Source organism: Micromonospora sp. NBC_01638, from assembly GCF_045209745.1.
In the GTDB taxonomy this organism is placed as follows: Bacteria; Actinomycetota; Actinomycetes; order Mycobacteriales; family Micromonosporaceae; genus Micromonospora.
The window spans coordinates 1999159-2460531 of record NZ_CP109273.1 but is presented as its reverse complement, the minus strand read 5'-3'; the positions used below and the strand labels follow the sequence as shown (position 1 = coordinate 2460531).

Annotated in this window: 409 protein-coding genes, 7 tRNA genes, 3 rRNA genes, 10 pseudogenes and 1 riboswitch (2 of these 430 cut by a window edge); of the genes and pseudogenes, 205 read left to right on the top strand and 224 right to left on the bottom strand. The window is 70.3% G+C overall.

All coding sequences use genetic code 11. From position 1 onward, the window contains the following. On the bottom strand, nucleotides 1-1271 hold the 5' portion of the coding sequence (gene purB / locus OG811_RS11595; protein WP_406074070.1) for an adenylosuccinate lyase. The gene continues 154 nt to the left of window position 1, outside the view; only the first 1271 of its 1425 coding nucleotides appear in the window; its start codon is at nucleotides 1269-1271; its stop codon lies beyond the left edge, outside the window. Between the two features lie 82 nt (nucleotides 1272-1353). Next, the gene (locus OG811_RS11590; protein WP_406074069.1) at nucleotides 1354-1968 is read right to left on the bottom strand and encodes a hypothetical protein; all 615 of its coding nucleotides are present in this window, start codon (nucleotides 1966-1968) and stop codon (nucleotides 1354-1356) included. A 170-nt stretch (nucleotides 1969-2138) separates the two neighbouring features. Here OG811_RS11590 and OG811_RS11585 point away from each other — a divergent pair, with 170 nt between their 5' ends. After that, entirely contained in the window at nucleotides 2139-2879 is a 741-nt protein-coding gene (locus OG811_RS11585) for an SDR family NAD(P)-dependent oxidoreductase (protein ID WP_406074067.1), read from the top strand. 191 nt (nucleotides 2880-3070) lie between these two features. On the opposite strand, the gene OG811_RS11580 is transcribed toward OG811_RS11585, so the two are convergent. The 3 genes from OG811_RS11580 to OG811_RS11570 all read right to left on the bottom strand — a co-directional run bounded on the left by OG811_RS11580 (nucleotide 3071) and on the right by OG811_RS11570 (nucleotide 5592). Further along, the gene (locus tag OG811_RS11580) at nucleotides 3071-3412 is read right to left on the bottom strand and encodes a nuclear transport factor 2 family protein (protein WP_406074066.1); all 342 of its coding nucleotides are present in this window, start codon (nucleotides 3410-3412) and stop codon (nucleotides 3071-3073) included. Nucleotides 3413-3414: 2 nt separating this feature from the next. Further along, nucleotides 3415-4107 (bottom strand): hypothetical protein, encoded by a 693-nt coding sequence (locus OG811_RS11575; protein ID WP_406074064.1) that lies wholly within the window; start codon nucleotides 4105-4107, stop codon nucleotides 3415-3417. Between the two features lie 192 nt (nucleotides 4108-4299). Then, the gene (locus OG811_RS11570; protein ID WP_406074062.1) at nucleotides 4300-5592 is read right to left on the bottom strand and encodes an acetyl-CoA C-acetyltransferase; all 1293 of its coding nucleotides are present in this window, start codon (nucleotides 5590-5592) and stop codon (nucleotides 4300-4302) included. Nucleotides 5593-5647: 55 nt separating this feature from the next. Here OG811_RS11570 and OG811_RS11565 point away from each other — a divergent pair, with 55 nt between their 5' ends. From OG811_RS11565 to OG811_RS11540, 6 genes are all read left to right on the top strand, one after another. Beyond that, on the top strand, nucleotides 5648-7039 hold the full coding sequence (locus OG811_RS11565; protein ID WP_406074061.1) for a 3-oxoacyl-ACP reductase: 1392 nt from the start codon (nucleotides 5648-5650) through the stop codon (nucleotides 7037-7039). Further along, nucleotides 7039-7878, top strand: a complete 840-nt coding sequence (locus OG811_RS11560) for a MaoC family dehydratase (protein ID WP_406074059.1) — start codon at nucleotides 7039-7041, stop codon at nucleotides 7876-7878. Before OG811_RS11565 ends, OG811_RS11560 begins: the two co-directional genes overlap by 1 nt. A gap of 90 nt (nucleotides 7879-7968) precedes the next feature. Then, nucleotides 7969-8724 (top strand): NUDIX hydrolase, encoded by a 756-nt coding sequence (locus OG811_RS11555; RefSeq protein WP_406074057.1) that lies wholly within the window; start codon nucleotides 7969-7971, stop codon nucleotides 8722-8724. Next, nucleotides 8721-9692: a serine/threonine protein kinase gene (locus OG811_RS11550; RefSeq protein WP_406074056.1), complete on the top strand. Its 972-nt coding sequence runs from the start codon at nucleotides 8721-8723 to the stop codon at nucleotides 9690-9692. Before OG811_RS11555 ends, OG811_RS11550 begins: the two co-directional genes overlap by 4 nt. Before the next feature lie 9 nt (nucleotides 9693-9701). Beyond that, nucleotides 9702-10661, top strand: a complete 960-nt coding sequence (locus OG811_RS11545) for a hypothetical protein (RefSeq protein ID WP_406074055.1) — start codon at nucleotides 9702-9704, stop codon at nucleotides 10659-10661. Beyond that, on the top strand, nucleotides 10658-11935 hold the full coding sequence (locus OG811_RS11540; protein WP_406074053.1) for an adenylosuccinate synthetase: 1278 nt from the start codon (nucleotides 10658-10660) through the stop codon (nucleotides 11933-11935). Before OG811_RS11545 ends, OG811_RS11540 begins: the two co-directional genes overlap by 4 nt. A gap of 135 nt (nucleotides 11936-12070) precedes the next feature. On the opposite strand, the gene OG811_RS11535 is transcribed toward OG811_RS11540, so the two are convergent. Then, entirely contained in the window at nucleotides 12071-12706 is a 636-nt protein-coding gene (locus tag OG811_RS11535) for a TetR/AcrR family transcriptional regulator (protein ID WP_406074051.1), read from the bottom strand. Between the two features lie 67 nt (nucleotides 12707-12773). Between OG811_RS11535 and OG811_RS11530 the strand changes: the two genes are divergently transcribed. The 3 genes from OG811_RS11530 (at nucleotide 12774) to OG811_RS11520 (ending at nucleotide 16221) form a co-directional block, all read left to right on the top strand. Then, the gene (locus OG811_RS11530) at nucleotides 12774-13226 is read left to right on the top strand and encodes an SCP2 sterol-binding domain-containing protein (RefSeq protein WP_406074049.1); all 453 of its coding nucleotides are present in this window, start codon (nucleotides 12774-12776) and stop codon (nucleotides 13224-13226) included. 1 nt (nucleotide 13227) lies between these two features. Continuing rightward, nucleotides 13228-14442 carry an acyl-CoA dehydrogenase family protein gene (locus OG811_RS11525; protein WP_406074047.1) on the top strand — a complete coding sequence of 405 codons (1215 nt, stop codon included), beginning with the start codon at nucleotides 13228-13230 and terminating at the stop codon, nucleotides 14440-14442. Between the two features lie 216 nt (nucleotides 14443-14658). Beyond that, nucleotides 14659-16221, top strand: coding sequence for an AMP-binding protein (locus tag OG811_RS11520; RefSeq protein ID WP_406074045.1), 1563 nt, complete (start codon nucleotides 14659-14661; stop codon nucleotides 16219-16221). Nucleotides 16222-16276: 55 nt separating this feature from the next. Here OG811_RS11520 and OG811_RS11515 read toward each other — a convergent pair whose 3' ends face one another. From OG811_RS11515 to OG811_RS11495, 5 genes are all read right to left on the bottom strand, one after another. Beyond that, a complete protein-coding gene (locus OG811_RS11515; RefSeq protein ID WP_406074043.1) occupies nucleotides 16277-17482 on the bottom strand; it encodes a hypothetical protein in 1206 nt (401 codons plus the stop codon). A 2-nt stretch (nucleotides 17483-17484) separates the two neighbouring features. Continuing rightward, nucleotides 17485-18069, bottom strand: coding sequence for a SigE family RNA polymerase sigma factor (locus tag OG811_RS11510; RefSeq protein ID WP_406074042.1), 585 nt, complete (start codon nucleotides 18067-18069; stop codon nucleotides 17485-17487). Nucleotides 18070-18561: 492 nt separating this feature from the next. Continuing rightward, nucleotides 18562-19812, bottom strand: a complete 1251-nt coding sequence (gene purD / locus OG811_RS11505; protein ID WP_406074041.1) for a phosphoribosylamine--glycine ligase — start codon at nucleotides 19810-19812, stop codon at nucleotides 18562-18564. Nucleotides 19813-19897: 85 nt separating this feature from the next. Further along, the gene (locus OG811_RS11500; RefSeq protein WP_406074039.1) at nucleotides 19898-20575 is read right to left on the bottom strand and encodes an endonuclease domain-containing protein; all 678 of its coding nucleotides are present in this window, start codon (nucleotides 20573-20575) and stop codon (nucleotides 19898-19900) included. A gap of 458 nt (nucleotides 20576-21033) precedes the next feature. Next, nucleotides 21034-22323 (bottom strand): adenylosuccinate synthase, encoded by a 1290-nt coding sequence (locus OG811_RS11495; RefSeq protein WP_406074037.1) that lies wholly within the window; start codon nucleotides 22321-22323, stop codon nucleotides 21034-21036. Nucleotides 22324-22447: 124 nt separating this feature from the next. Between OG811_RS11495 and OG811_RS11490 the strand changes: the two genes are divergently transcribed. Next, nucleotides 22448-23551, top strand: coding sequence for a diacylglycerol kinase family protein (locus OG811_RS11490; protein WP_406074035.1), 1104 nt, complete (start codon nucleotides 22448-22450; stop codon nucleotides 23549-23551). 805 nt (nucleotides 23552-24356) lie between these two features. Further along, a complete protein-coding gene (locus OG811_RS11485) occupies nucleotides 24357-26228 on the top strand; it encodes a chromosome partitioning protein (RefSeq protein ID WP_406075662.1) in 1872 nt (623 codons plus the stop codon). Between the two features lie 44 nt (nucleotides 26229-26272). Here the strand turns inward: OG811_RS11485 and OG811_RS11480 are convergent, their stop codons facing one another. Then, nucleotides 26273-26701 carry a DUF3151 domain-containing protein gene (locus tag OG811_RS11480; RefSeq protein ID WP_406074034.1) on the bottom strand — a complete coding sequence of 143 codons (429 nt, stop codon included), beginning with the start codon at nucleotides 26699-26701 and terminating at the stop codon, nucleotides 26273-26275. 250 nt (nucleotides 26702-26951) lie between these two features. Between OG811_RS11480 and OG811_RS11475 the strand changes: the two genes are divergently transcribed. Then, entirely contained in the window at nucleotides 26952-28151 is a 1200-nt protein-coding gene (locus tag OG811_RS11475) for an LOG family protein (protein ID WP_406074032.1), read from the top strand. 52 nt (nucleotides 28152-28203) lie between these two features. On the opposite strand, the gene fbaA is transcribed toward OG811_RS11475, so the two are convergent. Both fbaA and OG811_RS11465 read right to left on the bottom strand, forming a co-directional pair. Further along, nucleotides 28204-29229, bottom strand: a complete 1026-nt coding sequence (fbaA, locus tag OG811_RS11470) for a class II fructose-bisphosphate aldolase (protein ID WP_357484195.1) — start codon at nucleotides 29227-29229, stop codon at nucleotides 28204-28206. A gap of 144 nt (nucleotides 29230-29373) precedes the next feature. Beyond that, nucleotides 29374-29748, bottom strand: coding sequence for a phage holin family protein (locus OG811_RS11465; protein ID WP_406074030.1), 375 nt, complete (start codon nucleotides 29746-29748; stop codon nucleotides 29374-29376). Nucleotides 29749-29872: 124 nt separating this feature from the next. Between OG811_RS11465 and OG811_RS11460 the strand changes: the two genes are divergently transcribed. Together OG811_RS11460 and OG811_RS11455 are read left to right on the top strand one after the other, a co-directional pair. Beyond that, entirely contained in the window at nucleotides 29873-30085 is a 213-nt protein-coding gene (locus OG811_RS11460) for a hypothetical protein (RefSeq protein WP_406074029.1), read from the top strand. Between the two features lie 148 nt (nucleotides 30086-30233). After that, nucleotides 30234-31793 carry an LPXTG cell wall anchor domain-containing protein gene (locus OG811_RS11455; RefSeq protein ID WP_406074027.1) on the top strand — a complete coding sequence of 520 codons (1560 nt, stop codon included), beginning with the start codon at nucleotides 30234-30236 and terminating at the stop codon, nucleotides 31791-31793. Between the two features lie 74 nt (nucleotides 31794-31867). On the opposite strand, the gene OG811_RS11450 is transcribed toward OG811_RS11455, so the two are convergent. Beyond that, nucleotides 31868-32929 carry an LCP family protein gene (locus tag OG811_RS11450; RefSeq protein ID WP_406074026.1) on the bottom strand — a complete coding sequence of 354 codons (1062 nt, stop codon included), beginning with the start codon at nucleotides 32927-32929 and terminating at the stop codon, nucleotides 31868-31870. Between the two features lie 2 nt (nucleotides 32930-32931). Further along, nucleotides 32932-33411 (bottom strand): SigE family RNA polymerase sigma factor, encoded by a 480-nt coding sequence (locus tag OG811_RS11445; RefSeq protein WP_406074024.1) that lies wholly within the window; start codon nucleotides 33409-33411, stop codon nucleotides 32932-32934. Nucleotides 33412-33591: 180 nt separating this feature from the next. Here OG811_RS11445 and OG811_RS11440 point away from each other — a divergent pair, with 180 nt between their 5' ends. The 3 genes from OG811_RS11440 (at nucleotide 33592) to OG811_RS11430 (ending at nucleotide 37923) form a co-directional block, all read left to right on the top strand. Beyond that, complete coding sequence (locus OG811_RS11440; RefSeq protein WP_406074023.1) at nucleotides 33592-35148, top strand: LPXTG cell wall anchor domain-containing protein; 1557 nt, start codon at nucleotides 33592-33594, stop codon at nucleotides 35146-35148. 255 nt (nucleotides 35149-35403) lie between these two features. Next, nucleotides 35404-36972 (top strand): LPXTG cell wall anchor domain-containing protein, encoded by a 1569-nt coding sequence (locus tag OG811_RS11435; protein WP_406074021.1) that lies wholly within the window; start codon nucleotides 35404-35406, stop codon nucleotides 36970-36972. Between the two features lie 129 nt (nucleotides 36973-37101). After that, entirely contained in the window at nucleotides 37102-37923 is an 822-nt protein-coding gene (locus OG811_RS11430) for a DedA family protein (protein WP_406074019.1), read from the top strand. 171 nt (nucleotides 37924-38094) lie between these two features. Here OG811_RS11430 and OG811_RS11425 read toward each other — a convergent pair whose 3' ends face one another. The 9 genes from OG811_RS11425 to OG811_RS11385 form a co-directional block, all read right to left on the bottom strand. Beyond that, entirely contained in the window at nucleotides 38095-38472 is a 378-nt protein-coding gene (locus OG811_RS11425; protein WP_030332125.1) for a helix-turn-helix transcriptional regulator, read from the bottom strand. A gap of 57 nt (nucleotides 38473-38529) precedes the next feature. Then, nucleotides 38530-39069, bottom strand: coding sequence for an orotate phosphoribosyltransferase (gene pyrE, locus OG811_RS11420; RefSeq protein ID WP_406074018.1), 540 nt, complete (start codon nucleotides 39067-39069; stop codon nucleotides 38530-38532). Nucleotides 39070-39238: 169 nt separating this feature from the next. After that, nucleotides 39239-40048, bottom strand: a complete 810-nt coding sequence (locus tag OG811_RS11415; protein WP_406074016.1) for an SDR family NAD(P)-dependent oxidoreductase — start codon at nucleotides 40046-40048, stop codon at nucleotides 39239-39241. An 11-nt stretch (nucleotides 40049-40059) separates the two neighbouring features. Then, nucleotides 40060-40725: a hypothetical protein gene (locus tag OG811_RS11410; protein WP_406074014.1), complete on the bottom strand. Its 666-nt coding sequence runs from the start codon at nucleotides 40723-40725 to the stop codon at nucleotides 40060-40062. A gap of 72 nt (nucleotides 40726-40797) precedes the next feature. Continuing rightward, nucleotides 40798-41580 (bottom strand): hypothetical protein, encoded by a 783-nt coding sequence (locus OG811_RS11405; protein WP_406074013.1) that lies wholly within the window; start codon nucleotides 41578-41580, stop codon nucleotides 40798-40800. Nucleotides 41581-41672: 92 nt separating this feature from the next. Continuing rightward, a complete protein-coding gene (locus OG811_RS11400) occupies nucleotides 41673-42287 on the bottom strand; it encodes a DUF4178 domain-containing protein (protein ID WP_406074011.1) in 615 nt (204 codons plus the stop codon). Nucleotides 42288-42458: 171 nt separating this feature from the next. Continuing rightward, a complete protein-coding gene (locus tag OG811_RS11395) occupies nucleotides 42459-42839 on the bottom strand; it encodes a hypothetical protein (protein ID WP_406074010.1) in 381 nt (126 codons plus the stop codon). Nucleotides 42840-42940: 101 nt separating this feature from the next. Further along, nucleotides 42941-45532, bottom strand: coding sequence for an ATP-dependent chaperone ClpB (gene clpB, locus OG811_RS11390; RefSeq protein WP_406074008.1), 2592 nt, complete (start codon nucleotides 45530-45532; stop codon nucleotides 42941-42943). 87 nt (nucleotides 45533-45619) lie between these two features. Further along, the gene (locus OG811_RS11385; RefSeq protein WP_406074007.1) at nucleotides 45620-45757 is read right to left on the bottom strand and encodes a hypothetical protein; all 138 of its coding nucleotides are present in this window, start codon (nucleotides 45755-45757) and stop codon (nucleotides 45620-45622) included. A 335-nt stretch (nucleotides 45758-46092) separates the two neighbouring features. Between OG811_RS11385 and OG811_RS11380 the strand changes: the two genes are divergently transcribed. The 3 genes from OG811_RS11380 to OG811_RS11370 all read left to right on the top strand — a co-directional run bounded on the left by OG811_RS11380 (nucleotide 46093) and on the right by OG811_RS11370 (nucleotide 48373). Next, nucleotides 46093-46593, top strand: a complete 501-nt coding sequence (locus OG811_RS11380; protein ID WP_406074006.1) for a cation:proton antiporter regulatory subunit — start codon at nucleotides 46093-46095, stop codon at nucleotides 46591-46593. Between the two features lie 5 nt (nucleotides 46594-46598). Continuing rightward, nucleotides 46599-47804, top strand: coding sequence for a cation:proton antiporter (locus OG811_RS11375; RefSeq protein WP_406074004.1), 1206 nt, complete (start codon nucleotides 46599-46601; stop codon nucleotides 47802-47804). 137 nt (nucleotides 47805-47941) lie between these two features. Further along, entirely contained in the window at nucleotides 47942-48373 is a 432-nt protein-coding gene (locus OG811_RS11370; RefSeq protein ID WP_406074003.1) for a hypothetical protein, read from the top strand. A gap of 202 nt (nucleotides 48374-48575) precedes the next feature. Here the strand turns inward: OG811_RS11370 and OG811_RS11365 are convergent, their stop codons facing one another. The 5 genes from OG811_RS11365 to dnaK all read right to left on the bottom strand — a co-directional run bounded on the left by OG811_RS11365 (nucleotide 48576) and on the right by dnaK (nucleotide 53306). Next, nucleotides 48576-48770: a hypothetical protein gene (locus tag OG811_RS11365; RefSeq protein WP_406074002.1), complete on the bottom strand. Its 195-nt coding sequence runs from the start codon at nucleotides 48768-48770 to the stop codon at nucleotides 48576-48578. A gap of 137 nt (nucleotides 48771-48907) precedes the next feature. Continuing rightward, nucleotides 48908-49348 carry a heat shock protein transcriptional repressor HspR gene (locus OG811_RS11360; protein ID WP_406075660.1) on the bottom strand — a complete coding sequence of 147 codons (441 nt, stop codon included), beginning with the start codon at nucleotides 49346-49348 and terminating at the stop codon, nucleotides 48908-48910. Between the two features lie 30 nt (nucleotides 49349-49378). After that, complete coding sequence (gene dnaJ, locus OG811_RS11355; RefSeq protein ID WP_406074000.1) at nucleotides 49379-50554, bottom strand: molecular chaperone DnaJ; 1176 nt, start codon at nucleotides 50552-50554, stop codon at nucleotides 49379-49381. An 86-nt stretch (nucleotides 50555-50640) separates the two neighbouring features. Continuing rightward, nucleotides 50641-51399, bottom strand: coding sequence for a nucleotide exchange factor GrpE (gene grpE, locus OG811_RS11350; protein ID WP_406073998.1), 759 nt, complete (start codon nucleotides 51397-51399; stop codon nucleotides 50641-50643). 47 nt (nucleotides 51400-51446) lie between these two features. Further along, the gene (gene dnaK / locus OG811_RS11345) at nucleotides 51447-53306 is read right to left on the bottom strand and encodes a molecular chaperone DnaK (RefSeq protein WP_406073996.1); all 1860 of its coding nucleotides are present in this window, start codon (nucleotides 53304-53306) and stop codon (nucleotides 51447-51449) included. Nucleotides 53307-53527: 221 nt separating this feature from the next. Here dnaK and OG811_RS11340 point away from each other — a divergent pair, with 221 nt between their 5' ends. From OG811_RS11340 to OG811_RS11330, 3 genes are read left to right on the top strand one after another with little or no spacing between them, the layout of a single operon-like run. Further along, a complete protein-coding gene (locus tag OG811_RS11340; protein ID WP_406073994.1) occupies nucleotides 53528-55369 on the top strand; it encodes an ABC transporter in 1842 nt (613 codons plus the stop codon). After that, nucleotides 55366-57051, top strand: a complete 1686-nt coding sequence (locus OG811_RS11335) for a GTPase (RefSeq protein WP_406073992.1) — start codon at nucleotides 55366-55368, stop codon at nucleotides 57049-57051. The genes OG811_RS11340 and OG811_RS11335 overlap by 4 nt, the downstream gene beginning before the upstream one ends. A gap of 57 nt (nucleotides 57052-57108) precedes the next feature. After that, the gene (locus OG811_RS11330) at nucleotides 57109-58332 is read left to right on the top strand and encodes a hypothetical protein (RefSeq protein ID WP_406073991.1); all 1224 of its coding nucleotides are present in this window, start codon (nucleotides 57109-57111) and stop codon (nucleotides 58330-58332) included. Nucleotides 58333-58393: 61 nt separating this feature from the next. On the opposite strand, the gene OG811_RS11325 is transcribed toward OG811_RS11330, so the two are convergent. Together OG811_RS11325 and OG811_RS11320 are read right to left on the bottom strand one after the other, a co-directional pair. Next, nucleotides 58394-59017, bottom strand: coding sequence for a phosphatase PAP2 family protein (locus OG811_RS11325; RefSeq protein ID WP_406073990.1), 624 nt, complete (start codon nucleotides 59015-59017; stop codon nucleotides 58394-58396). A 65-nt stretch (nucleotides 59018-59082) separates the two neighbouring features. After that, a complete protein-coding gene (locus OG811_RS11320; protein ID WP_406073988.1) occupies nucleotides 59083-59922 on the bottom strand; it encodes a hypothetical protein in 840 nt (279 codons plus the stop codon). Between the two features lie 524 nt (nucleotides 59923-60446). On the opposite strand from OG811_RS11320, the gene pdhA reads away from it, so the two are divergent. From pdhA to OG811_RS11290, 6 genes are all read left to right on the top strand, one after another. Then, complete coding sequence (gene pdhA, locus OG811_RS11315) at nucleotides 60447-61622, top strand: pyruvate dehydrogenase (acetyl-transferring) E1 component subunit alpha (RefSeq protein ID WP_406073986.1); 1176 nt, start codon at nucleotides 60447-60449, stop codon at nucleotides 61620-61622. Further along, complete coding sequence (locus OG811_RS11310; protein ID WP_406073985.1) at nucleotides 61622-62611, top strand: alpha-ketoacid dehydrogenase subunit beta; 990 nt, start codon at nucleotides 61622-61624, stop codon at nucleotides 62609-62611. Before pdhA ends, OG811_RS11310 begins: the two co-directional genes overlap by 1 nt. Nucleotides 62612-62616: 5 nt before the next feature. Continuing rightward, a complete protein-coding gene (locus OG811_RS11305; RefSeq protein WP_406075659.1) occupies nucleotides 62617-64092 on the top strand; it encodes a dihydrolipoamide acetyltransferase family protein in 1476 nt (491 codons plus the stop codon). 219 nt (nucleotides 64093-64311) lie between these two features. Beyond that, nucleotides 64312-64449 (top strand): hypothetical protein, encoded by a 138-nt coding sequence (locus OG811_RS11300; RefSeq protein WP_406073983.1) that lies wholly within the window; start codon nucleotides 64312-64314, stop codon nucleotides 64447-64449. A 343-nt stretch (nucleotides 64450-64792) separates the two neighbouring features. Then, entirely contained in the window at nucleotides 64793-67480 is a 2688-nt protein-coding gene (locus tag OG811_RS11295) for a hypothetical protein (RefSeq protein ID WP_406073982.1), read from the top strand. A 118-nt stretch (nucleotides 67481-67598) separates the two neighbouring features. Further along, entirely contained in the window at nucleotides 67599-69431 is a 1833-nt protein-coding gene (locus tag OG811_RS11290) for an NHL domain-containing thioredoxin family protein (protein ID WP_406073981.1), read from the top strand. 32 nt (nucleotides 69432-69463) lie between these two features. On the opposite strand, the gene OG811_RS11285 is transcribed toward OG811_RS11290, so the two are convergent. The 3 genes from OG811_RS11285 to OG811_RS11275 are packed head-to-tail and all read right to left on the bottom strand — an operon-like array spanning nucleotide 69464 to nucleotide 71719. After that, nucleotides 69464-70213, bottom strand: a complete 750-nt coding sequence (locus OG811_RS11285) for a LamB/YcsF family protein (protein WP_406073979.1) — start codon at nucleotides 70211-70213, stop codon at nucleotides 69464-69466. Continuing rightward, nucleotides 70197-71159 (bottom strand): biotin-dependent carboxyltransferase family protein, encoded by a 963-nt coding sequence (locus tag OG811_RS11280; RefSeq protein ID WP_406075657.1) that lies wholly within the window; start codon nucleotides 71157-71159, stop codon nucleotides 70197-70199. The genes OG811_RS11285 and OG811_RS11280 overlap by 17 nt, the downstream gene beginning before the upstream one ends. After that, nucleotides 71057-71719 (bottom strand): allophanate hydrolase subunit 1, encoded by a 663-nt coding sequence (locus tag OG811_RS11275; protein WP_406073977.1) that lies wholly within the window; start codon nucleotides 71717-71719, stop codon nucleotides 71057-71059. Before OG811_RS11275 ends, OG811_RS11280 begins: the two co-directional genes overlap by 103 nt. Nucleotides 71720-71815: 96 nt before the next feature. On the opposite strand from OG811_RS11275, the gene OG811_RS11270 reads away from it, so the two are divergent. Continuing rightward, on the top strand, nucleotides 71816-72493 hold the full coding sequence (locus tag OG811_RS11270) for a hemolysin III family protein (protein ID WP_406073976.1): 678 nt from the start codon (nucleotides 71816-71818) through the stop codon (nucleotides 72491-72493). Nucleotides 72494-72658: 165 nt separating this feature from the next. Here the strand turns inward: OG811_RS11270 and OG811_RS11265 are convergent, their stop codons facing one another. Beyond that, the gene (locus OG811_RS11265; RefSeq protein ID WP_406073974.1) at nucleotides 72659-72949 is read right to left on the bottom strand and encodes a DUF6458 family protein; all 291 of its coding nucleotides are present in this window, start codon (nucleotides 72947-72949) and stop codon (nucleotides 72659-72661) included. Between the two features lie 112 nt (nucleotides 72950-73061). Between OG811_RS11265 and OG811_RS11260 the strand changes: the two genes are divergently transcribed. After that, a complete protein-coding gene (locus OG811_RS11260) occupies nucleotides 73062-73601 on the top strand; it encodes a SixA phosphatase family protein (RefSeq protein WP_406073972.1) in 540 nt (179 codons plus the stop codon). 58 nt (nucleotides 73602-73659) lie between these two features. On the opposite strand, the gene OG811_RS11255 is transcribed toward OG811_RS11260, so the two are convergent. The 4 genes from OG811_RS11255 to OG811_RS11240 form a co-directional block, all read right to left on the bottom strand. Next, nucleotides 73660-73929: a DUF6458 family protein gene (locus tag OG811_RS11255; RefSeq protein WP_030332052.1), complete on the bottom strand. Its 270-nt coding sequence runs from the start codon at nucleotides 73927-73929 to the stop codon at nucleotides 73660-73662. A 161-nt stretch (nucleotides 73930-74090) separates the two neighbouring features. Next, nucleotides 74091-75947, bottom strand: coding sequence for an acyl-CoA dehydrogenase (locus OG811_RS11250; protein WP_406075656.1), 1857 nt, complete (start codon nucleotides 75945-75947; stop codon nucleotides 74091-74093). Nucleotides 75948-76076: 129 nt separating this feature from the next. Beyond that, on the bottom strand, nucleotides 76077-77201 hold the full coding sequence (locus OG811_RS11245) for a PP2C family protein-serine/threonine phosphatase (protein WP_406075654.1): 1125 nt from the start codon (nucleotides 77199-77201) through the stop codon (nucleotides 76077-76079). Nucleotides 77202-77305: 104 nt separating this feature from the next. After that, on the bottom strand, nucleotides 77306-77938 hold the full coding sequence (locus OG811_RS11240) for a septal ring lytic transglycosylase RlpA family protein (protein WP_406073970.1): 633 nt from the start codon (nucleotides 77936-77938) through the stop codon (nucleotides 77306-77308). Between the two features lie 187 nt (nucleotides 77939-78125). Here OG811_RS11240 and OG811_RS11235 point away from each other — a divergent pair, with 187 nt between their 5' ends. From OG811_RS11235 to OG811_RS11225, 3 genes are read left to right on the top strand one after another with little or no spacing between them, the layout of a single operon-like run. Then, on the top strand, nucleotides 78126-78677 hold the full coding sequence (locus OG811_RS11235) for a phosphoribosyltransferase family protein (protein WP_406073968.1): 552 nt from the start codon (nucleotides 78126-78128) through the stop codon (nucleotides 78675-78677). Nucleotides 78678-78710: 33 nt separating this feature from the next. Continuing rightward, nucleotides 78711-79766: a hypothetical protein gene (locus tag OG811_RS11230; protein ID WP_406073967.1), complete on the top strand. Its 1056-nt coding sequence runs from the start codon at nucleotides 78711-78713 to the stop codon at nucleotides 79764-79766. Nucleotides 79767-79823: 57 nt separating this feature from the next. Next, nucleotides 79824-80255: an ASCH domain-containing protein gene (locus OG811_RS11225; RefSeq protein ID WP_406073965.1), complete on the top strand. Its 432-nt coding sequence runs from the start codon at nucleotides 79824-79826 to the stop codon at nucleotides 80253-80255. A gap of 53 nt (nucleotides 80256-80308) precedes the next feature. Here OG811_RS11225 and OG811_RS11220 read toward each other — a convergent pair whose 3' ends face one another. Continuing rightward, complete coding sequence (locus OG811_RS11220) at nucleotides 80309-81190, bottom strand: LLM class flavin-dependent oxidoreductase (RefSeq protein ID WP_406073963.1); 882 nt, start codon at nucleotides 81188-81190, stop codon at nucleotides 80309-80311. A 54-nt stretch (nucleotides 81191-81244) separates the two neighbouring features. On the opposite strand from OG811_RS11220, the gene OG811_RS11215 reads away from it, so the two are divergent. Continuing rightward, nucleotides 81245-81439, top strand: a complete 195-nt coding sequence (locus OG811_RS11215; protein ID WP_406073962.1) for a hypothetical protein — start codon at nucleotides 81245-81247, stop codon at nucleotides 81437-81439. A gap of 140 nt (nucleotides 81440-81579) precedes the next feature. Continuing rightward, a complete protein-coding gene (locus OG811_RS11210) occupies nucleotides 81580-82281 on the top strand; it encodes a dihydrofolate reductase family protein (RefSeq protein ID WP_406073961.1) in 702 nt (233 codons plus the stop codon). Between the two features lie 18 nt (nucleotides 82282-82299). On the opposite strand, the gene OG811_RS11205 is transcribed toward OG811_RS11210, so the two are convergent. Further along, nucleotides 82300-82641 (bottom strand): VOC family protein, encoded by a 342-nt coding sequence (locus OG811_RS11205; protein WP_406073960.1) that lies wholly within the window; start codon nucleotides 82639-82641, stop codon nucleotides 82300-82302. Between the two features lie 186 nt (nucleotides 82642-82827). Between OG811_RS11205 and OG811_RS11200 the strand changes: the two genes are divergently transcribed. From OG811_RS11200 to OG811_RS11185, 4 genes are all read left to right on the top strand, one after another. Next, nucleotides 82828-83583, top strand: a complete 756-nt coding sequence (locus OG811_RS11200) for a hypothetical protein (RefSeq protein WP_406073958.1) — start codon at nucleotides 82828-82830, stop codon at nucleotides 83581-83583. After that, entirely contained in the window at nucleotides 83580-83945 is a 366-nt protein-coding gene (locus OG811_RS11195) for a transcriptional regulator (protein ID WP_406073957.1), read from the top strand. The genes OG811_RS11200 and OG811_RS11195 overlap by 4 nt, the downstream gene beginning before the upstream one ends. A 153-nt stretch (nucleotides 83946-84098) precedes the next feature. Then, nucleotides 84099-84743, top strand: a complete 645-nt coding sequence (locus OG811_RS11190) for a flavin reductase family protein (protein ID WP_406073955.1) — start codon at nucleotides 84099-84101, stop codon at nucleotides 84741-84743. 38 nt (nucleotides 84744-84781) lie between these two features. Further along, on the top strand, nucleotides 84782-85702 hold the full coding sequence (locus OG811_RS11185; protein ID WP_406073953.1) for a CPBP family intramembrane glutamic endopeptidase: 921 nt from the start codon (nucleotides 84782-84784) through the stop codon (nucleotides 85700-85702). Between the two features lie 202 nt (nucleotides 85703-85904). Here OG811_RS11185 and OG811_RS11180 read toward each other — a convergent pair. Together OG811_RS11180 and OG811_RS11175 are read right to left on the bottom strand one after the other, a co-directional pair. Further along, nucleotides 85905-85978 (bottom strand) — tRNA-Gly (locus OG811_RS11180). A 128-nt stretch (nucleotides 85979-86106) separates the two neighbouring features. Beyond that, nucleotides 86107-86664, bottom strand: a complete 558-nt coding sequence (locus OG811_RS11175; protein ID WP_406073952.1) for a pyridoxamine 5'-phosphate oxidase family protein — start codon at nucleotides 86662-86664, stop codon at nucleotides 86107-86109. 99 nt (nucleotides 86665-86763) lie between these two features. Here OG811_RS11175 and dcd point away from each other — a divergent pair, with 99 nt between their 5' ends. Next, complete coding sequence (gene dcd / locus OG811_RS11170) at nucleotides 86764-87342, top strand: dCTP deaminase (RefSeq protein ID WP_089018323.1); 579 nt, start codon at nucleotides 86764-86766, stop codon at nucleotides 87340-87342. A gap of 68 nt (nucleotides 87343-87410) precedes the next feature. Here the strand turns inward: dcd and OG811_RS11165 are convergent, their stop codons facing one another. Further along, nucleotides 87411-88451: an NlpC/P60 family protein gene (locus OG811_RS11165; protein ID WP_406073949.1), complete on the bottom strand. Its 1041-nt coding sequence runs from the start codon at nucleotides 88449-88451 to the stop codon at nucleotides 87411-87413. Between the two features lie 12 nt (nucleotides 88452-88463). Further along, nucleotides 88464-88599: riboswitch (cyclic di-AMP (ydaO/yuaA leader) on the bottom strand. Between the two features lie 235 nt (nucleotides 88600-88834). Between OG811_RS11165 and OG811_RS11160 the strand changes: the two genes are divergently transcribed. Further along, complete coding sequence (locus OG811_RS11160) at nucleotides 88835-90817, top strand: N-acetylmuramoyl-L-alanine amidase (protein ID WP_406073947.1); 1983 nt, start codon at nucleotides 88835-88837, stop codon at nucleotides 90815-90817. A 56-nt stretch (nucleotides 90818-90873) separates the two neighbouring features. On the opposite strand, the gene OG811_RS11155 is transcribed toward OG811_RS11160, so the two are convergent. From OG811_RS11155 to OG811_RS11135, 5 genes are all read right to left on the bottom strand, one after another. Then, the gene (locus OG811_RS11155) at nucleotides 90874-91887 is read right to left on the bottom strand and encodes an NlpC/P60 family protein (protein WP_406073946.1); all 1014 of its coding nucleotides are present in this window, start codon (nucleotides 91885-91887) and stop codon (nucleotides 90874-90876) included. A gap of 167 nt (nucleotides 91888-92054) precedes the next feature. Further along, on the bottom strand, nucleotides 92055-93056 hold the full coding sequence (locus tag OG811_RS11150) for a hemolysin family protein (protein ID WP_406073944.1): 1002 nt from the start codon (nucleotides 93054-93056) through the stop codon (nucleotides 92055-92057). Next, nucleotides 93049-94374, bottom strand: a complete 1326-nt coding sequence (locus tag OG811_RS11145; protein ID WP_406073942.1) for a hemolysin family protein — start codon at nucleotides 94372-94374, stop codon at nucleotides 93049-93051. The genes OG811_RS11150 and OG811_RS11145 overlap by 8 nt, the downstream gene beginning before the upstream one ends. Before the next feature lie 104 nt (nucleotides 94375-94478). Further along, nucleotides 94479-96677, bottom strand: coding sequence for a heterodisulfide reductase-related iron-sulfur binding cluster (locus tag OG811_RS11140; RefSeq protein ID WP_406075653.1), 2199 nt, complete (start codon nucleotides 96675-96677; stop codon nucleotides 94479-94481). Nucleotides 96678-96883: 206 nt separating this feature from the next. Continuing rightward, the gene (locus tag OG811_RS11135) at nucleotides 96884-97147 is read right to left on the bottom strand and encodes a cell division protein CrgA (RefSeq protein WP_406073941.1); all 264 of its coding nucleotides are present in this window, start codon (nucleotides 97145-97147) and stop codon (nucleotides 96884-96886) included. Nucleotides 97148-97368: 221 nt separating this feature from the next. Between OG811_RS11135 and OG811_RS11130 the strand changes: the two genes are divergently transcribed. Beyond that, nucleotides 97369-98169, top strand: coding sequence for a DUF881 domain-containing protein (locus tag OG811_RS11130; RefSeq protein ID WP_406073939.1), 801 nt, complete (start codon nucleotides 97369-97371; stop codon nucleotides 98167-98169). Between the two features lie 259 nt (nucleotides 98170-98428). On the opposite strand, the gene OG811_RS11125 is transcribed toward OG811_RS11130, so the two are convergent. Then, nucleotides 98429-98977 (bottom strand): hypothetical protein, encoded by a 549-nt coding sequence (locus tag OG811_RS11125; protein ID WP_406073937.1) that lies wholly within the window; start codon nucleotides 98975-98977, stop codon nucleotides 98429-98431. Here OG811_RS11125 and OG811_RS11120 point away from each other — a divergent pair. From OG811_RS11120 to OG811_RS11110, 3 genes are read left to right on the top strand one after another with little or no spacing between them, the layout of a single operon-like run. After that, on the top strand, nucleotides 98976-99830 hold the full coding sequence (locus OG811_RS11120; RefSeq protein WP_406073935.1) for a class E sortase: 855 nt from the start codon (nucleotides 98976-98978) through the stop codon (nucleotides 99828-99830). The genes OG811_RS11125 and OG811_RS11120 overlap by 2 nt on opposite strands. A gap of 3 nt (nucleotides 99831-99833) precedes the next feature. Continuing rightward, nucleotides 99834-100112: a hypothetical protein gene (locus OG811_RS11115; RefSeq protein ID WP_406073934.1), complete on the top strand. Its 279-nt coding sequence runs from the start codon at nucleotides 99834-99836 to the stop codon at nucleotides 100110-100112. A 2-nt stretch (nucleotides 100113-100114) separates the two neighbouring features. Next, entirely contained in the window at nucleotides 100115-100765 is a 651-nt protein-coding gene (locus OG811_RS11110) for an aminodeoxychorismate/anthranilate synthase component II (RefSeq protein WP_406073932.1), read from the top strand. Nucleotides 100766-100812: 47 nt separating this feature from the next. Here OG811_RS11110 and OG811_RS11105 read toward each other — a convergent pair whose 3' ends face one another. From OG811_RS11105 to OG811_RS11070, 8 genes are all read right to left on the bottom strand, one after another. Next, nucleotides 100813-101445, bottom strand: coding sequence for a vancomycin high temperature exclusion protein (locus OG811_RS11105; RefSeq protein WP_406073931.1), 633 nt, complete (start codon nucleotides 101443-101445; stop codon nucleotides 100813-100815). Between the two features lie 82 nt (nucleotides 101446-101527). Next, nucleotides 101528-103348 carry a Stk1 family PASTA domain-containing Ser/Thr kinase gene (gene pknB / locus OG811_RS11100; RefSeq protein WP_406073929.1) on the bottom strand — a complete coding sequence of 607 codons (1821 nt, stop codon included), beginning with the start codon at nucleotides 103346-103348 and terminating at the stop codon, nucleotides 101528-101530. Further along, complete coding sequence (locus OG811_RS11095) at nucleotides 103345-104757, bottom strand: protein kinase domain-containing protein (RefSeq protein WP_406073927.1); 1413 nt, start codon at nucleotides 104755-104757, stop codon at nucleotides 103345-103347. The genes pknB and OG811_RS11095 overlap by 4 nt, the downstream gene beginning before the upstream one ends. 1 nt (nucleotide 104758) lies before the next feature. After that, the gene (locus OG811_RS11090; RefSeq protein ID WP_406073925.1) at nucleotides 104759-106264 is read right to left on the bottom strand and encodes a peptidoglycan D,D-transpeptidase FtsI family protein; all 1506 of its coding nucleotides are present in this window, start codon (nucleotides 106262-106264) and stop codon (nucleotides 104759-104761) included. After that, nucleotides 106261-107754, bottom strand: a complete 1494-nt coding sequence (locus OG811_RS11085; RefSeq protein WP_406073924.1) for an FtsW/RodA/SpoVE family cell cycle protein — start codon at nucleotides 107752-107754, stop codon at nucleotides 106261-106263. Before OG811_RS11085 ends, OG811_RS11090 begins: the two co-directional genes overlap by 4 nt. A 30-nt stretch (nucleotides 107755-107784) precedes the next feature. Then, nucleotides 107785-109260: a protein phosphatase 2C domain-containing protein gene (locus tag OG811_RS11080; protein ID WP_406073922.1), complete on the bottom strand. Its 1476-nt coding sequence runs from the start codon at nucleotides 109258-109260 to the stop codon at nucleotides 107785-107787. Then, entirely contained in the window at nucleotides 109257-109742 is a 486-nt protein-coding gene (locus OG811_RS11075; RefSeq protein WP_406073921.1) for an FHA domain-containing protein, read from the bottom strand. The genes OG811_RS11080 and OG811_RS11075 overlap by 4 nt, the downstream gene beginning before the upstream one ends. A gap of 6 nt (nucleotides 109743-109748) precedes the next feature. Beyond that, complete coding sequence (locus OG811_RS11070; RefSeq protein WP_406073920.1) at nucleotides 109749-110537, bottom strand: FhaA domain-containing protein; 789 nt, start codon at nucleotides 110535-110537, stop codon at nucleotides 109749-109751. A 207-nt stretch (nucleotides 110538-110744) separates the two neighbouring features. Here OG811_RS11070 and OG811_RS11065 point away from each other — a divergent pair. The 3 genes from OG811_RS11065 (at nucleotide 110745) to OG811_RS11055 (ending at nucleotide 112813) form a co-directional block, all read left to right on the top strand. Next, nucleotides 110745-110830: transfer RNA gene (locus tag OG811_RS11065), tRNA-Leu, on the top strand. 64 nt (nucleotides 110831-110894) lie between these two features. Next, nucleotides 110895-112010 carry an NAD-dependent epimerase/dehydratase family protein gene (locus tag OG811_RS11060; protein ID WP_406073919.1) on the top strand — a complete coding sequence of 372 codons (1116 nt, stop codon included), beginning with the start codon at nucleotides 110895-110897 and terminating at the stop codon, nucleotides 112008-112010. Further along, nucleotides 112007-112813 (top strand): WecB/TagA/CpsF family glycosyltransferase, encoded by an 807-nt coding sequence (locus tag OG811_RS11055; protein WP_272614463.1) that lies wholly within the window; start codon nucleotides 112007-112009, stop codon nucleotides 112811-112813. The genes OG811_RS11060 and OG811_RS11055 overlap by 4 nt, the downstream gene beginning before the upstream one ends. 72 nt (nucleotides 112814-112885) lie before the next feature. Here OG811_RS11055 and OG811_RS11050 read toward each other — a convergent pair. Continuing rightward, nucleotides 112886-113203: pseudogene (locus OG811_RS11050) on the bottom strand (proprotein convertase P-domain-containing protein); the annotation flags it as partial. Between the two features lie 108 nt (nucleotides 113204-113311). Continuing rightward, a complete protein-coding gene (locus tag OG811_RS11045; RefSeq protein WP_406075651.1) occupies nucleotides 113312-113962 on the bottom strand; it encodes a formylglycine-generating enzyme family protein in 651 nt (216 codons plus the stop codon). Nucleotides 113963-114318: 356 nt separating this feature from the next. Here OG811_RS11045 and OG811_RS11040 point away from each other — a divergent pair, with 356 nt between their 5' ends. Beyond that, on the top strand, nucleotides 114319-114918 hold the full coding sequence (locus OG811_RS11040; protein WP_406073917.1) for a hypothetical protein: 600 nt from the start codon (nucleotides 114319-114321) through the stop codon (nucleotides 114916-114918). Here the strand turns inward: OG811_RS11040 and OG811_RS11035 are convergent. The 3 genes from OG811_RS11035 to OG811_RS11025 all read right to left on the bottom strand — a co-directional run bounded on the left by OG811_RS11035 (nucleotide 114886) and on the right by OG811_RS11025 (nucleotide 116573). Further along, nucleotides 114886-115284: a hypothetical protein gene (locus tag OG811_RS11035; RefSeq protein ID WP_406073915.1), complete on the bottom strand. Its 399-nt coding sequence runs from the start codon at nucleotides 115282-115284 to the stop codon at nucleotides 114886-114888. The two genes, OG811_RS11040 and OG811_RS11035, sit on opposite strands and share 33 nt — an antisense overlap. Nucleotides 115285-115500: 216 nt before the next feature. Then, nucleotides 115501-115722, bottom strand: coding sequence for a DUF397 domain-containing protein (locus tag OG811_RS11030; protein ID WP_406073913.1), 222 nt, complete (start codon nucleotides 115720-115722; stop codon nucleotides 115501-115503). Then, the gene (locus OG811_RS11025) at nucleotides 115692-116573 is read right to left on the bottom strand and encodes a helix-turn-helix transcriptional regulator (RefSeq protein WP_030487606.1); all 882 of its coding nucleotides are present in this window, start codon (nucleotides 116571-116573) and stop codon (nucleotides 115692-115694) included. The genes OG811_RS11030 and OG811_RS11025 overlap by 31 nt, the downstream gene beginning before the upstream one ends. 625 nt (nucleotides 116574-117198) lie before the next feature. On the opposite strand from OG811_RS11025, the gene OG811_RS11020 reads away from it, so the two are divergent. Both OG811_RS11020 and OG811_RS11015 read left to right on the top strand, forming a co-directional pair. Beyond that, a complete protein-coding gene (locus OG811_RS11020; RefSeq protein WP_272614456.1) occupies nucleotides 117199-117483 on the top strand; it encodes a hypothetical protein in 285 nt (94 codons plus the stop codon). Between the two features lie 98 nt (nucleotides 117484-117581). Continuing rightward, entirely contained in the window at nucleotides 117582-118046 is a 465-nt protein-coding gene (locus OG811_RS11015; protein WP_406073911.1) for a hypothetical protein, read from the top strand. Between the two features lie 7 nt (nucleotides 118047-118053). Here OG811_RS11015 and OG811_RS11010 read toward each other — a convergent pair whose 3' ends face one another. Together OG811_RS11010 and OG811_RS11005 are read right to left on the bottom strand one after the other, a co-directional pair. Beyond that, nucleotides 118054-118929, bottom strand: coding sequence for a PASTA domain-containing protein (locus OG811_RS11010; RefSeq protein WP_406073909.1), 876 nt, complete (start codon nucleotides 118927-118929; stop codon nucleotides 118054-118056). A gap of 79 nt (nucleotides 118930-119008) precedes the next feature. Beyond that, the gene (locus OG811_RS11005) at nucleotides 119009-119707 is read right to left on the bottom strand and encodes a PASTA domain-containing protein (protein WP_406073907.1); all 699 of its coding nucleotides are present in this window, start codon (nucleotides 119705-119707) and stop codon (nucleotides 119009-119011) included. A 123-nt stretch (nucleotides 119708-119830) separates the two neighbouring features. Between OG811_RS11005 and OG811_RS11000 the strand changes: the two genes are divergently transcribed. Then, entirely contained in the window at nucleotides 119831-121243 is a 1413-nt protein-coding gene (locus OG811_RS11000) for a hypothetical protein (protein ID WP_406073905.1), read from the top strand. Nucleotides 121244-121376: 133 nt separating this feature from the next. Here OG811_RS11000 and OG811_RS10995 read toward each other — a convergent pair whose 3' ends face one another. Together OG811_RS10995 and OG811_RS10990 are read right to left on the bottom strand one after the other, a co-directional pair. Continuing rightward, a complete protein-coding gene (locus OG811_RS10995) occupies nucleotides 121377-122855 on the bottom strand; it encodes a glutamate--cysteine ligase (protein WP_406073903.1) in 1479 nt (492 codons plus the stop codon). Between the two features lie 296 nt (nucleotides 122856-123151). Further along, nucleotides 123152-123733 (bottom strand): YceI family protein, encoded by a 582-nt coding sequence (locus OG811_RS10990; protein ID WP_406073902.1) that lies wholly within the window; start codon nucleotides 123731-123733, stop codon nucleotides 123152-123154. Between the two features lie 100 nt (nucleotides 123734-123833). Between OG811_RS10990 and OG811_RS10985 the strand changes: the two genes are divergently transcribed. Then, nucleotides 123834-124352 (top strand): MarR family winged helix-turn-helix transcriptional regulator, encoded by a 519-nt coding sequence (locus tag OG811_RS10985; protein ID WP_406073901.1) that lies wholly within the window; start codon nucleotides 123834-123836, stop codon nucleotides 124350-124352. Between the two features lie 246 nt (nucleotides 124353-124598). Here OG811_RS10985 and OG811_RS10980 read toward each other — a convergent pair whose 3' ends face one another. The 3 genes from OG811_RS10980 to OG811_RS10970 all read right to left on the bottom strand — a co-directional run bounded on the left by OG811_RS10980 (nucleotide 124599) and on the right by OG811_RS10970 (nucleotide 130188). Next, on the bottom strand, nucleotides 124599-127298 hold the full coding sequence (locus OG811_RS10980; RefSeq protein ID WP_406073899.1) for an ATP-binding protein: 2700 nt from the start codon (nucleotides 127296-127298) through the stop codon (nucleotides 124599-124601). 133 nt (nucleotides 127299-127431) lie between these two features. After that, complete coding sequence (locus OG811_RS10975; protein WP_406073897.1) at nucleotides 127432-128580, bottom strand: acyl-CoA dehydrogenase family protein; 1149 nt, start codon at nucleotides 128578-128580, stop codon at nucleotides 127432-127434. Between the two features lie 75 nt (nucleotides 128581-128655). Then, entirely contained in the window at nucleotides 128656-130188 is a 1533-nt protein-coding gene (locus OG811_RS10970; protein WP_406073896.1) for an acyl-CoA carboxylase subunit beta, read from the bottom strand. Nucleotides 130189-130356: 168 nt separating this feature from the next. Here OG811_RS10970 and OG811_RS10965 point away from each other — a divergent pair, with 168 nt between their 5' ends. Beyond that, on the top strand, nucleotides 130357-130932 hold the full coding sequence (locus OG811_RS10965) for a snapalysin family zinc-dependent metalloprotease (protein WP_406073894.1): 576 nt from the start codon (nucleotides 130357-130359) through the stop codon (nucleotides 130930-130932). A 60-nt stretch (nucleotides 130933-130992) separates the two neighbouring features. On the opposite strand, the gene OG811_RS10960 is transcribed toward OG811_RS10965, so the two are convergent. The 3 genes from OG811_RS10960 to OG811_RS10950 form a co-directional block, all read right to left on the bottom strand. Then, on the bottom strand, nucleotides 130993-131913 hold the full coding sequence (locus OG811_RS10960) for a hydroxymethylglutaryl-CoA lyase (RefSeq protein WP_406073893.1): 921 nt from the start codon (nucleotides 131911-131913) through the stop codon (nucleotides 130993-130995). Nucleotides 131914-132011: 98 nt separating this feature from the next. Further along, entirely contained in the window at nucleotides 132012-133349 is a 1338-nt protein-coding gene (locus tag OG811_RS10955) for an acetyl/propionyl/methylcrotonyl-CoA carboxylase subunit alpha (protein ID WP_406073891.1), read from the bottom strand. A 73-nt stretch (nucleotides 133350-133422) separates the two neighbouring features. After that, nucleotides 133423-134022 (bottom strand): TetR/AcrR family transcriptional regulator, encoded by a 600-nt coding sequence (locus OG811_RS10950; RefSeq protein ID WP_406073890.1) that lies wholly within the window; start codon nucleotides 134020-134022, stop codon nucleotides 133423-133425. A gap of 98 nt (nucleotides 134023-134120) precedes the next feature. Here OG811_RS10950 and OG811_RS10945 point away from each other — a divergent pair, with 98 nt between their 5' ends. Continuing rightward, on the top strand, nucleotides 134121-135356 hold the full coding sequence (locus tag OG811_RS10945; RefSeq protein ID WP_406073889.1) for an MFS transporter: 1236 nt from the start codon (nucleotides 134121-134123) through the stop codon (nucleotides 135354-135356). Here OG811_RS10945 and OG811_RS10940 read toward each other — a convergent pair. Beyond that, the gene (locus OG811_RS10940; RefSeq protein WP_406075649.1) at nucleotides 135353-136510 is read right to left on the bottom strand and encodes an FAD-dependent oxidoreductase; all 1158 of its coding nucleotides are present in this window, start codon (nucleotides 136508-136510) and stop codon (nucleotides 135353-135355) included. The genes OG811_RS10945 and OG811_RS10940 overlap by 4 nt on opposite strands. A gap of 107 nt (nucleotides 136511-136617) precedes the next feature. On the opposite strand from OG811_RS10940, the gene OG811_RS10935 reads away from it, so the two are divergent. The 3 genes from OG811_RS10935 (at nucleotide 136618) to OG811_RS10925 (ending at nucleotide 138994) form a co-directional block, all read left to right on the top strand. Continuing rightward, nucleotides 136618-137199, top strand: a complete 582-nt coding sequence (locus OG811_RS10935) for a TetR family transcriptional regulator (RefSeq protein WP_406073887.1) — start codon at nucleotides 136618-136620, stop codon at nucleotides 137197-137199. 68 nt (nucleotides 137200-137267) lie between these two features. Further along, nucleotides 137268-137816, top strand: coding sequence for a SigE family RNA polymerase sigma factor (locus OG811_RS10930; RefSeq protein ID WP_406073886.1), 549 nt, complete (start codon nucleotides 137268-137270; stop codon nucleotides 137814-137816). Then, a complete protein-coding gene (locus OG811_RS10925; RefSeq protein WP_406073884.1) occupies nucleotides 137813-138994 on the top strand; it encodes a hypothetical protein in 1182 nt (393 codons plus the stop codon). The genes OG811_RS10930 and OG811_RS10925 overlap by 4 nt, the downstream gene beginning before the upstream one ends. A gap of 49 nt (nucleotides 138995-139043) precedes the next feature. On the opposite strand, the gene OG811_RS10920 is transcribed toward OG811_RS10925, so the two are convergent. From OG811_RS10920 to OG811_RS10910, 3 genes are all read right to left on the bottom strand, one after another. Beyond that, a complete protein-coding gene (locus OG811_RS10920; RefSeq protein WP_406073883.1) occupies nucleotides 139044-139946 on the bottom strand; it encodes a sulfurtransferase in 903 nt (300 codons plus the stop codon). Nucleotides 139947-140013: 67 nt separating this feature from the next. Further along, complete coding sequence (locus OG811_RS10915; RefSeq protein ID WP_406073881.1) at nucleotides 140014-140460, bottom strand: imidazolonepropionase-like domain-containing protein; 447 nt, start codon at nucleotides 140458-140460, stop codon at nucleotides 140014-140016. Nucleotides 140461-140462: 2 nt separating this feature from the next. Next, nucleotides 140463-141230, bottom strand: coding sequence for an SGNH/GDSL hydrolase family protein (locus OG811_RS10910; RefSeq protein ID WP_406073879.1), 768 nt, complete (start codon nucleotides 141228-141230; stop codon nucleotides 140463-140465). Between the two features lie 158 nt (nucleotides 141231-141388). Between OG811_RS10910 and OG811_RS10905 the strand changes: the two genes are divergently transcribed. From OG811_RS10905 to OG811_RS10890, 4 genes are read left to right on the top strand one after another with little or no spacing between them, the layout of a single operon-like run. Next, on the top strand, nucleotides 141389-143158 hold the full coding sequence (locus OG811_RS10905; protein WP_406073877.1) for a proline--tRNA ligase: 1770 nt from the start codon (nucleotides 141389-141391) through the stop codon (nucleotides 143156-143158). Nucleotides 143159-143215: 57 nt separating this feature from the next. Next, entirely contained in the window at nucleotides 143216-143641 is a 426-nt protein-coding gene (locus OG811_RS10900) for a CBS domain-containing protein (RefSeq protein ID WP_406073875.1), read from the top strand. Between the two features lie 32 nt (nucleotides 143642-143673). Beyond that, complete coding sequence (locus OG811_RS10895; protein WP_406073873.1) at nucleotides 143674-144099, top strand: SufE family protein; 426 nt, start codon at nucleotides 143674-143676, stop codon at nucleotides 144097-144099. Between the two features lie 20 nt (nucleotides 144100-144119). Next, on the top strand, nucleotides 144120-144761 hold the full coding sequence (locus OG811_RS10890) for a DsbA family protein (protein ID WP_406073871.1): 642 nt from the start codon (nucleotides 144120-144122) through the stop codon (nucleotides 144759-144761). A gap of 73 nt (nucleotides 144762-144834) precedes the next feature. On the opposite strand, the gene OG811_RS10885 is transcribed toward OG811_RS10890, so the two are convergent. The 4 genes from OG811_RS10885 to OG811_RS10870 all read right to left on the bottom strand — a co-directional run bounded on the left by OG811_RS10885 (nucleotide 144835) and on the right by OG811_RS10870 (nucleotide 148020). Further along, nucleotides 144835-145383 (bottom strand): YbaK/EbsC family protein, encoded by a 549-nt coding sequence (locus tag OG811_RS10885; RefSeq protein WP_406073870.1) that lies wholly within the window; start codon nucleotides 145381-145383, stop codon nucleotides 144835-144837. 95 nt (nucleotides 145384-145478) lie between these two features. Further along, entirely contained in the window at nucleotides 145479-145673 is a 195-nt protein-coding gene (locus tag OG811_RS10880; protein ID WP_406073869.1) for a hypothetical protein, read from the bottom strand. A gap of 37 nt (nucleotides 145674-145710) precedes the next feature. Further along, nucleotides 145711-146490 carry an SDR family oxidoreductase gene (locus OG811_RS10875; RefSeq protein WP_406073867.1) on the bottom strand — a complete coding sequence of 260 codons (780 nt, stop codon included), beginning with the start codon at nucleotides 146488-146490 and terminating at the stop codon, nucleotides 145711-145713. Nucleotides 146491-146631: 141 nt separating this feature from the next. Next, nucleotides 146632-148020 (bottom strand): MFS transporter, encoded by a 1389-nt coding sequence (locus OG811_RS10870; RefSeq protein WP_406073865.1) that lies wholly within the window; start codon nucleotides 148018-148020, stop codon nucleotides 146632-146634. Between the two features lie 289 nt (nucleotides 148021-148309). On the opposite strand from OG811_RS10870, the gene OG811_RS10865 reads away from it, so the two are divergent. The 7 genes from OG811_RS10865 to OG811_RS10835 all read left to right on the top strand — a co-directional run bounded on the left by OG811_RS10865 (nucleotide 148310) and on the right by OG811_RS10835 (nucleotide 156358). Beyond that, the gene (locus OG811_RS10865) at nucleotides 148310-152776 is read left to right on the top strand and encodes an HAD-IC family P-type ATPase (RefSeq protein ID WP_406075648.1); all 4467 of its coding nucleotides are present in this window, start codon (nucleotides 148310-148312) and stop codon (nucleotides 152774-152776) included. Nucleotides 152777-152838: 62 nt separating this feature from the next. Continuing rightward, nucleotides 152839-153639 (top strand): MBL fold metallo-hydrolase, encoded by an 801-nt coding sequence (locus OG811_RS10860; RefSeq protein WP_406073863.1) that lies wholly within the window; start codon nucleotides 152839-152841, stop codon nucleotides 153637-153639. Between the two features lie 136 nt (nucleotides 153640-153775). After that, complete coding sequence (locus OG811_RS10855; protein WP_406073862.1) at nucleotides 153776-154312, top strand: RBBP9/YdeN family alpha/beta hydrolase; 537 nt, start codon at nucleotides 153776-153778, stop codon at nucleotides 154310-154312. 351 nt (nucleotides 154313-154663) lie between these two features. Further along, complete coding sequence (locus OG811_RS10850) at nucleotides 154664-155065, top strand: hypothetical protein (protein WP_406073860.1); 402 nt, start codon at nucleotides 154664-154666, stop codon at nucleotides 155063-155065. Beyond that, nucleotides 155065-155508 (top strand): hypothetical protein, encoded by a 444-nt coding sequence (locus tag OG811_RS10845; protein WP_406073858.1) that lies wholly within the window; start codon nucleotides 155065-155067, stop codon nucleotides 155506-155508. The genes OG811_RS10850 and OG811_RS10845 overlap by 1 nt, the downstream gene beginning before the upstream one ends. A 224-nt stretch (nucleotides 155509-155732) precedes the next feature. After that, on the top strand, nucleotides 155733-155987 hold the full coding sequence (locus tag OG811_RS10840; protein ID WP_406073856.1) for a type II toxin-antitoxin system Phd/YefM family antitoxin: 255 nt from the start codon (nucleotides 155733-155735) through the stop codon (nucleotides 155985-155987). Continuing rightward, the gene (locus tag OG811_RS10835; protein ID WP_406073854.1) at nucleotides 155984-156358 is read left to right on the top strand and encodes a type II toxin-antitoxin system VapC family toxin; all 375 of its coding nucleotides are present in this window, start codon (nucleotides 155984-155986) and stop codon (nucleotides 156356-156358) included. Before OG811_RS10840 ends, OG811_RS10835 begins: the two co-directional genes overlap by 4 nt. Before the next feature lie 296 nt (nucleotides 156359-156654). Here OG811_RS10835 and OG811_RS10830 read toward each other — a convergent pair whose 3' ends face one another. Then, nucleotides 156655-157659, bottom strand: a complete 1005-nt coding sequence (locus tag OG811_RS10830) for a CU044_5270 family protein (RefSeq protein WP_406073852.1) — start codon at nucleotides 157657-157659, stop codon at nucleotides 156655-156657. Further along, complete coding sequence (locus OG811_RS10825; protein ID WP_406073850.1) at nucleotides 157659-158213, bottom strand: RNA polymerase sigma factor; 555 nt, start codon at nucleotides 158211-158213, stop codon at nucleotides 157659-157661. Before OG811_RS10825 ends, OG811_RS10830 begins: the two co-directional genes overlap by 1 nt. Nucleotides 158214-158568: 355 nt before the next feature. Here OG811_RS10825 and OG811_RS10820 point away from each other — a divergent pair, with 355 nt between their 5' ends. The 3 genes from OG811_RS10820 to OG811_RS10810 all read left to right on the top strand — a co-directional run bounded on the left by OG811_RS10820 (nucleotide 158569) and on the right by OG811_RS10810 (nucleotide 159963). Then, nucleotides 158569-158703 (top strand): hypothetical protein, encoded by a 135-nt coding sequence (locus tag OG811_RS10820; RefSeq protein ID WP_406073849.1) that lies wholly within the window; start codon nucleotides 158569-158571, stop codon nucleotides 158701-158703. A 142-nt stretch (nucleotides 158704-158845) separates the two neighbouring features. Continuing rightward, nucleotides 158846-159238, top strand: coding sequence for a hypothetical protein (locus tag OG811_RS10815; protein WP_406073847.1), 393 nt, complete (start codon nucleotides 158846-158848; stop codon nucleotides 159236-159238). Continuing rightward, nucleotides 159235-159963 carry a DUF2637 domain-containing protein gene (locus tag OG811_RS10810; protein WP_406073846.1) on the top strand — a complete coding sequence of 243 codons (729 nt, stop codon included), beginning with the start codon at nucleotides 159235-159237 and terminating at the stop codon, nucleotides 159961-159963. The genes OG811_RS10815 and OG811_RS10810 overlap by 4 nt, the downstream gene beginning before the upstream one ends. Before the next feature lie 202 nt (nucleotides 159964-160165). On the opposite strand, the gene OG811_RS10805 is transcribed toward OG811_RS10810, so the two are convergent. Then, nucleotides 160166-160885, bottom strand: coding sequence for a BTAD domain-containing putative transcriptional regulator (locus tag OG811_RS10805; RefSeq protein WP_406073844.1), 720 nt, complete (start codon nucleotides 160883-160885; stop codon nucleotides 160166-160168). A gap of 341 nt (nucleotides 160886-161226) precedes the next feature. Between OG811_RS10805 and OG811_RS10800 the strand changes: the two genes are divergently transcribed. After that, the gene (locus tag OG811_RS10800; RefSeq protein WP_406073843.1) at nucleotides 161227-162828 is read left to right on the top strand and encodes a restriction endonuclease; all 1602 of its coding nucleotides are present in this window, start codon (nucleotides 161227-161229) and stop codon (nucleotides 162826-162828) included. 52 nt (nucleotides 162829-162880) lie between these two features. Here the strand turns inward: OG811_RS10800 and OG811_RS10795 are convergent, their stop codons facing one another. From OG811_RS10795 to OG811_RS10775, 5 genes are all read right to left on the bottom strand, one after another. Beyond that, a complete protein-coding gene (locus tag OG811_RS10795) occupies nucleotides 162881-165163 on the bottom strand; it encodes a UvrD-helicase domain-containing protein (protein WP_406073841.1) in 2283 nt (760 codons plus the stop codon). Continuing rightward, complete coding sequence (locus OG811_RS10790) at nucleotides 165160-171903, bottom strand: DEAD/DEAH box helicase (protein WP_406073840.1); 6744 nt, start codon at nucleotides 171901-171903, stop codon at nucleotides 165160-165162. Before OG811_RS10790 ends, OG811_RS10795 begins: the two co-directional genes overlap by 4 nt. After that, on the bottom strand, nucleotides 171900-177410 hold the full coding sequence (locus OG811_RS10785) for a class I SAM-dependent DNA methyltransferase (protein ID WP_406073839.1): 5511 nt from the start codon (nucleotides 177408-177410) through the stop codon (nucleotides 171900-171902). Before OG811_RS10785 ends, OG811_RS10790 begins: the two co-directional genes overlap by 4 nt. After that, nucleotides 177407-180361, bottom strand: coding sequence for a DEAD/DEAH box helicase (locus tag OG811_RS10780; protein WP_406073838.1), 2955 nt, complete (start codon nucleotides 180359-180361; stop codon nucleotides 177407-177409). Before OG811_RS10780 ends, OG811_RS10785 begins: the two co-directional genes overlap by 4 nt. A 78-nt stretch (nucleotides 180362-180439) precedes the next feature. Further along, complete coding sequence (locus tag OG811_RS10775; RefSeq protein ID WP_406073836.1) at nucleotides 180440-181582, bottom strand: serine/threonine-protein kinase; 1143 nt, start codon at nucleotides 181580-181582, stop codon at nucleotides 180440-180442. A gap of 511 nt (nucleotides 181583-182093) precedes the next feature. On the opposite strand from OG811_RS10775, the pseudogene OG811_RS10770 reads away from it, so the two are divergent. Further along, a pseudogene (locus OG811_RS10770) lies at nucleotides 182094-182324 on the top strand (hypothetical protein); the annotation flags it as partial. Nucleotides 182325-182368: 44 nt separating this feature from the next. Here OG811_RS10770 and OG811_RS10765 read toward each other — a convergent pair. The 3 genes from OG811_RS10765 to OG811_RS10755 are packed head-to-tail and all read right to left on the bottom strand — an operon-like array spanning nucleotide 182369 to nucleotide 183391. Continuing rightward, entirely contained in the window at nucleotides 182369-182776 is a 408-nt protein-coding gene (locus OG811_RS10765) for a hypothetical protein (RefSeq protein WP_406073834.1), read from the bottom strand. Next, nucleotides 182773-183054, bottom strand: a complete 282-nt coding sequence (locus OG811_RS10760) for a hypothetical protein (RefSeq protein WP_406073832.1) — start codon at nucleotides 183052-183054, stop codon at nucleotides 182773-182775. The genes OG811_RS10765 and OG811_RS10760 overlap by 4 nt, the downstream gene beginning before the upstream one ends. A gap of 1 nt (nucleotide 183055) precedes the next feature. Next, nucleotides 183056-183391: a hypothetical protein gene (locus OG811_RS10755; RefSeq protein ID WP_406073830.1), complete on the bottom strand. Its 336-nt coding sequence runs from the start codon at nucleotides 183389-183391 to the stop codon at nucleotides 183056-183058. A gap of 388 nt (nucleotides 183392-183779) precedes the next feature. Here OG811_RS10755 and OG811_RS10750 point away from each other — a divergent pair, with 388 nt between their 5' ends. Together OG811_RS10750 and OG811_RS10745 are read left to right on the top strand one after the other, a co-directional pair. After that, complete coding sequence (locus tag OG811_RS10750) at nucleotides 183780-184667, top strand: helix-turn-helix transcriptional regulator (RefSeq protein WP_306270665.1); 888 nt, start codon at nucleotides 183780-183782, stop codon at nucleotides 184665-184667. Continuing rightward, the gene (locus tag OG811_RS10745) at nucleotides 184664-184870 is read left to right on the top strand and encodes a DUF397 domain-containing protein (RefSeq protein WP_406073828.1); all 207 of its coding nucleotides are present in this window, start codon (nucleotides 184664-184666) and stop codon (nucleotides 184868-184870) included. The genes OG811_RS10750 and OG811_RS10745 overlap by 4 nt, the downstream gene beginning before the upstream one ends. A gap of 68 nt (nucleotides 184871-184938) precedes the next feature. Here OG811_RS10745 and OG811_RS10740 read toward each other — a convergent pair whose 3' ends face one another. Beyond that, on the bottom strand, nucleotides 184939-186519 hold the full coding sequence (locus OG811_RS10740) for a hypothetical protein (protein ID WP_406073826.1): 1581 nt from the start codon (nucleotides 186517-186519) through the stop codon (nucleotides 184939-184941). A gap of 216 nt (nucleotides 186520-186735) precedes the next feature. Between OG811_RS10740 and OG811_RS10735 the strand changes: the two genes are divergently transcribed. The 3 genes from OG811_RS10735 (at nucleotide 186736) to OG811_RS10725 (ending at nucleotide 189235) form a co-directional block, all read left to right on the top strand. Beyond that, nucleotides 186736-186936, top strand: a complete 201-nt coding sequence (locus OG811_RS10735) for a hypothetical protein (RefSeq protein ID WP_406073825.1) — start codon at nucleotides 186736-186738, stop codon at nucleotides 186934-186936. A 71-nt stretch (nucleotides 186937-187007) separates the two neighbouring features. Beyond that, nucleotides 187008-188600 carry a class I SAM-dependent DNA methyltransferase gene (locus OG811_RS10730; RefSeq protein WP_406073823.1) on the top strand — a complete coding sequence of 531 codons (1593 nt, stop codon included), beginning with the start codon at nucleotides 187008-187010 and terminating at the stop codon, nucleotides 188598-188600. Then, entirely contained in the window at nucleotides 188588-189235 is a 648-nt protein-coding gene (locus OG811_RS10725) for a restriction endonuclease subunit S (RefSeq protein WP_406073822.1), read from the top strand. The genes OG811_RS10730 and OG811_RS10725 overlap by 13 nt, the downstream gene beginning before the upstream one ends. A 76-nt stretch (nucleotides 189236-189311) precedes the next feature. On the opposite strand, the gene OG811_RS10720 is transcribed toward OG811_RS10725, so the two are convergent. Then, nucleotides 189312-189554, bottom strand: coding sequence for a hypothetical protein (locus tag OG811_RS10720; RefSeq protein WP_406073820.1), 243 nt, complete (start codon nucleotides 189552-189554; stop codon nucleotides 189312-189314). 1099 nt (nucleotides 189555-190653) lie between these two features. Between OG811_RS10720 and OG811_RS10715 the strand changes: the two genes are divergently transcribed. The 3 genes and pseudogenes from OG811_RS10715 to OG811_RS10705 all read left to right on the top strand — a co-directional run. Then, the gene (locus OG811_RS10715; protein WP_406073818.1) at nucleotides 190654-191538 is read left to right on the top strand and encodes a replication-relaxation family protein; all 885 of its coding nucleotides are present in this window, start codon (nucleotides 190654-190656) and stop codon (nucleotides 191536-191538) included. Nucleotides 191539-191752: 214 nt separating this feature from the next. Continuing rightward, nucleotides 191753-191998, top strand: a complete 246-nt coding sequence (locus OG811_RS10710) for a hypothetical protein (protein WP_406073816.1) — start codon at nucleotides 191753-191755, stop codon at nucleotides 191996-191998. A gap of 12 nt (nucleotides 191999-192010) precedes the next feature. Further along, nucleotides 192011-193096: pseudogene (locus OG811_RS10705) on the top strand (recombinase family protein); the annotation flags it as partial. 18 nt (nucleotides 193097-193114) lie between these two features. Here the strand turns inward: OG811_RS10705 and OG811_RS10700 are convergent. The 7 genes from OG811_RS10700 to gyrB all read right to left on the bottom strand — a co-directional run bounded on the left by OG811_RS10700 (nucleotide 193115) and on the right by gyrB (nucleotide 200951). Beyond that, nucleotides 193115-193552, bottom strand: a complete 438-nt coding sequence (locus OG811_RS10700; protein WP_406073814.1) for a hypothetical protein — start codon at nucleotides 193550-193552, stop codon at nucleotides 193115-193117. 118 nt (nucleotides 193553-193670) lie between these two features. Then, nucleotides 193671-193743: transfer RNA gene (locus OG811_RS10695), tRNA-Ala, on the bottom strand. A 36-nt stretch (nucleotides 193744-193779) separates the two neighbouring features. Next, nucleotides 193780-193908: a DLW-39 family protein gene (locus OG811_RS10690; protein WP_209444550.1), complete on the bottom strand. Its 129-nt coding sequence runs from the start codon at nucleotides 193906-193908 to the stop codon at nucleotides 193780-193782. A 42-nt stretch (nucleotides 193909-193950) separates the two neighbouring features. Continuing rightward, a tRNA-Ile gene (locus tag OG811_RS10685) sits at nucleotides 193951-194024 on the bottom strand. Nucleotides 194025-194175: 151 nt separating this feature from the next. Then, complete coding sequence (locus tag OG811_RS10680) at nucleotides 194176-195087, bottom strand: DUF3566 domain-containing protein (RefSeq protein WP_406073812.1); 912 nt, start codon at nucleotides 195085-195087, stop codon at nucleotides 194176-194178. 4 nt (nucleotides 195088-195091) lie between these two features. Continuing rightward, nucleotides 195092-198874, bottom strand: a complete 3783-nt coding sequence (gene gyrA, locus OG811_RS10675; RefSeq protein ID WP_406073811.1) for an intein-containing DNA gyrase subunit A — start codon at nucleotides 198872-198874, stop codon at nucleotides 195092-195094. A 130-nt stretch (nucleotides 198875-199004) separates the two neighbouring features. Continuing rightward, complete coding sequence (gyrB, locus tag OG811_RS10670; RefSeq protein ID WP_406073810.1) at nucleotides 199005-200951, bottom strand: DNA topoisomerase (ATP-hydrolyzing) subunit B; 1947 nt, start codon at nucleotides 200949-200951, stop codon at nucleotides 199005-199007. A gap of 521 nt (nucleotides 200952-201472) precedes the next feature. On the opposite strand from gyrB, the gene OG811_RS10665 reads away from it, so the two are divergent. Beyond that, nucleotides 201473-202027 (top strand): hypothetical protein, encoded by a 555-nt coding sequence (locus tag OG811_RS10665; RefSeq protein ID WP_406073809.1) that lies wholly within the window; start codon nucleotides 201473-201475, stop codon nucleotides 202025-202027. Here OG811_RS10665 and OG811_RS10660 read toward each other — a convergent pair. Further along, the gene (locus tag OG811_RS10660) at nucleotides 202012-202524 is read right to left on the bottom strand and encodes a MarR family winged helix-turn-helix transcriptional regulator (protein ID WP_406073808.1); all 513 of its coding nucleotides are present in this window, start codon (nucleotides 202522-202524) and stop codon (nucleotides 202012-202014) included. The genes OG811_RS10665 and OG811_RS10660 overlap by 16 nt on opposite strands. A 117-nt stretch (nucleotides 202525-202641) precedes the next feature. Here OG811_RS10660 and OG811_RS10655 point away from each other — a divergent pair, with 117 nt between their 5' ends. Continuing rightward, nucleotides 202642-202869: a hypothetical protein gene (locus tag OG811_RS10655; RefSeq protein WP_406073807.1), complete on the top strand. Its 228-nt coding sequence runs from the start codon at nucleotides 202642-202644 to the stop codon at nucleotides 202867-202869. Nucleotides 202870-202878: 9 nt separating this feature from the next. Here OG811_RS10655 and OG811_RS10650 read toward each other — a convergent pair whose 3' ends face one another. The 5 genes from OG811_RS10650 to dnaA form a co-directional block, all read right to left on the bottom strand. Beyond that, entirely contained in the window at nucleotides 202879-203493 is a 615-nt protein-coding gene (locus OG811_RS10650; RefSeq protein WP_406073805.1) for a DUF721 domain-containing protein, read from the bottom strand. After that, nucleotides 203483-204616: a DNA replication/repair protein RecF gene (gene recF, locus OG811_RS10645; protein ID WP_406073803.1), complete on the bottom strand. Its 1134-nt coding sequence runs from the start codon at nucleotides 204614-204616 to the stop codon at nucleotides 203483-203485. Before recF ends, OG811_RS10650 begins: the two co-directional genes overlap by 11 nt. A gap of 16 nt (nucleotides 204617-204632) precedes the next feature. Beyond that, a complete protein-coding gene (gene gnd, locus OG811_RS10640) occupies nucleotides 204633-205505 on the bottom strand; it encodes a phosphogluconate dehydrogenase (NAD(+)-dependent, decarboxylating) (protein WP_406073801.1) in 873 nt (290 codons plus the stop codon). A 39-nt stretch (nucleotides 205506-205544) separates the two neighbouring features. Continuing rightward, on the bottom strand, nucleotides 205545-206678 hold the full coding sequence (gene dnaN, locus OG811_RS10635; RefSeq protein ID WP_406073799.1) for a DNA polymerase III subunit beta: 1134 nt from the start codon (nucleotides 206676-206678) through the stop codon (nucleotides 205545-205547). Between the two features lie 774 nt (nucleotides 206679-207452). Next, nucleotides 207453-209279 carry a chromosomal replication initiator protein DnaA gene (gene dnaA, locus OG811_RS10630; RefSeq protein ID WP_406075646.1) on the bottom strand — a complete coding sequence of 609 codons (1827 nt, stop codon included), beginning with the start codon at nucleotides 209277-209279 and terminating at the stop codon, nucleotides 207453-207455. A 625-nt stretch (nucleotides 209280-209904) separates the two neighbouring features. On the opposite strand from dnaA, the gene rpmH reads away from it, so the two are divergent. The 9 genes from rpmH to OG811_RS10585 all read left to right on the top strand — a co-directional run bounded on the left by rpmH (nucleotide 209905) and on the right by OG811_RS10585 (nucleotide 218224). Then, the gene (gene rpmH / locus OG811_RS10625; protein ID WP_406073797.1) at nucleotides 209905-210042 is read left to right on the top strand and encodes a 50S ribosomal protein L34; all 138 of its coding nucleotides are present in this window, start codon (nucleotides 209905-209907) and stop codon (nucleotides 210040-210042) included. Nucleotides 210043-210076: 34 nt separating this feature from the next. Further along, nucleotides 210077-210493, top strand: coding sequence for a ribonuclease P protein component (gene rnpA, locus OG811_RS10620; RefSeq protein ID WP_406073795.1), 417 nt, complete (start codon nucleotides 210077-210079; stop codon nucleotides 210491-210493). After that, nucleotides 210490-210786, top strand: coding sequence for a membrane protein insertion efficiency factor YidD (gene yidD / locus OG811_RS10615; RefSeq protein ID WP_406073793.1), 297 nt, complete (start codon nucleotides 210490-210492; stop codon nucleotides 210784-210786). Before rnpA ends, yidD begins: the two co-directional genes overlap by 4 nt. Beyond that, on the top strand, nucleotides 210783-211778 hold the full coding sequence (gene yidC / locus OG811_RS10610) for a membrane protein insertase YidC (RefSeq protein WP_406073792.1): 996 nt from the start codon (nucleotides 210783-210785) through the stop codon (nucleotides 211776-211778). The genes yidD and yidC overlap by 4 nt, the downstream gene beginning before the upstream one ends. A gap of 214 nt (nucleotides 211779-211992) precedes the next feature. Then, nucleotides 211993-212673 carry a protein jag gene (locus tag OG811_RS10605; RefSeq protein ID WP_406073790.1) on the top strand — a complete coding sequence of 227 codons (681 nt, stop codon included), beginning with the start codon at nucleotides 211993-211995 and terminating at the stop codon, nucleotides 212671-212673. A 142-nt stretch (nucleotides 212674-212815) separates the two neighbouring features. Beyond that, nucleotides 212816-213526, top strand: a complete 711-nt coding sequence (gene rsmG, locus OG811_RS10600) for a 16S rRNA (guanine(527)-N(7))-methyltransferase RsmG (protein ID WP_406075644.1) — start codon at nucleotides 212816-212818, stop codon at nucleotides 213524-213526. A 609-nt stretch (nucleotides 213527-214135) separates the two neighbouring features. Beyond that, nucleotides 214136-215107 carry a ParA family protein gene (locus OG811_RS10595; protein WP_406075643.1) on the top strand — a complete coding sequence of 324 codons (972 nt, stop codon included), beginning with the start codon at nucleotides 214136-214138 and terminating at the stop codon, nucleotides 215105-215107. A gap of 27 nt (nucleotides 215108-215134) precedes the next feature. Then, entirely contained in the window at nucleotides 215135-216166 is a 1032-nt protein-coding gene (locus OG811_RS10590; protein WP_406073789.1) for a ParB/RepB/Spo0J family partition protein, read from the top strand. Nucleotides 216167-217342: 1176 nt separating this feature from the next. After that, the gene (locus tag OG811_RS10585; RefSeq protein ID WP_406075641.1) at nucleotides 217343-218224 is read left to right on the top strand and encodes a hypothetical protein; all 882 of its coding nucleotides are present in this window, start codon (nucleotides 217343-217345) and stop codon (nucleotides 218222-218224) included. A gap of 100 nt (nucleotides 218225-218324) precedes the next feature. Here the strand turns inward: OG811_RS10585 and OG811_RS10580 are convergent, their stop codons facing one another. Continuing rightward, complete coding sequence (locus tag OG811_RS10580) at nucleotides 218325-219329, bottom strand: D-alanine--D-alanine ligase (protein ID WP_406073787.1); 1005 nt, start codon at nucleotides 219327-219329, stop codon at nucleotides 218325-218327. A 7-nt stretch (nucleotides 219330-219336) separates the two neighbouring features. Further along, nucleotides 219337-220650 carry a PLP-dependent aminotransferase family protein gene (locus OG811_RS10575; protein ID WP_406073786.1) on the bottom strand — a complete coding sequence of 438 codons (1314 nt, stop codon included), beginning with the start codon at nucleotides 220648-220650 and terminating at the stop codon, nucleotides 219337-219339. A 295-nt stretch (nucleotides 220651-220945) separates the two neighbouring features. Here OG811_RS10575 and OG811_RS10570 point away from each other — a divergent pair, with 295 nt between their 5' ends. Continuing rightward, complete coding sequence (locus OG811_RS10570; protein ID WP_272614372.1) at nucleotides 220946-221611, top strand: GNAT family N-acetyltransferase; 666 nt, start codon at nucleotides 220946-220948, stop codon at nucleotides 221609-221611. Between the two features lie 19 nt (nucleotides 221612-221630). Here the strand turns inward: OG811_RS10570 and OG811_RS10565 are convergent, their stop codons facing one another. The 7 genes from OG811_RS10565 to murJ form a co-directional block, all read right to left on the bottom strand. Beyond that, nucleotides 221631-222791: an N-acetylmuramoyl-L-alanine amidase gene (locus OG811_RS10565; RefSeq protein WP_406073784.1), complete on the bottom strand. Its 1161-nt coding sequence runs from the start codon at nucleotides 222789-222791 to the stop codon at nucleotides 221631-221633. A gap of 171 nt (nucleotides 222792-222962) precedes the next feature. Further along, a complete protein-coding gene (trxA, locus tag OG811_RS10560) occupies nucleotides 222963-223286 on the bottom strand; it encodes a thioredoxin (RefSeq protein ID WP_184180006.1) in 324 nt (107 codons plus the stop codon). A gap of 32 nt (nucleotides 223287-223318) precedes the next feature. After that, nucleotides 223319-224269, bottom strand: coding sequence for a thioredoxin-disulfide reductase (gene trxB / locus OG811_RS10555; RefSeq protein WP_406073782.1), 951 nt, complete (start codon nucleotides 224267-224269; stop codon nucleotides 223319-223321). A gap of 183 nt (nucleotides 224270-224452) precedes the next feature. After that, a complete protein-coding gene (locus OG811_RS10550; RefSeq protein WP_406073780.1) occupies nucleotides 224453-225445 on the bottom strand; it encodes a hypothetical protein in 993 nt (330 codons plus the stop codon). After that, nucleotides 225442-226158, bottom strand: coding sequence for an RNA polymerase sigma factor SigM (gene sigM / locus OG811_RS10545; RefSeq protein ID WP_406073778.1), 717 nt, complete (start codon nucleotides 226156-226158; stop codon nucleotides 225442-225444). The genes OG811_RS10550 and sigM overlap by 4 nt, the downstream gene beginning before the upstream one ends. Before the next feature lie 43 nt (nucleotides 226159-226201). After that, nucleotides 226202-227815, bottom strand: a complete 1614-nt coding sequence (locus tag OG811_RS10540) for a protein kinase family protein (protein WP_406073776.1) — start codon at nucleotides 227813-227815, stop codon at nucleotides 226202-226204. A gap of 445 nt (nucleotides 227816-228260) precedes the next feature. Beyond that, a complete protein-coding gene (gene murJ / locus OG811_RS10535; protein WP_406073774.1) occupies nucleotides 228261-230012 on the bottom strand; it encodes a murein biosynthesis integral membrane protein MurJ in 1752 nt (583 codons plus the stop codon). 126 nt (nucleotides 230013-230138) lie between these two features. Here murJ and OG811_RS10530 point away from each other — a divergent pair, with 126 nt between their 5' ends. Beyond that, nucleotides 230139-231599, top strand: a complete 1461-nt coding sequence (locus OG811_RS10530; RefSeq protein WP_406073772.1) for a CCA tRNA nucleotidyltransferase — start codon at nucleotides 230139-230141, stop codon at nucleotides 231597-231599. 79 nt (nucleotides 231600-231678) lie between these two features. On the opposite strand, the gene OG811_RS10525 is transcribed toward OG811_RS10530, so the two are convergent. Both OG811_RS10525 and OG811_RS10520 read right to left on the bottom strand, forming a co-directional pair. After that, entirely contained in the window at nucleotides 231679-233211 is a 1533-nt protein-coding gene (locus OG811_RS10525) for a flotillin family protein (protein ID WP_406073771.1), read from the bottom strand. Nucleotides 233212-233238: 27 nt separating this feature from the next. Next, nucleotides 233239-233751 carry a hypothetical protein gene (locus tag OG811_RS10520; RefSeq protein WP_406073769.1) on the bottom strand — a complete coding sequence of 171 codons (513 nt, stop codon included), beginning with the start codon at nucleotides 233749-233751 and terminating at the stop codon, nucleotides 233239-233241. Between the two features lie 79 nt (nucleotides 233752-233830). Between OG811_RS10520 and OG811_RS10515 the strand changes: the two genes are divergently transcribed. Then, nucleotides 233831-234316 carry a methylated-DNA--[protein]-cysteine S-methyltransferase gene (locus tag OG811_RS10515; RefSeq protein WP_406073768.1) on the top strand — a complete coding sequence of 162 codons (486 nt, stop codon included), beginning with the start codon at nucleotides 233831-233833 and terminating at the stop codon, nucleotides 234314-234316. A 76-nt stretch (nucleotides 234317-234392) separates the two neighbouring features. On the opposite strand, the gene OG811_RS10510 is transcribed toward OG811_RS10515, so the two are convergent. Continuing rightward, entirely contained in the window at nucleotides 234393-235472 is a 1080-nt protein-coding gene (locus tag OG811_RS10510; RefSeq protein ID WP_406073766.1) for an inositol-3-phosphate synthase, read from the bottom strand. Between the two features lie 23 nt (nucleotides 235473-235495). Further along, entirely contained in the window at nucleotides 235496-236134 is a 639-nt protein-coding gene (locus OG811_RS10505; protein ID WP_406073764.1) for a PadR family transcriptional regulator, read from the bottom strand. A 175-nt stretch (nucleotides 236135-236309) separates the two neighbouring features. Here OG811_RS10505 and OG811_RS10500 point away from each other — a divergent pair, with 175 nt between their 5' ends. From OG811_RS10500 to OG811_RS10480, 5 genes are all read left to right on the top strand, one after another. Beyond that, nucleotides 236310-236759: a DUF5318 domain-containing protein gene (locus OG811_RS10500; RefSeq protein WP_406073762.1), complete on the top strand. Its 450-nt coding sequence runs from the start codon at nucleotides 236310-236312 to the stop codon at nucleotides 236757-236759. A gap of 197 nt (nucleotides 236760-236956) precedes the next feature. Then, nucleotides 236957-239800 carry a transglycosylase domain-containing protein gene (locus OG811_RS10495; protein ID WP_406073760.1) on the top strand — a complete coding sequence of 948 codons (2844 nt, stop codon included), beginning with the start codon at nucleotides 236957-236959 and terminating at the stop codon, nucleotides 239798-239800. A gap of 400 nt (nucleotides 239801-240200) precedes the next feature. Then, nucleotides 240201-241310, top strand: coding sequence for an IS630 family transposase (locus OG811_RS10490; protein ID WP_406075639.1), 1110 nt, complete (start codon nucleotides 240201-240203; stop codon nucleotides 241308-241310). A 321-nt stretch (nucleotides 241311-241631) separates the two neighbouring features. Then, nucleotides 241632-242045, top strand: a complete 414-nt coding sequence (locus OG811_RS10485; RefSeq protein ID WP_406075637.1) for a peptidase inhibitor family I36 protein — start codon at nucleotides 241632-241634, stop codon at nucleotides 242043-242045. Between the two features lie 246 nt (nucleotides 242046-242291). After that, on the top strand, nucleotides 242292-243800 hold the full coding sequence (locus OG811_RS10480; RefSeq protein WP_406073758.1) for a glycosyltransferase family 87 protein: 1509 nt from the start codon (nucleotides 242292-242294) through the stop codon (nucleotides 243798-243800). A gap of 128 nt (nucleotides 243801-243928) precedes the next feature. Here the strand turns inward: OG811_RS10480 and OG811_RS10475 are convergent, their stop codons facing one another. After that, a complete protein-coding gene (locus tag OG811_RS10475; RefSeq protein ID WP_406073756.1) occupies nucleotides 243929-246091 on the bottom strand; it encodes a hypothetical protein in 2163 nt (720 codons plus the stop codon). Then, nucleotides 246088-246879 (bottom strand): deoxyribonuclease IV, encoded by a 792-nt coding sequence (locus OG811_RS10470; RefSeq protein ID WP_406073754.1) that lies wholly within the window; start codon nucleotides 246877-246879, stop codon nucleotides 246088-246090. Before OG811_RS10470 ends, OG811_RS10475 begins: the two co-directional genes overlap by 4 nt. Nucleotides 246880-247492: 613 nt before the next feature. Here OG811_RS10470 and rpsF point away from each other — a divergent pair. From rpsF to rplI, 4 genes are all read left to right on the top strand, one after another. Continuing rightward, nucleotides 247493-247783, top strand: a complete 291-nt coding sequence (gene rpsF / locus OG811_RS10465; RefSeq protein ID WP_117668160.1) for a 30S ribosomal protein S6 — start codon at nucleotides 247493-247495, stop codon at nucleotides 247781-247783. 81 nt (nucleotides 247784-247864) lie between these two features. Beyond that, nucleotides 247865-248404, top strand: coding sequence for a single-stranded DNA-binding protein (locus OG811_RS10460; protein WP_406073752.1), 540 nt, complete (start codon nucleotides 247865-247867; stop codon nucleotides 248402-248404). Beyond that, nucleotides 248404-248685: a 30S ribosomal protein S18 gene (gene rpsR, locus OG811_RS10455; RefSeq protein WP_051723758.1), complete on the top strand. Its 282-nt coding sequence runs from the start codon at nucleotides 248404-248406 to the stop codon at nucleotides 248683-248685. The genes OG811_RS10460 and rpsR overlap by 1 nt, the downstream gene beginning before the upstream one ends. A 14-nt stretch (nucleotides 248686-248699) precedes the next feature. Beyond that, a complete protein-coding gene (rplI, locus tag OG811_RS10450; protein WP_272614341.1) occupies nucleotides 248700-249146 on the top strand; it encodes a 50S ribosomal protein L9 in 447 nt (148 codons plus the stop codon). Between the two features lie 136 nt (nucleotides 249147-249282). Here rplI and OG811_RS10445 read toward each other — a convergent pair whose 3' ends face one another. After that, complete coding sequence (locus tag OG811_RS10445) at nucleotides 249283-250818, bottom strand: hypothetical protein (protein WP_406073750.1); 1536 nt, start codon at nucleotides 250816-250818, stop codon at nucleotides 249283-249285. Nucleotides 250819-251213: 395 nt separating this feature from the next. Here OG811_RS10445 and dnaB point away from each other — a divergent pair, with 395 nt between their 5' ends. Further along, nucleotides 251214-254036, top strand: coding sequence for a replicative DNA helicase (gene dnaB / locus OG811_RS10440; RefSeq protein WP_406073748.1), 2823 nt, complete (start codon nucleotides 251214-251216; stop codon nucleotides 254034-254036). Nucleotides 254037-254651: 615 nt separating this feature from the next. Further along, nucleotides 254652-255032, top strand: coding sequence for a hypothetical protein (locus OG811_RS10435; protein ID WP_406073747.1), 381 nt, complete (start codon nucleotides 254652-254654; stop codon nucleotides 255030-255032). Nucleotides 255033-255070: 38 nt separating this feature from the next. On the opposite strand, the gene OG811_RS10430 is transcribed toward OG811_RS10435, so the two are convergent. The 5 genes from OG811_RS10430 to OG811_RS10410 form a co-directional block, all read right to left on the bottom strand. Beyond that, nucleotides 255071-255778, bottom strand: coding sequence for a maleylpyruvate isomerase N-terminal domain-containing protein (locus tag OG811_RS10430; RefSeq protein WP_406073745.1), 708 nt, complete (start codon nucleotides 255776-255778; stop codon nucleotides 255071-255073). A gap of 106 nt (nucleotides 255779-255884) precedes the next feature. Continuing rightward, entirely contained in the window at nucleotides 255885-256274 is a 390-nt protein-coding gene (locus OG811_RS10425; protein WP_406073743.1) for a zf-TFIIB domain-containing protein, read from the bottom strand. 22 nt (nucleotides 256275-256296) lie between these two features. Then, nucleotides 256297-256929 carry a phosphoribosyltransferase gene (locus OG811_RS10420; protein WP_406073742.1) on the bottom strand — a complete coding sequence of 211 codons (633 nt, stop codon included), beginning with the start codon at nucleotides 256927-256929 and terminating at the stop codon, nucleotides 256297-256299. Between the two features lie 41 nt (nucleotides 256930-256970). Then, nucleotides 256971-258323: a glycosyltransferase 87 family protein gene (locus OG811_RS10415; RefSeq protein WP_406073740.1), complete on the bottom strand. Its 1353-nt coding sequence runs from the start codon at nucleotides 258321-258323 to the stop codon at nucleotides 256971-256973. A 46-nt stretch (nucleotides 258324-258369) separates the two neighbouring features. After that, on the bottom strand, nucleotides 258370-260901 hold the full coding sequence (locus OG811_RS10410; protein ID WP_406073738.1) for a putative bifunctional diguanylate cyclase/phosphodiesterase: 2532 nt from the start codon (nucleotides 260899-260901) through the stop codon (nucleotides 258370-258372). A 550-nt stretch (nucleotides 260902-261451) separates the two neighbouring features. Between OG811_RS10410 and OG811_RS10405 the strand changes: the two genes are divergently transcribed. The 5 genes from OG811_RS10405 (at nucleotide 261452) to OG811_RS10385 (ending at nucleotide 267502) form a co-directional block, all read left to right on the top strand. Continuing rightward, nucleotides 261452-264502 (top strand): AfsR/SARP family transcriptional regulator, encoded by a 3051-nt coding sequence (locus OG811_RS10405; protein WP_406073736.1) that lies wholly within the window; start codon nucleotides 261452-261454, stop codon nucleotides 264500-264502. A 284-nt stretch (nucleotides 264503-264786) separates the two neighbouring features. After that, nucleotides 264787-265278, top strand: coding sequence for a cyclic pyranopterin monophosphate synthase MoaC (gene moaC, locus OG811_RS10400; protein WP_406073735.1), 492 nt, complete (start codon nucleotides 264787-264789; stop codon nucleotides 265276-265278). Next, on the top strand, nucleotides 265275-265745 hold the full coding sequence (locus tag OG811_RS10395) for a molybdenum cofactor biosynthesis protein B (protein WP_272614322.1): 471 nt from the start codon (nucleotides 265275-265277) through the stop codon (nucleotides 265743-265745). Before moaC ends, OG811_RS10395 begins: the two co-directional genes overlap by 4 nt. Before the next feature lie 75 nt (nucleotides 265746-265820). After that, nucleotides 265821-267077, top strand: coding sequence for a molybdopterin molybdotransferase MoeA (locus OG811_RS10390; RefSeq protein WP_406073734.1), 1257 nt, complete (start codon nucleotides 265821-265823; stop codon nucleotides 267075-267077). Beyond that, nucleotides 267074-267502 (top strand): molybdenum cofactor biosynthesis protein MoaE, encoded by a 429-nt coding sequence (locus OG811_RS10385; RefSeq protein ID WP_406073732.1) that lies wholly within the window; start codon nucleotides 267074-267076, stop codon nucleotides 267500-267502. The genes OG811_RS10390 and OG811_RS10385 overlap by 4 nt, the downstream gene beginning before the upstream one ends. A 6-nt stretch (nucleotides 267503-267508) precedes the next feature. Here OG811_RS10385 and OG811_RS10380 read toward each other — a convergent pair whose 3' ends face one another. Further along, the gene (locus tag OG811_RS10380; RefSeq protein ID WP_406073730.1) at nucleotides 267509-268975 is read right to left on the bottom strand and encodes a glycosyltransferase 87 family protein; all 1467 of its coding nucleotides are present in this window, start codon (nucleotides 268973-268975) and stop codon (nucleotides 267509-267511) included. 214 nt (nucleotides 268976-269189) lie between these two features. Beyond that, complete coding sequence (locus tag OG811_RS10375) at nucleotides 269190-269735, bottom strand: DoxX family protein (RefSeq protein WP_406073729.1); 546 nt, start codon at nucleotides 269733-269735, stop codon at nucleotides 269190-269192. A gap of 134 nt (nucleotides 269736-269869) precedes the next feature. Between OG811_RS10375 and OG811_RS10370 the strand changes: the two genes are divergently transcribed. Next, nucleotides 269870-270418, top strand: a complete 549-nt coding sequence (locus OG811_RS10370; RefSeq protein ID WP_406075635.1) for a GNAT family N-acetyltransferase — start codon at nucleotides 269870-269872, stop codon at nucleotides 270416-270418. Nucleotides 270419-270440: 22 nt separating this feature from the next. On the opposite strand, the gene OG811_RS10365 is transcribed toward OG811_RS10370, so the two are convergent. The 3 genes from OG811_RS10365 to OG811_RS10355 form a co-directional block, all read right to left on the bottom strand. Further along, entirely contained in the window at nucleotides 270441-271682 is a 1242-nt protein-coding gene (locus tag OG811_RS10365; RefSeq protein WP_406073727.1) for an ATP-binding protein, read from the bottom strand. A gap of 136 nt (nucleotides 271683-271818) precedes the next feature. Continuing rightward, on the bottom strand, nucleotides 271819-272268 hold the full coding sequence (locus OG811_RS10360; protein ID WP_406075634.1) for a hypothetical protein: 450 nt from the start codon (nucleotides 272266-272268) through the stop codon (nucleotides 271819-271821). A 334-nt stretch (nucleotides 272269-272602) separates the two neighbouring features. After that, on the bottom strand, nucleotides 272603-273028 hold the full coding sequence (locus tag OG811_RS10355) for a hypothetical protein (protein WP_406075632.1): 426 nt from the start codon (nucleotides 273026-273028) through the stop codon (nucleotides 272603-272605). A gap of 480 nt (nucleotides 273029-273508) precedes the next feature. Between OG811_RS10355 and OG811_RS10350 the strand changes: the two genes are divergently transcribed. Together OG811_RS10350 and OG811_RS10345 are read left to right on the top strand one after the other, a co-directional pair. Further along, nucleotides 273509-274513 (top strand): EamA family transporter, encoded by a 1005-nt coding sequence (locus OG811_RS10350; RefSeq protein WP_406073725.1) that lies wholly within the window; start codon nucleotides 273509-273511, stop codon nucleotides 274511-274513. 10 nt (nucleotides 274514-274523) lie between these two features. Continuing rightward, nucleotides 274524-275177 (top strand): prepilin peptidase, encoded by a 654-nt coding sequence (locus OG811_RS10345; RefSeq protein WP_406073723.1) that lies wholly within the window; start codon nucleotides 274524-274526, stop codon nucleotides 275175-275177. A gap of 167 nt (nucleotides 275178-275344) precedes the next feature. Here the strand turns inward: OG811_RS10345 and OG811_RS10340 are convergent, their stop codons facing one another. From OG811_RS10340 to OG811_RS10320, 5 genes are all read right to left on the bottom strand, one after another. Further along, nucleotides 275345-278533, bottom strand: a complete 3189-nt coding sequence (locus OG811_RS10340; RefSeq protein WP_406073721.1) for a UvrD-helicase domain-containing protein — start codon at nucleotides 278531-278533, stop codon at nucleotides 275345-275347. A gap of 61 nt (nucleotides 278534-278594) precedes the next feature. Beyond that, nucleotides 278595-279839, bottom strand: coding sequence for a metallophosphoesterase (locus OG811_RS10335; protein ID WP_406073719.1), 1245 nt, complete (start codon nucleotides 279837-279839; stop codon nucleotides 278595-278597). 13 nt (nucleotides 279840-279852) lie between these two features. Beyond that, on the bottom strand, nucleotides 279853-280107 hold the full coding sequence (locus OG811_RS10330; protein WP_406073718.1) for a MoaD/ThiS family protein: 255 nt from the start codon (nucleotides 280105-280107) through the stop codon (nucleotides 279853-279855). Nucleotides 280108-280110: 3 nt separating this feature from the next. Continuing rightward, nucleotides 280111-281124, bottom strand: coding sequence for a GTP 3',8-cyclase MoaA (moaA, locus tag OG811_RS10325; protein WP_406073716.1), 1014 nt, complete (start codon nucleotides 281122-281124; stop codon nucleotides 280111-280113). Further along, nucleotides 281121-282035 (bottom strand): fructosamine kinase family protein, encoded by a 915-nt coding sequence (locus tag OG811_RS10320; RefSeq protein WP_406073714.1) that lies wholly within the window; start codon nucleotides 282033-282035, stop codon nucleotides 281121-281123. Before OG811_RS10320 ends, moaA begins: the two co-directional genes overlap by 4 nt. Before the next feature lie 174 nt (nucleotides 282036-282209). Between OG811_RS10320 and OG811_RS10315 the strand changes: the two genes are divergently transcribed. Then, entirely contained in the window at nucleotides 282210-283271 is a 1062-nt protein-coding gene (locus OG811_RS10315) for a DUF4192 domain-containing protein (RefSeq protein WP_406073712.1), read from the top strand. Nucleotides 283272-283365: 94 nt separating this feature from the next. On the opposite strand, the gene OG811_RS10310 is transcribed toward OG811_RS10315, so the two are convergent. Next, nucleotides 283366-283569 carry a DUF397 domain-containing protein gene (locus OG811_RS10310; RefSeq protein WP_406073710.1) on the bottom strand — a complete coding sequence of 68 codons (204 nt, stop codon included), beginning with the start codon at nucleotides 283567-283569 and terminating at the stop codon, nucleotides 283366-283368. Next, a complete protein-coding gene (locus OG811_RS10305) occupies nucleotides 283557-284306 on the bottom strand; it encodes a DUF5753 domain-containing protein (RefSeq protein WP_406073709.1) in 750 nt (249 codons plus the stop codon). Before OG811_RS10305 ends, OG811_RS10310 begins: the two co-directional genes overlap by 13 nt. 408 nt (nucleotides 284307-284714) lie before the next feature. Between OG811_RS10305 and OG811_RS10300 the strand changes: the two genes are divergently transcribed. Then, nucleotides 284715-284951, top strand: coding sequence for a flavin reductase (locus OG811_RS10300; RefSeq protein WP_406073707.1), 237 nt, complete (start codon nucleotides 284715-284717; stop codon nucleotides 284949-284951). A 67-nt stretch (nucleotides 284952-285018) separates the two neighbouring features. On the opposite strand, the gene fdhD is transcribed toward OG811_RS10300, so the two are convergent. Then, nucleotides 285019-285885 carry a formate dehydrogenase accessory sulfurtransferase FdhD gene (fdhD, locus tag OG811_RS10295; RefSeq protein ID WP_406073705.1) on the bottom strand — a complete coding sequence of 289 codons (867 nt, stop codon included), beginning with the start codon at nucleotides 285883-285885 and terminating at the stop codon, nucleotides 285019-285021. 102 nt (nucleotides 285886-285987) lie between these two features. On the opposite strand from fdhD, the gene OG811_RS10290 reads away from it, so the two are divergent. The 3 genes from OG811_RS10290 (at nucleotide 285988) to OG811_RS10280 (ending at nucleotide 288077) form a co-directional block, all read left to right on the top strand. Further along, complete coding sequence (locus tag OG811_RS10290) at nucleotides 285988-286626, top strand: molybdenum cofactor guanylyltransferase (protein WP_406073704.1); 639 nt, start codon at nucleotides 285988-285990, stop codon at nucleotides 286624-286626. Next, nucleotides 286623-286889, top strand: a complete 267-nt coding sequence (locus OG811_RS10285) for a DUF6457 domain-containing protein (protein ID WP_406073702.1) — start codon at nucleotides 286623-286625, stop codon at nucleotides 286887-286889. Before OG811_RS10290 ends, OG811_RS10285 begins: the two co-directional genes overlap by 4 nt. An 81-nt stretch (nucleotides 286890-286970) precedes the next feature. Next, on the top strand, nucleotides 286971-288077 hold the full coding sequence (locus OG811_RS10280; RefSeq protein ID WP_406073701.1) for a T3SS (YopN, CesT) and YbjN peptide-binding chaperone 1: 1107 nt from the start codon (nucleotides 286971-286973) through the stop codon (nucleotides 288075-288077). A gap of 7 nt (nucleotides 288078-288084) precedes the next feature. On the opposite strand, the gene OG811_RS10275 is transcribed toward OG811_RS10280, so the two are convergent. Next, nucleotides 288085-289041 (bottom strand): zinc-binding dehydrogenase, encoded by a 957-nt coding sequence (locus OG811_RS10275; protein WP_406073699.1) that lies wholly within the window; start codon nucleotides 289039-289041, stop codon nucleotides 288085-288087. Nucleotides 289042-289114: 73 nt separating this feature from the next. After that, nucleotides 289115-289579, bottom strand: coding sequence for an Lrp/AsnC family transcriptional regulator (locus tag OG811_RS10270; protein WP_406073698.1), 465 nt, complete (start codon nucleotides 289577-289579; stop codon nucleotides 289115-289117). A 59-nt stretch (nucleotides 289580-289638) separates the two neighbouring features. Between OG811_RS10270 and ddaH the strand changes: the two genes are divergently transcribed. Further along, the gene (gene ddaH, locus OG811_RS10265) at nucleotides 289639-290472 is read left to right on the top strand and encodes a dimethylargininase (RefSeq protein ID WP_406073696.1); all 834 of its coding nucleotides are present in this window, start codon (nucleotides 289639-289641) and stop codon (nucleotides 290470-290472) included. A 76-nt stretch (nucleotides 290473-290548) separates the two neighbouring features. Here ddaH and OG811_RS10260 read toward each other — a convergent pair whose 3' ends face one another. Then, on the bottom strand, nucleotides 290549-291736 hold the full coding sequence (locus tag OG811_RS10260) for an ABC transporter substrate-binding protein (protein WP_406073695.1): 1188 nt from the start codon (nucleotides 291734-291736) through the stop codon (nucleotides 290549-290551). A gap of 80 nt (nucleotides 291737-291816) precedes the next feature. Continuing rightward, the gene (locus tag OG811_RS10255) at nucleotides 291817-292614 is read right to left on the bottom strand and encodes an alpha/beta hydrolase family protein (protein ID WP_406073694.1); all 798 of its coding nucleotides are present in this window, start codon (nucleotides 292612-292614) and stop codon (nucleotides 291817-291819) included. A gap of 84 nt (nucleotides 292615-292698) precedes the next feature. Between OG811_RS10255 and OG811_RS10250 the strand changes: the two genes are divergently transcribed. Next, nucleotides 292699-293301 (top strand): bacterial proteasome activator family protein, encoded by a 603-nt coding sequence (locus tag OG811_RS10250; protein ID WP_406073693.1) that lies wholly within the window; start codon nucleotides 292699-292701, stop codon nucleotides 293299-293301. Between the two features lie 19 nt (nucleotides 293302-293320). On the opposite strand, the gene OG811_RS10245 is transcribed toward OG811_RS10250, so the two are convergent. The 3 genes from OG811_RS10245 to OG811_RS10235 all read right to left on the bottom strand — a co-directional run bounded on the left by OG811_RS10245 (nucleotide 293321) and on the right by OG811_RS10235 (nucleotide 295936). Next, nucleotides 293321-294133, bottom strand: a complete 813-nt coding sequence (locus OG811_RS10245) for an HAD family hydrolase (protein ID WP_406073691.1) — start codon at nucleotides 294131-294133, stop codon at nucleotides 293321-293323. Further along, on the bottom strand, nucleotides 294133-294954 hold the full coding sequence (locus OG811_RS10240) for an HAD family hydrolase (protein ID WP_406073689.1): 822 nt from the start codon (nucleotides 294952-294954) through the stop codon (nucleotides 294133-294135). Before OG811_RS10240 ends, OG811_RS10245 begins: the two co-directional genes overlap by 1 nt. Nucleotides 294955-295213: 259 nt before the next feature. Beyond that, on the bottom strand, nucleotides 295214-295936 hold the full coding sequence (locus OG811_RS10235; RefSeq protein WP_406073688.1) for a hypothetical protein: 723 nt from the start codon (nucleotides 295934-295936) through the stop codon (nucleotides 295214-295216). 130 nt (nucleotides 295937-296066) lie between these two features. Between OG811_RS10235 and OG811_RS10230 the strand changes: the two genes are divergently transcribed. The 3 genes from OG811_RS10230 (at nucleotide 296067) to OG811_RS10220 (ending at nucleotide 297824) form a co-directional block, all read left to right on the top strand. After that, complete coding sequence (locus OG811_RS10230; protein WP_406073687.1) at nucleotides 296067-296498, top strand: OsmC family protein; 432 nt, start codon at nucleotides 296067-296069, stop codon at nucleotides 296496-296498. A gap of 146 nt (nucleotides 296499-296644) precedes the next feature. Then, nucleotides 296645-296992: a metallopeptidase family protein gene (locus OG811_RS10225; protein ID WP_406075631.1), complete on the top strand. Its 348-nt coding sequence runs from the start codon at nucleotides 296645-296647 to the stop codon at nucleotides 296990-296992. Between the two features lie 109 nt (nucleotides 296993-297101). Continuing rightward, nucleotides 297102-297824, top strand: coding sequence for an AIM24 family protein (locus OG811_RS10220; RefSeq protein ID WP_406073685.1), 723 nt, complete (start codon nucleotides 297102-297104; stop codon nucleotides 297822-297824). Nucleotides 297825-297871: 47 nt separating this feature from the next. Here the strand turns inward: OG811_RS10220 and pheA are convergent, their stop codons facing one another. The 5 genes from pheA to OG811_RS10195 all read right to left on the bottom strand — a co-directional run bounded on the left by pheA (nucleotide 297872) and on the right by OG811_RS10195 (nucleotide 301367). After that, a complete protein-coding gene (gene pheA, locus OG811_RS10215; protein WP_406073684.1) occupies nucleotides 297872-298828 on the bottom strand; it encodes a prephenate dehydratase in 957 nt (318 codons plus the stop codon). Between the two features lie 10 nt (nucleotides 298829-298838). Next, entirely contained in the window at nucleotides 298839-299453 is a 615-nt protein-coding gene (locus OG811_RS10210; protein WP_406073682.1) for a hypothetical protein, read from the bottom strand. Between the two features lie 84 nt (nucleotides 299454-299537). Then, nucleotides 299538-299927, bottom strand: coding sequence for an ACT domain-containing protein (locus tag OG811_RS10205; protein WP_406073680.1), 390 nt, complete (start codon nucleotides 299925-299927; stop codon nucleotides 299538-299540). 74 nt (nucleotides 299928-300001) lie between these two features. Further along, entirely contained in the window at nucleotides 300002-300460 is a 459-nt protein-coding gene (locus OG811_RS10200; RefSeq protein WP_406073679.1) for a hypothetical protein, read from the bottom strand. A gap of 169 nt (nucleotides 300461-300629) precedes the next feature. Then, nucleotides 300630-301367: a hypothetical protein gene (locus tag OG811_RS10195; protein WP_406073678.1), complete on the bottom strand. Its 738-nt coding sequence runs from the start codon at nucleotides 301365-301367 to the stop codon at nucleotides 300630-300632. A gap of 163 nt (nucleotides 301368-301530) precedes the next feature. Between OG811_RS10195 and OG811_RS10190 the strand changes: the two genes are divergently transcribed. Next, nucleotides 301531-302769, top strand: coding sequence for an arginine deiminase (locus tag OG811_RS10190; protein ID WP_406073677.1), 1239 nt, complete (start codon nucleotides 301531-301533; stop codon nucleotides 302767-302769). Nucleotides 302770-302792: 23 nt separating this feature from the next. Here OG811_RS10190 and OG811_RS10185 read toward each other — a convergent pair whose 3' ends face one another. The 20 genes from OG811_RS10185 to OG811_RS10090 form a co-directional block, all read right to left on the bottom strand. Next, complete coding sequence (locus OG811_RS10185) at nucleotides 302793-303680, bottom strand: DUF5926 family protein (RefSeq protein ID WP_406073676.1); 888 nt, start codon at nucleotides 303678-303680, stop codon at nucleotides 302793-302795. A gap of 59 nt (nucleotides 303681-303739) precedes the next feature. After that, entirely contained in the window at nucleotides 303740-304156 is a 417-nt protein-coding gene (locus tag OG811_RS10180; protein ID WP_406075630.1) for an ATP-binding protein, read from the bottom strand. Between the two features lie 60 nt (nucleotides 304157-304216). Then, nucleotides 304217-305671: an ATP-binding protein gene (locus tag OG811_RS10175; protein WP_406073674.1), complete on the bottom strand. Its 1455-nt coding sequence runs from the start codon at nucleotides 305669-305671 to the stop codon at nucleotides 304217-304219. A gap of 45 nt (nucleotides 305672-305716) precedes the next feature. Further along, nucleotides 305717-306505, bottom strand: coding sequence for a glycerophosphodiester phosphodiesterase (locus tag OG811_RS10170; protein WP_406073672.1), 789 nt, complete (start codon nucleotides 306503-306505; stop codon nucleotides 305717-305719). A 10-nt stretch (nucleotides 306506-306515) separates the two neighbouring features. Continuing rightward, entirely contained in the window at nucleotides 306516-306851 is a 336-nt protein-coding gene (locus OG811_RS10165) for a rhodanese-like domain-containing protein (protein ID WP_406073670.1), read from the bottom strand. A 58-nt stretch (nucleotides 306852-306909) separates the two neighbouring features. Next, nucleotides 306910-307845 (bottom strand): LCP family protein, encoded by a 936-nt coding sequence (locus OG811_RS10160; protein ID WP_406075629.1) that lies wholly within the window; start codon nucleotides 307843-307845, stop codon nucleotides 306910-306912. 202 nt (nucleotides 307846-308047) lie between these two features. After that, nucleotides 308048-309304, bottom strand: a complete 1257-nt coding sequence (locus tag OG811_RS10155; protein WP_406073668.1) for an LCP family protein — start codon at nucleotides 309302-309304, stop codon at nucleotides 308048-308050. A gap of 193 nt (nucleotides 309305-309497) precedes the next feature. Continuing rightward, nucleotides 309498-310724, bottom strand: a complete 1227-nt coding sequence (locus tag OG811_RS10150; protein ID WP_406073666.1) for an LCP family protein — start codon at nucleotides 310722-310724, stop codon at nucleotides 309498-309500. A 76-nt stretch (nucleotides 310725-310800) separates the two neighbouring features. Beyond that, nucleotides 310801-311778: an NAD-dependent epimerase/dehydratase family protein gene (locus OG811_RS10145; RefSeq protein ID WP_406073664.1), complete on the bottom strand. Its 978-nt coding sequence runs from the start codon at nucleotides 311776-311778 to the stop codon at nucleotides 310801-310803. Between the two features lie 90 nt (nucleotides 311779-311868). Further along, complete coding sequence (locus OG811_RS10140) at nucleotides 311869-313560, bottom strand: cation acetate symporter (RefSeq protein ID WP_406073663.1); 1692 nt, start codon at nucleotides 313558-313560, stop codon at nucleotides 311869-311871. Then, nucleotides 313538-313903: a DUF485 domain-containing protein gene (locus tag OG811_RS10135; protein ID WP_406073661.1), complete on the bottom strand. Its 366-nt coding sequence runs from the start codon at nucleotides 313901-313903 to the stop codon at nucleotides 313538-313540. Before OG811_RS10135 ends, OG811_RS10140 begins: the two co-directional genes overlap by 23 nt. Before the next feature lie 175 nt (nucleotides 313904-314078). Next, entirely contained in the window at nucleotides 314079-314717 is a 639-nt protein-coding gene (locus tag OG811_RS10130; protein WP_406075628.1) for a flavin reductase family protein, read from the bottom strand. A gap of 81 nt (nucleotides 314718-314798) precedes the next feature. Next, a complete protein-coding gene (locus OG811_RS10125) occupies nucleotides 314799-316502 on the bottom strand; it encodes an ABC transporter permease (protein WP_406073659.1) in 1704 nt (567 codons plus the stop codon). Beyond that, nucleotides 316487-317251: an ABC transporter ATP-binding protein gene (locus tag OG811_RS10120; RefSeq protein ID WP_406073658.1), complete on the bottom strand. Its 765-nt coding sequence runs from the start codon at nucleotides 317249-317251 to the stop codon at nucleotides 316487-316489. The genes OG811_RS10125 and OG811_RS10120 overlap by 16 nt, the downstream gene beginning before the upstream one ends. A gap of 233 nt (nucleotides 317252-317484) precedes the next feature. After that, nucleotides 317485-319125: a cation acetate symporter gene (locus OG811_RS10115; RefSeq protein WP_406073656.1), complete on the bottom strand. Its 1641-nt coding sequence runs from the start codon at nucleotides 319123-319125 to the stop codon at nucleotides 317485-317487. A gap of 1 nt (nucleotide 319126) precedes the next feature. Then, on the bottom strand, nucleotides 319127-319540 hold the full coding sequence (locus tag OG811_RS10110; protein WP_406073654.1) for a hypothetical protein: 414 nt from the start codon (nucleotides 319538-319540) through the stop codon (nucleotides 319127-319129). 44 nt (nucleotides 319541-319584) lie between these two features. Then, nucleotides 319585-321090 carry a DUF4153 domain-containing protein gene (locus OG811_RS10105; RefSeq protein WP_406073652.1) on the bottom strand — a complete coding sequence of 502 codons (1506 nt, stop codon included), beginning with the start codon at nucleotides 321088-321090 and terminating at the stop codon, nucleotides 319585-319587. A 185-nt stretch (nucleotides 321091-321275) separates the two neighbouring features. After that, the gene (locus tag OG811_RS10100; protein ID WP_406073650.1) at nucleotides 321276-322349 is read right to left on the bottom strand and encodes an ATP-binding protein; all 1074 of its coding nucleotides are present in this window, start codon (nucleotides 322347-322349) and stop codon (nucleotides 321276-321278) included. Next, entirely contained in the window at nucleotides 322346-323026 is a 681-nt protein-coding gene (locus tag OG811_RS10095; RefSeq protein ID WP_406073648.1) for a response regulator transcription factor, read from the bottom strand. The genes OG811_RS10100 and OG811_RS10095 overlap by 4 nt, the downstream gene beginning before the upstream one ends. 129 nt (nucleotides 323027-323155) lie before the next feature. Next, nucleotides 323156-323806: a DUF5701 family protein gene (locus OG811_RS10090; protein WP_406073646.1), complete on the bottom strand. Its 651-nt coding sequence runs from the start codon at nucleotides 323804-323806 to the stop codon at nucleotides 323156-323158. Between the two features lie 135 nt (nucleotides 323807-323941). Here OG811_RS10090 and OG811_RS10085 point away from each other — a divergent pair, with 135 nt between their 5' ends. Beyond that, entirely contained in the window at nucleotides 323942-324433 is a 492-nt protein-coding gene (locus OG811_RS10085) for a sigma-70 family RNA polymerase sigma factor (protein ID WP_406073644.1), read from the top strand. A gap of 15 nt (nucleotides 324434-324448) precedes the next feature. Continuing rightward, nucleotides 324449-325315 (top strand): hypothetical protein, encoded by an 867-nt coding sequence (locus tag OG811_RS10080; protein ID WP_406073643.1) that lies wholly within the window; start codon nucleotides 324449-324451, stop codon nucleotides 325313-325315. A 33-nt stretch (nucleotides 325316-325348) separates the two neighbouring features. Here the strand turns inward: OG811_RS10080 and OG811_RS10075 are convergent, their stop codons facing one another. The 4 genes from OG811_RS10075 to OG811_RS10060 form a co-directional block, all read right to left on the bottom strand. Then, entirely contained in the window at nucleotides 325349-326110 is a 762-nt protein-coding gene (locus tag OG811_RS10075) for a LytR/AlgR family response regulator transcription factor (protein ID WP_406073641.1), read from the bottom strand. Between the two features lie 31 nt (nucleotides 326111-326141). Then, nucleotides 326142-327368, bottom strand: a complete 1227-nt coding sequence (locus OG811_RS10070; RefSeq protein WP_406073639.1) for a sensor histidine kinase — start codon at nucleotides 327366-327368, stop codon at nucleotides 326142-326144. 39 nt (nucleotides 327369-327407) lie between these two features. Further along, a complete protein-coding gene (locus OG811_RS10065) occupies nucleotides 327408-328979 on the bottom strand; it encodes a sugar transferase (protein WP_406075626.1) in 1572 nt (523 codons plus the stop codon). A 264-nt stretch (nucleotides 328980-329243) separates the two neighbouring features. Next, nucleotides 329244-330104, bottom strand: a complete 861-nt coding sequence (locus tag OG811_RS10060; RefSeq protein WP_406073638.1) for an Fpg/Nei family DNA glycosylase — start codon at nucleotides 330102-330104, stop codon at nucleotides 329244-329246. A gap of 80 nt (nucleotides 330105-330184) precedes the next feature. Between OG811_RS10060 and OG811_RS10055 the strand changes: the two genes are divergently transcribed. Further along, nucleotides 330185-331489: a glycosyltransferase gene (locus OG811_RS10055; protein WP_406073637.1), complete on the top strand. Its 1305-nt coding sequence runs from the start codon at nucleotides 330185-330187 to the stop codon at nucleotides 331487-331489. A 228-nt stretch (nucleotides 331490-331717) separates the two neighbouring features. Here OG811_RS10055 and OG811_RS10050 read toward each other — a convergent pair whose 3' ends face one another. The 3 genes from OG811_RS10050 to OG811_RS10040 are packed head-to-tail and all read right to left on the bottom strand — an operon-like array spanning nucleotide 331718 to nucleotide 334201. Then, nucleotides 331718-332440: a CDP-alcohol phosphatidyltransferase family protein gene (locus OG811_RS10050; RefSeq protein ID WP_406073636.1), complete on the bottom strand. Its 723-nt coding sequence runs from the start codon at nucleotides 332438-332440 to the stop codon at nucleotides 331718-331720. After that, the gene (locus OG811_RS10045) at nucleotides 332415-333482 is read right to left on the bottom strand and encodes an iron-containing alcohol dehydrogenase family protein (RefSeq protein WP_406073635.1); all 1068 of its coding nucleotides are present in this window, start codon (nucleotides 333480-333482) and stop codon (nucleotides 332415-332417) included. Before OG811_RS10045 ends, OG811_RS10050 begins: the two co-directional genes overlap by 26 nt. Continuing rightward, on the bottom strand, nucleotides 333470-334201 hold the full coding sequence (locus OG811_RS10040) for a sugar phosphate nucleotidyltransferase (RefSeq protein WP_406073633.1): 732 nt from the start codon (nucleotides 334199-334201) through the stop codon (nucleotides 333470-333472). Before OG811_RS10040 ends, OG811_RS10045 begins: the two co-directional genes overlap by 13 nt. Before the next feature lie 394 nt (nucleotides 334202-334595). On the opposite strand from OG811_RS10040, the gene OG811_RS10035 reads away from it, so the two are divergent. The 4 genes from OG811_RS10035 to corA all read left to right on the top strand — a co-directional run bounded on the left by OG811_RS10035 (nucleotide 334596) and on the right by corA (nucleotide 338229). Next, the gene (locus OG811_RS10035; RefSeq protein WP_406073631.1) at nucleotides 334596-334991 is read left to right on the top strand and encodes a cyclic nucleotide-binding/CBS domain-containing protein; all 396 of its coding nucleotides are present in this window, start codon (nucleotides 334596-334598) and stop codon (nucleotides 334989-334991) included. A gap of 112 nt (nucleotides 334992-335103) precedes the next feature. Beyond that, nucleotides 335104-335562 carry an ester cyclase gene (locus OG811_RS10030; RefSeq protein WP_406073630.1) on the top strand — a complete coding sequence of 153 codons (459 nt, stop codon included), beginning with the start codon at nucleotides 335104-335106 and terminating at the stop codon, nucleotides 335560-335562. A 106-nt stretch (nucleotides 335563-335668) separates the two neighbouring features. Further along, nucleotides 335669-336763, top strand: coding sequence for a PLP-dependent aminotransferase family protein (locus OG811_RS10025; RefSeq protein WP_406073628.1), 1095 nt, complete (start codon nucleotides 335669-335671; stop codon nucleotides 336761-336763). Between the two features lie 317 nt (nucleotides 336764-337080). After that, entirely contained in the window at nucleotides 337081-338229 is a 1149-nt protein-coding gene (gene corA, locus OG811_RS10020) for a magnesium/cobalt transporter CorA (RefSeq protein ID WP_406073626.1), read from the top strand. Between the two features lie 137 nt (nucleotides 338230-338366). On the opposite strand, the gene OG811_RS10015 is transcribed toward corA, so the two are convergent. Beyond that, complete coding sequence (locus OG811_RS10015) at nucleotides 338367-339143, bottom strand: hypothetical protein (RefSeq protein ID WP_406073625.1); 777 nt, start codon at nucleotides 339141-339143, stop codon at nucleotides 338367-338369. Nucleotides 339144-339227: 84 nt separating this feature from the next. Here OG811_RS10015 and OG811_RS10010 point away from each other — a divergent pair, with 84 nt between their 5' ends. Both OG811_RS10010 and OG811_RS10005 read left to right on the top strand, forming a co-directional pair. Further along, on the top strand, nucleotides 339228-339758 hold the full coding sequence (locus tag OG811_RS10010; protein WP_204942580.1) for a peptidylprolyl isomerase: 531 nt from the start codon (nucleotides 339228-339230) through the stop codon (nucleotides 339756-339758). Between the two features lie 100 nt (nucleotides 339759-339858). Further along, nucleotides 339859-340770, top strand: coding sequence for a rhomboid family intramembrane serine protease (locus tag OG811_RS10005; RefSeq protein WP_406073622.1), 912 nt, complete (start codon nucleotides 339859-339861; stop codon nucleotides 340768-340770). Between the two features lie 4 nt (nucleotides 340771-340774). Here the strand turns inward: OG811_RS10005 and OG811_RS10000 are convergent, their stop codons facing one another. Continuing rightward, nucleotides 340775-341203, bottom strand: a complete 429-nt coding sequence (locus OG811_RS10000) for a PH domain-containing protein (protein ID WP_406073621.1) — start codon at nucleotides 341201-341203, stop codon at nucleotides 340775-340777. Between the two features lie 118 nt (nucleotides 341204-341321). Here OG811_RS10000 and OG811_RS09995 point away from each other — a divergent pair, with 118 nt between their 5' ends. The 6 genes from OG811_RS09995 to OG811_RS09970 all read left to right on the top strand — a co-directional run bounded on the left by OG811_RS09995 (nucleotide 341322) and on the right by OG811_RS09970 (nucleotide 347079). Then, complete coding sequence (locus OG811_RS09995; protein WP_406073620.1) at nucleotides 341322-342494, top strand: thiolase family protein; 1173 nt, start codon at nucleotides 341322-341324, stop codon at nucleotides 342492-342494. A 57-nt stretch (nucleotides 342495-342551) separates the two neighbouring features. Next, nucleotides 342552-343565: an aminoglycoside phosphotransferase family protein gene (locus OG811_RS09990; protein WP_406073618.1), complete on the top strand. Its 1014-nt coding sequence runs from the start codon at nucleotides 342552-342554 to the stop codon at nucleotides 343563-343565. 111 nt (nucleotides 343566-343676) lie between these two features. After that, nucleotides 343677-344189: a hypothetical protein gene (locus OG811_RS09985; protein WP_406073616.1), complete on the top strand. Its 513-nt coding sequence runs from the start codon at nucleotides 343677-343679 to the stop codon at nucleotides 344187-344189. An 85-nt stretch (nucleotides 344190-344274) separates the two neighbouring features. Continuing rightward, the gene (locus tag OG811_RS09980; RefSeq protein WP_406073615.1) at nucleotides 344275-344967 is read left to right on the top strand and encodes a response regulator transcription factor; all 693 of its coding nucleotides are present in this window, start codon (nucleotides 344275-344277) and stop codon (nucleotides 344965-344967) included. After that, on the top strand, nucleotides 344960-346426 hold the full coding sequence (locus OG811_RS09975) for a histidine kinase dimerization/phospho-acceptor domain-containing protein (protein ID WP_406073613.1): 1467 nt from the start codon (nucleotides 344960-344962) through the stop codon (nucleotides 346424-346426). The genes OG811_RS09980 and OG811_RS09975 overlap by 8 nt, the downstream gene beginning before the upstream one ends. Nucleotides 346427-346482: 56 nt before the next feature. Beyond that, a complete protein-coding gene (locus OG811_RS09970; RefSeq protein WP_406073611.1) occupies nucleotides 346483-347079 on the top strand; it encodes a hypothetical protein in 597 nt (198 codons plus the stop codon). Between the two features lie 39 nt (nucleotides 347080-347118). On the opposite strand, the gene OG811_RS09965 is transcribed toward OG811_RS09970, so the two are convergent. Both OG811_RS09965 and OG811_RS09960 read right to left on the bottom strand, forming a co-directional pair. Next, nucleotides 347119-348720: a ricin-type beta-trefoil lectin domain protein gene (locus OG811_RS09965; RefSeq protein WP_406073609.1), complete on the bottom strand. Its 1602-nt coding sequence runs from the start codon at nucleotides 348718-348720 to the stop codon at nucleotides 347119-347121. A 164-nt stretch (nucleotides 348721-348884) separates the two neighbouring features. After that, nucleotides 348885-351122 (bottom strand): glycosyltransferase family 39 protein, encoded by a 2238-nt coding sequence (locus tag OG811_RS09960; protein ID WP_406073607.1) that lies wholly within the window; start codon nucleotides 351120-351122, stop codon nucleotides 348885-348887. Between the two features lie 124 nt (nucleotides 351123-351246). On the opposite strand from OG811_RS09960, the gene OG811_RS09955 reads away from it, so the two are divergent. Then, nucleotides 351247-351954, top strand: a complete 708-nt coding sequence (locus OG811_RS09955) for a glycosyltransferase family 2 protein (protein ID WP_406073606.1) — start codon at nucleotides 351247-351249, stop codon at nucleotides 351952-351954. Here OG811_RS09955 and OG811_RS09950 read toward each other — a convergent pair. Beyond that, complete coding sequence (locus tag OG811_RS09950) at nucleotides 351940-352833, bottom strand: transketolase family protein (RefSeq protein WP_406075625.1); 894 nt, start codon at nucleotides 352831-352833, stop codon at nucleotides 351940-351942. The genes OG811_RS09955 and OG811_RS09950 overlap by 15 nt on opposite strands. A 5-nt stretch (nucleotides 352834-352838) precedes the next feature. Then, nucleotides 352839-353534 carry a transketolase gene (locus tag OG811_RS09945; RefSeq protein ID WP_406073605.1) on the bottom strand — a complete coding sequence of 232 codons (696 nt, stop codon included), beginning with the start codon at nucleotides 353532-353534 and terminating at the stop codon, nucleotides 352839-352841. A gap of 47 nt (nucleotides 353535-353581) precedes the next feature. Between OG811_RS09945 and soxR the strand changes: the two genes are divergently transcribed. Next, nucleotides 353582-354055, top strand: coding sequence for a redox-sensitive transcriptional activator SoxR (gene soxR, locus OG811_RS09940; protein ID WP_406073603.1), 474 nt, complete (start codon nucleotides 353582-353584; stop codon nucleotides 354053-354055). A gap of 13 nt (nucleotides 354056-354068) precedes the next feature. Here soxR and OG811_RS09935 read toward each other — a convergent pair whose 3' ends face one another. Continuing rightward, a complete protein-coding gene (locus OG811_RS09935) occupies nucleotides 354069-355043 on the bottom strand; it encodes an NAD(P)H-quinone oxidoreductase (protein WP_406073601.1) in 975 nt (324 codons plus the stop codon). 163 nt (nucleotides 355044-355206) lie between these two features. On the opposite strand from OG811_RS09935, the gene OG811_RS09930 reads away from it, so the two are divergent. After that, nucleotides 355207-355293, top strand: a tRNA-Ser gene (locus OG811_RS09930). Between the two features lie 143 nt (nucleotides 355294-355436). Here OG811_RS09930 and OG811_RS09925 read toward each other — a convergent pair. Beyond that, complete coding sequence (locus OG811_RS09925; protein WP_406073599.1) at nucleotides 355437-355592, bottom strand: hypothetical protein; 156 nt, start codon at nucleotides 355590-355592, stop codon at nucleotides 355437-355439. Nucleotides 355593-355735: 143 nt separating this feature from the next. Here OG811_RS09925 and OG811_RS09920 point away from each other — a divergent pair, with 143 nt between their 5' ends. After that, nucleotides 355736-356278 (top strand): YbhB/YbcL family Raf kinase inhibitor-like protein, encoded by a 543-nt coding sequence (locus tag OG811_RS09920; RefSeq protein ID WP_406073598.1) that lies wholly within the window; start codon nucleotides 355736-355738, stop codon nucleotides 356276-356278. Nucleotides 356279-356405: 127 nt separating this feature from the next. Here the strand turns inward: OG811_RS09920 and OG811_RS09915 are convergent, their stop codons facing one another. After that, nucleotides 356406-357116, bottom strand: coding sequence for a class I SAM-dependent methyltransferase (locus OG811_RS09915; protein ID WP_406073596.1), 711 nt, complete (start codon nucleotides 357114-357116; stop codon nucleotides 356406-356408). Between the two features lie 211 nt (nucleotides 357117-357327). On the opposite strand from OG811_RS09915, the gene OG811_RS09910 reads away from it, so the two are divergent. After that, nucleotides 357328-359163, top strand: a complete 1836-nt coding sequence (locus OG811_RS09910) for a hypothetical protein (RefSeq protein ID WP_406073594.1) — start codon at nucleotides 357328-357330, stop codon at nucleotides 359161-359163. Nucleotides 359164-359185: 22 nt separating this feature from the next. Here OG811_RS09910 and OG811_RS09905 read toward each other — a convergent pair whose 3' ends face one another. Then, a complete protein-coding gene (locus tag OG811_RS09905; RefSeq protein WP_406075623.1) occupies nucleotides 359186-359962 on the bottom strand; it encodes an IucA/IucC family C-terminal-domain containing protein in 777 nt (258 codons plus the stop codon). Nucleotides 359963-360293: 331 nt separating this feature from the next. Between OG811_RS09905 and OG811_RS09900 the strand changes: the two genes are divergently transcribed. Next, nucleotides 360294-361823, top strand: coding sequence for a peptide deformylase (locus tag OG811_RS09900; protein WP_406073592.1), 1530 nt, complete (start codon nucleotides 360294-360296; stop codon nucleotides 361821-361823). A gap of 69 nt (nucleotides 361824-361892) precedes the next feature. On the opposite strand, the gene OG811_RS09895 is transcribed toward OG811_RS09900, so the two are convergent. Further along, the gene (locus tag OG811_RS09895) at nucleotides 361893-363008 is read right to left on the bottom strand and encodes a globin domain-containing protein (RefSeq protein ID WP_406073590.1); all 1116 of its coding nucleotides are present in this window, start codon (nucleotides 363006-363008) and stop codon (nucleotides 361893-361895) included. Nucleotides 363009-363154: 146 nt separating this feature from the next. Between OG811_RS09895 and OG811_RS09890 the strand changes: the two genes are divergently transcribed. Beyond that, nucleotides 363155-363925 carry a CPBP family intramembrane glutamic endopeptidase gene (locus OG811_RS09890; RefSeq protein ID WP_406073588.1) on the top strand — a complete coding sequence of 257 codons (771 nt, stop codon included), beginning with the start codon at nucleotides 363155-363157 and terminating at the stop codon, nucleotides 363923-363925. Between the two features lie 4 nt (nucleotides 363926-363929). Here OG811_RS09890 and OG811_RS09885 read toward each other — a convergent pair whose 3' ends face one another. After that, nucleotides 363930-364649, bottom strand: a complete 720-nt coding sequence (locus OG811_RS09885) for a hypothetical protein (protein WP_406073587.1) — start codon at nucleotides 364647-364649, stop codon at nucleotides 363930-363932. Between the two features lie 698 nt (nucleotides 364650-365347). On the opposite strand from OG811_RS09885, the gene OG811_RS09880 reads away from it, so the two are divergent. From OG811_RS09880 to OG811_RS09870, 3 genes are all read left to right on the top strand, one after another. Then, nucleotides 365348-365438: transfer RNA gene (locus OG811_RS09880), tRNA-Ser, on the top strand. A 35-nt stretch (nucleotides 365439-365473) separates the two neighbouring features. Continuing rightward, a tRNA-Arg gene (locus OG811_RS09875) sits at nucleotides 365474-365546 on the top strand. Between the two features lie 317 nt (nucleotides 365547-365863). After that, nucleotides 365864-366079: a hypothetical protein gene (locus OG811_RS09870; RefSeq protein WP_406073585.1), complete on the top strand. Its 216-nt coding sequence runs from the start codon at nucleotides 365864-365866 to the stop codon at nucleotides 366077-366079. Nucleotides 366080-366104: 25 nt separating this feature from the next. Here the strand turns inward: OG811_RS09870 and OG811_RS09865 are convergent, their stop codons facing one another. Then, nucleotides 366105-367313, bottom strand: a complete 1209-nt coding sequence (locus OG811_RS09865; RefSeq protein ID WP_406073583.1) for a D-alanyl-D-alanine carboxypeptidase family protein — start codon at nucleotides 367311-367313, stop codon at nucleotides 366105-366107. Nucleotides 367314-367705: 392 nt separating this feature from the next. Between OG811_RS09865 and OG811_RS09860 the strand changes: the two are divergent. The 9 genes and pseudogenes from OG811_RS09860 to OG811_RS09820 form a co-directional block, all read left to right on the top strand. Then, a pseudogene (locus OG811_RS09860) lies at nucleotides 367706-367783 on the top strand (response regulator transcription factor); the annotation flags it as partial. Nucleotides 367784-368388: 605 nt separating this feature from the next. Continuing rightward, nucleotides 368389-368802, top strand: a complete 414-nt coding sequence (locus OG811_RS09855; RefSeq protein WP_406073582.1) for a hypothetical protein — start codon at nucleotides 368389-368391, stop codon at nucleotides 368800-368802. 580 nt (nucleotides 368803-369382) lie between these two features. Then, nucleotides 369383-370636: a group II intron reverse transcriptase/maturase gene (ltrA, locus tag OG811_RS09850; protein ID WP_406073580.1), complete on the top strand. Its 1254-nt coding sequence runs from the start codon at nucleotides 369383-369385 to the stop codon at nucleotides 370634-370636. A 261-nt stretch (nucleotides 370637-370897) separates the two neighbouring features. Further along, a pseudogene (locus OG811_RS09845) lies at nucleotides 370898-372727 on the top strand (IS1380 family transposase). Between the two features lie 153 nt (nucleotides 372728-372880). After that, nucleotides 372881-372973 (top strand): annotated as a pseudogene (locus OG811_RS09840) (50S ribosomal protein L28); the annotation flags it as partial. Then, nucleotides 372973-373124, top strand: a pseudogene (rpmG, locus tag OG811_RS09835) (50S ribosomal protein L33). The pseudogenes OG811_RS09840 and rpmG, both read left to right, overlap by 1 nt. 118 nt (nucleotides 373125-373242) lie before the next feature. Next, entirely contained in the window at nucleotides 373243-373941 is a 699-nt protein-coding gene (locus OG811_RS09830; RefSeq protein WP_406073578.1) for a hypothetical protein, read from the top strand. 24 nt (nucleotides 373942-373965) lie between these two features. Next, nucleotides 373966-375972: an ATP-binding protein gene (locus tag OG811_RS09825; RefSeq protein WP_406073576.1), complete on the top strand. Its 2007-nt coding sequence runs from the start codon at nucleotides 373966-373968 to the stop codon at nucleotides 375970-375972. After that, nucleotides 375969-376637: a response regulator gene (locus tag OG811_RS09820; RefSeq protein ID WP_406073574.1), complete on the top strand. Its 669-nt coding sequence runs from the start codon at nucleotides 375969-375971 to the stop codon at nucleotides 376635-376637. The genes OG811_RS09825 and OG811_RS09820 overlap by 4 nt, the downstream gene beginning before the upstream one ends. Nucleotides 376638-376748: 111 nt before the next feature. Here the strand turns inward: OG811_RS09820 and OG811_RS09815 are convergent, their stop codons facing one another. Beyond that, complete coding sequence (locus OG811_RS09815; protein ID WP_406073572.1) at nucleotides 376749-377057, bottom strand: hypothetical protein; 309 nt, start codon at nucleotides 377055-377057, stop codon at nucleotides 376749-376751. 74 nt (nucleotides 377058-377131) lie between these two features. Between OG811_RS09815 and OG811_RS09810 the strand changes: the two are divergent. Then, nucleotides 377132-377392 (top strand): annotated as a pseudogene (locus OG811_RS09810) (DinB family protein); the annotation flags it as partial. Nucleotides 377393-377591: 199 nt separating this feature from the next. On the opposite strand, the gene OG811_RS09805 reads toward OG811_RS09810, so the two are convergent. Then, the gene (locus OG811_RS09805) at nucleotides 377592-377843 is read right to left on the bottom strand and encodes a hypothetical protein (RefSeq protein ID WP_406073570.1); all 252 of its coding nucleotides are present in this window, start codon (nucleotides 377841-377843) and stop codon (nucleotides 377592-377594) included. 346 nt (nucleotides 377844-378189) lie between these two features. Here OG811_RS09805 and OG811_RS09800 point away from each other — a divergent pair, with 346 nt between their 5' ends. The 3 genes from OG811_RS09800 (at nucleotide 378190) to OG811_RS09790 (ending at nucleotide 380596) form a co-directional block, all read left to right on the top strand. Then, entirely contained in the window at nucleotides 378190-379377 is a 1188-nt protein-coding gene (locus tag OG811_RS09800; protein WP_406073568.1) for a sensor histidine kinase, read from the top strand. After that, nucleotides 379374-380021 (top strand): LuxR C-terminal-related transcriptional regulator, encoded by a 648-nt coding sequence (locus tag OG811_RS09795; protein ID WP_406073566.1) that lies wholly within the window; start codon nucleotides 379374-379376, stop codon nucleotides 380019-380021. The genes OG811_RS09800 and OG811_RS09795 overlap by 4 nt, the downstream gene beginning before the upstream one ends. A gap of 107 nt (nucleotides 380022-380128) precedes the next feature. Next, nucleotides 380129-380596 carry a hypothetical protein gene (locus OG811_RS09790; protein ID WP_406073565.1) on the top strand — a complete coding sequence of 156 codons (468 nt, stop codon included), beginning with the start codon at nucleotides 380129-380131 and terminating at the stop codon, nucleotides 380594-380596. 454 nt (nucleotides 380597-381050) lie between these two features. Here the strand turns inward: OG811_RS09790 and OG811_RS09785 are convergent, their stop codons facing one another. Further along, nucleotides 381051-381617, bottom strand: coding sequence for a hypothetical protein (locus tag OG811_RS09785; RefSeq protein ID WP_406073564.1), 567 nt, complete (start codon nucleotides 381615-381617; stop codon nucleotides 381051-381053). 1218 nt (nucleotides 381618-382835) lie between these two features. Between OG811_RS09785 and OG811_RS09780 the strand changes: the two genes are divergently transcribed. From OG811_RS09780 to OG811_RS09770, 3 genes are all read left to right on the top strand, one after another. After that, nucleotides 382836-384194 carry a sensor histidine kinase gene (locus OG811_RS09780; RefSeq protein WP_406073563.1) on the top strand — a complete coding sequence of 453 codons (1359 nt, stop codon included), beginning with the start codon at nucleotides 382836-382838 and terminating at the stop codon, nucleotides 384192-384194. Beyond that, nucleotides 384161-384829 carry a response regulator gene (locus tag OG811_RS09775; protein WP_406073562.1) on the top strand — a complete coding sequence of 223 codons (669 nt, stop codon included), beginning with the start codon at nucleotides 384161-384163 and terminating at the stop codon, nucleotides 384827-384829. Before OG811_RS09780 ends, OG811_RS09775 begins: the two co-directional genes overlap by 34 nt. 139 nt (nucleotides 384830-384968) lie before the next feature. Then, a complete protein-coding gene (locus OG811_RS09770; protein ID WP_406073560.1) occupies nucleotides 384969-385640 on the top strand; it encodes a LuxR C-terminal-related transcriptional regulator in 672 nt (223 codons plus the stop codon). Nucleotides 385641-385757: 117 nt separating this feature from the next. On the opposite strand, the gene OG811_RS09765 is transcribed toward OG811_RS09770, so the two are convergent. The 4 genes from OG811_RS09765 to OG811_RS09750 all read right to left on the bottom strand — a co-directional run bounded on the left by OG811_RS09765 (nucleotide 385758) and on the right by OG811_RS09750 (nucleotide 388872). Beyond that, the gene (locus OG811_RS09765) at nucleotides 385758-386438 is read right to left on the bottom strand and encodes a LuxR C-terminal-related transcriptional regulator (protein ID WP_406073558.1); all 681 of its coding nucleotides are present in this window, start codon (nucleotides 386436-386438) and stop codon (nucleotides 385758-385760) included. A gap of 97 nt (nucleotides 386439-386535) precedes the next feature. Beyond that, nucleotides 386536-387288: a hypothetical protein gene (locus OG811_RS09760; protein ID WP_406073557.1), complete on the bottom strand. Its 753-nt coding sequence runs from the start codon at nucleotides 387286-387288 to the stop codon at nucleotides 386536-386538. Between the two features lie 28 nt (nucleotides 387289-387316). Next, complete coding sequence (locus OG811_RS09755) at nucleotides 387317-388051, bottom strand: sulfotransferase family protein (protein ID WP_406073555.1); 735 nt, start codon at nucleotides 388049-388051, stop codon at nucleotides 387317-387319. Next, nucleotides 388048-388872, bottom strand: a complete 825-nt coding sequence (locus OG811_RS09750) for an inositol monophosphatase family protein (RefSeq protein ID WP_406073553.1) — start codon at nucleotides 388870-388872, stop codon at nucleotides 388048-388050. The genes OG811_RS09755 and OG811_RS09750 overlap by 4 nt, the downstream gene beginning before the upstream one ends. A 180-nt stretch (nucleotides 388873-389052) precedes the next feature. Between OG811_RS09750 and OG811_RS09745 the strand changes: the two genes are divergently transcribed. The 15 genes from OG811_RS09745 to OG811_RS09675 all read left to right on the top strand — a co-directional run bounded on the left by OG811_RS09745 (nucleotide 389053) and on the right by OG811_RS09675 (nucleotide 405383). After that, nucleotides 389053-390417 carry an aspartate aminotransferase family protein gene (locus OG811_RS09745; protein ID WP_406073552.1) on the top strand — a complete coding sequence of 455 codons (1365 nt, stop codon included), beginning with the start codon at nucleotides 389053-389055 and terminating at the stop codon, nucleotides 390415-390417. Continuing rightward, nucleotides 390414-391448, top strand: a complete 1035-nt coding sequence (locus OG811_RS09740) for a Gfo/Idh/MocA family protein (protein WP_406073551.1) — start codon at nucleotides 390414-390416, stop codon at nucleotides 391446-391448. Before OG811_RS09745 ends, OG811_RS09740 begins: the two co-directional genes overlap by 4 nt. Continuing rightward, nucleotides 391445-392599 (top strand): hypothetical protein, encoded by a 1155-nt coding sequence (locus tag OG811_RS09735; protein WP_406073550.1) that lies wholly within the window; start codon nucleotides 391445-391447, stop codon nucleotides 392597-392599. The genes OG811_RS09740 and OG811_RS09735 overlap by 4 nt, the downstream gene beginning before the upstream one ends. A gap of 115 nt (nucleotides 392600-392714) precedes the next feature. Beyond that, nucleotides 392715-394487, top strand: a complete 1773-nt coding sequence (locus OG811_RS09730; protein ID WP_406073548.1) for a fatty acyl-AMP ligase — start codon at nucleotides 392715-392717, stop codon at nucleotides 394485-394487. A gap of 1 nt (nucleotide 394488) precedes the next feature. Beyond that, entirely contained in the window at nucleotides 394489-396210 is a 1722-nt protein-coding gene (locus OG811_RS09725) for an acyl-CoA dehydrogenase family protein (protein WP_406073547.1), read from the top strand. Next, entirely contained in the window at nucleotides 396210-397916 is a 1707-nt protein-coding gene (locus tag OG811_RS09720) for an acyl-CoA dehydrogenase family protein (RefSeq protein ID WP_406073545.1), read from the top strand. The genes OG811_RS09725 and OG811_RS09720 overlap by 1 nt, the downstream gene beginning before the upstream one ends. Beyond that, a complete protein-coding gene (locus OG811_RS09715) occupies nucleotides 397913-398185 on the top strand; it encodes an acyl carrier protein (protein WP_396861134.1) in 273 nt (90 codons plus the stop codon). Before OG811_RS09720 ends, OG811_RS09715 begins: the two co-directional genes overlap by 4 nt. Further along, nucleotides 398182-399111 carry a 3-oxoacyl-[acyl-carrier-protein] synthase III C-terminal domain-containing protein gene (locus OG811_RS09710; RefSeq protein ID WP_406073543.1) on the top strand — a complete coding sequence of 310 codons (930 nt, stop codon included), beginning with the start codon at nucleotides 398182-398184 and terminating at the stop codon, nucleotides 399109-399111. Before OG811_RS09715 ends, OG811_RS09710 begins: the two co-directional genes overlap by 4 nt. Nucleotides 399112-399121: 10 nt before the next feature. Continuing rightward, on the top strand, nucleotides 399122-400501 hold the full coding sequence (locus OG811_RS09705) for an ATP-grasp domain-containing protein (RefSeq protein ID WP_406073542.1): 1380 nt from the start codon (nucleotides 399122-399124) through the stop codon (nucleotides 400499-400501). Further along, complete coding sequence (gene lysA, locus OG811_RS09700; RefSeq protein WP_406073541.1) at nucleotides 400498-401754, top strand: diaminopimelate decarboxylase; 1257 nt, start codon at nucleotides 400498-400500, stop codon at nucleotides 401752-401754. Before OG811_RS09705 ends, lysA begins: the two co-directional genes overlap by 4 nt. Before the next feature lie 34 nt (nucleotides 401755-401788). Next, complete coding sequence (locus tag OG811_RS09695; RefSeq protein ID WP_406073539.1) at nucleotides 401789-402064, top strand: acyl carrier protein; 276 nt, start codon at nucleotides 401789-401791, stop codon at nucleotides 402062-402064. A gap of 5 nt (nucleotides 402065-402069) precedes the next feature. Next, nucleotides 402070-402903, top strand: a complete 834-nt coding sequence (locus OG811_RS09690) for a hypothetical protein (protein WP_406073538.1) — start codon at nucleotides 402070-402072, stop codon at nucleotides 402901-402903. Next, nucleotides 402900-403553, top strand: a complete 654-nt coding sequence (locus OG811_RS09685; RefSeq protein ID WP_406073536.1) for a hypothetical protein — start codon at nucleotides 402900-402902, stop codon at nucleotides 403551-403553. Before OG811_RS09690 ends, OG811_RS09685 begins: the two co-directional genes overlap by 4 nt. Further along, entirely contained in the window at nucleotides 403550-404707 is a 1158-nt protein-coding gene (locus tag OG811_RS09680) for an acyl-CoA dehydrogenase family protein (protein ID WP_406073535.1), read from the top strand. The genes OG811_RS09685 and OG811_RS09680 overlap by 4 nt, the downstream gene beginning before the upstream one ends. Then, nucleotides 404700-405383 carry a 4'-phosphopantetheinyl transferase family protein gene (locus OG811_RS09675; protein ID WP_406073534.1) on the top strand — a complete coding sequence of 228 codons (684 nt, stop codon included), beginning with the start codon at nucleotides 404700-404702 and terminating at the stop codon, nucleotides 405381-405383. Before OG811_RS09680 ends, OG811_RS09675 begins: the two co-directional genes overlap by 8 nt. Nucleotides 405384-405431: 48 nt before the next feature. On the opposite strand, the gene OG811_RS09670 is transcribed toward OG811_RS09675, so the two are convergent. Next, on the bottom strand, nucleotides 405432-406511 hold the full coding sequence (locus OG811_RS09670; RefSeq protein WP_406073533.1) for an inositol-3-phosphate synthase: 1080 nt from the start codon (nucleotides 406509-406511) through the stop codon (nucleotides 405432-405434). Between the two features lie 169 nt (nucleotides 406512-406680). Between OG811_RS09670 and OG811_RS09665 the strand changes: the two genes are divergently transcribed. The 3 genes from OG811_RS09665 to OG811_RS09655 all read left to right on the top strand — a co-directional run bounded on the left by OG811_RS09665 (nucleotide 406681) and on the right by OG811_RS09655 (nucleotide 410745). Beyond that, a complete protein-coding gene (locus OG811_RS09665) occupies nucleotides 406681-407832 on the top strand; it encodes a sensor histidine kinase (protein ID WP_406073531.1) in 1152 nt (383 codons plus the stop codon). Between the two features lie 28 nt (nucleotides 407833-407860). Further along, nucleotides 407861-408526: a response regulator gene (locus OG811_RS09660; protein ID WP_406073529.1), complete on the top strand. Its 666-nt coding sequence runs from the start codon at nucleotides 407861-407863 to the stop codon at nucleotides 408524-408526. Nucleotides 408527-408639: 113 nt separating this feature from the next. Beyond that, complete coding sequence (locus tag OG811_RS09655; protein WP_406073528.1) at nucleotides 408640-410745, top strand: MMPL family transporter; 2106 nt, start codon at nucleotides 408640-408642, stop codon at nucleotides 410743-410745. Nucleotides 410746-410796: 51 nt separating this feature from the next. Here the strand turns inward: OG811_RS09655 and OG811_RS09650 are convergent, their stop codons facing one another. The 4 genes from OG811_RS09650 to OG811_RS09635 are packed head-to-tail and all read right to left on the bottom strand — an operon-like array spanning nucleotide 410797 to nucleotide 415448. Further along, nucleotides 410797-412233, bottom strand: a complete 1437-nt coding sequence (locus OG811_RS09650; RefSeq protein WP_406073526.1) for a condensation domain-containing protein — start codon at nucleotides 412231-412233, stop codon at nucleotides 410797-410799. Next, nucleotides 412221-412910 carry a hypothetical protein gene (locus OG811_RS09645; RefSeq protein WP_406073525.1) on the bottom strand — a complete coding sequence of 230 codons (690 nt, stop codon included), beginning with the start codon at nucleotides 412908-412910 and terminating at the stop codon, nucleotides 412221-412223. Before OG811_RS09645 ends, OG811_RS09650 begins: the two co-directional genes overlap by 13 nt. Beyond that, on the bottom strand, nucleotides 412885-414111 hold the full coding sequence (locus tag OG811_RS09640; protein ID WP_406073524.1) for a hypothetical protein: 1227 nt from the start codon (nucleotides 414109-414111) through the stop codon (nucleotides 412885-412887). The genes OG811_RS09645 and OG811_RS09640 overlap by 26 nt, the downstream gene beginning before the upstream one ends. After that, complete coding sequence (locus OG811_RS09635; RefSeq protein WP_406073523.1) at nucleotides 414108-415448, bottom strand: MATE family efflux transporter; 1341 nt, start codon at nucleotides 415446-415448, stop codon at nucleotides 414108-414110. Before OG811_RS09635 ends, OG811_RS09640 begins: the two co-directional genes overlap by 4 nt. 154 nt (nucleotides 415449-415602) lie before the next feature. On the opposite strand from OG811_RS09635, the gene OG811_RS09630 reads away from it, so the two are divergent. Beyond that, on the top strand, nucleotides 415603-415818 hold the full coding sequence (locus OG811_RS09630) for a hypothetical protein (RefSeq protein WP_406073521.1): 216 nt from the start codon (nucleotides 415603-415605) through the stop codon (nucleotides 415816-415818). A 132-nt stretch (nucleotides 415819-415950) separates the two neighbouring features. On the opposite strand, the gene OG811_RS09625 is transcribed toward OG811_RS09630, so the two are convergent. Beyond that, nucleotides 415951-416184 carry a GntR family transcriptional regulator gene (locus OG811_RS09625; protein ID WP_406073520.1) on the bottom strand — a complete coding sequence of 78 codons (234 nt, stop codon included), beginning with the start codon at nucleotides 416182-416184 and terminating at the stop codon, nucleotides 415951-415953. 141 nt (nucleotides 416185-416325) lie between these two features. Here OG811_RS09625 and OG811_RS09620 point away from each other — a divergent pair, with 141 nt between their 5' ends. Both OG811_RS09620 and OG811_RS09615 read left to right on the top strand, forming a co-directional pair. Beyond that, a complete protein-coding gene (locus OG811_RS09620) occupies nucleotides 416326-416508 on the top strand; it encodes a hypothetical protein (RefSeq protein WP_406073519.1) in 183 nt (60 codons plus the stop codon). Between the two features lie 144 nt (nucleotides 416509-416652). Beyond that, nucleotides 416653-416964 (top strand): hypothetical protein, encoded by a 312-nt coding sequence (locus OG811_RS09615; RefSeq protein WP_406073517.1) that lies wholly within the window; start codon nucleotides 416653-416655, stop codon nucleotides 416962-416964. A gap of 14 nt (nucleotides 416965-416978) precedes the next feature. On the opposite strand, the gene OG811_RS09610 is transcribed toward OG811_RS09615, so the two are convergent. The 4 genes from OG811_RS09610 to OG811_RS09595 all read right to left on the bottom strand — a co-directional run bounded on the left by OG811_RS09610 (nucleotide 416979) and on the right by OG811_RS09595 (nucleotide 422403). Then, entirely contained in the window at nucleotides 416979-417830 is an 852-nt protein-coding gene (locus OG811_RS09610) for a DMT family transporter (RefSeq protein ID WP_406073515.1), read from the bottom strand. A 43-nt stretch (nucleotides 417831-417873) separates the two neighbouring features. Beyond that, nucleotides 417874-419049, bottom strand: coding sequence for an MGDG synthase family glycosyltransferase (locus OG811_RS09605; protein WP_406075622.1), 1176 nt, complete (start codon nucleotides 419047-419049; stop codon nucleotides 417874-417876). 66 nt (nucleotides 419050-419115) lie between these two features. Then, complete coding sequence (locus tag OG811_RS09600) at nucleotides 419116-419910, bottom strand: polysaccharide deacetylase family protein (protein ID WP_406073513.1); 795 nt, start codon at nucleotides 419908-419910, stop codon at nucleotides 419116-419118. A gap of 150 nt (nucleotides 419911-420060) precedes the next feature. After that, nucleotides 420061-422403: a lysylphosphatidylglycerol synthase domain-containing protein gene (locus OG811_RS09595; protein ID WP_406073511.1), complete on the bottom strand. Its 2343-nt coding sequence runs from the start codon at nucleotides 422401-422403 to the stop codon at nucleotides 420061-420063. Nucleotides 422404-422522: 119 nt separating this feature from the next. Between OG811_RS09595 and OG811_RS09590 the strand changes: the two genes are divergently transcribed. The 3 genes from OG811_RS09590 to OG811_RS09580 all read left to right on the top strand — a co-directional run bounded on the left by OG811_RS09590 (nucleotide 422523) and on the right by OG811_RS09580 (nucleotide 427766). Continuing rightward, on the top strand, nucleotides 422523-423140 hold the full coding sequence (locus tag OG811_RS09590) for a DedA family protein (protein ID WP_406073509.1): 618 nt from the start codon (nucleotides 422523-422525) through the stop codon (nucleotides 423138-423140). A gap of 87 nt (nucleotides 423141-423227) precedes the next feature. Next, complete coding sequence (gene mgtA, locus OG811_RS09585) at nucleotides 423228-425783, top strand: magnesium-translocating P-type ATPase (protein ID WP_406073508.1); 2556 nt, start codon at nucleotides 423228-423230, stop codon at nucleotides 425781-425783. Nucleotides 425784-426227: 444 nt separating this feature from the next. After that, nucleotides 426228-427766: a non-reducing end alpha-L-arabinofuranosidase family hydrolase gene (locus OG811_RS09580; protein WP_406073506.1), complete on the top strand. Its 1539-nt coding sequence runs from the start codon at nucleotides 426228-426230 to the stop codon at nucleotides 427764-427766. Between the two features lie 132 nt (nucleotides 427767-427898). Here the strand turns inward: OG811_RS09580 and OG811_RS09575 are convergent, their stop codons facing one another. The 4 genes from OG811_RS09575 to OG811_RS09560 all read right to left on the bottom strand — a co-directional run bounded on the left by OG811_RS09575 (nucleotide 427899) and on the right by OG811_RS09560 (nucleotide 431455). Beyond that, nucleotides 427899-428381, bottom strand: coding sequence for a class I SAM-dependent methyltransferase (locus OG811_RS09575; RefSeq protein WP_406073504.1), 483 nt, complete (start codon nucleotides 428379-428381; stop codon nucleotides 427899-427901). A 175-nt stretch (nucleotides 428382-428556) separates the two neighbouring features. Continuing rightward, nucleotides 428557-429048, bottom strand: coding sequence for a MerR family transcriptional regulator (locus tag OG811_RS09570; RefSeq protein ID WP_406073503.1), 492 nt, complete (start codon nucleotides 429046-429048; stop codon nucleotides 428557-428559). Next, nucleotides 429048-430547, bottom strand: coding sequence for a SulP family inorganic anion transporter (locus OG811_RS09565; protein ID WP_406073501.1), 1500 nt, complete (start codon nucleotides 430545-430547; stop codon nucleotides 429048-429050). Before OG811_RS09565 ends, OG811_RS09570 begins: the two co-directional genes overlap by 1 nt. 326 nt (nucleotides 430548-430873) lie before the next feature. Further along, nucleotides 430874-431455 (bottom strand): dihydrofolate reductase family protein, encoded by a 582-nt coding sequence (locus OG811_RS09560; protein WP_406073499.1) that lies wholly within the window; start codon nucleotides 431453-431455, stop codon nucleotides 430874-430876. A 512-nt stretch (nucleotides 431456-431967) separates the two neighbouring features. Between OG811_RS09560 and OG811_RS09555 the strand changes: the two genes are divergently transcribed. After that, nucleotides 431968-433593, top strand: coding sequence for a cellulose binding domain-containing protein (locus tag OG811_RS09555; RefSeq protein WP_406073497.1), 1626 nt, complete (start codon nucleotides 431968-431970; stop codon nucleotides 433591-433593). Between the two features lie 273 nt (nucleotides 433594-433866). On the opposite strand, the gene OG811_RS09550 is transcribed toward OG811_RS09555, so the two are convergent. Both OG811_RS09550 and OG811_RS09545 read right to left on the bottom strand, forming a co-directional pair. Continuing rightward, nucleotides 433867-434103, bottom strand: coding sequence for a hypothetical protein (locus OG811_RS09550; protein WP_406076025.1), 237 nt, complete (start codon nucleotides 434101-434103; stop codon nucleotides 433867-433869). Beyond that, a pseudogene (locus OG811_RS09545) lies at nucleotides 434096-434377 on the bottom strand (DUF1275 family protein); the annotation flags it as partial. The gene OG811_RS09550 and the pseudogene OG811_RS09545, both read right to left, overlap by 8 nt. A gap of 145 nt (nucleotides 434378-434522) precedes the next feature. On the opposite strand from OG811_RS09545, the gene OG811_RS09540 reads away from it, so the two are divergent. Then, the gene (locus OG811_RS09540; protein WP_406073496.1) at nucleotides 434523-435494 is read left to right on the top strand and encodes an NADP-dependent oxidoreductase; all 972 of its coding nucleotides are present in this window, start codon (nucleotides 434523-434525) and stop codon (nucleotides 435492-435494) included. 4 nt (nucleotides 435495-435498) lie between these two features. Here OG811_RS09540 and OG811_RS09535 read toward each other — a convergent pair whose 3' ends face one another. Then, nucleotides 435499-436089: an HAD family hydrolase gene (locus OG811_RS09535; RefSeq protein ID WP_406073494.1), complete on the bottom strand. Its 591-nt coding sequence runs from the start codon at nucleotides 436087-436089 to the stop codon at nucleotides 435499-435501. 138 nt (nucleotides 436090-436227) lie between these two features. Between OG811_RS09535 and OG811_RS09530 the strand changes: the two genes are divergently transcribed. The 4 genes from OG811_RS09530 to rrf all read left to right on the top strand — a co-directional run bounded on the left by OG811_RS09530 (nucleotide 436228) and on the right by rrf (nucleotide 442377). Next, complete coding sequence (locus tag OG811_RS09530) at nucleotides 436228-436473, top strand: SCO4848 family membrane protein (RefSeq protein ID WP_406073492.1); 246 nt, start codon at nucleotides 436228-436230, stop codon at nucleotides 436471-436473. 692 nt (nucleotides 436474-437165) lie between these two features. After that, nucleotides 437166-438680, top strand: a 16S ribosomal RNA gene (locus tag OG811_RS09525). A gap of 383 nt (nucleotides 438681-439063) precedes the next feature. Continuing rightward, a 23S ribosomal RNA gene (locus OG811_RS09520) occupies nucleotides 439064-442175 on the top strand. Nucleotides 442176-442260: 85 nt separating this feature from the next. Then, nucleotides 442261-442377: ribosomal RNA gene (rrf, locus tag OG811_RS09515) — 5S ribosomal RNA — on the top strand. The 16S, 23S and 5S rRNA genes sit together here, the layout of an rRNA operon. A 256-nt stretch (nucleotides 442378-442633) precedes the next feature. Here rrf and OG811_RS09510 read toward each other — a convergent pair. Then, nucleotides 442634-444451 carry a VanW family protein gene (locus OG811_RS09510; RefSeq protein ID WP_406073491.1) on the bottom strand — a complete coding sequence of 606 codons (1818 nt, stop codon included), beginning with the start codon at nucleotides 444449-444451 and terminating at the stop codon, nucleotides 442634-442636. Nucleotides 444452-444633: 182 nt separating this feature from the next. Between OG811_RS09510 and nudC the strand changes: the two genes are divergently transcribed. Next, nucleotides 444634-445551 carry an NAD(+) diphosphatase gene (nudC, locus tag OG811_RS09505; RefSeq protein WP_406073489.1) on the top strand — a complete coding sequence of 306 codons (918 nt, stop codon included), beginning with the start codon at nucleotides 444634-444636 and terminating at the stop codon, nucleotides 445549-445551. Here the strand turns inward: nudC and OG811_RS09500 are convergent. Continuing rightward, nucleotides 445548-446717 (bottom strand): polysaccharide biosynthesis protein, encoded by a 1170-nt coding sequence (locus tag OG811_RS09500; RefSeq protein WP_406075621.1) that lies wholly within the window; start codon nucleotides 446715-446717, stop codon nucleotides 445548-445550. The two genes, nudC and OG811_RS09500, sit on opposite strands and share 4 nt — an antisense overlap. Before the next feature lie 68 nt (nucleotides 446718-446785). Next, nucleotides 446786-451114 (bottom strand): alpha-(1->3)-arabinofuranosyltransferase, encoded by a 4329-nt coding sequence (locus tag OG811_RS09495; RefSeq protein WP_406073487.1) that lies wholly within the window; start codon nucleotides 451112-451114, stop codon nucleotides 446786-446788. A 167-nt stretch (nucleotides 451115-451281) separates the two neighbouring features. Between OG811_RS09495 and OG811_RS09490 the strand changes: the two genes are divergently transcribed. Genes OG811_RS09490 through OG811_RS09480 form a run of 3 tightly spaced genes read left to right on the top strand, consistent with a single transcriptional unit; the run spans nucleotide 451282 to nucleotide 455099 of the window. Further along, a complete protein-coding gene (locus tag OG811_RS09490) occupies nucleotides 451282-453159 on the top strand; it encodes a hypothetical protein (RefSeq protein WP_406075620.1) in 1878 nt (625 codons plus the stop codon). Next, a complete protein-coding gene (locus tag OG811_RS09485) occupies nucleotides 453160-454869 on the top strand; it encodes a hypothetical protein (RefSeq protein WP_406073485.1) in 1710 nt (569 codons plus the stop codon). 35 nt (nucleotides 454870-454904) lie between these two features. Beyond that, nucleotides 454905-455099: a hypothetical protein gene (locus OG811_RS09480; protein WP_406073483.1), complete on the top strand. Its 195-nt coding sequence runs from the start codon at nucleotides 454905-454907 to the stop codon at nucleotides 455097-455099. Here OG811_RS09480 and OG811_RS09475 read toward each other — a convergent pair. Together OG811_RS09475 and OG811_RS09470 are read right to left on the bottom strand one after the other, a co-directional pair. Then, on the bottom strand, nucleotides 455084-456262 hold the full coding sequence (locus tag OG811_RS09475; protein WP_406075618.1) for a glycosyltransferase family 4 protein: 1179 nt from the start codon (nucleotides 456260-456262) through the stop codon (nucleotides 455084-455086). The genes OG811_RS09480 and OG811_RS09475 overlap by 16 nt on opposite strands. Nucleotides 456263-456315: 53 nt before the next feature. Then, nucleotides 456316-457539: an acyltransferase family protein gene (locus tag OG811_RS09470; RefSeq protein ID WP_406073481.1), complete on the bottom strand. Its 1224-nt coding sequence runs from the start codon at nucleotides 457537-457539 to the stop codon at nucleotides 456316-456318. A gap of 111 nt (nucleotides 457540-457650) precedes the next feature. Between OG811_RS09470 and OG811_RS09465 the strand changes: the two genes are divergently transcribed. After that, nucleotides 457651-458859, top strand: a complete 1209-nt coding sequence (locus OG811_RS09465) for a porin PorA family protein (RefSeq protein ID WP_406073479.1) — start codon at nucleotides 457651-457653, stop codon at nucleotides 458857-458859. Nucleotides 458860-459006: 147 nt separating this feature from the next. Here OG811_RS09465 and OG811_RS09460 read toward each other — a convergent pair whose 3' ends face one another. Then, complete coding sequence (locus tag OG811_RS09460) at nucleotides 459007-460677, bottom strand: DUF885 domain-containing protein (protein WP_406073477.1); 1671 nt, start codon at nucleotides 460675-460677, stop codon at nucleotides 459007-459009. A gap of 130 nt (nucleotides 460678-460807) precedes the next feature. Between OG811_RS09460 and OG811_RS09455 the strand changes: the two are divergent. Further along, nucleotides 460808-461373, top strand: a pseudogene (locus tag OG811_RS09455) (DMT family transporter); its annotated part runs 559 nt beyond the window's last position; the annotation flags it as partial.

Sequence of the window (461373 nt, the reverse complement as noted above, 5' to 3'; positions counted from 1 at the left end):
CCGAGTCGGCCGTCCGCTGCCAACCGGTCGAACAGGTCGTTCTCTGGCGAGCCCTTCTCGCGCATCGCCAGGGCCACCGCGACCGCGTGCTCCTTGATCACCTCGTGTGCGACCTCCCGGCCGACGCCACGCCGGACCGCCGCCACCAGGATCTTCGTGGTCGCCAGGAACGGCAGGAACCGCTCCAGCTCCCGGTTGATCACCGCCGGGTACGCGCCGAACTCGTCCAGCACGGTGAGGAAGGTCTGGAACAGCCCGTCGGCGGCGAAGAAGGCGTCCGGCAGGGCCACGCGCCGGACCACCGAGCAGGACACGTCCCCCTCGTTCCACTGGTCACCGGCCAGCTCGCCGACCATCGACAGGTAACCCCGGATGATCACCGCGAAGCCGTTCACCCGCTCCGACGAGCGGGTGTTCATCTTGTGCGGCATCGCGCTGGAGCCGACCTGACCCGGCTTGAAGCCCTCGGTGGCCAACTCCTGGCCCACCATCAGCCGGATCGTGGTGGCCAGCGACGATGGCGCGGCGGCGGTCTGGGCCAGCGCGGCCAGCACGTCGAAGTCCAACGAGCGCGGGTAGACCTGCCCGACGCTGTCCAGCACCCGGGAGAAGCCCAGGTGCTCGGCGACCCGCCGCTCCAACTCGGCGACCTTGTCGGCGTCGCCGTCGAAGAGGTCGAGCTGGTCGGCGGCCGTCCCGACGGGCCCCTTGATGCCGCGCAGCGGGTAGCGGACGATCAGCTCCTCCAGCCGCTCGTACGCGATGAGCAGTTCCTCCGCCGCCGACGCGAAGCGCTTGCCCAGCGTGGTGGCCTGCGCCGCCACGTTGTGCGACCGGCCGGTCATGACCAGCTCGGAATGCTCGTGGGCCAGCCAGGCCAACCGGGCGAGGGTGGCCACCACCCGGTCCCGGATCAGCTCCAGCGAGGCGCGCACCTGGAGCTGCTCGACGTTCTCGGTGAGGTCCCGCGAGGTCATCCCCTTGTGCACGTGCTCGTGCCCGGCGAGCGCGCTGAACTCCTCGATCCGCGCCTTCACGTCGTGCCGCGTGACTCGTTCCCGCTCGGCGATGGAGGCCAGGTCCACCTGGTCGAGCACCCGCTCGTACGCCTCGACCACGCCGTCCGGCACGGGCACACCGAGATCGCGCTGCGCGCGGAGCACGGCGAGCCAGAGCCGCCGCTCCATCCGGACCTTCTCCTCCGGTGACCAGAGGGCGACCAGTTCGGGTGAGGCGTAACGGTTGGCGAGCACGTTCGGGATCGTCGTCACGCGCCCCATTGTCGCGTACGCGCCGGTCGCAGCCCCAGCCAACCCGGCCCGCCGGCCGATCGGCGGGACGGGTCGGGTCAGGTCACACCCGCGGGATGTCGTGCACGGCCGCACTCACCACGAGGGTCTTCGTCTGCTTGCCGTGGGCGTTGCGGACCGTCAGCAGGTACGTGTGCCGTTGCACCTCACCCCCGGCTCCCGAGCAGGGAAAAGTCAGGATCTCGCTGCCGGTGGGCGGGTAGTTGTCGGCGTACACGCCCGGGCCGTCGACGGAGAGGGCGACGGAGTCGACGTTACTGGCCTTCCACTCCAGGACGACCGGGGTGCCGGCGATCGGGTTGGCGCTGGTGCCGGACGGGCAGGACGGCTTCTGGGCGACCCGGAAGACGGCGATGGCGGGACCGGCCGGCTTCGGGGCGCTCGTCGTCGGCTTGTCGCCGGACCGCCCACCGCTGCTGCCGGTGTCGCCGCCCGTCGACCCGCCGCCGGTCGTGCCGCTGTCGGCGGGCTTCCCGGTCGTCGCCGCCTCGCCGGTGGCGGGCGCGGATCCGGATGCCGTCGCGTCGCCGGGGGCCTCGGTGACCGAGGTCGTGGCGGTGGATTCCGTGGCGCTCGTGCCGCTGGACGCGCAGCCGCCGGCCGTCAGCGCCGCCGCCAGGGCGACGATCGTGGTACGTAGCAGGGCTTGAGCGGACATGACCACTCCCGTCGCGAGTGCCGCCGTCGGTGATGTCCGGGCAGCTCCCATCACGGTAGAGACGGTCGTCAACACGGCACGGGCTCGGCTGACCTGGCACCGGTCCAGGCTGCCCGGACCGCCGGATAGGGTGATCATTCTCCTGAGTCGACAGACAGGATTGGGGAAGCGTGTCCAGACTTACCGGCAGGGTCGCCCTCGTCACCGGCGGAAGCCGCGGTATCGGCGCCGCCGTCGCGCGCCGGCTGGCCGAAGACGGAGCCCACGTCGCGTTCACCTACCGCGAGGCGGAAGACAGCGCGAAGGCCGTGGTCGCCGACATCGAGGCGTACGGCCGCACCGGCCTGGCGATCCGGGCCGACAGCGCCGACGGTACGGCGGTGGCCGGGGCGGTCGAGCGCACCGTCGCCGAACTGGGGCGGCTGGACATCCTGGTCAACAACGCCGGCGTGTTCTCGGCCGGGCCGATCGACGAGGTCAGCCTCGACTACCTCGACCTGGCCATCGCCGTGCACGTACGCGGGGCGTTCCTGGCGACCCAGGCGGCGGTACGCCACATGGGCGACGGCGGGCGGATCGTCAACATCGGCAGCAGCTTCGCCAGCCGCGTCCCGGACCCGGGGGTCAGCGTCTACGCCATGACCAAGAGCGCGGTCAACGGCCTGACCCGGGCCCTCGCCCGTGAACTCGGCCCGCGCGGGATCACCGTCAACGTGATCCTTCCCGGTTCCACCGACACCGACATGAACCCGTCGGAGAGCGCCAGCGCCGACGTGCAGCGGTCGCACATCGCCCTCGGCCGGTACGGGACGCCGGCCGACGTGGCGGCGACGGTCAGCCACCTGGTGGGCGAGGGCGGCCGGCACATCACCGGCGCGGCGATCGCCATCGACGGCGGTGCCACCGCCTGACCCGGTCACGGTTGCGGGTCCCGGGCGGCGTGGCGGCGGACATCGGCCGGGACCCCTGGTGCAGCGGCCAGCAGCCACGGGCTGGGCATTTCCCCTGGGTGGACGACCCCTCAGCATTCGCGGCCACGGTGGAGCGATTCCTCCCATTAGCCGGACGCAGGCCACGCAGGTTACTCCGACCAGGTTTGGTGTTAGCTCGCGTACGCCTGCATTGAAGTGATCATGGCTTGGTCGTCGAAGGTCATGGTGTCGATGACCTCTCTGGTGGGGCCGTCGGCTGGTGTGGCGCGGAAGTGGAACGCGGCGTGGTGGTCGGCGATCGCCACCATGACGAGTTCCATTGTCCGTTGCTCGGTGAGCACGCCGGCAAAGTGCTGCTCGATGGCCGTTCGGCCGGTGACTGGGGATCCGCCAGCGGGGTCATGCAGGCGGGCATCCGGTGTGTAGAGATCCGCCAGCGCGGTAGCGTCGGCCGCGCCGACGGCGGCCAGGTGGGCCTCGATGGTGGCCCTGATCTGCTCCGTGCTGGCCACGATCAACCGTCGCTTTCCGCCGAAGGACCCGCAGCCGAGGCAGGTCGCGCTTGCCGGTCGAGGACGACGCAGAGGACCCCGGTGTAGCCCGTCGTCGGATCTCCTTGCAGGTCCAGGATCATCTGCTCACCGCCGTCGGCAAAGATGCTGTCGGTGGCGTTGGTGGTGTCGCGCTGCGGCCGGCCCCGATAGGGCGGGCGACTGAAAACCTCGTCGGTGACCGTGTCGGGAAAGTAGAGCTGCGTGGTCACCGAGCGGTCGCCGAGGTGCGCGATGAGGTGGATGTGCACGGTGCGGCTGGCGTACCAGCCCGGGTAGATCGTGTTGAACGCGCACATCCCGCGCTCGTCGGTGCGCTGGCTGCCCCGCAGGTACGTCTCACCGGCGGCGATCACATCGTGCGGCACCGACTCCGAGGTGACCACCTGTCCCGGCCTCGCTTCGAATGGCTGGAAGCCGGAGTATCGGCCCACGTGGTCGGCCTGCCAGACCTCGACGAGGACGTCCGCGAGGGGGGTGGTGGCGTCCGCCGCCAGTAGGCGTAGCCCAAGGCGCAGCGGGAGACCATCGCGGTCCTCGGTGATCTCCCGACGCTCGGGATGCACAGCTCGGTGGTACGGGCCCCGCGTCTGCTCGACCAACAACCGGCAGGTGACTCCGGTCGAGGCCAGTAGTTCGACGAGGTCCTCCTCCACCGTGCCAGTATCGTCCGCCGTTCGTTGCGGCGCCCGCGGTTTGCCGCCCGCCACCCGCGGAACCAATGCTTCTACCCAGGGGAGCGGCCGACGCGACCTCCGACCTGCGCCACCACCCGGCCGGGGACCTGTACGCCCGCTTCCTCGGCTGGCTGCGAGCGGACGACGTACAGGTTGATCGACAGGGACGCCTCAGCGCTCCAGGATCGCCGTGACGCCCTGACCGCCCGCCGCGCAGATCGAGATCAGCCCCCGCCCGCTGCCCTTCTCGGCGAGCAGCTTGGCCAGGGTGGCCACGATCCGGCCGCCGGTGGCGGCGAACGGGTGCCCGGCCGCCAGCGAGGAGCCGTTGACGTTGAGCTTCTCGCGGTCGATCGACCCGAGCGGGGCGTCCAGTCCCAGCCGGTCCTTGCAAAACTTTGGCGACTCCCAGGCAGCGAGGGTGGCCAGCACCTGCGAGGCGAACGCCTCGTGGATCTCGTAGTAGTCGAAGTCCTGGAGCGTCAGCCCGGCCCGGGCCAGCATCCGGGGCACGGCGTACGCGGGAGCCATCAGCAGCCCCTCGTCGCCGTGCACGAAGTCCACCGCCGCGGTCTCCGACCAGCTGAACCAGGCCAGCACGGGCAGCTTGTGCGCGTTCGCCCACTCCTCGCTGGCCAGCAGCACCGTCGACGCGCCGTCGGTGAGCGGCGACGAGTTACCCGCGGTCATGGTGGCGTGCTCGGCGTCCGAGCCGCGGGTGCCGAAGACCGGCCTGAGCGAGCCGAGCTTTTCCAGGCTGGTGTCCGGGCGCAGGTTCGCATCGCGGGTCAGCCCCAGGTACGGCGTCATCAGGTCGTCGAAGAAGCCCCGGTCGTAGGCGGCGGCCAGCCGCTGGTGCGAGCGCAGCGCCAGCTCGTCCTGGGATCGCCGGTCGATCTGCCAGTGCTGGGCGGTGCGGGCGGCGTGGTCACCCATGGACAGGCCGGTACGCGGCTCGGCGTTGCGCGGGATCTCCGGCTTGAACGGCTGGAGCGGGCGCAGCTTCGCCGCGACCTTGAGCCGTTCGCCCAGCGTGCGGGCCGAGTTGAGCTTGAGCAGCGTGCGCCGCATCTCCTCGTTGACCGCGAGCGGCGCGTCGGAGGTGGTGTCGACACCACCGGCGATGCCCACGTCGAGTTGACCGAGGGCGATCTTGTTGGCGACCAGGATCGCCGCCTCCAGGCCGGTGCCGCAGGCCTGCTGGATGTCGTACGCCGGGGTGTGCGGGTCGAGCCGTGAGCCGAGAATCACCTCGCGGGTGAGGTTGAAGTCGCGGGAGTGCTTGAGCACCGCGCCGGTCACCACCTCGCCGACCCGCTGTCCGGCCAGCCCATAGCGGGCGATCAGACCGTCGAGCGCGGCGCCGAGCAGGTCCGCGTTGGAGGCGTCCGCGTAGCGGGAGTTGGAACGGGCGAAGGGGATGCGGTTGCCCCCGATGACCGCGACCCGCCGGATGCTCTGCACGATCCGCCTCCTCGACATGTGTTGCTCGAACCCTACTCGCCAGTAGGCTACGCCCATGACGGACAGGTACGCGAGCTTCGTCCAATCGGCCGCCGGCCGCGCGCTGGTCAAGCGCCTCGGGCTGCCCGACCCGCCCCGGCTGCGCCGGCACCACCCCGGCGACCCGCTGCTGCCCGGGCCGGCCCTGCTCGGCGCGGCCACCGGCGGCCGGCTCGCCGAGCCGATCGCCAGGATCTTGACCGCCGCCGGGGTCGAGCTGGCCGGCCCGGCCGCCAACACCGCCGCTGACAGCCCGCAGCGGTACGGCGCACTGCTCTTCGACGCCACCGGGATCACCGACTCGACCGACCTGCACCAGCTTTACGACTTCTTCCATCCGCAGGCCCGGGCCGTCATTCCCAGCGGCCGGGTGATCGTGCTGGGCACCCCGCCGCAGGAGTGCGCGACGCCCCGCGAGGCGACCGCCCAGCGCGCCCTGGAAGGGCTGGTCCGCAGCATCGGCAAGGAGTTCGGCCGGGGCACCACCGCCCAGCTCGTCTACGTGACCCGCGCCGGCACGGCCCGCTCGGACGGCCCGGACCACTCGGCCGGCACCCTGACGAGCCTGGAATCGACCCTCCGATTCATTCTCTCCGGCCGGTCCGCGTACGTCTCGGGGCAGGTCATCCGGGTCGGCACCGGCGAGGCGAGCGCCCCGGCCGACTGGGACCGGCCCTTGGACGGGCAGGTGGTGCTGGTCACCGGTGCCGCCCGGGGTATCGGTGCGGCGCTGGCCCGGGTGCTCGCCCGCGACGGCGCTCAGGTGGTGGCACTGGACATCCCGGCCGCCGGAGACGCGCTCGCCGCGGTGGCGAACGACATCGGCGGCACCGCCGTCCAACTCGACCTGACCGCGCCGGACGCGCCGACCCGGCTCGCGGATCACCTGGCCAGCCGGCACGGCCGGGTCGACGTGGTGGTGCACAACGCCGGTATCACCCGGGACAAGACGCTCGGCCGGATGGACGCCGACCGGTGGGACCAGGTGATCGACGTCAACCTCTCCAGCCAGGAGCGGATCAACGACGTGCTGCTGGAGCGGGAGCTGATCCCGACCGGCGGGCGGATCGTGTCGGTCTCCTCGATCGCCGGGATCGCCGGCAACCGGGGGCAGACCAACTACGCCACCAGCAAGGCCGGCGTGATCGGGCTGGTCGACTCACTCGCCCCGGCCCTACGGGACCGGGGGATCAGCGTCAACGCGGTGGCCCCCGGCTTCATCGAAACCCGACTGACCGCGCGCATTCCGCTGGTGGTCCGCGAGGCGGGCCGACGGATGAACAGTCTGGCCCAGGGCGGGCTGCCGGTCGACGTGGCCGAGACGATCGGCTGGTTGGCCTGGCCGGCCAGCGGCGCGGTCAGCGGCAACGTGGTCCGGGTCTGCGGCCAGAGCCTGCTGGGCGCGTGATGGGCGCGCAACGGCAACCGACGGCCGGGGCGCTCTATCGGCGCGCGTTGCTCGGTGCGCTGCCGGGCCTCGGCGGCCGGCGGCGCGGGCCCGGCCTGCCGGCGGTCGAGTTGGCCGCGGGCGGGGTGACCGTCGACCGGGCACACCTGGCCGACTACGACCGGGTCTGCGGATTCCGGCTCACTGACCGGCTGCCCGCAACGTTTCCGCACGTCATGGGCTTCCCGCTGACCCTGCGACTGATGACCGCGCCGGAGTTTCCCATCCCGCTGACCGGCGTGGTGCACGTCGGCAACCAGATCACCGTGCGCCGCCCGATCATCGCCGACGAGACCCTCGACTTCAGGACGTACGCGGAGAACCTGCGCCCGCACGACCGGGGGCGGCAGGTGGACGTGGTGCTGGTCGGCTCGGTCGACGGGGAGGAGGTCTGGCGCGGCATCTCGACGTACCTCGGACGGGAACGCAAGCCCGAGGGCGGTGGGCGGAGCGACCGGAGCGGACGCCCCGAGGCGCCGGCCGCCACCGCCAGGTGGCGGGTCGAACCCCGCGTCGGTACGCAGTACGCGCGGGTCTCCGGGGATCACAACCCGATCCACACCTCCCTGCTCGGGGCGCGGCTGTTCGGGTTCCGCCGGCCGATCGCGCACGGCATGTGGAGCAAGGCGCGCTGCCTGGCCGCGTTGGACAGCCGACTGCCGGACGCCTACACCGTCGAGGTCGCCTTCAAGCTGCCCGTACCGCTGCCGAGCACGGTGAGTTTCGCCCTCCTGCCCGACGGCGGGTTCGCCCTGCACGACTCGCGGGGTCGACCGCACCTGGCGGGTCTCGTGCGCTGACGCCCCTGTCGACCCGGATCCGGGCTTGGCAGGGGCGCTCTCGTGCGCTAAGTTGTTCTCACAGAGAGATGTTCTCAGATTGAGAGAGACATGGTTGACGAGCAGGAGTTCCTGGCCGCGTACGACCCCCGGGCCTACCCGTCGGTCGCCGTGACCGTCGACGTGGTGGCGCTGACCATCCGCGACGACGCACTGCACCTGCTGCTGATCCGGCGCGGCCAGGCTCCCTTCGAGGGGCACTGGGCGCTGCCCGGCGGCTTCGTCCACCCGGACGAGGACCTGACCGCCGGCGCCCGACGCGAGCTGGCCGAGGAGACCGGGCTCGGCGGCGAAGGGCTGCGCCGCGTACACCTGGAGCAGTTGGGCAGCTATGGCGCGCCCGACCGCGACCCGCGGATGCGCGTCGTCTCGATCGCCCACCTCGCGTTCGCCCCCGACCTGCCGGACCCGGCCGCCGGCACCGACGCCGACGAGGCGATCTGGCTGCCGGTGACCGCGCTGACCAGCCGGCAGCTCGCCTTCGACCACGGCCGGATCATCGACGACGCGCTGGAGCGGGCCCGGTCCAAGCTGGAATACACCCCACTCGCCACGCGCTTCCTCGCCGCCGAGTTCACGATCAGCGAGCTGCGCGCCGTCTACGAGACGGTCTGGGGCCACCCGCTGCACGCCGGCAACTTCCACCGCAAGGTGCTCTCCGTGCCGGGCTTCGTGGAGAGCACGGGCGCCAGCACCGAGCGCGGCGGCGCCCGGGGCGGTCCGCGCGCCCGGCTCTACCGGGCCGGCGACGCTCGACTGCTGCACCCGGCGCTGCTGCGTCCCGCCCGCGAGGAGACGGTGCGATGAGGACCGCGGCGGCCATCGGCCTGGTCACGGCGGCCCACACCGACGCCGACCTGTTCGGCACGGACCAGCCGGCCCGGCGCTACCGCGAGCTTGTCGCGGCCCTGCACCCCGACCGTCTGCCGGCGGACCCGGCGGTACGCGCCAAGGCCCTCGATGCGTTCATCCACGTCACCACCCGGTGGAAGGCCCGGCAGGTCACCGTCCTCGGCGACTACCGCCTCGGCACGCCGGCCCACTCGGGCGACCTCGCGGACCTCTACGACGTCGGCGCCGACCGGCTGCTCAAGCTCCCCCGACGGCCCACCGACAACGACCTGATGGCCCGCGAGGCGCACGCCCTGCGCACCATCGCCGAGCGCGGCGATCCCCGCTACCTGCCGTACGTGCCCCGGCTGGTCGACGACTTCCGGCACCGCGACGCCACGACCGGCGCCGAACGGCAGATCAACGTGCTCGCCACCGCGCCCGGCCTGCACGACCTCGACGAGGTGCGGCGCGCGTACCCCGACGGGCTGGACGCCCGGGACCTGGCCTGGATGTGGCGGCGGCTGCTGGTGGCGCTCGGCCTGGCCCACCGGGCCGGTGTGGTGCACGGCGCGGTCCTGCCGCGACACGTGCTGATCGAGCCGGCCGCACACGGCGTGGTGCTGGTCGACTGGTGCTTCTCCGCGCCCGTCGGGAGCACGGTCCCGGCGCTGGTGCCCGGCCAGGAGGACTGGTATCCGCCCGAGGTCCCCAAGAAGCAGCCCTGTGGGCCGGGCACCGACATCGCGATGGCCAGCCGCTGCATGACCTCGCTGATGAACCGCCACGCGCCGCGCGAGCTGCTCGACTTCGCCCAGGGCTGCCGGCAGCGGTTCCTGGACAAACGACCCGACGACGCGTGGCGGCTGCTGCGCGAACTCGACCAGGTTCTGGACCGGCTCTACGGGCCACGCACCTTCCGCCCCTTCACCCTCACCCCCTAAGGAGCTGTCATGGGCAGTGGAATCTGGTCCACCGACGTGTACGACGCCGCCGACCGCTACCGCCGGTCGACCGGCAAGAGCGCCTTCTCCTACAGCGACAGTGGAGCGCGCACCGTGCACCCCGCGCTCGACCCCCGGGAGGCGACGCGAGAGAGCCGTGACTCCGACGAGCACCCGCGCTCGACGCCCGTCGCGGTGCTGTTCGACGTGACCGGCTCGATGGGCAAGGTGCCGCGCGTCCTGCAGAGCAAGCTGCCGCAGTTGCTCGGGCTGCTGCAACGGCAGGGCTATGCCAGCGACCCGCAGATCATGTTCGGGGCGATCGGTGACGCCACCTGCGACCGGGTGCCGTTGCAGGTCGGCCAGTTCGAGTCGGACAACCGGATGGACGACGACCTCGGCCGGATCGTGCTGGAGGGTGGTGGCGGCGGGCAGATGACCGAGTCGTACGAGCTGGCCATGTACTTCATGGCCCGGCACACCGTCACCGACAGCTGGGAGAAGCGCGGCCGGCGCGGCTACCTGTTCATCATCGGCGACGAGCTGGCATACCCGCGGGTGAAAGCCCGGGAGGTGGCCGGCCTGATCGGCGACGGCCTGGCCGAGGACGTCCCGCTGCGGCAGGTCGTCGACGAGGTGACCCGCCGCTGGGACACCTACTACCTGCTCCCCGCCGGCAGCCACTACGCCGGCAACGCCACGGTGCTCGACTTCTGGCGGGACCTGCTCGGGCAGAACGCCGTCGTGCTCGACGACCTCGACGCGGTCTGCGAGACCATCGCGCTCACCATCGGCCTCGGCGAGCAGGCCATCGACCTGGACGAGGGCCTGCGCGACCTGGACCGCGCCGGCTCCGGCGCCACCGGCACCGTGTCGAAGGCGCTGGCCCGCCTCGGCCGGGGACGGCGGGCCGAGGTGTCGACGCTGCCGACCTTTCGCGACACCGCTGGTGGGGTGACCCGGCTGTGAGGCACGTGGCGGTGATCGACCTCGGCTACGGCGACGCGGGCAAGGGCACCGTCGTGGACTGGCTCTGCGCCACCCGACCCGTGCACACAGTGGTCCGCTTCAACGGGGGCGCGCAGGCGGCGCACAACGTCGTGCTGCGCGATGGGCGGCACCACACGTTCGCACAGTTCGGCGCCGGCACGTTCCATCCCGGGGTCCGTACGCACCTGTCCCAGCACATGGTGGTGGACCCGCTGGCGCTGGCCGCCGAGGCCGATCACCTCGCCACGGTCGGGGTGCCCGACGCGCTCGACCGGCTGACCGTCGACGGGGATGCGCTGCTCGCCACCCCATACCATCGGGCCGCCAACCGCGCCCGGGAGATCGCCCGGGGAGCCGACCGGCACGGCTCCTGCGGGCTGGGGGTGGGCGAGACCGTCCAGTACGGCCTCGCCCACCCCGACGACGCGCCCCGGGTCGCCGACTGCCGCAGCCCGGCACTGCTGCGCCGCCGGCTGACCGCCCTGCGGGACCGGCTGGCCGCCGAGCTCGGCCCGCTGGACGCCCCACCGGTCGAGGACTGTCTACCCGCGTTCACCGGGTTCGCCGGTCGGGTCGCGATCGTCGACGAGAGCTGGCTCGCCGGGGCGCTGCGCACCGGGACCTGTGTCTTCGAGGGCGCCCAGGGGGTGCTGCTCGACGAGTGGCACGGCTTCCACCCGTACACCACGTGGAGCACCACCACTTTCGCGAACGCCGACAGCCTGCTCGCCGAGGCGGGCCTGCCCGGCACCGCGACCCGGATCGGGGTGCTCCGGCTGGTCACCACCCGGCACGGCCCTGGCCCGCTGGTGACCGAGGACCCGCACCTGCCACTGGCCGACCCGCACAACCCGACGAACCCGTGGCAGGGCCGGTTCCGGTTCGGCCACTTCGACGCGGTCGCCCACCGGTACGCCCTCGCCGCGGCCGGCGGGGTCGACGGCCTGGCGCTGACCCACCTCGACCTCGCCGGCCCCGGGCTGCGGATCTGCCGCCGCTACGACACCACCGACCGGCTCACCCCCGGCCGGCCCGGGGACCTGGACCGGCAGGCCGCGCTCACGGCCCGTCTGCTGCGCTCCCGCCCGGTCTACGACGAGCCGCCGTCCGACTGGGCGGAGGCGGTACGCGCGGAACTGCGCGCACCGGTGGTGCTGACCTCGCACGGCCCCACCGCCGGCGACAAGACCCCGCACGGCCCGCTGCTCGCCCCACCGACCCTGGTCCCCTCCGCCGGACGTCCCGGCGGGTGATCCGGCGACTCGGCCACCGGCCGGGTCGCGCCCGGCGAGCATGGGGACGCGGAAGCCCTGCTCGACCTCCTCCGTGGGACGGTCACGTCGCCGTGGATGTGTGCGCACCGCCGCGCCGCCACTGACCGGCAGCCCTTACCGCTGTGGGCACCAGGTGACGCCGTGCAGGAGTTGGCCGGCACCGAGCCAGGCCACGTTCATCATCCGGGTGGCCGTCTTCTCCGGGTCGGCCTCCGGGTGGTCCGCGAGCCAGTCGGCCAGCGACTCGGTCGCGCCGACCAGGGCGTACGCGACGACCTCCAGGTCGATGGCGGTGATCTCGCGGCCCTCGGCGCGCAGCGCGTGGTCGAGCATCCCGGCGACCACCTCGACCAGCCGGGCCCGCATGGTGGCCAATTCCCCGGCGAACGGCTGCTCGCCCCGGGCCTGCCGGTAGAGCACCGCCCAGCCGTCACGGTAGGCGCCCACGAATCCGAAGAACGCCCTCAGCCCTCGCCACAGCCGCTCGTCGGCCGGCAGGTCGGGGGCTGCGGCACCGGCGATGGCCTCCATCATCCGGGTGCCCTCCCGGTGCAGGCAGGCGACGAAGAGTTCCTCCTTGCTGCCGAGGTACGCGTACACCATGGGCTTGGAGATGCCGGCGTCCTCGGCGATCTCGTCCATGCTGGCGGCGTGGAAGCCGCGCCGGGAGAAGACCTTGACGGCCGCGTCGAGCATCTGCTGCTCACGAACGGCGCGTGGCAGGCGCTTGAAGGCGGGGCCGGTGGACACCTTGCGAGCATACCTACTCGTGCGTAAGGTTACGCGCGAGTAGCCAATCTTCCGGAAGGCGCACCTGATGACTGACTTCGACCCGGCCACCTTCGCCAACGTCGGCCCCAAGGAGTTCGCCCAGCTGGTCAAGTCCACCCCGGACGACAAGATCGCCCAGGTGATGTCCGGTGACCTGCGCGGCAAGGTCCTGGGCGAGGTGTTCGGCCGGATGCCGTCGCTGTTCCGCGCGGACCGGGCCGGCACCACCAACGCGGTCATCCACTGGGTCATCACCGGTCGCCCCGACGGCGGCAGCGACACCTACGAGGTGGTCATCGCCGACGGCACGTGCGCCGTGAACGAGACCCCGGAGCACGACCCGAAGCTGAGCCTGACCATGGGCCCGGTCGAGTTCCTGAAGATCGTCTCCGGTGGCGCCAACCCGGTGATGATGTTCATGACCGGCAAGCTGAAGGCGAAGGGCGACCTCGGCCTCGCCGCCAACATCGCCAACCTGTTCGACATCCCCAAGGCCTGACATGGCTGAATTCTCGCTCGACCTGAACGAGGAGCAGCGGGATCTGCGCGACTGGGTGCACGGCTTCGCCGCCGACGTCGTGCGCCCGGCCGCCGCCGAGTGGGACGAACGCGAGGACACCCCGTGGCCGGTGATCCAGGAAGCCGCCAAGGTCGGCCTCTACGGCTTCGAGTTCCTCGCCACCTGCTGGGCCGATCCGACCGGGCTCTCCCTGCCAATCGCCAGCGAGGAACTCTTCTGGGGTGACGCCGGCATCGGGCTGAGCATCTTCGGCACCTCCCTCGCCGTCGCCGCCATCTACGGCGCCGGCACCCCCGACCAACTGGTCGAGTGGGTGCCGCAGTGCTTCGGCGACGTCGACTCGCCGGCCGTCGCCGCGTTCTGCACCAGCGAGCCGGAAGCCGGCTCGGACGTCAGCGCCATGCGCACCCGGGCCGTCTACGACGAGGCCACCGACGAGTGGGTGCTCACCGGGCAGAAGGCGTACGCCACCAACGGCGGAATCGCCGGCGTGCACGTGGTCACCGCCTCGGTCGAACCCACGCTCGGCTCCCGGGGCCAGGCGGCGTTCGTCGTACCGCCGGGCACCCCCGGCCTGGCCGCCACCCGCAAGCTGCGCAAACTCGGCCTCCGCGCGTCACACACCGCCGACGTCTTCCTCGACGGAGTACGCGTGCCCGGCCGCTGCCTGCTCGGCGGGCGGGACGCCCTGCTGGAACGCCTCGACCGGGCCCGCTCCGGTCAGCGGGCCACCGGGCAGGCCGCGATGCGCACCTTCGAGCTGTCCCGACCCACGGTCGGTGCGCAGGCGCTCGGCGTGGCTCGGGCCGCCTACGAGTACGCCCTGGACTACGCCAAGGACCGAGTCCAGTTCGGGCGGCCGATCATCGAGAACCAGGCGGTCGCGTTCGCGCTGGCCGACATGCGGATGGAGATCGACGCGGCGCGGCTGCTGGTCTGGCGTGCCTCCTGGATGGGCCGCAACAACCGCCCGTTCACCGCCGGCGAGGGGTCGATGTCCAAGCTCAAGGCCGGCGAGGTGGCGGTGTCGGTCACCGAGAAGGCGGTGCAACTGCTCGGCGGGGCCGGGTTCCTGCGCGACCATCCGGTCGAACGCTGGTACCGGGACGCCAAGATCTACACCATCTTCGAAGGCACCTCCGAGATCCAGCGCCTGGTCATCTCCCGCGCCATCTCCGGAATGCAGATCCGCTGACTCTTCGGCCCGACCCCGTCGCGACCGGGGTCGGGCCGACGGGCCGGCGGCGTCCTCCTACCGCGCGCTGCGGAATCCACGATCCGTGCCGTCTTCGTCACCCCACGCCGACGCCAACTGGGCCTCCCGCCGCGTCCAGTGCATGATCAAGGAAAGACGCCCTGATGGACGGCAGCCCGGTTGCCCGTCCGCGCACCACCCCGAGGAGGTCTGGGCATGGACCTGCCGTTCATCGTTGCCACGCTGACCCGTCGAGGGCTGCTCACCCCCGGCCGCCCGGTCCGGGTCGCCTCGCAGCTCAACGCGTTGCGTACGTGGGGGTGGAGTCTGGCCGGCGAACTACGCCAGGCAGCCGCCCGGGACCCCGGCCGGCCGGCGGTCATCGACGAGGGTGGCGTCGAGCTGACGTACCACGACCTGCTCGACCGGGCCGAACGGATGGCCCGGTCGATGCGGGCAGGGCTCGGCGTACAGGCCGGCGACCGGATCGGCGTGCTCTGCCGCAACCACCACGGGCTGATCGAGACGATCGTCGCGGCCACCCTGCTCGGCGTCGACGCGGTGCTGGTCAACACCGGGCTCTCCGCGGCCCAGCTGGGCACTGTCGCCGACGAGCAGCGACTGCGGCTACTGGTGCACGACGACGAGTTCGCCGAGCGGGTCCTCGGCCTCGCCGCCGAACTGCCCCGCCTCGACGAACGCGCCCGCGAGGAGCTGGTGGCCGGGGCACTGCCGGGTGACCTGCACCCGCCGGAGCGCGACGGTCGGATCATCGTGCTCACCTCCGGCACCACCGGGGCGCCCAAGGGTGCCCGACGACCCACGCCCAGCGGTTTCGGCCCGCTGGTGTCCATCATCGATCGCATCCCGCTGCACACCCGCGACCGGGTAATGATCACGGCGCCGATCTTCCACACCTGGGGATTCGCCGCCCTTCAGGTCTGTTTCGCGCTACGGGCCACCATCGTGTTGCAGCGCCGCTTCGACCCGGCCGCCACGCTCGCCGCGCTGGTCGACCACCGGTGCGACGCGCTGTTCGCCGTGCCGGTGATGGTGCAGCGGCTGCTGGAGGTGCCCGCGCCGGACCCGCGCCCCCCGCTCAAGGTCGTCGCGGTCAGCGGTTCGGCGCTGCCCGGTGGGCTTGCCCCGAAGTTCATGGACGTCTACGGAGACGTCCTCTACAACCTCTACGGCTCCACTGAGGTCTCCTGGGCCTCCATCGCGGGTCCCCAGGAGCTGCGCGAGGCACCCACGACGGCTGGCCGACCACCCCACGGGACCCGACTCGAGCTGCTCGACGACAACGGACAGCCGGTCGCGAACGGACAGGTCGGGCGGATCTTCGTCGGCAACGAGATGCTCTTCGAGGGATACACCTCCGGTGCCAGCCGGGAAATTCACGACGGCCTGCTCGACACCGGTGACCTCGGCCGACTCAACCCCGACGGGCTGCTCTTCGTCGACGGCCGGGCCGACGACATGATCGTCTCCGGTGGTGAGAACGTCTTCCCGTCCGAGGTGGAGGATCTGCTCGCCCGGCTGCCACAGGTCCGCGAGGCGTCCGTGATCGGCGTACCCGACGCCGAGTACGGCCAGCGGCTGTCCGCGTTCCTCGCCCTGCACCCGGGCGAGACGCTCGACCCCGAGGCGGTACGCGAGTACGTCCGGCACTATTTGGCCCGATTCTCCGTCCCCCGGGACGTGATCTTCGTGAAGTACCTGCCCCGTAACGCCACCGGCAAGGTGCTCACCCGCGAGCTGCGCCGCTACTACGGCTGACCGCCCCGGAACCGTCGGCGAAAACCGGCGGGTTCCGGGGCGATTACCGCGCCCGTCAGTCGACAATCAGCGAAGGCCGCCAGTCCGGCTTGGCCTCGGCGAGGTCGAGCTGCCGGAACAGGCCCTTCGTGCCCTGCTCATCGAGCGTTCCGCGGTGTGCGTCGATCCGGACCACCATCCCCCGTACGTCGAGCACCTCCAGCCTCTCCAACCAGGTCGGATCAGGGGGATCGTTGAAATACGCCTGATGACCGTCGATGGTGGTGTTCGGCGGCTCGTATAACACCTTCCCATTCAACTCGGCCCGGATCTTGTCGGTCATCACGACGTACGGGGAGAAGCTGACGTCCACCGTCTTCGCCCGCTGCCTACCGGGATCCGCCGTGGAGGGTTCGGCGCTGTACGTGACGCCGGCGTACCACCGCCAGCCGTCCGGGGTCAGCGGCCCGGAGACGTTGGTCCAGATCGGCCGCACCTTCTGCGGCACCCCCTTCACCTGGGCCGGCATCCGCACCAGCTCGGTCGTACTGAACCTGAGCTTCTGGGCCACGTGCAGGGCGATCTCGCGGGCATCCTGCCCCACCGCCCAGGGTGAGACATCGACCGCGGCCCAGCCGTCCGGGGCGTACTGCCAGCGGAGGGAGAGCCGGTCAGTGCCGTCGACGTCGTACTGGGTAAAGGTCGCCGTTGCGCCCCGCACATTGGGCGCGGGTGCCGTACTCAGGGTGGGTGCCCGTTGATCGATGCCCATGACCTGCGGCACGGGCGGCGTCACCCCTTGCGGGTAGAGACTGACCGAAACCCCTGCCCAGTTACGGTTCGGCGAGTCGGCGGCATGCCCGATCAGGATGACACCCGGCCCACTCAGCAGCAGACCCGACTGGTACTGCAAGCTGTCCAAACCCGACGGCAACCAACCGAACCGAACGTACTGAACGGTCGGGTCGACCGTCTCCAACGCGGCCGGGATCCGGGACGCGTCGGGCGACGGCACCTCCCCGGTGTACGGCTCCAGCGGAGCCAGGGCGCCGACCATCTCCAGCGCCGGCGCCAACGACCGGTCCGGCGCAACCAGACCCGGCACCGTGACCGCGCCGACGGCCACCGCGACCACCGTCAGCGCGGCACCCGCACCCCGTGCGTACCAGCGCTGCCGCCGCCCGGCGATCATCGCCCGTTCGATGTTCACAACGGCCGACGGCGTCTCGGCCGACTCGACCTCGGCGCGCATCAACCGCGCCACATCCATGTCATCCATCATCGTCAACTCCCGTGGGCCAACACGTTGGTCGGCGTACCACTCGCCATGCCGGTCTGCATGGTGGTCGGCACGTCATTTCGGGCGGGGGCGAGCAGGCCTCGCAGCGTCGCCAGCCCTTTGGCGGTCTGGCTCTTGACGGTGCCCGGCGCACAGCTGAGCGCCTGCGCCGTCTCCTCCACCGTCAGGTCCTGAAAGAAGCGCAGCACCAGGACGGCGCGCTGCCGTGGCGCGACCTGGCACAGAGCTGCCACCAGATCGAGCCGTTCGGCGGCGTCCGGGGCGGTCGGTGCGGGCCGCTCCGGTAGCAGGTCGGTGAGCCGCACCCGAGCCCAGCCGCGTCGCCGCTCGTCGATCAACCGTCGCATCAGCATCGTCCGGACCAGTGCATTCAGGTTGCCGGCCCGCCGTGCCCGGGACCAGTTGCGGTACAGCTCGGTGAGCACCCGCTGCACGATGTCGTCGCCCTGATGCCAGTCACCGCACATCAGGTACGCCGTCCGCCGCCACTGCGGCAGACCAACCCGAACGCACTCGGTGTACTCGGCATCGGCCGCAGCCCGCTCGACCGATCTCCGGCTCAGCGGCATCCTCGGACCTGTCCTCCCACCGGCCGCCAACAGCACGGTGATCGTCCGCAAACCCGCATCTCCACTCCTCCCGTCGTTGTGCCTCCGACACCGCTAAGTCGTGGCCGGAGCAACGCCGGGTTGCCCTCGGGGGGCGACAACCTCACCAGACTGGCGCATCTCCTGCCCGCACCGGTCCGCCACCCGTTCGACCCCGCCGCTCGGCCAGGCGACGGATCGGCGCGCCGGGTGGATTGTCGGCGGGCCGTCCGGCCGTGGTGGTGACAGAACGTGCCCGGGTGCGGCTCTTCAGAATGTCGTTCGGCGGCACCGAAGCGTGGCGAACCCGCTGACCGCGCCCAAGCCGATCCGCTCCGCCCGCTCGGACCGGGGCATCGAGCTACGTGATCGTGGACGACCTACAAGGGTGGCCCGACACCGGGTCGGGCTCCATCAGCCCGACCCACACCGCGGACGTTCGCGGTCGAGACCCCAGCCCGCTGATGCGGGGACTCAGCTGGGGATCGTGATCCGGTTCTCGATCGCGGCGGCGGCGATGTCGGTGCGGTGCTGCGAGCCAGCCAGCTCCACCCCATCCACCAACGCGTACGCGGCGTCCCGAGCGGAGGCCAGGTCGGGGCCGGTGGCCGTGGCGCAGAGAACCCGGCCGCCGGCGGAGAGCAACGCGCCGTCGCTGGCCCGGCGGGCGGTGCCGGCGTGGATGATGCCCGGGCGGTCCGCGCCGGTGATGACGTCGCCGGTGTGCGGCGCGGCCGGGTAGCCCGGCGAGGCGAGCACCACGGTGACCGCGCTGCCGTCGCGCCACCGCAGCGGCGGATGCTCGGCCAGCGTGCCGGTGGCCGCCGCGTGCAGCAGCCCGCCCAGCGGGGTCTCCAACAGCGCGAGCACCACCTGCGTCTCCGGGTCACCGAAGCGCGCGTTGAACTCGATGACCCGGGGGCCGGCGGCGGTGATCGCGAGCCCGACATAGAGCAGGCCAGCGAACGGGGTGCCCCGGCGGCGCATCTCAGCCAACGTGGGGTGCACGACGTCGCGCAGGACCTCGTCGACCAGGCCGGACGGAGCCCAGGGCAGCGGTGCGTACGCTCCCATGCCGCCAGTGTTCGGCCCGGTGTCGCCGTCGCCGAGCCGCTTGAAGTCCTGTGCGGGCAGCAGCGGCAGCGCCGCCTCCCCATCGGTGACCACGAAGAGGCTGACCTCCGGACCGTCGAGGAACTCCTCGACCACGACCCGGCCGCACTCTCGGGAGTGCGCCAACGCGGCGGACCGGTCGTCGGTCACCACCACACCCTTGCCGGCGGCGAGCCCGTCGTCCTTGACCACGTACGGCGCGCCGAAATCGTCCAACGCCCGGGCGGTGCTCTCGTCGTCCGTGCAGACGTACGCCCGGGCGGTCGGCACGCCGGCGGCGGTCATCACGTCCTTGGCGAACGCCTTGGAACCCTCCAGCCGAGCGGCCTCACCGGAGGGACCGAACACGGCGATGCCCTTGGCGCGGACGGCGTCGGCAACCCCGGCGACCAGCGGCGCCTCCGGCCCGATCACCACCAGGTCAGCGGCGGTCTCCACGGCCAACGCCGCGACCGCGGCCGGATCGGAAGCGTTGACGGCCCGCAACTCAGCCAGCGAGGCGATCCCCGGATTACCAGGCGCAGCAACCACCGCGACAACGGCCGGATCGCCAGCCAATCCAAGCGCGAGCGCATGCTCCCGCCCCCCACCACCCACCAAAAGAACCCGCACGACCCCAGATCCTACTGTCCCCCACACCAGCCCCCGTTGATCATGAAGTTGGCGGGACTTCTAGAGGCTCACTGACCCGTCAAACTCATGATCGACGGAAATAGGCGGCTGCGATTGCTTGCCGGACGGTTTGGGGGATGTAGTCGGGGTTAAGGGTGTCCTGCCAGGTGAAGCGGACAATGGTCCAGCCGGCGTTGACCAGGCGGTTCTGCCGGCGGCGGTCAGCGAAAGCGGCCTCCGGCGTGCCGTGCGCGTCTCGGCCGTCTGCTTCGGCGATCAACCTGGGGCCTCGCCAGCCCAGGTCGCCGATGCCGAGCAGATGCCCGTCGTCGTCGCACACCTGCAGTTGGAGAGCGTCTGGCGGAACCCGCCCGTCAACGCATCGCAGCCGACAGCGGGTCTCCAGTGGCGACTGTGCCCGGCCATCCGCCTCAGCGAGGTAGCCGCGTGCCGCGACCGCGCCGCGCCGACCTCGGATCAGACCTGGGATGGTTGCCAGGCAATCGGTCGTCAGGAGCCCCCGGTTGAGCGCGGAGTCGAGCACCGAGACCGCCGTGTACCGGCGTTCCCGCAAGATGATCTCGGAAACAGTCAGCCGTGGCTCCGTAGCCGCGATCCCGTTCACCTGCATCACCGTGCCTGGAGGGTGTTCGAGCTGGTGCAGCAGGATCGCGGGATCCGATGCCCGCGCCAGCTTTGCCGCCCTGCCCGGCAGCGCTACATGGATTTCGTCCCGACGCGGCAGTCCGGCGATGCCGTACACCTCAGCCGCAGTGCCGAACACCACATGAGCGTCCGGGCCCAACGAGAGCAGGGCGGCACGAATACGACACCGACGAGTAGGTGGCGCACCGTACCTGCTGTGCGTTAGATAGACGGCTCGAGCAAGAGCCTGCCAACGGCCTACGGCCACCAGATGATCGATGTCGTGCCGACTGAATCCAGCTCTCAGCGCCTGCGCTCGAGTGATCAAGCCATCCTGAGCGGCGGCAATCGAACGAACGAGGTCGGCGCGATCCACGAGCCCCACGTTGACCGCTCAGCCGGCCAACCACCACCCCTGTGGACAACCCTGTGGACAACAGCGCCTACCACCTGCGCGATCATGGGGTTGACGGGACCTTGGTAGATCGAATACCCCGTCAACCCCATGATCAGCGGCGGAGGCCGGAGGCCTGGAGGCCGGAGGCCCGGAGGCCGGAGGCCCGGACGGGGGCACTGTTAGGGGAGGAGGGGGTGGAGGTGGACGTTTTCGTCTCGGCCTGGGCCTACGCCTACGACGCTGACCCTGGTTTTGCAGAGTTCCTCTACCCGGGCGATGTAGCGGCGGGCGTTCTCCGGCAGGTCGTCGGCAGTGCGGGCCTTGGTGATGTCCTCCCACCAGCCGTCGAGTTCCTCGTAGACGGGCTTGGCGTGGTGGAAGTCCGTCTGGCTCATCGGCATGTCGTCGACCCGCACGCCGTTGATCTCATAGCCGACGCAGATCGGCACCTTCGGCATCCCGGTGAGCACGTCCAACTTGGTGATGACCAGGTCGGTGACGCCGTTGAGGCGGCAGGCGTACCGGGCGACGACCGCGTCGAACCACCCGCACCGGCGCTCCCGGCCGGTGGTGGTGCCGTACTCCGCGCCGATCTTGCGCAGGTGGTCACCGTTGGCGTCGAACAGCTCGGTCGGGAACGGCCCGGAGCCGACCCGGGTGGTGTACGCCTTGCTCACCGCGATCACCTGCTTGATCGAAGTGGGCGGGATGCCGGCGCCCACGCAGGCACCACCGGCGGTCGGGTTGGACGACGTCACGAAGGGGTACGTGCCGTGGTCCATGTCGAGCATGGTGGCCTGGGCACCCTCCAGCAGCACCGTCTCGCCCCGGTCCAGGGCGTCCCAGAGCATGGCCCGGGTCTCCGCGATGTACGGCTTGAGCCGTTCCGCGTACTCCAGGTACTCCTCGACGGTCGCCTCAAGATCGATCGCCTTGCGGTTGTAGACCTTGAACAGGATCTGGTTCTTCTCGCGCAGTGCGAGTTCCAGCTTCTTGCGCAGGATGCCCGGGTCGAGCAGGTCCTGGAGGCGGATGCCGATCCGAGCGACCTTGTCGCCGTACGCCGGGCCGATGCCCCGGCCGGTGGTGCCGATCCGGGACGAGCCGAGGTACCGCTCGATGACCCGGTCCAGCGCCCGGTGGTGCGGCATGATCAGGTGCGCGTCACCGGAGATCCGCAGCCGGGACACGTCGACGCCGCGCTCGGCCAGGCCGTCGATCTCGGCGAGCAGCACCTTCGGGTCGACCACCACACCGTTGCCGATGATGATCATCGCACTGGGCGAGAGCGCACCGGACGGCATCAGGTGCAGCGCGTACTTCTGGCCGTCCGGGGTGATCACCGTGTGGCCGGCGTTGTTGCCGCCGGAGTAGCGCACGACGTAGTCGACCCGCTCACCAAGCAGGTCGGTAACCTTGCCCTTGCCCTCGTCGCCCCACTGAGCGCCGAGGAGCACGATCGCTGGCATCTTTTCCGCCTCCAGAAGGCTCGGGTGCCAGGTGGCGACCGCTTGGCGAGCCCGGGGTGTCAGATTAACAAGTAGTAACGGCGTGGCCGGCAGGGGTCGCGTCGAGAGGCAGGAGGCTCCTTCCGTGTACGACGTGCTGCTGCTCACCCTCGGTTCGGAGCGGGACGCTGCCGGGGGCTGTGGCAGCGCAGGGGCCTGCTGCGGCGGTGCGACCGAGGCCGACACCGACCCGGCCAGCCAGGCCGACACCGGCCCGACCGACGCTGGCCCGACCGACGCTGGCCACGCTCATACCGACCAGGTCGACACCGGCTCGGCGACGCAGGCCAGCGGTGACACCGAGCGGTGCGCAACCGAGCGGCCGCGGGTGCCGGTGCTGGCCTGCGCCGATGCGCTGAACGCCCGGGGCGCCCGGGTGGAGACGGTCACCGCCCGGTCCGACGCGGAGATCGACGCGGTCTTGGCCCGGCTCGACGGCCCGGCCCGCCCGGACGGCCTCCCCTGGCCTGATTCGGACGGCAAGACCCGGCTGGTCATCGCCACAGCCAGCGACGGGCAGTTGCGCGCCGTGCTGCGCCGACTGGTTCGGCGGTACGCGCCACCGCCGAGCCGCCGCCCGGCGGATCTGCCCGGTAACCGGACGCTGCCCGATCTGCCGCCGGTGGCCGTACTCCCGCTCGATCCTGCCCATGCCGGCACCCACCGGGACCTGGCGGCGCAGCTCGGGCTGCCCCGTGACCCGGCGGCGGTGGCCGCCGCGGTGCTGGACGGCACGCCGCGCCGGCTGGACCTGCTCCGCAACGACGGCGGCTCGGTGACCCTGGACGGCGCGCTGCTCGGTGCCGCCGACGACGCCGGCCGGCCGCTGCACTGGCGGGCCCGGGTGGAGGTGGACGACACCATCCTCAGCAATGGTGACGAACCGCTGCTGGCCTGCGCGGTCGGCAACGCCGGCGGGTACGCGACGCTCAACGACGTGACGCTGCTGACCGCGCCGGACCCGGCCGACGGCCAGGTCGAGGTCGCGGTGGCCGTGCCGGTGGTCGTCCGCTCGGCGTTGGGTCGCAAGCGGGTACGCCTCGAAGTTCGGCGAGCCCGCGGGCGGGCGGTGTCGGTGCTGCCCAGAGAGGGAAAGGTTCCGTACCTCGACGATGGTGTCGAGGGCGAGCTGACGCGGAAGCGGTCCTGGTGGATCGAGCCGGGCGCCTGGGCGGTCTGGTCGATCTGACCTCGGCTGCGCCCACTGACCTCGGCTGCGCCAACCGACCGACCTGAGTTGCGCCGACCGGCCCTCGTGGGCGGATGGGCCTATCCTCGCAGGAGGACTGGGGAGGGCCGTAATGGACAAGAACGCCGACCGGGCGCAGGTGCCCGGCCAGCAGCCGGTGCCGGAGCGGGACATCGAACCACTCTGGCCACCGGATCCAGCCGACCGGGGCGCGGGTGGCGCGGTACCGCCCTGGGCGTCGGTCGCCGAGCAGCGGGACGCGCCGCCGTCGATCGCGCAGCCGCCGGTGACGCCGCCGGTGGCCGCGCCGCCGATCGGCCGACCGCCGGTTCCGGGACAGCCCGGCGCTGCGGCCCTGTCGCCGCCCTCTCCGTCTGACTACCCGTCGCTGACCGGCGCTGTCCCGGCGACCGGGGGCTGGGGGGTCAGCGGCCCGTCCGGCGCGGTGTCGGGCTGGGCGCCGCCGCAGCCGAGTTGGCCGCCAGCCGCGCCAGCCGCTGGGTCGCCACCGCCCGCCCCGCCAGCGCAGGGCGCCCCGCCAGCACCGCCAGTGCAAGGCACCACGCCAGCACCGCCAGCACAGGGCACCGTGTCGGTAACCGGCGCTCCCGCGAGCAGCGGCGTGCCAGGCGGCACCGAAAACCCCGCAACACCGGCGAGCGCTGCAACACCGAACGCCGCCTCCGCGTCGACGGACAGCCGACCCGACGTGGCGCGCACCGCAGGCGGAGTGGCGAGCACCGCAGGCGGAGCGGCGCAGGCTCAGGCCGGTGACCGGGGTCCGAACGCCGTCCCCGCCTCGCCGATCACCCCGGGCGGCGTCGACCTGGACCTGCCGTTCACCCTGGACCGCCCGTCCGCGGCTGCCGCGCCCACCGACCGCCCCACCGCAGGCACCGCGCCCACCGACCACCCGACCGCCGCAGGCACCGCGCCCACCGACCACCCGACCGCCGCAGGCACCGCGCCCACCGACCACCCGACCGCCGCAGGCACCGCGCCCACCGACCACCCGACCGCCGCAGGCACCGCGCCCACCGACCACCCGACCGCCGCAGGCACCGCGCCCACCGACCACCCGACCGCCGCAGGCACCGCGCCCACCGACCACCCGACCGCCGCAGGCCCCGCGTCGGCAGGCCCCGCGACGACCAGCCCCGCGACGACCAGCCCCGCAGCGGCCGGGTCGGCATCTCAGGTCGGCGAGACCGGGGAGGACGGATCCACCGGCGGTCCGGCGCGGCCGCCCACCGAGTCGCCGTGGGCCTACCCGCCGCAACGCCCAGCGGGGTCGTCGGCACCCGCCCAGGACGAGGCCGCCATCGCAACACCCCCGATCCCCGCCCCACCCGTGCCGCAGCCGCCGCACACCGGCCCCGGCCAGGCGCAAGCCGGCCCCGGGCAGGCGCACTCCGGGCAGGCGTACTCCGGTCAGTCGTTCACCCCGGCGATCCCTGGCCAGGCCGGCCCGGCGCAGATCCCGCCCCCGCCCGACCTGACGCAGTTCAACAAGCAGCCGCACGGCCGTCCCGCGCCGCAGCAAGCTCCCCAACAGGCCGGGCCGGCGACCCCACCGCCCGGGCCGTTCCCGCCCTCGCCGGGTTGGTACCCACCGCCATGGCAGCAGGGCACGCCCGGTGTCCCGCCCGGGCAGCCGTACCCGGAGGCCGAAGGGGTGACCCGGGTGCCCACCGCCGGATACCCGGACGCGACCGGATACCCCGACGCGAGCTGGACGCCGGAGGACACCGCGGCGCCGACCGCCGAGGACTTCGCCCGGCGCCGGCAGGTTCGGCCCGCCGACCCGGTCGCGACAATGGGTGTACGCGCGGTGGTCAACAAGATGGGGCTGCTCCGGCTCTCGCCGGGGCGGCATGAGCAGGAGCTCAAGCGGGACATCGAAATGGTGCGCCGCAACTTCGGCGGTCTGCGGCAGGTGACCGTGGTCAACCCGAAGGGCGGCGCCGGTAAAACGGTGGCCATCCTGCTGCTCGCGATGACGTTCGGCCAGAAGCGCGGCGGCTACGTGCTGGCCTGGGACAACAACGAGACCCAGGGCACCCTCGGGATGCGCGCCCAGCAGGATTTCCACTCCCGCACGGTGCGGGACATGCTGCGCGACCTCGGGCAGTTCCAGGGTGCGCACGGGCGGGTCGGCGACCTGTCGCAGTACGTCCGCTCGCAGGGCGAGGGGATGTTCGACGTCCTGGCCTCGGACGAGTCGGCGACCGGGGGCGAGATGCTGACCGCGGCCGCGTTCGCCGAGATCCGCGAGGTGGTCAGCCGGTTCTACAAGCTGATCTTCGTGGACACCGGGAACAACGTCCGGGCGCAGAACTGGCAGGCCTCGATGGATGCCACCGACCAACTGGTGGTCACCATGTCGGCCCGTAACGACTCAGCGGAGACCGCCGCCCGGATGCTCGACCACCTGGAGCAGAGCGGTCGGCAACGGCTGGTCCGGCAGGCCGTGACGGTGGTGTCGATGCCGCCGTCCCGCAAGGAGATCGACCTGCCAGCCATCCAGGAGCACTTCGCGGCCCGCACCCGGGCGGTGCTGCTGGCCCCGTACGAGCGGCTCATCGACAGTGGCGAGCCGATCCGGTATGGAGGGCTCTCCTCGGCCACCCGGGACGCCTGGCTGAAGATCGCCGCTGCGGTCGCCGAGGGCCTGTGACCCGCCGACGGCCGGCCTCGTGTCGGGCCGGCCACCGAACGGGGTCAGTTGCTCGCCAGCGCGTCCGCCGCTTCCGGGTCGCAGTCACGCAGGAACTGGGCGCAGCGGGCCGCCTCGTCGGCCTCGCCGATCTCGTCGGCGGCGCGGGTCAGCACGTACAGGCAGCGGAGGAAGCCCCGGTTGGGCTCGTGTGACCACGGCACCGGGCCGTGCCCCTTCCAACCACTGCGGCGCAGCTGGTCGAGGCCCCGGTGGTAGCCGGTGCGTGCGTAGGCGTACGCCGTGACGACCTGATCCTGCGCGAACGCCCGGGCCGCGAGCTCCGCCCAGGCCGCACTGTAGGTCGGGAAGCCGGCCGCCACGTTGGCGAACGCCTCATCGGTGCCGGCCTGCTCGGCGGCAGCCAGGGCGGCGTCGGCCTCGTCGTTCGCGGGCAGGCGGGTGGCCGGTGGCTCTGGCAAAAGGTTCTGCATCGCCCCATTCAACCCGCTGGACAGGGCAACACGCGAGCGGGTCGGCCGACGCGTTCCGCTGAACGGCTGAGGAATTGGTCACGCCTGCGGCCTATGCCGCTGCCAGGTGTTTTCCACTACAACTAATGGTCCGGAGCCTCCCCAGGAACCGGTAATGCAGGAGCCCGGTGGCCACGACCACCGGGCTCCTGTCGTTCCACCCCCCGGGCCCGAGGTTTGGCCAGCCCCGGCGGACGGGCAGGATGGCCGGGTGCCGACCCCACCTCCCGCGGACGTCATCGAGCCGCACCTGCACGCCAGCGAAATCCAGACCCGGGACGAGCTGGACCGACAGCTGGCCAACGGCCGACTGACCGGGCTGACCGTTCAGGGCCTGCGCCTCGACCTTGCGCCGGTGCCCGACCTGACCGGCGTCGAGGTCGCCGGCACCCTCTTCGTGGGCTGCCGGTTCGCCTCCCGCGACGTGGGCGCCGACCTGGTCCGGCGCGGAGCGAACGTGGTGCCGCCGTTCTCGGGGCTGCCGTACCCGACCCAGCCGACGCACCTCTACACCCCGGAGGACCTGGCCGCCGGGTTCGCCGAGGGCGGGTTCACCGGGATGTACGACACCCGGGTGTACGACCACTATCGGGCGCACGGCGGCGCGCTGCCGGACGTCAAGGAGGCGCTCGGTCAGCGCCTGCACGACCATGGCGTGGACAACGCGTTGGCCGACGCCACCCGGGTCTGGCTGGCCGGGTACGGGCCGCAGTCGGTGGTGGGCATCATGGGCGGGCACGCGGTGCGGCGCGGCAGTCCCGCGTACCGGATGGCTGCCGTGCTGGGTTGGGAGCTGGCGCGGGCCGACCGCCTGGTGGTGACCGGCGGCGGTCCCGGGGTGATGGAGGCGGCGAACCTCGGCGCCTATCTGGCGGACCAGCCGGCGACGGAGGTGACCGCGGCGATCGACCTGCTGGCCACCGCCCCGGACTTCACCGACCACCACCGGTACACGGAGACGGCGTTGACGGTCCGGCAGCGGTATGCGGGCGTGCCCCGGCAGCGTGGCGACGACCCGGGCTGGGCGCGTGCCGGTGGCCTGGCCATCCCGACCTGGCTGTACGGGCACGAGCCGGCGAACCTGTTCGCCGGGCGGATCGCCAAGTACTTCTCGAACGCGATCCGGGAGGACACCATCCTGCGGCTCGCCCGGGGCGGCATCGTCTTCGCCCCGGGGCGGGCGGGCACGGTGCAGGAGGTGTTCCAGGCGGCCACCAAGACCTACTACGGCACCGACGGCGCCAGCGGCGCGTACATCTTCCTGGACCGCGACTACTGGACCCGGGAGCTGCCGGTGGAGGCGTTGTTGCGTCCGCTGTTGTCCGCGTCCCCGTTCGGTGACCTGTCGTCGACGATCCACCTCACCGACGACGTCCGCGAGGCCGTGCGCCTGCTCACCGCGCCGGCCTGACCACGACGACGGCCGGCTTCCCGAGGGAGAGCCGACCGTCGGTGGGACGTCGTTACTTGGACATCGTGGTTCCGGTCGAGCGCAGGTGCTCGCACGCCTCGACGACCCGGGCGGCCAGGCCAGCCTCGGCGGCCTTGCCCCAGGCACGCGGGTCGTACTGCTTCTTGTTGCCGACCTCGCCGTCGATCTTCAGCACGCCGTCGTAGTTGCGGAGCATGTGGTCCGCGACGGGCCGGGTGAAGGCGTACTGGGTGTCGGTGTCGATGTTCATCTTCACCACGCCGTAGTCCAGAGCCTCGCGGATCTCGCTCAGCAGGGAGCCAGAGCCGCCGTGGAAGACCAGGCTGAGCGGCTTGTCCTTGCCGTACTTGGCGCCGACCGCCTCCTGGATCTGGTTGAGGATCTCCGGGCGCAGCTTGACGTTGCCCGGCTTGTAGACGCCGTGCACGTTGCCGAAGGTCAGCGCCGCCATGTAGCGGCCCTTCTCGCCGAGGCCGAGCGCCTCGACCATGGCCAGGCCGTCCTCGGTGGTGGTGTAGAGCTTGTCGTTGATGGCGTTCTCGACGCCGTCCTCCTCGCCACCGACGACGCCGACCTCGATCTCAAGGACGATCTTGCCCTTGGCGGCCTCGTCGAGGAGCTGGGAGGCGATCTGCAGATTCTCCGCGACCGGCACGGCCGAGCCGTCCCACATGTGCGACTGGAACAGCGGCTCCTCGCCGCGCTTCACCCGCTCCTGCGAGATGGCCATCAGCGGACGGACGAACCCGTCCAGCTTGTCCTTCGGGCAGTGGTCGGTGTGCAGCGCGATGTTGACCGAGTACTTCTTGGCCACCTCGTGCGCGTACGCGGCGAACGCCACCGCGCCGGTGACCATGTCCTTGATCGAGGGGCCGGAAAGGTACTCGGCGCCACCGGTGGAGACCTGGATGATGCCGTCGCTCTCCGCGTCGGCGAAGCCCTTCAGCGCCGCGTTCAGCGTCTGGGAGGAGGTCACGTTGATCGCGGGATACGCGTACCGGCCAGCCTTGGCGCGGTCCAGCATCTCCGCGTAGGCCTCGGGGGAAGCGATGGGCATGTGATGCGCTCCTTACTTACCACTCTCGGCCGTGCTGGCCGCGGTTCTTCATGTGTGCGCCGGACCGCGCTGTCCTCCAACCGGAAGTATCCCGTAGGTGAGGTGCGCCGGAACAACCGACCCAGGTGGCTGGCCGGAATCCGGTCACCGGTCGTCCGGCACGATGACGCTGATCAGCCAGGTGACCACGGTCATCACGATGGCTCCCCAGAACGCCGGCCAGAAACCGTCGACCCGGAACGGCAGGTCGAGCCCGCGGGCGATCCGGTCGGTGAGCAGGAACAGCAGCGCGTTGACCACCAGCGCGAACAGACCCAGGGTCAGTAGGTAGAACACGCAGCCGACGACCTTGATCACCGGCTTGAGCACCGCGTTGATCACGCCGAAGATCAGCGCCACCACGATCAGGGTGAGGACGGTCGTGCCCGCCGAGCGGCCGTGCACGTCGACCCCGGGCACGATCAACGTGGTTATCCACAACGCGACCGCGGTGATCGCCAGTCGAATGAGGAAGCCCACGGCACCATCCTGGCACCGGGTCGCGTTGCCGAGGGCTGATTCCGTCTACTCCGCTTCCGGGCGGTGCGCCGGCACAGCCCGTACGGTGGGTGCGAACCGTGCTTCGAGACCCCCGGGAGGGACGATGGGTCAGCCCGATGAGGACTTCACCCCCGGCGACCACCTCGCTCCGGACGAACGCGACCCCGAGGCCGATCCGGCCGACGCGGTCGAGCAGGCCGCCGTGGTCGGCCCCGCCGACGTCGACAGTGAGCCGCACCGCGGCCTGGAGGTCGACGACTGGGACGCGATAGAGCAGGCCCGGGTGGTCACCGGGGACGAGGACGACTACCGCTGACCCCGTCGCAGGGTCGGCTGCCCGTTGCGACAGAGGTGCTCAGCCGTTCGGGTCATTGGACAGATATCGATCCGTAGGGGTTACCGGAGGAGCCGGCGTCTCCCTAGGTTGGACGAGCGCCACCTGTACCCCCCACGGGAGGACTCACATGCTCAAGCAATCGATCCGCTGGCTGACAGGGCTCGGCGCCGCAGGCGCGTTGGTCGCCGCCTCCGCCACCCCCGCCGTCGCCGCGGCCGCCATCGAGCCCTACTTCCAGGACGCCACCCTGGCCGTCGGTTCGGCGGCAACCACCCGCACCCTGTTCCTGTACGCCGACGAGCCGACGGTCCTCACCGACGTCTCCGTGCGGTACGACTACCGCTCCCTGGCCAACAAGATCACCATTACTCCCGGGGAGAACCAGGAGTGCGCCGCCCCGGAGTCGGGCGTTCTCGTCTGCAAGGAACCCGGCGAGGTCGTCCTCCACGAGGTGCCGCCCGGCAGCGGGATCTACCGCAACGCAACCAAGCAGGTGCGCATCGCGCTCACCGAAGATGCGCAGCTCAGCGACTCCGGCGACGTCGCTGTCAGCTTCCAGGCGGCCGGCGGGCGGCGGGGCAGCTACACCTCGCATGTACGTGTCGGCGAGGGGGTCGATCTTGCCGGCGGGCCGTACACCACCGTCTCCTCCAAGCCGGGCGGGAAGTTCACAGTGCCGCTGGCCGTGGCCAACGTCGGCGACAAGACCGTCCGGGGATTTGTCGCGGTCTTCGACCTCGCCTACTCGATCCGGACCAAGGACCGGTTCAGCAACTGCCTCTATTCCGACGATCACCTGGTCTCCTGCCAGTTCGACGAGGAGATCCAGGTGGGCACGGGGCTCGCCACCACGCTGAACCTCGAACTCGCCAAGGACACGTACGCGCCGACCAACCAGTCCGGCTACGCCCAGTTCATGACCAGGGCCGACTTCGAGGACCTGACCCGGGTACGGGCAGCCGTCGGCGCCCGGGCGGCCACCCCGGGCAGCGGTCCGAAGCTGACTCTGGCCGAGGCACCCGGCAGGATGCGCAAGGCCGACCAGACCGACGTCGCCCCGGGCAACGACTACACCGGGTGGACCATCAAGGCCACCGGCACGAACGGCACCGACCTCGCGGCGATCGGCGCCACGCTCAAGGGCACTGCCGGCGCCGTCGTCACGGCGACCGTCGGCTTCCGCAACAGCGGCCCCGCGACGCTCGACAAGACGAACGGAGACTTCGAGGCCGCCACCCACACCGCCGTCGAGCTGCCGCCGGGCACCACCGCCGTCGAGGTCCCCGACAGCTGCCAGTTGCGGCAGGGCACCCGCACGTACCAGTGCGCCTCGGAGATGCTGCTGGTGGCCGGGCAGAGCTACACGATGAAGTTCCGGCTACGCGTCGACAAGGTCATCCCCAACGCGCGTGGTGCGGTGCGGGTCAACGCGCCGTGCGAGTGCCCTGCCGGCGGCAGCTTCCAGGACGACATCAAGCCGGCCAACGACAAGGCCACCATCGTGGTCAACGCGGCCCAGAGCGGCGGTGGCCACGGTGACGGCGACGGTGGCGGTGGTGGCGGTGGTTCGCTGCCCATCACCGGCGCCCCCACCATCCTGATCGCTTGCATCGGGGCCCTGCTGCTCGTCACCGGTGCGGGCTGCTACCTGCTCGCCCGACGCCAAGGCAGCCGCTTCGCCGCCTGACCCACCCCGACCCGACCGACGCCCCGCCGACCCGTACCGGGCCTGCGGGGCGTCGTCGTGATCTCCTCGTCCGGTCAGCGGACGGGATTGACCTGCTCCGGGTGCTGAGCCACCCACTGCGCCAACCGATCCTCGCGCAGCGCGGCGAGGAACGCCGAGCCATTCGTCGGGTCCAGCGGCAGCCGCGAGAAGTTGGCCACCGGCGGGCCGACCGGGAGGCTGAGCCCCACCGGGTCGACGCTCTTGAGCTCGGGTAGCACCGCCACCAGCCTGGCCAGTGGTAGACCGTCGTCGTCGACCGTCAGATCCTTACCGGCGGCCGACAGCAGCGCGGCGAGCCTGACCGGATTGGTCAGCACGTCCTGCGCAACCGCCCGCCGGATCAGCGCGGCGACATAGCGCTGGGCGTTACGGTCCCGGTCCAACGCGCCGTCGGGCAGGTACCGCCGTTGCCGCAGCAGGTCGACGGAGGCGGCGCCGTCGAGCCGCTGACAGCCGGCCGGGAAGGTCCGGCGGGTGTGCCAGGACCGAACCTCCTTCGGCAGGCACACCTCCACCCCGTCGACGGCCTCGGTGATCCGGCGCAGCCCCGCGAAGGTCAGCACCGCGCCAGCGTCGACGCGTACCCCGGTCAGGTCGGCGACCACCCGGCGGGTCAGGTCGTAGCCGGCGTCCAGGTCGGGCCGGGGCTCGCCGGCACCGTCGAGGAACGCGGTGTTGAGCTTGTCGATCCCCCGGCCGGGGACCGACACCTCCAGGTCGCGCGGCAACGAGATGAGGTACGGCCGGCTCCGGTCGGCCGGGATGTGCACCAGCAGGATGGAGTCCGCCAAACGGTGCGACGGCTCCTCGCCGAAGCCGTCCACGCCGAGCAGCAGGACGTTCAGCGACTCGGTCGGCGGGTCAGCCCGTTGGCCAGACAACAACGACTCCTCTGCCGGCCGATCGGGGCGCAGCTGCGGCACGCCGACTCCGAGCGCGGCGAGCAGGGCGAGCGTGACGCCGGCGGCCTGGAACCGCTGCCGGCGGCGACGGCGGGTGGCGGCGAGCCGGTCGATCGCGGCCCTCAGCGGGCCGGTCGACGGAGTCAACGGCTCGTGCCGGGCGAACGCGGCACGCAGGTCATCCTCGATCATGTTCACGCCTCCACGTACTCGGCCCGGAGCGTGGCCAGGGCCCGGGAGATGGACGAACGGACGGTCCCGACGGCACAGCCGAGAATGTCGGCGATCTCGGCGTCGGGCAGATCTTCGTAGTAGCGCAGCACCAGCGCGGCCCGCTGCCGGCGCGGCAACCGGGACAGCCAGGACCAGATCTGGTCCCGGTCCACCGCGGACTGGGCGTGGTCAGTGGGCACCGGCACCGTCGCGTCGGGCTCCCCGCGCAACAGCACCCGGCGTACCCAGGACCCACGCCGCCAGTCGACGTACTGGTTGGTGAGCATCCGGCGCACGTAGCGCTCGGGCGCGTCCGCTCGGGCGACCCGACGCCAGTTGAGCTGGACCCGGACCATGGTTTCCTGGACCAGATCCTGTGCCTGGTGCGGATCGCCGGTGAGCATCACCGCGTACCGCAGTAGCGGGGCCAGCCGCGTGTCCGCGAACTCCTCGTACGTCACTGCACCTCCCGGGGCTCCTGCCTCAAATGACGGGAGCGGACGGATCGAACGTTGCGGTGACGGCGATCAACCTTTCGGATCGATTTGATCGATGGGTGGCGCTCGGGGCTGCAGCCAGCCTTAGCGATTCCTTAAGATCCGCAGGCTCCACCTGACTTCCCTCACTGGAGGAACCCCCTCATGCTCACCCACTCCACCCGGCGTTGGCTCGCCGGGCTGGGCGTAGCAGGCGCGTTCATCGCCGCCTCCGCCAGCCCGGCCGTCGCCGCCGAGGCCCCTTTCGAGATCGCGACGCACGATCTGCTCGTCGCGCCCGGCCACCTGGACTACGGCTACTTCTACGCTCAGCCGGTCGACACCGAGTCCGAGCTGAAGTTCGGTCAGACCTCCGTGGACGTCGACTTCTCCGCAGTCGCCGACTTCGCCACGGTGGAGCCGGCGTGGGGCTGGGCCTGCGACGTTTCGGCGACCAAGCTGCACTGCGAGACCGACGTCGAGGATGGCCAGTCGCCCTGGTTCGCCTACATGGTCACGGGTAAGGACGACGCAAAGCCAGGGCAGAAGGGCTCCCTGGCGATCAGCATCACCTCCGGTGGCAAGACCGCCAGGGCGACGGCCGACATCACCATCGCCGAAGGCGTTGACCTGGTGAGCGACCCGACCGTGGAGGCAAGCGGCACTCCGGGTGGCAAAGCTGGCTTACCGGCCGTCGTTCGCAACGCCGGTGAGACCCCCGTCGTTGGCGCTGTCCTCGTCGTGCAGGCCGAATACCTCGCCGCCTACGGCGGGGACTTCTCGAACTGCAAGTCGGACGAGTGGGGGATGACCGCCTTCTGCACGTTCGACACCAAGATCGAGCCGGGCAAGTCGTACAAGCTCTCCGAGAACCTGCCCATCAACGTCGCCCCGGAGGCACGCACGGGTGCCAAGTTCCCGGTCGTGCTGGACTGGTGGACCACGGACGACTGGGATCTGGCGTTCAAGGACTGGTTCCTGGACGACGTCAAGCCCGGCAAGGGCGAGGAGCTTCGTCTGGTCGCGCAGTCAGTGCAGGGGGCGAGGGTGCCTCAGACCGACCTGGACAAGATGAACAACATGACCCTCGGGACCGTCCGGGTGACCGGTGACAACCACGCGGACCTGGCGACCAAGGGCGTGACCGCGAGTGGCAAGAAGGGTGACGTGGTCACCGTCGAGCCGAGCTTCACCAACCTCGGGCCGGCTGTGCTCGAGTACCTGGGCCAGGGCACGCCGGGCATCCGGCTCGAGGACCTGCCAGTCCGGGTGTCTGTCCCGGCCGACACGACGGTGATCGAGGCTCCCTACGACTGCGTGCCATTCGCACCGGAGAAGGAGTGGGACCCGTGGACCGCGGGTTGGGGTGAGCCGGGCGCCAAGGAGTACGCCTGCCAGGTCCTTGAGAGCTGGAAGGACTACGAGACCTCGTACTCGTTCGCGCTGCGGATCGACAAGGTCGTCCCGGACGCAACGGGTGCCATCACCACCACGCTGGTGGGTGACCCGAACAAGGGCAACAACACCGCGAAAATCGTCATCAACCCGACCAACACGGATGGCGGCGGCGATGGCGGTAACGGCGGCGGCGACAACGGCGGCGGTCTGCCGATCACCGGCCAGTCCACCGGCCTGATCGCCGGCCTCGGCGCGCTGCTGCTCGCCGCTGGCGTCGGCGGCTACCTGGTGGCCAAGCGCCGCCGGACCCGCTTCGTCGCCTGATCCACCCCGCACCACCGGTGCCCCGTCGACCATCCCGGTCGGCGGGGCACCGTCGTTGGACCCCACCGCCGGGCAATGTGCCAGCGCCATGAAGGGCCGGTCCTGACGGGAGCGGACCGACCGAACATTGCGGTGTCGCTGATCAACCTTTCGGTTCGTCTTGCTGGATGGACAACTCGCGGGGCTGCCGCCAGCCTTAGCGATTCCTTAAGATCCGCAGGCTCCACCTGAACCCCCAACTGGAGGAACCCCCTCATGCTCACCCACTCCACCCGGCGCTGGCTCGCCGGACTGGGCGTAGCAGGCGCGTTCGTCGCCGCCTCCGCCAGCCCGGCCGTTGCCAACGAGGAAGCGCCCGTCGAATTGGGCATCTACTTCGGCGACACGACCATCGCGACCAAGTCCGCCGGCAAGGTCGAATCCACGACCGCCTACAGCAGCGCCCCGGTCGTACTCCGCGACGTCACCGTCCGCTACGACTACCGCGACCTGGTTGACAAGATCACCATCGCGACGGAGACGGCAACGGGCTACTGCACGGTCCCCGAGAAGGGCGTCCTGCTCTGCGCCGACCCCTTTGAGATCGGTGTGGAGGAGTGGGGCCTCGGCGGCATCGCCCCCGTCGTCATCGCGCCCACCGAGGGCGCGAAGGACGGAGATGCGGGCACCGTCAAGGTGACGCTCAGCGCCGCCGGTTTCGACTCCGTCAGCCATGACGCCAAGATCCGTGTGGGTGAGGGTGTCGACCTCGCCGCCGGACCCGAGATCGAGATGTCGGCGGCACCCGGCGGAAAGTTCACCGCCGCCCTCAAGGTCAGCAACAGCGGTAAGACTGCCGCCAACGGGGCGAGCGTCATCTTCTACAACGACTACGGCATCCGCGCGGACAAGCACTACAGCAACTGCACCTACGTGGACGACGAACTGCGCAGCTGTCATTTCGACGAGGACCTCGCAGCGGGTGCTACCTACGGCGCCAACCTCGCCTACCGACTCGGGGAAGATTCGTACGCTCCGGGTTCCGAGTACGGCGAGATCATTTGGATGACGCCCGCAGAGTTTGAGGACTTCGACGCGTATCTCGACAGCGTGGGTGTCTCGGTAGGCAAGCCGGGGACCGACGGGAAGCTCGCCCTCGCCAAGCTCCCCACGATGGCCGGGACCCGCGGCTCCCAGGCCGACACCGTGCCGGACAACAACGGGTCCTCCCTCAACGTCAAGGTGACCGGCAAGAACGGTACCGACCTTGAGGCGATCGGTGACCACGCCTCGGGCAAGAAGGGCGACGAGGTCGAGGTCACCATCGGCTTCCGCAACAACGGACCGGCAACGCTGGACCGCAGCCGCGGCGGCTCGGCGGTCACCCACATGAACGTGGAGATCCCGAAGAACACCAGCGTCGTGGCGGCTCCCGAGTTCTGCGCCCCGATCACCGGTGAGGAGTGGGGCGAGCCGGGTCAGCCGGGCGGCCGGGTCTACGGCTGCTACCCGACACCGTTCATCAAGGCCGGCGACCAGGAAACCGTCGACTTCACGCTTCGGATCGACAAAGTCGTCCAGAACGACACCGGCGCCGTCAAGATCAACCTCCCCTGCGAGTGCGACGGCGGCTTCTACGCCGACCTGAAGCCGGCCAACGACGCCGCCAAGATCCTGATCAACGCGGCTGGCGGCACGGGCGGTGGCGACAACGGTGACGGCGGCTCGCTGCCGATCACCGGTCAGTCCACCGGCCTGATCGCCGGCCTCGGCGCGCTGCTGCTCGCCGCGGGCGTCGGCGGCTACCTGGTGGCCAAGCGCCGCCGGACCCGCTTCGTCGCCTGATCCACCCCGCACCACCGGTGCCCCGTCGACCATCCCGGTCGGCGGGGCACCGTCGTTGGGCCCCACTACGCGGGCGGGTGGCGAGGGGCCGGTCCGACGCGGCAGGGGCCTTGGGCTTCGGTACCCTTTGTGGCCGTGGACACAGCTGAGAACATCCGCGCTCTCGCGGAGAGCGTCGCCCTGAACCCGCTCGATCCCAAAGATCTGTTGCAGACCTTCGGGCTGATCGGCGTGTGGGTGATCCTCTTCGCCGAGACCGGCCTGCTGGTGGGCTTCTTCTTCCCTGGCGACTCGCTACTGTTCCTCGCCGGGGTGGCCGCGTCGCCGGTCGCGGACGCGATCTTCGGCAACGGCACCCGCCTCTCCCTGGTCGGCCTCCTGATCGGCGGGCCGATCTGCGCGATCGTCGGCGCTCAGCTGGGGCACTGGCTCGGCGCGCGGTACGGCCGGCCGATGTTCGAGCGGCCAAACTCCCGGCTCTTCAAGAAGGAGTACGTGGAGAAGGCCGAGTACTACTTCGACAAGTTCGGCCCGGCGAAGGCCGTGGTGTTGGCGCGCTTCATCCCGATCGTTCGGACGTTCCTCAACCCGGTCGCTGGCGCGCTCGGCATGCCGGCCCGGAAGTTCCTGCTCTGGAACATCGTCGGTGCGGTGCTCTGGGTGGACGGCATCCTGCTGATCGGCTACCTGCTGGCCGAGCAGATCTACCAGGCCATCGGCGACAAGATCGACCACTACATCCTGCCGGTGGTGGCCCTGATCATCGTGATCTCGGTGCTGCCGATCTTCTTCGAGTTCCTCCGCGATCGGCGGGCTCGTAAGCGCGGCGAGGCGGTCGCGGTGATCGCGGCAGCCAGCGCCGCTGGCGCGGCGGAAGCGGCCCGCGAGGCGTTCGACCACGACGGGCACCAGCACGACCGCCAGCGCCCGGAGCACGGCCAGGACCGCTGAACCCCAGGTACGACGACGGCCGGCCCCCTGGTGAGGGGGTCGGCCGTCGGCATGTCGCGCCCGGCCTCCGGCGGTGCGGCCGGGGACGAGCAGGTGTCACCCACCGGTGGCGCCACCCCTGGCTCCTACCGGACGCCGTCCCGGCGCGCGGGACGGCGTGTACTGCCTACGTCAGCGGGCCTTCTTGGTGGCCCGCTTACGCGGCGGGGTCAGCAGGTCGGCGATCGTCGCGATCGCACTCGGGACCAGGCTGTAGTACGCCCAGACACCGCGCTTCTCCCGCTGCAGCAAGCCAGCCTCGGTGAGGATACGCAGGTGATGACTGACCGTCGGCTGAGAGAGGCCGAGCGGCGCCGTCAGGTCACAGACGCACGCCTCGCCCTCGGGGGCCGACTGGATCAGGCTGAGCAGCCGCAACCGAGCAGGATCAGCAAGGGCCTTGAGGACCCCGGCGAGACGCTCGGCATCGGCACGTTCGATCGGCTCGCCGTTAAGCGGCGAGATCTGAGGCATAGTCATTTCGGCCAACGCAGTTCCCACGTATTCCATCCTTCCACCAGCAGCATCGATCTGCCTGCATATCAGCAGATCCGAATCGGCAGACTTTTACGCCACAAGGCCGAGGTCAGCCAACGTATAGGCCGCCCGGTACGGCAATCCGGCGGCTCGTACCGCGTCGCCGGCGCCTCGATCAACAATAACCGCCACGCCCACGACTTCCGCCCCGGCCTCACGAAGCGCCTCGACAGCGGTCAAAACACTTCCGCCCGTCGTGGACGTATCTTCCACCGCCAGCACCCGGCGGCCGGCCACCTCCGGTCCCTCGATCCGCCGCTGTAGACCGTGCGCCTTGCCCGCCTTACGCACCACGAAGGCGTCCAGGGCACGGCCGGTCGGAACGGCGGCATGCAGCATCGAGAGCGCGACAGGATCCGCGCCCAGGGTGAGGCCGCCGACGGCGTCGTACTCCCAGTCGGCGGTGAGGTCGAGCAACACCCGGCCGACCAGAGGAGCGGCCCGGTGATGGAGCGTGACGCGCCGCAGATCCACGTACCAATCTGCCGCACGCCCCGAGGAGAGCACGACCCGTCCGTGGACCACAGCCAGGTCGGTAATGAATTTACGCAGGTCGTCGTGGTCCCCCATAGCGATAGAGGTTACTGCGCAAGTCTGAACGCCGCGTGTGGGGTCCATCCTGACCAGCCCCGCGAGGGACCGATGGCTGGCGATGCTCAACTACGCTCAGCGACCGGCTTGACAGCGGCGCGCCAACGCCGCGCCGCCAACCCGCGGGAACCGGTGGGCCTGTCGAAGCTCAGCGCTCGTCGCGACCGATCCGGCCGCGGGTGTCCCGCGCAACGGCCTGGAGCAGCCGGCGCGGCGCGTGCCGCATGCCGGCGACGACCACCTTGTACTTCCATGCCGGGACGCTGACCATCTTGCCTTTGCGCAGGTCACGCAGGCCTTCGTCAACCACATCCTCGGCCCGCAGCCACAGCCACTCCGGCGTCTTGGACATGTTGATGCCGGCCCGCTGGTGGAACTCGGTGCGGGTGTAGCCGGGGCAGAGTGCCATCACCCGGACGCCGAACGGCCGCGCCGACTGACCGACGGACTCGCTGAAGTTGGTGACCCATGCCTTGCTGGCCGAGTAGGTCGACCCGGGCATCGCCGTACCGAACCCGGCGACCGAAGAGACATTAATCACTGCCCCATCTCGTCTTTCGGTCATCGGTCGCAGCGCCGCCAGGGTCAGTCGCATGACCGCGTGCACATTGAGCCGCAACAGGCGCGCCTCATCCTCCGCCGTGGAGCGCAGGAACGGTTTGTTCAGGCTGATCCCGGCGTTGTTGATCAGCAGGTGAACTGGACTGCCGTCGGCGAGCCGCTGCTCCACGATGGCGCAGCCGTCGTCGGTGGACAGATCCGCCGAAATCGTCTCCACCTCACGGCCGTGCGTGGAACCCAACTCGGTGGCCATCTCGGTCAGCCGGGCCGCGTCGCGGGCGACCAGCACCAGATGCCAGCCGTCGGCGGCCAGCCGCCGGGTGAACGCGGCGCCGATGCCGGCGGTGGCCCCGGTGATGAGGGCTCGGCGCTCGGCAGTCGTTGGATCGAGCGTCACGGGGGCGGTCCTCACCTGGGCGGGTACGGGGGCGCGGGAGGCGCCGTCGGGGGCTGGTGCGGGGCGGGCCTGAACGCGGGCGGTGCGGATGGCATGGTCGGCGCGGTCGAGCGGTGGCGACCGAACCAGGCGTTCGCCCCGGGCAGGGCCAGCAGCGAAGCTACTACAAGGTAACCGAGCCCCTGCCCGACGGAAAGCCCGGCGTTGAGCGGAATCCACCACGACGGGTACGCGTCGCCGATCAGGCCCAGCAACTCGGTGAGAGCCTGCTCGCCGGCGCCCAGATGCAGCGGCACGGCCCGTTCGCCGACGAGCACCGCCACGCTGCAGCAGCCCGCGAGCAGGCCGAGCCCGCTGACCACCCAGGTGGCCACCCGGACGCCGGCGCGACCAGCCAGCAGCCCGAGGGCCAGGCCGGCGAGCACCGGCGCGGAGAGCGCAGCCACCACCGCCGACAGCGCTGCGGACACGCGGAGCAGCGTCACCACATCGTCGATCTGCTGCGGACTGGCCGTGGTGTCCCGGGCCGCGGAGCGGAACGCGTCGACCGTCCCGCCCAGCACCACCAGGTCGACCACTGTGTACGCGAGCGCGGCGACCGCCATCACCAACAGCACGGTCGCGGCCGACAGGACGACGGCGGGCCGACGGGCCGGTGCCGATTCTGGGTACGACACGACGAATCCCTCCGGTAGGCGTCGGGTTGCAACCTACTCGGAGGGATCGTCGGCGTCGTGGTTATCGAGCGGTCAACTCGTCGACGGCGGGGTTGACGGCCCGGGCGGCGTGTCGTCCGGCCGGTTCGGGGCCGGTGGCGGCGGGAAGCTCGGCTCCCCACTCGACGGATAACCCGGCTCACCGTGCGGGTAGCCAGGCTGACCCGGAGCCTGTGGGTAACCAGGCTGCCCCGGAGCCTGCGGGTAACCCGGGTAGCTGGCGCCCGGGGTCGGCGGTTCCCAGGCCGCGGTGGGCTTGCGGAAGAACTCGTTGGCCTTCGGCAGCGCCAGCAGGATGAGCGCCGTGAGCAGCGCGATCAGGCTGATCACGCCGAGCAGGAGACTGACCGGGGCGGCCCAGGAGGGCAGGGCTTCCTCCAGCCGGCGCTGAATCTCGGCACTGCTCGGCCCACCGCCGGCGGTCTCCCCGCCGGCGGCGAAACCGCCGGCCGCATTACTGAGCAGGCCGCCACCCACGCAGCAGACCATGACGCCGCCGACGATCCAGGTGGTGATCCGGGAGCCGTTACGGCCCTGGTTGTTGAACAGTGCCAGGACGCCCAGCACGATCGCGAGCAACAGCAGCAGGATGCTGCTGCCGACGCCGACGGCGAGGAAGACGTCCGCCACCTGGTCGGCGTTGGCGGCGGTGCTGCCCGCGTACGCGTCGCGAAGCGCGTCACGCGTCTTACCGATGGTGCTGAGCGTGATGATCAGAGTGATCACCTGGCACGCCAGGAACAGGAAGAGCAGGTAGCTGGAAATCGAGACAATGGATGGCCGCTGGCGGGCCGGCGTGCTCTGGGACTCGACCACGATTCTCCTTCCCTAAGATCGCGCCCACACCGTATCGGCAACCAGCCACTTCGGCATGCTGTGGTGAGCCTGGCGCGCCCACCCGATCCAGCTCAGTGATCCTCGGACGTGGGTCGGATCGTCAGGTCGGCGGGGTCCAGCAGGTCACCGCGGGCCACCCTCCAGCTCTCTTCGCCGTACGCCTCGAAGGAGAGCCGCGCGGCACCACCGCACTGGTAGTCGTGGTAGCGCATGGTCCCGGCCGACGTCAGCCCGGTCTCGCCGGTGGCGGTGTAGCGCGCCTGCCCGGTCTCGGCCCAGGTGTAGCGCAGCCCGCCGAGGTCGATGGTCGGGGCGCCCGGGGTGACGGTCGCGCCGGGCTCGGCTGTCCAGAGCACCAACTCCAGTTCGGGGCCGTCCTCCACGGAGAGCCGGTGGCGACCGCCGGAGTCGTCGTCGAGCAGGTGCTGCACCCAGCTCCAGTCCCCCTCGACCAGGCGGATGGTGCCGCTCACCGCGTACTCCTGCTCGCGGATCCGCACGCGGTCGCCCAGGGCCAGGCCGAGCGGGCTGTCGCGCAGGGACTCCGCCGGGCGGTCGCGCGCCGGCCGTCCGGGCGGCAGCGCACCGTCGGGTCGGGCCGCCGACCGCCGCCGGGCCCGCACGACGACCACGACCACGACAAGGACGGCAAGCGCCGCCACCAGGTACGTCACTGACCCGCCCACCCGACCATCCCCCCAGGTACTTCGGCGCAGACGGTAACAACCTTCGGCATCAGCGGACCCATACCGTGACCGACAGCTCAGCTACCGACGGCACCCGTGGCGTCGCCCGGAGTGCGTGATTGCACCGTGACGGCCGGGCGGGCGCTGGCTCTCCCGGTGCCCGCGAATGGATCAAGCTGCGGCGAGCCGCTGGCTGGCGTAGTTCCCAAGGGTTTCGCGGTCCATGAGGCAGCCGACGAAGGTGGTGAACTCGCTCGGGTCGTCCCGCAGCGACGTCCAGGCCGCTCGTGCCGCCGCCGGATCGATCCGCTCCAGCAGCGTGGCCGCGTACGCCCGACCGGCGGGTGTGCCATCGGCCAGCACCCGGTCGAGCTGCCGGCGCGCCTCCTCGGGGTGGTCGCCGAGGGCGGCCTCGACCCGGTGGTACGCCTTGGTCACCGGCAGCAGCGTGCCCGCGATCCCCACTCCGCCAAAGGCGAGCGTGTCAGCCGCCACCAACTCGTCGACGGCCGCGTCCAGTTCCCGCTCCCAGGCCTTCCGGATTCCAAACATGCCTCCACCCTTTCCCTGCCCGCCCCCACTCCACCCTGTTGATCAAGAGGTTTGCGTCATGAGAAAACGTTGCCGTGACGCAAACCTCTTGATCAACACGTTCAGGCGGGGGTGACCGTGAGGGTGTTGGTTTCGGGATTCAGGTCTGCCTTCACCGTTTCGCCGTCGCGGATCTGACCGGACAGGAGGGCTTTTGCCAACTGGTCGCCGATTGCCGTCTGGACCAGACGGCGTAGCGGACGGGCACCGTAGATCGGGTCGTAGCCGTGCTCCGCGAGCCAACCCCGAGCGGCGTCGGTGATCTCCATGCCGAGCCTGCGGTCGGCCAGCCGGCGCCGCAGCCGGTCCAGCTGGATGTCGACGATGGAACGCAGGTCATCCCCGCGCAGCGAGGCGAAGACCACGATGTCGTCCAGCCGGTTGAGGAACTCCGGCTTGAAGTGCGACCGGACCACCGCCAGGACACCCTCCCGACGCTGCTCGTCGGCCAGCGTCAGATCGCTGATCACTGACGACCCCAGGTTGGACGTGAGGATCAGGATCGCGTTCCGGAAGTCCACCGTGCGGCCCTGTCCGTCGGTGAGCCGGCCGTCGTCGAGCACCTGGAGCAGCACGTCGAAGACGTCCGGGTGGGCCTTCTCCACCTCGTCCAGCAGGACCACCGAGTACGGCCGACGGCGCACCGCCTCGGTGAGCTGGCCACCCTCGGTGTAACCGACGTAACCGGGTGGGGCACCCAACAGGCGAGCGACCGAGTGCTTCTCGCCGTACTCGCTCATGTCGATGCGGACCATCGCCCGCTCGTCGTCGAAGAGGAACTCGGCGAGGGCCTTGGCCAGCTCCGTCTTGCCGACACCGGTGGGGCCGAGGAAGAGGAAGCTGCCGGTCGGGCGGTCCGGGTCGGCGATACCGGCTCGGGCACGGCGTACCGCGTCGGAGACCGCGCCGACCGCCTCGGCCTGGCCGACCACCCGGCCGCCCAGCGACTCCTCCATCCGCAGCAGCTTGGCCGTCTCGCCCTCCAGAAGGCGGCCGGCGGGGATGCCGGTCCAGGAGGCGACCACTGCGGCGATGTCGTCGGCGCCAACCTCCTCCTTGAGCATCGCGCCATCGGCCTGGAGCTGGGCCAGCTCCTCCTCGGCCTGCTTCAGCTCGACCTTGAGGGCGGGGATCCGGCCGTAGCGCAGCTCGGCGGCCCGCTCCAACTCCCCGTCCCGCTCGGCCCGCTCGGCCTCGCCGCCGAGGCGCTCCAGCTCCTCCTTCGCGGTGGAGAGCTTGGTGATGTGGCTCTTCTCGGTCTGCCAGCGCTCGGAGAGCACGGTGAGCTGCTCGCGCTTGTCGGCCAACTCCTTACGAAGTCGCTCCAACCGCTCGGCCGAGGCGGCGTCCGGCTCCTTGGCCAGCGCCATCTCCTCGATCTCCAGCCGGCGGACCGCCCGCTCGATCTCGTCAACCTCGACCGGCCGGGAGTCGATCTCCATCCGGAGCCGGGATGCGGACTCGTCGACCAGGTCGATCGCTTTGTCCGGCAGGAACCGGTCGGTGATGTAGCGGTCCGACAGCGTCGCGGCGGCGACCAGCGCGGCGTCGGTGATCCGTACGCCGTGGTGCACCTCGTAGCGCTCCTTGAGCCCGCGCAGGATGCCGATGGTGTCCTCGATCGTCGGCTCACCGACCAGCACCGGCTGGAAACGACGCTCCAACGCCGGGTCCTTCTCGATGTGCTCGCGGTACTCGTCCAGCGTGGTGGCGCCCACCATCCGCAGCTCACCCCGGGCCAGCATCGGCTTGAGCATGTTGCCGGCGTCCATCGAGCCTTCGCCCTTGCCGGCGCCGACGACGGTGTGCAGCTCGTCGAGGAACGTGATGACCTGCCCGTTGGAGTTCTTGATCTCCTCCAGTACGGATTTCAGCCGCTCCTCGAACTGGCCGCGGTACTGCGCCCCGGCGACCATCGCGCCGAGGTCCAGCGAGATCAACTTCTTGTCGCGCAGCGACTCGGGCACGTCGCCGGTGACGATCCGCTGGGCCAGACCCTCGACGATCGCGGTCTTGCCCACGCCGGGCTCGCCGATCAGCACCGGATTGTTCTTGGTACGCCGGGAGAGCACCTGGATGACCCGGCGGATCTCCGAGTCGCGGCCGATGACCGGGTCGATCTTGCCGTCCCGGGCGCTGGCGGTGAGGTCGACGCCGTACTTGGTCAGGGCCTGATAGGTCTGCTCCGGGTCGGCGGTGGTGACCCGTCGATCCCCACCCCGAACGGTCGGGAACGCGGCGACCAGGGCCTCCTCGGTGGCACCGGCCGTCTTCAGCGCACCGGACACCGCGCCGCCCACCCGGGCCAGGCCGGCGAGCAGGTGCTCGGTGGAGGTGTACTCGTCGCCCAACGGCCGGGCGATCTGCTCGGCGGCTCCGATGGCGTTGACGAACTCCCGAGCCAACGTCGGCTCGGCGATGCTCGAGCCGCGCGCGGCCGGAAGGGCGTCGACCGCGCGCTGCCCGGCCCGGCGCAGCTCGGCCGGGTCGGCCCCGACGGCGCGCAGCAGACCGGTGGCGGTCGAGCCATCGGTGTCCAGGAGTGACAGCAGCAGGTGCCAGGGCTCCACGGTGGCGTGACCACGCTGGTTGGCCAGCGCGACGGCGCCCGTGATGGTTTCGCGGCTCTTGGTGGTGAGTCTTTCGGTGTTCATGGGCTCCCCCGGATCGGCGTTGTCCATCTGGGTTGGACACAACCAGAGTTGAGCGTATTCCGCTCAACCTTAGCTCTGTGACACCCATCACTCTCGGCGGCACCACCGCCAGTCGAACTCCCCCGCCGCCGGAGGCGGGCCGGGCAGCGGGTCCGCGGCCGGCACCGTCGACAGACCTGCGACGTCGAGGGCCGCGGTGACGTCGGCGGTCACTACGCCGCTCACCAGGCCACCGACGTGCTGGTCACCGACATCGCGACATCACCGAAACCGAGTCGATCAACCTTCCGTCGCGGCCTTACTGTCCGATTCGTCGAGGTAGGCGGGCGACGCAGGGGGTCTCATGGTCGGCACGCAGCACGCAGCGACGGCCACCGTCCAGCCGCTGGTCGCAGAAGACCCAGTGCCGCACCCCCTGGTCGTCCTCGGTGGAGACGGTGATCCCACCGCCCTGGACACCCCGAGGTCAGCGACATCGAGTGGATCTTGGCTGGGGACGCGCCTCGGGGGCGTGGCCTTCCAAGATCTGCGCTCTGTACGACAAGCGGTAGCCTTGGCGTGTGCGAGTACGTGTTGAACAGATTGCCCTACCCGGGATCGGGGTACGCCACGATCTGGTGACGGAGTCCGGACGCCGCCTGGGCGTGGTCTCCCACCGCAATGGCCGCCGTGATCTCGTCTTCTACGACCCCGACGATCCCGACGCCTGCCAGGCGGACATTCCGCTGACCGACGACGAGGCTGAGGCTCTGGCCGACATCCTCGGCGCGTCGCTGATGCTCGGTCAACTCTCCGGGCTCCGCGAACAGGCCGCCGGGCTGCTCACCGAGCAGATCGCCATCACGGCGGGGTCGCGGTACGTCAACCGCCAGCTCGGCGACACCAAGGCGCGTACCCGCACCAGCGCCTCCATCGTGGCGGTGCTGCGCGAAGGCGAAGTGATCGTCTCGCCACTCCCCTCCTTCCGCTTCGCGGCCGGTGACGTGGTGGTCGTTGTCGGGACCCGCAGGGGTCTCGACGGCGTGTCCGCCATCCTCGCCGACAGTGACCCGGACGGCTGAGGCGGATGCATGATTCCACCACTCTGCTCGTCGAAGTCGGCGCGCTGCTGCTGCTGCTTGGTGTCCTCGGCCGGCTCAGCCGCCGGGTAGGCCTCTCACCGATCCCTCTCTACCTGTTCGCCGGGCTGGCGTTCGGCGACGGCGGGTTGCTTCCGCTCGCCGCCAGCGAGGAGTTCTTCGCGGTCGGCGCCGAGATCGGCGTCATCCTGCTGCTGGTCATGCTCGGCCTGGAATACTCGGCCAACGAGTTGGTCGGCAACCTGCGCTCGGCGGCCCCGGCGGGGCTGATCGACGGCGTACTCAACGCGCTGCCGGGCGCGGGGTTCGCCCTGCTGCTCGGCTGGGACTGGGTGGCCGCCCTGGTGCTCGGCGGCATCACCTGGGTCTCCTCCTCCGGGGTCATCGCCAAGGTCCTCGCCGACCTGGGCCGACTCGGTAACCGGGAAACCCCGGTGATCCTCTCGGTCCTGGTGATCGAGGACCTGGCGATGGCGCTCTACCTCCCGCTGGTCACCGCCGTGCTGGCCGGCATCGGCCTGCTCGGCGGCGGCATCGCGCTCGCCGTTGCGGTGGGCACGGTACTGCTCGTGCTCTGGGTCGCCATCCGGTACGGCCATTTCATCTCGTCCGCCCTGTCCGCGAAGGATCCGGAGGCGCTGCTGCTCGGCGTACTCGGTCTGACCTTGCTGATCGCCGGCCTCGCGGCGAAGCTGCAGGTATCGGCGGCGGTCGGTGCGTTCCTGGTCGGAATCGCGCTCTCCGGTCCGGTGGCGCACCATGCGACCGAGTTGCTCTCCCCGCTTCGGGACCTGTTCGCGGCGGTGTTCTTCGTCTTCTTCGGCCTGGTCACCGACCCGGGGGACATCCCGCCGGTGCTGCTGCCGGCGCTCGCGTTGGCCGTGGTCACCATGGCGACGAAGACGCTCACCGGCTACCTCGCGGCCCGCCGGGTCGGCATCGCGGAACCCGGTCGATGGCGGGCCGGCCTGGCACTCGTACCCCGAGGTGAGTTCTCCATCGTCATCGCCGGGCTCGCGGTGGCCGCCGGGAGCGTCGAGCCGCAGTTGGCCGCGCTGGCCGCGACGTACGTCCTGATCACCGTGGTGACCGGACCGATTCTGGCCCGGCTGCCGGACTTCCCGTGGTTCAAGCGGTGGTTGCGCAACCGTGCGGCGGCTCAGCGGCCGGCGCCGGTGCCGATCCACGACTGACGATCCCCGACCAATGGTTGCTGAATTGCTCCCCACGGGGACTACCGCAGCACCCGGCGGCGGGTTACCGTTTCGCCCCAGCAGCCAGGGTCCGCAGGCAGCCAGTGCCAACGTGGGCGAGATCGGGAGGTTGGCCGGTGAGCGTGCAGGAGTCGACGTTCCACGGCTTCGCCAACCCCGTCGATCCGACTCCGGCGGAGTTGCGAGCTTGGGCGTACCAGCCCGATTCGGTGCCGTTGTCCTCGATGCCACCCGACTGGGACCTGCTGGTCTCCGGTGACCGACTGGTGTTGACACTCTTTGAGTTGGCGATGGATCCGACCTGCCCCGCCCGGCGTTTCGCGCTGCACTGCCTCTACATCTACGCGGCCGACGGCATCCGGACGAACTTCCGCGCCCATCCCAAGCGCCGCTTCCGCAAGATCGTCGAGCAGGCCGAGCGTGACGGCGACGAGCTGATGAAGATCTGGGCGCACAACGGCAGGGTGCTGCTGGCCCGACCGGATCTTTTCGTCTACCGGGACTGGTGCGAAGGCGGCCTGGTCCGGGAGAACCGCCGCCTCGGCTGAGGCTGATGTCGCAGACGGTTCACGGGGTCGCGGCCCCGGCGCGACAGAGCCGGACCCGCAGCGTGATGTCGTAGACGATTCAGCTCCAAAGGACTGCCGGGCCGGGACCCCCGCCCTGGTGCCACCCGCGCCCGGCCCGCACACACGAACGGCGAACGGGCCGGGACCCCCCGTGGGTCCCGGCCCGCACGTCGGTCACCGGTCAGTCCTGCTGCCGTTCGATCTTGGCCGGGCCCTTGTCGCCGCCCTTGTCGCCCTGTTCGGCGAACCGGCCCTCGACGACCCGGTCCCGGTAGGTCCCCTTGGTCACCTTGTTGAACTTCTCGCGGACGGTTTCGGCCAGGCTTTCCAACCGGTCCTCCGTCTGCTGGGCCACCGTCTTTTCCGGCTCCGTCATCGCTCCCCCTCGCCATGCCGGCAGGTCCGGATTGAGCCGATTGGACCCGTATCGACAGGCTAACCGAAGCGGCCCGGACCGCGCCGGGGATTCCGGTGCGGTCCGGGCCGAGGAAACAGATCCGGGTGAGTGGCAGGTCAGCGATCGGGCGTCCGGCCGGGTCGCCAGACCACCAGCGCGGTGGACGTGCGGTTGGTCGGCACCAGATCACGGCCCGGGAAGCGGGCCAGCGACTCCAGCTCGGCCACCCGGCGGTACGCGGCGTCCAGCTCGGCCTCCAGCCGGGCCACCCGCTGCTGCGCCTGCTCCAGCAGCCGCTCCAGCCCGATGATCCGCTTGACGCCGGCCAGGTTGATCCCGTCGTCCTGGCTGAGCCGCTGCACCTCGCGCAGCAGCACCACGTCGCGGACGCTGTACCGACGCCCGCCGCCAGCGGCCCGGCCGGGCTGCACCAGCCCCAGCCGGTCGTACTGGCGCAAGGTCTGTGGGTGCATCCCCGCCATCCGGGCCGCAACCGAGATCATCAGCACCTTGGCCTCGTAGGCAGGGTCGCCCGAACCGAGGAACTCGCCCGACATCCCGCTCACCTCCGCGTCCATTCCACCGGACTAACTGACCCGACGCACCCGCGCGTCGAGATGTTCCCGAGCGGCCGGGGGGCTCTGCTCGGCGAACGCCTCCAGCGCCGTGCGCGCCTCGTCCGACAACCGGGCCGGGACCACCACGTCCAACGTGACCAGCAGGTCACCGGCCTGCCCGTCGCGGCGGACCACACCCTTGCCCCGGGCCCGCAGCACCCGCCCGCTCGGCGTCCCCGGCGGAACCCGCAGGGTCATCGCGCCGTCGAGCGTGGGCACCCGCAGGTCCGTGCCGAGCACGGCCTCCGCGAAGGTGACCGGCACGGTCAGCGTCAGGTCGTCACCGGTACGCCCAAACAGCTCGTCCGGCCGAACCTTGACGTGCACGAACAGATCACCAGCCGGGCCGCCGCGCTCGCCTGGCTCACCGCGCCCGGCCAGCCGGATGCGCTGACCGTCGGACACCCCGGCCGGGATTCGCACGTTCATGGTGCGGGTCTTGGTGACGCCGCCGGTGCCCTGGCACTCCGGGCACTTCTCCTCGACCACGGTGCCGACGCCCTGGCAGTTGCGGCACGGCTCGGAGAAGCTGAACGACCCCTGGTTGCGGGTGGTCACGCCAGCACCGTGGCAGACCTGGCAGGTACGCGGCTGGGTGCCCGGCTTGGCCCCGTTGCCGTGGCAGGTTTCGCAGACTCCGGGCGCGCGCAGCGTCAGGGGCAGCGTCACCCCGCGTACCGCGTCACCGAAGTCCAGCGCCACTTCGGTCTCGACGTCGCGGCCACGGGCCGGACCGCGCGGTGCGGCCTGCCCACCGGCCTGACCGCCGGTGAAGATCGAGCTGAACAGGTCCTGGAAGCCGGTGCCTCCGAAGCGACGGTCGCCGCCCCCGCCGCCGCCGAACATGTCGGAGACGTCGAACGGCACGCCACCCGGCTGGCCCCCGGCGTTGCGCCGGAACGCGCCCGAGCCGAACAGCGAGCGCATCTCGTCGTACTCGCGGCGGCGGCCGGCGTCCGACAGCACGTTGTACGCCTCGGACGCGGCCTTGAACCGCTCCTCGGCCTTCGGGTCGCCCGGGTTGTGGTCCGGGTGCGACTCACGGGCCAGCTTGCGGTACGTCTTCTTGATGTCATCCGCGGAGGCGGCCTTGTCCACGCCGAGCACGGCGTAGAAGTCCTTTTCGATCCAGTCCTTCGAACTCACCGGTCCACCCCCTTCCGACCGTCATGGCCCGGGCCGTTCCGCCCACCGCTGCGCGGTGGGCGGAACGGCCCGGTCACTGTCTCGCACTATTCCGGGTCCGCGACCGCGACCAGCGCGGGGCGCAACAGCCGCTCACCGAGCTGGTAGCCGCGCCGCATGACCGTTACGCAGGTCGGCTCGCTGACCTCGGCCGAGGTCTGATGCGCGACCGCCTCGTGCCGGGTCGGGTCGAACGGGTCGCCCTCCTCGCCGAAGACGTTCAGGCCGAACTTGCCGAGCGCGGTGATGAGCTGTTCCGCCACCGCCCCGAACGGCCCGACCAGGTCGCCATGTTCCCGGGCCCGGTCCAGGTCGTCCAGGATCGGCAGCAGCGCGGCCAGCACCGAGCCGGTCGCCTGCTCCTGCACCAGGTTGCGGTCCCGATCGACCCGCTTGCGGTAGTTGGCGTACTCCGCCGACACCCGCTGCAGATCCCTGGTCCGCTCGTCCAGGTCGGCCCGGAGCCCCTCCAACTCGGCGCCGAGCGAGGTGCCCGTGCCGCCGCCGTCCACCGGCTGCGCCGGGGCGTCCACCACCGGCGGACCGGACGACTCCGGACCGTCGGTGGAGTTGACCTCGACCTCGATCTCGTCGACCACGACCTCGGCGTCCTCGACCAGGCCCTCGGCTGGCACGCCGATCTCCGCGTCGGCGGCGGCGCCCTCCGGCTCAGAGGTGTCGACGAGCTTGCGGTTGTTGCGGATGACGACCCGCTCCCCGTTGCCGGTGGTCGGCTCCGTGGGCGCGGAGCCACCCGGCGCCGACGCGGTGTCGCCCGGGTCGGCGGCTCGCGGCTTCTGCGTCATGCGGCTACCTCATCCCTTCGCCGTGGATACGTGTCGGAGGCCGATGGTCACTTCTTGCCGTCCTCGTCCACGATCTCCGCGTCGACCACGTCGTCGGCGCCGCCGGCCTGTGCACCGGTCGCGCCGGTCGCACCCGGGCCCGGCTCGCCGCCCGGCTGCTGACCCTGCTCGGCCTGAGCCGAGTAGAGCAGCGAACCGGCCTGCTGGGAGACCTGCGCCAGCCGCTCGTGCGCGGACTTGATCTTTTCGATGTCCTGACCGCCGAGGGCACCGCGCAGCTCACCGAGCGCCTCGTTGAGCTGCTCCCGGTTTTCACTGGGCAGCTTGTCGCCGCTCTCGGCGAGGAACTTCTCGGTCTGCCACTGGAGCGCCTCGGCCACGTTGCGGGTCTCGGCGTCGTCGCGGCGGCGCTTGTCCTCCTCCGCGTGCTCCTCGGCGTCCCGGCGCATCCGCTCGATGTCGTCCTTCGGCAGCGAGGAGCCGCCGGTGATCGTCATCTTCTGTTCCTTGCCGGTGCCCAGGTCCTTGGCGTGCACGTTGACGATGCCGTTGGCGTCGATGTCGAAGGCGACCTCGATCTGCGGCACGCCGCGCGGCGCCGGCGGGAGGCCGGTCAGCTCGAAGGTCCCGAGCTTCTTGTTGTAGGCCGCGATCTCCCGCTCACCCTGGAAGACCTGGATCAGCACCGACGGCTGGTTGTCGTCCGCCGTGGTGAAGACCTCGGAGCGCTTCGTCGGGATCGTGGTGTTGCGCTCGATCAGCTTGGTGAAGATGCCGCCCTTGGTCTCGATGCCCAGGCTCAGCGGGGTCACATCGAGCAGCAGGACGTCCTTGACCTCACCCTTCAGCACGCCGGCCTGAAGGGCGGCACCGACGGCGACGACCTCGTCCGGGTTGACGCCCTTGTTCGGGTCGCTGCCGGTGAGCTGCTTGACCAGGTCGGTCACGGCGGGCATCCGGGTCGAACCGCCGACCAGGATCACGTGCTCGACATCGGAGATCTTGATCCCGGCGTCCTTCACGGCCTGCTCGAACGGGACCTTGCAGCGGTCCAGCAGGTCCTGCGTCATCCGCTGGAACTCGGCGCGGCTGAGCGACACGTCCAGGTGCAGCGGGCCGGCCGCGCCGGCGGTGATGTACGGCAGGTTGATGTTGGTGGTGGTGGCGGCGGACAGCTCGATCTTGGCCTTCTCGGCGGCCTCACGGAGCCGCTGGAGGGCCATCTTGTCCTGGCCGAGGTCGATGCCGTGCTCACCACGGAACGTCTTCACCAGGTGGTCGATGATCCGCTGGTCCCAGTCGTCGCCGCCGAGCTGGTTGTCACCGCTGGTCGACTTGACCTCCACGACGCCCTCGGCCAGCTCCAGCAGCGACACGTCGAAGGTGCCGCCGCCGAGGTCGAAGACCAGGACGGTCTGCTCCTTGGCGCCCTTGTCCAGCCCGTACGCCAGGGCGGCCGCGGTCGGCTCGTTGACGATCCGCAGCACGTTGAAGCCGGCGATCTCACCGGCCTCCTTGGTGGCCTGACGCTGGCTGTCGTTGAAGTAGGCCGGAACGGTGATCACCGCGTCGGTGATCTGCTCGCCCAGGTATGCCTCGGCGTCCCGCTTGAGCTTCATCAGCGTCCGGGCCGAGATTTCCTGCGGGGTGTACTTCTTGCCGTCGATGTCGACGGACCAGTTCGTGCCAACCTCGCGCTTGACCGACCGGATCGTCCGGTCCGGGTTGGTCACCGCCTGGCGCTTGGCGACCTCACCGACGAGCACCTCGCCGTTGCGGGCGAACGCGACGATCGACGGAGTCGTCCGCGACCCCTCAGCGTTGGCGATGACGGTGGGCTCACCGCCCTCGAGAACGCTGACGCAGGAGTTCGTCGTGCCGAGGTCGATACCGACCGCACGTGCCATGTTCGCTTCCTCGCTTCGTAAGGTTGTGCAGGTGACGGGCATTGCCCGCGGGCTGCCTGGCGAGCGCCGCCCGCAGCGGGCCCCACCACAAGTTGAGTGAACTTGACTCAATAGTGCCACGCCCTGGCGAATCGTCAAGTTGAGTTGAGTCAACCCGACGCAACCCACCCGTTATTACCGTCCGGTTGTCTTCTCTTGCATCGGTCGGGCACGCTTTAGCGGTGACGACGCACGGCGATCCCGCCACCCGTTCCGGCGCGCCCGCCGTCGCAGCCCGCACCGGCCCGCCGGACGCCGCGGGGAAGTTGCCCGCCACCACCGGGGACGGCAGCTTCTCCGGTGCGCTGTCGGGCCTCCGGGAGGCGATCGGCGCGACCCGGTATCCCCTCGCACTGCCCTCTGCCGGCCCCGCCCGGCACACCGCCACCGCCCTCACCGACCAGCTCGACGACTACCTGCTGCCCCGGCTCGCCCGGCTGGACGCCCCCCTGCTCGTGGTCGTCGGCGGCTCGACCGGCGCGGGCAAGTCGACCCTGGTCAACAGCCTGGTCAAGGCCCGGGTCAGCGCGGCTGGCGTGCTCCGGCCGACCACCCGCTCCCCGGTGCTGGTCTGCAACCCGTCCGACTCGGCCTGGTTCCGGCAGGGTGACCTGCTGCCCGGGCTGACCCGCACCACCGAGCCGAGCGAAGATCCGCGCGCTCTGCACCTCGTCACCGCCCCGGCCCTGCCCGCCGGGCTGGCCTTCCTCGACGCGCCCGACATCGACTCGGTGGTCGACGCCAACCGGGCGCTCGCCACCCAGTTGCTGGCCGCCGCCGATCTCTGGCTCTTCGTCACCACCGCCGCCCGGTACGCCGACGCGGTGCCCTGGGAGCTGCTGCGCAGCGCCCGGGCGCGAGGCGCGGTGATCGCCATGGTGCTGGACCGGGTGCCCGCGGAGGCCACCGACGAGATCGCCGCGCACCTGGCCGAGATGCTCGCCGAACAGGACCTCGGCCGGGCGCCGCTGTTCGTGCTGCCCGAGACCTGGGTCGACGGTCAGGGGCTGCTGCCCGAGGGGGTGACCGCATCGTTGGCCGACTGGTTCGGTCGGTTGGCCGCCGATTCGGACGCGCGGGCGGCGGTGGTCCGGCAGACGCTGGACGGGGCGCTGGCCGCGCTCCACCCCGCCGTCGAGGAGTTGGCCGACGCCGCCGACGAGCAGGTCGTCGCCGCCGACGGGCTGGACGAACGGGTCCGGACCGCGTACCGGGGTGCCGAGCGCACCGTCGAGCAGGGGCTTCAGGACGGCCGCCTGCTCCGCGGTGAGGTGCTCGCCCGCTGGCAGGAGTTCGTCGGCACCGGGGAGTTCTTCCGCACTCTGGAGGCACGGATCGGCCGCCTCCGGGACCGGGTCGTGGCCGCTGTCACCGGCCGGCCGGCCCCCGCCGTCGAGCTGCGCAACGCCATCGAGTCGCAGTTGGTGACGCTGCTACGCGGAGTGGCCGCGGAGGCCGCCGAATCCGCGTACACCGGGTGGAAGGCACACCCGGCGGGCGCTGGGCTGCTCGACCCGGCGCTCGCCCACCCGAGCGACGACCTACCTGAACGCGCCGAACGAATGGTCCGGGACTGGCAGCGCGGGGTGCTGGAACTGGTCCGCGACGAGGGCGCCGACAAGCGGTTCGTGGCCCGCACCGCCGCGTACGCGGTCAACGCCACCGGGCTGGCCGTGATGATCGCCGTCTTTGCCTCCACCGCCTTCATCCCGACCGGGCTGGAGGTGGCCACCGGTGCCGGCACCACGGTTGCCGCGCAGGCCGTACTCCAGGCGATCTTCGGCGACCAGGCGGTGCGTACCCTCGCCGACAAGGCCCGCGCCGACCTGCTGGACCGGGTGCGGACGCTGCTCGGCGCGGAGGCCGACCGCTTTTTGAGCCGCACCGCCGACGCCCGCCCCGCCGCGGACGCCGGCGACGGGCTGCGCCGGGCCGCCGGCCGGGTCGAGCTGGCCCGGCACCGCAGCGGCCTGTCCGCTGGCGGCGACACCCGGCCGACCGCCGACGAGGAGGGCTCCCGGTGACCGGGATCACCGGCCGGGTACGCGAGGCGTTCCGCGGGGACCAGCGGGTCGACGCCGACGCGCTGATCGCCCGACTGGACGCGGTACGCCGGTTCCTGACCGCGGTGGACGGCCTGCTGCCGGACGCCGAGCTGGTGCCCGCCCACACTCTGGTCGAGCGGGCCGGCACCCGGCTCGCGCTGTCCCGGGACCACACCGTGGTCGCCCTGGCCGGGGCCACCGGCAGTGGCAAGTCCAGCCTCTTCAACGCGTTGGCCCAGCTGGAGCTCTCGCCGGTCGGTGTCCGCCGGCCGACCACCGGCGTCACCCACGCCTGCGTGTGGGGGGCCCTGGAGGGCGCCAACCGTCTGCTCGACTGGATCGGCGTGCTGCCCCGACACCGCTTCGTCCGGGAGAGCGCCCTCGACGCGGACGACGAGACGGCGCTGCACGGGCTGATCCTGCTCGACCTGCCCGACTTCGACTCGGTGCAGCGGTCCCACCGACTTGAGGTGGACCGTCTCCTCGGCCTGGTCGACCAGGTGGTCTGGGTGGTCGACCCGCAGAAGTACGCCGATCGGGTCATCCACGACAGCTACCTACGCGAGTTCCACCGGCACCGCGACGTCACCCTTGTCGTGCTCAACCAGTCCGACCGGCTGCCCCCGGCCGAGTTGCCCCGGGTCCTGGACGACCTGCGCCGACTGCTCGACACGGACGGGCTGACCGATGTGCCCCTGCTGTCCACCACCGCCACCGACCCGGCCGGGATGGTCGGGCTGCGCAGCGCGCTGGAGCGTACGGTCGCCGAGCGGCAGGCCGCGCTGCGCCGGCTCGCCGGTGACGTCGACACGGTTGTCGTCGGGTTGGACGAGTTGGTCGGCTCGGCCCGGCCGGCGGGTGGGCCGGATGACTCAGCCGTCAACGGACTGAACCGGGCGTTGGCCGGGGCGGCCGGGGTGCCCACGGTCACCGCGTCCGTGGAGCAGGCGTACCGGCACCGGGCCGGCGCGGCCACCGGCTGGCCCGTGGTCCGGGGCTGGCGGCGGTTGCGACCCGACCCGCTGCGTCGGCTGCACCTGCCCGGCCCGACCGGCGACCAGGCTGACCCGGCGGAGAGCCTGGTCGCGGCCACCTCGGTACCGGACCCGACGGCTGCCCAGCGCTCGGCACTCGGCCTCGCGATCCGCGCGGTGGCCGACCGGGCCGCCGCCGACCTGCCCGCCGCCTGGCCCGGCGCGGTGACCTCCGCCGCCCGGTCCCGCCTCGGCGACCTGCCGGACGCTCTGGACCGCACGATCGCCGGCACCGACCTCGGCCTTGGTCGTCGACCGGTGTGGTGGCGGGTGGTCGGCGGGGTGCAGTGGTTGGTCACCCTGGCCGCCGTGATCGGGCTGGGCTGGCTGGTGCTCGGCTACGCGCTGCGGGCGCTCGGCCTGCCCGCACTGGACAACCCGATGGTCGGTCAGGTGCCACTGCCCACCGTGCTGCTTCTCGGCGGCCTGCTGGCCGGGCTGCTGGTGGCGGCGCTGACCCGGCCGGTGGTGCGCTGGGCCGCTCGCCGCGCCCGTTACCGCGCCGAGCAGCGGCTGACGGCGAAGGTCGCCCGGGTGGGCGAGGAGTACGTGCTGACGCCGGTGCGGATCGTGCTCGGCTCGTACGCGCAGGCACGCGACGCGCTGCGGGACGCCGCCCGCCGCTGACGGCCCGCCCGGCTCGCTACCGCTCTCCGTACCCCCGTGGCGGCGTAGGGTCGGAGCATGGCCACGCCTCAGACCCCCTACGACGCGGTGCTGCACGCCGCACGCGACGTGACCAAGCTGGAGTCCGCCCTCGACGCCGAGATGCTCGGCAGCGCGCTGCTGGGCAGTGTCTACGCAATCGCGGAGACCGACCGCGACACCGCCGTACGGGAGTTCGTCACCGGGTTCCTCGCTGCCACCGCCCGCCGCCGGATCGCGGCGGCGACCACGATCCGGCAGGTCTTCGCCGCGCTCGTCCCGGACGCCGTGGGCACCGAGCGGGTGCGTCCGGCCAGCCAGGCGCCCGCCTGGTCCGGTCAGCTCGGTCGGGTGCACCTCACCGGCACCTGGGCGTACGGCGATGTGTACGGCGACCAGACCTCCTACCTCGCCACCTTCGCCTACGACGACGCGTCCGGCGGCTCCGAGCACGCGCTGGTGGCCCTGGTGGACCACAACATCGGGATCACCAAGGACATCTTCGTGGGCGGGCCGGCGGAACGAATCCTGGACCAGGTTCGACAGATGTGCGCCGACGATGAGCTGACCTGGTTCCGTTCCGAGAATCCGGCCCGGCTGCGCGGCGAGGTGGCCCGCCACCTCGCGGTGACTGATGACCTGGGCGAATTGCCCGGCGAGGGCTCGCTCGCCACCGACCGGGCGCTGGTCGGCGCCCGACTGGCGATGCTGCCCACCGCGGCCAACCCGACCGTCCCGGCGGAGGTCGAGCCGCTCTCCGCTGCCGAGCGCACCGACCAGGTCCGACGGTTCCTGGCCTCGCCGGAGGCCACCCGTTTCGGGCTGGACGCCGTCGACGGCCCGGAGTTGGCGTCGCTGCACTTCTGCCTGAGCCTGCTGCTGGACCACTCGGCGACCTTCCCCGACGCGGACCCGATGCGCTGGAGCCCCGCGGTGTCCGGGCTCTTCCTGCTCGACTGGGTGCACCGCCGCGCGGTGCTGGACATGGACGACGCGGCGATGCTGCCGCGGGTGCTGCGCGCCTGGGCGCGGTACGCGTCGCGCCAACGCGGGCTGCCCGAGGCGGCGGCGACGCGCACCGACGAGGCGATCGAGGAGATGGTGCCGGAGTTCGCCCGCCTCTACTCGACGGGTGAGCGGCGCAGCGCGGCCACCGCCGCGGTGGCGCAGCTGATGGCCGACGGGGTGGACCCGGACGACCCGGCCGCGCTGGACGCGTGGATCGAGGCGAACCGGCACCGCCTCGCCGACGACGGGGCCTGACGACATCCGGGCCGGGCGGCACCACGCCGCCCGGCCCTCGGGCCCGCCCAGGGCCGGTGTCCTAGCGGAGCAGGCCGAAGACCACTGCGGCGATCAGCGCGCCGAGCACACCACCGGCCAGCACCTGCGGCACCGTGTGGTCCCTCAGCCGCACCCTGGACCAGCCGACCAACGCCAGCAGCGGCACGGCGACGACCAGCAGGGCCCCGAAGGTCAGCATCAGGATGACCAGCGTGCCGCCGGCCACCGCCGAGTGGATCGAGATCTTCCACCAGTGGCTCACCGACACGGCGACCACGAGGCCGACCAGCCCGGCCACCGCCAGCGCCAGCACCGGACGGGGCGCACCGAGCACGGCGAGCAGCGCGAGCCCTGCCGCGACCGAACCGAGGCCGACCAGCAGCGGCGCCCGGCGCTGGTCCCGACGGCCGACATGGTGGTCGGTGAGCCGACCACGGCGTACCCCGCCGACGATGTAGGCGAACGGGATGCCGGTGACGAAGAGCGTGGCGAGCAGACCCCAGACAAGGCCCTGACCTGGGCGGCGTGCGCTGTGCCAGCTCACGGTGATGATCAGCAGCGACACGAGCACGGCCGGTGCGGTCACCTCGGTGACCAGCCGGGCTACCCGCAACCCTGGGCCGGCCCGGGTGGTGACCGGGCGGAGTTCCGCACCGCCGCCCACGCCACCCCCTCCGGTACGCGTCTACCGCCGAACACCGCCGGCACCGGATGGGCCGCGCCTGATCGTCACCGTACCGCCGGGGACACCGTGGAATGCGTCGGTCCGGCCGGCGGCGCCAGTCCGACCGTGGGCGTCGGAGCGACGGGCCGAGGCGACGGGACTGCTCGGCTGGGCCCGCTGGTCGGCGCAGCGGGGGTGGCGGTCGGCCCGGGTGTGGTGGCCGGCGCGGACAGGGTGCTGGTCGGCACGGCGGTCGCAGTCGAGGCGTCCGTCGGCGTGGGCGTGGGACCCAGCGTCGGATCCAGCGTGGGCGTCGGGTCCAGCGTCAGGGTCGGGGTCGGGCCGGGGTCCGTCGGATCCGGGTCCGTCGGATCCGGGTCCGGCGGGTCGGTCGGGTCCGGCGGGTTGGTCGGGCCGGGGCCAGGGTCGGTCGGCGGCGGCGGGGGGACGGCCGGCGAGGTGCCCCGGGTGGGCTTCGGTGCCAGCGGCGGGTAGGTCACCCGCTGGGCGGGCCTCTGGTCGGCCGCAACGGGCCCTCCCGGCGTACGCCGACCAGCGGCGGGCAGCCAGCCGCTGGTCGGGCCGACACTGGGTGTGCGCGGCGGGAGCGCCGGCTGGCTGGTCACCGGCAGCGGAATCACCACCGGCCCGACCGACGGAGTGGGGATGAACGGGGTGCTGCTGTCCGGCAGTGCGGTGCTGCCCGGGGTGGCCGAGCCCACGCTGATCGCGGCGAGGATGGGCATCGACGCGGTGCCAGCCAGCAGTGCGACGGTGAGCAGGTAACCCCGGGAGGGGCCGCCTGCGCCAAGAGCACGGTGGACGCCGACCACCCGGCGGTAGCCGCCGGCCGACCGGTGCCGGCCGAGCGCTGGTGTGCCGGGACCGTCACCTGGCTCGTGCACCGCACACCCCTTGTCGTTGACCGTCGGCGGACATGGAGGGACGCCGCCAGCCAGGAAGCCGGCAATTAACCCGATAGGCGCGATCCTGCGGGAATTAGCCTTACGCAGTCACCCTGCGTCAGCCAACCTCCACCGCGTGTCGACACGCGGTGCTGACCGAACGGTGACAAATCATCGTCGGAACGCCCCGGGGACGCAGGCCGGCATGATGGCGACAAACGACGTCAAAGCGTGGGCGGTCGGAATGCAGGGCAGGCGTACTGTGGGCGCGCTCACCTGCTCTGCGAATATGGAGCATGACGGCAACGCAGCCGTGACCTCCGCGCACCCTCGCGGCAGGCGCGGTTGAACGCCGGCGCTCCCCGATCCGGGTTCGGCCAGAACCCGGCTCACGCCGTGCGGCAACCCCCACCGGGGCTAGGCGCGGCCGCCAGGAACCGGTCCGGCAGCAGCCGGACAGGCGCACGAGTTGCGCGGCCGGGTGACCCCCCGGGTGCCGACGCAGACACGACAGGGAGAGACCGATGGCAAAGGGCGACCCCGGTGGCACCACCCGCAGTAAGCGGGCGGCACCCCGCTCCAGGAAGGGCGCGACCGGCGACCCTCAACTGGTGCAGCTACTCACCCCCGAAGGCGAACGGATCGACAGCGTCATCGGGCCGGACGGCAACGAGTACCGCGTCGACTTCACCGACGAGGAATACCGCGGGCTCTACCGCGACCTGGTGCTGGTCCGGAAGTTGGACGCCGAGGCGACCGCTCTCCAGCGCCAGGGCGAGCTGGGCATCTGGGCCAGCCTGCTCGGCCAGGAGGCCGCCCAGGTCGGTTCCGGGCGGGCGCTGCGTACCCAGGACATGGCCTTCCCGACCTACCGGGAACACGGCGTCCTCTACTGCCGGGGCATCGACCCGATCATGCCGCTCGGCCTGTTTCGCGGCGTCGACCAGGGCGGCTGGGACCCGAACGAGTTCAAGTTCAACATGTACACGATCGTGATCGGGGCGCAGACCCTGCACGCCACCGGTTACGCCATGGGCATCACCATGGACGGCAAGACCGGCACCGACGATGGCGAAGCGGTGATCGCGTACTTCGGCGACGGGGCCACCAGCCAGGGTGACGTCAACGAGGCGTTCGTCTGGGCCGGCGTGTTCAACAGCCCGATGGTCTTCTTCTGCCAGAACAACCAGTACGCGATCTCCGAGCCGCTGGAGCGGCAGACCCGGATCCCGCTCTACCAGCGGGCTGCCGGCTTCGGTTTCCCCGGCATTCGAGTGGACGGCAACGACGTGCTCGCCACGTACGCGGTCACCCGCACCGCGCTGGACAACGCCCGGCACGGGCAGGGCCCGAGCCTGATCGAGGCGTACACCTACCGGATGGGCGCGCACACCACCTCCGACGACCCGACCCGCTACCGGATCGCCAGCGAGGTCGAGGCGTGGCAGGCCAAGGACCCGATCGCCCGGGTCAAGGCCTTCCTGGAGAAGCAGCAGATCGCCGACGCGGACTTCTTCGCCGACATCGACGAGCAGGCCCGGCGCGAGTCGGTGCACCTACGTGAGCGGGTGCTCGCCATGCCCGACCCGGAGCCGGTGACGATGTTCGACCACGTCTACCCCAACGGGTCTCCGCTGCTCGACGAGCAGCGCGCGCAGTTCAGCCGCTACCTGGAGTCGTTCGAGGGGAGCACCCACTGATGGCCACGGAAACGCTCACCCTCGGCAAGGCCCTCAACACCGGCCTGCGCCGCGCCCTGGAGAACGACCCCAAGGTCATCATCATGGGCGAGGACGTCGGCAAGCTCGGCGGCGTCTTCCGGATCACCGACGGGCTCCAGAAGGACTTCGGCGACCAGCGGGTCATCGACACCCCACTGGCCGAGTCCGGCATCATCGGCACCGCGGTCGGTCTGGCCATCCGCGGCTACCGGCCGGTCTGCGAGATCCAGTTCGACGGCTTCGTCTACCCCGCGTACGACCAGATCGTGTCGCAGGTGGCGAAGATGCACTACCGCTCGCGGGGCAAGCTCAACATTCCCATGGTGATCCGGATTCCGTTCGGCGGCGGCATCGGCGCGGTCGAGCACCACTCCGAGTCGCCGGAGGCGTACTTCGCGCACACCGCCGGCCTGAAGGTGGTGTCCTGCGCCAACCCGCAGGACGCGTACGTGATGATCCAGCAGGCCATCGCCTCGGACGACCCGATCGTCTTCCTGGAGCCCAAGCGGCGCTACTGGGAGAAGGGCCAGGTCGACCTGGAGGCGCCGCTGTCCGAGGCGTACCCGCTGCACTCGGCCCGGGTGGTGCGGCCCGGCGACGCCGTCACCGTGCTGGCGTACGGGCCGATGGTCCGGACCTGCCTGGAGGCGGCGACCGCCGCCGCCGAGGACGGCCGGGAGCTGGAGGTCATCGACCTGCGCTCGCTCTCCCCGCTGGACCTGACCGCGGCGTACGAGTCGGTGAAGCGCACCGGCCGCGCGATCGTGGTGCACGAGGCGCCGTCCAACATCGGCCTCGGCGCCGAGCTGGCCGCCCGGATCACCGAGGAGTGCTTCTATTCCCTCGAGTCGCCGGTGCTGCGGGTGACCGGCTTTGACATCCCCTACCCGGCCGCCCGGGTGGAGGAGGAGTTCCTGCCCGACCTGGACCGGGTGCTCGACGCCGTCGACCGCACCTTCGGCTGGTGAGCGGCATGTCCCGGATCAAGACGTTCAATCTGCCCGACCTGGGCGAGGGGCTGACCGAGGGCGAGATCCTGGCCTGGCTGGTCAAGGTCGGCGACACCATCGAGCTGAACCAGCCGATCGTCGAGGTGGAGACGGCCAAGGCGGCAGTCGAGATTCCGGCGAAGTGGGCCGGGCAGGTGCAGGCGATCTTCCACCCGGACGGCACCACGGTCGAGGTCGGTACGCCGATCATCGCGATCGACACCGACCCGGGTGCCGGTCCACTGGAGACGCCGTCGACCACGGCCATGGGCAGCGATGACCTGCCCACCCCGTCGGCGGCCTCGCTGGCGGCGGTGGAGGTGGCACCGGCCGAGGGCATGGTGGAGCCAGGTCTGATCGGCGGTCCGGCCCCGGGTGGGCGGACCGCGGTGCTGGTCGGCTACGGCCCGCGTACGACGGCCGCGAAGCGCCGCCCACGCAAGGGCGCTGTCCCCGCGCAGCCCGCCGTGGTCGATCACGGAGTTGGGGTGGGTGGCAAATCGTCGGCAACCCCCGCGATTCCGGCACCACAAGTCGATGATCGTCGCAACGGGGCGAGCAGCGGCGGGTTGGTGCTCGCCAAGCCGCCGGTGCGCAAGCTCGCCAAGGACCTCGGGGTCGACCTCAACACGTTGACCGGGTCGGGGCCACTGGGTTCGATCACCCGGGAGGACGTGCAGCAGGCGGCGAGCGGTGCCGTCGCGGCGGCGGAGCCGATCACGGCGACGTCGGTGGCGACGACCGCCCCCAGCTTCGGTGCGGACCGGGAGCAGCGCATCCCGGTCAAGGGGGTCCGCAAGCTCATCGCCGAGAACATGTCCCACTCGGCGTTCACCGCCCCGCACGTGACGGAGTTCCTGACCGTCGACGTGACCCGGGCGATGAAGGCACTGGACCGACTGCGCGGTCGGCGGGAGTGGCGCGACGTACGGGTCTCGCCCCTGCTGCTGGTGGCGAAGGCGGTGCTGCTCGCGGTGCAGCGTCACCCGATGATCAACTCGACCTGGGCGGGCGACGAGATCGTGGTCAAGGAGTACGTGAACCTCGGCATCGCGGCGGCCACCGAGCGCGGCCTGATCGTGCCGAACATCAAGGACGCCGGGCGGCTCACGTTGCGCGAGCTGGCCGACACCATGAACGGCCTGGTGCAGACGGCGAAGTCCGGCCGCACCTCGCCGGCGGACATGTCCGGCGGCACCCTGACCATCACCAACGTCGGCGTGTTCGGAGTGGACACCGGCACGCCGATCCTGCCGCCGGGCGAGTCGGCGATCCTGGCCTTCGGCGCGGTGCGGGAGATGCCCTGGGTGCACAAGGGCAAGGTGAAGGTGCGTCAGGTCACCACGCTGGGGCTGAGCTTCGACCACCGGATCATCGACGGTGAGCTTGGCTCGAAGTTCCTGCGCGACATCGGCGACTTCCTCGCGGACCCGGAGGCGGCGTTGCTCGCCTGGACCTGATCGTTCGAGACGCCAGCCACGGCCGGTGTGCCACGGGTTAACGCCCGGCACACCGGCCGTGCCTGTTGGGTGACGAAACCATTGCCAAGACGGCTTTTTGACCTTTGATTGTTAGGCAAGTGGCTCAACTCACCTACTAATCGATGGAAGTCGGCCGGGTTCTGGGGTTGAATAGATGCATCAGGGGCTGACAACCGAATAGCTAGGGGGACCCCACCAATGAGCATGATCGAGCGAATCCGCAACCACCGCGAGGCCACCCGCCGCGCCCGTGCCATCGAGCACGCGCTGCGCTCGGCGAACTCGCCGGCAGTTCGCGAGGAACTCCTCGTCATCGCCCAGCGTCACATGGGCTGACGCTCCACGACATTCCGCACCTCCTCCAGATCGATGGCCCACCCGGCCCACCGGGTGGGCCATCGGCGTTTCCCAGCACCCGCCACCGGGATTCCGCCCTGCCGCAACGCCCGGTACGGTGGGCTTCGGTCGCCGCCCGCCGACCCGGCAGAGGCCGAGCCGCCAGAAGCTGCTCGACACCGGCCGGCCACGGGGAGTGACGACTGGTGCTCCTTGGACGTGTCGTGCCACCACCCGATACCGTGCGGGGAGCCGGCACAGCGGTACGCCGGTGACGCCGGCAGCCACGCCGAGGAGACCGATCGGCACCGGCGAGCCGACATGTGATGGAGGAGGCGCACCCATGACGTCCGAGGGCCCGCACGGCCCCGGCCAAGAGCCGGACGAGGTGTCACCGGGCACCGGCGGACCGGCGCCGTACGGCGACCGCCCGGCGCAGCCGGACAACGGCCACAACGCCGCCGGCCCCGACCTGGGCTGGGCGCCCCCGCCCCCGACGCGGCCTGACCCGTCGACGCCGGCATGGGCGACCCAGTCCGAGCAGCCGCCCGCACCCGCCTGGGGTGCCGCCGCAGCGCCGCAGCCCAGCGACCCGGCGCAGCCCGCCTGGGCCACCGGCGGCGGCGCGAGCGAGCCGCCGCCGCAGCAGCAGCAGCCCGGCACCTGGCCCGCCAGCGACGGCGCGCCAGCCCCGGCGCAGCCCGACCCCTGGGCCGCACAGCAGCAGGGCTGGACGCCCGCCGAGCAGAGTGCACCCGCACCCGCCTGGACCCCGAGCGCCACCGAACAGCCCGACTGGGTGCAGGCCCAGCCGGCCGCGCGGGGCGCCGCACAGGTGCCCCCGGCCACCGCCGCCTGGCCCGCCCAGGAAGACCCGGCCCACGCTGGCGGCTGGGGCGGCGCGGCGCAGGCCAACCCGCCCGCCGCCGACTGGCGCGGGGCGGAGTCACAGCAGGCCGAGCCGCAGCAGGCCGCCGGCTGGTCCGGCGGCGCTCAGCAGGACGACGCGCCCGGCAGCGGCGCCTGGCCCACCGGCACCGCCGCACGCGACGACCAGCCGGTGTGGACGCCGGCAGAGCAGTCGCCGCCGGCCTGGGGTCAGCCCGCCGAACCGACCGAGCAGCCCGCCCCCGCGTGGGGGCAGGCCGCCCAGCCGAACGCGGCCCGTGGCGCGGCCCAGGTGCCGGCACCGGCGACGAACTGGCCTGGACAGGACGACCCGTCCCGCTCCGGCGGGTGGGCCGCACAGCAGCAGCAGGCGCAGCCCGGCGGGTGGAGCGACGGCGGCGACGTGCGGCAGGACCAGGCCGCGCAGCCGGCCGCCTGGGGCGGTGCCGAGGGCCGTCCGCAGCAGCCCGACTGGGTGCTCTCGCCGCAGGACCAGCCGACCGCACCGCCGGAGCCGGCGGGGTGGACCCCCGCGGGGCAGAGCGGCCTTCCCGCCCGTGCCAGCGTCAGCGTGCCCGGCAACGACGGTGCCCCCGGCTGGGCCGCCAGCCCGGACAATGCGGCGCAGGGCAACTCCGGCGTCCCGGCGGTTGAGCCGTGGGCACCCGGTGAGGTGTGGGGTCGCGCCGAAGCGGAAGCCTCCGCCCAGTCCCGCGGTGGCTGGGAGTCGGACCGGGGCGACGAGGCACCGGCCTACCAGCCCGGGGCGGCGCCGGGCATCTCGCCGGCAAACGCGGTGCCGCTGCCTCCACAGGAGCAGCGCGTGCCAGGCGCCAGCCTGACTGCCGCCCCGCCTGCCGATTTCTCGCCCCAGGCCCAGTTCGCTCCGATCCCCGAGCAGCCCGCCTACGCCGAACGGGAGACCCCGGACGCCGCCGCGCAGTACGAGGCCGAGCCAGCCTGGGGCCGCGCCGAGGACGCTCCCGCCAGTGGCGCGGTGGTGCCTGCCCCGCGTACCTCTCCGGAGCCCGGAGCAGGCCGGGCGATCGTGCCGGTGTCGGAGGCCGAATCGGCAGCTGGCGCGGCAGCCCGGGCCACGGCGAGCGCTTCGGTGCCGTTGGCCAGCCGGGTGATGCCCCCGACCGACCAGGCCATCCGGCCGGCTGGCACGGCCACACCACAACCCCGGATGTACGGCCGCCCGGCTCGACCCGAGCCGGAGAACGAGCCGGAGCCGGAGGCGTTCCAGGTCGACCCGGGTGCGGAGCGCCAGGGCGGACCGGAGTGGCAGAGCGACCAGCAGCGCCAGGTCGCACCCGACTGGCAGAACGACCCGCAGCGCCAGATTGGCGCGGGTTGGGGCGGCGAGTCCGCAGCCGAGCAGCGCTTCGACGACCGACAGCCCGCACCGAACACGTTCTATGACGCCCCGTCGGCGCCGCCGGCGTTCCCGCCCGGTGTGCCGTCCTTCGTCGACACGCCGGGCAGCAACAGGCCGGTGAACGGCACTCGGCCGCACGGCGGTGCGGAGCCGCCGGTCGACCAGTTCGGCGGCCCCGCGTCGCCTGCCACCGGTGCCGACCCGATGAACGGAGCGCCGGCCTTCGGCGGCCCCGGTTCCGGCGGCCCGGGCTTCGGAGGCCCGGGCTTCGGAGGCCCGGGCTTCGGCGCCGAGCCGGCGGCGGGCGACAGCTTCCCGCCGGCCTTCCCGCCACCGCAGCAGCCCGCGCCGTCCTGGGGCCAGGAGGCCAGCCAGTCGAATCAGGGCCGGTTCGACGCGTTCAAGCCGGACGCCGACGAGCCAAAGGCGGAGCCGCCGACGCCAAAGGTACGCAACGGCCGGGTGCTGGCCGCGGTGCTGATCGCCGCGGTGCTCATCCTGGCGGTGCCGCTCGGCCTGCTGCTGCTGCTCGGCAAGATCGGTGGGAAGGAAGCACCGGCCTTCGACCCGGCGGTCGGCACCTGCGTCAAGAAGTCCGGCCAGGATGGCGCCTCGGCAGCGGACTGCGGCGAGGCGGGCGCTTTCACGATCGTCTCGAAGGTGGACGCGAAGGAGAAGTGCACCGACGTGACGCAGCCCCACGTGGTGCTGCCGGGTGACGGCACCAACCGGGTGCTCTGCCTCAAGCAGGCCACGAAGTAGCTTCACCGACGGCGGGGGCACGGGCAACCGTGACCCCGCCGTCGTCGTACCCGGGCCTTCAGCTTCGGGCACTCCCCCTCCGGCCAGGCGCGGGCCGATGGTCAGGCACGATGGGTGCATGAGCGCACGAGTACGGGCTCCCGAACTGCGCGGTCGGGGCTGGCTGAACACCGGTGGACGCGATCTCAAGCTCGCCGACCTTCGCGGCAAGATCGTTCTGACGGATTTTTGGACGTTCTGCTGTATCAACTGCCTGCACGTGCTCGATGAGCTGCGCCCGCTGGAGGAGAAGTACGGCGACGTGCTCGTCGTGATCGGTGTGCACTCGCCGAAGTTCGAGCACGAGAAGGACGCCGACGCGCTCGCCGCCGCCGTGGAGCGGTACGGGGTGCACCACCCCGTACTCGACGATCCCGAACTGGACATGTGGCAGCAGTACGCGGCGCGGGCCTGGCCGACCCTGTCGGTGATCGACCCCGAGGGCTACGTGGTGGCCACCATGGCCGGCGAGGGGCACGCCGAAGGGCTGGCCCGATTGATCGACGAGTTGGTCGCCACCCACGAGGCCAAGGGCACCCTGCACCGGGGTGACGGCCCGTACGTCCCGCCGCCGGCACCGGAGACCGCGCTGCGCTTCCCGGGTAAGGCGGCGCTGCTGCCGAACGGCAACCTGCTGGTATCGGACTCGGCCCGGCACTCCCTGGTCGAGGTGGCCCCGGACGGCGAGACGCCGGTACGCCGGATCGGCTCGGGCGAGCGGGGCCGGGCCGACGGGCCGGAAGCCGCGGCGACGTTCTCCGAGCCGCAGGGGGTGTGCCTGCTGCCCACGCATGTCGCCGAGGTCGCCGGCTACGACCTGGTGGTCGCCGACACGGTCAACCACCTGCTGCGGGGCGTACGGCTCGAGTCCGGCGAGGTGGTCACCGTGGCCGGCAGTGGGCGGCAGTGGCGCGCCACGGTCGACGACCACGCCCACGACGCACTCGCCGTCGATCTCTCCTCCCCGTGGGATCTGGCCTGGTACGACGACAAGCTGATCATTGCGATGGCCGGCATCCACCAGCTCTGGTGGTTCGATCCGATCAAGCGGACCGCCGGCATGTACGCCGGCACCACGGTCGAGGCGCTGCGCGACGGCCCGCTGGCCGAGGCGTGGATGGCGCAGCCGTCCGGGCTCTCCGCCTCTGCCGACGGCACCCGGCTCTGGGTCGCCGACAGCGAGACCAGCTCCGTCCGGTACGTCGAGAACGGTGAGCTGGGCACCGCCGTCGGGCAGGGCCTGTTCGACTTCGGTCACGTGGACGGTCCGGCAGAGTCGGCGCTGCTCCAGCACCCGCTGGGTGTGTGTGCGCTGCCGGACGGCTCGGTGCTGATCGCGGACACCTACAACGGCGCTGTGCGCCGCTTCGACCCGGCCAGCAACCAGGTCTCCACGGTCGCCGACGGGTTGGCGGAGCCGAGCGACCTGGTGCTCACCCCGGCCGGTGAGGTGCTGGTGGTGGAGTCCGCTGCGCACCGGTTGACCCGGCTCGCCCCGGGTGCACTGTCGTCGGCAGGTGCCAGCACGGTGGACGGCCCCCGGCACCGCACCGAGCGCAAGCCGACCGACGTCGCGGCCGGTGAGGTCACCCTGGACATCGTCTTCACCCCGGCGCCGGGGCAGAAGCTGGACGAGACGTACGGGCCGTCGACCCGGTTGGTGGTCTCCGCGTCTCCGCCGGAGCTGCTGGTGGATGGTGCCGGCACGGGCACCGAACTGTCCCGCCGGCTGGTGCTCAACAGCGAGATCACCGCTGGGGTGCTGCAGGTGACCGCTCAGGCGGCGACGTGTGACGCGGACGTCGAGCACGCGGCGTGCCACCTGACCCGGCAGGACTGGGGCGTGCCGGTCCGGGTGGTCGACGGCGCCGTGACCCGGCTCCCACTGGTGCTGCGCGGCCTGGACGCCTGACTGTCCGGAGGGGCCCGGTGGGGCCCCTCCGGTCACGCGAACGGGGCCAGCGGGATGTCGGCGTCGATCAGAGTGGCGCGGACGAGTTCGGCGGCGGAGACCGCGTGCGGGGTGTCGCCGTGCAAACAGATCGAGTCGACCGAACAGGGGATGACGGTGCCGTCCACCGCCACCACGCTGCGTTCGGTGGCCATCCGCACCGCCCGTTCGGCCACCTGCTCCGGGTCGGTGATCACCGCTCCGGGGGTGCCGCGCGGCATCAGCGCCCCGTTGGGCAGGTAGGCGCGGTCGGCGAAGGCCTCGGCGACGACCGGCAGGCCCGCGCCGACGGCCAGTTGGGCGAGCGTCGAGCCGGGCAGACAGAGTATGGGCAGGCCGGGGTCGTAGCCGGTGACTGCGGCGACCACCGCCGCCGCTTGAGATTCGTCGGTGCTGGCCGCGTGGTAGAGCGCGCCGTGCGGCTTGAGGTAGCGGACCCGGGTGCCGAACAGCTGGCAGAACGCGTTCAGCGCCCCCAACTGGTAGGTCACCTCGTCGCGTAGCTCGGCGAAGTCGTACGCGATGCGCCGCCGGCCGAAGCCGGCCAGGTCCCGGTAGCCCACCTGCGCGCCCACCGCGACCCCACGCCGTGCGGCGCCCTCGCAGACCCGCCGCATCGTGGACGGGTCGCCGCCGTGGAAGCCGCAGGCGACGTTGGCGGAGGTGACGAGGCCCAGCAGCGCCTCGTCGTCGCCGAGTCGCCAGATGCCGAATCCCTCACCCAGGTCAGCGTTGAGGTCCATGGAACCTGACGGTAGTCCCTGGCCGGGCCTGCGCGAGCGGGGTCACGTCGGTGACCACCCCGATGACGGGGTATCCGCCGGTGGTCGGGTGGTCCGCGAGGAAGATCAGGGGTTGTCCGTCGGCCGGCACCTGCACCGCGCCGAGCACGATGCCCTCGCTGGGAAGTTCGCCGGCGACCGCGCGAGGCAGCGCCGCGCCGGCGAGCCGCGCGCCGACCCGGTTGCTCACCGGGCTGACGGTGTACGCGGTGCCGAACAGTCGGTCGAGCGCGGTGGGGGTGAACCAGTCGTCGCGGGGCCCCAGGCGCAGCGTCAGGTGCACTTCCGGCGGGGGTGCAAAGCAGACGGTCAGGTCCACCGGCGCGGGTGCGCCCAGTGGCTGGCCGAGCGGCAGTCGGTCGCCGTCGCGCAGCGGAGCCGGGCCGAGCCCGGAGAGGGTGTCGGTGGCCCGACTGCCGAGCACCGGCGGCACGTCGATGCCGCCGGCCACCGCCAGCCAACTCCGTACGCCCCGTCGGGCGGGACCGATCCGCAGCACCGTCCCGGCCGGCATGGTGAGCGGACGCCCGGTGTCACCAGGCCGTTCACCCGCGTGAACCGTCACCTCGGCGCCGGTCACCGAGACCGTGGTGGCACGCGTCAGCCGCAGTGTGCAGCCGGTCAGTGTGATCTCCAGGCCGGCGGCGTGCTCCGGATTGCCGACCAGCCGGTTGGCCAGCCGCAGGGCCGCTGGGTCGAGGGCACCGGACCGGGGTACGCCCAGGTGCGCCCAACCGGGTCGGCCCAGGTCCTGCACGGTGGTGAGCGCGCCGGCGCGGAGCACCTCGATAGCGGCCGGGTGGGTCACGCCGCCGCCATCCGAACCGGGGTGCCCGGGCCGAGTCGGGTCGGCGGGTCGGCGTGCACGTCGAAGAGGACCAGGTCGGTCCGACCGACCAGCAGCCAGCCGCCGGGGGACGCGCCCGGGTAGATGCCGGCGTACGGGCCGGCCAAGGCGACCGAGCCGGCCGGCACCCGGGGACGGGGCGTGGCCAGCCGGGGCAGCGCCAGCTCGGCGGGCAGCCCGGTCAGGTAGGGAAAGCCGGGGGCGAAGCCGCAGAACGCGACCCGGAACCGGGTGCTGGTCAGCCGGTGCAGCACGGCTGGCACGTCCACGCCCCAGTGCTCAGCCACCACCGGCAGGTCCGGCCCGTCGAAGTTGACCGGTACGACCACTTCCGCGCCGTCGCCGCCTGCGCTGTCGTCGCCTGCGTCTCTGTGGACGGTGGCGGCGGCGACCGCGGACGCCCATCGGGTCAGCTGCGCTGCCGTGGCGGCCGGGTCGGGCAGGCCGTCGAGCAGGACGGTGCTGGCCGCCGGCACGATCTCGACGGCGGTCAGATCGCCCTGCTCTCGACGCCGCCACAGCTCGGCCCGCCACGCTTCGACCAGCGCGGCTTCGGGGACATCGGGCGGGGTGGTGCAGTCGAGCAGCAGGGCGTGCGCGCCGACGGGCCGGATCCGCATCAGCTCATCCTCGCCGATGTGGTGTTCACGATGACGGTGCCAGGTGTCACCAACGCCACTACTTACAAGTAACCTACGGTGCCGTAACCTGGCTACGTGACCACCTCCGCCCCGCTTCACCTGAAGCCGGTCGACATCGGTAAGCCCCGGATGCGCGGCTGGCTGCACACGTATGCCTTCTTCGTCGCCGTGGTCTGCGGGATCGTGCTCTGCTCGATCGCCGCCACCCGGGCGGGGTGGGCGCCGCTGGTCAGCTGTCTCATCTACAGCCTGACGGTTTGTGGGCTCTTCGGTACGAGCGCGCTGTACCACCGTCGGGTGTGGTCAGAGCGCGGCTACCAGGTGATGCGCCGACTGGACCACGCGATGATCTTCGTGTTCATCGCCGGCACGTACACACCGCTCTGCACGATGCTGCTCGCGCCCCGGCCGGCCACCGTGATGCTGTCCCTGGTCTGGGGTGGCGCACTGGCCGGCGTGGCGCTCAAGGTGGTCTGGCCACACGTGCCGCGCTGGGTGTCCGCGCCGCTCTACCTGGCGCTCGGCTGGGTGGCGGTGGCCATGCTGCCGCAGATCCTGCACGGCGGCGGTGTCGCGGCACTGGTGCTGCTGATCGTCGGTGGCGCGATCTACAGCATCGGCGCGGTCTTCTACGCGTTGCGCCGACCCAATCCGTGGCCGACCGTCTTCGGTCACCACGAGTTCTTCCACGCCTGCACGCTGCTGGCGGCGCTATGCCATCACATCGCGATCTACTTCGCGCTGTTCGCCTGACCCCAGGCGGTGCGAGGGGTGACCCCTCAGCCCCTGCTTACTGGATCGAGCACGATCTTGGGCCGACTGGTCCCCGTCGATCGAGGTCGTGTGGATCGTCGTCTCCGGGGTCACACGCGAGCCGGGGCCCGCGACGCTGCGGGACCCGGAGTGTGTGCGCGAGGATCAGACCGGTCGGCCCGGCCGACGCACCTCGCGGTACTCCCGCATGACCTGGTCGTCCTGGACCGGCACCATCCGGTCAGCCACCACATGCTCCTCGCGTACCGGCGCGGCGACCACCGTGCGGCGGCGGCGACTGCTCCAGAAGTAGAGGGTGGCGACCAGGCCGGCGACACCGGCCAGCATCAGCACCCAGCCGACCACGGCCAGGTTCAGCCAGCCCAGGTCGGCCTCCACAGCGAATGCGAGGATCGCGCCCAGCGCGATCAAGAAGATGCTGCCACCAATGCCCATGTCTCGCTCCTCGGCTCAAACCTGGCGTACGACGCGCCGCGGCCGTCGGTAGGGGTGCGGCATCCATCGACTTACCCCGGCACGGAGATCGCCAATCGGGCAAGCTGAGGACATGACGGACGCCAACCCCGAGACGCGGACACTGGTGTTGCTGCGGCACGCGAAGGCCGAGCAGGGCGGCGACGCGTCGGACGATGCCGAGCGGCCGCTCAGCGCACGCGGAGACGCCGACGCGGCAGCGGCTGGTGCCTGGCTCGCGCACCACGGGCTGCTGCCCGACGTGGTGATCTGCTCGACGGCCAGGCGTACCCGGCAGACCTGGCACGGGGTGGCGATGGGGATGACCGGTTCACCGCCGGAGGGTGGCCCGACCGGCCCTCGCCCGACCGTCCGTTACGAGCCCGGCGCGTACGACGCCCATCCCGAGGAGTTGTTGGCGCTGGTTCGCACGGTCGACCCGGCGGCCCGCACGGCGCTGCTGATTGCGCACAACCCGGGCATTTCGCTGCTTTCCGCACTCCTCGACCCGGAGGGGGCGGACGAGGAGGGGTTGCGCACCGCCGAACTGGCGGTGCACCGCGGCCCGCCAAGCTGGGCGGAGCTGAAGCGGGCGGGAGCGCCGATCACGGCACGGCACATCGCCCACGACTGAGCCACCCGTCGATCACTGACGGGTGGCTCAGGGGGCACGCGTCCTGGTTGTGCAGGGCTCAGGACGGCGGCGCGGTTGGTGGCGGCGGGTCTGGCGGTGGCGGCATCATCGCCGTCGGATGAGACAGCCGGTTCTCCTCCACGATGAGGGTCCGGGCCCGCTTGCGCCGGTCCTGCCAGAACCAGAGCGTGGTCAGCAGTACGGCCAACCCGGCCAGGATGAACACCCAGCCGACCGCCCGGACGTCGATCCACCAGACGTTTGCTCTCAGCGCGAAGGTCAGGATCGCGCCGATCGCGATGAGAAAAATGCCGCTTCCTACACCCATGTGCGCTGCACTCCCCCGTGCGGTGGCTCTGGGCGTTCCCTTTCAAGGTCACGCGACGGTTACCCGCCACGCCACGGGCATACCCGGCCGGGCTCGCCCAATACGTGCTCGCCCTCAACCGGCCGGTGCCCCCCGGCGCGGGCCGGCTGCCCCCTGCACGGTCAGAAGGCCTCCTCCGGGAGGTCCATGATGTCGAGGTCGGTGCCCTCGACGATCCGCCGGTCGGCGCCGATGCGGGGCAGCACCTCGCGGGCGAAGAAACGGGCAGCAGCCACCTTGCCGGTGTAGAACGCCTTGTCGGCGGCGGAGACCTCGCCGGCCAGCGCCTTGAGCGCGACGTCGGCCTGCTTCTGAAGCAGCCAGCCGACCACCAGGTCGCCGATCGCCAGCAGGAACCGCCGGCTGCTCAGCCCGACCTTGTAGAGCGCGCGGGTGTCGCCACCCTGCGCCTCGCCCAACCAGCCGGTCATGACGCCGAGGATGTTCTGGACCTCGACGAGCGCCTTGCCGAGCGCCTGCCGTTCCTCCTTGAGTTGGCCGTTGCCCGCCTCGGAGGAGATGAACTCCTGGATCTCGCCGGCGACCGCCATGAGCGCCTTGCCGTTGTCCCGGACGATCTTGCGGAAGATCAGGTCCAGGCTCTGGATGGCGGTGGTGCCCTCGTACAGGGTGTCGATCTTGGCGTCGCGGACGTACTGCTCCAGCGGGTAGTCCTGGAGGAACCCGGAGCCGCCGAAGGTCTGCAGAGCCTCGTGCCCGAGCATCTCGTACGCCCGCTCCGAGCCGACGCCCTTGACCAGCGGCAGCAGCAGGTCGTTGACCCGCTTGGCCAGCTTGGTGGCCTTCTCGTCGCCGGCCGCCTCGGCGATGGCGACCTTGTCCTGCCAGGTGGCGGTGTAGAGAACCAGGGCACGCAGACCCTCGGCGTACGACTTCTGCAGCAGCAGCGAGCGGCGCACGTCCGGGTGGTGGGTGATGGTGACCCGCGGGGCGGTCTTGTCCGCCTGCTGGATCAGGTCGGCGCCCTGCACCCGGCTCTTCGCGTACTCCAGGGCGTTGAGGTAGCCGGTGGAGAGGGTGGCGATGGCCTTGGTGCCGACCAGCATCCGGGCGTACTCAATGATCATGAACATCTGCCGGATGCCGTCGTGCTTGTCGCCCAGCAGCCAACCCTTGGCCGGTACGCCGTGCTCGCCGAAGGTCAGCTCGCAGGTGTTGGAGACCTTCAGACCCATCTTGTGCTCGACGTTCGTGGTGTAGACGCCGTTGCGCTCACCCAGCTCACCGGTGGTTTCGTCGAAGTGGAACTTCGGCACCACGAAGAGCGACAGGCCCTTGGTGCCGGGGCCACCGACGCCCTCCACGCCCACCGGGCGGGCCAGCACGTAGTGCACGATGTTGTCGCTCAGGTCGTGCTCGCCCGAGGTGATGAAGCGCTTGACGCCCTCGACGTGCCACGAGCCGTCCGGCTGCTGGATGGCGCGGGCGCGGCCGGCGCCGACATCCGAGCCGGCGTCCGGCTCGGTGAGCACCATGGTGGAGCCCCACTGCTTGTCGATGAAGAGCTTGGCCCACTTCTTCTGCCGCTCGGTGCCCTCGACGTGCAGCACGTGCGCGAAGGACGGGCCGGAGGCGTACATCCAGATGGGGGCGTTCGAGCCGAGCACCAGCTCGGCGAGCGCCCACCAGAGGGCGCGCGGCGCGTTGGTGCCACCCAGTGCCGGCGGAAGGTCCAGGCGCCAGAACTCGGAGTCCATGAATGCCTGGTAGGACTTCTTGAACGACGCCGGCAGCGGCGCGGTGTGCGTGGCCGGGTCGAACACCGGCGGGTTGCGGTCACTGTCCGTGTAGCTGGCGGCCAGGTCCTCGCGAGCGAGGCGGTCAAGCTCAGCGAGGAAGCTGCGGGCGGTGTCGACGTCGAGTTCCGAGTACGGTTCCTGGCCGAACGCCTGGTCCGCCCCGAAGACCTCGAACAGGTTGAACTCAAGGTCCCGCAGGTTGCTCTTGTAGTGGGTCATGGTCACTGGCCCCGCTTCCGGACAGGTGTTACCGATCAGTAACCCCGACTGTATTACTCGCGGGTAGGAAGCGACAAGTGGATCGCCCAAGTGACGGCGATTACACACCTCCGTGCCGGACCGGCCCGATCAGCTCTCGGCGGCGCCGACCTCCCAACTCGGGACGGCTGCCGCCGCGCCGTTACGGGCGCCGACGTACTCCATGAGGACCAGGGCGATGTCATCGTCGAGCCGACCATGGACCCACTCGACCAGGGCGGTCTCCAGCGAGGCCAGCCCGTCGGCGACCGTGCCGTGGCCGAGCAGTCGCCAGGCCCGGTCGGCCGTGGGGAAGAACTCGCCGTCGCGCCGGGCCTCGCCCAGGCCGTCAGTGAACAGCAGCAGCCGGTCCCCGGGTTCCAGGCGTTCGACCCGGGGGCGGACCACCGGCATGAACCCGAGCGGAGGCGCCGGCGCCGGCGGCTCCAGCGGGATCACCGCGCCCCGGCGCAGCAGCAGCGGTGGCGGATGCCCGCAGTTGACGATCGTGAGCGTGCCGCCGCGCTCCTCGACCAGGGCCGCGGTCACGAAGTCCTCGTCACCGACGTTGCGGGCCACCGCGCGGTCCAGGTCGGCGACGACGGCGCGCAGGTCGGCCCGCTCGTACGCCACGTGCCGGTAGGAGCCGAGGACGATGCTCGCCAGCCGGACCGCGTCCAGGCCCTTGCCGCGCACATCACCGATGATCATGCGTACGCCGTAGGGCGTGTCGATGGCCTCGTACAGGTCACCGCCGATCTCGGCCGTCGCGGTGGAGGAGATGTAGCGACCCGCGACCGAAAGCGTGCCGACCTGCGGCCCGAGCGGACGCAGCACCGCCTGTTGGGCCACCGAGGCGAGCTTGGTCAGCTCGACGAGCTTCTCCGCCTGCCGCTGTCGAAGCGACGCCACCACCACCGCCAACCCGGTGGCGAACGCGACCGCGACCACGTTGACCGAGGTGACCAGCGACATCTTCGGCTCGACCAGGGCGAAGCCGGCCCCGGTCAGGGTCGCCGCGACGCCCACCGCCAGCACCACCGGCCAGGACGCCAGGGCGGCGGCCAGGAACGGTACGGCCGCCAACAGCGCGACGTAGTGCGCCAACCGGCCGTCCGCCGCCTCCACCGCCGACACGATCGCGAGCAGAACGAGGGCCGCGCCGAGGCCGGCGCGGGATCCGGGGCTCAGCGGGCGACGGCCCGACTGGAGGAGTCGCGTGGATACGAGGGACAGTTTGCCTGATCCGCGGGAAACGGTGAATGAACCTGACCCGTCGTCTGAGGAGGTTCTGTCCAGCCGGCCCGGTTGGCCGGCCGAATCGGCGTCACCTGCCCCGGTCAGCCGAGGACCTCGTAGCGGACAGTGAGCGCGCCCACGTCGACCGACGCGATGGTGGCGAACGCCGCCCGGGAGAGGTCCAGGCAGCGGCCGTCGATGAACGGGCCACGATCGTTGATGCGCACCACGACCGACTTGCCGTTGGCCGGATTGGTCACCCGGACCTTGGTGTTGAACGACAGCGTCTTGTGCGCGGCGGTCAGCTCATTCGGGTTGAACGACTCACCGTTGGCGGTGAGCTGCCCGTCGGAGTAGAACGACGCACCGCACGAGCCGCTCGCCAGCACATTCGGTGCCTTCGTGGTCTTCTTGGCGGTTGGGCTCGGCTTCGGCGGCACGGTGCGGGCCTTGGCTCGGGAGGCGGCCTGCTGCGACCGGGAGGCCGACGGGCTGGCGGAAACGCTCGGCGGGGCGCTGGCACTCGGAGAGGCTGCCGGGGAGCTGGGGGTGAAGCTGCTGGCGGCGGTGGTCGGGGTGAAATCGAGAGCCGCCTGCTCTGACTGACCGGAGCCGGAGGTCAGCTGCACGGCACCGAACGTGCCCCCGACGGCGAGGGCGACGCCGACCGCCGCGGTGGCCACGATGCCCGCCGGGGAGGAGAAGATGCGGGTACGGGAGTGCTTACCTGCCACCGGCCCGGTCCTTTCGTCGACTGAACAAACCGGGTCGGACCGTAACGAGAGAAGCACTTCCGAAGTCAACGTGATCATAGTGGTATGACCGCATTTGCGCTGGTACGTCTAGCCGATCATCCGACCCCAGGTGGGCCGGGTGGCCCGGGTGCCGACACGCCGACCACGGGTGCCGCAGGATAGGCGGATGCCCGCTGACCTGACCGACCGACTGGCCGCCCTGTTCCAGTGGATCGATCCCGGCCCCGGCACCAGTCACCTGGTCAGCGACATCTCCGGTTGGTGGCGGGACCCGGCGGTGCTGGCCGAGCTGGGACCGGCCCTGGTGGCGCCATACCGGGCCGCCCGGCCGACCGTGGTGCTCGCCCCGGCGGTCACCGGGCTGCTGCTCGGGCCGCTGGCCGCCACCGCCCTCGGGGTCGGCTTCGTGGCCGCTCACAAACCCGGCGACGGTCGGCTGCCGGCCGGGCCGCTCACCTGGGCACAGAGCCCACCGGACTACCGGGGTCGGCAGGTCGACCTGGCCGTACGGGACCGGCACCTCGGCCCCGACGACCGGGTGCTGGTGGTGGACGACTGGGTGCGTACCGGCGCGCAACTTCGCGCCCTCTACGACATCTGCGCCGCGCGCGGTGCCGAGGTGCTGGGCACCGCCGTCGTGACCGTCGACTGCCCGCCCGAGATCGCGGCCGACCTACGGATCACCGGCCTGATCAACGCCGCGGATCTGCCGGCTTGACCTGAACCGAGGTTCACCTCCGACGATCGACGCATGAGTGCTGAAATTCTCGACGAGGCGTACGAACGACTACACCGCACCGGCCCCGAATACGAGGGCTGGCTCTCCAACCACGGGCCGATGGCAGTCGAGGCGCTGGCCCGACACGGGCACCAGCAGCGGGTGCACCGCTGGCTCGACGACTACCTCGGCCGGCTCGACGAGCTGCCCCGAGGGCTGCACCCAATCGACGACTGGCGGGGGGCGCTGGGCGATCCGAAGCGGGCCGGTGACTGGCTGGCGTACTTCGACCGGCAACTGCGCGAACGCCCGTGGCGCGACGTGCTCGGCACCTGGTGGCCCCGGCTGCTGCCCGGCATCGCCGCCGGCGCCACCCACGGTGTGATCCGGGTCGGGCACGCCGTACGCGCGCTCGGCTCGGACCAGGTGAACCCGCAGCGACTCACCGAGTTGGGCCAGGCCCTCGGCTACTGGGCGGCCCGCTGGCAGCCGGTCCCCGGCGCCGCCCGGCTGCTCGACGGCGTCACCGTCGGCGAGTCGGACGGGCCGAATGACGGGATCGACGTGGACACCGCGCTGGCCGGGCTGCCCCGGATCGACGACCAGACCGGGGGCGTTCGGGATCGGCTGGGCCAACTGCCGGGCGTACCCCGATGGGAGCCGGCGCTCGCGGCGCTGCACCCCGCGCGCAGCCCGGCCGAGGCGAAGCGCGGGCTCACCACGTTGGTGCACCGGGCCGGGCTGGACTACCTGCGCTTCGGGCACGCGGCGCCGGTCATGCTGGTGCACGCGGTCACCGCGCCGACCGCCGTGCTGCGTACCCTGCCGGCACTGGACCGGGGTCTGTGGGCACCGAGCCTCGCCGCGGCCTGGTCCGCGACGGCGGCCATGACCTCGGTGTACGCCCCAGCCGACGGCATCGCGCCGCCGACCGTGACCGCCGCGACCCCGGCGGAGGTCTTCGCCCGCGCGGCCCGGCACGGCGACGCGCACGTGGTCAAACTCGCCGACGCGGTGCTCGACGCGCACGCGGCCAGTGGCGACGACCGACTACTCGCCGCCGCCGGCTATGCCGGCCAGTTGATCTGAGCAGAGCCCGGCGAATTACGGCAGCGGTGCGGGCCGCGCTGGCCTAGCCTCGGCAGGATGTGGCCTCGGATCGGTGACCTGCGCGCCCTCGCCCTCGGCACCCCCGGCGAGCTACGGGCAACCCTCAACACCCTGGTGCTGGCCGGCGTGAAGACCGCGACGGCCGGCCGGCTCGCCGAGTACGCGGAAGAGGGCGAGGCGTTGGAGCACGTCGGCGAACGGCTCGCCCTGGTCGACGACGACGATGCGCTGGCCGGCGTCGTGGAGATCACCGGAGTCGAGGTGGTCCGCTTCGCCGACGTGCCATGGGATTTTGCCCGCGCCGAAGGTGAGGGTGACCGCTCGATCGAGGAATGGCGGGCGGGGCACTCGGCCTACTGGGCGCGGCTCGGCACCCCGGTCGACGGCGACACCCCGATCGTCTGCCTCCGCCTGCGGCTGGTCTCCGGCGGCGAGGGCGGCGTGGCCAGCGGCGACCTCGGCACCTGAACCGGTTGCCGGGGCTTCCCCGACGGTGGCCGCCCGCCGTTGGCGCCGCCGCCTCAGCCGCGAAGCTCCGGCAGCAGTCGGGTCGCCACGTCCACCAGGATGGCCTCGTCACCGGCGTACCAACTGCTGGCGCGCGGCCAGTGCGTCACCACGTCGGTGAAGCCGAGATCGGCGGCCCGACCGACCTGATCGGCGAAGAACTGCGCGCTGCTGAGCGAGAAGACCGGTGCCGAATCCAGCAGGAGATAACGGTCCAGGGTGGCCGGATCGCGGCCGGCCTCGTCCAGGGTCCGGTCCATCCGCACGGACAGCGTCGACACGCTGTCCCACCAACTCTCCAGGTCGTTGTCGTCACCAGTGCCGGTGGTCACCCACCCCTGCCCGAAGCGGGCCACCAGTCGCATCGACCGTGGCCCGTTGGCGGCCACCACGAACGGCACCCGGGGCTGCTGCACGCAGCCGGGGTTGTTGCGGGCGTCCACCGCGGCGAACCAGTCACCACGCCAGGTGGTGCCGTCCTCCTGCAGGATCAGATCAAGCAGCTCGGTGAACTCGGCGAACCGGTCGACCCGCTGACGCGGCGGCAGCGTCTCACCGCCCAGCACGGCCGAGTCGAAGCCGATCCCGCCGGCACCCAGGCCGAGCAGCAGCCGACCGTCGGAGACGTCATCCACCGTGGTGATCTGCCGGGCGAACGCGGCCGGGTGCCGGAAGTTCGGCGACGCGACGAGGGTGCCCAGCCGGATCCGGGAGGTCACCGTGGCGGCAGCGGTCAACGTGGCCATCGAGTCGAACCACGGGCCGTCGACCAGGTCCCGCCAGCCCAGGTGGTCGTACGTCCAGGCGTGGTCGAAGCCCCACTCGTCGACCTGCCGCCAGCGATGCTGCGACTCGGCCCAACGCTGGTCGGGCAGAATCACGATGCCAATCCGCATGATCGCAGCCTAGCCGGGGCACCACCGGCACCGGGTTTTCGCTACCGTCCGGGGGTGGACCGACGGTCACAGCGGGTCGACACGGTACGAGCGTTCGGCACCGTGTCGCTGGTGGCTGGCTTCATGACCGCACTGCTCACCATGGCGTCTGGCTACAGCGGGCTCAAGCCGCACATCCTTGCCGCCTTCCTCATCCTGACCGGCGTCGGTCTGCGGATCGAGGCGGCGATCATCGACCGTAAGTCGTAGGTCCAGCGATGCTGCCCCTTCGGGCAAGGCGACAGTGACACGCATCACACAGCTCTCCGGTAGGGGGATCGCGGCCAGCTCCGACCCATCCGTGAGCGGCACCCAGGCGGGGTGTCGCCCGAGGAGAGGACCTGGACGAGATGACGAAGGTGACCGCACAACTGTCGGTGTCGGTGGACGGGTTCTACGCCGGCCCCCGGTTCAGCGGCGACGGCAACTGGATGGACTCGGCGGAGAGCGCCGGCTTCTTCCGGGTCACCCGCTGGGCGACCGACGCGATGGCGTGGCGCGAACGACAGGGCTTCGCTGGCGGGGAGCAGGACACCAACTCCGAGGTGATCGCCGAAACGTTCGGCGCGGCCGGGGCGTACGTGATGGGGCGCCGGATGGCCGACGGGGGTGAGGTGCCCTGGGGTGAGGAGCCGCCATTCCGCGCGCCGGTCTTCGTCGTCACCCACCGCCCGCGCCAACGTCTGCTGCGCGAAGGGGGCACCAGCTTCACCTATGTCACCGATGGCGTGACCAGCGCCGTCGAGCAGGCGCGCGCCGTGTCCGGCGGCAAGTACGTCGCCGTGGCGGGAGGCGGCAGCCTGGTGCGGCAGGTGCTCAAGGCTGGCCTGCTCGACGAACTGGAGCTGCACGTCGTACCGGTCGTGCTCGGCACCGGTCTCCGGCTGTTCGACGCGGACCTCGACCTCGGCGAAAAGGAGGCGGTCGAGCTGACGCCGACCCGGGTCCTCCACACCCCACTGGTAACCCACATCCGGTACGCGGTGCGCGGTCGCGCCCCGCTCGTGCTCGACGATCGAGGCAGCGGCGGCGGCCCGACGGCGATGCGGTGACCCGTCGGCGATCGGCCTCTACAGCCGGGACAGCACCAGCAACCGGTTGCCGTCGGGGTCGGTGACCCGAGCCGACCGCTCACCCCACGGCTGGTCGACGGGCTCCTCCGTCACGGTTGCTCCGCCAACACGCAGCGCGCCCACGGCTGCGTCGCAGTCGTCGGCATAGACACACAGCTCCCAGCGGTGTGAGTCGGTCGGCTCGCCAGCCTCCGGGTTGGCGGCCAGGCCGAGCTCGCTGTTGCCCAGTCGGAGTGCGACGAACTCCGGGTCGCCGTCCTCGGGGAACCGGTAGGTCAGCTCAAAGCCGACCACGTCCCGGTAGAACGCGATCAGTCGTGGCAGGTCGGGTGTCGTCACGATCGGAAAGGCTTCGGTGAACACGGACCACCTCCAAGCCGGACAGTAGCCGGTGCCGAGGCTCAGGAGGAACCACCACGGTCGATCCCGGCGAGTGTCGTCGCCTCGCCGGAACTCTTGTGCAAAACGATTTGCAGTGCAAACCTAATGGTAGTGCAGCAGTAGTCGAGCGGCCTGGAGGTCACCGTGTCGGAGCAACCGAGCACTACGCCGAACAGCAGGGACACACCTGAAGAGCTCCTGGCGTCGGTGGCCGCCCTCCGGCGCCACACCCGGATCACCCGGCACGCCTACTGGTTGCCACTCCTGCTGTTCGGCGTCCTCATGGCAGGGGCCGCACCCCTGTACGTCGAGTCGGTCGAATCACCCGATCTGCGCGTTTCGCAGGACAACCCCGCACTGACCGGCCTCGGTGGGGACTTCCTCGAACGCTCGGCAGCCCTCGGCTGGTATTGGCTAGTGGCGCTCATCGGCGGCTACCTGCTCAGCCTCGGGTGGTATCGGTGGCACGGTGCACGGGTGGGCGTGCAGACCCCGACCCGGGCGTACGTCATTGCCGGCCTGGTGGGCACCCTGGTCGGGCTCGTGCTGCCGATCGTGCTGCGGTTCCTGTTGCTCAACGCGGCGACGGTGATCTCGAACGGAACCAGTTGGGCGACCACACCGCTGTTGGGCATCTCCAATCGCGGCATGCTTCCGCACCTGGTCATCGCGATGGGTCTGCTGGTCCTGGCTCGACTGGAACGCAGTCGTGGCCTGACGGTCGTGGCCGTGGCCTACGCCGCCGCGGTCATCCTCGTGAACATCTACTTCCAGACCGCGGACTTCGAGTCGGGGGACCTGAACCGCTACAGCTTCATGCTGGCGGCCCTGCTGCCAGCACCGATCCTGCTCGTCGGTGGCAGCATCGCTCTTTTCACCACGGGTAAGAGGTCGGCGTGAGCAGTGCAGACGGTCCCCATGGAGCGGCCACCGGCCCCGGCAACGACGGGCACCCGACGAACGGGCTCAGCGACACCGTCCACCAGCGCAACCGGCTCGGCATCCTCACCATCGCCGCGGAGGCCGAGCGAGTGGAGGTCTCCTACCTCCGCAACGCGCTCGAACTCACCGCCGGCAACCTCTCCCGACACCTCGCAGTGCTGGAGGAAGCGGACCTGATCCAGATCGAGAGGGGCTACCACGGCCGCAGACCCAAGACCTGGATCAGGATCACCCCGCAAGGGCAGGCGGCACTGGCTGCCGAAATCAACGCGCTGCGGGAACTCCTCCGGCGCCACCAACAGTTTCGGGCATCCACCTGACGCGAGCGCGTCGGCCGGGCGTCCGGTAGTCCTCCTCCCCTCGGTCGCGATCGGTGGCATATCGATCGAAGCCACCGTCCGTTTTCCGCCAGCCACGATCTGCGACGCCTGCCAGAGTTGCCGACGGCGTATCACCACCGGAGGTCAACCAGCATGCATCGCGTCATCGAGCCCCGGGTGCTTTATTTCGGCACCCCTGTTGTCCTGATCAGCACCTGCAACGAGGACGGCTCAGCGAACCTCGCCCCGATGTCGTCGGCTTTCTGGGTAGGCCACTCGGGAATGCTCGGCTTGGACGAGACCTCACAGACAACCCACAACCTGCGGCGAAGCAGGCAATGCGTGTTGAACCTCGCGGACCCCGCGCTCGTATCCTCAGTCGACAGATTGGCGCTGCTGACCGGGAGCCGGACAGTGCCGTCACACAAGCGGGCCAAGGGTTACCGCCACGAGGCGGACAAGTTCGCCGCAGCCGGCCTGACCCCGGCCCCGTCGGACAAGGTCGATCCGCCACGTGTCGCGGAATGTCTCATCCAACTTGAAGCGACGGTGAACCGGATCCACGCCTTCGGCGAGCCCGACTCGGGCGTTGTGGCGGTCGACGTTCAGGTGGTACGGGTGCATGTCGAGGAGAACCTCCTCATGCCCGGAACCGATCGTTACATTGACCCGGACAAGTGGGATCCGCTGGTCATGAAGTTCCTAGAGTTTTACGGCGGGGGACACAACCTGCACCCGTCCCGCTTGGCGAAGGGCTGGGGCGCCCCGGTCCTGACCCGAACCCTGCCCCAACCCTGAGGCGACCCTGACGCGCCCCGGAACTAACCCTGCAGGCCGTGGCGATTCCTCTGCACCGGAGAAAGGCTGGGGTCATGACCCATTCGGCACAACCTCTCTGGCCAGGCGATACGCGCCGCGCAGTGGAGTTGAAGAACGTCAGCCGCTACCGCCACCCCCTCGCCTTCTACGTCCTCGCCACCGCCATCCCGTGGGCGCTGTGGTTCACCGCTGCCTGGCTGTCGAACCAGCCCAATCCCAGTCAGACCACCATCGCCGTCATGACCGGCCTCGGCCTGGCCGGTCTCGCCGCCCCGGTCGTCGTGGCGATCTGGTTCATCCGCAGGGACGGGCTCACCCGCGACGTCCTCACTCGCCTGGTCGCGCCGCGCGGCACTCGCGCCTGGGTCTGGCTGGCGGCCGTCGCCCTGCTCCCCGCTGCCCTGCTCGTCGCCACCGCGATCTCCATCCCGTTCGGCTACGACCTCTCGCAGTTCGAGTTCCGCAACGGATTTTCGTTCGCCTCGGGCCTGCTGCCGGCGTGGATCACGCTCCTCCTGGCCCCCGTCCTGGAGGAGATCGCCTGGAAAACCTACGGCACGGATGCGCTCGTGTCCCGGATGAAGGTCCTGTGGGCGTCGCTGGTGTTCGGTGTCGTCTGGGTGCTGTGGCACGTGCCGCTCGGCTTCATCAAGGGCTACTACCAGGCGGAGGTCGTCGAGGAGGGCGCGATCCACAGCCTCAACCTCGCAGTTTCGCTGATACCGTTCGTCATCCTGATGAACTGGCTCTACTACCGCGCTGGCCGCAGTGTCCTTGTCGCGATCGTCTTCCACCTCGCCGCCAACTTTGGCAACGAGCTTTTCCTTACGCACCCGGACACCAAGGTAATCCAGACCGCCCTGCTGCTGGTGCTGTCCGTCATCGTGGTCTGGCGCGATCGGGAGCTGTTCCTGACGCCCCCCGCACGCCGCGCGTGACCCAGCCGGGGCCCTGCGCCCGAGGTGGCGGGAAATCTACCAGCACACCGCCCGCGAGCAGGACGAGCAGATCGCCGACGCGCTCAGTTCGCAGATCAAGAAGAGCCAGGATCGGGCACGCAGCGGGCACGGCAAGCGCAAGAAGTAATAGCAACGAATAAGGCCCCAGCCAGGAAAGCTGTCCTGAGCTGGGGCCTCACGGTGGAGCGGGTGACGGGAATCGAACCCGCACTGTCAGCTTGGGAAGCTGATGTTCTGCCATTGAACTACACCCGCAGGCGGCACCACTGTACCCGAGTCGCCGAGCCCGTGCACCCAGGCACCCCGCCCGGCGTAGCTCATCCGCGTACACCCGCTGCCGGCTCCGTCACGACGGGGCCGGCAGCGGCGTCGTTGGGCCGTGGTCAGGCGGCCGTGTACTGGATGTCACGACTGAGAATGGTCGGGCGTGCCTGCGGTACGGCGAGCGGCGCGGCCGCCGCCGACGGGGCGTGCGGGTCGAGCCAGACCCGCACGGCCGGCCGACCCGGCGCGAGACCCGGAATGCCCGCGGTGGGCTGCTCGCGGCGGGTCAGCATCGCCACGTCGACGGTGAACTCGAACAGCCGCCAGTCGGCCTGCGGCTCTGCCCGGGCGCCCTGCGCCAACCGGGCGACCCGCGCCGGATCGGTCACCGGACGGGCGCGCCCCGCCACGTACGCCTCGTCGTCGCTCTCCTCCGGAGGGAACGAGTGCAGCGCGTAACGGCCGTCGCGTTCGAGGTCACGGCGCTTCGGGGAGTCGATGATGAAGCAGAACAGACCCTCGTCGGTGATGACCGGGGAGACCGGATGGACTCGGGGCCCGCCGTCGGCGCGGACCGTGGCCAGGTAGCCGAAGCCCGGCCCGTACTGCTGGAGGAGAACGCGGATCCCGTCGGCGAGTCGGGGCTCGTCGGCGGCGAATTCGGACCAGGAAGCCATGCGAGCATTCTATCGAACAACTGTACGAGCAGCGAGCTCGACGCGCTGGTCACCGGCACCGAATCCGACGGCTTTGGGCACCGCCGCTATGGTTGTCCGATGCTGCTCTCCGACCGCGACCTGGTCTCCGAGATCAAGGCCGGCACGCTGGGCCTGGAGCCGTTCGAGCCCACCCTGGTCCAACCGTCCAGCATCGACGTGCGACTCGACCGGCTGTTCCGGGTGTTCAACAACCACCTTTACACACACATCGACCCGGCCATGCAGCAGGACGACCTGACCTCCGTGGTCGAGGTGCCCGACGGTGAGCCGTTCGTGCTGCACCCCGGGGAGTTCGTGCTCGCCTCGACACTGGAGGTCATCTCGCTGGGCGACCAGCTCGCCGGCCGGCTCGAAGGGAAGAGCTCGCTGGGTCGGCTCGGGCTGCTCACGCACTCCACCGCCGGCTTCATCGACCCGGGCTTCTCCGGTCACGTGACGCTGGAGCTCTCGAACGTGGCGAACCTGCCGATCACCCTCTGGCCAGGCATGAAGATCGGGCAGCTCTGCATCTTCCGGCTCTCCTCGCCGGCCGAGCACCCGTACGGCTCGGTGGTCTACGGCTCGCGCTACCAGGGCCAGCGGGGGCCGACGCCGAGCCGCGCCTGGCAGCACTGGCGCACCTGGCCCACCCGCTGAGCGGTACGACAGCCAGACGACGAGGGCCCGCCGCGACGAATCGCGACGGGCCCTTCGGTCACCCCTGATCAGCCTGGGCGGCCGTAGCTGTGGATCGGGCCGTCGTCGACCTTCTTCATCTTGACCGGTTGACCGGCCTGCGAGGCGTGCACCACCCAGCCACCGCCGACGTACATGCCGACGTGGTGGATGTCGCTGTAGTAGAAGACCAGGTCGCCGGGGCGCAGGTCGGCCTTGCTGACGTTCTTGGTGGCGCGGCTCTGCGCGGCGGCGTTGTGCGGCAGCGACACACCGGCCTTCGCCCAGGCGGCCAGCATCAGCCCGGAGCAGTCGTACGAGTTCGGGCCCTCGGCACCCCAGACGTAGGGCTTGCCGATCTGCGCGCAGGCGAACTTGACCGCCGTGCCCGCAGCGCCACCGGGATAGCTGCCGGGGCAGGGCGCCGGGCGCAGCGAACCGCCGCCACCGTTGCCGTACACCTTGATGCGCAGCTTCTGCAGCCGGTCGATCTCCTCGTTGATCTGCTTCTTCTTCGCCGCCAACTGGGCCTCGGTACGGGTCAGCTGGGCCACCATCTCGTCCAGCGGCGCCTTCTGCTTCGCCAGCTCATCGCGGAGGTCGGCCACCTGCCGCACGTCCTGCTGCTGGTTGTGCGCGAACCGGTCGAGCATCTCGAGCTGGCCAACCACCTCGCTGGGCGATCGACTGCCCAGCACCGCGTTGACGGTCGAGACGTTCTCGCCCTTGTACGCGCGCACGGCCAGCGCGCTGACCTTGTTCATCGCAGCGTCGACCTGGCGCTCCAGCGGGCCGATCCGGGCGGCCAGCGCGTCCGCCTGCTTGCGCTTGGCGGCGAGGTCGGTCCGGGTGGCGTTGTGCCGTTCGATGATCGGTTCGAGTTTGTTCCAGTCGGCGTCGATCTGGCGCTCGATCTCGGCGACGGACGGATCGGCGTGGGCCGCCGTGGCGCTGCCCGTCAGGACGACGGCGACGCCGGCCAGCGCGGCGAGAGCGGTGGTGAAGCGGGACCAGCGTGAGCGCGGCGCGATCGACGTCGGGCCGGCTGCTGCCGGCCGCTCGGACGACGGCCGCGGGGCATGGAGTGCCACCGGGTTCCGTACTCCTTCTTCCTGACCGCCTACCGGGTTAGCTGACGGGTTCGGGCGGGAAGTCGGCGCCCTACCGCAGTGGCTGCGGATTCACCCCGAGGGACCTGGGTCCCCGGTTCGCTCGGAAACGACTCGGCGGTGTCGGTCCGTTACCGCCCGGGCTGGGCGGAACTGATATCGGGCCGACGAATGACCAGAGTAGAGACGCCTGTTACCGATCCGCAACCCGTGCGGCCGTGACACTCCGTACCGATCAGGGAGGGTGACGGACCGTACGCGAAGATTTCTTTCCTGACGCGTCGACAGATAGAAAGGTATTGACGCAGGCTCCCGGGCGGCGCGAAGGTGACCTCACCTTCATCCCGTGGAATTTAGGGGGTTCGATGCACCATCCAACCCTGTCGCTCCGGCGGCGCGCACTGCTCACCGCCGCCGTGGTCGCCGCAGCGACCGCGGTACCGCTACCCGCCGGCGCTGCCGCCGCCGCACCCACCGCCGACCGCCAGCAGCAGTACGCCGCGGCGGCAGCGGAGTACGGCGTGCCGACCGGCGTGCTGCTCGGCGTCTCCTACCTGGAGTCCCGCTGGGACAGCAACGCCGGCACACCGAGCACCAGCGGCGGCTACGGCCCGATGCACCTGACCGACGCCCGCCACGTGGTCGCCCTGCCTGGGCGCGGCCACCACGACACCGGCGCCGAGGACCCGCGTGGCGACGACTCCCGACCCGCGCTGGCGCCCGCTCCTCGGCAGGCCGAAGACCCCGCGCCGCCCACCGCCGCGTTGCAGACCGTGGACACCGCCGCAGCGCTGACCGGCGCGGCACCCGAGGCGCTGCGCACCGACGCGAGCGTCAACATCCGGGGCGGGGCGGCACTGCTCGCCGCGTACCAACGGGAGCTGGGCGCGCCGGTTGGCGCCGGCACCGACCCGGCTGCCTGGTACGGCGCGGTGGCCCGCTACGCCGGTGCGGACAGCGCCGATGCCGCAGCGGCCTTCGCCGACGAGGTCTTCACCACGATCAGCGCCGGCGAGTCCCGGGTGACCGACGACGGCCAGCGGATCACGCTGCCGGCCCGCGCGGTACAGCCGGAGCGTTCCTGGCTGGACCGACTGGGCCTGCGCCGCCTGGCCCGCCCGGACGGGCTGGAGTGCCCCCGCACCATCTCCTGTGAGTGGATCCCCGCGCCCTACGAGGCGTTCGGCGACGGGGACTACGGCAACCACGACCTCTCCGACCGGCCCGCACGGCAGAAGATCGAGTACATCGCCATCCATGACACCGAGGCAAGCTGGGCGACCACCCTGAAACTCGTCCAGGACCCGACCTACGTGAGCTGGCACTACTCGCTGCGCTCGGTGGACGGGCACATCGCCCAGCACGTGAAAACCAAGGACGTCGGCTGGCACGCCGGAAACTGGTACGTCAACGCCAAGTCGATCGGGCTGGAACACGAGGGCTTTGCCGCGCAGGGCACCTGGTACACCGAGGCGATGTACCGGACGTCGGCGAAGCTGGTCCGACACCTCGCGCTGCGGCTGGGCATCCCCCTGGACCGCCAACACATCATCGGCCACGACAACGTGCCCGGCACCGTCGCATCGACCGTACGCGGAATGCACTGGGACCCGGGACCGTACTGGGACTGGACGCACTACTTCGACCTGCTGCACGCGCCGCGACTGGACACCGGCACCCCGGCCACCGGGTTGGTCCGAATCGACCCGAACCACGCCACCAACCAGCCGGCGTTCACCGGATGCGTCACCCCTGCCGTGCCGTGCACGCCGCGCGGATCCTCGTCGGTGGTGCTGCACACCGCGCCATCCTCGGACGCGCCACTGGTGAACGACATCGCGCTGCGCCCTGACGGCACCCCGAACACCATGGAGGTGTCGGATCACGGCGCCCGGGCCTCCGCCGGCCAGACGTACGCGCTGGCCGGCCGGCAGGGCGACTGGACGTCCATCTGGTACCTCGGGCAACGGGCGTGGTTCCACAACCCGGCGTCCGCGCCGACCGCCAGTTGGACCGTCGGCATGGTGGCCACCCCGAAGCCCGGACGGGCCACGATCCCGGTGTACGGACGGGCGTACCCGGAGCAGACGGCCTACCCGGCCGGGGTGCCCTACCAGGCGATCTCGCCGCTGCAGTACACCCTTGCTGCCGGGCAGCGGTACGCCGTCGGCGCGGTGCTGGCCGGTGAGTACTACCGGGCCAGCACGTTCGACGGCTCCTCCCCCGGCGACTGGACGGTGATCCGCGGCAAGAACCGGTACGCGCAGATCCAGTTCGGCCACCGCATCATGTACGTCGACCTGGCCGACGTGCAGTTGCTGCCGTCCCCGGTGGGCGCACCCCGCTGAGCGACCACGACGGCCCCCGGTCGGGTGACCGGGGGCCGTCGTCGTGCCTGTGGGGATCAGCCGGGTCTGCGGAACCCGGCGACCGGCATGGTGTTGATGCTGGACACCTGCACCGGTTTGCCGGCCCGGGGGGCGTGCACCATCTGGTTGTTGCCCAGATACAGCCCGACATGACTCAGGCCGGAGAAGAAGAAGACCAGGTCACCGGGGCGGGCGTCGGCTCGTGAGACGGCCTTACCCTCGTTCCACTGGTCACCCGTGTGGTGGGTGAGGCTGATGCCGGCCGCCTTGTAGGCGTACTGGGTCAGCCCCGAGCAGTCGAACGAGTTCGGGCCGGTGGCGCCCCAGACGTACGGCTTGCCGACCTTCCCGCAGGCGGTCCTGATCGCGGTACGGGCGGCCGCGCTCACCACTCCGTTGATGGTCGGGCAGTCCGCGGTCACGACCGAGGTCTTGGGCATTGACGCCTCGAGCTGCTTGATCTCGACGTCGATCTGCTTCTTCTTGGCCGCCAGCTCGTTCTGCTGCTTGGTCTGGGTGACGATCAGCGCGTCCAGCTTCTGCTTCTCGCCGTCGTACTTGTCCCGCACGGCCAGGATGCCCGCGACCTCCTTGCGCTCCTGCGCGGCCAGGCGGTCGAGGACGGTGAGCTGCTCGGTGAGCGTGTCCGGCTTGGCGCTGACGAGCAGTGCGCCGATGTCGTGCGAGGGACCCGAGATGTAGTAGCGGGAGGCGAGGTCGCCGACCCGGTTGAGCGCCAGTTCGCTCTGCAGCGCCAGCGGCTCGATCTTTTTCTGCAGGTCCGTCGACTTCTTCCGGTTGACCTTCAACTGCGCCCGGACCTTGTTGTACTGCTCGATGGTGGGCTCCAACTGCTCCCACTTCTTGTCGATCTGCGCCTCGATCTCGTCCACCGTGGGTTCGGCGTGTGCCGGCGCGGCCAGCAGACCGGCACCGACCGTCGCGGCGGCGACCAGGACGAGTAGACGATGAGCGACGCGGCGCAGCCCACCCGACCGAGCAGACGATTTCAGGTCGTGACGATGAGGGGGCATGGTTGCCACCGGCACCGACTCCTTTGCAACCGACCGCCGGGCGCCTCGCGTGCGGGAAGGGCCGAGGCAGACGACCCACAGCGGTCGGTGCCTCACATTAGGGAAGCTCGGGGCGGTAATCAAGGTGAGCAGAGCAACCATCACTGTCGTGCAACTGCCTGCACACCAAGGGTATTGGTCCATCACCCAACGATTGCAGTCAATACGTCATCGAGTGTGACCACACCGAGAGGGCGTCGGCCGTCGCTGACCAGCACCATGTGCCGCCTTTCGCGGCGCATGGCCAGCAGCAGGTCGGCAAGCGTACGCTCCGGCGGCACCACCGCCAGCGGCCGGTAGACCCGGGCCGGCACCGGCGCGCGGCGACCCGGGCCGGCGTACCCGAGCACGTCCTTGACGTGCACGAACCCGAGCACCCGACGGGTCGACCGCTGCACCACCGGAAACCGGGACCGGCCGGTACGGGTCGCCAACACCTCCAGCGACGCCGGCGAGACGTCCTCGGCCACCGTCACCACCGTCGACCACGGTTGCAGCGCGTCCGCCGCCGTACGGGTGTGCAGGGCCAGGGCACCGGTGATCCGAACGTGCTGCTCCTCGTCGAGCAGACCCTCGGTACGCGCCTGGGAGACAAGCCCGGCCAACTCCTCGGCGGTGAACACCGTCTTCACCGCCTCGGACGCCTCGATCCGCCACAGTGCGAGCACCCGGCGGGCCGCCCACTTCATCGCGATGAGCAGCGGCTTGGTGGCCACACAGAACGCCAGCATCGCCGGGCCGAGCCAGAGCGCGGAGACCTCCGGACCGGCCAGCGTGATGTTCTTCGGCACCATCTCGCCGACGACCGTGTGCAGAAAGACCACCACGCCCAGCGCCAGCACGAACGCCACCGGGTGCACCGCCCGATCGGGCAGGCCGGCCGCGTGGAACGGCGGCTCCAGCAGATGGGCCAGCGCCGGCTCGGCAATCGCGCCCAGACCCAGCGAACAGACCGTGATGCCGAGCTGCGCGCCAGCGATCATCAACGGGATCTGGTTCATCGCCGACAACGCCCACCGGGCACGCTTCGATCCGGCGGCCAGCGGCTCGATCACCGTCCGGCGGGACGCGATGAGCGCGAACTCACTGCCCACGAAGAACCCGTTGCCGAGCAGCAGCAGGACGGTCACCAGCAACTCAGTCATCGTCGTCCGGCTCCGCCGGGCGCAACACCCGGACCTGCTCGATCCGGTGCCGCTCCACCTCCACCACGGTGAACTCCCAGCCGCCCGCCTCGACGGTCTCGCCGGCCAGCGGGATGTGCCCGAGCCGGGCCATCAGGAACCCGGCCAACGTCTCGTACGGCCCCTCGGGCAGCCGGAAGCCGGTCTGCTCGGCCAACTCGTCGGAGCGCAGCACCCCGTCGACCAGCACGGTGCGCTCACCGCCGGGCACGGTCAGCTCGACCGGACCGGCGTCGTCCACGCTCGCCGGGTCGAACTCGTCGGCGATCTCCCCGACCAACTCCTCGACGAGGTCCTCGATCGTCACGACCCCGTCCGTGCCGCCGTACTCGTCGACCACGATGGCCAGGTCCGCGCCAGCCGCCTTCAACGCGGTCAGCACGCCGTCCAGGTTCAGGCTCTCCGGTACGTACACCGGTTCGCGGGCCACCGAGCCGACCATGGTCGACGCCCGGTCGGCCAGCGGCACGCCCAGCGCGTCTGGCACACCGGCCACGCCGGTCACCAGGTCCAGGGTTTCCTCGTACACCGGAAAGCGGGTTCGCCCGGTCCGCCGGGACGCCTCGAGCAGCTCGGCCACGGTGGCGGTGACGCGCAGCGCGACCACGTCCACCCGGGGGGTCATCGCCTCAGCGGCCCGCTTGTCGCCGAACCGGATGGTGCGGCGCAGCAGCATCGCGGTGTCCGTCGGCAACGCGCCGGCCCGGGCCGAGATGGCCGCCAGCAGGCCCAGCTCCTCCGGCGAACGGGCACTGGCCAGCTCCTCCTGCGGCTCCACGCCGAGCGCCCGGACCAGCCGGTTCGCCGAGCCGTTCAATCCCCGGATCACCCAGCCGAACGTCCGGGAGAAGGTGTGCATCGGGCCGGCCGTGGCCAGCGCCGCCGGCATGGGCCGGGCCAGCGCCGCGTTCTTCGGCACCAACTCACCGAAGAGCATGGAGATCAGCGTGGCCAGGGCCAACGCGAAAAACGGGGTGAACCGCTCGGTGCTGTCCCCGACCATCGGGCGCAGCAGCGGGGCGAAGATCCGGGCCAGGGCCGGCTCGGCCAGGTAGCCGGTGAGCAGCGCGGTGATGGTGATGCCGAGCTGCGCCCCGGAGAGCTGGAAGGAGAGTTCGCGCAACGCTGTGCGTACCGTCAGGGCGGCCTGGTCGCCCGCGGCGGCCCGCCGGTCGATCTCCGCGCGGTCGACCGTGACCAGGGCAAACTCGGCCGCGACGAAGAACGCGTTGCCCGCGGTCAGCGCAACGAAGCCGACCAGGGGCAACAGCGTCGTCAAGAGTAGGCCGTCGATGTCGCCTCACCTCGGCGAAATTCTTGCACGACGGCGGCGACCCCTTGGGGGCCGCCGCCGTCGATGTTCAGATCCCAGGTGTACGCGGCTCAGCCGCCGATCGGCGCGGTCTCCTTGCCGCCCTGCGGCTGCTCCGGCTTGACCGAACGAAGCAGCACGCTCGCCACGTCGATGACCTCGACCTGCTCGCCGGCGCCCTTGCCGTTGACCCCGTCGTTGAGCATCGTCGAGCAGAACGGGCAGCCGACAGCGACCGTCTTCGCCCCGGTGGCCATGGCCTCCTCGACCCGGTCCACGTTGATCCGCTTGCCGATCTTTTCTTCCATCCACATCCGGGCACCGCCAGCGCCGCAGCAGAAGGAACGCTCGCTGTTACGCGGCATCTCGGTGAGCTCGCCCGCGATGGCGTCACCAAGGACCTCACGGGGGGCCGCGAAGATCCGGTTGTGCCGACCCAGGTAGCAGGGGTCGTGGTAGGTGACGCCACCGTCGACCGGTTGCACCGGGGTGAGCTTGCCGGTGGCGACCAGGTGGGCCAGCAGTTGGGTGTGGTGGACCACCTCGAACTCCCCGCCGAGCTGGCCGTACTCGTTGCCCAGGGTGTTGAAGCAGTGCGGGCAGGTCGCGACGATCTTGCGCTTGGCCTTGTCTCGGCCCTCGAACGCCTCGTTCAGCGTCTCCACGTTCTGCTGGGCGAGCATCTGGAAGACGAACTCGTTGCCGATCCGCCGCGCCGGGTCACCGGAGCAGGTCTCGCCCTCACCCAGGATCGCGAACGTGACGCCCGCCTCGTTGAGCAGCGTGGCCACCGCGCGGGTGGTCTTCTTGGCCCGGTCCTCGAACGCACCGGCGCAGCCGACCCAGAACAGGTACTCGAAGTCGTCCACCTCGCCGACCCGGGGCACCTCGAAGTCCAGACCCTTGGTCCAGTCCTCGCGGGTGTTCTGCGGAGCGCCCCACGGGTTGCCCTTGTTCTCCAGGTTGCGCAGCATCACGCCGGCCTCGGAGGGGAAGCTCGACTCGATCAGCACCTGGTAGCGGCGCATGTCGACGATGTGGTCCACGTGCTCGATGTCCACCGGGCACTGCTCGACACAGGCGCCGCAGGTGGTGCAGGACCAGAGCACGTCCGGGTCGATGACACCGCCCTCCTCGGCGGTGCCGATCAACGGCTTGTTGGCCTCGGCCAGGGCCAGGACGTCCAGGTGGGCGAGCTGAGCCTGGGTGGCCTTCTCCTCGCCGGTCAGGTCCTTGCCGCCACCGGCCAGCAGGTAGGGCGCCTTGGCGTACGCGTGATCCCGCAGGCTCAGCACGAGCAGTTTGGGCGACAACGGCTTGCCGGTGTTCCAGGCCGGGCACTGCGACTGGCAGCGACCGCACTCGGTGCAGGTGCTGAAGTCCAGGAGGCCCTTCCAGCTGAACTGCTCGACGTGGGCGACGCCGAACTGGTCCTTCTCCGGGTCGGCCTCCTCGAAGTCGAGCGGCTTGCCCTGACTCGTCATCGGGCGCAGCGCGCCGAGGCCGGAGCCGGCGGGCCGGGCCGGCTCGCGCTTGAAGAAGATGTTGGGGAACGCCAGGAAGCGGTGCCAGGCGACGCCCATGGTGACGTTCAGGGAGATGACGATCAGCCAGGTCATCGAAATGGCGATCTTGATGGCCGCGGCGACGCTGACCCCGTCCTCCCAGGCCGGCAGCACCGCACCGACGGCGTGGCTGACCGGAGTGGCCCAGAACGCGAACTCGAAGTGGTCGGTGGCGACCTTGAAGCCCCGGATCACGAAGCCGAAGATCAGGACCAGCAGCACGATCCACTCGACGAAGTAGCCCTGCCACATGGTCGAGCCGGTGAACCGGGACCGCCCGCCCGGCCGGGTCGGCCGGTTGCGGAGCCGGATCGCCATCAGCACCAGGATTCCCACCAGACCCAGCACCCCGATGATCTCGGTAACCAGACCGAAGATCGTCCAGCGCCCGATGATCGGCAGGCCACCGCCCGTGGTGACCACCTCGAAGTACGCCTCGAGCACCAGCAGCGACAGGACAACGAAGCCGACCATCACGAACCAGTGCGCGGCACCCACCACGCCCCACTTGAGCATCCGGGTGTGGCCGGCAGTCTCCACCAGCATGGTCCTGGCGCGGGTGACCTTGTCGGTGAACCGCTCCGGCGCGGGCTGCCCGAGCCGGATGACTGCCACCATCTTCAGGACCGCACGCACCGCAAGCCACACCGCCACGGCGGTGATGGCGGCCGCGAGGATCGTGGTGACGATCTGGACGCTGCCCATCGAGTTGGCCTCCCCGGTCTGCTGCCTGATGACCTCGCCCTGCTCGGTCATGCAGTGCAGCCTACGCGAAGGTTACCCAGCAGTAACGTGAGTCATCTCGCAGTAGGCCACGCCGCCTGCGGACACCATAGGGTGCCCCGCCCGATCCTGTCGGGCAGGGGCACGGTGGAGTGACGCGAAACCGCCGGCGCGACGGCCGAGCCGGCTCAGCGCCAGCGGGAGAGCAACGCCAGCGAAGCGACCATCGCTCCGAAGCCGACTGCGAGGTTCCAGTAACCCCACGCCGTGACCGGGTACTGCTGCTCGGACAGGTAGTAGAGCACCAGCCAGCCGATCCCAGCGACGATCAAGGCGACCGCGGTGATCGGCAACCACACCGGGCTAGGCTTGCTCGACGACGACGCCGTCGTCGGACGGACGTCCGTCGGCGGGGTGTACACCTTCTTCTTACGGACCTGAGACTTGGGCACGACGCTCTCCAGAGGGGTGACGACCTCGTCCGGCCTGACAACCGGGCGCGGAGACGACGGTCCATGGCCAATAATGTTCGACAGCTAGCGTAGTCCCGATTGCCCGCCCGGACCACAAATGAGGTCAGGCCGGTGCACGGAGTGACCGAAATAGGCGGGACTGTTCGCATCACCGTCCCGGCCGGGGCGGAACGATCCCCGATACGCGGAAGGAACGCTCGGTGGAGTACACATCCGGCGCAACCTCCTGGCAGAAGGCCCTCCGACGGGCCGCCGCCGGGCTGCTGCCCCGGCGACCGCGTCAACGCCGACCGGGCTGGTCGATCGGGGTGCCCCTGATCGCCGCCGCGGCGGGACTGCTCTTCACCACCACCGCGACCACCGCCGGCGGCACCGCTCTGCGCGAGGACCGGCGGCCCCAGCTCAACCAGCTCATCGAGGACCGTCGCGAGCAGGTGGCAGCAGGCGAACGCCGTGCCGCCACACTGCGCGGCGAGGTCGAGGACCGGACCAACACGCTGGCCGGCTCGGACGCCCCGATCAAGGATCAGCAGAATCGCGCCCAGGGCAGTCTCCAGGCCGCCGGGTTCACCGCGCTCACCGGCCCCGGGGTCACGGTCGAACTGAACGACGCGCCACAACTCGACCGGACCCAGTCGGACGCCAGCAACGACGACCTGGTGGTGCATCAGGGTGACGTGCAGGCCGTGGTCAACGCCCTCTGGGCCGGCGGAGCGGAGGCCATGTCAATCATGAACGTCCGCGTGCTCGCGACCAGCGCGGTACGCTGCGTCGGTAACACCCTGCTGCTCCATGGTCGGGTGTACTCCCCACCGTTCAAGATCGTAGCAATCGGCGATCCCGCTGCCCTCCAGCAGGCCCTCGCCAGCTCTGAGGGAGTCCAGTGGTTCAAGGACGCGGTCGACGACTACCAGCTCGGCTACAAGGAGACGACCTCCACGGTGCGAGTCCCCGCATTCGAGGACTCGACCGCCCTGCGCTCGGCCACGGTGCCTGAATGAGCGGGCCGGACGAACCTCGCGACGGGCGACACCGGGACCAGACCGACGAGCCAACCGCTTTCCTGCCCAAGGTCGACCGCCCCGCACCGACACCCGCGCGACCGGCCCAAGCCGGCAATTGGCCCGAGCCGGTGCTGCCCACCCGGCCTGGTGTGTCGCGCCCGCCGGCGGCGACCCCGGAGCCTCCCCGCGCGGCCGAGCCTCCCCGCACCGCTGGTCCTCTCCGCGGCCCTGGTCCTCTCCGCACCCCTGAGCCGCTTCAGAACGACCGGGCGGCCGTGCCGCCGCCGGGCCGCACCGAGCACCCGCCGCGGCCCGAGCATCCGGCGCGGCCGAGCACCGGCCGACCCGACCCGACCCACACCCCGGGTCCCCCGAGTGTCGACGCCCCGCCGCCCTGGCCCGGCAGTGCCGCTCCCGGCCTGGGCCCGGCCGGAGGCCCGGGTACGCCCGGCGGGGCGCCGACCAGCCCAGGCACGCCAGGTGAGATGCCGACCCGGCCGACGACCCCCGGGACGCCCAGCCGGCCTGTCCCGTCCGGGCCCACGACTCCGCCGGTGGCCGACTCACCGACCGCGTTCATACCCCAGCTCGCCGCCAGGCCTCCGCGCCCGACCGGCTCCCCAGCCGCCCCGGTCTCACCGGCCGCTTCCAACCGCGCCTCGGCGACCGGGCAGGACCGTTCCTCTCTGGCCAGGCCGGGCCGCGTCTCTCCCGCTGGAGCGGATCGCGTCGCCGACCCTGCCGCGACCGCGTTGATTCCCGCCGTGCCCGCGACACCCGTCAGCAGGCCGCCAACTGCGGACATGACAGCGCTGATGGGTGCCGTCCCCCGCACGGCGGTCCCCGAAGAGCCGACCGGCGGCGGCGACAACCCCGCTGAGCCTCCCCAACCCCGACGGGGCGAGCGGGTGGTCCAGCTCCGGCCGCACCAGACCGGCGAGGGCTACAAGAGCGTCTACTCCGAGCTCACCCGCCCGTCGCTCGGCTCGCGACTGCGCACCGGCATTCGCATCACCGGCGAGGTCCTGATCACTTTCGGCCTGGTGGTGCTGCTTTTCGCCGGCTACGAGGTCTGGGGCAAGTCGGCCATCGTCGACGCCCACCAGAACGACCTCAACAACGAGTTGACTCAGGCGTGGGGCCCGACCGACGACCCGACGGTCGCCCCGTCGGCCGGGCCGAGCGTCAAGCCGTCCCCGCCGGTACGCGGCAAGCCGCTCGCGGGCCTCTACATCCCCAAGCTCGACAAGAACTGGGTCGTGGTCGAGGGAGTCACCCAGGCCGACATCCGCTACGCCCCGGGCCACTACCCGACCAGTGCGCTGCCCGGCCAGGTGGGCAACTTCTCCGTCGCCGGCCACCGCAACCGGGCCACCTTCTGGCGGCTGGACGAGCTCAGCGAGGGCGACGCGATCGTGGTCGAAGGCAAGACCGACTGGTACGTCTACCTGGTGTCGCAGTCCCGGATCGTCAAGCCGACCCAGGTCGAAGTGGTGGCACCGGTGCCCGGCGAGCCGAACAAGAAGCCGTCCAAGCGGATGCTCACCCTGACCACGTGCAACCCGAAGTTCGACAACTACCAGCGCCTGATCATTCACGCCGAGCTGGACCGCACCCAACCCAAGTCGGCAGGCCGTCCAGCGGAGCTGGGAGGCTGACTGATGTACGCGTTCATCTGGCGCAAGCTGCCGTTCGGCCTGGCCGGAAAGCTGGCCGGCTCGGTGCTGCTCGTGGTCGCCACGGTGGCCCTGCTCTGGTATGTCGCCTTCCCGTGGGCGGAGCCCCTGCTGCCCTTCGACGACGTGCAGGTCGAGTCCGGCGTCCCCGCAGAATCGGGCGACGGCGGCCCGGTGACTCAGGACACCCCGGCCGACGAAGAGCACGAGCTGCCGTACGACACCGACCAGAACAACTCCGCGCCGCCCTCCCCGAGCAGGTGACCATGCGCGTCCTGGTGATCGACAACTACGACTCGTTCGTCTTCAACCTCGTTCAATATCTCGGCCAGCTCGGCGTCGACTGCGAGGTCCGCCGCAACGACGAGATCGACGTCGCCGAGGTGGGCAAGGTGGGCGCCGCCGGCATCCTGCTCTCGCCCGGGCCGGGCAGCCCCGACCGTGCCGGCATCTGCCTGGACGTCATCCAGGAGTACGCGGGCGAGCTGCCGATCTTCGGCGTCTGCCTCGGCCACCAGGCGATCGGCGAGGCGTTCGGGGCGACCGTGACGCGCGCCCCCGAGCTGCTGCACGGCAAGACCTCCGAGGTACGGCACCACTCGGTCGGCGTACTCACCGGCCTGCCCGACCCGTTCACCGCCACCCGGTACCACTCACTGGCCGTGCTGCCCGAGACGCTCCCCGACGAGTTGGAGGTCACCGGCTGGACCGGCTCCGGCGTGGTGATGGCGATGCGGCACCGGACGCTGCCCATCGAGGGCGTCCAGTTCCACCCGGAGTCGGTGCTCACCGAGGGCGGCCACCTGATGCTGGCCAACTGGCTGGCCAGTTGCGGTCACCAGGAGGCGCTGGAACGCGCACCCGCGCTTGCCGCCGACGTCGACGCCCGCCGCCGGGCCGCCTTCGCCACCACCTGAGGCCCCGCAGCTCGGTCGCTGGGCCCGGGACCCCACGCGGAGCCGGGTCAGCTCCGCAGTGCGTTCTGGATCGCCGGATCCGCGGGCGAGCGGACCGCTGGCGCACGGCCTCGGACCGCGTCCCACGCCGCCTTGCCGCTGGCGAAGTAGTCCCGAACCGACTTCTCGGCGAGCAGGGCTGACCCGCAACCGTCGCAGCGGGCGGTCACCCCGTCGACGTCGAGGCCGAGATGCCGGCACAGCGTCACCGCCCGGGACAGGTGGTAGGACTGGGTCACGATCAGGGCCCGCTCGACGCCGTACACCTCACGCGCTCGCGCGCAACTGTCGTAGGTGTCCAGGCCGAACGGGTCGGCCACCACGCGACGCGGATCGACACCGAGCTCGGTGAGGTATGACGTCATCACCGCCGGCTCGTCACCCGACGTGCCACCACCGTCGCCCGACACGAGGACGACCCTGGCCCGCCCGCTGGTCACCAACTCGGCGGCGGTCTCCAAGCGGCCGGCCAGCCGGTTTCCTGGCCGCTGCCGATCAGTCTGCACGGCGGTGCCGAGGACGATCACCACGTCGGCGGCCGGCGCATCGGCCTCGGCATACACGTGGCCGCGTGCGGCGAGCGTCGTCCACAGCCACGGAAGACTGGCGAGCAGCAGCGCGACGAGGCCCAGGACTGCCATGCGTCGAGGCCATCGCCGCACCGGCCCGAGATGCGGCGCCTGTGCGTCAGTCATGCCGAGGCCCGAGGCCCGGGGTGCGGGCCTAATCCTGAGGAAGCCGGGCCGGCGGGGGCGGGAGCGGCAGACCGACGCCGCCCCCGGTGCCGGGGGTGGTCGGCGTGGTCGTCGGGGTGCCCGTCGGCGTCCCGGTGGGCGTCGGATCGGTCTCCGGCTCCGGCTGACTCACCTTGATGATCACCCTCGTGCCGCTCGGCTTCTTGTCCTTGGCGTTCGGGCTCTGATCGGTGACCTTCCCCGCCTCGGCGGCAGGCACCTCCGGCCCGTTCTGCGGGACGGGCGTGAAGCTGGCGTTCCGGAGAACGCGGGTGGCCTCTTCCTGGCTCAGCCCGACGACGTCCGGCACCTCGCGGATTTTGCCGTTCGAGACCGTGAGCGTCACCTTCGTGTCCTCGGGGACGCGCTGCCCCTCCGGCGGGTTCACGCTGAGGACCTCGTCCTGGCTCGCCTCGTCGTCGACCGTCTTGATTTCGTATTTGAGCTTCGCCTCGGTCAGCCGGGCGATGGCGCTCTCCCGCTTGCTGCCCTTGAGCCCGGCGGGGACGGCCACGTCGGGCTTGCCGCCACAGACCTGAATGGTGACCGTGCCGTTCTGCTCCAGCCGGGTGGCGGGCATCGGACTCTGCTTGACGACATTGCCCGGCGTGCAGTCGCTTGCCAGCACCGGATCACCCACCTGCGGCGAGAGACCGGCGTTGCGGATCTCGGCGAACGCAACATCCCTACTCTTGCCGGTGAGGGTGGGCACCGTCTTCTCGGCCTTGTCCTGCTGCTGGCTCCAGAGCAGGGCCGCGACCAGGGCGATCACCGCCAGCACGCCGACCGCGCTGAACATCGCGATCAGCCAGGAGGACGCCTTGCGCTGGCGCGGGTCGCCCACCCGGGCCGGGATCTGCCGGGTCTGCTGTCCACCGGGGGGAGCCGGATAGCCGCCCCCGCCACCGGCCGGGGCCATCGCCACCGTCTCCGCCTCGCGCAGCACCGGAGTGGCCAGCACGGGTCGGCCGGCGGCGGCGCGGAGCAGGTCGGCACGCATCTCGCCAGCGCTCTGGTAGCGGTTGAGCGGGTTCTTCGACAGCGCCTTCAACACGATCGCGTCGACAGCGGGGGTGACATCCGGGTTGATGTCGCTCGGCGTCGGCGGCGTCTCCCGTACGTGCTGGTAAGCGACGCTGACCGGGCTGTCCCCGACGAACGGCGGGTGCCCGCAGACCAGCTCGAAGAGCACGCAGCCGCCCGCGTACACATCCGAGCGCGCGTCGACGGACTCGCCGCGCGCCTGCTCCGGGGACAGGTACTGCGCCGTGCCGATCACCGCGCTGGTCTGCGTCATGGTGGTCGCGCCGCTGGCCAGCGCGCGGGCGATGCCGAAGTCCATCACCTTGACCTGGCCGGTCTGGGTGAGCATCACGTTGCCGGGCTTGATGTCCCGGTGGATGATGCCGTGCCGGTGGCTGAACTCCAGTGCCGCGCACATGTCGGCGCAGATCTCCAGTGCCCGGCGCGGCTGCAGCCGACCCTCCGCGCCGAGAACCTCCTTCAAGGTCCGCCCGTTGACGAACTCCATCACGATGAACGGCAGCGTCTCGCCGGTCGGCGCGGTTTCCTCGCCGGTGTCGTAGACCGCCACGATCGCCGGGTGGTTGAGCGAGGCGGCGTTCTGCGCCTCCCGACGGAATCGCATCTGGAACGTCGCGTCTCGGGCCAGGTCGGTGCGGAGCATCTTGATCGCGACGTCCCGACCGAGCCGGAGATCGCGACCGCGGTGCACCTCGGCCATGCCGCCGTAGCCGAGCAGCTCGCCGACCTGGTACCTGCCACCGAGCAGGCGGGCCTGCGCTGTCATCGCGTCTGTCGTCCTTCGCTCGTCGTCGTCCCGCCGTCGCCCGGCTGGAGTCGTACCTCTCGACGGTACGACGTCCGGGTCGGATCGTCGCGCTCGTCGAGTCGTAGCGCGCCGGACGTCACGGTGCGCGCAGACAGCCCGGTGGGTTCACCGGCCTGCGACTGCTTCCGCAGGTTGTAGGAAATCACGCCGGAGCAGAGCAGGACCAGCATGGCCACCAGGATGGCGAGGAGCACCATTCCGGGTCGGGACCGGTGCGGCTCGGGTGACGGCAGCGCCGGGCTGGCCTGCCGGGCGTACACCGGCGGGTGTTCCTGGCGGGTCTGCGGCGCCGACGGCACCGCTGCGGCACCGCGCGGGTAGCTGGTCGGTGCGACCGGCGGCCGGCCGGGCTGGACGGCCGGCGCGACAGCGGTGGGGCGTGGCTGCTGGGCCGGTGCGACCGCGGTCGGCCTCGGCCCGGCGACCGGCGGGCGGGCGGGCTGCTGGCGCAGTTGGTGCGCCTGCGGCACCTGGGCCCGGCCGGGCGCGGCGGGCGAAGCTGGCGCCGCAGAAATAGGGCTGGAGTTGCCACCTGCCCTGGCCTGCTGGGAGAGCGTGGCCTTGAGCTGACGGGCGACCCCGGCGAGAGCTGCCGCGCTGGGCCAGCGGGCGGCCGGGTCCTTGGCCAACGCCCGCTCCACCAGCGCGCGCACCTGCGGGGGAATGTCGGCGGGCAGTGGCCGGGGTGTCTCCCGGACGTGTCGCATCGCGATGTCGAGCGGGTTGTCGCCCTCGAACGGTCGCCGCCCGGCCATGCACTGGTAGGCGACCACGCCGAGCGCATAGACGTCGGACGCCGGGGTGGCCACGCCGCCGGTGGCCTGCTCCGGCGAGATGTACGAGGCGGTGCCGAGCACCGAACCGGCGGCGGTGAGCTGGCCGACCAGGTCGGAGCGGGCGATGCCGAAGTCGGTCAGCACCAGCGTGCCGTTCGGCCGGACCAGCAGGTTGCCCGGCTTCACGTCGCGGTGCACGATGCCCTTCTCGTGCGCGGCGTGCAGCGCGTCCGCGGCCTGCGCGACAAGTGCCATCGTCCGGGCCGGGGTGAGCCGACCGACCCGGCTCAGCGTGGATGACAGGGCGTCGCCCTCGACGTATTCCATGACCAGGAACGCGATCTGCTGGTCGTTGCCGAAGTCGTAGACGTCCACCACACCAGGGTGGTTGATGGTGGCCATGGTGCGGGCCTCGCCGCGGAACCGCTCGCCGAAGTCCGGGTCGTCGAGCAACGCGGGGAGCAGGCTCTTCACCGCGACCGTCCGGCCGAGCACCTGGTCGGTGCCGCGCCAGACGTCGCCCATGCCGCCGCTGGCGATCCGCTCGTCGAGGCGGTAGCGGTTGCCGAGTTGGACGCCGGGGCTGAGCATGTCAGCGACCCCCGGGGTCGGTGATGGCGGCCCGCATGATCTGGCCGGCGATCCGGGCCGCCTCGGCGCTGCCACCGGGGCCGGCCTGCTCGAGCATCACGCAGACCGCGGAGACCGCCTTGTCGTTCTTGTCCAGCGCGAAGCCGATGAACCAGCCGTGGTCGGGCCGGTCCGGGGCGGACTGGGCGGTGCCGGTCTTGCCGCCGACCGTGTAGCCGCTGATCGCGGCCTTCCGCCCGGTGCCGTTCTGGACCACGCTGACCATCATCTCGCGCAGGTCGGCGGCGACCTGCGGGCTGACCGGTTGACGCAGCTCCCGCGACTTGGCGGTGTAGTAGCTGGTGGTGCGGTCCGGAGCGAGCAACTGCCGCACCAGGTACGGCCGCTGCTGCTTGCCGTCGTAGGCGACCGCGGCGGCGATCATGGCGCCTTGGAGCGGGGTCATCCGGACGTTGTTCTGGCCGATCGAGGACTGGGCCAGTGCAGCCGGGTCAGTGCTGCCATCCGGGTTCTGCATGTCCCCGGTCCGACTGGCCGCCGTGGGCAGACCGTCCTCGCCGAGCTGACCGACCGTGAGGTCCTCCTGCTCGAACCCGAACTGCCGGGCCTTCTCCTTGAGGGTGTCGGCGCCAAGCTGCACGCCGAGCTGGGCGAAGCCGGTGTTGCACGACTCGGTGACCGCGTCCAGCAGGGTGACCTTCGGTTGCGGGCAGATCGAGGCGGCGGCGTTGCGGATCGGGGTGCCCGAGGTGGGCGGGGTCCAGCTGGAACCGGCCGGGATCTGGGTCGACTTGGTGACGCCGTTCTCCAGCGCCGCCGCGGCGACCACGATCTTGAAGGTGGAGCCCGGCGGCAGCGTCTCAGAAAGCGCGCGGTTCTTCAGCGGACCGTCCGGGTCCTGTTCGAGCTTGTTGAACGCCGCAGCCGCCTCGTTGCCGTTGTGGCTGGCCAGCGGGCTCGGGTCGAAGCTGGGCATGGAGACCAACGCCTGCACCGCACCGGTACTCGGGTCGATGGCGATCGCGGCGCCCCTCTTCGCCCCCACCTGGTTGTTGCGCAGCTGGTCGTACGCCACGTCCTGAGCCCGCTTGGAGAGCGTGAGCAGCACGTTGCCGCCACCGGTGTCGTCGCCGGTGAACATGTCCTTCAACCGGTCGCCGATCAACTGGTCGCTGGTGCCGGCCAGGAAGTCGTTCTCCACCCGCTCGATGCCGGTTTCGGAGAGGTTGACCGGCTTGTAGCCGAGCACATGGGCGTACTTGGCGCCCCCCGGGTAGGCGCGCTGGAACTTCAGTCTGCCGGTGGTTTCCTTGCTGGTGGCCAGCGCGGTGCCGCCAGCCTCGATGTTGCCGCGCTTGCGCTTGTAGTCGGCAACCTGGACCCGGCCGTTGTAGTCGCTGGTGCGGTACTCGTCGTCCTTGTAGGCCTGGATCCAGTTGAGGTTGGCGAAGAGCAGACCGAACAGGACCATGACGACGACGCCGACGCGGCGCAGCGGTGCGTTCACGGCTTGATCACCTCCGTGGGAGCACCGTGCAGTTGCTCGGGCGGGCCACCGCTGGGACGGGCCGCCTTGCCGCCGCCCCCTCCGGTCACCGGTCGGCGGGCGCCGTCGGAGACCCGCAGCAGCACCGCGATGAGCAACCAGTTGGCCATCAGCGACGAGCCACCGGCGGACAGGAACGGGGTGGTCTGACCGGTCAGCGGGATGAGCCCGCTGATCCCGCCGACGATCACGAAGACCTGCAGGCCGAGGGTGAACGCCAGACCGCCGGCGAGCAGCTTGCCGAACGAGTCCCGAACCGCGAGCGCCGCTCGCAGCCCTCGCTCCACGATGAGCAGATAGACGACCAGCAGCGCGGAGAGACCGAAGAGGCCGATCTCCTCACCGATGCCGGCGAAGATGAAGTCGTTCTGCACCTCGGGCAGGATGTCCGGTTGACCGCCGCCCGGCCCCGCACCGAAGAGCCCACCCGTGCCCAGGGCGAGCAGCCCCTGCACGAGTTGGTAGCCCTTGTTTGTCGGGTCGGCGAACGGGTCCAGCCAGATCTCCGCCCGCACGTAGAAGTTGGCGAACGGCCCACCAACCGTCGAACCGAGGACGTAGGCGAGGTAGGCGCCGCCGAAGAAGAGGACCAGGCCGATCAGCAGCCAGCTGACCCGTTCGGTGGCGATGTAGAGCGTCACCACGAACATGCCGAAGTAGAGCAGCGAGGTGCCCAGGTCCTTCTCGAAGACGAGCACCAGGAGGCTGACCAGCCAGACCCCGACCACCGGGCCGAGGTCGCGCCCGCGCGGGAAGTCGATGCCGAGGAAACGCCGACTGGCCAGCGACAGCACCTCGCGCTTACGGACCAGGTAGTAAGCGAAGAAGACCAGCAGCGCCAACTTGGCGAACTCACCCGGTTGGATGGAGAAGCCACCCACGCGGATCCACAGCTTCGCGCCGTTGATCTCGGAGATGCTCGACGGCAGCACCGCCGGGAGCATCACCAGCACGATGCCGGCCAACCCCAGGGTGTACGCGTACCGGGAGACCGATCGGTGGTCACGCATGAGGGCGAGCAGGCCGGCGGCGAGGATCACCGAGGCGAGCGTCCACGCAAGCTGGCGCCCCCCGATCCCGGCGAAGATGGCCAGCGTCTCCCGGTCGGCCACCGGGGCGTCGCCCAGGTCGATCCGGCGCAGGAAGCCCACCCCGAGCCCGTTGAGCAGGGCCACCGCCGGCAGCAGCGCCGGGTCGGCGAACGGGGCGAGAAACCGGATGACCAGGTGCAGCCCGAGGAAGACCGCACCGAGCGCGGCGGCGGGCATCCAGAAGTCCGGGGTGACCGTGTCCAGCAGATTCGCCTCGACGGTCGCCCCGTACGCGGCCACCAGCACCATCGCGAGCAGCAGCAGGGACAGCTCGGCGTTGCGGCGCGACCGCGCCAGGCGTACGCCGGACTGCTCGCCCGCGATGGCGGGCGAGGGTGCCGGTGTGGCCGCTACGGTCACGGGTGGAATCCTCGGGATCTCAGCCGACGCTCACTCAGGAGACCGGCAGCCGGCCGGGTCGAGCGCCGGCGTGGCCGAGTCGGAGGGCGTGACGTCGGGTGGGGTGGTCGGGCCGCTCGTACCGACAGCGGTGGTGGCACCGACGGTCGGGCTCGCGTTGCCAACCCCATTGGGGGTCGTCGACACGTTGGCGCTCGGGCTGCCGTTCGGGGTCGGCGTCATACCGACCGCGGTCGGCGTGGGCGACGGCGTGCCGCCCACCGCGGCGTTCGGGTCGAGCGGGCAGAGCGGCTTCAGGTTGGGGTTGCTCGGGGTGTCGCTGGTCAGCTCGGCGAGCTGGCGCTCGGCGTCCGGCTCACTCTTGGCCCGGATGCCGACCTTCACGGTGTCCTGCGCGGCGACCGTGAGGTCGTCCAGTCGGGTGCCGCTGCGGCGGTGCACGGCGGAGAGATCCATCCCGGCGATCTGACCTTGGACGCCGCGGAAGACGGCGACCTGCCCCTCCTCGGTGGCTCCCACGTAGTACTGCCGCTGGGTGTACGTCCAGCCGGCGAAGGCCCCTCCGCCGATGATTACCAGCAGGGCCAGCGCCATGGCCGCGGTACGCACCGGGCGGCGTTTCGGCCGGTCCGACTCGTCGTCCGAGGCCGCTGGCTCCTCGGGCACGGCCGGGCGCGGCGCGGAGAGCGCCGAGGCACGGGCGGCCGGGGTCGAGTCGTCGGCCGAGGTCGCCATTCCCCGGTCCCGGGCGGCAGCGCCGCCCACGATCGGGGTCGCCTCGACGATGTCCTGATCAGTGGCATCGGCGATGATCACCGTGATGTTGTCCGGCCCACCGCCGCGCAGCGCGAGCTGCACCAGCCGCTCGACGCACTGCTGCGGGTCGGCGTACTCCCGCAGGGTCTCGCCGATGGTTTCGGCACTGACCACACCCGAGAGGCCGTCGCTGCAGATCAGGTACCGGTCGCCGGGCAGAACCTGGCGCACCGAGTACTCCGGGTCGATGTCCCGGCCGTCCAAGGCACGGGTGAGCAGCGACCGCTGCGGGTGGCTGCTCGCCTCCTCGGCGCTGATCCGGCCTTCGTCGACGAGCATCTGGACGTACGTGTCGTCCTTGGTGATCTGCGCGAAGTCGCCGTTGCGCAGCAGATAGGCCCGCGAGTCGCCGATGTGGACCATTCCCAGCTTGCTGCCGGTGAAGAGGGTCGCCGTCAGCGTGGTGCCCATCCCCTCCAGCTGCGGGTTGGCGTCCACCGTGTCGCGGAGTTGTTGGTTGGCGGTGCCCACGGCCGAACGCAACGCGTCGACGAGGGCGTCGGATGGGACGTCCTCGTCGAGCGGCGCCATGGCACCGATGACGATGTTGCTGGCGACGTCACCGGCGGCCATGCCGCCCATGCCGTCGGCAACGGCGAGTAGCCGCGGCCCGGCGTAGACGGAGTCTTGATTGCCGTCTCGGATCAGACCGCGGTCGCTGTGGGCCGCATAGCGCAGGGTCAGAGTCATGGCCGTAATTCGAGGGAAGTGCGGCCGATCCGGATCGGCACGCCGAGGGGGACGGGGGTTGGTCCGGTGACCTTAGCGCGATCGAGGTACGTGCCGTTAGTCGAGCCGAGGTCCTCGACGAACCACTGCCCGTCGCGCGGCATGAGCCGGGCGTGTCGCGCGGAGGCGTAATCGTCAGTGATGACCAGGGTGGAGTCCTCGGCTCGGCCGATGGTGATCTGCGCTTCACCGAGAGTGATTCTCGTGCCGGCCAGCTGACCGGCGGTCACCACCAGTTGGTGCGCTGCCCTGCCCCGCTTCACCTTCGCCAGTTTCGCCGCCTGCCCCGTCGAGGCGCCCACCGTGCGCGGCGCGGCCACCAGGCGACCGGACCGGGCGCCCGCGAAGAGGTCCCGGCGGATCACACCGACCACCGTGAAGACGAAGATCCACAGCAGGATCAGGAATCCGAACCGGGCAACGGTGATGACCAGCTCCGGCAAGGCGGGTCAGCCGTCCACGCGGAAGGTCAGCGTCGTCGTGCCGAGCTGGACCATGTCACCGGGGTTGAGTGCGACGGCGGAGACCCGCTGCCCGTTGACCATGGTGCCGTTGGTCGACCCCAGATCGGTCAGCACGACCTGGCCACCATCAAAATCCAGCCGGGCGTGTCGCCGGGAGATGCCGACGTCGGGCAGACGCAGGTTGGCCTGGTCGCCGCGACCGATCACCGTCGACCCCATCTGAAGGGGATAGGTGCGACCGTCGCCGGAGACCAGCCGCACGTTGCGACCGCCGCCGTGCCCAGGCGGCGGGCCGTAGCCACCGCCCTGGTCGTACGCGGGGTAGGCGGGCGGACCGCTGTCGTAGCCGGGTGCCGACACCGGCGCGACCTCGCCGCCGGTGTAGACCTCGGCCGTGACGCGGAACATGCCCGTGTCCAGGCCCTCGCCTCGCTCGATCTCGACGATCACGTCGCCGTAGACCGTCCAGGCCTGCTCGCCGATGAACTCCGCCTGCGACTGGGCCAATTCCTGGGCCAGCGCAGCGGCGTACGGCGCCAGCCGACTGTGGTCGAACGGCGAGAGATCGATCACGTAGCGGTTGGGCACCAACGTGCGCCCACCGGCCAAGATCGCCTTGTGCGCCTCGGCCTCCCGCTGCATGGCGTTGAGGATCTCCACGGGGTGGACCACCCCTTTGAAGACCTTGGCGAAGGCCCCTTCGACCAGGCCTTCCAGACGCTTCTCGAAGCGTTGCAGCACGCTCACCGGCTCCTCCTCGGGTCCCGAGGACATGATGGTATCCGGCCGGCGCGCGCGCAGCTCACACGCCGCTCGGCCGTCTGGCTCCGACCCGTTCGGAAGGGCCGGGATTGCCGTGCTAATCTTTCGACCGCCACGAACGGTAATCGTTCGTGGCGAGCACCTGGGACAGCGTAGTATTCCCGAGGCCCACTGGAGACAGCGGGCCCGGGGCGGCTAGTGTGTTCCGGGTCGTGCCACGGGGATGTGGCGGAATGGCAGACGCGCACGGTTCAGGTCCGTGTGCCCGAAAGGGCGTGGGGGTTCAACTCCCCCCATCCCCACCACCGACGAGGGCTCCGCTTGATGCGGGGCCCTTCCGTCATATCGGGGCGTGCCGGGCGTCACGCTATGCTCCGATGGATTCTGCCTCCGATGGACCAGGAGTGGCGTGTGAGTGTCGCGTTGGTGACAGGGTCGGGTGGTCTGATCGGCTCCGAGGCGGTCCGGCACTTCGCTGGCCTCGGTCTGGACGTCGTCGGCATCGACAACGACATGCGCCGGTACTTCTTCGGCGAGGACGGCTCCACCTCGTGGAGCCTTGAGCGGCTCGGCCGTGACCTGGGCAACGCGTACACCCATTTCGCGGTGGACATCCGGGACCGGGACGGCTTGGAGCAGGTGTTCAAGAAGTACGCCTCCGACATCGCCGTGGTGATCCACAGCGCTGCGCAGCCGAGCCACGACTGGGCAGCCAAGGAGCCGTACACGGACTTCGACGTGAACGCCGGCGGCACGCTCAACATCCTGGAGAACACCCGCCGGCACGCGATCGACGCGCCGTTCATCCACTGCTCGACCAACAAGGTCTATGGCGACCGTCCCAACGGCCTGCCGCTGATCGAGTTGGAGACACGGTACGAACTGCCCGAGGACCACCGCTGGTACCAGGGCATCACCGAAGAGATGTCGATCGACCACTCGCTGCACTCGGTCTTCGGCGCCTCGAAGGTCGCGGCGGACGTGATGGTTCAGGAGTACGGGCGCTACTTCGACATGAAGACTGCCTGCTTCCGGGGCGGCACGCTGACCGGGCCGGCGCACTCCGCAGCCGAGCTGCACGGGTTCCTGGCCTACCTGATGCGCTGCGTGATGGAAGGCCGGACATACAACCTGTTCGGCTACAAGGGCAAGATGGTGCGGGACGCGATCCACTCGCGTGATGTGCTGACCGCGTTCGAGGCGTTCTTCCGGGCCCCGCGATCCGCGGAGGTCTACAACCTCGGCGGCGGCCGGCACTCCAACACCTCCCACATCGAGGCGTTCCGGATCGCGGAAGAGATCACCGGCCGTGCGGCGCAGATCAACTACGTCGAGCAGAACCGCACCGGCGACCACCAGTGGTACGTCAGCAGCATGGCCCGGTTCGAGGCGCAGTACCCGGACTGGAAGATCACTTATGACGTCCCGATGATCCTGCGGGAGATCTACGAGGCCAACGTGGACAAGTGGGTGCCCGAAGCATGACCACGCGGACCAAACGCAACGTGCTCGGCGTCCTGGTCGACGCCACCGACTACGCCACGGCGACCGACGCGGTGGTGACCGCGGCGCACGAGCGGCGCCCGCTCGCGCTCACCGCGTTGGCCGTGCACGGCGTGATGACCGGGGTGCTGGACCCGGCGCACAATGCGCGGCTCAACTCCTTCGACCTGGTCACGCCGGACGGGCAGCCGGTGCGCTGGGCGCTCAACCTGCTGCACCACGCCGGGCTCACCGACCGGGTCTACGGGCCCACGCTGACTCTGCACGTGCTGTCGCGCTTCGCCGACGAAGGGCTGCCGGTCTACCTGTACGGGTCAACCGAGGAGACCCTCGCCAGGTTGATCCCGGCGCTGGAGCGGATGTTCCCCGCGCTGAAGATCGCCGGCGTGGAGCCGTCCAAGTTCCGTGCCGTCCAGCCCGGCGAGGATGCCGAGATCGCGGACCGGATCCGGTCCAGCGGTGCCCGGTTGGTTCTGGTCGGGCTCGGCTGCCCGCGCCAGGAGGTCTTCACGTACGCCATGCGACCGCTGCTCGACATGCCGCTGATGGCGGTCGGCGCGGCCTTCGACTACCACGCCGGGCTGCTGCGCCAGCCCCCGCCGTGGATGCAGCGCGCCGGCCTGGAGTGGTTCTGGCGTCTCGGCCTGGAGCCGAAGAGGCTCTGGCGCCGCTACGTGATCCTCAACCCGGCCTACCTGACCCGGCTCGCCGCCCAGAAGACCGGCCTGTGGAAGGCCCGCCCGCCAGCCCCGGCCACCGAGCGGCCGGCTACCTTCTCGGTCTGATCCCGACGCGTACGACACGAGGCCCCACCCCGCGTGCCCGGGGTGGGGCCTCGGTCGGTCGGGGGAGACCGGTCAGACGGTCAGGGTCCAGGTGTTGAGGTAGCCGGTGTCGCCCGAGTAGCTGTCCCGCACCTGGAGCCGCCAGGTGCCATCGGCGGCCTCACCGGACACGTTGGCCGTGTACGTGGTGTTCACGTTGTCGGCGCTGTCCGAGATGCTGCTGTTCTTCAGACGGTATGCGCTGCCGTCCGGGGCGAGCAGGTCGATGACCAGGTCACCGCGGTAGGTGTGCACGATGTTCACCGCCACGGTGGAGGCCGACGAGGCGTTGCGACCGCAGCCGGCGATGGTGATCGGGCTGGTCACCGCCGCGCCGGCGTCCGGGATCGACGCGTTGGCCCAGCTCAGCCCGCCTCTGGCAAGGGGTGACGGCGACTGATGCACCTCCACCCCTCAACCACCCCGTCACGCTGTTTCGCAACGGCCCAACGACCTGCCTCAGTGCGGACCGGAACGGGCGATGCGGAACCCCACGTCATCGATCGCGTAGGTCGGATGGCTGCGACGGCGCACGGACGCGCGGCAGCTCCAGTGCTCATCGAACCAACCGCCACCGCGCAGGACCCGGTAGGTGCCGTAGACCTCGGCGTCGTAGATGTCCCAGCACCAGTCCCACACGTTGCCCAGCATGTCGTACAGGCCCCAGGCGTTCGGCTGGCGGCCGCCCACCTCGTGGACCCGCTCGCCAGAGTTGTCGCGGTACCAGGCGATCTCATCCAGCGGTCCGTAACGCGGGCCGGTCGAGCCAGCGCGACACGCGTACTCCCACTCAGCCTCGGTCGGCAGCCGATATCCGTCAGCGGAGCGATCCCACTCGACGCCCTCACCGTCACCATCGAACTGGTAGGCCGGCGCCAACCCTTCCCGTTGCGACAAGGCGTTGCAGAACCGAACCGCGTCCCACCACGAAACACCCTCGACGGGCAATCGATCCCCATGAACCGCGCTCGGACGCTCGCCAACAACCCTGGCGTACTCGGCTTGCGTGACTGGAAACGCCCCGATCTGAAACGGCTCAACGTCCACCGACCACCGGCGCTGAGTCCGCCGGTCCGACAACGTCACCTGTCCCGGCGCGACAGCAACCATCAAACTCTCCGCGACCGCGTCCACGAGGAGCTGATCCTAGCCGAAGCCGTCTCGATGACCCGGCGCCCGGTCCATGCCGTCACCGCCAAGCCACCGTCACTCGATCGGGTGAAGTGCAGATAAGTTGTGAAGACCCATTTCCTACCTCCCTCCGACCGGTGGCGGAACGCGACCACCGGTCCGAACATCAATCGACACTCGCCGATCTAGCTGAGGGTAGGTCAGCGGCTGGACAGTTTGGACATGTCGAAACGTCCATAACTTCCGGAGGATGACCCCCTACGGGCCTGGCGTCCGGGGTGAACGGGGGACCGGCCCGGATTCGCCCCGCCGCGATCCGGGAAAGACTCTCGTACATGGAGAGTCAGCTCACCATCCTGCTCCCGGTCGCCGCCGTCTGGCTTGCCGCCGGCGTCGTTGCCGACGGGCTTCCCCGGCTGCGCAACACCCGCATGCTGCACCGGCGTGCCGGATGGTTGCTGGTGCTGACCCTCACCGGCGTGGCGCTCACCGCGGCCGTGCTCGGCGCTGGCCTGCTCAGTGCCGGCACGGCGCCGGTCGACCAGGCCGCCGCCGGGCTCACCCTGGTCGCCGGCCCCGCGCTCGTGGCGGCGGTCTGCTCCGTACGGCGGATCCGCCGGCTGCGGGCCGGGGCCGGCGCATTCGCCAGTGCCCCTGCCACGCCTGCGCCACACGGGCTGCGCGCCGCCGCGGCCCACCCGCTCGTCGGGCTGCCACTACAGGTGACCGCCCTGACCACGGTGCCGGCGGTGATCGCGGCGGTCGGCACCGACCTCGGAGCCGACCCCGGTGTCACCGGGCCGGCGATCACCGTTGGCGCGCTCGCGGTGGTGGCCATCGGGGTCCGGCACGCGTTGCGGCACAGCCGCTTCGCCGAGCGGGCCCACCCGCAGACACCTGGGTCAGCGCGAGCGACCGATCCTCTGCACATATAGCAGTTCCAGGATCGAGCGTGTCGCCTCGAACCAGCGGTCCAGCCAGTCCTGCGACGGCACGCTGCCCTTGGGTGGCAACTCCATGAGCAGGCCACGCAGCAACGGGTGGTCAGCCAGGGACTCGCTGGGCTCCAGCGGCCAGCCGGCCGGCGGGAACGACGGCTCGACCAGCGGGTTCGGGTCCAGCGAGGGCAGCGAGAGCGGAGGATCCGTCGCCTCGGAGGACCCCTCCCGCCCGCTCAACTCGTGTTCGGTCGAGACCACCTCGGTCAGAACGGTGTCCCGCCGGGCCCCGCGGTACTTGCCACCGAATCGTTCCGGCTTGGCCGGACCGTTGGTGAGGTTGTCTGAACCGATCGTTGTCATCCGTCTCGCCTACCTCGCTCGGTTGCGGGTCGGTGCGGCGGATCGTCGACCAGCGCCGTACCGACCGGTTCAACGAGACGGACCCGCTGTGGCGACGGGATTCCCGGCGGAACCTCGCCGAGCCTGACGGCAACGGGGCGACCTGAGCCGCCGTCCCTCGGACACGGGAAGGCCCCGCCCGGTCGAAACCGGACGGGACCTCACGTGACCACTCTTTCAGGCCGAGACGAACGCGCCGTCTCTGGTGCCGGCGACGAAGGCGTGCCAGTCATGTTGAGCGAAGACCAGGGCCGGGCCGGCCTTGTCCTTCGAGTCCCGCACTCCGACCGCCCCCGTCACGTATGCCACCTCCACGCAGTTGTCACAGTTTGGCCCGCTCTTCGAGCTCTTGAACCAAGCTGCCTGCGTCAGGTCCACGGGGAACCCCTTGGTCGCCATTTCCACAACGGCTCCTCTGCCAGTTTTGCGATGTGTGCGACGGACTCCTCTGGACGTATGGCCGCAGCGCGGATGTGATCGAAGATGAAGCTGTACTTCTGTAGTTCGTCGCTCTTCTCGAGGAAGAGCCCACCCGTGGCGTTCTCCGCGTACACAACATCCGGATCACCGGGCTCAGGGAAGCTGAGGATCGTGAAAGTACCGTCCATGCCGGCGTGCGCCCCCACCTCGAAGGGCAGGATCTGCAGCGTCACGTTCGGCAACTCGGCCACCTCGACCAACCGCTTGAGTTGGCCGCGCATCACCTCGTCCCCGCCCACCGGCCGACTCACCACCGCCTCATCGAGCACCACCCACAGATCGACCGGATCGTCCTGGGTCAATAACGACTGACGGCCCAGACGGACACGCACCCTTTGGTGAACCTGATCCGCGGTGAAGTCCGGCCGGGCGGCGCGGATCATCGCCCCGGCGTACTCCTCGGTCTCCAGAAGGCCCGGCACGACCTGCTGTTCGTACGCCCGGATCGAACTCGCAGCCGCCTCCAGCCCGACATACGCGCCGACGAGCACCGTGCTGTACGGGTGCCACCAGCCCTTCTGCCGGGCCTCCCGCGCGATCTGCACGAGCTCGTCGCTCTCGGCACCGACCACGCCGTAGATCCGCAGCATGTCCCGCACATCGCGAGGGGTGGCCGTGGTGTGCCCGGTCTCGATCCGGGAAACCTTCGACGCCGAGCACTCCAACTGCTCGGCGACCACCTCGATCGTGATCCCGGCGGACTCCCGCTGGCGGCGCAGCTCGGCACCGAGCCGCCGCCGTCTGATGGTGGGACTGCGCCGTTCACTCATCGCGCAACCCGTGAGTCGCTGGTCCCCGCCGCTGGCTGCTCGACCCCACTCGGGCTACCTCCGTCGACGCGCCACTGGGTGACACCCGCCGGGGGCGCGACCGTCGACCGGCGAGCGTTCGCGACAGGGGCGTGGTGCCGGTCCTCGGCCGGCCGCGACGGGCGAAACCGCTCTCAGTGTGCCGTCCGGACGCGGATGGCTTCAATAGCCCTTTCGCGCGACTCGCTCGCGTATTGGCAAAAGTCGACGTGCAACTTGCATGAAGCACGCCCCTGATGCAGTCTGTCCGTATGGCTCGGATCACTCAGCGTCTCCGTCTGCTCCCTCGGAGTGGTGACCCCACCGATCCGGGAAAGCTGGGCACGACGCGGGCCCGGCCGACGACACCGAGACCTGCCCCGGGTTGAAGACCCCGCCGCTGCAAGCCGGCAAGCTGCGGCGGCGGGCGCGGTTCCCGGAAGCAGCCGGGTGATGGTCGGGTGGCGGCACGCCACCAGCGGAGTACGGCCCGACCACCACCATCCGCACCACCGGTTCACGAGGCACGACCCCGTCGCCGGCCGAGACGTCCCCCAGTTCAGGCACCGCCGGCACAACCGCCGGCCAATCCTCCCCAGGAGCCCATGTGCTTCCCCGCACCGGTGACGTACTGCACGTGACTCGCGCGGCGAGTGTCCAGTTCCTCAGGCCCATCAAGTTCCGGGTGATCCGGGTGCTCGACTGGCCTACCTATGACGGCTGGCTCTGGCTCGACGGCTACGAGTTGAACGCCGCGGGCGACGCGGTGAACCGACGTTCGATCTTCGTCCAGCGGGAAGGCCTGCAGCAGCTGCAGGCCGCCCCCGAGCCCCGCCCGCACACCGTACGGGCCCGGCGGCCGGTCGCCCGTACCCCGCTCCGGGTGGGCTGACCGACCCGATCCGCCGCCGGTGGGCGTGCCGTCGCCATAGAATCGGTACGCCCACCCCGGCACCGTTCCACCCGCGCGTCCAGGACCCTGACCCTGGGATGGTCATGGTCAATCAGCCCGCCCTGCGGCGGCACCACCGCTCCCGTATCGCCTATGTATATGGACTGCTCGCCCTCCTGGGGGCGATGGCCACACTCCTGGTCCTCGTCCGCGACCCAGCGATGTCGTCCACCCGGCTGACCGCACCGGTGCCCGCACCGGAGATCTCCGTGGTCGACGCCGACCCGCCGACGGACGACGGTCCGTTGGTGCGCGAGGAACCCGGCTGGATCGGCGCCGACGCCCCGGGCAACCACGCCGGAGCTGCCGACCCGACCGGGCCGGTGTCCGGCCTTGGCGCCGGCGGCCAGTCCGACGGCCGTCAGGACGACCTCACCGAAGCAGCTCCGGCTGGGCACACCGCGACGGACATCCGCCACTCGCTGTTCTGGTCCGGGATCTTCGGTCTCACCATCGCGCTGGCCGGCCTGGGCCTGGTCGGCGCTCGCCGTCGGATGTGGTGAGCGCCGGTCAGGGCGTGCTCGTCACCGTGGCGCTCGGCGTCGTCGGGGTCGCCCCGGTCGAGGGGTCGGCCGCAGAGATGACCAACACCACCTCGTCGTCGGTCGACACCGGCGTGCCCGCCCCCGGCTCGGTGCCCACCGCAGTTCCGGGCGGCAGCTCCGACGGGCGGTACACCACCCGGTAGGACAGGCCGAGCCGGTCCAGCAACCCCTCGGCGGTGGCCTGCGGCAGGCCGGTGAGCGGTGGCACCGGCACCTGGGCCGGCGCGGTGGTGGTCGGCGGGCTGCTCGGCGTCTCGCTGGTCGGCGCCGCCGAGGTGGGAGATGCACTGGTCGGTGCGGCGCTGGTGGCACTGGCTGGCGGGAGTGACGGGGTGGACCGCGGATCGTCCCGGTCCTGATCCTGCTGGGAGAGCACCAACCAGAGCGCCCCGCCGAGCAGACCGGCGAACAGCAACGCGAGCACACCCCAGAGGATCGGCAGCCACCATCGGGGGCCACCCTGCTCCTCGACATACCACTCCCCGGAGGGTTCAGCCGGCCGGGGCGGCCGAACCTCCGCCCGCCCGGACCACGACGGTGGGGTCGACGCCTCCGCGGGTATCCGCGCCGTCCGGTCGGCCGGCGGGCCCGGCTGTGTGCCAGCGGAACGATCGATCGGCATGGTCTGGTCGGGCGACTCGGCGGGCCGGGCCGGGACAGCCCGGTCGATCGGAGCCGTCTCATCCGGCGATGCGGGCCGCTTGATCGGAGCTGTCTGATCCGGCTCGGCGGCGGGTTGCGCCGGTTGCGGTTGCTCCGGCCGGTCGGCGGCGGCTGGCAGGGGGCGGGTCCGGTCGTCGTCGTGCTCGCCGGCGGGCGGCTCCTGGCGGTCGTCGCTCATCGCACGTCCTTTCCCGAACCGGACGGGCGTCATGGCCCACGACCGTCAACCTAGTCGCCGACACCGTCGTCGGTGGGGATCAGGGAGCGGGTTTCGTGGTCGGCGGTTGGAGGGCGCCCGCCCCACACCAGATGCTGACCTCGTCGTTCCAACGCGCCGGGCCGTCCTCGGCCGGCTCCTGCCGGCTGACCTTTCCGCTGCGGCCGCTGACGTAACGCGGGTAGAGGCCCTCGTCGATCAACTTGTCGACGGCCTTGGCGCAGTCCTTTCCGACCACGTCCGGCACCTCGGCGGCTGGCGCTGGCCCAGCCACCTGCAGTTGCACCGTCGTACCCCGGGCAACCTCGGTGCCCACGTCCGGTGCGGTGCTCTCGACCGTACGACCGGTGCCACCGCCGAAGATCAGCCGCCAGCCCAGCCGCTGCTTGCGCAGCATGTCCCGGGCCTCCACGAAGTCGGTGCCGATCACCGGTGGCACGGTCAGGCCCGACCCCTTGGTCGGGGTGGCGGCGGTCCGGACGGCCGACGGCGTGGTGCCACCGATGCTCGGCCGGGGCGCGGTGGCCCGGCCGGTCGGCGGACCGGTCGTGGTCGCGACCGCCAGCGGATCCCCCGAAGGTGCGTCGTCCTCGGCGGCCAGCAGCCAGCCGCCGGTCGCGCCGACCGCGGCGAGCAGCACAGCAGCCAACCCACCACCCAGCATTACGCTGGCCCGGCCCGCCCCGCCGCCGTCCCGGCCACCGGCGGCATCCTGCCGACCCGTGTTCGTGTCCGTCATACCGCCCACCGCCTCATTTACCGGCGACCGTACCGCCCGCCGCCCAATCCGCCGCATCGGCGGTCCATGCCGGCGGGTCGTTACGACTCGCCGCGCCGACGACGGGACGTTACGCTGCCCGGCATGGCCAGACAGGGCTGGGGAATGTCGATCGCCACGGCGATCGGGGTCGCTGCCGGTGCGGGTGCCGCGCAACTGGGCTTCGGATACGGGCTGGGCGTCATCACCTGGACGCCCACCGATGCCGGGGCCACCGACACAGCCTGGGCGGACGGCCTCGCCTGGGCCACCTGGCTCGCCGCCAGCTCGACGGTCCTCGGCGCGGTCTGCGCGCAGCGCCTACACCATCGCAACGCACCGGCGACGGCCGAGCCGCAGGTGACCGGCTCGGAGGCGACGGACGATTCGGACGCCGCGACCGCGCCGGAGCAGGCGACCCTTGGTGCCGAGCGTCCACCTGCCGCCGAAGCCGTCGGCCCGGAGGCGACAGGCGGGCAGGTGGCCGAGACCCCGCCCAACGACCGTGACGGCCTGCTGCGACGGGTGACCCTTGCGCTCGGCGCCGGCCTCGGCGGGCTGGTCACGGTGCTGCTGATCGCCGTACCGGCGCGGGTGGCGACCGGCGCCGACACCGAGGCACCGCAACGGACGGCCGCCGTACAGGCGGTGCTGGGCATCCTGATCGGCGTGCTCGTCGCGATCTGGGCGCTTCGCTCCCGGGCCGCCGCGATCAACGTGACCGCGACTGCCGCCTGGCTCTGGCTGCTCGCGGTGGTCTCGGTGATCGACGGGGTACGCGTCGGACGAGGGCTGACCGGCGCTCAGCTCGGCACCTGGCAGCTCGACCCGGACCACCCGCGGTACTGGATCTCCGACCAGCTCTACTGGCCCGGTGCGCTGCTGGCACTCGTGCCCGCACTGCTGATCGGCGTACTGGCCGCCCGACGGCCCGCCAGGTCGACCGGGCACCGCGCCGGCGCGGCGGCCTCCGGTGCCGCCGGCCCGGTCCTTGTCGCGCTCGCCTACCTGACCACGCTGCCGCACTGGTCGACGCTGGGCCCCGCGCAGCTGTCCACCCAACTGATCGCCCCGTACGCGGTGATCGCCGGTATCGGCGGCTCGGTGCTGGCCGCCGTCCTCGCCGAGCGAGCCGAACGGAGTCGGGCCGGATACCGGCATCGGGCGGACGACCAGAGTGCGGCTGCCCCGGACACGAGAGCCGACTCGACGCCGGCCACGGCCAGCGGGCCGACCCCGAACGCGCTGGCCAACCCACCTTCGGTCGCCGAGGCCGATTCGGTGCCGTCGACTGCCAGAATCCCCGCCCGGCGCAGCAGGTCCGACGCCCGACCGCAGACGCCCAGGACGGGCTCGCTGCCGGGCGAGGCCGCAGGCGCGTCCCGGGTGCCCGCCCCACGTACGCCGGACCTCTCAGGTCCGGTCCATCCTGCCGACGCCGGAGCGGCAGAGAATCCAACGCCAACCAGCCGGGGAACCCGCTCAACCCGCCGCCCCACCCGCCCCACCACGAGCTAGTCGCCAGGTCCGGGCCCGGACCAATCCGCCCGTTGATCATGAAGTTATTGCCACCTCGCCCAGCGTGTCATGGCAATAACTTCATGATCAACGGGGAGGTTGGGGTGCGGGCCTTGGGGGTGGGTTGGGGGGGTCAGGCTACTGGCCAGGTGTGGACGGGCTCGTTGACGCGCTGGAATTCCGCATAGCGCTGGACCATGTGGTGCAGCGCGGCCGGCCGGTCCATGCCGTGGCGTCGTTCGGCCGCCCAGACCGCCTCGGTCTGCCAGACGGCACCGTTACGGCCGGTTCGGCAGCGCTGCTCGATGATGCCGAGCAACCGGTCCCGCTCCGCTGGGGCGACACCGAACCCGTCCAGGCCGGCCGCGGCGGTGGGCAGCAACTGCTCCAGCACCAGCTTGGTGACCGGCACGTCGCCGAGCCCGGGCCAGTGCAGCACGGCGTTGAGGCCACGTCGGGCGGCGGCGTGGAAGTTCTCCTCGGCGGAGCTGAAGGTGAGCTGACTCCAGATCGGACGGTCTGCCTCGGCCAGGCCGCGGGCCAGCCCGAAATAGAAGGCCGCGTTGGCGAGCATGTCCACCACCGTCGGACCGGCCGGCAGCACCCGATTTTCCACCCGCAGGTGCGGGCGGCCGTTCATGATGTCGTAGACCGGGCGGTTCCACCGGTAGACCGTGCCGTTGTGCAGCCGCAGTTCCCCGAGCTGCGGCACACCGCCGGCGTGCAGCACCTCCACCGGGTCCTCGTCCTCGCAGATCGGCAGCAGCGGCGGGAAGTACCGGACGTTCTCCTCGAACAAGTCGAAGATCGACGTGATCCACCGCTCGCCGAACCACACCCGGGGCCGTACGCCCTGGGCCTTGAGCTCGTCCGGACGAGTGTCGGTGGCCTGCTGGAAGAGGGCGATCCGCGTCTCGGCCCACAGTTGGCGGCCGTACAGGAAGGGGCTGTTCGCCCCGATCGCGACCTGCACACCGGCGATGGCCTGGGACGCGTTCCAGTAGTCGGCGAAGCTGTCCGGTGCCACCTGGAGGTGGAACTGGAGGCTGGTGCAGGCTGCCTCGGGGGCGATCGAGTCGGTGTGCGTCCGCAACTGTTCGACGCCGCGGATGTCCAGCTCGATGTCCTCGCCCCGGGCGCCGACGATCTGGTCGTTGAGCACCCGGTAGCGCTCGTTGGTGGAGAGGTTGTCCTCGACCAGGTGCCCCTCGGTGAGGGTGGGCAGGATGCCGACCAGGACGATCTTCGCGTCGGACTTGGCCGCGCGCTCGTCGGCCCGGGAGAGGCTGCCGCGCAGGTCATGTTCGTAGTCGGCGAAGCCAGTGCCCTCGATCAGTCGGGGCTCGGCGTTGAGTTCCAGGTTGAACTGCCCCAGCTCGGTCTGGAAGAGCGGGTCGGCGATGTCGGCGAGGATCTCCTCGTTGCGCATCGCCGGCTCGGCCGCCGAGTCGACCAGGTTGAGCTCGATCTCCAGCCCGGTCATCGGCCGGTCGGCGTCGAACCCGAAGTCGTCGAGCATCAGGGCGAAGACGTCCAGGCACCGACGCACCTTCTGCCGATAGCGGGCGCGATCATCCCGGGTGAAGGCGCCTTGCGGGACGTCCCTGCCCATGTGTGTCCTCCCGACGGCCGACGCGATCGGGATTGTGCCGTCCCGGAAGCGCATTGTGAACCATTCACGTTAGGAGCGCTCACCTGGCCGGGGCCAGAGGCCACCGGCAGTGATCCGACGTCGACCCGGGCGGGCGCGCTCGTGGCGGCATCTGTACCCGGTCGGGGTTCGACCGGACCCGATGACGGTGCAAACATCTCGTGACAATTACCACGGCATCGGCGCCGGGCCGGGAGACGACGCAGGGCCCGCGCCGACGTGCGGCGCGGGCCCTGCGTAAAGATGATCCGGGGGGATCAGGCCTGGCGGATGGCCTCGCCCTCGATCTCGATCTTGATCTTGCGGCCGACCAGCACGCCCCCGGTCTCCAGGGCGACGTTCCAGGTCAGGCCGAACTCCTCGCGGTCAATCTCGGTGCTCGCGGAGAAGCCGAAGATGTCCTGACCGAACGGGCTACGGCCGACACCCTCGAACTCCACCTCCAGCTCGACCGGCCGGGTGACGTCCTTGATGCTCAGCTCACCGGTGAGCACGAACTCGTTGCCGCGACGGGATTTGACCCCGGTGCTGCGGAACTCGAGCGTCGGGAACTTCTCCGAGTCCAGGAACTCGGGGCTGCGCAGGTGTGCGTCCCGGTCGGTCTGGGTGGTGTCGATGCTGGCCGCCTGGATGGTCGCGACGACCGACGACTGCAGCGGGTCCTCGGAAACGGTGATGGTGGCGGTCGCCTCGTTGAACTCACCGCGGACCTTGCTCACCATCATGTGCCGGGCAACGAAGCCCACTCGCTTGTGCGCCACGTCGAGCGCGTAGGTGCCGGCCGTCGGGATGGTGAGGCCGTCCCAGTCGCGGGTAACTGCATCGATGCTGCTGGTCATGCTGCTGTCCTCCAGGAGAATTGTTTAGTAGCCCAACGACTGCTTGAGCAAATATAACCGCAACAACATTCCCCGTGTCAAGTACTGGTAGGATGAACGAGTGACCAACGTCTTCGACGATCCTCGGATCACCGCCGTCGGCCTGCTCTTCGAGGCATACGCCGGGCTGTCGGCCCGGTTCAACGCCCAACTCGAGGAGCACGGCCTCTCCGCGGTCGAGTTCGAGGTCATCACCCGCCTGGCCCGCTCACCGGGCAATCAACTTCGCATGACCGACCTCGCCGCGCAGACCTCCCTGTCGACCAGCGGCGTGACGCGCGTGGTGGACCGGATGGAACGGGACGGGTTGCTCACCCGGCGGGCGTGTCCGAACGACCGGCGCAGCTCGTACGCGGTGGTCACCGCCGCCGGAATGAACCGACTGAACGAGACGCTACCCGGGCACCTGCAGATGATCGAGCAATGGTTCACCGGCCAGCTCGACCCCGAGGCGCTGGCGGCTCTTCTCGACGGGCTGCGCCGGGTCCGCGACGCCGCACATCCGTGTGCCACCGCCGGCAGCGACGGCGTCAGCACTGAGCAGCAGATCGCCGGCACCGACATCGTCCGCCAGCCTTGAGCACCGCGCGCTGACGGGCTGGCAGTACCGGCAGAAAGACCGGCAGAACTGACCCAGCCAAGCCGGAGGATTCGGTCTAAACCGACTTTCTGCCCCCGTAGCGGTGGCAGGCTTCGTGCACCGGGGATCACCGGGGGGTGACGGCGCGGGCGGACAGCGAGGGGCAGCACCAAGGGGGCTTTCCGTCCGCGCCACTCTCCCGCCCCGGCCGCCTCAGCCGCGCCCAGAGCCCCTGGTCCGTCGCGACTACTGGGCTGCCGGCCCGCCCCGAGCGGCGGTCAATGCGTAGAGCAGTCCCGACTCCTGCGGCAGTAGCCGGATGCCGCTCTCCTGGCACACCCGGTCCAGCCGGTCGAGGACCGCCGGGTCGGCAGTGCTCGCGGCCAGTCCCACCAGCGCCTCCACCGCGTCTCTGCGATCCTGACCCGCGTCGTCGGCGGCGGCGGCGAACCACTCGGCGGCCAGCTCCCGATCACCCAGGTGCAGCGCCAGATTTCCCTCGATCAACGCACAGCGCCCCACCTCCGGCGCACCCCAGGACAGCGCCGCGTCATCCGAGCGCTGACGCGGTGGCACGGGTCGCCGGGCCGGCGTACGCACCGATCCGACCCCGGCAGCCTCGGCGGCCCCCGCGCGCAGCTCGGTCAGCACCTCGGTCGCCTCCGCGCCACGCCCATCCTGGGCGAGCGCCAACCCGACCGTCCCGAGCACCCGGCGTCGGCGCCCCGGATCACCCAGCTCGGACAACGCCGTGATCGTCCGCCGGCCCTGGTCGACGGCGTCCGCGTACCAGCCCTCCAGGCGGGCGACCTCGGCGCGGTTGGCCCAGGCCAGCACCCGCAGTCGCTGCTCCCCACTCTCGGCGGCGAGTCGGTCCGCCGCAGCGAGCCGGCGGCGAGCCGCTGCCAGGTCGCCAGCCCGGATCTCGTGCCAGGCAAGGCTGTTCTGGGCCACCGCCAGGTCTCGGGTCCGGCCGTTGCGGGCAGCCAACCGCAGCAGAGTCTCGGCCTGCCCGCGAGCCTCGGCCTGCCGGCCGACGGAGATCAGCAGGGTGCCGAGCACGTTTCGCGCCTCCAACTCCCCGGTGACATCGCCGGCCTGCCGGAAGGTGTCCAACGCCGCTTGCGCCGTCGGCAGTTCCTCGGCGCCCGCGCCGTGCTCGGCCGCGAGCCGGGCAACCCCGAGGGCGGCCCAGCCGCGCAGGACCGGATCGGCCTCGGCGGTACGCGGGTCCGCCAGCAGGCGCCGCAGCCACTGCCGACCGGCGACGTCGCGCCCACGGAACCGCCACCAGCGGGTCAGGCAGGCCGCCAGCCGCAGCGCGGTCAACGGGTCGTCGGTGGCCGCGTGGGCCAGCGACGAGCTGATGTCACTGCTCATGTCGTCCAGCCGGTGCACCGCTTCGGGCAACCGTGGACCGACCAGGTCGGTCGCGGTCCGCGCCACCAGGCGCGTGATCACCTCCGCGTGCCGGCGCCGGATGCAGGTCAGCTCACCCCCGCCGGCCGCCTGCTCGACGGCATATTCGCGGACCGCGTCGAGCAGCCGGAACCGGAACGACCCGGTGCCGCGTACGCTCAGCAGCCCGAGCTCGACGAACCGGTCCAGCATCGGAACCAGGTCGATCGCCACCGTGCCGTCCCGGTCGGCCTCGTCGGCGAGCATCTCCTCAGCCAACTCCACCGACCAACGGTTGCCGAACACGGCGAGCTGCCGCAGCGCTGCCCGCTCGTCCGGTGCCAGCAATCGGTAGCTGGTCGCCACCGCGTCCCGCAGGGTGACCGTGGCCGCCGCCACCGCCGCACGGCTGGTGTCGGGGCCGCTCGACTGACGGGTGAGCGTATCCGGTGCGTCCCAGCCGGGGTGCGCCGCCGGATCGGCGGGAGTGGCGAGGTCGAGCACCCGGTCGCCGTACCGGTCAAGCAGCTCGGTGAGGTCGAGGAGTCGGCCCCGGGCGGCCATCAGCTCGATGGCCAGGGGTAGCCCTCCCAGCCGACGAACCAGCGCGGCAAGCGCTGGCTGCTCCTCCGGGGTGGGCGGCTCCCGGCGGACCTGAGCGAGCCGGGCGGTGAACAACGCGACCGCCGGCCATGATCCGAGCGTGGCCGGTCCTGCACGTTCGGCGTCCGGTGGCGGCACGTCGAGCGGCGCGACTGGCCAGACCAGCTCGCCGGGTAACCCGACCGGGTGCCGTCCGGTGACCAACACCCGCAGCGAGGGCAGGGCACCGATCAGCCGGTGCAGGGTCGCGGCCACCGGGCTCGGGGCGCGTTCCACCGCGTCCATCACCAGCAGCGCCGGCCGCCCGGCGAGCCGGGCCACGAGTTCCGATAGCCGCGCCGCGCCGAGCACGGCCATCGAGGCGGCGAGCACGTCCGGCCCGTCCGAGCCCTCGCCGACCAGCACCCCGGCCACGCCGCCCGGGTGAGCGAAGGCCACCAGGTGCGCCACCGACGTCGCCAGTGCGGTCTTGCCGACTCCGGCCAACCCGACCAGGCTCACCAACCGAGGCCCACGCTCCGCCGTCAGCATCCCGGCCAGCTCGCTGAGGTCGCGGTCCCGGCCGATCAGCGCGACCGGTGGCGGGAGGGCGACCGGCGGGTCGGCGGGTGCGGCTGCCGACGTGGTTCTGCCGCCGATCGCGAGCGCCGTCGAGGTGGCGTCCGGCCGGGTTGACTCGGCGTCGGAGAGCCCGCGGGCCGCGGCCAGGAACGCCACCCGGTTGGCGCCGGTCAGCGCCAGCGCCGCAGCGAGCAGCTCGACTGTGGTGCGTTGTGGCCGCACCGACCGACCGCGCTCCAGGTCACGCACCGTCCGCACGCCCACCCCGGATCGGGACGCCAGCTCGGCCTGGGTCAGGCCGGCGGCGCGTCGATGCCCGCGGAGCAGCTCCGGCAGAGCGGTACGGCCAGCCGGGCTCCGCGACCGATCATGAGGCGGAGTCATGGGCACGAAGAGTACGGATCGACGCCGACCATCGGCAGTCGAACGTCGGGCTATTGACGCCCACCCGCCGAAACCCGACAGCCGTACGGACAGCCCGCCGGGCCGAGCCGGTGGACCCGCTCGGCCGGACCGCTCAGAGACCCAGGTCGCGAGCGATGATCATTCGCTGCACCTCGCTGGTGCCCTCGCCGATTTCCAGGATCTTGGAGTCCCGCCAGAACCGGGCCACCGGGTACTCGTTCATGAAGCCGTACCCGCCATGGATCTGGGTGGCCTCCCGGGCGTTGTCCACCGCGATCGTGCTGGCGTGCAGCTTGGCGATGGCGGCTTGCCGCTTGAACGGCTCGCCGGCCAGCATCCGGGCGGCGGCGTCGTAATAGGCCAGCCGGGCGGTGTGCGCCTTCAGCTCCATGTCCGCGATCTTGAACTGGATGGCCTGGTTGGCGCCGATCGGCCGGCCGAAGGCGTGCCGCTCCGTCGCGTACTTGATCGACTCGTCGACACAGCCCTGAGCGAGGCCGACGGCCAGCGCGGCGATGGCGATTCGGCCCTCGTCGAGGATCCGCAGGAACTGGGCGAAACCCCGGCCCCGCTCGCCGAGCAGGTTGGCCGCCGGCACCCGGCAGTCGTCGAAGGTCAACTCGTGGGTGTCCGAGGCGGTCCAGCCCACCTTGGAGTAGCCCGGCGCCACGGTGAACCCGGGCGTGCCGGCCGGCACGATGATGGTCGACAACTCCTTGGAGCCGTCCGGATTCGTGCCGGTCACCGCCGTGACGGTCACCATGGCCGTGATGTCGGTCCCCGAGTTGGTGATGAACGCCTTCGACCCGTTGATCACCCACTCGTCGCCGTCGAGCGCCGCCCGCGTCTGCGTGCCGGCGGCGTCGGAGCCGGTGCCCGGCTCGGTGAGACCGAAACCGGCAAGCGCCTCGCCGCTGAGCAGCTTGGGCAGCCAGGTCGCCTTCTGCTCCTCGGTGCCGAAGCGGTAGATCGGCATCGCGCCCAGCGAGACCGCCGCCTCCAGCGTGATGGCCACGCTGGAGTCGACCCGGGCCAACTCCTCCAGGGCCAGGCAGAGCGCGAAGTAGTCGCCGCCCATGCCACCGTGCTCCTCGGCGAAGGGCAGGCCGAACAGGCCCATCTTGCCCATCTGCCGGATCACCTCGTACGGGAACGTGTGCTGCTCGTAGTGCTCGGCGATGACCGGGGCGACCACCTCGCGCGCGAAGTCCCGCACGCTTTCCCGCAGCGCCGCTTGTTCGTCGGTGAGCCGGAAGTCCATCTCATCCTCCTGTAAGGACGGTCCGCCGGGCGCTCGTGACGCCGGGGCGGGTCGCTGTGGGGCCTGGGTCGAGGATCAGACCGGGGTGACGCCGTGCCGACGGCGGGAGAAGTGCCGATCCTTCGTACGCGCCGCCGCGAATCGACGGACCAACTCGGTGCGCAGGTCGTGCGGCTCGACGATGGCGTCCACCACCAGCTCGCTGGCGAGCCGGAGGACGTCGATGTCCTGCTCGTACTCGGCCCGCTTGGCGGCGACGAAAGCGGCCCGCTGGTCCGCGTCCGGGATGGCGGCGATCTTGTTGGCGTAGACCGCGTTCACGGCGGCCTCGGCCCCCATCACCGCGATCTTCGCGGTCGGCAGTGCGATCGTGGCGTCCGGCTCGAACCCGGGGCCGGCCATCGCGTAGAGGCCGGCGCCGTACGCCTTGCGGACCACCACGCAGATCTTCGGCACCGTCGCCTCGGAGATCGCGGTGATCATCTTGGCGCCGTGCCGGATGATGCCCTGCTTCTCCACCACGCTGCCGACCATGAAGCCGGGTACGTCGCTGAGGAACAGCAGCGGCACGTTGAACGCGTCGCACAGCTGCACGAACCGGGTCGCCTTGTCGGCCGAGTCGACGAAGAGCACACCGCCCTTGAACATCGAGTTGTTGCCGACCACGCCGACAACCGCACCGTCGAGGCGGCCGAAGCCGATGGTCAATTCCTTGGCCCAGAGTGCCTGGATCTCGAAGAACGAACCCTCGTCGAGCAGGCCCTTGACGTACCGCCGCATGTCGAACGCCTGCCGCTCGCTGGCCGGCACCAGCGCGGCCAGGTCGGCCTTCGCGGGCGCCGCGACCGCCGGCGCGGTCGGCGGCTGCTGCGTCCAGTTCGCCGGCAGGTACGACAGGTAGGTCTTCACCACGTCGAGCGCGTCGGCTTCGGTCTTGCAGAGGAAATGCCCGACACCGGATTCGGCGGTGTGCACCTTGGCCCCGCCCATCGCCTCCAGGGTGGTCTTCTCGCCGGTGACCATCTCGACCATGCGGTCGGAGCCGAGATACATGCTCGCGTTGCCGTCGACCAGGGCCACCACGTCGCAGAACGCCGGAATGTACGCCCCACCGGCGGCGCTCGGGCCGAACAACGCGCACACCTGTGGGATCGAACCGGAGGCGCGCACCTGGTTCCAGAAGATCTTGCCGGCGCCACGCCGGCCGGGGAAGAGGTCGACCTGGTCGGTGATCCGGGCGCCGGCCGAGTCGACCAGGTAGACCATGGGCACGCCGGCGCCGTACGCCCGCTCGATGATCCGAATGATCTTTTCGACGGTGCGAGCGCCCCAGCTGCCGGCCTTGACGGTGGAGTCGTTGGCCATCAGGCAGACCTGCCGGCCATCGATCGTGGCGGTCCCGGTGACCACGCCGTCGGCGGGCAGCCCTTCGGCCAGCGTGTTGGCGTAGAGGCCGTCCTCGACGAACGAGCCCTCGTCGACCAGGAGCGCGACCCGCTCCCGGGCGAAGAGCTTGCCCTTGGCCGCGTTGGCCGCGTGGTATTTGTCCGCGCCGCCGGACCGGGCCCGCTTGCGCAGCTGCTCCAGTGCCTCACCGTCGAGCGTCACGCCGACTCCCTCGCCATACTCAACTGAACGATCGTTAGGCTAGCGCATCGGCGCGACTGTCGGCGACCCACGAGCGAATCAGACAGCGAAGCCAAGAGCAAGACATTGAAAAACATAAATACTTGTCGCTAGGCTCCTGGCACCCCTCCTCCCGGATTGGAGTCAGCGATGACCTCACGACTCAATCGGCTCGCCGTCACGGTGCTCGCGACGGCACTCGCCACCCTCGGCGTCACGGTCGCCAACCCCTCGCCCGCGTCCGCCGCCATGACCATCTGCTACAACACCAGCCAGGCGGGAAACTACGCCGGCACCGCCAACCAGGCCGCCTCGATCTGGAACAACGCCACCGTCAACCTGACGCTCTCCGCCAACTGCGGCTCGAACCTGCGGATCTACCAGATCACCGGCGGTGGCTCGTACGCCGTGCGGACCAGCCTCGGTAACGGCCGGGTCTACATCGACACCCAGCAGGCGGCGCAGTACAGCCCGCTCCGGATCATGACCCACGAGATCGGGCACATCCTCGGCCTGCCGGACAACTACAACGGGAACTGTTCGCTGCTGATGTCCGGTGGCAGTGCCGGCACCAGCTGCACCAACCCGTACCCGAGCACCGCCGAGGCGAACCGGGTGAGCAGCCTCTTCGCCGGCACCTTCGCCGCCACCGAGCGCAGCACGGACCGCGCCGGGGCGGACATCTTCCGCGGCAGCTGGCCGAGCATGCTCACCTCCGTGAGCTGATCAGCCGGATACGACGGAGGGGCCGGCATCGTGCCGGCCCCTCCCCGCGTTCCCGAACGGTCAGCTCGGCATCGGCGTCAGCCGGGTGCGCGGGCCCGCGCGCAGCACACCGGACGGCAGTTTCTTGCCGAGCAACTCCTCGGCCAGCTCCGCCACCTCGATGAGGGCCGCCAGGTCGATGCCGGTGTCGATGCCCATGTCATGCAGCATGTGCACCGCCTCCTCGGTGGCCAGGTTGCCGCTCGCCCCCGGCGCGTACGGGCAGCCACCCAGGCCACCGACGCTGGCGTCGAACTCGGTCACCCCCAGCTCCAGCGCGGTCAACAGGTTGGCCAACGCCGTACCCCTGGTGTTGTGGAAGTGCAGCAGCACCGGCACGTGCGCGTTGCGGTCGCGTACCGCGGTCAGCAGCTCGCGGACCCGGCGCGGAGTGCCCATGCCGGTGGTGTCGCCGAACGCGACCCGGTCCGCGCCGTCGCGGACCACCCGGTCCACGATTCCGGCCACCCGCTCCGGGTCGATGTCCCCCTCGTACGGGCAGCCGAAGCTGGTCGCCACGATCACCTCGACCCGCGCCGAGGCGCCGTGCAGCAGGTCGATCAGCTCGGCGATGTCGTCCAGCGACTCGTCGGTGGATCGGTTGACGTTGCGCCGGTTGTGCGTGTCACTGGCCGAGACCACCACCTCGATCTCGGTGAACCCGGCGGCGAGAGCTCGCTGGGCACCCCGGGTGTTCGGCACCAGCGCCGAGTAACGCACCCCGTCGGCCTTCACCGCCCGCTGCCACACCTCGTCGGCGTCGGCCATCTGCGGGATCGCCTTCGGGTGCACGAACGACACGGCCTCGATCCGGCGGACGCCGGTGAGGGACAGCGCGTCGAGCAGCCGCACCTTGGCATCGGTCGGAATCGGGTCCTCGTTCTGCAACCCGTCCCGCGGCCCAACCTCACGGATCGACACGGAATGTGGCAGCTGACTCATTGGTCACCTCGCTGTGACGTCGGGTCGGGATAGCAGAGCAAAGGGCGTGGATACCAGTCTCGCCGGGCCGCCGGGCCGCCGGGCGACGACCTGACCGGTCAGCGCATGCGGGACACGATTCCCGTGTCGTAGGTGCCGGAGAGGAACTCGTCGTTCTCCAGCAGCTCGGCGAAGAACGGGACGTTGTTCTTCGGGCCCTCGATCTGGAAGGCGGCGACTGCGGCCTTCGCGCGCTCGAGCACCTCGTCCCGGGTGGCACCGCTGATGATCAGCTTGGCCAGCAGACTGTCGTAGAACGGGGTGACCGTGTTGCCCTCGATATAGCCGGAGTCCACCCGGACACCCGCACCCGTCGGCTCCACCCAGGTCCTGATCACGCCGGGCCCGGGCAGGAAGCGCTTCGGGTCCTCGGCGTTGATCCGCAGCTCGATGGCGTGGCCACGCGGGGTCAGCGCGTCCGGGTCGAAGGTCGGCGCCAACCCGGACGCCACCCGCAACTGCTCCTCGACCAGGTCGACGCCGTAGACGTACTCGGTAACCGGGTGCTCCACCTGCAGCCGCGTGTTCATCTCCAGGAAGAAGAACTCGCCGGAGGTTGGATCGAGTAGGCACTCCACGGTCCCCGCGTTGCGGTAACCGACCGCCTCACCGGCGCGCACCGCCGCCGCCAGGAGGCGGGACCGCAGCTCCGGCGACACGGCCGGCGACGGGGACTCCTCGACCAGCTTCTGGTTGCGCCGCTGCACCGAGCACTCCCGCTCGCCGAGCGCCACCACCCGGCCGTCGGCCAGGCCGAGGATCTGCACCTCGACGTGACGCACCCGGGGGAAGTACCGCTCGATCAACACCGAGCCGTCACCGAACATCCGCTCGGCGAACGCGCGTACCTTCCCGTACTCGGTGCGCAGCGCGGCCTCGTCGACGGCCACACCCATGCCCATGCCGCCGCCACCGGCCGCGGCCTTGACCATCACCGGGTAACCGATCTCGGCGGCGGCCGTCACCGCGGCGTCCAGGTCGGCGGCCGGGTCGGTGGTGCCGGGCGCGACCGGAACGCCGGCCGCCGCCATCAGGTTCCGAGCGTTGATCTTGTCGCCCATCGCGGTGATCGCGTCCGCGCCGGGCCCGACCCAGATCAGGCCGCTCGACTCGACGGTACGGGCGAACTCGGCGTTCTCCGACAGAAAGCCATACCCGGGGTGGATGGCCTGCGCGCCGGTCGCCTTCGCGGCGGCGAGGATCGCCTCGACGTTGCGGTAGCTCTGCGCCGGGTTCGGCGGGCCGATGAGGACCGCCTCGTCCGCCTCGGCAACGAACGGCAGGTCGGCATCGGCCTCCGAGTACACCGCGATCGCGCGGATGCCGAGCCGCTTGGCGGTCCGAATGATCCGGCGGGCGATTTCGCCCCGATTGGCGACCAGCAGTGACTCGATCATGTTTCCTCCCGGCGTCCGGATGGTGGGACGATAGTTAGGGAATCATGACCGGCAGGCTTCTGACGAGTCGGGCTCAGGCGAGCAGCGCGGCCAGGGTGGCGTCGCGCAGCAGCTCGGCGCGGCGTCGCCGATCCACCTCACCGCCGAGGAACGGGGTCGAGTTCATCAGGCCGAACGCGGCGTGCGCGAGCACCCGCGCCTCGCCGTCGGGCATGCCCGGGTGCAGCGCGGTGAGCACGGTGACCCATTCCTCGACGTAGAGCCGTTGCAGGCGACGGATCCGCCGCCGCGGCTCCTCCGGCAGGCGGTCCAGCTCGTGCAGGTGCAACGCGATCACCGCCGGGTTGGCCAGCGCGAACTCGACGTGGAAGTCGATCAGCGACTCCAGCACACCGCGCGGATCGTCCGGGTGCCCGGCGGCGCGTTCCCGCCCGCCGGCCAGCAACCCGTCACTGACCGGGATCAGCGCGGCGGCCAGCATCGCCTCCTTGCCGGCGAAGTGGTGGTAGAGCGCCGGACCGGTGACCCCGGCCGCCGCGCCGATGTCGTCCATCGACACACCGTGGTAGCCACGGGCGGCGAACAGACCGACCGCGATTTCCAGGATTTCGTCCTTGCGGGACCTGCGCCGGCCCGCGCCCGCCGCACCCCGTGCCTGCTGCTCCACCGTCACCGGGCAAGCGTAGACCGCGAGCTGCCTGTGGTGGAGCGGCGGTTGAAGGTCGACTGCGGCTTGACCCTCGACCCGGTTGAACCCGCACGGTCACCCGCATGACCTCCTCCGCTCTCGGCCGGGACTTCCGGCTGCTCTGGTCCGCCGCCGTCTCGTCGCGGTTCGGGGACGCGCTGCGTACCCCGGCGCTGGCCCTGCTGGCCGCGACCGTGACCCGCGACCCGCGGGTCATCGCGGCGGTCACCGTGGCGGGTCAGTTGCCGCCACTGCTGTTCGGCCTGCTCGGCGGCGTGTACGCGGACCGCTGGGACCGGCGGCGGACGATGGCCCTGGTCGACGGGGTACGCGCTGCCGTGGTAACGGCGCTGGCCGTAGTGGTCGCGCTGAACCGGGTCAGCGTCCTGGTGCTGCTGGTGGCGGCGTTTCTGCTCGCCGCGTTGGGCACCTTCTTCGACTCCGCCTCGTTCGCGCTGCTCCCGGCGCTGGTGCCGCCGGACGCGCTGCCCCGGGCGAACGGCCGGCTCCAGGCGGGGTCCGCAGTCGCCGGTGGTTTCCTCGGGGCGCCCGCCGCCGGTGTCCTGTTCGCCGTCGCCCCGGCCCTCCCGTTCGCCCTCGACGCCGTCACCTTCGCGGCGGCGGCCCTGCTCGTGCTGGCCCTCACCCCGACTCCCGTCGCGAGCGTGACCGCCCGCCCCGGAGCGCGGCGCGGATCGGTGTGGGGCGAGATCGTCGAAGGACTGCGCTGGCTGCGTGCGCACCGGCCCCTGTGGCGGATCACCGTCCTCGCCGCCGCGAGCAACCTGGCGATCAGCGGAATCATGGCGGTGCTGGTGCTCTACGCGCTGGACGTGCTGCGGGTGCCGCCGGCCGGGTACGGGCTGTTCGCCGCCGCCGCCATCGTCGGGGGCGTGGCCGGGGCGCTCGGGGCGGGACAGCTCGCCGCCTGGCTCGGCACGGTGCCGGCGCTGCGGGTGGTGCTGGCCGTGGAGACCGTGGCGCTGACCGGGTTCGCGCTGGCCCGGCATCCGGTGCCGGGTGGGATCGCGCTGGCCGTCTTCGCCGCCGGCACGGTGGTGTGGAACAGCCTCTGCGCGTCGTACGGGCAGCGGCACGTGCCGAGCGAGCTGCTCGGCCGGGTCGGTGCGGCCCAGCGGATGGTCGGTCTGCTCACCGCGCCGCTCGGGGCGGCGCTCGCCGGGCTGGCCGCCTCGGCGTACGGCACGGTGCCGGTGACGGGCGCGGCGGCGGGGACGTTCGCGCTGGTCACCCTCGCGGCATGGCGGGCACTGCGGCCAGCCGCGCCCGGCGTGCTGAGCCGCAGCGGCGCGGTCTAGCCCGGCGTTCGCTCCCGGTGGGACAGCCCGGACAGGCGCAGCGCGATCCGCCGACGGGCCGGTGGGACGGCACCGAGCAGCCGGAGCAGCATGTCTCGGGCGGGCCGACCGGCGGGGGAGGTGCCGGCCAACCTGGTCAGCCCGGCGGCGAAGCTCATCACGTCCTCGGCCATCGGCCGTTGCCGGGTGTTGTAGTCGTCGAGCAGCGTCTCCGGGCCACCGTCGAGCACGTCCGCCACGGCGGTGCCGAGCGCGACCGCGTCGCAGATGCCGAGGTTCATGCCCTGCCCACCGGCCGGGCTGTGCACGTGCCCGGCGTCGCCGGCCAGCAGCACCGGCCCGGCTCGGAAGGTGTCGGCGATCCGGTGGTGCACCCGGAACCGGGAGCCCCAGATCACGTCGGTAACCCGGTCGGGTCGTCGCGCTGGGCCGCGCTCGTCGAGCAGCGCCTGAAGGTAGGCCGCGTCCGGGTCGGCCGGGGCCGTCTGCACGGCGGCGACCAACCGGACCACCCCGCCGGGGAGTGGCGCCCAGACCAGCGGCCCGGGGCGGGCGAGGAAGAGCGCCGCCTCGTCGCGGGGCAGCACGCTGCGCACCCGCACGTCGGCGAGGACGAAGGACTCCTCGTCGCTGCTCCCGGTGAAGCCGATGCCGGCCAACTGCCGGACGGTGCTGTGCAGGCCGTCCGCGCCGACCACGAACCGGGCGCGCAGCGCCTCTCCGTCGACCTGCGCGAGCAGGCCTTCTCCAGCGCGGCTCAGCCCGGTGAGCTGGCGCGACCGTCGTATCTGGACACCGAGTTCGGCCAACTTCTCGGTGAGCACGGCTTCGGTGACCGCCTGGGAGACCAGCAGCGCGTAGGGAAAGCGGGACGGCAGTTCGTGGAACGGCACCGACAACAGCACCCGGTCCCGGTCGCGCACGGTGAAGCGCGGCGTCCGCAGGGCCTGGGCGACCAGCGGCGCCGCGGCGCCGATCCGGTCCAGCACCTCCAGGGTGTACGCGTGCACGACCGCCGCACGGGAGGTCGTCGGCGGCTCGGCCAGTTGGTCCAGCACGGTCACCTCGATCCCGCGCCGGGCCAGCGTCAGCGCGGTGGCGAGACCGGTGGGGCCAGCGCCCACCACCAGGACGTCAGTGCTCGTGGGCAGCATGGCCACCTCCAGAAGATCTTTGCCAACGCCTGTTGGCAAACGCTTGTTGGCGACGCTAGAGCCCTGTCGATTGCGTTGTCAACAGTTGTTGGCATACGGTCGTTGACATGACAGCGTCCGCCCAGCCGAACCATCCCCGCCGCTCGGACGCCACCCGGGCGGCGATCCTGCGAGCGGCCCGGGAACGGTTCGCGGCGGACGGATACGAGCGCGCCACGATCAGGGCCATCGCCGCCGACGCCCGGATCGACCCTTCGATGGTCATGCGTTACTACGGCAGCAAGGAGGGCCTCTTCGCGGCGGCGGCCGAGTTCGACCTCCGCCTGCCCGACCTGGCCCCGGTGCCGCCCGCACGTCTCGGCGAGGTGCTGGTCCGGCACTTCCTCGCCAGGTGGGAAGGCGACGAGACGCTCGTGGCGCTGCTCCGGGCCGCCAGCACCAATCCGGGCGCGGCCGAACGGATGCGTGGCATCTTCGCCGACCAACTCACCGCTGCCGTGGCCGCGTTCGGCACCGACCCGGCGCTGACCGCCCGACGTGCCGGCCTGGTGGCCAGTCAGGTCCTCGGCCTCGCCTACACCCGATACGTCGTCCGCCTGCCGCCCATGGTGGACACCACACCGGAGGAACTGGTCTCCTGGATCGCACCGACCCTCCAGCGCTATCTGACTGGAATGCCGCAGAGCTGACCCAACCTTTCGGCCCTCCCCGTGCGTCTGCCAGGTGACGCGCAACTCGACGGCCGGGAGGAGGGCGGATGGCACCGGCGGGGAACGACGGACGCGACGGCTACCTCGCCTTCGTGGAGAGCCACCAACACCGGCTGCTCCGCGCGGCCTATCTGATCTGCGGCAACCGGCACCAGGCCGAAGACCTTCTCCAGGACGCCCTGCTGAAGCTGGCGCTGCGCTGGGCCTCGGTCCGTGACGGCGACCCCTCCGCGTACGTGCGGGCCATCCTCTACCGGGACGCGGTCTCGTGGTGGCGGCGCCGGCGGCGGGAGTGGCTCAGCGCCGCGCCGCCGGAGCAGGTGGCCCACGACCGTGACGGAGCATTGCGGCTGACGCTGCACGACGCGCTGGGCCTGCTGCCACCACGGCAACGGGCCGTGCTGGTGCTGCGCTACTACGAGGACCTGACCGAGGTCGCCACCGCCGAGGCGCTCGGGGTGACCGTCGGCACCGTGAAAAGCCAGTGTCATGCGGCGCTGCGCCGACTTCGCGAGGTCGCCCCGGACCTCGCCCGGGACGCTCGACCGGGCCGGGGCTCGGCCGACCTGGCCAGCGGCCTGGAGGTGAACCCGTGAACGAGCAGGACCTACGCCAACTACTGACCGTCAGCGTCGAGGACGTTCTACCCAGCCAACCGGCTACGGCCGGATGGGAGCGGGCTCGGCGGACCCGGCGGACCCGACGGGCCGTCAGCGCGGTCGCCCTGGCCGTGACACTGGTCGGCGGTGGCACGGTGGCCGCCCTGCGGCCGCCCGCCGATTCGCCGCCGGTTCATTCAGTGGCACCGACCGTCGAGCCCACCCACGCCGATCCGGTGCAGCGGCCCCCTGCCGAGCTGACCTTCCCACCCGATCCGCTGGCGCGGCTCGCCGGCCCGGCGACCGTGCCGCTCTCCGAGCGACCGGTGAAGCGGGCGCTGGCGCTGTTCCAGCCGCTGGACGAGGAGTTCCACGCGGACGGCCCGGTCCGCGTGCTCGGCGATGACGGCGTGGTGCGCAGTCTCGACGTGGTGACGCTGGCGCCCACCCGGGACGCGGGCGGCAACGAGGCGTTCGCCGTGAAGCCGGGCGTGCTGTCGCCGGACGGCCGGTCGGCCGCGTTCGCCCAGACCGGTGAGCTGATCATGGTTGACCTCACCACCGGGGCCGTGCGCCGGATCCCGCTCGACGGTTACCTGGAGTTGGTGGTCTGGGCGAACGACCGGGTGCTGGTCGGCGGCGACAACCGGACGTACGCGGTGGACCGGGTCACCGGCGCGGCGAGCACGATCGACGTGTCGGCCTGGGACGTGGTCGCGCCCGATCCGGCGGCCGGACGCGAGGCGGCGCTGATCGAGATGGTCGGCGAGCGGAGCGGCCTGATGCTGCGTAGCCGCACCGCCCGCGACGGCAGAATGCGCTCCGAACAGCCGGTCACCGGCTCGGCGCTGCCGTCGCCGTACCAGGTCAACGAGTTCTACGGCCGGGGCTGGCTGCACGGCGAGCGGGTGGCCAGCGCGGCGTGGATCACCAACGGCGAGATCGACGGTGCCGAGGGGGTGGCCGTGCTGGACGCCCGCACCGGCGCGGTGACGCATGTGCTCGACCTCGGCCGGGATCGCGCCAAAGGCTGCTGCGAGGTGCTGGGCTGGGACAACAAGGGTGCGGTGCTAGTCCGGCTGGAACCAGCTGCCGTCGCACGGTGGAACCCGGAGACCGGCGAGATCACCGGCGTGATCCGTAACCTGACCGGCGTGCTGTCACTGGCCGGCTGAGCACCGTCCCCGCGCGACAGTTACTGCCGCGCGGGGACGGTTGCACTGCTCAGGCGGCAAGACCACCGGGCTGGTCGCCCTTGACCACGGGTGCCCGGACCAGGTTGCCCCACTCGGTCCACGAGCCGTCGTAGTTACGCACCTGCGGGTAGCCCAGCAGGTGCCGCAGCACGAACCAGGTGTGGCTGGACCGCTCGCCGATCCGGCAGTACGCGATCACGTCGTCGTCGGGGCTGAGCCCCAGCTGGTCGGCGTAGATCGCCTTCAGCTCGTCGGCGGACTTGAAAGTGCCATCGTCATTGGCAGCCGACTTCCACGGCTTGCTGACCGCGCCCGGAATGTGCCCGCCGCGCAGCGCGCCCTCCTGTGGGTAGTCCGGCATGTGCAGCGTCTCGCCGGTGTACTCGCTCAGCGACCGGACGTCGACCAGCGGGCGGGCGGCGGCGATGTGCGCCATGACCTGTTCACGGTAGGCCCGCAGCGGTGCGTCGTCACGCCTCGGCACCGGGTAGTCGGCGCGGGGCCGAGCTGGCTTGTCGCGGGTCACCTCGCGCCCCTCGGCGATCCACTTCTGCCGGCCGCCGTCGAGCAGTCGCACGTCGGCGTGGCCGAAGAGCGAGAACACCCAGAGGGCGTACGCGGCCCACCAGTTGAAGTTGTCGCCGTAGAAGACGACCGTGTCGCCCCGGCCGATGCCCTTCGCGGCACACATCTCGGCGAAGCTTTTGGCATCCAGGTAGTCCCGGGTCACCTGGTCGTTCAACTCCAGGTGCCAGTCGACCTTGACAGCACCAGGGATGTGACCGGATTCGTAGAGCAGCACGTCCTCGTCGGACTCGACCACGACGAGGCCCTCGTCGCCCAGGTGCTCGGCCAGCCACGCGGTGGTGACCAGCCGCTGCGGGTCCGCGTACGACTGAAGGCGGGGATCAGGATCGTTCGGCACAGACATGGTCCCCAAGGTACGCCGGATGGCCGCCCTCGACCGCTGTAACGGGCCGGCCCGGCGGGCAGCCTGCTCAGGCGCGCCGGTGGGCGATCCGGCCGGCGACCACCGTCACCAGACAGGTGCCGTCGACGCCATGCACCGCGAGGTCAGCCCGCCCACCCGGTTGCAGTGCCGGCGCCACGGCGGCGGGCAGCACCAGCAGGTCGCTCCTGTCGACGGCGGCCCGCAGCGCCGGGTCGGTCAGGTGCTGCCCCAGCACCGCCGTCACCCCATTGCGTAGCAGCGCGTGCACTCGCTCACGCGGGGTGGGCGCCGCCGGCAGCGGGCCGTCGTGCAGCAGACCCGGCCCCAGCGTGCCGGGCCAACGGCGGACCCGAACACCCGCGTACGCCTCGCTCAACTCGGCCAGCGGGCCGACGGCTTCGACCCGGTCGCCACTGACCAGCACGGCGTGCGCCGGCACCGGCTCGCCGTCCCGGTCGCGCCGTAACAGCGGCGCGGTGTGCAGGGTGCGCACCCTCAGTCGACGATCGGCCCGAGCAGCGGACGCTTCGCGGTCACCGTGTCACCGGACGACCGACCGGTCAGCCGCCGCTTCACCCAGGGTGCGAGGTGCTGACCGGCCCAGCGCACATCGGCCGCTCGGGCGGCCAGCCACGGCGACGGCGCCGGGTGCGGCGGGACCATCAACCATTCCTCGTCGCACCCAACCCCGAGCGCGTTCAACACCTGACCCGCGACCCGTCGGTGGCCGGCCGGAGAGAGGTGCAAACGGTCGGTGCTCCAGAGCATCGGATTGAGAAACGCGTCGTCGGCGTACAGGTCGACCAACATGGCACCGTGGCGCTCGGCGGTCTCGCCGACCGCCTGGTTGAGCAACTGCACCCGGGGAGCGACGAGGCGCTGGCCGGGCAGTCGGGCCATCACGTCGGCGAACCGGAAGAGCAGCACGTCCGCGCCGCCCGAGCGCAGTTGCCGGACCACCTCGTCGAAGCGGGCGACCAGCGTGTCCGGGTTGAAGGTGCGGCGCAGCACGTCGTTGCCGCCAGCCGCGAAGCTGATCAGGTCGGGCTTCATCGCCACCGCCGCCGGCACCTGCTCGGCGACCACCCCGGGGAAGAGCCGGCCTCGGATGGCCAGGTTCGCGTACCGGAAGTCGGGGCCTGCCTCGACGGCGAGTCGGGTCGCCACCAGGTCCGCCCAGCCCCGGAAACTGCCGTCCGGGTACGCGTCGTCCATGCCCTCGGTGAAGCTGTCCCCGACCGCGACAAAACTGCGCCAGCGCACCCGCGCCCCCCTTACGCCATTCGTTGCCTGCGGCGGCCAGTCTGTCACCGCAGCCACGACGGGCGGTGCCCCGATCGGACGACGTGGCGGAGGTCATTGGCCAACTGCCCGAACGAATTGGTTCGCTCGTCCAATCGACGCGGCCCTACGCTGCACCCATGCTGCTGCGCATGTCGACCCTGTTGCTGCGAACCCTGCGCGAGGATCCGGCCGACGCGGAGGTGCCGAGCCACCGGCTGCTGCTGCGCGCCGGTTACATCCGTCGTGCCGCACCGGGTGGCTACACGTGGCTGCCGCTGGGCAAGCTGGTGCTGGATCGGATCACCGACGTGGTGCGCGCCGAGCTGATCGCGATCGGCGACCAGGAGGTGCACTTCCCGGCGCTGCTGCCTGCTGAGCCCTACCGGACGAGCGGCCGGTGGACGGAGTACGGCGACGACATCTTCACCCTCGCCGATCGGCGCGGTGCCGAGCACCTGTTGGCGCCCACCCACGAGGAGATGGCGGCGCTGCTGGTCAAGGACCTGTTCACGTCGTACCGGGACTTTCCGGTGACGCTGTTCCAGGTGCAGACGAAGTTCCGCGACGAGGCGCGTGCGCGGGCCGGGCTGTTGCGCGGCCGGGAGTTCCTGATGAAGGACGCGTACTCCTTCGACCTGGACGAGGCGGGGCTGCGGGACGCGTACGCGCGGCATCGGGCGGCGTACCAGCGGATTTTCGACCGGTTGGGCCTGGACTACACGGTGGTGCAGGCGATGTCCGGCGCCATGGGCGGGTCCGCGTCGGAGGAGTTCCTGGCGGCGACACCGGTCGGCGAGGACACCTTCGTCGGCTGTACCGCCTGCGCCTACGCGGCCAACACCGAGGCGGTGATCACCCGGGCGCCGACGGCCGGTGACCCGGCCACGCAGCCGGCTGTCGAGGTCCACGACACACCGGAGACTCCGACGATCGCCAGCCTGGTGGAGTTGGCCAACGCCCGCCGGTTGGGCGATCGGGACGGCTGGACCGCCGCCGACACCCTGAAGAACGTCGTGCTGTCCGTTCGCCAGCCGGGCGCGGACCGGGCCGAGCCTCTGGTCGTCGGGCTTCCCGGTGACCGGGAGGTCGACCTGAAACGGGTCGGCGCCGCCCTACACCCGGCCGAGGTGACCGTCTTCGAGGAGTGGACCGAGCATCCGGAGTTGGTACGCGGGTACATCGGACCGCAACTGCTCGACAAGCTGGGCATCCGTTACCTCGTCGATCCGCGGGTAGTGGCCGGCTCGGCCTGGTTGACCGGGGCGAACGAGCCGGGCCGACACGCGACCGACGTCGTCTGCGGGCGGGACTTCACACCCGAGGGCACCATCGAGGCGGCCGACGTACGCGCCGGTGACCCCTGCCCCGACTGCGAGGCCGGTGAGCTGACGATCCGGCGGGGCATCGAGATCGGGCACATCTTCCAGCTCGGCCGCCGATTCACCAACGCCTTCGCGGTCGACGTGCTCGGGCCGGCTGGCAAGCCGGTCCGGCCGACCATGGGCTCCTACGGCATCGGGGTGTCCCGGGTGGTCGCGGCCATCGCCGAGCAGCATCACGACGACCGGGGGCTGATCTGGCCGGCGGCGATCGCGCCGTGCGACGTACACCTGGTGGTTGCGGGCAAGGGTCCGCAGCTCGACGCGGCGGTGGAGCTCGGCGGGCGCCTCGCCGCCGCCGGCCTGCGGGTGCTGGTCGACGACCGCACGCACGTCTCGGCCGGGGTGAAGTTCACCGACGCCGAGCTGATCGGCATCCCTCGGGCCGTCGTGGTCGGCCGCCGACTCGCCGACGGGTACGTCGAGCTGCGTGAGCGGGCCGGCGACGCGCGCACCGAGCTACCGCTGGACGGTCTGGTGGACCGTCTTGTCCATGAGGTACGCCGAGAACGTGGAAACCTGGTGTAGCTGCCGCCTCACGGGGTAGTGCAGTCGGATCGGGTGAAAACGTCTTCGGAGGCTCTCATGACCGGTTACCGGGTCAGCGACGTGATGACCAAGCAGGTCGTTTACCTGCCGGTGGAGACCATGCTGGACGAGGCGGCCAGGGTGATGAAAGAGGCGGACATCGGCGACGTGGTGGTCACCGACGGCGCCAGCCTCGCCGGCATGCTCACCGACCGGGACATCGTGGTGCGGGCCGTGGCGGAGGACCGCTCCCCAGCGACCACCACCATCGGCTCGATCGTCACCCGTGAGGTGGTCATGATCGAGCAGCACTGCACGGCGGGTGAGGCGGCGGCGCTCATGCGGGACCGGGGCATCCGGCGGGTGCTGGTCTGCGACAGCGACCGCAAGCTGGTCGGGATCGTCTCGCTCGGCGACCTGGCCATGCAACTCGACCCCACCAGCGCCCTCAGCGAGATCAGCGAGCAGTCGCCCACCGTCTGAGGAGTCCCGCACGACGGCGGTAGCCTCGACGCATGGCTGACATGCCGGCCCGACTGGCCGAGATCGTCGACGAGTTCGCCGCCGCGCCGCGTGACCTGGTGCTGGAAATGCTCCTGGAGTACGCCGACGTCATCCCGGCCCTGCCGGACGGCGCCGAGCGCGCGGGCATGGAGCAGGTGCCGGAGTGTCAGACGGCGTTCTTCCTGCGCGCCCGGGTGACTCCGGAGGGCACCGTGGAGACGCTCTTCGACTGCCCACCGGAGGCGCCCACCACCCGGGCGTTCGCCGGGATCCTCGCTGAGGGGCTGGCGGGCGCGAGCGCCGAGCAGGTGCTGGCTGTTCCGGACGACCTCTACCAGCGGATGGGGCTGGCGCAGGCGATCAGCCCGCTGCGGGTGCGCGGCGGCACGGCGATCCTGGGCCGCCTCAAGCGGCAGGTCCGGGAACAACTCGGCTGACCGCGCGGTTGCCACCAATCATGGAGATCGAGATCTACGCGGACGTCATCTGCCCGTGGTGCTACATCGGCAAGCGCCGCCTGGATGAGGCCCTCGCCAGCTACGAGGGTGAGGTGACGGTCCGCTACCGGCCGTTCCAGCTCGACCCGTCGCCGGTGCCCGAGCCCCGCCCGCTGGTGGAGGCGCTGGCCGCCAAGTTCGGCGGCAAGGAGCGCGCCCAGCAGATGGTCACCCACGTGACCCAGGTCGCGGCGGGTGACGGTCTACGGCTGGACTACGGCCGCGCGGTGATCGCCAACACCTTCGACGCGCACCGGCTGGTCTCCTACGCCAACGACCACGGTCGGGCGGCCGAGATGGTGGAGGCGCTCTACCAGGCGCACTTCAACCAGGGTGTCGACGTCGGTTCCCGGGAGGCGCTGGCCACCGTGGCCGGCGGGATCGGCCTGGACGCGGCCGACGCACGTCGATTCCTCGATTCCGACGAGCGCGTCGACGACGTCGCCGCCGAACTGGCCGCCGCCCGGGACCTGGGCATCACCAGTGTGCCGACCTTCGTCCTGGCCGGGAAGTACGCGGTTTCCGGGGCACAGGAGGTGCAGACGCTGCTTGCCGCGCTCGCCGAGGTCGAGCAGCGCGAGTCCGCAGCCCACTCACACTGAGTCACCGACCCAACGGCACCGGCATCGACAACCGCGATGTTTCACGTGCAACGGTATCGATGTCGGTGCCTGGTCAGGCCGGCCTGGCCAGGCCTTCCACCACCTGCGTCCCGGGCAGCGCACCCAGAGCCGGCCCCGGCAGCGCGATCTTGCTGTGCCGTACGCCGGACCCAATGATCACGTGTGGTGTGGCGATCACCCGCGCGTCCACCAGGATCGGCCACTGTGCCGGCAGCCCGATCGGGGTGATGCCGCCGTACTCCATGCCGGTCAACTCGACCGCGTCGGTCATCGGGGCGAAGCTCGCCTTGCGGACGTCCAGCGCTCGGCGGGCCACCCCGTTCACGTCGGCCCGGGTGGTGGCCAGGACGATGCAGGCCGCGTAGCGGACCACACCCTCACGCTTACCAGCCACCACGACACAGTTGGCCGACACGTCCAACCCCACCTCGTACGCCGCGCAGAACGCGGCGGTGTCGGCGAGATCGGCGTCGATCGGCGCGACCAGCACGTCGTTGACGTCGACCGGCGCGTCGGCGGGCCACTGCGCGATGGCCTCCGCCACCGGCGGAGCGAGCAGGTCGAGGCGGGCGCGGGCCGGTTCGGTTTTCAGCGTTCCCATCACGGGTGCGATCTTCGCATCCGCAACGCTGAACCGCCCGGCGGCTCCCGGGCCGCCCCGTGACGCCACCGGCCCAGGCCGGACGGAGTCGGTGCTCAACTGCCGGCGAGGAAAGCGTTGTCGCGCATGAAGGAGCGGTCGCGGGCGGCCGCCAGCTCCTGTTCGCGCTGGACCTTGACCCGTTGCAGCTCCAGGTCCTCCATCGCGTGGCGGACACCCAGCCGGATCACGCCGTAGAGGAAGACGAAGCCGAAGACGTAGAGAATCACCGTGGTGACGACAACGAACATGGCGTCACCGTAAGACGAACGTGAACCGTTGTTGCTCTCATTTCCGCCCGGGTCCCCCGTACGTGTCCGCAAGGTGGTCGGCCCAGGTGCGGACGCCCCGGGGCAGCGCCTCGGTGACCAGGCCACCGGCGCGCAGCTCGCGACCGAGGCGACCGGGAATCCGCACCGGCAGCAGCGGTCGGTGTGAGCCTCGGGCCTCTCGCCACGCTCGGACCGCCTCGTCGAAGCGGAGCACCTGCGGCCCGCCGTACTCCTCGATGCCGCCCAGCGGGCCGGCGACCAGCCGAGCTGCCAGCCGCGCCGCGACCTCGCCCGGGTCGACCGGTTGGGCGAGCACCGCCCGGTCCCCGATCACCGGTCCCATGCGCGCACTGGCCGCCAGCAGGTCGTCCAGGAACTGCGGGAACTGGGTGGCCCGCAGGACCGACCACGGCACCGGGCCGGCCGCGATCACCTGCTCGGCGGCGAACTTGTGCCGGTAGTACGGGATCGGCACCCGATCCACCCCGACGATCGAGATGTAGACCAGGTGCCGCACACCGGCCGCTCCGGCAGCCACCACCAGGCGGCGAGTGCCCAGCACGTCCACCTGGTGAGTCCGACCCCGAGGTGAGGACGCCAGGTGCAGCACGGCGTCCATCCCCGTCACCGCCTCGGCCAACCCGTCCCCGGTGGCCAGGTCGGCCACCACCCACTCCACGTCCGAGCCGCCACGCGGCCGCCGGCTGGTGGGCCGGACGCTGATCCCGTCGTCGCGCAGCCGCTCCAGCACCGCGCGGCCCAGGTGGCCGCCCGCCCCGGTAACCAGAACCCTCATCCCGTCCTCCCGCCTGGCCGCGCACCACGGCACACCGATTCGTCCGACGCCTGAGCCGTCGGCCCGACCTGGCGTTGACGGAACAGGACGACCCCACGTGACGAGGTGTGCGGCGGGTCACCCCGCGGCCGAATCCCTGGATCACCCGACCGGCCGCATACCCCCGCCCACCACGACACGACCGGCCAGCAGCGCCCCGAGCAGCGCCAGGCCAGCGGCCACCGCCAGAGTCGCCGTGTAACTGGCCGGGCCAGGCGCGCTTCCCGCTGCCAGCACGGTCCCGGTCAACGCGAGCACGGTCGCCGCGAAGAGGGAGTCACCCAGTTGCAACGACGAGCTGTTGCGGCCCTGCTCACCGGGGGCGGACAACTCCAGGGTGAGCACCGACAACGACGGATAGAGCAGCCCCATGCCGAGGCCGGCGACCGCCCAGCCGACCACGGCGACGGTCACCGGCAGCTCGGGCCGGACGGCCAGCGCCACCGTGGCGGTGCCAACCGTGATGCAGCTCAGCCCGACGCGCGGCAAGCTGGCTCGGGAGGCCGGCACCGGGATCCGGCCCTGCAACCAGGAGCCCACCGACCACGCCAGCGCGCCGACCGTGAGGACCAGCCCCGCTGCGGTCGGCGAGAGGCCCCGCTCCCGGGAAAGCATCAAGGGGATGACCACCTCGGCACCGACGAAGGCACCTGACGCCAGACCGCGCAGCCCGACGACGGTGGGCAGCCCCCGGGCTGCCCGGAGGAAGCCGGCCGGCAGCACGCGTGGGGCGCTGACCAGCAGACCGACCACGGCGAGCACGATCAGCACCAGGGCGGTGGCACCGCGCTGCTGTCCCCCGATGTGCAGCAGTGCGGCACTCACCGCGGCCCCGCACGCCCAACCGATCCGCGCCGCCGCTCCGGCCGGCGGGCTCGTCGCCGCACTCCGGCCCAGCGACCGCAGGCCGGGATGGATCACCAGCACCGCCGGCACGGCCACCGCCGGTACCGCCAGGAACACCCACCGCCAGCCCAGGTACTCCACGATCAGACCGGCCACCGCCGGCCCGACCAGCGACGGTACGACCCACGCTGCCGCGAACGCCGCGAAGATCCGCCGGTGCAACTCCTGCGGGTACGCGTGCCCGACGATCACGTAGAGCGCCACCGAGAGCAGCCCGGAGCCGAACCCCTGCACCACCCGCCCGACGACCAGCGCACTCATCACGGGGGCGGTCCCGGCGATCAGCAACCCGACCACGAACCAGACGACCCCGTGCCACATCGGCCCTCGAGGACCTCGGGCGTCGCACCAGATGCCGGAGACCACCATGGCCAGCACACCGGTGGCGAACGGACCACCGAACGCGATCCCGTACAGCGCCAGCCCATCCAGGCTGCGGGCGACGGTCGGCATCGCCGTACCGACCGCCAGTGCCTCGAACGCCAGCAACGAGATCAATGCGACGCTGCCCACCGTCATCGCTCTCAGCCGGGGGGCGAAAAGTCCCGGTGCGGCGGGTACGAGGGTGGCGGCTGTGCTCGGCATGGACCGAGCATGCGACCTCAACCCGGATTCATGTCAATCGCCCCCACGACTCGGCTCCGTCAGGCGTGCTCATAACGGCCTCCCCGGTCCGGTGATGGTCGTCGGATTCCACCGACCACCTCGTCCATGCGTCGCCAACGGCGGAAAGTTCCACCACCCCGGGGGCATAACGGACGGCAGGTCGGGAAACCAGGCCGCCGGACGTGAGGCGGTGGGAGGACGAGATGGCCAAGGTCAGGACCAGCAGCAACAGGGAGCCGGGCCGGCGTCCGTCCAGCCGTACGCCTCGATGACGGCGGCGGGTCGCATAGCCGGCCGCATCCTCCCGTCCTTCGACGTGCCGCTCCTGGTCGGTGAGGCGTCCCGGACCGTCGGGTCGGCCGCGACCCGGCTGGCCCGTTCGGTCGGGCTGACCCGACGTCGGGTCTGGTCACGGCCCGGTCGGCACCACATCGAGGTGCACGGCGTGTGCCAGCACGGCGGCGACCAGCTCGCCCGGCAGGTGGAGGGCGCGCTGGAGCGGATGCCCGGGGTCGCCTGGGCCAGGGTGAACGCCCCATCCGGTCGGGTGGTGGTGACCGTGCAGGCCCCCGAGCCGAGTCTGCGCGACCTCATCGCCACGATCAGCCGGGTCGAGCGAACCTGCGACCACGAGCCTGACCCGGAGATCGCGCTACCGCACCCGCCGGAGGAGGGGCCGCACACCCCACGCACCCTTGGTGCGCTCGCCTCGGACGCGCTGGGCCTGAGTCTCTGGGCGGCCACCCGGATCCTGCCGTTCGCACCTCTGCCCGGTGAGGTGTCCGGCCTGCTGTCGGCGGTGGACCTGCAACCGAAGCTGCACGCGTTGTTCGGCAAACCGTTGCGTTCCGACCCGCGCGCGGACGTCCTCTTTCCCCTGGCCGAGGCGGTGGTGCAGGGCCTGGCCGGCCGCTGGACCGGCATCGTTCTCGACGGCGCCCAACGGCTCGTGCAGTGGGGCGAGGATCGGGCCCAACTCTCCGCCTGGGAGAAGGCCGAACCGCGTTTGACCGGCGACCCGGAGCGTGCCGTCGCCCGGTGGCCGGTAACCGACCGTCCCCGACCAAAGCCGCACGGCCCGGTCGAGCGGTACATCGACCGGGCCCTGGCCGCCGGCGCAGCGGCCGGCGCAGCGGCGATACCGTTCGCCGGGCCCAAGCGAGCCGCCGCGCTGGGCCTGTCCACGCTGCCCAAGGCCCCGGGCAGCGGACGCGAGGGGTACGCCGCGCAGCTCGGCCGGATGCTGGCCCGGCGCGGAGTGATCGTGATGGACCGCAGGGTGCTGCGGGAGCTGGACCGGATCGACACGCTCGTGCTGGACGCCGCGGTGCTCGGCTCGGACCGGGGTGTGCTGGCCGACCTGGCACCGGTGGCCGGAGCCGACGTCGACCAGGTGGCGGAGCGGGCCTTCGCGTTGTTCGATCCGGACGATCCGGCTGCGACCCGCACGGCGGACGGGTGGCAGATCGGCCCGCTGGATCAGATGCCCACGAGCGACCCGGGCGACATCCCGGACGGCGACCGGCTGCGGTCCGTTGGCGGCCAGCTACTCGGCCTCGCCCACCGCGACCGACTCGCCGCACTGCTGCGGGTCGAGCCGGAACCCGCGCCCGGCGTCGACGGCCTGCCGGCCACAGCCCGACACGCCGGCCTGCGGCTGGTCGTGGCCGGCGGTGACGAGCAGCGGTACGGCTTCGCCGATGTGATGCTGCCCGGCGGGGACCGGCTGGCCGAGTCGGTGCGCGCGTTGCAGCGCGACGGTGCGGTGGTGATGCTGGTTTCCGCAGACCGGAAAGCGCTCGGCGCGTCCGACTGCGGTCTCGGGCTTGCCGCGCCGGAGGAGCTGCCGCCATGGGGTGCGCACCTGCTGGTCGGTGACGACCTGCGGGTGGTGGCCCTGGTGGTCGAGGCGACCGGAGTGGCCCGGCGGACGGCCCAGCAGAACATCCGGCTGGCCATGGCCGGCACCGGCCTCGGAGCGCTGGGCGCGTTTACGGCACCACCGACCCAGCTGCCCCAACGCTCGCTCGTCGCGGTCAGCGGAGCGGCCGGGTTGGCCTTCGCGAACGGGGTCTGGCAGGCCCACCGGCTGCACGACCGGTCGGACACCCCGGCGCCCGTGGCGACCGCCTGGCACCTGATGCCCGTCAGTACCGTGCTCGACCACCTGCGCACCACGCCGGACGGTCTGTCCGGCGCGGAAGCGCAGCGCCGGCACCACGACTCTGGTGGCAACGGCGACACCGCACCCGGAAGTGGTGGTCTGCTGCGCGCCTTCGTGGACGAGTTGTCCAACCCGCTGACACCGGTGCTGGCCGCCGGGGCGGTGCTCTCCGCGTCGTTCGGCTCGCTGGTGGACGCCGCGCTGGTGGGTGGCGTGGTTGGTGGGTCCGCCCTGATCGGAGCGGTGCACGAACGCAACACGGAAAGGTCCCTGGCGGAGCTGCTGTCCCGTTCGGCGGTGACCGCGCGGGTCCGTCGGGACAGCGCCGAGCAGGTGGTTGCCGCCGAAGACCTGGTCCTCGGGGACGTCATCGCCCTCGAGCCGGGTGACTCGGTGCCGGCCGACTGTCGCGTGCTCGAGTCGGTGGGCCTGGAGGCGGACGAATCGTCGCTGACCGGCGAGTCGCTACCGGTTGCCAAGTTCAACCGGCCGGTGGTGGCCGCCACCATCGCCGACCGACACTCGATGCTGTACGACGGCACGACCGTCGCCGCCGGGCACGGCACCGCAGTGGTGGTGGCGACCGGCGCCGACACCGAGGCCGGGCGCAGCCTGGCGCTGGTTCGGCAGGACCCACCGACCAGTGGGGTGGAAGCCCGGCTCAGCTCGTTGACCAGCGCAGCCATCCCGTTGGCCGCCAGCTCTGCGGTGGCGGTGGCCGGCGCGGGACTGCTTCGGGGCGTACCGCTGGCCGAAACGGCGGCGACCGCCGCGAACCTCGCCGTGGCGTCGGTGCCGGAGGGGCTGCCGTTTCTGGTCAGCGCGGCGCAGCTGGCCGCCGCCCGGCGCCTGGCCGAGCACGGCGCGTTGGTCCGCAACCCGCGCACCATCGAGGCGCTGGGGCGGGTGGACGTGCTCTGCTTCGACAAGACCGGCACCCTCACCGAGGGCCAGTTGCTGCTCGCCGGCGTCGGCGACAGCAACGGCGACCGGTATGCACCGGTGGACCGGCTGGACGACCGCCTCCGGTTGACGCTGGCCGCGGCGCTGCGGGCCACCCCCGCCGCTGCCAATCCCGAAGAGTTGGCGTTGCAGACCGACCGGGCGGTCCGGCGGGGTGCCAGGGAGGCGGGGGTGGTCGAGCAGACCGGTGCCGCCGGTTGGCGCGCTGCCGGCGGTCTGCCGTTCGAGCCATCCCGCGGCTACCACGCGAGCATCGGCGAGACCGACGGCCACCTGATGTTGAGCGTCAAGGGTGCTCCGGAGACAGTGCTGCCGCGCTGTTCGGCCCGGCGCACCGACGGCACCCAGGAACCACTGGACGACGCCGGCCGCGCAAAGCTGGAGCGGATGCTCGCCGACCGGGCCGGGGCGGGAAACCGGATCCTGGCCGTCGCCGAGTGCCAGGTGGACGACCCGAAGGTGACCGACGGGGACGTTCGAGGGCTGACCTTCGTAGGTTTCCTGGCCCTCGCGGACGGAGTCCGGGAGAGCGCCGCCCCTGCGGTACGCCGGATCCGACAGGCTGGCGTGCACACCATCATGATCACCGGCGATCACCCGGCCACCGCCGAGGCGATCGCCGCCACCATCAGCGAACACGACGAACAGCGGGTGGTCACCGCCGGCGAGCTCGACCAATTGGACGACGACGCGCTCGCCGAACGGTTGGCCAACACCGACGTGGTGGCCCGCTGCACCCCGACGCACAAGGTGCGGATCATCCAGGCGTTGCAGAAGTGCGGGCGCACCGTGGCGATGACCGGCGACGGCGCCAACGACGCCCCGGCGATCCGGCTGGCCGATGTCGGCATCGCCCTCGGCCAACGGGGCACCCCCGCCGCGCGCGCCGCGGCCGACCTGGTGGTCACCGACGACCGGTTGGAGACCATCATCGCCACCCTGGTCGAGGGGCGGGCGATGTGGGCGTCGGTACGGCACGCGCTCAGCATCCTGGTCGGCGGCAACCTCGGTGAGATCGCGTTCAGTGTGCTCACCGCCGCGGCGACCGGCCGCTCCGCGCTCACCGGGCGACAACTACTGCTGGTCAACCTGCTCACCGACCTGGCGCCGGCACTGGCCATCGCCGTCCGGCCACCCGCCTCGGACCGCGCCGACGGGCTGCTCCGGGAGGGCCCCGACATGGCGCTCGGAGAAACCCTCACCAGGGAGATCGGGCTGCGGGCGGCAGCCACCACGCTGGGCGCGACCGCAGGCTGGACGTTGGCCCGGTACACCGGACGCCGTCGGCGGGCCGGGACGGTCGCCCTGGTCTCCCTGGTCGGCACCCAACTCGGGCAGACCATCCTGGCCGGCGGCACCAGCCCGGCAGTGCTGGCGTCCACGGCAGCGTCGCTGGGGGTGCTCGTCGTGGTGGTGCAGACGCCGGGGGTGAGCCAGTTCTTCGGCTGCACCCCGCTCGGGCCGGTCGGCTGGACCATCGGGGCCGGGTCGGCGCTCGGCGCCACCTTCGCCAACGGCGCGCTCACCAAACTGATGGAACACGTGCCGCAAGCCCGACCTGACACCACGGCGGCGGACGGCGACGGCGCGAGCGACTCCAAGGGCTGAACGTTGGACCCGTCGCATGCCGACGGCTCGCGCGGGTACCGCAGCCGGAGGAGGTGGACACGATGGCAGAGCAACCGCAGGTGACGTTCATCGGTACCGCGACGACAGTGCTGCGAATTGGCGGGTTCACCCTGCTGACCGACCCGAACTTTCTGCACCGGGGTCAACGGGCGTACCTGGGCAAGGGTTTGTGGTCGCGCCGGCGCACGGACCCGGCGCTGCGGATCGCCCAGCTTCCGCAGCTGGATGCGGTGGTCCTCTCCCACCTGCACGGCGACCATTTCGACCGGGTGGCCCGCCGGGAACTGGACCGCAGCCTGCCCATCGTCACCACCCCAGCGGCGGAACGAAAGCTGCGTCGATGGGGATTCCAGGCCACCCAGGGCCTGCCGACCTGGTCGTCGCGGGAGCTGCACCGCGACGGTACGACACTGCGTCTGACCTCGATGCCCGGCAGGCACGGCCCGGGTGCCCTGGACCGGCTGATGCCCGACGTGATGGGCACAATGATCGACGTGGAGCGCTCCGGGAGGCGCGAATTCCGGCTCTACGTCACCGGTGACACGCTCAACCGACCGCTACTCACCACCATCCCCGAGCGGTACCCGGACATCGACGCGATGCTGATCCACCTCGGCGGCACGAAGGTCGCCGGCATTCTGCTCACCATGGATGCCCGGCAGGGCGCCGACCTGGTGGAACTGATCCGACCGAAGCTGACCGTGCCGATCCACTACGACGACTACCCGGTGTTCCGCTCCCCGCTGGCACACTTCGTCGACGAAGCCCGCCGCCGAGGCTGGGTGAAGCAGGTACGCACCATCGCCCGCGGTGAGACCGCCCCTCTCAACCCGCCCGCCTGACCGCCGACCGGCCCGCGCGGGTGCCGGTGCATGCTTGGGCAGTAGGAGGAAAGCCCAAGACTGTGCGCCAAAATCAGCTCACCGCCTGTTGCGGATCACGTGGTTTGATCAGTACGTCGATCTGAAGGGGGCCACGGTGGGGCGCAGAGCGATCATCTTCCACGGGACCGGCGGCAACCCGGACGTTTGCTGGTATCCCTGGCTGGCAGGGCGGCTCGCGGCCCGGGGATACGACGTCGAGGTGCCGCATCACCCCGGCATCAACGTCGAGCCGATCGCCACGTTCCTGCCGAAGGTGCTGAACGGGCACAGCTTCGACAAGGACACGGTCCTCGTGGGCCATTCCGGCGGCGCGGCCCTCCTGCTCGCGCTCCTGGAGCATGTGGACGTGACCGTCGCCCAGGCAATCCTGGTTGCTGGCTACTGCACCCGGCCCAACACCGAGGAGGAGCCGGTCCTCCAGCAGAGCTACGACTGGGCCGCGATCCGGTCGCACGTGCGGGACATCTACTTCATCAACTCCCGCAAGGATCCGTACGGCTGCGACGACCGACAGGGACGCGCCATGTTCGAGCGGCTCGGCGGCACCCAGATCGTGTGCGACGACGGGCACTTCGGCGACTACAACCAGCCGTACGAGCGGTTCGAACTGCTCGACCGCCTCATCCCCTGACGCCTCCCCGCGCGACGGCACCGACCCGTGCTGAACCAGGTGGTGCACCGGCTCCGCCCAGGTCTTCCTTCAGCCCTTCAGCTTGAGGCAAAGACGGCCAGCAAGGGCCGTGCCCCTGCTCCGGTGTTTGACGCCCCGGAGGCGCCCTGACGCCCTAGAGGCCCCTGACTTGAGCTGCGGAGCCTCATTTTGGGAGGACGAAGATCACAGCCGGCAAGGCTGCAGTTGGCCTGGTCAGGGCACCTCACACCGCTTCTGGTCGTTCGCCGACCTTCCGGGTACCTGAAAGCATCGACCTAATCCCTCACACTCGTGCTGGCGCTGAAAATTCACACACCTTATGCTTCGCGCGTGGCACAGCCGGGATCCCGTTTCATCGCGGCGCGGTTGCTTGTGGTTGGGCAGCTATCGATGGTGGCGCTCTACGTATCAGGCGCGCTCGTTCCCTACCTTGTGAGGTTCACCTTCCGAGGGACCGACCATTGCTCGCCGACTGAGTGCCATACACCTGGCGGCGTGTTTGACGGTCCGATGTCGGTGCTGCTGATCCCAGTCATGATCGTCACGATTGTGGGGCCGATGGCCGCGGTCCTTTTCCTGCTGATGTCGTTCACCTCGCTGGCCAGGCGACGTCGGGAGATGTCGGACGGTCTGCGGCGCTGGGTGTTCGGAGCGGCCGGGCTCACGCTGGCCTTTGTCGTCTTTACACTGCTGCCGCCAGGCCGGCTGCTGCTGAACTGGATGCTGGACTGATGACAAACGGACTGTGGCGGACGCAGTTGGCCCTGGTGTGGGCTTTCGGGCTCGCGGTGTTCTTCTTCCTCTTTGGGCTCTTAGGCGGGCCGCACGGCGGGGATAGCAACAGCGTGTACGACATGGTGTACGCGCCGCTGGGTGAGGGGCAGTCGGCGCGCGGCTCGCTGGCTCATCCGATTGCCTGGCTCACGGTGATGGCCATGGTGGTGGCCTGGCTGTCTCCGCTACTCGCGGCGTTTCTTGCCTGGCGGGGCCGGCGCGCGCTGAAGGGCGAGGGAGAGCAGGCGCTGCGGGACCGGATCCGGGCCGGCACCGTGGCCGCATTCGTCATCGCGCTGTCCTACCTGACGCCGGTCGGCTGGACGCTTGTCTACGGACTTACCCGCTGGACGATGATGAACATCTGGGGCGAAGGTCCAGACGCGGCACAGTTGGGCTAAGCCACGACCGAGAGCACGGCCCAGCCCACCGACCGACGGGCCGAATCGGTCAGATAGACAACCAGCTCCCCGCCGTTGGGATCGCCGGTGATCCGCTGACCCTGACTTTGCCCAGATCACGGGTTCGGACGACGTCTCGTGACTCCGATCCGAGCAGCCGAACCACCGGCGTGTGGGGCCAAACAGGGTAGACTAATCCCCTAGCTAACCGAGGAGGTTGCGCCATGTCGGATGAGGCCGTGCACTACAACATGCATGATGCCAAGACCCATCTGTCGCGCATCATCGAACGGGTGGAACACGGCGAGGAGATCATCATCGACCGGGCCGGTACGCCGGTGGCGAAGGTCGTGCCACTGGTTCGGCGGGCCAACCGCATCGCAGTCGGCTCTCTCGCCGGGCAACTGGACCTCTCCGGCGACTGGGACTCACCACAGACCAACGCCGAGATCGCCGCCGACTTCGGCATCGGCGCATGACCCTGCTGCTCGACACCCACGTCGCGCTCTGGGCCATCACCGGCGACGCGACCCTCGACACCGAGTTCCTCGACCGGCTACGCCACGAGCCGGACATCTTCCTCTCCCCGGTCACCCTCTGGGAGATCACCATCAAACAGAGTACGGGGAAACTCGCCGGACCCCCTGACCTCGCCGAGCGGGTAAGAGACATGGGCTTCCGCGAACTCCCGGTGACCCACGCCCACGCCATCGCCGCCGGCCGCCTGCCACCGCATCACCGCGATCCCTTCGACCGCATGCTGGTGGCCCAGGCGATCACCGAGAGTCTGACCCTGGCCTCCCGCGACGCGTCGATAGCGCTGTACGACGTGGACGTCCTCAAGGTGTGATCGGACGGGCTCATCAACGCCTGATGCCGACGAGAGGCCCAGCCCCAACCGCGCTCGATCGGTCCCGTCTCGTTCGGTCCAGTCCGCCCTGGTGGCTTCCACGTGTGGCTCCCAGACTGTCAGCTTGGGAATCGCACAAGATCGGTTCGGGGCACTACGTCCTGCCTGGTCGACATAACCTCGAGCGGCCTGAAATGCCCTCCGTTGACACCGGCTTGTGGCCCGTGGATGGCCCAGCCCCGACCGTGGAGGTGGCCGGGGGCCACCCCGTAGGAGTGGCCCCCGGCACCGGCGATTCAGTTGGGTTGATCGGCCCAGGCGGTATCGAGGATTACCTGGTACGAGCTGATCCGTACCGGCGAGAGGGTCAGCATCTCGTGGGCGAGCAGTTCCCCAGTGTTCGGGTGGAAGATCAGAAGGGACTGCTGGTTGTGCTCGCGGTCGTCGAAGGTGATGGCTACGCCCTTCCGGCCGGCCCGATCGGTCACCTGGCCGCGCCACAGGAAACCGGGCACATCGGCAAGGACCCGCAGGATCTCAGCTCGCGTCTGGCGCGGAACGACATATCGCCCGTACACCGTGCTGATTTCCTTGCTGACGGCGCCCGCGCCGTACCTGACCTTGAGCAGGTCGTTCACCTGGGCTCGACCCGACGGCAGCGGTGCGAGGTCCTCCGGTGGCAGCGGCATGTCGTCGGGCGCAGGCGTTCCGGAGGCGGAAGCCCTGGGCTTGAGGTTCCGCTGCCAGTACTCCCGGGACTCCTGGTCCGGATACTGCGGCTCAAGCTGGGTCCTGACCTGCTTACCGGTCCCGTCGGCCGCCTGCCAGACCTTGGTCTCGTCGGCGAACGCGACATGGTGGCGGCCGTCGGCGGACGTCATCACCGGGTCCCACGTCTTCGTGTGGTGGTACATGTACCGGCCCGTGCGGTTGTCGTACTCCGCATCGACAAGCCTGCTCGCCAACGCGCGTAGCTCGCTCCGCGCGTCACCGGTGACGGAGCCGTACGCCACCGGCACGAGCACCACCCCCGGGTCCGCCCCAGGCGGATCGGCGGTCCCCGAGGTGCCCGGGCTGGACGTCTGGACGATCGCGGCGACGCCGACTGCGGCGGTCAGCGCCCCGGCGGTCAGAACCAGCCTGCGCGTCGGGCGGGCCCGGCGGTGATGGGCGGCCGGCTCGGCGACAGCCTCCGCGCGGACTATCAGATCGTGTGCCGACAGCCGGGGCGGCGCGACGGTGCTGTGCCGGGCGGGGTCAGCCGGACCGAGGAGGGTACGCGTTCGCTCTTCTCCGAACATCACATGGCCTTTCGAGGACTCGTCAACACCGGCTGCTGCGCCGGCGGTACAGCTCGGTACGACATCGCTTCGTTGAGGCGCTTACGGGCGCGGTGCAGACGCACCGCAGCGGTGGTACGGGTACAGCTGAGGATCTGAGCGGCCTCGGAAACCGTCAGTTCCTCCCAACCGACCAGCCGGAGGATCTCCTGATCGAGGTCGGCGAGGGTGGCTAAAGCGGCGTGGAGATCGGTGACGCCCACTGTCGCGTCGGCGCCGGACGAGCCCGGCTTCTGCAGAAGGCCGGCATCGGCAATCGGTAGCACCTCCGGCGCAGCCCTCCGAGCTCGCCATTCGTTCGCCAGCAGGCGACGGGCCACCCCGTACAGCCAGGGCAGGCTGCGGTCCGGAACCTCGCGGCGACGCCGCCAGGCGACGACGAACACCTCCTGCGCAAGTTCAGCCGCCGCGTCCAGATTGGCGAGCCGACGCTGGCCGTACTTCACAACCTGTCCGTAATCGGCCGCGTAGACCCTGGTGAACCAATCCTCATTGCGTTCTCCCGGTGGACCCATCCAAGACTCCCGCCTGGTTGACGAACGTTCACCCTGGCTTGTGTCATCTCCAGCCCAATGATTACCGCCAACCACCTGCCAGAGCCGCACGCTGCGATAAAGCTGCCTCCGGCTGCAACGGCTCCGCCAGGTGGAACGTCGACGCTCCCCACACGCTCAGGTCTGCTTCCAATGCCTACGGCCCAAGTCCTCTGCGACTCAAGCGGATCTCCTCGTCGGGGAGGCTGGTAGCCCTTGTGGTGCCTGGCGAGGCGAGCCGCGGCGGCATCTCTGAGGAGGGGCACCGAAGACGCACCGGTCGGCCCGTCCACTGCCGCTGTCGGCTCTGGCCGTCTGGGCGTTGGAGGCACAGTGCGTGCGCCAGGCCAAGGAGCGGCTCGCGGCCGGGGATGTGTGGTCGGATCTGGGCCTGGTCTTCGCCAGCACGATCGGCACGGCGATGGAACCGCGGACCATCGACCGGATTCTCGACCAGGAGGGGACGGCGTGACCGCTTGGCTGTACTCGGGACCGAGATCAACCAGGAAAGTGCTGGTGGGCCGGAGGTACCACCATGCGAACCACATCGCCACGATCGCCGGTGACCCGCTACCGCTGACTTTGCCCAGCTCACGGGCACCGGGCGGTACCCGATGAACCCGGGCCACCCATCCGACCCGCCGGTGCGGTTCGCCGATGCGGAAGAGATCAACCCGTTCCAACTCCTTCTCGATCTTCATGACCATGCCGTCGCTCGGACGCCGAGAACCGGACTCGATGATGTCCTGACGGAGTTGGCGTTGTCCGCTGCGGTGATGTCCTGGTGGACTCGCTGGCAACCCTTGATGATCCACACCGCCCTGCAGGCTGGCGCGGACCTGACGGACATCGCGAAAGCGACCGGTCTCGACGCGGGCAACGTCGTCGACCGGTGTCGGCGATGGGCTGACGTCCAGATGCGTTTGGACATCAGCGGACGTCCATCAGTGGACCCCGCCGAGGTCCAAGCCATCGAGCGACGGCTCGGGTCGGAGGTGGTCCGATGACGCCAACCCGGCTCGCCCGAGACGTGAGCACGGTGGCGGTGGCCGGGATTGCTGCCTGGTCGTCGTGGAGTCACATGGTCGCCGTGGCGTTGAGGTTCGGTGAGCGTCCCGAGGTCGCCTATGTGCTGCCGCTGTCGGTCGACGGGATGCTGGTCGTCGCGTCGGCGGCCATGGTCGAGGACAAGCGCGCCGGCCGGAGGGTGCGCTGGTCGGCTCGGACGGCGTTCGCGGTGGGGGTGGCGGCCAGCGTGGCGGCGAACATCGCCGCCGCCGAGCCCAGCCTCGGCGCGCGGATCGTGGCGGCGTGGCCAGCGGTAGCGCTGCTGCTGGTCGTGGAGATGCTGACCAGAGCGCAGCCGGCATCGGGCTACAACCCTCGAACGTCAGACACCGCCCAGCCGCTTGCCTTTGACGCTGCGTCTCCACCACTGGGGTCGCATCCGTCGGACGTTGTGACTGAGGCGAGCCAGGCGCAGCTGGCTGGGGCCGCCGACGGTCCGGCGACGAGTCAGGTATCGCCGCCTCTGCGTCGGACCGGGCGACGCAAGCGGGTGACGGGACGCGCGGAGCGGACGGCAGATGTCGTCGCCCGGCTGCGGGTTGAACGTCCCCAGGCCAGCCTCGCGGAGTTGGCTCTGGCCGCTGGCGTGTCCGAGCGTCATGTCCGGCGCCTCGCGGCGGTCAAGCCTGAGGACGCGGGACAACCAGCAGCAGATGGCTCTTGAAGGGTGTTGACAACCCGTGGAGCGACCTCTCCTAGAAATTCCGTTTGGCCCATCTTGTTGTTTTTCCTCCATCAGACTTTCGGCTGAATCTTGTAAGATCAAGAAGTTGAGGAGTTCGCAGAATCTGACAGGAGCCGGTTTAGTAGTGCGAGAGAGTTCTGCTCTCGTCGCTTCGGTGCTGCAGTCCCATCCGGGTGGGCGTTCAGTCCGGTCGACGGCGGGTTGCCAGAAGCGCAGCGGCGAGGCGCTCATCGTCGGGGTGATGTGACGCGGCGGCCTGGAGCGCGCTCCTGGCTTCGGCGGGCCGGTCCGCGAGTGCCTCGGCGAGTGTCAGGGCCGCGGTCACGAAGTCGCGCGTCACGGTGTCGCGGTGCGGTGCGAGCCACAGGTATCCGGCGTGGTTGGCGAGCGGCCCGCGGTAGACGTCGACTGCGCGCCGTAGAGCGGCGACGCGGGCGGCTGGCTTGGTGGCGGATTGTGCTGCGGTGATGGCGTCCCGCATGGTCCACAGGTCGACGTCGAAGGCGTCGTGGTTGAGGGTGTAGCGGTGTCGCTTCAGCTGCAGGTAAGTGTTCTCGCCGCCGATGCGGGTGCAGATTCGGCGCAGGTTGTAGGTGTAGGTGTGTAGGCGCTGCGCGGCCAGCCGGCGCGGCGGCTCGGGCATGAGGTCATCCAGGATCTCGTGTTGGTACGCCGATCCGCCCCGCACGATGAGATGGACGAGGAACTCGACTGCCTGCGGCCGGACGTGTTGTCCGTTGGGGACGCCGAGGATCGCCGGTGGGCCGAGGACGCGGACCTGCACCCGCTTGACTCCGACGTTGACCTGCTTGTCGAGGCGGTGGTGGGTGTCGTGCCCCTCGACTGCGTCCGCGCCGCCGTCATCGACTGCGGCAGATCCTTCGAGTCGGGGGTCGTTCATGGTTGAGCGCCATCCGTCCTAGACCTCATGCACGAAGGCTCGCGGCTCATGTCGAGACGGTACAGATCGCGTCGGCCGCTGCGGGCCCCCGCAGACCAGCGCCACTTCACAGGTTGGCGCGCTTCACGGCCGCACTGTCGGCACCGGCCAAGAAGGACCGTCGTGGCCCCTCGCAGCACGCAACCTCGATTCGCGGCGTCCGCGGGGCAGGGCCAGAGGCAGCACGACGCTCGAACGCCTCAAGTAATGATTCGGCTACGCGCGGCTAGACGAGGCCGATCTCCAGCGATAGCCTGGCCGCGCTGAAACAGCAGCCCGAGTTCTTCACCGGAGGCAACTGGATGGCGCGCAGGTCTCCCTCGCCGAATGAGTCGGAACGCTGGCAACGCCAACAGGTACGAGAACTCGAGCGGCAGCAGCGTGCCACCGCAGCTGCGACCAAGGCCGCTGATCGGGCGAAACGAGACCAGCACATCGCCGACCAGAAGCGCGAGACCGAGCTACGGACTACCGAGGTCGAGAACCGGGCACGGCAGCTCCAGGCGATCCTCACCTCCGGCCTACGCCACACCGCTCGAATCGACCTGACCTCGCTCAAGCGCCAGCCCTCGCAGCAGCCGTTCAATCCGGGCGACCTCGCCGCGGTTGCCGCGCAGCCGGCCTGGGGGCAATTCGAGCCACCGCAGCCCGGTATGGTCAGCCGGCTCCTCGGCGGGCAGAGCCGCTACCAGCAGCAGCTCGCCAACGCCCGCGCTGCCCATCAGCAGGCCATGCAGGCATGGCAGGCTGCCGACGCCGACCGGCGGCGGCGGCTCGACGCTGCACGCAGCCATCATGACGAGCGGGTCCGGCAACATCTGGCGGAGATTGAGGAGCACAACCGACAAGTCGAGCAACTGATCACCAGCTACCGCGCCCGAGACCGAAAGACCGTCGAGTCGGTCCTCGGGCTCGCCCTCAACCAGGTCCCCCTGCCAGACGACTTCCCCCGGCGCGCGGAGATCACCTTCAGTCCCCAGCAGGCGCAGGTCGTCGTACGCATGCAGCTCCCCGGCCGCGAGGCTGTACCCACGGTCCGTGGATACAAGTACGTCCAGACCCGCGACGAGATCCAACCGGTCCCACGACCCACGAAGGAGACCAGCGAGCTGTACCGCTCGCTCGTCGCCCAGGTAGCGCTCCTGACGTTGCACAACCTGTTCGAAGCGGATCCACAGCTTGCCAGCATCGGGTTCAACGGCCACGTCGACGCAATCAACCCCGGCACCGGGCAGCGCGAATATCCCTGCCTGATCAGCCTCAACGTCGAACGTGAGTTGTTCGCCCAACTCGTCCTCGCCCAGGTCCGCCCCGAGGTGTGCCTGCGCCACCTCAACGCCCTCGTCTCGCCGCACCCGTACGAACTGGAGCCGATCACCCCAATCCTGGACTTCGACCTAACGAAGTTCTCCTTCGTCGACGGCATGGACGCCGTCTCCACGCTCGACTCGCGCCCCGACCTGATGAAGATGAGCCCCACCGAGTTCGAACACCTGGTCCGGCAGATCTTCGAAGCGATGGGCGTGGAAAGCTGGACCACCGAACAAAACTACGACGACGGTGTCGACGCCGTCGTCGTCAACCGCTCAGCCCTACTCGGCAGGCTGAGCATCGTGCAGGCCAAACGCTACAAAGACGCCGTGGGCGTCAGCCACATCCGCGAACTCGCCGGCGCCATCGAAGAGAAGAAGGCCGGACACGGCATCCTCGTCACCACCTCATGGTTCACACCACGCTCCTGGCAGAAGGCCCGCGAACACGGACGGATCGAACTCATCGACGGCAACCGCCTCGCATACCTGATCAAAGAGCACCTCGGCAAAGACGTCCTGATCGGCATCAAGCGCCCTCGTACCGCGACCACCGGACCAGACGGTGCTAGCTCGGCAACCGCCAGTAGCTGAGACAGGCGAGGGAACGGCCCAGCCCGAATCGAGCAGTCGCATCAGGGCGGTCTCAGCCGTTAACCACTGGATCCAACAGAGGGCTGGGTGCACCGTGCCAAGTGATGGCTAATACATCTCGGGCACGGGTCGCGGCGACGAACAGCAGCGACCGGGCCTTGCGTTGCTCGAGCTCGTACCGCTGCGGGTCGGACCGGCGGTAGCGTTCGATGTAGGGACGTGGGATCGCACCCTTGCGCACTCCGATGATCGCCAGCCGCTGATACTCAAGGCCCTTGAACCGGTGCATCGTCCCCACGTGAATCTCGCCGTCGCCACGCGGCCCGTCCTTAGTGAGCTCAGCGCAGGTCAGGCCGCCCTGTGTCTCCAGGTACTCGATGACCTGGGTCAGCTGTTCGTGATCCGCGACCGCGACCGCGACGTGGCCGGACGGGTCTTGGCGGGCGCCACTGTCGTCCGTCGAGAGTTCGTCGCGCCATCCCTGTAGCAGTGTGCCGACGCCGGCCAGTTCGCCCGGCCAGTTCTGATATCCCAAAAAGGTCGGTGTGGGGCCGTGCAGCACGGACCGGAATCCCGAGAGGTTGTCGACGCCGTCGTCGAGATCGTCGTAGACGGTCTTGTTGCCTTCGGCCATCCGGAGGGCGTGTTCCAGGATCTCGCGGGTGGTGCGGTAGCTAAGTGTCAACCGACGTGAGCGGCCCCGGATGTTGATGCCCAGGGCACCCAGGGAGACCTGGTGGTCATAGATCCGCTGGTGAGTGTCGCCGGCGATGAAGAGGTCATTCGCGCCGGGCTCAACCATGGCGCGCAACATCTTCCAGTGAGCGGCGCGGAGGTCCTGGGCTTCGTCGACGATGACGTGCCGGTACCGGTGCGCGAAAGGCCGAGAGCCGGAGCTGTCGTCAGCCGTCGGAGGGGAGCTTCGGTACCGCTCCGCTGCGGCGGCGCGTTCGATCTCGAAGCGGGCGGCGCGTTCGGCGGCCTGGCCCCAGGTCTCGGCGCCGAGCTTGTCCAGACGGGCGGCGAACTGCTCGATGAGCTTCCAGATCTGGCTGCGTTCTGGGCGGGTGAGTGCGCGGCCACGCCCGCCGCGTCGGGCGCTAAAGTAGTCCGACCGGGTTGTCAGTGCCTGGCCGAGAATAACCTGCTCCCATTCGTCGAGGAGAAAGTCTGCCTCCCAGCGCTGTTCGTCGAGTTCGAGGAGGAGCTGACGCATCTCGATCATGGCTGCCTGATCGCTGATGCGCTTGCGCCGGTTGCGCTGATCGGTGTTCTCACCGATGACACGGGCGGCGAGCTGGTCAATGTGCATGACGTCAACCCTCGCCAGCAGCTCCGGTTCGCTGATCAGCGAGGTGAGGCGGAGCCGCAGGTCGGCGGCGAGGTTGGCGGTGAAGGTTGTAAGCAGAATCTGCACACCGTCGCCGGTCAGCTGCTCGACGAGATACTTGACCCGGTGCAGCGCGACGACGGTCTTGCCTGTGCCCGGACCGCCGGAGACGCGGGCCGGACCGGTGTATTGACGCCGAGCGGTTTTGGCCTGGGTCGGGTGCAGGTAGTGCTTCCAGCTACGGAAACTGCCCTCGTCCAGGGCAGCCTGCACGTCGTCGTCGATCGACGAAACATTGGTTCGGCTGACCGCGGTAGAGATGTCGGCGAGGTCCGGGGCAGTCGACAGTTTTACCGGGCGGGTCACCTCTTCGAGCACTGAATCGATGCTCATCCCTGCCGCGAGTCCGTAAAGCACGTCCTTGGACAGCAGCGGTGCACCCGAGACGAGTCGGTCGAGTTCCTCATCAGTCGTGACAGCCAAGGCCAAGTCGATGAGCTGCTCGGCAACGCCGAGGTCGCGGAGTTGGTCGGCCGTGTAGGCGCCGAGTAGGGGCGGCCGGTCTGGAACCTGATCAGGCTCTGGAATGGGAGCCGGCGTTGGTGCTACATCTTCGGGCTCGGCCGGGGTGAGCGTGATCCCGGCACGCTGCAGGGAGCTGTCACCCATCACGGCGAGGTCGACGAACTCGAGCTCTCCGGTGACTCGGTTGACCGCGACCTGGAGTTCGTCGTACACGTCCTTGCGATGCCGGACCGCGATGATCAGCCAGTGCTGGCGGCCACGCTCGTCGGTCTCGACCGGAATGAGCAGTGCCCGATACGACTGGTTGATTTTGGCGCGGTGGATGCGGGAGTCGCCCTTGAGCTTCTTCAGATCCAGGCCAGGCTGATCTGGGTTCTTCCGAAACCGGTGGCAGAAGTCGTAGAACAGTCCCTTGACCGTCCGGTCGAGCTTGTAGAGCTCTTCCTCGGCCTTGTAGTGCAGGCTGAGTCGCGCGGTCATGACTCGGAGTCTTCCATGTCGGGCAGCAGGTCTTCGAGTTCGTCGAGGTGTTGGAGCCACTCGGCCGCGGTTCGCATCGTCCAGCCTTCCTCGGCGTATGCATCGTTCCGGTGCCGTGCGTCGGTGTCATCACCGTGCAGGGCCACTACTGCGATCTTGAGGTTTGGCAGGAGCCAGGCGAAGTCGACCTGCCACCGGCCGGCGCCGAGTTCGTAGCCGAACACGGGTGCGCGTTTGCCCCGGTCGGCCAACCTGCGGGCGAGAACACCGAGGTCACCGCCGTTTTCCGGCTCATCGTCGAGGATCTCCAGGATCTCGTCGTCCCACTGCTGGTCCCGCGGTCCGGACGTCGCCGCAGCGGGTTTGTCGACGCTGACCGTCGGCTTCGGCGGCGGCGGGCCGTTCAGCGAGTCGAGTTCACCGACGCCGCCGCAGACGAGGAGGGTGTCGAGGTCGAGGTCGACGGCGGTGCTGTAGGCGAGTTGGACTCCGTCACCGCCGGCGTACGCGAGGAACTGAGTGAGGTTCGTCCAGTAGAGCCACGAGCGCCAGCGCTGCCAGTGGCCATCGCCGGTGAGTGCGGTGTCACGGTCGTCGAGAGCCGCGAGCGCCGTCCAGCGCGGGTGGTCCGGATCGTTGACGTCGAGGATGACGATGATCGGCAGCCCGCACTGATCGTGCGCCCGGAAAGCGTGCAGCGTGGCGTCCGGGTCCCCGGCAGGCGGGGGCTGTTCGGACTGGCCAGCAGTGAGTCCGTTGAGTTCGGCACGGAGCGTCTGGGCCAGTTCCCGGCGATCGGTCGTCGCCGTTAGGAGAGCGGTTCCTGGCTCGGCCAGCAGCCCGGTCACCATGGCGCCCGCCGCTGACGCCCACCGCCGCTCGTCGGGGTCTCGCAGGTAGGCGATCAGAGAGTTCACCGGATTGGTGTAGATCATGCCGGTCAGCTGGGCCCGGTTGCCGTCGAACTCCTCGTAAGCGTCCTTGGCCTGCTCCTGGGCCGTTCCTGAGTACGGCGGCCAGACCGGCCGGGTGGAGGTTGGCTGCTGCTCGAACAGCTCGATGTCGGACCAGGTGACCTGGAAGACGCGGTGGCCCTCGGCGCGTAGGACGGTCCGCTGCCGGGCGTCCGACGCGATGCGGTTGTGCTCAGGGGTGGCGTGGAACCGGAAGCCCTCCAGGTAGACGGTGACACTCTGGCTGGGACCGTCCACCCGATTGAATGTGAAGTCAGTCCTGGTCCGGCGCAGCTGCTGCTGGGCAGTCATCCGCCAGTGGACCAGGTCAGTACCGCGGGCAAAGCGCAGGTGCCCGCTGGCATGGCCGTCCTCGTCGAGCGATACGCCGTCGGTAACCGACACCCAGCCGCGCAGCAGGTCGAGGAAGCGCTGTTCGAGGTCGGATTCGAGCTGGCCGTCCAGTCCGATCTTCCGGGTGTTGGCGACCGGTTCGGTCTCCCACCCGTCGTCGTCGAAGAGCAGCGAGCTGATCATCCGAAGCGCGGTGTTGCGGGAGACAAGGTCCTGCTGCGGTTCGGGGGTGTACCGGTGCAGGCAGCGATGGCAGGCCCGGCGCTGCTCGTCCTTGCACTTGCAGTCGAGCAGCGCGGCGTGTGCCTTCAAGAGCACCTTTTGGAAGTCTTCGGCCTTGGTGAGCCGGTCCAGGTAGCCGGTGCCTCCCGGAAGCCGGTCGTAGAGGACCAGGAACCAGCGGCGTTCCCCGCTCGCCTGGTCCGGCATGGAGGCGACGGTGGTGTCCAGGTGCTGGGGGTCGCCGCCGAAGTGCAGGTCCACGCCCATCCGTAGCGCCGCCCGGAAGGAGTGCACCCGGGTGTCGACGTCGGCGGCCGCAGCGGGAAGCAGGATGCGCAGCGCCTCTGTCCGCAACTGGTGGGCGAGCAGGACCTTCTCCTGCGTGATGTTGTCCGGCTTGCCCCGGCGCAGCGGGCACCACGGGCGGTGATTCTTCAGCTGTGGGTTACGCGTCTGGGAGGAGGTGAGAGCGTCCGATTCGAGATTGAAGACCGGCTGACCGTCCGCGCTCGTTGCCCCACATCCGGTGCAGACGTGGAACGGATTAATCCGTACGGTGTGCCCGGCGAAGTCGTCCCGCGGCGGCGCGTCATAGCGGGCCGGCCCGACGTTGATGCGCCGGATCATCGCGCGCCGGCAGTAGTCGACGCCGAACGTCTGGTGCGCGTGCCGCCACGAACCGGGGGCGATCTCGCCGTCGGGGAAGTCGACCGCGTCGACGACCGTGTAGAAGCGACGGTCGCGTTCGTCCTTGTCGTCCCGGATCCGGGCGTCTTCCCGCAGGTCACGCGAAGTCACGGTCGACGGCTCGACGATTTGGAAGAGGCAGCCGTCGTCGGCGATGTAGGTGCTGTCGCAGCGGGGGCAGGCAGACCGGTCGTGCACGGCGTCTTCTGTGCGGATGTACCCGCAACCGGGGCAGACGCGCCAATGATGCCACTCGGGCCGGCCAGACGTGATGATGTCGATGCCGGTAATCTGGTGGCGGTAGCCGTTGACGTAGAAGGTGTTGCCGGGGGCGAACTCCTCCAGGGCGTATCGGCGGGGCCGCTGGTAGCTCACCGGTTTCGACTTGTACCGGGGCGTCTTGCCGTCCTTCGGGCTCACACCGTCCGGCCCGTACAGCGTGGCGTTGAGTGTGGTGACTGTGTCGACCAGAGCGTAGTTGGGCAGCAGGCCCAGATCGCACAACGCACCCTGCGCCGTGGTCTGGCCGAGGTCCATCAGCCGTTTGCCGAGCGCACGCCGCTCGGCATCCAGCATCGCCTTCTCATCCGCCTCGTCAGGGTCGGAGTCGTGCAGCTCGTCGTAGGCCTCGCTGATCGTCCGGATCCGGGCCCGCAACCCTTCGTCCTGGCGTCGCCACTCCCGCTCGGCTTCCTCCAGCGCCGCCCGCAGGCCGCGTGTGGCGTACTCGATAAGATCGATGCGGGCATCGTCGGTGACACCGCGTGGCAACAGGTCGGCGCGGTCGTCGCGGGGAAACAGCCGAAGGAAACCCGCCACGAGTTCGGCGGCCTGGGTGATGGCGACCTCGATCAGGTCGACGAGATACCCGGACGGCCCGAATAGCGCGTTCACCCGGTCCGGCAGCGCCCGCAGCACGACCCCGTCAGGGCGGACAAGGCGGCCGGCCGCGGCGAGGTCGAGAAGGTGGGCGAGGTACTGCCGGCGCAGGATCTCCACCGCGGACAGGTAACAGCCCGGCGGCACGATCGTCCCGGTGATGAGTTCCTTCGGCTGATCCAGGAAGTACAGGTCACGCCGGGAACGGTCGGCGATGGTCAGCAGGAACGCGTTGCCGGTACGCCGTCCGGCACGTCCGGTCTGCTGGGCGTAGCCCGCTGGTCGGCGAGGCAGCGCGGCGAGTACCACAGCGGAGAGGTCCCCGATGTCGATACCCATCTCCAGCGTCGGCGTGCAGGACAGGACATTCGGGTTCTTGAACGCCACTACGCCCGTCTCGTCGGGCTTGCGGCCTCGCTTGAACGCCTGCTCGACCCGTTCCCGCTGCTGGCGGGTGAGCATGCCGGTGTGTTCGGCGGTGTTCACCTGATAGGTGCCCGCCTGCCGGTAAAGCCGGCGGTAGTAGTCCTGGGTGTAGTCACGGTCACGCTGGTGGCGCCCGAGTTCCATCGGCCGGTTGCCGGCGATCAGGCGGCCGGTGCGGCACCGATAGGCCGGGCACCGCTGGCCGTGCCACTGGTCGAGCAGTGACGGATGCACCGTCTGCTCCCAGAAACAGACCGGGCAACGTACGAAAGCCTCCCGCACCTGGCCGTCGTCCAGCAGCAGGGCTTCTACGTTGCCCGGCTGCAGGCCGTAGATGCGGGCGGAGGAATCATTCGGGGTACGAACCGACAACAGCCCAGCCGAGGCCAGCTCAGGCAGCAGCCGGTACCAGAACTCCGGGATGACCTCCCGCGACAGGCCGAGCGTGCGTCCCGCCCATCGCTCGTACCAGGACAGCCGGCCGGAGGCCACGTCGAAGTCACTGCCGTTCTTCGGCGCCGCGAGCAGGAACTTCGGCGCCGCGACCCGGTTCGGGAACGCTCGCATGCCCTGCGGACGCTGTCCCCAGATAAAGTACCGGCTCGTCCCGGCCTCGTCGATGTACTTGCTCAGCCACTTGTGCGAGACAGCGCCGCGGCTGCGAAGCCGTTCCAGAAATACCCGGACGAAACCCAGGTAGGTGGCGTCGTCGGCCTCCATGATCGGCAGGCCGTCCCGGCCCAGATCGAGATGGATCTCCTTGACCATCGCCGTGACGGCGGCCGGATCGGCGAGGTGGATGTGCGCCGCCGCGGTGCGGGTGAGCTCCAGCGTGCGGCCGTTGCGGGAGCGGAACCCGAACTCCATCAGCGTCTCGAACGCCAGCCGCTGCCCGATCAACTGCCAGGTTGCGATATCGCCACCACGTCCACGGCCAGACAGTAGGCGGTCGACACCGAGCAGGCCATGCAGATCCGGAGGTACGACCGCAGCGAGGGTCTGCGGATCGGTCGTCGCCGACACAACGTCGGCGATCAGGTCGTTCAGAGCGGTGGCGGACTCCTGGCGCAGGTGCGCGGCGAGCAACGCTCGCAGCGAGAAGGTGTACGACCGGTTCGCCACGAACCCGGCCCGGTGCGCCGCATCCTGGACCGAGTCGTTGAACATGAGGGTCTTATCCTCGAACGCCTCCTTGTCCAGCTCGCCAGCGGTGAACAATTGCGTGATCGCCGCTGCCGCCAGCGCTGCCGCACCGGTGCCGAGGAAGCGGATGGCGTTGCGCTCACCGCATGCCGGGCACCAGTCCTCCGCCGCGGCCGTGTTGGCCGTCGAACCAAGGTTGACCAGCAGGAAGGTCGAATCCCGCGCGGTTAGTGCGGGCTGTCCGTCCTCGTTGTAGTCGGAGCCCGGGTCCGGTAGCCGCAGCCGCTGCCGGACGGCGTCCAGCACCATCAGCGTCCCGCCAGAACCCTGTGCCGCCGACGGTGCTCCGACGCGCTGGCCGGCGTCACGCATCGTGTTGCGGCCGGCGCCCTCGGCGGCCTCCCGGTCGGTGGCCGCGATCAGGTAGCGGATCCGGACCTTGTCCTGCCCCGTCGATGCCCGGCGGATCTTGTAGCTGTCGAACTGGACGTCCCAGTCGTCGCTCTCCGGCGAGAAGACCGCCCAGCCGGAGCGACCACACTCCCGGCAGTAGACCGCCGGCAGGAACAGGTTCGCGGCCTGCCCGGCGGTCGCGGTCGTCACGGGTACCGTCACCACGCCCTGATCGGTGCCGGGATCGCGGGTCCCGGCGACGTCCCACCGGAACTCCGCCTTCGGCCACGGCAACACCCCACGCAGCAGCCGGGTCACCGCCCGAGCCCACTGGTGCACCTCGACATGCACGAACGGCCGGAGCTCGCCGGGCGGAGAATGAGGATCACGGGCGTACGAGAGCAGCGCCACGAACCTGGCCAGCGCCGCGGCGGCCTTCTCCGGCTGCCGAGTGATCGCCGACGACCAGCTCTGCGCGCCGGCACGCCACATCAGCCGCAGCACGTCCGGGCCACTCTTCACATCGCCCTCGAGAGCGATGAGCAACGCCTTGGTGAATAGGTGCCGTTTGAGTCGCCTTCCGAGCTCGATCTGATCCAGATCGTCGACACCGGTCACAGCATGCGCCAGCAGCAGGAGCGCATCGTCGCCGCTGGTTGGGTCCGGCAGAGCGAGCAGCTCGTCCGGCGTCGGGGTCGGCAGGATCACGTCCTCGTCCGGTAGCTCCCCGATATCGCGCAGTGGGATGAACTCGTCGATAGTGAGGCGATCCTCACCGACGATCGCCTCAGCGGCGAACGGGGTGCCGAACACCGCTGTCGCCACCTTTAGCAGATCCTCGGTGGCGCGCTCGTCGGACGCCGAGGCGAGCGTCGCCGAGGTGGCCACCGGGCAGATCGGGCCCAGCGGGCGGCCCTCCTCGCCGGCGCCCACGACGGACGCGAGCCGGCGCAGCAGCATCGCGACGTCGGTACCCTGCGCGCCGTCGTAGGTGTGGAACTCGTCCACCACCACGTAGCGAAGGTCCGCGTCCTGCCACAGCGGCGCGTCGTCGACCCGCTGAAGGAGCAGGTCGAGCATCTTGTAGTTGGTGATCAGGATGTCCGGCGGGGTCAGCTGCATGTCCTGCCGCCGGGTGTAGACCCGTTCGTACTGGATCGCGGCCCGGTCACCGATGTAGAGGCCGGCCGTCACCGTGCCCAGCTCGTCGCGGTGCCCGAGAAGCAGCCCGTTGATCCGCTGCGCCTGGTCGGTGGCGAGCGCGTTCATCGGGTACAGCAGCAACGCCTTCACCCCGGACCGCCCGGCCGCCCGCTCCCGGCGACAGTGATCGAGGATCGGGTAAAGGAACGACTCCGTCTTACCGGAGCCTGTGCCCGTGGTGACCAGCGTCGGCTCCGGCACGTGACCATTCGCCGAGCTCAACCGGGCAAAAGCCCGAGCCTGATGGGCGTACGGCGTCCAGCCCTCCCGCCGCCACTCCAGATGCTGCTCCCAACCCGGCGCCGCCGTGGTGAACGGAGTCCTGATCCGCAGGAACGGCCCACGGAACATCCCCGACGTCTCGTTGCCGAGGAATCGGTGCAGCGCCTCTCGGGCACCCTCGTCGGCCAGCGCGTAGGTGGTCGACAGGTACTGCAGCAGGCTCTCCTTCAGCCCGCGCGCCTCCAGGGTCGGCCTCACTGCTTCGCCGCCTTCCGCGCGACCGGATCCCACTCGCCGCGAGCGATCGCCGCATCCAGCCGAGCCTGGAACACCGCGTGCGCCGCTGTCATTTCAGCCACCCGGTCCGCCTTGTAGAACGGCGGCGTGAAGCCCTCCGGAGGCGCAACGGTCTTCGGCTCGGACTTGTCATTCTGGTACGCCTCGAACTGCGCCCAGGTCGCCTTCGTCTGCCGCTGACCGATCGTCCGGGCGTTGCCGGCGAGCTTCCACCCATCCGTGTCAAACCAGGTCACGGCCTCGTACTTCTGCAGAACGGGGAAGCGACCCCGGTAGGCAGCAACCAACGCCTCGGCGCTCATACCCAGCCAGACGGCCACAAGGGCATCGATCTCGACAAGCGCTGCTCGCCGGTCCCGTTCGCTCCGCAGCGGCGTTTCCGAGGTCCACTCCGGGCCGACATCACCCAGCGGTTCTGCCCCAGCCCAGTCCCGTGCCCAGGTCTCGCTGGCTGCCCACCTCGGGTTGTACAACTCGGCCCACAGATCCCGGTAAGCCGAGGTCAGACAGTTAAGCCGAAGCGTTCGAAGAAGGAGCGCATCTACAAACGGATGATCTTCATCAGGCGCCGGCATGGCCTTGGAACCCGCCACCCGCAGGTCTCCCCGACCGGTCGCCCTCAATAGATAGTCGAGAGGAAGTGACGCCCAGAAGCCCGCCACCAGGACGTTGGCCTGGTTATTCGGCATCGTCAGGGTATGCATCGCGTCGATGTGAGCAGGCCCTGGAGGGATGATGGCTGCGTAGAGGGCGCGTTCGGTGTTCGGGGCGATCTGACGGCGCCAGGCGAGCCGGTAGAAGTCGACGTAGGGTCGGCGTGACTTCTGGATCAGGATGGCGTCGATCTTCTCCGGGTCGACGTCCGACTCGGGGATGTTCTCCAACTCGGCGATCAGCGCCCGTGCGTCGCCGAGAGCCTCGGTGTCGGAGCGGAGCCGCGCAAGCTCGATGTGATCGATCCACCGGTCATGAGCGTCCCGGAACGCGTCCTTGCGACCGGGAACCACGACATATGCGGTGTCCGGCACGAAGTCGGTCGGCAAGCTGACGAGGTTGGCGCCGTAGGGATCGTTGCTGTTCGCATCGTGCCGCTTGAACACCGGCGTAGCGATGCTCAGTTGGGTTCCCTTCAAGACGATTTCGTCCCAACTTTTCGGCTGATACTCTCGTCCTGTGTTCGGATCCGGCCTGTTGTAGTCGATCAGCCTCGTCTTCTTGGCGCCAGCCTCGTCGAAGCCTCGCGAAATCTGCGGTTCGAGCGATCCAAGCCTGAGGGGGTAGATGGCCAACGCTTCGATAGCGGATGCCTCGGCGGTGCTTACCGGGAACAGCAGACGCGCCTGACTGATTGGTCGATGCTCCTCGTCGAGCAGTTTCCGCCAGACGTCAAGAACCTCCTCGTTCACGGTCACGACCCGGCTCCGGTGGGGTCGCTCATCGAACTCGCGATTCATGAAACGGATGCCCGGAACGTCCCCGGAACCGTCGTGGTCGCCGGAGAGCCGCAGGGCGTCGGCCGACACCAACCACGAGAGATGGGCGAAGCTGATCTCTCTCTCGCGGCCGTACACATGAATGCCGAAGTGGGCCGTGTCGCCGACCGGACGCGGGAAAAACCGCTGACCCGAGTTGACAAAGTCGCCGTGGATGCGGAGCCGGTGATACGCGGCGGCTCGCAGTGGCCCTTCCTTCTCGCCGGCGAAGTGGGTGTCCGGGTGCAGCATGCCAGCGGTCCCTCGGCGCGACATGTGCGCCCAGATCTGGCACATGAAGGCACGGTAGAGATCCGGCTGGGTGCCAGCCAGCAGCGGATACATCTGGGGTGCCCCGAGAAGCGCCACCGCCGCGCTGTTGTTGGTCAGTTCGTCAAGGACAAATGCCTTGATGTGCGGTTTCGTGAGTAGATCGCGGCGACGGCGTTCCTTGTCGGACTCGGATGGCCGGTCGGCGAGTTCGAACCAGGGCTCGTGCTCGGCCATCACCGCGTCGAAGTCCCAGCGGGGCCGAACCCAGGGCGGGTTGCCTACCTGGAGGTCAAAGCCGCCTCGTTCGGCGAAGATGAGTGCGAACTCCAGCTCCCAGTGCAGGAAGCCCTGCCGGTCGGCGATGTCGCGGACGACCCGCAGCCACGGGAACCGGTCTTCCGGCGGCTTGGTGTCCATGTTCAAGAACCCGGACAGGGACTTCTCGAAATCCTTCAGCTTGTCGAGCGTGTCGTACGCGTCGAGGAAACTGTTCTGCGGGACGTCGGCGGTGCCGAGGACTGCTTCGAGGAAGTCGAGCCAGTCGTCGAGGTTCTTCAGGGGGATGACTCGGCGGAGTGCCGGCGCCGAGGACTTCGGGGCCTTCGCAGGCTTCTTCTGGGGCTGCTGCGTTACGGGTGCCGGCTCGGGCTCCAGACCCCAACCAAGTTCGTCGAGGGTCGTCTGGTCGCCGTCCATGGGGAAGAGCGTCATCGGCCGCGAGATCATGCGCCGGGCAGCTGGCGACGAGGGCGCAACCGCAGTGGATGTCGCCTGCTGCGGCAGTTCGGCTGGTGGGTCGGTGCCGGGAACCGTGGTGTCGATCAGGCGGGCCAGGCTGTCGCGTGTGATGCTGCCACTGACCTCGTACTCCTCGTCGGTGCCATCGAGCAGCCGGGCCTGGTCGGACGGCCAGAACCAGAGGGCACACCAGGCGTCCATGACCAGCTTCAGCCGCCAGTACGGGGTGTCGACTGCCTCGAAGAGGTCCCGGAGCACGTCCTCCTTGGGTGTCGATCGCTCTTGCTGGTGCAGGAAGCCGTACTCGGGTTCGTCCGTCCCAGCTCCCCAGATCGGGATCCGCCGGGCGATGTTCTGCTCGGACATGTCCATCCGCTTGACGACCGCGGCCCAGAGGAACTCGACTCGCCGGGCGGCGTCGCGGAGCCGGGTGAACTGGGACGGCTTCTCCTGCTGCGGCTGCTGGGTGCGGGAGACCAGTTTCGGGGTGCCGTCCGCCTTGAGATGTGAGGTGTTCCGCGTTGGCCGCTGGAGGATGCCCTTCTTCCAGTCCGCGAGCTTCTTGTTCTGGTCGGTAGAAAGCTGTTTTGCCTCGGTGTTGCCGGCGACAGCGGCCCAGCCCGGCGTGGGCAGGAGAAACTGGTGCACAGCGTCGGCCGGCAGCGGCTGAGGGTTGCCGTACTCATCGCGCATCGGCAGCGGAGTCGGGGCCAGGGTTCCCTTGGCCTTGAGCCACTCCTTGGCGGTGGAGCAGACGTCGTCGGCAGCGTAGATCGCGCGCCGGGCGCCGATGAGCGAGTTCCCGCGCCGCAGATGCAGGCCGAACCAAGGCGCGAGCATGCCCGGGTGCATGGTATTGAGCCACAGCGAGACCTCGGCCAGCTCGACGCCGGTCGGGTTGAGGTCGATGCCGTACGCGTTGTGCAGGGCGATGTAGGCCTTGACCCGCTGCTTCTCGGTGAGCATCTGCCCGGACGGGATGGACCGCCCCAGCTCGTCCTGTCGCCGACGCAGGTACTCCTCGGCGACCTGGTTGATAGCCTCGTTCAGGAACGCGCCGGAACCGAGCGCTGGTTCGCAGAGGCGGTACAACAGCAGCTCTGCTGCTCGGGTCTTGATCGTGTTGCCGTCGGCGTCGCGTTCCTGGTCGAGCTGCTCCTTGAGCGCCAGCTCGACGGTGACCTTCGTCAGTGACTCCGGCGTGTAGTACGAGGCGGAGGTCTCACGCTCACGGCCGGAAAGCCGGTAGACGAACGAGCCCTTCGCGTACTTCTTGACGCCGCGCAGGCCGTGTCGGGCGTCGGCCTCGTTGTAGCGGACCAGCGTCTCGTCCGGGTAGTCCTGCTGGCGGTGGGCGGGCACCAGCCACGAGCCCTCGTCCGGGTTCCCTTCGCGGGCGACCTCGCAGAGTTCCTCGTCGGCGATGATGCCGGTGTAGGACATCAGGGCCTCGTAGACGGCGCCGAGCTGGTTGATGCCGAGGTTACGGTAGGAGACGAAGCCGCCGCGCTCGCCCTTTTTGCCCTGCTTCATGGTGAGCAGGCGCAGCACCTGGTGCAGGGCGGCGTTCCGGGGCCGTAGGTCGAGCCAGCGCGGATCTTCGTCCTCGTCGCTACGCGGGTCGTGGGTGCGGGTGCCGATCAGCCGGATGGCGCCCGGTTCGAGCAGAGTGCTGCGCAGCGCTTCGAACCGCAGTCCGTGATCCTCGCTGCGGCGTTCGGCCTTCTCCTTGCGGGTCGCCTCGTCATCGCCGGGGAGGTCGTCGTCGGGTTCGGTGCCGTACTGCCGGTGCCCGAAGTTGACCTTGTTGAACAGTAGGTCGAGGGACGCGTACAGATGGAAGCCGTTTCTCGACTCCTCCTCGACGAGCTCTTCGTCGAGGGCGCACAGCTCCCGCAGCCGGGCCATCGAGTAGCCGCTCTCGTAGCTGCCGTCGTCGGTCGGCAGGATGCCCAGCTCGGGCCGGGCCTCGGCGTAGAGCAGGAAGAGGACCCGGTAGAGGTATCGCAGGCACTCGCGGGTCAGCTCCCGGGCGAACGGCAGCTTCGGGCTCTCGATGTCCTCCGGGCGTACGTTGTTGCCCGACTCCGCCATGCGGAGCAGAACCTCGTTGGCGAGGATCTCGACGGAGCGTTGCAGGCCGTGCCGCAGTTCCTTGGAGACGCCGACGGCGTTGGTGCTGGAGTTCTTCAGCAGTACGTCGATGCGGCGGGTCGGATCGTTGTCGCCGGGGCGCAGCATGTCGCGGCTGAACAGAGCGGCGATGGTCGACAGTTCGCCGGTCTGGGTCCGGTCGTAGCGTTCCAACGCCGTGTCGAGGTTCGCGGCGAGATAGCGCCCCTCGGCCCAGGTGCCACGGTCGGCGAGGATGATCACGCCGCCGTGCAGCAGCAGGACGAAACGCGGGTGGGCGCCGCCGGGACCGCCGATCTCGCTCTGGAACAGCCACGACGCGAGCGCCGGGCCGGTCTCGTACTTCTCGGACCCGGTGATGTGCAGGGGATGCAGCAGGCGCCCGGCACCGTTCGGGTCGAGAGCCGCGTCGGCGTTGCCGGTCCAGCCGCAGTCCAGGGCGATGATCTCGTCGGTGTGCAGTGCGGCAGTGACGGTGTGGTCGCGGCCGGCCCGGTGCGCGACGAGTTCGACAGGCGCGGGCTCGAAGCCGAGCGCCCGCAGCACCTCCTGGTGCCACTCGGTCAGCCGTTTGCGCCACTCCGGGTTGTCGTAGGTAGCCAGGCGGATCAGGCCGTCGCCGTCGAGTTCCGCGGCCCCGGCGAAGTAGAGCCGGCCGTCCTCGCCGAGGTAGCTGCCGCGCAGACCACGGATGAGCTCGCGCGGCGTACGCCGTGGGTCGTTCTCGTCGCCCTCGCGCCCGGTCCAGACCGCGAAAATCCCTTTCCGCAGGTCGGCGTCCAGGTCTTCGGCCAGGTAGTGCGCGGAGAAGTACTCGCCCCGGTTGGTGAGTGAGTCGTAGTCGCGGCTCATCGGTGTGTTCCCTTCACCCCGTCAGCGAGCGGTTCCAGCACGGCCAGCAGGCGCAGCATCGGCGCCCCGACCGACTCCAGCGACGCCACCAGCTGAATCAGCCGCTCGGCCGTGCTGTCGACCTGCCGGTGATCCGGCCGTGACCCCGCGAACAGCGCCTCCTGTTTCCATATGCTGACCTTCTTGCGGTACGGCGCCAGCGCCTCCTTGAGGCTGTCGCGGTAGCTGCCCTCGATCTCGCTGAAGTATCGGCGAGCTTCCTCGATCGCGTCTGGTACCAGCTTCGTCAGTCCGTCCAAGTCACTTGGTACCGCGCGGGCCGGCATCCGCGGACCGAGACCGTATTCAACCAGCAGTTCTGGAGTCAGCTCCCGGGTCTCGGGAGCGTCGGGCAGCCCGGTGACCGCCATCCACTTGACTATGGTCGGCCGGCCGAGCCGGTTCGATGCGATGCCTTGGACGAGGAAGACCGGCTCGGTCACACTCGCGGTCAGGACTGGTGCCTCGTGCCGGCCGACCTCGACGAGCACCTTGTCGGTGAGCCAGTCCAGCACCGGATGAACGTCGGTCACGTAGGAGACCGTCGGCCATTGCGAGTCCGAACTCTCCCGTGCGGCCGTCAGCCGGTTGTCGGCGAGATCCTTCGAGAAGGTGATGCGGAGCCGGCCGGGCGAGTCCGGGCCGGGCAGGATTTGCTGCTCCTTCAGATACGAACGGGGCAGCGACCGCAGTCGGTACAGCAGGTCCGCCGGCGGCTCGAATGCGATGGTGCCGTTGTCGTCGCGGTAGAGCGACAGTTGGTCCTCGGGATTGGGCCGGCAGATCTGCCGGAGACCCTCGTTGAAGTAGTCCGCCGTCGAGGAGAAGAGTGTCAAGACCTCCGCTCTGCGGATCTCCTTGCGTTCCGGGACAGCGCCGACCTGGCTGACGAGCTTGGCCAGGAATCCGGTCCGGCCGGTTCGGGACTTCTTGATCGACTGCTCGACGGTACGGCCGGCGACCAGGTCCTTGATCAGGCGATCCTCTTCCTCCGACGCCCGGTACAGGCCGGTCACCGCCTCCGCAGAGCCCTCGATCTTGTGGGCTTCGGCTTCCCTTGCCAGCAGCTTCTCGCCGACCAGCCGGTCGTCCAGAGTGCGTGGCGCGCCGGACTCTGGATCGGTGCGCCACGGCAGGTCGCTGGTAAGCACCAGGGCCCGGAACTGCGGTGAGTGTTTCTGCCCATACCGGTCGATGCGACCGTTGCGCTGCTCGATTCGGATCAGCGACCACGGCAGGTCGTAGTGGACCAGGATGTGGCATTGCTGTTGAAGGTTGACGCCTTCTGAGGCGATGTCGCCAGTGAACAGCATCCGGACCGGGGCGTCACGCAGGCCGAATGCTTCGACGATGCGCTGCTGCTCCTCATCGGAGGTCGACTCGCCGTGCATGACCTGTACTGCGCCACCGAAAGCCGTCCAGGGTTTGCGATCGGCAACCTCGGCGGTAGCTGGGAAGCCGAGCACGGCGGGAACGGTCTCGGCCAGCCAGGTGAGCGTCGGGATGCGTTCCGAGAAGATCACGACCCGGGTGCCCGACCCCGGTCCTACGCCGAGTTCACGCAACTGCGCCACCAAGGCGGTCAACTTCGACGCGTCGTCGTCCTGGATGTACCCAGTCAGTTCCTGCAGCGTCAGGAGCGCTGTCCGCTCCGCAAGGCGCGCCTTATCGCCCGGCTTCTCGGCCAAGAACGTATCGATCGTTTTCAACCGCGTCCGGATCGTCGCCCGCAACGCCCGGTGCGAGGAGAGGAACGACTTGAGCAGCTGATACGGCACCAGCTGATGGGTGCTGACCGAAGTACCGCCCTCGGCCGGGATCCACCGCTCGATCAGTTCCGCGAAGACTGCGGTCTCTGCCGCGCTGGCCTGAACGTGCACTGGCGTCGACGGCCCGCGATCCGGCCAGGAACCGGTCAGCGAGTCCCGCACTTCAGGCGAGGTCTTCGTCCGGCGGATATAGAGATGCTCAAGCTGGTCGACATCGTAGTTGCTCGGATCGGCGATCGCGGCCTCGTCCAGCATGTGAATGAGCTCGGCGAACGACTCCGCTCGGCCGTTGTGCGGCGTGGCTGACGCGAGGATCAGCGCGTCGGTCTTGCGAGCGAGCAACCGGGCCAGCTCGTTGTTCTGGGTGCCCCGGTTGACCAGGTTGTGCGACTCGTCGATGACGACGGCGTCCCAGTCGGTCTGCTCCAGATGATGGGCGTAGACGGCGCTCTTCAGCGTGTCCACCGAGATGATCGCCCGCTTGAAGTACGCGAACGGGTTACGTCCCGCCGGAATCTCCCGCTGCACCCGCTGGATGCCGGTCGAGTCCAATCGGACAAGCGGGATGGCGAACCGCGTCCACATCTCCCGCTGGAACTGTTCCAGGATGTGCTGCGGCGTCACCACGAGGATCCGCTCGCCGCGACCGCGTCGGATCAGTTCAGCCAGCAAGATACCGATCTCCAGGGTCTTGCCCAGGCCCACCACGTCCGCGATCAGGATCCGAGGCTGCGGGTTCTTCATCGACAGCGCTAGCTCAGCCGGCCGCAGTTGGTGCACCTGCGGATGCATCAGGAAGCCGTCTGCGAGCGCGAGCCCGTGCTCGGTCTGCGGCAGCGCAGTCTTGCGGAATACCGCCTCCAGGAACAGCCGGGCCCGCCGGTGGTTCGCCGAGTCGTCCGCCACCAGCTTGGTCTCGCGCGGATCGAGGATTCGGATGTCGTCGAGGCTCTGATAGAAGATGGCTTCCTCGCCGCGGACGAACGGCGACACCCCAGTGACCTCGATCATCCATTTGTCGCGCCTGGTGAACGTGCTTTTGCGTATCAGCCACTGCTCGTCACGTACGAGTACCTGCGACCCCGGCGGGAAGCCGGCCGACACCTTGCCCTCGCCGGTTGCGGTCTCGGCCTCGATATTCACTCTTTGCCCCGCTCCTCGTTCTGCTGTTCGACCGCCCTACACCCTGCTACAGGGTCGGTTGAGCCGCCCTACACCCTGCTACAGGGTCGGTTGAGCCGCGTAGGCGGCTCGCAACTCCGCCGCCACTCGGCTGGACGCCGGCCGTCGCGGTGGACGTTCCCGAGGCCGAACCGGTGGCTCAGGGGCCTCGGGCTCCGCGATCTCTAGCGCCCCTGCTTCCACCGACTCGGGAGGCGCCGGAGGCACATCGAGCGGCCCATCCGCATCCGCGCCGCCCACAGCACTCAGCTCGTCGAGCCTTGCCTCGATCGACGGCGACGGCACCTGGCCCTCCCGCAGACCCGGATTTCGGCCGGCGGTCCTGCCGATGAGAGCCAACCGTGCGTCGGCCGGGCTGATGGAGGCGTCCGCCAGCAGTTCGGCACAGGCGGCAGCCACATCGGAGATCGTCGGACGTTCCTCGGCCTCGAAGGCGAGCATCTTCCGCAGGAGTGGGAGCAGACGGGCGGGTACCCCAGTGAGATCCGGTTCGATCTCAGGGTTCGTGATCTGCCAGATGATGGCCTGCCACGACGGCCCGTCGTACGGATAGTGCTCGGCCGCCGCGTACAGAAGAACTGTGCCCAGCGCGTAGACGTCGGCCGCCGCGGTAACCCGCGGGTTCCCGCCGGCCTGCTCGGGCGGCATGCACCGCACCGAGCCGATGATCATCCCGCTGGTCGACAGGGAGTCGTGCGACGACGAGGCATCGACGAATGCCGCCAGACCGAAATCGATGATCACCGGGCCGTCTGCGCCTAGTATCACGTTCTGCGGCTTCAGGTCCCGGTGCAGGAGGCCGGCACCGTGTACCGCCTCCAGGCCCTCCGCGACGAGCGCGCCAAGGCTCGCCACCAGAGCCACGGGCAGCATCTCGTGCTCGCGTACGTACTCCTGCAGGGTGTAACCCGGGACGTACTCCATCGCCAGCCAGGGCCGGTCCGCGTAGGGGTCCGCTTCCAGGAATCGGGCGATGCGATTCGTGCCGATCACCGTCCGGGCGACGGCGGCCTCTCGTTCGAACCGGGCGCGGGTGACCGGATCCAGCCGATCACTTCGGATGACCTTCACCGCCACAGGCGAACCCGCCGGCGAGTACGCGAGGAACACCTCACCCATACCGCCGCTGCCGAGCTTACGACTGACCGCGTATCGGCCGATGCGAGACGAGAGCTCACTCATTCGACATTCTGCGCTTTTCCGCCCGCCGTGCACCCAGATCCACTCTGGCCAGTGTGCCGAAACGGCGCACCGACCGCGAGCCACGACGCGCTCCGTGGCCAATCAGTGACGTCGCTGTAGCTGAAAAGCCGACGTTCAGACCTCTTCAGTCCCTTGACGTCGTCATAGCCCCGTCGCTGCGCCGGCTGATCGAACGGAAGATGCGTGAGGTCCCCAAGCGCAACGTGGTTCGGCACGAGCGCTCCTCCCCAAATGGAAACCTGATGAGCAGCTACACGCGCCAGCAGCTGACCACCGTGATGCGGTTCCCACTCGTGAGACCTCCGCCAACGAGTTGGAACCGGAAGGGGCAGCAGCAGGCGGCCCGCCCCGCGGTGACAGGCGGTGGCCGGCTACCCCGTGCTGGCGGTGCGATGGCTTAAGCATGTCCTCGCCATGGTAGAGACCACCTCACCACCATCGCTCAGCACGCTAAGCAATACGGGGCTGACTGCGGGTGGCGCCGTTGGATAGGGTCGGCGATCAGGTGGGTCGTGGCATCGCCGAGGTCGTCGACTCGGTGAACAAGGCCCAGGCTCACTTCCAGAAGGTCAGCCGGGTCGGGGGCAACAACCTGCTGAACAGCGCGGTGCGTGCGTGCCGACAAGCGCCTGTCCGTCTCGAAGAGGGCGTGGACGAGGTCAACCAGGCCCAGGACCTCGTCGGTAAGCATTTGGTGGCAGTGGCGACGGCCGGGGGCTGAGCGCCGGCCGTCGCCACATTCCGCCCGCGTTTCGGAGCGGGGAGTTAGCCAGCCGACGGGTCGCGCGGTGCCGGCTCTTCGGCTTGCGGGAGCCGTTGGGTGCCGGGCTGCCGGGGCCCGATATCGCTCTGCTCGTCGTATGTCGGCTCGACCTTCCGCTTGCCCTCGGTCGGCTGCCGAGGCGGCATGTCGATGCCGATTGCTCGGGCGTACTCGGCGAGGATGCCGCCGGCTTCGGCGAGCAGCCATGTGCCGTCGCGGAGCTTGACGATTCCTTGGGCGTAGTTGCCCAGTGCCCGGTTGACCAGGGGGTTGGTGGCTCCAGCGGTCAGTGCACGGAACTCGGCTCGGGCGTTCTCGGCGTCCTGGATGACGACCTTGGTCAGGTCCTGCTGTTGGCCGATGGAGACGTGGAGGTCTCGGAGCGCGGCGGCGATGTCGGGCAGGGTCACGGTTGGTACCTCCGGGTGAGGTCGGCTGCGGGATCAGGGCCGGCAGTGATGCGGCGGGCGTTGATGAGCTGCGGTCGGGTCGCGCCGGGTGTTCTTCGGGGCAGGCGGCCGTAGCGGGTAAAGGTGGCGGCGGCTTGCTCGTTGGTGGGGCAGGGGCCGATGAGCTGGCAGCGCAGGCAGTAGCCGGTGGCGCTGGAGGTAACGTGCTCGTCGAGCGCTCGCTGCGCGGTCGTGAGCTGGTCGATGGCCGCTGCGGATAGGTAGACGGTGGCGCCCATGTCATTCCTGCGGCTGTGGGAGGGCGCCGACGCGGGCAAGTACCTGCCGGAAACGTGCGGCGCGGCCGGGCGAGGGCATTTCGATGCCTTCGAGCCACACCCACTGGCCGTCGTACCAGAGGCTGAGGTCGAGGCGGACGCCGATGATCCGCAGCGGAAGTGGGCCGCTGCCGTGCTGGTAGTCCTGTTCGCGTAGGTGCACGACGTCGCCGGGCGCGACGGCGACTACAGGTGTGATCGGCGTCGGGGTCACAGTCCGCTCGTCCAACTCGTCCGGCCGGGATGCGGGCGGGATCTGCGGCCTCCGCAGTCGGGGCAGCTCAGTGCCGACCCGCACCGTCGGCACCATCGGGACTTGACCTTGAACAGGAACAGTCCGGCGGCGAAGCCGAGCATCGCGACCACCGCTAGGACGAGGGATGGAACAGCTGCGCTGCCTCCCTGACTCGGCCTCTCGGCAGGGACGCAGCCCGCTTCGGGTGACGTGCTGCGTCCCGTCGAGAGGCGTCCGAGGCCGGACGGGCGGTGAGCCCCTGGGAGCGCGAGCCCACCGCCGTACCGCGCGGCTTTGATGAGCCGCACCGACCTGACACGCTCATGCCCATAGTGCCTATGCACTAGTGATAATGCAAGGATTGCATTCGCATGTACGTCACTTGCCTGGCCTGCCTGGAGGTTGCATCCGCACGGCGGGCACACTCTGACTACGACAGGAGCGAAGGGACATGGAGTTGTCAGCTCGACGGCAACCGCCCACCGTGCGCCTCCGGCGGCTCGCGGCGGAGCTGCGCGGACTGCGTACCGCGGCCGGCCTCACCCGCGACGAGGTCAGCGAGCAGACCAGCATCAATCCCGCCACCCTCTACCGCATCGAGACGGCCAAGGTCCGCCCGCAGCGGCGCACCCTGATGGCGATGCTGGACAAGTACGGCGTCACCCACGAGGACAAGCGCAGCGAGCTGATCGCCCTGTCCCGCGAGGCCGCGCAGCTGGGCTGGCTCCAGGCGTACGAGTCGGAACTGCCGGAGCTCTACACCACGTACATCAGCTTCGAAGCCGAAGCCCGCTCGGTCCGCAACTATGAGTCGCTCTTCGTCCCAGGCCTCTTGCAGACCGAGAACTACGCCCGCGCCGTGATCCGGGGTGTGTTGCCGCTGGCGACCGACGCGGACGTGCAGGCCCGGGTGGAGGCGCGCATGCAGCGGCAGGAGTCGCTCCGCAAGACGGAGCCGCTGCGCCTCTGGGCGATCCTCGACGAGGCCGTTCTGCACCGGCTGACTGGCGGACCAGCCGTCATGGCCCAACAGCTCGACGCCCTGGTGAGCGTGGCGGGCCAGCCACACGTCACGCTTCAGGTCATTCCGTTCACCTCGGGCGCGCACGCCGGCATGCCCGGCTCCTTCGTCGTCATGGACTTCCCCGACCCAGCCGACCCCGCCCTGGTGTACGTCGACAGCATGGCCGGCGACCTGTTCCTCGAACGGGAAGCAGACGTCCGCCGCTACACCAGCACGTTCGAACACCTTCGCGCCACCGCACTCGACCCGACCAGCTCGATCAAGCTGATCCAGGAACACGCCGCGGCGATCAGTCAGAAAGGAGGTACAGGATGACCTCAGTTGACCTGTCCCGCGCCCAGTGGAAGAAGAGCACCCGGTCCAGCGGGAACGGCCAATGCGTCGAGATCGCCGACCTTGCCGACGCGGTGGCTCTCCGCGACAGCAAGGACCCAACCGGCCCGGCCCTCCTGTTCCCCCGGGAGGATTGGACGAGCTTCTTGGCCGGTGCCAAGTACGGGCACTTCACCCACCCGTAGGCGAATGAATCCGACGGACGGGCCCAGCCTACCGTCGGCGATCATGGGCACGCTTCTGCGCATGGCTGCTATTTGCGCCACCAGCTGGGGCGTCCGCGCATGCCGTAGTGCCAGGTGGCGGCCTGAAGTCGGGTCACGTCGATGGCCTGCTGGTCGCGCTCGGAGCGGTACTCGCGGTGGGGCTGATGCGGGCTCCAGTCGCCGATGAAGGGCCGGAGATCGTCGGCCTGGGGGGCGATGTCGAACTCGATGCCGGCGAGGGCTCCGTCGCCGCAGGTGGGATCAAGGCGGTCGGCTGCGGCTCGCGCCCAGCCGATCCATCGGGCACGGTTGTCCAAGTCGTTCGGCCTATCGGGGCCGGCTACTTCGAGGGCGTCGCAGAAGGCGCGGATCTCGTTGGCGGAGATCCATGAGTCGTAGGCCCGCCGAAACGCCTTCTTGCGTAGAAGTTCGGCGGCCTGGGGACGAGCCTCGTCGAGGGCCGCTTGCCAGCGGCGACGCTCTTCTGCCCGCTTCCTCTCTTGCTCAGCAATGTATTCGTCGTGGGCACGCTGAGCAGCCTGCTTGGCTTCCTCGTCGGCGGCGATGCCGGCTTCGACGTCGCGGATGATGCGGGGAAGGCGCTTCTCCAAGGGGGTGCGCTTGTCGTCGGCCCAGGTGTCCTTCCTGTCCCAGCCAGCGCGGGAAATTTCCATCCGCAGCCGGCCGGAGGCGACCCGGTCGGTCTTGGGGAGCACCATCCACCGGTTGCGCCGCAACTGCCGGGCCTCCTGCTCGGTGGGGACGTGGGGAATTTCGTCGTACTCCTCGATCAACCGGACTCTGCGGCGGGTCTTGTCGACTTGGAGGTAGACCGACGGGTTCTTCGTCTTGGTGTTCACCCCGACCCGGTGGCCCCGCCGTCGGGCTTCGGCGGCGAGGCCGTGGATCAGGTCCAGCGCCCTGGGGACGGATGCCTTCGTAACCTCCAGTCCGGCTGGGTTCTTCTCCAGCGCGGCGAACACGAGGCCGGGATCGGTGGTGACCCGGCGGGTGTTGAGCCGGATCCGGTTCCAATCCCTGTCGTCCGGGTCGTCGTCGTTGGATAACCGGATGATCAGGTCTCCGGCGGCGCGGCCGGTGTGCTTGAGATGGAACCCGGCGGGCACGAGACCGTGCTGCTTGGCTGCGTGGATGACCCGCCGATACCGGGCGCGTTCCTCGGAGTCGGGGCTCTCGACTCGCACGGTCCCGCCTTCGGCCTGAAGGCGTTCCACAAGCCGCCGGGCCTGTTCAATCATGGCGGCGGTCGGGGAGCGCGTCGAGCTGGCGGTCGCGGTGGCGCCACCGACTCCCGACCGGGTCGAACCCGACTGGCTCTGCTTGGCGGTGGTGGTGCTCCGGGCGGGTTGGCGTGGTGCCGCAGTGTTGCTGAGGAGCCGGTCGGGGTGGTCGGGGTGGATGCCGTTGTCGAGGTAGAAGCGGCCAGCGTCGGTTATCTGCGCCCGCCACACGCCACCCCGGCGGCTGATGTCGACGAGCCTGCGGGTCTGCAACGCCCGAGCGGAGTGGCGCTGGTCGAGTCCGTCGGGGCCACTGAGGTCGTCCCCGTCACCGATGCGCCGCAGCAACAGCAGTTGATGTTGCTTCAGCGGATCCCATCTCTGCACCCTCCCGACCTTCGGCGGCCTGGGCCTGATCCGCAAGGAACGACACCCTGTCTCAGTTCGATGGGTCTCATCGACCCACGCGGCGTGCTCCCTCCTCCGAGGTGAACCGGGACAGCCATGAAACAAATACTCGCGTATCGTCGATACGCGATTTGTTTGTCGGCCTGCTCCTCCTAGCTTCGAGTGCGGACAACAAACCACATAGGAGGAGGCGGCATGGCGTTAAGGCTGGCGCAGCTGGTCGGTGATCTTCCCGGGCCGTACATCATGGGCGCGATTCTGTTACCGGTGCTGTTCGTCGGCTGGGTCATCGTGAGCGAGCGGCGGACCCGTCACCTCACGCAGCTGATCCGCGCGGTGCGGGGATCGGTCCGCCCTGGAGGCGGCTCCCGTGGCCGTGGCCGAGAGGAGCGCTGACGATGTCCACCTCGGAGCTGCTGATGACGAAGGAGGAGGTGGCCCGCGCTGCCGGCGTCACCACGCAGGCGGTGAGCAACTGGGCGCGTAGGCACCCCAACTTTCCTCAGCTCGTCCGGCACGGATCCCAGGATGGCTATCTGACGTCGGCGGTGGCGGCGTGGTTCGATGGCCGCCAGATCCCACGCCCCGTATTGCTGCCGGGCGAGCGCCTAGGAATCACCTACGGGGAACGGTTCCGCTCCTCGGTGGGGTACCCGGCATCACCGAATGCCAACGATCCAACCCAAGCGCCGGTTGCGGAGTCACTCGACGAGGATCTGTGGGCGCCGCTGGAGCCGCTACTACGCAAGAGCGAGGTACCGGCCGCCTTCGAGGCCGTCGTCTTGTCCCTGCTGTGCCTGCGCGATACCTCTCCTGTCGACTGGGCGGCGGTGTCGAGATCCTCCGTGGACACAATCCATGAGATCGTCACGCGGGCGTGGCAGCGGCAGCCGGAGCGCATGGCGGCTGCCACGACAGCCCTTCGAGACGCTGCAGCTACGCTTTACGGGCGGGATCGACTCCTCAAGATCGTCCGCATCCTTACCGCGGTCCGGGCGCCCGACGGTCACGTGTTCGCGTACCTGCTCGACCGGTTCGCCAGGTTCCGGCACAGCAGCCCGGACGAGTACCTGGTCCCGGCCGAGCTGGCGCATCTGATGGTGCGGATGGTCGATCCCGTGCCCAGCGACCGCGTGCACGACCCGTGCTGCGGTCCGGGAAACCTGCTGGTGGCTGCGGGGAAACGCCTTGCCGGAACCGGCTCACCGGTCACTCTCACCGGCCGGGCGGCGACGGCCAGGACCTGGAGCCTCGCCACGATGAACGCCGCAATCCACGGCATGCGGGTCGACCTCGGAGATGGGCCGCCGTCGGACCCGGGGGAGATCGACGCCGAACCGGGCCGGTTCGACGTCGTGCTGCTCAACCCGCCATTTGGCATGAGGAACTGGAGCCTGCCCACGTCCCGTTCGGCACGCCCGTGGCCGTACGGCGAGCCTTCCCCGCACAACGTCACCATGGCCTGGCTACAGGCGGCGGTCGAGGCGCTTGCACCCGGCGGCCGGGCTGCCGTGATCATGCCTTACAACGCCACGTTTGCGCTCGCCGTCCGGGAGCGGGAGATCAGAGGGGCGATGGTCGAGCACGGAACCGTTCGCTGTGTTGTCGCGCTGCCCAGTCACCTGTTCCGCGAGACCACAGTCCCGGTAACAGTGTGGATACTGGTCCGCCCCGGCGACAACACGACAGGTGAAGTTCTCTTCGTCGACGCCTGCGGAGCGACTCGCAGGAGCAGTCCCACCCACCGGGTGCTGACGAAACATGGCTGCCAAGCGGTCCTCGACGTGTACCAGGGATGGACGAACGGGACGGCCGTCCTCCCGATCGCGAGGGAAGACATCGCCGCCACCACGGCGACGGTGTCGGAGATCCGGGAGCACGACTACGACCTTCAGCCCAGCACCTACCTGAACCAGCGTCGGCAAATCGTGCCCGATCCGCGGACCTCGCCGACGCTTCCCGCCCTGCAGAACGGCCTGGCCCGACTGGACGCCGACGCCAGAGCAGCTGACCTGAACCTCGACCGCTGTCTCGAAAGGTTGGTGTCGTGGACACGCTGATCGGCCCCGTACCGGACGACTGGCAAACGCGGCGTCTTGGCGAGTGCTGCGGCGTGCAACCAGGCCCGTCCGGCACCACGTTGAGATCCTCTGCATATGTGATCGGAGGCATCCCCGTCGTGAAAGCCGGCGACATCAGCCCCGAGGGAATCCACCCCAGCGCCAGCGTCAGCGAGGAAACCGCCAGACGCCTACGGCCACGGTACGAGCTTTTCCCCGGCGACATCGTGCTCGTGCGCATCGGCAGAACAACCCGGCACGCGATGGTGGCCGCGCGACAAGAGCGCTGGCTGCTCGGCGGCTCCTGCATCCGTATCCGCGCAACCCGAGACATATCCGCCGAGTACCTCGCCTGCTACCTCACCCACCCGGCGGTGCAGGAGTGGCTGGCCGAACACACCCAGCGCGGAGTGCTGCCGACACTCAACGGGCGCAAGGTCCGGGAGATGCCGCTCGTGTTACCGCCCGCAGCCGTTCAGCAGGGCATTGCCGAGGTCACCAGGGCCATCGACACGAAGATCCGCGCGCACAAGGACGTCATCCAAGCCACCCAAACGCTGCGCGAACTACTCATTCCGCGAATGCTCACTGGCAATCCCGTGCTGCCGGAAGCAGCCGTCAGTCGTGATGCGTGAGGGCATTGGTCGCGAGGGTGCCGCAGCGGAGCCCGGCTGGCCTGCGCATCGGCGCACTTGATCAATGCGCCGATGACTACGTGAGGTTGGGGTGCGTCGAGTCCTTCAGCGGCACCTCGACGTAGGCGTCCACCTCAGCCACGCCGGTGCAGCCCGTATCGGCCCTGGTCGGGCACGGACGCAACTCCTTCGTCCTGTCGGCGCTCAGCACGGCGTCGGCGGCCGGACTGGCTTCGTACCGACCGCACGCCGGGCAGGAGACATACTCGGTCCGCCGGATCCACACTCCTGCTGAGGCGCCCTGCTCATCGATGGCCATGATGCCGAACGCATCTCATCCCAACTGGTACGGACAGACCACCGCTTGTTTACGATCGGCCGGCCGGCGTCTCACATTATGAGAGACCGGGAGATTTCCTCAAGATTCTTTGGCCTGGATGGGGCGGGACTGGAGCGGACTGTTGCACGCCGCAGGTGTACGCAGGCGAACAGAGGCGAACGTTCATCGCTCCGGCCAGCGCTTCAGGGTGGCCAATCGTACTTGACCGGCGTGACCGGCTGATGCGCAATAGAGGCACGTCCTCGTGCGGCGGCCGACCATCGGGCCGATCAGCCGACAGATGGGCGCTCCCGGGTGGGGCGCCCGCCGTCGTTGTGGTCCTCGGCCGGTCGTCGGCGACGTACGAGCCAACCGACGGGAGGTCCCCGATGAAGGATCTGGTTCCGGCGAGCTGAACCAGGCCCCTGGTGCGGGACGAATTGACGCGCCCCACCCGGTAGCCACGGTCCCGCCCTTCGCCTGGGCTGAGGGCCGAGTGGTCCGCTGGCTCGGTCTTCCGCCGTTTGCCGAGCGTCTGTCATCCACGGTGGTGGTTTCCACAGCCGTGGCGATGGGTGCTGTCCGCTCCCCGCCCTGGCCTCCCGGCCGCACTCGGGAATGGGGCCGTGTTCCTTGACAACTGCACAGCGACGAACCGCGCGCACATCGCGTCTCGTCCTGCCCAGGGCGCGACCGTACCGTGCCCGCTCCTGCCCTGTCAGGGAGCGGCATGCACCACCGGAAATGATCTCCACCCATGAACCGCCAACGCCGGCAGCCCGTGCCGAATCACCCCTTCAACAAGGAGTTCCCGTTGCCTCTCACCCACTTTCCCGATCGCCTGCACCGCCGGCCGACACGATGTCGCGGGCCGGTGCTGACAGAACCCGTCTTGATCCCCGTTCGGGAGTCAGGGTTGGCGTCCGTGTTGACGTCAGTGTTGAACCTGACCCCCGAACGGACCCCCGTTCTAGGCTCACAGTGCAGGTCGGCCCGACTGTCACCAGTTACGGGCTGTCCTCCGACAGACCCTCCATGTCTCGGGTCTCTCCCCCGGGGGTGCGTTATCCGCATCGCTGCGAGGCGGTGACCACCGCTGATGGTTGATCCTGTGCTGCGGGTCCAGTCCCAGCTGACCGGGCGGGACCGGGTCCTGCTGGGCTGGCTGTACGACCACGGCGTGCTGACCTCGTTCCAGATCGCCCACGCCCTGTTCCCGTCGCTCGACTTCTGCCAACGGCGGCTACGCAAGCTGCACCAGTTTCGGCTGGTGGACCGGTTCCGGCCGCAGCGGCCCGACGGCGGCTCCTACCCCTACCACTACCTGCTCGACCAGCTCGGCGCCGACGTCGTCGCCGCAGACCGCGACGAGCGCCCACCCCGGCGCGACCATGCCCGCACCCAGCGGCGGCGGTGGACCTCCACCCGGACACTGGCCCACCGGCTCGGGGTGAACCAGTTCTTCACCGACCTGGCCGGCTACGCCCGCACCCACCCCGACACGGAACTGGTCCGCTGGCTACCCGAGGCCGCGTGCGCCCGTCCTGGCGCGTTCACCCGGCCCGACGACCCCGCCCTGGTCCGCGCCTACCAGCCCCGGGTCCGACCCGACGGCTACGCCCTGTGGGCCGAACACGGCCGCTTGGTGCCGGTGTTCGTCGAGTACGACACCGGCGGCGAGCAGCTCGACGTGCTGACCGGCAAACTCGCCGGCTACCGGGATCTGTTCGGCACCCTCAACCAGGTCTGGCCCGTCCTGTTCTGGCTGCACTCCACCACCCGGGAACGCAACGTGCGCCTCCGACTGGCCGCCGAACCCACCGGACTCCCCGTCGCGACCGCCGCCCGCGACTACGCCACCACCGCCGGCCTGTGCCCCGCCGACGCCGTCTGGACCACCGGCGGGCCGCATCGGCTGCGCCTGGCCGACCTGGCCGACCACACCCTCCACACCGACCACCACCGCGACCCCACCGCCGACTGATGCCAGCAGCGGCGGTCTGTCACGGATCTGTCGACAGCCCGCGAAAGCGCGCCTGACAGTTCGCGGTGAGATAGAAGTCCCGCCTGCTGACAGATCGCCGAGCTACCCCCCTCGCCCAACTCGACGGGCTGCAATTCGGATCACCCGAGCGAAAGGAGCAACGTATGAACGGAATCCTCCGACCCCAGCCGGCTTTCCCGCTTTTCGGAGGAACGTGGCCACCGCGCCCCACCACGAAAACGACGTCCGGAGCTATCCTGACGCACCACATCCCGGTACCGCCACCACAAACGGCGGTGCGAAAACACCCCGCACCCGCGGAAAGAACCCGACCATTCCGATCCGGATCGCGCGGATCGAAACCGTACCCATGACCCCCGCCGAACTCGACAACGCCGCCGAAGCACTCGCCGTCCTGCTCAACCACTTCATCGACGACCACCCCGACCTCTTCCAGTAACCCGCCCCGCCGGTGGCGGCCACCCCGGCCGCCCCGGGTACCACCCGTCCACCGACAAGGACACCGCCCGTGACAGCCCCACCCCTCGCCCCACCCAGGCGGCGCGGCCGACGCGCCCACCAACCCAACACAGCCGAGCGGCCCGCCGGCCCGTGCCGGGTCTGCGTCTACATCCGCCGCTCCACCGACGACGAACACCAACCGTTCTCCCTCGACGCCCAACGCGCCGCCCTGGAGAAATACGTCAGATCCCAACCCGGCTGGACCATCGTCGCCGAATACGAAGACGACGCCTCCGGCGCCACCACCCACCGACCCGGCCTCCGCAAAGCACTCCACGCCGCGAAAGCCGGCCTCTACGACGTCCTACTCGTCTACCGACTCGACCGATTCAGCCGCAGCGTCGCCGACCTCCTCGACCTCATCAACATCCTCGAATCATCCGGCGTCCGATTCTCCTCCGCCACCGAACCCGTCGACACCGGCGGCCCCTTCGGCCGCATGATGCTCCAACTCCTCGCCGTCTTCGCCGAATTCGAACGCAACATCATCATCGACCGAGTGAAAAGTGGCATGACCGCGAAAGCCAGCAAAGGAAAATGGGCCGGCGGCACCCGCCCCTACGGCTACCTCGTCAACCCCGACCACCGCCTCGTCCCCCACCCCGACGAGGCACCCATCCTGCGCGACATCTTCCGCCTCTACACCCGCGACCGCGTCGGCACCCGCGCCATCGCCACCGAGCTGAACTCCCGCGGGGTGCCGAACCGGACCGGGAAGAAGTGGTCCGGACACACCATCAACCGGATCCTGGACAACCCCGCCTACGTCGGGGACATCGCCTACCGCGACGTCTACGTCCCCGACGCCCACGACCCGCTGATCGACCGGGACACCTTCCAACGCGCCCAGGACATCGCCGCCGCCCGCGGGGACGTCCAAACCCAGCGGGCCATGTCCGACTCGGACTACTACCTCACCGGCCTGTTGACATGTCCACGCTGCGGACAGCGCTACATCGGCACGTCCGCCAACGGACGGACCCGCCGCTACCGCTACTACACCTGCTTCACCCGAACCCGCTACGGCAAACACGCCACCTGCGACGCGCCCCGCCTACCCGCCGACGACCTCGACAACGCCATCCTCAAAGCGCTGCACGACTTCTACACAACCGCCGAACCCGTCCTGACCGCCATGATCGAACGCGCCCACACCCAACGCGCCAGCACCACGGAAAACCGCAGCGCCGAACTCACCGCCCTCGCCCACCAGATCACCAGCACCGAAACGGCTATCGACCGCTATCACACCGCGTTCGAGAACGGCACCATGAACGACACCACCGCCGGTCCGCGCATCCGGGAACTCCGCCAGCAACTGGCCCAACTCCACACCCGGCACGCCGAACTCGCAGCCGGTCTCGCCGCCCAGCCCGCCCCACCGGCGCCCGGCACCATCGCCCTGATCCGCGACTACCTCACCACGATCATGGCTAGCGGCAGCGACACCGAACGCAAGGCCGCCATCGAGACCCTCATCGCCGAAGTCCAACTCACCGACCAGGGAGTCGTACCCGTGTTCAAGATCCCCACCGATACGACAATGCCCCCGCCCGAAACGGACGGGGGCACCTCAGAAGAACCACCGGTTCGCACAATGGTGCGGTCGGTGGAGCCCAGGGGACTCGAACCCCTAACCCCTGCCTTGCAAAGGCAGTGCTCTGCCAGTTGAGCTAGGGCCCCGTGAGCGGCGTCGAACGCCCGTCGCCGGGCCGGACGTCAGCGCAGGTCGGGCGCGGTGGTCGCCTCGTGCCACAGGGCACGCTCGTCGTTCGAGGCCTTGATCTTGTTGAACACGACGGCGGCCACGCCGACGACGCCAGCCAGAATCAGCAGCTTCTTGAACATGCGGCGACCCCTCGTGCTCGACTACCGTCGGACGACGTGCGGTGGGGCTAGCTGGAATCGAACCAGCGACCTCAGAGTTATCAGCTCTGCGCTCTAACCGACTGAGCTATAGCCCCGTGTTGCGACGAGCAAGATTAACCCATCCGCTCAGCCAGCCCCAAATCGGGGTCCAGCCGCACGAGCCGGGCCGTCGACGCCTGCAAAACCTACCTGAGTACGGGACGCCGGGGCGACCGCTTTCCACGGTGCACCGGCGTCCCGGTCGGCTCAGTCCCGCTCAGCGAGGGTCAGCTCGATCCCGCCGACCAGGTCGGCGCAAACGTTGTAGACGAATGCTCCCAGCGTGGCCAGCGCGGTGAACAGCACCACGTTGACCAGGCCGATCAGCGCCGAGCTGAGGATTACGCCCTTGGCGGTGATCTGGAAGCCGCTGGTGCTCTGCCCACCGCCGGCGTTGACCAGGTCACTCAGGCTCTCGTTGACGCTCTGGAACACGCCCATGGCGTCCAGCGCCAGGTAGAGCACCGAGGTGGCGACCACCACGACGATGAAGAGCACCACCGAGACGGCGAACGCGAACTTCATCACCGACCACGGGTCGATCCGCTTCAGGTTCAGCCTGGCCCGGCGCGGTCCGCGGGACGCGGCCGAGCTGACCGACGTACGCGCCGCACGTACGGCGTCGCCGACGCGGGCAGCCCCGACGGCGGACGCGTTGCCGATGCCCGGAGGCAGGCCACCGCCGCTGGCCGGGCGACCGGCAGCGGCCGTATGCGCCGCAGCCGGCTGCGGCTGGGTCATGCCGGGTGTGATCCGCGGCTGGGTGCCGGTGGTCCCGGTGGACGCCGCCTGGCCGGGCCGGACGTTGATCGGCTGGGTGGTCGCCGGACGGGCCGAGGGTGCCGCCGCCGCACCCGGAGGTGTGGCGGCGACGGACGTCGGCGCCTCAGCGCCGGGCGCCTCGGTCTTGTCGCCCGACCCAGCGTCATCGCCGGTCTGCTCCGGCGGGGGTGTCATGCCCGGAGCCCTCGTGAATTTCGGGGCAGGCGCATCGGCGGGGACCGTCGCCCGGCCTACGGCCGCGCGGCCGGTCGCTGGTGTGCCGCCCTTGGCGGCCTCCTCGTCGACCGGGTTGGTCGAGGTCCCCGTGTTCCCCGACTTCGCCTGTGTCTCCGTCATTCAACTAGTCCTGTTCGTCAGGCTCGTCGGCATTGCGAGCAATCGCCACGATAGTCACGCCGTCCGGGAGGTCCATCAGCTTGACCCCCATTGTGTTCCGGTCACGCGTACGGCGTACAGGCTTCACCGGAGTCCGAATGACACCACCGTTGCTGGTGATCGCAAACAGCTCATCGTCCGGGTCGATCACCACCGCGCCAACCAGACCACCGCGCCGCTCGGTGATCTTCGCAGTCAACACGCCCTTACCTCCCCGGCCCTGCACCGGGTATTCCTCGATCGGGGTGCGCTTCGCGTATCCCCCGTTCGTGGCCACCAGAACGTCCAAACCCTCCCGGACGACCTCCATGGCAAGCAGGACATCGTCGTCCGTGAAGCGCATGCCGATCACACCCGAGGTGGCCCGGCCCATCGGCCGCAGCGCCTCGTCCGAGGCATTGAACCGGATCGCCTGTGCCTTCTTGGAGACCAGCAGCAGGTCATTCTCCGGCGCAACCAACGCAGCACCGACCAGCTCGTCCTCATCGCGCAGGTTGATCGCGATGATGCCGCCGGAACGGTTGGAGTCGAACTCCTCAAGCCGCGTCTTCTTCACCAGGCCGTTCTTCGTGGCCAGTACCAGATAGGGAGCTACCTGGTAGTTCGGGATCTCAATGATCTGCGCGATCTGCTCGTCGGGTAGGAAGGCGAGCAGGTTGGCCACGTGTTGGCCCTTGGCTACCCTACTGGCCTCCGGCAACTCGTACGCCTTGGCCCGGTAGACGCGACCCTTGTTCGTAAGGAACAGGATCCAGTCGTGGGTCGAGCAGACGAAGAAGTGGCTGACGATGTCGTCCTGCCGCAGGGTAGCGCCACTGACGCCCTTGCCGCCGCGCCGCTGGGAGCGGTAGAGATCGACCTTGGTCCGTTTGGCGTACCCGGTCCGGGTGATCGTGACGACCACGTCCTCGCGGGCGATGAGGTCCTCCATTGAGACCTCGCCGTCGAACGGGATGATCTGCGTCCGCCGATCGTCGCCCCACTTGGCGACGATCTCACTGAGCTCCTCCGAGACGATTTTTCGCTGCCGCTCCGGCTTGGCGAGGATGTCCTTGAGATCGGCGATCTCGAGCTCGAGCTTGGCCAGGTCGTCCACGATCCGCTGCCGCTCCAACGCGGCGAGCCGGCGCAGCTGCATGTCCAGAATCGCGGTCGCCTGGATCTCGTCGATCTCCAGCAGCCGGATCAGGCCCTGCCGGGCGTCGTCCACGGTCGGCGAGCGCCGGATCAGCGCGATCACCTCGTCCAACGCATCCAGCGCCTTGCCCAGACCGCGCAGGATGTGCGCCCGCTCCTCGGCCTTACGCAGCCGGTACGCGGTCCGCCGGCGGATCACGTCGATCTGGTGCTCGACGTAGTAGCGAATGAACTGCGCCAGGTTGAGCGTGCGCGGCACCCCGTCGACCAGGGCCAGCATGTTGGCGCCGAAGGTCTCCTGGAGCTGGGTGTGCTTGTAGAGGTTGTTCAACACAACCTTCGCGACGGCGTCGCGCTTGAGTACCAGCACGATCCGCATGCCGGTACGCCCGGAGGACTCGTCGCGGATGTCGGCGATCCCGGCGAGCTTGCCCTCCTTGATCAGCTCGGCGATCCGCTCGGCGAGGTTGTCCGGGTTGACCTGGTAGGGCAGCTCGCTGATGATCAGGACGGGCCGGCCCCGCTTGTCCTCCTCGACCTCCACCACGGCGCGCATCCGGATCGAGCCACGACCCGTGCGGTACGCGTCCTGGATCGCGGTCGTGCCGACGATCAGGCCGTGGGTCGGGAAGTCCGGGCCCTTGACGATGCCGAGCAGCGCCTCGAGGGTGGTCTCCTCGTCCTCCTCCGGGTGCTCCAGGCACCACTGCACCGCCGCGCCGATCTCACGCAGGTTGTGCGGCGGGATCTTGGTGGCCATGCCGACCGCGATGCCCTCGGAGCCGTTCACCAGCAGGTTGGGGATCCGCGACGGCAGGATCGTGGGCTCCTTGGCCCGACCGTCGTAGTTGTCCTGCAGGTCGACGGTGTCCTCGTCGATGTCCCGCAGCATCTCCATCGCGAGGGGGTCGAGCTTGCACTCGGTGTTGTGGCTGACGAAACCGTCGGAGACGAACGAGTGGTCGTCGGTGTCGACCCGGACGCTGTAGACCGGCTGCACGCCGGCGTCGGTGATCTGCGCCACTTCGGCGTAGTAGAAGCGTCCATCGACCAGCGGCTCGACCACGTCGAGCACCTCGGAGTTGGTGATCCGGGCGGCGATCTCGTCGCGGTCCCGCTCCCAACGCTCCACCCGGTCCACGTTGTGCCGGCGCAGCCAGTCCCGCTCCGTCCAGCGCTGCGCGCCGTGCTCGCGGATGAAGTCCCCGACCAGCGGCACGTGGTCGCTGGAGAGCGCGGTGCTGCTCGCCGGCACCTGGGCCAGCTCCGACTCCAACTTGGCCTGCTTGCGGCCGAGGAAGCCGACGTGGGCGGCGAAGATCCGGGCGTCGCGGCGGTTGGTCACCACGACCTTGATCTCGCCGTTGTCGTACCGGGTCTGCCGGCTGATCACGCCGAACTCCAGCAGCAACTGCTGGACCTCGCGGGCCAACCGCTCACTGCGGGTCGAGTACGAGATCTGGATGGTGTTCCGCGGCAGCAGCGACGACGAGCCGTCGCCCTCGAAGAGTGCCTGGAGGAACGCCCGCTTGACCGCTGCCGGCCCCTGCCAGACGAACTCGGGAACGAACTTCGCGGCGCTGCGCGCTCCCATCAGGTCGCCTAGGAGGCTCGTCCGCAGCGCGCTGAGATCCTGCACATCGAGTTCGTGGAGGGTGCTGCCCGAGGCGATCACCCGCTCACTGACATAGCGGGGCCCACCAACGGCCAGGTCGTAGGCTGCGAGGACCCGGACGAAGAACTCCCGGTCGACGTTGTTGAAACCGGCGCGGCCCGGGGAGACCCAGCCCTCGCTGACGAAGGCACCGGCGAGGATGGCGGCCTCGACGTGCTCCAGCATCGGGTAGCCGATCTCGTCCGGCACCGAGCGCTGCAGGACCACCCGGTCGCCCGGGGTGATCTCGGCGAGCAGCTTCCAGAGCAGGGTCGGCACACCGGCGACGTCCACCAGGCAGAGCACCGGGTGGTTGTGGGTGCCGGTCAGCTCGTACCCCTCGCGGGTGCGCAGCCGCAGTGTGGGGTGCTCACCGGAGTGGAAGAACTTCGACGCGCGGACCAGGTCACCGTTACGGTCGCGGACCTTGAGGTCGATGTCTGTCTCGCTGGACGGTGCCGCGTCGGCCACCACATCCGCGATCCGAACGCTGCCAACGGCGGTACGAATACGGACATCTGCCGTAACGCAGTATCTCATCGCCGCAGCCGGATCATTACCCGGCGAGCCGAAGTTGCCGTTGCCGTCGACCAGCGGATACCGCAGCGACCAGGGCTGCGCCATCCGGACCAGCGCGTCGTAGATCGCGGAGTCGCCGTGCGGATGGAACTGACCCATCACGTCACCGACGACCCGGGAGCACTTCACGTAGCCGCGGTCCGGCCGGTAGCCGGAGTCGAACATGGCGTAGAGGATCTTGCGGTGGACCGGCTTGAGCCCGTCCCGGACGTCCGGCAGCGCCCGCCCGACGATGACGCTCATCGCGTAGTCGAGGTAGGAGCGCTGCATCTCCACCTCGAGCCCGACCGGTTCGATCCGGTCGTGTGCGACCACGGCGGCGATGGCCTCGGCGGGGACCTCGGGCTCGTTCGGTGTGGACTCGGGAGAATCGGTCACTGTATACCCTTATCAGACTCAGAGTCGTTTTTGTGCTGTGGATAACCGCTGTGGATACCGGCCAAGCTGTGGATAACTCTGTGGACCGGTGGATCGACCGGGCAGCGCCCGGCCGACCCACCGCGGCCCGTCAGATATCCAGGAACCGCACGTCCTTGGCGTTGCGCTGGATGAACGACCGGCGCGCCTCCACGTCCTCACCCATCAGCACACTGAACAACTCATCGGCGGTCGCCGCGTCGTCGAGAGTGACCTGACGCAGGGTACGCGTCGCCGGGTTCATCGTGGTTTCCCACAGCTCGGGATAGTTCATCTCGCCGAGGCCCTTGAAGCGCTGGATGTCGTCCGGCTTGGCATTCGGCTTCTTCTGCTGGCGCAGTGCGATCAGCCCGTCCCGCTCGCGGTCGGAGTACGCGTACTGCGCGTCGTCGCCCTTCTTGTTCCACTTGATCTTGTAGAGAGGCGGAGCTGCCAGGTAGACGTGGCCCATCTCGACCAGCGGACGCATGAAGCGGAACAGCAGGGTGAGCAGGAGCGTCTGGATGTGCTGGCCGTCGACGTCCGCGTCGGCCATCAGCACCACCTTGTGGTACCGCAGTTTCTCCATGTCGAAGTCGTCGTGGATGCCGGTGCCCAGCGCGGTGATCAGCGCCTGGACCTCGTTGTTCTTCAGCACCCGGTCGATCCGGGCCTTCTCCACGTTGAGGATCTTGCCGCGAATCGGCAGGATCGCCTGGGTCCGCGGGTCGCGGCCCTGCTTGGCCGAGCCACCGGCCGAGTCACCCTCGACGATGAACACCTCGGACTCGCGCGGGTCGGTGGACTGGCAGTCGGCCAGCTTGCCCGGCATCGAGCCGGACTCCAGCAGCGACTTACGCCGGGCCAGCTTGCGCGCCTGCTGCGCGGCGATCCGGGCCCGAGCCGCCTGGGATGCCTTGGTGATGATCATCTTGGCCTCGGCCGGATTGCGGTCGAACCAGTCGACCAGCCGGTCGTTGCAGACCCGCTGCACGAAGCTCTTCACCGGGGTGTTGCCGAGCTTGGTCTTGGTCTGGCCCTCGAACTGCGGGTTGGCCAGCTTGACCGAGATGATCGCCGCGAGCCCTTCGCGGATGTCCTCGCCGGAGAGCTTCTCGTCGCCCTTGAGCAGCTTCTTGTCGGTGCCGTACCGGTTGACCACGCTGGTCAGCGCGGACCGGAAGCCCTCCTCGTGGGTGCCGCCCTCGTGCGTGTTGATCGTGTTGGCGAAGGTGTAGACCGATTCGCCGTACGACTCGTTCCACTGCATGGCGATTTCGAGCGACATCCCCTCCTCCTCGGCGCCGAACTCGACCACGGTCTTGTGGATCGGGCTCTTCGAGGCGTTGAGGTGCCGGACGAAGTCGGCGATGCCGCCCTCGTAGAGGAAGGTCACCTCGCGCTGCCGGCCGTCCTCCTCCTCGGCCACCCGCTCGTCGAGCAGGTGGATGCGCAGCGCCCGGTTGAGGAAGGCCATCTCCTGCAGGCGCCGGTAGATGGTCTGGAAGTCGAAGTCGGTGGTCTCGAAAACGTCCGGGTCGGGCCAGAAGGAGACGGCCGAGCCGGTGCGGTCGGTGGTCTCGCCCTTCTCCAGCGGGCCGGGCTTGGAGTTGTTGTACTGCTGCCGCCACACGAAACCGGACTTGTGGATCTCCACGGCCATCCGGGTGGAGAGCGCGTTCACCACGGACACGCCGACGCCGTGCAAACCACCGGAGACCGCGTACGCCTTGCCGTCGAACTTGCCACCCGCGTGCAGCACGGTCAGCGCGATCTCGACACCCGGCTTCTTGAGCTTGGGGTGAAGGTCGACCGGGAAGCCCCGACCGTTGTCGGTGACCCGGACGCCACCGTCGGCGAGCAGCACGACATCGATGGTGTCGCAGTAACCGGCCAGCGCCTCGTCCACCGCGTTGTCGACGACCTCCCAGACGAGGTGGTGCAGACCACGCTCGCCGGTGGACCCGATGTACATACCGGGCCGCTTGCGGACCGCCTCCAGCCCTTCGAGAACGGTGATCGACTCTGCGCCGTACTCCTGCTTGTCCTGCGCTGCCACCCTCGGCCACTTTCTCGCGTCAGCCACGCCAGTAGGGCGCGTCGGGCGCGGGTTCGGCGGACAGGACGCGACGTCGGCGCGCGGACCGGTGCCGGAGACCTCCGGACAACGGGTCGAACGCGCCGGTCGCCGCGGTTGCCCGCGGATCGCGATCGGCTCGACCCGACGTGGAGAATGAACCTGGGCCCGCTGGCCCCGTCCCTCTCCCGCACCGGGTCTTCGTCTCGCTGTCAATCCTACTGTGCGTGGAGGACAGAACCACCACTCGGCACCCTCAGAGAGGCGGCTGAGAAGTCCGTAGCCGGCAGAATCCCGTTGCCCGCGACTCCCCCCACACGCCAGGCCCCGATCGCACGCGCCGCCCCCGGACGCGTTGACCCGCGGTCGGGTGGGTCGGGGGTCGCGGCGAAAGCGTCCGTGCCGTACGTTTGCGGCGCCCCGGCACGAGCCTTGATCTTTACCGGCCGGAACCGGGACGATCGACTCGATCGACCCGACACATGCTCTCGAAGAGGTGACAGATGGGGCTGGACAACGTCGCGGTGCACTGGCCGCGGACCGGCCGCTTCTACGATCCGGTCGCGCCGGCCGAGTTCGTCGACTTCGGCGAAATCGTCGATCTGCCGCGGATCTCCGCGCCGACGGCGGCGCTGGCTGAACTCATCGCGAAGACCGGCACCATCCGGGCGACCGCGTACACCGAGTTGGTGGATCTACTCCTCGGCCTCGAAGGTGTGTTGTACGCCACAGATGCCGCCGCCGAGGACGAGGATCCGGTGATCGACCCGGACGGCTGCTCCTGGATCGCCAGCGGTATCGAGAGGTTCGTGGCCGGGCACCGCCCGGATGGCGAGGCGGTGACCTTCGAGTCGGTGAGCACGGTGCTGCGCTCGCTGCTCGGCGACGGCAGGTTGGCCGAGCAGCAGCTGCGGTGGCTGGAGAGCCGGCTCGACGCACTGCGCGACGAGCGCGGCGACCCGCCGCAGTGGAACTTCACCTGCGCCGAGCTGGGCGTGCTGGCCGCGTTCTACCGGCGCTGCGCCGAGCGCGGTTTCGCCGTCTACGCCGACGCCTGAGCCGCCGCGCCGAGCGCCGGGTCGGTTTCCCGGGCGGTCTCGTCGCCGGTCGGTCGGTTGGCCGCCGCGATCACCTGCGTGAGCACCGCGTGCAGGTGTTGCAGGTCCTCGACGGGCAGCCCGAGTCGCTGCACGATCGCGGCCGGGATCGACTCTGCCTGGCTCCGGAGCGCGGCACCGCTGGCGGTGAGGGTGACCGCCAGGCTGCGCTCGTCGCCGGGGTCACGTTCCCGCCGCAGGTAACCGGTCGCTTCGAGTCGCTTGAGCAGGGGTGACAGTGTGCCCGGGTCGAGCTGCAACAGGCGGCTGAGGTCGCGACCGGACAGCGGCGCGTGCTGCCAGAGCGCCAACATGACCAGGTACTGCGGATGGGTCAGCCCCATCGGTTCCAGGAGCGGCCGGTAGACGGCCACCACGCTGCGCGCGGCCACCGAGAGTGCGAAGCACACCTGCTGCTCCAGCGCCAGCGGGTCGACGCCGTCCGGTTGTTCGCTCATCGGTTGCCCTCCCCTAGCACGGTGACTATCGTACCGATCATTGGTGCACCAACCATTGGTGGCCCAATGATCTGCTCGTTCGACGGGCGGCACGACGCAACGCGGAGAGGGCGGCAGATGAGCGAGGACAGCGCGGTCACCAGGACCCCCGGCGAAGGCGGCCGATTCCTGCGCTGGGTCTTCCTGCACCTCGCCGGCCCGGCCGAGGGTGTGCAGGGTGCGGTGCAGGGCGGCTCCGCCGAGGCCCGCGAGGCGTGGAAACGCGACCTGGCCGAGCGCAAGCGCTACACCCGGGAGCAGCGCGAACGGAAGCGGACGGCCCCCGAGGCCGACCGGCGGAGCTGAGAAGCCAGCTCAGCCGTACGTGTCGCGTGGGCCCCGGCCGCGTACCCGACGCGGCCCCTTCGCCCAGGAGGGCGCGGCCGGGCCGTGGATGTGCAGCTTGCGCACGACGTTGTGGCCGACCTCGCTGGCGATCTGCTTGAGCAGCGAGCCGGCGAGCAGCCGCAACTGGGTCGCCCACGCGGTCGACCGCGCCTCCACGGTCAGCTCGCCGTTCTCCAGCTTGACCGGGCGGCTGTTCTGGGCGACCTCTGCGCCGACGACCCGCTCCCAGGCACCGAACACGGTGGCCTCGGCCGCCGGCTGCTGCCAGCCACGCGCCTTCACCAGCCGGTTCAGCACCACGCTGAGCGGCTGCGGATCGCGCGGGTCCGGGCCCGGGCCGGAGTAGCCACGCAACCGCCGCCCCGAACCGCCGGCAGCGTCGCCGCTTCCGCCGGGGGCACGCCGGGCGCGCGCCGCCGCCTGCCGCCGGGACAGCGCCGCGTCGAGCACCGCCCGAGCCAACTCCGGCCCACTGGCGGCGGCCGCCGGCTCACCGCCCGTCGCCTTCGCCTCAGGAACACGCGAGGCCGCGGCGTCGCCTCCGCCGGCCGCGGGGCGGTTGGTGCGTGGCTCATCCGACACGGCGTACCGTCCCTTCGCCTACCTGGTAGCGGGTGCCGCGCAGGGCGGTCGGCACGTCGTCGTCCACCGCGCAGGTGACCAGCAGCTGACTCGCCCCGCCGACCAACTCCGCCAGCCGCTCCCGGCGGCCGGTGTCCAACTCCGCGAAGACGTCGTCGAGCACCAGCACCGGCTCGATGCCATCGGCGCGTAACAGGTCGTACCCGGCCAGCCGCAGCGCGAGCGCGAGCGACCACGACTCGCCGTGGCTGGCGTACCCCTTGGCGGGCAGTGGGCCGAGGGTCAGCGCCAGCTCGTCACGGTGTGGGCCGACCAGGGTGGTGCCCCGTTCGATCTCGGCGGAGCGGGACGCGGCCAGGGCAGCGGTCAGTGCGTCGGCCAGCGCGGCCCGGTCGGTGGTCGGCTCGGCCAGCTCGATCGAGGGCCGGTAGGCGATGCTCGCCGCGCCCCGACCGGCGGCCACCGCGTCGTAAGCCTTGGCGACGTGCGGGGCGAGCGCGGCGACGAGCTCCAGTCGCCCGGCGAGCAACTCCGCGCCGTGCTGGGCCAGGTGGGTGTCCCAGACGGCGAGGGTGCCAAGATCGCCGCCGCGTGACCCGCCGGTCTTGCGCGCCAGGTACGCGGTGCGCAGCAGGGCGTTGCGCTGCTTGACCACCCGCTCGTAGTCGGCCCGCACGCCCGCGTACCGGGGCTGCCGGTTGACCAGCAGGTCGTCCAGGTAGCGGCGGCGCTCGGACGGGTCGCCGCGGACCAACTCAAGGTCTTCCGGGGCGAAGAGCACGAGTCGCAGGGCACCGAGTACGTCCCGAGCCCGCCGCGCCGGTGATCGACCCAGCCGGGCCCGGTTGGCCTTGCCGGGCACGATCTCCAGCTCGACCAGGAGCTCGCGTCCCTCGTGGACCACCGCACAGCGGATCACCGCGGACGCGGCGCCCATCCGGACCAGAGGTGCGTCCGTGGCGACCCTGTGTGAATCCAGGGTCGCCACGTAGCCCAGCGCCTCGACGAGATTGGTCTTGCCGACGCCGTTCGCGCCGATCAGGACATTCGCCCCCGGCAAAAGGTCGACGGCCACCCGCTCGTACGAGCGGAAGTCGACCAGTTCCAGCCGGTGAACGTACACAGGTTGTGGATACCGCTCAGCGCTTGTGGACGGCGTGGCCACCGAACTGCTGGCGCAGCGCGGCGACGGCCTTCATGGCGGGCGAGTCGTCCTGCCGGGAGGCGAACCGGGCGAACAGCGAGGCGGTGATGACGTTCAGCGGCACGGCCAGCCGGACCGCCTCGTCGACGGTCCACCGGCCCTCGCCGGTGTCCTCGGTGTAGCCGCTCAGCTCGGCCAGCTCCGGGTCCTCGTCGAGCGCGTGGTCCAGCAGGTCGAGCAGCCAGGAGCGGACGACGGTGCCCTCTCGCCAGGACTTGATGACCCCCGGCACGTTGGTCACCAGCTCGGAGGCGGCCATCAGCTCGTAGCCCTCGGCGTAGGCGTGCATCAGGCCGTACTCGATGCCGTTGTGCACCATCTTCGAGTAGTGCCCGGCGCCGACCGGCCCGGCGTGCACGAAGCCGAACTCGCCCTCCGGCTTGAGCGCGTCGAAGATCGGCATCAGCCGGTCGACGTGCTCCTGGGCGCCGCCGACCATCAGCCCATAGCCGTTCTGCCGGCCCCAGACGCCGCCGGAGACACCGACGTCGAGGTAGCCGATGCCCAGCTTGTTGAGCCGCTCGGCCCGGGGGGCGTCGTCGCTGAAGCGCGAGTTGCCGCCGTCGATGATGATGTCGCCCTCGCCGAGGACCGCGGCGAGCTCGTCGATGGTGGTGTCAGTGACACCGGCGGGCACCATGACCCAGACCGCGCGCGGCGACTCAAGCTTCGCTGCCAGGCCCGCGAGGGTCGCGACGTCGCTCAGCTGCGCGTTGTTGTCGAAGCCGACAACGTCGTGACCAGCGGCACGCAGCCGCTCCCGCATGTTGCCGCCCATCCGGCCGAGCCCTACAAGGCCGAGCTGCATGTGTTTCTACCTCCGTGGATCTGGTGTTGCTGGGCGCGATCAGCGAGAAACGCGAATCGGCATGATGAGGTACCGGTACCCCGGAATGACCTCGCCATCCTCGCCTGCGGGGGAGATCACTGCGGGCTTGAAGGCGTCGACGAACGAGAGCACGGCGGTCTGGGAGCCCAGGTTGGTCAGGCCGTCGATGAGGTACTGCGGGTTGAACCCGATCGTCAGCGCCTCGCCGGTGAAGGTGGCTTCCATCGCCTCGCTGGCCCGTGCCTCCTCGGAACCGCCGGCTTCGACCACCAGGCCGTCGGCGCTGAAGCTGAGCAGCACCGGGGTGGTCCGCTCGGCCACCAGCGCGACCCGCTTGACCACCTCGATCAGGGCGCTGACCGGCACCCGGGCCGCAGCGTTGTGGGTGGCCGGGAAGAGCGAGCGCACCGGCGGGTAGTTGGCGCCGTCGAGCAGGCGGCTGGTGGTGCGTCGGGTGCCGCCGGCCAGGCCGACCATGCCCTCACCCGCAGCGCCCTGCGCGAGCGCGAGCGTGACCTCGCCGCCCAGCGGGCCGAGGGCCTTGGCGGTGTCGTTCAGGGTGCGGGCGGGCACCAGGGCGTTGATGCTCACCTCGGGGTCGTCCGGCTGCCACTGGATCTCGCGCAGGGCGAGCCGGTAACGGTCGGTGGCGAGCATCGACAGCGTGTTGCCGGAGAGCTCGACGCGGACGCCGGTCATCATCGGCAGCGTCTCGTCACGGCCGGCCGCGATGGCCACCTGGGAGACGGCGGTGGCGAACGCGGCAGCGTCGACCGTGCCGGCGCTCTGCGGCATCTCGGGCAGCGCGGGGTAATCCTCCACCGGCATGGTGGGCAGGGTGAACCGGGCGCTGCCGCAGACCAGCTCGAGGTGAGCGCCGACCGCGGCGATGTCGACCGGCTTGGCCGGCAGCGCCTTGGTGATCTCGGCGAGCAGGCGGCCGGAGACGAGCGCGGCGCCGTCGGCGTCACCCTGCACCTCGACGGTCACCTGGCTGGAGACCTCGTAGTCAAAGCCGGACACCCGCAGGTTGCCGTCGGTGACGCGGAGCATCACCCCGGCGAGCACCGGTACGGATGGCCGGTTGGGCAGGCTCTTCGCGGTCCACGCCACGGCCTCGGCGAGCGCGTCGCGCTCCACTCGGAACTTCATCAATGCCTCCGCGTCGACGTCAGCGACAACTGTCTCATGCCGACCGCTGCCTACCGTCCCGCCAACCGTGCGGGTACCCATCGCACCTTAGGGCGCGGGGGTATCGGCTGTGCGCCCGACCCCATGGATCGCGTCGGTGCTGACCGGCTGATCCGGCAGCGTTCGGCCCGATCCACAGAAAGCCCAACGGTGATGATTGGTTTTTGTTCTCTTAGAAGAGATAACTCATAGTCTTCATCGCACCTGTGCAAACTGTGGAAAAGCGGGGTCTGCGCAGCTCAGACAGGTTATCCACCGGTGATTTAGCTGTGGATAACCGGGGGTACAACCGGCTTGCGTGTCCACAGCCCGGTCTCGGCGGCCGGTTGTCCACCGTTGTCCACCGGTTGTCCACCGGTTATCCACCGACTTTCTCCCCAAGTCTGTGGATGACGGTGAAGATCATCATTGCTTTCATCCACAGAACCTTCAACAGCTCGTACACAGGGTGGCGTTCGTCGGTGGAAAACGTGACGGTTGTCCCCAGGCGTCCACAGGGTCGTGCACAGGGTTTTTCCACAGCCTGTGGGTAACCAGGGAAAGGCGGGCCGTAGTTATCCACCGACGGTGGACAACGAGCTGTGGACAACGAGTGGGAGTCGAGGCGGTCACGGCCTCAATGCTGTGGCCTACACCATGTCGAGAGTCCAGGTGAGGACGAAAAAAGAACGCCCGGCCGGAGATCCGGCCGGGCGTGTCCCGGGCTGCGTGCCGTCGCGACGGCTGGCGTACGCCTCAGGTGTTCTGCTTGATCCGGTTGGTCAGCTCGGCGATCTGGTTGTAGAGCGAGCGGCGCTCGGCCATCTGCTGACGGATCTTCCGGTCGGCGTGCATCACCGTGGTGTGGTCCCGCCCACCGAAGGCCTGCCCGATGCGGGGCAGCGACAGCTCGGTCAACTCCCGACACAGGTACATGGCCACCTGCCGGGCGTTGACGAGCACCCGGGACCTGGACTGACCGCGCAGGTCCTCCAGGCTCACTCCGAAGTAGTCGGCGGTCGAGGCCATGATCTGGTCGGCGTTGATCTCCGGCCCGGCGCCGTCGGGCATGAAGTCCCGGAGCACCTCCTCGGCCAGTGACAGCTCGACGGTCGAGCGGGTCAGGCTGGCGAACGCCGTCACCCGGATCAGCGCCCCCTCCAACTCCCGGATCGAGTTCGACACCCGGGAGGCGATGAACTCCAACACGTCCGGCGGGGCGTACATCCGCTCCTGCGCCGCCTTCTTCTGCAGGATCGCGATCCGGGTCTCCAGATCCGGCGGCTGGATGTCGGCCAGCAGCCCCCACTCGAACCGGGTTCGCATCCGGTCCTCAAGGGTGGCGAGCTGGCGCGGCGACCGGTCGGAGGTGATCACGATCTGCTTGTTGGCGTTGTGCAGGGTGTTGAAGGTGTGGAAGAACTCCTCCTGGGTGCGCTCGCGGTTCTCCAGGAACTGGATGTCGTCGATCAGCAGAATGTCGACGTCCCGGTAGCGCCGCTGGAACGCGCTGGTCTTGTCGTCCCGGAGCGAGTTGATGAAGTCGTTGGTGAACTCCTCGGTCGAGACGTACCGGACCGAGCGGGCGTTGCCGAGTGTCGTGGCGTAATGCCCGATGGCATGCAGCAGGTGAGTCTTGCCCAACCCGGAGTGACCGTAGATGAACAGCGGGTTGTACGCCTTCGCCGGTGACTCCGCCACCGCCACGCTCGCCGCGTGCGCGAACCGGTTGGACGAGCCGATGACGAACGTCTCGAACATGTACTTCGGGTTGAGCCGGTTGCCGCCGGTGTCGGCACCGGGCAGCCGGCGGTCGTCGCGGCCACCCGCCCGATGGTCCACAGCGCTGCGGCCCGGGCCGCTGTCCGTTCCGCTGTCCCGGGGCAGCGCGCGGATCACGTGCTGGTCGCGAGGCGACGCCGAGTCTTCCCGGTAGCGGGGCTCGTAGGGCCGGGTGTCCGGGCCGGGCGAGTCCAGGCGAGCCTGCTCGTCGTAGCCGCGCCGGTCCGGCCCCGGTCGGGACGGCCGCATGGGCTCCGCGAACGCGGCGCTGAACAGCGCCTCCTGCCCGTCCCTGCTGGCCGGGATCAGCCCTGAACGATGCCCGTCAGCGGTCGGCGCGAGCGGCGGACCCGCCGGCGCGGGTGGCGCGGCCGGCTCGGGCGCACGCGCCGCGGGAGGCTGCTCAGGGATCATCGCGTCGGCAACCGGCCGGACGTCCTGGTCATCGTCGAACGGTGTGGCGGCCGGGCCCTCGACGTCGAGCGGCCCGGTCTCCGGGGCGCTGCGATAAACGGTGCCCGCCGGTCGGCCCGTGGCGTCCTCGGCCACCCGAACGGTGACCGCGACCTGGATCGGCCGGCCGAGTCGGCGGGTCAGCGCCTCGGTGATCGCCGGGCGCAGCCGTGACTCGATCACGTCGCGGGTGAACGCGTCCGGGACGGAGAGCAGCGCGGTGTCCTCGACGATCGCCCGCAGCCGGGTCAGTCGGAGATAGGCACGCTGCTGGGCGGAGATGATCTCGTCGGCCAGCTCGTCGGTCGCCGCTAACCACACCGCGGCAAGGTCGGTCGTACCGGCCACCGTCGTGCCACCCCCTCGCCTCTGCTCCCGGCCGCCGCTGTCTGCCAGCCGGCCGTCCCGGGCCCGCCGCGTTCGCGGGTGGAACAACACCCACCCGGACGGTCGACCGGTGGTCATCCACAAGTTATCCACAGCCTGTGTACCGACCGATTGTGGCCGCCGCCGGACGCGGGTGCGACCTGCCACTGCCTGAACGGGCGCTGAAGCGGGTTCACCGTGCCGAACGATTCACTACCTTGTCCGGTCTTGCCTGTGCGACGATCGGAGCTTCCGACGCTCACCGCAATCGGGCACGGTAACAGCGTTGTCCCTGCGCCATCAACCGGCGACGCGGCGGCGCCCTTGTCGGCATCAGCGAAAACCGTCCTTCGGCCTCGGGCGCGTCCTGTTGTCCGCTGCTCGGTGTGTTTGACGGTCATTGCACCCCTGCGTAGGCTGGAACGGCTGCTTTCTCGCCCTCTGCTAGGGTGATGGGTGCTTGCTGTCCGCGGTCGCATCCGCGCTCTGCCGAGGTCCCGCTCCGCCGGACAGCACCGATCGTGGGCCACCGTCGAGGTGGCCTGGACCACCACACGACCCCGGCGATCCCGTCGCGCGGGGCGCGTACGAAAACGGAGAGCCTGACGTGAGCAAGCGCACCTACCAGCCGAACAACCGCCGGCGCGCGAAGACCCACGGCTTCCGGCTGCGCATGCGCACCCGTGCCGGCCGTGCCATCCTCTCGAGCCGTCGCGCCAAGGGTCGCACCGCACTGTCGGCCTGAGCCGACCGGGCGGGTCCAGGGGACGTGGGCAATCGTGCTGGCCGCCGCGCAACGACTGCGGCGCAGCACTGACTTCGCCGCAGCGGTTCGCGGTGGCCGACGTGCCGGACGTGGTGCCGTCGTGGTCCACCTGACCGTGCCGGCGACCGCCGACCCCAGCACACCGACCTCGCCGGAGCCGGTGCGGGACAACAGTGCGGAGCACTCATCCGTGCCGTCCCGCGCCGGCTTCGTCGTGTCCAAAGCCGTCGGCAACGCGGTGACCCGTAACCGGGTCCGGCGCCGACTGCGGGCACTGGTCCGGGAACGGTTGACCGCCCTGCCGGCCGGCAGCACCCTGGTCGTCCGGGCGCTCCCCGCAGCGGCGGAGGCGTCGTACCCTCGGCTCGCCACCGACCTGGACGCCGCCATCGCGGTCGCCCGGTCACCCCGCGAACGGCGGTCCCGATGAGCGGCACCGACCAGACCAGCCCACGCCGGTTGACAACCGGTGCCAAGGTGCTGATTGCGCCTATCATCGCGTACCGTCGGTGGATAAGTCCGGCTCTGCCGGCCCGCTGTCGGTTCTACCCGTCGTGCAGTGCGTACGCCCAGGAGGCGGTCGCTCGGCACGGCGCGCTCCGGGGAGCCGCGCTGGCGGTCCGGCGGCTGTTGCGCTGCCACCCCTTCCACCCTGGTGGACATGACCCGGTGCCGGAGCCGGGCGGCCGCCGCCGTGCTGATGCGACTGGAGCCCCGAATTGAGTCTCGACTGGATCTACTACGCGATTTCGTGGATCCTGCTGACCTGGCACTCTGCCTGGGACGCCATCGGGGTACCGGTCGGCGCGGTGCTCGGCACCAACTTCGCCTGGATCCTGTCCATCGTCTTCCTGGTGGTCACCGTCCGGGTGATCCTGTTCCCGGTCTTCGTCAAGCAGATCAAGTCGCAGCGGGCGATGCAGGCGCTCCAGCCCAGGGTCAAGGAGCTTCAGGAGAAGCACAAGGGTGACCGGGAGACGCTCCAGAAAGAAATGATGGAGCTCTACAAGAAGGAGAAGGCCAACCCGCTGATGGGTTGCCTTCCGATGTTCCTTCAGATCCCGGTCTTCCTCGGCCTCTTCCACGTCCTGCGCCGGCTCGACCCGTTCAAGCCGGAAGACAAGAAGACGATCTACGGCTGGACCGTCGACCAGTTCAACAGTGCCTCGCACGCGAAGCTCTTCACCGCGCCGCTGTCGGGCAAGTTCGGGTCCACCGCCGACGAGTTGGCCCGCCTCGGCGCCAACGGCAGCACCGTCAAGATCATTGCCGGCCTCCTGGTTCTGGTCATGATCGCGACCACCTACCTGACCAGCCGTCAGATGATCCTCAAGACCGGCTGGGCCGAGGACCCGCAGCAGCGCATGATCCAGCGCCTGATGCTCTACGGCATCCCCGCTTCGCTGCTGATCTCCGGTGCGATCTTCCCGATCGGCGTGATCATCTACTGGGTCACCAACAACCTCTTCACCCTCGGCCAGCAGCAGTGGGTGCTGCGGAAGTTCCCGCCGCCGGTGACCGCCAACAAGGCCGTCGCCCCCGCCGCCACTCGTAACCCCGCGCAGCCCGCCAAGTCCGCTGGCCTGTTCGGTCGGGGCAAGTCGGCCCCGCCGGCACCGGTCAAGGCGACCGCGCCCAAGGTGGCCGGGCCGAAGCCGGGCGCCAAGCCGATGAACAACCCGAAGAAGAGCCGCCCCGCCAAGCGGCAGGGCTGATCCGGTAAGGGGCCGTCGCCGGGCAACTGGCGGCGGCCCGTTCCGCAGCGTGCAGCCGCCGTATGGCCGGCGCCGGGCGGAACCGACCGCGCATCGCGCGGCCACGGGCGACACTGCCCGTACAGACGTGCCCGTGGGCACCGGTGACCTCCCGCCGGCCCCGGGAAACCAGTCGGACCCGAGGGTCCGGCCGAGCGAGTACGGAGATGAGACCGTGACCGAGACCAGCATCCCCCGCGCCGAGCAGTCCCTGGACGAGGAGGAGACCGCGACGCTCGCTGTGGACGGCGACGACACCGAGGCCGACGACGACGGCGATGACACCGAGGCCGACGATGACGGCGATGGCACCGAGGCCGACGATGACGGCGATGGCACCGGGGCCGCGGACATCGGGGCTGCCGCTGGCGGCCGGGTGAAGAAGGCGGTAGGCGAGGGTGACCTGTTCCGGCAGAGCGAAATCGCCGCTGACTACGTCGAAGGGCTGCTCGACATCCTCGACTACGACGGCGACATCGACGAGCTGGTCGCCGCCGGGCGCCCGATGGTCGAGGTGGTCGGCGAGCGGCTGCAGAATCTGGTCGGCCAGCGGGGGGCCACCCTGGAGGCGCTCCAGGAGCTGACCCGCCTCGCTGTCTTCCGGCAGACCGGGACGCCGAGCCGCCTGCTGCTCGACGTCGGCGGCTACCGGACCAACCGCCGCAAGGAACTCGCCGCGGTCGCCAAGAACGCCGTCGAGAAGGTCAAGGAGTACGGCGAGCCGGTCCGGCTCGATGCGATGTCCGCGTTCGAGCGGAAGTGCGTGCACGACGTGGTCAACGCCATGTCTGGCGTGGAGAGCGAGTCTGAGGGTGTGGAGCCGAACCGGCGCATCGTCGTACGGCCGGCGGACTGACCGGGTGACCCACGAGGACATCACGGCCGACGCCGTGACCGGCCCGGGCGGCACGCTGCCCGGGCCGTCCGCTGCCCGGCCCGCTACCGCTGACGCCGACTCGACTGGGCGCGACACCGCCCCGTCGCCAGAGGACGCGGCGCTGCCGCCCGAGCTGGCGCCGGCCGCACTGGCCCTCTTCGGCGATCGTCTCGACCTGGCCGCCGCGTACGCCGAACTGCTGGCCACTGACGGCGTTGTCCGCGGTCTGATCGGTCCTCGGGAGGCACCCCGCATCTGGGACCGGCACCTGCTCAACTGTGCCGCCATCGCCGAGCGGATTCCGTCTGGCGCGACCGTGCTCGACGTCGGCTCCGGTGCCGGTCTGCCGGGTCTGGTCCTGGCCATCGCGCGCCCCGACCTCACGGTGACCCTGATCGAGCCACTCGCCCGCCGGACGTCGTTCCTGATCGAGGTCGTCCAGCAACTCGGTCTGGCGAAGTCGGTGCGGGTGTTCCGCGGTCGGGCAGACGAGGCGGCCACCGGATTGACCGGCCGGGAGCCGATCAGCGGCGACGTGGTGACCGCTCGCGCGGTCGCACCGCTGGATCGCCTGGCAGGCTGGAGCCTCCCCCTGGCCGTCCGTGGTGGCCGTCTGCTGGCACTGAAGGGCTCGTCCGCCGCTGCCGAAATCGAGGAGCACGCCGAGGTGGTGGCGCGTCTCGGTGGCGGGGAGCCGACCGTGCACCTCTGTGGCGTCGGGGTGATTGATCCGCCCGCCACCGTCGTGGAGATCGTGCGCGAGCGGATGATCGGCCCTGCGCGCCCGGCGGCCAACAAGCGCTCGCGGGACGGACGCCCCCGCCGACGCTGACACTTCGCGCCATCGGGCTTCCGGCCGGTGGGTTGCCTCGTTGTACCGGTACGGATGGACGAGGAGTTGAGAACCCGACGTGGACCGGCCGCGCCCGTCCGCCGTAGGCTGATCGCGCGTCGATAGTGTGTGGAGCGGGCGACGGACGTCGCGGGTCTCCGACCGCTCCCGAGGGCCGTACGCTCCGGGAAGCGAGCGTGGGTGTGGCCAAGTTGACCGGGGCGCGGACCGACCATCCGAAGCGGGCAGGGATGACAGGTGCATGACGACGGCAGGTACGACGATCCACGCGTGACCGGGTCAACCAGCGATCCCGTTTCACGTGAAACCGACTACCCGAGCTGGTCGCCCGAGGCGACCGGGCCATCGACCCGACCTGCGGACGCCGATCCGCCCGCGCTGCGTGGCGAAGCTGCGGTCTCGGAACGGCCGGAGGGATCAGCCACCCCGGAGTCGACGAGTGTTCGTCGGACGCCGGAGGGGTTGAGTCGCCCGGTCAACGCCGCCGAGGTGCGGTCGACCTCGGGCCGACGCAACACCGCCGCCGCGGTTCGCTTCGAGCCGACGGTCCCGCACCAACCCACGGCGGTTGTTCGGGACTCCACGCCAGTGATCGCCAATGCACCGGTCGCTTCGACCGAGTCGTTGGCTGCCGTGGCGGCCGATCCCACGTACGTTTCACGTGAAACCCCGACGCGCGAAGAGGATGACCCACCGTTGGCTATGGAGGCGATGCGCGCCGTGCAGATCCTGAATCCAAGTGGCGAGGTGACCATGCCTCGGCCGGACCGGACGCGGGTCATGTGCGTCGCCAACCAGAAGGGTGGCGTGGGTAAGACCACGACCACCGTCAACCTTGCGGTGGCGCTCGCCCTGCACGGCAACCGGGTGCTGGTGGTGGACCTGGACCCGCAGGGCAACGCCTCGACCGGGCTCAACGTCCCCCACCACACCGGAATCCCGGATGTCTACGACTGCCTCATCAACAGCGTGCCGCTGGCCGAGGTGGCGCAGGCGGTCGAGGGCATCCCCAACCTCTGGTGCGTACCCGCGACCATCGACCTGGCCGGCGCGGAGATCGAGCTGGTGTCGGTGGTGGCGCGGGAGTCGCGCCTGGACCGGGCGATCGCCGCGTACCCGGGCGAGTTCGACTACGTCTTCATCGACTGCCCGCCCTCGCTCGGTCTGCTCACGGTCAACGCCCTGGTTGCCGCGCAGGAGGTGCTGATCCCGATTCAGTGCGAGTACTACGCCCTGGAAGGGCTCAACCAGCTGATCAACAACATCAACCTGGTGCGCCAACACCTCAACCCGAAGCTCGATGTCTCCACCATCCTGCTGACGATGTACGACCGCCGCACCCGGTTGGCCGACGCCGTCGAGCAGGATGTCCGGAACCACTTCGGCGACAAGGTTCTCCAGGCGGTCATCCCCCGCAACGTCCGGGTCTCCGAGGCCCCCAGCTACGGCCAGTCGGTGATGACCTACGATCCCGGATCGCGGGGCGCCACGAGCTACTTCGAAGCCGCCCAGGAGATCGCCGAGCGTGGCGTCAAGGAGCCGGTGGGCCGGAATGCGTAGTGCGGACGAGTCGCTGGGAGGCGTGGCATGAAGAACCGTCCTCGGGGCGGCCTGGGTAGGGGCCTGGGGGCGCTGATCCCGACCGGACCGGTGCCGGGTGCCGCTGGCACCGTGACGGCCGAACCGGAGCACGAGAACGAGTACGTGGACGATGCGGGCCCCGCAGCCGTCTCCGCGGTGCCCGCCGCCGCGGTGCCAGTTCACGAGCCGGAGCAGCCCGCGCTCAGTCCGGTGCCCGGAGCTCGATTCGCTGAGATCCCGGTCGACGCGATCCTGCCCAACCCGAAGCAGCCCCGCCAGGTCTTCGATGAGGAGGCACTGGAGGAGCTCAAGACCTCGATCCAGGAGGTGGGCTTTCTTCAGCCCATCGTCGTCCGGCAGCTCGACGACGAGAAGTACGAGCTGGTTATGGGCGAGCGGCGTTGGCGGGCCGCCCAGGCCGTGGGGCGGGAGAACATCCCGGCGATCGTCCGGGACACCCGTGACGACGCCATGCTCCGCGACGCCCTCCTCGAAAACATCCACCGAGCCAACCTCAACCCCCTAGAAGAGGCCGCCGCCTACCAGCAGCTGCTGGAGGAGTTTGGGGCCACCCACGAGGAGTTGGCCCGTCGGATCGGCCGGAGCCGCCCACAGATCTCCAACACGATCCGGCTGTTGAACCTGCCGGCTCAGGTGCAGCGTCGGGTTGCCGCCGGGATCCTGTCGGCGGGCCACGCCCGCGCCCTGCTGAGCCTCGACGAGGCCGAGGCGCAGGAACAGTTGGCGTTGCGGATCGTGGCCGAGGGTCTGTCGGTTCGCGCGACCGAGGAGATCGTGGCCCTGACACTGAACGACGGACCGGCCAAGGGTCAGGCCGCGAAGCGTCGGCCGAAGGCGCACGCGCCGGCCCTGACCGATCTCGCCGATCGACTGTCCGACCGGTTCGACACCCGGGTGAAGGTGGACATCGGCCGGAGCAAGGGCAAGATCACGATCGAGTTCGCGACGGTGGACGACCTTGAGCGGATCGTCGGGATCATCGGAGTGCAACAGGAGGAGGGCGGGGACGGAGACTGAGTCCGCCCTCCGCCAACGGCCGCGCTACCCCGAGGGGTGCGCGGCCGTTCTGCATCCGGCCCGCGTGTTTCACGTGAAACAGCAAAGCTGGTCTTCGCTTCGCTGTCGGTCTCCGTTGCCGCCGGTGTGGGAGCGACCGAGGCGCTCGGTCGTCACCCGTGCCCGGACCCTCGGTCGTCACCCGTGCCCGGACCCTCGGTCGTCGCTCGCGATCCGCTCGCCTCAACGGGGCACCACTCCGGCCTGTTTCACGTGAAACGGTGGCCGCCGAGAGGGCTGCGGCGTACCGGGGGTGCCTGAGGATGACCATGAGTGTCCTTGCGCGCCGCCCAGTGGCCCGCTGCCGGCTCGTGCGCCGCAGGGGGTAGTTGCGGTCGACTCGGCCATCCCGAGGCTCTCTCGTTGCGCGTGAGCGCCAAACCGAGCCGCCCGATCGCCTGATCGCCTCTCGTTGGCCGTCCGCAGTCCGCGGTTCAAGGCTGAGGGCGCACGACCGATGGAGGGCTGGGCACAACCCGACCAGCGACCGCCGCTGCACCTGCATGCCTCGTACCGGCGCGGCGCGCTGCGCCGGCCAGCCCTGGCCGGCGAGCACAGTGGCCGGTGATCGCCTCGGACCGGCTGGGCAGCCTCGCGGGTCATCCCGGCGGACCGACGGTGGGCAGTCCCCGGTCTGTCGGTCCAGCGTTCGCGGGCAACGACCGACGGGCCAAAAAGTTATCCACACCCGTTATCCACAGGCACCCCCCGTTTCACGTGAAACAGCGCGTGGGAGCGGGTGCGAGCCTGTGGATGACGGCCTGTGTTCAGGATCTCGGCAGCCTGTGGATATCGCTTTTACGGCACAGTGGTGACCGGGCCCACTCGACCGACGAAGGGCGCTGATCCGGTAGGCCGGGACCGATCAAACAGGTAAGGACAGCGGTGCCAGACTCGGTTAGGGTCAGCGTCGTGCACGACACCCCTCCCTCAGTCCCGGACTTCACCCAGTGGCCGTCGTTCCCCTTCGAGGGCGACCTCCACGTGAAGCAGCTCGATGATCCGGTCCCGGTCGAACCGCCCCGGAAGGGCGAGGGTCTCCGGGAATGCACCGCCTGCAACGCACCCGACGACGCCTACATCTGGGTCGGAGAGCGGTGGCGGGTACGCGCCATGGACCGGCCTACCGGGCTGCCCATGGTGCTCATCCTGGAATCGCGGACCCACCTCGACCTCGGTGACCTACCGAACCTGCTCGCTGCCGAGTTGGGGGTGATGACCGTTCGTCTGGAGCGGGCCATCCGGTCTCTCGACGGCGTGGCGCGGGTGCACGTCAACCGGTGGGGCGATGGCTCCGCTCACCTGCACATGTGGTTCCTCGCCCGGCCGTATGGGCGCCTTCAGCTGCGGGGCACTTTCCTGTCACTGTGGGACTCGATCCTCCCCCCGATCTCCGAGGCGCAGTGGCGGGAGAATCTGGCGCTCGTCGCCGCCTGGCTCGCCGAGTTTGGTGGCCGCCCCCTCGCCGAGCCGCCGCGCATCCAGTGGCAGGCACCGTCCAGCCTCCTGGCCCAGTCCGCTGCCGTGGCTGCCGCAGCGGAGGCGGCTGCGGCGGAGGCTGTCTCGGTCATCGAGGCGGCTGAGGAGATCCCGGAGCCAGCGCTCGACTCCACTCCCGACGACGATCCGACCGACGGCGATACGGCGCCCTCAGTCGATCCCATCCTCGTGGACACGGACCCCGATGCTGGCTCTACGAGCACCGTCACCGATCCAGCGGGTAGAACCATCCCGTCGGCATCCATCACCCACGTGGCGAGCGGCACGTCCGGCACTCCACCGTCCGCGGCCCCAGCCCCAGCGTCGGCCGCCGACGCGGTGGGGCCGTCCACCAACGGACCCGCAGTCCGCCGCGGCCCAGCCGACGAGGCCACCGAACCGGCCGCCCAGGACAGCGGCACCTCGGGCGCCAGCACCCCGAAGCGCGGCACCCCGGACATCAGCGCCGCCGGTGCGGCACCTGGCGCGACCTCACACACCAACGGTCCCGACGAGCCTGACGTACGCACCACCAACTGATGCTGGACCGACCATGAGATGGCGACGGCAACCCCGGGCCTGCGACACCCGCGCCAACCTCATGGTCGGCCCTGGGCAGCACCGCGCCCTGGTGAGTGGGTCAGTGAGTGGTGAGGCGGCCCGCTGCGCGGGCGACCAGGGTGCCGAGGAGCCGGCCGAAGTCCAGCCCCGCCGCCTGCACGGCGAGCGGCAGTAGTGACGTCTCCGTCATGCCCGGTGAGACGTTGACCTCCAGCACGTGCGGCTGGCCGGCAGCGTCCACGATCACGTCGACGCGGGAGAGGTCCCGCAGACCCAGCGCGGCGTGCGCGGCCAGGGCGACGTCAGCGACCGTGGCATTCACCTCGGGGGCCAACCGGGCCGGAGCGTGCCAGGTGGTGCGCCCCGCCGTGTAGCGGGCGGCATAGTCGTACACGCCGTTGCGCGGCACGATCTCCACCGGCGGCAGCGCCTGCGGTCCGTCGCCGAGGTCGACCACCGAGACCGCCACGTCTATGCCGGACACGTACCGTTCCACCAGCGCGGTCGAGTGGTACGCGAAGCAGCCGACCATCGCGGCCGGCATCGCCGCGGCGTCGCGGACCACCGCGCCACCCAGCCCTGACCCGCCCTGCGCGGGCTTGACCATCAGCGGTAGGCCCAGCCGGTCGACGATCCGGTCCAGCACGGCGACCGCGCCAAGCTCGGAGAAGCGATCGTGCGGTAGGGCCACCCAGTCCGGGGTGGGGATGCCGGCCTCGCGGAGCACCGCCTTGGCCGAGGGCTTGTCCCAGGCGACTCGGGAGGCTCTGGCGTCGCAGCCGACATACGGAATGTCGCACAGGTCCAGCACTCCGCGCAGCGAGCCGTCCTCGCCGGTGGCCCCGTGCAGTGCGATCACCACGGCGTCCGGCGGATCGGCGCCCAGCGCCGGCAGCAGCGCCACATCGGCGTCCCGCAGCTCGGCCTCCACCCCGATGGCACGCAGTGCGTCGAGCACCCGGCGACCGGAGCGCAGTGACACGTCCCGTTCGTAGGAAAGCCCACCTGCGAGCACTACAACGCGCAAGTCGGTCGAGACGGTGGGATCGGTCACGAGGAGGCGCTCGGCGGCGGTCGTACCCATGCCGGCATCATGCCAAGTCGGGCCCTGGCACGTCGGAGCCGGCCCGGCCGCGTCGGCCAGTGGCGCCGCCCACGGCACCGAAGACCCGGCGCATGGCGATTTCCTGCTCCATCACACCGGCCAGCCGGCGGACGCCCTCGCGGATCCGCTCTGGCGGCGGGAAGCTGAAATTCAGCCGCATGGTGCCGGTGCCGGTGCCGTCGGCGTAGAAACCGGTGCCGGGCACGTAGGCGACCCGGGCGGCGACCGCTCGCGGCATCATGGCCTTCGAATCGAGCCCGTCAGGCAGGGTGGCCCACACGAAGAGACCACCGGCCGGTGTGGTCCAGCTGGTGCCCTCGGGCATCAGGTCGGCCATCGCGTCGAGCAGGGCGTCCCGGCGTTCCCGGTAGACCTCGCGATAGACCTTGAGCTGCTGCCGCCAGGGCATGGTGCGCAGATAGGTGGCCACCGCGGCCTGGGCGTAGCCGCTGGGGCAGAGGATCTGCGCCTCGTTGGCGATGACCAGCTTGTCGCGGACCGCGTGCGGCGCCAGGATCCAACCGACCCGCAGCCCGGGCGCGAAGGTCTTGGAGAAGGTGCTGAGGTAGAAGACCCCGTCCCGGCGGCGGGCCCGCAGGGGAGCCGGCGCCTCACCCTCGAAGCCAAGCTGACCGTACGGGTCGTCCTCGACGACGAGCAGGCCGGCGCGCTCGCAGATGTCGAGCACCCGTTCCCGGCGCTCCTCGCTGAGTGTCACGCCGGTCGGGTTCTGGTAGGTGGGGATCGTGTAGAGGAACTTCACCCGCCGGCCCGCGCGGGCCAGGTCCGCGATGGCCGTCTCCAGCGCCTCCGGGATCAGGCCGTCCGCATCCATCGGTACGTGCACAACCTGTGCCTGGGCGGCCTGGAACACTCCGAGCGCGCCGACGTACGTGGGCCCCTCGGCGAGCACCACGTCACCCGGGTCGAGGAAGAGTCGGGCCACCAGGTCCAGTGCCTGCTGCCCGCCCACGGTGACCACGACGTCCTCAGGGGAAGCGCCGCACGCGGCGTCGATCCCGGAGAGCGACATCACCTCGCAGATCCGTTCGCGCAGCTCGAGGGTGCCCTGACCGATGCCGTACTGAAGGGTGGTCTCGCCGTGCTCGGAGCCGAGCCGGCCGAGCATCTCACCGACCGCGTCCAGGGGCAGTGCGGCGATGTACGGTGCGCCGCCAGCGAGCGAGACGACCTCCGGGCGGCTGGCCACCGCGAACAATGCTCGAATCTCGGAGGCGGTCATCCCGCGTACCCGCCGGGCGTACCGGTCGGTGTAGTCGTCGAGCGTTGTGCCGGTCATGACCTCACCTCGATCGCTGCTCGGGCGGCTCCCGCCCGGGTACCCCACACCCCGGTGACCATGGCGGCGGGGACACCCAAATGTCGATCCTAGTCCGGCAAAGCCGCGCCGCCGACCTGCTGAGATGGATCGACCACATGGCGGACCGTGACCGGCGTACCCCGGTGTGGTGGGCATTCGCGCGTCCCCTCCCGTACCGCCGATCGGCGGCGTACGATCGCTCGTCGGGGGGCAGGAAGGCGGCGCTGTCGTTCCATGCCGGTCTCACCACCGAGCCTATTGTGGGGATGCGCCAATGTCGCGACGTCTGGTCAGCCTGACCCTCGACACGTTGGAAGACGTTCCTCGCCCGTGCCGGCAATGCGTCTACTGGGAGCTCGATCCGGTCTCCGCGGACCGGGCCTGCGCCGCCGGGGATCCGGGCCTGGAGAAGGAGGCGTGGGTCTCCCAGACGCTGCTGGAGTGGGGCTCCTGCGGCAAACTCGCCTACGTCGACGGGATGCCGGCGGGCTTCGTGATGTACGCCCCGCCCGCCTACGTACCCCGCTCGATGGCGTTCCCGACCTCGCCGGTCTCCGCTGACGCGGTACTACTGATGACCGCCAACGTGGTTGCCGCCTTCGCCGGCGGTGGGTTGGGTCGGATGTTGGTGCAGGGCGTCGCCCGGGACCTGACCAAGCGGGGGATCAAGGCCATCGAGGCGTTCGGCGACGCCAAGTTCGGCGACGCGGACGACCCTGCGGGTGGCTGCGTGGCACCGGTCGACTTCTTCCTGTCAGTGGGGTTCAAGACCGTACGTCCGCATCCGCGCTTCCCCCGGCTGCGCCTTGAGCTGCGTACCGCGCTGAGTTGGAAGTCCGACGTCGAGTACGCGTTGGAGAAGCTGCTCGGCTCGATGAGCCCGGAGACCCTGCTCCGCCCGGTCCGTCCCGCCCCGGCTACCCACGCCGCCAACGGCTGACCGCTGAACGGGCGGCGGATCAGTCGGCCACCGTGCCGGCGGTCACGACGGCCCGCAGTTCGCTGACGTCCAGCGAACCGGTCGGGACGTCCCGTTCGATCGGGTAGTACATCCGTTGCACCGCGGCCACGATCGCCTCCACCACACGGTCCCGGAACCGGGGGTCGACCAGTTGGGCGCGGTCAGTGGGCGAGGTGAGGTAGCCGACCTCGACCCGGACGGCGGGCATCCGCGTCAGTCGCAGCAGGTCCCATGTCTTGGCGTGCGTACGGCAGTCCCGTAGCCCGGTCCGGGCGACGATCTCCCGCTGCACCAGCCCGGCCAGGCGCTCACCGGTCGCCGAGGTCACCCCGTTGTCGGTGCCGTAGTGGTAGGTCGCGACGCCCTCGGCGTCCGGGTTGGCGTGGCCGTCCAGGTGCAGCGAGATGAACACGTCGGCGCCCAGCGAGTTGGCCAGCAGGGCCCGGTCGGTGTCCGGCAGGCAACTGTCGGGCGCCGGGCCCCGGGTGAGCTGCACCCGCACCCCGGTCGCGGCGAGTCGCCCCTCCAGTCGGCTGGCCAGGTCGTGCACCAGGTCCGCCTCGGTCCAGCGCAGCGACCCGTCGGGCACCACCATCCCGGGGTCGGTGCCCCCGTGCCCTGGATCGATGACCACCGTCTTGCCGACCAGCGCCGGCCCGGACTGCCGGATCGCGTCAGATTCGCGGAGCCACTGCGGGCGGCCACCGACCACCTTGCGGCCGATCCGGCGGAGCGCGTTCATCGTGTGTGGGCCGCAGGAGCCGTCGGGGGTGAGCCCGACCTCGCGCTGGAACTGTGCCACCGCCCGGGACGTCCGGATGCCGTAGATGGCGTCCGCCCGGCCCACGTCGTACCCCATCTCCAGTAGTCGTTCCTGCAGCGACCGGACGTCCTCGCCGGTGAGCGGCTCGGGGACCGCGTGGTAGAGGGTGCGGGCGCCGAGCCGCCAGCGGGCGGCGTCCAGGGCGCGCCAGGTCTCCGCCCCGACCCGGCCGTCCACGCTCAGCCCACGGGACTGCTGGAAGGCGCGGACCGCCCGCTCGGTGTCGAGGTCGAACTCGTCCGCGTGCGGCTCAGTGCTGAGCAGGTCGAGGCCGATCAGGATGGTACGGATCTCCGTGACCGCGGGTCCCCGGTCACCGGGTCGGATCGGACGCACGCACGACCCCCTCTGCACGACGCTCGCTGGCCGGGCGGCCCAGGCTTGAGGCTATGCGTTCCGGGGCGGCGAGGTGGCTCGGGCCGGGAAAAACGTCGACGGTGCGACCGGGAAGACAACGAACCCCGCACCCGATCGTCGGGTGCGGGGTTCGGTTGACGTTTCCGCTGGTCAGAGGGCCGATTCGATGAGCCGGACCAGCTCGCCCTTCGGCTTGGCACCGGCGATCGACTGCACGGGCTGGCCGTTCTTGAAGACGGTGAGCGTCGGCACCGACATCACCCGGTAGGCCCGGGCGGTCTCGGGGTTCTCGTCGATGTTGAGTTTGACGATGGTGACCTGGTCACCCATCTCGCCGGCGATCTCCTCAAGCAGCGGCGACACCTTGCGGCACGGCCCGCACCACTCGGCCCAGAAGTCCACCAGAACCGGCTTGTCGGCCTGCAGCACGTCGGCGATGAAACTCGCGTCCGTGACCGCCTTGGTCTTTCCCACTATGCCCCTCCTCCGGGATGTGTTGCGTTGCTTCAGCTGAGCGTCGCGATGAACCGTTCGGCGTCGAGCGCGGCGGCGCAGCCGGTGCCGGCTGCGGTGATCGCCTGACGGTAGGTGTGGTCGACCACGTCGCCGGCGGCGAAGACGCCGGGCACGTTGGTGCGGGTGCTGGGGGCCTGGACCTTGACGTAGCCCTCGTCGTCCATCTCGACCTGGTCACGGAAGAGCTCGCTGCGGGGGTCGTGGCCGATGGCCACGAAGACGCCGGTCACGTCCAGCACCTTGGTCTCGCCGGTGTGCACGTTGCGGACCCGGACGCCGGTGACCTTGCCGTCGTCGCCGAGGATCTCCTCGACGGTGCTGTTCCACTCGACCTTGATCTTCTCGTTGCTCAGCGCCCGCTCAGCCATGATCTTGCTGGCCCGGAACGAGTCGCGCCGGTGGATGATGGTGACCGACTCGGCGAAGCGGGTGAGGAAGCTGGCCTCCTCCATCGCCGAGTCACCGCCGCCGACGACCACGATCTGCTGGTTGCGGAAGAAGAAGCCGTCACAGGTGGCACACGAGGAAACGCCGTGGCCGAGGTATTCCTGCTCGCCGGGCACGCCCAGCGGACGCCAGGCCGAACCGGTGGAGAGGATGATGGATCGGGCCCGGTAGGCGTTGTCGCCGACCCAGACGGTGCTCACCGCGCCGGACCCGGCGTCGCCGGTGTCCACCAGCTCGACCCGGGTCACGTCGTCGGTGAGGAACTCGGCGCCGAACCGCTCGGCCTGCTTGCGCATGTTGTCCATCAGCTCGGGGCCGAGAATGCCGTCAGCGAAGCCGGGGAAGTTTTCCACCTCGGTCGTGGTCATCAGCGCGCCACCGGACTGCACGCCCTCGATGATCAGGGGCTTCAGGTTGGCGCGTGCGGCGTACACCGCCGCCGTGTAGCCGGCCGGCCCCGAGCCGATGATGATCAGGTTGCGGACCTCGTCCACTGCCGTCTCCCGAGTTGTGTGTGTTCGGCGTCGGCGCGAGCACCGATGCTGATCCGAGTTGCCGACGCCTGGGTGGGGTCGACAGCTGACTTACAGAACGTCATCGTACGAACTGGGGATTCCCGAGCCGGGCATCCGGTGGGTCAGCTCACGTGGACGGTCATCGTGCCGTTGACCGTGGATTCACCCTACTCGCGCTGAATACCGGCTGTCCGAGCCGGACCCGGGCACCCCGCACTCCGGGCCGCTCACCCAGGCCCAGCGGGCCCCGGCTGCGTCGGTGAAACGGATGACCAGCGCCTGCTCTCCCTGGAACCGCGCGTAGTCCAGCACCTCGACCGCCAGCGGGGCGGATCCGTGCTCCGCCGCCACGTCGGCCAGGCAGGTGGTCAGCGCGGCCTCGTCGGTCAGCCGGGCCAGCTGGCTCAGCCCGCCCACCGCCAGACGTCGATCCCCGTCGGCGTCCACCCCCGGCTGCGTGCCGGGCGTTTCGCTGACCGCTCGGCTGGGGGCCGGGTTGCTCTGCGCGTCACTGCTCGGCGCGTTGCCGAGGGTCTGCGGCGTGTAGTCCGTACCGCTGCGCAGTGCCGGCCCGGTGGTGCGGACCGCCCCGGCCGCCGCGGCGCCCTCGGGCGCGCTGACCGGCTGGTCCAGGGCACCGCCGCTGGCGTCGTCCGAGGCGCTCATCGACAGCTGGTTGAGACCCAGCGCGATCGCGGCGACGGCGATCGCGGCGGCGGCCACCGGTGCGCCGCGGCGGGCCCAGCCGCCCCGGCGGCGACCCGGGCCGGTGGGCGCCGGGTGCCCGGACCTGGCCGGTGTCGGGATGGCCGGCCGGCGACCGGCCCCGCCCTGCACCGGTACGACCGGTGGCGTCGCGGCGACGCCGTCCTCGTCGACCGAGGTGCCGGTCTGCACGGGCTCCGCAGCGGCCAACGCGGCGGAAAGGCGATCGACGATCGCCGGCGGCATCTCCGGCGACGGCTCGGCCCAGCGGGCCAGGTCCGTACGGACCTGCGTCAGCGCGGAAGCCAGCAGCGTGTACGCCTCGGCCCAGGCCGGGTCCGCGGACACCAGTTGGGCGACCTCCTCCTGCTGTGGGGTGCCGTCCAACGCCCCGCCGAGGTAGTCAGCGAGAAGGTCGTCGTCGACCTCCCGGAACCCCTCGGTCGTCACGTTTCCTCCTGGTTGGCGTCCCGCCGGTACCGGCCCGACCTCGATCCGACGCCCTTCGCTGGACTCGGGTTCCCCAGCGTGACGCCCGGCACGTCCCTGATCGGCCCGGCCGGGTCCGGTCGGACCGAGGGCATTGCGGCGACGGCCGGGCGAAGGTGCCCGAGCAGCACCGCCAGCCGGGCCCGGCCCCGGGCGCACCGGCTCTTCACCGTTCCCTCGGCAACACCGAGGATGTGGGCGACCTCGACGACCGGGTAGCCCTGCACGTCCACCAGCACCAGCGCGGCGCGTTGCTCGAAGGGCAGCGCGGCGAGCGCTTCGCGGACCACCAGTGCGGTGTCGTGGTCCTCCGCCGGTGCGGCCGGCTCCACTCCGCCGATGCCCGATCGGTCCTCCGCACGGTTGCCATCCGGGAGCGGCACGGTCGGATGCGCCTGCCGGCGACGGATCCGGTCCAGGCAGGCGTTCACCACAATGCGATGCAGCCAGGTGGTGACGGCGGAGTCACCTCGGAACCGGGCCGCAGCCCGGTGCGCGGAGAGCAGCGCGTCCTGGAGTGCGTCGGCGGCGTCCTCGCGGTCACCCAGCGTACGCAGGGCCACCGCCCAGAGCCGGTCGCGGTGCCGGTGGAACAACTCGGCGAAGGCGTGCGGGTCGCCATCGACGTGAGCACGCAGCAGCTCGAGATCCGTAGCGGCGGCGTGCCCGTCCATCACCACGTCCTGCGGATGCGGTGCCCCGGTGGAGGTGCCAGGCTCACGACCCCTGGACCGTGATCTCCTGGACGTCGACCTGGAAGCCCCGGTCGCTGGCCGGCAACTCGGTGATCCAGAACAGCAGGTACTGGTATTTCTTGTCGGCGTCGAAGCCGTTGAACGCCATGGTGGTGCCGTCGTGCTCCTCGAACGGCTGCCCGATGGCGTTCTGGGCGGTCTTGTAGTTCGCGATGAGCTGCTTGTCGCCGGCGGAGGTCGACGGTGGGGCGATGGTGCCGGTGAGGAGCTGGGCGGACGCGCCGGTGGCCGAGAGCACCACCTGCACCGACTTGACGCTGTGCGGCTCGCCCAGGTCCAGCCAGACCCCCATGCCGGACTTGTTGTTGCCGAACTTGGCCGCCGTGTACGTGTCGGTTCCCCAGCCCTTGTCCGCGTCGCCGTCGATCACCTTGTCGGCGCCGCCCAGCTCATCGCGCAGTTTGCTGTCCGGGTCGATGATCCGGACGCTCTTCACGGGCAGCTTGCGCACCACGACGGCGGCCGGGGTGGCATCGCCGGCCGGGGCGCTGGACGTGGGCGCGGGGCCCTGGTTGGCCTGCTGGTCCTTGTCTTTGCCGTTCAGCGCGCTGATCCCGATCAACAGACCGACCAGGGCGACCGCCAGCAGGCCGGCGATGCCCACGGCGACCTTGCGCCCGCCAGCCGCCGCCAGCGGCGACGGCTCCTCTTCGGTGTCGGCGGCGAACCGCAGCGGCCCACTGTTGTCGAGGTAGTGCTCCTCCTCGGCCGGCACGTCCAGTCGGGCCAGCTCGGCGGCGAGCACATCGGAGGACGGCGGCGCGATCTCGGCGTCGAGCAGATCCATGGTCAGGTCGTCCAGGTACGCGGGCACACCGGCCCGGACCTGGCGGGGTGCCGCGATGGCACCCCCGGCGTCCCGAACAGCGTCCGGGATGGCGGCGCGGCCGTGGCCGGCGGTGGCGCCGTGCAGCGGCGCCTCGGTGTGCGGCCAGTAGCCGGTCAGGGCGAAGTAGAGGACACCACCGACCGCCCGGATGTCGTTCTCCTGGCTGTCGGCGCCATCGGTGCGGGCGTCGGCCAGGACCACGCGGCCCTCGTCACTGATCATCACGGTGCCGGGGTGGACATTGCCGTGCACCATGCCGGTGGCGTGCACTGCGGCGAGTGCGCTCGCGACGGCGTTGCCGATCGCGGTGGCCCGAGCCGGATCCAGTGGGCCGTCGGTCGCCAGGTCCCGCAGGGACTGCCCGTCGACCCACTCGCGCACCACGTACGCCCGGTCGGCCTCGTCGATCGCGTCGTAGACGCCGACCAGGTTGGGGTGGATGACCCGGCTGGCCGCGACGGCGGCCTGAAGCATCTCGGTGGCGGAGTCCCCACCCGGGTAGCGCAGCACCACCGCGACGGGGCGGCGCAGGATGACGTCGACCCCGCGCCAGACCAGCCGACCCGCGCTGTCGTTGTTGATGTGCTCAACCAGTTCGTACCGCTCGGCGAGGACTTCACCGGCCGTGGGAGCACCGAAGGTCATGACCGGAGGAGCGCTTTCGTCTGCCTCCTGACCCTCGCCGACCTGGGTCACCCGTCCTCCCTCGGTGATCGTGTCGATCGATGGACCCGAACTGCTGGGCATGTGGCTTCCCGCTCTGCCGTTGAAGGAACCGGCCGACCGGTGTCAACGCTCAGCGTTGGCCCCTGGCCGTATCCGTCGAGAGCGACCTTACCCGGGTTGCCCGTCTCCCCGACATGTCATCTTCCCGCCGCACCCGGCGGGGTTCCGGCAGTCGGAGAACTCGTCCGGTTACGACCGTTGTCAGCCACGTTGCTGGCACATGTACTAGCTAATCTACGGCTTCACCGCAAGTGACCGACGCCGGGGCCGGGGTGGCCGGGGCGCTCCCGCCAACTGGCATGTTCCCGCCGATCGGATTGTCACGCTCAGCCGTACGGTTGGTTATCCACAGGCTGACGCGGTGGTTGACCGGCGAATCGCGGAGTTATCCACAGGTGCATCCCCAGCCTGGTGATCCGCGGTCACGGTCCGTGTGCATCAACTTGTTGTAATCGGATGCTGGCGGTCAGCGACCGAGGCGGCGGCGAACCATGCCGACCACCTCGGTGATCTCCCCGATCCGCAGCAGCATGGCCAGACCGAGGTAGGTCCCGCCAATCACCGCGCCGCCGATCACGAGCTGGACGATCGCCTCCGGCCGGCTCGGCGTGTCGTCCCCTGGCAGCAGCTTCACCACGAGCAGGCCGACCAGGGCGGCGCCCAGCGCCGCGAGCGCGATGCGGCCCAGGGTTCGCATGATGTGGCCGAATCCGATCCGGCCGACCCGGGGACGGAGCAGCCAGGCCGAAGCAACGGCGGCAGCGAGGTACGAGACCGCGTTGCCGATCATCATGCCGGAGGCCGCGGCGCTCGCCGAGAAGGCGGCGAAGAGCACGATCTGGACCCCGGCCCGCAGTGCCACCACCGGAATGTTGACCAGTGCCGGCGTGCGGGTGTCCGGCAACGCATAGAAGGCGAAGGTGAAGAGCTGGCTGATTGCGAACGGCACCAGGGCGACAGCGGCGAAGAAGAGCACCGGAGCCACCGACCGGGCGTTCTGGTCGGTGAACGCTCCGTACCGGAAGAGGGTGAAGGCGATCGGTGTGGCGAGCACGGCGTAGCAGACCGCGATGGGAGCGAGCACCGCGGAGACGGTGCGGGTGCCCCGGGACAGGTCAGCAGCCAGGTCGGCGTAGCGGCCGTCGGCCGCGGCGGCGCTCATCCGGGGCATCAGCGCGGTGATGATCGAGACGGCGATGATGCCGTGCGCCATCATCAACAGCAGGAAGACGTTGTTGTAGATCAGCGCACCTGCGGCGTCCTTCGGGACTCTGCTGAGCAGGTTGAAGACCACGACCAGCCCGAGCTGGCTGACCGCCACGTAGCAGAACATCCAGGCGCCGAGGCGGCCGAGTTCACCGAGGCCCAACGCGCGGAAGTCGAACCGGAACCGCCAGCGGAAGCCCACCTTGCGCAGGGCGGGCAGCAGGCCGGCGGCCTGTACCGCCACGCCGAGCAGCGTGCCGCCGCCGATCAGCAGGATCTGCCCGGTGCCAAACTGGCCCGGGTCGAGGATCTTCGCCCCGAAGATCACGATGTAGAGGCCGGCGGTGGCGATCACCACGATGTTGTTCAGGATCGGCGCCCACATTGGCGCGGCGAAGTGACCCCTGGTGTTGAGCACCGCACTGATCAGAGCGCTGAGACCGGTGAAGAAGATCATCGGCAGCATGAGCCGGGCCAGGGCGGTAACGAGATCCTGATAGTCCTGGCTCGACTTGTCGCTGGCATAGAGCCAGGTCAGCACCGGTGCGAGGAGCACCGCCATGACCGCGGCCGCGCCGAGGGCGAGCACCGCGAGGGTCAACAGCCGCTGGGTGTACGCCTGGCCGCCGTCGGCGTCGAACTTCCGCCGACGGACCAACACCGGGATCAGCACACTCGTGAGGATGCCGCCGAGTAGGAACTCGTAGACCATCCCGGGCAGGATCTGTGCCGTGGTGTAGGCGTTGCCGATCGCTGAGCCGAGCGCGGCGGTCAGCACCAACGTGCGCAGAAAACCAGTGCCACGGCTGACCAGGCTGCCGACCGCCATCACCGCGCTGTTGGCAGCTGCACTCGCCTCGGCCACCTGCTCCTGCGGCGGCGCGGTCGACTCCATGGCCGGCTGGTTGAGCGGCTCCGCGGAGATGAAGATCGCCCCGTCTCCCGGGCGCCCACTGGCTCCGGGCCCGCCGTCGTGCGCGGCATTCGCGCTGCGGTAGAGCCCGCCGCTCATCTCCAGCCTCCAGGGGGTACGTCGAGCCGGGCACCGACCCGCACGCCACAGACCTTAGTCAACCGCTACCTGTTACCCGCGCCCGGCGGATCGGAATACACCCCGGCCCGATAGGCTGGCGATCCCATGTCCGAAGCCTCCGTTCCCCCCGCCGCCGACCGCCGCGAACTCACCGCCGCGCAGCGCAACGCCGTCGCCGAACTGCTCCGGGTCTCCCCGGTCGCCGACGAGTTGGGCCGCCGGTTCGTCCGCGCCGGTCACGAGTTGCATCTGGTGGGCGGCTCGGTACGGGATGCCCTGCTCGGCCGACTCGGGGAAGACCTCGACTTCTGCACCGACGCGCACCCCGACGAGTCGCTGCGGATCATCAAGGGTTGGGCCGAGTCGATCTGGGAGACCGGTCGGGAGTTCGGCACCATCGGCGCCCAGCGCGACGGCCTCCGGCTGGAGATCACCACCTTCCGAGCGGAGTCGTACGACCAGGTCAGCCGTAACCCGGTGGTGGTGTACGGCACCAGCCTCGACGAGGACCTGAAGAGGCGCGACTTCACGATCAACGCGATGGCGGTCAGCCTGCCGGAGCACCGGTTCACCGACCCGCACGGCGGGCTGGACGACATTTCGGCCAAGGTGATCCGTACCCCCAGCACCCCGCGTGAGTCGTTCGGCGACGACCCGTTGCGGATGCTGCGGGCCGCCCGGTTCGCCGCGCAGTTGCGCTTCGCCGTGCACCCGGACGTGCACGCGGCGATGGGCGAGATGGCCGCCGACCTGGACCGGATCACCGCCGAGCGGATCCGCGACGAGTTCACCAAGCTGCTCTGCGGCATCGACCCGATCACCGGGCTGCGGCTGCTGGTCGACACCGGGCTGGCCGAGCGGTTCCTGCCGGAGCTGACCGGGCTGAAGCTGGAGATCGACGAGCACGCCCAGCACAAGGACGTCTACGAGCACACGCTGACGGTCGTCGAGAACGCGGTCTCCTACGAGGATGAGGGCTGCGACTTCATTCTGCGGATGGCCGCCCTCATGCACGACGTGGGCAAGCCGGCGACCAAGGCTGCCGCCCCCGACGGTCGGGTCAGCTTCCACCACCACGAGGTGGTCGGTGCCCGGTTGACCAAGGCCCGGATGAAGGCGATGCGGTACCCGAAGGAGATCATCGCGAAGGTGACCGCGCTGGTCGCGCTGCACCTGCGCTTCTACGGGTACGGGCGGGGCGAGTGGACCGACTCGGCGGTGCGTCGCTACGTCGCCGACGCCGGTGATCTGCTGCCTCGGCTGCACAAGCTGACCCGCTCGGACTGCACGACCCGCAACCGGCGCAAGGCCGCCCAACTCGCGGCTGACTACGACGCGCTGGAGGATCGGATCGCCCGGATCGAGGCCGAGGAGGACCTGGCCCGGGTCCGCCCCGACCTGGACGGCAACGCGATCATGGAGCTGCTCGGCGTACCGCCGGGGCCCGTGGTCGGGCGGGCCTGGAAGCATCTCAAGGAGCAGCGCCTCGAACACGGGCCGCTGGACCGCGACGCCGCCGAGGTGGAGCTGCTGCGGTGGGCCCGCGCCGAGGGCCTGATCACGTAAGCCCCACCGGGCCGTCGGTTTTCGATACGCCGACGGGCGCCACTTCCGGGTTCGGAGCGGCGCCCGTCGGCGTACACCGTCAGCGGGTCTCGACGGCCGTCCCGTCCACGGCTGCGGTGCCCTTGCCGGCCGTGGTGCCGTTGCCAACCGAGGACGCCGAGCCGAGCCGGGCCAGCAGACCGGGCAGGTCGATCCCGGTCAGGTCGCTGCCGAGCTGGAGCCCCTGGGCGACGTTGCCGGCCACCGACTTCGTCAGCGACGAGGCACCATCGGTGGAGATGACGGTCATCTTGTCGATCGCCCCGATCGGCGCGCTGGCCGCCGCCACCACCTGCGGCAGCACCTTGACCAGCAGGTCCAGCACCGCTGCCTCCCCGTACGCGGCAAACGCCTCGGCCTTGCGCGCCATCGCGTCCGCCTCCGCCTCACCCTTGGCGAGGATGGCCGCGGCCTCGGCCTGACCCTCCCGCTCCACCGCCTCGGCGATCGCGGAGCGTCGGCGCTGCTCGGCCTCACCTTCCTTGGCGCCCTCGATCGCGTTTGCCTCGGCGAGCGCGGCACGCCGGGCCCGCTCACCCTCACCGGTGAGTCGCGCCTGCTCGGCGGAGGCCTGCGCGGCTGCGATCACCGACTGCCGCTGGGCGTCCGCGTGCAGCACGGCCGCGTTGCGGGACGCCTCGGCCTCCTGCTCCACCTTGTACCGGGCCGCGTCGGCGGGCTTGCGCACTTCGGTGTCCAGTTGGCGCTGCTTGAGTTCGGCGTTGCGTTCGGCGACCTTCTGCTGCTCGGAGAGGATCGCCTGGTCCCGCTCAGCCTGAGCGAGCGGACCGGCCGCGGCGGACTTCGCCTTCGCCGCGTCGATCTCGGCCTGGATGCCGGCCTGCTTGAGGGACAGGTTCCGGTTCGCCTCCGCGATTGCCTCTTCGGCGAGCAGCCGTTCCTGCTCGGCCTCCTGCCGGGCCCGCGCCTCGGCGATGGCCGCGTCCTTGAGCACGCGGGCGGCCTCGGGTCGGCCGAGGTCCTGCAGGTAGGACCCTTCGGCGAGGATGTCCTGGAGCTGGAAGGTGTCCAGCACGAGACCCTGGTTGGTCATCGAGTGCTCGGCCTCCTCGGCCACGGCGCTGGCGAACGCCGCCCGGTCCCGGATGACCTCTTCGACGGTGAGCCGGCCGACGATCGAGCGCAGCGCCCCGGCGAGCACCTCCCGGGTGAAGTTGTCGATCTCGTCCTGCTGGTGCAGGAACCGCTGGGCGGCGGCCCGGATCGCGTCCTCGGTCCCGCCGACCTTGACGATCGCCACGCCGTGCAGATCGGCGCGGATGCCCTGCTTGCTCACCGCGCCCCGGATGCCGACGTCGATCCGCCGGCTGGACAGGTCGAGCGACTGGAGCTTCTGCACCACCGGCAGCACGAAGACCGAGGCGCCCAGCACGACCTTCTGCCCGGAGTTGTCGGTCGACCGGGCCCCGTCGGCGGTTTGCGTGGTGCGGCCCTTGCGGCCGGTGACGATGAACGCCTCGTTCGGCCCGGCCACCTTGATCCGGGAGAGCACGAAGAGCACCAGGATGAGCGCGAGGAGGACCGCGCCACCGATGGCGATGAGCAGGGCCATGAATAAGTCCTGTCTATGAGGAGGAAGTCAGTAGGTTTCGACGTGCACGCTGGTCTCGCTGAGCGCCTGCACGACGAAGACCTGGGTGCCGATCGGTATCGGCTTGTCCGCGCGGGCGCTGAGCTTGACCGGTTGGCCGGCGAGGCGCACCCGGACCTCGCCGTAGCCGCCGACCGGCACCGGGGTGACGACCAGGCCGAGCGTGCCGATCAGGTCGTTGCGGGTGGGGGTGGGGTCGGTGCGCATGTTCCGCGCCGACCGGCTCAGCCGGGACGCCAACCAGCCGGTGGGCACGGCCGCGAGCACGCCGCCGACCGCCGCGCCGACGAGCATGCCCGGTGTACGCGCACCGAGCAACTCGTTGACGATGGCCGCGCCGAACCCGAACGCCCCGGCAAAGCCGGCGACCGTTTCGACCGAGATCGGACCGTCCACGTCGGCGTGGCCGAACTGGAAAATCTCGGTGCCGAGCAGGGCGAGCGCGAGCACCCCGATGCCCGCCCCACCGATGATGAGAAAGATGAGCGTCCCTGTTGCCACGACCTGAACGGTATCCACGTCGCGCAACGCCGGTCGCCTCCGACCCGGCGGGGTACGCCGGGTGGGGGAGAATGGGTCGATGCGCTGGACCGTGCTCGACTCACCGATCGGCGAATTCTCCGTCGCCACCGACGGCACGAGCGTCTGCGGCGCGTATTTCGGCCGGGTCGAGGCGGCCACGGAGCAACCCGACCACGTGCTGTCCGGGCAGGCCGTCGCCGAGCTGCGGGCGTACTTCGCCGGTGAGTTGACGGCGTTCACCGTTCCGGTGTCGATGCCGCGCGGCTCCGACTTCGAGCGGGCGGTGTGGCGGGAGATGACCCGCATTCCGTACGGCGAGACGCTGACGTACGGCGAAGTGGCGCGCCGGGTCGGCGATCCCGGGGCGGCCCGGGCGGTGGGCGTGGCCTGCAACCGCAACCCGGTCCCGGTGATCGTGCCGTGTCACCGGATCGTCGGCGTCGGCGGCAAGCTGGTGGGCTTCGGTGGGGGCCTGCCCCGCAAGGTCAAGTTGCTGGAGCTGGAGGCCGGCGTCGCGCTGCGACACGCCTGGTCCCACGGTTGACGCAAGGTCGAGCTGAACGCGGCGAGGGCCGGGTCCATGCGGACCCAGCCCTCGGCCGTGCTTGGTGCTCAGCGGGTCAGCGCTCGACCTCGCCGGCGATGAACTCCTCGACGGCCTGGTGGGCGTCGTGGTCGGCGTACTGCACCGGCGGGGACTTCATGAAGTACGACGAGGCCGACAGGATCGGGCCGCCGATCTTGCGGTCCAGCGCGATCTTCGCGGCCCGGACCGCGTCGATGATGACGCCGGCCGAGTTCGGCGAGTCCCACACCTCGAGCTTGAGCTCGGCGTTGAGGGGGGTGTCACCGAACGAGCGGCCCTCCAGGCGGATGTACGCCCACTTGCGGTCGTCCAGCCACGGCACGTGGTCCGACGGGCCGATGTGCACGTCGCTCTTGCTCATTTCGTGCGGGATCTGCGAGGTGACCGACTGGGTCTTCGAGATCTTCTTCGAGACGAGCCGCTTGCGCTCCAGCATGTTCATGAAGTCCATGTTGCCGCCGAAGTTGAGCTGGTACGTGCGCAGCAGCTCGACCCCGCGGTCCTCGAAGAGCTTCGCGAGAGCGCGGTGCACGATGGTGGCGCCGACCTGGCTCTTGATGTCGTCGCCGACGATCGGCAGGCCCGCGTCCTCGAACTTCTTGGCCCACTCGGGGTCGGAGGCGATGAAGACCGGCAGGGCGTTGACGAACGCGCAACCGGCGTCGATCGCGGCCTGGGCGTAGAACTTGTCGGCCTGCTCGGAGCCGACCGGCAGGTAGGAGACGACGACGTCGACCTGCGCGTCGCGCAGCGCCTGCGCCACGTCGACGGGCGTGGCGTCGGACTCCTCAACGATCTCGCGGTAGAACTGGCCCAGACCATCGAAGGTCGGGCCGCGCTGCACGGACACACCGGTCGGCGGCACGTCGCAGAGCTTGATGGTGTTGTTCTCGCTGGCGACGATCGCCTCCGCGAGGTCCATGCCCACCTTCTTGGCGTCCACGTCGAACGCCGCGACGAACTGCACGTCAGAGACGTGGTACTCGCCGAAGGTGACGTGCATGAGACCCGGGACGCGGTCGTTCGGGTCGGCGTTCCGGTAGTACTCGACGCCCTGAACCAGGGACGAGGCGCAGTTACCCACACCGACGATGGCGACGCGGACGGAGCCCATAGCGTCTGCCTCCTTCTTTTCTGTCACGGCCGCTCATTCCTGGTCTCTCCAGGCGGAGGCGGGCTGTTGTCTTGTCGTCGGCCGCCGGCTGTCCCGATGTTCGGGACCGTCGGGGCTCGGCCGGAGCGCTCGTTGGCGATGAGCTCCTCCAGCCAGCGGACCTCGCGCTCACAGGCGTCAAGGCCGTGGCGCTGCAGTTCCAGCGTGTAAGCGTCGAGGCGCTCGGCCGCCCGGCCCAGCACGTCACGAAGCCCTTCGCGACGCTCCTCGATCTTGCGGCGGCGACCCTCCAGAATGCGCAGTCGGGTCGCCTGATCGGTCCGGGCGAAGAATGCGAAGTGCACCCCGAAGCCCGCGTCGTCGTACGTCTCAGGCCCTGCCTGTGCGATCAGCTGGGCGAAGCGCTCCTTGCCGTCCGCGGTGATTTTGTAGACCACCCGACCTCGTCGGCTGGTCAGCGCGGGAACCTCCTCGGCAGTGGCGGGTGTCTCAGCAGCTTCGGTGATCCATCCCGCCGCCTGCAGCCTGCGCAGGGTCGGGTAGAGCGAGCCGTAGCTGATTGCCGCCCGGATCGCGCCGAGTTTGGCGGCCAGCTCCTTGCGCAACTCGTAGCCGTGCATCGGAGACTCCTGCAGGAGGCCGAGGATGGCGAACTCAAGCACTGGCCACCCTCTCTCTACCCTCCGGCGTGAGTTGGTAACCGCCGCGATGTATCGGACCGATACATCGCACGCTAGCGGGTCGCGCGGGTCAGGGCAAACCCCCACTCCGAGATCCTGTCGTCACGGATCGTGAGCGTGGTCGCCTGCCCGGGCCGGACCGCGTACCCTTCTTCGCATGCGTACGCAGCGCCAGGTCGTCGACTACTCGCTTCAGAAGCGAGCAGTGCTGCGTGAGCTCCTGGCCGGTCGGGTCGGCACGTACGACGTCTGCGACGCGTCGCCGTACCTGAAGAACGCCGCCCGGTTCCACGGCGAGCCGACCGACCGGCGCTGCCCGATCTGTCGGAGCGAGAACCTGACCCTCGTCCACTACATTTACGGTGACGAACTCAAGCAGTCCGCCGGCCAGGCCCGGACACTGACCGAGCTGCCAGTGCTGGCGATGACACTGCGTGAGTTCCAGGTCTTCGTGGTGGAGGTGTGCCTCGGCTGTGACTGGAACCATCTCGTCGAGCAGTACCTGCTCGGCCGGGATGGTCTGACCGGTGACATCGACGGCACGGGTGAGCAGGACGCGGCGGTCGCCGAAGGTGCCGGCCGGCGGAGGCGAGAGGCGCAACGGTGATCGCAGTTGGTAGGACCGGCCCAGGGGCCGCAGACGAAACCTGGGAGGGTCGACCGCTCGATGGTCCGAATGGCCCGATTAATACGGCAATTACCTCGGTGAAACGGCACCCCCGTGCCGGTGTCCCGGGTGAAGCAACTCACGGCAACCCGGTGGTGGCGCAGCCGCGCCTCACCGCGACCGGCAGGGTGTGAGGAATGAACTCGTACGGCGAACCCAGTTCTGCGCGCGGACGGGCCCAGTTCTCGGGCACGGACGGCGACCCCGGGCCGGGCGCGGACGAACCGTACCGCCGACCTGGCGGTGACTCCCGCGAGAGCGGATGGTCGGCCTCGGAAGGCGGCGCGGCAACTCCGGGTCGCGCCTCGGTGACACCGCGGGCCGCCGGTGGGCGGGCCACGGTCGGCGGTTCGGCCTCGGTGCCCCCGCGTGGCGGTGCGGCCGCCGGGTCCGCTTCGGTGGGTTCGGCATCCCCGGGCCGGGCCTCGGTGCCGGTGTCACCGGCACCGGGTGTCGCCGGCCGTGCCGGCGCGGGCCGGGCCTCGGTGCCCGTCTCCCCGGCGCCGGGCGCACCGGCAGGTCGGGCCGTGGTCGGTGCCGCTTCTGTCGGCACCGCCTCGGCGGGCCGGGCCAGCGTCGGTTCCGCGTCGGTGGGTGGCCGTGCGGCGGTCGCCCGGGCGAGCGTCGCACCGGTCGCTGGCGGCCCGGGAGGACCAGGTGGCCCGGGAGGACCAGGTGGCCCGGGTGGGCCCAACGGTCCGGGTCGGGGCGGTCGTGGTCCGGGTGGCTCGGGCGCTGCGGCGCGGGCGAAGAAGCGCAAGCGGATGAACCTGCTGATCGCCGGGTTCGCGGTCTTCATCATGCTCGCCGGCGTCGGCGTGGTCGGGTTCACCTACTACTCGACCAACGTGGTCATGCCCAACGAGATGCCGCTGCCGCTGTCCACCACGGTGTACGCCAAAGACGGCAAGACGCAGCTCGCCAAGCTGGGCAGCGAGAACCGCACCTTCGTCACGATCCAGCAGATCCCGCAGCACGTGCAGGATGCGGTCGCCGCGGCGGAGGACCGGAACTTCTACCGGCACTCGGGCGTCGACTACAAGGGCATCGTCCGGGCCGCGTGGAACAACGTCTCCAGTGGTGACAAGCAGGGCGCATCGACGATCACCCAGCAGTACGCCCGCAACGCGTTCGAGAACCTCAAGGACGACACGTACGGCCGAAAGGTGAAGGAGGCCATCCTCGCCTCCAAGCTGAACGACAAGTACGACAAGCCGACGATCATGCAGCACTACCTGAACGTCATCTACTTCGGACGTGGCGCGTACGGCATCGAGGCGGCGGCGCAGACCTACTTCGGTAAGCCGGCGATCAAGCTCACCCCCGCCGAGGGCGCGGTCCTGGCCGCAGTGATCAAGCAGCCGCAGGCGAGCGATACCCACAAGGGGTTCGACCCGGCGGTCAACCTAAGCGATGCCAAAACGCGGTGGGACTACGTGATCGACGGCATGAAAAAGGAGGGCTGGCTGGACTCCCCCAACCACCCTCCGGCGCCCATCGAGTACCCGAAGGTGTTGCCGCCGAAGAAGGGCGGCAACGGGTTTGGTGTCGACAGCCCGCGGGGCAACGTCATCAACTACGTCCGCCAAGAGATGGACGAGATGAATCTGTGCTCCGACAGCGGCGCGGAGGGCAAGGTCAGTTGCGTCGACGCGCTGCGGGACGGTGGCTACCGGATCACCACCACCATCGACCCGAAGCTGCAGACCGCCGCCGAGAACACAGCGATGCAGTCGAAGAAGGGTTCGGAGCTCAACGACCAGCCGAAGAACCTGATGGCGGCAGTGGTGTCGATCGACCCGTCGAAGGGTCGAGTGCTCGCCTACTACGGCGGCGACAGCGGCGCCGACTTCGACTACGCCGGCAAGAACACCGACAAGAACGGTGACCTCACCGGTGGACACCAGCCGGGCTCGTCGATGAAGGTGTACACGTTGGCTGCCGCGATCGAGGCCGGCATCTCGGTCAAGTCGCACTGGGACCCCACGCCGTACAAGCCCGAGGGCTCCAAGGTCGCAATCGGCAACGCCGGCCGCACCAACCTCAAGTGCGGCAAGTGGTGCACCCTCGAAGAGTCGACGGTCCAGTCGTACAACGTGCCCTTCTACTGGGTCACCAAGGAGCTCGGCGCCGAGAAGGTGGTCGACATGGCCAGGAAGGCCGGCGTGACCACCATGTGGGGCGTCGACCCGCCGCTAGCCTTCGACCTGTCGAAGAAGCAGCCGAACCCGTTCGACAACTACACCGGTTTCGGCAAGTACCCGATCACCGTGTTCGACCACGCGAACGCCATGGCCACGTTCGCCAATGACGGGAAATACATCAAGGCCCACTTCGTCATCAAGGTGGAGCAGCAGGACAAGGACACCGGCAAGTGGAAGGTCGTCGGCAGTGAGCGCATCAAGCCGGAGCAGCGGATCCCCAAGAAGGTCACCGACGAGGTCACCGGTGTCCTGAAGCAGATTCCCCGGCCCAACAACCTCTCGCTGGAAAACGGGCGCCAGGCCGCCGCCAAGACCGGCACCTGGGAGTACGACAACAAGGACAACGCGCACGCCTGGACGGTCGGCTACACCCCGCAGAACGCCACCGCTGTGTGGGTGGGCAGCAGGGACCCGAAGAAGCCGCAGATCCGCCTCACCAGCGGTAAGGCCATCGGCGGTTCGACGCTCCCCGGCCCGATCTGGGAGAAGTACATGAACACCGCACTCAAGGGCCAGGAGGAGATCTCCCTGCCCAACGTCACCGGCGAGGGCGACGCCACGAAGGGCAACGGCAAGGAGACGGAGGCACCACCGCCGCCGATCTTCCCGGATCAGCCGAATCAGCCCAACCCGCCCTGTGACCCGCGGATCGACCTGTTCTGCCCGCGCGGCGGAGGCGGCAACACGGGCGGCAACGATCCGAACACTCCAGGTGGCCCCGGGGGTGGCGGCAACGGCGGCGGGCTGTTGCCCGGCCTGCCGCCCAACCGGGACTGACTACCCGCATCGCATCACGACGCCGCAGTCGGCCGGACGATCTGTCCGACCGGCTGCGGCGTTTCCGTACCCGATAGGCCTGGGTGGCATGGGAACACTCATCTTGCTCTGGCGGTCAATCCGTGCTGAACCGCCGGTGCACCGCCCGGGCGCGCCACTCGGTCTGTGACCCGCTGACGAACCTGTCTCTCTACCCGATGAGCTGCTCGTGGGGATATCCCAAACACTCCCAGATCCCGGATGGAGCCCGAAGCAACCCCGACGGCTCCGCTGGTAGCACCCGGTTGGCGATGGGGGCAATTCTCGTGGCGCTGAGATGGAGTATCGCTAGTGCCGTGACCACGAACGTTCACGGTGTTGGATGACACGCCGTCTGGCCTGTCGGCCGGGCGGCGTGGCGGTGGCAGATCTTGTACGTGTGCGGCGGCTGAGTGATCAGGAAGGTCAGCAGCTGCTCAGAATCACTCGCCGGGGAACCGGTTCCCCGATCCGGCTGAGGCGGGCGATGGTCGTGCTCGCGTCTGCCGATGGGAACACGGTGCCGGCGATCGCTCGTCTGGTTCAGGCCGATGAGGACACGATCCGGCAGGTCATCCACCGGTTCAACGAGATGGGGATGGCCTGCTTGGACCCTCAGTGGGCGGGTGGCCGTCCCCGCCAGATCAGTAGCGACGAGGAACAGTTCATCGTCGAGACGGCCAACACCCGCCCCGAGAAACTGGGGCGACCGTTCACCCGGTGGAGCATCCGCAAGCTCGCCGACCACCTGCGCCTGCACTCGACTCGACGGGTCCGGATCGGGCGGGAACGGCTGCGGCAGATCCTGCACCGACACCGGATCACCTTCCAACGGACCAAGACGTGGAAGGAGTCCACCGACCCGCGGCGCGACACCAAGCTGGCCCGGATCGAGTACGTGAGCAGCCACTTCCCACAACGGGTGTTCGCGTTCGACGAGTTCGGGCCCCTGGTGATCCGTCCGCAGGCTGGCGCCGGGTGGGCGCCGGTCGGGCATCCGCACCGGCTGCCCGCGAACTACCACAAGCTGCACGGAGTCCGGCAGGTCCACGGCTGCTACTCAGTGGGTGACGACCAACTCTGGGGCGTGGTCCGACGGCGCAAGAGCGCCGCGAACACCCTGGCCGCGCTCAAGTCGATCCGAGCCGCGCGTCCGGACGGGGCGCCGATCTACGTCATCCTGGACAATCTGTCCGCGCACAAAGGCCGCAAGATCCGCACGCGGGCGGCCCGGAACAAGGTCGAGCTCTGCTTCACCCCGACCTACGCCTCCTGGGCCAACCCGATCGAGGCCCAGTTCGGGCCGCTGCGCACCTTCGTCATCGCCGGCTCGAACCACCCGGCGCTGACCCGACGGTTGCAGGCCTACCTGCGGTGGCGCAACGCCAACGCCCGCCACCCCGACGTCCTGACTGCCCAACGCCGCGAACGCGCCCGCATCCGCAGCGAACGCCAACAACGATGGGGCCAACCCGCCACCCGAGCAGCCTGACACCAACACCGTGAACGTTCGTGGTCACGGCACTAGGTGGAACAGTGTGGACATCGCGATGCCCGTCCTCATGCGCCTTGAGGCCTGGTAAGGGTGACAATGGGGCCTTCCCAAGGATAAGTAGTGACTGGGGTGGCGAAGGTGGATTGCCTGCGCAGGTCCCCATATAGCAGTCGGGTTCAGATGTCAATCTTCCGGTAAGTGCCAAGCATCTATATCCTCGATGCAAGCCATACCTTATCGGAGGTTGTGGAGCTGGCATTTGCTTGGGTGGCGCGCGCCGCTTCGAGCGGAGCCATTTTTCCTGCGGGGAGGAGAAGCATGCGAATGGCAAGGCGGTTTTTTGCTGCGTTAGGCTTGACGGTTGCAATTATTCTCGGAGCGCCGCTAAGTGCCGCTAGTGCGGCTAGCCCTTCTACCGTGACCACGTTAGCGGCCTGGGACTGTCCAGTAGGAGATTTCTGCGCCTGGTCAGGTGCGAACGGCACCGGTTCAAGGTGTAATTGGACTGACGCGGACAACGACTGGTGGGCTGGTGCCACCGTCTGCTCTTGGTCGAAGACCACATCCATGAAGTCTTTTTGGAATCGTGGCACGAGTACTAGCTACCCCGGTGTTCATCTCTACCTTAACGCCAACTATGGTTCCGAGTGGTATTGCGCTGTTAGGGGATCGAAGTACAACGGCGAGGGATGGATGCGCTCACACCGTTGGCAAACTGGTTCCTGCAACTGACTCGGTGGCTTGCCCAGAGCGCCCATAAGGCGGCCTTCTTTGCCTAGAAAAGTCCATGAAATAAAGCAACACCCGGTGCGATCTTGGTGATGGGGGTCGAGGGCTCATTCTGAGGCTCTCGACCCTCACATCGGGTGAGTGGCGCCGGGAAGTGGGCACCCTTGCCTCCCATGATCGGCAGCGAAACGGCAGACTGCAACGCTCCTTGTTCCATGTAGCCCCCGTCGTACGGCAGGATGCCTTTTCATGAGCACCCAGTCGACGCCCGGCATCGACGACGCCGGAACCACCGATCACCCGTCCCGATCCGACGGGTTCGTCCGCGGCGTCTCCGGCGTCATCGGCGGCCCGCTGGGCGACCACGCGACCGCGCTGGACCGGCCGGTCGGCCGGGAGCGTCGCTTCTGGACTGCCGTCCGGATCGTGCTGGCGATGGTCTGCCTCACGCTCGCGCTGCACTGGGTGCAGAAGTCGCCCTGCCAGGACGGGGCCTGGCAGAACAACGTCCAGTACACCCGGTTCTGCTACACCGACGTCCTCGCCCTCTATTACGCCGAGGGGCTCAACGAGGGCAAGGTGCCCTACCGCGACCACCCGGTGGAATACCCGGTGCTGACCGGCTACTTCATGGGGGCGCTGGGCCTGCCGGTGCACGCCATCGGTGAGGGCGACCCGAGCATCAACCAGGGCCAGTGGTTCTACAACCTCAACGCGCTGGTGCTGGGCGCGCTCGCGGTGGCCACCGTGGCGGTGATCCTCGCGCTGCGCCGCCGACGACCATGGGACGCCGCGTTGTTCGCGCTCGCCCCGGCGCTGGTGCTCACCGCCACCGTCAACTGGGACCTGCTCGCCATCGGGCTGGCCGCCTTCGGCCTGCTGGCCTGGGCCCGCAAACGACCCGCGGTGGCCGGCGTGCTGCTCGGGCTCGCCGGTGCGGCGAAGCTCTGGCCGCTGTTCCTGCTCGGGCCGATCCTCGTCCTGGCGCTACGGGCCGACCGGGTCCGCGCCGCGCTCATCGCCACCGGCACGGCGATCGCCGCCGTGGTGCTGGTGAACCTGCCGGCCGCACGGGCGTACCCGGAGAACTGGGGCCGATTCTTCGAGCTGAACACCACCCGGCCGATCGACTGGGGCACGCTCTGGTACATCGGGCGCTACCTGGACGGCAAGGTGGGCAACGACCCCGCCCGGCTCGGCCCGTTCGAGTGGCTGAACGCCAACATTCCCACCCTCAACACCATCTCGTACGCCCTCTTCGGGTTGGCCTGTCTCGGTGTGGCCGTGCTGGCGTTGCGGGCGCCGCGCCGACCGCGGCTGGGTCAGGTCGCCTTCCTGGTGGTCGCGGCGTTCCTCATCTTCAGCAAGGTCTGGTCGCAGCAGTTCGTGCTGTGGCTGCTGCCGCTGGTGGTGCTGGCCCGGCCGAAGTGGGGTGCCTTCCTGGCCTGGCAGATCGCCGAGGTCTGCTATTTCGTCGCCTTCTACGGCGAGCTGCTCGGCGCGGCGACCAGCCGCCCGGTCTTCCCGGAAGGGGTGTTCGTGCTGGCCTCGACGTTGCGGCTGGCCACCGTGGTGGTGCTCTGCGTCCTGGTCGTCAAGGAGATCCTGCACCCCGAGCGGGACGCGGTGCGGGCGACCTATCCGGACGACCCGGACGGTGGCGTCCTCGACGGCGCACCAGATGCTCCCTGGCTGGACCGCTGGCGCCGCAAGGACACGAGCAGTGAACCCCAACCCGAGCCCGTCGCAGCTACCTGACCCTTAGGTCGAACGCGGCCTGCACCACGTCAGGGTTTTCGGGGGAGCCCGCCCGGCGCAGGGATCAAGCCTGACCGCCCGGAGCCGGGTGGGCTCCCCCGAAAACCCGCCCTAAAGACCAGCCAGGCTCAGAGCCGATACACGACGGCGTCGCCGACGTCCTGCCGGCTGATGCCGAGCGACTCCACCGGCGTGTCGATGGTGATCTCCCAGGGTGTGCCCGCCACCTGTCCGCGCAGCAACACCACTGTGCGGACGCCGAGCGTGCGCAGGTAGTCGACGCTGGTCTGGTCGGGGAACGACTGGCTCACCCGACGGACGTCGTCGAGCTGACGCGGAGTGAAGCCGCTACCGCCGTTGACCACGTCGGGGAACCCGCTGGTCGACCAGAGCATCACGTGCTGGTCCAGGCTCTGGTTGCTGGGCAGCACCAGCAGAGGCCCCTCTGCCGTACGCATCGCCGCCGGTTGGGTCGGCACCACCGGATGCGGGGTGGTGTTCAGGCCCTCGATCGTGACCAGCAGCAGCGGCAGCAGGCTGGCCATCCGCAGCCACGGCCCCGGCCACGACGGGATCCGCTGCGCGGTCAACTCGCGGACCCGGTCGGTGAGCGCGGTGACCGCGCCCGCCGCGAGCAGACCGAGCAACAACGTGGTCCAGAGCATCAACCGACCAGGGGTACGCAGCGCACTCCAGCCCGGCAGGTGATCGAAGAGCGGCACGTAGGTGAAGGTGCCGTCGAAGAAGCGGGTGCCCATCGCGAAGGCCATCGTCACCAGCACCCCGGCGAGCAGCAGCAGTCGGTGCCGCAACCGCCAGACCGAGAAGAACAGCCCACCCGCGGCGAGCGCGTAGAGCACGAAGCCCGGCAGCAGGGTCATCTCCGGGTGCCACGGCAGTGCCGCGCGGGCCCCCTCGTGCAGCCCACCCCAGATCCGCGACTCGGCGGGCGCCGTCACGAAACCCGACGCGGGCGGCGAGAAGATACTGATGTCGCCGATGGTGCGCTCGGCGTACGGGTGCAGTTCGGTCACCTTGTAGAACGGGAACGCCATCAGCAGACCCACACCGGCGAAGAACAACCCGCCGAGCAGGTCGGCGATGAACAACCGGCGACCGAACGGCACGGCCTGACCGGTGCGCAGCCGCCGCGCGAAGAAGAGGACGACGGCGACCAGCAAGGCGCCGGCCAGGAAGTACGCGAACGGCAGCCCGATGCCGAAACCGAGGCTGAGCTGCCAGGCCGCCATCAACCAACCGGCGTAGATCCAACCGTCGTGCCGGCGCTCGGGTCGGTAACCGTGCCGCAGTGACCAGCCGTGCCCGCGCGCCAACATCGCCAGCGCCAGCGGAATCCCGCCGTTGGAGAGCACGTGCAGGTGCCCGGCCTGAGCCAGCAACCATGGTGCGTAGGTGTAGCTGACGCCAGCGACGGCGGCGCCGATGCGGCCCGCCCCGAGCTGTCGGGCCAGCGCGTACGCCCCGAGCGTGGCGAGCGCGTGCGCCAGCACGAAAATGATGTTGTAGCGCAGCAACGCGTCCTCGGGGCCGCTGCCGAGCATCCCAGCCGGGGCGTACCCAAGGAGCGTGTCGGAGAACGCGAAGCTCCACAGCTCGGGGAAGAACGTGTTGGACTGCCACAGATGCGCCGGATCGGCCAGCAGGATGTGCCCGGACCAGGCCATCTGCCAGGCTTGCAGGCTCGGGTCCCAGTAGTCCTGCGGGAGTGTGTAGCGCGGATAGCGCAGCGTCGGCCAGGTCATCAGCACGGCCAGCGCCAGCGCGCCGAGGGTGGCCAGGGTCCACTCGTGGATCAGGAATCGGCCGACGGCTCGACCGGCCCGGCTGAAGATGGAGGGCCTCGGCTCCGGAGCGGAGGCGAACGCCTCCCAACGCTCCGGGCCGACCGGCTTCGCCTCGCCGTCGGTCTTCACCGGACCGTCGGTCTGGCTCGCCTCTTCACCCTTGCCCGGGTCACCGCCCTCGGCCGCGTCGACCTTCGTGGCGCCACCCCTGGTCAGGTCGCTGTCCTTGGCGGCGTCGACCTTGGTGCTGCTGTCCTTGTCGGTGCTGCCGCTGTTCGCGGCGGCTCCGGTCGTCCCACCGTCACTCGTATGCGGGTTGTCCGGGGCGGTCTCCGCGCTCGACACGGCCCTGTCCGAGACGGCGTCGGAGGTGCGAGCCGGCTGGGCGGGGGTGCCCGTCGGCGACGCGGTGGCGGGTCGGATCTCGGCGTCCGCGCTGGCGGGGGTGGGCCGGGCGTTCCCGGTCCCAGGCTGTCCGGTTGTCATGCTGCCGGGCTCTTTTTCCCGAGCTGCTGGCGGAGAAAGTCGATGTCGGCGGCTTGGCCGGTCACGCCGCCCGGTGTCTCGACGACCACCGGTGCCCCGGCCGCCCGGATCACCGCCACCACCAGCTCCGGGTCGATCGTCCCGCCGCCCAGGTTGTCGTGTCGGTCCTGGCCGGAGTTGAACGCGCCCTTGGAGTTGTTGGCGTGCACCAGGTCGATCCTTCCGGTGATCGCCTTGACCCGGTCGACGACGCCGAGTAGGTCCTCGCCGCCCGCGTACGCGTGGCAGGTGTCCAGGCAGAAGCCGACCTCGTAGTCGCCGATGGCATCCCAGAGTCGGGCGAGCGCGTCCAGCCGTCGGGCGCACGCGTTGTCGCCGCCTGCGGTGTTCTCGATCAGGACCGGCACGCCGAAGCCGCCGGAGTCAGCCGCGTACGCGAAGGTCTTGCGCCAGTTGTCGAAGCCGACGGCCAGGTCGTCCCCGGCGTTGACGTGCCCACCGTGGACGATCACGCCCTTGGCGCCGATTTCAGCGGCCGCGTTGGTGTGCCCGAGCAGCAGCTTTCGGCTGGGAATCCGGATGCGGTTGTTGAGGGTGGCGACGTTGATGACGTACGGCGCGTGCACGTAGAGGTCGACCTCGGCCGCGCGCAGCCGCTCGGCGTCTTCCCGAGGCTTGGGCGCCTTCCAGCCCTGTGGGTCGGCGAGGAAGAACTGCACGGTGTCGGCGGACCGGGCGGCCGCCTCCGCCAGCGGGTCGGTCGAATCGACGTGGGCTCCGATACGCATGCGAGCGAGCCTACGTCGCGACCCTGACGGCCGGGGCGACGGCCGGGGCGGTGTCGCGTCACTGGACGGACCGACGATCGTTGATGGGTTTGAACCGGCGACCAGCGCCCGGTGCCGCCGACGAACGGCGACCGGTGGTCGACGGCCGACAGCGAGGTCACCCCCGCCGCGCGGCCCGGCGTGGCGGGGGAGGCCCTTCGCGTACCGGATATCCACCGATGAAGAATCTCGGAAATTTGTGCTTTTCCCCCCGACAAGGTACGAGTGCCGTTGTATCGTCAGATAACAACACGATAAAGCTCCGCGGGGCGTCTTCGGTCCAACCTCATCGGTGTGGTCGTTCCTCCCCAGGTCCCACCCAAGGAATGCGGACCGGACGCCCCGCGGCCTTGTAGACGGGGGTCCACCACCGGCCGGAAGACGGTCGGACGGTGGACCCCCGTCAGCACGTCGGAACGCTGACCCGACCTCCCCGGGCATGATCGTCCGGACCGGGTATCCTGGCCAGGTTGTCCGCGTCCGGCCGGGTTCCCCCGGCACGTGCGGGCAGCGACGCACGACCTCCTGCCACGGAAGGACCGTGGCCGCTTAGCCCACAGGAGGTGAGCACGTCTTGCGTCATTACGAAGTAATGGTCATCCTCGACTCCAGCCTCGAGGAACGCACCGTCGCACCGTCGCTCGACACGTACCTGAACGTGATTCGGACCGCGGGTGGCTCGGTTGAGAAGACCGACGTGTGGGGCCGCAGGCGCCTCGCGTACGAGATCAACAAAAAGGCTGAGGGCATCTACGCCGTCATCGACCTGCAGGCCACGCCTGCTGCGGTGGCCGAGCTGGACCGTCAGCTGCGCCTCAACGAGTCCGTGCTGCGCACCAAGGTCATCCGACCGGAAATGCGCTAAAGCATTCAAACCCCGGTTCGTCCGGATCAGCCTCCGCGACTCTGTCGCACGGCTCTGCGAGCCTGTACGACGAGACGCTGAGTGCGCGAGGAGATGGTCATGGCAGGAGACACCACCATCACGGTCATCGGCAATCTGACCGATGACCCCGAGTTGCGGTTCACCCCCTCCGGGGCGGCGGTCGCCAAGTTCCGAGTCGCTTCGACGCCCCGTTTCATGGACAAGGCGTCGAACGAATGGAAGGACGGCGAGCCGCTGTTCCTCGCATGCACCGTGTGGCGGCAGGCCGCCGAGCACGTCGCCGAGTCGCTGCAGCGTGGCGCTCGGGTGATCGTGTCGGGCCGGCTGCGTCAGCGGTCGTACGAGACCCGCGAGGGTGAGAAGCGCACCGTCATCGAGCTTGAGGTCGACGAAATCGGCCCGTCGCTGCGCTACGCCACGGCAAAGGTGCAGAAGATGTCCCGTTCCGGCGGTGCTGGCGGCGGCTTCGGTGGCAGTCAAGGTGGCGGTGGCGGTCAGGGTGGCGGCGGAGGCAACTTCGACGACCCCTGGGCTTCGGCTGCTCCCTCTCCCGCGCGTGCCGGTTCGGGCGCCAATTTTGACGAGGAGCCACCGTTCTAATGGCGCCTAGCGCTCGCGATCGCAAACCAGGAGCACGTGCAACGGCCAAGGCTGCGGCACTGCGCAAGCCGAAGAAGAAGGTGAACCCGCTCGACAAGGACGGGATCGCCTACATCGATTACAAGGACACCGCGCTGCTGCGCAAGTTCATCTCCGATCGCGGCAAGATCCGCGCTCGTCGGGTGACCGGCGTGACCTCGCAGCAGCAGCGGCAGATCGCCCGTGCGGTCAAGAACGCCCGTGAGATGGCGCTCCTGCCGTACACGGCCACCACCCGCTGAGAGGAGGCACCGATATGAAGATCATCCTGACTCAGGAAGTGTCCGGCCTCGGTGCCCCGGGCGACATCGTCGAGGTCAAGGACGGCTACGGCCGTAACTACCTGCTGCCGCAGGGCTTCGCGATCGTCTGGACCAAGGGCGCGGAAAAGCAGGTCACGGTCATCAAGCGGGCCCGTGGGGCCCGCGAGATCCGCGACCTCGACCACGCCAACGAGGTCAAGGCTCAGCTCGAGGGTCTCAAGGTCAACCTGAAGGTCCGCGCCGGCGACGGCGGACGGCTCTTCGGCTCGGTCACTCCGGCCGAGATCGTCGACGCCGTCAAGGCGGCCACCGGCCCGGTCCTCGACCGGCGGCGGCTGGAGGTGCCCGGTCACATCAAGTCGATCGGCACCTACCCGGTGAAGATCAAGCTGCACCCTGAGGTGACCGCGTCGTTCAACCTGAACGTCGTTCAGGGCTGACGTCCGCAACACCACCACGAGGGCCCGCACCGAGCGATCGGTGCGGGCTCTCGTGCGTACGCCATTCGGGGCCCCGGTCCTGGCCCGGCCTGATACGGGCGCGGCCCGCCCGGTGTGGCCTCGACCCGCAGGCCGGTCAGCCGATCGGCTGACCGGTCACCGCGCTGATCAGCACCGTGGAGAGGCCGCCGCCCACCACGGCGGCAGCCAGCGCGATGGTCGCCGAGCGCCACGTCGTGCCCACCCGACGCAGCAGTGCGGCCACCACCAGGCTGCTCACCAGCGCCAACCCGAAGCGCGGCGAGCCGGCGAGTAGCGACTCCAACGCGCGTGACCGGGGCGAGTCGCACCCGCCCCCGCTGATGTCGGTCACACAACCAGCCGGTGCCTGGCTGTCCAGCGTCAACAGCCAGACGAAGATCAGAACCGCCGGCACCAGGTAACAGGCAGCGGTGTACAGCAACGGCCGGAAGGACCCACCCGGGTCCGGGTCGAGCAGGTCGTCCTCCAGGCGCCGTGCCCAGGCGCCCGTGGCCGCCGACTCGACCCGCCGACGCACCGACGCCGCCCCAACCGTCGGCCGGTCCGCCCGACGCCGTGGCGCACCCCCGCTCGGCACCGGCACGCTGCGCGGGCGCGGAGCGATGTAGCCCACCACCGGGGACCGGGGCGCCGACGTCGGCGGATCCGTCCAACGGGGGTCATCATCGGCCAGCCGAGCGCCGGACAGGAACCCGTCGTCCCGGGGCGGCCAACCCTCGGCCGCCACCGACCGGTCGGAGCGCGGCGGCATCGTACGGTCCCACTGGTCGTCCTCGATCGCGGACCGCTCCCACTGGCCGGTGCGGTCGGACCGTTCCCAGCCACCGAGGCTCTCCACCGCCGACCACTGCCCGCTCAGGTCCGCAGCGTCCGCAGGCGGCCACGCGTGCAGGCCCGAGGCGTCCCACGGATCCACGGCGGGCGGGTACGACGGCTCGGGCTCAGCCACCCGGTCCGACCCGCGTGCCCATGGGTCGGCCGCCGGCCGGGACCAGGACTCCTCCGCCGCACGGCGGCTGCGCCGGCTGGGTCGGCTCACGTCCTGCTCAGGCGCCGGCTCGGTCGGGGCGGCTTCCAGATCCCCACCCGACCAGATCACCTGCGGGCGGCCAGCGGGCGCACGGCGGGGACGGCGGTCCGGGACAGCGCCGGAGACCGGTTCGTCCTCCCCGGCGTCGGCACGTCGGCGACCGGCGTACCCCTGCTCCTGCGGACGGTCGAGCGTCCACTCTCGGGTGTGGTCCGATTCCGGTGCCGCGCCGATCGCCGCCTGCTCCGGCCAACCCGTCTCGCCGCTCCGCCGCCGGCTGCCCCGCGACTCGGTGTACCGGGGGCCGGCACCGGACGTTGGCCGCTCGGGCTCGGGCTCGGGCTCGCGCTCGTCCGGTGCCGCGTGGCGGCCGCCGCCGTCAGCGTGCCGGACTCCCGACTCCAGTGCCCACCGGGGCAGGTAGGCGTCGACGGGCTCGTCCTGGCCGCGGTCCTGGGCACGCCGTCGGCTGGAGGTGCGGTAGCGCCCGTCCTCGTCATACGGGTCAACGGGAAGGGACGCCGCGCGCTCACTCCACGAGGCGGTCGGCTGGCGCTCGTGCGGGCTGCCCTCCCCGCGTCCCCAGTCCCGGTAATTCACGGCCGGAGTGTGACCCTTCTGAACCGAAAGCGGAATCCGCTGTCCAGGTGTAGCCGTTCGCTGGAGATACTACGGGACGATCGTGTCACAGGCCCGACCGAAATATTCTCCTCCACAGGCTGGGGAGGAGGTTTCCGCAGGTCAACGACGTATGACTGAGAATTCCCCAGTGGTTGTCCACAGGTTGTCCACACACTGCGCACATGCTGTCCCCCGGCATCCACAGGTTGTCCCGAGGCTCGTCCACCGGCGTTGTTGAGTCTCTGACCTCGGGGTCCGTATGGTTGGCCCTCGACCGCCGGCGATGGCCCCCGATCGACCGGCCCGGTCGGACGGAAGTGTCGCACCTCAGCGGTAGAGCTGGGATCGGATCCGGCGCAGTGGAGGGGGTACCCGTGTCGGTCACCGACGACATGCGGGCAGAGCCACGCTCCGGCGGTGGCCAGCCACCCGCGCAGCGGGACGGCCAGTTCGACAAGACCCCTCCCCAGGACGTTGCCGCCGAGCAGTGCGTCCTCGGCGGCATGCTGCTCTCCAAGGACGCCATCGCCGACGTCGTCGAGATCCTCAAGACCAACGACTTCTACCGGCCGGTGCACGCCACCATCTTCGACATCATTCTCGACATCTACGGCCGGGGTGAGCCGGCCGACTCGATCACGGTCGGGGCGGCGCTGGCCGACTCCGGTGACCTGGTACGCATCGGCGGCGCGCCCTACCTGCACACCCTCATCGCCAGCGTGCCGACCGCCGCGAACGCCGCCTACTACGCGCGGATCGTCAGCGAACGGGCGGTCCTGCGCCGGTTGGTCGAGGCCGGCACCAAGATCGTGCAGCTGGGCTACGGCACCGCCAGCGGCGGCAGCCGCGACGTCGACGACGTCGTGGACCTCGCCCAGCAGGCGGTCTACGACGTCACCGAACGCCGGGTCAGCGAGGACTTCGCGATCCTGGCCGACATGTTGCAGCCGACGCTCGACGAGATCGAGGCGGTGGGGGCGTCGGGCGGCATGATGACGGGCGTCCCGACCGGCTTCAGCGACCTGGACCGACTGCTCAACGGCCTGCACGCCGGGCAGTTGATCATCGTGGCCGGAAGGCCCGGTCTGGGAAAGGCACTCGCGCTCGACACCCCACTGCCGACCCCGGACGGCTGGACCACCATGGGCGAGGTCCGTGCGGGTGATCAACTGCTAGCGGCAGACGGTAGCCCCACCACGGTCACACACGCCTTCGATGTCATGCACGACCGTCCCTGCTACGAGGTCGAGTTCTCCGACGGCACGGTCATCGTGGCCGACGCGGAGCACCTGTGGAAGACCACCAGCCGCGTGAGTCGGTGGCAGGGGCCGGCGCGGCAAAGGCGGCACTGGCCCGAGTCGTCGCTGGCCAACCTACGTGCGGCAAACAAGAGGCTCAGCGCCCTGCAGAACCAGCCGATCACACTCTTCGACACGATCGAGCAGGTTGGGCCGGAGTTCCGGCATGTCCTGCACACCGTCGCCCGTGAGGTCGGGTCGATCGGCCGGAGCAGCCGCCCTGTCGTCCGCAGCGGCAAGCCACGGAACTGGACTGCGCCCGGCTATCCGGCCGGCCCGCTTCTGAGCGCGCTTCTTCAACGGGCCGAGCGGGAGGTCAATGCTGACAGCCGGGCCGATCACGACGGTGTCGTGACCACTGCCGAGATCGCGGCCACGCTGCGTACCGACACCGCCGAACGACGGCTCAACCACGCCGTACGGAACAGCGCTCCCCTTCACCTTCCGGACCGGGAGTTGTTGGTCCCGCCCTACACGTTGGGGGCGTGGCTCGGCGACGGCCACACCGCGGCCAGCCGATTCACCACCGCAGATCCGGAAATGGTCACGCAGGTCGAGGCGGACGGCTTCGCCGTTCGGCCCAGCGGGCCGATGGTCTACACCGTCCGGTTGCCGCCTGAGCCTGCCGCTCGTGAAAACGGCGTCTGCGTGGACTGCGGCGTTTCGACCCGGGCGCTGCGTGCGAATCCAGCAACCATGAAGTGTGCCGGCTGCCACAGCCGGAACGGCTCCTTCCTCGGGCTGTTGCGTCAGATCGGGGTGGCGGCAGACAAGCACATCCCGGGCGTCTACCTGCGCGCCTCCGAGGCTCAGCGCCGGGCGTTGCTGGCTGGGCTGATGGACACCGATGGCACCGTCGCCCCCGCCGGCAACCTTCAGTACACGTCGACCTCGAAGCGGTTGGCAGAGAACGTGCGCGAGCTCATCGTCAGCCTCGGCTACCGCTGCACGGTCAACGCGAAGCCGGTACGCGGTCGCACCCCCGAGTCGTCCATCGCGTACACGTTGAACTTCTCCACGCCGGATGTCATCTTCCGCCTCAAACGGAAGCGGGATGCGCACGCCGAACGCCGCCGCACCGCCTCCGACGTCCGAACAACCTCGCGGTTCATCGTCGACGTCCGGCCGGCGCCGAGCGTGCCGGTCCGGTGCGTCACGGTCGACAACCCCGAGCATCTTTACCTGGCCAGCCGGGCAATGATTCCTACCCACAACAGCACGGCTAGCATGGACTTTGCCCGCCACGCTGCGATCCGCGCCAACCAGGCCGCCGCGATCTTCTCGCTGGAAATGAGCAAGGTCGAGATCGTCATGCGACTGCTCTCGGCCGAGGCGCGGGTGCCGCTGCACGTGCTGCGCAGTGGGCAACTCTCCGACGACGACTGGACCAAGCTGGCCCGGTGCATGGGCGAGATCAGTGAGGCGCCGCTCTTCGTCGACGACACGCCGAGCATGAACCTGATGGAGATCCGGGCCAAGGCTCGTCGGCTCAAGCAGCGGCACGACCTCAAGATGATCGTGGTCGACTATCTCCAGCTGATGACCTCACCGAAGCGCACCGAGAGCCGCCAGCAGGAGGTCGCAGACCTTTCCCGTGGCCTGAAGCTGTTGGCCAAGGAGGTCGAGTGCCCGGTCATCGCGGTCAGTCAGCTGAACCGTGGCCCCGAGCAGCGCACGGACAAGCGACCCCAGCTATCCGATTTGCGTGAAAGTGGATCAATTGAACAGGATGCTGACGTTGTAATCCTTTTGCACCGTGACGACTACTACGACAAGGAGTCGCCGCGGGCGGGCGAGGCGGATTTCATAATTGCCAAGCATCGAAATGGGCCAACTGACACGGTAACCGTCGCGGCGCAGTTGCACCTGTCGCGGTTCGTGGACATGGCCATCGGATGAGAAGCACGGGTTTTCGTCTGACGCCCTCGCAAATCGAGGATGCCGTGCAGCGTGCGGCAAAGGGCGAGAGCCTCACTCGAATCGCATATTCGTACGGCGTCAGCCGGCAGGCGATCCGTGGTCTATTGCGCCGGCGAGGGGTGCCGGCACGGGCAGTTTCCAAGCTGACCGATTCGGAATGCGTGGAGGCGGTCAGGCTGTATAACGAGGGCCTGTCGCTGACGGAGGTCGCGAAGAATTTCGGACTCACGGCGCCGGGGATGCGGGGTTTGTTGGTACGGCGCGGCGTAGTGATTCGGAGGGTCGTACACACGCTTCGGCACGACGCGGTTGACCTGTTGACGCCGGAAACGTGCTACTGGCTCGGGTTTCTCTTCGCGGACGGGTGCGTCACGTACCGCGCAGGTCATCTCCCGCAGATCTCCGTTGGGCTCGCCCAACGGGACCGCGAGCACCTTGTCTTGCTCCGTACGTTCCTAGGTTCGAGCAGCAGCATCTCAGCACCTAACTCGGAAGTAGACCTACTTCCTCCCGATTAGGGCCGCTTCGCGAAGCGAAGCAGCAAGGACTAACCCCACACAGGGGTCGTGCCAGTTCTCGGTGCGCTCGACCCGCTTGGCGGAGCGCATGATCGCTCTTGGGAGATACGAAGGCCCGCTCGGCGAACGACTGGACGAGTCGCGTGACTTCTGGCGTGGTGTCGTCGATGGAGACGGTTCGGTTGGAAGTTATCGCCGGCCGGGTCCTCGGCTGTCGGAATTCGCGCAATTCAGGTTGGTGGGAAGTCAACGCCTCTTGGACGCGTTCGCTGCCTTCCTCAGGAATCACGGCATCTGCGGTCTTTCCGTTCGGCCCCACAAATCGATCTACACGATCGGAACGACATGTGGACCTGCCGAGAAAATAATCAGCTTGCTGTACGCGGAAGCGCCAGTTGCATTGGCGCGCAAGGCGAAAACCGCAGAGAAAATTCTGAGCGGCTGTCCGTCCGACTGATCCCTCGCAGCATCTCAGACAAGTCGGTTGACCGACCTTCATAGGCAGGCGGAAGTTGTCACGTCGCCGGTCAGCCGAGCAGCGGAAACCAGCCCGCCGACTCGCCCAACTCCAGCCGGTCCCGCTCGGTGAGCGGCACGCGCCCGGTGGCCTTGAGCAGGAAGTCGTGGTCGTCCCAGGCGGGGGCGGACGGTGTCGTCACTGAGCAGGCCGTCCATGGTCGCCACCGCGACTCGTACCGCCAGTGGGCCGGGCGGCGGCGCGCCGGGCAGGTCCACGGTCAGGTCCAGGTGATGCACGACAGCCTCGGTGGTCAGGGTCGCGAGGAAATCCGGTACGCGCAGCACGTGCCCCTGCGTCGTCACGTACCCCTCGGGGTCGGCTGACGCGGCGGCGCGGACCGCCGCCGGGGCGGTCTCCCGCCAGAGCCGGACGATCCCGGTCGGACGGTCGAAGGCGGCGGCCGATCGGCGGACCCGCCAGGCGTGCCGGGTGGCGTTGTCATCGCCGCCGGGAAAGTCGCGCCAGTAGCTCACGTCGTCGACGTCGGCGGGGCCGTCGGCGGGGCTGGCCAGTGCGACCAGTGCCCGCTGGGCGTCGCCGAGGACGTGCAGCAGCAGGTCGGCGATGAGCCAGCCCTGGCAGCGGGTGGTTCGTTGCAGGCCTGCGTCGTCCAGGCCGTCGACGGCCGCGGTGATCCCGTCGTACGCCTGGGCCAGCGCCTCGTCCGGTCGGATCACGGTCATGCGGATCACCCTCGCATGGACGATCGCGCCCACCAACCATCGACGGGGTGGGCGATGTGCCCGGGCCGACACGTCGATCGACCCGGGCGGAATGTCGGCTCTGGGATCAGCCGAACATCTCGTCGAGGAAGCCCTTGCGCTTCTTCTGCCGGTAGTGCCCGTGGTAGCCGTAGTGCTGCTGCTGGTGGCCGTAGGCCGGCGCCGGCGGGTAGCCGTGTGCGGGCGGTGGGGGCGGCGGCGGCGGGACGGCACCGTAACCGGGCTGGTGCGGCGCCGGAGGAGGTGGCGGCGGGTAGCCGGCCGGCTGCTGGGCGGGCTGCGGTGGCGCGCCACCACCCTGTTGGCGGCTCCAGTTGGCCTCCGCCTCGAACAGCTTCTCCAGTTCGCCGCGGTCCAGGAAGATGCCTCGGCACTCCCCGCACTGGTCGATGACGACGCCGCTGCGCTCGTACTGGCGCATATCTCCGTGGCACTTGGGACAGGTGAGACTATTCATCGCCCGACGGTACCCGCTCGACCTAACCAGTTGCTGTGAGCGCCTCGGTGACTTCCTCGTCGGAAACCTCGTGGAAGTCCTCGTAGTAGACGCTCACCGCGCCGAAATCCGGGGGGCGTTGGGCGCAGATGACCTGGTCCGCCTCGGCGGCGAGCAGCTCGTACGCCTCCTGCGCGCCGACCGGGACCGCGACCACGACCCGGTGTGCCCCGAGTTGGCGGACGACCGCCACGGCGGCGCGGGCGGTCGCGCCGGTGGCCAGGCCGTCGTCGACGATCACCGCGGTCCGCCCCGTGAGGTCCAACTGTGCGCGACCGCCGCGGTAGAGCCGCTCCCGGCGTTCCAGCTCGGCCTGCTCCCGACGGCTGACCTCGGCGATGTCGTCGCTGCTGAGTCGGCTGGCCACCTCGTCGTTGAGCACCTGGACACCGCCCGGACCGAGCGCGCCGAAGGCGACCTCGGGGGCCCACGGCATGCCGAGCTTGCGGACGACCAGCACGTCCAGTGGCGCGCCGAGCCGTTCGGCGACGATCCGGGCGACCGGCACGCCGCCGCGGACGAGGCCGAGGACGACGACGTCCGGATCGCCGATGAGTGCGGTGAGCCGATCGGAGAGCACCCGGCCCGCCTCGGCCCGGTCGTGGTACGTCGTCATGCCTTCAGGTCTACGCCCTGATGGGCCCTTCCGCCTGGCAGTTACGCCGAAGTGGTCCGACCGGACAGGTCAGCGGGGGCCGGGGCGGTCGGCGCGTCGATCGGGCGGCGCAGGGCGGGTGCCCAGGTGAGCAGGGCCAACGGGTACAGCAGGTAGCCGAAGCGGGTCGAGGGCATCAGAGCGATGGCGACGAGCAGCCCGTACCCGCAGATCAGCGCGGCGGCGACGGCGGTGCGGGGCGGGCGGCGGGCGAGCCGGACGGCGATGGCCACGCCGGCCACGACAAGTAGCGCGGCGGCGATCAGCCGGCCGGTGGGCAGCGCGGTGGCGATCAGGTAGCCGGGGAACGGCGACTGCGCGGGGCTGGTGACCAGGCCGTGGCCGAGGGGGAAGCGCAGCACGTTCTCGGTCAGCGCGTCGCGGTCGACCAGCATCGCCGGCAGGAGGGCGGCGACGGGCAGGCCGATCGCGCCGGCGGCGACCCGGGTGCCGGCGCGCCGGTTCAGGCCCCAGACGATCAGGACCAGGGCGACCGGCCAGGCGAACAGCTTCAGCGCGCCGGCAAGCCCGACCGCGACGCCGGCCCGACCGGGTCGGTCGGCGGCGGCGAGCGCGAGGGCCAGCAGACAGAGCGCGAGTACGGGCAGGTCGTCGCCGCCGGTGGCGAGGGTGAGGGCGCAGATCGGCAGTACGGTGGCGGCCTGCACGCCCCGCAGCAGCGCGGCGTCCCGCCGGTGAGCGGTGCCGGCGGTGGCGGTGTGGCCGGTGGTGCCCGGTGTTCTGCGCAGGGCGGCCACGGCCAGGGCGAGCGCCAGCGCGGTGCCCACCGCGAACCAGACCCGGGAGTCGGTCCACCAGGTGTCGGCGAGCGCTCTGGGTAGGCCGAACATCGCCATGCCGGGCTGGTACGGGGTGTAGCCGAGCAGTTGCTCGCCGGGTGGCAGGGCGGCTATCGCGTCGGGTCCGAGGTACGGCGTGCCGTGTTCGAGGAGGCGGATGCCGGCCTGCTCCACGACCAGCACCTCCTCCTGGGCCCGGTCGGTGCGCCCGCTGGCCCGCTCGATGCTCTGCCAGAGCAGGGGCAGCAGTGCGGTGCCCGCCCAGGCGAGACTGGTGACCGCCCAGCGAGCTGGCAGACCGACCAGCCGGGAGGCCGGGGAGCGCCGACGCAGCAGGAGCTGGGCGATCACCACCAGCGCCGCGACCAGGTACCCGACGGCGGCGACCGCGCCCCAGGCTCGGTGCGGCAGCAGGGTCGACGTGACCGCGGTGATCGCGGCGAAGATGGCCGAGACGGCGTAGAGGCCGAGGTCGAGGGCGAACCCGCCGGCGGCGGTGTCGAGCGTCCGCCAGTGCCAGCGACGGCGGCGGGCGGTCGGGTCGTCGGCGATCACGGCGCCAGTCTGGCAGACCGACCTGCTCCCGCACCGGGCCGCCAGATCAGGCGGGCAGGTGCGGGAGGCGGTCGGGGCGGGAACGGCCGGCCTGGCGGCGGTTCTGGCTCAACCGGATCACCGCGCCAGCGTCGTGCAACGGCGCGGCCAGGGTGCCCGGCCGACCGCCCGAACCGCGCTGCATCGCCGCGAGCAGGGTGCCGGCCGGCATCGGCCGGGCGAACAGGTGCCCCTGGCCGGCGACGCAGCCCAACTCCCAGAGGGCCCGCCGCTGCGGCTCGCTCTCCACGCCCTCGGCCACCACAGCCAGGTCGAGGCTGCGGCCCAGGTCGAGCGTGGAGCGGATGACGGCTGCGGCCTCCGCCGAACTCTCCATCGTCGTCACGAAGCTGCGGTCGATCTTCAACTCGTGCACCGGGATGCGGGAGAGCAGGGAGAGCGAGGAGTAGCCGGTGCCGAAGTCGTCCAACGCCAACCGGACGCCCTCGTCGCGTAGCCGGCTGAGCACCCGGTCGACCACGTCGAGTTGGCTCAGCGTCAGCGTCTCGGTCAGCTCCAGCACCAGCCGGTCCGGTGGTAGGTCGTGGGCGCGCAGGCGGGCCAGCACCGAGCCCGGGAATCGCGCGTCGAGCAGGCTGCGCGGGGACACGTTGACCGCGACCGGTATGTCGAAGCCGGCGTCGCGCCAGTTGGCCGCCGCGATCAGCGCCTGGTCGAGGATCGCTTCAGCGAAGGCCGGCAGCAGGCCCGAACGCTCCACCGCCTCCAGGAAGCGCAGCGGGTCGATCATCCCGTGGGTGGGGTGGTGCCAGCGAGCCAGAGCCTCCGCGCTGGTCACCTCACCGGTGCCCAGGTCGACGATCGGTTGGAAGTTGACGATGAACTCGTGGTCGGCGACCGCACGTGGCAGGTCGCCCCCGAGGGTGAGGCGGCCCAGGTCGGCGGTGTCCCGGGTCGGGGCGTACGTGGAGATCCTTTGCCCGGCCCGTTTGGCCTGGTACATGGCAACGTCGGCGCGGCGCAGCAGCTCGGCCATGCCACCGCTCGACGGGGCGACGGAGATCCCGCCGCTGGCCTCGACGCTGATCCGCATGCCGTCCAGCTCGAACGGCTCATGCAGAGCGGCGAGCAGCGTCTCGGCCCGGTGCGCGGCCACCGCCGGGGCCGGCAGCCCGCGCAGGAGGACGGCGAACTCGTCGCCGCCGAGGCGGGCCACCAGGTCACTCGCCTGGGCTGCGCCCCGCAACCGGTCGGCGACCTGCACCAGCACCTGGTCGCCAGCGGCATGCCCGAGCGTGTCGTTGACCTCCTTGAAGTGGTTGAGGTCGATCAGCACCAGCGCCGTCACCCCGTCCGCGTGCCGGGCGCTCAACTGCTCGGTGCCCTCGTCGAGGAGGTGCCGGCGGTTGGCCAGGTCGGTCAGCGCGTCGTGCGCAGCCGCGTACGCGTGCTCGTCGGCGACCCGGGCCAGCTCGGCGTACGCCTGCGCGTTACGAACGGCCGTGCAGAGCGCGGACGCGAAGGTGCGCAGGGTGTACTGCTCCCGCTCGGAGAGCTGCACGGGGCCGCGGAAGCGCAGCCGCAGCACCCCGACATCGACAGTCCGGTCATGCCCTTCCAGCGGCGTGGGAACGACCGTGCCGTCCACGTCGGTGGGCGTACCGGTCGGACCGTCGAAGGTGATGCCGCCGGTGCCACCGCGTACGGAGCGACCGCCGTCGTGCAGCTCGATCTCGACCTCGTCGGCGGAGAACAGCTCGGCGGCCTGGGTAACGGCGGTGGTGAGGACGTTGTCCAGGTCGACCACGTTGAGCGCGTCGGTGGTCCGGGCCAGCCGCTGCCACGCCTGCTGTTCGGTGCGGCCCCGGATACGCGCGGAGTAGGCCAGGTGCAGGCTCAGGACCAGGGGCGGAACGGCAAGCAGCAGTCGGGGGTCTGCCCAGAGGATGAATAGCGTGCAGAGGGCGACGACGAAGCGCACACCGAAGCCGGCCAGCCGCAGGTCAAGGTTGTTGAGGAACTGACGGGAGATCCGGGTGCCGGTCGCCAGCGCGATCACCGGGATTGCCAGGAGGTCGTCCAACAGGGCGGCGACCAGGTAGATGGCTCCCAACAGGCCGATGAGCTCCATCAGCCCCACGGGTGGCCATTGCCAGTTGACCGCCAGCACGGTGGCGCTCGCTCCACCGGCAACCAGGATGTTCTTGCTGACGCCGAAGGCGGTCTTGATCGAAGGAAGCTTCATGATCGCCGACGCGATGCCGACGCCGACCCCGGTCGCCAGCAACACCCAGGCAGGTGGAGCCACCGCGAGCCCGATCACGATCGCCGCCTCGATCCAGGTGATGGCATGCGTGGTCGAGCGGATGCGGATGGGTGCCTTGATGATCGTCCCGAGGGCCGTCATGAACGCCAGCGCGACGATCGTCGCCCCATCGCCCACCGAGTTGGGCGGGTGCGCCAGCATGTCGGCGACAGCGATGAGCGTCGGGCCGGTAGCCAGTACGACGATGAAGCTGACGAGCAACAAAAGTCGCCGGTCTGCGCTGGTGGTGTTCTCGGATGCAACCCGACTCATGAAGCTCCTGTCGTTGCCGACAGTTACATGTTGACGACAGGAGCTTACCGCTGTGTGTCACTCGAATGTCAGTGCCAGTCGCTGCCGCGCATTGCACGCTCCCTCCACTCTCGTCCTCCGGGACTTGGTTCTGCGTCCCGGGCTGTCTTTCGTGGCGAGAGCCTAAGGCGAACTCGAAGCGGTTAGCAGTAATAAATGTCGGTATGCGCAATATAAGTCAAGATAGAGGGTTTTGTAACGTTGTGTCTATGGCTCCTATGCGGAGCGCGGTCACACTGTTCGGTCTGCAGGTCGCATGTTGCCAACCACCGCCGGGAGATGCGCTCGGGGTCCACGCTCCCGCCGTCGTCCCTCAGTCTGAACGAGCAAACTCGTCGGCCTCATCCGGAGTTCGGGCTCAGCGTAGGTCCTGTCGGATGAATTTGTGCCACATGCCGGAATGTCGCCGGTTCCGTGCCGTCACTAACGGGTTTGGCCCCGAATTCCGTCACCGCTAATCTTTCTCGGAGTGATCATCTGAACACCCACAGATTTTGGAGTCGGGGGACTGTTGGAGATCAAGGTCCTGGGTGGGCTCGAGGTGCGGCTTGCCGATGTCAAGTTGCATCCCGGAACGCCTAAACAGCAGACGGTACTCGCGATGCTGGCTGTTCACGCCAACCGGATCGTCTCGGTCGAACAACTGATCGACGAGCTGTGGCCAGCCGCACCGCCGCGTTCGGCCGTGCCCAACGTGCGTGGCTACGCCGCCAACCTCCGACGTATGTTCGAATCGGCGGTTGCCGGCAAGGCTGTACTGAATCGGCAGCGGAATGGCTACCGTCTGCAACTTGACCCGGACCGAATCGACCTCATCCATTTCGAGAACCAGTATCGGGAGGCACGGAACCTCGCCGCGCAGGGTTCTCCGGGGTCAGCCGAAGAGCGACTCAGGCTGGCGGTGGACCAGTGGAAAGGGCCGATGCTCGTCGGCGTTCCGCTTGGCCCGATTCTCACCGCCCGTTGTACGGCGGCAGAGGAGGAGCGCCGCCTCGCGATTGAGTTGCTGGCGGAGACGCGCACGCGGATCGGGCGTCCCGAGCTGGCGATTCCGCTGCTCAGGCAGCTCCTGGCTCTTCATCCGCTGCGGGAGTCGGCCCATCAGATGTTGATGCGTGCCCTGCACCTGTACGGTGACGCCGCCGGCGCGGTCGCCGCTTATGAGTCCGCCCGCGAAGCCCTACGCGGACAGCTCGGCATCGAGCCCGGGCCCGAGCTGCAACAGTTCTGGCGGAGTATCACCGGGCTGTCGGATGACGGGGGCGCTCCACGAATTCCGGTTCATCCGGCGCCGGGCACCGCGGCAGGGCGGGGCGCGGCAGACGCCCAGGTGGAAAGGTCGCTGCCGACCGTCGCCGCCTGGTTGCCTCGGACGGTCGAGCAGCTCATCGGACGCAAGGAACTCGTCTCCCAGCTGCTGTCGGAAACCGAGCCAGGCGCGGGCACCAGCTCAGCGGTGCATGTGATCGACGGCATGGCGGGCATCGGTAAGACGACACTGGCTGTGCACCTGGCCCGCCGGCTGGCCGACCGCTACCCGGACGCCCAACTGTTCATCGATCTGCGTGGCCACGGACAGGAGCCGGTGGACCAGGCAGCGGCGCTCGCCACACTGCTACGGCAGCTCGGCGTACCCGGCACCCGAATGCCAGCGGGCAGCGAGGATCGCGTCTCCCTCTGGCGCCAGGAACTGGGTCGACGGCGAGTCGTGATCGTCCTCGACAACGTCGCCAACAGTGCGCAGATCGCGCCACTGTTGCCGGTGGGGCCAGGGGCTGTCGTGCTGGTCACCAGCAGGCGCCGCCTCGCGATTCCCAGTGCCCAACTGCCGGTGACACTCGCCGCTCTCGCCCCCGAGGAGGCGACGGAGCTCCTGGCGACGGTCGTCGGGAGGCAACGGCTGGAGACGGACCTGGAGGCCGCCCGGTTCATCGCCGAGCGCTGCGGCTACCTGCCACTGGCTCTCAGGCTCGTGGGCACGCGTCTCGCGCATCGTCCGCAGTGGCAGATCGGGGACCTGGCTCGACGTCTCGAAGAGCCGGTGGCGCTGCTGTCGCAGCTCCGCGCGGAAGATCGGACGGTGGTCGAGGCGTTCGCCGCCTCTTATGAGCCACTCGCCGAGGGCACCAAGCGGCTGTTCCGAATGGTCGGCCTACACCCGGGCGACCATCTCAATCCCGCCATGATTGCTGCGGCGGGCAGGGTCTCGTTGGACGTGGCGTCAGGGATCATCGATGAGCTCGTCGACAAACATCTTGTCGAAGAAGTCGACGATGGCCTTTTCCGTCTCCACGACCTGATGCGTCACTACGCGCTTGGGCTCGCAATGGAGACTGATTCGGCGGCCGATAGACGAGATGCGCTCGAAGAGTTGCTGGACCATACGCTGCACGCCGCGGTCTTGGCGGCGGAACGTTTGGAGAAATCCGGAGCCCTGCGGGCTGATCTGAGGCTTTCCAGGCCACGGCGAACGGATCTCCTCGGCGAGCCGTCATTGTTCGATGCTCGCTGGCTGGAAACTCAGAGGCCCAACATCGAAGCGCTCGTTCGAAACGCGAGACTGGAGGGCCTGGGGACATTCGCATGGCAGTTGGCGCGGGTCACCTGGCGGTTCTGCTATATCCGCGGATACTTCGATGACATCATCAGGAACCATCAGGAGGGGCTTGCTGCCGCCGAGGCCGGATCCGAACTGAGAGCCGCCGCCGAGATGCACAACTACATTGCCTCTGCCCATCTGCGGCAGGCCGCGTATGGGCAGGCACTTTCGCATCTCGAAAAGACGATCTCCATAAGACGTAAACTGGGCGACAACAACGGCGTGGCGAGAGCGCGTGTAAACATCGGATCCGTGTTCTGGCTGACGGGTAGGCTCCACGAGGCGCTCACCATCAACCAGGAGATGACAAGAAGTCGCTATGACTTGAGCGGGCTGTTGCTGCTACCCAATACCGGCCTGACCCTCAGCGCCCTGGGCCGGTATGACGAAGCTCTGAAGGTCCACCGCCTCCATCTCCTCCACGCGAGGCTGGCCAGCGACTATTTCCATATCTGCAACGCGTTGAGTCACCTGGGAGGTGTCCGAACTCGGATGCGTGACAGCGAGCAGGCCGTCCGCCTGTTGGCTGCGTCGATGGCGCTACGGGATCGTACGGGTCACCGCTATGGGGAGGCGGAGACCCTCAACGACCTGGCGACCGCCCACCGACAGCTCGGTCGGTTGGACGAGGCGCTCAGGCTGCATCACGCGTCGATGGACGCCGCGCGGCTGAGCGGGGAACGACACGTCGAGGCGGCTGCGTTGAACGAGCTCGGGCGCACTCTGCTGACGAAGGGACGGGGCGGCGAGGCGGCCGACATGCACCGGGAGGCGTTGCGGTTGGCGACTCGGATCTCACACCCGTACGAGCAGGGACGAGCTTTGGCCGGGCTTGCCGAACATTTCGCCCGCGTCGACCCGGTCGAAGCCCGGCGGCACTGGGAGCGGGCGTTGGCGATCTTCCGGCGGATGGGTGTGCCGGAGCGCTTCGAGGCCGAACGTCGTCTCGCCGAGTTGGGTTGACACGGCTGCACGCGGGGCGCTGACCAGCAGGAACGGCGCTTATCGATTTCCTATCGCCGAGTCGCGTAGCTTCTCGGGCGTATCGGCGAACGGGGGAGGTTCTGCCCCTGGGCAGAACCGGGTCGTCGACACGCACCCGCTGCCAGGTCCCCCCAGCGACCTCGGCGGCGGGTCGGTGAGGAAGGAGCGGCGTCCCGCCGGTGCGCCGTCAGCACCCGGCGCGGCGGATAGTGTGACGCCGCTCCTTCCGAGCACCGTCGTACCGCACCGATAGGCTCACGGCCGTGACCGAACCCGCGCAGCTCAGCCACGTCGACCGCGCTGGCGCGGCCCGCATGGTCGACGTGTCCGGCAAGGCGGTGACGGGCCGGCTGGCCGTCGCGGCCGGCCGTTTGCGGACCACGCCCGAGGTCATCGACCTGCTGCACCGCGACGGCCTGCCCAAGGGCGACGCGTTGGCGGTCGGTCGGCTGGCCGGGATCATGGGGGCCAAGCGCACCCCGGACCTGATCCCGCTCTGCCACCCGATCGCCCTGCATGGCGTCACCGTCGACCTGCGCTTGACCGCCGACACCGTGGAGATCACAGCCACCGCCCGCACGGCGGACCGTACGGGGGTGGAGATGGAGGCACTCACGGCGGTCGCCGTCGCTGGTCTCGCACTGGTCGACATGGTCAAGGCGGTCGACCCGGCGGCCTCGGTGGAGGCGGTCCGGGTGCTCCGCAAGGAGGGCGGCAAGACCGGCGAGTGGGTCCGACCGGAGGACCGGCCGTGATCCGGGCCCGGGTGATCGTCGCGTCCAACCGGGCCGCGGCCGGTGTCTACGCCGACACAAGTGGTCCGTTGCTCGTCGCCGGCCTGCGCGAGTTGGGATGCCAGGTCGACGAGCCGGTGGTGGTGCCCGACGGTGAGCCGGTCGGCATCGCCTTGCAGGCTGCCCGCGCCGACGGGGTCGACGTGGTATTGACCAGCGGTGGCACCGGGGTGACCCCGTCGGATCGGACGCCGGACGTGACCCGAGGTCTGCTGGATTACGAGATCCCCGGCATCGCCGAGGCGATCCGCGCGCACAGTCGTGACCGGGTGCCCACCTCGGTGCTGTCCCGTGGGCTGGCCGGGGTCGCCGGCCGGATGCTGGTGGTCAACCTGCCCGGCTCGACCGGCGGTGCCCGGGACGGCCTGGCCGTGCTCGGGCCGATCCTCGGGCACACCGTCGACCAGCTTCGCGGCGGCGACCACTGAATTCGCGGCGGTGACCCTTGACCGGTGCACGCCAGGCCGGGGCGGGTGTCGGTCCGTGCCGCTAGGCTCGGTCGGGTGAGCACGGAAACCGCACCCATCGCGGATCGGGTCGCCGCACCCCCACCAGCCGGGTGGGAGGAAGCGCGGTCGCGGGTCTACGCGGTCGGTCTGGCCGCCGCGCTGCCCACCGTTGCCCGACCATTGATCGATGCCGACGGGTCGACCCTGGCCGAGCCGTTGACGACCCGCACCGACCTGCCCGCCTTCCCGACCTCCAGCGTGGACGGCTGGGCGGTTCGCGGCGGCGGCCCGTGGCGGGTCGTCGGCCGGGTGCTGGCGGGCAGCACCCCCGCGCCGCTCACCGAGGACGACACGACCGTCGAGATCGCGACCGGGGCCATGGTGCCTGAGGGCGCCACCGCCGTGCTGCGCGTGGAGGAGTCCACGACTGTCGAGGGCCTGGTCAGCGGCGTTCCCCGGGAGACGCCCGAGTGGCGGAAGCCCGGCGAGGAGGCGTACGCCGATGAGGAACTTCTGCCGGTCGGCACGCCGGTCGACCCGGCGGTGATCGGCCTGGCGGCCTCCTGCGGGCACGACACCCTGCGGGTCCGGCGGGCGCCGCGCGCCGCGCTGCTGGTGTTCGGCGACGAGCTGCTGACCGCAGGCCCTCCCGGGGCTGGTCGGGTCCGGGACGCGCTGGGCCCTGCGGTGCCGGCGTGGCTGCGGCGGTACGGCTGTCAGGTCCGCCCATCCGACGTGGTCGGCCCGGTGGCCGACACGCTGCCCGCGCACGTGGCGGCCCTGCGCTCGGCGCTGACCAGCGCCGACCTGGTGTGCACCACCGGCGGCACGATGAACGGCCCGGTCGACCACCTGCACCCGACCCTGGAAGCACTCGGCGCCGACTACGTGGTCAACACGGTGGCGGTTCGGCCGGGCTTCCCGATGCTGGTGGCCCGGCTGGCCGGCCCCGACGGGCGGGTCCGGTTCGTGGCGGGGCTGCCGGGCAACCCGCAGTCCGCCATCGTCGCGCTGGTGTCGCTGGTCGCCCCGCTGCTCGCCGGCCTGCAGGGCCGTTCGATGCCGGTGCTGCCGCACGCCACGTTGACCGAGGCGGTGCCCGGTCGCGGGGACCACACCCACCTGGCGTTGGTCCGGTTGGACCGGGCCGCCGGGACCGCGTCCCCGGTGCGACACGTCGGCTCGGCGATGCTGCGCGGGCTGGCCGGCGCGGACGGGTTCGCCGTCATCCGGCCCGGCACCAGCGGCGAGCCGGGCGACCGGGTGCCGATCGTGCCGCTGCCGCTGCTTCCCGGGGAGCGTGCGTCGTGACCGCGCCAGCGATCACCTTCGGCGAGATCACCGACCAGCCGCTCGACCTCGCCACACACGAGGCGGCGGTCGCCGACCGTCGGGCCGGCGCCGTGGTCTCCTTCCAGGGCGTGGTCCGCGACCACGACCACGGCCGCCAGGTCACGAGCCTGGACTACGAGGGACACCCGAGCGCCGCACAGGTGCTGCGCGAGGTGGCCGCCGAGATCGCCGCTGAGCCCGACGTCTACGCGGTGGCGGTGTCGCACCGGGTCGGTTCACTGGCGATCGGCGACGTGGCGCTGGTGGCCGCCGTGAGCACTGCGCATCGGGCGGCCGCCTTCGCGGCCTGCGCCCGACTGGTCGACGAGGCCAAGGCGCGCCTGCCGATCTGGAAGCGGCAGGTCTTCACCGACGGCACCGAGGAATGGGTCAACTGCCCCTGACCGCGCTCAGCGGCGGCCGTTGACCAGCACGGCCCTGGCGAGGCGGTCGCCGTAGAACGCCGGCTCCGCGCCCGGACGCCACGGCAGGGCGGTGACCAGCACGATCAGCGCAACCGCGAGCGAGTTCTCCATCAGCGCACCGAAGAGACCGTCCTGGTAGTGCGACATCTCCGGCAGCTGGTGTTCGTACGGCCAGATCGGGGAGATCAGGAAAAGCAGGTAGAGCCCGATCGCGGCGACGCCGTGGCGGAGCCCGGTCAGCGTGGGGTACCAGATCGGCGGGCGGAGCCCGTTCACCCCGGGCAGCCCGCCGAACACCTGGCCCTGGCCGGTGCGCAGTGGCATCCCCCGACTCGCCTCCCGGCGGCGCACGGCGGCGTCGGCCAGCACGATGATCGCCGGGATCACCCAGACGAGGTGGTGCGTCCAGGAGATCGGGCTGATCACGTTCGCGGTCAGACCAACCAGCGTGAACGCGGTCAGCTCGTCACCGTCGGCGCGGGAACTGGCCGCCCGGGACAGGCCCAGCGCCAGGATCAGCACTGAGAAGGCGAACCAGAGCAGCCCGGGGGTCTCGATCGAGTCGTACAGCCGGGCGAGCAGGCCGGCGAGTGACTGGTTGGGCGTCATGTCCGCCGCGCCGACCCGCTCGGTCTGCCAGAGCACGCTGCCGAAGTAGGTTCGCGACTCGTCGCCGACGATCGCGAAGGTCGCCACCGTCACGCCGATCGTGGTGCCGATGGCAGTGGCCGCCACCCGCCACTGGCGGGTGAGCAGCAGGTAGGCGATGAACAGTGCCGGGGTGAGCTTGACCGCGGTGGCCAGGCCGATGCCGACGCCAGCCCAGGCCCCGCCGTAGATGAAGCGCAGCAGGGGGCCGTCCGTCGCGGCGTAGTGGGTGCCCCGGCGGGAGCGCCAGCGAAGACCGATCAGGTCGGCCATGATCAACGCGAACAGCAGGATGTTGACCTGGCCGTAGCCGAGGGTCTCCCGGCTCGGCTCGATGGCGACCGCGAGCGGCACCGCCACAGCCACCGTGAACCACAGTGGCCACCCCAGCCGGTCCACGATGGGGCGGAGCAGCCCGGCCAGCACCAGCGCCAACGCGGCGATGCTGGCGCCAGCGTTGACCAGGCCGGCCGTACCGATCGGCAGCTGCGCCATCGGCAGCATGACCAGCCCAGCGAACGGCGGGTAGGTGAAGCCGAGCGTGGTTCCGGGCGCGATGAACTCATAGAGCTCGTGACCGCTCGCCCACCACACCACGGCACCGTGGTAGATCTTCATGTCGAAGAAGTTGTACGGCCGCCCAAAGGCGCCGATGGCGAGCCATGCGGCGTAGGCGACGGCAGCCACGATGGCGCCCCGTACGACGTTCCTGCGATCGATCCCGTGCGTCACGCGGTCGATGCCGCGCGTCACACGTTGGATTGGGGCGAGGCGGTCCGCCCGTCTACCGACAGCCGTCGGCATGGCGTGGCCACCCCCGTACCAAGTTCGTCCTACCCGTCCAGGTCCTGCACGGAGCCTAGAGCGGCGCCTCACGTCAGTGCCTCCCGCGTTATGCGACCGTGTCCGATCCCACACATGTTTTTGACATTTCCACCGCGTTAACGCCTACCGGGTGGTTCAGGTAATTCGTGGCCTTAGCGGGGGATGGGGTGGCACCGGAACGGATCGACGCAGGTCAGCCGGGGAGTCGACGTGCGGTGGAGGCGGAGCGGACGGCGATCCGGGCCTCCCGCCTGGCCGTCCGGACGGCGCGCTCCATGGAACGTCGAGAGTGGCCGATGCGATGACCGGTCCGCCAACGCAGACCCGGCCTGCCGCCGGTGTCCGCTGCGGCCAGCAGCAGCCCGCCGATGAGGCCGAGATTCTTCAGGGCGTGGATCTGGTTGTTGTTCTTGGCGATCGGATCGTCGTTGTTCCAGAAGGGATGCCCGGCGACGGTCACCGGCACCAGCGTGCCGGCGAGGACCAGCGCGGCGGGTCGGCTCAACCGACCGGTGGCCAGCATCAAACCGGCGCTGACCTGCACTGCCGCGTTGAGCCTGATCAACGTCTCGGTCTCGGTGGGGAAGTTTGGGTGTGCCTTCTTCAGGAACGGTGCGACCTTGTCGGTCACCGGCTGAGCAGCCACTGTGAGGCGACTGGGGTTGCGGAAGTTGCGATACCCGCTGACCACGAAGATGCCGCTCAACATGGCGCGGGCGAGGGAGCGTACGGGCGTCATGGATCAGTCATACCCCGTCGCGGGGTTTGCTACCCCGGCAACCGCCGGATCCGGATTGGTGATCGTGCACCTGCGCCACGCCGATTCGAGCGACCGTCACGGATGGACGGGCCGTGGCGGGTAACGTCGCGCGGGTGACCACGCTGCGGCTACGACCCGAGGACCCGGCAGACGCCGGCTCGGTACGCCGCGTGCTGGCCGCCGCTTTCGCCCGCCCGGACGTGGCGACGCCGCCGGAGGTGAGCCTGGTCGACGAGTTGCGCGGCACTCCCGCCTGGCTTCCGGAGCTGGCCATGGTCGCCGAGTACGGCGGCGAGGTGGTCGGTTACGCGCTGCTCACCCGGGTGCGTGTGCGGCCGGAGCGGGGCTCGGACGTGCCGGTTCTGGCACTCGGCCCGGTGGCGGTCGCGCCGCACCGACAGCGTGTCGGGCACGGTTCGGCGGTCGTGCAGGCCGCCCTGGACGCCTCCACCGAGCTGGGCGAGCGGCTGGTCGTGGTCCTCGGCAACCCGGCCTTCTACCGCCGGTTCGGCTTCAGCCCTGCGACTGAGCTGGGTCTGACCGGCCCGTGGGCCGGTCTCGGTGAGCCCTGGCAGGCGCTGGTGCTGCCGCCGTCCACCGGTGAGGAGGGCCCCCCGCCTCGCGGCGAGGTGCTCTTTCCGGCGCCCTGGGCGAAGGTCTGACCGCGCCGACGCGTTGTGCCGGTCAGGCCGGTTGGGTGCGCAGGTACCGGCCGAAGTGCGGGACCGTGAAGGCGACCGTGCCCCGCTCACCGGAATAGATCAGGCCCTTCTTGATCAGCGCGTCCCGGGCCGGAGAGAGGCTGGCGGGTTTGCGGCCGAGGGCTCGGGCGATCTCCGCGGTGGGCACCGCGGCGTCCATGTCGTCGCGGACCACCGCTGCGGACTCGCCCTCGACCGCGGACATCATGGCCATCGCCCGCATGTACTCGCGTTCGGCCGGGGTGGCCCGTTCGAACCGGGATCCGAAGAACCCGACCGCCAGTTCGGCTTCCGCCTCGGGCGCGGCGACCCGCACGTCGGCGGCGGTGATCGGCGAGCGCGGCGCGTGATCCCAGGTCGCTTTGCCGTACGCCTGGACGAAGTAGGGATAGCCGCCGGACTTCTCGTAGAGCAGGTCGAGTGCCTTCTGCTCGTACTCGACCTCCTCGCGCTCGGCGGGCGCGCAGAGTGCCTGGTCGGCGGCGATCCGGTCGAGCCGGTCGATGCGCTGGTAGCGGAACAACCGTTCGGAGTACGACTTGGCGGCGCTGAGCACCGCCGGCAGGTGCGGAAGGCCGGCGCCGACGACGATCAGCGGCGCGCCGAGCTGGGACAGCTCATGGCAGGCGGCGCACAGCGCCGACACGTCCTCCGGGCCGAGATCCTGCATCTCGTCGATGAAGACAGCGATGCCGGTGCCTACGTCGCTGGCCACTGCGGCGGCGTCACTGAACAGCTCGACCAGGTCGATCTCGATGTCGCCGGAGTCGGCCCGACCGCTGGCCGCGGGCACGTCGATGCCGGGCTGCCACCGGTCGCGCAGCTTCGGGGCGGCACCGGCCCGGCCAGTCGGGACGGACCGCTGGGCGAACGCCTTGAGGACGCCGAGGAACGCGTCGATCCGATCGGGCGCACGGTGTCGGGGGGCGAGCTCCCGGACCGCCATGTGCAGCGCGGCGGCGACCGGGCGACGCAACGACTGGTCCGGCCGTGCCTCGATCTTGCCGCTGCCCCAGAGGCGGTTGATGGCCTGCGACCGGAGAGTGTTGAGCAGAACCGTCTTGCCGACGCCGCGCAGCCCGGTGAGCATCAGGCTGCGTTCGGGTCGGCCCCGTGCGATGCGCTCGAGCACGATGTCGAAGACGTCCAGCTCCCGCCCCCGCCCGGCGAGTTCGGGCGGACGCTGGCCGGCGCCCGGCGCGTACGGGTTGCGGACCGGATCCACGCATCGCAGAGTATCGGGCCATCTAGCTGGGAGGCTAGAGATGGATAGATGGGGCTACCGGCGTGTCGAGGCCGTCGACCGAAAACTAGGGCTGTCTAGCGTCCAGGCTAGACAGCCCTAGTTTTGGCAATCGGGGCTACCGCTTCTTCAGACAGAGCACGTAGTCGAACAGGTCGACCGAGTTGTCGTGCACATAGTTCGCGGTGGCCTGCGGCGCGAGCGTCTCGCACCGGTCCCCGTCGGTGGTCGCCGGAATCCGCAGCAGCACCTGATAGGTGTTCGGGCCGCACTTGACCTTGCGCAACTCCGCGTCGTCCTCGGTGCCCTCGTTCACCACGCAGTCGCCTCTCGCGAACTCCGTGTCCGGGGTCGGCGCGGCCGACGGCGGTGCGTCGCTGGGCAGGGCGGGCGGAACGACCGGCGCGCTCGTCGAGGGCGCAGACGTGGCGTCGCCGCTGGCGTCGGCGACCCTCCAGACCGCCCAACCGGCCAGGCCGAGGCACGGGCAGAGCAGGAGCAGGACCACCAGCGTAATGATGAGAGCGACCTTGCGGCCGGTCTTCTTCACCGGCGCGGCGGGCGGCATCCCGTAACCGCCCGGGGGCGGTTGCCCCCACGGCGCGGGCGGCTGACCCGGCATTGGCCCGGCCGGCGGGAACGGCCCGGGTGGCGGGTATCCCGGGCCCGAGGTGGGTGGCGGCGCCCACATTGGTGCGGTCGGCGGCTCCGCGCCGGTCGGCGGCGGCCCCCACTGCTGGCGGGTCGGATCCTCGGCAGGCGGCGGGGTGCCCCACTGGGGCACGGTTGGGTCATCCGGCGGCGAGCCGTCAGAACCGGTTGGTGGGCGCTGGTACGGGTCGTCCGGCTGACCGGAACCCGCTGGTCCGTAGGTCGTCATGTCATCCCGGGGGTGGGTGGTCTCAGCGTTGCTTCAGGCAGAGGACGAAGTCGAGAGTGTCCAGCTCACTGTCGAAGAAGTACCAGTTGGTGTAACCCTCGATCTTCCCGCACTTGGCCTCGGCGTCCCGTTCGCCGCTGGTCGGACCGTCGATCCGGCTCAGCACCTCGTACGACTTCGGGGCGCAGCCGCTGATCAGCAGCTTGGGCTTGCCGCCCGCCGCGGCATCGTTGCGGACGCACTGGCCGACCTTGGCGAACCGGGGATCTGCCGACGACTCCGGCGCTGCGGCGCTCGGCGCGGGCTCGGTCGCGTCCGCGCTGGGCTCACCGGCAACGGCCGAACCGGTCGGCGCGGCCACCGACGTTGGATCGTCCTGCCCGCGCAGGAGCCAGAACGCACCGCCGGCAGCCACCACCAGCAGTACGACGGCCACTACCGCGATCAGCGGTCCCCGACCGCGTCGGCCCGGTGCCGGATCCCCGCCGTACGGGTCTTCGTCGGGCCGGTACGGCTGCCCGCCGTACGCCGGGTTCGCCCCCGCAGGCCGGTACGAGTCGCCGTAGGGCGTCCCGGGTTCACGGCCGTAGGGCGACCCTGAACCACCTCCGTAGGGAGCGGCGGGTGGGTCGCCGTATGCCCCGGGTCGCCCCTGAGGCGCGGGCGGGTAGGACGGAACGGCGGGCGGGTAGGACGGAACTGCCGGCGGGTAGGACGGAACTGCCGGCGGGTAGGACGGAACTGCCGGCGGGTAGGGCTGCTGCACCGGCCGTCCGGGCGTCTCGTCGGGTCGTTGCCCACGCCACGGTCCCGGGTTGCCGCCCCCCGGTGGTCCGTAGTTCGTCATGCCGCCCTCCTGCACAAGTGGTGAGAGGCCGGCCACCAATGCGCGACGCCGACTCCAACGTCACCGTAGCGTGGTCCCCTGATGAGCTCACCTCCACCGAGCGCCGCAGCCCTCGCTGACCGTCGCGCCGGCGCCGCGCCGACCCTGATCTGGACCGCGTTGATCGTGGTCTACGTGCTCTGGGGTTCCACCTATCTGGCCATCCGGATCGCCGTGGAGACGCTGCCTCCGCTGCTGTCGGCCGCCCTGCGGTTCGCCGTCGCCGGCCTGATCCTGGCGGTCGTGCTGCGGCTGCGCCGAGGCCCCGGGGCCCTACGGGTGGACCGGCGGCAACTCGGCTCCGCCGCGCTGGTCGGCGTGCTCCTGCTCGCGGGTGGCAACGGCCTGGTGGTGTTCGCCGAATCCGGGCCACCCGGAGTGGCGGTGCCGTCCGGGATCGCCGCGCTGCTGGTCGCGACCGTGCCGCTGCTCGTGGTGCTGTTGCGCTCCGCCACCGGGGACCGCCCACCGATCTGGACGTTCGCCGGGGTCACCCTGGGTTTCGCTGGCCTGATCCTGCTGGTGCTGCCCGCCGGCAACTCGGACGCGGTACCGCTGGTCGGAGCGTTGACCGTGGTGGTGGCGGCTACCTCCTGGTCGGTCGGGTCGTTCCTGTCCGGACGGATCCGGATGCCCACCGACCCCTTCGTGGCCACGGTGTACGAGATGGTGGCCGGCGCGTTGGTGCTGGCCGTCGTCGCCGCCGGTCGGGGCGAGCTGGCCGATTTCCACCCGGCGGCGGTCAGCACCCGGTCCTGGCTGGCGCTGGCCTATCTCATGGTGGCCGGCTCGCTGATGGCCTTCACCGCGTACGTCTGGCTCCTGCACAACGCGCCCATCTCGCTGGTGTCGACGTACGCCTACGTCAATCCGGCGGTCGCGGTGGCGCTCGGTGCGCTCCTGGTGGCCGAACCGATCACCCCGCAGGTGCTGCTCGGCGGTGCGGTAATCGTCGCCGGGGTCGCAGTGGTGGTGACCACCGAACGGCCCCGCCGGGCGGGCGCGGGATCACGTTCGGGGGCCTCGCCGGTGAGCGACCGCCGGTAGCGTCCGGCCCATGTCGGCCGCTGCGCTGGTGCCGGTCGCGCTGCTCGGCGCGTTGGTCGGCCTCGTCGTACCCCGGCTGGCCCGGCGCTTCGGCACGACGGACGGCCAGTCATGGGCGTTGCCGGGGCCACGGCACGGCGGACGACCCTGGCTCGGCTCGATGGTGGCGGCCAGCGTCTTTGCCGGTCTCGCCGTCGCCGTGGGTGACGATCCGGCGCTGCCGGTCTTCCTCGCGGTCGCGGCTGTCGGTCTGGTGCTGGCTCGGGTTGATCTCGTCTGCCTGCGGCTGCCCGACCCGCTGGTCCTCGCGGCGGGGGTGTCGGCGCTCGGCGGCCTGGTCGGTGCGGCGCTGCTGTCCGGCACTCCCGGCCGGCTGGTCGGCGCGCTGGCCGGTGCGGCGGTTGCGGGCGCGGCACACGTCCTGCTGGCCCTGCTGCCCGGGTCCCGGCTGGGCTTCGGGGACGTCAAGCTGGCCGCCGTCCTCGGCGCACCGCTCGGCTGGCTGGGGCGGGACGCCCTGCTGGCTGGGCTACTCCTGCCTCATCTGCTGCACGGTGGACTGGTGCTCGGTCTGCTCGTCACCCGGCGTGTGCGCCGCGACGCCCTGCTGCCACTCGGGCCAGCTCTGCTTGCCGGTGCCTGGCTTGGTGTTCTCCTCGGCTGACGCGGCCGAAGACCGCAGCGGGCAGTCACCGTGCGTGCCATTGTCGGCGGCCTTCGCCGGAATGAGCGTGATGCCTCACAGGTATATTGATGACTCTGAGGTATCACGCTCACTGCGAGAAGTCGGCCCGAGCGCGCCACGCCGATGGCCGGCAGGCGCCGGGAGGCTCAGATCAACCGGAGTTGGCGATCCTTGGGGCGACGCGGTTCGGTTTCGCCGAAGCGTTCGAAGAGGCCGGGGTCGATGGTGCCGAGGAACGGCGAGGGGGCGCAGTCGCGCTCGGTGCCGTGGCGGGTACGGCGGGCGGCGTGACTGACGTACAGCCGGTCCTGGGCCCGGGTCAGGCCGACGAAGAAGAGCCGGCGCTCCTCGGCGATTGCGTCCTCGTCGGGCGTCGAGCCCGGCCAGCGCAGCGGCAGCAACCCGTCCTCGACGCCGACCAGGAAGACCACCGGGAATTCCAGGCCCTTCGCGGCGTGCAGGGTGAGCAGCGTGACCGCCTCCGCGCGCGGGTCGAGCGCGTCCACCTCCGCACCGGTGGCCAGTTGCGACAGGAACGTCTCCAGGTCGTCGCCGCAGCGTCGGGCCAGCGGGGTCAGCAGGTCCACGGCCGAGCGGACGTCCTCGGGACGCACGGTGCCGGTGCCATCCAGGGTGGGCACGGCGAACCGCTCCGCGACCACCTGGCCGGCCAGCCGCACCCGAGCCGCCAGCGAGCCCGCCAACCCGTCGGCGTGCCGCAGCTCGCGGGCGATCGCCGCCACCCCCGGCCGATCCCGCAGCCGGTCGTGTGAACGCTTCTGCACCGGAATGTTGGCCCGGGTCAGGGCGTCCACGATCGGCGCGGCCTGCGCGTCGGTGCGGTACAGCACGGCGATGTCGGAGAACGACAGCGAGGTGGACCGGCCGTCGATCCGACCCGAGTCCAGCGAACGGTGGGACAGCCCGCCGACCAGATCATCGACGGTACGGACCACGAAGTCGGCTTCCTCGGCGACGGAACCTGCGGGATAGCGCCCGACCAGCGGGGCCTCCGGGTCGAGTCGGGCCGGGTCCAGCCGTCGACCGCGGACCAGCGAGGACGGTGCGATGGCCTGCACCGCGGCGGCCAGGATCGGCGCCGACGAGCGGTAGTTGCGGTTGAGTCGGACCAACCGGGCGTCCGTGAAGTCCTCGGAGAAGCGCAGGAAGTAGCCGACGTCGGCGCCCCGGAACGAGTAGATTGCCTGGTCCGGGTCACCGATCGCGCACAGGTTTCCGTCCGCCGGGCTGAGCAGCCGCAGCAGCTCGTACTGCATCGCGTCGACGTCCTGGTACTCGTCGACGAAGATCCACCGCCAGCGGTCCCGGTACCGCTCGACCAGCTTCCGGTCGGCCTTCAGCAGCTCCACCGGCAGGCTCACCAGCTCGTCCAGGTCGACCAGGTCCTGCTTGCGTAGCAGGGCGGTGTAACTGGCGCTGTCGTCGCCGGCCTCCGACCGGGCCGCCGCCCGCTCCGCGTCGTCGGCGATGCGGAAATCGGCCGGCAGGCCCGCCGCGTCGGCGTTCTCCCGCAGGATGGTCAACCCCAGCGCGTGGAACGTGCCGACGGTGACGTCCTCCGCGACCGGGCCGAGCAGGCTGTCGAGGCGGTGCCGCAGCTCCTCGGCGGCCCGGCGGGTGAACGTGATCGCGAGGCAGTGCTCGGGAAAGACGTTCAGCTCCGCGCACAGGTAGGCGATCCGGTGGGTGAGCGTCCGGGTCTTGCCGGTGCCCGGACCAGCCACGATGAGCAGTGGACCGCCGGGTGCGGAGGCGGCCACCCGCTGCATCGCGTCCAGCCGGTCCAGCAGGCCGGTGCCGACCTCCTCCATGCCGGAGAGCATCGGCTCGAACGGTTCGTGGGGAGACGGCGGCGACGCGATCGGCGGTGCGGGAGCCGGGGTCGGCTTACGCTTCGGCTCCGCCTTCGCCGCCGGGCGCTTGGCCGTCGAGCGGGCCGCCGGCTCCGTGGGCCGCCGCTGCGCCGGCACCGGTACGTCGAACAGCGTCTCCTGTGCCGTGCCGGCGTTGCCGCCCAGCTCCGCCGCGTCGAACAGCGTGATCACCCCGTACTCGCCGTCGTAGCCCGGCACCCGGTGCACCTCGCCGCGCCGTAGCCGCCCGATGCCCTCCGCCAGCAGCTCACCACCTGCCTGCGCGATGTCGGTCAGCGGCGTCGTGGTCAGGATCTCCAGCTCCGGGCCGAGCGCGGCGAGCAACTCGTTGAGTCGCCCCTCGACCTTCTTCGACCGGGCGCCCACCTTGTTGATCTCACCGAGGATCTCGGCCAGCGGCACCAGGTGGGTGACATCGCGGGCGTGCGCCGGCCGGTGCCCCGCCGGGCGGTCCGCCAGCTCTTCGACCCGGCTGAGGACGCCCACGGTGAGCGGCTTGCCGCACTCCGGGCAGCGCCCGCCGGCCGCGCGGGTGCGTTCCGGGGACCAGGTGACCCCACACAGCCGGTGCCCGTCCGCGTGGTATTTGCCCTCCTCCGGGAAGAACTCGATGGTGCCGGCCAGGCCATCGCCGGTCCGCAGCGCTTCCCGGACGGCGAAGTAGTCCCGTTCGGAGGTCAGCACGGTCGCCTCCCGGCCCAAGGCCGGCGGGGAGTGCGCGTCGGAGTTGGACACCAGTTGGTAGCCGTCCAGGCTGCCGACCCGCCAGTTCATCGCCGGATCGGAGGAGAGCCCGGTCTCCACGGCGAAGATGTGTTCGGCCAGGTCGGCGTAGCAGTCCGCGATCGCGTCGAAGCCGGACTTCGAGCCCAGCGCGGAGAACCACGGCGTCCAGATGTGCGCCGGCACCAGGTAGCCGTCCGGGCTGGCCTCCAGGGTGATCTCCAGCAGATCGCGGGAGTCCAGGCCGAGGATCGGCCGGCCGTCGGAGCCGAGGTTGCCGATCCGGCCGAGAGCGGTGTTGAACCGGGCCACCGCGTCGAGATCCGGCAGGTAGATCAGGTGGTGCACCTTGCGGGTCCGGTCGTCCCGCTTGTAGATGGTGGAGATCTCCACGCTCAGCATGAACCGGACCGGGTCCGCCTCCGCCGTCCCGGCGAGGCGGGGCGGCAGCCGGCGGGCGATGTCCCGTTCCGCCTCGGCGTCGAGCCGGTACAACCCCGGCTCGGCCGGGCGCAGCGTCTCCCGCAGGTGGTCGTACCAGGCGGGGTGGGTGAAGTCGCCGGTGCCGAGCAGACCGATGCCCTTACGCCGGGCCCACCACGCGAGGTTCGGCAGGGTGAGGTCGCGGCTGCACGCGCGCGAATACTTCGAGTGGATGTGCAGGTCCGCGACGAATGGCGGGAGGCCACCGGGGGGTACGGCGCTGAACGGAGGCACGCCGCATCCTGTCACGCCCGCCGCGTCGGCCGCCCGCCGCCACGCACGGACGTGACGTCCGCTATGCCGAGCGCAGCTCGACCAGACTGATCTGCGGCTCTGCCCCGACCCGGACCGGCGGCCCCCAGAAGCCGGCGCCGTTGGTCACGTAGACCTTGGTGCCGTCGACCTCGCCCAGCCCGCTGACCACCGGTTGCTGCAGCCGGACGGCCAGGTTGAACGGCACCATCTGCCCGCCGTGGGTGTGCCCGGACAGTTGCAGGTCGACGCCGTATCTGGCCGCCTCCTTCGCCGCCAACGGCTGATGCGCGAGCAGGACCACCGGGCGGCTCGGGTCGCGGTCACCGAGGGCGGCGGCGAAGTCCGGCCCGGCGGCGAGGCCGGTGCCCGCCGCCGTCAGGTCGTTCACGCCGGCCAGGTCGAGCACACCGCCCCGGGCCTGGATCTCCTGCCGCCGGTTCTGTAGCACCCGCAGGCCGAGCCGGTCGACCTCCTGGACCCACTCCTCCACCCCCGAGTAGTACTCGTGGTTGCCGGTGACGAAGAAGCTCCCGTAGCGGGAACGCAGGTCGCGCAGCGGCGCGGCGGCCGAGCCGAGCTCGGCGACCGAGCCGTCGACCAGGTCCCCGACCACCGCGACCAGGTCCGCGTCGAGCCGGTTGATCGCGGCGACGATCCGCTCGGTGTGCGCCCGGCCGCGCAGCGGGCCGAGGTGGATGTCGGAGACGGTGGCGATGCGCAGGCCGTCCATGCTGCGGGGGAGCTTGGCGAGCGGGATCTGCACCCGGTCGAGTCGTGGCGGGCCGAGCGCCGTGCGGACGCCGTACCCCGTGATGCCGGTGGCGGTGAGGCCGGCGAAGATGGCCGCCCCCCGGGCCAGCAGCAGCCGACGGGCCGGGTCGTGGCCCGGTGCCGCGACGGCACCGGTGGCCGGCGGCTCGGTCGTGCCGGCGGCACCGACCAGCACCGGTTCGGGCGCGGCGGTGGTCGGCTCCGCGGCGGTCATGCGGCGGCGCAGCACCAGCCGGGTGATCAGCATCGGCACTTCCAGCACGACCAGCACGACCAGCAGGTAGAACATCAGCGCGAGCCACAGGTAGCCCGGCCAGGCGAGCCAGTAGAGCCCGGCCTGCGTCCCGGCGAGGGTGACCGGCACGAGGAGCGCCAACACCAGGGCGGCGATCCCGCCGGCCCGCCGCCAACGGCCCGGGGTGGTGGTGTCCCGAACGAGCCGCTTCCACAGGTAGAGGTGGATGAGACCGGTGACCAGTGCCAGGACGGCCACGAACCCCAGAACCGCCAGCATCTGCGCGCCTCCCTCAGCCGCCCGCGAAGGGGGGCAGGACGTCGATCGTGGCCCCGGCCGGTAGGGGTGCCTGACGATCATGACAGGTGACGCCGTCCACCAGAAAACTCGCAACCCGCAGCACGGCGGCGAGCCGGTCGCCGTGTCGCTGGGTCAGCTCGGCCGTGAGGGCGTCGAGCGACCGGCCGGCGGGCACGACCTCCTCGGTGCGCCCGGCGGCGGCGCGGGCGCCCGCGAAGTAGCGGACGGTCAGCGGTGTCGGGGTCACGCCTCAACCGCCGATCGCGGACATCGGCCGGGTCGGTTGGAGGAAGGTCGGGTCGTCGATGCCGTGCCCGGCGCGCTTGCCCCACATCGCGGTACGCCAGCGCCGGGCCACCTCGTCGTCGTCCGCGCCGGCGCGTAGCGCGGCGCGCAGGTCGGACTCCTCGGTGGCGAAGAGGCAGGCGCGGACCTGGCCGTCTGCGGTCAGCCGGGTGCGGTCGCAGTCTCCGCAGAACGGGCGGGTGACGCTGGCGATCACACCGACCCGGGCGGGGCCGCCGTCGACCAGCCACGTCTCGGCCGGCGCCGCGCCGCGCTCGGTCGGGTCGGGGCTGAGATCGAAGGCGGTACGCAGGGAGGTCAGGATCTCCTCGGCGGTGACCATCGTGTCGCGGTCCCAGCCGTGCTGGGCGTCCAGTGGCATCTGCTCGATGATCCGCAGTTGGTAGTCGTGGTCGACGGCGAAGCGGAGCAGGGCCGGTGCCTCGTCCTCGTTGACACCACGCATCAGCACGGAATTGATCTTCACGGGACTGAGCCCGGCCGCTGCCGCCCCGGCGAGCCCGGCCAGCACCGCGTCGAGGCGGGGGCGGCGGGTGAGCCGGAGGAAGCGGCCCGGGTCCAGGGTGTCAAGTGAGACGTTCACCCGGTCCAGGCCGGCAGCGCGCAGCGCCGGGGCCAGCCGGTCCAGCCCGATGCCATTGGTGGTCAGCGAGACCCGGGGGCGGGGTGTCAACGCGGCGACCGCGGTCACGATGCCGACCAGCCCGGGTCGGATCAGCGGCTCACCGCCGGTGAACCGCACCTCGGTCACACCGAGCCGCTCGACGGCCACCCGGACCAACCGGACGACCTCCTCGTCGGTCAGCAACTCGGGGCCGGCCAGCCAGGGCAGCCCTTCCGCCGGCATGCAGTAGGTGCAGCGCAGGTTGCACTTGTCGGTGAGGGACACGCGCAGGTCCCGGGCGACGCGGTCGTACCGGTCGACGAGGACGCCGTCAGCCCCCGGGGTGACGCTCACCTGTCGACCGTAGCGTGCTCGGCCCGGCCCAGGACGGCGCGGGCAGTCTGGACGACCACATCCCGGTAGCTGCCGCCGAAGAGCGCGGTGTGCACGAGCAGCAGATGCAGTTGATGCAGTGGCATCCGCTCGCGCCAGCCGTCCGGCAGCGGCCAACTCTCCTGATAGGCGGCCAGCACCCGATCCAGGTAGGCGATGCCGCCGAAGAGAGCGAGCTGGGCGAGATCCGTCTCCCGGTGCCCGCCGTGCGCCGCCGGGTCGACGAGCCAGGCCCGGTCGTCGACGCCCCACAGCACGTTGCCCGGCCACAGGTCGCCGTGGATGCGTGCGGGCGGCTCGTCGCCGCCGAGCCCGTCGACCCGACCGATCACCTGCTCGACCAGCGTGGCGTCGGCGCTGGTCAGCGCGCCACCGTCGACCGAGCGTCGCAGGTAGGGGGCGAGGCGCCGCTCGGCGAACCAGGTCGACCAGGGCGGTTCGGCGGGGGTGTTGTCCTGTGGAAGCGACCCGATGAAACCGGGCCAGGTCGCACCGAAGGCGGTTGCGCCCGCCCGGTGCAGGCCGGCCAACTCCCGGCCGAAGCGTTCCGCGGCCTCCGGCGTCGGCTCGCCGGGCTCCACCCAGTCGAGCGCCAGCAGGTCCGGCAACGCCACGATCACCTCGGGTACGCCGATCGCGCCGGCCTCCCGCAGCCAGCGCAACCCGGCCGCCTCGGCGGCGAAGAAGCCCTCCGGCATCGGTCGGTCGGCCTCCTCCGGCCAGGATTTGGCGAAGACGGAGTGGCCGTCGTCGAGGGTGAGCCGGGCCGCGGCGCAGATGTTGCCACCGGCGACCGGCGTCTCCCGGAGCCGCTGATGGGTCCGGAAGGTCGGCAGGTGTGCCGGGTGTGCGCGCAGGTACGGCAGATCCATCAGCGCACGGTAACCGCTCCCCATGACAACAAGGAGCCGCCCGAAGACAATCGGGCCTCTTCCGGCACCCGTAGGTGTGGGATGAGCAGGGAAAACACGCTGAGTAACTGTGGATAAGCCGCGTGTCATCCACAGGGTCTGTGCAGCCGGGCAGACCCCCCGCAGGCTTCCGACATGACCTCGACCGAACGCCCTCAGCTCGCTGTCCGCTCACCCGCTGACCTGATCGCCGCCGTGCCGTACCTGCTCGGCTTTCATCCCACGGACAGCGTGGTCGCCGTGGCGTTGCTCGGCCGGCAGATCATCTTCGCGGCCCGTGCGGACCTGCCCGACCCGCCGACTGAAGCGGTCGAGCGGGCCCGGCACCTGGCCGCCGTGATCCGCCGGCAGGGCGCGGAGGCCGCCACCGTGGTCGGCTACGGGCAACCCGACAGGGTCACCCCGGCCGTGGACGCGGTGCGCGCTGCACTGAGTGACGCCGGAATGGAGGTGCTCGACGCGCTGCGGGTGACCGACGGCCGGTGGTGGTCCTATCTCTGCACCGAGCCCGACTGCTGCCCGCCCGAGGGCCGGCGCTATGACCCGACCGCCAACCCGGTGACCGCCTCGGCGGTCTTCGCCGGCCAGGTCGCACTTCCCGACCGGGCCGCCCTCGTGGCGCAGGTGTCACCGGTGGACGGCTCGGCCCGGGACGCGGCGCGTGCGGCCACCGCCCGCGCCCAGTTGCGGCTGGCGGAGCTGATCGAGCAGGCACCCGAGAGTGACCTGCTCGGCGGCCGGGCGTTGCGCTCCGCCGGGGTGGCGGCGGTCCGCGAGGCCCAGCGCCAGCAGCGGCGCGGTGAGCGACTTGACGACGACGAGGTGGCCTGGTTGAGCCTGCTGATGACCCACCTGCCGGTCCGCGATCACGCCTGGGAACGCACCGACGGTCGGGACCGGGACATCGCCCTCTGGACCGACGTGCTGCGCCGGGTCGAGCCGGAGTTGGCCGCCGCGCCCGGTGCGTTGCTGGCGTTCGCGGCCTGGCGCGCGGGACAGGGGGCGTTGGCGGCGGTCGCGCTCGAACGGACGCTGAGCCTGCACCCCGACTATTCGCTCGCCGTGCTGCTGGACGACCTGCTCCGGCGCGGCGTGCCCCCGTCCGAGCTGGACGGCTGGCCGTCGGTCGGGATGCCCGGTGTGCTCCGCCCCCGCAGCGTCATCGGCACGCGGCGCCCACGGCGCGACCGCAGCTGATCGACTCTGCTTCATGGAAATCGGGGTGTCCCCGCTACCGGGAGACCCCGCTATCAGCGAACCCGAGTCGACCTTGAAATCGACAGGGCATGCCCTAGCCGACGGGGCCGATCTCCCTCGCAAGCCTGACGAAGCTCGCCCAAGCCGGCGGCCCGAAGGTCAACGTGCCGCCGTCCCGGTCCTTCGTGTCGCGCACGAGCACGACACCGGGCAGGTTGTCGGCCACCTCCACGCACGCGCCACCGTTCGAGCTGCTGCGGGTGCTCTTGCGCCAACGGGCGCCGGTCAGGTCATCCATGCTCGCGCTCTCATCAGGTCGATGGTCAGGTCTCGCGGTAGCGCTAACGACCTCACGCTATCCCAGACCGCCCACAGCGGAGCAACGTCATTACTGAGGCGCCCGGCCGCCTGGTCGTCGAGGTAGCCGACATCCCCGCCGTCCGGCGTGCTGGCGATGACGAACGGCCCGGCCTGGCCGGGATGGAAACCAGCCGTCAGGGGGAGCACGTGAATCATCACCGCCGGCCGTTCGGCGAGCACCATCAGGTGATCGAGTTGGTCGGCCATGATGTCGGGTCGGCCCCGGCGCAGCGCGGCCTCGTCGATCACGAAGACGCTCAACGGCGGACGAGGTCGATCGAACACGGCGGCCTGCCGACGAAGGCGGGTCTCCACGTGCGCCTCAAGGTCGTCGCTGGCCCAGAGCCCGCTGCTCAACACGGCTCGGGCGTACGCCTCGGTCTGCAGGAGACCGGGCAACACGGCCGACTCGTACCACCGCAGCCCCACCGCCTCGCGCTCGATGTCCGTCCAGGGCCGGAACCAGGCTGGCTCGCGCCGCTTGAACAGGTCGGGCCAGAGATCGCCCTCGTCGCGACGGAGGATCTCCGCGACCTTTGACCGGTGGCGAGTCTGCGGAATCCGTCCCGGGTTCGCCCACTTGGCCGCCGTTTTGGGATCCACCCCGATCTGAGCTGCGAGGCTGTCCGCCGTAAGGCCGGATGCCGACATGGCTTCAGCGACCGCGCGATTCATCCGAGTCCTCCCTAGTACGTCCCAGACGTCCACAGGAGATATTCCTACGCAGTGTATTCGGACCGCAACCCTTGGAAGTGTGCCTCTTATCGGCGAGGCCGGCAGGGACTACCCGAGACCCGGCGGTCGCGTTCGTAACGGGGCCGCCCCGCGGGCGAGCACTCCGGGGCGGCCCCTCCCAGAGACGAGGGGAAGCCATGCCGAACAAACCGAAGCCCACGAACCCGCCACCGACGCCACCCGCATCGCGCTGGGCCGACCCGGGGGTGAAGTGATGATCGGGACGATGACGGCCGGCAACGCGCGGGCCAAGCGAGAGCTCTTCGTGCTCCGCGAGGGGGCAAACCTGGTGTCGGCCGGTCCGTCCGCCCGCCAGGGGACCCGACGCGAATCAGTGGAGGCTGGCAGATGACCGAACACCCCCTGCTGAAGCCAAGTTGGCGCTGCCGCACCTGCGGGATCGCCTGGCCCTGCTCGACCGCGAAACTGCGCCTGCTCGGTGCGTACCGGAATCGCCGCGACGAGCTGATCGAGCACCTGACGACGCTGCAAGCTGAGGCGACCGAACACCTCACCGAGTTGCACGGCGGCACGCCGCCGGATGACCTGACCGAACGATTCACCGGCTGGGTCCAGGCCCGATAGCCCACCGACTCCCGCCCCGGTGCGGATCCCTCGTCCCCCGAGGTCGATCGCCCGGGGCGGGATCCCCTCAGGTCGGCTGTTCCAGCGTGATCCGGTGCGGCCCGGTGTAGACGTTCATGGTCCGGCCGCGCAGGAAACCGACCAGCGTCATCCCCGCCTCGTCGGCCAGTTCGGCGGCGAGGGTGCTCGGGGCGGAAACCGCGGCCAGCAGCGGCAGCCCCGCCATCCACGCCTTCTGGGTCAGCTCGAAGCTGGCCCGGCCGGAGACCAGCAGCAGGTGCCCGGCCAGTGGCAGTCGGCGTTCCCGCACCGCCCAGCCGATCACCTTGTCCACGGCGTTGTGTCGGCCCACGTCCTCCCGGAGCACCACCAGCTCGCCGTCGGGGGTGAACAGCCCAGCCGCGTGGAGTCCACCGGTCCGATCGAAGCCGCGCTGGGCGGCGCGCAGCCGGTCGGGCAGTTCGGCGAGGAGCGCCGCCGGCACGCTGAGCGGATCCGCCGAGACCGCAAACATCGACCGGGTGCGGACCGCGTCGATGCTGGCCTTGCCGCAGACCCCGCAGGAACTGGTCGTGTAGAAGTTCCGGGACGGGTCGGTGGCCGGTGCCGGCACGCCGGGGGCGAGCACCACGTCCACCACGTTGTACGTGTTCGGCGTCTCCGTGCCCGCACAGAGCTGCGCGGTCAGCACGTCGTCGGTCGACCGGATCAGACCTTCCGTCAGCAGGAACCCGATGGCCAGGTCCAGGTCGTCACCGGGGGTGCGCATGGTGACGGCGAGCGGCCGTCGCCGGCCGGGCCCGGCCACGCCGACCCGGATCTCCAGTGGTTCTTCCACCGCGAGGGTGTCCGGGCGGCGGACGGACCCGCGCCCGGCGGTCGCAGCGTCCAGGTCGATCCGGAGTACACCCCGTCGATCAGTTGCCCGTCCCATCCCGCCATCCTGCACCTCGCGCCCGCACGCCCGCACGGCCACCGGGCATCGGGCACCCGGCAGCGAACGCCACCCGAACGTCGACACGGCTACGGTGGCCTGGTGGGGACGTACGGCGCCGTGGTGCTCGCGGGTGGGGCCGCCCGACGGATGGGCGGGGTCGACAAGCCCGCGCTTCCGGTCGGCGGCCGGCCGATGCGCGACCGTGTGCTGAGGGCCGTCTCCGATGCCACGCCACGGGTGCTGGTCGGTCCGGCCGACGGCGTCCCGGAGGGCGTGCGGGTCACCCGGGAGGATCCGCCCGGCGGGGGCCCGGTCGCCGCGGCGGCTGCCGGGCTGGCGCTACTCGATCCCGACACGGAACTTGTCGCGCTGCTCGCCGCCGACCTGCCGCTGCTCAGCCGTTCCGCGATCGGCGACCTGCTTCACCATCTCGCCCCGGGTGCCGACAGGGGCCGCACCAGCACCGCCGGGTCGGAGCGACGATCTGATGGGACGTGCTTCGTCGACGCGGACGGGCGGCGGCAGTCACTCTGCGGTGTCTGGCGGGTCGCCGCGCTGCGGGCCGGGCTCGACCGGCTGGCGGTCGAGCGGGGTGGCAGCCTGGCCGGAGCCCCGGTCCGGGCGCTGCTGGCCGGCCTCGTCGTGCGGGAGGTGCCCTGGTCCGGCGAGGGCCCGCCGCCCTGGTTCGACTGCGACACTGATGAGGACGTACGCCGGGCGGAGGAGTGGGCGCGATGACGGTGCTGGACGACTGGGTCACGGCGGTGTGCACCGAGTTGGATCTGGACCCGGCCGGGGTGCCCGTGCCGGCGGTGCTGGATCTGGCCCGCGACGTCGCCCACCAGGTGCTGCGGCCGGGCGCGCCGGTCACCGCGTACCTGCTTGGGCTGGCGGTTGGTCGGGGTGCCGACCCGGCGGACGCCGCGGCCCGGCTCAGCGCCCTGGCGGGCACCTGGCCTGTCGAGCTGGGCGCCGACCCCGCGGACCCGACGGCCGGCTGAACGCTGTTGTCCGATCCCGGTCCGGGCTGATCCGCCCCTCGGTCGGCGTGGGTAGGGTGATCGTGACGGACGGAGGCGATCATGACGGCTGACCACCCCTCGGCGCCGCACGACGAGCTGCCCGGCGCTACGGCTGAGCCGGCGGAATCGGTCCTGCTCGACGAGCCCAGCACCACTGACCTGCGGGCGAAGGTGACCGAGGCGTGGCGGGAGTTCGCCCGCGCGCTCGCCGTACGGCTGGGGGAACTTCCCGTCGGCGCGCACCTCGACGTGACCCTGGACCCCACCGCCTCCGGCACCGGCGATGCCGTCTACTCGGTCAGCGTCGACGTGGACGGCGATGGAGTGCTGTCCGCCCGGGCGGTCGGCAACGCCACCCTGCCGGCGGGTTACCGGCTGGACCGCAGCGCGGTGGCGGACATGATCGCGCTCGGCTGGTCCCCGCCCGGGGTGGTCGCCGGCTCCGGCGGTTCCTTCGGGTTGGACGGTACGACGACCGAGTCGACCCGGATCGCCGCGCTGCTGTCTCGGACGCTGCGTGACGTCTACGGCGCCCCGCACCCGGCCTTCCTCGTCTATGCGGTGCAGGACACCGAGGGCGAACCGCTGGCCGTGGACCCGCTGGGCACCGCGCGCAGCGAGTTCGGTCCGGACGCCGACGTCGAGGCCGACCTGGAGGAGGCGCTGGCGGAGGCCGCCGCCGCCCAGGTCGAGCGGGACGACGTGCTCGACCTGGCGGATCGGGTCCGTACCGTGGTCTCCACCATGTTGAAATCGGACACCGACCGGTTGCAGATCGACTCGGACGGCGACATCAACATCCGCGCGGGCTCGGCGATGGTCTTCGTCCGGGTGCGGGACAATCCGCCCCTGGTGGACGTCTCCTCCCCGGTGCTCACCGAGGTCCAGCCGACCGAGCGGCTCTACGTGAAGCTGTCCGAGCTGACGAACCGGATGCCGATCGGCCGCCTCTACTGCGCCGACGGCACGGTCTGGGCGTCCATCCCGGTCTTCGGCCGCAACTTCCAGGCGACCCACCTGATGTTGGCGGTGCAGGTGATGACCGGTCTCGCCGACGAGTTGGACGACCGTCTGCACGGCGAGTTCGGCGGCAAGCGGTTCTTCGGCGAGGGCGACAAGCCGGTGCGGCGCGACGAGTCGCAGCACCGCACCGGAATGTACCTCTGAGCCCGGATCAGGAGACGTCCAGCAGGGTCTTGCCGACCGTCGCGCGCGCCTCGATGGCGGCGTGCGCGTCGGCGGCGCGTTCCAGCGGGAAGCGCTGGCCGATGAGCGGTCGCAGGCGGCTGGCGGCCGCGCCCGCCAGGGCCTGGTGCGTGTACGCCCGCAGTCGCTCGGGTGGCACGTCCGGCCGGACCAGGGTGACCTGCCGTGCGGTGGCGGCCTCCGCCGACACCGGGGACCACTCCCCGCTCGCCAACCCGAAGCTGACCATGCGGCCGCCCGGGGCCAGCAGGTCGAAGGCCGCCCGGGCCACCGCCCCGCCGACCCCGTCGAGCACCACGTCGACGCCGCCCACCGCGTCCCGGATCCGGTCCGCCCAGCCCGGCTCGCGGTAGTCGACCGCCAGCTCGGCACCCAGCCCGGGCAGCAGGTCCACCTTGCGCTGCCCTCCGGCGACGCCGACCACCCGTGCGCCGGCCCGCGCCGCGAGCTGCACCAGCAGGCTGCCCACCCCGCCTGCGGCGGCCTCCACCAGCACCCGGTCACCGGGGCGTACGTCGACAGCGTCGACCAGCATGGTCGCGGTACGCCCGTCGGCCAGCAGCGCCACGGCCGCGTCCATGGCCAACCCGGCTGGCACCTCGATCGGCGCGGAAGCGTCCACCGCCGCGCGTTCGGCGTATCCGCCGGAGCCGCCGGTGGCGCTGATCACTCGCCGCCCGATCAGCGCCAGGTCGACGTCCGGCCCGACGGCGGCGATCACCCCGCCGACGCCGTTGCCGGGGATCAGCGGTGGGGTGACGCGGAACGGGCCGGGGCGACCCGAGCGCAGCTGTGTCTCGACGAAGGTGATGTTCGCGTGCGCAACGTCGATCAGCACCTGGCCGGGACCGGGCGTCGGATCGGGCGCGGGGCCGGGCACCAGCACCTCGGGCCCGCCGAACTCACGTAGCCAGACCGCCCGCATGGAATCCCCCTCGGCTGCGGTGGGCGGCGTGCCCACACTCCTGGCCAGTCCATCTCCTCAACCGGGGTTGAGGTCAAGGGGTGCGGGGGGACGGGCCGACGCCGGGGGAGTCGACCAGCCGGGAGAGCACGATGGTGCTGCGGGTGGAGGTCACGAAGGACTCGGCGCGCAGCCGCTCCAGCGCCGCCTCCAGATGGGCGATGTCGGCGGCGCGCAGGTGCACCAGCGCGTCCGCCTCCCCGGAGACGGTGTACGCGCCGACCACCTCCGGGTGTCGGCGGGCGGCCACGCCGATCTGCGCCGGGGTGGTCCGGCCGGCGCAGAACAGCTCGACGAATGCCTCGGTGGTCCAGCCGACGGCGGCCGGATCCACCACCGCCGTGAATCCCCTGATGACGCCGGTGGCGCGCAATCGGTCGACGCGACGCTTGACCGCCGGGGCGGAGAGTGACACCCGAGTACCGATGTCGGCGTACGACGCACGGGCGTCCGCAACGAGTAACGCAATGATCCGCTGGTCTACCGCGTCTATCTGCAACGTTCCGCCTCTGAGAAGCAACGGTTGTGGCTGTTACCAAAGTTCTACGGTACCTACTCTTGGTGACCGTGAACCAGCACCGAGTGCCGCGAAAGCGGACATATCTCATGTGCTCGCCCGAGCACTTCGCGGTCGAGTATGCGATCAACCCGTGGATGGACGTGACCACCCCGGTCGACCGGGACCTGGCCGTCAAGCAGTGGGACCGGCTGCGCGAGACGCTGATCGGCCTCGGCCACGAGGTGCACCTGCTCACCCCCGAGCAGGGTCTACCCGACATGGTCTACGCCGCCAACGGTGCCTTCGTGGTGGACGGCAGCGCGTACGGCGCACGGTTCAAGCACGAGCAGCGGACCGCTGAGGCCGCCGCCCACCACGCCTTCTACGAGTCGCAGGGCTGGCGGTTCATCGCACCGAGCGAGACCAACGAGGGCGAGGGTGACTTCGCGTACGTGCCGGAGGCGCACGGCGGGCTCATCCTGGCCGGGCACGGTTTCCGCACCGAGATCCCGGCGCACGCCGAGGCGCAGGAGGCGCTGGGTCGGCCGGTGGTGTCGCTGCGCCTGATCGACCCCCGCTTCTACCACCTGGACGTGGCGCTCGCGGTCATCGACGACTCGAACGTCGTCTACTTCCCGGGCGCGTTCTCCGCAGCCAGCCAGCGGGTGCTGACCCAACTCTTCCCGGACGCGGTGATCGCCGACGACGAGGACGCGATGGCCTTCGGGCTCAACCTGGTCAGCGACGGCGCGAACGTGGTGCTCAACAGCGAGGCCACCCGCCTCGCCGGAAAGCTCAAGGCCGTCGGTTACACCCCGGTCCCCGTCGAGCTGGCCGAGCTGAAGAAGGGCGGCGGCAGTGTGAAGTGCTGCATCGCCGAACTGCGGCACTGACCCGCACTCCGCCACGTACGTCAGGGGCCGGCCTCCCGAACGGGAGACCGGCCCCTGACGTTGCTCCGGTAGGCGTTCAGCCCAGCGTGGCCAGCTCGTTGATCAGCACGTTCGACATGACCTGACCGTCGCGCTGCACCTCCCGCAGATACCACTTCTGCTGCGGGGTGCGCGGCTGGTTGAACTGCCAGATGCCGCGCGGGCTGTCGATCTGGCCGATCTTGCCCAGGGCCAGGTTGACCTGCTGCGGCGTCGGCTTCCCGCCGGTCAGCTGGATGGCCTGGTCGAGCACCTGCGCCGCGTCGTACGACGCCATGGCGTACGTGGTGGGCGTGACCTGGTGCTTCTTGCGGTAGGCCGAGGCGAAGACCCGGTTGGACGTGTTGTTCAGGTCGGCCGAGTAGTTCAGCGCGGTCTGGATGCCCAGCGCGTTGTCCTTCAAGTTGTCCAGCACATTGCCCTCGGTGAGGAAGCCGGGTGCGTAGATCGGCCCGGCGAACTTCTCACGCAGCTGCTTGATGAACTCCACCGCGGCCGCTCCGGCGAAGAAGCAGAAGACCGCCGTGGGCTTTTTGGCCAGTGCCTTGCTGATGTCCGCGGAGTATGTCGTCTTGCCAGGAGTGGGGGTGGCGTTGGTGTAGGTCACCGGGTCGCCGATGCGCGGGTCGGTGGTGCCGAACTCCTGCCGGAAGCCTCGCACCACGTCCGGGCTGCCGACGTTCTCCGGCATGATGATCGCGACGCGGCCGTTGGCCGGCAGTTGGTCGCGCAGGTAGCGGCCCAGCGCCCGGCCGGCCTCGTCCAGCACGTACGACGTCCGCCAGATGTAGAAGACGCTCTGCAGGCTGCTCGGTGAGGCGTTGGAGCCGATCAGCGGGACCCGGGCCTGCTCCACGGTGTCCCGGATGCCGACCATCACCGCCGAGTTGACCACCCCGGTGAGTGCCAGCACGCCCTGCTTGAGCAGGCCCTCGACGGCGGCCTTGCCCGTCTTCGCGGTGTCACCCTCGTCGGCGGTCAGCAGGTCCACCGGGTGGCCACCCAGCCGATGGTCGTGCAGGTCGAGGAAGATCTGGAAACCGTTGGTGATGTCGTCGCCGATGCTCTTGAAACCGCCGCTCTGCGGCGTGATCAGCCCGATCTTGATCGGGCTGCGGTTCGGGGTCGGCTGGGCCTCGGTGTCGGAGCCACACCCGGCGACGAACCCGGTGGTACCGAGCGCGGCCAACAGCTGGAGCGCCCGCCTGCGATTCATCTGCGACACCGAGTTCCTTCCGAGGAGCGTTGCAGGGCAGAACAACGCCCCTCCGGCGTTCTACCTGGTCCGCGACGCTGCGTCAATGGCTAATGATCATCCTGCATGGACCGCAGCGCATCAAGAACCCGAGGCCAGGCGGGAGACTTCGGGTCGATAAGCCCGAAATGCTCGCACCCGGGCAGTTCAACAAGGGAGATATCGGATCCCGCGACACGGGCCTCTGTGACGAAGTCCCGGCTCATCTCCGCCGGGACCTGCTGATCCTCTGAGCCATGAATGACTACTGTCCGTGTCCGGATGGGTACCAGCAATCGCGGATCCGCTGCCGCGTACCGGTCCGGAACCTCTGCCGGACCGCCGCCGAGCAACGCGGCCACCGCGCCAGAGTCCAGATTCCGCCGGTACGCCTCGCCCAGGTCGGCCACCGGAGCCAGGGCGAGCACCCCGCCCACCGTTGCCGGGGCGGCGGCCGCCGCGTACAGCGCCAGGTGGCCGCCGGCGGAGTGCCCGATCAGAATCGGCGCGGCCCGGGTCACCCGGCCGGGCATCGCCTCGGCGGCCAGCACGGGCAGCTCGGCCACCCCGGTCAGCACGTCGGTCAACGTGCCCGGCCAGCCACCCCCTGGCTGCCCGGTCCGCCGGTATTCCAGCTGCGCCACCGGGTAGCCGCAGGCGGCGAGGGCCGCGGCCAGCGGGCCGGTGTGCCGCCGGTCGTACTCGACCCGCCAGAAACCGCCGTGCAACACGACGACCAGCGGCCGCGCCGGGCCGGTTCCCGCCGGGCGCCGCAGGTCGGCCACCTGATCCGGGTGGTCGCCGTACGCCACGGTCCGGTCCGGCTCCGGTGCGGGACGGGTCAGCACGGCGCGTGGGTCGGCAGGCATGGCGTGACGGTAGCGCGCCCCGCCCGGGTGGTTCGGCCCCGGTAGTAGGTCCCGGGCGGCATGGGTGAAGCCCGCTGGGTAAAGATGGACCCCATGACCGAAGCGCGCTCAGCTGGACAGAACGACGAGCCCGGCCCCGACGACTCCGGCCACTCCGGCACCGTTGTGGTGGTCGGCCCAGACGGCCGGCCGATCGGCACGATGCAGACGGACGAGGGCCAGGGCGAGGACCCGACCCGCCTGGTCGAACAGCCGGCCAAGGTGATGCGGATCGGCAGCATGATCAAGCAGTTGTTGGAGGAGGTCAAGGCCGCCCCCCTCGACGACGCCAGCCGTAACCGGATGCGAGAGATCCACGAGCGGTCGATCGTCGAGCTCAAGGAGGGCCTCGCCCCCGAGCTGCGCGACGAGCTGGAGCGCATCTCGCTGCCCTTCGCCGAGGACAAGGCCCCCAGCGAGAGCGAGTTGCGGATCGCGCACGCCCAGCTCGTCGGCTGGCTGGAGGGCCTGTTCCACGGCATCCAGGCGGCCCTGGTGGCCCAGCAGATGGCCGCCCGGGTTCAGCTGGAGCAGATGCGGGGCGGCCGGCAGGCGCTGCCCAGCGGTCCCGGCGGAATGGTCCCCGGCATGCCGGGCATCGGCCAGCCGGGCGGCGGCGAGGGCCACAACACCGGCCAGTACCTCTGACCGACCGGTCACGGCCCGCTCAGCCCACCCCGAAGACCTTTTCCAGGTACGCCGCCACGCCGTCCTCGGAGTTCGCCGTCGTCACCTCGTCGGCGACCGCCAGGACGGCGGGGTGGGCGTTGGCAACGGCCACGCCCCGCCCGGCCCAGCTCAGCATCGGCACGTCGTTGGGCATGTCGCCGAAGGCCAGCACGTCCGCCGCGCGCACCCCGAGTCGGTCGCAGTACCAGTCCAGGCCGGCCGCCTTGGTCACCCCGGCCGCGGAGATCTCCACCAGGCCCGAGGATGACGAGTGCGTGGCCTCGGCCAGCCCCGCCACCGCTGCGGCGATCAGCTCGACGAAGGCATCCGGGTCCTGCTCGCCGGCCCGGGCGAGCAGCTTCACCGCCGGCACCGAGAGCAACTCCTCCGGTGTCTCGATCGGTCGGATGCCGTCCGGGTCGACGTCCCAGCGCAGCGGATAGTGCGCCTCGTGCCGCATCTCCCGACTGTTCAGGATCTCCACGGCGAAGCTGATGCCGGGCACCTCGGCGCGCAGCCTCCGAGCCACCTCGGCCAGGTGCTGCGGCGCGAGCGGATCGGCCCGCAGCACCTCATCGTTGAACGGGTCGTAGACCACGGCGCCGTTGGCGCAGACAGCCGGCAGCGGCTCGGCGAGTTGGTCGTACACCATCTTGAGCCAGCGGACCGGACGGCCGGTGACCAGAACGACCGGCGTGCCTCGCGCGGAGATCCGCGCGAGCACGTCGGCGGTGCGCGGGCTGACCGTGCGGTCGTCGCGGATCAGCGTGCCGTCGATGTCGGTGGCGATGAGCCGGGGTGTCTCTCCCATCACCGGGACAGTAGCCGGTCCAGATACACCGCCACCCCGTCGTCGTCGTTGCGCAGGGTCACCTCGTCGGCGGCGGCCCGGACGTCGGTGTGGGCGTTGGCCACCGCCACCCGCGACCAGCCAGCCCACTCGAACATCGGTAGGTCGTTGGGCATGTCACCGAAGACCAGGACGTCGGCCGGGTCGACCCCGAGGGTCTGCGCCACCACGGTCAGCCCGCTCGCCTTGTCCACACCGGGCGGGCAGATCTCGATGAAGCCGAGCCCGGCCTGGGTGAGCGTGGCGACCTCCGGCGGGACGATCCGGCGGGCCACCGCCAGCAGTTCGTCCACGTGGTGGTCGGCGGTCCGGGCGAACGCCTTGATCACGTCGCTGGAGAGACACTCCGCGCGGCTGCGCGCCTCGAACCGGTCCTGGTAGGGCCAGCTTTCGTGGTAGTCGCCCCAGAGCGGCGCGTCGTGCTCGTCGGACGCCTCGACCATCACGGTCAGCGGGCCGACCTCGGCCTCCAGGTCGGCGAGCAGCCGGGCCAGCACCTCGGCGGGCAGCCGCTCGTCGCGGAGCACCAGCGGACCGGTCGGGTCGCTCTGGTCGACCACCCGTCCGCCGCCCGCCATCACCAGGAAGTCGGCGGCGCGGATGTCGTTACGGGTCAACTCGGTCAGCCGAGGGCCGCGACCGGTCGCGCCGACCACCGGGATTCCGGCGGCCCGCACCCGGTCGAGCACCCCGTGGGTGTACGCGGAGACGGTGTCATCGCTGCGCACCAGCGTGCCGTCCAGGTCGGTCGCGATCAGCTTGGGTAGTCCCGGGCGGGTCATCGTTCCTCCTTCGCCCGCCGCGCGTCGCAACCTGCCGTGCGGTCTCAAAGCCGAGGCCCGGCGTGACGGCGGGCAGCAACCGTACCTCGCGAAAACGGCCCCAACCACGGCATTCAGGCAAACAGGGCGCCAACAGCGACACCCCCGGGGTGTCCCCCAACCCCCACGCGATCTTGCACTTTCGGTCGCCGTGATGCGTGAGATGCACCTTATGTCGAGGCAGGAGGTGCAAGATCGCGCCGGGGAGAGCGGGTCGCGGTCAATCAGGGCGGGCGAACGGGGCGGCCGGGGTGACGGTCAGGTCGGCCGGCGCGGGCAGGCCGTCCTCCTGAACCGGGTCACGGTCTCGGCGGCGCCGCCAGGTACGTGTCTCGGGCACATTCGGGGGCTGGTCGCCCTCGGGTGGGCCGGGCGGTGCGGCTGGAGCCAGTCGCAGCGCCGCGCCGAGCAGCAGGCAGGCGGCGAACGCCATCACCAGGCCGCGTCCGTATTCGACCCGGAAGCCGTCCTGAAGCGCGTAGAAGAAGTTGCGCTGACCGGGATCGTCGAGGGTGGCCGTGGCGGCGACCAGCAGCGCCAACAGGGCGCCGGCCAGAGTGAGACCGGTCAGCCGGGCGTTCGGTCGCACGGCCGCCGTGCCCCGCAGGGCCAGCACCACGGCGCAGACGAGGCCGAGAAGCCCGACCAGGTAACCAACCCCGAAGCCGCCGACCTCGGACACCCCGGCGGGCACCTCGATCGTGGTGTCCCCCTCGGGCCCGCCGTTCGGCAGGCTCATCACCAGCCACTCACCGATCATCGAGGCGACCCCGGCCACCGCGCCCAGACCGGCGAGCAGCAGGGGGAGCCGAGGATCTCGCGTGAGGCCGGCCAGGGACCAACCGAACCGGTGCCGCGGGCCCGGGTCGACAGCACCCCACTCGATCACGGCTGGACCCTCGGACCGGTCGCCCTGGCGTGGGATCGGAAGCTCCTCGGACATCGGCCACCCCTCCGCCGGTCACGGACCTGGGTCGAATCATGGCACAGCCGGCTGGCGGTGACCGGGATCGCAGGGCGGGCATCGTGCCGGTCGGTCGCTCGACGGTCACCTTTCCGCTAGCGTTCTCCTCATGCCTATCCGTACCGCTTCAGCACAATGGCAGGGCAATCTCACCGAGGGCTCCGGCACCGTTCGCACCGGTAAGGGCGGTTTGTCGGGCAACTACTCCTTCAAGTCGCGCTTCGAGGAGGGCGAGGGCACCAACCCCGAGGAGTTGATCGCCGCCGCGCACGCCGGCTGCTTCTCGATGGCGTTCTCGAAGGCGCTCGCCGACGCTGGCTCGACCGCCACCTCGGTCGAGACCACCGCCAAGGTCCACCTGGACAAGACCGACGCCGGGATGACCGTGACCCGGATCGACCTGGAGACCGTCGGCCAGGTCCCGGGCATTGACGACGCGGAGTTCCAGAAGCTCGCCGAGGCCGCCAAGGCCAACTGCCCGATCTCCCGGCTGCTCTCGCCGGGCGCCGAGATCACTCTCAACGCCCGTCTGGCTGCCTGAGCCGGTCGACCCACACCCGCTCGTTCACGGTCAGAGTTTCCGCCCGCCCCTGGGCGGTCACTCTCTCCGTGGACCCGCGGGTCCGGTCAGCGGCACCGTGACCGGGCCGGCCGGACCCGCCATCGGGCAGAATGGGTGAGGTGCCGGTGGAAATGACCCGCGAACACTTCGAGGAACTCGTCGCCGATGCCCTCGACGAGGTGCCCGAGGAACTGCTCGGCCTGATGAGCAACGTGGTGATCCTCGTCGAGGACGACCCGCCGCAGGGCGAGCCCGATCTGCTCGGCCTCTACGAGGGCCACGCGCTCACCGATCGCGGCTGGGGCTACTCCGGCGTACTGCCGGACCGGATCTTCATCTACCGACGTCCGATCCTGCGGATCTGCGACAACGACGACGATGTCGTCGATGAGGTGGCGGTGACCGTGGTGCACGAGATTGCCCACCACTTCGGCATCGACGATGCGCGACTGCACGCGCTGGGCTGGGGCTGACCCGGCCGGCTCACCGCCTGCCGCGCCACGCCGCTCGGCCGAAGGCCCTTGGTTGCCCTGGTCGCCTACCTTCAGTGCAGCTACCGCGACTCTTTCAGGAGGCACTTCCATGCGCAGCGAGCTGTTCTCCGCGGAAAATCTGGAGAAGGAGTCCGCGCAGCCCGGCATGCGGCTGCAAAACTCCAAGATGTTGAAGATCGAGCTCAACGGCGAGGCGATGGCCCGGGTCGGGTCGATGGTCGCCTACCAGGGAAACGTGCAGTTCCAGGCCCTGGGCTCGGGCGGGCTCGGCAAGTTTCTCAAGCAGAAGCTCACCGGCGAGGGCGTTCCGCTGATGAAGGTCTCCGGCCAGGGTGACGTCTTCCTCGCTGAGCTGGCCAAGGACGTGCACATCATCGACCTGGAGCCGGGCGACGCCCTCTCCATCAACGGCTCCAGCGTGCTCGCCTTCGACTCCACCCTCCAGTACGACATCAGGATGGTCGGCGGCGCCGGGATGGCCTCCTCGTCCGGCCTGTTCAACTGCGTGTTCAGCGGCTACGGGCGGATCGCCATCACCACCAAGGGTGCCCCGGTGGTGCTGAATGTGGACGCCCCGACGTACGTCGACCCGCAGGCCGTGGTCTGCTGGTCGGCCAACCTGCAGACCGGCTACCACCGGGCCGAGCAGCTCGGCCTCGGCACGCTGCTGGGTCGACGCACCGGTGAGGCGTTCACCATGAGCTTCGCCGGCCAGGGCTTCGTGGTGGTGCAGCCGTCCGAGGAGCCGCCGGTCATGGGCAGCGGCCAGCAGCAGCAGGAGGGCGGCCTGCTCGGCGGTCTGCTGAGCTGAGCGCAGCGGCGGGGGCGCTCCCGGACTGCGGGGGCGCCCCCGCCCGGTCAGGTCAACTCACCGGTACGCAGGCGGGCCAGCCAGGCCGCCGCGTCCGCGTAGTCCCTGTCAGAGAGGCCCGCCGGCGCGGGCACCGGCCGCTCGCCCGCCGCCGCGGCCCATCGGTGCCGGGGGTACGAGCCCAGGAAGCGGACGTCGGCGCAGACCCGGCGCAGCCCCTGCAACGCCTCGCCCAGGCGTACGTCGGCCACGTGCCCGGTGCAGTCCAGAAAGAAGACGTACCGGCCCAGCGCCTCGCCGGTCGGACGGGACTCGATCCGGGTCAGGTTGACTCCCCGGACGGCCATTTCCATCAGCACCGACAGCAGTGCGCCGACCCGGTCGTGGGCCATGTAGACCGCGAGCGAGGTGAGGTCGTCGCCGGTCGGCGGCGGGGGCGGCCCGGGGCGGGAGACCAGCGCGAACCGGGTCACCGCGTCGGGATGGTCCGCGATCTTGTCGGCGAGCACCGTGAGTCGGTGCCGCGTCGCCCCGATCGGCGCGCAGACCGCCGCGTCGAACTCGCCTGCCCCAGCGCCGACGGCGGCCGCGCCGTTGGAGAGCACGTCGACCACGACCGCGTCGGGCAGGTGCGCACGCAGCCAGCCCCGGCACTGTGTGGACGCCTGCGGGTGGGCCGCCACGCTGCGGACCGAGGTCAACGAGGTGCCCGGCCGGGCGGCGAGCACGAACTCCACCGGCAGGACCACCTCTCGGGTGATCACCAGCGGCTCGCCCTCGGCCATCTCGTCCAGTGTGACGCCCACCGCGCCGCCGATCGAGTTTTCCAGCGGCACCAGCGCGGCGTCGGCGTCCCCGGCCCGGACGTTGTCCAGCGCCTCCCCGACGCTGCGGGCAGGCGTACGGTTGCCGCGCTCGGCGGCGGGGACGGAGCGCAGGGCCTGCTCGGCGAAGGTGCCCTCCGGCCCGAGGTAGACGAAGCGCGTCGGCGGTGTTCCCGGCATGCAGAACAGCCTACGCACCCGGCCGGATGGCCGGACCGGCGTCGCAGGCAAGGGCGCGAATCCCGGCCGGGCCGGTGGCGCGTACCTCGATGGTGCAGACGTCAGTGCCGGCGGTGACCAGCACCGGTGCGGTGGGCTGACCCCGGGTGACCACCTGGAGTTCCTCATGCCCGGTCACCTCCAGCACGGTGAACTGCCAGTCACCGGCGCAGAGCGGCCCGGTGCTCACCTGGACCCGGACGTTGGCCGGGAGCACTCCTGCCCGGCCGCGCAACAGTTGCACCACGCGCTGCCCGGTCGGCCCGTTCCGGCAGGCCGTCGCGACCAGCCCGGCGTCCGGAGTGGGCGTGACCGCACGGATTGGCGGTGCGGTGGCGGGTGCGGTGCTCGGGCCGGGTGTCGTCGGGGCTGCGGTGCGAGTGGGTACGGCCGTCGGCTCCCCCAGCCCGGGTGGGGCGCCACAGCCGGCCAGCATCACGACGGTGAGCAGCGCGAGCACCACCGGCAGGATCCGGGCCGCGGGCCGCGCAGGGACGCGGTCGGCCGCGTGGTCGCGAGTCGCCGGTGGGATGTGGATCGTCGCCTGCGGTGGGGGAGACGCGGGGCGGGGCGGGGTGAACGGCACGGGCCGATCCTCGGGACATCGGAGAGTTCTTCGCGGCCGGGGTGGCCGAGCCCATCGTAGGGTGAGCGGCCGGCCGGGTGAAGCTCAGCCGATGACGCGGTGCCCGGCGCGCTGCAGCGCGGCCGTGCCCTCGGTCAGCCGGACGGCGGGCACCAGCAGGTAGTCGGTGTCAAAGGTGGAGAACGTGACCGCGTTGACCCGTGCCTCGGCGAGTGGGTCGACGAGCGCGGCCAGGCTGCCGGTGCTGGCCAACTCCACCGGGGCGGTGACCCGAAGACAGCGCCAGGCGGTCTCCACCACGGCCTGCGCCGGAGCCCGGTCGGTCGGGCAGATCACGGAGATCCCGTCGGAAGTCCAGCTCACCGTGACCACGTCGGTGCCGCGCAGCCCACTCGACAACGCGTACGGCAGGGTGGCGCCGGCGGCCAACCGGCACACAGTGTATTCCCCCGGCAGTAGAGCGATATCGAGCATGAGGGCACCTTACGGCCTCCGGCGGGGCCGCCCCGGCAACGCCGCATGCGGCGAAGGACACACTCCGCCGCAGGTCAGACCTCGGAGAAGAAGGTGAGCGAACCGGCGACGGCGCCGTCGGTGAGCAACGGGGTGGAGATCGCGTCGACGGTCGCGTCGGAGCTGCTCGCCGAGGCGGCCTGCACCCGGAGCAGCCCGCGGGCGAGTCGGCCGGAGGAGAGCGCCAGCAGGGGCGGGATCATGTCGATCTCGGCCTCGGTCAGCTCGCCCCGGTTGGCCGTGAAGTCGAGTAGGCGCAGCCCGCCGTCGAGCAGCGGTCGCCCGATCAGGCCGTCCGGCTCGCCCAGACAGAGCAGCGCGCAGCCGGCCGTGGAGATCGCCACCACCCGGGTGGCCGCGTCGATCAGCAGGCACGGCTCATCGGCCCGGGAGACTGTCGAGGACCATTGGCCGACATTGTCGGACTCCGGCTCTGTCGAGGCCCGCGCCGCCGGCACGAACGCTTCCGAGAGCGAAAGTTCGACGTGGGCCACCGCGCCTCCTATGTACTCCGAACGACTGTCCACGCTAGCGGGTCGCCGACGGAATCACCGAGCGCACCGGGTCACCGGGCCGCACAGCCTGAACCGAGGCGGCCGGTGACGGCGCGGAAACCGGTGAGGTGGACGGGGGGACCGGAGCCGCGTGGCGTCGCTGGTGACGTTACCGGTGGTGGGCCGGCTTGTCAGCGGCCGTTCGGCCCTCGTCATACCACCGGTAGTCGGCCGTTGGACGGTAAGTGCCGTTCAGCCAGGTGCCAGGGTGCTGTGCGACCCGGGAAAGCTTCTCGGCGGTGGCGGGGCTGATCCGGCTGCCACCGGCCACGAGGAGCCGGTCCAGCTCCCGGTGAGTGGCCATCAGACAGTCCTTGGGAAGGCCGTAGACACTGATCACGCCGGAGCCGACGAAGGTCAGCACCGGCGTCACCGGAACGGGCAGCCCCACCGCGTCGGACAGGGCCTTGCTGGCCCGTCTGGCGTCCCGTCGGGACTCGGCCACGTACGGCGGACGCTTGCCGTTGATCTGCACGACGTCCCCGGCGACGAGCACCCTGGCCCGGCCGTGGTCGGCGATGGTCACGGCGAAGAGGCCACTCGGCCCGATGGCGAGGAACCCGGCACGCTCGTCCTGACCGCGGTCGAGGACGTCGGCCACGTCGGTACGCGGCCACTCGATGACGTGCCAGGCGGGCCCGAGGTGGTCGAGTTGACCCAGTGCCCGCGCCCCGGCCGCCTCCAGTCGACGCGTACCCCGCTCGGCCCGACGGCGGCGGGCCCATTCGAGAGGTGTCGGACGGATCGGTTCGAGAACCCCCGGCGACTCGACGCGGGGGTGTGGCACCGCGACGGGCGGCAGTGCCCGAGCGGACGGTACGGCTCGTCGTGCGGGAAAGACAGTCATCGCGACCTCCGGCAAAAGGTCCCTCGAAGTTATGTCCTCACTACCCTACGTCGCCACTACCCGTGTTCGGCAAGCCGGAACGCCGGAGTGACTGTGGATGAATGCCATATTCATCCCCAGTTCTTTTATCGGATACTGCCAAACCCTGCCCTACGCTGCGGGAGTGACCCACTACGTCGACAGTGAAGTCGGCCGGCTCGGCACCGTACTGCTGCACCGGCCCGGCCCCGAACTGGCCCGACTCACCCCTCGCAACAACGACTCGCTCCTGTTCGACGCGATCCCCTGGGTCGGGCGGGCCCAGGAGGAGCACGACGCGTTCGCCGCCGCCCTGCGCGAGCGCGGGGTCGAGGTCCTCTACCTGGCCGCCCTGCTGACCGAGACGCTGGCCGTCGCGGAAGCCCGTGCCGAACTCACCGAGCAGGTGCTGCGCTCCCGGCGACTCGGCGACACCCTGCGGGCCCGCGTCGCCGACCACCTCTCCTACCTGGACCCGGCCGCCCTGGCCGACGTACTCACCGCCGGGCTGGCCCACGAGGAACTGCGGATCAGCTCAGAGCGGCCGGGTGGGCTGGTCTACACGCTGATGGACCGACAGGACTTCGTCATCGACCCGTTGCCCAACCTGCTGTTCACCCGCGACTCCTCGCTGTGGATCGGCGATCGGGTCGGTGTCACCAGCCTGGCCATGCCGGCCCGTAGCCGCGAGACCACCCTGACCGACGCCATCTACCGCCACCATCCACGCTTCGCCGGCACCGAGTTCGTCTACCGCCCGAACCTCGAGCACCTGGAGGGCGGGGACGTGCTGCTGCTCGCACCCGGGGTGCTGGCGGTCGGGGTCGGCGAGCGGACAACGCCGGCCGGAGCCGAACGCCTCGGCCGGCAGGTCTTCGCCGCCGGCCTGGCCCACACCATCCTGGTGGTGCCGATCGCCCAGAAGCGCGCCACCATGCACCTCGACACCGTCTGCACGATGGTCGACGTGGACGCCGTACTGATGTATCCCAACATCGCGAGCACGCTGTCCGCGTACACCGTGATCGCCGGCTCGGACGGTGCGGACCCACGGGTGGACGGGCCCGCGCCGTTCCTGCGGGCCGCCGCCGACGCGATGGACCTCGACCTGCTCCGGGTCATCGACACCGGGCTGGATCCGGTCACCGCGGAACGCGAGCAGTGGGACGACGGCAACAACATGCTCGCTCTGGCGCCCCGGCTCTGCGTCGGCTACGAGCGCAACACCGAGACCAACGCCCAGCTGGAGCGGGCCGGCATCGAGGTGATCCCGATCGCCAGTTCCGAGCTGGGCTCCGGCCGGGGCGGGCCGCGCTGCATGTCCTGCCCGATCACCCGCGACCCCTTGCCAGGGAAGGGACCCTTGTCAGCGCCTACCGCGTGACAAGGGGCCCCTTCCTGACGTCGTCAGCGGAGGGTGAGCTGGCGGCCGAGCAGACCCTGTCGGGCCCGCCGGCCGGCGGCGTCGAGCGGGTCGGTGGCGGTGAGCGCTTCGGCGTACCGCTTGGCGAACTGCGCCACCGGCTCCTCCCACTCGGCCGCCGGAGTCTTCTCGGGCAGGTCCCAGACCGGCACCAGCCGACCGTGCGCCCGGAACATGCCGGCGAACCTGGTCTGCTCGCCCAATGGCAGCGTGCCGGCCGCGCCGAGGCGGGCCAGCGCGTCCAGGGCGGCGTCCTCGTCGTCCGGCAGCACCCAGCGCACGTGTGCCTTCTCCGGGACCTGGCACCAGTACGCGGCCTTGGCCGCGGTCAGCCGCACCGTCGGGTAGATGGCCGCGTTCGCCCGCTCCAGCGACGCCTGGACGGTCGGATCATCGGCGGCCCCGGGATCGAGCCAGAAATCGAAACCGTCGTGCATGGTGATGTCCAGCGGCCCGTCCACGAGGATGTCCTGCAGGCGGGGGCCGGGGCCAGGCAGCGGCGGCACGGTCACCTGGCCACCCGGCTCGGCCCGCAGCCCGCAGAGCAGTGCCTCGGCCAGGTCCCGGGAGACGTCACCGGACTGCTGGTGGCGCTGAAGACCGATCAGCACCCGGCCGTCCGGCTTGGTGATCGCCGGGGCGGCCATCGGCAGCACCGTGGCGAGCGTCACCGACCGGTCACCGAACTCCTCGACCAGGGCGGGCGCCAGCCGCAGCGGCGCGGAGGCGGCGGGGACCAACTCGCGCAGCGCGATCCACTCGGACTCGTCGACCAGCCCTTCGAACGGATGCGGCACGAAGACGTCGCGTACCTTTTCTCGGCGGGGGGCGGTGTCGGCGGCGGTGCGCTGGCTCTTTCGACGCTTGCTCACGGCGTCACAGCCTAGAGCCCCGACCGGCTCGCCGCGGGCGGGACCCGCCCGAGCCGCACTCAGCCCGCCGGCACCAGGTCGGGTCGGGGTGTCGGCGCCGGGTCGAACTCCGCCCAGACGCGCTGGCCCATGCCGTCCCGCTCGACGCCCCAGCGGGTGGCCAGACCGGCCACGATGTGCAGCCCTCGCCCGTCCGCCGCGTCGGGTCTGGCCGTCCGGAGCCGTGGCCCGGTGCTCGCGCCGCCGTCGGTGACGCTCAGCTGGATCAGTGCGCCCTCGGCCGAGGGCCGCAACCGCCAGGCCACCCGGATCACCCCACCGGGCAGAGGTCTGGCGTGCCGCACCGCGTTGCCCACCAGCTCCGCGAGCACCGCGATCAGATCCGCGAGGAGCGTCGGGGGTACGACGTCCGCCAGCTCACCGGCGAGCCGGTGCCGGGCCAGCCGTGCCCCGCCCGGGTGGTGGGGAACCACCACGCACCACGCCCGGTCCCTCGCTGCCGCTGCCACCGTCGCCTCCCCGTCTCGCCACCGCGGTCAACCGCGCGGTAGCCGCACTTCCGCGACCGTACCGCCGCCGGTCCTCGGACGTAGGGATACCCATCCATTCTGCTGTTCAACGATTCGGCGGACGAGATAGAGGCCGAGCCCTGCCCCGGGGTAGCCGCGCCGGTCGCCGGACTCGCCCTGCCAGAACCGGTCGAACGCCCGCTCCACGTGCTCGGGTCGGATGCCGATGCCCTGGTCGCTGACCCGGAACGCCACCAGGTGACCGTCGAACGAGGCGGTGATCTCGATCGGGGAATCCGGTGCCGAGTACTTGCCGGCGTTGGTCGTCAACTCGGTCAGCACAGTGGCCAGGCTGGGCCGATGGCCGAGCGCCTTGGGCAGGTCGGTCGGGAGGAGGAGCACCATCCGGCGACGCAACTCCGCCGGCAGGTCCACGACGGCGGAGCGCAGCGCCTCGCCGAGGTCGAACGGGGTGGGCGGGTCGTCCCCCGGCCCCGCCTCGGCCGCCGAGCTGAGGAGACGGTCGACCAACCGGGCCAACTCGTTGGCGCGTTGCCCGATCACCCGGGCAGCCTGCCGTCGGTCGACGTCGGTCAGCGACTCCCAGTGGTCGGTGAGGGTGTCCGCGTACCCCTTGATCACGGTGACCGGGGTGCGCAGCTCGTGGCTGGTCACCGCGACGAACAGCTCCCGGTCGTGGTCGCGGCGCTGCTGGTCGGTGATGTCGCGGAAGGTGACCACGCGCAACGTGCCCGGCCCGGGCAACTCGCCGGAGGTGATCCGCAGCCAGCGGCCGTCCGGCATCCGGTGGTCCCGAACCTGACCGGAGGGCGGCAGGGGGAACGGCAGCGGGCGGCTCAGCGCCTGCTCGGCCGGCCGGCCGGTGACCTGGGCGGCGGCTGGGTTCCAGAGTCGGACGTGTCCGTCCCGGTCGACGACGGCCAGCCCGTCGGCGAGCGCCGCCACCACTGGGCCGTCGCCGTGTACCGGAAGGCCGCTCTGGTCGCCGTACATGTGCGCGACGCAGGACGCGAGGTAGGCGACCACCGCCTGCTGCTCGGTGCCCGGTTCGTCCTCGCCCGGATAGAGCGCGTGCAGGCTGCCGACGGTGTGGCCGCCGATCTCGGCCCGGGAGACCACCATCCAGTGCAGGCCGCTGTCAGCCAGCTCGCCGGCCAGTTTGCCGTTGAGGTGGCGCACCCGAGCCTGGCGCACCCGTGGCCCGGCGAGCAGGCAGACGGTGTCCGGGTCGTCGGCCGCCAGCGGACGGCCGAGGGCCCATTCCGCCGCGCCGGTCACGGCGATCACGCGACCGCCGGTCGGACCGAACTCGACGAACGCCATACCGGTCGCGCCGAGTGCCGGCTGGACCACCCGGAGCAGCCGGGTGAGGACCGGCAGGCCCGCGTCCCCAGAGTTGATCATCTCGATCACGACGGTGTGGCCGGCGATGAGAGCGGGGAAGTCAATACGCTCCGGCATGTGCCGAGTCTGCCCCGCCGACCCGGATTTGGGCACCCCGCCCGGTCAGCGGCCCAGCCGGGCGAGGGCGTACGCCGGCCGATCGGTGATGATCCCGTCGACCCCGGCGGAAAGCACCAGCTCCAGGTCGGTCGGCTCGTTGACCGTCCAGACGTACACCTGGTTGCCGCCCGCACGCAGTGCGGGCAGCAGCTGCGGGCGGGCCCGGACCAGGCTGATGCCCGGTCCGGCGACACGGGTGCCGAACGGCAGCCGCCCCAACCGCAGCCAGCGCGGCAACACCTCCAGCAACAGCACCGTGGGCAGCGCCGGCGCGAGCTCGCGTACCCGGCGGACGGCCAGCGGGGAGAACGACATGACGGTGACCTGCACCGGGTCGTCCGGCGCCGGGTCGGCCAGCCCGTACCGGCGCAGCATGCTGACCAGTCGTCGTTCCACGTTCGAGCCGTAGCGGGACGGGTGCTTCGTCTCCACCAGCAGCCGGACCGGCCGGCCGGCGGCGAGCACCGCGTCCAGCAACCGGGCCAGGGTCAGCAGCCGGGTGTGCGACTCATCCGGCGGTAGGTCCCCGTTCGGCGCGCTGCCCGGATGCCACGAGCCGTAGTCCAGCGCGTCCAGTTCGGCGAGCGTGCGCGCGCTGACCAGACCGCGACCGTTGCTGGTGCGGTCGAGCCGTCGGTCGTGCACGCAGACCAGGTGCCCGTCCCGGGTCAGCCGGACGTCGCACTCCAGGCCGTCGGCACCCTCGTCGAGAGCGCGCAGGTACGCGGCGAGGGTGTGCTCGGGAAGGTCGTACGAGGCGCCGCGGTGCGCGAAGACCAGTGGGCCACCCATTCCGGCAGCCTCAGATGACCTGGCCGGGCTGCCCGTTCGCGTCGACCACCGGCCGACCGACCGCGGCCCACTGGCGCATCCCGCCGTCGGCGTTACGCACCTGCTCCCAGCCGTTGTTGATCAGGTAGGCGACGACCTGGGCGGAACGCCCGCCGGAGCGACAGACGACCGCCACGTCCCGGTCGGTCGGCACCTCCGCGAGCCGGGCCGGCAGCTCCATCATCGGCAGATGGTGGGCGGTGGGGGCATGACCAGCCGCCCACTCGTCGTCCTCCCGCACATCCAGCAGGTAGGTCTCGGCGGCGATTTCGGTCACGGGCACGGTGGGAACCTGGGGTCCGAACACAGGAAGCAACACTAGATCCTCGTGGGCCGGTTCGGCACCGACCCGGCCGTCGGCACCATCACAACCGGGTCACCCAACGGGGGTTGGCCTGCGCCCAGGCCGGCATTCGTGTGCCGCGAACCGCCTCGAAGAGCCCATTGCCCCCGTTGTCCAGCACCACGTACGAGACCTCGCCGATGCTCTGCGGCGCGGAGGGCACCTGGACGCCGCGCATCCCGTCGGGCGGCAGCGCGCGTAGCGCGAGGAGCAGGTCCTCCAGGGGTACGCCGTTGGTGTCGACGGTCAACGAGCTGCCGACCGCCCGGAGCACCTGGTCCATCTTGACCGGATCGCTGCGCAGGTCCGCCTTGCCGGCGCTGTCCAGCATCGCCCGGAGCAACTGTTGCTGGTGGTGCTGCCGGTCGTAATCACCGCCGGGTAGGTCGTAGCGCTGTCGTACGTAGTCCAGCGCCTGCGCCCCGTCCATTTTCTGGCAGCCGGTGGGAAATACCCGGTTGGTGTGGATTGAGCGGACCTCGGTGTCCACGCACATCTCCACCCCGCCGAGCAGGTCGATGACCTTCCGGAAGCCGGAGAAGTCGATCAACGCGGCACCGTCGAACCGGATTCCGGTGAGCCGGTTCAGGGTGGCGGAGAGCAGTTGGGCACCGGCCTGCCCGCCGCCGCCGTGCTCGTACGCGGCATTGATCTTGTCCTGGCCGCCACCGAACCCGTTCGCGGGCGGGATGGCGACCAGCAGATCACGCGGAATGGAGATCAGGTAGGCCTCCCGCTGCCCGGCAGGCACGTGCACGATGAGGATGCTGTCCGAGCGTTGGTCCGGTCCGCTGCTGCCCGGGCGCCGATCAGAGCCGACCAGAAGGTAGTTGAGGGGCCCGTGCAGGTCGGTCCGGTCGGTGCGGGCGTCGGGGGCGAGTAGTTGTTCCTTGGTCACCGTGCGGTCGTACCGGTGGCTGAGCGTCTTGAGCCCGGCCACGGCGAGCCCGGCCAGCAGGACGAGGGCCAGGCCGATGCCGAGCAGGATCCGCGACCCACGGGCGCTGCCTGATCGGGCGGACGGGGCCGCTCCGGCCCGGCCCGCTGCGTTCCGTCCCCACCTGGGCGTGACCGCCTCCCCGCAGCCGGTACGTGAAACCTACTCACGCCAGCCTAAGGACGGTGACGGCGTCGTCGCTGACTTTCCGCGACTCCCGGCCTCACTTCCGGGTGGAGATCACCTCGGGGTGGGTGAAGACGAACTCGGCGAGCTTGTCCTGCTTGACCGCCCGGAACATCGCCATCGTCTCTTCGTTCAAGCCCTCGGTGTTGTTGCCGTTGGCGTTGAAGGTGCCGTTGTTGGTCTTGAGCATCGTCAGCTCGTTGGCGGTGACCCCGCGCATGGTGAAGATGAGATCTTCGATCTTGGCGCCGCCGGTGTCCAGTACGAGCGACTTGCCCGCCGCCTTGGTCAGCTGATTCAGCTTGGCCGGGTTGGTCAGCATGCCGCCGTCGGTGGCCTTCTTGGCCATCGCCTTGATCAGCTGCTGCTGGTTCGCCTGTCGGTCGTAGTCGCCGTTGCGGAGGGACTTGCGCTGCCGGGAGTAGTCGAGTGCCGCCCAGCCCTCCATCTCCTGGCAGCCCTTCTTGTGCACCACCGGGGTCCGCGACTTGCCGGTCTTCTTGGCGTCCGCGTTCCACATCGGCTTGCCGTCGACGTACGACATGTGCAGCGACTTGACCTCCTGACTGACGCAGATGCGCACCGTGCCCAGGGTGTCGATGACGTTCTTGAAGCCGCCGAAGTTGATGATCGCCGCGCCGTCGAAGCTGATCCCGGTGAGCCGCTTGATCGTCTGCGCCATGAGCTGCGCGCCACCCTCCCAGCCACCGCCGTTGGCGGCGCCGGCCTGGAACGCGGCGTTGATCTTTCCGGTGCCGCCACCGTAGCCGCTCTTCGAGAACGCCGGGATCTGCGCCTCGGTGTCCCGGGGGATCGAGATCAGATACGCCTGATCATGCGTGGCCGGGATGTGCAGGATGATGATGCTGTCCGACCGGACGTCATCGGCGGCCCAGCGCTCCCGGGCGTCCACGCCGAGCAGCAACATGTCGATCGGGCCGTCCAGGCTCGCGCCGCCCTCGGCGTCGGACTTGCCGGCGTCACCCAGCAGGTTGCGCTGCGCGATGTCGCCGGTCGCCTGCCCGATCAGCACCTTGCTGCCGACGATGGCCACCCCGCTGCTGAGCATCAGCACCGCACCGAACACCACCGTCAGCCGGGCCCAGAGTGGGTCCTTGCGTCTGGTTCGCTTCTTCGACCCACCGCCACCCGCGCGGTCGCCGCCGCTGCCGGGCGGGCGACCGCCCGGCCCGCCGCCCGACGAGCGCGGCTGCGCTGGTATGGCCGCAGCAACCCGGCCGCTGGGCGCGGCGGACCCGGGGGACGAAGGGCGACGACTGGCCTGAACCGGCATTCGTGCTCCAGCTCGTGATCAGGAGGGGGAGGCACCACTGTACGTACATCAAATCGACTTGGCGAGTTCAGCCCGGGTCAATCCGGACGCCGATTTTCTCGAATCCAGTCGAACGTCGCCGCTCGATGACCCGAACGGCCGGGTGGCCGCAGGGCCGCCGACAGCCGTACCGGCAGGCCACCCGCCCGTACGGTCAGCCGCCGTTGTTGCCCTTCGGCGGGTTGGCCGTGACCCAGTCCGCCATGGTGTCCCCCGACATGGCCCGGTACATGGCGAGCGCCTTCTCCCGGTCGGAGACCACCACCGACTCGCCGTTGATCGTGTCGCTGCCCGAGTTCGGGCTGGTCACGAAGGTGAGGTTCTGGCCGCGCAGGTTGCGGAACTGCAGTGCCATGTCTGTAACCGAGAAACCCTGATCGACGGTTACGGCCGCGGTCACCGCCTGGAGAAAGTCGTTGAGCTTCTTCGGGTTCGCCAGCGTGCCGGTGCTCGCCGCCTTGTCCATCAGCGCCCGAAGGAACTCCTGCTGGTGCCGCATGCGGGCGAAGTCCCCGTCCGGAAACTGCTTGCGCTGCCGAATCCAGTCCAGCGCCTCCGCGCCGTCCATGTGGTTGGTGCCCTTGGTGAACGTCCGATACGGCTTGTGGATCGAGGTGACGGTCCGCTCCACCTCGAGGTCCACCCCGCCGAGGGCGTCCGTGACCTCCTTGAAACCGCCGAAGTCGATCGCCATCACGTGGTCGATCCGAACGTCGGTGAAGCACTCCACGGTACGTACCGCCAGCGGCAGCCCACCGAACGCGAACGCCGCGTTGATCTTCGCGCGCTGGCCGGAGCCGCAGTCCGCGCCGGCGCTCTCCGGGATCGGCACGTAGAGGTCACGCGGGATGGAGACCAGGTACGCCTCCTGGTGGTCGGCCGGAATGTGCATGACGATGATCGTGTCGGCGCGCCACTGACTCTTGGTGTCGACCGGCGCGTCCGGGTCCCGCGAGTCGCTACCGACCAACAGGATGTTCAGTGCACCGTCGACGGTCTTGACCGGCCGGCCACCGGTGATCTCCGCGAACGGGTCCGTGCGGGCCAGGTCACTGTTGAGGTTGCGGGCGTACAGCCAGGCACCGACGCCGCCGAGCAGCGCCAGCACCAGCACCGCGATCCCCCCCACGAGGGCGATCCGACCCCAGCGCGGTCGGGGGCCACGCCGCCCCGGCCCGCCGACGCCACCCGGCCCGCCGGGTCCTCTCGGCCCCGCCGGGCCGCCGGACCTGGGCACCTCCTCGTCGTACGACGGGTAGAAGCGCGCGTCGGTCGGACGGGCACGCCCGGAGGCGCCCCGATCGGGGCCAGGCACCGACGCGCGCCCGGCGCTGCGGTGCAGGTGCGGATGCGGGACGCCGGCAGACGAAGTCGCGGACATGTAACTCAGGGTACGTAGCACGAGCCACTACCGCCTTCAGGCGACACTCAGCGGCAGGCGGTGCGCAATGAAGCGGTTACCCTAGCCGCGCCCGGAAGTGCTCGATCGTGCGTCGCAGGCCGTCTTCGGGCGCCACCGTCGGCTCGTATCCGAGCAATTCACGGGCGAGCGTGAGATCCGGCCGACGCATCTCCGGGTCATCCGAGCTTCGGGTGACGTAGATCACCTGCGAGGTGCTGCCGGAGAGCGACACGATCAACTCGGCGAGTTGCCGCATGGACAGCTCATGCTCGGTGCCGCAGTTGACCGGGCCCGTTTCGGTCGAATCGAGCAGCAGCAGGATGCCCCGCACCAGGTCCTCGACGAAACAGATGGACCGGGTCTGGTTGCCGGTGCCGTGCACGGTGATCGGCTCGCCGCGCAGCGCCTGGGAGATGAAGGTGGGGATGGCGCGGCCGTCGTCCGGACGCATCCGCGGGCCGTACGTGTTGAAGATCCGGACGATCGCCGCGTCGAGCCCGCGGTAACGGTGGTATGCCATCGTCGCGGCCTCGGAGAAGCGCTTCGCCTCGTCGTAGACGCTGCGGACCCCGATCGGGTTGACGTTGCCCCAGTAGGTCTCGCGCTGCGGGTGCTCCTTCGGGTCCCCGTACGCCTCGGAGGTGGAGGCCATCAGGAACCGGGCGCCGTCGGCGACCGCGCGCTCCAGCAGGTGCAGGGTGCCCACCGAACCGACCCGGAGGATTTCCACCGGCAGTTGGGCGAAGTCGGTGGGGCTGGCCGGTGAGGCCATGTGCAGGATCGCGTCGAACCGCTGCGCCAGCGCCGGGTGGTGGGTCGGCAGACCCTCGGAGATGTCCGCTTCGACGAGGGTGAAGGTTGGCCGATCCAGTAGGTGGGCGACGTTTTCCTTGGAGCCGGTCACGAAGTTGTCCAGCGCCACCACCGTGCAACCGCGAGCGATCAGGACGTCCACCAGGTGCGACGGGACGAAACCAGCGCCGCCGGTGACGAGGACGCGGTGACCGGACCCAAAGCGCTCAGCAACCTTCATACCGCTCAGCCTACCGACCCCCGAAATTGCGGAAGGGCCCCCTGTGGACGTCGCGCGTCAACAGGGGACCCCTCCTCAGAGGTGCCGCGGTCAGTGGGCGCCGGCGCCGGTGAGGGCGCGCACCTCCAGCTCCGCGTACTTGTCCTCGTCGTGCTCCTTGGAGATGACAGTGCCGATCCACCCGCACAGGAAACCGAACGGGATGGAGAGGATGCCCGGGTTCGACAGCGGGAACCACTGCCAGTCGTGATCCGGGAACATCGAGGTCGGCGCACCGGAGACCACCGGCGAGAAGAACACCAGCAGTACGGCCGCGAGCAGACCGCCATAGATCGCCCACACCGCGCCGGAGGTGTTGAACCGCCGCCAGAAGAGGCTGTAGAGGATCGCCGGCAGGTTGCCCGAGGCGGCGACCGCGAAGGCCAGCGCCACCAGGAACGCCACGTTGAGGTTCTGCGCGTAGATCGACAGAACGATCGACACCGCGCCGATCCCCAGGGCGGCGATCCGGGCGACCCGCACTTCCTGCCGCTCCGACGCCTCACCCCGCTTGATGACATTCGCGTAGAAGTCGTGCGCCAGGCTGGACGAAGAGGCCAGCGTCAACCCGGCGACCACGGCAAGGATGGTGGCGAAGGCGACCGCCGCGATGATCGCCAGCAGAGCCGCCCCACCGAGTTCGCCGCCGAAGAAGTCGATCCCGAGAGCCTCGGCCAACTGCGGCGCGGCGGTGTTGCCGGCCTTGTCCTGCGCGGTGATCGCCTCGTTGCCCACCAGCGCCGCCGCACCGAAGCCCAGGGCCAGGGTGAGCAGGTAGAAGGTGCCGATGATGCCGATCGCCCAGAGCACGCTCTTCCGGGCCGCCTTCGCGGTCGGCACGGTGTAGAAGCGGATCAGGATGTGCGGCAGACCGGCGGTGCCGAGCACCAGGGCGATACCCAGGGACAGCAGGTCGACCTTGTTGTAGAAGGTCTGTGTCGAGTTGCCGGCGACCTCGACGCCGTACCGCAGCCCGGGTTCGAGGAACGCGCTGCCCTTGCCGGAGGCCTCGGCCGCCTGGCCGAGCAGCTCCGACAGGTTGAAGTTGAACTTCGCCAGCACCAGCACGGTCATCACCAGCGCGCCGCCCATGAGCAGGAACGCCTTGACGATCTGTACGTAGGTGGTGCCCTTCATGCCGCCCACGGTGACGTAGATGATCATCAGGGTGCCGACCATGATGATGGTGGCCACCTTCGCGGTGGCCGCGTCCATGCCGAGGAAGGTCGTCCCCGGCCGAATGCCGAGCAGCAGCGCGACCAGCGCGCCGGCACCCACCATCTGCGCGAGCAGGTAGAAGATCGACACCGTGATGGTGGAGACCGCCGCCGCCGTACGCACCGGACGCTGACGCATCCGGAAGGCCAGCACGTCGGCCATCGTGTACCGGCCCGAGTTCCGCAGCAGCTCCGCGACCAGCAGCAGGGCCACCAGCCACGCGACCAGGAAGCCGATCGAGTAGAGGAAGCCGTCGTAGCCGTAGAGCGCGATGATGCCGGCGATACCGAGGAACGAGGCGGCCGACATGTAGTCGCCACCGATCGCCATGCCGTTCTGGAATCCGGTGAAGGACCGGCCGCCCGCGTAGAAGTCGGTCGCCGTCTTGGTCTGCCGGCTGGCCCAGATGGTGATGCCCAGGGTCACCGCCACGAAGACCAGGAAGAGCGTGATGGTCAGGTTGCGGGCGGTGTGGTTGCCCGCCTCGGCCGCGAGGAACGTCTCAACCGCGAGGACCCTGCTCATGGGTCACCTCCCCGATCTCGGTGCGGATCCGGTCGGCGATTGGGTCGATCTTCCGGTCCGCGTACCGGGAGTAGAGCCAGGCGATCAGGAACGTGGAGACGAACTGGAGCATGCCGAAGACCAGCGCGACGTTGATGTTGCTGTCGAACAGTCTCGTGCCCATGAAGTCCCGGGCGTACGCGGAGAGAATGACGTAGAGCGCATACCACAGGAAGAACGCGACGGTCATCGGGAAGACAAAGCCGCGCAACGCACGCCGCAGCCCGGCGAACTCGTCCGACCGTTGTACGGCCAGGTACTTGTCCGACTGGGAAGCGGCCGGAGCGGGTGTGTCCGTGGACATCTGTGGATCACCACCTTCGCAGGCATCAGAGGAGTTTCGCGCACCGTAAAAGAGCGCACTCCCGGCAAGGAAGGCTGCGATCGACACCGGTCAGCGAATGCGCCGAGCGGTTGGCTGGGTGCGCCAAGTGACCCAGGTCACTCCGGTCACCGGTTGGTCTGGGCGGGCCGCCCGTTCAGCCCGGCAGCTCGTGATAGCGACCGCGATAGTGCAGCAGCGGAGCGGTCTCCTCGGCCAGGTCGACCGCCTCGACGGTGGCCTCCACCAGCAGTGCCCAGCCGTACTCCCGGGCAGTGTCCAGTCGGCACCCGGCCCAGCCGCCGGCGTCCGCCGGGACCGGACCGTACGGCGTGTCGATCCACGCACCGGTGGCGAAGAGCCCGCCGGGGGCGGGGAAGAGGCCGGCGAACCGGTCAGCGAGTTGCCGGTGCGGCGGGCCGAGGGGCGCGACCGCGAACCGGCCCGACTCCTCCACGGCCGCCCAGAGGTCGGACTCGGGGTCGATCAGCCCGAGCAGCCGGTCCGGTTCTCCCTCGGCCACCAGCGTGGACGAGACGGTCAGCCCGGCCGGGCCAGGCGCCGTCCACAGGGTCACCGGTGCGGCGAGCCGACCACGCAGGCGCCGTACCGGCGACCGCTGCCCGGTCGGCACCGCGAACGGATCGGTGTGGTGGATCTCGGCACCCGGTTCATGATTCACGTGAAACATTGTGCCGCCCCACCCCCGCGCCCAACCCAAGAAGCGCCAGTGCAGCTCAGCGCGCCGCCCCCTGCCCGCCCTCCCCCCGCCCCCCCGCCCCCCCACCTCGTTGATCTAGGGCATATCGTTGCTAGTGGATCTCGGATCACGACTATTTGCCCTAGATCAACGGGGGTGTTGGGGGTGCCCCGCTGGTCAACGGCGGGGGGTGACCGTGGCCAGCAGCTCCGGCTGGCGCCGGTCCAACACGTCGCCGGCCAGGTACGCGCCCAGCAGCGCCGCCCCCAGCCCGTACGCCGCGCCGACCGGTAGAGCCAGCCAAAGCCAGGCGTCACCGAGCAGCGCCGCGGCCACCACCATCGGCACTGCGGCGACCGCCGAGGCGAACATGGCCAGCAGGGTGAGCAGCCCCTTGGCCACGCCGGCACCGCTGTTCATGGCGAATGGGTTGCTCGTCTCCGGCAGCGAGTACGCCCCGAGCACCGAGACCAGGCTGTTCACCGCGAGCCCGGCACCATAGCTGGCGGCCAGGCCGCCAGCCGTGAGCCCGATCCAACCCGGTCGGCCGAGCACCAACGACAGCACCACCGCGACGAAGGCCAGCATCGGCAGCACGTACAGCGAGAAGGCCGTCATCCGCGCGCGCAGCTCGACCCGGCCGGGCACCCCGGCCACCACGTTCGCGGCGTACGCGCTGCCGTCGAAGCCGAACTGGTTGGCGAGGGTGACCGCGGCGAGCACGCCCACGAAGAGCATGGAGATGGTGACCAGGACCGGTGAGCTGTCGCTGGCACTCATCGTCAGTTCCGGCCCATCCCCGGCCGCGAACCCCGCGCCGCCCAGGTTGATCATCACTGGCACGAAGATGCCGACCACCGCGATCGTGATCAGGTTGGCCCGGCGGCGAGCGTCCCGCCACCAGTAACGGGCCTCCCGGGCGATCATGGCACCGAACCGGTCCCGACGGGCCCAGCCGGCGACCCGGGGGAACAGTTGGGCGACCGCGCCACCCGTAACTCCGCGCCGCGTCGGGGCCTTACCGGTGCTCGCCGCACCCACCATCGCCGACTCGAGCGACCGCGACCACCAGACCAGCACGGCACCGAGTGCCACCACCGTGATCAGCAACTTGATCGGCGCGGCCCAGACCCGCCCCTGGGCCACGTCGATGCCGGCGGTCCACGGTGCGCCGAACGGCGTCCAGCCGATCACGGTCGCCACGCCGGTCAGCCGGGTCCAGTCCGCGTCCTGCAACGCGGCGAGGCCGAAGACCTGCAACGGGCCGAGCAGCGCGGCGGTCACCGCCAGCAGCACGGCCGCCAGGTCGCGTACCCGGCGGGAACGCAGCATGGTGGCGAAGGCGCTGGTCACCGCCCGGCTGGCAGCCACGCAGAGCAGCAGCCCGGCGATCACGCCGACGGCGGCGACCAACCCCGCCGACCAACCGCCCAGAGACAGGGCGGTGAACACCAGCCCGAACGACGCGACCAGCACCGCCAGCACCGGCACGCTGATCAGAGCCGCGGCGAACAGGCCGGTCACCAATGTGCGGCGGGGCAGCGGCAGCAGCGCGAACCGGGCCGGGTCCAGAGTCTCGTCCACACCGAAGAAGACCAGCGGCAGGAGTAGCCAGCCGAGCACCAGCAGCCCGCCACCCGCAGCCGCGACCAGCACCGCGTACTGGCCGTTGCCCGTCAGGCCGGGCGCGGCAAAGAGAAAGAAGCCACCGACGGCGAACCAGAGCCCGACCAGCCCACCACCGATGAACAGGGCGATCCGCCAGCCCTGGCCCCGGAAGTTGTTGCCCATCACCCGCAGCTTGAGCCGCACGAAGTGCCGAGCGGAGACCGAACGCACGGGTGCCGCGGGTGTGACGGTCGCGCTCACCGGGAGAGCCATGACAACTCATCGCCGGTCGCGGTGCGTCCGCCGACCACCTCGACGAAGACTTGCTCCAACGAGCGGTCGCCGCGGACCTCGCCGATCGTCCCGACCCGCTTGATGGTGCCACCGGCCAGGATGGCCACGTGCGAGCAGAGCCGCTCGACGACCTCCATCACGTGACTGGAGAAGACCACCGTGCCGCCGCCGGCCGCGTACCTGGTGAGGATGCCCCGGATCAGCGCGGCGGAGACCGGGTCGACCGCCTCGAACGGCTCGTCCAACACCAGCACCCGAGGGCCGTGCAGCAGCGCGCAGGCCAGGCCGATCTTCTTCTTCATGCCCGCCGAGTAGTCCACCACCAGCGTCCGACCGGCGTCGCCGAGCGCCAGCACGTCCAGCAGCTCCGCAGCCCGCTGGTCGACCACCGCCGGGTCCATTCCCCGCAACAACCCGTTGTACGCCAGCAGCTCCGCCCCGGTCAGCCGGTCGAACAGGCGGACCCCGTCAGGCATCACGCCGAGCAGCCGCTTGGCGGTGACCGGGTCCCGCCAGACGTCGTGCCCGAGCACCCAGGCCGAACCGGCGTCCGGCCGCAACAGCCCGACCGCCATCGACAGGGTGGTGGTCTTGCCGGCGCCGTTCGGACCGAGCAGGCCGTAGAAGGAGCCGGCGGGGACGTCCAGGTCGACGCCGGCCACCGCGATCGTGCCGTCGAACCGCTTGGCCAGGCCACGCAGTGCGAGCGCGGGGTGCTCAACAGTCATGCGCCGACGTTATCCGTCGATCGGCAGTTCCGCCGTCCGGCGGCGGACGGACCCGCGATCATCCTGGAGACGGAGGTCCCGGCGACCACCCCGACTTCTTGGCGACCACCCCGACTTCTGAAGTAGTGCTGATGTCATGTCGATGCCCTTGGAGTCCGTTTCATTCTCGGAACTGCTGAGCCAGCCGGCCGGGACAGCGGAGCGGCTGTCCCGCGTACGCGCCCCCGTGATCACTACAACCTGAGCGCTTCGGGGGTGTGCAGGCGCAGCATGGTGGCGGCGACGTCGGCTGGGGCACGACGGCGGGTCGCCATCGACACCGCGACCATCACGGTGAAGGCCAACGGGACTGTCCAGGCTGCCGGCTGCGCGGTGAGTGTGGCCGGCCAGCCGGACAGCGGCGGGCCGAGCACGGTCACCACCACCGCGCCGATCGCTGCCCCGCCACCGACCAGCACCCCGGCGGCGGCGCCCAGATCGGTCAGCCCCCGCCACCAGATGCCGAGCACCAGCAGTGGGCAGAAGCTCGACGCGGCGACCGCGAAGGCCAGCCCGACGACCTGCGACACGTCAAGTCCGGAGACGTGCAGCGCCAGCATCGTCGGCACAGCTCCGGCGATCACCGTGGCCAGCCGGAAGCCCCGCACCGACCCTCGGCCGAGCACATCCGTCGAGATCACGCCGGCGACGCTGGTCAGCAGCCCGGACGAGGTGGAGAGGAAGGCCGCGAACGCGCCCGCCGAGACCAGTGCGGCGAGCAGTCGCCCGACTGTCCCGTCGCCGAGGGCCGCACCGGGCAGTAACACCACCACCGCGTCGGTCTGCCCGCTGACCAGCAGTTGCGGGGTGTAGATCCGGCCGAGCACCCCGTACAGGGTGGGCAGCAGGTAGAAGACGCCGACCAGGGCCAGCACGACCAGGGTGGTCCGGCGTGCCGCCGCGCCGTCCGGGTTGGTGTAGAAGCGGACCAGCACGTGCGGCAGGCCCATGGTGCCCAGGAACGTGGCCAGGATCAGCGAGTACGTGGCGAACAGCCCTCGGTCGTCGTCGCCCACGGCGCTGGGCAGCAGCCAGTCGCTGGCGTCGGTGGCCGCTCCGGACACCTCCGGCACCGGGTCGCCGGCCGCGAAGGTCAACTCGTCGCCGGGGCGTACCTCCCGGATGTCGCCGTCGGGCAGGGTGAGGGTCGCGCGGTGCTCGACCACGACGGTGGTCGCGGCCCGGAACGTCGGCCCGTCGGGCGGGGTCACCGCGGGGCGGCCGTCGGCCTGCCACTGCAGCGCCAGGAAGATCACCGGTACGGCGAGCGCGGTCAGCTTGAGCCAGTACTGGAATGCCTGCACGAAGGTGATCGCCCGCATCCCGCCCAGCGCCACGTTCGCGGTGACCACGGTGGCCACCAGCAGGGCACCGAGCGGGTACGGGGAGCCGGTCACCGTGGCCAGGGTCAGCCCGGCGCCCTGGAGTTGCGGCACCAGGTACAGCCAACCGATGAAGATCACGAACGCGGTGGCCAGGATGCGGAGCCGGCGGGACCCTAGCCGCAGCTCGCAGAAGTCGGGCAGGGTGAACGCGCCGGAGCGGCGCAGCGGCGCCGCCACGAAGAGCAGCAGGGCCAGGTAACCAGCGGCGAACCCGACCGGGTACCAGAGCACGTCCACGCCGTACTTGAGGACCAGCCCGGCGATGCCGAGGAAACTCGCCGCCGACAGGTATTCCCCGCCGATGGCGGCGGCGTTCCACGTCGGGCTGATCACCCGGGACGCGACCAGGAAGTCGGACGTGGTCCTGGCCAGCCGCAGTCCGTAGAAGCCGATCCCGACGGTGACCAGGGTGACCGCGACGATGGCCGGGACCACGAAGTCGTTGCCCACCTCAGTGCTCCGGCCGCTGCACCAGGTCGGTGAAATCCTGTTCGTTGCGCTCGGCCAGCCGCACGTACGCCCAGCCCACCCCGATCAGGAACGGGAAGGAGGCCACACCGAGCAGCAGCCACGGCAGGTTGACGCCGGCGACGGTGGTCCGGCCGAGCGAGGGTGCGATGGCGAACAGCCAGGGCAGCCCGCCCAACCCGATGGCCACCACCAGGGAGAGTCGCAGCGCCAGCGCGAGTTGGGCCCGGACCAGGCCACGGACCAGCGCCTCGCCGACCTGGGTCTGCTGGGCCAACTCGGCGCGGGTCCGCTCGGCGCGGGTGTCCTGCCGGGTGATGTCGGCCAGCACGATCCGGGTCCGCTGGGGCGGCGGTATCGCACCGCCCGACCCCACGTCAGGGATTTGCTTGGCCACCCCGGCAGTCTCGCCCGCCGTACGCGATTGTCAAGCGTTCGCGCTCACCAGCGCCGCAGACCGGGACAGTCCGTGATGCTGCCGCTAACCGGGATCGTGTCGAGCGCCCGTCGGGCCCGCTCCCTGCCGAGGTTCGTCGCCCAGAAGCCGTCCCGGGGCAGCTCGGCGGCGATCTCCCCCAGCGCGCAGGAGCGCATCGGCTCGGGTAGCCGACCCAGGGCCGGTACGGCGTCGGCCGACAGGCCGGACAGGTAGCTGACGTCCAAGCGGCCGGTCTCCAGGTACCGGTCGACGTTCCGATCGGCGATCAAGCGATCCGGGTTGCCCAGGGCCAACCCGAGCAGCGCCAGCACCGCTGTGCCGACCACCAACCGGGGGAGCCAGTCGGCCCGCAGCCGCACCACGGCCACCCCGACCAGGACGAAGAGCAGCCCGAGCCAGAGCTCGACGGTCGACACGACGAGCCGCAGTCGGGTCGCGCCGTACGCGTCGGCGTAGACCTGCATCCGGTAGAGCGCCGAGGCGACGATCACCAGACTGAGCGCGGTGAGCGTGCCGAGCAGCACGCGGACCAGCAACCGGTCCGCCCGGGTGGCCTTCGGCGCCCGGCGGGCGGCGACCGCGATCACCAGCAGGGTGAGCGCGGTGACGGCGAGCAGTTGCCAGAACCCGCCGCGGGCGTACTGGGCGTAGGTGAGCCCGGCCGTGCGCAGCACGTGCCCCGCGCCGCCGAACAACACCGTCAGCTGGACCAGCACGAACACGGAGAACAGGGCGTCGAGCAACACCAGCGGGAGGGTCCATTCCAGTCGGTGAGCTGGCCGCGCCGGTGCCGGCCGCAGGCCCTCCAGGTCGGGTGGGCGGCTGACCAGGTACGCGCCCCCGAGCAGACCACCGCCGATCAGGAGCAGACGCATCAACCAGCCGATCACACCGGCCGGCGAGATGTCGGGCAGCAGACCGCTGACCAGGTCGGCGAAGACCGCGTCGGCGGAGGAGAAGAGCAGCCCGAACAGCGTCAGCAGGACGGCGGACATCGCCAGGCTGGTCAGGATGCGTCCGAACCCGATCCCCGACCCCGCCGGACGGGTGTTGCGCACTCCGCGTACCGCCCACGGGAGCGCCCGTACCGTCGCGGCCGGCGGCAGCGTCGCGGCGACGAGCATCCCGAGCGGGCTTCGCCCGCCGGTCACCGCGAGTGTCCCGGTCACCGCCGCCGCGAGCAGGCAGAGGACGAAGAGCCAGCCGGCGGCCCGGACCGTGCCGACGGCGACCAACGCGACCGTCGCGGCGGCCCAGGCGGCCTGCGCCACCCGCCCCGGTGCCCCCGTGGCACCGGGACGGGCGGATGCGGCGCCGGTTGTGGCGCCGGGTGCGGCCGGCTTGGTGAGGTCCGCAACCGGGGAGGACGTCCCGGACCGGATGACTCCGGCGGTGACGAGGGCGGCGGTGCCGGCCAGCGCGGCCACCAGCCAGCCGAGGCCCGGACGAACCATCGTGAGCGCCGAGGCCCCGACGACTGCCGCCGTCGTCAGCGCCGCCAGCACCATCGGACGGGCGGTGCCGGACGGTCCAGGCCAGCGCCGCGCGATCATCGACGGTGGTCGGGGCAGGGCCGGTGCGGCCGGAGAGGCTTGGGGCCGACCGGCCGTCGGCGGTGCGGCCGAGCCGGGCCTGACGGTTGGGGAGCCCGGCGGCGGCCCGGTTGCCGGAAGTGGGGTACTGCCAGGGCTGGTCATGCGGCCTCTTCTCGGTATGGCCTGTCGCACGGGATGGTGACCTGGATGCGGCAGCCGGGCCGATCACCCCGGTGTGGTCCGGCGGGATCGAGGACACCGATCTGACCGCCGTGCAGTTCGACGACCCACCGGGCGATGGCCAGGCCGAGCCCGGTTCCGCCGCCGGCCGCCCGGTCGCCGCGGGTGAAACGCTCGAACACCCGGGAACGCTCGGCCGGTGAAATGCCCTGGCCTTCGTCGCTCACCTCGAAGCGGAGCTGGTCGCCGTGTTCCTCAGCGCTCACCCGCACGGTGCCGCCGGGTGGGCTGTGTCGCGCCGCGTTGTCGAGCAGGTTCGCGAAAACCTGGTGCAGCCGCCACGGGTCCGCGTGGACCGTCAGCGGTGCCGGCAGGTCGCGGAGCTGGAAGTGCACGTCCAGGCCGGCGCCGGAAGCGCTGGCGGTGGCGTGCTCCACCGCCTCGTCGAGGAAGTCCCCCACGTCCATGCGGACCCGCCGCAGCGGCACCACCCCGGCGTCGAGGCGGGACAGGTCGAGCAGGTCGGCGACGAGGTGCCCGAGCCGTTCGGTCTGGGCCAACGCCGAGCGCAGCGCCGCGGGTTCGGGGTCGGCCACCCCGTCCACCATGTTCTCCAGCACGCCCTGCAACGCGGTGATCGGCGTACGCAGCTCGTGCGAGACGTTGGCGATCAGCTCGCGTCGGCGCTGGTCGGAGGCGTGCAGATCCTCGGCCATCTTGTTGAACGCCTGGGCCAGCTCGCCAACCTCGTCGCGGGAGGTGGCGCGGACCCGACGCGTGTAGTCGCCCCGGGCCATCGCGCCCGCGGCCGCCGTCATCTCCCGCAACGGCGAGGTCATCCCGTGGGCGAGCACCTGCGAGGTGACCAGCGCGATGCAGACGGCCGTGATCGACGTGCCCGGTGGGAGCCAACCGATGCCGTACCAGAAGTAGCCGATGGCCACGGCCCAGGAGGCGACCAGCAGAACGCCGAGCTTCATCTTGATCGAGCGGACCGGGTCCAGCGGACGGGGTAGCACCCGATTCAGCCAGTCCAGCAGACGGCCGGTCACGCGGGTACCTCCAAGGCGTACCCGACGCCGTGGACGGTCCGGATCAGGTCGGCGCCCAGCTTGCGGCGGAGAGCCTTGATGTGGCTGTCCACCGTGCGGGTGCCGCTCCCGTCGCCCCATCCCCAGACATCGGCGAGCAGCCGTTCCCGGGGGAGCACCGTGCGGGGCCGCCCCGCGAGGTGGACCAGCAGGTCGAACTCGGTCGGGGTGAGGTGCACGTCCGCGCCGGCCCGGCGGACCCGTCGCTCAGCCTCGTTGATCTCGATGTCGCCGAGGCGGATGGCGGGCGGCCCGGGAGTGGCGGCGGCCCGCTCCACCCGACGTAACAGGACGTGCACCCGGGCGGTCAGTTCCCGCATGGAGAACGGCTTGGTGAGATAGTCGTCCGCGCCGACCGCGAGCCCCACCAGCAGGTCGGTCTCGTCGTCGCGGGCGGTGAGCATCAGCACCGGCACCGGCCGCTCGGCCTGGATCCGGCGGCACACCTCCAGGCCGTCGAAGCCGGGCAGCATCACGTCGAGGACGACGAGATCGGGCTGCCCGGCGTGGAACTGCGCGACCGCGCTGGGACCGTCCGCCGCGACCTCCACCGTGAAACCCTCGGCCCGCAATCGGGCGGCGATGGACTCGGCGATGGTCCGTTCGTCCTCGACCACCAGTACCCGGCGTTCCTTCATGGGTCCCGACTGTAGGGAGCCGCCGTGGAGATCAGTGGGTTGCGTTGTGAATAACCTGTGGAGAACGGCTCACGCCTGTGGATAACTCGGGGCCATGTCGGTCGGCCGAGGACATGACCCGTCCGGCGGTCACTCGAGGCCGACGCGCTCCGGCCGGGCCGAGGCGGAGCCGAGCCAGGTGTGCGGGTTGCCGTACCAGCACCAGCCCAGCTTCGGTGCGCCCTGGCTGATCCAGAGCGCCGGCACCCGCTTGTCGCCGCAGCGGGAACCGACGAGCGAGAAGCACCGGTTGCTCGCCAGCGCGGCCGGGTGCAGCGTGATGAAGGCGAGACCCTCGTCGATGGTGAGTGGCAGCCGACCCTGAGCGGTGATTCCTTCCATCGCCGAGGCTGGCGCCAGGTTGCGGAACTCCTCGCCCCGGTCGACGTCGAAGAGCAGGTACGCCGGCCCGGCCGGGACCCCCAACTCCTTGATCGGGTCGAAGCGGGGCAGGTCGTCCTCGGCGTAGTTCCGATCCAGGAAGCCGGTCTTGCGCTTGCCGGCCAGGGTGGTGACCTCCAGCCGTTCCAGCACTCCGATCAGGTCGCGGGTGATGACCAGCAGGAACGGCACCCGGGCGTCGGTGGGGGCGGGCAGCCCGGCCGCGCCCGCGATCGCCGCCGGGCGGAGCGGGGCGACCACATCACGGAAGGCGTCCTCGGTCAGGCCGGCGAGCGCCGGGTATCCCAGCTCCACCAGGCCGTCGAGCTGGCGGTCGAATTCGGTGGCGGCGTTGAACACGGGCGGGCTCCATTCGTCGGTCCGATACCGTACGACGTACGGCAGGGTGGGGATATTCCCGCCGCGACGATGCAACCCTCGTGGACAACTGCTCCGTCGTACGACCGTGATGGTCAGCAAAGAGGGAAGACCGCAGTGAGGCGGGCCGACGAGGACGACTTCCACGACTTCGTCGCCGACCGGCTGGACCGCTGGCGACGGAGCGCATTCCTGCTCTGTCAGGACTGGCACGCGGCCGACGACGTCGTCTCGGTCACGGTGACGAGGCTCTACCGGAGCTGGCGCATGGTGCGGCGGGCGGAGAACCGCGACGCGTACGCGCAGCGGGTCCTGACCCGCTCCTGGCTCGACGAGCGGCGCCGGCCCTGGAGCAAGCGGGAACAGTCGTGGGCGGAGGTGCCGGACGTGGCGGGCGTCGTGCCGGAGACGGTGACCGATCGCGACGGGCTCGCCGCGTTGCTGCGCTCGCTCGCCCCGAAGCAACGGGCGGTGCTCGTCCTGCGCTTCTACCTCGACTACTCGGTCGAGGAGACCGCCCGGATGCTCGGTATCTCCGCCGGCACCGTCAAGAGCCAGTCCGCACGGGGGCTGGCGAACCTGCGCACCGCCGTCAACGGACAGCACTGAGTGGGAAGGCACCAGATGAGTCACCAACTGTTCGACGAGTTGATCGGTACACCCCCGCCGCCCCGGGTCGATGCCAGGGGCATCGTCCGGCGGGAACGGCGGGCCAGGGCCGGCCGGCGGCTCGGCGGCTCGTTGGCCGCCGTGCTGGCCCTGGCGCTGGCCGGCGGTGTCAACGCCGCCGTAGGTGATCGGGAGCCCGGTGCCGCGCCGCAGGCCGTTGCCTCCTCGCCCACCGCGGACACCCGGTTCCGCCTGGTCTTCGACACTGAGGAGACGGCCGACGCCACCGGCAAGCGCCTCAGCCAGGAGCTGGACCGGGCGCTCCGGGAGGTGGCGCCCGGCGCGAAGTGGACCTGGATGCCGGAATACCTCGGCGAGCCTCGCAAGCCGGACGGACAGCCGCCGAGGTTCGTCAACAACGGCACCTCCGACCTGGTCAACGGCACTTCCGGGGTGAGCTACCAGGGTCGCAAGGGCGCTCTGGGTGTGTCGATCGCGCCGGACCGCAGCGGCCCGGACGGGACCGGGCCATGCGCCCAGGAGGGCGACCGGTTCCGCCCGCAGTGCGTAGAGGTGGGGTTCCACTGGCCGTGCCCGCTGCCGCCGGACATCCAGGAGGACAACCGGTACCGCCGCGAGTGCACGGAGGGGACGACGCCGAGCGGTGCCCGGACGAAGACCGAGACGTACACCGGCCGGCGGCAGCAGAGCGTGCAGCACGTGGTGAGCGTCCAACTGCCGGACAACCGGGTGTTCGAGGTGAGCGCCGTGAACATGGTCGGGGTCGACGAGTCGGCGGTGCCGGCGCAGCCGGAGTCCCCGCTGTCCCGGGAGCAGGTGACCGCCATCGCACGTTACCTGGAGGGGCGGGTCAAGGCCTGACGACCGCCGAGGCGGGCCGGGCTGGGGCCGGGGTCACCGGTTCCAGTCCTGCTTCGCGGCCCTGACCAGCTTGTCCTTCAGCTCCCGGGTGTGTCGCCGGCTCACCGGCAGCTCGGTGGAGTCGATCACCACCACATAGCCGGAGTTGACCAGCCGCAGCTCTGCGATCAACTTCAACTGCACCAGGTACGACCGATGCACCCGGACAAAACCGGCATCGGCCCAGCGTTCCGCCAGCGTGGCCAGTGAGACCCGCACCAGGTGCGACCCCTCCGCGGTGTGCAACCGGGCGTAATCCCCCTGCGCCTCCACCCACCGCACCGCCGAGCGGGGCAGCATCCGGGTGGTGCCGGCCAACTCGATGGGGATGGTCGGGTCCTCCTCCGCGCGGGCCAGCGCCGCCGGGTGCGACGGCACCACCCGCGAGCCGATCACCCGGCGCAACGACTCGGCCAGCCGGTCGGCGCGCACCGGCTTGCGGACGTAGTCGGTGGCGCCCAGATCGAAGGCGTCCACCGCGCCGTCGTCGTACGCGGTCACGAAGACGATCGCCGGCGGCCGGGCGAAGCGGCGCAGCACCCGGGCCAGCTCCATCCCGTCCAGGCCGGGCATCCGGATGTCGAGGAAGACCACGTCCACGTCACCGTCGCGCAGCAGTCGCAGCGCCTCGGTCGCGTCCCCGGCCGTGTGCAGCCGGGCCACCCGAGGGTCGGCCCGCAGGTGGTACGCCAACTCGTCGAGCGCGGGCGGCTCGTCGTCCACCGCCAGCACCCGAAGAAAACCGGTCGTGTTCACTGCTCTGCCCCGGTTCGTTCGCTGCGCTCGCTCACGATCCTGCCCGTACGCCCGGGTGGAACTTCGGCACCCGCAGGCTCACCCTGGTGCCCGAGCCCAGCCCGGTCTCCACGACCAGGCCGAACCGGTCCCCGAAGACCGACCGCAGCCGCTCGTCGACGTTGGAGAAGCCGACGTGCTGGCCCGTGTCGTCGCCCGGGTCGCCGGTGCCGCGGGCCAGCTCGGCGATGCCGGCGGTCAGCGTGGTCGGATCCATACCCACCCCGTCGTCCTCCACCGTGATGTGGCATTCGGCGCCCGCGTCCCGGGCCTCGATGCTCACCATGCCCGTGCCCGGCTTGCGGGACAACCCGTGGCGGACCGCGTTCTCCACCAACGGCTGTAGGCAGAGGAACGGCAGCGTCACCGGCAGCACCTCCGGGGCGATCTGCAAGCGCACCTGCAACCGGTCGCCGAAGCGGGCCCGCTCGATGGTCAGGTAGCGATCGATCGACCGCAGCTCCTCGGCGAGGGTGGTGAACTCCCCATGCGCCCGGAACGAGTACCGGGTGAACTCGGCGAACTCCAGGATCAGCTCCCGGGCCCGCTCCGGGTCGGTGCGCACGAACGAGCCGATGGCGGTCAGCGCGTTGTAGATGAAGTGCGGGCTGATCTGCGCCCGCAACGCCCGGATCTCGGCACGGGCCAACCGCTCCCGCGACGAGTCGAGCTCGGCCAGGGCGAGCTGGTTGCCAGCCCAGTGCGCGGTCTCCAGGGTGGCCTGCACCAACCCCGGGGCCGGTGGGCTGTCGGCGATCGCCACCAGCGCGCCGACCACCCGGCCGTCCGCCCCCTGCAACGGGGCGACCACGGCCCCCCGGATCGGGCAGTCGACCCGGTCGCAGTGCAGCTCCTGCTCACCGAGCACCGTCGAACGCCCGGTGTCCACCGTCCGCCGGGCCGCCGCGAGCAGTTGCTCGCCGTGGTGCGTGCCGCGCCCGTCGAGGGCCAGCACCCGGTCGGCGTCGGTGAGCGCCAGCCCGGCCGCCCCCACCAGGGCCCGCAGATGGCGTACGGCCTTCGCCGCGCCCACCTCGCTCAGCCCAGCTCGTAGCGGCTCGGCGGCCAGGCCGGCGGTGTGCAGCACCTCGTAGGTGGCCCGTTGGGTGGCGGTGGCGATGCCACGGCGGGCACGCAACCGCAGCACGGCCAGCAGGGCCGCGGTCAGCGCGGTGACGAGTGATACAACGCCGACCACGGCGGAGAGATTGGCACCCACGCGGTGATCCTTGCCCCTGCGACCCGGCGCGCCAACCCCCTAGTACGCGCCCTTGCGGGCGAGCACCACTCCGACGGTGCGCCACAGGATGCTCAGGTCGTACGCGAGCGACCAGTTGTCGACGTAGTAGAGGTCCAGTCGGACCGACTCGTCCCAGGACAGGTCGGAGCGGCCGGAGACCTGCCACAGGCCGGTCATACCGGGACGGACCAGCAACCGCCGCCGCACGTCACCCAGGAAGTCGCCGTCGTCGGCCGGCAGCGGGCGGGGCCCGACCAGCGACATCTCACCCCAGAGCACGTTGATCAACTGCGGCAACTCGTCCAACGACGAGGCCCGCAGGAAGCGACCGACGGGGAAGACCCGCGGGTCCTGCTTCATCTTGAACAGCATGCCGTCGGTCTCGTTCCGGTCGACCAGGCTGGCCAGCCGATCCTCCGCGTCGACGTACATGGTCCGGAACTTCCACACCCGGAACGTGCGCCCCTCGTGCCCCACCCGGGGCTGGCGGAAGAAGACCGGCCCACGATCGGAGATCTGGATCGCCACGGCGATGGCCAGGAAGAGCGGGACCAGCAGCAGCAGGCCGAGGCCGGCAGCGACCCGGTCCATCAGATTCTTGGCCAGCAGCGCCGGCCCGGAGAGGGTCGGCTCCTCGACGTGCAGCAGCGGCAGACCCTCGATCGGTCGGATGTGCACCCGAGGGCCGGCGATGTCGGTGAGCTGCGGGGCGACCACCAGGTCGACGCCGGAGCCCTCCAGTTGCCAGGCCAGCCGGCGCAACTCGCCCGGCTCGGCGCTGGCCGACCCGCAGACGGCGATGGTGTCGCCGCCGACCTCACGAACCAGGGCCAGAACGTCGCGTCCGGCGTACACCGGAACCGGGGTCGGCATCCCGCGGGCCGCCGCGTACCCGTCGGTGATGTGGATGGCGACGGGCATCAGCCCGGCGGCCGGGCTGCGGGTGACCGCCGCGTAGACCTCCAGGCATTCGGGCAGGGTGCCGACCAGCACCATCCGGTGGGCGGCCTGACCGGCCCGCCGACGGATGTAGTGCAGCGCCCAGCGGGCCACGAAACGGCCCCACAGGATCAACAGCAGCGCCCCGAGCAGCGCCGTGCCGACCGTCCAGCGGGACAGCGCGGTCTTGGTGGCGAACGCGAGGAACGACACGCTCGCGGCGACGGTCACCGCGGCCCTGATGACCCGCTTGAACTCGTCCGGGCCGAGGCCCAGATAGCGCCGGTCGTAGGCCCTGTTGCTCCAGAGGATGACCACCCAGCCGAGCGGGAGCAGCAGGTACGAAACGGTGTGGAACCAGGTCGGGTCCTGCTTGAGGTCGTTGAACCCGGAGGCAGCCTGGTCGAAGAGTTGGATCGCGATCCAGCTGGCGAACGCGGCCGCGCCGAAGTCCAGCAGCAGCAGGATCGCGATGTAGGGGCGGTGCCAGCGGGAGACACGACGCCGCGCCCGGGTCCACGCCGACCGAGGGACGCCGTTGTGTGACGGCGGCGTCGGCGGCTGGATCTCGAAGCTGTCGACGTGCCGCACGAGTCTGCTCCGGCCTTCGTTGGTTACCGGGCGCTGGAGGCTTGCCGTCACCTCACCCATGTCCTCCCGCATGACACGGGCCGCTCACTCGGCGTGAGGGCCCGGGTCGCCCACCGTCCCAGTCTCCCACGCGGGCTCCGACCGGTCGCCGCCCCGAAGGAGATTGGCGACCGATGGTGCCGGCTGGATCTGGCCGGCTCTGCACCATTTCAGAAGCCGGGGACCGGGCCACTATACCGATGGATGCGCCTGTGGCGAGAACGGCGGACGGGAGCTTCCGCTCAGCGAGGGCGATTCCGCTCCGTAGTCGCCGAGTGGCATTACTCACCGTACGAGACGGGACAACCGTCGGTCAGCGAGCGGCTTGCCACCGGTCTGGCACGTGGGGCAGTACTGAAGGCTGGAGTCGGCGAACGACACCTCGCGTACGGTGTCGCCGCACACCGGGCAGGGCAACCCGGTGCGGGCGTGCACCTTCAACCCGGAGCGCTTCTCGCCCTTCAGCTCGGCGGCCCGCTGACCGAGGGACCGCTCGACCGCGTCACCGAGGACCCGCCGGGTGGCCGCGTGCAGCGTGGCCATCTGGGCGTCGGTGAGCCGATCGGTGATTGCGAACGGGGACAGCTTCGCGGCGTGCAGGATCTCATCGGAGTACGCGTTACCCACCCCGGACAGCACCGACTGGTCGGTCAGGACCCCCTTGACCTGCCCCCGCCGGCCACGCAGTCGCTCGGCGAAGGCGGGCAGGTCCGCCGCGAGCGCGTCCGGGCCCAGCTTGGCCACCCCGGGCACCGCCGCCAGGTCGGTGACCAGGTACGCGGCCAACTTCTTCTGGGTGCCGGCCTCGGTGAGGTCGAAGCCGGAGCCGTCGTCGAGGCGTACGCGCAGCGCGATCGGGCCCTTGCCAGGACGCAACGGGGTGGTGGCCGGGAACGCCTCCCGGTAGTGCAGCCAGCCCGCCCGGGCCAGGTGCACCACCAGGTGCAGACCACCCTCGAAGAGGACATCGAGGAACTTGCCGTGTCGGCTGGCGTCCACCACCGCCCGACCGGTGACCGCGGTCGGCGCCGGTTCGTACGTCTTCAGGGCGCTGATCGCGGCGATCTCCAGCCGATCGACACGCCGCCCCACCGCGCGCTGTCGCAGGTAACCCGCGAGCGCCTCAACCTCCGGTAGTTCGGGCACGACACAACGGTAGCCTTCTTTCCGGTGAGCGCGAGGAATGAGCTTGCGAGTCCCGCAATCGCGAACGAAAGGCGAGCTCTGTGAGAATCGTGGTGGCGCACAACCGGTACCGGGAAGCCCAGCCCTCCGGTGAGAACACGATCGTCGATTTGGAGATCGCTCAGCTCACCGCCGCTGGCGTCGAGGTGCTGCCCTTCATCCGCAGTTCGGACGAGATCCCGTCGATGTCGAAGGCGGCGAAGGCGCTGCTGCCGATCTCGCCGATCTGGGCTCCGCGCGCCCAGCACGACCTGAGCCGGCTGCTCACCGAGCACCAACCGGACGTTCTGCACCTGCACAACCCGTACCCCCTGCTGTCGCCCTGGGTGGTGCGGACCGCGCACCGCCACGGCGTGCCGGTGGTGCAGACGGTGCACAACTACCGGCAGGTCTGCTCGTCGGGGATCTACTTCCGCGACGGCGTGATCTGCCAGGACTGCAAGGGCCGTGCGCTGGGCGTGCCGGCGATCAAGCATCGCTGCTACCGCGACTCGGCGGTGCAGAGCGCGTTGATGGCGACCACCCTGGCCGTGCACCGGGGCACCTGGCGGTCGGTGGATCGGTACATTGCGCTCACCTCGGCGATCGCCGATCACCTCCGTGACTACGGCATCCCGGACGACCGGATCGTGGTGAAGCCGAATTCCGTGCCCGACCCGGGCCGGCCGACACCGCTCGGTGACGGGTTCCTCTACATGGCCCGGCTCTCACCCGAGAAGGGCGTCGACCTGCTGCTGGACGCCTGGCGCCGGCACCCGGTCGGCGCACTGGGCACACTGCGCGTGGCGGGCGACGGCGAGCTGCGCCCGCTCGTCGAGGCGGCTGCCGCCGAGCGACCCGACGTGGTCTACCTCGGTCAGCTCGACCGGGCCGGCGTGCGGGCCGCGGTCGAGGCGAGCGCGGTGGTGATCGCCGCCGCCATGTGGCACGACGTGCTCCCGACCGTGATCATCGAGGCGATGGCGAGCGGCCGGCCGGTCCTCGGCACGGCGTTGGGCGGCATTCCGTACCTGGTCGGGGCCGACGCCCCGCACGAGCCCGCCGGCACCGGCCCCGCCGCGGTCGCCTCCGCGGTCGCCTCCGCGGTCGCCTCCGCGGTCGCCTCCGAGCCCGCCGGAGGTGGCCGAGTGTCGATGCCGGCCGGTGTGCGCACCGGGACCGCAGGCTGGGTGGTGTCGCCGGAGCCGGCCGCACTGGCCGCCGCGCTCCCCGTCGCCCGGGCCGGCGCCGCCGCCCTGGCCGGGCCGGCTCGGCTCCGCTACGAACAGACCTTCCACCCGGACGTGGTCACCAAGCGCCTCCTCGACATCTACGCCGGTCTGGCTCGCACCCCCACCCGCCCCTGAACCGCGCCCTGCCCTGCCCCGCGCCCTGTCTGCCCCGCCCCGCGCCGCGCCGCGCCGCGCCCCGTGCCGTGCCCCGCCGTGCCCTGCCCCCCGCCGATCTAGGGCGAATCGCAGTTATTGGAGATCAACTAACGACGATGTGCCCTAGATCGGCGCGGCGCGCCGTGGGCGGCGCGGGCGGCGCGGGCGGTGCGGTGCGGGGCGGCGCGGATGCGGGGCGCGGTGGGGTCAGCGGAGGGAGGCGCGGGCGGAGAAGGCGATGCTGGCGAGCAGGAAGCCGCCGTTGACGATGGTGAACGCGACCATCACCCAGAGGACCAGCGCGGGGGCTACGGCCAGCACCACGGCGGCCACGAAGATCACCGCGCCGTAGTCGCGGACCAGCTTCACCAGGCGAACCAGCAGCGAGGTCGAGGTGACCATGCTGGCTGCGTTCGGGCCGGCCTGCATCACCGAGGTGACCAGGTTGACCATCCAGGTGCCCGCGAACGTCGCCACCAGCCAGGTCGGGGTCGACGGCTCCTGCGCGACGGCGGTGGCGGCCAGGGCGGCGACCAGGGCGATCTGCGCCGCCACGTCGCAGAGCACGTCGACGCGGGCACCGGCCGCGCTGCCCTGGCCGGTCACCCGGGCCAGCTGCCCGTCGGCGCAGTCCAGCGAGTACGCCACCTGCCAGCCGACCAGGGCGAGCAGACCGACCACCCAGGCCGGTACGTCCCCGGCGGCGACCGGGCCGGCGAGCGCCACCACGGTGACCGAGGTGGCCAGCCCGAGCACCAGGTTGGTGATGGTCAGCGCGGTCGGGCGCAGCCCGAGCCGCTGGGCGACCAGCGCGAAGACGGCGCCCAGCCACTGGCTGATCGACTCGCTGAAGAGGCCGCCGCCCCGGTTCACCCGGTGGAAGTCGGCGACGGTGGGACGGGGGTCAGCCAAGCTGGTCGCGGATTGCACCGGCGTAGTCTGCCAGCCGCTCCCGCGTCTCGGTAGGCGACAGCGCCAGGTGCTCGAGGATGGTGTACCGGTCCGGTCGGGTACGCGGCGCGAACTGGACCGCCTCCATGAACTGGTCGTCGGTGAGCGCCACCTCGGCGGGGAGCCGGGGCAGACCGTGCCGGGCCAGGCAGGCCGACATCTCCCCGAAGCGGCGCAGATCCCCGCGCAGCCAGGTGCAGAACAGCGCACCCAGCCCGGCCAGCTCGCCGTGCGAGGCGGTGCCGGGGAAGAGCGCGTCGATGGCGTGCATGATCTCGTGGCAGCCGCCACTGCACGGGCGGCTGGTGCCCTCGATCGCCATCGCCAGGCCGCTGGAGATCAGCGCCTCGGCCAGCACGGTGACGAAGGCGTCGTCGCTCATGTCGCCCGGGTGGTTGAGCACCGCTTCGGCGCCCGCCCGGGAGAGCGAGGCGGCCAGGCCGTCGAACGGCTCGCCGCGTACCCGGCGGGCCAGTTCCCAGTCGGCAAGTGCGCTGATGTTGCTGATCACGTCGCCGATGCCGGCGCGGTTGTGCCGGTCCGGGCCGCTCTCCACGAAGTCCAGGTCGACGATCACCGCGATCGGGATGTGCACCCCGTAGGAGCCCTTGAGCCCATCGGTGATGAGGCTGGCCACCGGGGAGGCGATCCCGTCGTTGGCGAGGCTGGTCGCGACCGACACCATCGGCAGACCCCGGCGGGTCGCCGCGTACTTGGCCACGTCGATGGTCTTGCCGCCGCCGATCCCGACCACCGCGTCGTACGACCGGGCGCGAAGTTTTCCACCGAGGTCGTCGGCGGCGTCCAGGGTCCCCCCGGTGACGGTGAACACGTCGGCCGTCCGCAGCGACGGTCGGATCAGCTCCGCGATCTGGGCACCCTGACCTGGGCCGACCACCACCGCGACGTCACCGCCGGCGGAGATCCGCCCGTCGGCCAGGATCGCGGCCAGGTCGGCGACCGCCCCGCGCCGCACGTCGATGTGCAGCGGGGTCAGGACGCTCCGCGCTAGTAGCGGCACGCGATCTCCCGCGCGCGGGCCAGGTCGGCCTGGTTGTCGACCTCGACCCACGGGATGTCACCGATCGGCGCCGCCCGCACCTCCCCGCCCCGGTCGGAGAACTCCTGGTAGCCGTCCTCGTAGTAGAGGTTCGGGTCACGCCGCCAGGTCGCCTCCAGCGCATCGGCGAGGGCGTCGGCGACCTGCGGCTCGATCAGCGTGGCGCCGATGTACTCCCCGTACGCCTCGCCCGGGTCCATCACCTTGGTGATCCGGGTGAGCTGGCCGGCGGCGTCGAAGGTGGTCTTCATCTCCTCCTCGGCCAGCGGCTTGAGCGTGTCCACCGCGAGCAGGATGCCCGGCCCGCGCTCGGCGAGCAGGGTCTTCTCCACGCTCACCGGGTGCACGGTGTCCCCGTTTACCAGCAGCACCCCGCGCGCGAAGTACTCCCGGGCCAGCCAGAGCGAGTAGGCGTTGTTCCACTCCTCGGCCCTGTCGTTGTGGACCAGGGTGAGCGTGACCCCGTACCGCTTCTCCAGGTCGGCCTGCCGCTCCCGGACCGCGTCCGCCGCGTAGCCGACCACGATCACGACGTCGGTGAGCCCGACCTCGGCGAGGTTGCCCAGCGCGATGTCCAGGATCGTGGTCTCGCCGTCCACCGGCACCAACGCCTTCGGCAGGGTGTCGGTGTACGGGCGCAGCCGGCGTCCCGCTCCGGCCGCGAGCACCATTCCGATCATCGCGACATCCTCCCTCGTCCTGCTCCCCGTCACCGCTGGAGGATAGCGCCGGGTGGCCGCGCCGCTCCGGCCAACCGGGTCGGCCGGGCAACGCCGCCAGGTCGGCGAGCATGGTCAGCCGCTCCTCGGCACTGAGCGCGGCGTACGGGCCGGCCGCCCGTCGGTCGGTCTCCAGCTCGATGGCGAGCCGCTCGGGGCCGGCGGGCAGGGCGGCGCAGAGCGAGCCGCCCGGGCCGCGGTGGAGCATCCCGTGCGCCACCTGCCAGCTCGATGGTGTTCACAGACCGTTCGACCCGAGCGTCCGGTGGTTCGGCGATGTTCGGTCTTGTCCCGGAAACATCTACGGACCACCATGTCCGTACCGGATGCCACCGTCCCAAAGGGGTGATGCGTGATGCAGGTACGGGATGCGATGTCCAGCCAGGTCCTCGTCGTCGGTCCGGAGCACACGCTCCGTCAGGCGGCCCGGATGATGTCGGCCCGCGGTGTCGGGTCGGCGGTCGTGATCGATCCGGATTCCGAGGGCGTTGGGATCATGACCGAACGCGACGTGTTGAAGGCCATCGGCGCTGGCCTGGACTGCGACGTGGAACGCACCGGCGCCCACCTGACCTGGGACGTGGTCTACGCGGGCCCGGAGTGGACGGTGGCCGAGGCTGCCGCCGCGATGGCCCGGGGCGGGTTCCGGCACCTGGTGGTGCTGGACGGCCGAGAGGTGGCCGGGGTGATCTCTGTGCGGGACATCATGCGGGTCTGGTCGGAGAGCCAGGCCGCCATCGCCGCGACCTGACCGGGCGGGCGGGCGGGCCGGAATCTCGGCGCACGCAGGTGTGCCTGGCCGGATAGACGGGTAGGGATCCCTTGCGGGCGCGGAGATGCCGCGGCCCGCGGGGGAGGTCCCGATGCGCGACGCGGAGCGCCTGGTCGAGCAGCAGTACGCCATGCTCCTGCGTCGGGACGTGGCCCGCCTGCCGGATCTCTATGCCCCGGAGGCGTTCTACGCCATGCCGGGCGTGACCGTCCGTCCGATCGAGCTGCCCGCGCTCCTGCGGACCTGGACCGGCGCCTTTCCAGACCTGCGGGTCGACCCGCTGGGCACGGTCCGCACCGGCGGTGGTGCGGCCGTCGAGCTGCGCCTGACCGGTACCCACAGCGGCACGTTGCATTCGCCGTACGGCACCGTCGCGCCCACCGGCCGGGTGGTGAGCTGGGAGGTGGCCGACGTGGTCCGGGCCCGCAAGGGTCGGATCACCGCCTGGCGCTCCTACTTCGACTGGAGCCAGCTCCTCGATGCGCTCGGCGTGCAGCTGGAGGGACTTTCCCGGGCGGCGCACCACGACGCGCTCGCCCTTCCGGTCTGATCTGCCGCCGACCGGTGGAGTCGGGTCACCCGACCCGGTGGCTCAGGATGCGGACATCGCCGTGCCGTCGGCGCGTCCCCCGCCGCCGCCCGTACGCTCAACATCCATGACCGCCGAGCAGTTGATCTCCTTTGCCCGTGGGGCTCCTTCGCTGGACATCGTCGACGTCGAGGGGCTCAAGGCCGCCGCCGTCCGCGCCTTCGACGCCGACCCTGCAGGGGTCACGGCGTACGGCACCTCCGTCGGCTACGTTCCGCTGCGTAAGTGGATCGCCGAGAAGCACGGGGTCGAAGTCGACCAGGTGTTGGTGACCAACGGGTCGCTCCAGGCCGACGCGTTCCTCTTCGACCACCTGATCCGCCCCGGCGACGCGGTGGTGGTGGAACGCCCGACGTACGACCGGACGCTGCTCAACCTCCAGCGGATGGGCAGTGAGCTGCACGGCATCTCCGTCCAGCCGGACGGCCTCGACACCGCCGAGCTGCGCAAGCTGCTGGAGTCCGGGGTCCGCCCCCGGCTCGCGCACGTCATCCCGAACTACCAGAACCCGGCCGGCGTGACGCTGTCGCTGGAGAAGCGCCGGGAGTTGCTCGACCTGGCCGCCGAGTACGAGTTCACGATCTTCGAGGACGACCCGTACGCGGACGTCCGCTTCCGTGGTGACGCACTGCCGTCGATGCTCTCGCTGGACACCCGCAACGTGGTGGTGCACGCGTCGAGCTTCACCAAGACGGTCTGCCCGGGTGTGCGGGTCGGTTACCTGATCGGCCCGGCGGACCTGATCGCCGACATCGCCAAGAATGCGACGAGCCTCTACATCTCGCCCGGCATGGTGTCGCAGGCGATCGTGCACCAGTTCTGCGTCTCCGGTGACATCGACCGCTCGATCGAGACCGTACGCGCGGCGCTGGGCGAGCGAGCCCGGGTGCTCGCCGAGTCGCTGCGCCGGCACCTGCCGCAGGCCCGGTTCGTGGAGCCCGACGGCGGCTATTTCCTCTGGGTGGAGTTCCCGGAGGACGTCCTGGTGGACCGGCTCGCCCCGGCGGCGGCCGAGCGCGGCGTCGCCGTGGTCAAGGGCAGCGACTTCGTGCTGGATGGTGGGCGGCATGCCCTTCGACTGGCGTTCTCGGCGGTGACCGCCGACCGGATCGACGAGGGCGTTCGCCGCCTCGCGGAGGCCGTCGAAGCCGTCCGCGGCTGATTCGCCTGTCGGGTTCCCGACAGAATGACGATGCCGGCCGTCCCGGGCCTCCGCCCGGGCGGCCGGCGGCCCACAATGCTGCGAGCGTCACCCGTCAGGTGTAGTGGAGATCACCGCCCAGCCTCCAGGCTGGGCGACCCGGATGACGCGGCAGCACTACCCCCGCCCCCACCGGCGCCGGGTGGGCCGTGTCGTCCCCGCACCCCCCGATGCGGCCCGGCCCACCCGGCGCCGCCCCCGCGCGACCGCCGTCACACGTGTCCTCGACCGCAGGCGGCGTAGCCTGCAAGCCGCAGCTGAGCGCGGGAGGTGACGCGATGACGGATCGGACAGAGCGGGACCGGACGGCACCGTCGACGACCGGTCGGGTGCTACGACCTCGGGCGTGGCCGTCGCCGGTCCGGGCGATGACCCGGATCCTCAACGCCGACGGCTCGCCGCCCGCGCCGACCCCCGCTGGCACCGACCGCAGCGCCGTGGTCGACTGCGCGCTCTACGTCGACGGCAAGCGGCAACCCGGCGACTGGACGTACGCGGACGCGCTGGCCGCGGCCCGCCGCGTGGAGCACGGCTTCGTCTGGATCGGTCTGCACCAGCCGGAGCTGGCCGAGATGACCGCCATCGCGGAGACCTACGGCCTGCACGAACTCGCCGTCGAGGACGCGGTGAAGGCCGAGCAGCGCCCCAAGCTGGAGCGGTTCGGCGATGTCGTCTTCCTGGTGCTGCGCACCGCCCGATACTGCGAGCACGCCGAGCTGACCGAGAACTCCGAGGTCGTGGAGACCGGCCAGGTGATGCTCTTCATCGGCCCGAACTTCGTGATCAGCGTCCGGCACGGTGATGCCTGCCAGCTCGCCCCGATCCGCGCCGACCTGGAGACCAAGCAGGATCTGCTGCTCCAGGGCCCGTGGGCGGTGGCGTACGGGGTGACCGACCGGGTGGTCGACCTCTACCTGGAGGTCGCCGACCAGCTTGAGGATGACCTGGACGTGCTGGAGGCCGACGTCTTCGACCGCCACAGCCATGGGCGGATCCAGCGGATCTATCAGATGAAGCGGGAGTTGGTGGAGTTCAAGCGGGCAGTGGTGCCGCTGCAACGACCGCTGATGGCGCTGACCTCGCAGGTCAACCGTGAGGTGCCCAAGGAGATCCGGCGTTACTTCCGGGACGTGCAGGACCACCTGAGCCGCACCGTGGAGCAGGTGAACTCCTACGATGACCTGCTGAACTCGATCCTCCAGGCGCGGCTCGCCCAGGTCACCGTCGACCAGAACAACGACATGCGCAAGATTGCCGCCTGGGCCGGCATCGCCGCGGTGTGGACCGCCATCGCGGGCATCTACGGGATGAACTTCGACAACATGCCCGAGCTGAAGATGACGTACGGCTATCCGGTGGTCCTGGCCCTCATGCTCGGTGTCTCGCTGGCCCTCTACCGCTGGTTCCGCCGCAACGGCTGGCTCTGACCGCGAGGCGGCCGGCCCTGACCGGCAGGCGCAGCCGCCCGGCACGCGGAAGCGCCAGTGCGGGAACGCCCGGCACGCGGAAGCGCCAGCGAGCGGGGTGGCCCCGCGCCGCTGGCGCTCGCTGCGCTGTCGCTGGGTCAGCGGCGGCCGTTGGTGCGGGCCGTGTTCTTGCCCAGCGCCTTGGCGAGGTCGTCGGTCGGCCGACCGGAGACGTCCGTGGCACCTTCGGCAACCGACGGGACCTTGTCGGTCGGGCGGATACCGGTCTGCTTGGCCGTGCCGGTGGTGCTGGCGCTCGTGCCGCCGGCCGCCGCTGAGCTGCCCGCACCGGTCATCGCAGCCGCACCGGTCATGGCGGACCCGTCGGTCCCCTTGGTGGCGGACGGCGTCCGCACCTCGATCGAGTCGACCTCGTCGTGCATCGGCTCCAGGGTGCGGGTCGGGTCGTATTCGGCCCACTCCTGCTGCTCCCGTCGGCGACGCAGGGCGACCGCGCCGGCCAGGCCGGCGATGGCACCCGCCGCCAACAGGCCGGTCATCATCGAGCCGCGACGGCGCGGCTGCTTCTTCTTACCGGTGATCCGCATGGTCTTCGACCTGGCCTTCCTGGTCAGCGGCCCTGCCTGCGTGGCGCCGTCACGGGCCGCCGCCGCCAGCGGTGCCAGCGTGGTGAGAGTCGTCCCCCAGCCGGTCGACGCGCGGTCGCGTACCTTCGCCGCGGCCGGCCCGACGTAGCCCCGGGCCACCTGGACCCCCGGGCCGACGGTTGCGCCGGCACCCTTCGCGGCGTGATTGGCTGCCTGCACCAGGTGGCTGATGCTCTGGTTCAGCTCGGCCAAGGCCTGCTGCCCCTGGGACTTACGCCGCCCGAATCCAAACACGGTCCTACCTCCTGGGAGTTGTTCCTTCGTCATCCTCCACCTTCGGATGCCTCCGCGATGCCAGATCGGGCACATGGGAGGATCCGCATGGAACTGACCAACAAGTGAGGAGTACCCGTGGCCGAGGCTGTCTACGCCACCCTGCACACCAACGCTGGCCCGATCCGGCTGGAGCTCTTCCCCAACCACGCGCCGAAGACCGTCCGCAACTTCGTCGACCTGGCCGAGGGCAACCGGGAGTACACCGACCCGCGCACCGGTCAGCCGGGCAGTGGTCCGTACTACGACGGCACCATCTCGCACCGGGTGATCAGCGGTTTCATGGTCCAGATGGGCGACCCGACCGGCACCGGTCGGGGCGGGCCGGGTTACAAGTTCGCCGACGAGTTCCACCCGGAGCTGCGCTTCGACCGGCCCTACCTGCTGGCGATGGCGAACGCTGGACCGGGCACCAACGGTTCGCAGTTCTTCATCACCGTGTCCCCGACGCCGCACCTCAACAACCGGCACACCATCTTCGGCCAGGTTGCCGACGAGCAGTCGGTGAAGATCGTCGACTCGATCGCGAGCACCCCGACCGGCCCGAGCGACCGTCCGCTCCAGGACGTCGTCATCGAGCGGGTCGAGATCGAGCGGTCTGCTGCCTGACCGACCGGCGAGGTACCTTTGCTCGCATGATTGAGCGCTCCGGAACACCGCACCGGCTGGCGCCGGTGGATCGCGCTGCGGTGGACGGAGGGTCGACCCGGTGAGCGAGTCCCCTCCGACCGCCCCGGCCTGCTACCGGCACCCAGGTCGGGAGACCTATGTCCGGTGCACCCGCTGCGACCGGCCGATCTGCCCGGACTGCATGCGGGAGGCGTCCGTCGGGCACCAGTGCCCGGAGTGCGTCAACGAGGGACGTCGCAGTGTCCGGCCGGCGCGCACCGCCTTCGGTGGCGGTGCGGCCGGCCGGCACGGCTATGTCACCAAGGCGCTGATCGCCGTGAACGTGCTGATCATGCTGCTCTCCATCGCCTCCGACCGGGGTGGGGACGCGGCGGTGGGCGGTTCCGGCTTCGGCGGCCTGATGGGTGGCAGCACCCCGCTGACCAACTGGGGGTCGGTGCTCGGGCTGGCGGTCTTCCCTGACGGCACGCTCGGCGGCATCGCGGACGGCCAGTGGTACCGGCTGGTCACCGCCATGTTCCTGCACTACGGCGTCCTTCACCTGCTGCTCAACATGTGGGCGCTGTGGGTGCTCGGCCGATCGCTGGAGGCCAACCTCGGGCGGGTGCGGTTCGCCGCGCTCTATCTGATCGCGGGCCTCGGCGGCAACGTGGCCGCCTACCTGTTCAGCGCCCAGAACTCCGCCACCGCCGGCGCGTCGACCGCCGTCTTCGGGCTCTTCGCCGCGCTGATCATCATCGAGCGCAAGATGGGCCGGGACATCTCCCAGATCATCCCGATCCTGGTGATCAACCTGGTGTTCACGCTGGCTGTGCCGGGCATCTCGATTCCGGGGCACCTGGGTGGCCTGGTGGTCGGTGGGGCGATGGCGCTGGTGCTCGCGTACGCACCGCGCGGCCGACGCACGTTGGTGCAGGTCGCCGGCGGTGCGATCATCCTGCTGATCCTGCTCGCGCTGGTGCTCTTCCGGACCGCCTACCTGCTCGGCTGACAGATCAAGGGTTCGGGCGGGCGTCCCGCAGTGCGGCGGCCACCTCCTCCGGGGTGGCTCCCAGGTCGTACCGACCGAACAGGTGCAGTGAGTTGCCCGCGTCGATTTCCAGGATTTCGCTGGTCAGCCCCAACCGTGGCCGACGGTCCACGGTGATCGCCTCGACCGCCGACCAGGGCAGCAGCCGCCGGCCCGCGAATCCGTGGATGACGGTGAGCCCTGCGGCGTCCACCGCCAACCGGACCGGCACGACCAGGTCGCGTACCGCCCAGCCGGCCAGCAGGGCGGCGGCCAGGACGGCCAGCGCCAGGCGGACCGGGTCGCCGTCGGCGAAGAGCAGCCCGAGCGCGACCAGCAGGACCGCGCCGGCCAGCTTCGCGGCGGGCAGGCTCGCCGGCACCCGCCACTGCCGTACGGGGGAGATCTCATCCACCCGCCCAGCATGCCAGCGGCCGTCGGGCGCTGGGGGTGCAGGCACCTCGACGCCTGGGCGGACGGCCGGTCCAGCAACGAAGTAGGATCGGGGCAGCCCAAGTTACCGGGGAGTAAACATGAGTGACGCGGTCATCGTCGGCGCGGTACGGACCCCGGTCGGGCGGCGCAAGGGCAGCCTCGCCAGCGTCCACCCGGTCGATCTCTCGGCGCACGTGCTGCGCGCCCTCGCCGAGCGCACCGGGCTCGACCCGGAGCAGGTCGACGACGTCTTCTGGGGCTGCGTGTCCCAGGTCGGCGAGCAATCGTGGAACATCGCCCGCAACGGCGTGCTCGCCGCCGGCTGGCCCGAGACGGTGCCCGGCACGACCCTGGACCGGCAGTGCGGTTCCAGCCAGCAGGCACTGCACTTCGCCGCCGCGACGGTGCTCTCCGGCCAGGCCGACCTGGTGGTCGCCGGTGGGGTGGAGTCGATGACCCGCGTGCCGATGGGTTCCAGTGTGGCTGGCGGCATGCCCTTCAGCGACCAGTTGCGCGCCCGCTACCGGGGCGTCGAGGGCTTCGCCGACGACGCGCCGCTGCCGTTCAACCAGGGGGTCGGGGCCGAGCTGATCGCCCAGCGGTGGCGCCTCTCGCGTACGCAGCTGGACGAGTTTGCGCTGGCCAGCCACGAGAAGGCGGCCGCCGCGCAGGACGCCGGCGCGTTCGATCCGGAGCTGACGCCGGTGCCGCTCGCCGATGGTGGCAAGTTCGCCGCCGACGAGGGCATCCGTCGGGAGACCTCGCTGGAGAAGCTCGGCGAGCTGGCCACCCCGTTCCGCGCCGACGGTGTGGTGACCGCCGGGTCCGCGTCCCAGATCTCCGACGGCGCCGCGGCCCTCGCGGTGACCACCTCCGAATGGGCCAGCCGGCACGGCCTGCGGCCGCTTGCCCGCATCCACACCGCCGTGGTCGCCGCCGACGACCCGGTCACCATGCTCACCGCACCCATCCCGGCCACCGCGAAGGCGCTGCGCCGCGCGGGGCTGGGCATCGAGGAGATCGGGGTGTACGAGGTGAACGAGGCGTTCGCGCCGGTGCCGCTGGCCTGGCTGGCGGAGACCGAGGCGGACCCGGAGCGGCTCAACCCGCGCGGTGGGGCGATCGCCCTCGGTCACCCGCTCGGTGGCTCCGGTGCCCGGATCATGACGACGATGCTTCAGCACATGCGGGACAACGGCATCCGCTACGGTCTGCAGACCATGTGCGAGGGCGGCGGCATGGCCAACGCCACCATCGTCGAGCTGGTCTGACGCCCCGGCCAGGAAAACGCCTCGCCCGGCCCGGGAAGGCCGCCTAGGGTGCCCAGCGTGACGACGATCGCCGGTGAGCGCGCCCCCGAGTGGTCCAGCGAGCAGTGGCAGGTGCGGGCCCGGTCCTGGGTCGACGCGCAGCTGAGCCGAGCCGGCCGGCGGGTGACCGGGCTGGTGGAGCCCAGGGTGCGTCCCTGGTCGCTGGTGTGGCGGGTGCCCACCGACGACGGCCCGGTCTGGTTCAAGGCCAACAACCCGGGCACGGTGCACGAGACCGTCCTGATCGCGACGCTCGCCGAGCTGACGCCCGATCGGGTGCTGACACCGATCGCGGTGGACCCGGTCCAGGGCTGGTCGCTGCTGCCCGACGGCGGCGATTCGTTGCGCGACGTGCTGGGACGTGAGCCCGATCTGGCGCACTGGGAGCGGGCGCTGTCCGGGTACGCGGCGCTCCAACTGGCCACCGCGCAGCGTGCCGACGAGTTGGTCGCTCTGGGCGTGCCGGACCACCGCCCCGAGCTGCTGGCCGGGCTGCTCGCCGAGCTCCTCGACGATCGTGAGGCACTGCTGATCGGTGCCGAGGGCGGGCTCAGCCCGGACCTGCACGAGCGGCTGCGGGCGGAGGTGCCGTCGTACGCGCAGCGGTGCCGCCGGCTCGCCGACATCGGCATTCCGGCCATGGTGCAACACGACGACCTGCACGACGGCAACGTCTTCGCCGCTGGGGACGGGTATCGCTATTTCGACTGGGGCGACGCCTCGGTGGCGCACCCGTTCGGCACGCTGCTGGTGACCCTGCGCTCCATCGGGCACGCCAAGAAGCTGGCAGCCGACGACGCCCGGCTGGCTCGGTTGCGCGACGCCTACCTGGAGGCGTGGACCGACCGGTACGACCGTCGGACTCTCGTCGAGGCCGCCGACCTCGCGATCAGCCTGGGACCGGTGAGCCGATCGCTCTCCTGGCGTCGCGCCCTGGACACCGTCGACGAGTCCCGCACCGAGTACGCCGACGCGGTTCCCGGCTGGCTGGAGGAGTTGTTCGCCGCCAACCCCCTCCAGCCCGACTCCTGACCATGATCCGTCGGAGTCGGAAGTCGGACAGGCAGTGCGACCCGCCGCGTGGAACTTCCAAAAAACCGGCATGACCCACGTCACCCCGCTGGGAAGGTCGTTGGGCACGTCATGGACGTCTTCTCCCGAACGTTCCTTCCCGCCGCCGCTGAGGCTGGCCTGGCCGTGCAGACCGTGAGCCGGCACATGCCGGTCTTCCGGCGCTGTGTCGGCTCCGGTGACGCCACCATCCTGGTCACCCGTTGCAGCCGTGCCGACCGCCCGGTCACCGGCGACTACCTGCTGCTGCTCACCCACCGCAGCCTGGTGGTGACCCAGCAGACCCGACTGCTGCACCGACTGCGCCTGCACCTCAACACCGAGTTGCGCGAGCTGAGCAACGTGACCTGGAGCCCGGACCCGCGGCTGCACTCGGTCGAGCTGGCGGCCACCGCGATCGACGGGATCCGTGAGCGGTTCCTGATCCGTACGAGTCACCCGAAGCGGGTCTGGCAGCTCGACGCGTTGCTCAACCACGCGTTCCGGACCCGCCTACGGATGCCCCGTGAGCGGATCGTCGCCACCATCGGTGACGCGCCGGTCGCCGTGCGGCCCAGCGTGTTCCGTCCCGCTGTGGTGAGCTGACGCCCCACCGGGTTCGGCGCCGTCTTTACCGAACCCGAACACGCACCGATCGCGCCGAGCCCGCCGGGTCGGCAATCATGGGCCGGTGACCGTCGAACCGCCGCACCGCGGGCTCGTCCTCGTGGTCGAGGACGAGCGGGCCATCGCCGACCTGGTCCGGTTGTACCTGACCCGCGACGGGTTCGGCGTCCACCTGGAACGCGACGGTGACGCTGGCCTGAGCGCCGCCCGCCGACTGCGCCCGGTGGCCTGCGTCCTGGACATCGCGCTGCCGGGCCTGCCCGGCACCGAGATCTGCCGCCGGCTGCGCGAGGACGGTGACTGGACCCCGGTCATCTTCCTCACCGCCCGGGACGACGAGGTGGATCGGATCGTCGGCCTGGAGTTGGGCGCCGACGACTACGTCACCAAGCCGTTCAGCCCACGGGAGCTGGTCGCCCGGGTACGCGCGGTGCTGCGCCGTTCCGCCGGCGGCCCGGTGGGCGCGGACCGGCCGCGCGTCGTCGGCCCGGTGACGCTCGACCCGGCCCGCCGGACGGTGACCGCCGCAGGCGTCCCGGTGCAGCTCACCTCCACCGAGTTCGACCTGCTGGCCTACCTGATGTCCCGGCCGGGCCGGGTCTTCAGCCGGGAGGAGTTGCTGGCCGGGGTCTGGGGTTACGCGGCGCACGCCGGCACTCGCACCGTTGACGTGCACGTCGCCCAGGTGCGGGCGAAGCTCGGCCCTACCAGCGTGATCCGGACCCATCGCGGCGTGGGGTACGCGGTCGATGCCTGACCATTCCGGGCGCGCCGAGCCGCCGACCATGGCCCTGCCGGTGGTCGGCACCCGCCCACCGCCGGCACCTCGACGTAGCCGGTTCGGCCGTACGCTGACCGCTCGGGCGGTGCTGGTCACCTGCGCGGTGGCGCTGGTGTCGGTGCTGGTCACCGCGATCGTCGCGGTGCCGTTGGCGATCCGCGGCGCGGAGCGACGCGATCAGGAGGCGCTCTCCGCGCAGGCTCGGCTCGCCGCCGAGGTGTTGCGGACCCGCCTGGACCGGGGTCGCAGCGCCGACGAGGAGCGGCTCATCCAGCAACTGCGCAACCAGGGCATCGACGCGTACCTGATCAGGCGCGGGGTGGTCGACCGGCCGGGCCTGCCAGCCCGGGTGGTGCAGCGGATCGAGCAGGGCCGCAACGTGTCGGTCCGGCGCCCTGTCAACGGCAAACGTGCCCTGGTCGAGGGCCGGGCGTTGGCAGGCGGTAACGGGGTGGTGCTCTCCCGTCCCTCGGCGAACGGGCTGTGGACCCAGGTGCTGCTCAGCCTCTGGTTGCCGCTCCTGGCCGGGTTGGCCGCCGGTGTGGTGGCGGGGCTGCTGCTGGCCCGCCGGCTGGCCCGGCCGATCCGCGTCGCGGCCACCGCCGCCGCCCGGCTACGTGCCGGCGACCGTGCCGTCCGGGTGCCGGTCGAGCCGCCGGACGAGGTCGCCGACCTGGCCGAGGCGTTGAACGGGTTGGCCGGCGCGCTGGCAACCAGCGAGGGCCGACAGCGGGAGTTCCTGCTGTCCGTCTCGCACGAACTGCGCACCCCGCTGACCGCGATCCGGGGGTACGCCGAGGCGCTCGCCGACGGGGTGCTCGGCGCGGATGACACCGTCGACACCGGCCGGACGATGCTGGCCGAGGCCCAACACCTGGACCGGCTGATCGGCGATCTGCTGGCGCTGGCTCGGCTGGAGGCCGCCGACTTTCCTCTCGAACCGGTGCCGGTGGACCTGACCCAGTTGGCCCTGGACGCGGAGCCGACCTGGTCCGGCCGGTGCGCGGCCGTGGGGGTGCCGTTCCGGGTGGAGACGCCCGGTCAGCCGGTGCCCGCGTACACCGATCCCGGGCGGATCCGGCAGGTGCTGGACGGGTTGCTGGAGAACGCGCTCCGGGTCGTACCCCCGGGGTCGCCGGTGGTGCTCGCGGTCCGGCCGGCTGGCGCGGATCCGGCCTTCGGCGGTGTGTTGGAGGTCCGGGACGGCGGGCCCGGCTTCACCGACGACGACCTGGCGGTGGCGTTCGAACGCGGTGCGCTGCACCAGCGCTACCGGGGAGTGCGCAAGGTGGGCAGCGGTCTGGGCCTGGCGCTGGCCGCTGGGCTGGTCCGCCGACTGGGCGGGGAGATCGCCGCAGGGCACGCACCGGAGGGCGGTGCCGCCTTCACGGTCCGGCTGCCCGGTGATCCTTACCTGGCTCGAACATCGGCCTGACGCTGCGCTCGTCATCGGAGGGGATGCTTTGGCCTCCACGGACGAGAGGGAACGTCATGCCACGTTGGGGATTTGCCACCGGCACCACGGCATTACTGGCGGCTGTCGCGCTCGGTCTCACCGGCTGCGGTGCGGCCGAGGTGGCCAGCCAGCCCGCTCGGGAGGCCGCTGTCGAGGTCGCCGCCGCGCTGGGTGTGGAGGGCCAGGCGCTGGCCGCGATGGGCTTCGACGCCAACGACCTGGACGTGCAGACCGTCGCCGCGCCGGCCACCCCGGCGCCGGGTGCCGCACCCACGGCCCAGGACAAGGCCCGGGAGAAGCGCGGCGAGGAGTGGCGCAAGCGCCGCCAGGCCCGCGTACTGCTGCGCAAGAACACCCTGCACGGTGAGGCGGTGGTGCAGACCAAGGACGGTACGCAGACCGTCGTCGTGCAGCGCGGCGAGGTGACCGCGATCGACGGCGACTCGATGACCGTCAAGTCCACCGACGGCTTCACCATGACCTGGACCTTTGGCGCCGACCTGCGGGTCGTCGAGCGGCGCGCGACCGTGCAGCCGAGCGAGGTCAAGGTCGGCGCGACGCTCGGCGTCGCCGGCGCGAAGGACGGCGACAAGGGTGTGGCCCGACTCGTCCTCATCCCCCGCACGAAGTGAAACGAGGGGCCCCTGTGTCGAGCAGGGGCCCCTCGTTCGTCAGTAGACGCGGGAGCCGATGAAGTCGTCGTGACCGTAGCCGACCGGATTGGCGGCGGTACGGGACTCGAACGACCACTGTTGCCGGGTGCTGCTGGAGCACCCGGTCAACCGCAGCCGAGGGGTGCCCAGCCAGGGGCTGTCGAACGCCACGCAGAGGTTGCTCGCCGCAGCCGGCTTGAGCTGGTTGCCGGCGAAGACGAACTGCTGGGCGGCGCTGCCGTTGCAGTCGTAGATGTTGACCGCGGTGCCGGAGGTCATCGAGCTGTTGGCGACGTCGAGGCAGCGGTCGTGGGAGAGCTCCGAGTGCAGCGACCGCCGGTTCTGGTCGTACCAGAAGCCCTGGTTACGCCCACCGTGGCAGGAGTACGGCTGCTGCACGGTGCCGTTGCGGGAGTCGTACCCCTTGCCGTCGACGCAGGTGCCGGTGGCCAGGTTGCGCAGCTGCTTGAACTCCAGCAGCCCCGGGTAGAGCACGCCGCCGCCGGTGCTGGCCGGGTCGACGCAGCTGGCCCGATCCTGGCCGGAGTTCCAGAACTGGGTGATGCACTGGGCGAACATGCCGTGCCCACGGGCGTTGGGGTGGAACGACTGGCGGGCGGCGTTCTCGTTCCAGATCCCGATCTCGATGAAGAGGCCGCGGACCGAGGTGTTGTCGGTGCACACCTCGTGCCCGTGGAAGAGCCGGCTGGCGTCCAGGTAGCGGGTGCCGGTGTTCGCCGCAGCCGACCGCAGCGCCGACTCGAACAGCGGCACCGCCTTGTTCCGGGCGAACGCGGCGTCGGCCAGGTAGAGCAGGCAGCCGCCGGAGTACCAGCCGGGGAAGTTCGGGTTGTCCTCCACGTCGGGACTGCCCGGGCTCGGGTACGACATCAGCACCAGCTCGTAGTCCGACCGCAGGTAGCCGGCGTTGGTCATGGTCTTCCGGATGTCGGTGAGCGCCGATTCCACGGCTTGCCGGCTGCCGTCGGTGCGGATCGTCCACTGGTCGGTGTAGGTGGGGTAGCAGACCCCCTGGAACAGGACCCGGCGGATGGCGCAGTCGGTGGCGACCGGTCCGAACTGGATGGTGCCGTCACCGTTCGCGCCGACCACCACCCAGATCAGCTTCACGTGCGTGTTGCGCGCCTTGATGCCCAGGTAGTCGCCCTGGTTCAGCTCGTTGTGCTGAGTCGGGCCGCCGGCGATGAGGTTCCACGGGGTGGCACCGGAGCAGGCGATGTTGTACTGCGCGTCGGACGTGATGCCGGTGCGGAACACCGCCTGGTCGTACGAGCGGTCGCACCAGTTGCCGTCCTGGTGGGTGCCGGGGACGTAGTTGCCGACTCCTTCGCCGGAGATCTCGCTGTCGCCCATGGTGATCAGCGCGGTGCGGCGTTGGTCGATCGGGCGGATCTGCGGGCTGCCGTAGAGGGCGGTGGCTTCGGCGGCCCGGATGGCCTCAAGGTTGGCGGGGAGTGGTTGGACGGCCGGACGGTCGGCGGCGCTGGCGGGGGCGGCGGGCCCGGCGAGCATCGGTAGGACGAGAGCGGCGACGGCGACGGCGACGGTGATGGCCCGTCGTCGGGTCGCGCGTTCGGGCCTGGCGGGGATTGCAGGCATCGACGCACTCCTTTCGCCTCAATCGCAGGACGTCGATTGAGTTACCAGACGGTAACGTGCGGATCAACGGATGTGAATGCACCTCGGATCCTTGGGCGCGGAATGCTGAACCGCCCGGATCGGACTATCCGGGCGGCAAGGCGCGCGGCAGCGGACCCGCCGGGTCAGCGGCCCGGCGGCAGCGCGTAGCCGACGTAACCGCGGAACTCCAGCCGCCAGCCGGCCGGGACCAGCTTCGCGCAGGCCGGCTGGCTACCGGTGCAGACGATCGCGTCGACCGAGGAGGGATCGGCCGGCGGCCGATCCGGCAGCACCGACTGCAACGCCACCAGTTCCGGCGAGCGCCCGTCCGGCTGCCGCAGCAGCAGCCACCACGGGTACTCCCAGTTGTCGTTCTGCTGCACCAGCCCGATCCGTCGGGCACCACTGTCGCGGGCCGCCGTAGCGGCCCAGCGGAACTCGTCGGCCCACTGTGGGCGGCGTAGGAACCGGGTGTCCCAGTCCGAGGTGGTGAAGACCGAGCCAGCGCCGACCAGCCGCCGTGGAAAGCCGTACGACAGGGCGAGCACCCCGGCCAACGCCGAGGCAGCCAGCACGGAGACGGCCACCAGCGTGGCCACCGATCGCCGCCCACGGTCAACCGCCGCCGCCGCCGTGGCGCCGCCCGCCCGCCGACGGAGAAGCGCGTCCAGCCAGAGCCCGGCCAGCGGCACCGCGAGCACCAGGGCGTAGAGGATCAGCCGATTCCCCCACGGCTGCCACTTGATCATCGAGGTGTGCAGCAGGACGGTGGTCAGCGCCACCACCGCGTACGCGCGCAGCGGCCCGGTCTGCTCGGCGTCGATCCGGCGCGGACGGGCGATCGCGACGATCGCACCGATCGCAGCCAGTGCCCCGGCCAGGGGAAACGCCACCCGGTCCTCGTCCGGATACCAGGCCGGCACCGGAAAGACCTCCCGACCGAAGGTGATCGCGCGGTCCTGCGGGTCGACCCCGATCGCGCCCGCGCCGTCGATGATCGCCTCAGCTCCGGCCCGGCGTAGGGGCGCCAGCGGCGTGTCGAACGCCGTGTGCCCGATCCGCAGAGCGTTGACCAGGATCGACGCCGGGTCGTGCCGTTCCATCGGGATCGACTCGCGGAGCCGGGGTGGCCCCAGCGGGTGCCCGAACTCGGCGGTCACCCGGGCCAGGAACGGGCCGACCACCACGGCCGCGACCAGCAGGATCAGCACCGAACCGCTGACCGTGCGGGCCAGCCCGCCAACCGCCCGGCGTTGCCGACCCTCGGTAGCCGTAGCCGTAGCCGTAGCCGTAGCCGTAGCCGGGCCGGCCGGTGCCGTGCTCTCGGCCCGGGCCAGCCTGAGCTGGGCCAACCCCCAGAGCACCAGCAGCGGACCCACCGCGATCAGGCCGCTGGTCTTGGTCACCGCGGTCAGACCGGTGGCCGCACCCAGCCCGAGCAGCGTGCCCCAGCCGGTCCGCCGTTGCAGCCCGTCCAGCGCCAGGGTCGCCGCGCAGGCCACCCACGCCGCGCAGACCAGGTCGGTCTGCGTGCTGGTCGCCTGGAGCACCACCATCGGCGTGGTCGCCAGCACGAACGCCGTGAGCAACTGGGCCCTCCGACCGCCGCCGAGTTGCGCGGTGATCCGTGCGGCCATCAGGAGGCAGACCACTCCGGCCGCCCACTGCACCAGGTTGTACAGGTGATCCCCGCCGGTGAGCAGGCGTAGGTGCAGCAGCAGGTACTCGGCTCCGGGCGGGATGGTCACCTGCCGGTGGATGGCGGTGGGCCAGAAATCCAGGTCGCCCTGGGCCACCCAGTGCTCCACCTTCGGCAGGTGGTACGTCTGCGAGTCGAAGTTGTTCGGCTCGGCCAGCAGCGCGACCAGCAACTCCACCAGGACCAGCCCACCGACCGTGCCGGCGAGCAGCCGCTCGCCCCGACCCGCCGTACGCCAGGCGTCGACCGCCACGGCGAGCAGGCCGGAGGGTGCCCGACCGGTCCGGTTCCGTGCGGTGTCGGGCCCGGCCGCACCGCTGTCGACGGCCGGGGTGGTCGTCTCGGGGCTGCTACCGGACACCACGGCGCCGACCGGTACCGGTTGCGGTGTTTCGGTGGGCTGCGCGAGACGCGTGGCCCGTCGTCGCCGCACACCGACCGCTGTCGCGGCAGCGGCCAGGAAGAGCAGCCAGGCGGCAGCGAACGCCGGCCGGGTCAGCGCGTGCAACGCGCCGAGAAGCTCGACGACGAGCACCGCGTACGCCCCGCTGAGCAGGGCGGCGCGCACCACGGCGAGCCGCAGCGGTGCCACCGCGCTGGCCGTGCGTGGCCTCATCGCGGCGGTGAGCAGGAGCACCGCGGCGGCAGGAACCGCCGCGAGCAGGGAGCCGGCAGCCGACATGGCGGGAAGTAAACACCATCGGCCCGCGCGCGCCACGCCGACGGCCCGACGGCGGCGGCAAGCGACGCGCAAAGCAACCAGGCTAGGCTATGCCTGACGTGTCGCCGCCACCATGGAGATTTCCGTGAAGCTCTCGATCCTCATGCCGGTCTACAACGAGGAAGAACGCATTGCGGATGCCCTCAAGCAGGCATTGGCGGTCGACTACCCCTGCGAGATCGAGCTCGTCGTCGTCGACGACGGCAGCCGGGACGGCACCGGCGAGGTCCTCGGTCGCGCCGACGACGCACGCCTGCGGGTCATCACCCACCAGCGCAACGCCGGCAAGGGTGCCGCCATCAAGACGGCGGTCGACAGCGCGGAGGGCGACTACATGGTCATCCTCGACGCCGACCTGGAGTACGACCCGCAGGACATCCCCAAGCTGCTCGACCCGGTGCTCGACGGGCGGGCCACGGTGGTCTACGGCAATCGCACCTTCGGCAGCCACAGCGCCTACAGCTTCTGGTATGTGATGGGCAACAAGGGCGTCACGATGGCGGCCAACGTGCTGTTCAACTCGTACATCGGCGACCTGGAGACCTGCTTCAAGCTGATGCCGGTGGCGCTCTACCGGTCGCTTGAGGTGCGTTCGCGTGGCTTCGGCATGGAGGCCGAGGTGACCGGCAAGCTGCTGCGCCGCCGGATCCGACCGTACGAGGTGCCGATCAGCTACCGGGCACGTGGCCGGGAAGAGGGCAAGAAGATCACCTGGAAGGACGGCGTCGAGGCGATCTGGATCCTCGGCCGGGAACGCGCCCGCCGCCGTCCTGCCGCCTCATCCGCCCGCTGATCCCAGGAACGCCCTGATCGACCCCCGCAGGCCGTCGGCGTCGAGGCCGTGCCACCGGGCGTGGTCGGCCGGATCGCCGTACCGTCGCAGGTCGGTCTGAGTCACCCCGAGGGTGAGCAGTCGATGCGGCACGTCCGCCAGGGCCTGGCTGACGACCGCGCTCGACGTCCCCGCGAGGTACGGCTCGACCAACACCACCTCGGTCCCGGCGAGCGCCCGGAGGCCGGGCGTGTCGAACGGCCGGGGAGTGTGGGTGTACGCGACCGTCACGTCCATTCCCTCGGTCGCCGCCAGGGTGGGATCGAGCATCGGCCCGACGGCAACCACGAGCGGCGCGTTCGTTCCGCCCTGCCGGAGCACCCGTAGCCGGTCGGCGTCCGGGTGCGCCTGGGCGTTGCGCTGCTCGCTGAGTCGTAGGTAGACCGGTTCGTCGGTGGTCGCGGCGTTACGGAGCAGCGGTACGACCTCGTCCGGGTGGCCGGGCACCCGCACCGTCCAACCGTCGCCCAGCGAGTCGAAGAGCGCCACATCCCCGGGCGACTGGTGGGTCCGGCCCCCCTTCGACCCGTCATAGGACGCGCCGATGCTGACCAGGACCGCGCCCACGCTCTGGTGGTCCAGGTCCAACTTGATCTGCTCGTACGCCCGGTCCACCAGGAACGTGGCGTACGAGTGCACGATCGGGCGGAGCCCGGTCAGGGCGAGCCCGCCGGCCACACCGATCATCAGTTGCTCCCGGATGCCGACGTTGAGCACCCGGTCCGGATGACGGTCGGCGGCCGGAGTGAACTGGCTGGCCGAGATGTCGGCCAGCACGAGTGCGGTGCGCGGATCTTCGTCGAGCAGCGCGGCGGTGGTGTCGATGAAGGCGGTACGCATGGCGGTCATCCATTGCTCTCGACGTGGGCGACCACCAGGTGCGGCCGTCGCGGCCGGTGCCCGGTCAGCGCCGTGTACAGGGCGGTGTGGTCCCGGCCGTCGACGGTGTCGGCGGTCCAGCCGTTGACGGTGAACCGGCTGGCGATGCCACCTGCCCAGCCGTGGGTGGCCGACGCGTTGTCGACCACGACCGCGGTGAGATTTCCCAGGCCGGTTGCTCCCGCGTAGGCGATCGCCTCGTGGTTGGACCCCTCGTCCAGCTCGGCATCGCCGAGCAGCACGTACACCCGGGGTGTGAGCAGTCCCTGGGCGCGCAGGCCGAGGGCGGTGCCGACGGCCAGCCCGAGCCCGTGGCCGAGAGAGCCGGAGCCGATCTCGACCCCGGGCACCAGCAGTCGGTCCGGGTGGTGGCCGAGCCGGCTTCCCGGCCCGGCCAGGTCGTCGAGCCAGGCGTCCGGAATGAAGCCGTGCGCGGCGAGCACCGCGTAGTAGGCGGCCGGTCCGTGCCCCTTGGAGAGCAGGAACCGGTCCCGCTCCGGGTCGTCGGCGGTATCGGGGGTGACCCGCAGCACCCGGTCGTAGAGCACCTGGAGCACGTCGATGGTGGAGTGCGCGCTGGGCGCGTGCTTCTCGTCGCCGGTCAGTCGTCGGAGCAGCCCGGGTAGTCGGGGGCCGGTGTCGGTGGTCAGTGTGATGGCCATGCCACTACTGTGTGAGTTGAAGTGGACTTGAACTCAAGGACCTGGTGATGCTGGATCTACTGACGATCGGTGAGTTGTCCGTCCGCTCCGGCGTGGCGCCGTCGGCGCTGCGGTACTACGAGCGACTCGGGCTGATCCGTGCCGACCGTACCGGTGGCAACCAGCGACGGTACGCCCGCGCTGAGTTGCGACGGGTCGCCTTCATCCGGATCTCCCAGCAGGTCGGCGTCTCGCTCGACGAGATCCGTGCGGCACTGGACTCGCTCCCCGAAGCCCGCACGCCCAGCCCGCAGGACTGGGCGCGGCTCTCCGCAGACTGGCGGGGCCGGTTGGACGAGAAGATCCGGCTGCTCGCCAAGCTCCGCGACGACCTGGACGGCTGCATCGGCTGCGGCTGCCTCTCCATGCAGCGCTGCGCGCTCTACAACCCCGAGGACGCCCTGGCCGGCGAGGGGCCGGGCGCCCGCCTGGTGCTGCCCCGACCGACCGAGGACCCCACGCCGGCGGCTTCGCTCGCCTGACGGCCAGCGCGCATCACCCGCGCGTGAGCAGCACCTTGCCGAAGTGATCGTTCGACTCGACGAGCCGGTGCGCCTCCGCGGCTTCGGACATCGGCAGCCGCCGGTCCACGACAGGTCGGATCCTGCCAGTCTCGATCAACGGCCACACCTCGTCCCGTACGCCCTGGACGATCTCCGCCTTCTCCGCGAGCGGTCGGGAGCGTAGCGACGTCGCGGTGACGCTCGCTCGCTTGGTCAACAGCGCGCCGAGATCCAACTCGGCTTTGCGCCCACCCTGCATCCCGATCACCACCAGCCGACCGTCGGTGGCCAGAGCGGAGACGTTCCGGCCCAGGTAGGACGCGCCCATGATGTCGAGGATGACGTCGGCGCCGCGGCCGTTGGTGGCTCGCCGGACCTCCTCGACGAAGTCCTGCTCCCGGTAGTCGATCGGGTGTGACGCGCCCAGCTCACGCAGCCGGGAGTGCTTGGCACCCCGAGCCGTGGTCAGGATGGTAGCGCCGAGGGCTGCCCCGAGCTGAATCGCGAAGGTGCCGATCCCGCTGCCGCCGCCATGCACCAGCAGCGTGTCACCGGCGCTGAGCCGCGCCACCTGGACCAGGTTCGACCAGACCGTGCAGGCCACCTCGGGCAGTGCGCCGGCGTCGACCGGGTCGCAGGCCGGCACCGGCAGCAACTGCCCGGCCGGGACCGCGACCCGCTCGGCGTACCCGCCGCCGGCCAGCAGCGCGCAGACCTGCTGCCCGACCGCCCACCCGGCGACCTCCGAGCCGACCACGGTGATCACCCCAGAGCACTCCAAGCCGGGGTACGCGGGCGCGCCCGGCGGCGGCGGGTAGTGCCCCTGCCGTTGCAGCAGGTCACCGCGGTTGACGCCGCTGGCCCGCACATCCACGATCACCTCGTCGGGGCCTGGTTCGGGGTCGGGCACCTCGGCCCAGACCAGTGCGTCGGGTCCACCGGGCTGCGGGATGGTGATGGCTCGCATGAGCTCAGTCTTACCCAATGTCGCCGGGTGCCGCAGGCGCACCCTCCAGGCCACTGTGGATTGTCCGGGCTGCCTGGTCGGCGCATTCGGGGAGGGACGCCGGGCCGCCCGACGGGAGCCGTGGCAGACTATGCGTGGCCGTACACCTGCGGGTGGCGGCCCAGGAGGGTTCGCCTAGTGGCCGATGGCGCTGGTCTTGAAAACCGGTAAGGCAGCGATGTCTTCGTGGGTTCGAATCCCACACCCTCCGCTCATCGACGGGCACCTGATCGCGGCGTACGGTCGGGGTACGCGATGCACCCCAATGCGGCGAGGTGCCTCCATGGTCGATCAGCAATCCACTCCCGGTCACGTGTCGAGCGGCTTCGCCGGGTTCGGCACCCGGCGGCCCGGTCACTCCGGCGGGTCTGCGGCCCGTCGGTCCCGGCGGATCGTCTCCTCGGCCAGTCGCTCGACCGCGCGTCGGCGTTCCTCGGCGATGGCTCGCTCGTCTCGGCGGCGGAACGCGGTGAGGACGGCTGTCACGAAGTCCCGCCAGATTCCGGCCACGGTGTCCCCCTGAGGAACGTTGCCCGCACTCAACCGTAGCTCCGGAAAACCACCGCCGGTCAGCGCGTGCTTCCGGTCGTGGGAGGGGCCGCGGCGGGGTAAGAAGGGGCTGGTAACTCCGCATACCGGAAGGACGCGTCCCGATGACCCTGGAACGACCGATCGCCCCGGACCCGTACGAGCTGCTGCCGACGCTGCCCTCGTTCACGCTGACGAGTGACGACGTGCAGAACGGTGAGCCGATGGATGCCCGGCACGCGCATGGCAGCACCGGGGGTGACAACGTCTCGCCGCAGCTGACCTGGTCGGATTTTCCCGCTGAGACGAAGAGCTTCACGGTGACCTGCTACGACCCCGACGCGCCGACCGGCAGCGGTTTCTGGCACTGGGTGCTCGTGAACGTGCCGGTCGACGTCACGCAGTTGCCCAGCGGTGCCGGTGGCGCGGCGGGCACCGACCTCGGTGGCGCGTTCTCGGTCCGCAACGACTATGGCGAGCAGGGTTACGGCGGGGCGGCTCCGCCGCCCGGCGACCGCCCGCACCGGTACGTCTTCGCGGTGCACGCCGTCGACGTGGACCGCCTGGACCTGACCCCCGATGCCAGCCCCGCCTACGTGGGCTTCAACCTCACGTTCCACACCCTGGCTCGGGCGGTGATCCGCCCGACGTACCAAATCAAGGAATGATCCGTACCCCGCGATCTTGCACGTGGTGGTGAGGGAAAGTGCGAGATCGCGGGGGCGGGCGGGTTAGTCCTTGCTGCTTCGCTTCGCGAAGCGGCCCTAATCGGGAGGAAGTAGGTCTACTTCCGAGTTAGGACGGGACGCGGGCTACGGCGAAGACGGACTGGCCGAACGGGGGGCGGACGAGCTGTTCGGCGGCCTTGGTGGCGGGTAGGACGACGGTGTCGTACACCTTGACCATCGGGCCCTCCTTCGGCATCAGCCGGAAGACCTTGGTGGCCATGAAGTAGCCGATCAGCCCCAACGCGTTGGCGTAGTGGATCTTCTCGACGGTCAGGCCGGCCTCGGTCATCGCCGCCTCGAGCGTCTTCTTCGTGTAGCGGCGGACGTGCCCGGTGGCGATGTCGGCCGGGCTCATCGCGAACTGGAACGCCGGCACGATGATGATCACGGCGCCGCCGGGTCGGACCAGGTCGCGCATGCTGCTCAGCGCGCCCACGTGGTCCTCGATGTGCTCCAGGACGTTGTACGAGACCGCAGCGCTGTAGTGGCCCCGGTCGTTGTGGGGCAGCAGCATCTGCCGGACATCGATGTTCGGTCGGTCGGCGAGGCGCTCCTTGAGCTGCACCAGCCGGTCCGGGTCGGCCTCGGTGGCGGTGAACCGGGGCAGCCGTTCTGACCATTCCAGTGCGTAGTCACCGAGGCCGCTGCCGATCTCGATCGGGTCGTCGCCGAGGTACGGCACGGCCAGCTCGATGAACCAGCGACGGTGGTTGACAGCTGTCGCCAGGCCTTCCAGCACCTCGGACTGCACGCGCTGATCCCCAGTGATTTCTGCCATGCGTCGATTCCTCACGGTTTGAACTCGACCCGTGCCTGGACCGACAGAGTGAATCATCCGCTGAGACAGCAAAGAATCGAGGCATCGGGGTGGCCGAATTGTGGTCGGGGGGTGGGTTCGCGATCGGCGGCCAACGAACCCGGCACATAGTACGGCAGTACCCCGAAACATGTCACGGCGGTGCCATAGCCTGACTACCCTATGAATTGTCATGACTACTCCTGAACCGGACGTGCCCAGCGACAGTGGCGGCCCGGCTGCCGCGTCGTCGGTGGAAGGGGCCCCTGACGGCGCTCGGCCTTCCCGCAGAGGGAAGTGGGCCGATCTCGCCGCCGTGCTGAGCTTCGTGGTGCTCGGCTTCTGGGTAACCGGTCGGCTCTGGTTGGACCCGGGCAGTAGCGTGCGGGACAACCAGTCTGATCAGTCGCAGTTCGAATGGATGATGGCGCACGGTGCGCGAGTCGTCACGCATTTTGCGTACCCGTTCCATTCCGATCAGATGAACGTTCCGGACGGCGTGAATCTGATGGCTAATACGTCCGTATTATCCATTTCATTGCCACTGACGCCGATCACCCTGCTCTTCGGTCCGCGGGCGACATTCCTGGTCTTTCTCACCGCCGGCATGATTGCCACCGCCACGGCCTGGTATTTCGTGCTCTCCCGGGTCCTGATCGGCACCCGCGGGCCGGCGTGGCTGGGCGCCGGCTTCTGCGCGTTCGCGCCGGCCATGGTGTCGCACGCCAATGGGCATCCGAACATCGTGTCGCAGTTCGTCGTCCCGTTGATCATCTGGCGCACGCTGCGACTCGGCGAGCCGGGTCGCTGGCTGCGCAACGGGGTCCTTCTCGCGCTCGTGATCGTCTGGCAGGCCTTCCTCAACCTGGAGATCCTGCTGATGGCCGCGATCGGGCTCGGCGTGATCGTCGCCGTGCTCGCCCTGGCTCGCGCGGATCTGCGGTCACGGGCCCGGCCCTTTCTCGCCGGCCTTGCCGTCGCCGCCGGGGTCGCCGCGCTGCTCCTCGCGTACCCCCTGTACGTGCAGTTCTTCGGGCCGGACGCGTACTCCGGGCTGTCCCGCCTGATCCGCGGCTACTCCAGTGACCTGGCCTCGTTCGTCGCGTACTCCCGGGAGTCGCTTGCTGGTAGCCCGCGCACTGCTGCGGGCCTGGCCAAGAACCCGACCGAGGAGAACAGCTTCTTCGGCTGGGCGCTGGTGGTGCTGGTGATCGCACTGGTCTGGTGGTTGCGCCGCTCGGTCGTCGTGCTCGCGCTGGCCGCGCTCGGGCTCCTCTTCGCGGGGCTCTCGCTGGGCCGGGAAATCCGCTTCGACAACCGGGGCACGGGTGTGCCGGGGCCCTGGGCGGCGTTGGAGAACCTGCCCATCCTGCATGCGGTGGTGCCGACCCGATGGGCGTTGGCGATCACCCCGATCATCGGGCTGCTGCTCGCCTACGGTGCCGAACGCGCCCGCGAGCTGGCCGGCTCGCATCCGGCAGCCAGGGGGCAGATCCGCTTCGTCACCGCGACCGTGCTCACGATGGCCCTGTTGCCGATCGTCCCCACGCCGCTGCCCGTGGACCACCTCGACCCGGTCCCCACCTTTGTGACCAGTGGGGCCTGGCGTCCGTACGTGACTGGCGGGCGCAGCGTGGTGGCCCTGCCGTTGCCGGACAGCGCCTACGCGGAGCCGCTGCGGTGGTCGGCGGCGACCGGGCTGGACATGCCGCTGGCCCGCGGCTACTTCCTCGGCCCGGACACCCGCCCGAACGCCGAGGCCCCGCGGGTCGCGTTGTTCGGAGCGCCGCCCCGCCCCACCAGCAGCTTCTTCGCCACCATTCGGCGCACCGGGGCGGTGCCGCCGATCACCCCGCAGAGCCGGGTCCAAGCGGTCGACGACCTGCGTTTCTGGCGGGCCGGTGTGGTCATCCTCGGGCCGCACGAGCACGAGGCCGCGCTGCATCGGGGGATGACCGAGCTGACCGGGATCCAGCCGGTCTTCACCGGCGGTGTGTGGGTGTGGGACGTCAGGTCGTTGACCGACTGAGGCCAACGAGGCTCAGGCAGGGCTAGCGGACGCAGCAGCCCTGGCAGACCTTCGGTCGGGGCAGGGTGAAGGCGAGGCAGCAGGTGCGTCGCTGCACGGTCGGCTCACCGGTCGGCCCCGGCACCAGCTCGATCAGGTCGGCCAGGTCCAGCGCTCCGAGCAGGGTGTCGATGCTCTGCACCGTCGAGCCGGGCAGACCGTCCGCCGCTCGCAGGATGCCGTGCGCGATGCCGGAGGCGACCGAGCCGAGCAGTGTCCGGGTGCCCACCCGGACCTCCGACTGGATCGCCGTGATGAGCGGCGCCAGGTGGGCGTCGAGGAGTGTGGCGCGCAGTGCGGCCAGCAGCTCTGCCTCGTCGGCGACGACCCGCACCTCCGGCAGGCCGGCGAGCGCCAGCGGGTCGCTCGGCAGCACCGCCACAGTGGTGCTACGGCGCAGGCCCAGGGTGAGCAGCTGCCCGTGGTCCTCGAAGTGGATCAGCACGTCAGCCGGGTCGAGCAGCGGCACCCGCCGGGCCGAGGCCCAGCCGAGCACGACCGGCAGCGCGGTCCAGTAGCTGTACGACTTCCAGGCCAGCGCGGCGCAGGCGTGCGGGGTGCCGCCCCAGCGGACGGCAGCGCCACGCAGCAGCTCCGGCAGCCGACTGCCGTCGATCAGGGTGGTGGCGGGCGCCCAGCCGAATTCGTCGTCGACCAACAGGCCCGGGGCGAGCCCGGGAAGGTCGTCGGTGCCGAACATGGCCCGGAGTGCCGCGGTGACGGGGGCGAGCGGCGTGGCGGTGGCGTCCCGCCTCGGCAGCACCGCTGTCACCTGAGTCACTCCCCGTTCGTGTGGCCGGGGGTGTGCCCCGGCGGACGACCACGTGCCGTCCTGAGCTAAGGCTAGCCTAACCATGCCTCCGGGTCTAAGGGAAGCCTCACCTTGGTCGGATCGGGAGGCCCAGGTCACTCCGGCTCCCGGCGGAGCGGCGCCCCATGCTCCGCGTACTACCCGGCGTCAGCGCAGAGAAACGCGGCCGGATGATCGATGGTCATCGGTGGATTGTCAAGCGGTGTGTCTAAAAGATGCCAGTTGCGTGTGCGCTCGGGCACACAACGTGAAACTTATATCCCCGGCCACGAGGAAGCTGATGACGACCTCACCCCTCGAACGGGCTGCCGACTCCTTCGCGGCCGAGCTCGCCCGGCAACGGACCGGGCGAGGGCTGTCCAAGAAACAACTGGCCGTCCTGATGGGGTTCGACCCGTCCTACGTGAGCCACGTCGAGGGGCGCCGACACCGTCCAACCGAGGACTTCGCCCGCCGCGCGGAGGCCGTCCTGGAGGCCAGCGGCGCGATCTGGCAGCGCTTCCGGGAGTACGACGACCTGCGGCACGCCCGCACGGGTCAGCCGCCCCGGGAGCCGTCCCTACCCGGACAGTGGCTGCCACCCGGCACCGGCCTCGTCGTGGAACGGGAGCTCGCCACCCTCACCCACACCGAGGACGGCTACCGGTGCGTCATCCACCGCGCGCTGTACAACGCCGGCACCGAACCGGTCACCCGCTACCTGGTCCGGGTCGCCGTCGACCGCTACCCGAACGACCCCGGCCGCTCCAACCGGCACCACCGGGAGCACCCACTCACGTTCGCCGAGCTGCACCTACAGGCCCGCCGAGACGACAGCGGCGGTGACCCGGAGTCGATGCACTGGCGCGCCAAACACGATCGGGACGCGTTCAAGGAGATCTGGCTGCTCTTCGAGAACGGGGAGCGGCGCTTCCCGCTGTACCCGGGCGACCGGGCCACCATCGAGTACGCGTACAGCGTCGGGCACGAGAAGTGGGGTCCCTGGTTCCAACGGGCCGTCCGCCTACCGACCCGGCAGCTCGCCGTACGTCTGGATCTGCCCGCGGCGCTCGACCCGCAGGTCTGGGGTGTGGAGACCTCGCTCTCCGCGGAGGAGGGCCCGCTGCGGACGGCGCCGCAGCGTCACGACGAGGGTGACCGGGCGATCTTCGACTGGCAGACCGACGACCCACCGCTGAACGCCCGCTACCGGATGCAGTGGCGCTTCCGCGCCCGCCCGGAACCCGACCCGGACGGCGGCACCGGCGGTACCCGGGTCCGGCCCAGCGACCGGATGCGCGGCCTCGGCATCGTGCAGCGCGGCGCCGACCTGCTCCGCCAGCGCGTTCGCCCGTTCGACCTGCCCGGGGAAGAGCAGACTGCCCGGGACGTGGTCGACCGGCTCACCACGGCCCTGGCCCGGCTCGACGAGCAGCACCCGTTCAGCAAGGGGGTGGGCGTCGCCGCCCCGCAGTTCGGCATCGGCCGGGCGGCGGCCGTGGTGCGGCCCCCCGACCGGTCGGCCGAGCCGGTCGTCCTGCTCAACCCCCGGGTGGTCGACGCCGGCCCGGACACCGACGAGCAGTACGAGGGCTGCCTCTCCTTCTTCGATCACCGAGGTCTGGTGCCCCGGCCGCTGCGACTGGACGTGGAACATGCCCAGTGGGACGGCAGCCGGATCATCACCTCGTTCGAATTCGGCATGGCTCGGCTGGTCGCACACGAGATCGACCACCTGGAGGGCCGGCTCTACGTCGACCGGATGGCACCCGGCGTGCCGTTGGTGCCGGTGGAGGAATACCGCGAGACCGGGCACCCCTGGCGCTACTGACCATTGGGGGGACCGGGGCGCGTGCCCCAGGGGGCAGGGGCACGCGCCCCGGTGTGGGGGGAGGAACGTCTAGAGGTCACCGAAGGTGTCGTAGCGGATGTGCGGCGGCGGCACGTCGTCCGCGGCGAGCACCCGCAGCGTCGACCTGACCATCCGGGCCGAGCCGGAGACGTAGCAGTCGTGGTTGGTCCACGGGCCGTACCGGGCCACCACGTCCGCGATGTCGCCCAGCTCACCGTCGAAGTCCGGGTCCTCACTGCAGGCCGCAGTGATCGACAACCACGGGTGTACGGCGACCAACTCTTCCAACCCGGCCTGGCCGTACAGGTCGGCCGCCTGCCGGGCGCCGTAGAAGACGTGCACCCAACGGGTCCGGTTGAAGGTGGCCAACTCCTCCACCAGCGCCTTGATCGGCGCCAGGCCCACCCCGCCGGCCACACAGAGGACGTCCCGTTCCGAGGAACGGTCCAGGGTCATCGACCCCATCGGCGCCGCCAGGCGGAGCAGATCACCCGGCCGCACCCGACGCACCAGCGCGCCGGACACCCAGCCGGCCCCCGGCGACCGCACGTGGAACTCCAACACGTTGTCGTCGTTCGGGGCGTTCGCCACCGAGTAGTTCCGCCACACCCGGGGGTGGTAGCGCGGCACCTCCAGGCTGACGTACTGCCCCGCCTGCCACCGCAGCGGATGCTGTAGCGCCCGACAGGTCAGCACGACGGAGTCCGGGCCGTACCGCTCGTGGGTCAGCACCTCGGCGTGCCAGAACGGCGGGTCGTCGTCGGCCGCCGCCCCGGCCACCATCAGGGCGGCGATCGCCGCGTACGCCTCCCGCCACGCCTGGTCGTACTCCAGGTTCCAGCCGTCGCCGGCGCTGCTCCGCAGCGCGTCCAGCAGCGCGACGCCCATCGTCGCGTAGTGCTGGTCGTCGACGTGATATTTGCGGTGGTCGCGGCCCAGCGCCCGGAGAAACTCGTCGAAGCTCTCCGGATCGTCGACCGTGTGGATCGCCGTGATGATCGCTTCCAACAGGCGGTCGCCCTGGCCGGTCATCTGCACCGGAAAGAGTTGCCGCAGGGCGGGGTCGAGCAGGAACAGCCGGGCGTAAAAGTGGTCGCGCAGCCGGGCCCGATCGTCCTCGACCAGGGTCCAGCTCTCCTTCAGCAACCGCGCGAGGTTGTCCACGGGGGCGCTCCTACTCCAGACGGCAGCGGATCGGGCGCCCATAGAATCTCCACGGAGCGTGTCGACTGGTCGCACAGAATGTGCGATCGGCTCATGCTGTCCGGTCGGCCGTGTCACCGGTGTCGCCCGTCGGGCAGAGTGGTGCGGTGACCGTTGAGCTGACCCGCCCGGTGTCCCGCCGAGTGCTGGGCACCGAAACGCTGCTGGTCCTCGGCCTCTCCCTCGGCCAGTCCGCGGTCTACGCGGTGGTCTCGATCATCGCGAAGCTGACCGCCAACGGTCCGCTCTCCAAGCAGACCGCCTCGCTGAACACCTCGGCGTCGGCCCGACCCTGGCTGGACCTCACGTACCAGCTGCTCGGCATCGTCTTCGCGCTGCTTCCGGTGCTGCTTGCCGTACACCTGCTCAGCCGTGACCCCGGCGACCCGGCGCGGACCCTCGGCCTGGACGCCCGGCGGCCCGGTCAGGATCTGGCCCGCGGTGCCGGGCTGGCGGCGCTGATCGGCCTGCCCGGGTTGGCCCTGTTCTGGGTGGCAGCCGAGTTGGGCATCAACGCCACGCTCGTGCCGGCTGCGCTGCCGCAGGTCTGGTGGGCGGTCCCGGTGCTGATCCTCGCCGCCGTGCAGAACGCCGTGCTGGAAGAGGTGATCGTGGTCGGCTACCTGGTCACCCGGCTGCGCCAACTCCAGTGGCGGCTCGCCGCGATCATCGCGGCCAGCGCGCTGCTACGCGGCTCGTACCACCTCTACCAGGGCTTCGGCGCGTTCGTCGGCAACGTGGTGATGGGCGTCGTGTTCAGCTTCTTCTACCTGCGCACCCGACGGGTGATGCCGCTGGTCATCGCGCACACGCTGCTCGACGTGGTCGCCTTCGTCGGCTACGCGTTGCTGCCCCGGGAGTGGTTCGACTGGCTCTGACCGGTCACCGCGGGTCGGGTCGGTAGACGGCCACCGCTCGGGCCGCGAGCCGGTCGGCCGCCGCCGCGTCACCCAGCGCCGCCGCGAGCACCGCCGCGCCCGGCAGCAGTCGGGCCACCAGCCGCAACGCAACCCAGCCGCCGGCCTGCGCCGTCAGCGGCGCGGCCAGCCGCCAGGCGGCCTCCGCCGCCCTCGGCCAGGCCCCCTCGACCGGGTCGCCCGCCGTCTGCGCGGCAGCCAGGGCTGCCTGCGCGCTCGCCGTGTCCGGGTGCACCTGGGTGAGCACCAGCAGCTCGGCAGCCCGGTCGGGATGCGCTGGATCCTTGCCGTACGCCGCAGCCAGGTGCAGCACCAGGTTCGAATGCGACCACAGCACCGAGGCCAGCTCGGCCAGCGGTGCGAAGAGACCGGCCAGCGCCGCGGTCGCCCCGCCCGCGCCCGCTGAGCGGACGAACCGCCGGGTGGCCAACCGGGCCAGGCCGTCCGCCGGTGCGTCCGGATACCGGTCGCGCAGCCGCGTGGCCCACTCGGTCGCGCCCGGCCCGAGCGCCCGCACCGCCCCCAGGGCCAACAGCTCCGGAGCGAAGCCCGGATGATCGAGTACGCGCGCGGCAACCGCCCGCAGCTCCGCTTCCGGGGTACGCGCCAGAGCTGGCGGGGTCTGCTGCTCGGCGGGGGATACCAGTGCGGTGTGCTGCTCAGTTGCCGTGTGCTGTTCAGCCAAGGGTTCCCCTGCGGATTTCCTCGGCGTGGTGCTCTTGCGAGGCGTCGCCGCGCGCTTGGTGGGGCTCGCGGCGCGCTTGCTCGGGATCGGTGCCGGGGTGCTCGGGGTCACATCGGCGGCCGTCTCGGCTGCCTTCCGGGTGGCGGCCTTGCGAACAGGGGTGGTCCGGGCCTTCGGCGTCCGGAGAGCTGGCTCGACGCCTGCCGCCGGGCCTGGCTGGTCGACGTCCGCTGTCTTGCTCGCCGGGCCTGGCTGGTCGACTTTGCTCGGCGGGTCGGGCTGGTCGACGCCCGCTGGGCCGGTCGTGCCGGTCGGTGTGGGCCTCGGCTGTCGGGGCAGGGGGCGGTCCGGCGCCGGTGGCTGGAACAGCACCGTCGGGGCGGCCTTGGCCCGTCGAGGACGCTGGCTCGCCGGAGCGGTTGCCGGCGGTGCCGCCGTCTCGGCGGGCTGCTCGGCGGCAGTCGGCGGCGTGAAGGTGGCCCGCGGGGAGCGCCGACGCGCTCTATCGGCAGGCTCTCGACGGGTCGGCTCGCTGGGCGGCTGCTCCTGCATATCGATGGAGCGTAGTCCCGAACGCGCCGCCGCACAGCGGCGAAACACGGGGGCGGGCAGCCCTGGTGGGCGTACCCCGGAAGTCGTTTTGCTCCTCATGGGTAGCGACCTGTATCCTCGTTCGCGGTGGTCTGACAGGCCACCGGGGAGACTTCGCCTAGTCTGGTCTATGGCGCCGCACTGCTAATGCGGTTGGGGTCTTAAAGCCCCTCCCGGGTTCGAATCCCGGAGTCTCCGCGCGAAAGCCGGGTGTGTACACTGGCTGAGCACAAGCGCCCGTAGCTCAATGGATAGAGCATCTGACTACGGATCAGAAGGTTAGGGGTTCGAGTCCCTTCGGGCGCACAGACGATCAAGGCCGTGACCTGCAAGAACAAGGGTTGCGGCCTTCTTCTTTCCCATTTTCGCGCTCACTTCTCCCGCCTCGTGGGACGGTGGTGCTCCGTTGGTGCTCGTCTGTTTCGGCGGGGGTTGTGCTGGCGTTCGTCGGAACTGTCGGTGACCGTGCCGGCTGGTCCGAGGGTGTGCTGGTACACCGTGAGCTGACGGTTGACGGCGGCGACATCACGATGGACGCGTGACCCGCCCGCGCCCGGGGGTGACCACGCCTCGGCCGCACCGGTATCGGACGGTGATCGCCGTGGACGGGAAAAACCTTCGGGGTGCCCGCCGCCCCGGCGGCGGTCTCGGTTCCGGTCGGCTTCACGACGTTCCCCGGCGGAATCTGGGCTGCCCCGCGCAGCTGGGTCGAGACGGTCTACCCCGACCTCGCGTACTTCAACGAGGTCGACAAGGGTGGCCACTTCGCCGTCTGGGAGGAGCCCGACCTGTTCGCGAGCGAGATGCGGGCCGTGTTCCGGCCGCTGCGGACATCCTGAGCCCTCGGGCCGTAGCGTCGCCGTTTCAGCGGTGCTGTCGGATGCGATCCCAGGTGCTCGGCGGCTCCAGCCGTACGCCGGTGCGAAGCGCGGTGGCGACCGGCGTGCCCTCGCTGGCGACCGCACTGACCCGGCCGTGTTCGGCCTCGGCCGGCAGCCGTGTCGGTACGGCCGGGATCTCGACGTCCAGCCGTACCCGCATGCCGGGCCAGCCCACGACGGTCAGGTCCTTCGCAGCGCTGATCGTCGTGCCGGTGCCGAGCGGCCCCCGCACGGTGGCGACCTGATCGCCGGCCCGGACGATCGGGTACTCCGTGATCGCGGCGGCGGCGGTGCGGACCAGCGGACGGGTCACCCGGAACACCCGGTCCAGCTGCACCGGGGTGTTGGCGCCGGGCTGCCCCAGGACCGCGCCCACGACCGTGATTTTCCGGCCGCCGACCTTCACGACGGCGGCGAAGACGAGACAGCCCCCGGCCTCGTCGGTGGACCCGGTCTTGATCCCCACGACGCCGTCCCGGCCGACCAGGGAGTTGTAGTTCTGCACGGTGCCGGCGACCGGCAGGGTGGCCTTCTTCTGCGCCACGATCTCCGCGAACGCCGGCAGTTGCATCGCCTTGCGGGCCAGGATCACCTGGTCGACGGCGGTGCTCACGGTGTCCGGGTCGAGCCCGGACGGATCGGTGTAGCGGGTGTGGGTCATGCCGAGCGCGACGGCGGTGCGGTTCATCTTGGCGACGAATGCCTCGACGCTGCCGGCATCCCAGGCGGCGAGGATCCGCGCCATGTTGTTCGCCGACGGGAGCAGCACCGCCTGGAGCGCCTGGCGCTCGGTGAAGACCGCGCCCGCGACGACCGCCACGAGGGACTCGCCGCGCGCCAGCTCCCCCGGGTACGCCGCGGCCTGCTCCGCGCTGACGGCGAGCTTCGGTCCGTGCTCGCCCCGGTCGAGAGGATGCTCGGTCAGGATGACGTACGCCGTCATCACCTTGGTCACGCTCGCGATCGGCACCGGGTTACTCCCGCCCGACGTGCCGAGCGAGCCCAGCCCTTCGACCGAGAGGGCGGCCTGCCCGGTCTTCGGCCACGGCACCGCCGGGGCCGTGCCGGGGATGATCGTCGACGCGGGCAGCGTCTGCGTGACCGTCGGCGCGGGCAACGGGCGGCGCAGCGGCTCGATCGCGACCAGCGCGGTGCCGCCCAGGAGCAGGGTCAGCAGGCCACTGAACAGCATCCGGAGGCCGCGTGTGCGACGCCGGTCAGGCGGTTGTGGCGGGACCGGTTCGATCACCTGGGTCGTCGCAGTGTCGAACATCCTGATATCTCCCCCGTGTGGCACGCCAGCCTGCTCCACTGCGCAGCCCGTGCGCTGATGTCGGTATCACTGACGTCGGAGCCGCCGGTGAGCCGGTACCGCGCGCGAATCGTAGTGCATTGGCGGGCACTGCTGCCGGCTCTCCAGTCACGTTCGGTAGCCAACAGCAGGGCGTGTGAGGGTGCCGAGAGGGACTTCACTAACGCTGCGCTAACAACGCCCGCGCATACTTTGGCGAGCGGTCGAGCGGTCGAGCGGTCGAGCGGTCGAGGGGTCGAGCGGTCGGTCCGGTCGGTCGAGGAGGTGGCGGGGTGCGGGTCCTGGTCGTGGAGGACGAGGAGTTGATGGCCGACGCCGTCGCCGAGGGGCTGCGGCAGGAGGCCACCGCGGAACTTGCGGCCGAGCTGCTTCTGCCCTGGCCGCCTTGTGCAAGGTGGTCCTCAAGGAGCGCATGACCGACGAAGCGGTCGCCGACCTCTACGACGGCAGCCATGTAGTTGCACGCTGGCGCAGGAACGGAGCACGAACCGTCGCTGAGCGCACAGCCGGCACGTGAGCCGGGTTCAGGACACGTCAGTAGCCTCAGCGGCATCCCGTGCCCGGTGCTTAGCCTCGGTCTTTCGTACGTCCAGCAGACTCGGAGGTGAACGGTGTAGTTGGCCTTGGGCTGAAGGGGAGTGGCCGTACGGAGCGCCAAGCGATGATGGCGAGGGCGCGGTCCAGGATCTGCTGGAACTGGTCATGACTGGCGGCCTGTCGGGCGGCGGGGGCGTCAAGCCAGTGAGCTTGGACGAAGCCCTCGTCCCGGGCCGGCGTTGTGGCGGTGGTCGGTGAAGGCGTATGCCTCCTGTCCGAGGTACGCGCCGTAGCGAGTATCGGTCAGGCTGACTTCCTCGGCCACTTCCCGCATGGCTGCTCCCTCTCGGTCAAGATCGTGTGAGACACCCCGTGTGACTGTGGGGTGATGACCTGAGGGCGGGGATCGGAGATCCTTGTGAGCGTGTCCACTTCATCTGACAAGCAGCCGGCGTCGGCCGGTGACGGGGTCGATCCGGCGCCGAAGCCGTCGCGTCGGGCGTTCAGCCCGGCGTACAAGCTCGCGATGGTCGCCGCGTACGAGAGCGCCCCGAACGGAGAAAAAGGCGCTCTGCTGCGCCGGGAAGGCTTGTATTCGTCGCACATCATCGAATGGACACGGGCTCGTGACGCGGGCCTGCTCGGCAGACCAGGCCGGGAGACCGATTCCGGAACGGCGGGAACGGGACGGCCGAAGAGGAAGAACAGTGAACAACTCGAGCTGGAGAAACTACGCCGGCAGAACGAGAAACTGCAGGCCGATCTGAAGAAAACCCGGATGGCACTAGACATCATGGGAAAAGGTGTGCCACGAACGCGGGAGGCTGCTTGAGGTAGTTGGTAGCTGAGCGCGGTGCTGCATGGCAGATGTAGGACTTGGGCCCTTCGGAGCCGCCCTGCGGGGGGAGGCTTCAAACCGCCACATGCTGCGGGAGCGGTGACGCGACCGTGGTGAGCGACTGTGGAAAAGGCGTCCATGAGGCGTCAGGTGGGGATCAGGAAGACGGAGCGCAGTCCTCAAGTGAGGATCGCTGTTGACGCGTCGTTATTGATGAAATGGCATCGAAACCGGGTGTTACTTTTTGGCCCGGGATGAGTCTGGCGGAAACCCGTTTACTGGCCAGGCGGTGCCCGGCGTGGAGGCGACGTGAGCCTGGTCTGCTGCTGCCGTGCGGAACGTGGGAAGACACACTCCGATGCTTCAACCTGTCCCCTTTGTCGGGCCCGGTTGTGTAAGGGAGCCTTCCAAGCGGACAACCCGCGAGGAACTGAGTACCGATGCGGGGTGTGTTGGCGGACCGGTTCGTAGTAGTGGTGAAGCCCCTGCTGGGCGCGGTGGGGGTGGAGCGAAGGGGCCGGATTGTCCGTGGTTCGTTTGTTCGGTCAACCAGGAATGTGCTGGGAGGAACTGTGTGAGCGAGCTGAAGTCACAGATCAAGCCGTTCGACATTTCGAAACGGGACGTGTGGGAGGCGTACCTGAAGGTCAAAGCCAACAAGGGCGCTCCGGGGGTGGATGGCTGCACGATCGAGGAGTTCGAAGAAGATCTGAAGGGAAACCTTTACAAGATCTGGAATCGGATGTCCTCGGGTAGTTACTTCCCGCCTCCGGTGAAGGGTGTGGAAATCCCGAAGTCGCATGGCGGAGGGGTCCGTCTACTCGGGGTGCCTACGGTCGCTGACAGGATCGCGCAGACGGTGGTAGCCGGGCATCTGGAAAAGCGGGTGGAACCTGTGTTCCACCCGGACTCCTTCGGCTACCGGCCCGGAAGGTCGGCTCTGGACGCGGTCGGGGTATGCCGACGGCGGTGCTGGGACAAGGATTGGGTCATCGACCTCGATGTCTCGAAATTCTTCGACAGCGTCCGCTGGGACCTCGTCGTCAAAGCGGTGGAAGCCCACACCGATGCCGCATGGGTAGTGTTGTATGTGAAGCGGTGGCTTGCCGCACCGCTTCAACTATCCGACGGCACCTTGCGGCAGCGAGACCGAGGCACCCCGCAGGGGTCTGCGGTCTCGCCTGTGCTGGCGAATCTGTTCCTGCACTATGCGTTCGACCAGTGGCTCGCCCGCAATTTTCGGGACGTCCAGTTCGAACGCTACGCCGATGACGCGGTTATCCACTGCGGAACCGAGCGTCGAGCCCGTGAAGTCCTGCGGGCGGTCGGCGACAGGATGGAGGAGGTCGGGCTGCAACTGCACCCGGCCAAGACCCGGGTCGTGTACTGCGGAAGAGACCGACGCCGCGACGATCTCGTGGCGACGTCGTTCACCTTCCTCGGCTTCACGTTTCAGCGCCGCGCAGCACGGGACAGGAACGGTAAGATATTCACCTCGTTCCTGCCAGCGGTCAGCAAGGACGCCCTCAAGAAGATGAGTGCGGAAGTCCGCTCCTGGCGGCTCCACATGCACATCGGCTACACCTTCACCGAGTTCGCACGTTGGATCAATCCGATCGTGCGTGGCTGGATGCAGTACTACGGGGCGTTTTACAAAACTGAACTGTATCCCCTCCTGCGGCGCATCAACTACTACCTGATGCGCTGGGTCCGGAAGAAGTTCCGGCGGCTGAAGACATTCAACAAGTTCCATCGGCGGTGGAAGCAGATCACCAAGGCGTATCCGCTTTTCTTCGTCCACTGGAAATGGGTCCACTCGATCTGGTGATCAGGACGATAAGAGCCCGGTGACGGGAGACTGTCACGCCGGGATCTGTGGGAGCCCGGGGGTGAAATTCCCCCGGGCGACCCGACCACACGCGCTCTTGGCGGAACTGTCCGAGAGCGCGGACGAGCAGATACCGCCGAAGAAGTCCTGACCGCCACGTTCGAACAATTGCGGGCCGCTGAGATTGCGGTGCAAAGAGCGTGCACCCTGACCGGGATCTCGCGGGCGACCTACTACCGCAAGGCGAAACCGATCGGGCCGATGCATGGCCCGTGGCTGCCGCGGACCCCGCCACCACAGACGCTCAGCCTGGCCGAGCGGGAACAGGTCCTGGCGGTGCTGAACGCGCCCGGGTATGCGGATCTGGCGATCCCGCAGGTATGGGCGCGGGAGCTCGACGAGGGCCGGTACTGGTGTTCGATGTCCACGATGTATCGGATCGCGCGGGCAGCGGGGCAGAGCCGGGAACGACGCCGGCAGGCCACCCATCCGCCCCGGGTGCGTCCGGAGCTGGTCGCGACCGGCCCGTCGCAGGTGTGGTCCTGGCCTCGCCCGTTCAGAGTGGAATTGATGCATCGAGGGCGACAAGGGAAAGGTGCTCCTGACCTGCAAGGATGTGAGTGTCTACGTCATATCCAGGGCAGAATCGGGTGCACCTTTCCGGTGAGTAAGAGTAGTGGGTGGGATCAGCGGCTGCAGGTCGCCTCGGGTGGTAAAGGTCTGGTCGGTCACGCTGGCGCGATCTTGCTGCGGCGGTGCGCGGATCGGACCGGTCTGACCGGCGGGTTGAACAAGGTCCTGCCGAGGGGGAAGGGTCCGGGCTGGTGGGACCGGGGCACGGTCCTGGTCTGTCTAGCGACATCGATCGTGCTCGGCGCGACGAGTATGTCGGATATCAGCCTGCTCGCTCATCAGGCTGTGGTGTTCGCTGATCCGCCGTCGGAGGCGACCGTGCGCCGGGCTCTCGCCGGGTTGGACACGGCGATGCTGGGCCGGATCGCCAAGGCCAGGGCGAAGGTCCGGGCCCGGGTCTGGGACCTGCTCGCTCGCCGGCCGGAGGGCTTCCCGTGGCTCGTGGTCGCGGGAAAGGTGCTGACCGGGTGGGTGGTCATCGATCTGGACGCGACTCTGATCACTGCTCACAGTGACAAGCAGAACGCGGCGGCCACGTTCAAACGCGGTTTCGGGTTCCACCCGCTCGGTGCGTGGTGCGCGAACACCACCGAAAGCTTGGCCATGCTGCTGCGCCCGGGTAACGCCGGTTCGAACACGGTCACCGACCACATTCGCGTGTTGGGCGACGCGATCGCCCAGCTGCCCGTGCAGTACCGGCGCAAGATCCTCATTTGGGTCGATGGCGCCGGCGCCACCCACGACCTGCTCGAACACATTGAGCAGATGAACCGGTTGTGGCGCACCGTGAAGTTCACCGTCGGGTGGACGATCACCGAGACCCACGAGAACGCGATCGCAGCCCTGCCCGCGCACGCCTGGACAGACAGCCTTCTGTAGGACGGCACCGCCACCGATCAGGCCCAGGTCGCCGAGCTGACCGGTCTGAGCGAACGCGTCGACAAGTGGACCAGCGGTCTACGGCTGATCACCCGACGCACCCGGCCCGCCGCCCGGCACCAGAAGAAACTCACCGACCTCGAGAAGAAGACCGGCTGGCGGTACGCGATCGTCGCCACCAACATCAGCCGGATCCACGCCATACCAGGCTCGCATCACCCGCAGTTCCTCGACGTGCTGCACCGCTCGCACGCCGGGGTCGAAGACCGTGTACGGACGAACAAGGCCATGGGCCTGCGCAACCTGCCATCGAAGTCCTGGACCGTCAACCAAGGGTGGGTCCTCACCTGCAATATCGCCGCCGACCTCGCCGCCTGGACCCGACTCCTCGGCCTGCACGACCAACCTGAGCTCGCCCACGCCGAACCCGACACCCTGCGCTACCGGCTACTGCACCTACCCGCGAAACTCGCCACCCACGCCCGCCGACGAACCCTGACCATCGCCGACACCTGGTCCTGGGCCGACGCGTTCCTCCTCTGCTGGCAACGCCTCGCCCTGCCAGCCTTAACGACCTGACCCATCCCCACGGCCCCCGCCAGGAGAAAGAGACCGCCCCCGGTCAGGAGACCCGGCGCGCCCGCAGCGACACGCGGCCAACCCGCACTCACCAGCGAGGGACAAAACGGTCAAGCCGAACCAGACAGGCAGGGATCAAAACCCTCTGACGGATTGAGGCTGACGGCCAAGGCACTCAAGACCGTGGACCGCAAGGGCATCGAGAAGGTCGTCGCCGAGCTGCGCGCCCAAGGGATGAAGGTCTGATGGCCCGACAGACCGACGTCCGGCCGATCGTGCGGCTGCGCAGCACCGCCGGCACTGGCTACACCTACGTCACCCGCAAGAACCGCCGTAACGATCCGGACCGGCTGGTCCTGCGCAGTACGACCCCATCGTGCGCCGGCACGTCGAGTAAGCGCCGGAACAATCCCGGACCGCCCGGGACTGCCGACCCTGCCGCCCGGGCGGGGGCGCGCGCCAGTGTGGCGGGTGGATGCGGGAAGGGCCCGCACCTTGCCCTAGATAGGGATCGCATGACGACAGTCGAGACATTGCCCGCGCCGCTCGTGACCTCTCCGCGACCGGTCTCCGTCGGCCGGCGAACCGCCCTGGTCGCGTTGGCCGTCGGCGCCGTCTTCAACCAAGCCGCCTCAGTGCTCGCCACGATGTTCAACTCCGGTGACACGAGTGCCGCCGGCTACACGGACGCGATCGACGAACGCGGGCTGCTGGGTGTGCTGGGCGCGTTGGCCAATGTGGCCGGCATTCCATTGATGCTGCTCGGCCTGATCGGTCTGCTGCAGTACAGCGGCCGGCGTGCCCCGGTCGCCGCGCGGATCGGCATCATCGCCAGCACGGTCGGCTTCATCGGGTTCTTCGCGATGTCCGCGTCGCTGGCCGCGCTCTACGATCTGGCCCGGCCGCTCGAGCCCGCGCAGTTGGCGCCCGTGCTGGCCGCGTTGACAGGGGAGAGCGGCGGGATGGCCTTCCCGATCTTCCTGGTCAGCTTCCTGCTTGGCTCCGCGGTGGGGATGATCGCCACCGCGATCGCGCTCTGGCGTTCGCGGTCGGTGCCGCGGTGGCTGCCGGTGGCGTTGCTGGTCTTCCTGGTGGCCGACTTCGTCGTACCCGACCTGGGATGGTTCGACGCGCATGTGATCTTTGTCGTATTCGCGGTGGGTGCCGCCGTGGCGATCGCGCGGACTCCTGACCGCGACTGGTACGGAGTCTGAGGCTCGACTACGGTGCGGACCATCATGGCCATGCCGGAAGCGCCGCTCGCGGTACAGACCGCGGGCGGCGCACGTAGATTGCGGCGGGCAGTTGTCGTCGGTTGGCTCGGCACCATCCTCGGGATGGTCCTCACCGCCGCCGGGCTGGCGGTGCATCAGGTGGTGCCACCAGCGGATCGGGTTGACTTCTGGGGTACACCCCAGCCGATGGTGGGGCTCTTTGCGGGCGTGGTGGGCGCGCTGATCGCGAACCGCAGGCCAGGCAACCGGGTGGCCTGGTTGCTGGTCGTCAGCGGTGCCTTGGCAGGCGTCTACTGCGCCGCGCTGGCCTTCACCGAATATGGTCAGGTGGCCGCCCCTGCCGCGGCCTGGTTGCCGTGGACCGGCTGGGTCACCACGTGGTCGTGGCTCCCTGTGCTGCTGATCTGCCTGGTGGTGCTGCCTCAGGTCTTCCCGGACGGGGTGACCCTGCCTGGGGCGTGGCGGTGGTGGTGGCGGGCCACCCTGGCGATCGCTGTTCTGGTGGCCGGGGTGCTGGCCCTGGCCCCCGAGGCGACGCAGTTCCCCGGGCTGGCGAATCCGTTGATCGTGACCGGCGACGCGCGGTGGCTGAGCCAGGTCGGCGCTGTCCTGACCGTGGTTTTCGGGATCATGGCGGCTGGATCGATCGCGAGCATCGTGGTCCGCTTCCGCCGTTCGAGTTCCCTGTTGCGGCGTCAGATCGGTCTGGTGAGCATCGCCTCGGCGGTCCTGATCGTCAGCGATTTCGCCGATCCCCGCTGGCTTGCCAGCCTTGCCTGCGCGGGTTACCTGGCGGCGGTGCTGGTCGCGGTCGCTCGTTACCGGCTCTACGACATCGATCTGCTGGTGTCGCGCGGCGCGGTGGGCTTCGGCCTGGTGGTGATCCTCGGTGCGTTGTACGCCGTGACGGTGGCCGGAGTCGGCGCGCTGGCCGGGAGGATCGTCGGACCGGGCATGGTCGCGTTCGCCGGTGCGCTCGTTGTCGCCCTGGCGTTCGCGCCGATCCGCGATCGGATCCGCCGGATCGTCGACCGGGCATTCTCGCTGGGTCGGCCCGACCCGCGCGACCTGCTGGCGTCGGTGACGAACCTGATCCGCGACGCGCCAAGCCCGCGACAGGCGGTGGACGAGGTCGTCGAGCTCCTTGGCGACCAGTTCTCCGGCCGGGTGGTGTGGATCGAGATCGGTGCTGCCGTCTATCTCGCCGGCGACCCGCCGGGGGACGGCGCGGTGACGGTGCCCCTGCGCTGGCAGGGCCGGGAGGTGGGGCGCGTGATGCTCGCCGCTGACGTTGACGCCGACTGGGTGAGCTCCGTGGACCGCCGGACGCTGGCGATCCTGGCGCCGGCGCTCGGAGCCCTCGCCCAGAATCTGTTGGTGACTCGCGACCTCGACCTGTCCCGCCAGACCATCATGTCGGCTCGGGAGGAGGAGCGCCGTAGGCTTCGTCGAGATCTCCACGACGGACTAGGGCCGTTGCTCGCTGGTGCGGCCATGTCGATAGACGCGGCCTGCGCCGTCAGCGCACCCGGACCGGATCGGCAACTACTCGACGACGCGCGTAGCGATGTGCGGCGAGCGATCGGCGACATCAGGCAGCTCGTCTATGGCCTACGACCTGCCACATTGGACGATTTGGGCCTGGCCGGCGCCATCCGCTCGAGCATCCCCACGGGGCGGCTCGCGTTGACCGTGGTGGCCGATGACCTCGACGACCTGCCGGCCGCGGTCGAGGTGGCCGCGTTTCGCATCACTCAGGAGGCGCTGACCAATGTGATCCGGCACGCAGGTGCCCGATCGGCCGAGGTTCGGCTGCGCCGGTCGGCGCGGGAATTGCGGATCGAGGTGGTGGATGACGGTTGCGGTGTACACCCCGGGCAGCCGCGCGGCATCGGCTTGAATTCCATGCGTGAACGGGCAGCCGAGGTCGGCGGCCGGCTCACTGTCGGCCCGGCTGAGAGCGGCGGCACCCGGGTGTGGGCCGTCCTCCCGTGCGCGGTGCCATCATGATTCCCGACGCCGAGAACCGGCAGCCCGAGGCGATTCGGGTCGTCATCGTCGATGATCACCCGGTCTTTCGCCGCGGCCTGCAGGCACTGCTGGAGGCCGCGGGGGTCCGAGTGCTCGCGTCGGCCGGGGACGGTGAGGCCGGGCTGCGGGCGGTGCGGGAGCACGCGCCCGACGTCGTTCTCATGGACCTCCATATGCCCGGCATGAATGGAATCGATGTCACGCGTCGTCTGGTGCGGGAAGCGCCGGACGTGAGGATCTGCGTGCTGACAATGTTCGATGACAATGACTCCGTCTTCGCCGCCATGCGGGCGGGTGCGCTGGGCTACCTCCTCAAGGGCGCCGATCAGGACGAGATCATGCGCGCGGTTCGGGCGGTGGCCGCCGGCGAGGCACTCTTCGGGCCGTCGATCGCCCGGCGAGTGCAGGCCTTCTTCGCCGGTGGCGCTTACTTGAGAGCCCAGCCGTTTCCTGAACTCACACCGCGCGAGCGCGAGGTCCTCGAGTTTGTCGCGGCCGGCCACGACAACGCGATGATCGCCGGCCGACTGGGCCTGAGCATCAAGACGGTCCGCAACAGCGTTTCGTCGATCTTCGCGAAGCTTCGCGTGGTCGACCGTGCGCAAGCGATCATCCGGGCCAGAGACGCGGGCCTGGGCGGTTGACCACACCCGATCAGCCAGGGCCACCACGAACCCTGGCCAGGTTGAGGTCAAGCTGTTGCCGACTGCCCCGCGAGGGCGGCCCGCGCGTCGCGGACCGCCCTCGCGGTCAGATCAGCAGGGCTCGTCGAGGTCGGGGCCACACGTGCGCGGCTGACCCGGACCACCGATGTACTGCGACGGCACGGGGATGACGAAGCCCTTGCCGCCGACCCGCGCCAGCGCGGCCACCACGTACGCCTGCCAGCTTTGCTGAGGGCTGATGACGGTCATCGTCGGTGTGCACTGGTCCGGTGTGGTCAGCGCCAGGGGGCTGCCGCACGCGGGGCCGCCCTCCTGCGTCGGCACGTACCCCCGCAGCACTTCTGCGTCGATGACCGCACCCGCGCACGGTTCCTCTCCGGGTGCCGGCTTGACGGCCATACTGCAGACCAGCGCCAGGGTCGCCTGGATGGTCTGCGGGTCGGGCTGGTCCTGCTCCTCACACGCCTCGCCCTCGTCCTGGCCTGGACCGAGCGGCGGCCCCCAGTCTCGACGAGGTGCTGGCCGCGCGAGACGTGCAAGGCGCTGAGCTAGAGCGTTGGCTGTCGACGGTGACGGCCGATCAGCTCTCGGCGCCCGCGCCAGTGCCGGCGGGCCCGGGTTGGCCGCCGTATGCCAGGGGGAAGTCGGTGCTGGAGTGCGTTCAGGTGGTACTGGACGAGGAGTGGGCGCACCACGGTTTCTGCGTTCGTGACCTCGATCTACTCGGATCATGACCCTCGCCACGAGGTTGCGTGCGACTAGCAAGGATTCACTCTCATGCCGCTGACCGAGCGTCACGCACGGTAGTCGTCGGGCGTGCAGCTCGACTTCCGGTCGTGCCGATGAGCGGTTGCGTCGGGAGCGGTCGACCAGCGTGCGGCTGGCATGCCGACGGATAGACGAAGGGGGTCGTTCTCGGGGCGTTCCCCGGACTCAGTCAGCAGGAAGACCTCTTGTACCGCTGTGCGTCGTCAGCACCATTCGTAGCGACCCGGCGTGCGTGACGACGCCGAGAATCCGTTCGTCCCGGACCTGCGTCGTCATCGTCGGTCCCCAGAACGCGACTGCGGACGGCGTGTCGGGCTCGGATGTCCCCAGGTTGGTGATCTTCAGGTCGGCGGTGGTGGCGGCGAGCATCGCCGCCTCTGCCTGCAAGGCGTCGGCGGGGTTGAGCGAAGCCAGCATGAGTGCCGAGTCGCGGGCGGCGTCGCGTGCTGCTCGCAGTTGCGCCGTCGCGTCCTGCGCGAGGGACCAGAGTGTGCCGTCCGCGGGTGCCCGCAGAACCACAAGCTGACGCAGCCGGACGGCCAGGCGTGGATCGTTGCCGTAAGCCTCGTCGCCGGCCGCCCACCGCCAGGGATGGCCTTTCTATGCCGACCGTAGCCAAAAATCCAGAAAGTCGGGCTACCGACGGATGCTGGGCGATGCCGGTAACCGCGGGGCAACATCATGATCCATGGAACTTCTACGGTGGCCGCTCCGCGTTGCGACCGCGACGCTACTGTGCGGACCGCTGCTGGCGTTGTACTGGATGGATCCCTGGGAGCTGGCCTGTCTCGCCGTCACCGGGGTCTTGCACGTCGAGGTGGGACTGCGGCTATGGCGGGAGCGCCCCGACAACCGCATCGGGCTGCTGCTGGTGGCCTGTGGCCTGGTGTGGCTGTTGGACGCCTGGGGTCGCGCCGCCCTGCATCCCCTGTTCACCGCCGGCCTGATGCTGAGCATCGTGCACGACCCGATGCACCTGCACGTCGGTCTCATCGTGTCGTCGGGCCGGCTGCGGGGGCGGTGGGAGCGGCTCATCGCCTCGGCCGGCTACGCCTACTGGCCGGTGATCGTTGTCGGGGCGATGGCAGCCGGGACGCTGAGCAGCGGTTATCTGCTGCACCTGCGGGCGTTGTCCTATCCGCTGGTCGGCGTGTTCCTCGCCGGGTTGTTCATCGTGCGGTATCGCCGGGCCGGCCGCGCCGAACGGCATGTGTACGCTCCGTTCTGGGCTGCGTTGGCAGTCAACGGCCTGTGTACGGCGATGCTGAGCACTGTCACCTACGGCTCCGGGCACTGGCCGACCACGCTCTACGCCCTCGGTGCGGCGCTGATCCCGGTCGGGGCCGCGCTCAGCATGCACCGCGCCGAGCGCCGCCACCTGCTCCGGGCTCGCGACCGGGAACGCCGCCGGGTGGAGCGTGATGTGCACGACGGAGTGCAACAGCGGCTGCTCGCCGCCGCCATGATGCTGCGGCAGGACGATCCCGCGCTGATCGCGCGCGGCGCGACAGAGGTCGACCAGGCGATTGCCGATCTGCGCGATCTTGTCCGGGGTATGAACCCGGCGGTCCTGGTGTGCCACGGCCTGTCCGGGGCAGTGGCTGCCATTGCCGAGCGCGCCGCGGTCCAGGTCCTGGTCGACGATCGGGTCAGCCACCTCACGCTGCCCGAACCGGTCGCGGTCGCCGCCTACTTCGTCACCATGGAGGCGGTTACGAACAGTGAGAAACACGCCCGGGCGGGCCGGGTGTCCGTCACGCTCGCCACCAGCGGGGGCCGGGTCGAGGTCACCGTCCACGACGACGGGATCGGCGGCGCGCTCGCGGTGCCGGGCGGAGGGCTGCACGGCCTGCGGGAGCGTGTCGAGTCGTGCGGCGGGACCCTGCGGGTGTCGAGCACCCGGGGGCGTGGCACGGCTGTACACGCCGTCATGCCATTCGCGGCGTCATGACCAGAGCCGTTCTGGCCGACGACTCCGTACTGCTGCGCAGCGGCCTGGCACTGTTGCTGGAGCGGCACGGCATCACCGTCGCGGCCGAGGTCGGCGATGGCGAGCAACTGCTGGCAGCTGTCGCCCAGCACCAGCCGGACATCGCGATCGTCGACATCCGCATGCCGCCCAGCTTCACCGTGGAGGGCGTCCGCGCTGCGCTGGCCGTACGCCGTCGTCACCCCGGCGTCGCCGTGCTGTTGCTGTCCCAGCACCTGGAACACCGCGAGGCTCTGGCCCTGCTCCAGAAGCCCGGCGGCGGGGTCGGCTATTTGCTCAAGGACAGGATCACCGATGTCGCCGGGTTCCTTCGCGACGTGCGCGAAGTCGCGGCGGCAGGCACGGCGATCGATCCGATCGTGGTCGACCGGCTGTTGCGCCGGCCTCGCGTGTCAGGTGGTATCGGCCTGCTGTCACCGCGTGAGCGTGAGATCCTGGCCCGGATGGCGGCAGGTCGGGCCAACCTGGGCATCGCCGCTGACCTCCACCTCTCCGAGCGCACCGTGGAGACCCACGTACGCAGCATCTTTGCCAAACTCGGTCTGGCCGACGAGCCGGACACCCACCGGCGGGTGCTCGCGGTGCTGACCTTCCTGGCGGACTGACTGAAGTGACCCCTGGCTGACATCAATTACGTGCTGGCACTGATGTGCCCTGCCGTCCGGATTCCTAGTGTTGATCTCCATAAGGGCAAGCAATGGAGGGGGACAACATGAGGTTCGCAACGGTATCGGCCCGGCTGGCAGCGGCGGCGGCCGTGGCAGGCAGCGCGATGGTCGGTGTGACGCCGGCACAGGCGGCGACCACCAGCACGATCGTCTGCCAGGAGACCAAGCAGGTCGAGGAGGCGTCGTACGACGTCAACTCCGGCTGCTCGTTGAAGGACGGCGACCGGGTCCAGATCAGCGCTTACGGGCAGATCTGGGCTGGGGTGTGGTTCACCGGGGAGAACGGTCCACAGGGCTGGACGAACATGGCCAACGACTCGAAGTTCCCGATGACGAACGCCCGCGCCTTCTCGCTGCTGGCCAAGACCAATGGCAACTACCGTTCCGTCGGGACTGGCACGATGTTCACCTACTACGGCACCGGCAGCCCGCTGTACCTGCGGATCAACGACGACAAGCCGGGCAACGGCAACGGTGCTTTCACCGCTGACGTCACGGTCACCCGCGGCTGAGCTGACGTCACGGCGATCCGCTGCTGACAGGTGCGGGTGTGGCTCGGCAAACGACCGTTTCCCGAGCCACACCCGCCGCCAGCTCCGCACGCCGGTCGAAACGCAGGGCCCGGCGAAGCGGGGTGCCCGGCTTGATGTGGTTGGTGTAGACGCGCCATTGCTGGTGGTAGCAGGGCCGGCATGACCGGTTCAGATGATCATCGAGGTTCTCGACGCCTTGTTGATCGTCCGAAGTGAGTCATGCCCGCCCTGCCATCATTGCTGATCTCGTCTGTGTCCGCCGCATCGGCGGTCACCCTGCCCGAAACCGCTGCTGGGCTGCCCGCGGCGCTGGCAGGTCTGCCGGAACGCCTGTCCGCAGGTCGCAAGTAGCGATCGACAAAATTCAGGTACACCGTCTTGACACTCCCCCGTACACCCGAAATGTCGAGCAGTTCCTCATCCCCCACCTTGCCTAGAGTGGATAGGTGCGGGCCACGGCCAGCATCTTCGAGCTGTGCGAGCCGACGATCCCGACGTCGGGCGGGCGGGGGCGGAAGCCCGGCAGGGCGTCCAGGCCGTCGCTGGCGTCCATCGCGCGCAGCGCCACCTGCCCCGCCTTCGGCGCGACGGTCAGGGTCACCTCGACGCCCTCCGGTGGCGGGGCGTGGAAGACCACGCCGAAGCCCCAGCGGCCCGCGCCGCCCTCCACCGGGACCGGGCGGCCGGCCACCTCCGCCCGCAGCACCGTCGCCGTATCCGTGTCCACATGCAGGGTGGTCAGGCGGACCTGCCGCTGGGGGACGAGCCGCAGGCGCAGGGTGCGCTCGGTGCCGGCGGTGGTGTCGGCGAGCACCTCCAGCTTCGGGGCGGGCAGGTTCGCCGCCTGCGCCGGGCCGGCGCGCAGCTCGGCGTCGCCCGCCGGTACGGCCGGAGCGCCGAGGTCGAGCGGGCGCAGATGGCAGCCCGACGCATCTCCCCAGCAGACCGCTTGTAGTCCTCGCTGCGATAAGGCCTCGTTCTCCGGGAGGGGCTTTCGCAATGCACAAAGGTTCTACGGCGGAAAATGGCACATTTTGACAGGGTCAGTCCGTTGGTGACCAACAATGGCACAAAAGGGGCACCACCCTTTTGCTGCGCACTCCTCTCGAAATGATATGTGCTGCTCAATATATATGCATGCTCCTCATTGTGGCCCTTTTCGGCACCCCGCTCTGCCACGCTAAACACTGCTTCCAGAGCGCACAATGGTTGCTTGCCCTCCGTAGTGCGCAGGCGTTCGCCCTTTACAATTCCGCACTGCTAACCCTCCGACCCCCGTGTTAGCTCTCGTGGGCCGCTGCTGCCTACGCGCTGTAGGCAAGGCAGTGCGTGCAACAATGGCACCACGTCGTCCCCGTTGATCAAGTTAGTCGTTGCGTGGGTCTCGCTACGCAGCACGCGGACCGGCGGTTCGCGTGGTTGCCCACGACATGCAGGCGTTGCTTTGCGCGGGATACCGCGACGTTGAACAGGTTGGGCCGGGAAGCGGCCCACTGCCGGGCGCCGGGCTTCGCCGGGTTGCCGCCAGGGACAAACAAGACGATCTCGGCTTCCTTGCCCTGCACGTGTGGGCCGTGCCGTGGACAAGCTGCAGGTTTCGGCAGCGGCTCACATCGGGCTGCCGAGAGGTGCCACCCTCGCGCTGCCTGATCGGGCATAAGGCGAAAAGGCGTGGAATCGGGCCGGTGCCGGTTCCGGGAACCGCTGCGCTGCCGGCTGGGGGCGGGCGGCGGGAACTCGAAGACGCGTGCCGCAGGATGGAATTCGATGCGCTACAGCTGGAGCTGAGCGGATGGGAGGGTACGGCGACCTGCTGGTCCGAATGGGAGGGCAATTCCACCAGACTCGTAGGTGATATCGGTTAACGGCTCAGCGAGCTGTCCGGTTCGAGTGCTTGGGGCCGCTACGGCGGCTGTGGGTGAGTAATGACCGCTTTTGCGAGAAACTCTTATGCAATTACGGCCCCCCGATTAATCGACGATTGCGATAGTGTTGCTGTCGACCGTGGAGACCGATCCGGGCGGATTGATCATCTTTAGGCGTCGCGTCGCGACCGTCGAGCGAGCGTTCGTCAGTTTCACCACCGTCCAGTGGTCGGCTCCCATCGGCACCGACCGCAGGGGGACGATTGGTCTGGCTTCCGATGCTCGGCAGAGTCAGCCGAGTCGACGCGGGACCAGCGTTGCGGAGCGCGGCTGTCGCATTGCTGGTCTGTGTGATGTTGGGCGGGAGCCTGGTCGCCACGGTTCGGGTGATCCAGTCCGGTGATCCGGAGACCACGCTCTTCGTCGCTACCGCTCTGGTTCTGGTCTGTTCCTACGGCACCGCCGGGATGATCCTGATCGGGTCGACCGCCGACACGTTGACCGGCATGCTGTTCTTCGCCGTCGCGGTGGTCTGGCTGGCCCGTAGCACCGGGCCGCTGCACGGCGTGACGGGTACCGGCATGGCAGCCGTCGCGCACCCGCTGATCTGGATTCTCCTGGTGGCCATCCTGGTCACCCAGCCGCACAGCCGCACGCGTACCCGGGCGGACCGCGTCCTGCTGGCGGCCGCGCTCGGCGGGCTGCCGCTGCTGATCGTCGACAGCCGTGCCGCGCCGGCCAGCCCGATCGACCCGTGCCTGGCCTGCCTTCCCGCGCCGGGCTGGGCCGCCGAGCCATACCTGCCGGTGGCCGCGCGGCTGGTGGTCTCGGTGGTGGCGATCTGGCTCGCCGTCCACCTGATCCGGCGGTGGCAGCGCGCGCAGCGGATCGTCGCGCTTCCGGGCGTGTTCATCTGTCTGCAGGTGAGCGCCGCAGCGGTGGTGCCCATGTTGACCATTCCGTCGCATGTGGCCTGGCTGGTGGGCAATGCGGCAGGTGTGGTCCTGCAGATCCTGATACCGCCATTGGTCCTGCTCGCCAACGCCCGCGGTTGGCAGGCCGACGCCGCGCTCTGGGAAAGCCGGTACGAGCAGGAGGCGCGGAACGGCCGGCACCGGGCGCGCAGCGAGATCGAACGGGACCTGCACGACGGCGCGCAGCTGCGGCTGATCAACGCGACACTGCTGTTGCAGATGGCGCGCAAGACGATACGGGATACCGCCGAGGCCGACGCCCACCTGGATACGGCGGTCACTGAGCTGACCATGGCACTTACCGAGTTGCGGCTGCTGAGCCGAGGGCTGCGGCCGCCCGCACTGGATCGGCGTGAGCTGCACGAGGCGCTGGCCGCGTTGACCGCCAACACGCCGGTGACGGTGCGGATCGAAGGGCGTCCTCGTCTGGTTCCGCGTGCGGTGGCGGAGGCCGCCTACTTCGTCGTGGCGGAGGCGTTGACCAACGCGGTCCGGCACGGTGGCGCCTCGACGGTGGTGATCCGGATGCGCATGGAGCAGAACTGCCTGCACCTGGAGGTGTGCGACGACGGCTCCGGCTCGACCCGGACCCTTGCCGACGATGACTGTCTGAGCCACCTCAGCCGCCGCGCTGAAGCACTCGGTGGCCGGCTGGAGCTGGAGAGCCGACCCGGGGTCGGCACGACGCTACGGACGGTGATCCCGTGCGCATCGTCATTGCAGACGACGCGGTGCTGATCCGGGAGGGCTTGTCAGCCCTCCTGCGGCAGGCCGGGATGACCATGCTCGCGGCGGTGAAGGATGCGCACGAACTGCTGGACGCGGTGGCCGTGCACCGTCCGGACGCGGTGATCGTCGACATCCGGATGCCACCGACCTACACCACCGAGGGCCTGGCCGTCGCCGAGCGGATCCGGCGGGACTACTCCGGCATCGCGGTGCTGGTCCTCTCCATGCACATCGAGACGGAGTACGCGCTGGCGATCGTCAACTCAGGCGAGGGTGGCGTCGGATACCTGCTCAAGGAGCGCATCCTCGACGTCGAGCAGGTGGTCACCGCGTTGCGTGAGCTGGCGAACGGCGGAGCGGTCATCGATCCGGCCCTGGTCGAGGAGCTGATGGCCCGGCGCCGGACGGGTGGCCGGATCGACCGCCTGACCGTCCGGGAGCAGGAGGTGCTGGCGCTGATGGCGCAGGGGCTGACCAACCGGGCGATCGCCGACCGCCTGCGTCTGAGCAGCAAGACCATCGAGTCATACGTGACCAGCATCCTGGAGCGGCTGCAGATCGACGCGGCGGAGGGTGTGCACCGGCGGGTGCGGGCGGTGCTGATGTACCTCCGGTCCAACAGTTCCGCCGGTTGGGGGCCGTAGCGCGGGTGAGCCGGTGGAAACCCGGCTCGGCGAGGCAGGGATTCCCCGGTACCCGCGAAGTTCGCCGATCGCTACGTTTCAATCACTGTCCGCTTGGCGCATGCCGGCGTGCGTGCGACGGCAACTCGGGGGAGAGATGATGCAGGACGGGGCCATAAAACCGGAGCCGAAGGCCATCGGGGCCGAAGGCGTTGGCTGGCGTCTGGCGACGCGGGTGATCAGAGCCGCGCGCGACGAGGTGCTCGCGCTGATCCCGGCCAATTGTGCACTGTTGTCCGATCAGGAGCCGGGCCGGGCCTGGCCGACCCGGGTCGGATGGTCCGGCGCCACCCAGGTGCGCGCGGTGGTGGCCGGGGAGACCCTGCTGGACCGGGTCGCCCGGCTGCAGGCCCTGCTGGGCGTTGGGGCCGACGTGCGGAGCGGCAAGCACTCGCCGACTCTGATGGTCGTGCTGGACCGCAACCTGGCGATCGTGTCGCGGGGCGGGGCCGCGTCACCGCTGGCCGTTCGCTCGCCCACCGCGGTGCAGGCGTTGGTGACGATCTTCCATCACCACTGGTCCGAGGCTCGGGCGGACGAGAGTGACCTGCACGGCAGGCTCAACCCGCTGCAGCGTGACGTGCTGCGGCGGTTGGCCAGCGGGGCCACCGATGACGTGGTCGCGCGGGCGCTGGCGGTGTCCACCCGTACGGTGCAGCGGCAGGTCACGCAGATCATGCAGATGGTAGGTGCCCGGAGCCGGCTCGAGCTCGGCATCAAGCTGGCCGTGCACGGCCTCTACGAGCGGCCCCCGCTACCACAGGCGGTCTGAGGACACCACGGGGGTGGCGGTGCCGGAGCGGTGCCGCCACCTTCGTGGTCTCCGCGCACGTCCACCCGGGTGCTGATCGGCCTTCGGACCGGGACCTCACAGCCGTCCCGGCCCGCCCTACGCGCACTCCACCAGGCCGGAGCGTATGGCGGTGACCACCGCCGACGTCCGATTGGTGCAGCCCAGCTTGAGCAGCACCCCGGCCACCAGCCGCTTCGCCCCGTGGTCGGAGATCTTGAGGCGCCGGGCGATCTGCTTGTTGCTCAACCCCTCGACCAGCAGCAACAGCGTCTCGTGCTCGCGCGGCGTCAGCGTGATGGGTGCCATCGACGAGGGCGTACGGCGAATGCCGGCCCGGGCCAGCAGTTGCTGCGCCAGGACCGCGGGCATCGGCACCTCACCGGTCATGATCGCCCGCAGCGCGTTCTCCAGGGTGCGACCGGACAGGTCCTGCTGGAGCAGGAAGCCGTCCACCACGACGCCGTGGGCCAGCACCGCCTCGGCGGCACGGGCGTCGTGGATCAGCATGACGATCTTGCTTTCCGGGGCGATCAGCGCGGCGGCCGCGATGCCCCCGACGCCGTCGGCCGCGTTGACGACGAGCACTTCCGGTCGCTGGTCGACGGCCTCGGTCAGCAGCTCGGGCATCGAGCGGTAGGCGCGGACGGAAGTGGTCAGGGCCAGACCGCGGAGTGCCACGCTGAGGCCGTCCCGCAGGATGTCATTGATCATTACCAGTGCGATGCGCAGGCTTGCCGACTCGCGGTGCGGATGGTGCTCGACGATCGTCGCGGTCATGACCGCGCTCCTCTCACTCGGAGTCACACGAATCATCGAAACGGACGACGGCACGCTCCATCCAGGACCATGTCTCGTTCCGGACATGCTCCGGAGGTCAATCGCCGTGACAGGTCTCCAGCAGGCTGCCGAGCACCTTGCCGAACTCCGGCGAGGCCAGATAGTTGCGAGCGCCGCGCAGCCGAGGGTCGCAGTCGAGTGACACCTTCCCGGTGACGCCGGCCGGACCGGTCCCGGCCGCCAGGAGCAGTGTGTCCTGCACGTCGGTGAGATCCACCCAGGTGGCCGGTCCGGACGCGGGCGGTCCCACGGCCGGGGGATGCGGTGCGCCCAGGGTGATCAACGCCGGAGCGGCGGCACCGGCATCGGCCAGGGCCAGCGCGGCCGCCACCCCGCCCAGGCAGTGGCCGATCACAATCTCGGTGTCCGGGGCGAGTGCCGCGCGTACGTCGTCGATCGCGGGGTGCCCGGCCGCCGGGCCGGTGGCGAATGCCCGCACCTGACGCAGGGTTCCGGTCAGCTCCTCGGCGGTCAGGCCGCAGAAGTATCGGGACCAGGCCAGGCGGGCGGCCAGCGCGTCCTCGCCGATGGGCTCCGCCCCGGCTTCGGTGTCGAAGGTGGCGGCCCGCCAGCAGCGCCTCAGCAGTGCGGCCTCGGCGGCCGGATCACTGTCACCGAGGGCCGGCACGCGGTCCGGGGCATCGAGGTTGACCAGGGTGGCATCCGGTGCCACCGCCGGGTAGCCGGCCAGCGCCAGGCCGTCCTCGACGGAGCTGATCCACTCCCGGCGAACCGAGTCGTCGGAGCGCCGTGGTCCGCCGGTGCCGTGCACGATGAGCAACCGGGACATCCGTTCTCTCCTCTCAGACGAAGCCGGTTCAGGCGATCCCGGGCAGCCGGTAGCCGTACCGTTCGACCCGTTCGGCGAGGTCGACGAGGTCGTCGTCGGCCCCCGGGCCCTGCCGCCAGGCCCGCAGGTACCGGGTGTTCGTGTCCCGGTCCAGGTCGCCGACGTCGAAGGCGGGTGGGATGCCGGCGAAGGCCGCGATGGCCTCCAGCGTCCGGTCCGGGTCGTCCATCAGGTCCTCGTAGCGGACGGTCAGCAACGCGTCGAGGTGCGTGGCGTCGGCCCGGGCCAGCTCATGGGCGTGCAGCCAGTGCTCGACGAGCTGCCGCACGGTCAGCGCCGGCGTCCACTTCCGGGTGCTCATCGCCACCCCCACCGGATGCCGGGTGACCAGCACGAACCGGGAGCCCGGGAAGAGCCGCTGGAAGAACCGGAAACGCAACAGGTTGGGCGGCGACTTCTCCAGCAGGACCGGTCGGCCGGGATCCAGGTAACGGCCCCACTGCTCGCGCAGCAGGCGGGCGGTGGCCGGGGTGGCCAGCTCGTGGTGCTCGGTCATGTGCGCCCCGGGCGCGTACGCGAACCGCCCCGGACCGCCGTGCTGCTCGTCGTAGGGGCAGATCGTCTGCAGGTACTGACCCTCGTCCATCGGCGCGCCGGTCTGCCGAAACCCGGTCACCTGCGGATTCGTGCCGACAAGCGTGGCCAGCAGAGTGGTGCCGCTGCGGTGCATGCCGCCCATGAACAGAAAGCGCCGGTGTGTCACACGGTCTCCTCGAAGCCATAGTGGTGCAGGGCCTCGCCGACCGCGTGGCCGAGGGTCGCGTACGCCGGGGCCCACGCGACGAAGCCGCCCCGCCGCCGGGTCGGCAGCGGATCAGGGTGACTCAGGTAACCGCCGCCGGTCGCGGTGACCAGCGCCCGCCCGGCCGCGGTGTCCCAGTCGTAGACGTCCGCGTTCGCGGCCAGGTCGGCGCGACCAGCCGCGACGTACGCCAGTGCCAGCGCGGACGAACCGAGCCGTCGCACGTCCGCGGCGGCGGTAAGCAGCGCGGCCAGCAGATCGGTCTCGGTGGTGGCCGGCGGCCCGCCGGCGTTCGGGATGTCGCACAGCACCAGCGGTGGCGCCGACGGCGCGGACGTACGCGCGGGCAACTGAGCGCCGTTCAGCCACGCGCAGCCGTCCGCCGCGGTGAACAACTCCTCGCGCATCGGGTCGTAGACGCAGCCGCCCACGGTATGACCTCCGATTCGCAGGCCGATCGACACGCAGAAGAACGGGATACCCCGGACGAAGTTGTAGGTGCCATCGATCGGGTCGACGAGCCACACCGGATCATCCGCCCCGATCGCGGTGCCGTTCTGCCGGCCGCCTTCCTCACCCACCACCGTCGAGTGTGCGGCGGCGCCACCTAACGCGGCGCGGATCAACTCCTCGGCGGCCAGGTCGGTCCCGGTCACGACGTCGTGGGCCGCCCCCTTCGTGGACGCATCCATCGGGTCACCGAACCGCTGCCGGATCAGGCGGCCGGCGTCCACGGCGGACTGCGCTGCCACGTCGATGAGGTGCTGCACGGTGCTGGTCACGGCGCCACGCTAACCGGTCCCCCCACGGTGCCGCGCTGCCCGGACGTGCCAGCCGTCCGGGCATGCCCATTCGTCGTGGCCGATCGAGGCTCCCGAGCTCGCCGCCGGATCCCGAGCATGGGCGGAAGCGGCCCGCGGTCGGCGTGACCGGTGGATCGGCCGCACCCGAGAGGCGGAGCGATGGCAGAAAGTTCAGGCGACGGCCGACGGTTCGGGCGTACGCCCGACCGGCCGCGTGGTGCTCAGCACTGGGCCGCTGAGCAGGAAGTGATCGGCCCCGGCCTCCAGGCCGTCATGCTCTGGGCGCAGTTGTGCGTCGAGTCCGCCGCCGGCGCGGTCCTGGTCGACACGGACGGCAACGAGATCATCGACTTCCAGGGGGCCGGCGGGGTCAACTCGATCGGCCACGCCAACCCACGCCTGATCGCCGCCCTCACCGCCGAGCTGGCCACCGCGCCGGCCGGGGCGTTCGGGTCGGCCGGCCGCCGGGCGATGGCCGAGTCGCTGCGCGAGTTCCTGCCGCCGCCGCTGGACCGGATCCAGCTCTACAGCGGCGGCACCGAGGCGGTGGAAGCGGCGCTGCGGCTGGCCAAGTCGGTCACCGGCAAGCACGAGTTCCTGTCGTTCTGGGGTGGCTTCCACGGCAAGACGCTGGGCAGCCTGGCACTCACCGCCGGGGCGCGGGCCGGTCTCGGGCCGCTGCCCTCGGGCTATCTCAGCGCACCGTACGCCAACTGCTACCACTGCCCGCTCAAGATGACCTTCCCGAGCTGTGGCTACGCCTGTGTGGAGACCGTGCGGGACACCATCAAGGAGAACTCCACCGGCTCGCTGGCGGCCCTCGTCGTCGAGCCGGTGCAGGGCCGGTCGGGCAACGTGGTGCCGCCACCGGGCTACCTGAACGCGCTGGCCTCGGTCGCCGGCGAGTTCGACGCGTTGCTGATCGTCGACGAGATGATGACCGGTTTCGGCCGTACCGGTGAGTCGTTCGCCTTCATGCGTGACGAGGTGGTGCCGGACATCATCACGGTCGGCAAGGGGATGGGCGCCGGATACCCGGTCACCGGGGTGATCTCCACCGCGGAGCTGATGGCCGCCAGCCCGTTCTCCGACCCGAGCGCGAGCTCGTCCAGCTTCGGCGCGTTCCCGCTGGCCTGCCGGGCGGTCGCCACCACCACCGACGTGCTGGTCGACGAGGACCTGCCCAGCCGGGTGGGCAAGCTCGGCGCCGAGATGCTGGCCGCGCTCGAGCCGCTGATCGACGAGTCCCCGCTCGTCGGCGACGTCCGGGGCGCCGGGTTCGCGATCGGCGTCGAGCTGGTCGCCGACAAGCGGTCCCGCCGGCCGCTGGACAAGGGCGCCTTCCGGGAGACGTTCCTGGCGCTGCTCGACGCCGGGGTGCTGGTGATGACCGGGGGCACCACGCTGCGCCTCTACCCACCGCTGAACGTGGACGCGGAGCTGGCCGAGCAGGCCGTCGAGATCATTCGCCGCGTGTTGATCGACGGCGCGGCGCCCCAGCACCTCGAGGAGGGACCGGCATGAGGATCGCCATCATCGGGTTCGGCACTGCGGGGGAAGGGCGACTGCACGCATATCGTACGGTCACCGCCGGCCGGGTCGTCGCGGTGCTCGAACCGTCGCCGGAGCGGCGGGCCCGGGCACTGCGGCTCGACCCCGGCCTGGCCACCTACACGACGCTGGCCGAGCTGCTCGCCGCCCAGCCGGTGGACGCGGTCGACATCTGCACCCCACCGAACCACCACGTCGAGCTGGAACGCGAAGCGCTCGCCGCCGGTCTGCACGTGATCTGCGAGAAGCCGGTCGCGGTGCGCACCGACGAGGCACTCGACCTGATCAACCTGGCCCGGGACCGGGGCCGGCTGCTCTACCCCGCGCACAACTACGGGTTCTCGCCGATGATGCGGGTGCTCACCGGCGCGGTCATCGGCGGGCGGCTCGGCGGTCCGCTGCGGGCCCGGTTCCAGATCGCCCGTGACTCGCACGCCCGCGGGGTGCCCGGATGGCAACCGGACTGGCGTCGGGACATCTCGGTGGCACGGGGTGGGATCATGCTCGACCACGGGACGCACTGCGCGTACATGGCCACCCAGGTCTTCGGCGAGGCGCCGCGGACGGTCTCCTGCGTCGCGCAGTGGGCGGACGGCGACGCCGCCGGCGGGATGGACGTGGCCGCCCGGCTGGACCTGGAGTTCGGCGACGGCGGGACCTGCGAGATCGATCTGAGCTGGGTCAGTGACACCCGGTCGAACCGCTATCTGGTCAGCGGCCCGGACGGCACGGCCGACGTGCACGACGGGGTGGCCGAGGTGCGCACGGCGGACGGGGTGGAGCGCACCGACCTGGCCCCGCCGAACCGGGACCAGACCCACCAGGAGTGGTTCGGCGGCATGTTCGCCGACTTCGCCGGCCTGATCGCCGCGGGCACCGGCTGGGACCGGCCGATGCGGGAGGTCGTCACCACGACGGCGCTGATCGAGGCGGCCTACCGGTCGGCGACCCGCGGTGGGGAGCCGGTCGTCCCGGCCGGCCTCTCGGCCGCGGAAGCGCGGTGACGGCCACCGAGATCCGGCTCAGCGTGGCGATCATGCACCACCCGCGCCGACGGGAACGCATCCCACCGCTGGTGCGCGACTGCGCCCCGCTGACCGCCCGGGTGGTGACCGATCCGGACCCGGACGGAGTGCCCAGCCCGTTGCGTACCGCCAAGGTGGCCTGGCGCTCCGTCGCCGAGGGCGCCACCCACCACCTGGTGCTGCAGGACGACATCCGGCTGGTCCGGGGCTTCGCCACCCAGGTGCACCGGGCGATCTCGGCCCGTCCGAAACACGGCATCTCGCTCTACTCGCACTGGGACAGCCCGCAGAACTCGTACCTGGTCCGCCGCGCGGTGATCGCCGGCTGGCCGTTCGCGCCGTTGTCGCTGTTCGAGTGGACCCCCACCCAGGGGTTCGTCCTGCCGGTGACGTTGGCCCGGGAGCTGGCCGACTACCTGGCCGGCATTCCGGACGACGTCAAGGACGACGACGAGATGGTGGTGATGTTCTGCCGGGAGGCCGGCATCCCGGTCGTCGGGACCGTGCCGCACCTGGTCGACCACCGGTTCGATCCGACGATCGTCGGGCATCCGGGCCGGTTCCACGCCACCGTGTTCCTGCCGGCCCCGGCGCTGTCGCCAGCGTACTGGCAGTTCAGCGCGAGCGCCGAGGAGGCCCTGGCACGGCGGTGCCGCTCCGAGGAGAAGCTGCCCTACACCGTGCAGCTGCATCGCAGCCGGTGCCTGCTGCGACCGCTACGGCCGGGCACCGGGGAACCGGTCGAACACGGTTTCGGCTGGTACTGGGCTGATCACTGCGGCCTGGTCGGGGTGACCGTCAGCCAGGTGGTGGACGGGTTCGACCGCCTGCTCGGGGTCACCGGCCTGCCCTCGGGCCTGCACTGGCGACTCGCCTTGGAGGTGTGGGCGGCCGGCTACCTGCTCGGCGCGGACGCGGTGACGGTCCGCCGCGGGGAGGCGGACGGGGTCTGGCCGCCGGCGGCCGTCGGGGCCGGGCTCGCCCAGGCCGCGATGACCAGTTGGATCACCTCCGGCCTGGCAGAGCCGGACGCCTCCGGTCTGACCACCGAACAACGGGCGGCTCTGGTCGCCATCGGCCTGGCCGGGGTGTCGCAGGGCTGGCTCGGCGGCTGGCAGGAGACGCCGTGACCGCCTGGCATACCTGTTCGGCTACCCCAACCGCCCGCTCGATCGAGCCTTCTGCACATGCCGGCTCCGGCGCGACGCTGGTCCGGCACGCCACCGACCCGCGGGGGAGCGCCTGATGCCTGACCACGAAACGTTCGTCGACCTGCTGCAGGAGCGTGCGGCCGCCCACCCGCGGCGACCGGCGTTGATCTTCGACGCCGATCCCGGACAGGGCGACGCCGCGGTGCGCACCGTGCCGTGGGCCGACCTGGCCGCCCGGGCCCGGCAGATCGCCACGCTGCTCGCCGGCACCGTCCGCCCCGGTGACCGGGTGCTCGTGCTGAACGAGCCCGGCACCGCCTTCGCCGAGAACTTCCTCGGCGTCCAGCACGCCGGGGCGATCCCGGTCCCGGCCCCGCTGCCCGACGGATACCGTCGGCAACGGGAGCGGCTGGCCGGCATCGCCCACAACGCCCAGGTGGCCGCGGTGGTCACCGACGCCGCGGCCCTCGCCGCGGTCCGCGAGTGGGCGGCCGAGTGCGGGCTGTCCGACGTACCGTGCCTGGCCTTCGACGACGTCCCCCTGGAGCGGACGACGGCGTGGCGGCGGCCGGCCATCGACGAGTCCACCATCGCCTTCCTGCAGTACACCTCCGGCTCCACCAGCGACCCCAAGGGCGTCGTCGTGGACCACGCGAACCTGCTGCCCAACCTGCGGGCGTTCAACGAGATCCTGGGTACCGGCGAGGGCGTACGGGTCGGCGGCTGGCTGCCCATGTACCACGACTTCGGCCTGATCGGACAGATGCTGGCCCCACTCTCGCAGGGTGGCTGCAGCGTCGGGATGTCGGCCACGACGTTCCTCAAACGCCCCGGCACCTGGCTCCGGCTGATCGACCGGCACGACATCGAGGTCTCCCCGGCACCGAACTTCGCGTACGACCTGTGCACCCGGCGGATCACCGACGAGCAGATCGCCGGCCTCGACCTGTCCCGGTGGAAGCGCGCGGTCAACGGCTCGGAACCGGTGCAGGCGGCCACCCTGGCCGCGTTCGGCCGTCGATTCGCCGCCGCCGGGCTGCGACCGGACGCCATCTGCCCCGGGTACGGCCTGGCCGAGATCACGCTCAGCGTCAGCGGCGCCACCATCGGTCGCCCGCCGGTGGTGCTCACGGTCGACGGCGAACAGCTGGAACGGCACATCGTGACACCGGTCGGCGCCGGCCACCCGGAGCCGGTGCGCGAACTGGTCAGCAGCGGCGAGTCCACCCCGGAGTTCGACATCAGGATCGTCGATCCCGTCACCCGGCTGCCGCAGCCGCCGGACCGGATCGGCGAGATCTGGCTGCGCGGCGCCAGCGTGGCCCGGGGCTACTGGGCCAACCCGGCGGCCACCCGGGAGGTGTTCGACAACGAGCTGGCTGACGGCGAGGGCGGCTTCCTGCGTACCGGGGACCTGGGCCTGCTGCGCGACGGCCAGCTCTACGTGACCGGCCGGATCAAGGAACTGCTGATCGTCAACGGCCGCAACCTGTACCCGCACGACGTCGAGGTGGCGGTGCGCGCCGTGGACGAGAGCCTGTCCCGAGGTGTCGGTGCCGCCTTCACCGTCGAGGTGCCGCACGAGGAACTCGTCGTGGTGCAGGAGTGCCGGGTCCGGTCCCTCGATCCGGCGGCCCGCGCCGCCGTGGTCACCGCGATCCGCCACGTGTTGTCGCGGGAGTTCGGGACCGGCGCGGTCAGCGTGGTGCTGGTCCGTCCCGGTACGGTGCCCCGCACCACCAGTGGCAAGATCCAGCGTGGCCTGGCCCGGATGCTCTTCCTGACCGGCGCCCTCGGCGTCGAGCACGAGCAGCTCACCGACGGCGTGCGGGCCGCGCGCCGGGCCGGCGACCGGGTGCGGGCCTGAGATGGCCGCGCCCACCCTGCCCTTGGCCGCGACCGTGGCCCGGCAACTCGACGAGCGGCTCGGCGACCCGGACGACGCCGACGTCGTCTTCAACCACGCCCGGGTCGCCGCCGCGGACGAGATCGAGGAATTCCCGGCGGAGATCTGCGAGCACCTGGACCGGCTCGGCCTGCCGGCGCACTACGTGCCGGCGGCGTACGGCGGCGAGCTGCGCGGCTTCGACACCCTGGTACAGGTCCTGCGGGTGATCGCGCGCCGGGACCTGACCACGGCCATCGGGCACGGCAAGACGTTCCTCGGCGCGGCCTCGGTCTGGGCCCGGTCGCCGCGGGACGAGGCGGACCGGGCGCAGGCCCGTATGCTCGCCGGCACGATCCTGGCCGGGGTGCCCGTCTGCTGGGCGCTCACCGAGCCGGGCCACGGCAGCGACCTGCTCGGCGGCGAGGTCTCGGCGGTCCGGCACGACGACGGGTACCGGGTGACCGGGACGAAATGGCTGATCAACAACGCCACCCGGGCCGGTGTGGTGTGCCTGCTGGCGCGGACCGACCCGGACGGTGGGGCACGCGGGTTCACGGTGCTGCTCGCCGACAAGCGGGAACTTCCCGCGCACTCGTACCGGTGCCTGCCCAGGGAGCCGACCCACGGCATCCGGGGCGCCGACATCAGCGGGATCGTCCTCGACGACGCGCCGGTGCCGGCGACGGCCCTGGTCGGTGCGCGTGGCACCGGCCTGGAGACGGTGCTGCGCGCCCTGCAGCTGACGCGTACCACGTGTGCCGCGTTGTCGCTCGGCGCGGCCGACCACGCGCTGGCGCTGGTCCGGCGATACCTGACCGACCGCCGGCTCTACGGCCGGCGGCTGGCCGACGTGCCGTACCTGCGGCGCGGGGTGGGCCGACTGCACACCATGCTGTTCCTGGCCGAGGCGGTGACCGCCCTGGTCACCCGGGCGGTGACGGCGGAAACGGAGGAACTGGGCGTGCTCGCCCCGGTGCTCAAGGCCTTCGTGCCGGAACTCACCGAGCAACTGATCGGGGGGTGCGGCGAGCAGCTCGGCGCCCGCGCTTTCCTGACCGGCATCCCGGACTACGGACGCTTCCAGAAGGTGGAGCGGGACCACCGGATCGTCGGGATCTTCGACGGCAGCACCCCGGTCAACCGCAACGCGCTGATCAACCAGTTCCCGCAACTGGCGCGGGGCTGGTCCGCTGACCCGGTGGACGTGGCCCGACTACGGTCGCTGGCCGACCTGCGGGTCCCGGTGCCCGAGCTGGACCCGGACCGGATCTCGCTGGCCGGCGGTCGTGGGTGCCTGCCGTTGCGCGGGCTGGCCGCGGCGGTGGCGGCCGTCCGCGCGGCCGGCGGCCCGTCGGCCCGGGCCGAGGCGCTCCTGGCCGCGACAGAGCTGCTGCACACCGAACTCGCCGGGTACCGCCCGCGGCCGCACGACGTGGAACCCGCCGCCTACGACCTGGCCCACCGCTACGAGCTGTGTGTGGCCGGCGCGAGCGCGGTGCACCTGTGGCTGCACAACCACGAGCACACCGGCGCCGACCCGCTGTGGGCGGACGGACTGTGGCTCGACGCGGCGCTGACCTGGGTGCTGCACCGGCTCGGTGCCGCGCCGGACCACCCCGAGAGCTACGACCGGGTGTACGCGTCCCTCGTCCCGGGCCGTCGCCCCTCCGTGCTTGATCTCGACGGCACCGAGGAGGCGTGATGACCACAGTGCGGGAGCTGGAGAGCCGCTTCGGTGACCCGTGGGACCCGGCGAACCCACTCGGGAACCAGGCCGTGCTGGCGGCCGACGAGCGGCAGGAGATGTTCGCCGACGGTGAGCGGATGCTCGGCGACTTCGGGCTCAACGCCGAGTTCGTGCCGGTCGCCCGGGGCGGCCGGATGGCCGGCCTGGACCGGCTGATCCGGATGATGCGCTCGGTGTTCCGGCGGGACCCCTGCCTGGGCCTCGGTTACGGCGCCAGCTCATTCATCGCCTCGGTCAACGTGTGGGCCGGCGGTGACGAGGCCCAGCAGCGGCGGCTGGCCGAGCTGCTGCTCTCCGGCCGGCGGGTGGCGTCCGTCTACCACGAGCTGGCGCACGGTAACGACTTCGCCCGGGTGGACTTCCGGGCCGACCCGGGCCGGCCGGGCGAGCTGCTGCTCACCGGCCGCAAGGAGGTGGTCACCAACGCGCAGCGGTGCAGCGCGATGGTGATCTTCAGCCGCACCTCGGACGCGACCGGTGGCCGCAGCCACACCCAGTTGTTCGTGGAGAAGGACGCGCTGCCCCCGGGCGAGCTGCGGTATCTGCCCCGGTTCCCCAGCAGCGGGATGCGCGGGGTGCAGCTCGGCGGGATCGAGCTGGACCGGTGCCCGGTCGACGCGAGCGTGGCGCTCGGGCCGCTCGGCTCGGCCATGGAGGTCGCTCTGCGTTCGTTCCAGCTGACCCGGACCGGGCTGCCGGCGATGACGCTGGGCGTGCTGGACACCGGCCTGCGTGCGGTGCTGCGGTTCGGCGAGGACCGGTGGCTGCGCGGACGGCCGGTGGGCGCGATGCCGGTGGTCCGTACCGCCCTGGCTGAGGCGTTCGTGGACCTGCTGATCGCCGACTGCCTGTCCACCACCGTCGCCCGCGCCGTGCACCTGCTGCCCGAGGACACCAACGCGTACGCCTCGGCCGTCAAGTACGTCGTGTCCGGCCGGTCCATCCGCGCCATGGCCCGGCTCGGTGAGCTGCTCGGCGCGCAGAGTTACCTGCGCACCGGCGAGTACGGCATCTTCCAGAAGTTGCAGCGCGACCTGGCCCCGGCAGGATTCGGGCACGCCGCCCGGATCGCCTGCCTGGCCACCATCCTCCCGCAGCTCCCCCGGCTGGCCCGGCGCTCCTGGGCGACCGGCCAGGAGCCGCCGCCCGCTCTGTACGACCTGGGCGCCGATCTCCCGGCACTGCCGTTCGACCGGCTCCGGATCGCCTCGACGGCCGACCCGCTCACGGCGCAGCTGCTCACCGCCGCCGAGGCGATGCCGGCCGGCGATGACCGGCTGCGCGGGCTGGTCCGGCGGTTCACCGACGAGCTGGCCCGGCTGCGTTCGGCGGCGCTCGGCCTGCGTCCGGTGGACCTGGCGATCGGTGGGGACCCGGCGGCACTCGACCTGACCGCCCGCTACACCGCGGTGCTGACCGCCGCCACCTGCCTGAACCTCTGGCTGGCCGAGCAGCGCCGCCCCGGAACCTTCCTGGCCGACCCGGCCTGGGTGACGGCGGCCCTGCTGCGGCTGGCCGGCGAGTTGGACGGCACGTCCCGGTCGCTGCCGGCCGCGCTGGCCGGCCCGATCCACGCGGAGCTCGCCGGCCGGTATGCCGCCGGCCGGGCCTTCGATCTGTCCGACAGCGTGCTGCCCGACCTTCCAAGGAGCCGGAATTGACCATCTTGCCGAACCATCGGGCCGCCGGACAGCTCCGTCCGTGGCTGCAGGACCGCGTCGCCGATTTCACCGACCGGGACCCGGCCACCATCGACACCGCCGCGCCGCTGGCCGACCTGGGCCTCGACTCGGTGTACGCGCTCGCGCTCTGCGGCGAGATCGAGGACCACCTCGGGGTGCCCCTGGAACCGACCATCGTGTGGGACCACCCGAGCATCGACGCGCTCACCGAGTACCTGTCCGGCCTGCCGCTGGACGCCGGGACATGACCGCCCTCGAAGCGGTCTCCGCCTACCTGCCGCCGCAACGGGTGCCGATCGACTCGCTCGCCGGCGAACTGGGACTGACCGACACGCAGGTTCGGATGTTCCACCGGTACTACGGACTGGCCGAGGTGCTGCGGGAACCGACCGGCACGATCACCGACCTGATGCTCAACGCCGCGGCGAAACTGTCCGAGCTGCGGGGCCGCGAATCCCAGGTGCGGTACGTGGTGCAGGCCCGCACCCTGCAGGCGATCGCGCCGTACCCGGAGGATCCGCTGCACGACGTGGTGACGGCTCTCGGCCTGCGGCACGCCCAGGCCTTCGCGGTCACCCAGCACGCCTGCGCCTCGGGCCTGCTCGCCGTCGAGATGGCCGGTCGGCTGCTCGCCGAGGACGGCGATCCCGGCGCGCTGGCCCTGGTCTTCGTCGGTGAGAAGGCGTTCACCCCGTCGGCCCGGATGATCCCGGGCACCGCCCTGATGGGGGAGGGGTGCGCCGCCGTCCTGGTCGGCAGTGGCCGGCGCGACCGGCTGCTGTCGTACGCCTCGGCCACGCACGGCGAGTTCAACGCCGGGCTGTCCCTGACCGCGGAGATGTCCCTGGAGTTCCAGCAGCGCTATCCGGATGCGCTCGCCGAGGTGATCCTCGCGGCGGTGGCGCGCGCCGGGATCACCGTCGCCGACCTGGACCTGGTGCTGCCGCACAACGTGAACCGGGTGTCCTGGGTGCGGGTGGCGCGCAAGGTCGGGATCCCGGTGGAGCGCCTGTTCCTGGACAACATGCCGGTCACCGGCCACTGCTTCTGCGCCGACTCCTTCCTCAACTACGTGGCGGCCCGCGACCTGGGCCGGTTACGGCCCGGCGACCGCTACCTGATGGCCGCGGTCGGGCTGGGCTCGACCTTCGCCGCCACGGTCTTCGAGCACTGATAGGACCGCTATGGCGACGACACTGGAACCTTTTGTCAGACGACTGCGGACGGCGCTGCTGGGCACCGACCGGACCCCCCTGGTGTTCCTTGGCAACTTCGAGGTCGAGCAGCGGTGGGGCGGTGACGAGCCGGGCCTGCCCCGCATCGCGCTGACCGCGGGCGACGCGATGGTGAACCGGATGGACGAGTTCGCCCTGCTGCTGGCCGGCCCGGACGACTACGTGGTGCTCAAGGACCAGCCGGACCCGGAGCACCTGGCCTACCTGGAGACGCTCGGGTGGGCCCTGCCGCATCTGCTGATCACCGACCGGCAGGACCCGCACCACACGGTGACCCAGGACGCGCTGGACAGCCCGGCCCTGCTGGCCCGGTTGTCCGCCCTGGCCGGGGCGGCCGCGATCGTCCCGCACGGGGTCTCCGGAGACGAGGAGGCGCTCGCGGCGCGTACCGGGGTGGCGCTGGCCGGGTCGCCGGCGGCCGTCTGCAAGGCCGTCAACGGCAAGATCTACAGCCGGCGGATCGCCACCGAGCTGGGGCTGCGTCAGTCCGCGGGCTGGACCTGCGAGACCGTCGAGGAACTGGACGAGGCGGTGGAGCACGCGCGGGCTCTGCTCGCGGCCGGGCGGCCGGTGGTGCTCAAGGACTCGTACGGGGTGTCCGGCAAGGGCCTGCTGCTGATCCGGGACGAGGCGCGCCTGGACCAGATCCACCGGACGCTGCGTCGCCGGGCCGACCGTTCCGGCGATCACCGGCTGGCGCTGCTGGTCGAGGAGTGGGTCGCCAAGACCACCGACCTCAACTATCAGTTCACCGTGTTTCGCGACGGCGGGGTGCACTTCGACTTCGTCAAGGAGGCGGTCACCGCCAACGGCGTACACAAGGGCCACCGGATGCCGGCGGGGCTGACCGCGCGGCAGCTCGCGATCGTGACGCACAGCGCCGCGGTGCTCGGCGCCCGGCTCGCCCGCGACGGCTACCACGGCGTCGTCGGGGTGGACGCGATGCTCGACCCGGAGGGCGGCGTCTACCCGGTCGTGGAGATCAACGCGCGTAACAACATGTCGACCTACCAGGTCGGTCTCCAGGAACACCTGGTGCCGGCGGGCTGGTGCGCGCTGGCCCGGCAGTACCCGCTGCACCTGGCGCGGCCGCTCCGCTTCGGCGAGGTCCGCGACGGGCTCGGGCCGTGGCTGCTGAGCGGCGCCGGCGAGGCCGGGATGGTGGTGCAGAACTTCTCGACGGTGAACGCCCTGGTGCGAGAAGGCGCGGGGGCCGCCGACGGCCGCCTGTACGGCTTCCTGACCGCGCCGACGGCCGGCGAGTTGATGGCGATGGACGGGGAGATCGCGGGCCGCCTGGCGGCCGTGGCGGAAGGAACAAGACGGTGACCGGAGAAGTGGCGATCCAGGGCGTTGCGATGTCCGAACTGGCTGAGCGGTTCGGCACGCCCCTCTACGTATACGACGGGGACAGCCTGCGCGGGCAGTACCTGGGGCTGCGCGAGCGGCTGCATCCGGCGATGGAGATCTTCTACTCGCTCAAGGCCAACCCGAACGTGGCCGTCTGCGCCCTGCTCGGTTCGCAGGGCGCCCGGGCGGAGGTGTCGTCCATGGTGGAGCTGCGCACCGCACTCGCCGCCGGGGTGGCTCCGGGCGACATCATCTTCCTGGGCCCCGGCAAGAGCCGCGCCGAACTCGAGGCGTGCCTGTCCGAGGGCGTCTTCGCGCTGGTCTGCGAGTCGTTCGGGGAACTGGCGGTGATCGACGAGTTGGCCCGGGAGCGGGGCGTCATCGCCCCGGTGATGCTGCGGGTCAACCCGAGCTTCGCGGTCAAGGGCTCCGGCCTCACCATGGGCGGCAGGCCGCGCCAGTTCGGGATCGACGAGCAGCAGCTCTTCGACGAGGCCGACCTGGTCAAGAACCATCCCGGGGTACGCGTCCTGGGCGTGCACGCCTACCTGGGCACCCGCATCCTCGATCCCGAGGTGATCGCCGAGAACGCCCGCCGGATCATCGACCTGGCCGAGCGGCTCGCCGATCGGCTGGACTTCGTCCTGGAGGCGGTCGACGTGGGCGGTGGCCTCGGCGTGGCCTACTTCCCCGGGGAACCGGATCTCGACCCGGCCGCGGTCGCCCGCCTGCTCAACCCGGTGGTCGAGGCGTTTTGCGCCGCGCACCCCGGGGCCCGGCTGCTGCTGGAGCTCGGCCGGTACCTGACCGCGCCGTGCGGCACCTACGTCACCCGGGTGCGGTACGTGAAGAGTTCGATGCAGGAGCGTTTCGCGGTCACCGACGGCGGCACCAACCACCACATGGCGGCCGTCGGCATCGGCTCCTTCGTCAAGCGCAACTTCCCGATGCGGCTGCTCAACCGGGCCGGCACGGACGCCGGCCCGTGGAACGTCACCGGCCCGCTGTGCACGCCGAACGACACCGTCGGCCGCAACGTGGAACTGCCCGAGCTGCGGCCGGGCGACCTGGTCGGCGTGCTGCGCTCCGGCGCGTACGGCCCGAGCGCCTCACCGGTGCTCTTCCTCAGCCACGGCCACCCGGCCGAGGTGCTGGTGGACGGCGGCCGAGCCCGACTGGTTCGCCGCCGCGACACCGTCGAGGACCTGCTCGGCCCGCAGATCCTCGACTGACGACCCATCCCGACCGGCAAACAGGAGAACCGCCATGACCATGGCTTCGGAAGCCACCGTCGACCGCGCCGCGGTCGTCGACCACGTGATCGACGCCGTTGTCGCGGTGCTGAACCGCGACTCGGTCCAGGTGACTGAGCAGACCCGGCTGATGGACGAGCTCGGCCTGGACTCCACGAACGTTCTCGAGCTGCTCATGCACCTCGAGGACCGGCTGGACGTCGTGATCGACTCGGACACGCTGGAGCAGCACCACTTCGAGTCGGTCGGCACCCTCGCCGACTACGTCCTCGAGCAGGGCCTGGCCTGACGCCGATGTTCCTGTCCATCGCCCCGGCCCCGCCGGCCCGTACGGGCCGGCTCCGGCCGGCTCAGGTGATCGCCCGCCGGTTCGACCCCGACCCGGAGCCGTACCGGGACGATCCGTTGCTCGAGGAATACCTCTCGGACATGACCGAGCTGTACGGTCGCCGGTTCGACCGGGATCGGCACGCGGCCGCCGGCCGGAACTCGTTCACCGAGATGGCGGATTGCCTGGTGCGCGATCTTGACCTCGCGGTGCCGGTGGATCTGATCGCCATCGCGCACTCCACCCCGGACGCCGACCCGCGCCGGGTCACCGCCTGCTACCTCAACGAGCTGGTGCACGGCGATCCCCTCGCCTTCGCGGTGTCCGATCAGGGGCCGGTGGCGGCGTTCACCGCCCTGCGGCTGCTGGGGACCTACTCCGGCGACTTCCCGGGCTGCCGGGCGTTGCTGCTGATCCTGGAGCAGACGACGATGCCGTACGAGGTGGTCGTGCCTCGCTATCCGGTACCCGGGCACGACGTCGGGGTGGCCGTGCTGTTCGAGCCGGCCGGCTCGGACGGGGCCACCGTGCACCAGTGCCCGGACGTCTCGCCCGCGGCGGCCGGGACGCTGCTCGACGAGCTGGTGCCGGCGGATGCCGTCCTGATCGCCGGCCCCGGCCTGACCGCCGGCCGTCCGGTGGTGCCGGCACCGGATCTGGGGGCGGCCGGTGTCTGGGCCGAGTTCGCCCAGCGTCGGGCGGGCACCGCCGGGCCGATCGCGGTGGCGGACCACGACCCGGTGTCGGGCACCCTCTGCGTGGCGGTCTTCGCCGGCTCGGACCCGGAGGCGCGGTCGTGAGCGCCGACCAGGCCCGCCGCAGTGCCCGGACCCGCGGGCTCACCGCCACGCTCACCACGATGCACGACACGCTGGCGGACCGGGTCCTGCCGTGCGGCCCGACCGGGTGCTGCGTGTTGCCCGAGCCGGCGCTGCACGACGCCGGCCGGGTCTGGACCGGGGGCACGGTCGCCGCCCTGGACCCGGTTGCCGTCGAGCGGCTCGGCACGGTCGAGACACCGGACGGCCGGCTGGCGGCTGTCCGCTACCGGGGCGCCCCCGGTCCGGCCGGTGCGCCGGCGCCCTGGCCGGACTGGTTGGCCGCGCTGGCCGGGCTCCGGCTCGGGCTGTCCGAGGCACTGCTCGATGTCACGGTCGCCCACCTCGGCGACCGCCGCGCCGGGGACACCCCGCTGCTGCTGCAACAGCTGATCAAGGGCGCTCTGGCGGACGTCGTCACCGAGCAGATCGAGATCAAGGTCCGGCTGACCGGTATGCCGCCACCGGCCGGATCCCTGGCCTCCCTGCATCGGCAGATCACCATGGCCGACCGGATGCTGCTGCGCCTGCTCGGGGCCAGCGGGTTCATCGCGGACGGGCCGGGCGCGGTGGTCAACGCGTCGGAGTTGCTGGCCGACGCCTGGATCGGTGGAGAGGGGTGGGCACCGTGATCGAACTGGACGACCGACTCGGCACCGCCCGGGCGCACGCCCGGGACTGGGCGCGCGACCTGCGCTCGACGGCGCTGGAGCTGGACCGTGACCCGGACACCGTGTACCGGTGCCTGGACAACCCGGCCGTACGGCACCTGTCCACCATGCTCATTCCGGCGCCGTGGCTGCCGGACCGGACGCTCATCGGTGGGTACCGGTTCGACGGCATGACCGCCATGGAACGGGTGGTGTTCGCCGAGGAGATCGCCGCCGGTGACGCCGGCATGATGCTCGCGTCTCCCGGTGCCTCGCTGTCCGGGGTGCTCATCGATCTGCTCGCCGACCAGGAGCAGAAGGAGTGGTTCTACGGCCGGCTGCTGGCCGCGCCGACCTGGACCTTCTTCGCGTTGACCGAACCTGATCATGGATCGGATGCGGCTGCGATGGGTACGACGCTGGACCCGGACGGCGAGGGGGGCCTGCTCCTGCGCGGCGCCAAGCGCTACATCGGCAATGGCGCCCGTGCCCAGGTCGGCGTCGTCTTCGCCCGGGACCGGCCCGGTCCGCTCGGTGCCACCGCGGTAATGGTCGAGACCGGCGCGCCCGGCTTCAAGGCCGAGCCGATCCCGACGATCGGCCTGCGCGGCGCCCAGCTCAGCGCGATCACCCTGGACGGCGTGCCGGTCCCGGCCGGTCGGGTGCTCGGGCGTCACCTCAGTCCCACCCGGCGCGGGGTGTGGAGCGGCGTGCAGATGTTCAACCGGCTCCGACCGGGCGTGGCGGCGATCGCCCTGGGCATCGCCCGGTCCGCGCACGACTACGTCACCGAGCGGCGCGGTTCGCTGTCCAAGGCCGACCGGCTGCGCTGGGAACGGACCGGCCAGCGGATCGACGGCGTGCGACAGCTCATCTGGCAGGCTGCCTCGATCGTGGACGCCCAGCCCGCCAACGGCCACCTGGCGTCGGCGGCGAAGGCCCGGGCGGCCCGACTGGCCGAGGAGGTGACGCTGGAGGCGCTGGAGTACTTCGGTCCGGGCGCACGGCTGACGCAGCCGATGTTGGACAAGCTGATCCGCGACGCCCGGGGGGTGGAATTCATGGAAGGTACCGGCAACATCCAGCGACTCAACACCTTCCAGGGCCTCGTCCAGGGCAAACTCGGCCGTGACTGAGCCGGGCGGCGTCGACGTCTGGACCGTCCACCTGGACCGGGATGTCGACGCCGCCCGCTGGCTCAGCGCGGCTGAGCTGCGGCGTGCTGCCGCCATCGGCGACCCGGACGGGCGCCGCCGCTTCGTCGTGGCGCACGCCGCCCTGAACGGGATCCTCGCCGGCCGGCTGGACCTGCGGCCTACCGCGCTGCCGCTGCGCCGCAACCCGCGAGGGCGGCCGTACCTGCCGGGCGGGTCGCTGCATTTCAGCCTGGCGCACGCCGGGGAGCGGGCGCTGATCGCGGTCGCCGGCCGGGAGGTCGGCGTGGACCTGGACCGTCCCCGGTTCGGGCTGGATCCGCGGCGGATGGCCGCACGCTTCTTCACCCCCGCGGAGGCCGCCCGGGTGGCGGCTGCGGGCACCGAGGCCTATGCCGCGTACCTGCGGTTGTGGACCCGCAAGGAGGCGTGTGTCAAGGCCGCCGGCGCGCGGCTGGCGCTCGGGCTGCGGCTGCCGGTCCCCGGCGTGGCGAGCGGGGCGGTGGTCCGCGATCCGTCCGGCCGGCTGCCCGGCGCCTATTTCCTCCGGGACCTGCCCGACCACGGCGCCTTCCGCGGTGCCGTGGCGCTGGCCGGAGCGGATCCCGCACCCTGCCACCACCGCGAGTTCCACCGCGATCTCCGGCGGACACCGTGACAGACGACGACGGGGGAGCCGGACTCCGGCTCCCCCACCGCCTGTCGGTCAGCGTTCGACCTCGCCGCGGATGAAGCGCTCGACGGCGTCCCGGGCGCTGGCGTCGTCGTACTGCTCGGGCGGCGACTTCATGAAGTACGAGGAGGCGGAGAGGATCGGGCCGCCGACCCCCCGGTCCATGGCGATCTTGGTCGCCCGGACCGCGTCGATGATCACGCCGGCCGAGTTGGGGGAGTCCCAGAGCTCGAGCTTGTACTCCAGTTGCAGGGGCACGTCGCCGAACGCCCGCCCCTCCAGGCGGACCAGCGCGTGCTTGCGGTCCTCCAGGAACGGCACGTAGTCGCTGGGGCCGATGTGCACGTCGCCGGCGGCCATCTCGTGGGGCACCTGCGAGGTGACGGCCCGGGTCTTGGACAGCTTCTTCGACGCCAGGCGCCGACGCTCCAGCATGTTCATGAAGTCCATGTTGCCGCCGAAGTTGAGCTGGTAGGTGCGCTCCAGCCGGACCCCGCGGTCCTCAAAGAGCTTCGCCAGCACCCGGTGGGTGATGGTGGCGCCCACCTGCGACTTGATGTCGTCGCCGACGATCGGCACGCCGGCGTCGGTGAATCGGGCCGCCCACACCGGGTCCGAGGCGATGAACACCGGCAGCGCGTTGACGAACCCCACCCCTGCCTCCAGCGCACACCGCGCATAGAACCGGTCGGCGTCCTCCGATCCCACCGGCAGGTACGACACGAGGACGTCGGCCCCGGAGTTGCGCAGTGTGCGAACGACGTCGACGGCCCGCTCGTCGGACTCCTCGATCATCTCCCGGTAGTACTCGCCGAGACCGTCCAACGTCGGGCCACGCCGCACGACGACCCCGGACGGGGGGACGTCGCAGATCTTGATGGTGTTGTTGCCGCTCGCGACGATGGCCTCGGACAGGTCCCGGCCCACCTTCTTCGCGTCCACGTCGAAAGCCGCGACGAACTCGATGCCGCCGACGTGGTAATCGCCGAAGGCGACGTGCATGAGGCCGGGAACGGTGTCGGTCGGCCTCGCGTCCCGGTAGTACTCAACGCCTTGCACCAGCGACGCGGCACAGTTGCCGACCCCGGCGATGGCGACGCGGACTGCGCCCACGTGGTGCCTCCTTCTCTCTGCGACAGAACTCCATCCAACCGATCCGCTCGTCTCGGTCTCCACCTCGATGTCCTAAACAGGACATCGACGGCGGCCTGAGTCGCGTGGGTGCCGGCCGGACGGTCCCGGAGCCGCATACTGGGGACCGCCGCGCGTTGAGGAGCCGATCGTGCCGTTGTCCATGTCGCTTCCGGCCACCGCCCGATCACGAGCGCGGCCCGCACGGCTGCCCCGCAACGCCACGCTCTGGCTGGACGGATTGATCGCGGTGGCCGTGTTCGTCGGCACCGCCCTGCCGGTGACGTTCTCCCAGGACGGGAAGGCCTGGCACGTCCTGGTGGCCGCCGGCGCCTCGCTGCCGCTGATCTGGCGCCGGCGGGCTCCGCTGCTCACCACGGTGACCGTGGGCCTGGCGATCAGCGTTCTCGGGCTGTCGCACCAGCTGCCGCCGCTGCCCTTCGGGCCGCTCGTCGCGACGTACACGTTCGCGTCGCTGAGCCCGTCGCCCTGGCGGCAGGTCGCGATCGGGGTGCAGGCCGTGGGGGTGGTCGTCTCGCTGGTGGTCCCGAACGAGGATCCGGCCACCTTCGGATACGTGGGGATGGCGTACGTGGCGGCGTACAGCATGGGGATCGCCTCCCGAGGGCGCGGCGACCGGATCGCCGTGCTCGAGGAACGGGCTGCCCGCCAGGAGGAGGAACGAGCCACCGCCGCCGCGCGCGACCGCAACCGGATCGCCCGCGAGGTGCACGACATCGTGGCGCACACGGTCGCGATCATGGTGGTCCAGGCGGAGGCCGGGCCGGTGGTGGCCCGCACCGACCCGGCTCGGGTCGAGAAGACCTTCGAGGTGATAGCCGAGAGCGGCCGGTCCGCGATCGCCCAGCTTCGGCGGTCGTTGGCCGCGCTGCGCTCGGCGGAGGGCGAGGAGTCACCGGCCCCGGTGCGCGGGGTGGGTGACGTACCGCAGCTGCTCGGCGAGGCGCGTCGGGGCGGCCTGGAGGCGGCGTTGCGCTGGCGCGGGCAGCAGCGGCCACTGCCCGCCGACGTGGAAGCCACGGTCTTCCGGGTGGTGCAGGAGGCGCTGACCAACACCATCCGGCACGCGCGGGCGTCGATGGTGGACGTGCTGATCGAGTTCAATCCGCGCGAGATCCGGGTCACGGTTACCGATGACGGCATCGGCGCGGTGGACGTCGGTGGCGGATACGGGATGATGGGCATGCGGGAGCGGGTCACCGCCTGTGGTGGTGAGCTGTGCATCGGAGCGGGTCCCGATGGCGGCGGCTTCATGGTGAGCGCCGTCCTGCCCGCCGAGTGAGTTGCTACGTATCGAGGAGTGGCGCCCCATGGTGCGCATCGTGGTCGTCGACGACCAGGATCTGGTTCGGGGCGGCTTCGCCATGATCCTTGACGCGGAGCCGGATCTGACGGTGGTGGGCGAGGCGGCGGACGGCCTGGAGGCCCTGCGGGTGGTGGCCGAGAAGAAACCGGACGTGGTGGTCATGGACATCCGGATGGAGGGCCCGATCGACGGCATCGAGGCCACCCGCCGGATCTGCGCCACCACGAACGCCCGGGTGCTCATCCTCACCACGTTCGACGTCGACGAGCACGTGCACGACGCGTTACGGGCCGGCGCGAACGGTTTCCTGCTCAAGACCATGCGCCGGGCCGAGTTGGTCGAGGCGGTCCGGGTGATCGCCAAGGGGGAGGCGCTGCTCGCCCCGACGGTGACCCGGCGGGTGATCGCCGACCTGCTGCGGCGGCCCCAGGGCGCGCTCCGCCCGCCGGCCCTGCTGGACGAGCTGACCGGCCGGGAGCGGGAGACCCTGTGCCTGGTCGCCCGTGGGCTTTCCAACGCCGAGATCGCCGCCCGGTTGACGGTGAGCGACCACACCGTCAAGACCCATGTCAGCAACGTGTTGGCCAAGCTCGGCCTGCGGGACCGGGTGCAGGCGGTGGTGTTCTCCTACGAGGCCGGCCTGATCAGTCCCGGTGAGGATCTGGACTGAGCTCTCTCCCCCGCACGGGGGAGACCAGATTTCGTTCTCGTCGGCGATCTGCCGGGGAGCCCGCTTCACCAGGATGAGATCACATCGGTCTTTCCGTCCTGAGGAGCTGTGTGATGATCCGTGTCGTTACGCGTTTCGCTCGCCGGCGCCCTGCCGTCGTGCTCGTCATCTGGCTGGTGATCGCAGCGGCCGGCTTCACGGTCGGCAACGGCGTCTTCGCCCGGATGACGACCACCGTCGGCGCCATCGCCGGCAGCGAGTCGCAGCAGGGCGCCAAGGCGCTCGGTGACGCCAAGCTCGCGCCACCCGTGATCAACGCGGTCATCTCCGGCGATTCGGCCACCGACCCCGCCTTCCGCACCAAGGTCTCCACCGCGCTCACCGGGCTGCGCGCCACCGACGGCGTGCTGGCGGTGACCGACCCGTTCGGTCCCGAGGCCCCGGTCGCCACCGACGGCGCGGCGGTCCTGGTGAACGTGGAACTGGCGCACCAGGGCGACCTGCTGGCCGACAAGGTGCAGAAGCAGTTGACCGGGATCGACGGGACGACCGCGGTGGTCTCCGGCGGGCCGCTCACCGACCGCGAGTTCAACGACCAGGCCACCTCGGACACCCGGCGAGCCGAGATCATCTCCGTGCCGTTGCTGCTACTCCTGCTGCTGCTGGTCTTCATGTCGCTGATCGCAGCCGGGCTGCCGCTGCTGATCGCCCTGGTCGGTGTCGGCGGAACCTTCTCCACGCTGCTGGTGATGAGCTTCTTCACCGATGTGTCGATCTACTCGATCCAGGTCACCACGATGCTCGCCATCGGTCTCGGCGTCGACTACGCGCTGCTGATGGTCAGCCGGTTCCGGGAGGAACGGGCGCTGACCGAGGACGCGGCGGAGGCGCTCGTGCGGGCCTCCGAACGCGCCGGCCGGACCATCGTCTTCTCCGGTCTGACCATCGCTGTCAGCCTGGCCAGCCTGGTGGTCTTCGCCGATCCGTTCCTGCGGTCGATCGGCGTGGCCGGCGCCGCCGTGGTGCTGATCGACATGCTCGCCGCGATCACCCTGCTTCCCGCGCTGCTCCAGATGCTGCGTAACAAGATCAAGCCGGTCCGGGCGCGCAAGGAGCGCGGCCGGTCCTTCGCCGCGGTCGCCCGTGGTGTGCAGAAGATGCCGGTGCTGACCCTGCTGGTGGTGCTCGCCGGCCTGATCGTGGCCGGTCTGTCGGCGACCAACCTGCGGCTGGACACCAGCAACCCCAAGTCGCTGCCGGCCGACAGCGCCACCCGCCAGCTCACCGAGGAGCTGCGCGAGCACTTCCCGGCACTGGCCGGCCCGAGCGCGATCACGATCGTCGCCCGGACCTCGGCCGACAACCCCGACCTGGCCGAGTTCCGGCAGCGGGTCGCCGCGGTGCCCGGCGTGTCCGTGGTGAACCCGGGGCGCAGCGGCGGCGGGCTGGCCGTCCTGCAGGCCACCCCGAAGAACCCGACGAGCGACCCGGACACCGCCCGGGCGGTACGCGACATCCGCGACCTGGACGCCCCCTTCACGGTGCAGGTCACCGGGGACGCGGCCCGTCTGGTCGACTACCAGCAGGAGCTGCGCGACCGCCTCCCGATCGCCGGCGGCATCGTGTTGCTGGCCACCTTCGTCCTGCTGCTGGCCTTCACCCGGTCGGTGCTGATCCCGCTGAAGGCCGTGCTCACCAACCTGCTGAGCCTGTTCGCCGCGCTCGGTGTGGTGGTCTGGGTGTTCCAGGAGGGGCACCTGGTCGGCCTGCTCGGCGGTGAGCGGCTCGACGGCATCGACCTGACCGTGCCGGTGGTGGTCGCGGCGATCGCGTTCGGTCTCTCCACCGACTACGAGGTGTTCGTCCTCTCGCGGATCCGCGAGCGCCGGTTCGCCGGCGCGGCCCCGGACCAGGCCGTCCGGGAGGGTCTACAGCGCAGCGGTGGCATCGTGACCGCGGCTGCCCTGCTCCTCGCGGTCACCTTCGCCGGGTTCATGACCGGGGGCTTCGCCCCGATCAAGGAGGTCGGCCTGGGCCTGGTGCTGGCCGTCCTGATCGACGCGGTGATCGTCCGGATGCTGCTGGTCCCGGCGACGATGGCGATTCTCGGACGCGCCGCGTGGTGGGCGCCCCGCTTCCTGGGTGGCCGGCCGCCGGTCCCCTCCGCTCCGGTCGCCGGCGACGCGCAGTCGGAGCTGACGGCAACCGCCCAGGGCTGAAAGACCGGGGCGGGGCAGCCCCCACTGCCCCGCCCCGGTTGATCGGGTCGTTCAGTGCGGGGCCACCACGCCGCGGTGCAGACCGGCGGCCTCGCCGACCTCGGAGAGGAGCAGATCCGTGTCGAGCAGTCGCAGCAGCATCCGATCCACTCCGATCAGGACCGCACGGATGAGATCCGGGGGAAGCAGGGTGGTGTCCGCGAGCAGCGTCCAGCGCAGCTGCCCCGGGGCGTCGAGCACGTCGCCGACCTCCATGAAGAACGAGGAACCGGCCGGCCGGCGCTCGGTCCACCGGAAGCTCGGCTCGGCCAGGACCCGCTGCACCACGTCACGGTCGAGCGACACGGCGGCGGGCGGCGTCTCCGGCGCGCCGCGCATGTCGTTGAAGAAGCATCGGATCTCCGGCTCGGCGCCGCGTTCCCGGCTCACCTCAGCCAGCGCCGACCACCCGTCCACCGGGTCGAACCGGCCGTTCCGGAAGGTCCGTACGGCCGTGCCCCAACAGTGCCGGACCAGGTCGGAGAAGGCCGGCCCGGTCAGGTCGACGACGGCCGGCATGTGCTGGGTCAGGGTGCCGACCGAGGCCCGCTGCGGTGCGGTGGTGCGGTTGCCGGTGACCAGCAGCAGCCCGCACCGGTCGGTCTCGGCGACCACGCCCAGCAGGGCTGCGGTCACCGCGAGCGCGACCGTGGCAGTGCTGGTGCGGTACCGGTCGGCGAGCAGCCCCAGCACCGGCGCCGAGATCGGCGAGTCCAGGACACCGCGCCAGAACCGGGGTTCGGCCGGGGCCACCGGCCGGACCGCGGCGAAGTTGTCGAGCGGGACCGCGTTCAGTTGCCGGCGCAGGTGGGCCACGGCGGCGGCGCTGACCGTCCGGCCCCGGGGGGAACGCTCGAAGGCGGCGAGGTCGGCAGGATGAACCAGTTCCGGAGTCGCCGGATCCGGGCGCCCCGCCGCCCGGCAGGCCAGCATCTCGGCCAGCACCCGTGCCGCCAGGCGGCTGCTCTGCAGATCGGCCGCCAGGTGAGCGATGCAGAGCACCAGAGCCCGGGGCACACCGTGGTGCACGCAGACCAGGACGCGCATCGGCAGGTCCCGATCGTGGTCGAACGGTGTCGCCTCGAACTGCTCGTCCAGGTCCCGGGCGGTCGCCACGAACTGCTCGGCCGTACCGGCGCCGGAGAAGACCCCGACCGGGATGCTGCCGCTGTCGAGCACCTCCTGGACCAGCCGGCCGTCCCGTCGCGGGAACCGCGTGCGCAGTGCCTCGAAGCGGCCGGCCAGCGCACCCACCGCGGCGCACACCGTGGCCAGGTCCACTCCCTCGGGGATCAGCACCGGGACTGTGACGTTGTAGGCGGTGCCCGGCGGCATCCGCCGGATGTCGCGTTCCACCAGCACCTGCCCCCACGTCAGGTGTTCGATGATCGCCCGGGAACCGGTGAAGTACGCCGGCTGCCAGCGCACGTCGGCGGTCAGGCCGGACACGATGCGTAGCCGTCCAGTGTCCGGACCGCCGCGTCCCGGCGGTTCTCCAGGTAGACCTTGTTCCACCGGCCCAGAGCCGCGTCGGAGGCGTGCGGGCCGAGGAATCGGGCGGTGACCGAGGCGCGGTAGGCGGCCCAGGTGGTCGCCGGGCTGACCAGCCGGCTGGCGGCCGGTACGGTCCGCGCCGGCTGTACCGGCAGGCCGCTGCCGGTGAACACGGCATCGGCCCAGCTCTCCTGCTCGTCGAGGGTGGCCAGCACGGCGTCGAACGGCAGGCCACGCAACTCGGTGACCGCCACCGCGCGGCTGCGGAAGCCGGTCGCCGACACCGGGCCGAACCGCTCGATCGCGATCGCCACCGGCAGCATCGCCCGCGGTGCGAACCACTCGCAGCCGAGCACGGTCAGCGTGGGCAGGCCGCCGGTGTCGGGGTCGTCCGCCGCGACGATCCGCCACTCCGCGAAGGGCAGCGCGATGCCCGCGGACCGGAACGTGACCGCATTGGCGCCGCAGTCCGGGCAGGACATGACCCGGACCGCCATCGGGGGTGCGGGCGGGCGGATCACCCCCGGCGGCTGATCGGCCGGAATGAGGAAGTGCGCCGCCACCTCGCGGCGCGCCATCCGTTCGACCATGGTGCCCAGGGCCGGGTCAGGAGTCGTGGCAAGCGTGGTCATGTCGGATGTCCTCTCCACGGGCGTCGGCCGGAACGCCGGCCGTGACGATGGTGCCTGGGCTCCGGCGGTGCAGGCCGAGGGCGACCGCCGCCGCGCCGAGGTCGATGAGCGCCGTCCGGCCGGCGGTGCCGAGGGCCGTACCGTGCGGGGCGGTCAGGCCGGAGTCCACCCAGGACGACACGGCCGCACGGATCCGGGCGGGGTGGGCGGGATCGAGTGGGGCGGGCAGGTCACGGCGTAGCGCCGCGGCCTCCAAACCGAGCAGGTATCCGGCGGCCCAGATCTCCAGGGCGGCCCGCGCCGACGGCTGCGGTCCCGGCCGGCTGTCCAGGTACGCGCCCAGCGCGGTCGTCACCTCCTGGGCGCTGACCCCGATCAGGTCGCACCAGTCCTCCCAGTACCAGCAGAACTCGTTGCCTCCGGGCTCACCGGTGTGCGGCCGGAGCAGCCGGATCAGGCAGCGGGAGTCCTTGACCTGCACGACGTACTCGTCATGGGACTGGTAGCGGGACCGCGACGCCAGGGTCGTGTCGATCCGAGGGTCGAGCTCCCAGTGCGTGGCGGACGGCACCGGCGGCGCCCACACGGTGGCATGGTGCCGGCCACCGTGCCCGGCGATCAGTGTCGGCAGCCCGCGGTTGTCGACCAGGTGGGGCACCGTCGCCAGCAGCGGCACTCCGCGTTCCCGGCAGTATCGGGCGATCATCTGGTCGTCGTCGGTGACCTCGTCCGGGATTGGCCTCAGATAGTCGGCCAGGTCCGCAGCCACGCCGGCCGGCAGCAGGAACGCCAGCGCCGGGGTCCACTCCATCGGGGACAGCGGTGCCCACGGCGATCCGGCGACCGCGGCCAGTCGGGACAGGAAGCTGTTCTGCGGGCTGATCCAGTCGGTGTACAAGGCGATGCCGTGTGCCGGGCGGTGCGCGATCGCGGCGACCACGTGCGTGGCGAAGTCGTCGCAGAGCCGGGCGTCGTCCTGCAGCACCAGGTGATGCGTGGCGCCCTCGGCGATCGAGGCCCAGGCGACCTTCGCGGTCCGCAACGGGCTGCGCGCGGCACCGGGGGCCGGGTCATGCACGACGCGTGCGGTCAGCGGGCGGCACGCCTCGACGAGGGTGTCCAGGGCGACGTCGCGAGCCGGATGATGCATGATCGTCACGCTGAGGCGTACGTCCCGCGCCCGCCACTCGGGACGGCTCACCGGGCGTCCGCCCGGCTGATCCGGCGGACGTGCCGCCACGTCAGCAGCGGGACGATCAGCATGCCGCAGGCGTTGAGCACCGCGATCGTCCAGTACAGGGCCGACGGATCCTGCTGGGTCCGGGCCAGCGCGCTGCCGACCACCACCATGCCCCCGAAGTAGGGCACGTTCAGCAGCAGCGCGATCAGGCCCCCGCCGACCTGCTCGAGAAGGAGCAGCGTCATCACGTTCAGGCCCAGGCCGAAGTAGGTCAGGCCGACGATCATCAGGAATCGTCCGGTCTCCGACGCCACCGCCGGGTCACCGGCCAGCACCGCGGCCAGGGGCTCCCGGCACAACCAGATCGCGGCGGCCAGCACCGCGTACACCGCGGCGGTCAGGCGCAGTCCGGCGCCGAGTGCGGCCGGCCCTTCGCCGGGCCGCCCCGCACCCCGCAGTTGGTTCAGCACGATCGCGGTCGCCGAACCGAGCGCCGAGGCGGGCACGATGACCAGATTCTGCAGCGCGCCGGCCGCCGAATACCCGGACACCACGTCCGGACCGAACGGGCTGAGCGCCCACAGCAGGCCCGCGTTCGCGACGGCCATCACCACGAACGACGCTGTGACCGGCAGCCCGGTGCCGGTCAGTCGCCCGATCGCCTCCGGACGCCAGGTCAGCGGCCCGCTCGCCGTCCAGAGCCCGCAGCGGTACACCTGCACCACGCCGACGGTCAGCGCGGCCACGCCGCCGACCGCGATCGCGACCGGAAGCGCGTACACCCCGAGGTCGGTGCCGAAGCCTAGGACCGCGACGCCGCCCACCTCCAGGACCGCGCCGGTCAGCACCACGGCCGCCGCGGAGCCCGGCCGGCCGTAGCCGCGCAGGCTCGACGAGAGCAGCACGGTCGGGAAGAAGATCAGGTTGGCCAGGCAGGCCCAGCGGGTGAAGGCGACGAATTCCCCCACGGATGCGTCCGGGACGTTCAGCAGTGCCGCCAGCCAGGGCGCCGCCAGGATCAGTGCGAGGCTGACGGTGCCCCAGACGGCCGCGCCGACGCGGGCCATGCTGGCGGCGACCGGGAGGACGTCCCCCGGCCGGCCCGCGCCGCGGCTCACCGACGCGGCGACCTGGTTGCTCACGTCGAAACCCACCTGGAGGGCGGCGAAGAGCAGCGCCAGCGGTACGTAGAGCGAGCGCACGTACATCGCCTCGACGCTGATCCGGGCCATCAGCGCGATCACCACCACCGGAACCAGCACGCCGGCCGTCTCGCCGAGCGCGATCGTGGCGGCGAGGCGGCGGATCCGGGCCGGGCCGTCCCAGACGACCGTGGTCGGTGCTTCCGTGGTGCTCACGACGGCGCCACCGCCGATTCACCGGCAGTCGGACGTACGGGCATGACCCACCCCCATTTTGGGCTCGCAACGACGCACCGACCGTAGGTCCGTACGAATCGGGCCCACAAGCTGCCCAAAGGGCTATGCCCATGGGAGAAGGTCACTCGAATCGATGACACTGTCCGATGGCGAGGTTGCGGAACAGGGCCATGGCGTGAGCGACGGCGCCGAGCCAGGCATGGTGGTGGTCTTCGGCGAAGAGGACGTCCCGGATCCAGTGGATCTTGTTCTCGACTCCCCGGTGTCGGCGGGTGTAGTCGGCGATGCCTGCGCCGGTGATGGCCTGGGCGGTCAGGTTCGTGATGCCGTGGATGATGTCTTTGCGTAGACGTTGACCGCTCAGGTCTGTTGCCCTTGACGGTGAACACGTAACCGGCGCCGCGCTGGTGCAGGTAGTCGGCGGTCTCGATCGAGGGCGGGCGGCTGCCTCGTCTCCGGGGTGGTCCGGGAGGCGTAGGGGCTAGGGCTTCTCCGCGACGAACGTACCGCGCCCGGTGAACGTGACGACGAGACCCCGCTCCCGCAGCAGCCGTACCGCCGAACGGACGGTGCCGCGAGCCACGCCGTACTCCTGCTGAAGGTGGGCCTCGGAGGGGAGCGGCTGACGAGGCTTGAGCTTCCCGCTCTCGATCTGCTTGGCGAGGAGATCTGCGAGCTGGATGTAGAAGGGAACCGGGCTCATCTCGTCAACCATGATCGACACGATATGGACGCTCAGCACAGGCTAGCCAGTGGGTACGGGTTGCCCGGCTTAGTCAGGCTGTACGGGCTATACTGGGTGAACAGGTTGGACTACCTTGGGTCGGTAAGTGCTCACCGTCTGTAGGAGGCCGCCATGAAGCTCTCGCTCTGGCCGTTGCGCCGTCGCACCGCCCCGCTCGACCGGACTGGGCCGGCTACCGCCTACCCCGAGCGTTCGGGCGCGTATCGGGCTGTAGGGGTCGCCCGGGTGGTCTATCCGCCAGAGGCTCCGCTGCTGACCCTCGCGGGGGAGTGTCGGGCGGGTCTGTGGCGATGAACGTGCCGTTCGTGGTGGAGCTTTCCTGGACAGTGATCGACTACCACCGGATGCAACGGTGCAGCCGGTGCCACCCGGACGGCTGGTGCCCGAGGGTCGCGGTGGCCCGAGCGCGGATCTTGGCGTGGCGACGGGTGGTGGGTCGTGCCCCCATTCAGAAGTGGTGACCTCCTCCGCATCACCCAAGCGGCCAGCGTCCAGTTCTCCCGGCCGTTCCTCTTCCGCCTCATCCGCGTACTGACCGACCGGATCACCTACGACGGGTGGGCCTGGATCGAGGGGTACGAGCTGGACGCTCGGGGCGAGGCGGTAGCCCGCCGGGAACTCTTCGTCCGCCCGTCCGGGCTTCGGAAGCTTTCCCCTCGTGACCGTACGGAGCGGCAGGCTCCGAGGGAATCCCGGCGCTACGGAGTCAAGCCCACCGTCCAACGGGGCGACTACGGATCAGAAGGTTAGGGGTTCGAGTCCCTTCAAAGCGGCACGCTGTCTTGCTGGCCCGCTGACGCCGTGGCGGCGAGCCAGGCTCCGGCGGCGGTGACGACACCGGCCAGGGTGAGTCCGGTGATTCGTGCCGGGTTGGCGGTGAGGGTTTCCTGGAAGATGGTGATGCCGATGATGACGCTGGCGATGGGGTCGGTGAGGGTGAGGGCGGTGAGCGGGGCGGCGAGGCGGCCGTGTTGGAATGCGGCCTGATTCAGCAGCAGCCCGATCGCGGCGACCACAACCAGGGCCGCGAATGGCCAGCTGCCCACGGTGGTCAGGATGTCGCCGCGGTGGCGGCCGGTGACGTACTTGACGAGTGCTGCCGCGAGGCTGTAGGCGAGGCCGCTGGCTACGCCGAGTAACGCGCCTCGCGCGGCACCGCTGAGGCGGTATGCGGCCACGACGCAGCCCGAGACAATCAGCGCCCCGCAGATGGCGGGGCCGGTCCAGGCCGCAGGGCGGACACTGGGCACGCCAGGGTGGACGTCAGCGAGGACGAGGAACGCGGTCAGGCCGGCCACCCCCACCGCGACGGCGAGCAGATCCCGACGCGCGACGCGTCGCCGTAGCATGGCGGCTTCGATCAGCACCGCCATGAACAGCCCGCTGGCCATGACGGGCTGGACGACCGCGAGCGGTCCGAGTCGCAGGGCGATGACCTGGAGCGTGACGCCGGCGGAGTCGGGGATCCAGCCCGACAGCCAGAGCCGGCTTCGGACCAGTCGAAAGAGCAGGCGCGGGTCCAGTGCGGCGCTATGCGGCTGCTGCTTCGCGGCACGCTGATGCAGTGCGGAGGCCAGCGCGAAGCAGAACGCGGAGGCGAGCGCTATCGGGATCACGTCGTGACTGGCAGGTCATCGGGGACGCCACGCCATGCTGCCTTCACGGCTGATCTCGCCGATGGCCGGTGGGCCGGCGGGCTGCCTGCCGGACGGCTTCTGAGACCACGGTGGCCATGTCGGTCGCGGTGACGATGCTGGTGGGCGCGGTGCTCTCGGGGGCCGTCAGCGCAGTAAGGACCGGCTGCAGGTGCCCGGCGGTGGTGACGTGGGTGGTCAGTCCGGCGTCGGCCAGCAGCTCGGCGTTGGCTCTGCCGTGGCCGGGGATCGGTCGGTAGGTGACGGTCGGTAGTCCGGAGGCCAGTGACTGCTGGCAGGTGAGTCCGCCGGCATTTTCCACGACGACGTCGACCGCCCGCATGAGGGTCGGCATGTCGTCGACCCAACCCATGATGTGTCCCGGAAATGCGTGCAGCCGGCGGCGCAGGTCATCGTTGCGTCCGCAGACGACGACCGGTGTGACGCAGCCGGTGGCGAGCACCTCCGCGGCAGTGCGGGTTACGTCGCCGACGCCCCAGGATCCGGCGACGATCAGGGCCAGGCGGTCCTGCTCGGGCAGTCCGAAGCGGGCGCGTGCGGCGCGCTTGCCGTCTGCCGGCAGCGGCGTGAACCGGGCGGACACCAGCGGGCTGACCACTCGGACGTCGGGGGCCCCGCGCGCGATGGCCTGCTGCTGCGCCGCGTCGTGTATGACGCAGTAGGTGTCGACGCCGGGTGACATCCAGGTGGGGTGGACCACGAAGTCGGTGACGTAGGTGATGACCGGTGTGGTGAGCCGTCCCGTGCGGCGCAGCGGCCCGAGGACCTGGTTGGCGAACGGAAAGGTCGTGACGACGAGGCTGGTGTCGGGTGGTAGCTGCATCAGCATCCGCCGTGAGGCCAGCCGCAGTGCGGTCCTGATCGCCGTGACCGTCACTGGCGAGCGGTCGGTGATCGTGAACAGGGCGTCGTAGCTCCAGGGAAGCCAGTGGAGCATGGTCCGGTAGCCCTCGCGGACGACCGCGTGCAGGGGCCGTGGCAGCGCCGTGAAGAAGTTCAGATGCTCCACCACGATCCCGTCAGCGGCCAGCCGGCCAGCCAGCTCGGCGGCGGCGGCGTCGTGTCCCGCCCCGATGTCCGCGGACACGACGACGACCCGCTCCCGGTCAGGGTCGCCCGCCGGGTCGCCGGGCCTCTCATGGTCACCGGCCGGTGCGGTTCCGGCACCGCGCAACCGGATGCCGTCAAACGTGACGACATCCGGTCCCGAGCGTGCCCCCTTACCCCGCAGGTTCACGAAGCACGGCTACCCGCTCCCGCCACCGCCATGCGCCCTTCGGCCATACCGTCGGCGCCGCACCATCGGGTCTGATCGCTCCACCTCGGCGTGGGTGTGCGCGCTGAGCGTCCCGATCGCCAGGTGCCGTTCCCCAGCCCAGTCGATGAGGCGTGGCAGGACGGCTAGGGCTCCCCGCCAGGCACCGGGGGTGGACGCACAGTCGGAGTCGTGAAGCAGCACGGTCCCACCGCCGTCGAGATCCTTGATGATCGTTTGCCAGATCAGCTCCGGCGGCCGGGACGCCTCCCAGTCCCTCCCCCAGGCCGTCCAGAGTCGCGGAGTCAGGTCCAGCCGCCGGCAGGCCAGCAGCGCGGCCATCGTCAGCACCCCGTACGGCGGCCGGTACCAGATCGGCAGCTCATCCGTCACGGTGGCGATCCGGTCCCGAGCCCGCGCGATGTCGGCGTAGGTGGCGGCGGGCGAGCGCCACAGCAGGTTCCGGTGCTCCCACCCATGTACCGCGACTTCGTGCCCGGCCGCGACCAGTTCGCGTCCGAGCCCCGGGTCACGGTCGAGCATGGCACCGAGCAGGAAGAAGGTCGCCCGCACGGGTGTCTGCTCCAGCAGTCGCAGGAACAGCGGGGTAGAGGTGCGGTCGGGTCCGTCGTCGAAGGTCAACGCGATCCGGGCGGCCGGACCCGCTCCGGACAGACGCGGCCAGAGCCGGCGGCGTACCGCCCCCTGGATGGTTACCGCCGGCAGTGCGTGCACCGCTGCCCCCAAGGCGGTGACCGCGGCGGTTCCCAGCATCAGTGGCCGCATGTCGGCCCTCCCGCTTACGACACGAGGAGTAGTTGGCGTCGAGTACCCGTTCCCGCCTAGAACAGGCGCGGGTACGTCACGACGTGGACCGGGCCATCGGCGATCACCATCTGGTGTGTGCCCGGGTGTGTGTGTTCTGGGCAGTCGTGGTTACAGCAAGCGGCGACGGGTCATGGTGCGGAGGGCCAGGTAGCCCGGGGGCACCGGAATCCAGAAGGTCGCGAGGCGGTAGATCAGGACGCTGGCGACGGCGATGTTCAGTTCTACGCCGTAGACCAGCAGGCCGGAGACGAGCGCGGCCTCGGTGGCGCCGAGTCCGCCGGGGGTGGGCGCGGCGGAGGAGACGCCCTCGCCGATAACGCAGACCAGTATCACCGGGGGTAGGAGCGCGAGGTCGATCGGCTGCCCGGTGGCGAGTAGCGCGAGGTAGAGACAGAGGCCGTAGGTGAGGGTGAGCGTCACGGAGGCGGCGAGGAGCCGCCGGAGCCGGTGCTGATGGGGCAGGGTGCGTAGGGCGGCGATGACCCGGTCGGCGGCTACGCGTCCGCGGCGGCGGACCCGGGGTGCGGCGAGGATGGCCGCCAGGACGAGCAGTGCGACGAGGGTGCCCAGCAGTAGAGGCAGCGCCTTGGTCGAACTGTGAATGAGAACGCGGGCGGGCTGCCGTGCGAAGGGCAGCAGGACCGGTAGCAGCACGACTACCGAGACCACGCCGGCGGTGCGGGAGACGGCCACGGCGGTGGCGGCCTCGGCGGTGGCGAGCCCTTTCTGGTGTAGGTAGCGCAGGCTGAGCGCGGCACCGCCGAGGCTGCCGGGGGCCAGTCGGTTGGCGAACGACGCGGCGACCTGCACCAGGGTGGCCTCGCCGAGGGGGACGCGGTTGGCCGTGGCGAGCCGGAGCACGACGGCGCTGAGCAGGTAGGTGAGGGCGGAGGCGAGCAGCGTCGCCACGACGGCTACCGGCTTCGCGTGCACCATCAGATGCAGCGCAGTGCGGACCTCGCCGAGTTGCGGGAGCAGCAGGTACACGATCAGCCCCAGGACCACCAGGAGCAGGATGTCGCGCGGCGCCGCCCGGATCACCTTGGCCGGTGGGCGGGCACGGTCCGGGCAGCGCCGCAGGATCTCCTCGCGCAGGCACTTCAGCAGGCCGGGGTGGGCGCGGACAGCGCTGCGGCCGGCGTGGGAAAGCACCGGCGGCTGTAGGAACGGGACACTGTCGGCCACCGTTTCGGGGCCGAGCCGGTCGACCGCGGCAGCTACGACGGTGGCCGGGTCGACCCGGGTGGCCAAGGCGACCAGCATCTCGACGATGTCCTTCGCCCACTGGTCGGCCGGGGCGTCGTCGACGCCGAAACCGAGGTCGACCAGGTACGCGCGGTCCCCGCCGATGAGCACGTTGGCGGCGCGCAGGTCGCGGTGCGCGATACCAGCCCGGTGCAGCAGCGCCACCTGTTCCCAGGCGTCCCGTACGGCGGCGATCGGAACCGGCCCGACGACGGCGTCGAGCGCCGCAGCGTCGACGAAGTCCTGCACCAGCAGGGCGTTCCCCCCGGGTGCGGTGGCGGTCGCCACGACGGCTGGCACCCGTACGCCAGCCCGTTCGGCCAGCAGAGTCAGGTAGGCCTCGTGCTCGCTCTGCTGCCTGGCGCTCAGGTACGGCGGCGTGTCGGCGACATGCCGGTAGCGCAGCCTCCGGTAGAGCTTGTAGGCCCAGTCCGCGTCGCGTTGTTGGCCCCCGGTCGCCTTCACGAACAGCCGCCGCCCGGCATCGGTGACGGCCTGCCACGGCTGGGAGCCGCGGGCGTCACCAGGGATCAGTTCCAGCCGTCGCACATCGAATCCGCGTCGCCGCAGCGCCTCGCGTAGATCGCGGGCGGACTGCTGCGGTCCGACCTCGCCGATGGCGAGCCGGGCCAGGCACACCGCGAGCCAGCCGACAAGGATCCCGCCGACGGCATCGACCGGCAGGTGCGCGCCGACGTGGATCCGCGCGACGGCGACCAGAGCGATCACCATCCAGGCCAGGTGGCGCCAGCGGGGGTTGCCGGACTGGGCCATGACGAGGGCCAGGGCGGTGGCGACCGCGACGTGTCCCGAGGGGTAGCCGAGCAGACCGGTGACCGTGTCCCGGAGGGTCACATCGGTCAGCAGCGCCGCAGGCCGCTGCCGGGCGACCACGGCCTTGACGGCGAGCGCGAGCCAGTACGCGAGGTTGCCCGCCAGCAGGAACCGCCAGGCGATGCCGGTGCGCCGTAGGATGACGGCCGTCGCGGCGGCGACGAGCACTGCCGCGTACGAGCCAACCTGCATGACGACGACCAGCACCGGGGTCAGCCCTGCCGGAAGTTGGTTGATCAGGGTGAACAGGTCCCGCTCCCATAACGGTATGGGGCGGTGCCGCGTCAAGGCGCTGACGGCGGCCAGCAGCCCGGCTGAGACGGCCAGGCTGACCAGCAGCGCCGGTGATGGGCGATGCGTCCGCGTTACCACCGATCCTCGGCTGACCCCTCATCCGGCTCGGTTCTAGCTGTCGGTCCCAACCCTACGGACCGCACGCGGCCGGAGAGGTTTTTGGCCGGAAACAACCCGCTAGGGTCGACAATCAGCAGGTGGACAGGGTGGTGGCGGTGCTCACTGGGTTACCGCCGCTTCTTGTCCTGACCCTGGTGCTCGTGTTGCCGGCCCTGGAGTCCTCGACCCTGCTCGGGCTGGTCGTGCCGGGCGAGACGGCAATCCTGTTTGGAGGGCTGGCCGCCCACAGCGGCGAGCTGCCGCTGTGGGCGGTGGTCGTCGCTGGGACGGTTGGGGCGTGCCTGGGTGACCAGGTCGGCTACGCGCTGGGCAGACGGTACGGCTCGGGGATGCTGGCCCACGTCCCGAAATCGTTGCGCGGGCACGTCGACATCGGCCGGGCCCGCCGCCTGATCGCCCGGCGTGGGGCGTGGGCGGTGGTGGCGGGCCGGTGGGTGGCGGTCCTGCGGGTCATTGTGCCGATCGTCGCTGGCGCCGGCGGGATGCCGTGGCCGCCGTTCCTGCGGGCGAATCTGGCCGGCGGGCTGCTGTGGGCGGCGGCCGTGGCACTGCTCGGCTACCTCGGCGGGGCCTCCTACCACTACCTGGAGCGGGAACTAGGGATCGGCGAAATTGCACTGCTGGCCGTGATCGTCGGCGGCGTGGCGCTGCACGTGTGGCGGCGTTGGATACGGCGCGGTCGAGCCGACCGATGACCGTTGACCGCTGCGGCCAATCGTCCGCACCGTGTCGAGAGGGTCGGTAGCGTCACTTGCGGGCGGTGGACGACGGCGGAGTGCGAGATGGCGGAGCGAGCAGAGGGCGACCCGCAGGCCCGCCCGACGGCGTTCTGGGCCGGGCCACTGCCGGACGCGCTGGCCGCCGCCGGGGCGCCTGCGGCCGGGCTGTCCGGGCAGCGGGCCGCCGACCTACTGCGTGAGCACGGACCCAACCGGGTTGAGGTGAGCGGCAAGCGGGGCTGGCGGCTCCTGCTGTCCCAGTTCACCAGCCCGATCATCCTGATCCTGATCGCCGCGACCGTGCTGTCCATGGCCGTCGGGGACCTGATCGACGGCGCGATCATCCTGGCCATCGTCGCGGCCAGCGGTGGCCTCGGCTTCGGGCAGGAGCACGCCGCCGGCCGGGCCGTCGACGCGTTGCAGGCCCGCGTGCGGGTCGACGCCGATGTGGTTCGCGACGGGCACGAGGTCTCCGTACCCGTGGACGAGATTGTCGTCGGGGATTTGGTGGTGCTCCGCGCTGGGGACGTGGTGCCCGCGGACTGCCGAATCGTCGACGCCCACCAGTTGCAGGTCGACCAGGCGGTGTTGACCGGGGAACCGTTCCCGGCCGCGAAGTCCACCGACGCGTCGCCGGCCGACGCGGAGCTGACCGCACGCGCCAACGCCCTGTGGATGGGCACCCACGTGGTCAGCGGCACCGGGCGGGCGGTGGTGATGCGCATCGGCCGGCGCAGCTCCTTCGGCGAGGTCACCAGCCGGGTTGCCGCCCGCCGCGCCAGCACCGGATTTCAGCGTGGGCTGACCCGCTTCGGGCTGCTGCTGGTCCGGATCATGGCTGTGCTGGTGGTCGGCATCTTCGCCGCCAACCTACTGATGCATCGGCCGATCATCGACTCCCTGCTGTTCTCGCTGGCCCTCGCCGTCGGGTTGACCCCGCAGATGCTGCCGGCGATCGTCGCGGTCAGCCTCTCCGCTGGGGCCCGGGCGATGGCCGCGCACCGGGTGATCGTCAAACGGCTGGACGTCATCGAGGACTTCGGGGCCATGACCGTGCTGCTGACCGACAAGACCGGCACCCTCACCATAGGGACGGTGACCCTCATCGCCTGCCTGTCGGTCGATGGCGTGCCGGATGACGAGGTGGGCCGCCTCGCTCGGCTCAACGCCGGGCTGCAGCGCGGGTTCCCCAACCCCATGGACGCGGCGATCATGGCGGGCCAGCAGCCCGCCGATCCGGCCGCCCGGATCTCTGAGGCCCCGTACGACTTCACCCGCCAACGCCTGTCGCTGCTGGTCCGCGACGGCGGCAGGCCGGTCCTGATCACCAAGGGTGCGTTCCGTGCGGTGTTGGACGCCTGCGGCAGCGCACGGGCCGGTGGTCACACGGTGCCGCTGGACGACGTACGCGACCGTGTGCTGGAGCGGTTCTCCGCGCTCAGCGGCGAGGGGCACCGGGTGCTTGGCCTCGCCATCCGTGCTATGCCGGGGGCCACCACGGCCTCCGCCGGCGATGAGCGGGAGATGACCCTTGTCGGGCTGCTCGCCTTCAACGACCCGCCCCGCAGCGACGCCGCCGCCGCGATCCGCCGGTTGGCCGACATGGGCGTCGAGGTCCGCTTGGTCACCGGCGACAACCGGCACGCCGCACGACACGTCGCCGCCGAGGTGGGGCTTGCCGGTGAGCCACTGATCGGCACCGACCTCGCCGCCTGTCCGGACGGGCAACTGCCGGACCGCATCGCCACCACCAGCGTGTTCGCCGAGGTGGACCCGGTGCAGAAGGAGCGCATCCTGACCGCGCTGCACACCCGCGGCGAGGTCGTGGGCTTCCTCGGCGACGGCATCAACGATGCTCCCGCGCTGCATGCCGCCGACGTGGGTATCTCCGTCGACACCGCTGTCGACGTCGCGAAACAGGCCGCTGCGATCGTCCTGCTGGAGAAGAATCTCGACGTGCTCGCCGACGGGATTCGGCTCGGCCGGCGCACCTTCACGAACACGCTGAAGTACATCCGGGTCAATACCAGCGCTTCCTTCGGCAACGTCGTGAGCATGAGCGTCGCCACGCTGCTCCTGCCGTTCCTGCCGCTGCTGCCTCGTCAGGTCCTGCTGCTCAACTTCCTCTCCGACATCCCCTACACGACCCTGTCCACCGACCACGCCGACCCGGAGCAGCTGCAGCATCCCCGCACGATCAACATCCGGACCATCCGCACGTTCATGCTGGTGTACGGCTCCATCAGCATCGCCGTGGACCTCGTCGCGCTCGCATTGCTGCACTGGTGGTGGCGGGCGCCTACCGACGTCTTCCGCGCCGCGTGGTTCATCCAGTTCACCGTCACCGAGATCATCGCGCTGATGGTGCTCAGAACCAATCGCACCTTCCTGCGCAGCCGCCCCTCAAAGGCGCTGGCCGGAACCGGTTTCCTGCTCATCGTGGTCACCGTCGCGCTGCCGTTCAGCCCTTTGGCCAAGCCGCTCGGGCTGGCCCCGCTGCCGCCCGCCATCGTGGCCACGCTGGCTGTGCTCACAATCGTCAACGTCGTCGCCATCGAGTTCGCCAAACGCCTCAGCCCTGCCGACTCCACGACGATCGGACGGAAGGGCGGTCGCTAGGACCCCGCCGAAGGCTGTGGGAGAGCTGATTCCTGTTCAGGGATGAGCCGGGTGCTCGCCACCATGGGCAGGCGTCGATGTTAGCGTCACCATGCCGCCATCCTCAATTGCCCAGCCGCGGTTCTCTGCCGCTGGAAGACGTGGTGGCCTGCGGGGAGTCGGTGAGGGGAGACCGCGCCAAGGGCTGCCCGTCCGTCACTGGCTGATGTTCCCAGCAAGTTACGTCTTGACGAACGGCATGTTATCGCTCACAGTCGATGGCTAAGGACGACGACACCTCTGGCTTACCGGGCGAGCCTGATTCGTCGACCTCGAATCAGGCGTGCACCAGGGCAGGCAGGCGTCTTGTTAGCGCTAACTTCTCCGACGCATGCGCCCCGCAACGTGTCGCGGTACGCCCATCTTCGGGCAGACCGTTCGGCTCTTGGTCATTAAAGGAGGATCATGTCTGCCCTTGATAGGTCTCCATCGATCGCGCCGCCATCGCGGCGGCGTGGGTGGTTGCTGCGGGTCTTTGCCGCTGGCGCAATGGCGGTGGCGGTCGGTGGTGGCGCCGCAGCGGTGGTGTCGTCACCCGCCGCCGCGGCGACGGTCGACACGAACGCGTGGTACGTGTTGATCAACCGCAACAGTGGTAAGGCCCTGGACGTGTACAACCTGGCCACGAATGACGGCGCGCGGATCACCCAGTGGGCCCGAAACAACGGCAACCAGCAGCAGTGGCAGTTCGTCGACTCCGGCGGTGGCTACTACCGGGTGAAGTCGCGGCTGTCCGGCAAGGTGCTGGACGTCTACAACTTCTCGACCGCCAACGGTGCCAGCATCGTGCAGTGGACCGACGGCAACGGCACCAACCAGCAGTTCCGGTTGGCCGATTCGGACAGCGGCTACGTCCGGTTGATCAACAGGAACAGCAACAAGGCGGTTGAGGTGCAGGGCGCTTCGACCGCCGACGGCGGAAACATCGTGCAGTACGACGACTGGGGCGGCAGCAACCAGCAGTGGCAGTTCGTCCGCGTCGATGGCGGGGGCAACCCCACCACTCCGCCGCCGACGACGCCTCCGCCGGGCGGCACCTGCGACCTTCCCTCGACGTACCGCTGGTCCTCGACCGGTGTGCTGGCGAACCCGAGGTCGGGTTGGGTGTCGCTCAAGGACTTCACCGTTGCCCCCTACAACGGCCAGCAACTCGTCTACGCCACCACGCACGACAACGGGAGCAGTTGGGGTTCGATGAACTTCGGCCTCTTCACGAACTACTCGCAGATGGCCTCGGCCAGCCAGAATGCGATGAACTCGGCGACCGTCGCGCCGTCGCTGTTCTACTTCGCGCCGCGCAACATCTGGGTGTTGGCCTACCAGTGGGGTGGTACGGCGTTCTCCTACCGGACCTCGACCGACCCCACCAATCCGAATGGGTGGTCCGGGGCGCAGCCGCTGTTCACCGGAAGCATTTCCGGTTCCGGTACCGGGCCGATCGATCAGGCGGTCATCGGTGACGGCACGAACATGTACCTGTTCTTCGCTGGCGACAACGGCAAGATCTACCGGGCCAGCATGCCGATCGGGAACTTCCCGGGCAGCTTCGGCTCCAACTACACGACCATCATGAGCGACTCGACGAACAACCTCTTCGAGGCCGTTCAGGTCTACAAGCTCCAGGGCCTGAACAAGTACCTCATGATCGTTGAGGCGATCGGCTCGCAGGGTCGCTACTTCCGCTCGTTCACGGCCACCAGCCTGGGTGGTTCGTGGACGCCGCAGGCCACGTCCGAGAGCAACCCGTTCGCCGGCAAGGCCAACAGCGGCGCCACCTGGACCAACGACATCAGCCACGGCGAGCTGCTGCGGACCAACGCGGACCAGACGATGACCGTCAACGCCTGCAACCTGCAACTGCTCTACCAGGGCCGTTCCCCCAGCTCCGGCGGCGACTACGGCCTTCTGCCGTACCGGCCGGGCCTGCTGACCCTGCAACGCTGACGGCCAGGACGCCGGTCCACCTCGGGTGCTCCTGCCCGTGATCAGGATCGAGTGGAACTGAACGGGCGGGCTCGGTGAAGACCGAGCCCGCCCGGCTCACGTAGAGGGTGCGCGGTGCCGAAAGCATCAGCCTCATTCGGTTGGTGTGCCGCTGACGCAGGTGAGCACCCGGCCCTGACCGCGAGTGGCGCTCGACCTGGTCGTAATGAAGCCGTGGGTTTCGAGCAGCAGCTCGGTCGCGGTGAGGTTCGCCGTGGCGTGTGCGGCTGTGGGCCGCTCGGCGAACACGTAGAGCCGTCCTCCCGCTGCCAGCAGGCTCCGCATTCGTTCGATCGGCCGCGTGGCGTCACCCAGCCAGAACAGGCTGACGTTCACCGCGAAGATCTTGGTGAAACGGTGAGCTGAGAGGTCGGCCGACTCGAATTCGGTACCTCGAATCTCAGCTCTACCGGCGTTGATGTGGCCCAGGTTCCGTTCGGTCGCGAGCCGCACCATCGTCGCCGCGCGGTCGATGGCGACGATTCGGCCGGTCGTGAGCCGGCTGGCGACCAGGGAGACGGCCGCTCCCCGACCGCATCCGATCTCCAACACCTGGTCGTCGGGCGCGACGCCCATCGTTTCCACCGCCCATCGCTGCCGAGGGGCCTTCGTCGCCCGCAGTGGTTCGTCCAGTGCGGGGACGGCGCCAGCACTGGAGGGACCCGGATCGCGGATCGGCAGAGTGCACCTCATGACATCACTCGCCGGTGCCTGCTCTACTCACGCATTCAATTCCACCTTTCCGGACGAGTCAGTGCACCGTGTCCTCGGTCACCTGTTCAATCGCCTGGGGCAACCGTGCTGCCCTGACCGTGGGGCCGCCGTGGTGGTCGAGTCTGTCGCGCAACGTGCTGGCAAAGTCCTCGGCCATGGTCAGCTGGTCGCGGAGGGCGGTGACGCGGGTGGCGACGGCGGTGTGAAACATGCCCAGCCGATCGAGCAGCGCGTCCCGGTCGGTGCCCGTTGCGGTGTCGAGGGCATCGAGGACAGCGAGCAGGTCGCGCATCTCGTCGAGGGTGAACCCGAGAGGTTTCATCCGCTTGACCACAGCGAGGCGGTCGAGATCGGGTTCGGCGTACAGGCGGAAGCCGCCCTCGCTGCGTGCGGAGGGGACGATCAGGCCCGCGTCCTCGTAGTGGCGGATGGTGCGGATGCTCAGCCCGATGCGTTCGGCGGCCTCGCCGATCTGCATCAACCGGCCTGCGGTGTGCCCCGGCCCGGCCGCACGGCTGGTGGCGGCCATCAGTGGCCGACGCCGAGCTGGCCGGCAAGGGTGGCGTGAATGTCGGCGCTGGGCTTGTTCAACTCGATGATCTCGACGGTCTTGCCCCGGGTGGCGTACCTGGTGGTGATCGCGTCCAGGGCGGCGACCGAGGAGGCGTCCCAGACGTGGGCGTGGGTCATGTCGATGACCACGTGGTCGGGGTCGTTCGCGTAGTCGAACTGACCCACGAGGTCGTTGCTGGAAGCGAAGAACAACTCGCCGCGTACGGAGTAGATGCGGGTGCCGCCGTCCGGGTCCAGCACGCTGGTGACATCGACCAGGCGAGCGACCCGACGCGCGAAGATGACCATGGCGGTGAGCACGCCGACGACGACGCCGACGGCGAGGTTGTGGGTGGCCAGGGTGGTCGCGACGGTGGCGAGCATGACGATCGTCTCGCCGTACGGCATCCGCTTGAGAGTCTTCGGCGCGACGGAGTGCCAGTCGAACGTCGACACCGCCACAATGATCATCACCGCTACCAGGGCAGCCATCGGGATCACCGCGACCACGTCGCCGAGCGCGACAACCAGGATCAGGAGGAAGACGCCGGCCAGAAAGGTCGACAGTCGGGTCCGGGCACCGGACGCCTTGACGTTGATCATCGTCTGGCCGATCATCGCGCAGCCGCCCATGCCTCCGAAGAACCCGGTCACGATGTTGGCCACGCCCTGTCCCCAGGACTCGCGGGTCTTGTTGGAACGGGTGTCGGTGATGTCGTCGACCAGTTTGGCGGTCATCAGCGACTCCATCAGCCCGACCAGCGCGATCCCCAGGGCGTAGGGGGCGATCACGGTGAGAGTGCCCAGCGTCCACGGGATCTGGGGCAGGCCGAGGGTGGGCAGACTGTCCGGCAGGGCTCCCTCGTCGCCGACGGTCGGCACCGCCGCGTGCGCGGCCACGGTCACCACGGTCAGCACCACGATGGCGACCAGCGGTGCCGGAACCGCGCGGGTGAGGCGGGGCAGCCCGACCATGATTGCCAGGGCGACGGCGATGAGCGGGTAGACCAGCCACGGCACGCCGAGCAGGTGCGGGACCTGGGCGGCGAAGATCAGGATGGCCAGGGCGTTGACGAAACCGACCATGACGCTGCGCGGAATGAAGCGCATCAGCTTTGCCACGCCGAGCACCGCGAGCAGAACCTGGATCGTGCCCCCGAGGATCACCGCCGCGATCAGATGGTCCAAGCCGTGCTCCTTGACCAGCGGCGCGACGACCAGGGCGATGGCTCCGGTCGCGGCGGAGATCATCGCCGGGCGGCCGCCGCAGATGGCGATGGTCACCGCCATCGTGAACGAGGCGAAGAGCCCCACCCGGGGGTCGACCCCGGCCAGGATCGAGAAGGAGATCGCCTCCGGGATCAGCGCGAGAGCAACGACCAGGCCAGCGAGAACCTCAGTGCGGAACACCTTCGGCGACAGCCAGGACGGGCGGGAAAGACGCGGCCGGGGCGGCGCGGACAGCACAGGAGACATACAGCCATTTCCACTCGGGCGTCACTGGGACGCGCCCAACCATCGCCCACCGATCAGCAGCGGTCGGTGGGGCCCGCCTGGGTGTCGTCACCCCGGACACGGCACGGTCGCCGCAGGAGGCCCTTCGGGTCCCGCTACGACGACCGGCCCTGACCGTACTCTTCCGTCAGGAGAGAGTAGGTCCAGCGTGGTGACCGTCACCGGCGCTGCGGAAACCGCGGATGACCGCGGTGACCAGACCCGTCGTTACCTTCGGGAGTTCCAGTCGGGCGCGCAGCGTACGCAGGACGCCCGGGAGCCGGTAAGCCCGGGCGCCCTCTGAACGGTTACGACACCTCGTACTCGAGCATGAGCACGCCGGTGCTGGTCGGCGTGCAGGAGGTCAGCCGCAGCCGTCGCGGCCGGCCCGTCTCGCGGAACAACCGCTTGCCGGAGCCGAGCAGGAGCGGGTGCAGGAACAGTCGGTACCCGTCGACCAGGTCGTTCGCGACGAGTGCCTGCACCAGCACCCCGCTGCCCAGCACGACGATGGCGCCCTCACCCGCTGACTTCAGTTCCGCGACCGCCGACGCGAGGTCTCCGTCGAGTCGCCGGGCATTGGACCAGGTGAGGTCGGTCAGAGTACGGGTGGCGACGTACTTGGGGGTCGCGTTGAGGTGTGCGGCCATCGGGTTGTCGTCGGGCTGGCTCGGCCAAAAGCCGATCATCTTCTCGTAGGTCCTGCGACCGAAGAGGTACGCCGTCGTCGGCCGCAGCCCCTCCACCGCGGCGGTTGCCTGGGCGTCGTCGAAGAACGGCCCCGCCCAGCCGCCGTGCTCGAACCCGCCGTCCCGGTCCTCGTCCGGCGATCCCAGCCCCTGCATGACCCCGTCCAGCGTCACGAACTCGACGACGATCAGTTTCCGCATGACCTCACCCCTCGACTCGGCGGACGACACCGCGTCATCCGCTCCCTCTCCACACGAACGGGACGCGCCCGGATCGACAACGACGCCGCCCCCGGGCCGGCCGTCAGCTGTCGGCGGCGAGCGTGCTCGTCGGCCGCTGCGCCAGTGCCCGCCGACCGACGGCGGCGGTCACCCGGCGCGACCAGCAACACGACCACACCGAGGGCTGGCCCTCCGGTCCGTCGGATCCGCCGGATCGGCACACCAAGTTGTCGGAGATTTTTCGGTGCGGCGCGACCGTGTCGCCTGGACCGGGCATGCGCAGACCAAGCAGCTCAAACCTCGACAGGCAGCCATGTCCTGGCGGCTGCGTCTCTGCCTCGAACGAGGGTGCAGGACGGTCAGTCGCGCCGAAACTTTCGGGCAAGCATTGACACTTTCTGATGGCCGGACCGACACTTGGGGCGGCTGGCATTCGTGATCTTCGATCATGCTTCGTCCTTCCCATCACCACGCCTGGAAGGAGAGCCCCGATGATCATCAGCTCGGGCCGCTCGATCACCCGGTCGACGATCGTCGCGCTCGCGATAGCAGCGCTCACGATCGCTGGATCGGTGACGGAAGTAGCAAGAACGACATCCGCAGAGGCGACTGCGGCCGGCATCCTGGCCGCCGCGCCCGTCGAGGACGACGGCGCCGACTGCGCGGTATCCGGCCTTCCCGACCTGGGCTCGCTGCCCACCAACGCCAAGCTTCCCGATCCCTTCAAGAAGCTGAACGGCACGACCATCACCTCCAGGTCCGACTGGCGCTGCCGGCGGGCGGAGATCAAGGAGCTTGCGGAGAAGTTCGTCTACGGCGACAAGCCCGCCAAGCCCGCGACAGTCACGGGCACGGTCTCCAACAGCAACATCACCGTCAACGTGTCGCACAACGGTAGGAGCTCGAGCTTCTCGGCGCGGGTCGAGCTGCCCAGCGGCACCGGTCCCTTCCCGGCCGTCGTGGTCGTGGGCGGATTCGGCGCGGACACCGCAACCATCAAGGCCGCTGGCGCCGCAGTCATCAGCTACGACCCCCTGGCGGTCGGCCGCGAGGGCACGCCCCGCAACAACAAGCAGGGCGCGTTCTACAGCATCTATGGCTCATCGAGCAGCACCGGGCTGCTCGCCGCCTGGGGCTGGGGCGTCAGCCGGATCATCGACGTCATCGAGCAGTCCGGCGGCGGGATCCTCAAGGCTGACGCGATGGGCGTCACCGGTTGCTCACGTTACGGCAAGGGTGCCTTCGCGATCGGTGTGTTCGACCAGCGCATCGCCCTGACCATGCCGATCGAATCGGGCAGCGCGGGTGTTCCCATCTTCCGGGGCATCCCCGGGGAAGGCGCGCAGAGCCTGAGCAGCGCGTACGGCGAGCAGCCCTGGTTGGGTGACGCGTTCGGCTCCTTCACCAGCAGCCCGAACAGGCTCCCGGTGGACACGCACGAGATGGTCGCCATGGTGGCGCCGCGAGGGTTGTTCATCATGGACAACCCGCACATCGCCAACCTCGGCCCCCGGTCGGCGAGCGTGGCGGCCCTGGGCGGTGCGGAGGTCTACCAGGCGCTCGGCGTCGGCGACAACATCACCTACTGGTCCGATGTCCAGGATGGCAGCCACTGCGCCAACCGCCCCGAGTGGCGTACCCCACTGCAGAACAACATCCGGAAGTTCCTCTTGAAGACCGGGAACGAGCCGGGCGTGATCCGGATCCACAGCAAGGCGCTCGGCCGGTTGGCCGACTGGCGGGACTGGCAGACGCCGGTCCTGGCTGACGGCCCGACCACCCCGCCCCCGACCACGCCTCCCCCGACCACCCCACCCCCGACCGGTGGCGGCTGTGCGGCGACGGTGTCGATCAACCAGTGGACGGGCGGGTTCGTCGCCACGGTGCGGGTGACCGCCGGCGCCGCGCCGGTCAACGGCTGGACGGTCACCATGACCCTGCCGTCGGGTGCCAGCATCACCAGCATCTGGAGCGCCAACCGGAGCGGCAACACCGGCACGGTCCAGTTCACCAATGTCGCCTACAACGGCTCCATCGCACCTGGGCAGTCAACCGAGTTCGGCTACCAGGGCACCGGCACCGGTGCGGGAATGACCCCCACCTGCTCGGCCGCGTAACCCTCAGGCCCGGTGCGGAGGTTCACAAGCCTCCGCGTCGGGCCGTGCGGCTCTGCGGCGAAGCCCGGCCCAGCGAGCGCGTCGATGAGGTCGTTGCCCGCGTTGACGACGAGGTCCGGGCCCATCTCCATGGCCTTGGCGATGCTGGGGATGGCATCGTGCGCATCGTCGAACCGGACGCAGCGCAAGGTGCGCGAGGACGCCCGCGTACGCGACGCCGTCGAGCAGGCGCTGCGTGGTCAGGAGCCGCAGACGTCCTGATCGCGGCTATCGTCAACGTCGCTGGGTACGGCCAGCGGTGGCTACCGCGCGGCGGGGCAGACCGACAGCGACCGTGATCACCGCGATCACCAGCACCGCCGCGAGCACGGGTGCCCAGGTGGGGGCCATCCGCAGCACCACCGTGCCGAGCACGGCGCCGACCACCAGCCCCGCCAACCGGCCGACGCCACCCACGTCGGCGAACCGGTGCGGGTCGACGACCCGACGCCGGACCAACTCGGTATCCACCAACTGCCACCACCGCACCCGCGAGCGATCGGCCGTCCGTCGTGGCGAACGCGTGGCCGAAGTGCACCAGGTTGCCGGTGACCACGCTGGCGAAGTATCCGTTGAGCTTGGTCAGGCAGGTCACGTCGATGCAGCCGGAGGCCCCGACCAGCGCCACCAAAAGCCAGGCCGTAGCCCGCGTCGACGGAGCGTGCGGCGCCCCTTCCCCCAGATCCTGCCAGCAACGTGACCGCCGCGCTCGCCCGACGTCCGCAGCCTCCGGGTAGGCAGCCATTCCCGCGCCCGCCCCGGCTATGCCCGTCATGGCACGCCGAGAGCGGGCGGTGGCCCTTGTGGGTGAACGGCGTTCAGCTCCGCGCCACACCTGTCGCCGAGCCGGCATGCTGCGACGGTGACGCCGGCACGGAGAGGGATTCCACATGGTTGACGGGGATGTGCCAGAGCGGATGCAGGCCGCGGCCTTCGACGAGTTCGGCGGGCCGGAGGTGATCACCCTGCGGAAGCTGCCGATCCCGAAGATCGCCGACGACGAGGTGCTGATCAAGGTCTGGAGTGCCGGCGTCGGGGTGTGGGACGCGTACGAGCGCGAGGGTGTGCTGGTGCCGGAGGGCTCAGCCCTCCCGATCGTGCCCGGCCCCGACGGCGCCGGAACCGTCGTCGCGGCCGGCAGCCAGGTGACCGACCTCGCGGTGGGCGATCTGGTCTACGTCTGCGCCACCACCCGGCCGAAGGGCGGCTTCTACGCCGAGTACGCGGCAACCAAAGCGCAGTACGCGGCGAAGCTGCCCGATGGTGTGCCGGTGGAGCACGCCGGTGCCATGCCCACCGACGCGCTGACCGCGCTGGCCGGGCTCGACACCCTCAGCCTGTCAGCCGGCGCCTGGTTGCTGATCTTCGGTGCGAGCGGCGGTCAGGGCCACCTGGCCGTGCAGCTGGCCAAACGGCAGGGACTGAACGTGATCGCCGTGGCCTCCGGGGCGGACGGCGTCGCGCTGGTGACCCGCCTCGGTGCCGACGTGTCCCTCGATGGCCACGGCGACGTGACCGACGTGCTCGCCCGGATCCGGGAGGCGGCACCGGCCGGGGTGAACGCCATCCTGGCGATGGCCGGCGGTGAGACCCTGGACCGGCTCACCGAGGCGTTGGTCGACGCCGGCGTGGTCGCGTACCCCCACGGTGTGCGGCCGGAGCCGCACGAGCGGCCCGGCGTCGTGGTCCGGGCGTACGACGGCGAAGCGAGCCCTGGACAGTTGCAGCGCCTCAACGAACTCATTGAGGCGGGGCCGTTCGTGGTGCACGTCGCAGAGACGTTCCCGCTGGGCAAGGTGCGGGAGGCGCACCAGCGCCTGCAAACCTCCTACGCGGGCAAGCTCCTGCTGACGATCAGCTGAGACCTCAGCGGGTGCGCTGTTGCGGCACGCGTACCGATGCCATGCCGGCCGCGGTCGCGGCCTGGATGCCCAGGTCGGTGTCCTCGAAGACCAGGCAGGACCCCGGGGGTACGCCGAGGTGCCGCGCCGCGAGCAGGAACGCCTCCGGGTCGGGCTTGGCCCGCGTGTAGTCGTCGGCGCAGACCAGCACGTCGAACCGGTCCAGCAGGCCCAACGCGTCGAGGGAGGCGGTGACCGAGGCGCGGGTGCTGCCGGAGACGACGGCGAACGGAACCCGCCGGTGCGCGTCGTGGATGTGCGCCAGCACCTCGGGCACGGCGGAGAGCTGCGGCAGCAGCTCCTGGTAGTAGCTCTCCCGGCGCTCGACGACGGTCGCCACCGGCATGGTGAGGCCGTGCTGCTCGTTCAGGGCCACGATGATGTCGGCGGTCGGCCGCCCACCCCAGGCATAGAAGAGGTCCTCCGGGAACTCGCAGCCCCATTCGTCCAGGGCCCGCTGCCAGGCCAGGTAGTGCATCGGCATCGAGTCGACGATGGTGCCGTCGCAGTCGAACAGGTATGCGGCGAACTCGCCGGGAGGCAGAGGCAGACTCACCGGGGAAGGGTACAGCGCGCCGCCGCCGCACCGGTGGCGAGCGATCGGCGGCTCTGTTCCCTCAGGGTCCGCCCAGCCGGATGGCCTCCTCGGCCAGCCCGGCCTGCTGAAACAGGCGCGCTGGCATACTCGGCTGCCATGGTGCTGTCGCGAGGGTGGGCCGTCTTCCTGGTCGGAGTCGGAATCTGGACCTGGGTGATCTGGCCGCGGTTCGCGCTGGCCATCTGGCGGGACCCGCGGTCCTGGGCGTCCGGCACGGTGGCCGACGGCGCCGCCACCAGCTTTCTGTGGGTGCACGCGCTGCTGATTGCCGCGTCCCTGGCCATCGGCACCACCGTCGGTGTCCTCGGCCTCCGGGCCTGGCTCGCCGCGCGCCGCAGTTGATCGGCAGCGGGTCGGCGACGGGTCAGCGGCAGCGGGGAACCGCATCGGCCGGGGAGTGTGACGCGGGACGCCCCCTGCGGATTTGACGATCAAACCCGCAGACGCGTAGCTTTCTCTCTGCCAGCGCGGGAACGGGGCAAACGGGACGAAAGTCCTGAAGCACCGGAACGGGCAGGCAGCCGGTCAAGCAGGGGGTTCACTCCTGCGGGGCGCGGTCCGGGCGGGGCTCGCCGAATCAGCCGCGAGGCGGATTTGGTGCAGCGAAGCCGACCGGGTAAGGTTCACGACCGGCAGGGCACCGGGCGAGACTGCGGGACACCGCAGCGGCCGGCCTGCCAAATCCGACGACCTGACGCAGCGGTCCGCTGCTGCGTGAGAGCGTCGGCGCTGACCCGTACGAAGCACGACAGACCGGGACACACGGTTTGACACGGCAGAGACGGTGAGGTAACGTAGTAAAAGTGCCCGGCGCGAGAGCGGCGGGGACGCAGCGCGGAAGGCCCCGGGATGGGGTTCCACTGTGGTGGGGCTTCTGGTCGGTGTGTGGTTGTTCTTTGAGAACTCAACAGGGTGCTTTAAAAGCCAGTGCCAATTATGATTTATACCCCGGACTGGTTGGGCCTTCGGGTCTGGCTGGTTGGGATTCCTTTGGCAACATTTGTTTGTTGTCAGGATGCTGTTCAACTAATTTTTTGTTGGAGAGTTTGATCCTGGCTCAGGACGAACGCTGGCGGCGTGCTTAACACATGCAAGTCGAGCGGAAAGGCCCTTCGGGGTACTCGAGCGGCGAACGGGTGAGTAACACGTGAGCAACCTGCCCTAGGCTTTGGGATAACCCTCGGAAACGGGGGCTAATACCGAATATTACTTGGTCTCGCATGAGGTTGGGTGGAAAGTTTTTCGGCCTAGGATGGGCTCGCGGCCTATCAGCTTGTTGGTGGGGTAATGGCCTACCAAGGCGACGACGGGTAGCCGGCCTGAGAGGGCGACCGGCCACACTGGGACTGAGACACGGCCCAGACTCCTACGGGAGGCAGCAGTGGGGAATATTGCACAATGGGCGGAAGCCTGATGCAGCGACGCCGCGTGAGGGATGACGGCCTTCGGGTTGTAAACCTCTTTCAGCAGGGACGAAGCGAGAGTGACGGTACCTGCAGAAGAAGCACCGGCCAACTACGTGCCAGCAGCCGCGGTAAGACGTAGGGTGCGAGCGTTGTCCGGATTTATTGGGCGTAAAGAGCTCGTAGGCGGCTTGTCGCGTCGACCGTGAAAACTTGGGGCTCAACTCCAAGCCTGCGGGCGATACGGGCAGGCTAGAGTTCGGTAGGGGAGACTGGAATTCCTGGTGTAGCGGTGAAATGCGCAGATATCAGGAGGAACACCGGTGGCGAAGGCGGGTCTCTGGGCCGAAACTGACGCTGAGGAGCGAAAGCGTGGGGAGCGAACAGGATTAGATACCCTGGTAGTCCACGCTGTAAACGTTGGGCGCTAGGTGTGGGGGGCCTCTCCGGTTTCCTGTGCCGCAGCTAACGCATTAAGCGCCCCGCCTGGGGAGTACGGCCGCAAGGCTAAAACTCAAAGGAATTGACGGGGGCCCGCACAAGCGGCGGAGCATGCGGATTAATTCGATGCAACGCGAAGAACCTTACCTGGGTTTGACATGGCCGCAAAACTCGCAGAGATGTGAGGTCCTTCGGGGGCGGTCACAGGTGGTGCATGGCTGTCGTCAGCTCGTGTCGTGAGATGTTGGGTTAAGTCCCGCAACGAGCGCAACCCTCGTTCGATGTTGCCAGCGCGTTATGGCGGGGACTCATCGAAGACTGCCGGGGTCAACTCGGAGGAAGGTGGGGATGACGTCAAGTCATCATGCCCCTTATGTCCAGGGCTTCACGCATGCTACAATGGCCGGTACAATGGGCTGCGATACCGTGAGGTGGAGCGAATCCCAAAAAGCCGGTCTCAGTTCGGATCGGGGTCTGCAACTCGACCCCGTGAAGTCGGAGTCGCTAGTAATCGCAGATCAGCAACGCTGCGGTGAATACGTTCCCGGGCCTTGTACACACCGCCCGTCACGTCACGAAAGTCGGCAACACCCGAAGCCGGTGGCCCAACCCTTGTGGAGGGAGCCGTCGAAGGTGGGGCTGGCGATTGGGACGAAGTCGTAACAAGGTAGCCGTACCGGAAGGTGCGGCTGGATCACCTCCTTTCTAAGGAGCACCATCCGGTGAAAGCCGGTATGGAGCCCGCGGCCCACATAGTGTTGGGTTGGGGTGCTCAGATGGCGGAGACACTGGCAAGTTTTTCCTCGGCAACGGCTGAGACTTCTTAGTACAGCCACTCTTTGGGGTGGTGGGAACGGGTTGGTCTTGGTGCGGCTGGGTGGAGGCGCTAAGCACCCTGTTGGGTCCTGAAGGAACAACCGTTGTGTTGTTGTTTCAGAGCCTTGAGTGAAGCGTAATAGCTTTGCGAGGTTGCCAGGCATGGCCTGGCCTCATATACCGCCGGCGGTTGGTCGGGTTTGGTGTGGGGCGGATCGGGTTGTGGGTTGGTCGTTTGTTGAGAATTGCACAGTGGACGCGAGCATCTTTGTGGTCAAGTTGTCAAGGGCGAACGGTGAATGCCTTGGCACCAGGAGCCGATGAAGGACGTGGGAGGCCGCGATAGGCCTGGGGGAGCTGTCAACCAAGCTGTGATCCCAGGGTGTCCGAATGGGGAAACCTGGCACCAGTCATGTGGTGTCACCCACACCTGAACACATAGGGTGTGTGGAGGGAACGCGGGGAAGTGAAACATCTCAGTACCCGCAGGAAGAGAAAACAATTTAGTGATTCCGTGAGTAGTGGCGAGCGAAAGCGGATCGAGGCTAAACCGGCTGCGTGTGATACCTGTCAGGGGTTGCGTGGTCGGGGTTGTGGGACCCTGCTGAACAAGCTGACACTTGTTCGAGAAGTTACAAAGTTAGTGGCTAGTCGAACAGTCTGGAATGGCTGACCGTAGACGGTGAAAGTCCGGTAGGTGAAAGTTGCTGACCTTCTGTGGGTGTTCCCGAGTAGCGGCGGACCCCTGAAATCTGCCGTGAATCTGCCAGGACCACCTGGTAAGCCTAAATACTTCCTGGTGACCGATAGCGGACAAGTACCGTGAGGGAATGGTGAAAAGTACCCCGGGAGGGGAGTGAAATAGTACCTGAAACCGTTCGCCTACAATCCGTCGGAGCCTTACGGGGTGACGGCGTGCCTTTTGAAGAATGAGCCTGCGAGTTAGTGGCATGTGGCGAGGTTAACCCGTGTGGGGGAGCCGTAGCGAAAGCGAGTCTGAATAGGGCGATTCAGTCGCGTGTCCTAGACCCGAAGCGGAGTGATCTAGCCATGGGCAGGCTGAAGCGCGGGTAAGACCGCGTGGAGGGCCGAACCCACCAACGTTGAAAAGTTGGGGGATGACCTGTGGTTAGGGGTGAAAGGCCAATCAAACTCCGTGATAGCTGGTTCTCCCCGAAATGCATTTAGGTGCAGCGTCGCGTGTTTCTTGCCGGAGGTAGAGCACTGGATGGTCTAGGGGGCCCACAAGCTTACCGAAATCAGCCAAACTCCGAATGCCGGTAAGTGAGAGCGCGGCAGTGAGACTGCGGGGGATAAGCTTCGTAGTCGAGAGGGAAACAGCCCAGATCACCAGCTAAGGCCCCTAAGCGTGTGCTAAGTGGAAAAGGATGTGGGGTCGCACAGACAACCAGGAGGTTGGCTTAGAAGCAGCCATCCTTTAAAGAGTGCGTAATAGCTCACTGGTCAAGTGGTTCCGCGCCGACAATGTAGCGGGGCTCAAGCACACCGCCGAAGCTGTGGCATTCACATTTTAACCTTGCTTGGACTTGATTCCTTGTGCAGGTGTGTGGATGGGTAGGGGAGCGTCGTGCCGCGAGTGAAGCAGCGGGGTGACCCAGTTGTGGACGCGGCACGAGTGAGAATGCAGGCATGAGTAGCGAAAGAAGGGTGAGAAACCCTTCCGCCGGATGACCAAGGGTTCCAGGGCCAGGCTAATCCGCCCTGGGTGAGTCGGGACCTAAGGCGAGGCCGAGAGGCGTAGTCGATGGACAACGGGTTGATATTCCCGTACCCGCGAAAGAGCGTCCCTGATGAACCTCGTTGTGCTAACCACCCGAGCTGCTTGATGTCTTCGGACTGATGGTGGGGAGCGTGGGAACCTGATGGGTAGTAGTCAAGCGATGGGGTGACGCAGGAAGGTAGCTGAGCCCGGCCGGTGGTTGTGCCGGGGTAAGCGTGTAGGCCGTGTTGTAGGCAAATCCGCAACACATGTTGGCTGAGACGTGATGCCGAGCCGATTCAGGTGAAGTCAGTGATCCTATGCTGCCGAGAAAAGCCTCTAGCGAGTTCTTAGCGGCCCGTACCCCAAACCGACACAGGTGGTCAGGTAGAGAATACCGAGGCGATCGGGCGAACTGTGGTTAAGGAACTCGGCAAATTGCCCCCGTAACTTAGGGAGAAGGGGGGCCGGAGACGTGAAGCCCCGCGCGGGTGGAGCGTTGTATGGCCGCAGAGAGCAGGGGGAAGCGACTGTTTACTAAAAACACAGGTCCATGCGAAGAAGTAATTCGATGTATATGGACTGACGCCTGCCCGGTGCTGGAACGTTAAGGGGACCTGTTAGCTCTTTCGGGGGCGAAGCGGAGAACTTAAGCGCCAGTAAACGGCGGTGGTAACTATAACCATCCTAAGGTAGCGAAATTCCTTGTCGGGTAAGTTCCGACCTGCACGAATGGCGTAACGACTTCCCCACTGTCTCAACCACAGGCCCGGCGAAATTGCAGTACGAGTAAAGATGCTCGTTACGCGCGGCAGGACGGAAAGACCCCGGGACCTTTACTATAGCTTGACATTGGTACTCGAATTAGCTTGTGTAGGATAGGTGGGAGCCGGTGAAGTCCATACGCCAGTATGGGTGGAGGCAATCTTGAAATACCACTCTGGTTGATTTGGGTATCTAACTTCGGACCGTTATCCGGTTCAGGGACAGTGTCTGGTGGGTAGTTTAACTGGGGCGGTTGCCTCCTAAAAGGTAACGGAGGCGCCCAAAGGTTCCCTCAGCCTGGTTGGCAATCAGGTGTTGAGTGCAAGTACACAAGGGAGCTTGACTGTGAGACTGACAGGTCGAGCAGGGACGAAAGTCGGGACTAGTGATCCGGCACTTGCGAGTGGAAGCGGTGTCGCTCAACGGATAAAAGGTACCCCGGGGATAACAGGCTGATCTTCCCCAAGAGTCCATATCGACGGGATGGTTTGGCACCTCGATGTCGGCTCGTCGCATCCTGGGGCTGTAGCAGGTCCCAAGGGTTGGGCTGTTCGCCCATTAAAGCGGCACGCGAGCTGGGTTTAGAACGTCGTGAGACAGTTCGGTCCCTATCCGCCGCGCGCGTAGGATACTTGAGAAGGGCTGTCCCTAGTACGAGAGGACCGGGACGGACGAACCTCTGGTGTGCCAGTTGTCCTGCCAAGGGCACGGCTGGTTAGCTACGTTCGGAAGGGATAACCGCTGAAAGCATCTAAGCGGGAAGCCTGCTTCAAGATGAGGTATCCCACCCACCTTGGTGGGGTAAGGCCCCCAGCTAGACGACTGGGTTGATAGGCCGGAAATGTAAGCCCGGTAACGGGTTCAGTTGACCGGTACTAATAGGCCGAGGACTTGACTACTAAGCTGCTACGCGTCCACTGTGCAACTCTCGATAAACGAACAACAGACCATTGTGTGTGGTGTTGTTTGATATGTCGATAGAGTTACGGCGGTCATGGCGGAGGGGAAACGCCCGGTCACATTCCGAACCCGGAAGCTAAGCCCTCCAGCGCCGATGGTACTGCACTCGTGAGGGTGTGGGAGAGTAGGACGCCGCCGGACAATCTTTCCAGGAAGGGTCACCCGTGAGGGTGGCCCTTTCTGCGTATCCAGACCCATACGCATTTGCGGGGCCTGCAATTCCCTGCCTGCTCAGTTGGCTGCACCGGTGGGTTACCTCCGACGGCGGCAGGTTCCACGAGACGTCGCTGGGCACCCGTCCGGTGGCCCACGTAAACGCGCTGAGGACCGCCGGGACCGTGGTGGTCGTGGTCCCGGCGGTCCTCAGCATTAGAGTCGTACGGCGGACAGCCGCGGCTCAGGAGGGCTTGGGACCGCAGACGTAACGGGGCTCCGCGTCGTAGCGCCAGGTGAACTTCTCCCGCTTGACCACCACGCCGCCCTTCTTGATGACCCGGAAGGCGTCCTGGGTGAAGCCGTTGATGCCGTTGGTCGCGATGCACGAGGGCCCGGGTTCCAGATGGATCAGCTTCGGCACGGTCATGTTACGGCGCGGCCCGTACTCCGTCTTCACGCTGTCGTAGATCTTCGTGCTCCAGATCGACACGGTGATCGTGCTCGACGTGTACGACGTGTCGATGAGCACGCCGTACTCCGTGTTGTTGCGGAACTTGAAGTCCAGGCTCGGCCAGAAGATGGTCGACTCGATGACCGCCGGGTACCGGTCGAACCAGTACGAGTGCGGCTTGTGCTCGACGTCCTCCAGCCCGGCGTAGTAGGTCGCGTTGAACAACGTGGTGGTGAACTGCGAGGTGCCGCCGCCGACCCCCGGCACCAGCTTTCCGTCGAGGATGACCGGTGCGTCCCGGTAACCCTGGGCGTACCCGCGCTCACCGGTGTGACCGTTCAGCGAGAACGTCTTTCCGGGCAGGACGACCGTGCCGTCCACCTTCTTCGCGATGGTCGCGATGTTCTGGCTGCGCGACGAGGCCATGCCGCCGGTGAAACGGGTGGTGAAGGTGGACACCCGCTCCTTGATGCCCAGGCCGGCCAGCTTCTCCCCGGTCAGCTCCGGCGGCGTCGGCTTCAGCTCGCCGGTCACCTCGCGGCCGTCCGACTTCGGTAGCACCGCCAGCAGGTCCCGACCCAGGGTCGCCGTGTCCAGTTGCTGCCCGGGCCTCCCGTCGGTGACGGTGGGCCGGCCACCGGAGATGGTCATCGTGGCGTCCTTCGGCGGCACCTCGATGGCGGCCAGGTCGTCGCCGAGGGCCGCCCGCAGCCGCTTGACGTCCACCGACGGGGTCAGCTTGCCGGTCTTGTCGGCCGTGAATCGCAGGCTCTTCGCGATGGCGGCGGGCGGGACCCGCACCGAACCCTTGTCGGTACGCAGGGTGACCGGTGCGGCGACCGCCGGCTTCGCCAGCTCGGTGACCAGCCGGTCCAACTCCTCCGGGGTGGTCGCCGGGTGGCTCTCCACCAGTGGCACGGTGACCGGCGTGCCGGCCAGCCAACCGGCGCGGACCACCTCGGCGGAGCGCTGCGGCGCCAAGGCCAGCCCCGGCTTGGGCTGCACCACCTTCGGCGTGGTGCCCTGATAGGTGATCGCCGGCATCGTCATCCCCTGGGCCTGGTCGCCGAGCACCTTACGGAGCGCGTCGTCCAACCGGTCCACATCGACGCTGACCACCGGGTCGACCGTGCGGGAGCCGACCAGCCGGCTGACGGGGTGCGCGTCGGCCGCGGCCGCTGCCGCGACGGTCGCCGGCACGTCGACGGCAAGCCCCACGTCGGCCGGGTTGATCTCGGCGGTCCGCCCATCCACGGTGACCTTGAGCGGCGCGGCGAGCGTCGCCGCCCGCCGGTCCAGTTCCGCCCGCAACTCCCGGTCGGCGTCCGCGCGGCTCCGGCCGCCCAGCTCGGTGCCGAGCACGCTGGTGCCGCGAGGAACATCCCCGGCGTACGCCCAGGCGCCGGCACCCGCCACGGCGGCGAGTACGCCACCGGTGACGCCGGCGGCGAGCAGCACCCGCGCCCGGCGGCGGCGCGGACCGCCCTCCGGCTCGACGGGCGCGGGTGCCGTCACCGGCCCCGGCCCGTCGTCCGGCCAGGTGACCGCGGTGACCTGCACGGTGGGCCGGTCGTCGGCGGGTGGACTCTTATCGCCGTACAGCGTCACTGCAACCTCGATCGCCAGGGTGCCGCAGGAGGTCCTCCCTCCCGGAAGCACCTACGGTAACGAATGCTCGGCCGTCCTTGCGGGCTGCGCCCACCGGGCCCTGCTGCGGCGCGTCGCGCGGCCTGTCGCAGGAGCCCGGGGCCGGTGTCGGCGGCGGACCGCAGACGTGGCACGGTGGCCGGGTGGACACTGCGGAGCGGGTGTTGGCGTACGGCGGCGGTTGGCTGGACCGGGCGGGCCCGTTGCGTACCGACCCGACCCGGTTGAGCGCGCTGCTCACCGAGCCGACCACCGTGGTGCTGCCGATGTGGCGGGACCGCTGCCTCATCGACGGCGACGGGCCGGTCCGGCTCACCGCGGAGCGTGCGTCTCTCGTTCGGTCCGCTGCCAGTGAGACCGTCTTCCTGGGGCTCGACGGGGACGTTGCCGTGTTCGCCGTGGACCTGTCCGCACTCACCGAGCGGTCCGCCGCCGAGATGGCCGGTGCGACGCGGTCCGTCGACGTACGGGCCCTGGTCGGGCGGCTCGCGCCGGGCGACGCGGCCGTCCAGGCGTACGCCAGGGGTTTGCTGCACTGGCACCGGCAGCAGGGATACTGCGGGACGTGCGGTGCGCCGGCCGTCGCTGGCGGCGGTGGGCACCTGCGGACCTGCACCGGCGGGGAGTGCGGACGTGTCCTGTTCCCCCGGATCGAACCGGCGATCATCGTGTTGGTCGAGGCACCCGGCGCATCCGGGCGCTGCCTGCTGGCCCGGCACGCGGGGGCGCCCGAGGACGCGTACTCGACGCTGGCCGGCTTCGTCGAGGTCGGTGAGAGCCTGGAGGACGCGGTCCGTCGGGAGATGGCCGAGGAGGCGGGTGTGACCGTCACCGACGTGACCTATCAGGGGTCGCAGGCATGGCCGTTTCCCGCCGGCCTGATGGTTGGCTTCCGGGCCACCGCCACGTCCGACGAGGTACGTGTCGACGGCGAGGAGTTGCTGGAGGCGCGCTGGTTCACCAGGGCGGAGCTGCGGGACCGGGTGGCTTGCGGCCGTACGCTCGGCCGGGTGGACGCGATCGACCACCGCCTCCTGAACGACTGGCTTGTGAAGGGCTAGCCCGGCCCGACCGACGGTGCGCCAGGTGGTCGACGGACGGTCACCGCCATGATCAGAGTGGTGACGATGGCGGTGCCCAGGGCCGCGAGGAGGAGATCGGAGACGGTGCGGGGCCGGATGGTCGCCGCGACGGTCACCAGGCCGGCCGTGCCCACCCACAGCGGTGCCGCCGCCCACCGCACACCGGCTGCGAGGCGGTCGTTGAGCAGCACGAACGCCACCGCGTAGAGCGCACCGACCGCAGCGAAGAGCGGCGCGTACCGGCCGAGGTGGGCGTAGGCGGGTCCGCCGGCGAGGCGGAAGGCCAGCCCTCCGGCGAGGGTCGACGCGAGCACCAGCACCAGGCCGCACGCACCCGTCACCGTGAGCGCCACCGCGCGGCTGCGGCGGTCACCGCGTGCGAGACGCGGCAGGGCGAGGACGGCGGCGACCTGCGGCGCCCAGAGCGCGCCCTTGCTCAGGACCGTGCCGACCGAGTACGCCCCGGACCCCGCAGGGGGAAGCAGCTGCCGGGCCAGGAGCAGATCGGCGTAGGAGACGACGAGCATCGCCAGGGTCGCGCCGCAGCCGGCGACCACCTGGGCGGTGGTCAGCCGTGGTGCGGTGGACGGTCGTCCGGGTGTGCGGGCGAGTCGGGCCAGCACCGCCGGGGCGAGCGCGGCGGTCAGCGCGCCGGCCGCCAGCGCGCCGGTCAGTCCCGCGCCGAGCAGCAGCCCGGCGATCACGCCGCCGTAGCGGCCCGCGGCGAGCAGGGCCATCCCGGTGGCGAGTCGAAGGAAGCGCTGGCCGCCCTGCAACTCCCCCAGGTATCGGGAGGAGAGCACGATCGCCGCCGTGGTGACCGCCAGCAGCGCGGGCACCTCGACCGGGAGGTCCAGAGCAGCGACCAGCAGTGGCGTCGCCACGATGAGGGTTCCGGCGCACACGGCGGCGGTGACCGCGGTGAGCCGCCGGGTGTCGGAGGTTCCGTGCCGCGCATGGTGCACGGCGACGGCCAGTTGCAGACCGAGCCCTGGCACGCTGACGATGGCCACCAGGCCGAGGGCGGTGGCGAGTGCGCTGAAGCCGGCCGGGTCGAGCCGCCGGGCGGCCAGCACCGGGACCAGGTAGGCCAGGCCGTTGACGAGGACGCCGGCCAGGGTGACGCTGACCCCCGCCGCGCCCAGCCCCTTGTTCCGTCCGCCGGCCCGCTCCGTCTCCGCGGCCTCCTCCGGACGGCCGAGTTGCCGAGGGCTCACGTGATCTCGGAGAGGGTGGGAAGGTGCCCGTCGGTCGTGTTCGGCTTCGGTGCCTCCGCGACCACCGGAGCCGGTTCTGCCGAAACGGCTGGGGCCGCCGGAGTCGGCGTGGCTCGACGTACGGGTCGTCGTCGGGCGGTGGTGGAAAGCCAGAGAGCACCCAGGGCGACGACGATCGTGAGTTGCAGCAGGGCGTCGGTGTTCCGGTGCGTCGACTCGAGGTAGGCCCACCCGGCGAGCACGACGAGCGCGCCGGGGAGCCACGTCTCGACGGCCCGTCTGATCGTCCTGGCCCGGCGTGGGTCGGCTGTCCAGGGCAGGCGGCGGGGGCCGGGAACCGCCAGCATGAACCCCGCCGCGACCACCAGGCCGCCGATGAGGCCGCTCGACAGCACCAGCGCGGCGGCGCCGACGGCCAGCAGCGGTAGGGATCGGGTGGCTCGGCGACGGCCGTGCGGTACGGCGGTCGACGAGGTGCGCCCGGTGGGCTGTCGGGCGGGCAGCACCGCGAGGAGGACGACCACAGCCAGCAGGAGGCCGCCGAGCAGAAGGCCCGCCCGGTACGTCGTGTCCGGGGCGAAGCGCAGGAGCACCTCGCCCGAGGTGCCAGCGGGCAGAATCCAGCCCTGCTGCCACCCGTCCACCACCAGCGGCTTCAGGGTCCGCCCGCCGATGCTCGCCTGCCAGCCGGCATTGGTGTTCTCCCGCACGGCGAGCACCCGGTCGACGGGGTGGTTGGCCACCCGTATCCGGCGTTCGGTCGTCGCCCACGAGCCGACCTCGATGGTGCTGGCGGCCACCGCGGGGGCCGGCTTGGGAGTCTGTGGCACCAGGGCGACCAGGGTGGGCGAGGCCAGCGTGCTCGGTGTGGTGACGATGCGGTGCTCGCCGCGGCCCAGGTCAAGCTGTCGGGGCGTGTCCCGGCCGCACATCGTCACCGGCATCTCGCGCAGTTCGAGCAGATCCCGGAGCGTGCCGCGCAGCGTGGTCCTCACCCGGTCCGTGCCGATCTGCAGCGTCGGACCCGATCCGCACGCCAGCGTCAGAGGGGTGTCGAGGTGCGGTCCGACGGTGGACGCCCCGGGCAGCACGGTCACCTCGCCGACCGCGACCGGCAACTGCTCCGGCAACCGCAGCTTGTACGGGTCGGTGCTGGTGGCGGACGGCTTGTCGAGGAACTGGATGGTGATCTCGTCGGTCCGCATCGGCGGGTCCAGGCGGAGGAGCCCGTCGTCGCCGAGCAGGCTGCTTCGGAAACCGTCGTCGCCGACCACCCGCACACTGCCGAGGCGGGTGGCGGCGGTCTCGTCGTCGACGGCGAAGCGGAGCCCGGTGATGGTCTGCGGCTTGAGCCACTTGAGACGCAGGATCGGTGCCTCGTCGTTGAGCGCCGGCGACCAACTGGTGGTCGGGTCCCCGTCGAGCACCGCGCCGGCCCGGCCCGTCGGGTCGGGCACGGCCGTCGAGGAGGCGCTGACCTGTGCTGCGAGGCGTAGCGGCTGTGCGTCGGCCACCAGCTTGTCGAGGGCCTTGTCCAGGTCCGGGCCGGCCGTCGGCCGCGCCCACAGTTTGGCGTCGTACGCCCCGGCGGCCGGCAGGGTCAGGGTCCGGTCGATCGTGGACCCGTCCTCGGAACCGCGGACGGCGTCGGTGGAGCAGTGCGGGTGCCCGTCGACGGAGAAGCAGGCCGGTGTGGTGGGCGCGGCCGACACGACGACGGTCGCCGGTCGGTCGGTGGCCGGTGCGGCGGGAAGGAGAAGGGTCCGGCTGGTCTCGATGCCGGGAATCTTGATCTCGGCGATGCCGACCGACCCGTTGCCGAACGGGCGGAGGTCGTACGCCCCGTCGACCGAGATCTGGACTTCGCGGGTGGCGTGAACGCCGGGCAGTTCGAAGACCATGTGATCGCTGAACTGTTCGACGGTGCGGCTCTCGTACCCGGCGGTGACGGTCACCGTCGTGGGCAGGGCGTCGGCCTTCAGGTCGAACCACACCTCGACCCGGGTGACCCGGGTCGGGTTGGCGAGGCCCAGCTCGACCCACTGACGGTTGCTGACCGAGTACGGTGCGGACTGCCAGGAGGTTGCCGGGTCGCCGTCCATCGCCGCGTACGGTTGGTGCTCGGGGCGGGCGCCGCCGGGGGCGTCCACCTGAGAGCGTGCGGTCGATGCGCGGATCGCGCTGATGCCCTCGAAGCGGGCGACGGTGGACTGCTGTGCCCCCCACTCGGGCAGGTAGTCGTGCGCGGGTGCCGCCACCTCGAAGGTGTCGTCGGCGGTGAGAGTCTGGGACGCGTTGTCGCGTAGTCGGCCGAACGACACGTCCCGCCTGCGCAGCCCGTCGGTCATCACGACGGGTCCGACGACGCCGGCGGCCGGCGCGTCTCCCGCCAGGACCGTGGGTGCGGAGCCGAGCAGCCCTGCCTCGGCGAGGTCGAGGAGCGATTCGGGGCCGCCCACCACGGTCGTCACGTCGTCACTGTCGTACGCGACCACCGGCTCGCCGGGCCGGTCGACCCGGTAGACCTCCAGCGCCCGGACGGGCACGTCGAGCCCCTGGTCGCGGAATTCGTCCGGGGACGAGGGCCCACCGCGTAGGGGACCGAAGGAGGTGACGCGGGTCAACCCGGGTGAGCGCTCCAGTGCCTGGCGTACCACTGCCGGGCGGGCCGTGTCGGAGCGACCGTGGTCGAGGTCGGCGCGGAACAGGACGTGGCTGATCCCGGAGCGGGCGAGCAGGTCCGCCAGGCCGGTCGAGCCGGAGCCGGTGGCGAGCGTCGACTCGATCGCGTCCAGCAGCCGGATCGTGGTCGGTGGGGTGAAGGGGATGGCGTTGCGTACCGCCCACCGACTGTTCAGCAGCGGTTGGGTGATCTCGTCGGTGGTGCTGCCCCAGTCGTACGACGGGAAGCGCGCCCCGGGTACGACGAGGACGCGCCCGCGCCCGGTGTTCGCGTCGAGCCAGTTGGCGGCCTCGTGCCAGTAGCCGGGCACCTCCTTGACGTTGTCCGACGGGGCGAGACCACCGGCGAGCGCGGGCGTGGCGACCGCCGTGACGGCGACCATGGCCGCGCCGGCCGTGAGCCAGGCGCGTGCGGCGGCTCGTGGGCGGTGCGGCGCGGGCGCGGTGCGTGCCGCGCGAACGGCCAGGCCGATCAGGTGCGCCATGCCCAGGGCCAGGGGCAGACGGAGCAGGACGTCGAACTTGTGCACGTTACGCAGCGGGGCACCGACGCCGTCGAGGAACTCCCGCTGTGGCCCGGCGAGGATGTTCGGCAGGTCACCGATGTGCCCGAGGCCGACGAGCGCGGCCCCGAGCACCAGACCGGTGATGAGGAACCGACGGTGCGGCATCCCGCGTCGGGACAGCCCGAGGACACCGAGGGCGGCGACCGCCAGGGTGGCGGCGACCAGTAGCGCCTCGTTGGCGAGCCGTGCACCGGACGGGATCGTCGGTCCGAACGGCGAGGCCAGGTAGGCGACCCAGTAGGAGGCGCCCCGGAGCGTGGTCACCGCGTCGGTGACGCTGGTGGTGTTCCGGGCGGTCTCGATGTAGTCCAGGAAGGGTGGGCTGTACCGCCCGAGGACCAGCAGCGGAATCAACCACCACGCCGTGGCCAGGGCCACCGCGCCGCACCAGGCGACGATGGCGGTGACGCGGCGGCGTACGGGCTGGAGGGCGGCGAGCCAGAGCAGGGCGAGCGGCACCACCGCGAACACGGCTGTGGCGTTGACTCCGCCGGCGCAGGCGACGGCGAGGGCCGACCCGGCGACGGCGCGTCGCAGCGGGGTGCCGTGGGCCAGACCGACCAGCGGGATGAGCACCCAGGGGGCGACGGCGCTGGGCCAGGCCTCCACCGAGGACCACCCGAGTTGGGTGAGGATGCGGGGTGACAGCGCGAAGGCGACACCGGCGATCATGCGTCCGGCCGGTGTGCCGATGCCGAGCCTGCCCGCCAGCCGCACCGCACCCAGGTAGGCGACACAGAAGAGCAGCGCCCACCACAGCCGCTGGACCACCCACGGCGCGAGGCCGAGTTTCGATCCGAGCAGGAAGAACGGCCCCATTGGCCAGAGGTATCCGTACGCCTGGTTCTGGAGCTGGCCGAACGTGCCGTTGGGGTCCCACAGGTGCAGGGAGCGGAGTAGCCACCCGGCTGGGTTGACGTTCAAATCGACCTTGGTGTCGGGGACGATCTGACCCGGGGCCTGCTGGAAGGCGAGGGCGGTGAGAGCGATGCAGATGGTCAGGTGCCGGAACCGCCGGGCCGTGTGCCGGGTACGGCTGGACCCCGGCGCGGCGCCACTGGTCACCTCTGCACGCATTTCGGCTCCTGTCTTCGCTGGCCGGACGCGCACCTGCAACCGACGACTGTCGCGCGACGTTATCCGGACCGGGCACGGACGGGCGACCAGGGGCGCTGCGAGGGCGTTATCGGGAGAACGGCCGTCCCCACGGCGTGTAAGCGTGTGGCAGGCTGCCGACCATGTCAATGCCAGAAGCTGAGGCCGAGACGCATCCGGAAGGCGTCGCTTCCGATGGCGATCGACCGGGGCCCATCGGCCGGTGGCTCCGCGCCGACCGCGTCCGCGCCGTAGCGGTCGCCCTCATCGTCGTGTCCGTCGCCTGGCGCGCCGGGCTCGCCACCCGTGGCTGGTTCTCGCAGGACGAGTTCGTCATCGCCGCCCAGGTCCTCGACACCCGGCTGGACGCGGACTATCTCCTGCGTACCTTCAACAACCACCTCATGCCCGGCGGCCTGCTGGTGGCGTGGGCGATGGTGCGGGCGGCGGGCTTTGTCACCTGGCCGTGGGTGCTGCTGCTGGCGGTCGGTCAGGCGGCGACCGGGATCGCCGTCTACCGGCTGCTGCGTGATCTGCTCCGGCCAGGCTGGGGGCTGCTCATCCCGCTGTGCCTGTTCGTGTTCAGCCCGCTGACGCTTGAGGTTTCCTCGCTGTGGCTGGTCGGGTTGCTCGTGCTGCCGATGCAGTTGGCCCTGGTCATGGCGGTGACGGCCCAGGTGCGATACGTGCGGACCGGCCGCCTGCGGCACCTCGTGACGGTCGCGTTCTGGCTGGTGTTCGGTCTGCTCTTCGACACCAAGTCCCTGCTGATCGTGCCGCTGCTGTTCCTGCTGACCGTCTTCCTCTTCACGTCCGGTCGCGCGTGGCGCAGCCTGGTGACGGCGATCCGTCGGCACTGGCCCGCGTGGCTGATGCTCGGCGTGCTCTCGGGCGCATATCTGGCGTTCTATCTGACCCGACCCGCCCGCGAGCTGGACGAACCCACGTCCGGCGGTCAGGTCCTCACCTTCCTCGGTGACCTGGTCGGCAAAACCATGGCACCGGGTCTGCTCGGGGGCCCCTGGCGCTGGACCTACGCCGGCGACGGTCCCCCGCTCGTGGACCCGTACGACATCGCCAAGTGGTTGTCCTGGGCGCTGCTGGCGACGCTCGTCGTGATCACCGTGCGGCGACGCCCGTCGGCCGGGCGGGCCTGGCTGCTGCTCGCCTCCTACCTTGGGCTGGTCGCCGCGCTCTTCGGCGTCACCCGGCTCGGTGGCCCGCTCGGCCCGGTGGTCGGCATCGTCCCCCGGTACGTCGCCGACGTGGTGCTGGTCGCCGCGATCTGTGTCGGTGCGGCCCTGCTGGGGACGAAGGACACCGACGAGGACGAGGTGTCCGCGTGGCCGGTCCCGACGGTCCTGCGGGAGCCGGGTGCCTTCGCGGTCGGCCTGGTCTCGATAATCGTCGTCCTGGCCACCATCGGGGTGGGCACGCTGTGGAGCACGGCCCGTTTCGGGGACAACTGGAGTACGAAGTACGGACGGGACTACCTCGCGACGGCCCAGGCCGAGCTTGCCGTCGCACCGCCGGGCACCGTCTTCCTGGACACCGCCGTCCCGGATCGTGTCGTCGCCGGTTACTTCTGGCCGGACAATCTTCAGTCGCACTTCTTCCGCCCGGCCGAGCGCCGGCCGACCTTCGTGACGGAGGCCGCGCGACCGTCGATGTTCGACGACTTCGGCCGGATTCATCCGGTCGTGGTGCAGGGGCAGAAGATCGTGCCCGGTCCGGTGCCCGACTGCGGGCACCTGGCGGAGGGCGGCCGGCCCACGCGGATCCCGTTGGACGGGCACCTGGTGGAGTGGCCGTACGTGGTGCACTTCGGCTACCTCAGCTCGGGCGACTCGACGGCGCTGTTCCGGCTCGGGGACGCCACGCGGGAGATCACGCTGCGGCGCGGGCTTAACGACGTCTTCTTCCTGTTGGAGGGCGCCGGGGACGCTGTCGAGGTCACCGTGAGCACGCCGGGGGTCGGGGTGTGCACCCAACTGATCACCGTCGGCCGGGCGGTGCCGGCACCGTGAATGGTTGAGCGGACCGCCGGTGTCCCGTCCCCACCGGTCCGGCGGGGGCGGGACACGCTGCCGCTCTACGCCGTCGCGGCGGTTGTCACGGTGCTGGTGCTGGCACCGCTGGGGGCGCCCGGCTACGCGCTGCTGTACGACATGGTGTTCGTACCCCGGCAGCCGCTGAGCTGGGATCTTGTCGCCCCGGCGCAGAGTCTGCCTCGGGCGGTGCCGATGGACGCACTGGTTTCCCTGATCACCCAGTTGGTGCCGGGCTGGTTGGTGCAGCGGCTGGTGCTCGGCGGGGCGGTCCTCCTGGCGGCGGTCGGCGCCGGCCGGCTGGTGCCGACCGACCGGCGCGCGGTCCGGCTGTTCGCCGCGGTGGCGTACGCGTGGACGCCCTACCTCGCCGAGCGCCTGTTGATCGGGCAGTGGGGTCTGTTGCTCGCGTACGCCGCGCTGCCCTGGTTGGTGCGGGCGGCGCTGGATCTGCGGGCGGGACGCGATGGCGCGCTCGCCCGGGTGGTGCTCGCCGCCGCTCCCGCCGCGATCACGCCGACCGGCGGGTTGATCGCGTTGGGCGCGGTGCTGCTGCTGGTGTCGGACCGGGCGCATCCGCGTCGGTCGGCGCTGGCGTTGGCCGGTGTCGGGATGCTGAACGCCCCCTGGGTGATTGCGGCCCTGGTCACCGGTGCCGGCGGTTCCTCCGACCCGGCGGGGGTGGCGGCGTTCGTGGCGCGTTCGGAGAACTGGGCCGGCCCGCTGGTGGCGCTCGCGGGCACCGGCGGCATCTGGAGTGCACAGGCCACGCCCGCGAGCCGCGCCGCACCGCTGGTGCCGCTGGCGACCCTGGTGCTGCTGATGCTGGCCGGTGTCGGCGCGGGCCTGCTGCGGCGTCGGCTGCCCCCGGGTGCGGCGGTGCGGCTGGGGGTGCTCGCCGGGATCGGCTGTCTCCTCGCTGCTTTCGGGGTGCTCCCGGGCGGGGACGCCGCGTTGCGCTGGGCGGTGGTGCACCTGCCGGGTGCGGGGCTGCTCCGCGACGGCCAGAAGTTCCTGGCCCCGTACGCGCTGTTACTGGTGGTGTGCGCGGCGCTGGGTGCCGAGCGGCTGGTGGCCCGGGTTGACCGGGAGGTGGCGGGGGTAATTCTGGTCGGCCTGCTGCTCCTGCCGGTGGCCGTCATGCCGGACCTCGCGTTCGGCGGTGCCGGCCGGATTCGTCCGGTGAGCTATCCGGCGGACTGGCAGGCGGTGGCCGAGCGGGTGGCCGGTGAGCCGGGGGAGATCCTCGCGCTGCCGTTGTCCGCCTACCGGGCCTATTCGTGGAACCCCGGACGGGTCGTCCTGGACCCGGCGCCCCGCTTTCTGCCGGGGACGGTGCTGACCGACGACACACTCCGGGTTGGCGACGTCGCGGTGGCCGGGGAAAATCCACGGCTCCGCGAGGTGCGCCAGGTGTTGGCCGACGGGCGTCCCGTCTCGGCCACCGGTGTGCGCTGGGTGGTGGTGCAGCACCAACTACCCAGCCAGGTGGACCCGGCGACCCTCCGCGACCTCCAGGTCGTCCACGAGGGACCGTTCCTCACTCTCTACCGCAATCAGGCTGTTCTGCCCCAACGGGCCCCGCCGGAACACGGCCCGTGGGCCGTCGTGATGGCGCTTGGTGCTGCCCTTCTGGTGGTCCTCGCTGCCGCCGTTTCGGCACTACACCGGCGCCCTACCGCGTGGTAACGTCCGCTCGCACGTCTCGCCATTGGAGGATTGGCATGCGTAGAGCTCTGACCCTGGTCGTGTCCGGCCTGGTGGCGGCGTTGCTGGGGATCCTGGCCCTCGGCGGGCTGTCGGCCGCCGCAACCGCCACCGACGAAGAGGCGGCCAGCAAGGCCAAGACCGTTTCGGAAGCGGCCAAGCGGGCCGGAAAGAAGGACCCGTACGCCCCCGAGGTTTACGGCGACAGGTAGGACGGCTCGCCCCGCTGCTGCACTGGGCGGGGCGACTCCGCACCCTCCAGCAGGGCCGCGAAGCGCCCACCCGCAATCTGCCAGGTGAAACTCGCCGCGTGCTCCCGGGCCTGGGCGCCCATCTCGCGCCGCAGCTCATCGTCGTGCAGAAGCGTGTGCACCTTCGCCAGGTAATCGTCGATGTCGTCGGCCAGCAGGCCGGTGCGCCCGTCGACGACCGCTTCGGCAACCCCGCCCGCCTGACGGAACGCCACCGTTGGTGTGCCCGCCGAACCTGCCTCCACAATGGTCAGACCCCAGCCCTCCTTCAATGACGGGGTGAGGGCGACCCAGGCCGAGGCGAGCAGGGCGGCCTTCTCCTCCTCCGTCACGAAGCCCCGGAAATCCACTCGCTCGGAGATGTTCAGCTCTGCGGCGAGTTCGCGCAGGTGCGACTCCCACCAGCCCTGGCCGGCGATGACCAGCCGCAGTTGGGGCAGCTCGTCGGCGAGGGCCGCGACTGCCCGCAGTGCCACCTCCACCCGCTTGTGTGGCACCAGCCGGTTCAACGTCACGAGCAGGGGGAACGTCGACCGTTCGGCGTCTGTGCGGGGCAGTTCCGGGGTGCCGTTGTGCACCACGGCGACCTGCTCCGGCGGTACGCCGAGCACGGCCAGTTCTCGGCGGGTGGCCTCGGAGACGGTGACGTACCGGCACCGCTGGTAGACGCGCACGGCGAGCGACGACTCGATCCACCAGCCGAACCGGGCGGCCCACTGTGGCAGGACCACCGGCCACTGCTCGCGATGCACGTGGTGGATCAGCTTGACCACCGGGCGCCGCGCCCACAGCGGGGCGAGAAACGGCAGTCCGTTGCAGACGTCGACCAGGATGTCGGGCCGGCCGCCCCGGCGGGTCGACAGCGGGCCCACGCCCAGCGCGCCGGCCACGTAGCAGAGCGCCGCCCAGAGGTAGACGGTGTGCCGGCCGCCGCGCCGGACCAGCCGTACGCCCGCCTCGTTGACCTCGTCGGCGGGAGCCTGGCTGTGGGCGGCGCAGAAGAGGGTGGCGCGGAAACCGAGGGCCACCAGCTCGGCGGCGACCCGCTCCACGTACACCTCGGAACCGCCACCCTCGGGGTTACGGGTGTCTCGCCAGTTGAGGAACAGCACGTGTCCGGGCATGCCGAAGCTACGCTCCACGCGAACCCTACTCTCAGGTAATTTAGGGACGCGCGTCACACTAGGGGCTGGGCTGCCGGCCGGCAATGCCCCGTTGGGCCAGCGCTCGCCGGCTCAGGGCCGGCCCGACGGCCCCACTGCGAGCCGAGCAGTTGCAGAGGCCGTTCGACGCTGTAGTAGCTGACCGCGGCGTACGCCAGACCGAAGACCATGGTGAGGGCGAAGGTGTTGAGCAGCCCGCCGGTGAACAGCGGTCGGTCGTCGAGCAGGTAGATGAGTTCGATGACCAGCGGGTGCCACAGGAACAGTCCGTACGACACGGTGCCGAGCCACCGAGCGGACGTGCTGCCGAAGACCCCCTTGACCCGACTCGGTCCACCGAAGGCCACCGGGATCAGGATCAGAGCCGCGATCGTGAGGTACAGGGCAAGCTTGACCGCGAACTCGGCGGCTGTCGGACCGGCGAGGTCGCGGGGGCCGGCGACCGGCGTCGTCGCGATCGCCATCAGGGCGACTGCCGCCGCCCAGCAGGCGACCGGTGCCGAGGCGAGGTCGTCCAGTACGCGGAAGGCGGCAGGCGCGGTCCCGGTGCGCAGGGCGACGTGCGCCGCCGCCAGTGCCATGCCCGCGCCGAACCAGGCCCCGTACGACGGGAGCCACATGGTGTGCAGGGCGGTGTCGAGCCAGCCGAACGCCATCATGGTGAGCCACCCCGCGGTCACCAGCACACCCCCGCTGACGATCAGGACGGTTCGGATGGGACGCCAGGACCGGCCCACGGCGAGCACGGCGATCAGCGGCAGGACCAGGTAGAACGCAACCTCGGTGGCAAGGCTCCAGGTCTGGCTGAGCCCGTAGCGCAACTGGCCAGACCCGTAGATCTGGGTGAAGGTGAGGTGGCGGATCCAGTCGCCGGCGGACGCCGGCCGGTTCTGTGGCAGGACGATGAGGCAGACCACCACCGCCAGCCAGTAGGCGGGCAGGATCCGTAGTGCCCGCCGCCAGAGATACCGCCCGGCGCGCGGCCGGGCCCGGCCGGTCGCGGCGCTGAGGGCCCACGGCCGGAACAGCAGAAACCCGGAGAGTACGAAGAAGACGGCGACGCCGACGTCCAGGCGAGCCAGCCAGCCGCCCCATGTGGTGTTCATGGTGACGGCGGTCTGGAACCCGACGTGGTGACCGACGACCGCCACGGCGCCGATCGCTCGCAGCGCGTCGAGGGCGGGGAGTCGGCCGGTTACCGAGTGCTCCGAAACTGTTGGCGCGGCGGCTGTGGACATCTGGACATCCAGGGGATCGCTTTGAAGGTGACCGGGGAGTAACCTCCCGCCATGTTAAGGATCGGGTGCCCCGGACAACAGGTCGTAGGGCGGCAGGTTACAGGAGGATGAGTGAAGCTTCGCGTGGGCGCCGCGCTCTTCGGGCTCGGTGTCTTATTGCTGGTCTTCGCGGCCGGGCTGCCGTTCTATGTGGCCCCTGCCGTGACCAAGCTCCCATATGATCTTGAACCAACGACGTCCATCGCTGAGGCGAAGAACGCCACGTTCCTGAAGATCACCGCAAGCGGAAGTTCAGTGAGCATCGAGGTCCCGCAGGGCGACCTGGTGTCCAACGTCGAGGTCATTCCGCAGCCCGACGACACGAAGGACCGGCTGCCCAAGGAGCTCAAGGGCGACGCGGTGATCTGGGACGTCTACCAGACGGTCAGGCGTACCGACAACGAGGATGTGGTCAGCCAGTACAGCACCGAGCTGGCTCTCTACCGGATCTCCGGCGCGGCCGCCCCGTGGAAGGACCAGTGGCTCAACGAGACCGGCGCGGATCAGACCCCGGTCGGCAACGTGAGCTACTCCGGTCAGATCTACAAGTTCCCGTTCGACACGGGAAAGCGGGACTACCAGGTTTTCGACCGTGACCTGAAGCGGGCCCTCCCGGCGAAGTTCACCGGGACCGAGAAGGTCAAGGGCATCGACGCGTACCGCTTCGAGCAGCGGATCGAGAACGAGGTGCTGGCCACCCCGGAGAGCAGCATCCAGACGCTGGTCGGCAAGTTCGCACCGGGCGCCACCAGCGGTCAGATCGTCTACAGCAACACCCGCACGCTCTGGGTCGACCCGGTGACCGGCTCCTACGTGAACGTCCGGGAGCAGCAGCACAAGGAGTTGCGCCCGAACACCGGCTCCCCCACGGTGCTGCTGGACGCGGACTTCAACTACACCGACGACACGGTCAGTCGCAGTGTCCAGACGGTCAAGGACAACCGCTTCAAGATCGGCCTGATCAGTTTCTGGGGTCCGATCGCGGCCGGTGTCCTTGGTCTGATCGCCCTCGTCGTCGGCGTGTGGCTGGTGACCCGACCCGAGGGCGGCGCCGCCCGGCACCGCGCCGAGCCGCCGGTCGTCGCTCCGGTTGCCGACCCGACTCCAACCCGAGTGGACCAGGAGCCGGTACGCGACACGGACACCGTCGAGCAGCCCAAACCCCAGCCTGTGGGCGGTCCGCTGACTGACGAGATCCCGCCGGCGTCGACGAACTGGAAGTCCGAGGATCCGACGGTGCCGACCCAGCGTCCGGCACCCGGCGAGGTGGAACAGCGCTAACGGGTACGACAGGAAGCACGACCGAGGGGTGGACCGCGACGAGGTCCACCCCTCGATCATGTGGCAAAAGGTGCGACCTGCGGGGAACGCGCAGCTGCGCGCGTCGGCGGACTCGTCGTACCGCCGTCGCGCACAGCCGCCGCCGGTTCAGAGCCGGGCCAGCGCCTGGCGCAGCGGGTCGAGACCCAGCGCACCCAGGTCCAACGCCTGCCGGTGGAATTCCCGCAGGTCGAAATCTGCACCCTTGCGGGCCTTGGCGTCCTCGCGGGCCTGGAGCCAGATCCGCTCACCCACCTTGTACGACGGTGCCTGCCCCGGCCAGCCCAGGTAGCGGTTCAGCTCGAAGCGCAGATTCTCGTCCGGCATCCGGCAGTGCGCCCGCATGAACTCCCAGCCCAGTTCGGGCGTCCACCGCTCACCCGGGTGGAAGCCGAAGGGATTGTCCTTCGGGATCTCCAGCTCCAGGTGCATACCGATGTCGACGATCACCCGTGCTGCGCGCATCGCCTGGCCGTCGAGCATGCCCAGCTTGTCGCCCGGGTCCTCCAGGTAGCCCAGCTCGTCCATCAGCCGCTCCGAGTAGAGCGCCCAGCCCTCGCCGTGCCCGGAGACCCAGCAGAGCAGCCGCTGCCAGCGGTTGAGCAGGTCGGCCCGGACGGCGGTCTGCGCCACCTGGAGGTGGTGACCTGGCACGCCCTCGTGGTAGACCGTGGTCACCTCCCGCCAGGTGGAGAAGTCGCTGATGCCTTGCGGCACCGCCCACCACATCCGCCCCGGGCGGGAGAAGTCCTCACTCGGGCCGGTGTAGTAGATGGCACCGTCGCTGGTCGGGGCGAGGCAGCACTCGATGCGCCGGACCTGCTCCGGAATGTCGAAGTGGGTGCCGTGCAGCTCGGAGATCGCCTTGTCGGCGAGCGCCTGCATCCAGTCCCGGAACGCCTCCTTGCCCTGGATGGTCCGGGCCGGGTCGGCGTCCAACGTGGCCACGGCTTCGTCGACGGTGGCACCGGAGCCGGCGATGCGCCCGGCGACGACCCGCAACTCCGCCTCCAGGCGGGCCAGCTCCGCGAAGCCCCAGGCGTACGTCTCGTCCAGGTCGACCCGGGCACCGAGGAAATACTGCGAGGCGAGCTCGTAGCGCTCGCGGCCGGCGGCCTGCTTGTCACGCCCGTGCGGGGCCAGCTCGGTACGCAGGAACTGGCCGAACTCGGCGGTCGCCGCGGTCGCCGCCGCCGCACCCCGCCGCAACTCGGCGTCGAGCGTGCCCTCGGCGCCCAGCCGCTCGACCAGCCCGTGGAAGAAGTTGTCCCCGGTCGGATCGACCCAGATGTCGCACTGCTTGGCCACCTCGACCAGCTGCACCTTCGAGCTGATCTCGCCGGCGGCGAGCGCCTCGCGCAGCGTGGTCTTGTAACCCTCCAGCGCGCCGGCGAAGCCGTTGAGCCGAGCGGCGATGTTGGCCTGCTCATCGTTGGTCGCGGTCGGCATCAGGTCGAACACCATGCGGATCTCGTGCAGGCCGCTGGTGATCACGCTGACCTCGCTGGTCACCTCGCCGGCGTCGTAGCGGGCCAGGTCCAGGCCGAGCCGTTCCTGCATGGCCTCCTTGGCGGTCTGTTCCGACTCGGTATCCGGCTCGGTCACCGCCAGCTCGGCGAGTGTCCGGCGGGTCAGGTCCGCACGCGCTCGGTAACCCTCGGGCGAGAGGTCGTCGAGTTGGTCGTCATGGCCGGCGATGCCGACGTAGGTTGCACCGGTGGGGCTCAAAGGCGCCCACTCGGCCACGTATCGGTTGGCGAGTTCATCAATTCGTCCCACGCTGCGACCCTACGTGACCACCATGCCCCCGTGTCGACGACGTTTGCGGTGTTCAAGCCACAGGTTGCGACAGTGTGCAACGTCCGAAAGGCGCGCGACTTTGTCGGACGGCTACGGCAGAGTGTCAGGGGTGACCACCGATACCACTCCTGACAAGGCACCCATTCGTGCCTGGCTGCCGGGCTTCGCCGCCCTCGCCGCGATCTGGGGTTCCAGCTTCCTTTTCATCAAGGTCGGGGTAAGCGAGCTGCACCCGGTCCAGCTCACCCTCTACCGGGTCGTCGCCGGCGCATTGACCCTGCTGGTGGTCCTCGCCGTGCTGCGCGACCGGCTGCCCCGCGAGCCGCGGGTCTGGGCGCATCTGGCTGTCGTCGCCGCGTTCGGTGTGGCGGTGCCGTTCACCCTCTTTGGCTACGGTGAGCAGCGGGTCGAGTCGATGCTGGCTGGCATCTGGAACGCCACCACACCACTGATCGTGCTGCCGTTGGCGGTGCTGGTCTTCCGCACCGAGCGGCTGACCGTGCGTCGGGCGGTCGGGCTCGGGATGGGTTTCCTCGGCGTGCTGGTGGTGCTCGGGGTCTGGGAGGGCGTCGGCGGGGCGCACTTCACCGGGCAGCTGATGTGCTTCGGCGCGGCCGCCTGCTACGGCGTCAGCATCCCCTACCAGAAGCGGTTCGTCGCTGGCAGCACGCATTC

Excerpts from the sequence above, each read along its gene's own strand:
- OG811_RS10930 (WP_406073886.1), top strand. The coding sequence starts at position 137,268 with ATGGCACCGGCGGGGAACGACGGACGCGACGGCTACCTCGCCTTCGTG.
- OG811_RS09970 (WP_406073611.1), top strand. The coding sequence starts at position 346,483 with ATGCCACGTTGGGGATTTGCCACCGGCACCACGGCATTACTGGCGGCT.
- OG811_RS10515 (WP_406073768.1), top strand. The coding sequence starts at position 233,831 with ATGCGCTGGACCGTGCTCGACTCACCGATCGGCGAATTCTCCGTCGCC.
- OG811_RS10410 (WP_406073738.1), bottom strand. The coding sequence starts at position 260,901 with ATGAGTCGGGTTGCATCCGAGAACACCACCAGCGCAGACCGGCGACTT.
- OG811_RS10140 (WP_406073663.1), bottom strand. The coding sequence starts at position 313,560 with ATGAGCAGGGTCCTCGCGGTTGAGACGTTCCTCGCGGCCGAGGCGGGC.
- OG811_RS10035 (WP_406073631.1), top strand. The coding sequence starts at position 334,596 with ATGCAGGTACGGGATGCGATGTCCAGCCAGGTCCTCGTCGTCGGTCCG.
- OG811_RS10865 (WP_406075648.1), top strand. The coding sequence starts at position 148,310 with ATGACGGCGGCGGGTCGCATAGCCGGCCGCATCCTCCCGTCCTTCGAC.
- yidD (WP_406073793.1), top strand. The coding sequence starts at position 210,490 with ATGAGCGGCACCGACCAGACCAGCCCACGCCGGTTGACAACCGGTGCC.
- OG811_RS10285 (WP_406073702.1), top strand. The coding sequence starts at position 286,623 with ATGACGGTGCTGGACGACTGGGTCACGGCGGTGTGCACCGAGTTGGAT.
- OG811_RS10280 (WP_406073701.1), top strand. The coding sequence starts at position 286,971 with ATGACGGCTGACCACCCCTCGGCGCCGCACGACGAGCTGCCCGGCGCT.
- OG811_RS11275 (WP_406073977.1), bottom strand. The coding sequence starts at position 71,719 with ATGCGGATCCGGCCCGTCGGCGCGCACGCCCTGCTGCTCGACTGCACC.
- OG811_RS09760 (WP_406073557.1), bottom strand. The coding sequence starts at position 387,288 with ATGTCCCGGTTGCTCATCGTGCACGGCACCGGCGGACCACGGCGCTCC.
- OG811_RS11005 (WP_406073907.1), bottom strand. The coding sequence starts at position 119,707 with ATGACGGACACGAACACGGGTCGGCAGGATGCCGCCGGTGGCCGGGAC.
- OG811_RS11140 (WP_406075653.1), bottom strand. The coding sequence starts at position 96,677 with ATGGGCAGCGTCCAGATCGTCACCACGATCCTCGCGGCCGCCATCACC.
- OG811_RS10245 (WP_406073691.1), bottom strand. The coding sequence starts at position 294,133 with ATGGGAGAGACACCCCGGCTCATCGCCACCGACATCGACGGCACGCTG.
- OG811_RS10220 (WP_406073685.1), top strand. The coding sequence starts at position 297,102 with ATGCGCAGCGAGCTGTTCTCCGCGGAAAATCTGGAGAAGGAGTCCGCG.
- OG811_RS10720 (WP_406073820.1), bottom strand. The coding sequence starts at position 189,554 with ATGGCCATCGATGAGCAGGGCGCCTCAGCAGGAGTGTGGATCCGGCGG.
- OG811_RS11175 (WP_406073952.1), bottom strand. The coding sequence starts at position 86,664 with ATGGCTTCCTGGTCCGAATTCGCCGCCGACGAGCCCCGACTCGCCGAC.
- OG811_RS11550 (WP_406074056.1), top strand. The coding sequence starts at position 8,721 with ATGAGGACCGCGGCGGCCATCGGCCTGGTCACGGCGGCCCACACCGAC.
- OG811_RS11255 (WP_030332052.1), bottom strand. The coding sequence starts at position 73,929 with ATGGGTGTAGGAAGCGGCATTTTTCTCATCGCGATCGGCGCGATCCTG.
- OG811_RS10570 (WP_272614372.1), top strand. The coding sequence starts at position 220,946 with ATGTCGCGACGTCTGGTCAGCCTGACCCTCGACACGTTGGAAGACGTT.
- OG811_RS10540 (WP_406073776.1), bottom strand. The coding sequence starts at position 227,815 with ATGCCCAGCAGTTCGGGTCCATCGATCGACACGATCACCGAGGGAGGA.
- OG811_RS11375 (WP_406074004.1), top strand. The coding sequence starts at position 46,599 with ATGCATGATTCCACCACTCTGCTCGTCGAAGTCGGCGCGCTGCTGCTG.
- OG811_RS10690 (WP_209444550.1), bottom strand. The coding sequence starts at position 193,908 with ATGTTCAAGAAGCTGCTGATTCTGGCTGGCGTCGTCGGCGTGGCCGCC.
- corA (WP_406073626.1), top strand. The coding sequence starts at position 337,081 with ATGACGGATCGGACAGAGCGGGACCGGACGGCACCGTCGACGACCGGT.
- OG811_RS09575 (WP_406073504.1), bottom strand. The coding sequence starts at position 428,381 with ATGGGCGTCGCGCCCGACGACCAGGTGTTGGAGATCGGATGCGGTCGG.
- OG811_RS11285 (WP_406073979.1), bottom strand. The coding sequence starts at position 70,213 with ATGGACCTCAACGCTGACCTGGGTGAGGGATTCGGCATCTGGCGACTC.
- OG811_RS10315 (WP_406073712.1), top strand. The coding sequence starts at position 282,210 with ATGACCTCGACCGAACGCCCTCAGCTCGCTGTCCGCTCACCCGCTGAC.
- OG811_RS10975 (WP_406073897.1), bottom strand. The coding sequence starts at position 128,580 with ATGGACTTCCGGCTCACCGACGAACAAGCGGCGCTGCGGGAAAGCGTG.
- OG811_RS11230 (WP_406073967.1), top strand. The coding sequence starts at position 78,711 with ATGAGTGCTGAAATTCTCGACGAGGCGTACGAACGACTACACCGCACC.
- dcd (WP_089018323.1), top strand. The coding sequence starts at position 86,764 with ATGCTGCTCTCCGACCGCGACCTGGTCTCCGAGATCAAGGCCGGCACG.
- OG811_RS10145 (WP_406073664.1), bottom strand. The coding sequence starts at position 311,778 with ATGAAGGTTGCTGAGCGCTTTGGGTCCGGTCACCGCGTCCTCGTCACC.
- OG811_RS09745 (WP_406073552.1), top strand. The coding sequence starts at position 389,053 with ATGGCAGAAAGTTCAGGCGACGGCCGACGGTTCGGGCGTACGCCCGAC.
- OG811_RS09780 (WP_406073563.1), top strand. The coding sequence starts at position 382,836 with ATGTTGGGCGGGAGCCTGGTCGCCACGGTTCGGGTGATCCAGTCCGGT.
- OG811_RS10860 (WP_406073863.1), top strand. The coding sequence starts at position 152,839 with ATGGCAGAGCAACCGCAGGTGACGTTCATCGGTACCGCGACGACAGTG.
- OG811_RS10335 (WP_406073719.1), bottom strand. The coding sequence starts at position 279,839 with ATGCTGGCGGTTCTGGGGTTCGTGGCCGTCCTGGCACTGGTCACCGGT.
- OG811_RS11510 (WP_406074042.1), bottom strand. The coding sequence starts at position 18,069 with ATGCCGCTGAGCCGGAGATCGGTCGAGCGGGCTGCGGCCGATGCCGAG.
- OG811_RS10980 (WP_406073899.1), bottom strand. The coding sequence starts at position 127,298 with ATGACTCCGCCTCATGATCGGTCGCGGAGCCCGGCTGGCCGTACCGCT.
- OG811_RS09690 (WP_406073538.1), top strand. The coding sequence starts at position 402,070 with ATGTTCCTGTCCATCGCCCCGGCCCCGCCGGCCCGTACGGGCCGGCTC.
- gnd (WP_406073801.1), bottom strand. The coding sequence starts at position 205,505 with ATGCAGCTCGGCCTTGTAGGGCTCGGCCGGATGGGCGGCAACATGCGG.
- OG811_RS09485 (WP_406073485.1), top strand. The coding sequence starts at position 453,160 with ATGGTTGAGCGGACCGCCGGTGTCCCGTCCCCACCGGTCCGGCGGGGG.
- OG811_RS11250 (WP_406075656.1), bottom strand. The coding sequence starts at position 75,947 with ATGACCCACTACAAGAGCAACCTGCGGGACCTTGAGTTCAACCTGTTC.
- OG811_RS11000 (WP_406073905.1), top strand. The coding sequence starts at position 119,831 with ATGGCCAGACAGGGCTGGGGAATGTCGATCGCCACGGCGATCGGGGTC.
- rpsR (WP_051723758.1), top strand. The coding sequence starts at position 248,404 with ATGGCGCCTAGCGCTCGCGATCGCAAACCAGGAGCACGTGCAACGGCC.
- OG811_RS10880 (WP_406073869.1), bottom strand. The coding sequence starts at position 145,673 with ATGTTCGTTGTCGTCACCACGGTGATTCTCTACGTCTTCGGCTTCGTC.
- OG811_RS10655 (WP_406073807.1), top strand. The coding sequence starts at position 202,642 with ATGAGCGAGGACAGCGCGGTCACCAGGACCCCCGGCGAAGGCGGCCGA.
- OG811_RS10305 (WP_406073709.1), bottom strand. The coding sequence starts at position 284,306 with ATGAATCGCGCGGTCGCTGAAGCCATGTCGGCATCCGGCCTTACGGCG.
- OG811_RS10040 (WP_406073633.1), bottom strand. The coding sequence starts at position 334,201 with ATGATCGGAATGGTGCTCGCGGCCGGAGCGGGACGCCGGCTGCGCCCG.
- OG811_RS10025 (WP_406073628.1), top strand. The coding sequence starts at position 335,669 with ATGACCGCCGAGCAGTTGATCTCCTTTGCCCGTGGGGCTCCTTCGCTG.
- OG811_RS11260 (WP_406073972.1), top strand. The coding sequence starts at position 73,062 with ATGACGGACGCCAACCCCGAGACGCGGACACTGGTGTTGCTGCGGCAC.
- OG811_RS09555 (WP_406073497.1), top strand. The coding sequence starts at position 431,968 with ATGATCATCAGCTCGGGCCGCTCGATCACCCGGTCGACGATCGTCGCG.
- OG811_RS11265 (WP_406073974.1), bottom strand. The coding sequence starts at position 72,949 with ATGGGCATTGGTGGCAGCATCTTCTTGATCGCGCTGGGCGCGATCCTC.
- OG811_RS10510 (WP_406073766.1), bottom strand. The coding sequence starts at position 235,472 with ATGGGCTCCGTCCGCGTCGCCATCGTCGGTGTGGGTAACTGCGCCTCG.
- OG811_RS09705 (WP_406073542.1), top strand. The coding sequence starts at position 399,122 with ATGGCGACGACACTGGAACCTTTTGTCAGACGACTGCGGACGGCGCTG.
- OG811_RS10800 (WP_406073843.1), top strand. The coding sequence starts at position 161,227 with ATGGCGCGCAGGTCTCCCTCGCCGAATGAGTCGGAACGCTGGCAACGC.
- OG811_RS10580 (WP_406073787.1), bottom strand. The coding sequence starts at position 219,329 with ATGGGTACGACCGCCGCCGAGCGCCTCCTCGTGACCGATCCCACCGTC.
- OG811_RS09960 (WP_406073607.1), bottom strand. The coding sequence starts at position 351,122 with ATGTCGGCTGCCGGCTCCCTGCTCGCGGCGGTTCCTGCCGCCGCGGTG.
- OG811_RS09910 (WP_406073594.1), top strand. The coding sequence starts at position 357,328 with ATGACTACTCCTGAACCGGACGTGCCCAGCGACAGTGGCGGCCCGGCT.
- OG811_RS11560 (WP_406074059.1), top strand. The coding sequence starts at position 7,039 with ATGGGCGCGCAACGGCAACCGACGGCCGGGGCGCTCTATCGGCGCGCG.
- OG811_RS10840 (WP_406073856.1), top strand. The coding sequence starts at position 155,733 with ATGTCGGATGAGGCCGTGCACTACAACATGCATGATGCCAAGACCCAT.
- OG811_RS10030 (WP_406073630.1), top strand. The coding sequence starts at position 335,104 with ATGCGCGACGCGGAGCGCCTGGTCGAGCAGCAGTACGCCATGCTCCTG.
- OG811_RS11460 (WP_406074029.1), top strand. The coding sequence starts at position 29,873 with ATGGGTCAGCCCGATGAGGACTTCACCCCCGGCGACCACCTCGCTCCG.
- OG811_RS10235 (WP_406073688.1), bottom strand. The coding sequence starts at position 295,936 with ATGTCCGAGGAGCTTCCGATCCCACGCCAGGGCGACCGGTCCGAGGGT.
- OG811_RS11115 (WP_406073934.1), top strand. The coding sequence starts at position 99,834 with ATGTACGCGTTCATCTGGCGCAAGCTGCCGTTCGGCCTGGCCGGAAAG.
- OG811_RS10065 (WP_406075626.1), bottom strand. The coding sequence starts at position 328,979 with ATGGGTGAGGTGACGGCAAGCCTCCAGCGCCCGGTAACCAACGAAGGC.
- OG811_RS09695 (WP_406073539.1), top strand. The coding sequence starts at position 401,789 with ATGACCATGGCTTCGGAAGCCACCGTCGACCGCGCCGCGGTCGTCGAC.
- OG811_RS10375 (WP_406073729.1), bottom strand. The coding sequence starts at position 269,735 with ATGACGCCCGTACGCTCCCTCGCCCGCGCCATGTTGAGCGGCATCTTC.
- OG811_RS10585 (WP_406075641.1), top strand. The coding sequence starts at position 217,343 with ATGGTGCTCATCCTGGAATCGCGGACCCACCTCGACCTCGGTGACCTA.
- OG811_RS11010 (WP_406073909.1), bottom strand. The coding sequence starts at position 118,929 with ATGAGCGACGACCGCCAGGAGCCGCCCGCCGGCGAGCACGACGACGAC.
- OG811_RS11360 (WP_406075660.1), bottom strand. The coding sequence starts at position 49,348 with ATGTCGGGCGAGTTCCTCGGTTCGGGCGACCCTGCCTACGAGGCCAAG.
- OG811_RS10805 (WP_406073844.1), bottom strand. The coding sequence starts at position 160,885 with ATGAACGACCCCCGACTCGAAGGATCTGCCGCAGTCGATGACGGCGGC.
- OG811_RS09630 (WP_406073521.1), top strand. The coding sequence starts at position 415,603 with ATGACACTGTCCGATGGCGAGGTTGCGGAACAGGGCCATGGCGTGAGC.
- OG811_RS11330 (WP_406073991.1), top strand. The coding sequence starts at position 57,109 with ATGGCCACGCCTCAGACCCCCTACGACGCGGTGCTGCACGCCGCACGC.
- OG811_RS10425 (WP_406073743.1), bottom strand. The coding sequence starts at position 256,274 with ATGAATAGTCTCACCTGTCCCAAGTGCCACGGAGATATGCGCCAGTAC.
- OG811_RS10230 (WP_406073687.1), top strand. The coding sequence starts at position 296,067 with ATGCCTATCCGTACCGCTTCAGCACAATGGCAGGGCAATCTCACCGAG.
- OG811_RS11160 (WP_406073947.1), top strand. The coding sequence starts at position 88,835 with ATGCACCATCCAACCCTGTCGCTCCGGCGGCGCGCACTGCTCACCGCC.
- fbaA (WP_357484195.1), bottom strand. The coding sequence starts at position 29,229 with ATGCCCATCGCTTCCCCCGAGGCCTACGCGGAGATGCTGGACCGCGCC.
- OG811_RS10275 (WP_406073699.1), bottom strand. The coding sequence starts at position 289,041 with ATGCGGGCGGTCTGGCTACGTGAGTTCGGCGGGCCCGAGGTGCTGGTG.
- OG811_RS11040 (WP_406073917.1), top strand. The coding sequence starts at position 114,319 with ATGGAGAGTCAGCTCACCATCCTGCTCCCGGTCGCCGCCGTCTGGCTT.
- OG811_RS10955 (WP_406073891.1), bottom strand. The coding sequence starts at position 133,349 with ATGATCGAGTCACTGCTGGTCGCCAATCGGGGCGAAATCGCCCGCCGG.
- OG811_RS09825 (WP_406073576.1), top strand. The coding sequence starts at position 373,966 with ATGGCCATGCCGGAAGCGCCGCTCGCGGTACAGACCGCGGGCGGCGCA.
- OG811_RS10345 (WP_406073723.1), top strand. The coding sequence starts at position 274,524 with ATGTCGGCCGCTGCGCTGGTGCCGGTCGCGCTGCTCGGCGCGTTGGTC.
- OG811_RS10750 (WP_306270665.1), top strand. The coding sequence starts at position 183,780 with ATGGAGTTGTCAGCTCGACGGCAACCGCCCACCGTGCGCCTCCGGCGG.
- OG811_RS11045 (WP_406075651.1), bottom strand. The coding sequence starts at position 113,962 with ATGGTTGCTGTCGCGCCGGGACAGGTGACGTTGTCGGACCGGCGGACT.
- sigM (WP_406073778.1), bottom strand. The coding sequence starts at position 226,158 with ATGGACGGGCACGCCGCCGCTACGGATCTCGAGCTGCTGCGTGCTCAC.
- pheA (WP_406073684.1), bottom strand. The coding sequence starts at position 298,828 with ATGCCGGGAACACCGCCGACGCGCTTCGTCTACCTCGGGCCGGAGGGC.
- OG811_RS10475 (WP_406073756.1), bottom strand. The coding sequence starts at position 246,091 with ATGACAACCGGACAGCCTGGGACCGGGAACGCCCGGCCCACCCCCGCC.
- OG811_RS11310 (WP_406073985.1), top strand. The coding sequence starts at position 61,622 with ATGGCCACGGAAACGCTCACCCTCGGCAAGGCCCTCAACACCGGCCTG.
- OG811_RS11190 (WP_406073955.1), top strand. The coding sequence starts at position 84,099 with ATGCATCGCGTCATCGAGCCCCGGGTGCTTTATTTCGGCACCCCTGTT.
- OG811_RS11480 (WP_406074034.1), bottom strand. The coding sequence starts at position 26,701 with ATGCAGAACCTTTTGCCAGAGCCACCGGCCACCCGCCTGCCCGCGAAC.
- OG811_RS09765 (WP_406073558.1), bottom strand. The coding sequence starts at position 386,438 with ATGACCGCGACGATCGTCGAGCACCATCCGCACCGCGAGTCGGCAAGC.
- OG811_RS11295 (WP_406073982.1), top strand. The coding sequence starts at position 64,793 with ATGACGTCCGAGGGCCCGCACGGCCCCGGCCAAGAGCCGGACGAGGTG.
- OG811_RS10525 (WP_406073771.1), bottom strand. The coding sequence starts at position 233,211 with ATGGCCCTGCTCATCGCCATCGGTGGCGCGGTCCTCCTCGCGCTCATC.
- OG811_RS11565 (WP_406074061.1), top strand. The coding sequence starts at position 5,648 with ATGACGGACAGGTACGCGAGCTTCGTCCAATCGGCCGCCGGCCGCGCG.
- OG811_RS09570 (WP_406073503.1), bottom strand. The coding sequence starts at position 429,048 with ATGGCCGCCACCAGCCGTGCGGCCGGGCCGGGGCACACCGCAGGCCGG.
- OG811_RS10080 (WP_406073643.1), top strand. The coding sequence starts at position 324,449 with ATGAGTCACCAACTGTTCGACGAGTTGATCGGTACACCCCCGCCGCCC.
- OG811_RS11450 (WP_406074026.1), bottom strand. The coding sequence starts at position 32,929 with ATGATCGAGGATGACCTGCGTGCCGCGTTCGCCCGGCACGAGCCGTTG.
- OG811_RS09830 (WP_406073578.1), top strand. The coding sequence starts at position 373,243 with ATGACGACAGTCGAGACATTGCCCGCGCCGCTCGTGACCTCTCCGCGA.
- OG811_RS09660 (WP_406073529.1), top strand. The coding sequence starts at position 407,861 with ATGGTGCGCATCGTGGTCGTCGACGACCAGGATCTGGTTCGGGGCGGC.
- OG811_RS11105 (WP_406073931.1), bottom strand. The coding sequence starts at position 101,445 with ATGGCAGTCCTGGGCCTCGTCGCGCTGCTGCTCGCCAGTCTTCCGTGG.
- OG811_RS09915 (WP_406073596.1), bottom strand. The coding sequence starts at position 357,116 with ATGGCAGAAATCACTGGGGATCAGCGCGTGCAGTCCGAGGTGCTGGAA.
- OG811_RS09620 (WP_406073519.1), top strand. The coding sequence starts at position 416,326 with ATGAAGCTCTCGCTCTGGCCGTTGCGCCGTCGCACCGCCCCGCTCGAC.
- OG811_RS09800 (WP_406073568.1), top strand. The coding sequence starts at position 378,190 with ATGGATCCCTGGGAGCTGGCCTGTCTCGCCGTCACCGGGGTCTTGCAC.
- OG811_RS10895 (WP_406073873.1), top strand. The coding sequence starts at position 143,674 with ATGGCTGACATGCCGGCCCGACTGGCCGAGATCGTCGACGAGTTCGCC.
- OG811_RS11525 (WP_406074047.1), top strand. The coding sequence starts at position 13,228 with ATGGCTGAATTCTCGCTCGACCTGAACGAGGAGCAGCGGGATCTGCGC.
- OG811_RS10735 (WP_406073825.1), top strand. The coding sequence starts at position 186,736 with ATGGCGTTAAGGCTGGCGCAGCTGGTCGGTGATCTTCCCGGGCCGTAC.
- OG811_RS10815 (WP_406073847.1), top strand. The coding sequence starts at position 158,846 with ATGAACCCGGGCCACCCATCCGACCCGCCGGTGCGGTTCGCCGATGCG.
- OG811_RS10155 (WP_406073668.1), bottom strand. The coding sequence starts at position 309,304 with ATGCCGGTTCAGGCCAGTCGTCGCCCTTCGTCCCCCGGGTCCGCCGCG.
- OG811_RS11015 (WP_406073911.1), top strand. The coding sequence starts at position 117,582 with ATGGTCATGGTCAATCAGCCCGCCCTGCGGCGGCACCACCGCTCCCGT.
- OG811_RS09490 (WP_406075620.1), top strand. The coding sequence starts at position 451,282 with ATGCCAGAAGCTGAGGCCGAGACGCATCCGGAAGGCGTCGCTTCCGAT.
- rplI (WP_272614341.1), top strand. The coding sequence starts at position 248,700 with ATGAAGATCATCCTGACTCAGGAAGTGTCCGGCCTCGGTGCCCCGGGC.
- OG811_RS09795 (WP_406073566.1), top strand. The coding sequence starts at position 379,374 with ATGACCAGAGCCGTTCTGGCCGACGACTCCGTACTGCTGCGCAGCGGC.
- OG811_RS10015 (WP_406073625.1), bottom strand. The coding sequence starts at position 339,143 with ATGACGAAGGAACAACTCCCAGGAGGTAGGACCGTGTTTGGATTCGGG.
- OG811_RS11225 (WP_406073965.1), top strand. The coding sequence starts at position 79,824 with ATGTGGCCTCGGATCGGTGACCTGCGCGCCCTCGCCCTCGGCACCCCC.
- grpE (WP_406073998.1), bottom strand. The coding sequence starts at position 51,399 with ATGACGCAGAAGCCGCGAGCCGCCGACCCGGGCGACACCGCGTCGGCG.
- OG811_RS10680 (WP_406073812.1), bottom strand. The coding sequence starts at position 195,087 with ATGACGGAGACACAGGCGAAGTCGGGGAACACGGGGACCTCGACCAAC.
- dnaK (WP_406073996.1), bottom strand. The coding sequence starts at position 53,306 with ATGGCACGTGCGGTCGGTATCGACCTCGGCACGACGAACTCCTGCGTC.
- OG811_RS10480 (WP_406073758.1), top strand. The coding sequence starts at position 242,292 with ATGAGCACCCAGTCGACGCCCGGCATCGACGACGCCGGAACCACCGAT.
- OG811_RS10205 (WP_406073680.1), bottom strand. The coding sequence starts at position 299,927 with ATGCTCGATATCGCTCTACTGCCGGGGGAATACACTGTGTGCCGGTTG.
- OG811_RS10360 (WP_406075634.1), bottom strand. The coding sequence starts at position 272,268 with ATGCCGCCCGCCGCGCCGGTGAAGAAGACCGGCCGCAAGGTCGCTCTC.
- OG811_RS10875 (WP_406073867.1), bottom strand. The coding sequence starts at position 146,490 with ATGAGGGTTCTGGTTACCGGGGCGGGCGGCCACCTGGGCCGCGCGGTG.
- OG811_RS11515 (WP_406074043.1), bottom strand. The coding sequence starts at position 17,482 with ATGATGGATGACATGGATGTGGCGCGGTTGATGCGCGCCGAGGTCGAG.
- OG811_RS10775 (WP_406073836.1), bottom strand. The coding sequence starts at position 181,582 with ATGAGTGAGCTCTCGTCTCGCATCGGCCGATACGCGGTCAGTCGTAAG.
- OG811_RS09950 (WP_406075625.1), bottom strand. The coding sequence starts at position 352,833 with ATGCGTACCGCCTTCATCGACACCACCGCCGCGCTGCTCGACGAAGAT.
- OG811_RS11235 (WP_406073968.1), top strand. The coding sequence starts at position 78,126 with ATGCCCGCTGACCTGACCGACCGACTGGCCGCCCTGTTCCAGTGGATC.
- OG811_RS10150 (WP_406073666.1), bottom strand. The coding sequence starts at position 310,724 with ATGTCCGCGACTTCGTCTGCCGGCGTCCCGCATCCGCACCTGCACCGC.
- OG811_RS10125 (WP_406073659.1), bottom strand. The coding sequence starts at position 316,502 with ATGGCTCTCCCGGTGAGCGCGACCGTCACACCCGCGGCACCCGTGCGT.
- OG811_RS10890 (WP_406073871.1), top strand. The coding sequence starts at position 144,120 with ATGGAGATCGAGATCTACGCGGACGTCATCTGCCCGTGGTGCTACATC.
- OG811_RS10885 (WP_406073870.1), bottom strand. The coding sequence starts at position 145,383 with ATGGGAACGCTGAAAACCGAACCGGCCCGCGCCCGCCTCGACCTGCTC.
- OG811_RS10500 (WP_406073762.1), top strand. The coding sequence starts at position 236,310 with ATGCGTACGCAGCGCCAGGTCGTCGACTACTCGCTTCAGAAGCGAGCA.
- OG811_RS09540 (WP_406073496.1), top strand. The coding sequence starts at position 434,523 with ATGGTTGACGGGGATGTGCCAGAGCGGATGCAGGCCGCGGCCTTCGAC.
- OG811_RS11305 (WP_406075659.1), top strand. The coding sequence starts at position 62,617 with ATGTCCCGGATCAAGACGTTCAATCTGCCCGACCTGGGCGAGGGGCTG.
- OG811_RS11030 (WP_406073913.1), bottom strand. The coding sequence starts at position 115,722 with ATGGCGACCAAGGGGTTCCCCGTGGACCTGACGCAGGCAGCTTGGTTC.
- OG811_RS09900 (WP_406073592.1), top strand. The coding sequence starts at position 360,294 with ATGACGACCTCACCCCTCGAACGGGCTGCCGACTCCTTCGCGGCCGAG.
- OG811_RS09625 (WP_406073520.1), bottom strand. The coding sequence starts at position 416,184 with ATGGTTGACGAGATGAGCCCGGTTCCCTTCTACATCCAGCTCGCAGAT.
- OG811_RS09945 (WP_406073605.1), bottom strand. The coding sequence starts at position 353,534 with ATGGCCATCACACTGACCACCGACACCGGCCCCCGACTACCCGGGCTG.
- OG811_RS10380 (WP_406073730.1), bottom strand. The coding sequence starts at position 268,975 with ATGCCGACGGCTGTCGGTAGACGGGCGGACCGCCTCGCCCCAATCCAA.
- OG811_RS10715 (WP_406073818.1), top strand. The coding sequence starts at position 190,654 with ATGGTTGATCCTGTGCTGCGGGTCCAGTCCCAGCTGACCGGGCGGGAC.
- OG811_RS10870 (WP_406073865.1), bottom strand. The coding sequence starts at position 148,020 with ATGCCGAGCACAGCCGCCACCCTCGTACCCGCCGCACCGGGACTTTTC.
- OG811_RS09530 (WP_406073492.1), top strand. The coding sequence starts at position 436,228 with ATGGTGCTGTCGCGAGGGTGGGCCGTCTTCCTGGTCGGAGTCGGAATC.
- OG811_RS09820 (WP_406073574.1), top strand. The coding sequence starts at position 375,969 with ATGATTCCCGACGCCGAGAACCGGCAGCCCGAGGCGATTCGGGTCGTC.
- OG811_RS10940 (WP_406075649.1), bottom strand. The coding sequence starts at position 136,510 with ATGCTGCCCACGAGCACTGACGTCCTGGTGGTGGGCGCTGGCCCCACC.
- OG811_RS10485 (WP_406075637.1), top strand. The coding sequence starts at position 241,632 with ATGCGAATGGCAAGGCGGTTTTTTGCTGCGTTAGGCTTGACGGTTGCA.
- OG811_RS11210 (WP_406073961.1), top strand. The coding sequence starts at position 81,580 with ATGACGAAGGTGACCGCACAACTGTCGGTGTCGGTGGACGGGTTCTAC.
- OG811_RS09725 (WP_406073547.1), top strand. The coding sequence starts at position 394,489 with ATGGCCGCGCCCACCCTGCCCTTGGCCGCGACCGTGGCCCGGCAACTC.
- OG811_RS09495 (WP_406073487.1), bottom strand. The coding sequence starts at position 451,114 with ATGCGTGCAGAGGTGACCAGTGGCGCCGCGCCGGGGTCCAGCCGTACC.
- OG811_RS10905 (WP_406073877.1), top strand. The coding sequence starts at position 141,389 with ATGCTGCTGCGCATGTCGACCCTGTTGCTGCGAACCCTGCGCGAGGAT.
- OG811_RS11095 (WP_406073927.1), bottom strand. The coding sequence starts at position 104,757 with ATGCTCAGCCCCGGCGTCCAACTCGGCAACCGCTACCGCCTCGACGAG.
- OG811_RS10745 (WP_406073828.1), top strand. The coding sequence starts at position 184,664 with ATGACCTCAGTTGACCTGTCCCGCGCCCAGTGGAAGAAGAGCACCCGG.
- OG811_RS10250 (WP_406073693.1), top strand. The coding sequence starts at position 292,699 with ATGGACCCCATGACCGAAGCGCGCTCAGCTGGACAGAACGACGAGCCC.
- OG811_RS10990 (WP_406073902.1), bottom strand. The coding sequence starts at position 123,733 with ATGACCAGCAGCATCGATGCAGTTACCCGCGACTGGGACGGCCTCACC.
- OG811_RS11440 (WP_406074023.1), top strand. The coding sequence starts at position 33,592 with ATGCTCACCCACTCCACCCGGCGTTGGCTCGCCGGGCTGGGCGTAGCA.
- OG811_RS11300 (WP_406073983.1), top strand. The coding sequence starts at position 64,312 with ATGAGCATGATCGAGCGAATCCGCAACCACCGCGAGGCCACCCGCCGC.
- OG811_RS10300 (WP_406073707.1), top strand. The coding sequence starts at position 284,715 with ATGACCGAACACCCCCTGCTGAAGCCAAGTTGGCGCTGCCGCACCTGC.
- OG811_RS10830 (WP_406073852.1), bottom strand. The coding sequence starts at position 157,659 with ATGTTCGGAGAAGAGCGAACGCGTACCCTCCTCGGTCCGGCTGACCCC.
- OG811_RS11290 (WP_406073981.1), top strand. The coding sequence starts at position 67,599 with ATGAGCGCACGAGTACGGGCTCCCGAACTGCGCGGTCGGGGCTGGCTG.
- OG811_RS09645 (WP_406073525.1), bottom strand. The coding sequence starts at position 412,910 with ATGACCACGCTTGCCACGACTCCTGACCCGGCCCTGGGCACCATGGTC.
- OG811_RS11035 (WP_406073915.1), bottom strand. The coding sequence starts at position 115,284 with ATGACAACGATCGGTTCAGACAACCTCACCAACGGTCCGGCCAAGCCG.
- OG811_RS10240 (WP_406073689.1), bottom strand. The coding sequence starts at position 294,954 with ATGACCCGCCCGGGACTACCCAAGCTGATCGCGACCGACCTGGACGGC.
- OG811_RS09475 (WP_406075618.1), bottom strand. The coding sequence starts at position 456,262 with ATGCCCGGACACGTGCTGTTCCTCAACTGGCGAGACACCCGTAACCCC.
- OG811_RS09740 (WP_406073551.1), top strand. The coding sequence starts at position 390,414 with ATGAGGATCGCCATCATCGGGTTCGGCACTGCGGGGGAAGGGCGACTG.
- OG811_RS10310 (WP_406073710.1), bottom strand. The coding sequence starts at position 283,569 with ATGGATGACCTGACCGGCGCCCGTTGGCGCAAGAGCACCCGCAGCAGC.
- OG811_RS11110 (WP_406073932.1), top strand. The coding sequence starts at position 100,115 with ATGCGCGTCCTGGTGATCGACAACTACGACTCGTTCGTCTTCAACCTC.
- OG811_RS10350 (WP_406073725.1), top strand. The coding sequence starts at position 273,509 with ATGAGCTCACCTCCACCGAGCGCCGCAGCCCTCGCTGACCGTCGCGCC.
- OG811_RS10470 (WP_406073754.1), bottom strand. The coding sequence starts at position 246,879 with ATGCGTATCGGAGCCCACGTCGATTCGACCGACCCGCTGGCGGAGGCG.
- OG811_RS11080 (WP_406073922.1), bottom strand. The coding sequence starts at position 109,260 with ATGACTCTGACCCTGCGCTATGCGGCCCACAGCGACCGCGGTCTGATC.
- dnaN (WP_406073799.1), bottom strand. The coding sequence starts at position 206,678 with ATGAAGTTCCGAGTGGAGCGCGACGCGCTCGCCGAGGCCGTGGCGTGG.
- OG811_RS09470 (WP_406073481.1), bottom strand. The coding sequence starts at position 457,539 with ATGTCCACAGCCGCCGCGCCAACAGTTTCGGAGCACTCGGTAACCGGC.
- OG811_RS09720 (WP_406073545.1), top strand. The coding sequence starts at position 396,210 with ATGACCACAGTGCGGGAGCTGGAGAGCCGCTTCGGTGACCCGTGGGAC.
- OG811_RS11455 (WP_406074027.1), top strand. The coding sequence starts at position 30,234 with ATGCTCAAGCAATCGATCCGCTGGCTGACAGGGCTCGGCGCCGCAGGC.
- OG811_RS10135 (WP_406073661.1), bottom strand. The coding sequence starts at position 313,903 with ATGTCCACGGACACACCCGCTCCGGCCGCTTCCCAGTCGGACAAGTAC.
- OG811_RS10760 (WP_406073832.1), bottom strand. The coding sequence starts at position 183,054 with ATGGGCGCCACCGTCTACCTATCCGCAGCGGCCATCGACCAGCTCACG.
- OG811_RS09985 (WP_406073616.1), top strand. The coding sequence starts at position 343,677 with ATGGACGTCTTCTCCCGAACGTTCCTTCCCGCCGCCGCTGAGGCTGGC.
- mgtA (WP_406073508.1), top strand. The coding sequence starts at position 423,228 with ATGGCGGAGCGAGCAGAGGGCGACCCGCAGGCCCGCCCGACGGCGTTC.
- OG811_RS09560 (WP_406073499.1), bottom strand. The coding sequence starts at position 431,455 with ATGCGGAAACTGATCGTCGTCGAGTTCGTGACGCTGGACGGGGTCATG.
- OG811_RS11555 (WP_406074057.1), top strand. The coding sequence starts at position 7,969 with ATGGTTGACGAGCAGGAGTTCCTGGCCGCGTACGACCCCCGGGCCTAC.
- OG811_RS11425 (WP_030332125.1), bottom strand. The coding sequence starts at position 38,472 with ATGGAATACGTGGGAACTGCGTTGGCCGAAATGACTATGCCTCAGATC.
- OG811_RS09965 (WP_406073609.1), bottom strand. The coding sequence starts at position 348,720 with ATGCCTGCAATCCCCGCCAGGCCCGAACGCGCGACCCGACGACGGGCC.
- OG811_RS09580 (WP_406073506.1), top strand. The coding sequence starts at position 426,228 with ATGTCTGCCCTTGATAGGTCTCCATCGATCGCGCCGCCATCGCGGCGG.
- OG811_RS10320 (WP_406073714.1), bottom strand. The coding sequence starts at position 282,035 with ATGGATCTGCCGTACCTGCGCGCACACCCGGCACACCTGCCGACCTTC.
- OG811_RS11070 (WP_406073920.1), bottom strand. The coding sequence starts at position 110,537 with ATGTCCTCGGGACCCGAGGAGGAGCCGGTGAGCGTGCTGCAACGCTTC.
- OG811_RS10825 (WP_406073850.1), bottom strand. The coding sequence starts at position 158,213 with ATGGGTCCACCGGGAGAACGCAATGAGGATTGGTTCACCAGGGTCTAC.
- OG811_RS11025 (WP_030487606.1), bottom strand. The coding sequence starts at position 116,573 with ATGAGTGAACGGCGCAGTCCCACCATCAGACGGCGGCGGCTCGGTGCC.
- fdhD (WP_406073705.1), bottom strand. The coding sequence starts at position 285,885 with ATGGGACGGGCAACTGATCGACGGGGTGTACTCCGGATCGACCTGGAC.
- OG811_RS09815 (WP_406073572.1), bottom strand. The coding sequence starts at position 377,057 with ATGGCCGTCAAGCCGGCACCCGGAGAGGAACCGTGCGCGGGTGCGGTC.
- OG811_RS10795 (WP_406073841.1), bottom strand. The coding sequence starts at position 165,163 with ATGACCGCGCGACTCAGCCTGCACTACAAGGCCGAGGAAGAGCTCTAC.
- OG811_RS10575 (WP_406073786.1), bottom strand. The coding sequence starts at position 220,650 with ATGACCGGCACAACGCTCGACGACTACACCGACCGGTACGCCCGGCGG.
- OG811_RS10785 (WP_406073839.1), bottom strand. The coding sequence starts at position 177,410 with ATGAGCCGCGACTACGACTCACTCACCAACCGGGGCGAGTACTTCTCC.
- OG811_RS10255 (WP_406073694.1), bottom strand. The coding sequence starts at position 292,614 with ATGCCTGCCGACCCACGCGCCGTGCTGACCCGTCCCGCACCGGAGCCG.
- OG811_RS09805 (WP_406073570.1), bottom strand. The coding sequence starts at position 377,843 with ATGCTGGCTTCGCTCAACCCCGCCGACGCCTTGCAGGCAGAGGCGGCG.
- OG811_RS10920 (WP_406073883.1), bottom strand. The coding sequence starts at position 139,946 with ATGTCTGTGCCGAACGATCCTGATCCCCGCCTTCAGTCGTACGCGGAC.
- OG811_RS10665 (WP_406073809.1), top strand. The coding sequence starts at position 201,473 with ATGGGGCTGGACAACGTCGCGGTGCACTGGCCGCGGACCGGCCGCTTC.
- OG811_RS09935 (WP_406073601.1), bottom strand. The coding sequence starts at position 355,043 with ATGCGAGCCATCACCATCCCGCAGCCCGGTGGACCCGACGCACTGGTC.
- OG811_RS10835 (WP_406073854.1), top strand. The coding sequence starts at position 155,984 with ATGACCCTGCTGCTCGACACCCACGTCGCGCTCTGGGCCATCACCGGC.
- OG811_RS11120 (WP_406073935.1), top strand. The coding sequence starts at position 98,976 with ATGACAGCGCTGATGGGTGCCGTCCCCCGCACGGCGGTCCCCGAAGAG.
- soxR (WP_406073603.1), top strand. The coding sequence starts at position 353,582 with ATGCTGGATCTACTGACGATCGGTGAGTTGTCCGTCCGCTCCGGCGTG.
- OG811_RS10660 (WP_406073808.1), bottom strand. The coding sequence starts at position 202,524 with ATGAGCGAACAACCGGACGGCGTCGACCCGCTGGCGCTGGAGCAGCAG.
- OG811_RS10120 (WP_406073658.1), bottom strand. The coding sequence starts at position 317,251 with ATGACTGTTGAGCACCCCGCGCTCGCACTGCGTGGCCTGGCCAAGCGG.
- OG811_RS11060 (WP_406073919.1), top strand. The coding sequence starts at position 110,895 with ATGCTCCGATGGATTCTGCCTCCGATGGACCAGGAGTGGCGTGTGAGT.
- OG811_RS11150 (WP_406073944.1), bottom strand. The coding sequence starts at position 93,056 with ATGACTGAGTTGCTGGTGACCGTCCTGCTGCTGCTCGGCAACGGGTTC.
- OG811_RS10960 (WP_406073893.1), bottom strand. The coding sequence starts at position 131,913 with ATGAGTCAGCTGCCACATTCCGTGTCGATCCGTGAGGTTGGGCCGCGG.
- OG811_RS10845 (WP_406073858.1), top strand. The coding sequence starts at position 155,065 with ATGACAAACGGACTGTGGCGGACGCAGTTGGCCCTGGTGTGGGCTTTC.
- OG811_RS09600 (WP_406073513.1), bottom strand. The coding sequence starts at position 419,910 with ATGCGGCCACTGATGCTGGGAACCGCCGCGGTCACCGCCTTGGGGGCA.
- OG811_RS10175 (WP_406073674.1), bottom strand. The coding sequence starts at position 305,671 with ATGCCGGAGCGTATTGACTTCCCCGCTCTCATCGCCGGCCACACCGTC.
- OG811_RS09730 (WP_406073548.1), top strand. The coding sequence starts at position 392,715 with ATGCCTGACCACGAAACGTTCGTCGACCTGCTGCAGGAGCGTGCGGCC.
- OG811_RS10590 (WP_406073789.1), top strand. The coding sequence starts at position 215,135 with ATGAAGAACCGTCCTCGGGGCGGCCTGGGTAGGGGCCTGGGGGCGCTG.
- OG811_RS11435 (WP_406074021.1), top strand. The coding sequence starts at position 35,404 with ATGCTCACCCACTCCACCCGGCGCTGGCTCGCCGGACTGGGCGTAGCA.
- OG811_RS09770 (WP_406073560.1), top strand. The coding sequence starts at position 384,969 with ATGCAGGACGGGGCCATAAAACCGGAGCCGAAGGCCATCGGGGCCGAA.
- OG811_RS09790 (WP_406073565.1), top strand. The coding sequence starts at position 380,129 with ATGAGGTTCGCAACGGTATCGGCCCGGCTGGCAGCGGCGGCGGCCGTG.
- OG811_RS09480 (WP_406073483.1), top strand. The coding sequence starts at position 454,905 with ATGCGTAGAGCTCTGACCCTGGTCGTGTCCGGCCTGGTGGCGGCGTTG.
- OG811_RS11125 (WP_406073937.1), bottom strand. The coding sequence starts at position 98,977 with ATGTCCGCAGTTGGCGGCCTGCTGACGGGTGTCGCGGGCACGGCGGGA.
- OG811_RS10945 (WP_406073889.1), top strand. The coding sequence starts at position 134,121 with ATGACCTCCTCCGCTCTCGGCCGGGACTTCCGGCTGCTCTGGTCCGCC.
- OG811_RS11545 (WP_406074055.1), top strand. The coding sequence starts at position 9,702 with ATGGGCAGTGGAATCTGGTCCACCGACGTGTACGACGCCGCCGACCGC.
- OG811_RS10965 (WP_406073894.1), top strand. The coding sequence starts at position 130,357 with ATGACCTCACGACTCAATCGGCTCGCCGTCACGGTGCTCGCGACGGCA.
- OG811_RS11055 (WP_272614463.1), top strand. The coding sequence starts at position 112,007 with ATGACCACGCGGACCAAACGCAACGTGCTCGGCGTCCTGGTCGACGCC.
- OG811_RS10420 (WP_406073742.1), bottom strand. The coding sequence starts at position 256,929 with ATGACGACGTACCACGACCGGGCCGAGGCGGGCCGGGTGCTCTCCGAT.
- OG811_RS10495 (WP_406073760.1), top strand. The coding sequence starts at position 236,957 with ATGAACTCGTACGGCGAACCCAGTTCTGCGCGCGGACGGGCCCAGTTC.
- OG811_RS11220 (WP_406073963.1), bottom strand. The coding sequence starts at position 81,190 with ATGCGGATTGGCATCGTGATTCTGCCCGACCAGCGTTGGGCCGAGTCG.
- OG811_RS10530 (WP_406073772.1), top strand. The coding sequence starts at position 230,139 with ATGTCCGAAGCCTCCGTTCCCCCCGCCGCCGACCGCCGCGAACTCACC.
- OG811_RS11365 (WP_406074002.1), bottom strand. The coding sequence starts at position 48,770 with ATGACGGAGCCGGAAAAGACGGTGGCCCAGCAGACGGAGGACCGGTTG.
- OG811_RS09565 (WP_406073501.1), bottom strand. The coding sequence starts at position 430,547 with ATGTCTCCTGTGCTGTCCGCGCCGCCCCGGCCGCGTCTTTCCCGCCCG.
- OG811_RS09920 (WP_406073598.1), top strand. The coding sequence starts at position 355,736 with ATGACCCTGGAACGACCGATCGCCCCGGACCCGTACGAGCTGCTGCCG.
- OG811_RS11520 (WP_406074045.1), top strand. The coding sequence starts at position 14,659 with ATGGACCTGCCGTTCATCGTTGCCACGCTGACCCGTCGAGGGCTGCTC.
- OG811_RS09710 (WP_406073543.1), top strand. The coding sequence starts at position 398,182 with ATGACCGCCCTCGAAGCGGTCTCCGCCTACCTGCCGCCGCAACGGGTG.
- OG811_RS09655 (WP_406073528.1), top strand. The coding sequence starts at position 408,640 with ATGATCCGTGTCGTTACGCGTTTCGCTCGCCGGCGCCCTGCCGTCGTG.
- OG811_RS10105 (WP_406073652.1), bottom strand. The coding sequence starts at position 321,090 with ATGGTGCTGGCGGCGCTGACGACGGCGGCAGTCGTCGGGGCCTCGGCG.
- OG811_RS09995 (WP_406073620.1), top strand. The coding sequence starts at position 341,322 with ATGAGTGACGCGGTCATCGTCGGCGCGGTACGGACCCCGGTCGGGCGG.
- OG811_RS09865 (WP_406073583.1), bottom strand. The coding sequence starts at position 367,313 with ATGCTGTTCAGTGGCCTGCTGACCCTGCTCCTGGGCGGCACCGCGCTG.
- clpB (WP_406074008.1), bottom strand. The coding sequence starts at position 45,532 with ATGAACACCGAAAGACTCACCACCAAGAGCCGCGAAACCATCACGGGC.
- pdhA (WP_406073986.1), top strand. The coding sequence starts at position 60,447 with ATGGCAAAGGGCGACCCCGGTGGCACCACCCGCAGTAAGCGGGCGGCA.
- OG811_RS10170 (WP_406073672.1), bottom strand. The coding sequence starts at position 306,505 with ATGGGTGGCCCACTGGTCTTCGCGCACCGCGGCGCCTCGTACGACCTT.
- OG811_RS11395 (WP_406074010.1), bottom strand. The coding sequence starts at position 42,839 with ATGTTTGGAATCCGGAAGGCCTGGGAGCGGGAACTGGACGCGGCCGTC.
- OG811_RS10430 (WP_406073745.1), bottom strand. The coding sequence starts at position 255,778 with ATGACCGTGATCCGACCGGACGAGGCGCTGGCCCAGGCGTACGACGGG.
- OG811_RS09975 (WP_406073613.1), top strand. The coding sequence starts at position 344,960 with ATGCCTGACCATTCCGGGCGCGCCGAGCCGCCGACCATGGCCCTGCCG.
- pknB (WP_406073929.1), bottom strand. The coding sequence starts at position 103,348 with ATGACAGCGCAGGCCCGCCTGCTCGGTGGCAGGTACCAGGTCGGCGAG.
- OG811_RS10810 (WP_406073846.1), top strand. The coding sequence starts at position 159,235 with ATGACGCCAACCCGGCTCGCCCGAGACGTGAGCACGGTGGCGGTGGCC.
- OG811_RS11590 (WP_406074069.1), bottom strand. The coding sequence starts at position 1,968 with ATGTCCGCTCAAGCCCTGCTACGTACCACGATCGTCGCCCTGGCGGCG.
- OG811_RS10935 (WP_406073887.1), top strand. The coding sequence starts at position 136,618 with ATGACAGCGTCCGCCCAGCCGAACCATCCCCGCCGCTCGGACGCCACC.
- OG811_RS10995 (WP_406073903.1), bottom strand. The coding sequence starts at position 122,855 with ATGGGCAGGGACGTCCCGCAAGGCGCCTTCACCCGGGATGATCGCGCC.
- OG811_RS11495 (WP_406074037.1), bottom strand. The coding sequence starts at position 22,323 with ATGCCAGCGATCGTGCTCCTCGGCGCTCAGTGGGGCGACGAGGGCAAG.
- OG811_RS10900 (WP_406073875.1), top strand. The coding sequence starts at position 143,216 with ATGACCGGTTACCGGGTCAGCGACGTGATGACCAAGCAGGTCGTTTAC.
- OG811_RS10095 (WP_406073648.1), bottom strand. The coding sequence starts at position 323,026 with ATGAAGGAACGCCGGGTACTGGTGGTCGAGGACGAACGGACCATCGCC.
- OG811_RS11530 (WP_406074049.1), top strand. The coding sequence starts at position 12,774 with ATGACTGACTTCGACCCGGCCACCTTCGCCAACGTCGGCCCCAAGGAG.
- pyrE (WP_406074018.1), bottom strand. The coding sequence starts at position 39,069 with ATGGGGGACCACGACGACCTGCGTAAATTCATTACCGACCTGGCTGTG.
- murJ (WP_406073774.1), bottom strand. The coding sequence starts at position 230,012 with ATGAGCGGCGGGCTCTACCGCAGCGCGAATGCCGCGCACGACGGCGGG.
- OG811_RS10195 (WP_406073678.1), bottom strand. The coding sequence starts at position 301,367 with ATGACTGTCTTTCCCGCACGACGAGCCGTACCGTCCGCTCGGGCACTG.